General features: G+C 69.1%; 452 protein-coding genes, 5 tRNA genes, 1 other RNA gene, 6 pseudogenes and 1 riboswitch (2 of these 465 only partly in view). Of the genes and pseudogenes, 292 read left to right on the top strand and 172 right to left on the bottom strand.

Translation table 11 applies throughout. The annotated features are described in order from the left end of the window. On the top strand, positions 1-1280 hold the 3' portion of the coding sequence (locus D7I44_RS02590; RefSeq protein ID WP_120788054.1) for a Mur ligase family protein. It extends 316 nt beyond the left edge of the window; the window shows 1280 of its 1596 coding nt (coding positions 317-1596); its start codon lies off the left edge, out of view; it ends in the stop codon at positions 1278-1280. A 20-nt stretch (positions 1281-1300) separates the two neighbouring features. Here D7I44_RS02590 and D7I44_RS02585 read toward each other — a convergent pair whose 3' ends face one another. From D7I44_RS02585 to D7I44_RS02550, 8 genes are all read right to left on the bottom strand, one after another. After that, positions 1301-2338, bottom strand: a complete 1038-nt coding sequence (locus D7I44_RS02585; RefSeq protein ID WP_120788053.1) for an agmatine deiminase family protein — start codon at positions 2336-2338, stop codon at positions 1301-1303. Beyond that, on the bottom strand, positions 2335-3270 hold the full coding sequence (locus D7I44_RS02580) for a nitrilase-related carbon-nitrogen hydrolase (protein WP_120788052.1): 936 nt from the start codon (positions 3268-3270) through the stop codon (positions 2335-2337). The genes D7I44_RS02585 and D7I44_RS02580 overlap by 4 nt, the downstream gene beginning before the upstream one ends. A 62-nt stretch (positions 3271-3332) precedes the next feature. After that, the gene (locus D7I44_RS02575) at positions 3333-3653 is read right to left on the bottom strand and encodes a hypothetical protein (protein WP_120788051.1); all 321 of its coding nucleotides are present in this window, start codon (positions 3651-3653) and stop codon (positions 3333-3335) included. A gap of 78 nt (positions 3654-3731) precedes the next feature. Continuing rightward, positions 3732-5228 (bottom strand): amidohydrolase family protein, encoded by a 1497-nt coding sequence (locus D7I44_RS02570; RefSeq protein ID WP_120788050.1) that lies wholly within the window; start codon positions 5226-5228, stop codon positions 3732-3734. 41 nt (positions 5229-5269) lie between these two features. Next, positions 5270-5644, bottom strand: coding sequence for a hypothetical protein (locus tag D7I44_RS02565; RefSeq protein ID WP_120788049.1), 375 nt, complete (start codon positions 5642-5644; stop codon positions 5270-5272). Next, positions 5641-6519 (bottom strand): DODA-type extradiol aromatic ring-opening family dioxygenase, encoded by an 879-nt coding sequence (locus tag D7I44_RS02560; RefSeq protein ID WP_120788048.1) that lies wholly within the window; start codon positions 6517-6519, stop codon positions 5641-5643. The genes D7I44_RS02565 and D7I44_RS02560 overlap by 4 nt, the downstream gene beginning before the upstream one ends. Beyond that, a complete protein-coding gene (locus tag D7I44_RS02555) occupies positions 6520-7332 on the bottom strand; it encodes a citryl-CoA lyase (RefSeq protein WP_120790756.1) in 813 nt (270 codons plus the stop codon). After that, positions 7329-8486 (bottom strand): CaiB/BaiF CoA transferase family protein, encoded by a 1158-nt coding sequence (locus D7I44_RS02550; RefSeq protein WP_120788047.1) that lies wholly within the window; start codon positions 8484-8486, stop codon positions 7329-7331. Before D7I44_RS02550 ends, D7I44_RS02555 begins: the two co-directional genes overlap by 4 nt. A gap of 123 nt (positions 8487-8609) precedes the next feature. Here D7I44_RS02550 and D7I44_RS02545 point away from each other — a divergent pair, with 123 nt between their 5' ends. From D7I44_RS02545 to D7I44_RS02525, 5 genes are all read left to right on the top strand, one after another. Next, positions 8610-9413, top strand: a complete 804-nt coding sequence (locus D7I44_RS02545; RefSeq protein WP_181445593.1) for an IclR family transcriptional regulator domain-containing protein — start codon at positions 8610-8612, stop codon at positions 9411-9413. Positions 9414-9559: 146 nt separating this feature from the next. Continuing rightward, on the top strand, positions 9560-10582 hold the full coding sequence (locus D7I44_RS02540) for a sugar ABC transporter substrate-binding protein (protein ID WP_120788046.1): 1023 nt from the start codon (positions 9560-9562) through the stop codon (positions 10580-10582). Then, positions 10579-12102, top strand: a complete 1524-nt coding sequence (locus tag D7I44_RS02535; protein ID WP_120790754.1) for a sugar ABC transporter ATP-binding protein — start codon at positions 10579-10581, stop codon at positions 12100-12102. The genes D7I44_RS02540 and D7I44_RS02535 overlap by 4 nt, the downstream gene beginning before the upstream one ends. Beyond that, positions 12099-13046: an ABC transporter permease gene (locus D7I44_RS02530; RefSeq protein ID WP_120788045.1), complete on the top strand. Its 948-nt coding sequence runs from the start codon at positions 12099-12101 to the stop codon at positions 13044-13046. Before D7I44_RS02535 ends, D7I44_RS02530 begins: the two co-directional genes overlap by 4 nt. Before the next feature lie 7 nt (positions 13047-13053). Next, positions 13054-13596, top strand: a complete 543-nt coding sequence (locus tag D7I44_RS02525; RefSeq protein WP_120788044.1) for an NADPH-dependent FMN reductase — start codon at positions 13054-13056, stop codon at positions 13594-13596. Here D7I44_RS02525 and D7I44_RS02520 read toward each other — a convergent pair. From D7I44_RS02520 to D7I44_RS02495, 6 genes are read right to left on the bottom strand one after another with little or no spacing between them, the layout of a single operon-like run. Next, positions 13589-14653, bottom strand: coding sequence for a mandelate racemase/muconate lactonizing enzyme family protein (locus tag D7I44_RS02520; protein WP_245979942.1), 1065 nt, complete (start codon positions 14651-14653; stop codon positions 13589-13591). The two genes, D7I44_RS02525 and D7I44_RS02520, sit on opposite strands and share 8 nt — an antisense overlap. Continuing rightward, the gene (locus D7I44_RS02515) at positions 14650-15558 is read right to left on the bottom strand and encodes a 5-dehydro-4-deoxyglucarate dehydratase (protein ID WP_120788043.1); all 909 of its coding nucleotides are present in this window, start codon (positions 15556-15558) and stop codon (positions 14650-14652) included. The genes D7I44_RS02520 and D7I44_RS02515 overlap by 4 nt, the downstream gene beginning before the upstream one ends. Then, the gene (locus D7I44_RS02510; protein WP_120788042.1) at positions 15555-16484 is read right to left on the bottom strand and encodes an NAD-dependent epimerase/dehydratase family protein; all 930 of its coding nucleotides are present in this window, start codon (positions 16482-16484) and stop codon (positions 15555-15557) included. Before D7I44_RS02510 ends, D7I44_RS02515 begins: the two co-directional genes overlap by 4 nt. Further along, positions 16481-17821 (bottom strand): Gfo/Idh/MocA family protein, encoded by a 1341-nt coding sequence (locus D7I44_RS02505; protein WP_120788041.1) that lies wholly within the window; start codon positions 17819-17821, stop codon positions 16481-16483. Before D7I44_RS02505 ends, D7I44_RS02510 begins: the two co-directional genes overlap by 4 nt. A 9-nt stretch (positions 17822-17830) precedes the next feature. Next, the gene (locus D7I44_RS02500) at positions 17831-18730 is read right to left on the bottom strand and encodes a carbohydrate ABC transporter permease (protein WP_120788040.1); all 900 of its coding nucleotides are present in this window, start codon (positions 18728-18730) and stop codon (positions 17831-17833) included. Then, positions 18720-19664, bottom strand: a complete 945-nt coding sequence (locus D7I44_RS02495) for a carbohydrate ABC transporter permease (RefSeq protein ID WP_120788039.1) — start codon at positions 19662-19664, stop codon at positions 18720-18722. Before D7I44_RS02495 ends, D7I44_RS02500 begins: the two co-directional genes overlap by 11 nt. Before the next feature lie 118 nt (positions 19665-19782). On the opposite strand from D7I44_RS02495, the gene D7I44_RS02490 reads away from it, so the two are divergent. From D7I44_RS02490 to D7I44_RS02480, 3 genes are all read left to right on the top strand, one after another. After that, positions 19783-20787 (top strand): LacI family DNA-binding transcriptional regulator, encoded by a 1005-nt coding sequence (locus D7I44_RS02490; protein ID WP_120788038.1) that lies wholly within the window; start codon positions 19783-19785, stop codon positions 20785-20787. Between the two features lie 115 nt (positions 20788-20902). Next, entirely contained in the window at positions 20903-22264 is a 1362-nt protein-coding gene (locus D7I44_RS02485) for an ABC transporter substrate-binding protein (RefSeq protein WP_120788037.1), read from the top strand. A gap of 15 nt (positions 22265-22279) precedes the next feature. After that, complete coding sequence (locus D7I44_RS02480) at positions 22280-24328, top strand: hypothetical protein (RefSeq protein ID WP_120788036.1); 2049 nt, start codon at positions 22280-22282, stop codon at positions 24326-24328. A gap of 104 nt (positions 24329-24432) precedes the next feature. Here the strand turns inward: D7I44_RS02480 and D7I44_RS02475 are convergent, their stop codons facing one another. The 7 genes from D7I44_RS02475 to rhaI are packed head-to-tail and all read right to left on the bottom strand — an operon-like array spanning position 24433 to position 34147. Next, positions 24433-25830: a glycoside hydrolase family 5 protein gene (locus D7I44_RS02475; RefSeq protein ID WP_120788035.1), complete on the bottom strand. Its 1398-nt coding sequence runs from the start codon at positions 25828-25830 to the stop codon at positions 24433-24435. Between the two features lie 12 nt (positions 25831-25842). Next, positions 25843-26871, bottom strand: coding sequence for a M24 family metallopeptidase (locus D7I44_RS02470; protein WP_245979939.1), 1029 nt, complete (start codon positions 26869-26871; stop codon positions 25843-25845). Positions 26872-26880: 9 nt separating this feature from the next. Then, on the bottom strand, positions 26881-28245 hold the full coding sequence (locus D7I44_RS02465; RefSeq protein ID WP_120788034.1) for a DUF222 domain-containing protein: 1365 nt from the start codon (positions 28243-28245) through the stop codon (positions 26881-26883). A 32-nt stretch (positions 28246-28277) separates the two neighbouring features. Beyond that, positions 28278-29513, bottom strand: coding sequence for an alpha-hydroxy acid oxidase (locus D7I44_RS02460; RefSeq protein WP_120788033.1), 1236 nt, complete (start codon positions 29511-29513; stop codon positions 28278-28280). Beyond that, on the bottom strand, positions 29506-30936 hold the full coding sequence (locus tag D7I44_RS02455; RefSeq protein WP_120788032.1) for a rhamnulokinase: 1431 nt from the start codon (positions 30934-30936) through the stop codon (positions 29506-29508). The genes D7I44_RS02460 and D7I44_RS02455 overlap by 8 nt, the downstream gene beginning before the upstream one ends. Beyond that, positions 30933-32981, bottom strand: a complete 2049-nt coding sequence (locus D7I44_RS02450; RefSeq protein WP_120790751.1) for a bifunctional aldolase/short-chain dehydrogenase — start codon at positions 32979-32981, stop codon at positions 30933-30935. The genes D7I44_RS02455 and D7I44_RS02450 overlap by 4 nt, the downstream gene beginning before the upstream one ends. Continuing rightward, complete coding sequence (rhaI, locus tag D7I44_RS02445; protein ID WP_120788031.1) at positions 32978-34147, bottom strand: L-rhamnose isomerase; 1170 nt, start codon at positions 34145-34147, stop codon at positions 32978-32980. Before rhaI ends, D7I44_RS02450 begins: the two co-directional genes overlap by 4 nt. A gap of 135 nt (positions 34148-34282) precedes the next feature. Between rhaI and D7I44_RS02440 the strand changes: the two genes are divergently transcribed. After that, positions 34283-35281 carry a LacI family DNA-binding transcriptional regulator gene (locus D7I44_RS02440; RefSeq protein WP_342768596.1) on the top strand — a complete coding sequence of 333 codons (999 nt, stop codon included), beginning with the start codon at positions 34283-34285 and terminating at the stop codon, positions 35279-35281. A gap of 32 nt (positions 35282-35313) precedes the next feature. On the opposite strand, the gene D7I44_RS02435 is transcribed toward D7I44_RS02440, so the two are convergent. Then, entirely contained in the window at positions 35314-38187 is a 2874-nt protein-coding gene (locus tag D7I44_RS02435) for a glucuronyl esterase domain-containing protein (protein ID WP_162940013.1), read from the bottom strand. 352 nt (positions 38188-38539) lie between these two features. Between D7I44_RS02435 and D7I44_RS02430 the strand changes: the two genes are divergently transcribed. The 3 genes from D7I44_RS02430 (at position 38540) to D7I44_RS02420 (ending at position 41208) form a co-directional block, all read left to right on the top strand. Beyond that, a complete protein-coding gene (locus D7I44_RS02430) occupies positions 38540-39715 on the top strand; it encodes an endo-1,4-beta-xylanase (protein ID WP_120788028.1) in 1176 nt (391 codons plus the stop codon). 93 nt (positions 39716-39808) lie between these two features. Next, positions 39809-40591: a helix-turn-helix transcriptional regulator gene (locus tag D7I44_RS02425; protein ID WP_120788027.1), complete on the top strand. Its 783-nt coding sequence runs from the start codon at positions 39809-39811 to the stop codon at positions 40589-40591. A gap of 125 nt (positions 40592-40716) precedes the next feature. Continuing rightward, a complete protein-coding gene (locus tag D7I44_RS02420) occupies positions 40717-41208 on the top strand; it encodes a pyridoxamine 5'-phosphate oxidase family protein (protein ID WP_120788026.1) in 492 nt (163 codons plus the stop codon). 45 nt (positions 41209-41253) lie between these two features. Here D7I44_RS02420 and D7I44_RS02415 read toward each other — a convergent pair. Beyond that, positions 41254-41330: transfer RNA gene (locus D7I44_RS02415), tRNA-Met, on the bottom strand. Between the two features lie 72 nt (positions 41331-41402). Between D7I44_RS02415 and D7I44_RS02410 the strand changes: the two genes are divergently transcribed. Together D7I44_RS02410 and D7I44_RS02405 are read left to right on the top strand one after the other, a co-directional pair. Then, positions 41403-41900, top strand: coding sequence for a glycosyl hydrolase (locus tag D7I44_RS02410; RefSeq protein ID WP_120788025.1), 498 nt, complete (start codon positions 41403-41405; stop codon positions 41898-41900). Beyond that, a complete protein-coding gene (locus tag D7I44_RS02405; RefSeq protein WP_120788024.1) occupies positions 41894-42709 on the top strand; it encodes a carbon-nitrogen hydrolase family protein in 816 nt (271 codons plus the stop codon). The genes D7I44_RS02410 and D7I44_RS02405 overlap by 7 nt, the downstream gene beginning before the upstream one ends. A 53-nt stretch (positions 42710-42762) precedes the next feature. On the opposite strand, the gene D7I44_RS02400 is transcribed toward D7I44_RS02405, so the two are convergent. Beyond that, entirely contained in the window at positions 42763-43959 is a 1197-nt protein-coding gene (locus D7I44_RS02400; RefSeq protein WP_120788023.1) for a pyridoxal phosphate-dependent aminotransferase, read from the bottom strand. 153 nt (positions 43960-44112) lie between these two features. Here D7I44_RS02400 and D7I44_RS02395 point away from each other — a divergent pair, with 153 nt between their 5' ends. The 4 genes from D7I44_RS02395 to D7I44_RS02380 all read left to right on the top strand — a co-directional run bounded on the left by D7I44_RS02395 (position 44113) and on the right by D7I44_RS02380 (position 48373). Then, positions 44113-44682, top strand: a complete 570-nt coding sequence (locus D7I44_RS02395) for a hypothetical protein (RefSeq protein WP_162940012.1) — start codon at positions 44113-44115, stop codon at positions 44680-44682. A gap of 311 nt (positions 44683-44993) precedes the next feature. Beyond that, positions 44994-45458: a PKD domain-containing protein gene (locus D7I44_RS02390; protein WP_120788021.1), complete on the top strand. Its 465-nt coding sequence runs from the start codon at positions 44994-44996 to the stop codon at positions 45456-45458. A gap of 119 nt (positions 45459-45577) precedes the next feature. After that, entirely contained in the window at positions 45578-47245 is a 1668-nt protein-coding gene (locus tag D7I44_RS02385; RefSeq protein WP_120788020.1) for a S1C family serine protease, read from the top strand. A 99-nt stretch (positions 47246-47344) separates the two neighbouring features. Further along, a complete protein-coding gene (locus D7I44_RS02380) occupies positions 47345-48373 on the top strand; it encodes a glycosyltransferase family 2 protein (protein ID WP_120788019.1) in 1029 nt (342 codons plus the stop codon). A gap of 6 nt (positions 48374-48379) precedes the next feature. On the opposite strand, the gene D7I44_RS02375 is transcribed toward D7I44_RS02380, so the two are convergent. Next, entirely contained in the window at positions 48380-51172 is a 2793-nt protein-coding gene (locus tag D7I44_RS02375) for a CDP-glycerol glycerophosphotransferase family protein (protein ID WP_120788018.1), read from the bottom strand. A 51-nt stretch (positions 51173-51223) separates the two neighbouring features. Between D7I44_RS02375 and D7I44_RS02370 the strand changes: the two genes are divergently transcribed. Then, a complete protein-coding gene (locus D7I44_RS02370; RefSeq protein ID WP_120788017.1) occupies positions 51224-52468 on the top strand; it encodes a CDP-glycerol glycerophosphotransferase family protein in 1245 nt (414 codons plus the stop codon). Here D7I44_RS02370 and D7I44_RS02365 read toward each other — a convergent pair. Beyond that, a complete protein-coding gene (locus D7I44_RS02365) occupies positions 52465-53247 on the bottom strand; it encodes a hypothetical protein (RefSeq protein ID WP_120788016.1) in 783 nt (260 codons plus the stop codon). The two genes, D7I44_RS02370 and D7I44_RS02365, sit on opposite strands and share 4 nt — an antisense overlap. A 31-nt stretch (positions 53248-53278) precedes the next feature. Here D7I44_RS02365 and D7I44_RS02360 point away from each other — a divergent pair, with 31 nt between their 5' ends. Further along, a complete protein-coding gene (locus D7I44_RS02360; protein WP_120788015.1) occupies positions 53279-53860 on the top strand; it encodes a hypothetical protein in 582 nt (193 codons plus the stop codon). Here D7I44_RS02360 and D7I44_RS18705 read toward each other — a convergent pair. Together D7I44_RS18705 and D7I44_RS18010 are read right to left on the bottom strand one after the other, a co-directional pair. After that, on the bottom strand, positions 53847-54182 hold the full coding sequence (locus tag D7I44_RS18705) for a type II toxin-antitoxin system PemK/MazF family toxin (protein WP_120788014.1): 336 nt from the start codon (positions 54180-54182) through the stop codon (positions 53847-53849). The two genes, D7I44_RS02360 and D7I44_RS18705, sit on opposite strands and share 14 nt — an antisense overlap. Then, a complete protein-coding gene (locus tag D7I44_RS18010) occupies positions 54164-54397 on the bottom strand; it encodes an AbrB/MazE/SpoVT family DNA-binding domain-containing protein (protein ID WP_162940011.1) in 234 nt (77 codons plus the stop codon). The genes D7I44_RS18705 and D7I44_RS18010 overlap by 19 nt, the downstream gene beginning before the upstream one ends. Before the next feature lie 168 nt (positions 54398-54565). Here D7I44_RS18010 and D7I44_RS02345 point away from each other — a divergent pair, with 168 nt between their 5' ends. Beyond that, on the top strand, positions 54566-55087 hold the full coding sequence (locus D7I44_RS02345) for an MFS transporter (RefSeq protein WP_162940010.1): 522 nt from the start codon (positions 54566-54568) through the stop codon (positions 55085-55087). A 126-nt stretch (positions 55088-55213) separates the two neighbouring features. Then, positions 55214-55810: an MFS transporter gene (locus D7I44_RS02340; protein WP_120788011.1), complete on the top strand. Its 597-nt coding sequence runs from the start codon at positions 55214-55216 to the stop codon at positions 55808-55810. Here the strand turns inward: D7I44_RS02340 and D7I44_RS02335 are convergent. Next, on the bottom strand, positions 55785-56204 hold the full coding sequence (locus D7I44_RS02335) for a type II toxin-antitoxin system VapC family toxin (RefSeq protein WP_120788010.1): 420 nt from the start codon (positions 56202-56204) through the stop codon (positions 55785-55787). The genes D7I44_RS02340 and D7I44_RS02335 overlap by 26 nt on opposite strands. A gap of 245 nt (positions 56205-56449) precedes the next feature. Between D7I44_RS02335 and D7I44_RS02330 the strand changes: the two genes are divergently transcribed. Continuing rightward, positions 56450-56764: a helix-turn-helix domain-containing protein gene (locus tag D7I44_RS02330; protein WP_245979936.1), complete on the top strand. Its 315-nt coding sequence runs from the start codon at positions 56450-56452 to the stop codon at positions 56762-56764. On the opposite strand, the gene D7I44_RS02325 is transcribed toward D7I44_RS02330, so the two are convergent. Continuing rightward, positions 56761-57039 (bottom strand): hypothetical protein, encoded by a 279-nt coding sequence (locus D7I44_RS02325; protein ID WP_120788009.1) that lies wholly within the window; start codon positions 57037-57039, stop codon positions 56761-56763. The genes D7I44_RS02330 and D7I44_RS02325 overlap by 4 nt on opposite strands. A 132-nt stretch (positions 57040-57171) precedes the next feature. On the opposite strand from D7I44_RS02325, the gene D7I44_RS02320 reads away from it, so the two are divergent. Continuing rightward, positions 57172-58485, top strand: coding sequence for an FAD-dependent oxidoreductase (locus D7I44_RS02320; protein WP_120788008.1), 1314 nt, complete (start codon positions 57172-57174; stop codon positions 58483-58485). Positions 58486-58545: 60 nt separating this feature from the next. On the opposite strand, the gene D7I44_RS02315 is transcribed toward D7I44_RS02320, so the two are convergent. The 4 genes from D7I44_RS02315 to D7I44_RS02300 are packed head-to-tail and all read right to left on the bottom strand — an operon-like array spanning position 58546 to position 61703. Continuing rightward, positions 58546-59349, bottom strand: a complete 804-nt coding sequence (locus D7I44_RS02315; protein ID WP_120788007.1) for an ABC transporter ATP-binding protein — start codon at positions 59347-59349, stop codon at positions 58546-58548. After that, on the bottom strand, positions 59349-60170 hold the full coding sequence (locus D7I44_RS02310) for an ABC transporter permease (protein WP_245979934.1): 822 nt from the start codon (positions 60168-60170) through the stop codon (positions 59349-59351). The genes D7I44_RS02315 and D7I44_RS02310 overlap by 1 nt, the downstream gene beginning before the upstream one ends. A gap of 52 nt (positions 60171-60222) precedes the next feature. Further along, positions 60223-60927 carry a phosphonatase-like hydrolase gene (locus D7I44_RS02305; RefSeq protein WP_120788006.1) on the bottom strand — a complete coding sequence of 235 codons (705 nt, stop codon included), beginning with the start codon at positions 60925-60927 and terminating at the stop codon, positions 60223-60225. After that, entirely contained in the window at positions 60924-61703 is a 780-nt protein-coding gene (locus D7I44_RS02300; protein ID WP_245979930.1) for a GntR family transcriptional regulator, read from the bottom strand. Before D7I44_RS02300 ends, D7I44_RS02305 begins: the two co-directional genes overlap by 4 nt. Before the next feature lie 160 nt (positions 61704-61863). Between D7I44_RS02300 and D7I44_RS02295 the strand changes: the two genes are divergently transcribed. The 5 genes from D7I44_RS02295 to D7I44_RS02275 are packed head-to-tail and all read left to right on the top strand — an operon-like array spanning position 61864 to position 67085. Beyond that, entirely contained in the window at positions 61864-63003 is a 1140-nt protein-coding gene (locus tag D7I44_RS02295) for a TIGR03364 family FAD-dependent oxidoreductase (protein ID WP_120790748.1), read from the top strand. 48 nt (positions 63004-63051) lie between these two features. Next, positions 63052-64221 (top strand): ABC transporter substrate-binding protein, encoded by a 1170-nt coding sequence (locus tag D7I44_RS02290; protein ID WP_120788004.1) that lies wholly within the window; start codon positions 63052-63054, stop codon positions 64219-64221. A gap of 15 nt (positions 64222-64236) precedes the next feature. Next, entirely contained in the window at positions 64237-65166 is a 930-nt protein-coding gene (locus tag D7I44_RS02285; protein WP_120788003.1) for an ABC transporter permease, read from the top strand. Next, positions 65163-66005, top strand: coding sequence for an ABC transporter permease (locus D7I44_RS02280; RefSeq protein WP_120788002.1), 843 nt, complete (start codon positions 65163-65165; stop codon positions 66003-66005). The genes D7I44_RS02285 and D7I44_RS02280 overlap by 4 nt, the downstream gene beginning before the upstream one ends. Positions 66006-66008: 3 nt before the next feature. Next, positions 66009-67085, top strand: a complete 1077-nt coding sequence (locus D7I44_RS02275; RefSeq protein WP_120788001.1) for an ABC transporter ATP-binding protein — start codon at positions 66009-66011, stop codon at positions 67083-67085. Here D7I44_RS02275 and D7I44_RS02270 read toward each other — a convergent pair whose 3' ends face one another. Beyond that, positions 67086-67790: a phosphocholine cytidylyltransferase family protein gene (locus D7I44_RS02270; protein WP_120788000.1), complete on the bottom strand. Its 705-nt coding sequence runs from the start codon at positions 67788-67790 to the stop codon at positions 67086-67088. Between the two features lie 139 nt (positions 67791-67929). Here D7I44_RS02270 and D7I44_RS02265 point away from each other — a divergent pair, with 139 nt between their 5' ends. The 3 genes from D7I44_RS02265 to D7I44_RS02255 are packed head-to-tail and all read left to right on the top strand — an operon-like array spanning position 67930 to position 70883. Then, the gene (locus D7I44_RS02265; protein ID WP_120787999.1) at positions 67930-68937 is read left to right on the top strand and encodes an ABC transporter ATP-binding protein; all 1008 of its coding nucleotides are present in this window, start codon (positions 67930-67932) and stop codon (positions 68935-68937) included. Continuing rightward, entirely contained in the window at positions 68934-70589 is a 1656-nt protein-coding gene (locus D7I44_RS02260; RefSeq protein ID WP_245979928.1) for a hypothetical protein, read from the top strand. Before D7I44_RS02265 ends, D7I44_RS02260 begins: the two co-directional genes overlap by 4 nt. 21 nt (positions 70590-70610) lie before the next feature. Beyond that, the gene (locus D7I44_RS02255) at positions 70611-70883 is read left to right on the top strand and encodes a DUF3039 domain-containing protein (protein WP_120790746.1); all 273 of its coding nucleotides are present in this window, start codon (positions 70611-70613) and stop codon (positions 70881-70883) included. 18 nt (positions 70884-70901) lie between these two features. Here the strand turns inward: D7I44_RS02255 and D7I44_RS02250 are convergent, their stop codons facing one another. Then, positions 70902-72203, bottom strand: coding sequence for a nicotinate phosphoribosyltransferase (locus tag D7I44_RS02250; RefSeq protein ID WP_120787998.1), 1302 nt, complete (start codon positions 72201-72203; stop codon positions 70902-70904). Between the two features lie 28 nt (positions 72204-72231). Between D7I44_RS02250 and murI the strand changes: the two genes are divergently transcribed. The 3 genes from murI to rdgB are packed head-to-tail and all read left to right on the top strand — an operon-like array spanning position 72232 to position 74401. Then, positions 72232-73053, top strand: coding sequence for a glutamate racemase (gene murI / locus D7I44_RS02245; protein ID WP_120787997.1), 822 nt, complete (start codon positions 72232-72234; stop codon positions 73051-73053). Positions 73054-73067: 14 nt separating this feature from the next. Further along, positions 73068-73814: a ribonuclease PH gene (gene rph / locus D7I44_RS02240; protein ID WP_120787996.1), complete on the top strand. Its 747-nt coding sequence runs from the start codon at positions 73068-73070 to the stop codon at positions 73812-73814. Continuing rightward, entirely contained in the window at positions 73811-74401 is a 591-nt protein-coding gene (gene rdgB / locus D7I44_RS02235; protein WP_120790745.1) for an RdgB/HAM1 family non-canonical purine NTP pyrophosphatase, read from the top strand. The genes rph and rdgB overlap by 4 nt, the downstream gene beginning before the upstream one ends. Here rdgB and D7I44_RS02230 read toward each other — a convergent pair. Further along, positions 74370-75068 (bottom strand): DedA family protein, encoded by a 699-nt coding sequence (locus tag D7I44_RS02230; protein ID WP_120787995.1) that lies wholly within the window; start codon positions 75066-75068, stop codon positions 74370-74372. The two genes, rdgB and D7I44_RS02230, sit on opposite strands and share 32 nt — an antisense overlap. A gap of 34 nt (positions 75069-75102) precedes the next feature. Next, positions 75103-75184 (bottom strand) — tRNA-Leu (locus tag D7I44_RS02225). Between the two features lie 139 nt (positions 75185-75323). Between D7I44_RS02225 and D7I44_RS02220 the strand changes: the two genes are divergently transcribed. From D7I44_RS02220 to smpB, 11 genes are all read left to right on the top strand, one after another. Beyond that, positions 75324-76559, top strand: coding sequence for a TadA family conjugal transfer-associated ATPase (locus tag D7I44_RS02220; protein ID WP_120790744.1), 1236 nt, complete (start codon positions 75324-75326; stop codon positions 76557-76559). Continuing rightward, positions 76553-77434 (top strand): type II secretion system F family protein, encoded by an 882-nt coding sequence (locus D7I44_RS02215; RefSeq protein ID WP_120787994.1) that lies wholly within the window; start codon positions 76553-76555, stop codon positions 77432-77434. The genes D7I44_RS02220 and D7I44_RS02215 overlap by 7 nt, the downstream gene beginning before the upstream one ends. Further along, a complete protein-coding gene (locus D7I44_RS02210; RefSeq protein WP_245979925.1) occupies positions 77422-78366 on the top strand; it encodes a type II secretion system F family protein in 945 nt (314 codons plus the stop codon). The genes D7I44_RS02215 and D7I44_RS02210 overlap by 13 nt, the downstream gene beginning before the upstream one ends. 25 nt (positions 78367-78391) lie before the next feature. After that, the gene (locus D7I44_RS18005) at positions 78392-78568 is read left to right on the top strand and encodes a hypothetical protein (RefSeq protein WP_162939966.1); all 177 of its coding nucleotides are present in this window, start codon (positions 78392-78394) and stop codon (positions 78566-78568) included. Then, on the top strand, positions 78565-78948 hold the full coding sequence (locus D7I44_RS02205) for a TadE/TadG family type IV pilus assembly protein (protein WP_245979923.1): 384 nt from the start codon (positions 78565-78567) through the stop codon (positions 78946-78948). Before D7I44_RS18005 ends, D7I44_RS02205 begins: the two co-directional genes overlap by 4 nt. After that, positions 78938-79390 carry a hypothetical protein gene (locus tag D7I44_RS02200; protein ID WP_162940008.1) on the top strand — a complete coding sequence of 151 codons (453 nt, stop codon included), beginning with the start codon at positions 78938-78940 and terminating at the stop codon, positions 79388-79390. The genes D7I44_RS02205 and D7I44_RS02200 overlap by 11 nt, the downstream gene beginning before the upstream one ends. Beyond that, on the top strand, positions 79387-79824 hold the full coding sequence (locus D7I44_RS02195; RefSeq protein ID WP_120787992.1) for a pilus assembly protein TadG-related protein: 438 nt from the start codon (positions 79387-79389) through the stop codon (positions 79822-79824). Before D7I44_RS02200 ends, D7I44_RS02195 begins: the two co-directional genes overlap by 4 nt. A 37-nt stretch (positions 79825-79861) precedes the next feature. Then, a complete protein-coding gene (prfB, locus tag D7I44_RS02190) occupies positions 79862-80971 on the top strand; it encodes a peptide chain release factor 2 (RefSeq protein WP_120787991.1) in 1110 nt (369 codons plus the stop codon). Positions 80972-81053: 82 nt separating this feature from the next. Continuing rightward, positions 81054-82001: a cell division ATP-binding protein FtsE gene (gene ftsE, locus D7I44_RS02185; protein WP_245979920.1), complete on the top strand. Its 948-nt coding sequence runs from the start codon at positions 81054-81056 to the stop codon at positions 81999-82001. Next, positions 82001-82915 carry a permease-like cell division protein FtsX gene (ftsX, locus tag D7I44_RS02180; RefSeq protein WP_120787990.1) on the top strand — a complete coding sequence of 305 codons (915 nt, stop codon included), beginning with the start codon at positions 82001-82003 and terminating at the stop codon, positions 82913-82915. Before ftsE ends, ftsX begins: the two co-directional genes overlap by 1 nt. Before the next feature lie 117 nt (positions 82916-83032). Beyond that, a complete protein-coding gene (gene smpB / locus D7I44_RS02175) occupies positions 83033-83509 on the top strand; it encodes an SsrA-binding protein SmpB (RefSeq protein WP_120787989.1) in 477 nt (158 codons plus the stop codon). Here the strand turns inward: smpB and D7I44_RS02170 are convergent, their stop codons facing one another. Together D7I44_RS02170 and clpS are read right to left on the bottom strand one after the other, a co-directional pair. Next, complete coding sequence (locus D7I44_RS02170; protein ID WP_120787988.1) at positions 83510-84004, bottom strand: DUF2017 family protein; 495 nt, start codon at positions 84002-84004, stop codon at positions 83510-83512. Continuing rightward, positions 84004-84318, bottom strand: a complete 315-nt coding sequence (gene clpS, locus D7I44_RS02165) for an ATP-dependent Clp protease adapter ClpS (RefSeq protein ID WP_120787987.1) — start codon at positions 84316-84318, stop codon at positions 84004-84006. The genes D7I44_RS02170 and clpS overlap by 1 nt, the downstream gene beginning before the upstream one ends. A gap of 54 nt (positions 84319-84372) precedes the next feature. Here clpS and D7I44_RS02160 point away from each other — a divergent pair, with 54 nt between their 5' ends. Together D7I44_RS02160 and ssrA are read left to right on the top strand one after the other, a co-directional pair. Further along, on the top strand, positions 84373-86148 hold the full coding sequence (locus D7I44_RS02160) for a lipase family protein (RefSeq protein WP_245979912.1): 1776 nt from the start codon (positions 84373-84375) through the stop codon (positions 86146-86148). Between the two features lie 124 nt (positions 86149-86272). Beyond that, positions 86273-86665: a transfer-messenger RNA gene (gene ssrA / locus D7I44_RS02155) on the top strand. Positions 86666-86759: 94 nt separating this feature from the next. On the opposite strand, the gene D7I44_RS02150 is transcribed toward ssrA, so the two are convergent. From D7I44_RS02150 to D7I44_RS02140, 3 genes are all read right to left on the bottom strand, one after another. Next, on the bottom strand, positions 86760-87083 hold the full coding sequence (locus D7I44_RS02150; protein ID WP_120787986.1) for a hypothetical protein: 324 nt from the start codon (positions 87081-87083) through the stop codon (positions 86760-86762). A 133-nt stretch (positions 87084-87216) separates the two neighbouring features. After that, positions 87217-87486, bottom strand: a complete 270-nt coding sequence (locus D7I44_RS18700) for a GH25 family lysozyme (RefSeq protein WP_425459328.1) — start codon at positions 87484-87486, stop codon at positions 87217-87219. 323 nt (positions 87487-87809) lie between these two features. After that, entirely contained in the window at positions 87810-88445 is a 636-nt protein-coding gene (locus D7I44_RS02140; RefSeq protein ID WP_162940007.1) for a cupin domain-containing protein, read from the bottom strand. Between the two features lie 149 nt (positions 88446-88594). Here D7I44_RS02140 and pucL point away from each other — a divergent pair, with 149 nt between their 5' ends. The 6 genes from pucL to D7I44_RS02110 all read left to right on the top strand — a co-directional run bounded on the left by pucL (position 88595) and on the right by D7I44_RS02110 (position 94860). Then, complete coding sequence (gene pucL / locus D7I44_RS02135) at positions 88595-89488, top strand: factor-independent urate hydroxylase (protein WP_120787983.1); 894 nt, start codon at positions 88595-88597, stop codon at positions 89486-89488. Between the two features lie 66 nt (positions 89489-89554). After that, complete coding sequence (locus D7I44_RS02130; protein WP_120787982.1) at positions 89555-91078, top strand: nucleobase:cation symporter-2 family protein; 1524 nt, start codon at positions 89555-89557, stop codon at positions 91076-91078. Further along, entirely contained in the window at positions 91079-91483 is a 405-nt protein-coding gene (uraH, locus tag D7I44_RS18695; protein WP_120787981.1) for a hydroxyisourate hydrolase, read from the top strand. It begins immediately after the preceding gene. A gap of 38 nt (positions 91484-91521) precedes the next feature. Further along, entirely contained in the window at positions 91522-91920 is a 399-nt protein-coding gene (locus D7I44_RS02120; RefSeq protein ID WP_342768594.1) for an acetamidase/formamidase family protein, read from the top strand. A 31-nt stretch (positions 91921-91951) separates the two neighbouring features. Then, positions 91952-93535: an AtzH-like domain-containing protein gene (locus D7I44_RS02115; protein ID WP_120790740.1), complete on the top strand. Its 1584-nt coding sequence runs from the start codon at positions 91952-91954 to the stop codon at positions 93533-93535. Next, a complete protein-coding gene (locus D7I44_RS02110) occupies positions 93532-94860 on the top strand; it encodes a pyridoxal-phosphate-dependent aminotransferase family protein (RefSeq protein WP_181445592.1) in 1329 nt (442 codons plus the stop codon). Before D7I44_RS02115 ends, D7I44_RS02110 begins: the two co-directional genes overlap by 4 nt. Positions 94861-94921: 61 nt before the next feature. Here the strand turns inward: D7I44_RS02110 and D7I44_RS02105 are convergent, their stop codons facing one another. Both D7I44_RS02105 and D7I44_RS02100 read right to left on the bottom strand, forming a co-directional pair. Further along, positions 94922-95296: a hypothetical protein gene (locus D7I44_RS02105; protein ID WP_120787980.1), complete on the bottom strand. Its 375-nt coding sequence runs from the start codon at positions 95294-95296 to the stop codon at positions 94922-94924. 35 nt (positions 95297-95331) lie between these two features. After that, positions 95332-95955 (bottom strand): arsenate reductase/protein-tyrosine-phosphatase family protein, encoded by a 624-nt coding sequence (locus tag D7I44_RS02100; RefSeq protein WP_342768593.1) that lies wholly within the window; start codon positions 95953-95955, stop codon positions 95332-95334. A gap of 227 nt (positions 95956-96182) precedes the next feature. On the opposite strand from D7I44_RS02100, the gene D7I44_RS02095 reads away from it, so the two are divergent. Beyond that, positions 96183-97565, top strand: coding sequence for an FAD-dependent oxidoreductase (locus tag D7I44_RS02095; RefSeq protein ID WP_120787978.1), 1383 nt, complete (start codon positions 96183-96185; stop codon positions 97563-97565). A gap of 54 nt (positions 97566-97619) precedes the next feature. Here D7I44_RS02095 and D7I44_RS02090 read toward each other — a convergent pair whose 3' ends face one another. Beyond that, a complete protein-coding gene (locus D7I44_RS02090; protein WP_120787977.1) occupies positions 97620-98198 on the bottom strand; it encodes a TetR/AcrR family transcriptional regulator in 579 nt (192 codons plus the stop codon). 93 nt (positions 98199-98291) lie between these two features. Here D7I44_RS02090 and D7I44_RS02085 point away from each other — a divergent pair, with 93 nt between their 5' ends. Further along, a complete protein-coding gene (locus D7I44_RS02085; RefSeq protein ID WP_120787976.1) occupies positions 98292-99254 on the top strand; it encodes a zinc-binding dehydrogenase in 963 nt (320 codons plus the stop codon). Between the two features lie 34 nt (positions 99255-99288). On the opposite strand, the gene D7I44_RS02080 is transcribed toward D7I44_RS02085, so the two are convergent. Then, entirely contained in the window at positions 99289-100812 is a 1524-nt protein-coding gene (locus D7I44_RS02080) for a L,D-transpeptidase family protein (RefSeq protein WP_120787975.1), read from the bottom strand. Positions 100813-100946: 134 nt separating this feature from the next. Between D7I44_RS02080 and D7I44_RS02075 the strand changes: the two genes are divergently transcribed. The 3 genes from D7I44_RS02075 (at position 100947) to katG (ending at position 104172) form a co-directional block, all read left to right on the top strand. Beyond that, on the top strand, positions 100947-101432 hold the full coding sequence (locus D7I44_RS02075) for a hypothetical protein (RefSeq protein ID WP_120787974.1): 486 nt from the start codon (positions 100947-100949) through the stop codon (positions 101430-101432). 70 nt (positions 101433-101502) lie between these two features. Continuing rightward, on the top strand, positions 101503-101910 hold the full coding sequence (locus D7I44_RS02070) for a Fur family transcriptional regulator (protein ID WP_120790739.1): 408 nt from the start codon (positions 101503-101505) through the stop codon (positions 101908-101910). A gap of 33 nt (positions 101911-101943) precedes the next feature. Beyond that, a complete protein-coding gene (gene katG, locus D7I44_RS02065) occupies positions 101944-104172 on the top strand; it encodes a catalase/peroxidase HPI (protein ID WP_120787973.1) in 2229 nt (742 codons plus the stop codon). Between the two features lie 76 nt (positions 104173-104248). Here the strand turns inward: katG and D7I44_RS02060 are convergent, their stop codons facing one another. Next, positions 104249-104509, bottom strand: a complete 261-nt coding sequence (locus D7I44_RS02060; protein ID WP_120787972.1) for a DUF6458 family protein — start codon at positions 104507-104509, stop codon at positions 104249-104251. 94 nt (positions 104510-104603) lie between these two features. Here D7I44_RS02060 and D7I44_RS02055 point away from each other — a divergent pair, with 94 nt between their 5' ends. The 5 genes from D7I44_RS02055 to D7I44_RS02035 all read left to right on the top strand — a co-directional run bounded on the left by D7I44_RS02055 (position 104604) and on the right by D7I44_RS02035 (position 110343). Then, a complete protein-coding gene (locus D7I44_RS02055) occupies positions 104604-106004 on the top strand; it encodes a magnesium chelatase ATPase subunit I (RefSeq protein ID WP_120787971.1) in 1401 nt (466 codons plus the stop codon). Next, complete coding sequence (locus tag D7I44_RS02050; protein ID WP_245979908.1) at positions 105997-108036, top strand: vWA domain-containing protein; 2040 nt, start codon at positions 105997-105999, stop codon at positions 108034-108036. Before D7I44_RS02055 ends, D7I44_RS02050 begins: the two co-directional genes overlap by 8 nt. A 37-nt stretch (positions 108037-108073) precedes the next feature. After that, a complete protein-coding gene (locus tag D7I44_RS02045) occupies positions 108074-109246 on the top strand; it encodes an SLC13 family permease (RefSeq protein WP_245979905.1) in 1173 nt (390 codons plus the stop codon). Positions 109247-109411: 165 nt separating this feature from the next. Next, positions 109412-109774 carry a VOC family protein gene (locus D7I44_RS02040; protein ID WP_120787969.1) on the top strand — a complete coding sequence of 121 codons (363 nt, stop codon included), beginning with the start codon at positions 109412-109414 and terminating at the stop codon, positions 109772-109774. 5 nt (positions 109775-109779) lie between these two features. Further along, complete coding sequence (locus D7I44_RS02035) at positions 109780-110343, top strand: GNAT family N-acetyltransferase (RefSeq protein WP_120787968.1); 564 nt, start codon at positions 109780-109782, stop codon at positions 110341-110343. A 22-nt stretch (positions 110344-110365) separates the two neighbouring features. Here D7I44_RS02035 and D7I44_RS02030 read toward each other — a convergent pair whose 3' ends face one another. Continuing rightward, on the bottom strand, positions 110366-111778 hold the full coding sequence (locus tag D7I44_RS02030; protein WP_120787967.1) for an MFS transporter: 1413 nt from the start codon (positions 111776-111778) through the stop codon (positions 110366-110368). A gap of 61 nt (positions 111779-111839) precedes the next feature. Beyond that, on the bottom strand, positions 111840-113369 hold the full coding sequence (locus D7I44_RS02025; protein ID WP_245979902.1) for a molybdopterin-dependent oxidoreductase: 1530 nt from the start codon (positions 113367-113369) through the stop codon (positions 111840-111842). 82 nt (positions 113370-113451) lie between these two features. Between D7I44_RS02025 and D7I44_RS02020 the strand changes: the two genes are divergently transcribed. Together D7I44_RS02020 and D7I44_RS02015 are read left to right on the top strand one after the other, a co-directional pair. Further along, a complete protein-coding gene (locus D7I44_RS02020) occupies positions 113452-113820 on the top strand; it encodes an ArsR/SmtB family transcription factor (protein ID WP_120787966.1) in 369 nt (122 codons plus the stop codon). Beyond that, positions 113817-115460, top strand: coding sequence for a SulP family inorganic anion transporter (locus D7I44_RS02015; protein WP_120787965.1), 1644 nt, complete (start codon positions 113817-113819; stop codon positions 115458-115460). The genes D7I44_RS02020 and D7I44_RS02015 overlap by 4 nt, the downstream gene beginning before the upstream one ends. Here the strand turns inward: D7I44_RS02015 and D7I44_RS02010 are convergent. Continuing rightward, entirely contained in the window at positions 115457-116578 is a 1122-nt protein-coding gene (locus D7I44_RS02010; RefSeq protein ID WP_120787964.1) for a glycosyltransferase, read from the bottom strand. The genes D7I44_RS02015 and D7I44_RS02010 overlap by 4 nt on opposite strands. Before the next feature lie 72 nt (positions 116579-116650). Here D7I44_RS02010 and D7I44_RS02005 point away from each other — a divergent pair, with 72 nt between their 5' ends. Together D7I44_RS02005 and D7I44_RS02000 are read left to right on the top strand one after the other, a co-directional pair. Next, positions 116651-117487, top strand: coding sequence for an alpha/beta fold hydrolase (locus tag D7I44_RS02005; RefSeq protein WP_120787963.1), 837 nt, complete (start codon positions 116651-116653; stop codon positions 117485-117487). Positions 117488-117496: 9 nt separating this feature from the next. After that, on the top strand, positions 117497-117835 hold the full coding sequence (locus tag D7I44_RS02000; RefSeq protein ID WP_120787962.1) for a DUF7882 family protein: 339 nt from the start codon (positions 117497-117499) through the stop codon (positions 117833-117835). 28 nt (positions 117836-117863) lie between these two features. Here the strand turns inward: D7I44_RS02000 and D7I44_RS01995 are convergent, their stop codons facing one another. Then, positions 117864-119300, bottom strand: coding sequence for a helix-turn-helix domain-containing protein (locus D7I44_RS01995; RefSeq protein WP_120787961.1), 1437 nt, complete (start codon positions 119298-119300; stop codon positions 117864-117866). A 138-nt stretch (positions 119301-119438) separates the two neighbouring features. Here D7I44_RS01995 and aceA point away from each other — a divergent pair, with 138 nt between their 5' ends. Together aceA and aceB are read left to right on the top strand one after the other, a co-directional pair. Further along, positions 119439-120752: an isocitrate lyase gene (aceA, locus tag D7I44_RS01990; protein ID WP_120787960.1), complete on the top strand. Its 1314-nt coding sequence runs from the start codon at positions 119439-119441 to the stop codon at positions 120750-120752. A 29-nt stretch (positions 120753-120781) separates the two neighbouring features. Further along, positions 120782-122416 (top strand): malate synthase A, encoded by a 1635-nt coding sequence (gene aceB / locus D7I44_RS01985; RefSeq protein ID WP_120787959.1) that lies wholly within the window; start codon positions 120782-120784, stop codon positions 122414-122416. A gap of 12 nt (positions 122417-122428) precedes the next feature. Here the strand turns inward: aceB and D7I44_RS01980 are convergent, their stop codons facing one another. After that, positions 122429-122917: an FBP domain-containing protein gene (locus D7I44_RS01980; protein ID WP_162940006.1), complete on the bottom strand. Its 489-nt coding sequence runs from the start codon at positions 122915-122917 to the stop codon at positions 122429-122431. A gap of 19 nt (positions 122918-122936) precedes the next feature. Between D7I44_RS01980 and D7I44_RS01975 the strand changes: the two genes are divergently transcribed. Then, positions 122937-124403, top strand: a complete 1467-nt coding sequence (locus D7I44_RS01975) for a purine-cytosine permease family protein (protein WP_120787957.1) — start codon at positions 122937-122939, stop codon at positions 124401-124403. After that, entirely contained in the window at positions 124400-124945 is a 546-nt protein-coding gene (locus D7I44_RS01970) for a cysteine hydrolase family protein (protein WP_120787956.1), read from the top strand. The genes D7I44_RS01975 and D7I44_RS01970 overlap by 4 nt, the downstream gene beginning before the upstream one ends. On the opposite strand, the gene D7I44_RS01965 is transcribed toward D7I44_RS01970, so the two are convergent. Next, positions 124897-125535, bottom strand: a complete 639-nt coding sequence (locus tag D7I44_RS01965) for an antibiotic biosynthesis monooxygenase (protein ID WP_120787955.1) — start codon at positions 125533-125535, stop codon at positions 124897-124899. The genes D7I44_RS01970 and D7I44_RS01965 overlap by 49 nt on opposite strands. Positions 125536-125557: 22 nt before the next feature. On the opposite strand from D7I44_RS01965, the gene D7I44_RS01960 reads away from it, so the two are divergent. Next, on the top strand, positions 125558-126478 hold the full coding sequence (locus D7I44_RS01960; protein WP_120787954.1) for an LLM class F420-dependent oxidoreductase: 921 nt from the start codon (positions 125558-125560) through the stop codon (positions 126476-126478). Positions 126479-126644: 166 nt separating this feature from the next. Here D7I44_RS01960 and D7I44_RS01955 read toward each other — a convergent pair whose 3' ends face one another. Beyond that, entirely contained in the window at positions 126645-127544 is a 900-nt protein-coding gene (locus D7I44_RS01955; RefSeq protein WP_220093814.1) for an AraC family transcriptional regulator, read from the bottom strand. 110 nt (positions 127545-127654) lie between these two features. Between D7I44_RS01955 and D7I44_RS01950 the strand changes: the two genes are divergently transcribed. Continuing rightward, the gene (locus D7I44_RS01950) at positions 127655-128743 is read left to right on the top strand and encodes an aldo/keto reductase (protein ID WP_120787953.1); all 1089 of its coding nucleotides are present in this window, start codon (positions 127655-127657) and stop codon (positions 128741-128743) included. Between the two features lie 62 nt (positions 128744-128805). Further along, positions 128806-129252, top strand: coding sequence for a rhodanese-like domain-containing protein (locus D7I44_RS01945; RefSeq protein WP_120787952.1), 447 nt, complete (start codon positions 128806-128808; stop codon positions 129250-129252). An 89-nt stretch (positions 129253-129341) separates the two neighbouring features. Here D7I44_RS01945 and D7I44_RS01940 read toward each other — a convergent pair whose 3' ends face one another. Continuing rightward, a complete protein-coding gene (locus D7I44_RS01940) occupies positions 129342-130769 on the bottom strand; it encodes an NAD(P)/FAD-dependent oxidoreductase (RefSeq protein ID WP_120787951.1) in 1428 nt (475 codons plus the stop codon). A gap of 90 nt (positions 130770-130859) precedes the next feature. Between D7I44_RS01940 and D7I44_RS01935 the strand changes: the two genes are divergently transcribed. From D7I44_RS01935 to D7I44_RS01920, 4 genes are read left to right on the top strand one after another with little or no spacing between them, the layout of a single operon-like run. Beyond that, complete coding sequence (locus tag D7I44_RS01935) at positions 130860-132017, top strand: ABC transporter ATP-binding protein (protein WP_120787950.1); 1158 nt, start codon at positions 130860-130862, stop codon at positions 132015-132017. Next, a complete protein-coding gene (locus D7I44_RS01930) occupies positions 132014-133255 on the top strand; it encodes a polyamine ABC transporter substrate-binding protein (RefSeq protein ID WP_120787949.1) in 1242 nt (413 codons plus the stop codon). The genes D7I44_RS01935 and D7I44_RS01930 overlap by 4 nt, the downstream gene beginning before the upstream one ends. Continuing rightward, complete coding sequence (locus tag D7I44_RS01925; protein WP_120787948.1) at positions 133252-134121, top strand: ABC transporter permease; 870 nt, start codon at positions 133252-133254, stop codon at positions 134119-134121. The genes D7I44_RS01930 and D7I44_RS01925 overlap by 4 nt, the downstream gene beginning before the upstream one ends. Beyond that, complete coding sequence (locus D7I44_RS01920) at positions 134118-134942, top strand: ABC transporter permease (RefSeq protein ID WP_120787947.1); 825 nt, start codon at positions 134118-134120, stop codon at positions 134940-134942. Before D7I44_RS01925 ends, D7I44_RS01920 begins: the two co-directional genes overlap by 4 nt. Here the strand turns inward: D7I44_RS01920 and D7I44_RS01915 are convergent. From D7I44_RS01915 to D7I44_RS01905, 3 genes are read right to left on the bottom strand one after another with little or no spacing between them, the layout of a single operon-like run. After that, a complete protein-coding gene (locus D7I44_RS01915) occupies positions 134939-136573 on the bottom strand; it encodes an APC family permease (RefSeq protein ID WP_120787946.1) in 1635 nt (544 codons plus the stop codon). The genes D7I44_RS01920 and D7I44_RS01915 overlap by 4 nt on opposite strands. 46 nt (positions 136574-136619) lie before the next feature. Continuing rightward, positions 136620-137396, bottom strand: coding sequence for an inositol monophosphatase family protein (locus D7I44_RS01910; protein ID WP_120787945.1), 777 nt, complete (start codon positions 137394-137396; stop codon positions 136620-136622). A 9-nt stretch (positions 137397-137405) separates the two neighbouring features. Then, positions 137406-138071, bottom strand: a complete 666-nt coding sequence (locus D7I44_RS01905; protein ID WP_245979897.1) for a DUF72 domain-containing protein — start codon at positions 138069-138071, stop codon at positions 137406-137408. Between the two features lie 211 nt (positions 138072-138282). Here D7I44_RS01905 and D7I44_RS01900 point away from each other — a divergent pair. Continuing rightward, positions 138283-138355 (top strand) — tRNA-Lys (locus D7I44_RS01900). Positions 138356-138411: 56 nt separating this feature from the next. Here D7I44_RS01900 and D7I44_RS01895 read toward each other — a convergent pair. From D7I44_RS01895 to D7I44_RS18000, 8 genes are all read right to left on the bottom strand, one after another. Further along, the gene (locus D7I44_RS01895) at positions 138412-139599 is read right to left on the bottom strand and encodes a site-specific integrase (RefSeq protein ID WP_120787944.1); all 1188 of its coding nucleotides are present in this window, start codon (positions 139597-139599) and stop codon (positions 138412-138414) included. Continuing rightward, on the bottom strand, positions 139592-139843 hold the full coding sequence (locus D7I44_RS01890) for a hypothetical protein (RefSeq protein ID WP_120787943.1): 252 nt from the start codon (positions 139841-139843) through the stop codon (positions 139592-139594). Before D7I44_RS01890 ends, D7I44_RS01895 begins: the two co-directional genes overlap by 8 nt. A gap of 137 nt (positions 139844-139980) precedes the next feature. Further along, complete coding sequence (locus D7I44_RS01885; protein ID WP_162940005.1) at positions 139981-140205, bottom strand: hypothetical protein; 225 nt, start codon at positions 140203-140205, stop codon at positions 139981-139983. 110 nt (positions 140206-140315) lie between these two features. Beyond that, the gene (locus tag D7I44_RS01880; protein ID WP_120787941.1) at positions 140316-140543 is read right to left on the bottom strand and encodes a hypothetical protein; all 228 of its coding nucleotides are present in this window, start codon (positions 140541-140543) and stop codon (positions 140316-140318) included. 72 nt (positions 140544-140615) lie between these two features. Beyond that, positions 140616-140840, bottom strand: a complete 225-nt coding sequence (locus tag D7I44_RS01875) for a hypothetical protein (protein ID WP_120787940.1) — start codon at positions 140838-140840, stop codon at positions 140616-140618. Beyond that, complete coding sequence (locus D7I44_RS01870) at positions 140840-141145, bottom strand: hypothetical protein (protein ID WP_120787939.1); 306 nt, start codon at positions 141143-141145, stop codon at positions 140840-140842. Before D7I44_RS01870 ends, D7I44_RS01875 begins: the two co-directional genes overlap by 1 nt. Next, complete coding sequence (locus D7I44_RS01865; RefSeq protein ID WP_162940004.1) at positions 141142-142401, bottom strand: hypothetical protein; 1260 nt, start codon at positions 142399-142401, stop codon at positions 141142-141144. Before D7I44_RS01865 ends, D7I44_RS01870 begins: the two co-directional genes overlap by 4 nt. A 94-nt stretch (positions 142402-142495) precedes the next feature. After that, the gene (locus D7I44_RS18000; RefSeq protein WP_162940003.1) at positions 142496-142759 is read right to left on the bottom strand and encodes a hypothetical protein; all 264 of its coding nucleotides are present in this window, start codon (positions 142757-142759) and stop codon (positions 142496-142498) included. A 278-nt stretch (positions 142760-143037) separates the two neighbouring features. On the opposite strand from D7I44_RS18000, the gene D7I44_RS01855 reads away from it, so the two are divergent. From D7I44_RS01855 to D7I44_RS01615, 53 genes are all read left to right on the top strand, one after another. After that, positions 143038-143271, top strand: coding sequence for a helix-turn-helix domain-containing protein (locus D7I44_RS01855; RefSeq protein ID WP_120787936.1), 234 nt, complete (start codon positions 143038-143040; stop codon positions 143269-143271). Beyond that, a complete protein-coding gene (locus tag D7I44_RS17995) occupies positions 143268-143486 on the top strand; it encodes a helix-turn-helix domain-containing protein (RefSeq protein ID WP_162940002.1) in 219 nt (72 codons plus the stop codon). Before D7I44_RS01855 ends, D7I44_RS17995 begins: the two co-directional genes overlap by 4 nt. Positions 143487-143565: 79 nt before the next feature. Then, positions 143566-144105 carry a crossover junction endodeoxyribonuclease RuvC gene (locus D7I44_RS01850; RefSeq protein WP_162940001.1) on the top strand — a complete coding sequence of 180 codons (540 nt, stop codon included), beginning with the start codon at positions 143566-143568 and terminating at the stop codon, positions 144103-144105. Next, on the top strand, positions 144102-144932 hold the full coding sequence (locus D7I44_RS01845) for a hypothetical protein (RefSeq protein ID WP_120787934.1): 831 nt from the start codon (positions 144102-144104) through the stop codon (positions 144930-144932). The genes D7I44_RS01850 and D7I44_RS01845 overlap by 4 nt, the downstream gene beginning before the upstream one ends. Then, the gene (locus D7I44_RS01840) at positions 144929-145636 is read left to right on the top strand and encodes a hypothetical protein (RefSeq protein WP_120787933.1); all 708 of its coding nucleotides are present in this window, start codon (positions 144929-144931) and stop codon (positions 145634-145636) included. Before D7I44_RS01845 ends, D7I44_RS01840 begins: the two co-directional genes overlap by 4 nt. After that, entirely contained in the window at positions 145626-146114 is a 489-nt protein-coding gene (locus tag D7I44_RS01835; protein WP_120787932.1) for a hypothetical protein, read from the top strand. The genes D7I44_RS01840 and D7I44_RS01835 overlap by 11 nt, the downstream gene beginning before the upstream one ends. Continuing rightward, a complete protein-coding gene (locus tag D7I44_RS01830) occupies positions 146111-146371 on the top strand; it encodes a hypothetical protein (protein WP_120787931.1) in 261 nt (86 codons plus the stop codon). The genes D7I44_RS01835 and D7I44_RS01830 overlap by 4 nt, the downstream gene beginning before the upstream one ends. A gap of 13 nt (positions 146372-146384) precedes the next feature. Then, the gene (locus D7I44_RS01825; RefSeq protein ID WP_120787930.1) at positions 146385-146774 is read left to right on the top strand and encodes a hypothetical protein; all 390 of its coding nucleotides are present in this window, start codon (positions 146385-146387) and stop codon (positions 146772-146774) included. Next, positions 146771-147631: a YfdQ family protein gene (locus tag D7I44_RS01820; protein WP_120787929.1), complete on the top strand. Its 861-nt coding sequence runs from the start codon at positions 146771-146773 to the stop codon at positions 147629-147631. The genes D7I44_RS01825 and D7I44_RS01820 overlap by 4 nt, the downstream gene beginning before the upstream one ends. Before the next feature lie 2 nt (positions 147632-147633). Next, on the top strand, positions 147634-148698 hold the full coding sequence (locus tag D7I44_RS01815; RefSeq protein ID WP_120787928.1) for a DNA adenine methylase: 1065 nt from the start codon (positions 147634-147636) through the stop codon (positions 148696-148698). Continuing rightward, on the top strand, positions 148695-148994 hold the full coding sequence (locus tag D7I44_RS01810) for a hypothetical protein (protein WP_120787927.1): 300 nt from the start codon (positions 148695-148697) through the stop codon (positions 148992-148994). The genes D7I44_RS01815 and D7I44_RS01810 overlap by 4 nt, the downstream gene beginning before the upstream one ends. Beyond that, the gene (locus D7I44_RS17990) at positions 148991-149173 is read left to right on the top strand and encodes a hypothetical protein (RefSeq protein ID WP_162939965.1); all 183 of its coding nucleotides are present in this window, start codon (positions 148991-148993) and stop codon (positions 149171-149173) included. Before D7I44_RS01810 ends, D7I44_RS17990 begins: the two co-directional genes overlap by 4 nt. After that, positions 149170-149589 carry an HNH endonuclease gene (locus D7I44_RS01805; RefSeq protein ID WP_120787926.1) on the top strand — a complete coding sequence of 140 codons (420 nt, stop codon included), beginning with the start codon at positions 149170-149172 and terminating at the stop codon, positions 149587-149589. The genes D7I44_RS17990 and D7I44_RS01805 overlap by 4 nt, the downstream gene beginning before the upstream one ends. Continuing rightward, positions 149582-150304 carry a hypothetical protein gene (locus D7I44_RS01800; RefSeq protein ID WP_120787925.1) on the top strand — a complete coding sequence of 241 codons (723 nt, stop codon included), beginning with the start codon at positions 149582-149584 and terminating at the stop codon, positions 150302-150304. The genes D7I44_RS01805 and D7I44_RS01800 overlap by 8 nt, the downstream gene beginning before the upstream one ends. Next, complete coding sequence (locus tag D7I44_RS17985; RefSeq protein ID WP_162940000.1) at positions 150294-150437, top strand: hypothetical protein; 144 nt, start codon at positions 150294-150296, stop codon at positions 150435-150437. The genes D7I44_RS01800 and D7I44_RS17985 overlap by 11 nt, the downstream gene beginning before the upstream one ends. Positions 150438-150450: 13 nt before the next feature. Further along, positions 150451-150642 (top strand): hypothetical protein, encoded by a 192-nt coding sequence (locus tag D7I44_RS01795; protein WP_120787924.1) that lies wholly within the window; start codon positions 150451-150453, stop codon positions 150640-150642. A 43-nt stretch (positions 150643-150685) separates the two neighbouring features. Continuing rightward, a complete protein-coding gene (locus tag D7I44_RS01790; RefSeq protein WP_120787923.1) occupies positions 150686-151096 on the top strand; it encodes a beta-sandwich lipoprotein in 411 nt (136 codons plus the stop codon). Further along, entirely contained in the window at positions 151093-151755 is a 663-nt protein-coding gene (locus D7I44_RS01785) for a hypothetical protein (protein WP_120787922.1), read from the top strand. Before D7I44_RS01790 ends, D7I44_RS01785 begins: the two co-directional genes overlap by 4 nt. Then, positions 151752-151970, top strand: a complete 219-nt coding sequence (locus tag D7I44_RS01780) for a hypothetical protein (RefSeq protein ID WP_120787921.1) — start codon at positions 151752-151754, stop codon at positions 151968-151970. The genes D7I44_RS01785 and D7I44_RS01780 overlap by 4 nt, the downstream gene beginning before the upstream one ends. Continuing rightward, the gene (locus D7I44_RS01775; protein WP_120787920.1) at positions 151967-152185 is read left to right on the top strand and encodes a helix-turn-helix domain-containing protein; all 219 of its coding nucleotides are present in this window, start codon (positions 151967-151969) and stop codon (positions 152183-152185) included. The genes D7I44_RS01780 and D7I44_RS01775 overlap by 4 nt, the downstream gene beginning before the upstream one ends. Beyond that, entirely contained in the window at positions 152178-152363 is a 186-nt protein-coding gene (locus tag D7I44_RS01770) for a hypothetical protein (protein WP_120787919.1), read from the top strand. The genes D7I44_RS01775 and D7I44_RS01770 overlap by 8 nt, the downstream gene beginning before the upstream one ends. After that, a complete protein-coding gene (locus D7I44_RS01765; RefSeq protein ID WP_120787918.1) occupies positions 152356-152550 on the top strand; it encodes a hypothetical protein in 195 nt (64 codons plus the stop codon). The genes D7I44_RS01770 and D7I44_RS01765 overlap by 8 nt, the downstream gene beginning before the upstream one ends. Beyond that, complete coding sequence (locus D7I44_RS01760) at positions 152547-152975, top strand: hypothetical protein (RefSeq protein ID WP_120787917.1); 429 nt, start codon at positions 152547-152549, stop codon at positions 152973-152975. The genes D7I44_RS01765 and D7I44_RS01760 overlap by 4 nt, the downstream gene beginning before the upstream one ends. Positions 152976-153060: 85 nt before the next feature. Continuing rightward, positions 153061-153723, top strand: a complete 663-nt coding sequence (locus D7I44_RS01755) for a hypothetical protein (RefSeq protein ID WP_120787916.1) — start codon at positions 153061-153063, stop codon at positions 153721-153723. Next, on the top strand, positions 153723-154148 hold the full coding sequence (locus D7I44_RS01750; RefSeq protein WP_120787915.1) for a hypothetical protein: 426 nt from the start codon (positions 153723-153725) through the stop codon (positions 154146-154148). Before D7I44_RS01755 ends, D7I44_RS01750 begins: the two co-directional genes overlap by 1 nt. Positions 154149-154888: 740 nt before the next feature. Next, the gene (locus D7I44_RS01745) at positions 154889-155245 is read left to right on the top strand and encodes a hypothetical protein (protein ID WP_120787914.1); all 357 of its coding nucleotides are present in this window, start codon (positions 154889-154891) and stop codon (positions 155243-155245) included. A 99-nt stretch (positions 155246-155344) separates the two neighbouring features. Next, on the top strand, positions 155345-155617 hold the full coding sequence (locus D7I44_RS01740; protein WP_120787913.1) for a hypothetical protein: 273 nt from the start codon (positions 155345-155347) through the stop codon (positions 155615-155617). 636 nt (positions 155618-156253) lie between these two features. Then, complete coding sequence (locus D7I44_RS01735; RefSeq protein WP_120787912.1) at positions 156254-156535, top strand: hypothetical protein; 282 nt, start codon at positions 156254-156256, stop codon at positions 156533-156535. A gap of 10 nt (positions 156536-156545) precedes the next feature. Continuing rightward, entirely contained in the window at positions 156546-157943 is a 1398-nt protein-coding gene (locus D7I44_RS01730) for a terminase (protein ID WP_120787911.1), read from the top strand. Continuing rightward, the gene (locus D7I44_RS01725) at positions 157940-159403 is read left to right on the top strand and encodes a phage portal protein (RefSeq protein ID WP_120787910.1); all 1464 of its coding nucleotides are present in this window, start codon (positions 157940-157942) and stop codon (positions 159401-159403) included. The genes D7I44_RS01730 and D7I44_RS01725 overlap by 4 nt, the downstream gene beginning before the upstream one ends. Then, positions 159400-160122, top strand: a complete 723-nt coding sequence (locus D7I44_RS01720) for a VG15 protein (protein ID WP_120787909.1) — start codon at positions 159400-159402, stop codon at positions 160120-160122. Before D7I44_RS01725 ends, D7I44_RS01720 begins: the two co-directional genes overlap by 4 nt. Before the next feature lie 84 nt (positions 160123-160206). After that, positions 160207-160725, top strand: a complete 519-nt coding sequence (locus tag D7I44_RS01715) for a capsid assembly scaffolding protein Gp46 family protein (RefSeq protein WP_120787908.1) — start codon at positions 160207-160209, stop codon at positions 160723-160725. 17 nt (positions 160726-160742) lie between these two features. Then, positions 160743-161684 (top strand): phage major capsid protein, encoded by a 942-nt coding sequence (locus D7I44_RS01710; RefSeq protein WP_120787907.1) that lies wholly within the window; start codon positions 160743-160745, stop codon positions 161682-161684. 8 nt (positions 161685-161692) lie between these two features. Continuing rightward, the gene (locus D7I44_RS17980; protein WP_162939999.1) at positions 161693-161887 is read left to right on the top strand and encodes a DUF7302 family protein; all 195 of its coding nucleotides are present in this window, start codon (positions 161693-161695) and stop codon (positions 161885-161887) included. An 8-nt stretch (positions 161888-161895) separates the two neighbouring features. After that, positions 161896-162339, top strand: a complete 444-nt coding sequence (locus D7I44_RS01705; RefSeq protein ID WP_120787906.1) for a Gp19/Gp15/Gp42 family protein — start codon at positions 161896-161898, stop codon at positions 162337-162339. Further along, complete coding sequence (locus D7I44_RS01700) at positions 162330-162665, top strand: hypothetical protein (RefSeq protein ID WP_120787905.1); 336 nt, start codon at positions 162330-162332, stop codon at positions 162663-162665. Before D7I44_RS01705 ends, D7I44_RS01700 begins: the two co-directional genes overlap by 10 nt. Continuing rightward, positions 162658-162915 (top strand): hypothetical protein, encoded by a 258-nt coding sequence (locus D7I44_RS01695; protein WP_162939998.1) that lies wholly within the window; start codon positions 162658-162660, stop codon positions 162913-162915. The genes D7I44_RS01700 and D7I44_RS01695 overlap by 8 nt, the downstream gene beginning before the upstream one ends. Positions 162916-162918: 3 nt before the next feature. Next, positions 162919-163314 (top strand): hypothetical protein, encoded by a 396-nt coding sequence (locus tag D7I44_RS01690; RefSeq protein WP_120787903.1) that lies wholly within the window; start codon positions 162919-162921, stop codon positions 163312-163314. A 42-nt stretch (positions 163315-163356) separates the two neighbouring features. Then, the gene (locus D7I44_RS01685) at positions 163357-163959 is read left to right on the top strand and encodes a phage tail tube protein (protein WP_181445591.1); all 603 of its coding nucleotides are present in this window, start codon (positions 163357-163359) and stop codon (positions 163957-163959) included. 84 nt (positions 163960-164043) lie between these two features. Then, complete coding sequence (locus tag D7I44_RS01680) at positions 164044-164337, top strand: hypothetical protein (RefSeq protein WP_120787902.1); 294 nt, start codon at positions 164044-164046, stop codon at positions 164335-164337. Continuing rightward, entirely contained in the window at positions 164292-164711 is a 420-nt protein-coding gene (locus tag D7I44_RS01675) for a DUF5361 domain-containing protein (RefSeq protein ID WP_162939997.1), read from the top strand. Before D7I44_RS01680 ends, D7I44_RS01675 begins: the two co-directional genes overlap by 46 nt. A 12-nt stretch (positions 164712-164723) precedes the next feature. Beyond that, entirely contained in the window at positions 164724-167207 is a 2484-nt protein-coding gene (locus D7I44_RS01670) for a phage tail protein (RefSeq protein WP_120787900.1), read from the top strand. Continuing rightward, positions 167201-168019, top strand: coding sequence for a hypothetical protein (locus D7I44_RS01665; RefSeq protein WP_162939996.1), 819 nt, complete (start codon positions 167201-167203; stop codon positions 168017-168019). The genes D7I44_RS01670 and D7I44_RS01665 overlap by 7 nt, the downstream gene beginning before the upstream one ends. Positions 168020-168032: 13 nt before the next feature. Further along, positions 168033-169193 (top strand): hypothetical protein, encoded by a 1161-nt coding sequence (locus D7I44_RS01660; protein ID WP_120787898.1) that lies wholly within the window; start codon positions 168033-168035, stop codon positions 169191-169193. After that, a complete protein-coding gene (locus D7I44_RS01655) occupies positions 169190-170101 on the top strand; it encodes a hypothetical protein (RefSeq protein ID WP_120787897.1) in 912 nt (303 codons plus the stop codon). Before D7I44_RS01660 ends, D7I44_RS01655 begins: the two co-directional genes overlap by 4 nt. A gap of 13 nt (positions 170102-170114) precedes the next feature. Then, the gene (locus tag D7I44_RS01650; protein WP_120787896.1) at positions 170115-170678 is read left to right on the top strand and encodes a hypothetical protein; all 564 of its coding nucleotides are present in this window, start codon (positions 170115-170117) and stop codon (positions 170676-170678) included. 125 nt (positions 170679-170803) lie between these two features. Then, positions 170804-171427 (top strand): M15 family metallopeptidase, encoded by a 624-nt coding sequence (locus D7I44_RS01645; RefSeq protein ID WP_162939995.1) that lies wholly within the window; start codon positions 170804-170806, stop codon positions 171425-171427. Next, a complete protein-coding gene (locus D7I44_RS01640; RefSeq protein ID WP_120787894.1) occupies positions 171424-171663 on the top strand; it encodes a hypothetical protein in 240 nt (79 codons plus the stop codon). Before D7I44_RS01645 ends, D7I44_RS01640 begins: the two co-directional genes overlap by 4 nt. Before the next feature lie 211 nt (positions 171664-171874). Beyond that, complete coding sequence (locus D7I44_RS01635; protein WP_120787893.1) at positions 171875-172132, top strand: hypothetical protein; 258 nt, start codon at positions 171875-171877, stop codon at positions 172130-172132. After that, positions 172129-172455, top strand: a complete 327-nt coding sequence (locus D7I44_RS01630; protein ID WP_120787892.1) for a hypothetical protein — start codon at positions 172129-172131, stop codon at positions 172453-172455. The genes D7I44_RS01635 and D7I44_RS01630 overlap by 4 nt, the downstream gene beginning before the upstream one ends. Positions 172456-172464: 9 nt before the next feature. Beyond that, complete coding sequence (locus D7I44_RS01625) at positions 172465-173133, top strand: SOS response-associated peptidase family protein (RefSeq protein ID WP_120787891.1); 669 nt, start codon at positions 172465-172467, stop codon at positions 173131-173133. A 16-nt stretch (positions 173134-173149) separates the two neighbouring features. Continuing rightward, on the top strand, positions 173150-173428 hold the full coding sequence (locus D7I44_RS01620; RefSeq protein ID WP_120787890.1) for a hypothetical protein: 279 nt from the start codon (positions 173150-173152) through the stop codon (positions 173426-173428). Between the two features lie 129 nt (positions 173429-173557). Continuing rightward, on the top strand, positions 173558-173812 hold the full coding sequence (locus tag D7I44_RS01615) for a hypothetical protein (protein ID WP_120787889.1): 255 nt from the start codon (positions 173558-173560) through the stop codon (positions 173810-173812). Positions 173813-174100: 288 nt separating this feature from the next. Here D7I44_RS01615 and D7I44_RS01610 read toward each other — a convergent pair whose 3' ends face one another. Further along, positions 174101-175159 carry an IS1249 family transposase gene (locus D7I44_RS01610; protein ID WP_162939994.1) on the bottom strand — a complete coding sequence of 353 codons (1059 nt, stop codon included), beginning with the start codon at positions 175157-175159 and terminating at the stop codon, positions 174101-174103. Positions 175160-175508: 349 nt separating this feature from the next. Between D7I44_RS01610 and D7I44_RS01605 the strand changes: the two genes are divergently transcribed. The 4 genes from D7I44_RS01605 to D7I44_RS01590 all read left to right on the top strand — a co-directional run bounded on the left by D7I44_RS01605 (position 175509) and on the right by D7I44_RS01590 (position 178671). Further along, positions 175509-175715: a helix-turn-helix transcriptional regulator gene (locus D7I44_RS01605; RefSeq protein ID WP_245979895.1), complete on the top strand. Its 207-nt coding sequence runs from the start codon at positions 175509-175511 to the stop codon at positions 175713-175715. A gap of 166 nt (positions 175716-175881) precedes the next feature. After that, a complete protein-coding gene (locus D7I44_RS01600; protein ID WP_245979892.1) occupies positions 175882-176913 on the top strand; it encodes a tyrosine-type recombinase/integrase in 1032 nt (343 codons plus the stop codon). 64 nt (positions 176914-176977) lie between these two features. Next, positions 176978-177787, top strand: a complete 810-nt coding sequence (locus tag D7I44_RS17975) for a type IV toxin-antitoxin system AbiEi family antitoxin (protein WP_162939993.1) — start codon at positions 176978-176980, stop codon at positions 177785-177787. Beyond that, a complete protein-coding gene (locus D7I44_RS01590; RefSeq protein WP_120787885.1) occupies positions 177784-178671 on the top strand; it encodes a nucleotidyl transferase AbiEii/AbiGii toxin family protein in 888 nt (295 codons plus the stop codon). The genes D7I44_RS17975 and D7I44_RS01590 overlap by 4 nt, the downstream gene beginning before the upstream one ends. 37 nt (positions 178672-178708) lie before the next feature. Here the strand turns inward: D7I44_RS01590 and D7I44_RS01585 are convergent, their stop codons facing one another. Beyond that, positions 178709-179035, bottom strand: a complete 327-nt coding sequence (locus D7I44_RS01585) for a ribbon-helix-helix protein, CopG family (protein ID WP_120787884.1) — start codon at positions 179033-179035, stop codon at positions 178709-178711. Positions 179036-180053: 1018 nt separating this feature from the next. On the opposite strand from D7I44_RS01585, the gene D7I44_RS01580 reads away from it, so the two are divergent. The 8 genes from D7I44_RS01580 to D7I44_RS01545 are packed head-to-tail and all read left to right on the top strand — an operon-like array spanning position 180054 to position 194573. Further along, a complete protein-coding gene (locus tag D7I44_RS01580; protein WP_120787883.1) occupies positions 180054-180245 on the top strand; it encodes a helix-turn-helix domain-containing protein in 192 nt (63 codons plus the stop codon). 9 nt (positions 180246-180254) lie between these two features. Then, a complete protein-coding gene (locus tag D7I44_RS01575; RefSeq protein ID WP_120787882.1) occupies positions 180255-183527 on the top strand; it encodes a helicase-related protein in 3273 nt (1090 codons plus the stop codon). 22 nt (positions 183528-183549) lie between these two features. Beyond that, positions 183550-184200 (top strand): DUF4391 domain-containing protein, encoded by a 651-nt coding sequence (locus D7I44_RS01570; protein ID WP_245979889.1) that lies wholly within the window; start codon positions 183550-183552, stop codon positions 184198-184200. A gap of 2 nt (positions 184201-184202) precedes the next feature. Next, the gene (locus tag D7I44_RS01565; RefSeq protein ID WP_220093813.1) at positions 184203-186212 is read left to right on the top strand and encodes a site-specific DNA-methyltransferase; all 2010 of its coding nucleotides are present in this window, start codon (positions 184203-184205) and stop codon (positions 186210-186212) included. Further along, positions 186212-188185 (top strand): site-specific DNA-methyltransferase, encoded by a 1974-nt coding sequence (locus D7I44_RS01560; RefSeq protein WP_120787880.1) that lies wholly within the window; start codon positions 186212-186214, stop codon positions 188183-188185. Before D7I44_RS01565 ends, D7I44_RS01560 begins: the two co-directional genes overlap by 1 nt. Positions 188186-188189: 4 nt before the next feature. Then, a complete protein-coding gene (locus D7I44_RS01555) occupies positions 188190-191273 on the top strand; it encodes a type III restriction-modification system endonuclease (RefSeq protein ID WP_120787879.1) in 3084 nt (1027 codons plus the stop codon). After that, positions 191273-192595, top strand: coding sequence for a hypothetical protein (locus D7I44_RS01550; protein WP_120787878.1), 1323 nt, complete (start codon positions 191273-191275; stop codon positions 192593-192595). The genes D7I44_RS01555 and D7I44_RS01550 overlap by 1 nt, the downstream gene beginning before the upstream one ends. Next, a complete protein-coding gene (locus D7I44_RS01545) occupies positions 192588-194573 on the top strand; it encodes an ATP-binding protein (protein WP_120787877.1) in 1986 nt (661 codons plus the stop codon). The genes D7I44_RS01550 and D7I44_RS01545 overlap by 8 nt, the downstream gene beginning before the upstream one ends. Before the next feature lie 6 nt (positions 194574-194579). Here the strand turns inward: D7I44_RS01545 and D7I44_RS01540 are convergent, their stop codons facing one another. Together D7I44_RS01540 and D7I44_RS01535 are read right to left on the bottom strand one after the other, a co-directional pair. Next, positions 194580-196010 (bottom strand): argonaute/piwi family protein, encoded by a 1431-nt coding sequence (locus D7I44_RS01540; protein ID WP_120787876.1) that lies wholly within the window; start codon positions 196008-196010, stop codon positions 194580-194582. After that, entirely contained in the window at positions 196007-197329 is a 1323-nt protein-coding gene (locus D7I44_RS01535; RefSeq protein ID WP_120787875.1) for a DUF4365 domain-containing protein, read from the bottom strand. Before D7I44_RS01535 ends, D7I44_RS01540 begins: the two co-directional genes overlap by 4 nt. Positions 197330-197917: 588 nt before the next feature. Here D7I44_RS01535 and D7I44_RS01530 point away from each other — a divergent pair. Together D7I44_RS01530 and D7I44_RS18445 are read left to right on the top strand one after the other, a co-directional pair. Beyond that, positions 197918-198298, top strand: coding sequence for a DoxX family protein (locus D7I44_RS01530; protein ID WP_120787874.1), 381 nt, complete (start codon positions 197918-197920; stop codon positions 198296-198298). 70 nt (positions 198299-198368) lie between these two features. Next, positions 198369-198588, top strand: a pseudogene (locus D7I44_RS18445) (pyrimidine dimer DNA glycosylase/endonuclease V); the annotation flags it as partial. Positions 198589-198657: 69 nt separating this feature from the next. Here D7I44_RS18445 and D7I44_RS01520 read toward each other — a convergent pair. Continuing rightward, the gene (locus D7I44_RS01520; protein ID WP_120787873.1) at positions 198658-200199 is read right to left on the bottom strand and encodes an SDR family oxidoreductase; all 1542 of its coding nucleotides are present in this window, start codon (positions 200197-200199) and stop codon (positions 198658-198660) included. 185 nt (positions 200200-200384) lie between these two features. Between D7I44_RS01520 and D7I44_RS01515 the strand changes: the two genes are divergently transcribed. After that, the gene (locus D7I44_RS01515) at positions 200385-200846 is read left to right on the top strand and encodes a TspO/MBR family protein (RefSeq protein WP_120787872.1); all 462 of its coding nucleotides are present in this window, start codon (positions 200385-200387) and stop codon (positions 200844-200846) included. Positions 200847-201062: 216 nt separating this feature from the next. Here D7I44_RS01515 and D7I44_RS01510 read toward each other — a convergent pair whose 3' ends face one another. Then, positions 201063-201824 (bottom strand): PIG-L deacetylase family protein, encoded by a 762-nt coding sequence (locus D7I44_RS01510; RefSeq protein WP_162939992.1) that lies wholly within the window; start codon positions 201822-201824, stop codon positions 201063-201065. 40 nt (positions 201825-201864) lie between these two features. Continuing rightward, entirely contained in the window at positions 201865-202572 is a 708-nt protein-coding gene (locus D7I44_RS01505) for an MgtC/SapB family protein (protein WP_120787870.1), read from the bottom strand. 256 nt (positions 202573-202828) lie between these two features. Between D7I44_RS01505 and D7I44_RS01500 the strand changes: the two genes are divergently transcribed. Next, positions 202829-203278, top strand: a complete 450-nt coding sequence (locus D7I44_RS01500) for a hypothetical protein (protein ID WP_245979886.1) — start codon at positions 202829-202831, stop codon at positions 203276-203278. A gap of 101 nt (positions 203279-203379) precedes the next feature. Further along, the gene (locus tag D7I44_RS01495) at positions 203380-203946 is read left to right on the top strand and encodes a TMEM175 family protein (RefSeq protein ID WP_120787869.1); all 567 of its coding nucleotides are present in this window, start codon (positions 203380-203382) and stop codon (positions 203944-203946) included. Positions 203947-203990: 44 nt separating this feature from the next. Here the strand turns inward: D7I44_RS01495 and D7I44_RS01490 are convergent, their stop codons facing one another. Further along, the gene (locus D7I44_RS01490) at positions 203991-204476 is read right to left on the bottom strand and encodes a RidA family protein (RefSeq protein ID WP_120787868.1); all 486 of its coding nucleotides are present in this window, start codon (positions 204474-204476) and stop codon (positions 203991-203993) included. Positions 204477-204577: 101 nt separating this feature from the next. Here D7I44_RS01490 and D7I44_RS01485 point away from each other — a divergent pair, with 101 nt between their 5' ends. Next, complete coding sequence (locus D7I44_RS01485; RefSeq protein WP_120787867.1) at positions 204578-205867, top strand: acyltransferase family protein; 1290 nt, start codon at positions 204578-204580, stop codon at positions 205865-205867. On the opposite strand, the gene D7I44_RS01480 is transcribed toward D7I44_RS01485, so the two are convergent. Further along, on the bottom strand, positions 205845-206213 hold the full coding sequence (locus tag D7I44_RS01480; protein WP_120787866.1) for a VOC family protein: 369 nt from the start codon (positions 206211-206213) through the stop codon (positions 205845-205847). The two genes, D7I44_RS01485 and D7I44_RS01480, sit on opposite strands and share 23 nt — an antisense overlap. Before the next feature lie 62 nt (positions 206214-206275). Between D7I44_RS01480 and D7I44_RS01475 the strand changes: the two are divergent. Next, positions 206276-206716, top strand: a pseudogene (locus D7I44_RS01475) (MarR family winged helix-turn-helix transcriptional regulator); the annotation flags it as partial. Here the strand turns inward: D7I44_RS01475 and D7I44_RS18530 are convergent. Beyond that, on the bottom strand, positions 206708-207433 hold the full coding sequence (locus D7I44_RS18530; RefSeq protein WP_120787864.1) for a VIT1/CCC1 transporter family protein: 726 nt from the start codon (positions 207431-207433) through the stop codon (positions 206708-206710). The pseudogene D7I44_RS01475 and the gene D7I44_RS18530 overlap by 9 nt on opposite strands. A gap of 100 nt (positions 207434-207533) precedes the next feature. Here D7I44_RS18530 and D7I44_RS01465 point away from each other — a divergent pair, with 100 nt between their 5' ends. The 5 genes from D7I44_RS01465 (at position 207534) to D7I44_RS01445 (ending at position 213001) form a co-directional block, all read left to right on the top strand. Next, positions 207534-209285 (top strand): MFS transporter, encoded by a 1752-nt coding sequence (locus D7I44_RS01465; RefSeq protein ID WP_245979884.1) that lies wholly within the window; start codon positions 207534-207536, stop codon positions 209283-209285. Between the two features lie 89 nt (positions 209286-209374). Then, entirely contained in the window at positions 209375-209914 is a 540-nt protein-coding gene (locus D7I44_RS01460) for a Dps family protein (RefSeq protein ID WP_120787863.1), read from the top strand. Then, complete coding sequence (locus D7I44_RS01455; protein WP_120787862.1) at positions 209911-210939, top strand: acyl-CoA dehydrogenase family protein; 1029 nt, start codon at positions 209911-209913, stop codon at positions 210937-210939. The genes D7I44_RS01460 and D7I44_RS01455 overlap by 4 nt, the downstream gene beginning before the upstream one ends. Next, on the top strand, positions 210936-212279 hold the full coding sequence (locus D7I44_RS01450; RefSeq protein WP_245979880.1) for a bifunctional PIG-L family deacetylase/class I SAM-dependent methyltransferase: 1344 nt from the start codon (positions 210936-210938) through the stop codon (positions 212277-212279). Before D7I44_RS01455 ends, D7I44_RS01450 begins: the two co-directional genes overlap by 4 nt. Continuing rightward, positions 212276-213001, top strand: a complete 726-nt coding sequence (locus D7I44_RS01445) for a glycosyltransferase family 2 protein (protein ID WP_120787860.1) — start codon at positions 212276-212278, stop codon at positions 212999-213001. The genes D7I44_RS01450 and D7I44_RS01445 overlap by 4 nt, the downstream gene beginning before the upstream one ends. Here D7I44_RS01445 and D7I44_RS01440 read toward each other — a convergent pair. The 3 genes from D7I44_RS01440 to glsA are packed head-to-tail and all read right to left on the bottom strand — an operon-like array spanning position 212998 to position 215323. Next, positions 212998-213387 (bottom strand): SHOCT domain-containing protein, encoded by a 390-nt coding sequence (locus D7I44_RS01440; RefSeq protein WP_120787859.1) that lies wholly within the window; start codon positions 213385-213387, stop codon positions 212998-213000. The two genes, D7I44_RS01445 and D7I44_RS01440, sit on opposite strands and share 4 nt — an antisense overlap. Beyond that, complete coding sequence (locus tag D7I44_RS01435) at positions 213384-214292, bottom strand: hypothetical protein (protein WP_120787858.1); 909 nt, start codon at positions 214290-214292, stop codon at positions 213384-213386. The genes D7I44_RS01440 and D7I44_RS01435 overlap by 4 nt, the downstream gene beginning before the upstream one ends. Further along, positions 214289-215323: a glutaminase A gene (gene glsA / locus D7I44_RS01430; RefSeq protein ID WP_120787857.1), complete on the bottom strand. Its 1035-nt coding sequence runs from the start codon at positions 215321-215323 to the stop codon at positions 214289-214291. The genes D7I44_RS01435 and glsA overlap by 4 nt, the downstream gene beginning before the upstream one ends. 48 nt (positions 215324-215371) lie before the next feature. Between glsA and D7I44_RS01425 the strand changes: the two genes are divergently transcribed. Further along, positions 215372-215890 carry a hypothetical protein gene (locus D7I44_RS01425; RefSeq protein WP_120787856.1) on the top strand — a complete coding sequence of 173 codons (519 nt, stop codon included), beginning with the start codon at positions 215372-215374 and terminating at the stop codon, positions 215888-215890. Positions 215891-215903: 13 nt separating this feature from the next. Here D7I44_RS01425 and D7I44_RS01420 read toward each other — a convergent pair whose 3' ends face one another. The 5 genes from D7I44_RS01420 to D7I44_RS01400 form a co-directional block, all read right to left on the bottom strand. Beyond that, positions 215904-216479 (bottom strand): DUF308 domain-containing protein, encoded by a 576-nt coding sequence (locus D7I44_RS01420; protein ID WP_120787855.1) that lies wholly within the window; start codon positions 216477-216479, stop codon positions 215904-215906. 25 nt (positions 216480-216504) lie between these two features. Further along, positions 216505-217824: a metal-dependent hydrolase family protein gene (locus D7I44_RS01415; protein WP_120787854.1), complete on the bottom strand. Its 1320-nt coding sequence runs from the start codon at positions 217822-217824 to the stop codon at positions 216505-216507. After that, on the bottom strand, positions 217821-219086 hold the full coding sequence (locus D7I44_RS01410; protein ID WP_220093812.1) for a threonine/serine exporter family protein: 1266 nt from the start codon (positions 219084-219086) through the stop codon (positions 217821-217823). The genes D7I44_RS01415 and D7I44_RS01410 overlap by 4 nt, the downstream gene beginning before the upstream one ends. Before the next feature lie 140 nt (positions 219087-219226). Further along, positions 219227-220771 carry a helix-turn-helix transcriptional regulator gene (locus D7I44_RS18525; protein ID WP_120787852.1) on the bottom strand — a complete coding sequence of 515 codons (1545 nt, stop codon included), beginning with the start codon at positions 220769-220771 and terminating at the stop codon, positions 219227-219229. Between the two features lie 97 nt (positions 220772-220868). Next, a complete protein-coding gene (locus D7I44_RS01400; protein ID WP_120787851.1) occupies positions 220869-221573 on the bottom strand; it encodes an endonuclease/exonuclease/phosphatase family protein in 705 nt (234 codons plus the stop codon). A 173-nt stretch (positions 221574-221746) separates the two neighbouring features. Between D7I44_RS01400 and D7I44_RS18520 the strand changes: the two genes are divergently transcribed. Next, complete coding sequence (locus tag D7I44_RS18520; protein WP_120787850.1) at positions 221747-222232, top strand: glutathione peroxidase; 486 nt, start codon at positions 221747-221749, stop codon at positions 222230-222232. Between the two features lie 127 nt (positions 222233-222359). Here the strand turns inward: D7I44_RS18520 and D7I44_RS18670 are convergent. Further along, positions 222360-222905, bottom strand: a pseudogene (locus D7I44_RS18670) (CDP-alcohol phosphatidyltransferase family protein); the annotation flags it as partial. Positions 222906-222926: 21 nt separating this feature from the next. Between D7I44_RS18670 and D7I44_RS01385 the strand changes: the two are divergent. Genes D7I44_RS01385 through gad form a run of 9 tightly spaced genes read left to right on the top strand, consistent with a single transcriptional unit; the run spans position 222927 to position 231205 of the window. Then, complete coding sequence (locus tag D7I44_RS01385) at positions 222927-223958, top strand: zinc-dependent alcohol dehydrogenase (RefSeq protein WP_245979875.1); 1032 nt, start codon at positions 222927-222929, stop codon at positions 223956-223958. After that, positions 223955-224356, top strand: a complete 402-nt coding sequence (locus D7I44_RS01380) for a 6-pyruvoyl trahydropterin synthase family protein (protein ID WP_120787848.1) — start codon at positions 223955-223957, stop codon at positions 224354-224356. Before D7I44_RS01385 ends, D7I44_RS01380 begins: the two co-directional genes overlap by 4 nt. Beyond that, the gene (locus D7I44_RS01375) at positions 224353-225360 is read left to right on the top strand and encodes a glycosyltransferase family 4 protein (RefSeq protein ID WP_120787847.1); all 1008 of its coding nucleotides are present in this window, start codon (positions 224353-224355) and stop codon (positions 225358-225360) included. Before D7I44_RS01380 ends, D7I44_RS01375 begins: the two co-directional genes overlap by 4 nt. Next, the gene (locus tag D7I44_RS01370) at positions 225357-226172 is read left to right on the top strand and encodes an SAM-dependent methyltransferase (protein ID WP_120787846.1); all 816 of its coding nucleotides are present in this window, start codon (positions 225357-225359) and stop codon (positions 226170-226172) included. Before D7I44_RS01375 ends, D7I44_RS01370 begins: the two co-directional genes overlap by 4 nt. Continuing rightward, on the top strand, positions 226160-227068 hold the full coding sequence (locus tag D7I44_RS01365) for a lysylphosphatidylglycerol synthase domain-containing protein (RefSeq protein WP_120787845.1): 909 nt from the start codon (positions 226160-226162) through the stop codon (positions 227066-227068). The genes D7I44_RS01370 and D7I44_RS01365 overlap by 13 nt, the downstream gene beginning before the upstream one ends. Then, positions 227065-227757, top strand: coding sequence for a RibD family protein (locus D7I44_RS01360; RefSeq protein ID WP_120787844.1), 693 nt, complete (start codon positions 227065-227067; stop codon positions 227755-227757). Before D7I44_RS01365 ends, D7I44_RS01360 begins: the two co-directional genes overlap by 4 nt. Further along, positions 227754-229355 (top strand): alkaline phosphatase family protein, encoded by a 1602-nt coding sequence (locus D7I44_RS01355; RefSeq protein WP_120787843.1) that lies wholly within the window; start codon positions 227754-227756, stop codon positions 229353-229355. Before D7I44_RS01360 ends, D7I44_RS01355 begins: the two co-directional genes overlap by 4 nt. Before the next feature lie 31 nt (positions 229356-229386). Next, entirely contained in the window at positions 229387-229776 is a 390-nt protein-coding gene (locus D7I44_RS01350; protein WP_120787842.1) for a hypothetical protein, read from the top strand. A 25-nt stretch (positions 229777-229801) separates the two neighbouring features. Next, positions 229802-231205: a glutamate decarboxylase gene (gad, locus tag D7I44_RS01345; protein ID WP_245979872.1), complete on the top strand. Its 1404-nt coding sequence runs from the start codon at positions 229802-229804 to the stop codon at positions 231203-231205. A 13-nt stretch (positions 231206-231218) separates the two neighbouring features. Here the strand turns inward: gad and D7I44_RS18510 are convergent, their stop codons facing one another. Continuing rightward, positions 231219-233270, bottom strand: coding sequence for a 5-methyltetrahydropteroyltriglutamate--homocysteine S-methyltransferase (locus tag D7I44_RS18510; RefSeq protein ID WP_120787841.1), 2052 nt, complete (start codon positions 233268-233270; stop codon positions 231219-231221). Between the two features lie 72 nt (positions 233271-233342). On the opposite strand from D7I44_RS18510, the gene metE reads away from it, so the two are divergent. Further along, positions 233343-235658, top strand: a complete 2316-nt coding sequence (gene metE, locus D7I44_RS01335) for a 5-methyltetrahydropteroyltriglutamate--homocysteine S-methyltransferase (protein WP_120787840.1) — start codon at positions 233343-233345, stop codon at positions 235656-235658. Between the two features lie 130 nt (positions 235659-235788). Here metE and D7I44_RS01330 read toward each other — a convergent pair whose 3' ends face one another. Next, complete coding sequence (locus D7I44_RS01330) at positions 235789-236463, bottom strand: HAD family hydrolase (protein ID WP_220093810.1); 675 nt, start codon at positions 236461-236463, stop codon at positions 235789-235791. 402 nt (positions 236464-236865) lie between these two features. On the opposite strand from D7I44_RS01330, the gene D7I44_RS01325 reads away from it, so the two are divergent. Beyond that, positions 236866-238218: an HNH endonuclease gene (locus D7I44_RS01325; protein ID WP_120787838.1), complete on the top strand. Its 1353-nt coding sequence runs from the start codon at positions 236866-236868 to the stop codon at positions 238216-238218. 74 nt (positions 238219-238292) lie between these two features. Continuing rightward, entirely contained in the window at positions 238293-240416 is a 2124-nt protein-coding gene (gene malQ, locus D7I44_RS01320; RefSeq protein WP_120787837.1) for a 4-alpha-glucanotransferase, read from the top strand. 233 nt (positions 240417-240649) lie between these two features. Here malQ and D7I44_RS18505 read toward each other — a convergent pair. The 3 genes and pseudogenes from D7I44_RS18505 to D7I44_RS01305 all read right to left on the bottom strand — a co-directional run. After that, positions 240650-241753, bottom strand: a pseudogene (locus D7I44_RS18505) (DHA2 family efflux MFS transporter permease subunit); the annotation flags it as partial. 133 nt (positions 241754-241886) lie between these two features. Continuing rightward, the gene (locus tag D7I44_RS01310; protein ID WP_120787836.1) at positions 241887-243590 is read right to left on the bottom strand and encodes an asparaginase domain-containing protein; all 1704 of its coding nucleotides are present in this window, start codon (positions 243588-243590) and stop codon (positions 241887-241889) included. Positions 243591-243737: 147 nt separating this feature from the next. Next, entirely contained in the window at positions 243738-244343 is a 606-nt protein-coding gene (locus D7I44_RS01305; protein ID WP_120787835.1) for a CGNR zinc finger domain-containing protein, read from the bottom strand. Between the two features lie 203 nt (positions 244344-244546). On the opposite strand from D7I44_RS01305, the gene D7I44_RS01300 reads away from it, so the two are divergent. The 5 genes from D7I44_RS01300 (at position 244547) to D7I44_RS01280 (ending at position 249839) form a co-directional block, all read left to right on the top strand. After that, positions 244547-245308, top strand: a complete 762-nt coding sequence (locus D7I44_RS01300) for an ABC transporter ATP-binding protein (protein ID WP_220093809.1) — start codon at positions 244547-244549, stop codon at positions 245306-245308. Positions 245309-245310: 2 nt separating this feature from the next. Next, positions 245311-246171, top strand: coding sequence for an ABC transporter permease (locus D7I44_RS01295; protein WP_120787833.1), 861 nt, complete (start codon positions 245311-245313; stop codon positions 246169-246171). 54 nt (positions 246172-246225) lie between these two features. Further along, positions 246226-247239, top strand: a complete 1014-nt coding sequence (locus D7I44_RS01290; RefSeq protein WP_162939991.1) for an ABC transporter substrate-binding protein — start codon at positions 246226-246228, stop codon at positions 247237-247239. Between the two features lie 14 nt (positions 247240-247253). Continuing rightward, on the top strand, positions 247254-247901 hold the full coding sequence (locus D7I44_RS01285; protein ID WP_120787831.1) for a cysteine hydrolase family protein: 648 nt from the start codon (positions 247254-247256) through the stop codon (positions 247899-247901). 102 nt (positions 247902-248003) lie between these two features. Further along, positions 248004-249839, top strand: a complete 1836-nt coding sequence (locus D7I44_RS01280; protein ID WP_120787830.1) for an SLC13 family permease — start codon at positions 248004-248006, stop codon at positions 249837-249839. Positions 249840-249952: 113 nt separating this feature from the next. On the opposite strand, the gene D7I44_RS01275 is transcribed toward D7I44_RS01280, so the two are convergent. The 5 genes from D7I44_RS01275 to D7I44_RS01255 all read right to left on the bottom strand — a co-directional run bounded on the left by D7I44_RS01275 (position 249953) and on the right by D7I44_RS01255 (position 254838). Further along, positions 249953-250651 (bottom strand): YesL family protein, encoded by a 699-nt coding sequence (locus D7I44_RS01275; protein ID WP_120787829.1) that lies wholly within the window; start codon positions 250649-250651, stop codon positions 249953-249955. Between the two features lie 4 nt (positions 250652-250655). After that, positions 250656-251492 (bottom strand): carbohydrate ABC transporter permease, encoded by an 837-nt coding sequence (locus tag D7I44_RS01270; protein ID WP_120787828.1) that lies wholly within the window; start codon positions 251490-251492, stop codon positions 250656-250658. Continuing rightward, entirely contained in the window at positions 251492-252427 is a 936-nt protein-coding gene (locus tag D7I44_RS01265) for a carbohydrate ABC transporter permease (protein ID WP_120787827.1), read from the bottom strand. The genes D7I44_RS01270 and D7I44_RS01265 overlap by 1 nt, the downstream gene beginning before the upstream one ends. Positions 252428-252448: 21 nt before the next feature. Beyond that, positions 252449-253753: an ABC transporter substrate-binding protein gene (locus D7I44_RS01260; protein WP_120787826.1), complete on the bottom strand. Its 1305-nt coding sequence runs from the start codon at positions 253751-253753 to the stop codon at positions 252449-252451. Between the two features lie 65 nt (positions 253754-253818). Further along, a complete protein-coding gene (locus D7I44_RS01255) occupies positions 253819-254838 on the bottom strand; it encodes a hydroxyacid dehydrogenase (RefSeq protein WP_120787825.1) in 1020 nt (339 codons plus the stop codon). A gap of 115 nt (positions 254839-254953) precedes the next feature. Here D7I44_RS01255 and D7I44_RS01250 point away from each other — a divergent pair, with 115 nt between their 5' ends. Genes D7I44_RS01250 through D7I44_RS01240 form a run of 3 tightly spaced genes read left to right on the top strand, consistent with a single transcriptional unit; the run spans position 254954 to position 259907 of the window. Continuing rightward, positions 254954-256855, top strand: coding sequence for a heparinase II/III family protein (locus D7I44_RS01250; protein ID WP_120787824.1), 1902 nt, complete (start codon positions 254954-254956; stop codon positions 256853-256855). Then, complete coding sequence (locus tag D7I44_RS01245; protein WP_120787823.1) at positions 256852-258000, top strand: substrate-binding domain-containing protein; 1149 nt, start codon at positions 256852-256854, stop codon at positions 257998-258000. The genes D7I44_RS01250 and D7I44_RS01245 overlap by 4 nt, the downstream gene beginning before the upstream one ends. Next, entirely contained in the window at positions 257997-259907 is a 1911-nt protein-coding gene (locus D7I44_RS01240; protein ID WP_220093808.1) for a DUF2264 domain-containing protein, read from the top strand. The genes D7I44_RS01245 and D7I44_RS01240 overlap by 4 nt, the downstream gene beginning before the upstream one ends. A gap of 86 nt (positions 259908-259993) precedes the next feature. On the opposite strand, the gene D7I44_RS01235 is transcribed toward D7I44_RS01240, so the two are convergent. Beyond that, complete coding sequence (locus D7I44_RS01235; protein WP_120787822.1) at positions 259994-260662, bottom strand: ThuA domain-containing protein; 669 nt, start codon at positions 260660-260662, stop codon at positions 259994-259996. Further along, a complete protein-coding gene (locus tag D7I44_RS01230) occupies positions 260659-261939 on the bottom strand; it encodes an MFS transporter (RefSeq protein ID WP_120787821.1) in 1281 nt (426 codons plus the stop codon). The genes D7I44_RS01235 and D7I44_RS01230 overlap by 4 nt, the downstream gene beginning before the upstream one ends. Before the next feature lie 131 nt (positions 261940-262070). Between D7I44_RS01230 and D7I44_RS01225 the strand changes: the two genes are divergently transcribed. Together D7I44_RS01225 and D7I44_RS17970 are read left to right on the top strand one after the other, a co-directional pair. Further along, entirely contained in the window at positions 262071-263783 is a 1713-nt protein-coding gene (locus D7I44_RS01225) for an esterase-like activity of phytase family protein (RefSeq protein ID WP_162939990.1), read from the top strand. Between the two features lie 191 nt (positions 263784-263974). After that, the gene (locus D7I44_RS17970) at positions 263975-264136 is read left to right on the top strand and encodes a hypothetical protein (RefSeq protein ID WP_162939989.1); all 162 of its coding nucleotides are present in this window, start codon (positions 263975-263977) and stop codon (positions 264134-264136) included. 129 nt (positions 264137-264265) lie between these two features. Here D7I44_RS17970 and D7I44_RS01220 read toward each other — a convergent pair whose 3' ends face one another. The 8 genes from D7I44_RS01220 to D7I44_RS01185 all read right to left on the bottom strand — a co-directional run bounded on the left by D7I44_RS01220 (position 264266) and on the right by D7I44_RS01185 (position 274223). Further along, on the bottom strand, positions 264266-265285 hold the full coding sequence (locus D7I44_RS01220; RefSeq protein ID WP_120787819.1) for a class I mannose-6-phosphate isomerase: 1020 nt from the start codon (positions 265283-265285) through the stop codon (positions 264266-264268). Then, complete coding sequence (locus D7I44_RS01215; RefSeq protein ID WP_120787818.1) at positions 265282-266370, bottom strand: peptidase C39 family protein; 1089 nt, start codon at positions 266368-266370, stop codon at positions 265282-265284. Before D7I44_RS01215 ends, D7I44_RS01220 begins: the two co-directional genes overlap by 4 nt. Next, complete coding sequence (locus D7I44_RS01210; RefSeq protein ID WP_220093807.1) at positions 266367-268067, bottom strand: ABC transporter ATP-binding protein; 1701 nt, start codon at positions 268065-268067, stop codon at positions 266367-266369. The genes D7I44_RS01215 and D7I44_RS01210 overlap by 4 nt, the downstream gene beginning before the upstream one ends. Continuing rightward, the gene (locus tag D7I44_RS01205; protein ID WP_120787817.1) at positions 268060-268917 is read right to left on the bottom strand and encodes an ABC transporter permease; all 858 of its coding nucleotides are present in this window, start codon (positions 268915-268917) and stop codon (positions 268060-268062) included. Before D7I44_RS01205 ends, D7I44_RS01210 begins: the two co-directional genes overlap by 8 nt. Then, positions 268914-269870 carry an ABC transporter permease gene (locus D7I44_RS01200; RefSeq protein ID WP_120787816.1) on the bottom strand — a complete coding sequence of 319 codons (957 nt, stop codon included), beginning with the start codon at positions 269868-269870 and terminating at the stop codon, positions 268914-268916. Before D7I44_RS01200 ends, D7I44_RS01205 begins: the two co-directional genes overlap by 4 nt. After that, positions 269867-271507 carry an ABC transporter substrate-binding protein gene (locus D7I44_RS01195; protein WP_120787815.1) on the bottom strand — a complete coding sequence of 547 codons (1641 nt, stop codon included), beginning with the start codon at positions 271505-271507 and terminating at the stop codon, positions 269867-269869. Before D7I44_RS01195 ends, D7I44_RS01200 begins: the two co-directional genes overlap by 4 nt. Positions 271508-271583: 76 nt before the next feature. Next, complete coding sequence (gene arfA / locus D7I44_RS01190) at positions 271584-273128, bottom strand: arabinosylfuranosidase ArfA (protein ID WP_120787814.1); 1545 nt, start codon at positions 273126-273128, stop codon at positions 271584-271586. 69 nt (positions 273129-273197) lie between these two features. Continuing rightward, positions 273198-274223: a LacI family DNA-binding transcriptional regulator gene (locus tag D7I44_RS01185; protein ID WP_120787813.1), complete on the bottom strand. Its 1026-nt coding sequence runs from the start codon at positions 274221-274223 to the stop codon at positions 273198-273200. A 112-nt stretch (positions 274224-274335) separates the two neighbouring features. Between D7I44_RS01185 and D7I44_RS01180 the strand changes: the two genes are divergently transcribed. The 3 genes from D7I44_RS01180 to D7I44_RS01170 are packed head-to-tail and all read left to right on the top strand — an operon-like array spanning position 274336 to position 277593. Beyond that, positions 274336-275676, top strand: coding sequence for an extracellular solute-binding protein (locus tag D7I44_RS01180; protein WP_120787812.1), 1341 nt, complete (start codon positions 274336-274338; stop codon positions 275674-275676). Positions 275677-275717: 41 nt separating this feature from the next. Then, the gene (locus tag D7I44_RS01175) at positions 275718-276683 is read left to right on the top strand and encodes a carbohydrate ABC transporter permease (RefSeq protein ID WP_245979870.1); all 966 of its coding nucleotides are present in this window, start codon (positions 275718-275720) and stop codon (positions 276681-276683) included. A gap of 1 nt (position 276684) precedes the next feature. Then, the gene (locus D7I44_RS01170) at positions 276685-277593 is read left to right on the top strand and encodes a carbohydrate ABC transporter permease (protein ID WP_120787811.1); all 909 of its coding nucleotides are present in this window, start codon (positions 276685-276687) and stop codon (positions 277591-277593) included. A 1-nt stretch (position 277594) separates the two neighbouring features. On the opposite strand, the gene D7I44_RS01165 is transcribed toward D7I44_RS01170, so the two are convergent. The 6 genes from D7I44_RS01165 to D7I44_RS01140 all read right to left on the bottom strand — a co-directional run bounded on the left by D7I44_RS01165 (position 277595) and on the right by D7I44_RS01140 (position 286731). Then, positions 277595-278602 carry an NADPH:quinone reductase gene (locus D7I44_RS01165; RefSeq protein WP_120787810.1) on the bottom strand — a complete coding sequence of 336 codons (1008 nt, stop codon included), beginning with the start codon at positions 278600-278602 and terminating at the stop codon, positions 277595-277597. A gap of 43 nt (positions 278603-278645) precedes the next feature. Further along, positions 278646-279461, bottom strand: coding sequence for a glucose 1-dehydrogenase (locus D7I44_RS01160; protein WP_120787809.1), 816 nt, complete (start codon positions 279459-279461; stop codon positions 278646-278648). 127 nt (positions 279462-279588) lie between these two features. Continuing rightward, positions 279589-280347, bottom strand: a complete 759-nt coding sequence (locus tag D7I44_RS01155; protein ID WP_120787808.1) for an ABC transporter ATP-binding protein — start codon at positions 280345-280347, stop codon at positions 279589-279591. Beyond that, complete coding sequence (locus D7I44_RS01150) at positions 280344-281255, bottom strand: ABC transporter ATP-binding protein (protein ID WP_120787807.1); 912 nt, start codon at positions 281253-281255, stop codon at positions 280344-280346. The genes D7I44_RS01155 and D7I44_RS01150 overlap by 4 nt, the downstream gene beginning before the upstream one ends. Next, positions 281252-284005 carry an FtsX-like permease family protein gene (locus D7I44_RS01145; RefSeq protein WP_120787806.1) on the bottom strand — a complete coding sequence of 918 codons (2754 nt, stop codon included), beginning with the start codon at positions 284003-284005 and terminating at the stop codon, positions 281252-281254. The genes D7I44_RS01150 and D7I44_RS01145 overlap by 4 nt, the downstream gene beginning before the upstream one ends. Further along, positions 284002-286731, bottom strand: a complete 2730-nt coding sequence (locus D7I44_RS01140) for a hypothetical protein (protein WP_120787805.1) — start codon at positions 286729-286731, stop codon at positions 284002-284004. Before D7I44_RS01140 ends, D7I44_RS01145 begins: the two co-directional genes overlap by 4 nt. 99 nt (positions 286732-286830) lie before the next feature. Between D7I44_RS01140 and D7I44_RS01135 the strand changes: the two genes are divergently transcribed. Both D7I44_RS01135 and D7I44_RS01130 read left to right on the top strand, forming a co-directional pair. Then, positions 286831-287307 (top strand): MarR family winged helix-turn-helix transcriptional regulator, encoded by a 477-nt coding sequence (locus D7I44_RS01135; RefSeq protein ID WP_120787804.1) that lies wholly within the window; start codon positions 286831-286833, stop codon positions 287305-287307. Beyond that, the gene (locus D7I44_RS01130; protein ID WP_120787803.1) at positions 287307-287729 is read left to right on the top strand and encodes an organic hydroperoxide resistance protein; all 423 of its coding nucleotides are present in this window, start codon (positions 287307-287309) and stop codon (positions 287727-287729) included. The genes D7I44_RS01135 and D7I44_RS01130 overlap by 1 nt, the downstream gene beginning before the upstream one ends. Here the strand turns inward: D7I44_RS01130 and D7I44_RS01125 are convergent. Further along, positions 287726-288565, bottom strand: a complete 840-nt coding sequence (locus tag D7I44_RS01125; protein WP_120787802.1) for a helix-turn-helix transcriptional regulator — start codon at positions 288563-288565, stop codon at positions 287726-287728. The genes D7I44_RS01130 and D7I44_RS01125 overlap by 4 nt on opposite strands. Before the next feature lie 102 nt (positions 288566-288667). On the opposite strand from D7I44_RS01125, the gene D7I44_RS01120 reads away from it, so the two are divergent. Next, positions 288668-289435, top strand: a complete 768-nt coding sequence (locus tag D7I44_RS01120; protein ID WP_120787801.1) for an SDR family oxidoreductase — start codon at positions 288668-288670, stop codon at positions 289433-289435. Positions 289436-289465: 30 nt separating this feature from the next. After that, positions 289466-290629, top strand: coding sequence for an AI-2E family transporter (locus D7I44_RS01115; RefSeq protein ID WP_120787800.1), 1164 nt, complete (start codon positions 289466-289468; stop codon positions 290627-290629). A gap of 13 nt (positions 290630-290642) precedes the next feature. Here the strand turns inward: D7I44_RS01115 and D7I44_RS01110 are convergent, their stop codons facing one another. From D7I44_RS01110 to D7I44_RS01080, 7 genes are read right to left on the bottom strand one after another with little or no spacing between them, the layout of a single operon-like run. Further along, positions 290643-292349 carry a class I adenylate-forming enzyme family protein gene (locus tag D7I44_RS01110; protein WP_120787799.1) on the bottom strand — a complete coding sequence of 569 codons (1707 nt, stop codon included), beginning with the start codon at positions 292347-292349 and terminating at the stop codon, positions 290643-290645. A 28-nt stretch (positions 292350-292377) separates the two neighbouring features. Continuing rightward, the gene (locus tag D7I44_RS01105) at positions 292378-292572 is read right to left on the bottom strand and encodes a CsbD family protein (RefSeq protein ID WP_120787798.1); all 195 of its coding nucleotides are present in this window, start codon (positions 292570-292572) and stop codon (positions 292378-292380) included. A gap of 46 nt (positions 292573-292618) precedes the next feature. Then, positions 292619-293050: a hypothetical protein gene (locus tag D7I44_RS01100; RefSeq protein ID WP_120787797.1), complete on the bottom strand. Its 432-nt coding sequence runs from the start codon at positions 293048-293050 to the stop codon at positions 292619-292621. A 29-nt stretch (positions 293051-293079) separates the two neighbouring features. Next, entirely contained in the window at positions 293080-294867 is a 1788-nt protein-coding gene (locus D7I44_RS01095) for a glycoside hydrolase family 15 protein (RefSeq protein WP_120787796.1), read from the bottom strand. A 10-nt stretch (positions 294868-294877) separates the two neighbouring features. Next, on the bottom strand, positions 294878-295342 hold the full coding sequence (locus D7I44_RS01090; RefSeq protein ID WP_120787795.1) for a hypothetical protein: 465 nt from the start codon (positions 295340-295342) through the stop codon (positions 294878-294880). A 21-nt stretch (positions 295343-295363) separates the two neighbouring features. Continuing rightward, positions 295364-295564 (bottom strand): hypothetical protein, encoded by a 201-nt coding sequence (locus D7I44_RS01085; RefSeq protein ID WP_120787794.1) that lies wholly within the window; start codon positions 295562-295564, stop codon positions 295364-295366. Continuing rightward, positions 295561-296382 (bottom strand): sugar phosphate isomerase/epimerase family protein, encoded by an 822-nt coding sequence (locus D7I44_RS01080; protein ID WP_120787793.1) that lies wholly within the window; start codon positions 296380-296382, stop codon positions 295561-295563. The genes D7I44_RS01085 and D7I44_RS01080 overlap by 4 nt, the downstream gene beginning before the upstream one ends. Before the next feature lie 110 nt (positions 296383-296492). Between D7I44_RS01080 and otsA the strand changes: the two genes are divergently transcribed. Genes otsA through ilvC form a run of 6 tightly spaced genes read left to right on the top strand, consistent with a single transcriptional unit; the run spans position 296493 to position 303914 of the window. Next, entirely contained in the window at positions 296493-298016 is a 1524-nt protein-coding gene (gene otsA / locus D7I44_RS01075) for an alpha,alpha-trehalose-phosphate synthase (UDP-forming) (RefSeq protein WP_342768591.1), read from the top strand. A gap of 2 nt (positions 298017-298018) precedes the next feature. Continuing rightward, positions 298019-298795: a trehalose-phosphatase gene (otsB, locus tag D7I44_RS01070; RefSeq protein WP_220093805.1), complete on the top strand. Its 777-nt coding sequence runs from the start codon at positions 298019-298021 to the stop codon at positions 298793-298795. A gap of 9 nt (positions 298796-298804) precedes the next feature. Continuing rightward, on the top strand, positions 298805-300499 hold the full coding sequence (gene ilvD / locus D7I44_RS01065; protein WP_120787792.1) for a dihydroxy-acid dehydratase: 1695 nt from the start codon (positions 298805-298807) through the stop codon (positions 300497-300499). Positions 300500-300540: 41 nt separating this feature from the next. Beyond that, a complete protein-coding gene (locus D7I44_RS01060) occupies positions 300541-302355 on the top strand; it encodes an acetolactate synthase large subunit (RefSeq protein WP_120787791.1) in 1815 nt (604 codons plus the stop codon). A 3-nt stretch (positions 302356-302358) separates the two neighbouring features. Next, complete coding sequence (gene ilvN / locus D7I44_RS01055) at positions 302359-302868, top strand: acetolactate synthase small subunit (RefSeq protein WP_120787790.1); 510 nt, start codon at positions 302359-302361, stop codon at positions 302866-302868. 17 nt (positions 302869-302885) lie between these two features. Next, a complete protein-coding gene (ilvC, locus tag D7I44_RS01050; protein WP_120787789.1) occupies positions 302886-303914 on the top strand; it encodes a ketol-acid reductoisomerase in 1029 nt (342 codons plus the stop codon). Between the two features lie 95 nt (positions 303915-304009). On the opposite strand, the gene D7I44_RS01045 is transcribed toward ilvC, so the two are convergent. Further along, complete coding sequence (locus tag D7I44_RS01045) at positions 304010-305221, bottom strand: sensor histidine kinase (protein WP_120787788.1); 1212 nt, start codon at positions 305219-305221, stop codon at positions 304010-304012. Between the two features lie 77 nt (positions 305222-305298). On the opposite strand from D7I44_RS01045, the gene serA reads away from it, so the two are divergent. The 3 genes from serA to D7I44_RS01030 all read left to right on the top strand — a co-directional run bounded on the left by serA (position 305299) and on the right by D7I44_RS01030 (position 308556). Then, positions 305299-306891 carry a phosphoglycerate dehydrogenase gene (gene serA / locus D7I44_RS01040; RefSeq protein WP_120787787.1) on the top strand — a complete coding sequence of 531 codons (1593 nt, stop codon included), beginning with the start codon at positions 305299-305301 and terminating at the stop codon, positions 306889-306891. A gap of 10 nt (positions 306892-306901) precedes the next feature. Further along, positions 306902-307750 (top strand): PhzF family phenazine biosynthesis protein, encoded by an 849-nt coding sequence (locus tag D7I44_RS01035; RefSeq protein ID WP_120787786.1) that lies wholly within the window; start codon positions 306902-306904, stop codon positions 307748-307750. Between the two features lie 71 nt (positions 307751-307821). Further along, positions 307822-308556: a class I SAM-dependent methyltransferase gene (locus tag D7I44_RS01030; protein WP_120787785.1), complete on the top strand. Its 735-nt coding sequence runs from the start codon at positions 307822-307824 to the stop codon at positions 308554-308556. 78 nt (positions 308557-308634) lie between these two features. Here the strand turns inward: D7I44_RS01030 and D7I44_RS01025 are convergent, their stop codons facing one another. Beyond that, positions 308635-309639 (bottom strand): NAD(P)-dependent alcohol dehydrogenase, encoded by a 1005-nt coding sequence (locus D7I44_RS01025; RefSeq protein WP_120787784.1) that lies wholly within the window; start codon positions 309637-309639, stop codon positions 308635-308637. Between the two features lie 137 nt (positions 309640-309776). On the opposite strand from D7I44_RS01025, the gene D7I44_RS01020 reads away from it, so the two are divergent. From D7I44_RS01020 to D7I44_RS01010, 3 genes are read left to right on the top strand one after another with little or no spacing between them, the layout of a single operon-like run. Then, positions 309777-310835: a 3-isopropylmalate dehydrogenase gene (locus D7I44_RS01020; protein ID WP_120787783.1), complete on the top strand. Its 1059-nt coding sequence runs from the start codon at positions 309777-309779 to the stop codon at positions 310833-310835. Positions 310836-310857: 22 nt separating this feature from the next. Beyond that, the gene (locus tag D7I44_RS01015) at positions 310858-311976 is read left to right on the top strand and encodes a branched-chain amino acid aminotransferase (protein ID WP_120787782.1); all 1119 of its coding nucleotides are present in this window, start codon (positions 310858-310860) and stop codon (positions 311974-311976) included. Continuing rightward, the gene (locus D7I44_RS01010) at positions 311973-312755 is read left to right on the top strand and encodes a fumarylacetoacetate hydrolase family protein (protein WP_120787781.1); all 783 of its coding nucleotides are present in this window, start codon (positions 311973-311975) and stop codon (positions 312753-312755) included. The genes D7I44_RS01015 and D7I44_RS01010 overlap by 4 nt, the downstream gene beginning before the upstream one ends. A 105-nt stretch (positions 312756-312860) precedes the next feature. On the opposite strand, the gene D7I44_RS01005 is transcribed toward D7I44_RS01010, so the two are convergent. Continuing rightward, entirely contained in the window at positions 312861-313913 is a 1053-nt protein-coding gene (locus tag D7I44_RS01005; RefSeq protein ID WP_120787780.1) for an aminotransferase class V-fold PLP-dependent enzyme, read from the bottom strand. A 93-nt stretch (positions 313914-314006) separates the two neighbouring features. On the opposite strand from D7I44_RS01005, the gene D7I44_RS01000 reads away from it, so the two are divergent. The 6 genes from D7I44_RS01000 (at position 314007) to D7I44_RS00975 (ending at position 318479) form a co-directional block, all read left to right on the top strand. After that, on the top strand, positions 314007-314978 hold the full coding sequence (locus D7I44_RS01000) for a LysR family transcriptional regulator (RefSeq protein WP_120787779.1): 972 nt from the start codon (positions 314007-314009) through the stop codon (positions 314976-314978). 31 nt (positions 314979-315009) lie between these two features. Further along, positions 315010-316524: a glutamate--tRNA ligase gene (gltX, locus tag D7I44_RS00995; RefSeq protein ID WP_120787778.1), complete on the top strand. Its 1515-nt coding sequence runs from the start codon at positions 315010-315012 to the stop codon at positions 316522-316524. After that, positions 316505-317410, top strand: coding sequence for an NAD(P)/FAD-dependent oxidoreductase (locus D7I44_RS00990; RefSeq protein ID WP_120787777.1), 906 nt, complete (start codon positions 316505-316507; stop codon positions 317408-317410). Before gltX ends, D7I44_RS00990 begins: the two co-directional genes overlap by 20 nt. 75 nt (positions 317411-317485) lie before the next feature. Beyond that, a tRNA-Gln gene (locus tag D7I44_RS00985) sits at positions 317486-317557 on the top strand. A 90-nt stretch (positions 317558-317647) separates the two neighbouring features. Beyond that, the gene (locus tag D7I44_RS00980; protein ID WP_162939988.1) at positions 317648-317962 is read left to right on the top strand and encodes a nuclear transport factor 2-like protein; all 315 of its coding nucleotides are present in this window, start codon (positions 317648-317650) and stop codon (positions 317960-317962) included. A gap of 169 nt (positions 317963-318131) precedes the next feature. Then, positions 318132-318479: an SdpI family protein gene (locus D7I44_RS00975; protein ID WP_120787775.1), complete on the top strand. Its 348-nt coding sequence runs from the start codon at positions 318132-318134 to the stop codon at positions 318477-318479. Between the two features lie 9 nt (positions 318480-318488). Here D7I44_RS00975 and D7I44_RS00970 read toward each other — a convergent pair whose 3' ends face one another. Next, positions 318489-319025, bottom strand: coding sequence for a hypothetical protein (locus tag D7I44_RS00970; RefSeq protein ID WP_120787774.1), 537 nt, complete (start codon positions 319023-319025; stop codon positions 318489-318491). A gap of 96 nt (positions 319026-319121) precedes the next feature. Between D7I44_RS00970 and D7I44_RS00965 the strand changes: the two genes are divergently transcribed. After that, positions 319122-319868: an SDR family oxidoreductase gene (locus D7I44_RS00965; protein WP_120790725.1), complete on the top strand. Its 747-nt coding sequence runs from the start codon at positions 319122-319124 to the stop codon at positions 319866-319868. Beyond that, positions 319865-320752, top strand: a complete 888-nt coding sequence (sigJ, locus tag D7I44_RS00960; RefSeq protein ID WP_245979868.1) for an RNA polymerase sigma factor SigJ — start codon at positions 319865-319867, stop codon at positions 320750-320752. Before D7I44_RS00965 ends, sigJ begins: the two co-directional genes overlap by 4 nt. A 58-nt stretch (positions 320753-320810) precedes the next feature. On the opposite strand, the gene D7I44_RS00955 is transcribed toward sigJ, so the two are convergent. Then, positions 320811-321623, bottom strand: coding sequence for a replication initiation protein (locus D7I44_RS00955; RefSeq protein ID WP_120787773.1), 813 nt, complete (start codon positions 321621-321623; stop codon positions 320811-320813). Between the two features lie 118 nt (positions 321624-321741). On the opposite strand from D7I44_RS00955, the gene D7I44_RS00950 reads away from it, so the two are divergent. From D7I44_RS00950 to D7I44_RS00935, 4 genes are all read left to right on the top strand, one after another. Continuing rightward, positions 321742-322782: a YihY/virulence factor BrkB family protein gene (locus D7I44_RS00950; protein ID WP_245979866.1), complete on the top strand. Its 1041-nt coding sequence runs from the start codon at positions 321742-321744 to the stop codon at positions 322780-322782. Positions 322783-322882: 100 nt separating this feature from the next. Beyond that, entirely contained in the window at positions 322883-324184 is a 1302-nt protein-coding gene (locus tag D7I44_RS00945; protein WP_120787772.1) for an alpha/beta hydrolase, read from the top strand. Continuing rightward, complete coding sequence (locus D7I44_RS00940) at positions 324181-326691, top strand: bifunctional lysylphosphatidylglycerol flippase/synthetase MprF (protein WP_245979864.1); 2511 nt, start codon at positions 324181-324183, stop codon at positions 326689-326691. Before D7I44_RS00945 ends, D7I44_RS00940 begins: the two co-directional genes overlap by 4 nt. Positions 326692-326745: 54 nt before the next feature. Beyond that, positions 326746-327330, top strand: a complete 585-nt coding sequence (locus D7I44_RS00935; protein WP_120787770.1) for a hypothetical protein — start codon at positions 326746-326748, stop codon at positions 327328-327330. Here the strand turns inward: D7I44_RS00935 and D7I44_RS00930 are convergent. Then, positions 327327-327989, bottom strand: coding sequence for an FMN-binding negative transcriptional regulator (locus D7I44_RS00930; RefSeq protein ID WP_120787769.1), 663 nt, complete (start codon positions 327987-327989; stop codon positions 327327-327329). The genes D7I44_RS00935 and D7I44_RS00930 overlap by 4 nt on opposite strands. Before the next feature lie 109 nt (positions 327990-328098). Here D7I44_RS00930 and D7I44_RS00925 point away from each other — a divergent pair, with 109 nt between their 5' ends. Next, on the top strand, positions 328099-328269 hold the full coding sequence (locus D7I44_RS00925) for a hypothetical protein (protein ID WP_162939987.1): 171 nt from the start codon (positions 328099-328101) through the stop codon (positions 328267-328269). An 18-nt stretch (positions 328270-328287) separates the two neighbouring features. Here D7I44_RS00925 and D7I44_RS00920 read toward each other — a convergent pair whose 3' ends face one another. After that, positions 328288-328779 carry an NADPH-dependent FMN reductase gene (locus D7I44_RS00920; protein WP_120787767.1) on the bottom strand — a complete coding sequence of 164 codons (492 nt, stop codon included), beginning with the start codon at positions 328777-328779 and terminating at the stop codon, positions 328288-328290. Positions 328780-328882: 103 nt separating this feature from the next. Here D7I44_RS00920 and D7I44_RS00915 point away from each other — a divergent pair, with 103 nt between their 5' ends. Then, the gene (locus D7I44_RS00915) at positions 328883-329692 is read left to right on the top strand and encodes an alpha/beta fold hydrolase (RefSeq protein ID WP_120787766.1); all 810 of its coding nucleotides are present in this window, start codon (positions 328883-328885) and stop codon (positions 329690-329692) included. Between the two features lie 32 nt (positions 329693-329724). Here D7I44_RS00915 and D7I44_RS00910 read toward each other — a convergent pair whose 3' ends face one another. Next, positions 329725-331077, bottom strand: coding sequence for an HNH endonuclease signature motif containing protein (locus D7I44_RS00910; RefSeq protein WP_162939986.1), 1353 nt, complete (start codon positions 331075-331077; stop codon positions 329725-329727). Positions 331078-331240: 163 nt separating this feature from the next. On the opposite strand from D7I44_RS00910, the gene lepB (D7I44_RS00905) reads away from it, so the two are divergent. Continuing rightward, complete coding sequence (gene lepB, locus D7I44_RS00905) at positions 331241-331978, top strand: signal peptidase I (protein WP_181445590.1); 738 nt, start codon at positions 331241-331243, stop codon at positions 331976-331978. 59 nt (positions 331979-332037) lie between these two features. On the opposite strand, the gene D7I44_RS00900 is transcribed toward lepB (D7I44_RS00905), so the two are convergent. After that, the gene (locus tag D7I44_RS00900; protein WP_162939985.1) at positions 332038-333930 is read right to left on the bottom strand and encodes a S53 family peptidase; all 1893 of its coding nucleotides are present in this window, start codon (positions 333928-333930) and stop codon (positions 332038-332040) included. Between the two features lie 197 nt (positions 333931-334127). Next, positions 334128-334769, bottom strand: a complete 642-nt coding sequence (locus D7I44_RS00895) for a LysE/ArgO family amino acid transporter (protein WP_245979862.1) — start codon at positions 334767-334769, stop codon at positions 334128-334130. 69 nt (positions 334770-334838) lie between these two features. Between D7I44_RS00895 and D7I44_RS00890 the strand changes: the two genes are divergently transcribed. Both D7I44_RS00890 and D7I44_RS00885 read left to right on the top strand, forming a co-directional pair. Then, positions 334839-335732, top strand: coding sequence for a LysR family transcriptional regulator ArgP (locus D7I44_RS00890; RefSeq protein ID WP_120787761.1), 894 nt, complete (start codon positions 334839-334841; stop codon positions 335730-335732). A 51-nt stretch (positions 335733-335783) separates the two neighbouring features. Further along, the gene (locus D7I44_RS00885; RefSeq protein ID WP_120787760.1) at positions 335784-336503 is read left to right on the top strand and encodes an HAD family hydrolase; all 720 of its coding nucleotides are present in this window, start codon (positions 335784-335786) and stop codon (positions 336501-336503) included. On the opposite strand, the gene D7I44_RS00880 is transcribed toward D7I44_RS00885, so the two are convergent. Next, on the bottom strand, positions 336457-337857 hold the full coding sequence (locus D7I44_RS00880; RefSeq protein WP_120787759.1) for an NtaA/DmoA family FMN-dependent monooxygenase: 1401 nt from the start codon (positions 337855-337857) through the stop codon (positions 336457-336459). The two genes, D7I44_RS00885 and D7I44_RS00880, sit on opposite strands and share 47 nt — an antisense overlap. Positions 337858-338004: 147 nt before the next feature. Here D7I44_RS00880 and D7I44_RS00875 point away from each other — a divergent pair, with 147 nt between their 5' ends. The 6 genes from D7I44_RS00875 to D7I44_RS00850 are packed head-to-tail and all read left to right on the top strand — an operon-like array spanning position 338005 to position 344692. Further along, complete coding sequence (locus tag D7I44_RS00875; protein ID WP_120787758.1) at positions 338005-339126, top strand: ABC transporter substrate-binding protein; 1122 nt, start codon at positions 338005-338007, stop codon at positions 339124-339126. A 25-nt stretch (positions 339127-339151) separates the two neighbouring features. Further along, the gene (locus tag D7I44_RS00870) at positions 339152-339988 is read left to right on the top strand and encodes an ABC transporter ATP-binding protein (RefSeq protein WP_120787757.1); all 837 of its coding nucleotides are present in this window, start codon (positions 339152-339154) and stop codon (positions 339986-339988) included. Beyond that, on the top strand, positions 339981-340844 hold the full coding sequence (locus D7I44_RS00865) for an ABC transporter permease (RefSeq protein WP_220093804.1): 864 nt from the start codon (positions 339981-339983) through the stop codon (positions 340842-340844). Before D7I44_RS00870 ends, D7I44_RS00865 begins: the two co-directional genes overlap by 8 nt. Further along, on the top strand, positions 340844-341668 hold the full coding sequence (locus D7I44_RS00860) for an ABC transporter permease (RefSeq protein WP_162939984.1): 825 nt from the start codon (positions 340844-340846) through the stop codon (positions 341666-341668). The genes D7I44_RS00865 and D7I44_RS00860 overlap by 1 nt, the downstream gene beginning before the upstream one ends. A gap of 42 nt (positions 341669-341710) precedes the next feature. Next, complete coding sequence (locus tag D7I44_RS00855) at positions 341711-342445, top strand: HAD family hydrolase (protein ID WP_162939983.1); 735 nt, start codon at positions 341711-341713, stop codon at positions 342443-342445. A 9-nt stretch (positions 342446-342454) separates the two neighbouring features. Then, complete coding sequence (locus D7I44_RS00850) at positions 342455-344692, top strand: glycoside hydrolase family 3 C-terminal domain-containing protein (RefSeq protein ID WP_120787754.1); 2238 nt, start codon at positions 342455-342457, stop codon at positions 344690-344692. Between the two features lie 55 nt (positions 344693-344747). Here the strand turns inward: D7I44_RS00850 and D7I44_RS00845 are convergent, their stop codons facing one another. The 11 genes from D7I44_RS00845 to D7I44_RS00800 all read right to left on the bottom strand — a co-directional run bounded on the left by D7I44_RS00845 (position 344748) and on the right by D7I44_RS00800 (position 355152). After that, the gene (locus D7I44_RS00845; protein ID WP_120787753.1) at positions 344748-345719 is read right to left on the bottom strand and encodes a PDR/VanB family oxidoreductase; all 972 of its coding nucleotides are present in this window, start codon (positions 345717-345719) and stop codon (positions 344748-344750) included. Beyond that, positions 345685-346533 carry an MOSC domain-containing protein gene (locus tag D7I44_RS00840; RefSeq protein ID WP_120787752.1) on the bottom strand — a complete coding sequence of 283 codons (849 nt, stop codon included), beginning with the start codon at positions 346531-346533 and terminating at the stop codon, positions 345685-345687. The genes D7I44_RS00845 and D7I44_RS00840 overlap by 35 nt, the downstream gene beginning before the upstream one ends. Further along, complete coding sequence (locus tag D7I44_RS17965; protein ID WP_162939982.1) at positions 346530-346685, bottom strand: hypothetical protein; 156 nt, start codon at positions 346683-346685, stop codon at positions 346530-346532. The genes D7I44_RS00840 and D7I44_RS17965 overlap by 4 nt, the downstream gene beginning before the upstream one ends. A 31-nt stretch (positions 346686-346716) precedes the next feature. Beyond that, positions 346717-348138, bottom strand: a complete 1422-nt coding sequence (locus D7I44_RS00835) for an amidase (RefSeq protein WP_120787751.1) — start codon at positions 348136-348138, stop codon at positions 346717-346719. A 65-nt stretch (positions 348139-348203) separates the two neighbouring features. Further along, a complete protein-coding gene (locus D7I44_RS00830; protein ID WP_220093803.1) occupies positions 348204-349880 on the bottom strand; it encodes an ABC transporter substrate-binding protein in 1677 nt (558 codons plus the stop codon). A gap of 8 nt (positions 349881-349888) precedes the next feature. Next, entirely contained in the window at positions 349889-350695 is an 807-nt protein-coding gene (locus tag D7I44_RS00825) for an ABC transporter ATP-binding protein (protein ID WP_220093802.1), read from the bottom strand. A 14-nt stretch (positions 350696-350709) separates the two neighbouring features. Then, positions 350710-351732, bottom strand: coding sequence for an ABC transporter ATP-binding protein (locus D7I44_RS00820; protein WP_220093801.1), 1023 nt, complete (start codon positions 351730-351732; stop codon positions 350710-350712). Further along, positions 351729-352616 carry an ABC transporter permease gene (locus D7I44_RS00815; protein WP_120787749.1) on the bottom strand — a complete coding sequence of 296 codons (888 nt, stop codon included), beginning with the start codon at positions 352614-352616 and terminating at the stop codon, positions 351729-351731. Before D7I44_RS00815 ends, D7I44_RS00820 begins: the two co-directional genes overlap by 4 nt. Positions 352617-352698: 82 nt before the next feature. After that, positions 352699-353637 carry an ABC transporter permease gene (locus tag D7I44_RS00810; protein ID WP_120787748.1) on the bottom strand — a complete coding sequence of 313 codons (939 nt, stop codon included), beginning with the start codon at positions 353635-353637 and terminating at the stop codon, positions 352699-352701. Then, positions 353634-354452 (bottom strand): GntR family transcriptional regulator, encoded by an 819-nt coding sequence (locus tag D7I44_RS00805; RefSeq protein ID WP_162939981.1) that lies wholly within the window; start codon positions 354450-354452, stop codon positions 353634-353636. The genes D7I44_RS00810 and D7I44_RS00805 overlap by 4 nt, the downstream gene beginning before the upstream one ends. Positions 354453-354696: 244 nt before the next feature. Then, positions 354697-355152: a nitroreductase family deazaflavin-dependent oxidoreductase gene (locus D7I44_RS00800; protein ID WP_120787746.1), complete on the bottom strand. Its 456-nt coding sequence runs from the start codon at positions 355150-355152 to the stop codon at positions 354697-354699. A 54-nt stretch (positions 355153-355206) separates the two neighbouring features. On the opposite strand from D7I44_RS00800, the gene D7I44_RS00795 reads away from it, so the two are divergent. Next, the gene (locus D7I44_RS00795; RefSeq protein ID WP_120787745.1) at positions 355207-356256 is read left to right on the top strand and encodes an aldo/keto reductase; all 1050 of its coding nucleotides are present in this window, start codon (positions 355207-355209) and stop codon (positions 356254-356256) included. Here the strand turns inward: D7I44_RS00795 and D7I44_RS00790 are convergent. Both D7I44_RS00790 and D7I44_RS00785 read right to left on the bottom strand, forming a co-directional pair. Beyond that, positions 356240-357046, bottom strand: a complete 807-nt coding sequence (locus tag D7I44_RS00790; protein ID WP_120787744.1) for an alpha/beta fold hydrolase — start codon at positions 357044-357046, stop codon at positions 356240-356242. The genes D7I44_RS00795 and D7I44_RS00790 overlap by 17 nt on opposite strands. Positions 357047-357050: 4 nt before the next feature. After that, complete coding sequence (locus tag D7I44_RS00785; protein ID WP_120787743.1) at positions 357051-357311, bottom strand: DUF167 domain-containing protein; 261 nt, start codon at positions 357309-357311, stop codon at positions 357051-357053. 89 nt (positions 357312-357400) lie between these two features. On the opposite strand from D7I44_RS00785, the gene D7I44_RS00780 reads away from it, so the two are divergent. From D7I44_RS00780 to D7I44_RS00770, 3 genes are all read left to right on the top strand, one after another. Next, the gene (locus tag D7I44_RS00780) at positions 357401-358450 is read left to right on the top strand and encodes an NAD-dependent epimerase/dehydratase family protein (protein WP_120787742.1); all 1050 of its coding nucleotides are present in this window, start codon (positions 357401-357403) and stop codon (positions 358448-358450) included. Next, positions 358447-359136: a histidine phosphatase family protein gene (locus D7I44_RS00775; RefSeq protein WP_120787741.1), complete on the top strand. Its 690-nt coding sequence runs from the start codon at positions 358447-358449 to the stop codon at positions 359134-359136. The genes D7I44_RS00780 and D7I44_RS00775 overlap by 4 nt, the downstream gene beginning before the upstream one ends. A 64-nt stretch (positions 359137-359200) precedes the next feature. Continuing rightward, positions 359201-360355, top strand: a complete 1155-nt coding sequence (locus D7I44_RS00770; RefSeq protein ID WP_120787740.1) for an LLM class flavin-dependent oxidoreductase — start codon at positions 359201-359203, stop codon at positions 360353-360355. Between the two features lie 15 nt (positions 360356-360370). On the opposite strand, the gene D7I44_RS00765 is transcribed toward D7I44_RS00770, so the two are convergent. Genes D7I44_RS00765 through D7I44_RS00755 form a run of 3 tightly spaced genes read right to left on the bottom strand, consistent with a single transcriptional unit; the run spans position 360371 to position 363076 of the window. After that, positions 360371-361381, bottom strand: a complete 1011-nt coding sequence (locus D7I44_RS00765) for a transporter substrate-binding domain-containing protein (RefSeq protein ID WP_120787739.1) — start codon at positions 361379-361381, stop codon at positions 360371-360373. Positions 361382-361427: 46 nt separating this feature from the next. Next, the gene (locus tag D7I44_RS00760; RefSeq protein ID WP_120787738.1) at positions 361428-362192 is read right to left on the bottom strand and encodes an amino acid ABC transporter ATP-binding protein; all 765 of its coding nucleotides are present in this window, start codon (positions 362190-362192) and stop codon (positions 361428-361430) included. Further along, a complete protein-coding gene (locus D7I44_RS00755) occupies positions 362189-363076 on the bottom strand; it encodes an amino acid ABC transporter permease (protein WP_120787737.1) in 888 nt (295 codons plus the stop codon). The genes D7I44_RS00760 and D7I44_RS00755 overlap by 4 nt, the downstream gene beginning before the upstream one ends. Positions 363077-363198: 122 nt before the next feature. Between D7I44_RS00755 and D7I44_RS00750 the strand changes: the two genes are divergently transcribed. Next, complete coding sequence (locus D7I44_RS00750; RefSeq protein ID WP_220093800.1) at positions 363199-365070, top strand: FAD/NAD(P)-binding protein; 1872 nt, start codon at positions 363199-363201, stop codon at positions 365068-365070. Here the strand turns inward: D7I44_RS00750 and D7I44_RS00745 are convergent. Beyond that, positions 365042-365683 carry an MBL fold metallo-hydrolase gene (locus tag D7I44_RS00745; RefSeq protein WP_120787735.1) on the bottom strand — a complete coding sequence of 214 codons (642 nt, stop codon included), beginning with the start codon at positions 365681-365683 and terminating at the stop codon, positions 365042-365044. The two genes, D7I44_RS00750 and D7I44_RS00745, sit on opposite strands and share 29 nt — an antisense overlap. A 59-nt stretch (positions 365684-365742) precedes the next feature. Here D7I44_RS00745 and D7I44_RS00740 point away from each other — a divergent pair, with 59 nt between their 5' ends. Next, complete coding sequence (locus D7I44_RS00740; RefSeq protein ID WP_245979858.1) at positions 365743-366648, top strand: diacylglycerol kinase family protein; 906 nt, start codon at positions 365743-365745, stop codon at positions 366646-366648. A gap of 81 nt (positions 366649-366729) precedes the next feature. Beyond that, positions 366730-366802, top strand: a tRNA-Glu gene (locus tag D7I44_RS00735). A 265-nt stretch (positions 366803-367067) separates the two neighbouring features. Here D7I44_RS00735 and D7I44_RS17960 read toward each other — a convergent pair. Further along, complete coding sequence (locus D7I44_RS17960; RefSeq protein ID WP_162939980.1) at positions 367068-367541, bottom strand: hypothetical protein; 474 nt, start codon at positions 367539-367541, stop codon at positions 367068-367070. A 96-nt stretch (positions 367542-367637) separates the two neighbouring features. Here D7I44_RS17960 and D7I44_RS00725 point away from each other — a divergent pair, with 96 nt between their 5' ends. Beyond that, the gene (locus D7I44_RS00725; protein ID WP_120787732.1) at positions 367638-368153 is read left to right on the top strand and encodes a hypothetical protein; all 516 of its coding nucleotides are present in this window, start codon (positions 367638-367640) and stop codon (positions 368151-368153) included. Between the two features lie 28 nt (positions 368154-368181). Here the strand turns inward: D7I44_RS00725 and D7I44_RS00720 are convergent, their stop codons facing one another. Next, positions 368182-368703, bottom strand: coding sequence for an RDD family protein (locus tag D7I44_RS00720; RefSeq protein WP_245979855.1), 522 nt, complete (start codon positions 368701-368703; stop codon positions 368182-368184). Between the two features lie 40 nt (positions 368704-368743). Then, positions 368744-369567: pseudogene (locus D7I44_RS00715) on the bottom strand (isocitrate lyase/PEP mutase family protein). 156 nt (positions 369568-369723) lie between these two features. Between D7I44_RS00715 and D7I44_RS00710 the strand changes: the two are divergent. Further along, complete coding sequence (locus tag D7I44_RS00710; protein WP_120787730.1) at positions 369724-369981, top strand: hypothetical protein; 258 nt, start codon at positions 369724-369726, stop codon at positions 369979-369981. A 34-nt stretch (positions 369982-370015) separates the two neighbouring features. Here D7I44_RS00710 and D7I44_RS00705 read toward each other — a convergent pair whose 3' ends face one another. Continuing rightward, positions 370016-370378 (bottom strand): hypothetical protein, encoded by a 363-nt coding sequence (locus D7I44_RS00705; RefSeq protein ID WP_120787729.1) that lies wholly within the window; start codon positions 370376-370378, stop codon positions 370016-370018. 142 nt (positions 370379-370520) lie between these two features. Here D7I44_RS00705 and D7I44_RS00700 point away from each other — a divergent pair, with 142 nt between their 5' ends. Further along, a complete protein-coding gene (locus D7I44_RS00700; protein WP_120787728.1) occupies positions 370521-370802 on the top strand; it encodes a type II toxin-antitoxin system RelE/ParE family toxin in 282 nt (93 codons plus the stop codon). A gap of 12 nt (positions 370803-370814) precedes the next feature. Then, a complete protein-coding gene (locus D7I44_RS00695) occupies positions 370815-371147 on the top strand; it encodes a HigA family addiction module antitoxin (RefSeq protein ID WP_120787727.1) in 333 nt (110 codons plus the stop codon). Between the two features lie 165 nt (positions 371148-371312). Here D7I44_RS00695 and D7I44_RS00690 read toward each other — a convergent pair whose 3' ends face one another. The 3 genes from D7I44_RS00690 to thiM form a co-directional block, all read right to left on the bottom strand. Continuing rightward, positions 371313-372800 (bottom strand): bifunctional hydroxymethylpyrimidine kinase/phosphomethylpyrimidine kinase, encoded by a 1488-nt coding sequence (locus tag D7I44_RS00690; protein WP_245979852.1) that lies wholly within the window; start codon positions 372798-372800, stop codon positions 371313-371315. Beyond that, entirely contained in the window at positions 372797-373447 is a 651-nt protein-coding gene (gene thiE, locus D7I44_RS00685) for a thiamine phosphate synthase (RefSeq protein ID WP_120787725.1), read from the bottom strand. Before thiE ends, D7I44_RS00690 begins: the two co-directional genes overlap by 4 nt. Then, a complete protein-coding gene (gene thiM / locus D7I44_RS00680; RefSeq protein ID WP_120787724.1) occupies positions 373444-374250 on the bottom strand; it encodes a hydroxyethylthiazole kinase in 807 nt (268 codons plus the stop codon). The genes thiE and thiM overlap by 4 nt, the downstream gene beginning before the upstream one ends. Further along, a riboswitch (TPP riboswitch) is annotated at positions 374242-374333 on the bottom strand. Its footprint overlaps the gene before it by 9 nt. A 475-nt stretch (positions 374334-374808) precedes the next feature. Here thiM and D7I44_RS00675 point away from each other — a divergent pair. The 4 genes from D7I44_RS00675 (at position 374809) to D7I44_RS00660 (ending at position 378281) form a co-directional block, all read left to right on the top strand. Next, entirely contained in the window at positions 374809-375558 is a 750-nt protein-coding gene (locus D7I44_RS00675) for an alpha/beta fold hydrolase (RefSeq protein ID WP_245979849.1), read from the top strand. Between the two features lie 11 nt (positions 375559-375569). Then, entirely contained in the window at positions 375570-376598 is a 1029-nt protein-coding gene (locus D7I44_RS00670; protein ID WP_220093799.1) for a nucleotidyltransferase domain-containing protein, read from the top strand. 4 nt (positions 376599-376602) lie between these two features. After that, complete coding sequence (locus tag D7I44_RS00665; RefSeq protein ID WP_162939979.1) at positions 376603-377103, top strand: DUF4269 domain-containing protein; 501 nt, start codon at positions 376603-376605, stop codon at positions 377101-377103. A 233-nt stretch (positions 377104-377336) separates the two neighbouring features. Beyond that, positions 377337-378281: a D-2-hydroxyacid dehydrogenase family protein gene (locus tag D7I44_RS00660; RefSeq protein ID WP_120787720.1), complete on the top strand. Its 945-nt coding sequence runs from the start codon at positions 377337-377339 to the stop codon at positions 378279-378281. A gap of 6 nt (positions 378282-378287) precedes the next feature. On the opposite strand, the gene D7I44_RS00655 is transcribed toward D7I44_RS00660, so the two are convergent. From D7I44_RS00655 to D7I44_RS00615, 9 genes are all read right to left on the bottom strand, one after another. Beyond that, entirely contained in the window at positions 378288-380438 is a 2151-nt protein-coding gene (locus D7I44_RS00655) for an MMPL family transporter (protein ID WP_120787719.1), read from the bottom strand. A gap of 124 nt (positions 380439-380562) precedes the next feature. Continuing rightward, positions 380563-381015 (bottom strand): QcrA and Rieske domain-containing protein, encoded by a 453-nt coding sequence (locus D7I44_RS00650; protein ID WP_120787718.1) that lies wholly within the window; start codon positions 381013-381015, stop codon positions 380563-380565. Further along, positions 381002-382369, bottom strand: coding sequence for a PLP-dependent cysteine synthase family protein (locus D7I44_RS00645; RefSeq protein WP_120787717.1), 1368 nt, complete (start codon positions 382367-382369; stop codon positions 381002-381004). The genes D7I44_RS00650 and D7I44_RS00645 overlap by 14 nt, the downstream gene beginning before the upstream one ends. 16 nt (positions 382370-382385) lie before the next feature. Further along, a complete protein-coding gene (locus D7I44_RS00640) occupies positions 382386-384077 on the bottom strand; it encodes a copper resistance CopC/CopD family protein (protein ID WP_120787716.1) in 1692 nt (563 codons plus the stop codon). Beyond that, positions 384074-384808 carry a YcnI family protein gene (locus D7I44_RS00635; RefSeq protein ID WP_120787715.1) on the bottom strand — a complete coding sequence of 245 codons (735 nt, stop codon included), beginning with the start codon at positions 384806-384808 and terminating at the stop codon, positions 384074-384076. Before D7I44_RS00635 ends, D7I44_RS00640 begins: the two co-directional genes overlap by 4 nt. Beyond that, the gene (locus tag D7I44_RS00630; RefSeq protein ID WP_120787714.1) at positions 384805-385608 is read right to left on the bottom strand and encodes an ABC transporter ATP-binding protein; all 804 of its coding nucleotides are present in this window, start codon (positions 385606-385608) and stop codon (positions 384805-384807) included. Before D7I44_RS00630 ends, D7I44_RS00635 begins: the two co-directional genes overlap by 4 nt. Next, positions 385602-386717, bottom strand: a complete 1116-nt coding sequence (locus tag D7I44_RS00625) for an ABC transporter permease (protein WP_120787713.1) — start codon at positions 386715-386717, stop codon at positions 385602-385604. The genes D7I44_RS00630 and D7I44_RS00625 overlap by 7 nt, the downstream gene beginning before the upstream one ends. Before the next feature lie 8 nt (positions 386718-386725). Next, positions 386726-387880, bottom strand: coding sequence for an ABC transporter substrate-binding protein (locus tag D7I44_RS00620; protein WP_120787712.1), 1155 nt, complete (start codon positions 387878-387880; stop codon positions 386726-386728). A 149-nt stretch (positions 387881-388029) separates the two neighbouring features. Beyond that, positions 388030-388983 (bottom strand): PLP-dependent cysteine synthase family protein, encoded by a 954-nt coding sequence (locus tag D7I44_RS00615; RefSeq protein ID WP_120787711.1) that lies wholly within the window; start codon positions 388981-388983, stop codon positions 388030-388032. Positions 388984-389112: 129 nt separating this feature from the next. On the opposite strand from D7I44_RS00615, the gene D7I44_RS00610 reads away from it, so the two are divergent. Genes D7I44_RS00610 through D7I44_RS00600 form a run of 3 tightly spaced genes read left to right on the top strand, consistent with a single transcriptional unit; the run spans position 389113 to position 392350 of the window. Beyond that, positions 389113-389940, top strand: a complete 828-nt coding sequence (locus tag D7I44_RS00610; RefSeq protein ID WP_120787710.1) for a DUF1684 domain-containing protein — start codon at positions 389113-389115, stop codon at positions 389938-389940. Continuing rightward, positions 389937-390983 carry an LLM class flavin-dependent oxidoreductase gene (locus D7I44_RS00605; RefSeq protein WP_120787709.1) on the top strand — a complete coding sequence of 349 codons (1047 nt, stop codon included), beginning with the start codon at positions 389937-389939 and terminating at the stop codon, positions 390981-390983. Before D7I44_RS00610 ends, D7I44_RS00605 begins: the two co-directional genes overlap by 4 nt. Continuing rightward, entirely contained in the window at positions 390980-392350 is a 1371-nt protein-coding gene (locus D7I44_RS00600) for an NtaA/DmoA family FMN-dependent monooxygenase (protein ID WP_120787708.1), read from the top strand. The genes D7I44_RS00605 and D7I44_RS00600 overlap by 4 nt, the downstream gene beginning before the upstream one ends. Positions 392351-392471: 121 nt before the next feature. Here D7I44_RS00600 and D7I44_RS00595 read toward each other — a convergent pair whose 3' ends face one another. Both D7I44_RS00595 and D7I44_RS00590 read right to left on the bottom strand, forming a co-directional pair. Continuing rightward, positions 392472-393383, bottom strand: a complete 912-nt coding sequence (locus tag D7I44_RS00595; RefSeq protein ID WP_162939978.1) for a hypothetical protein — start codon at positions 393381-393383, stop codon at positions 392472-392474. A gap of 207 nt (positions 393384-393590) precedes the next feature. Then, the gene (locus tag D7I44_RS00590) at positions 393591-394289 is read right to left on the bottom strand and encodes an alpha/beta fold hydrolase (protein ID WP_120787706.1); all 699 of its coding nucleotides are present in this window, start codon (positions 394287-394289) and stop codon (positions 393591-393593) included. 185 nt (positions 394290-394474) lie between these two features. Here D7I44_RS00590 and D7I44_RS00585 point away from each other — a divergent pair, with 185 nt between their 5' ends. The 7 genes from D7I44_RS00585 to D7I44_RS00555 all read left to right on the top strand — a co-directional run bounded on the left by D7I44_RS00585 (position 394475) and on the right by D7I44_RS00555 (position 401922). Next, complete coding sequence (locus D7I44_RS00585; protein WP_120787705.1) at positions 394475-395467, top strand: TerC family protein; 993 nt, start codon at positions 394475-394477, stop codon at positions 395465-395467. 182 nt (positions 395468-395649) lie between these two features. Continuing rightward, complete coding sequence (gene leuC / locus D7I44_RS00580; RefSeq protein ID WP_120787704.1) at positions 395650-397068, top strand: 3-isopropylmalate dehydratase large subunit; 1419 nt, start codon at positions 395650-395652, stop codon at positions 397066-397068. Beyond that, positions 397068-397667: a 3-isopropylmalate dehydratase small subunit gene (leuD, locus tag D7I44_RS00575; protein WP_120787703.1), complete on the top strand. Its 600-nt coding sequence runs from the start codon at positions 397068-397070 to the stop codon at positions 397665-397667. Before leuC ends, leuD begins: the two co-directional genes overlap by 1 nt. 11 nt (positions 397668-397678) lie before the next feature. Further along, on the top strand, positions 397679-399046 hold the full coding sequence (gene murA, locus D7I44_RS00570; protein WP_120787702.1) for a UDP-N-acetylglucosamine 1-carboxyvinyltransferase: 1368 nt from the start codon (positions 397679-397681) through the stop codon (positions 399044-399046). Between the two features lie 3 nt (positions 399047-399049). Beyond that, a complete protein-coding gene (locus tag D7I44_RS00565; protein WP_245979846.1) occupies positions 399050-399805 on the top strand; it encodes a lysophospholipid acyltransferase family protein in 756 nt (251 codons plus the stop codon). A 1-nt stretch (position 399806) separates the two neighbouring features. Further along, entirely contained in the window at positions 399807-400934 is a 1128-nt protein-coding gene (locus tag D7I44_RS00560; RefSeq protein WP_245979845.1) for an NAD(P)H-dependent glycerol-3-phosphate dehydrogenase, read from the top strand. Beyond that, a complete protein-coding gene (locus D7I44_RS00555) occupies positions 400831-401922 on the top strand; it encodes a D-alanine--D-alanine ligase family protein (protein ID WP_120787701.1) in 1092 nt (363 codons plus the stop codon). Before D7I44_RS00560 ends, D7I44_RS00555 begins: the two co-directional genes overlap by 104 nt. Positions 401923-401925: 3 nt before the next feature. Here the strand turns inward: D7I44_RS00555 and D7I44_RS00550 are convergent, their stop codons facing one another. Next, entirely contained in the window at positions 401926-402420 is a 495-nt protein-coding gene (locus D7I44_RS00550) for a DUF3515 family protein (RefSeq protein WP_120787700.1), read from the bottom strand. 27 nt (positions 402421-402447) lie between these two features. On the opposite strand from D7I44_RS00550, the gene thiL reads away from it, so the two are divergent. Both thiL and D7I44_RS00540 read left to right on the top strand, forming a co-directional pair. Next, positions 402448-403392 carry a thiamine-phosphate kinase gene (gene thiL / locus D7I44_RS00545; protein WP_120787699.1) on the top strand — a complete coding sequence of 315 codons (945 nt, stop codon included), beginning with the start codon at positions 402448-402450 and terminating at the stop codon, positions 403390-403392. Between the two features lie 191 nt (positions 403393-403583). After that, complete coding sequence (locus D7I44_RS00540; RefSeq protein WP_120787698.1) at positions 403584-405371, top strand: helicase HerA-like domain-containing protein; 1788 nt, start codon at positions 403584-403586, stop codon at positions 405369-405371. A 165-nt stretch (positions 405372-405536) separates the two neighbouring features. On the opposite strand, the gene rsmD is transcribed toward D7I44_RS00540, so the two are convergent. After that, positions 405537-406106, bottom strand: coding sequence for a 16S rRNA (guanine(966)-N(2))-methyltransferase RsmD (gene rsmD / locus D7I44_RS00535; protein ID WP_120787697.1), 570 nt, complete (start codon positions 406104-406106; stop codon positions 405537-405539). Between the two features lie 59 nt (positions 406107-406165). Between rsmD and D7I44_RS00530 the strand changes: the two genes are divergently transcribed. The 11 genes from D7I44_RS00530 (at position 406166) to D7I44_RS18500 (ending at position 416482) form a co-directional block, all read left to right on the top strand. Next, complete coding sequence (locus D7I44_RS00530) at positions 406166-408358, top strand: ATP-dependent DNA helicase RecG (RefSeq protein ID WP_120787696.1); 2193 nt, start codon at positions 406166-406168, stop codon at positions 408356-408358. Positions 408359-408400: 42 nt separating this feature from the next. Continuing rightward, on the top strand, positions 408401-408886 hold the full coding sequence (gene coaD, locus D7I44_RS00525; protein WP_120787695.1) for a pantetheine-phosphate adenylyltransferase: 486 nt from the start codon (positions 408401-408403) through the stop codon (positions 408884-408886). Next, entirely contained in the window at positions 408883-409890 is a 1008-nt protein-coding gene (locus tag D7I44_RS00520; RefSeq protein ID WP_120787694.1) for an AAA family ATPase, read from the top strand. The genes coaD and D7I44_RS00520 overlap by 4 nt, the downstream gene beginning before the upstream one ends. A 7-nt stretch (positions 409891-409897) precedes the next feature. Beyond that, a complete protein-coding gene (locus D7I44_RS00515; RefSeq protein ID WP_120787693.1) occupies positions 409898-411169 on the top strand; it encodes a DUF58 domain-containing protein in 1272 nt (423 codons plus the stop codon). Continuing rightward, positions 411162-413468, top strand: a complete 2307-nt coding sequence (locus D7I44_RS00510) for a transglutaminase TgpA family protein (protein ID WP_162939977.1) — start codon at positions 411162-411164, stop codon at positions 413466-413468. The genes D7I44_RS00515 and D7I44_RS00510 overlap by 8 nt, the downstream gene beginning before the upstream one ends. Continuing rightward, entirely contained in the window at positions 413465-414025 is a 561-nt protein-coding gene (locus D7I44_RS00505; RefSeq protein ID WP_120787691.1) for a YceD family protein, read from the top strand. The genes D7I44_RS00510 and D7I44_RS00505 overlap by 4 nt, the downstream gene beginning before the upstream one ends. A 2-nt stretch (positions 414026-414027) precedes the next feature. After that, a complete protein-coding gene (gene rpmF, locus D7I44_RS00500) occupies positions 414028-414231 on the top strand; it encodes a 50S ribosomal protein L32 (RefSeq protein WP_120787690.1) in 204 nt (67 codons plus the stop codon). A gap of 18 nt (positions 414232-414249) precedes the next feature. Continuing rightward, positions 414250-414984, top strand: a complete 735-nt coding sequence (gene rnc, locus D7I44_RS00495; protein WP_120787689.1) for a ribonuclease III — start codon at positions 414250-414252, stop codon at positions 414982-414984. Continuing rightward, a complete protein-coding gene (gene mutM / locus D7I44_RS00490) occupies positions 414977-415846 on the top strand; it encodes a bifunctional DNA-formamidopyrimidine glycosylase/DNA-(apurinic or apyrimidinic site) lyase (protein ID WP_120787688.1) in 870 nt (289 codons plus the stop codon). The genes rnc and mutM overlap by 8 nt, the downstream gene beginning before the upstream one ends. Positions 415847-415910: 64 nt before the next feature. Next, positions 415911-416201 (top strand): nucleotidyltransferase family protein, encoded by a 291-nt coding sequence (locus D7I44_RS00485; protein WP_120787687.1) that lies wholly within the window; start codon positions 415911-415913, stop codon positions 416199-416201. Then, positions 416198-416482: a HepT-like ribonuclease domain-containing protein gene (locus tag D7I44_RS18500; RefSeq protein WP_120787686.1), complete on the top strand. Its 285-nt coding sequence runs from the start codon at positions 416198-416200 to the stop codon at positions 416480-416482. Before D7I44_RS00485 ends, D7I44_RS18500 begins: the two co-directional genes overlap by 4 nt. Here D7I44_RS18500 and D7I44_RS18495 read toward each other — a convergent pair. Beyond that, positions 416429-416632: pseudogene (locus D7I44_RS18495) on the bottom strand (ATP-binding cassette domain-containing protein); the annotation flags it as partial. The gene D7I44_RS18500 and the pseudogene D7I44_RS18495 sit on opposite strands and share 54 nt — an antisense overlap. A gap of 194 nt (positions 416633-416826) precedes the next feature. Between D7I44_RS18495 and D7I44_RS18490 the strand changes: the two are divergent. The 3 genes from D7I44_RS18490 (at position 416827) to D7I44_RS00460 (ending at position 417809) form a co-directional block, all read left to right on the top strand. Beyond that, the gene (locus tag D7I44_RS18490; RefSeq protein WP_120787685.1) at positions 416827-417036 is read left to right on the top strand and encodes a hypothetical protein; all 210 of its coding nucleotides are present in this window, start codon (positions 416827-416829) and stop codon (positions 417034-417036) included. Between the two features lie 98 nt (positions 417037-417134). Next, positions 417135-417452, top strand: coding sequence for a hypothetical protein (locus D7I44_RS18485; protein ID WP_120787684.1), 318 nt, complete (start codon positions 417135-417137; stop codon positions 417450-417452). Positions 417453-417533: 81 nt separating this feature from the next. After that, a complete protein-coding gene (locus D7I44_RS00460; protein WP_120787683.1) occupies positions 417534-417809 on the top strand; it encodes a hypothetical protein in 276 nt (91 codons plus the stop codon). Between the two features lie 6 nt (positions 417810-417815). Here the strand turns inward: D7I44_RS00460 and D7I44_RS00455 are convergent, their stop codons facing one another. Together D7I44_RS00455 and D7I44_RS00450 are read right to left on the bottom strand one after the other, a co-directional pair. Continuing rightward, the gene (locus D7I44_RS00455; protein WP_120787682.1) at positions 417816-418370 is read right to left on the bottom strand and encodes a hypothetical protein; all 555 of its coding nucleotides are present in this window, start codon (positions 418368-418370) and stop codon (positions 417816-417818) included. A 15-nt stretch (positions 418371-418385) separates the two neighbouring features. Beyond that, positions 418386-418886 carry a GNAT family N-acetyltransferase gene (locus D7I44_RS00450; RefSeq protein ID WP_162939976.1) on the bottom strand — a complete coding sequence of 167 codons (501 nt, stop codon included), beginning with the start codon at positions 418884-418886 and terminating at the stop codon, positions 418386-418388. 48 nt (positions 418887-418934) lie between these two features. Here D7I44_RS00450 and smc point away from each other — a divergent pair, with 48 nt between their 5' ends. From smc to D7I44_RS00345, 21 genes are all read left to right on the top strand, one after another. Further along, a complete protein-coding gene (gene smc, locus D7I44_RS00445) occupies positions 418935-422444 on the top strand; it encodes a chromosome segregation protein SMC (RefSeq protein WP_120787680.1) in 3510 nt (1169 codons plus the stop codon). 13 nt (positions 422445-422457) lie between these two features. Then, the gene (gene ftsY / locus D7I44_RS00440) at positions 422458-423342 is read left to right on the top strand and encodes a signal recognition particle-docking protein FtsY (RefSeq protein WP_120787679.1); all 885 of its coding nucleotides are present in this window, start codon (positions 422458-422460) and stop codon (positions 423340-423342) included. A gap of 8 nt (positions 423343-423350) precedes the next feature. Next, on the top strand, positions 423351-423863 hold the full coding sequence (locus D7I44_RS00435; RefSeq protein ID WP_120787678.1) for a DUF2004 domain-containing protein: 513 nt from the start codon (positions 423351-423353) through the stop codon (positions 423861-423863). A 21-nt stretch (positions 423864-423884) separates the two neighbouring features. After that, the gene (gene ffh, locus D7I44_RS00430) at positions 423885-425444 is read left to right on the top strand and encodes a signal recognition particle protein (RefSeq protein ID WP_120787677.1); all 1560 of its coding nucleotides are present in this window, start codon (positions 423885-423887) and stop codon (positions 425442-425444) included. 57 nt (positions 425445-425501) lie between these two features. Then, positions 425502-428579, top strand: coding sequence for a 3-phosphoshikimate 1-carboxyvinyltransferase (gene aroA / locus D7I44_RS00425; protein WP_120787676.1), 3078 nt, complete (start codon positions 425502-425504; stop codon positions 428577-428579). An 11-nt stretch (positions 428580-428590) separates the two neighbouring features. Continuing rightward, positions 428591-429769, top strand: a complete 1179-nt coding sequence (locus D7I44_RS00420) for an acyl-CoA dehydrogenase family protein (protein ID WP_120787675.1) — start codon at positions 428591-428593, stop codon at positions 429767-429769. Then, complete coding sequence (locus tag D7I44_RS00415; RefSeq protein WP_120787674.1) at positions 429763-430581, top strand: SDR family oxidoreductase; 819 nt, start codon at positions 429763-429765, stop codon at positions 430579-430581. Before D7I44_RS00420 ends, D7I44_RS00415 begins: the two co-directional genes overlap by 7 nt. 2 nt (positions 430582-430583) lie before the next feature. Then, on the top strand, positions 430584-432656 hold the full coding sequence (locus tag D7I44_RS00410) for an oxidoreductase (protein ID WP_120787673.1): 2073 nt from the start codon (positions 430584-430586) through the stop codon (positions 432654-432656). Between the two features lie 160 nt (positions 432657-432816). Continuing rightward, entirely contained in the window at positions 432817-433230 is a 414-nt protein-coding gene (gene rpsP, locus D7I44_RS00405) for a 30S ribosomal protein S16 (protein ID WP_120787672.1), read from the top strand. Positions 433231-433241: 11 nt separating this feature from the next. Continuing rightward, a complete protein-coding gene (locus tag D7I44_RS00400) occupies positions 433242-433478 on the top strand; it encodes an RNA-binding protein (RefSeq protein WP_120787671.1) in 237 nt (78 codons plus the stop codon). Continuing rightward, positions 433478-434053 carry a ribosome maturation factor RimM gene (gene rimM / locus D7I44_RS00395; protein ID WP_120787670.1) on the top strand — a complete coding sequence of 192 codons (576 nt, stop codon included), beginning with the start codon at positions 433478-433480 and terminating at the stop codon, positions 434051-434053. Before D7I44_RS00400 ends, rimM begins: the two co-directional genes overlap by 1 nt. 70 nt (positions 434054-434123) lie before the next feature. Further along, positions 434124-434855 carry a sirohydrochlorin chelatase gene (locus D7I44_RS00390; RefSeq protein ID WP_120787669.1) on the top strand — a complete coding sequence of 244 codons (732 nt, stop codon included), beginning with the start codon at positions 434124-434126 and terminating at the stop codon, positions 434853-434855. A 10-nt stretch (positions 434856-434865) separates the two neighbouring features. Then, the gene (gene trmD, locus D7I44_RS00385; protein WP_120787668.1) at positions 434866-435570 is read left to right on the top strand and encodes a tRNA (guanosine(37)-N1)-methyltransferase TrmD; all 705 of its coding nucleotides are present in this window, start codon (positions 434866-434868) and stop codon (positions 435568-435570) included. 193 nt (positions 435571-435763) lie between these two features. Further along, the gene (gene rplS, locus D7I44_RS00380) at positions 435764-436111 is read left to right on the top strand and encodes a 50S ribosomal protein L19 (RefSeq protein WP_120787667.1); all 348 of its coding nucleotides are present in this window, start codon (positions 435764-435766) and stop codon (positions 436109-436111) included. 87 nt (positions 436112-436198) lie between these two features. After that, positions 436199-436960 carry a signal peptidase I gene (gene lepB, locus D7I44_RS00375; protein ID WP_120787666.1) on the top strand — a complete coding sequence of 254 codons (762 nt, stop codon included), beginning with the start codon at positions 436199-436201 and terminating at the stop codon, positions 436958-436960. Further along, the gene (locus D7I44_RS00370; RefSeq protein WP_245979840.1) at positions 436957-437601 is read left to right on the top strand and encodes a ribonuclease HII; all 645 of its coding nucleotides are present in this window, start codon (positions 436957-436959) and stop codon (positions 437599-437601) included. Before lepB (D7I44_RS00375) ends, D7I44_RS00370 begins: the two co-directional genes overlap by 4 nt. A 37-nt stretch (positions 437602-437638) precedes the next feature. After that, entirely contained in the window at positions 437639-437962 is a 324-nt protein-coding gene (locus D7I44_RS00365; protein ID WP_120787664.1) for a DUF2469 domain-containing protein, read from the top strand. Positions 437963-438061: 99 nt separating this feature from the next. Beyond that, positions 438062-438418, top strand: a complete 357-nt coding sequence (locus D7I44_RS00360) for a YraN family protein (RefSeq protein WP_120787663.1) — start codon at positions 438062-438064, stop codon at positions 438416-438418. Continuing rightward, positions 438418-439953, top strand: coding sequence for a YifB family Mg chelatase-like AAA ATPase (locus tag D7I44_RS00355; RefSeq protein WP_120787662.1), 1536 nt, complete (start codon positions 438418-438420; stop codon positions 439951-439953). Before D7I44_RS00360 ends, D7I44_RS00355 begins: the two co-directional genes overlap by 1 nt. Further along, positions 439950-441203 (top strand): DNA-processing protein DprA, encoded by a 1254-nt coding sequence (gene dprA, locus D7I44_RS00350; protein ID WP_120787661.1) that lies wholly within the window; start codon positions 439950-439952, stop codon positions 441201-441203. Before D7I44_RS00355 ends, dprA begins: the two co-directional genes overlap by 4 nt. A 20-nt stretch (positions 441204-441223) precedes the next feature. Then, a complete protein-coding gene (locus tag D7I44_RS00345) occupies positions 441224-442138 on the top strand; it encodes a tyrosine recombinase XerC (protein WP_120790717.1) in 915 nt (304 codons plus the stop codon). 4 nt (positions 442139-442142) lie between these two features. Here the strand turns inward: D7I44_RS00345 and D7I44_RS00340 are convergent, their stop codons facing one another. Further along, positions 442143-442643, bottom strand: a complete 501-nt coding sequence (locus D7I44_RS00340; RefSeq protein ID WP_162939975.1) for a peptidoglycan DD-metalloendopeptidase family protein — start codon at positions 442641-442643, stop codon at positions 442143-442145. Positions 442644-442764: 121 nt separating this feature from the next. On the opposite strand from D7I44_RS00340, the gene D7I44_RS00335 reads away from it, so the two are divergent. From D7I44_RS00335 to D7I44_RS00310, 6 genes are all read left to right on the top strand, one after another. After that, the gene (locus D7I44_RS00335) at positions 442765-444234 is read left to right on the top strand and encodes a sugar porter family MFS transporter (protein WP_120787660.1); all 1470 of its coding nucleotides are present in this window, start codon (positions 442765-442767) and stop codon (positions 444232-444234) included. A gap of 163 nt (positions 444235-444397) precedes the next feature. Continuing rightward, entirely contained in the window at positions 444398-445234 is an 837-nt protein-coding gene (rpsB, locus tag D7I44_RS00330; protein ID WP_120787659.1) for a 30S ribosomal protein S2, read from the top strand. Positions 445235-445289: 55 nt separating this feature from the next. After that, complete coding sequence (gene tsf / locus D7I44_RS00325) at positions 445290-446117, top strand: translation elongation factor Ts (RefSeq protein ID WP_120787658.1); 828 nt, start codon at positions 445290-445292, stop codon at positions 446115-446117. Positions 446118-446254: 137 nt separating this feature from the next. Continuing rightward, positions 446255-446968, top strand: a complete 714-nt coding sequence (gene pyrH / locus D7I44_RS00320; RefSeq protein WP_120787657.1) for a UMP kinase — start codon at positions 446255-446257, stop codon at positions 446966-446968. Positions 446969-447020: 52 nt separating this feature from the next. Continuing rightward, positions 447021-447575, top strand: a complete 555-nt coding sequence (frr, locus tag D7I44_RS00315) for a ribosome recycling factor (protein WP_120787656.1) — start codon at positions 447021-447023, stop codon at positions 447573-447575. A 5-nt stretch (positions 447576-447580) separates the two neighbouring features. Continuing rightward, a protein-coding gene (locus tag D7I44_RS00310; RefSeq protein ID WP_120787655.1) for a phosphatidate cytidylyltransferase crosses the window boundary here: on the top strand, positions 447581-448282 show its 5' portion. The gene runs 285 nt beyond the window's last position; only the first 702 of its 987 coding nucleotides appear in the window; the start codon lies at positions 447581-447583; its stop codon lies off the right edge, out of view.

Raw genomic sequence — 448282 nt, 5'->3', positions numbered from 1 at the left:
GCCATCTCGCCGACTATTCGGCGTGGGTCTACGGCACCGCGGATTCCCCGCTCAAGATCCTCGGCATCACCGGCACCAACGGCAAGACCTCGACCGTGCACCTGCAGGACGCACTGCTGACGCAGCTCGGCGTCGTCTCGGGCATGTCGTCATCGGCGCAGCGGCACATCGCCGGGGAATCCATCACCGCCCGTCTCACGACGCCCGAGTCGAGCGAGCTGCACGCCCTGCTCGCGCTGATGGTCGAGCGCGGAGTCGAGGCGTTCGCGCTCGAGGTCAGCGTGCAGGGCATCGTGCGGCACCGCGTCGACGGCTTCAAATTCGACGTCGCCGGGTTCACGAATCTGCAGTACGACCACATGGATGACTTCGCGGACATGGACGAGTACCTCGCCGGGAAGCTCCCCATGTTCCGCGCCGACCGCGCGAAGCGCGCCGTCGTGTCGCTCGACACGCCGGCCGGCGCCGTGGTGGCCGAGACCGCCCGCGGGGAGGGCGTGCCCGTGGTGACCATCGCGACGCCGCAGATCGCCCTCGACCAGGAGCTCGCTGCCACCGCCGACTGGATCGTCGAGGCCGGCGAGAGCACCGCAGACGTGCACACCGCGTTCACGCTGCGCTCGGCCGACGGCACCCGGTCGCTGACGAGCGTCACGCCGGTCATCGGCGCGCACATGGTCGCCAACACGGGCATCGCGATCGTGATGCTGCTCGAGGCGGGCTACGCGTGGGACGACATCGTGCAGGTGCTCGAGCGCGACGGCGGCATCCAGACGGTGCTGCCCGGCCGCACCGAGGTCGTCACGACGGGCCGCGGCCCTGTCGTCTATCTCGACTTCGGGCACACCCCCGACGGCTTCGAGCGCACCACGCAGGAGGTGCGGAAGGTCACTAAGGGCCGCCTCATCACGATGATCGGCGCCGACGGCTCGCGCGACACGACGAAGCGCCCAGCGATGGGTGCCGCGGCAGCGCTGAACAGCGACGCGACGATCGTCACCGACCACCACCCCCGGTGGGAGGATGCGGCGGTGATCCGCGCCGGGCTGCTGAAGGGGGCGCTCGAGGCGCGGCCCGACGGCGACATCCGCGAGATCTTCCCGCCGGAAGAGGCGATCAAGGTCGCCGTGGGGATGCTGGGGGAGGACGACGCCCTGCTCTGGTTCGGCCCCGGCCACCAGACCCACCGCGAGATCCAGGGTGTGCGGCACCCGTACGACCCGCGGGGCATGGCGACCGCGGCGCTCATCGAGTCCGGCTGGGGCCCTGTCAGCGACTGACCGCCGCAGGCGGCCGACAGCTAACGCTGCGCCGGCTGCTGCTGAGTGATGCAATGGATGCCGCCGCCGCGGGCGAACAGCGGGCGGGCGTCGAGCGACACCACGCGACGCCCAGGGTAGGCGTCGGCGAGGATGCCCGCCGCCCGGTCGTCGGCCTCTGGATCGCCGAAGGCGCACGCGATCACGCCCCCGTTCACGACGACGTGGTTGACGTAGTTGTAGTCGACGGGCCCCTCGTCGTCGCTGAGCACGCCGGGCGCCGGCAGCTCGACGATGTCGAAGCGGCGGCCTGAGGCATCCGTCTGGCCCTCGAAGAAATCGCGCAGCATCCGCGTCACCTCGAAGTCGGGGTGCGCCGGGTCCTGCTGCGTGTGCAGCAGCAGCGTGCCGGGGCTCGGGATGGTCGCGACCATGTCGACGTGGCCGCGCGTGCCGAACTCCTCATAGTCGCGGGTGAGGCCGCGCGGCAGCCAGATGGCCTTGCGCGCGCCGAGCGTGCGCGCGAGTTCGGCTTCCACACGCTGTTTGGTGGCGTACGGATTCCGGCCGGCATCCAGCTGCACCGTCTCGGTGACGAGCACCGTGCCGTCGCCGTCGCCGTGGATCGCGCCGCCCTCGTTGACGAGCAGCGAGCTCACGACCGGCGTGCCGGCTGTCGCGGCGACCGTCTGGGCGACGAGGGAGTCGTTGCCCCAGGTCGCCCACGCGGGGGCGCCCCAGCCGTTGAACACCCAGTCGACCGCACGCAGGCTGCGCCCGCTTCCCTCGGCCGTCTCGTCATGCACCCACGTCGGCCCGATGTCGCGCATCCAGGCGTCGTCGAGAGGGGTGACGACCGTCTCGATATCGTCGCGCAGGTAGCGCGTCGCGACGGCGATCTGGCTCGGGTCGACGACCACGGTCACGGGCTCGAAGTCGGCGGCCGCGGCCGCGACGTCGGCCCACATCCGCCTGGCCTCGTGAGCGTCGGCCGCCGTCTCGCCGAGCGTGTACCCGCCGGTCGGGAAGGCGAGCCAGAGCCGCTCCTGCGGCGCGGTCTCGGCCGGCCAGACGGTCATGCCAGCCCGGCGTAGGTGTCGGGGCGGCGGGTCGTGAAGAACGGGAACAGCTCGAGCCACTCGCCCCGGCTGGTGAGGTCGAGGTCGGCGACGAGCACCACCGACTCGTCGCGCGGCGCCTCGACGAGCACGCGGCCGTACGGGTCGGAGATGAAGCTCGTGCCGTAGAACGTCAGCGCGCCCTCGTCGCCCCAGCGGTTCGGGACGACCATGTAGAGGCCGCTCGTGATGCCGTTCGCGACGATGACCTTCTGCCACAGAGGAGCGGTGTCGAAGTCGGGGAAGTCGGGCTCTGAGCCGATCGCGGTCGGGTAGGCGAGGATGTCGGCGCCGGCCAGCCCGTAGCTGCGGCTGACCTCGGGGAACCACTCGTCCCAGCAGGTGGGCAGGCCGAGCCTCGCGCCGCCGAGCGCTGCCACGGGGTAGACGGGGTAGGGGTCGTCGGCGGGGCCGGGCCGGAAGTAGGTGTCCTCGTAGTAGCCGGCCGTCACGGGGATGTGCGTCTTGCGCGTGCGCCCGATCAGCTCCCCGTCGGGGCTCACCACGATCGCGGTGTTGTAGCCGCGCGGGTCTGCGGGCTGGTCGTCGTCGGCCGGGCGCTCGTAGAGGCTCGCGTGCACCACGATTCCGTGCTTCGTGGCCTGCTCGGTCGCGAAGGCCAGCGTCGGACCCGTCTCGAGCGATTCGGCCGTCTCCTTCACGTTGCCCTCTGCACGCACGTCGGCCGGATACTTCGAGAAGGTGAGCTCGGGCAGGAACACGGCCTGCGCGCCTGCCTCGGCGGCGAGCGCGATGCCCTCGGCGAGCTGTGCTTCGAGCTCAGCAGGGTCGGGCAGCCAGCGGTGCTGCACGAGCGCGACGCGCACGGTATGCCGCGGGCTGTCGTCGGTCTTGAGGTACGGCTTCGGCGATTCGGCGGTGATGACGCGCATGGGCCGATTGTGTCAGAGCACTCGTGTCGTGCGCGTTTCCGCGATCGGGACGGCTCCTGCGCTCAGCGGCCGCCCTCGACCGAGATGCCCGGCACGTCCTTCAGCGCGTCGACGAGCTTCACCCGCACGCGCGCCTCGATGTCGTGCCGCGCCGTTCCGCCGCGGGCGAGCTCGGTCGCCGTGCTGATGGCGTCGTCGAGTGCGCTGACGACGGTGTGCCGCACGCCGGCCGCCGGCGACTCGGCGTCTCGGATCACCCGGTCGAGCGTCGCCGACGCCTGGTCGAGCTTGCGCTGCACGGGCATCCTCGGGTCGGTGACGATCCCGACAAGCTTGTTGACGAGTTCGCGCGAGAGGTGTGCGACACCACGGGAGGAGGCCATGCGTCCAGTCTTCCAAAGGCTGACGTCTGAGCGAGGGCATCGCGGTAGGCGGGGCGCGGAAGCGCTCTGGGAGCAGTACTACTGGACTTCGCTCCGAGCGTGCGTGTGCGCTTTCGCGGTTGCCTGCGCCTCGTCGGCGTGCGTGCGCGCGGTCGCGAACTCGGTGTACATGTACGGGTTGTCGAGCACCTTCGACTCGGGGATCTCGGGGTTCATGCCCGCGTTCCAGACGTCAGTGCCGAGCGCGGATTCGAGGTACGACACGGTCTCGCCCGCCAGCCGCTTGGCTCGCGCGACGTCGATGCCGACGAGGCGATGGTCGAGCTTGACGACCTGCCCGTCGACGAGCACCGTGTGCACGTCGCCGCGGCCGGCCTGCAGCGCGACATGGCCGTACGGGTTCACGATCGGAAACATCGTCGGGTCGCCGCTCTTGACGAGCACCACGTCGGCCTTCTTGCCGGCCTCGAGCGACCCGACGACGCCGTCGAGTCCGAGCGCCTTCGCGCCGCCGCGGGTCGCCATGTCGACGACCTGCTCGGCACGCAGCGCATGGTGCGTGATGGTCTGGCCCGCAGCATGCGCGATCATGTGCTCGTGCGCGCGGTCGGCGCCGAGCGTCGCCCGCATGGCCGAGAACAGGTCGGACGAGAACCACACGCTCGTGTCCACCGACAGCGACATCGGGATGCCGAAGGCGCGAAGCGCCCACGACGGCGGGAACCCCTGCCCGCAGCTCTCCTCGCTCTCCGTCGACAGCGACACCGTGCCGCCGGTGGCCGCGATGCGCTGGTACGAGTCGTCGGTCAGCGTGGCGGCGTGCACGTAGACGGTGCCCGGCGCCATGAATCCGTTGTCATACATCAGGCGGATGCCGTCGTCGTTGGTCGCCCCCCACACACCCGCGTGCGTGGTGACGGTCAGGCCGAGCTCGCGCGCGACCTCGAAGGCGGCGCGCTCGGGGAAGGCCGGGTCGCCGGTCACGTCGAAGGCGAGCTGGAAGCCGAGCCGGTCGCCGCCGGTGTTGTGGTCGCGGATGAACCTCTGCACGTCGTCGCGCACCGCCCACTCCCACGGCCCGGCGAAGATGTCGCCGTAGGCGAAGACCCAGCGGCCCGTCGTCTCGGTGAGCGCCGACAGCGCCGCCTCAGCGTGGTCGACCGTGCGCAGCCCGTGCGACCAGTCGACCGAGGTGGTGACGCCTGCGTCGACCGCGTCGATCGCGGAGACCAGGTTGCCCGCGTAGTGGTCCTCCGGCCGGAACTTCATGCCGTGCTCGAGGTAGTACCAGACGAAGTACTGGGTGAGGGTCCAGTCGGCGCCATAGCCGCGCATCGCCGTCTGCCACATGTGCCGGTGCGTGTCGATCATGCCGGGCATGACGATGCCGTCGCTCGCGTCGATCTCGAAGGTGCCATCGGGCACTTCGAGCGCGTGGCCGACCGCCGCGATGCGTTCGCCGACGACGAGCACGTCGCCGCCGCGCAGCAGCGTGTGTTGGTCATCCATGGTCAGCACGGTTCCGCCGCGGAACACGATGGGCTGGCCGGGGGCCGGCTGGGGGTGGTCTGACATGAGTGCTCCTTTGCGACTCGGGTTCGGGTTGGGGTTCGGGTTCAGACGTCGACGCTCGGGTAGTCCTTGCCGATCCAGTGGGCGAGGTTCGCCGCCATCTCGCGCTGGAACGACAGCGGCCCGAGACGGCCCGCGTACTCCTCGTCGTAGAGCGCGATCATGATCGTCAGGTTGAGGAAGAAGTGCGCGCCCATCTCGAACAGGGCGACGTAGTCGTGGGTCTCGAGGGCGGCCCGCTCGGCCTCGGTGAGGCGCAGCCAGCTGGTGCGCTCGACGGTGTGCGCGATGCCGAGCAGCATGCCCTGCCCGTTCTCCCACTCGGCGACGAGCCCCTGGGGGTCGGTGCGGTAGCGCTCGAGCAGCTCGGGGTCGCGGTCGATCTCGTAGAGGAACTTGTCGACGAAGTAGACGCTCATGCGCGCACCGCCTCTCGCGGGTCTCCGTTCGGGTACCACGTCACGTACATCTCGCGCGTGTGGAACAGATCGAGCTGGTCGACATAGGCGGCGAGCTCCGGCCCCGCGATTCCGAGCATCAGCACGAGGTCGAGGAAGCCGGGCGTCGCGTTGCCCGACTGCGAGAGCTTCTCGAAGGTGACGTCCTCGAGCACGGCGTCGACGTCGCCGCGCGCGAGCCAGTCGATCGCCTTGAGATCCCATTCCGGGTCGGGCCCGTGCTCGCCGAACTGGCGCGGACCGCCGAGCTCGAGCGACAGATGGCCGGTGCCGATGGCGGCGATGCGGATGTCCCGTGGGTACTCGTCGATGATCGACCTGATCGCGCGCCCGAGCTCGTAGAACCGCCGCGCGCTCGGCAGCGGCGGCGCGAAGATGTTCGTGTAGATCGGCACCACCGGCAGATCGGCCTGCGGCCTGGTCGTGATGATCGGGCAGATGATCGAGTGGTCGAGCTTCAGCTCGTGGCTGATCGAGAAGTCGAAGCCGCGGTCGAGCAGCCCCTGGAACATGTAGCCGGAGAGGTCCTCGTCGCCGGCAAGGGTGTACTTCGGGATCGAGAACTCGCGCTCCTCGTTGTAATAGGTCGCGTCATACACCGGCTGCTTCCCGATGAGGAAGGTCGGGTAGTTGTCGAGGAAGAACTGGTGGAAGTGGTCGCTGCCGACCATCACCAGCAACTCGGGCTGCGCGGCGGTCAGCGTCTCGCGGTACGCCTCGACCTTGCGCTTCCACTCGGCGGCCTGCGGCATCCGCTCGGCCTCGGGCGTCAGCTCGGTCGCCTTCAGATAGAACGGGTGGTGCGTCGACGCGAGCACCGCGGTGAGGGTTGCCATTCAGTTCTCCGGGTTCACTGGCGGCGTGTACAGGACGTGCCGGTCGACCTCGTCGTAGACGGCGGGCGCGATGGGGCTCTCGAGCTCTTCGGCGAGCTGGCCGATCAGGCCGGCCGTGCGCGCCAGCAGCGCGAAGCCCCGCAGCATCGGCAGCGGCAGCCCCGCGTCGGCGAGCGCGGCGCCTGCCACGCCTGCGCCGTTGAGCGGCAGCGCGCGCCCGAGCATCTCGGGGGCGACGCGGCCGAGCGCGGCGAACAGTTTGAGGTGCGGGCCGAGCATGCCTTCCTCAGCGGCGATGGCGAAGATCACGGGGGTGCGCGGGTCGCCCTCTTTGTGGTTGGGATGCCCGAGGCCGGGAACGATCCTGCGCGCCGCCCTGGCCGCCGTCAGCGCGTCGCGGGCTGCCGCGTCCCAGTCGACGTCGGTGTAGGCATCCGTGTCGCCGAGCCCGCCGAGCACGTCGTGCAGGTATTTTCCGGTGTCCTCCGTGACGCCGAGGAAGCGCGAGCCGCCCCCGAGCAGCCCAGCGGCGATCGCTCCCTGCAGGGAGTCGGGCGCGCTGTACAGGGTGAGCCGCGCGGCGATCGCGGTCGGCGTGAAGCCGTGATCGGCGAGCGAGACGAGCACCGCCTCGAAGACGCGCAGCTGGCCGGGCGTCGGGCGCCGCTTGGTGGCGAGCCAGTAGGCGAGCTCGGCGAAGCCGACCCGGCCCATCAGCTCGCCGGCGAGATCGTGGCCGAGCACCTGGATGGTGTGCAGATCGCTCGTGCCGATGCCGGTCGGATACTGGTTTTCGGCGGGGTGCTCGGTCATGAGCGCAGCCACTCCTTGATCTCATCGCTGTCCTGCCCGAGTGCGGGCGGCGGGGTCGTGTACGCGGGCACTGTGCGCGAGAAGGCGATCGGGTTGCGGATCATGGGCACGGATGCCTCACCGGAACCCACCCGCACGACGGGCTCGAGTCCCAGCCGCTCGGCGAGGTCGACGCCCTTGTCGATGGTGTTCACCGGCCCGCAGGCGATGCCTGCGGCCGTCAGCAGCTCGAACCACTCGGCGACCGTATGGTCTGCGAGGGCGGCGACCAGCAGCGGGCGCAGCTCGTCGCGGTTCACGTTGCGCCTCTCGGTCTCGGCGAAGCGCGGGTCGTCGGCGAGCTCCGGTCGCCCGAGCGCCTCGGCAAGCCGGCGGAACTGCGGGTTGTTGGCCGCGACGATGATGAGCTCGCCGTCGGAGGCGGGCAGGGGCTCGTAGGGGAACAGGCTCGGGTGGGCGTTGCCCATGCGGTAGGGCACATGGCCGGCGGCGACGTAGGTGGAGCTGTGGTTCGCCATCGCCGCGAGTGCCGTCGACAGCAGGTTCACCTCGACGTGCTGCCCCTCGCCGGTGCGGTCGCGGTGGCGCAGGGCGGCGAGCGTGCCGATCAACGCGTTCATGCCGCTCATCACGTCGAACACCGAGACGCCGCTGCGGTACGCGGGCCCGTGGGCGTCGCCGGTGAGCGACATCAGCCCGCTCATCGCCTGCACGATGAGGTCGTAGCCGGGCAGTCCTGCCCCGCCTGCGGAGCCGAAGCCGGAGATCGAGGTGTAGACGACGGTGGGATTCCGCGCGGCGACGCTGTCGTAGTCGAGCCCGAACTTGAGGAGCCCGCCCGGCTTGAAGTTCTCGATGACGACGTCGGCGCGACGGGTCAGCTCGTGCGCCAGCCTGAGATCGCCGGGGTCGCGGAAGTCGAGGACGACGTCGCGCTTGTTGCGGTTCACCCCGAGGTAGTAGGTCGAGACGCCGTCGCGCTCCGGTGGCGCCCAGCCCCGGGTCTCGTCGCCGACCGGGCTCTCGACCTTGATCACGTTCGCGCCGAGGTCGCCCAGCTGCTGCGTCGCGTACGGCCCGGCGAGCACGCGCGAGAGATCGGCGACGAGGATGCCGTCGAGCGGTCCCCGCGGGCTTTCGGCGCTGCTGGTCATCTGTGGGAACGGACCTTTCTTGTCATCATCGACGAGATTTTCGGACGGTTGTCCGTCAGCCGGTCAGATTTTCAATCTATGCTCATGCGTGCACGTGAGTCAATGGCCGCACGAGGAGGGATCATGCGCGAGAAGGCGGGTCCCGATTTCATCGAGTCGCTCGCAAGGGGGCTCGACGTGGTGCGGGCGTTCGGGCGCGGCTACCGCACGATGTCGCTGAGCGACCTGGCGGCGGCGACGGGGCTCGCGCGGCCGACGGTGCGGCGCATCCTGCTCACGCTCACCGATCTCGGCTACGTGCGCGGAACGGCGGGCGTCTTCGAGCTGACGCCCCGTGTGCTGGAGCTCGGCATGTCGTACATCTCGTCGAGCGACCTCTGGACGGTCACCCGCCCGCGCCTCGAGGAGCTCGTCGGACTGACCAACGAGTCGTGCTCGATCGCGCAGCTCGACGGGCCCGACATCGTCTACGTCTCGCGCGTTGCGGTGCCGAAGCTCGTGACCTTGTCGGTCAGCGTCGGTACGCATTTCCCTGCGCTTCCGACCTCGCTTGGCAAGGTGCTGCTGGCCGCTCTCTCGCCTGAGGAGCTCGACGCTGTGCTCGCCGCCCCCTCGCGCTCCGGCGTGGTGCCGTCGTGGCGACCCGACCGCGCCGAGATCGATGCGGTGCTGCGTGAAGTGCGTGCGAAGGGCTGGGCGCTGACCGACCAGCAGCTGGCTCCCGCGATCCGCTCGGTGGCGGCGCCGGTGCGCAACGGCGAGGGCAGGGTGGTCGCCGCCGTGAACGTGAATGCGCATGCCGCCGAGACGAGCCTTGAGACCCTCACAGAGGACTTCCTGCCGAAGCTGCTGCGCATCGCCGGCGAGCTGAGCTCCGACTGGGCGCTGTGGGAATCCCGCCCGGTCGCCGTCGTTGGCGCCAAGTAGCGCATCTCTTTCCGGCATCCGTTCGCTCGTCCGGTGCTTGACAGCGCCGTTCGGCGCGTTGATCATTACTGACGACACCCGAGTGTCCGTATGACGGACAGTTGTCCGCCAGTCTCACGCTCAATGACGAGAAGAGAGAAGTCCACATGTCACCGCGCATCAGAGCGCGCGCTGTCGTGGTCTCGGCGGTGGCTGCGGCCGCCGCCATGACGCTGGCCGGCTGCAGCACCGGCACCGCGTCGACGCAGTCGACACCCGCGTCGAACAAGACCCTTCAGATCGCCTACCTCTCGTTCGCCGTCGCGAACAGCTATGACGCCCCCATGCTCGCGGCCGCGCAGGCCGCGGCCGCGGACGGGAACGCCAAGCTGACCGTGTTCGACGCGAACAACGACCCGCAGAAGCAGTTCACCCAGCTGCAGAACGCCATCGCCTCCGGCAAGTACGACGGAATCATCACCCAGCCGATCCTGTCGACCGGGCTCACGAGCCTCGTCGAGCAGGCCATCGGCAAGGGCATGAAGGTCGTCAACATCGATCAGATCCTCGGGCCGAGCTATTCGACCGACGAGCCGCAGATCAAGGGCCTCTCGGCCAACGTCACCTTCGTGCCGACCGATATCGGCAAGGGGCTCGGCGAGCAGACCGTGGCCGCGTGCGCGGCGCAGAGCCTCGACCCGTGCGACGTCGGCTACCTCTACGACATCAAGGCCTCGACGCTCGACGTCGCGATCCGGCAGTCGTTCGACAAGGCGGTCTCCGGCTCGCCGGTCAAGGTCGTCGCAGAGGGCGAGGACTTCTTCACCCCAGCGAGCGGCGTGACCGCCGTGCAGAACATGCTGCAGGCGCACCCGGAGATCAAGATCATCTCGGGCTCCGACCAGGGACTCGAGGGCGCGCTCACGGTGCTCGCCTCGACGAAGAAGCAGGTCGGGCTCGTCGGGTTCGGCGCGAGCGGGGCGGGCATCAACGGTCTCAAGGCCGGCACGATCTTCTCCGAGACGGCGCAGGCGCCTGCCTCTGAGGGGCGTTTGGGCGTGCAGGCGCTGATCAAGGCGATCCGCACCGGAAAGTCGAGCGGCGCGATCGACCCGGTGGCGCAGCTGCCGGGCAAGGGCCTCATCACCAAGGAGAACGCAGACAAGTTCACCGCGGAATGGCCGGGATGAGCCTGTCGCCCAGTGCGCGCCCGATCCATCTCGAGCTGCGAGGGATCGGCAAGTCGTACGGGGGCACCCCGGTGCTCACCGACATCGACCTGACGATCCCTCGTGGCACGGTGCACGGCCTCGTCGGCGAGAATGGCGCAGGCAAGTCATCGATCGGCCGCATCATCGCGGGCATCGGCCAGCCCGACCGCGGCGAGCTGCTCGTCGACGGGCAGGAGGTGAGCTTCCGCTCCCCCCGCGAAGCGCTCGCCATGGGGATCGCGACCATCGCGCAGGAGCTCTCGCTCGTGCCGAGCCTCACCGTCGCCGAGAACGTCTACCTCGGCTCGGAGCCTCGGCGGGGCGTCTTCATCAGCAGCCGCCGGCTGCGCGCGCAGTTCCTCGAGCTCGCTGCCGGCGCCGGCTTCGAGCTCGACCCCGACGCGGTGGTCGGCGGCCTGCGCACCGCCGACCAGCAGAAGGTCGAGATCCTGCGTGCGATGTCACGGGGTGCCTCGTTCATCATCATGGATGAGCCGACCGCAGCGCTCTCGCGCGATGACACGGCGCGGCTCCACGACGTGGTGCGGCGGCTCGCGGCATCCGATCACACCGTCCTGCTCATCTCGCATTTCCTGGGCGAGGTGCTCGACCTGGCCGATGACGTCACGATCCTGCGTGACGGCCGCATCGTGCGAGGCGGGCCTGCGAGCGCCGAGACGGAATCCTCGCTGATCGAGAGCATGCTCGGTCGCAAGCTGACCGCGCTCTACCCCGAGAAGGCCGCGGCGGTCGCTGGCGCCGACGCCGTTCTCGAGGTCGAGGGCCTGCGCGCCCCGGGCGTCGACGATGTGTCGCTCGCCGTGCGCGCGGGCGAGATCGTCGGTCTCGCCGGCTTGGTCGGTTCCGGCCGCAGCGAGCTCGCGCACGCCCTGTTCGGCTCGGTGCGTCGCAGCGGCGGTGTCGTGCGCATCGGCGGCCGCGCGGTCGGCAGGGGCTCGCCCCGGCGCGCGCTGCGCCACGGCGCCTACCTGATCCCCGAGTCGCGCAAGGAGCAGGGCCTCGTGCTGCAGCGCCCGGTGCGCGAGAACGTGACGCTTGCGAGCGTGCGCGAGTTCAGCATCGGCGGCTGGATCAGGGCAGGCCGAGAGCGGATGTCTGCGCAGGGCGCCCTCCGCGACGTGACGGTGCGCGTCGACGCGGCCCCTGAGCCCGTCGCGAGCCTGTCCGGCGGCAACCAGCAGAAGGTGCTGTTCGCTCGCGGCATGCTGCGCGCTCCCGTGCTGCTGATCGCCGACGAGCCGACGCGGGGCGTCGACGTCGGCTCGCGGCGCGCGATCTACGACCTGCTCGTCGAGCAGGCGGCGCGCGGCGTCGGCGTGTTGATGATCTCGTCCGACCTGGACGAGGTGCTCGGGCTCGCACACCGCGTGCTCGTGATGAGGAACGGCGCGGTGAGCGCCGAGTTGGAGGGCGAGCGGATGACCGAGGCGAATGTGCTGAGGGCGGCGTTCGGCGCCGCCGGAGAGGAGTCACGATGAGAGGGCTCGCGCTCAGGCGCCCGTCGTTCAGGTCGATCGCGATCCTGGTGCCGTTCCTCGTGCTGTTCATCGCCCTGTCGATCGGCAGCAGGCCGTTCCTCACGAGCATCAACCTGCTCAACATCCTCGACCAGCAGTCGTCGACCCTCATCATCGCGGCTGCGGGCACGCTCGTGCTGATCGCGGGCGGCATCGACCTCTCAGTCGGCGCCACCTATTCGCTCTCGGCGGTCGTCGCGGCCGAAGTCGCGCAGACCCACGGCCTGGCGCTCGCGGTGGTCGCCGGGCTCGCGGTCGGTGTCGTCGTCGGGCTCGTCAACGGCGTCGTCAGCACCTACGGGCGCATAAACGCGCTGATCGCCACCCTCGCGATGTCGTTCATCATCTCGGGGGTCGGCAGCAGCGTGTCGAAGGGCAACCTCATCGTCCTCACGAACTCGCCGAACTTCGCGAAGATCGCGCAGACCGACTTCCTCGGGGTGCGCACCTCGATCTGGATCGCGGTCGTCATCGTGGTCGTCCTCGGGCTGCTGCTCGCGCGCACGACCAACGGCCGGTACCTCTATGCGGCCGGCGGCAACGCCGAGGCGGCCAGGCTCGCCGGCATCCGCGTCAATCTCGCGCGCATCCTCGCGTTCACGATCAGCGGGTTCACGGCGGCGCTCGGCGGCATCATCGACACCTCGCGCGTGCTCAGCACGCAGTCGTCCTCCGGCACGACCCTCACCTTCACGGTGCTCGCGGGCATCGTGGTCGGCGGCACCTCGATCCTCGGGGGCGAGGGCGCGGTGTGGCGCACGGTCGTCGGCGTGCTGTTCATCGCGCTGATCGGCAACGGCTACGACCTGCTGGGCGCGAATGCGCTGTACGAGCAGATCACGCTCGGGGTCATCCTGCTGCTCGCGGTGGGTGTCGACGCGTGGTCGCGGGTGCTGAGGCGATGATGGGGGCATGAGCACTCTTCTCGTCATCGTCGCGAGCGTCCGACCCACCCGCATCGGAGGAGCGGTCGCCGAATGGGTGCTCGAGCACGCCACGCAGCGCTCCGGATTCGAGGTGGAGGTCGCCGATCTGCGCGAGCTCGACCTGCCGATCATGAACGAGCCGCACCATCCGCGCCTCAAGCAGTACGAGTACGAGCACACGAGGCAGTGGAGCGCGATCGTCGACGATGCAGACGGATTCATCATCGTGACGCCCGAGTACAACCACAGCATCCCGGGCGCACTCAAGAACGCCATGGACTACCTGCTGCAGGAGTGGCGCGGCAAGCCGGTCGGCGTCGTCAGTTACGGCGGCGTCTCGGCCGGCACCCGTGCGACCGTGGCGCTGCAGGTCGTGCTCGCGAACTTCGCGATGCGGGGCACCGCGGCGAACGTCGAGATCCAGTGGGTCGCGCAGCGCATCGACGAGCGCGGCGCCTTCGTCACCGACGAGCGACTCGACGCCGTCCTCGAAGCTCAGCTCGACGAGCTCGCCGCCCTGCTCAGCTGAAACGGATGCCGGTGCCGAGCGTCGGCCCGCCCGTCACGCGGCCTCTCGCGAACTCGAGCCCGGTCGGCTCGGCGAGCGCCCCGAGCTCTGCGAAGCCGGCGGACTCGACCACCTCGATGCGGGTCGGCTTCGCGACCGCGAACGCCAGCTGCGCAGACAGCTCCGGCAGCAGGTGGAACGCGAGCTCCTTGTCGGCGGACTGCACGAGCTCGGCGATGCGCAGCGCGGGCGTGATGCCGCCGACCCTGATCACGTTCGGCTGCAGCACGTCGGCCGCGCCCGCGTCGATGAACTCAGCGAAGCGGTACTCGGTGTGCAGGTTCTCGCCGACGGCGATGCGCACGCCGGTCTCGCGCTTCAGCTCGACGTGGCCGCGCAGGTCGTCGGCGCGCAGGGGTTCTTCGAGCCAGGTGAGGTCGAGAGGGCGGAACGCGTGTGCGGCTGCCACGGCCTGCGGAAGCGTCCAGCGCTGGTTCGCGTCGACCATGAGCTCGACGTCGGGGCCGATCACCTCGCGGACCGCCTGCAGCCGGTCGAGGTCCTCGGCGAGCTCCGGCTTGCCGACTTTCACCTTGATGGCGGGGAAGCCGGCCGCCGCCCAGCGCTCGGCCTGGGCGACGAGCTCGGCAAGCGGGTAATGCAGGTTCACGCCGCTGCCGTAGGTGTCGAGCGAGCGGTGCGCTCGGCCGAGGAACTCGGTGACGCTCACGGACTCGCGGCGCGCGGCGAGATCCCACAGGCCGAGGTCGACGCCCGCGAGAGCGATCGTCGTGATCCCGCCGCCGCCCGCCTCGTGCAGATGCGTCCACGCCTCCGACCAGCGCCGCGACGCGGCCTCACGGCCGAGCGCGAAGCTCGTGATGTCGTCGTCGATCAGCGCCTTGACGGCGGTCGCGCCGATGGAGGGCGTCCAGGAGAATCCGTAGCCCGTCGCGCCGTCCGAGTCGGTGACCTCGACCTCGATGATCGAGATGTCGCGCACGTCGGGGCCCCACGGGCGCGTGAGCGGGATGCGCTTCAGCCGTGTGCGGATCGCCGCGATGACCGCCTGGTTCACAGCAGCGCTCTGCCCTGGGCGATGATCGCGGCGAGGCGCCCGGTCTGCTCCGGAGTCGGGTCGGTGAGCGGGGCGCGCACCGACCCGACCGGCAGCCCGGCGAGCCGAACGCCCGCCTTGACGAGCGAGACCGCGAAGCCAGGCGTCTCGTCGCGCAGCCGCACGAGCGGCACGTAGAAGCCGTCGAGCAGCTCCTGCTGACGGGCGTCGTCGCCGTCGCGGTAGGCCTCGAACCAGGCGGTGGCGAGGTCGGGGGCCATCGCGAACACGGCTGACGAGTACAGCGGCACCCCAATCGCGCGGTACGCCGCCTGGCTGAGCTCAGCCGTGAGCAGCCCGTTGAAGAACTGCAGCTCGCGCCCAGCTCGCCGCGCGGCGAGCACGAAGCGCTGCATGAGCGCGACGTCGCCGACGCCGTCCTTGATGCCTGCGACGTGGTCGCGCTCGACGAGCGCCGCGACGGTCGATTCCGTGAGCTGCGCGTTGGCGCGGTGGTACACGATGACAGGCAGAGCGGATGCCTGCGTGATCGCATCGACGTAGGCGAGCAGCCCCGCCTGCGGGGCGCCGACGAGGTACGGCGGCATCACGAGCAGGCCGTCGGCGCCGGCATCCGCCGCGGCACGCGCGACCTGGCGCGCGTGCCCCAACGGCCCGCCCGCGCCCGCGAGCACCGGCACCCGCCCGGCGACGGCGGCCACCGATTCGCGCACGACGAGGGCGGACTCCTCGGCGGACAGCGCGTGGTATTCGCCCGTGCCGCAGGCCGCGAACACGCCGGCGGTGCCCGCCTCGACACCGCTCGCGACGTGCTGCGCGAGCAGCTCGGCGTCGACGCGGTCTGCCTCGTCGAACGGCGTGACGGGGAAGAACAGCGGCCCGTCGGCGAACGCGAACCCTGTCATGCGGTGGCCTCCGATTCCCGCGCCTCTTCCGACTCGTCCGACTCCGCTGCGAACTCCGTGCGCCATGAGCGCCGCGGACTCCAGCCGAGCAGCCGCTCGGCGCGCGCGCTCGAGAAGACGGGGTCGGTGTCGCCGAGAGCATCGGCGAGCGCCGCAGTCTCTGGCACGAACCGCGCGAGGGCGCCGGGAACGGGCTCGCGCACGAGGGAATCGCCTGCGCCGACGAAGAACACGCTGCCGTTCGGCGCGGCGTGCGGCTGCGCGAGCCACGCGAGCACGAAGTCGCCCGCGTCGCGCGCGTCGACGTAGTTGAACAGGGACACCGCCGACAGGGCCGGGTCGTCGAGGCGCTCCTCGATGGTGTGGCCCTGCTGGGTCGGTGCCCCGAACCACTCCTCCGGCGCGATCACATAGCAGGGGCGGAAGACTCCGAGCCGCAGGGGAGTGCCCGCGCGCACCTCTTCCTCCACGAACTCCTCGATCTTGACCTTCGCCCGAGAGTACGCGTTCCACGGCGCGAGCGGGTGGTCCTCGTCGAGCGGCAGGAAGGTCGGCTGCCAACCGTCCGGCGCGTTGTAGCCGATGACCGTCGGACTGCTCGCGATGAGCACCGTGCCGACACCCGTCTGCTTCGCCGCCTCGACGACCCCGAATGCGAGCGTGGTGTTGGTGCGATAGATCACCTCGTCGGGGGCGCTGAACGGCACGGCGATCGCCGCCAGATGGACGACGGCGTCCGGCTGATGCGCCTCGAAGACCTCGCGGAAGGACGCGGCGTCGCCGAGCTCCCTGACGATCTGGGTCGCGGGCAGGCCCGGGACCTCGACCCGGTCGACCGAGACGACGTCGTGCCCGGCGTGGGCGAGCACAGTGACGACGCTGCGGCCGAGCCGGCCTGCGCCGCCGGTGACGAGAATCGTGCTCATCGCTCGTCCCCGGATCCCAGCCCGAGCTCCTCGACGGTCACGGCCTGGCCGCTCTCGAGCGAGCGGTTCCCGGCGAGCCCGACTGAGACGGCACGCACGCCGTCGCGCCAGTCGGCCGCGTGCCCGAGCGGGTCGGCGCCCACGCCGACGAACACCTCGCGCAGCAGGCGGGCGTCGCCGCCGCCGTGGCCGCCCTCGCCCTCTGGAATCGGCACCTCGCGCGCCAGCTCGAAGTGCTTCTGCACCACGAGTCGGTCGCCGACCGGCCGCGCGCCCCCGCGCACGACCGCCTCGGGGTGCGCGCTCGGGTCGACGACGTGCTTCCCCGATTCGTCGACGACCACCGCGCCGCGCTCGATCACCGTGAGCTCCGCGCGCCCCTTCGTGCCGTTGACGGCCACGTTGTATCCCTCCCACGGCGAGTGCGCGTTCAGCGAGTACGACATCGACGCGCCGCGGGCGTAGTCGACGACGAGCGACAGGTTGTCCTCGATCGTGATGCCCGGATCGAACACGTCGCGGTCGCGCAGGTAGCCGTCGAAGGACTCCTGGTCGAAGTACAGGGCGCGCAGCTGCGGGTCCTCGCGCAGGTCGAGGCTGAACGCGTCACGCAGGGGCGAGTCGATCGAGCCGCGTGGCGCACGCTCGCCGAGCCCGCGGCGCGCCGCGTTGTCGGCGCCGTAGAAGCGCAGGCCCCCGCTCGCGAAGACTCTGGTCGGGGCATCCGCAAGCCACCAGTTGACCAGGTCGAAATGGTGACTCGCCTTGTGGATCAGGAGGCCGCCCGAGTTCTCCTTCTGGCGGTGCCAGCGGCGGAAGTAGTCCGCGCCGTGCGCCGTGTCGAGCACCCACTCGAAGTGGACGGAGGTGACCTCGCCGATCTCGCCTGAGGCGATGACCTCTTTGAGCGCGGTGTTGCGCGGCGAGTAGCGGTAGTTGAACGTGATCGTCACGTCGCGGCCGGTCCCGCGCACGGCTCCGGCGATCTCGCGCACGCCCTCGACGCTCGTCGTGAGCGGCTTCTCGGTGATCGCGTCAGCCCCAGCGCCGAGCGCCGTCGCGACATAGTGCGCGTGCGTGAAGTCGGGGGAGGTGACGATCACGCGGTCGATCCGAAGCTCGCGCACGGTGTCGGCGAGCCTGTCCGGCTCGAAGCGCGCCGGGGCGGGCACGCCGGCGGCCGCGAGCCGCGCCTCATAGTGGTCGAGGCGCCCCTGGTTGGTATCGGTCCACGCGACCAGCTCGGCGACGTCGGCATGCGGGCCGGCGATCGCGTCGAGGTACATCTGGGCCCTGGAGCCCGTGCCCACGAGCAGATAGCGGATGCGGGAAGACATGCAGTTCCTTTACTTGATTCCGGTGGTCGCGATTCCGCGCAGCAGGTAGCGCTGGCCGAGCGCGAAGACGATGAACAGCGGCAGCAGCGAGACCACCGACATGGCGAACATCCCGCCGTAGTCGGAGGTCGACTGCGCGTCGACGAACCCCTTCAGCGCGACCGACACCGGGAATTTCGGTGTCTCTCTCAGATAGATGAGGGGGCCGAAGAAGTCGCTCCACGTCCAGATGAAGGTGAAGATCGCGGTCGTCGCGAGCGCAGGGACCATCAGCGGGATCGTCACCTGGAGGAAGGTGCGCACCTGCCCCGCTCCGTCGATGATGGCGGCCTCGAACAGCTCCTGAGGCAGCGCGCGGATGAACTGCACCATCAGGAAGATGAAGAACGCGTCGGTCGCGAGGAACTTCGGCACGATCAGCGGCAGGAAGGTGCCGAGCCAGCCGAGGTTCTTGAAGATGATGAACTGCGGTACGAGCACCACGTGGATCGGCAGCATGATCGTGCACAGCATCACCGCGAAGAACAGCGACCGTAGCCGGAACCTGAGGCGCGCGAACGCGTAGGCGGCCATGGAGCACGAGATCAGGTTCCCGATGATCGCGCCGAGCACGAGGATCGACGAGTTGCCGAGGAACACCTGGAACCCGAGACCCTGCGAGGTCCAGCCCTTCACGTAGTTGTCGAGCGTGTGCGTGCTCGTGAAGATGCTCAAGTCGGTGAAGATCTCGCCGTTCGGCTTGAACGACGACACGACCAGCCAGATGAGCGGGTAGATCATCACGATGGACAGGGCGATCAGCCCGACATGCTTGAGAACGGATGCCGTGATCCGGCGCCTCTTGTGCGCCCGGCGCCACCCGTCTGAGCCGATGGCGAGCGTCGTCACGGACAGTCTTTCAGTCGTCATAGAACACCCAGAATCGCGAGAGCCAGAAGTTGAGGGCGGTGAGGCCGCCGATGATGAGCAGCAGGAACCAGGCCATCGCCGAGGCGTAGCCCATGTGCAGCTGCGTGAAGGCCTGCTGGTAGAGGTACAGCGTGAAGAACATCGTCGAGTCGGAGGGGCCGCCGGTGCCGCCCGAGACGATGTAGGCCTGCGTGAAGGACTGGAACGCGAAGATCACCTGCAGAACGAGGTTGAAGAAGATGATCGGCGTGAGCAGCGGGAACGTGATCGAGAAGAACCGCCTGGCCGCGCCCGCGCCGTCCATCTGCGCGGCCTCGTAGTACATGTCGGGAACCTGGCGCAGGCCCGCGAGGAAGATGACCATCGGTGAGCCGAAGGTCCAGATGTGCAGCACGATCAGGGTGCCGAGCGCGAAGTTGGGGTCGGAGACCCAGCCGGGCGCGTTGTGGATGCCGAAGATCGCGAGGAACGAGTTGAGCAGGCCGTTCTTGCCGAACACCTGCGTCCACAGGATCGCGACGGCGACCGAGCCGCCGAGCAGGCTCGGCAGGTAGAACACCGAGCGGTAGAAACCGAGGCCCCGCATGCCACGGTCGAGCAGGATCGCGAGGGCGAGCGCGAGTGCCAGCTGCAGCGGCACACCGATGCCGACATAGATCAGCGTCACCTTCAGCGAGTTCCACAGGCGCGGGTCGTGGAACATCTGCACGAAGTTCGCGGTGCCCGCCCAGTGCGGCGGCTGCAACAGGTTGTAGTTCGTGAAGGCCAGGTACAGGGAGTACAGCATCGGGCCGATCGTGAAGACCAGGATGCCGACCAGCCACGGGGCGATGAAGGCATACCCCGCTTTGTTGTCGGGGAAGCGGTTCTTGAGCTTGACGCCCCCCTTGCGCGCATTCAGCGCCAGGGTGCGCAGCTCACCAAGACTGCTCACGGAGACCTCCTCGTCTCGCTCGGGCTCATTCCGTTTCCCACTGTCTGCATTCGACAGTCGAGAAAGCGGTTTCTCACATTCGATTGATTGTCACGACGAGTCGTGCGAATGTCAAACCATGGTTTCTCGCACAGGCACGACGACGATCGCCGAGGTGGCGAAGCACGCGGGGGTGTCGCCTGCGACCGTCTCGCGCGTGATGAACGGCCGCTTCGTCGGCGAACCGGCGGTGGCGGATCGGGTGCGGGCATCCGCTCGGGAGCTGTCGTACTCGCCCAGCCATCTCGCGCGCTCGCTGGCGCTCGGCCGTACGAAGGCTGTGGGATTCCTGGTCCCAGACCTCGCGAACCCGACCTTCCAGGAGATCCTGTCGGGGTTCAGCAAGGCGGCCTCGCGCGACGGGTATCGCGCGTTGATCGCGGATTCCGACGAGTCGTCGTCGGAGGAGGCCCTGCTCGCGACCGAGATCCGCAGCCGTTGTGACGCGGTGGTGCTGTGCGCGCCGCGTATGCCGGAGACCGAGCTCGTGAAGCTCGCCGCAACCCTGCAGCCGCTCGTGCTGATCAACCGCACGTCGCGCGCCGTGAGCGCCCCGTCGCTGTCGATCGACTACCAGGCCGGCATCCAGACCCTGGCCACGCACCTGTACGAGCTGGGCCACCGGCACCTCGTCTTCGTCGAGGGGCCGGAGGAGAGCGCGTCGAACTCGTATCGCGTGCGCGGGCTCGACGAGTTCCGGCGCGCCCACCCCGACGTGGTGCTCGACCGGATCCGCGGGGGAGCGGCCTTCGAGGACGGCTTCGCCATGGCGGACGCCGTGCGCGGCACGGGCGCGAGCGCGGCGCTCGCCTTCAACGACCTGGTCGCAGTCGGGCTGATCAACGGGCTCGCCGAGCTCGGCGTCAGCGTGCCTGGGGACATCTCGGTGACCGGCTTCGACGACATCCGCTTCGCGCGCTTCTTCACGCCGACGCTGACCACCGCTTCTGTGCCGCACGAGGAGCTCGGCGCAGAGGCCTGGCTGCGCCTCAATTCGGTCATCAGCGACGCGAGCCGTGGCTTCGATCTGATGTTCCAGCCCCGCCTCGAGGTGCGCGACTCGACGGCGCCGGTCGCCGCCTGAATCGCGTCGAGCGTGGTATGCCAAATTGTTGTCACTGTCACATTGACAACGTTTTAGCTCGCCGCTACCGTTCGTGAAAGCGGTTTCTCGGCCGCAGTCACCAAGGAGAGGCGCAATGACGCGTAAATCCCGCACCATCGCAGGTGCCGCAGCGGCGACCATCGTCGCAGTTTCCCTCGCGCTCACCGGGTGCTCCGGCAACGGCGCGAGCACCAAGAGCCACAGCACGAGCGATGCTGGCAGCTCCAGCAGCTCTCAGGCCAAGTACGACCCGAAGCAGAAGGTCACCCTGAACGTGACGTGGTGGGGGGCCGACTCCCGCACCGCCATCATGACCAAGGTGTTCAGCGCGTTCGAGGCCAAGTACCCGAACATCACCGTCACGGCGCAGCCGGTCGGCTCGCCCGATGACGAGTTCAACCGCCTGGCCACCGACTTCGCCGCCGGCACTGCCCCCGACGTGTTCGCCCTCGGCGGTTCGAAGCCGCAGGACTACGGCTCGCAGGGCGCCCTGCTCGACCTGAGCACGGTCTCGAAGTACCTGCCCTATGAGAAGGACTATCCCAAGTTCTCGCTCGCGAACGGCACGGTGAACGGCGTGCAGTACGCGCTTCCGACTGGCGGCAACGCGGTCGGCATGCTGATCAACAAGGACATCTGGGCGGATGCCGGGGTGGACGTTCCGACCGGCACGATCACCTGGGCCCAGCTCGACAAGGACGCGGCCAAGATCTCGGCGGCCGAGAAGAGCAAGGGCATCGTCGGCCTCGACCTGCGCGTTCAGGACATCCTCGGCACCTATGCCGCGCAGGAGAACAACGTCGGCCTCTACGGCTCCGACGGCAAGGTCGCGGTCAAGTCCAGCGTCATCAAGAAGTGGTACGACCAGGAGAAGGCGATGGTGAAGGACGGCGCTCTGCCCGACCCGTCGGTCATCGCGCAGAACTGGAACGTCACCCCGGACCGCACTCTGTTCGGTACGGGCAAGGCGGCCATCACGTTCGGCTACTCGAACCAGATCAGCGCCTACACGCAGGGCCTCAAGGGTGCGAACGTCGCGCTCATCGCCCCGCCGACCGACACCAAGAACTCCGGTGTCTCGGTGCTGCCGTCGCAGTTCTGGGCGATCGCCGGTCAGTCGAAGCATCCGGCGCAGGCCGCTCTGCTCGTCAACTACATGCTGAATGACCCGGATGCCGCGAAGCTGATCCTGGCCGACCGCGGTCTGCAGTTCAACGACAAGGTGCTGAAGGTCGTGCAGCCGCTGCTCGACCCGAACAACGCGCAGGGCGCGACCTACCTGGAGAACGTGCTGAAGGTCGGCGTCGTCGCGCCGATCCAGCCCGCCGGCGCCGAGAACGAGACGCAGCTCGCTCAGCGCACCGAGTCCGACATCCTGTTCAACAAGACGTCGAGCAGCGATGGCGCGGACAGCTTCGTCTCCGAGCTGTCGCAAGACCTGGCCTCCGCCCAGTAGTCCCGCCGATCCCCAGTGATCAACAGAACCGAGCTGGTCGGGCGGCACAGTGTGCTGCTCGACCAGCTCGTTCCCGATTCCCCGCTCTCCGTCGGGAACGGCGAGTTCTGCGTCACCGTCGACGTGACGGGGCTGCAGACCTTCCCAGAGGCGTACCCGGTGGCCGCCCGGTACGGCGACGCGCCGGGCACGCTGCTCGGCACGATGTCGCACTGGGGGTGGGACTCGTCGCCCGGGCGAGTGCCGCTCGAACCGCAGCTGCGCACCTACGACAGCCCGCACGGCCCGGCTCTGTACGCAGACCTCGGCGGGTCTTTCGGGGCGGATGCCTCGGCCGGCCAGTCCCGCGAGGAGGAGTGGCTGCGGAACAACCCGCACCGCCTCGATCTCGGCCGGGTGGGGCTGTGGGCGGGGGACGAGCCGGTTCAGGCATCCGCCCTGTCCCACGTCGCGCAGCGCCTGGAGCTGCTGACCGGCACCATCACCAGCCGTTTCCGGCTGGGCGACCGTGCCTTCGCGACCCGTACCGCGGTGCACCCCGTGCGTGACGCGCTGGCGGTGTCGATCGACGGCACCGGCGAGGTCGGGCTGCGGCTCGCGTTTCCCGCGGGGTCCGAGGCATGGGCGAACGCGGCCGACTGGTCGCGGCCAGAGGCGCACACGAGCGAGCTCGAAGAGACGGATGCCGGATGGCGTGTGCGTCGCCGGCTGCACGAGTTCTCGTACTCCGTGTCGATCACCGCGCCCGGCGCGCGGTTCGAGCGCGTCGGTACTCATGAGTTCCTGCTCCGCGCGGCCGGCGGGCGGCTTGAGGCCGTGGTCGAGTTCCATCGCGGCGAGGCGGGCGAAGCGAACGGGCAGCTTCAGGCATCCCTCGTGTTCGCTGCCGCCGCTGCGCACTGGGATCGGTTCTGGAATTCGGGTGGCGCGCTCGAGCTGGCCGACAGCGACGACCCGCGAGCCTTCGAGCTGGAGCGGCGGGTGGTGCTGTCGCAGTACCTGTCCGCGCTGTCGGCCGGGTCGCTGCCGCCGGCCGAGACCGGGCTGATGCTCAATTCGTGGCGGGGCAAGTTCCACCTCGAGATGCACTGGTGGCACCACGGCTGGCTGCCGCAGTGGGGCAGGCCCGAGCTGCTGGAGCGCTCGCTCGCCTGGTACCCGACCGTGCTCGGGCGTGCGCGTGAGACGGCCCGTGGTCAAGGCCTCCCCGGTGCGCGCTGGCCGAAGCAGATCGGGCCGGACGGCATCGAGGCACCGAGCCCCATCGGGCCGTTCCTTGCGTGGCAGCAGCCGCACCCGATCCATCTCGCCGAGCTGCTGTACCGCGCGGCACCGTCGCGCGAGGTGATCGAGCGCTGGGCCGACGTCGTCGTCGCGACGGCCGAGTTCATGGCGGCATTCCCGACCCCCGGCGCCGGTGGTTTCGAGCTGGGCCCACCGATCATCCCTGCGCAGGAGTCCTACGACGCGGGCCGCGCCACCAACAGGAATCCGACCTTCGAGCTCGCGTACTGGTCGTGGGCGCTCGAGGTCGCCGCGCAGTGGCTCGAGCGACTCGGGCGTACGCCGCCGCCGCGCTGGCGCGAGGTCTCGCGCGGCATGGCCCCGCCGCCCGTGCTCGAGACGGGGACCTACGCGGCGCTCGGCTCGCCGCCGTATCTCATGCGCACCGACCACCCCAGCATGCTCGCCGCCCTCGGAGTCGTGCCGCAGACCGCCCTCGTCGACCGCGCGACGATGCGGCGGACGCTCCGCGACGCCCTCGCCGACTGGGACTGGCCGACCGCCTGGGGCTGGGACTTCCCCATGGCGGCGATGACCGCGACCCGTCTCGGCGAGCCGGAGCTCGCGGTCGACGCGCTGCTGCTCGATGTGCCGAAGAACACCTACCTGCGCAACGGCCACAACCGGCAGGATGCCTCGCTGCCGATCTACCTGCCCGGCAACGGCGGCCTGCTGCTGGCGACGGGCCTCATGGCCGCCGGCCACGACGGCTCGGCGCCGCGCCCCGGCTTCGGGGCGGGCTGGCACCCTGTGTGGGAGGGCATCACGCCCCTGCCGTAGGGCCCTCCGGGATCGCGCGGCCGTAGGAACCGTGCGCAAGACGCACGTTCGTTCCTGCGTTTGCGCCGTTCAGTAGGCACGATCGCGCGTCTCAGGGCCGGTTCCTACCGCGATGCGCGCAGGTGGGCCTGCAGCAGCTCGACGAGAGGGGTGCGCACCTCGGTGCTCGCGAAGCGGAACGCGGACGCCAGCTGTCGCGCCCGCTCGACAGACACGCCCGCGAACCGCGACGCGAAGCGGTCGGCCAGCGGCTCGGCGAGGAGGATGTGCCGCACGAGCACCGCGAGGTGCGGCTTCCGGCCCCACGGGTACGGCGCGAAGTCAGGGAACTCGCGGTCGAAGACCGCGTCGATGGGGTCGAGGATGTCTCGTACGCCGACATCCGACCCGCCCCAGGAATCCGTGCCCAACTGCTCCTTGGTCGCCAGATCGGGTGCGATCAGTCGCAGATAGTCGGAATCGGGGGAGACTGTGACGAGGCCCTGCAGGCCGATGTCCTTGTAGGTCCACAGTGCCCAGCTCGCGCCGTGGTCGTGGTAGATGTCGAGCTGATCCTGCAGCAGTTGCAGCCGCCATTCCTGCGTGACGCCGCCGGGGTACACCGGCCCGAACTCGCCGATCCAGATCGGGGTGCCTGTCTGGCGCATGTACTCGGTGCGGCGCAGGAAGGTCTGCTCGAGCACCGAGCGATCGAAGTACTCGCCGCGCGTCACCCCCGGGTACTCGGTCGCGCTCGTGATGCCGGGCAGTGCGTAGTCGTGCGCCGTGTAGACCACGTTCGGCAGCGCCGGCCGACCGTCGAACGACGAGAAGTCGGTCGAGTACTTGTTGCCGTCGAGGAACAGCACGTGCCGTGGGTCGATCGCCCTGATCGCCTTCTCGATCCTCTCGTAGAACACGGGCAGCACCTCACCGCTGGGGTCGGCCGGCTCGTTGATCGGGTTGTAGCCTGCGACCTCGGGCCGATCTTTGAAGCGGTCGGCCAGGGCCTCCCACAGGTGGACGACTCGATCCTGGAAGTGCGGGTGGTTCCAGAACTCGGCGAGGTGCGTCGGGTTGTCGCTGTGCCAGTGCTGGTTCTGGCGCCCCGGCAGCGCATGCAGATCGAGAATCGAGCGGATGCCGTGACGGCCAAGCACCTCGACCGCGCGCTCGAGCCGCGCGAAGCCCGACTCCTTGAGTTGGAAGGGCCGGGCGTCGTCTTCGAAGTGCCGGTAGTTGAACGGGATGCGCACGCTGTCGATGCCGACGGATGCGAGGAAGGCGGCGTCCTCGTCGGCGATGAAGCCGTCGAGATACTCGTCGAAGAACGCCTCGTAGGCCTCGTCGCCCATCGCCCGCCGCAGCTTCGCGCGGATCGCCTCCTCATTCCCGGGGTAGCCCGAGATGAAGTTCTCCATGTTCATCCATCCGCCGAGGCCGACGCCGGCGAGGCGCACGACGGCGCTCGACTCGTCGACGAGGTCGGAACCCTGGGTGCGGAGGAATGTCAGTTCAGTCATGCGTCGCTTCAATCAGACGAAGGGCAGGGGGAGAGGGCGCAGAACGCCGTTGACGTCGGTGGTCGGCCAGACGGGGTCGGCGGTGAGCACCTCGACCTTGCCGTCGGCGATGATGACGGTGTCTTCGACCTTGGTCCGCGGTGCGCTGGGATTCCAGGCGAACGCCTGCCCGTCGGTGACGAGATCGGTGGCCGTCGGGGTCGCGCGGGGGTCGCGGCCGGCGTAGCCGGTCGGGCCGCCCTGGTGGTGGTTCAGCCATTCGGACGGCTGGAAGCCGTGCGCGGGGTAGGCGCTCGCGATGTCGGCGAGCACCTCGGCCAGCGATCGGTCGGGTCGGGTCGCGGCGAAGGCATCCGCTTCGACCTCGAGCAGCCGCTCATCTGCATCACTCGCGTCGCCCACGAACCGGGTGAGGTTCGCGATCAGCCCGTGGCGGCGGGCCCCGACGACGAGCATGGCGCGATCACCGAGTGGCGCGGTTGTCGGCAGCGGATGCCTGAGCCCGAGCCGCCCAGCCCCCGCAGCCAGCAGCACAACGGGCTCGGCGCCCGCTTCGATCACGGCGTGCGCGAGCGCGGCTGCCGCGTGCCGCTCGCTGTCAGCGGCGCGCAGCTCACGGGCGACGGCCGTCACGGCGCGGGCGAGATCGCTGCCGAGGGCGCGGTAACGCTCGATTTCGACCGGGAGCAGCTGCGCGCGTGCCGCGCGCAGCTCGGCAGCGAGGGATGCCTCGGGCTCGGCGCCCGCGGGCAGCGGTGGCAGCGGCTCGTGCCACGGGATCGGAACCACGTCGAGCTCGCCGAGCGCCGCGAGCTCTTCGCGCTGCATCCGTTCGACCTCGTTCGCGAACACGAACAACTTGAGCTCTTCGTGCGTCACGTGCGCGCTCAGCACGGGATCGCCGTTGGTCGGCACCGTCACGCGCGCACCGCCCAGCAGCCACGCCAGGCTTTCTCTGCTGGTCAGGGTCACTGAGGTGAGGCCGCGCTCGGAGAGCACTCCTCGAACGCGGTCGACCTTGACCGCGAGCTCGCTCGTCATGCAGCCAGCCTATCGTGAAAGCGGTTTCTCGAAATCGACGGGGACGACCTGTCCCCAGTTCTGGGCATGGAACTCAGCGCCTGGGTCGGTGGACGGCGGGTATCCAGGGTGAGGCGTGGGAGCCGTAGACCCATCTGATTTCGGGTGTGCCGTCTTCGCTGGTGCGGAGTTGGTAGGGGCCGTCGTCGATGAGGTGGTGGTGCCACCAGCACAGGAGTGCGGCGTTGATGACATTGGTTTTGCCGCCGTCTTTCCAGGGTGTGAGGTGGTGGGTTTCGCACCATCGGGCGGGTGTGGTGCAGCCGGGATGATGCAGCCTTTGTCTCGGGCGGCGAGGGCTCTGCGCTGTTGCGGGGTGAAGCAGCGTTGGGTGCGGCCGAGGTTCAGGATCTCGCCGGTGGGGGAGAGTTCGACTTCTTGGTAGCCGCCGGTGTCGATCATGCGCTTCGCGGTTGTGATGCTGACCGGTTCGGCTTCGCCGTCGATCCAGGCGGGGCCGGTGCCGTTGTCGAGGTCGTCGCGGGTGACGGTGACGAGCACGGTGGGGTGGGCTCCGCCCATGGTGGGTGCGTCGCCGGATCGGGCGTGGGTGCTGATGATCATGTGGAGGGTGTCGAGGTCTTGCTGCTCGCGGGTGCGGGTGTCTCGCGGGGGTGGGAGCTCACCGGCGCTGCCGCCGTGGGTGCTGCCGTCCGCGGGGTTGGTGCTGTCGTTGTTACCGGCGCTGTCCTCGAGCGCGGCTTCGCCGTCGGGTTCGTCGGCGGGGTGGAAGGCGATGGAGGAGGCGGCGCGAGGGTTGCGGTAGGCGTCGAGGACGGTGCGCAGGGTCGCGGCGATTTCGATGGGCAGCAGCCCGGTGAGTTTCACGAGACCGTCGTGGGCCTTGCCGAGGCGCAGGAAGCGCTTCTCGATCGCGGTCTTTTCAATAGGTTCGATGCCGTCGGGGTCAAGGACCGCTTTCCATACTTCGGCGGCGGCGGCGACCGCGGAGGCGGGCAGCGCCTGCGACATCTCGAGAAGCTGGGTGCAGGCCACGTCGACATCGGCGGGGTTTGCGGTGTGCAGGGTCTTCAGGATCGGCGCGCCGATCACCTCGGCCTGCGCCCGCGAGAGCGCCCCCGCAGTCATCGCTTCCTCGATGACGGGCAGCTTCGCCAGAGCTCGCGATTCCAGCACGCGCCTGCGGGCATCCTCTGCCGAGGTGCGGGTCACGGTCTCGATCGCACCCCAGGGCTTCCTCGCCCCGAGCTTCCGCGCCAAAGAGTCCTCCCCGAGGGTCTCGTCGGACCGGCGGTCGAACTCCCTGGCGACGGCGAGCGTGATCGCCTCGGCCTGCCGCAGCACCTCTTCCACGCTCTGCGCGAGGCCGACCATCCGCCGTGAATATAGAAGTTAAATACGTAGCCCTAGAGCTCCCGCGGCTCGAGCCGCCGAAGCTGGGTGACGTGCGCGGGCGTCAGTTCCTCCAGTGATGACACCTGCAGGAGTTTCATGGTGCGGATCAGCTGGTCGGACAGGATCGCGATCGCCCGGTCGACTCCGGCGCGTCCGCCGGCCATGAGGCCGTAGAGGTAGGCCCGTCCGACGAGGGTGAAGCGCGCGCCGAGGGCGATCGAGGCGATGATGTCGGCGCCGTTCATGATGCCGGTGTCGACGACGATCTCGACATCGCGGCCGACTTCGCGGACCACGGAGGGCAGCAGGTGGAAGGGGATGGGCGCCCGGTCGAGCTGTCGGCCGCCGTGGTTGGACAGCACGATGCCGTCGACGCCGAGCCCGGCGAGCTTCTTCGCGTCCTCGACGTTCTGCACGCCCTTGATCGCGAGCTTGCCGGGCCACATCTCGCGGATGACCTTGAGGTCGTCGAATGAGATCGTCGGGTCCATCGCGGAATCCAGCAGCTCGCCGACGGTGCCGCCGGTCGATGACAGTGACGCGAACTCGAGCTTGGGGGTCGTCAGGAAGTCCCACCACCACCATGGCCGTGGAATGGCGTTGATGACGATGCGCGGCGTCAGCTGGGGCGGGATCGAGAAGCCGTTGCGCTTGTCGCGCAGGCGTGCGCCCGCGATCGGTGTGTCGACGGTGAAGAACAGGGTGTCGAACCCGGCGGCGGCGGCGCGCTCGACGAGGCCGTAGGAGATCGCGCGGTCCCGCATCACATAGAGCTGGAACCAGTTGCGGCCGGCGGGATTCGCGGCGCGCACCCCTTCGATCGAGGTGGTTCCCAAGGTCGACAGGGTGAACGGTATCCCGGCGGCCCCCGCCGCTGATGCCCCGGCCGTTTCGCCTTCGGTCTGCATCAGCCGCGTGAACCCGGTCGGCGCGATGCCGAACGGCAGGGCGGACGGGCCGCCGAACACCGTCGTCGAGGCATCGGCGTGGGACACGTCGTGCAGGATCGACGGGTGGAACTCGACGTCCTCGAACGCCTGCCGCGCCCGCGCGAGCGACAGCTCCCCCTCTGCGGCGCCGTCGGTGTAGTCGAACGCGGCGGCCGGCGTGCGCCGCTTCGCGATCGCCCGCAGATCGTAGATCGTCAGCGCGGCATCCAGCCGCCGCTTGCGCCCGTCGAGCTCCGGTTTCTTGAACTTCATCAGCTCGAAGATCTCGGCGGGCTTCGGAACCTGGCGCTCAACCATGAGTGACCGGCTTTCTCGTTGTGGTCGGAGTGTACGTCTGCGGCCGCTGCGTCGCCGCCACCAGTGCGCGCAACGACTCCAGCGAGCCTGAGGCCGCGCCGACGGCGCGTGCCTGCACGAGCAGGTTCCCGATCGCGGTGGCCTCGACCGGGCCCGCGATGACGGGCAGCCCCGAGCGGTCGGCGGTCGCCTGGCAGAGCAGCGCGTTCTGCGCGCCGCCGCCGACGAGATGGATGGCGGAGACCGCGGCGCCCGACAGTGACGCCGCCACGGAGACCGTCGACGCGAACGCCTGGGCGAGGCTCTCGACGATGCACCGCACCAGCGCCGGGCGCGAGGCCGGCACCGGCAGCTCGTGCTCGCGCAGCCAGTCGGCGATGCGTGCGGGCATGTCGCCGGGCGCGAGAAACCGCGGGTCATCGACATCGAAGACGGGCACGGATGCCTGCACAGCCGCCGCCTGCTCCAGCAAGGTCGGCAGCGCCTCACCCCACACCCGAACGCACTCCGACAGCAGCCACAGCCCCATGACGTTGTGCAGAAAGCGGACGCGCCCGTCGACGCCGCCCTCATTGGTGAAGGAGGCTCGGCGCGCGGCATCCGTCAGCACCGGGTGCGCGAGCTCGACCCCGACGAGCCCCCAGGTGCCGCACGAGATGTAGGCGATGTCGTCGCTCGTCGTCGGCAGTGCGACCACGGCGCTCGCGGTGTCATGTGACCCGACGGCCGTGACCGGCACGGGGGCGCCGACGACCTCGAGCGCCGCGCCGCTGACCATGCCGATCCGGGTGCCCGGGTCGACGAGCGGCGGCAGCACGCGCCGCGGAATCCCGAGCGTGTCAGCCAGACCCTCGTCCCATTCGCGGGTCGCGGCGTCGAGCAGCCCGGTCGTCGAGGCGTTGGTGCGCTCGGCGGAGATCGCGCCGGTCAGCTCGAAGACGAGCAGGTCGGGGATGAGGAGCATCGTGTCCGCTCCGTCGAGCACGCCGTCGGCCCGGTCGCAGGCGAGCTGGAACATCGTGTTGAACGGCAGGTGCTGCAGGCCGTTGCGGCGGTAGAGCTCGGCCGCGTCGACGTGCTCGTGCACCAGGGGCGGCCCGACCGCGCCGCGGCGCGGGTCGCGGTAATGGAACGGCGCGCCCAACATCCGCCCGTCATGCAGCAGCGCGTAGTCGACGGCCCACGAGTCGATGCCGACGGATGCCAGCCCGGGCTCCTCCCGCACGGCGAGCGCCAGCCCGTCGAGCGCGTTGCGGTAGAGCCCGAGCAGATTCCAGTGCAGCCCGTCGCGCAGCGGCACCGGGTCGTTCGGGAAACGCGCGAGCTGCCGCAGCTCGAGCTCGTTCGGCCCGACGCTGCCCAGGATCACTCGACCGCTCGTCGCCCCGAGGTCGATCGCGGCAAGGCGGGCGGCGGGGGTCATCGCAGGAATGCGGCGGCCACACCCGCATCGACAGGGATGTGCAACCCGGTCGTGTGGTCGAGGTCGGCTGTGCACAGCACGAAGACCGCATTCGCCACGTGCTCGGGCAGCACCTCGCGCTTGAGCAGGGTGCGCTGGGCGTAGTACTCGCCGAGCTTCTCCTCCGGCACGCCGTAGACCGCGGCGCGTTTCGCGCCCCAGCCGCCGGCGAAGATGCCGGAGCCGCGCACGACCCCGTCGGGGTTGATGCCGTTGACCTTCACCCCGTGCTCGCCGAGCTCGGCCGCGAGCAGCCGCACCTGGTGCGCCTGGTCGGCCTTGGTCGCCGAGTAGGCGATGTTGTTGGGCCCTGCGAACACCGAGTTCTTCGACGAGATGTAGATGATGTCGCCGCCGAGCTTCTGGTCGATGAGCACGCGGGCCGCGGCGCGCGAGACGAGGAAGGAGCCCTTGGCCATCACGTTGTGCTGCAGGTCCCAGTCGGCGACGGTCGTCTCGAGCAGCGACTTCGACAGCGACAGGCCCGCGTTGTTCACGACAATGTCGAGGCCGCCGAAGGCGAGTAGCGCGGCATCCACCGCGTGCTGCACCTGCGCCTCGTCGGTGACGTTCACCTGCACGCCGACGGCGACGTCGGGGCCGCCGAGCTCAGCGGCGGCAGCCTGCGCCTTCTCCGGATCGAGGTCGGCGATGACGACGCACGCGCCCTCGGCGGCGAGTCGGGTGGCTGTGGCCTTGCCGATGCCGGACGCGGCGCCCGTGACGAGCGCGATGCGCGTCGCGAGCGGCTTCGGCTTCGGGCGGCGGGCGAGCTTCGCCTCCTCAAGCGCCCAGTACTCGATGCGGAATTTCTCGGCCTCATCGATGGGGGAGTAGGTCGAGAGCGCCTCGGCGCCGCGCATGACGTTGATCGCGTTGACGTAGAACTCGCCGGCGACGCGCGCGGTCTGCTTGTCGGCGCCGTACGAGAACATGCCGACGCCGGGCACGAGGATGATTGCGGGGTCCGCCCCGCGCATCGCGGGCGGCTCCTCGCCGCGCGCTCGGGCGGCGGCGGCGCCGCGCTCGTAGTACGCCGTGTAGTCGGCGCGGTACGCCTCGTGCAGTGCGGGTAGGCGCTCCACGATCTCGGCGACGGTCGCGTCGGCCGGCAGGTCGATGACGAGGGGCTTCACCTTCGTGCGGAGGAAGTGGTCGGGGCAGCTCGTGCCGAGGGCGGCGAGCTCGGGTAGGCGCTCGGAGGCGAGGAAGTCGAGCACGGCATCCGCGTCGGTGAAGTGGCCCACCTGAGGCTTGTCGTGCGAGGCGATCGCGCGCAGGTGCGGCACGAGCGCGGCGGCCTTGGCGTGGCGGGCGGATGCCTCGAGCGGCGCGTACCCGTCGCGTCGGCCGCCGAACGGCTCGGCGCTCCCATGGGCCGCGATGTATTCCTCTGCCGTCTTGATGATCCACAGCGAATTGGCCTCGGCCTCGTCGCTGGTGTCGCCCCAGGCCGTGATGCCGTGGCCGCCGAGGATCGCGCCGATCACGCCGGGGTTCTCGGCCTTGATCGCCGCTATGTCGAGACCCAGCTGGAAGCCCGGGCGGCGCCACGGCACCCACGCCACGCGCCCGCCGAACGCGCGCGCGGTGAGCGCCTCGCCGTCCTGTGCTGTAGCGATGGATATGCCGGAATCCGGGTGCAGATGGTCGACGTGCGCGGCATCCACCAGCCCGTGCATGGCGGTGTCGATCGACGGGGCAGCGCCGCCCTTGCCGTGCAGCGTGTAGTCGAACGCCGCGACCATCTCGTCCTCGCGCTCGACACCCGGATAGACGTGTTGCAGCGCGCGAAGCCGGTCGAGGCGCAGCACCGCGAGTCCCGCCTCGGTGAGCGTGCCGAGGTCGCCGCCCGAGCCCTTCACCCACAGCAGTTCGACCGGCTCGCCCGTCACGGGGTCGATCTCGGTGCCCTTCGCCGAGGTGTTGCCCCCGGCGTAGTTGGTGTTGCGCGGGTCGGCGCCGAGACGATTCGACCGGGCGATCAGGTCCTGCTGCGCGCTCATGCTCCCCACCCCGCCTGCACGCCGCCGACGCGCTCCGCTTCGATCTTCTCCTGATAGCCGGATGCCGCATAGGCGGCCAGCGGATCGGCTGGCAGCCCGCGGGATTCCCGCCACTCGGCCAGGGCGGGGCGCACGTCGGTGTAGAAGGCGTCCATCAGCACGCCGTTCGCGCCGAGCACGTCGCCGGCGCGCTGGGCTGCGGCCAAGGCATCCGTATCGACAAGAAGTGCCCTGGCCGTCATCTCCTGCACGTTCAGCACGGATCTGATCTGCCCGGGGATCTTCTTCTCGATGTTGTGGCACTGATCGAGCATGAACGCCACGTCGGAGCCCGCGCCGTAGCCACCGCCGCGCACCACCTCGAAGAGGATGCGGAACAGTTGGAACGGGTCGGCCGCCCCGACGATCAGGTCGTCGTCGGCGTAGAAGCGCGAGTTGAAGTCGAAGCTGCCGAGCTTCCCGAGGCGGAGCAGCTGCATCACGATGAACTCGATGTTCGTGCCCGGCGCGTGGTGGCCGGTGTCGAGGCAGACGACCGCACGCTCGCCGAGGGCGCTGACCTGCGCGTAGCTCGTGCCCCAATCAGGCACATCGGTGTGATAGAACGCCGGCTCGAAGAACTTGTACTCGAGCACGAGGCGCTGGCTCTCGCCGATGCGGGCGTAGATCGCGGCGAGGGATTCCGCGAGCCGGTCCTGCCTGCCGCGCAGATCGTCCTGTCCCGGGTAGTTCGTGCCGTCGGCCAGCCAGATCTTCAGGTCGCGCGAGCCGGTCTCGTTCATGACGTCGATGCACCGGAAGTGGTGGTCGATCGCCTTCTGCCTCACCGCGGCGTCGCCGTGCGCGAGGCTGCCCAGCTTGTAGTCGTCGTCCTGAAAGGTGTTCGAGTTGATCGTGCCGAGGGCGACGCCGTTCTCAGCGGCGTGCGCGGCGAGGTCGGAGTACGAGTCCACGAGGTCCCACGGGATGTGGAGCGCGACCGTGGGGGAGAGCCCGGTGAGCCGGTGCACCTGAGCGGCATCCGTCACCTTCTCGAACGGGTCGCGCGGCACGCCGGCCTGCCCGAACACCTTGAACCTCGTGCCCGAGTTGCCGAACGCCCAGCTCGGCAGCTCGATGGCCTGCTCGGCGAGCCGGTCGGCGATCTCCGTGAACGCCCTCGTCATGGTCTGGCTCCTTTGCCCGCGGTGGTGTTCTGAATCGTTTCATTCAGTGAGTTCGATCGATGGTTCCACATCGCCGAACTCCGTTGCAAGTCGGCCCTAATATCGATTTCCGTGGGCACCGTGAGCGTGAAAGACGTGGCAAGGCTGGCCGGCGTCTCCGTTGGCACCGTGTCGAACGTCTTGAACAGCCCCGAGAAGGTGACCGCGGCGACGCTGCAGCGTGTTCAGGACGCGATCGACAAACTCGGATTCGTCCGCAATGACGCCGCCCGCCAGCTTCGATTGGGAAGCAGCACCGCCATCGGGCTCCTGATCCTCGACGTGCGAAACCCGTTCTTCACGGAACTCGCCCGGGGCGCAGAGGATTATGCGGCGCGATTCGGCTTCTCGGTCGTGCTCGGCAACAGCGACGAGGACAGCGCCCGCGAATCCGGCTATCTCGACCTTTTCGAGCAGCAGCGCGTTCGCGGAGTCCTCATCTCGCCCATCGGCGATGTGAGTGCGCGGCTTCACAAGCTGCGTCAGCGGGGCACCCGCGCCGTGCTCGTCGACCGAGTGTCGGCGGACTCCGCCTTCAGCTCCGTCTCGGTCGACGATGTCGCCGGCGGTTCGATCGCCGCGAACCATCTGCTCGAGAGCGGCCGTCGGCGGATCGCCTTTCTGGGCGGCCCCGCGTCGTTCCGGCAGGTGAGCGATCGGCTCGCCGGCGCGCGTTCGGCGGTCGCCGCCCATCCCGGCGCGGCGCTCGAGGTCATCGAGGCGTCGGCGTCGACCGTGCAGGCGGGCAGCGAAGTGGCGCGGCGGATTCTCGCCCGTGCCGAAGCCGATCGCCCCGATGCGATCTTCGCGTCGAACGACCTCCTCGCGATCGGCGCGCTCCAGGTCCTGGCCGCATCGGGCGAAGTGCGTGTTCCCGACGACATCGCGTTCGTCGGCTACGACGACATCGACTTCGCCAGCGCGTCGATCGTTCCGCTGACCTCTGTACGGCAGCCCGCCGCGCTCATGGGAGAGACCGCGGTGCAGCTTCTGTTCAGCGAAGTGGAGGACCTCGGCGCGAAGCCGCAGGCCGTGCAATTCCAGCCGGAACTGGTGATCAGGGCGTCGAGCGCGAGGGAGGGCTCGACCGGGTGATCCGGCCGGGCCCTCCCGTGTGCCGGCGGTGTCTACCTGAGGTGTTTCCCTGAGGAATTGAGCTCGAGCACGAGCTGCTCCGCCGAGGCGACCGTCGCCGCGATCTGCGCCGAAGGCACTCGCCCGGATGCCCTCAGCCCCTGTACCTGGCCGATGAATCCGTTCAGAGCCCCGATGGCCGCCGCCGTGTTTCCGGCATGCGACTTCGAGACGGCGTCATCGAGCCGCTTCGCGAGCGAAGAGGGGACGTTGCCGGGAAGGCGCCACCCGCTCACCGTCTGGCGCAGTCCCTTGGCCTCGGAGTCGAAGCCCGAGAAGTACCAGCCGCTCGAGCCGCTGATGCCGTCGGTACCGCCGGTGATCGTGTTGTACCCGCCCCAGTAGTAGTCGTAGGGACTCTCCGTCTGGTTGTTGGAGACCTTCAACGAGTACGGGTCGGTGCCGAGCTGAGTGGCATCGGCTGCGGTCATCGTCTTCGTCCCGTAGAGGAAGTCGCTCAGGTAGCGGCCTTCCGGCGCAGCATCCGCCGCACCGTGGGGATCGCCGGATGAGACGTACTTCCCGCTGTTGAACTTGACCAAGTCGTCACCGTCGGCCCCGAGGTTGTTGTACACGCTCTTGGCGATCTCGAGGCTCATGTTGTCGGTGGTGGCTCCGTCGTTGTAGTCGTTCAGGTTGGTATCGATGATGATCGCACGGTCAGGCGCGAGGGTCGCGACCAGGTCGGCCTGGTCGAACGGCAGTTTGCTGTAGTCGCCGTAGCCGTATGACCCGTCCTCGTGCGCATACATGTGACCCGTCGGCATGAAGTGCCGGAACAACTCGGTCTCGCGCACACGGTTGTGGCGGTAGGAGTTGCCCGGACCCTCGGTGCCATGCGACACGACCTTCTCGGCTCCCGGGTTGTAGTACGCCGTATTGCTGAAGTCGTATTCCTGACCCTGCGCGTTGTATCGCCAGTTCGCAGGCCCGGTGGCCCCCGCTCCGCCTGCGATGACCGCCTTGACCCGGTCATCGAAGATGGCGGCGACGAACGCCTCCTTGCCGTTGATCGAGAACCCCTTCGTCACCGCACGGCTCGGGTCGATCTTTGCGGCGAGCGCCGGGTTCTGGGCCACCGCGGCCTGCAGCGCGTCGAGGTAGACCGAGACCGCGGTCGCGTTGGCGATCAGGATGCTCGAATCGGCCGACGTGCTGTTCCGCTGGTACGGGAACAGCGTGTAGAAGGTGCCGACACGGTTCGGATTGCCCCAAGCGCCGGCATCCGTTCGATTGTCGCCCGCCCAGAACGGGAAGGTGACGTTAGCGATTCCGTTGGCCGTGAAGTTGGTGCTGAATCCGATCGCGGCCTTGCCGCCGCCGGGAACCGACGCGGGAAGCGTGATCGGGATCGAGATGCTCACGGGGACGCCGCCGTTGAAGTTCTTGTTCGTCGGGACGACCTGGGCGGTGACAACGGGATTGCCGGTGCCGTCATAGCTGTTGCCGGTCACGGTGATCGTGTAGTCCGTGCCGAGCACCGGCTTGTAGCCGTACTCGTAGAACTGGGCCAGGCTGAGCAGTTCTTGCTTGCGCTGCTGCCACTGTGCCGAGTTGGTGACGGCGCCGTTGGTGCCCTTGCGCGGATCGAAGAACGTCAGCGGGCTCGGGACGGTCTGATCCTCAGGCAGATCGTTCGGATCCGGATACTTCGTGTCGGCCCAGCGCAGACCGGCGAAGGCGTCTGTCACCTTCTTCACGGCCGCTTCCTCTTGCGCCCGGCTGACATGCGGCTTGTTCTTGAGCGCCAGATACGCAGCCTTCGCGGCGACCATGCGGTTCTTCGTCGCCGGTGTCCAGACGGCGCTGTCATCACCGTCGTCGCCGGCTTCCAGCCCCGTGCCTGAGCCGCCTGGATTGCTCTTCGAGTCCCAGAACCGGATGTCCTCATCGGCAGGCCAGCCGCTGTAGGCGAACGGGGTGCGCCCGTTCCAGCCGCTGAGCGTCACGACGCCCCAGTCGCGGTTGCGGATGCGCTCGGAGTTCGGCAGGTTCGAGCCGGCCTCCTGGCCGGCGAAGTACTGCGTCTTGCTCCAGTACGTGAACGAGTTGCCCTGGTCGTAGTTGCCGACCTCGAGCCCGATCTGCGTCCCGTTGCCGATCTTTCGGTTCGGGTCGTCGCCCCAGCCCTCGATCTGCAGCGCGAACTCGTAGGTGTAATTCACGCCGGAGCCTGCGGTATAGCCCGAGGACTTGAAGGCCTGGAGCCGCGTCGAGTAGTCCTGGTTGGCCGGGTTGAAGAACGAGCCGAGCGAGGGGATTCCCGCGTTGTTGAAGGACGTGACCGAGGTGAGGTTCGGATTGGCCCCGAGGAAGAACGTGCCCTGGGTGTCGGTCTCGAGGCCCCACTGGTCGTTGTACACGTCCATCGAGACGAAGATGCCGTCGGTGTTGGGCGCGTAGCTCGCGGTGTTCCAGTTCGGCGTTCCGCTGTCGGACTCCGTGCTGTCCCCGCTGACCTGGACGAGGCCGTAGAGCACCGGCCCGTCCCACATGACCCTGAGGGTGCCGGATGCCGTGGCGCCGGGGTCGTCGCCGGTCATCGTCGCGTTGAACTTGTTGCCGATCGGGTAGGCCTTCGCCTGGTTCCAGGCCGGGTCCTTGACGCCGTCGACGGTGATCGGGTTCGCGGTGAACGCTGCATTGGCTTTGGCGCGGTTCGCCACCACCTTGTAGCTTTCGTTGTTCCCGGCGTCGGGCGAGTACCGCTCGATGACGTTGGTGTTGGTGACGTAGTCCTTGTCACCCGGCTGGTTGTACGGGTACGCACGCCCGGCGCCCTGCGAGGCGAATGCCGACGGCGCGAACACGCCGACGAGCAGCACCACGGGGACGACGACAGCGAGCGAACGGTTCAGTTTTCGCACACGGATCTCCATAGCTGAGTCGCACGAATTGTCGGGTGTGCGCGGCGCACCCGACGACGGGGCTGTCGGCCCGTTCGCCCACTACGTCGTGGGCGCGCGTGCGCCCGATGCGGCCCCGTTGATCACATCGAGAGGTGCACGGCAGAAGGGCCAAGAAATCGCTTTCTTGAAACGTATCAGCGAGTCATTATCACGTCAACGGCGGCGCAAGACTGGAAAAGTTTCCACGCCGACTGAAGCGATTCATGGGTGGCCGGCAGGCATCCATAGGAATTCATAGGTTGCCCCCATAAAGGGGGCCACGTAGCCTGACCGGGCCCAAAGACAACGGTGTACTTGGAGGTACTGGAACATGGAACGACGAAGCGTGCTCACGATGGGCGCGGTCGGTGCGGCAGCGATTCTGGCGGGCGGTGTCGCCACCGCGGCCCCGGCGCTCGCCGACACCGGCAAGCGCGGCCCGAAGCCCGTCGGAAGCGGCGACCCCCAGTCGCTGCGGGCACTCGGTGCGGCGATCAACCTGCCGATCGGCAGCGCGCTGACACCCGACGACATCACGAAGTGGGGCAGCATCTCCGGCGGCCAGTTCTCGGTCGTGACCGGCGCCAACGCGATGAAGTGGCAGACGGTCGAGCCCAACACGCAGGGCACGTATGACTGGACGGATGCCGACCAGCTCGTCGCCTTCGCTCGGGCGAACCACCAGCTCGTTCGCGGCCACACCCTGCTGTGGCACAACCAGCTGCCCACCTGGCTGACCGACGGTGTCGCTGCGGGCACGATCACGAAGACCCAGCTGTGGAGCCTCCTTGAGAAGCACATCTTCACCGAGCTCGGCCGGTACAAGGGCAAGATCTGGCAGTGGGATGTCGCGAATGAGTTCTTCACCGACGCCGACCCCTCGGGCATCGACCCGAACAACTGGTGGGTGGCGAACGCGGGGGCCGACATCATTCCGCAGGCGTTCAAGTGGGCGCACCAGGCCGATCCGAACGCGCTGCTGTTCTACAACGACTACAACATCACCGGCGAGGACGGCACGAACGCGAAGAGTGACGCCGTCTTCGCCTGGGTGAGGCAGCAGCGGGATGCCGGGGTGCCGATCCACGGAGTGGGAACCCAGGCTCATCTCGACACTCAGTACGGCTTCGACCCGCAGCGCTTCCAGAGCGATCTCGAGCGCTACGCGTCAATCGGCCTCAAGATCGCCATCACCGAAGCCGACGTGCGCACCTTCGTGGATGGCCCCGACACGCAGGTGCCGACCGACAGCCTCGCCCAGTTCGCACAGCCGTTCGAGTACGCGGCGATGCTGTCGGCTGCGGTCTCCGTGCCCCAGGTGATCTCGTTCACGGTCTGGGGCTGGACCGATTCGGATTCCTGGGTGCCCAGCACCTTCTCGGGCGAGGGCTACGCCTGCATCTACGACGTGAACCAGCAGCCGAAGCAGGCGTACTACTCGCTGCAGAAGGTGCTCGAGCTGGCATCCGCCGGTCCCACGCATCGCGCCGCGCCGCCGCGCGCGTAACGGTCGCCTCCGCCCGCGGGTGACGTTTGCTCACCATGGTCGTACCATCGTTTGCACCATTGGTGACGGCGTTTCCCGCGGGCGGGGGGAATCATGACGGATGTCCTGAATCGTGTGCTCGGCCTCAGCTATGACCTCGAGGGCAGCTGGCTGAGCGCCGACCGGGCATCGGTTGTCGCAGGCGCGCTGCGCCGGCTCGTGCAGGCGGATTCCGCGGGAGCCCTCGAGGGCGACGGGGCCATGCGCCAGGTCGCGGTGTGGAGCGACACCCCTGTGCTCACGAGCGACTCGGTCCTCGTTCCTCTCATGGACACGTTCTTCGAGCATCCGATGCTGATCGCCTTCGTGGCCGACCGTATGTCGGTCGCCCCGCGACGGCTCAGCGACATCGTGCCGGGGCGCGCCTGGCTCGAGCATCGTGTGTACCGCGAGCTGTTCGTGCCGATGGGTATGAAGCACCAGCTCGCCATCCCGCTGCGTCCGATGCCGGGCACGGTCTGGGCGGGTTGGGTCCTCAACCGCGCCGAGAGTGATTTCACGGATGCCGAGATGGGGGTCGCGGCCGCCGTGCAGCCCTTGGTTGCGGCCTTCGACACCTTCAAGGCGACGCAGCGCGGGCCGGCGTCGGCGGCCGAGTCGCCGCTCACCGGCCGCGAGACCGCGGTTCTCCACCTGCTCGCCGAGGGGCTGACCGCGACCCAGATCGGATTCGTGCTGCGCATCAGCCCCCGCACCGTGCGCAAGCACGTCGAGCACATCTACGAGAAGCTCGACTGCCACGACCGCGTGCAGGCGATCCGCATCGCGCAGCGCCGCGGGCTCATCGGCGAGGAACACGACGTAACGCAGCACGATGTCGTCCTCGCCCGCGGCTAGCGTCGCAGGATGACCGAGCGTGCCCATGTCGTGGTCGGTACGCTCGCGTTTACGCGGCGCGGCCCGGCGGAGGTTACGCGCATTCGCGCATTGCCGGGCGGCGGGTGGATGCCTAGCGTGCGCGCGTGACCCCGGAATCCGTCACCGAAATACTGTCGAGCCCGCTCGCTCAGGAGTTGTTCGCCTCGAACATCCCCGCCCACATCGCCTACACCGGACTCGACGGCGCGCCGCGGTCCGTGCCGATCTCGTACACGCTCAATGACGGCCTGTTCCGGGTGTCGTCACCGTTGCACGCGCGGAAAGTCGCCGCACTGCAGGCCGACCCGCGCATCGCGCTGTCGATCGACACGACCGGGGCGTGGCCGGCGAGGGCATTGCTCGTGCGCGGCACCGCCGCGGTCGAACTCAGCGAGGGACTACCCGACCAGTACCTCGATGCGACGACACGCACGCTCGGCGCCGACGTCACGGGGTTCATCGACTCTGCCCTCGCCCCGCTGCACCCGGAGTGGGCGACCGTGACGATCACGCCGAGCTGGGCGAAGCTGATCGACTTCGAGACCGTCTACACCGAGGCGCTGACCGAGCTGTTCGCGCAGGTGCAGGTCGGCTAGACAAAGAGGAACCCCCGGTCAGAATTGCCTCTGACCGGGGGTTATTGGTTGCGGGGACAGGATTTGAACCTGCGACCTCTGGGTTATGAGCCCAGCGAGCTACCGAGCTGCTCCACCCCGCGTCACAAGAGATCACTTTACCAGCTTGTGAACCACTCGCGAAATCGAGGGCCGACTTCCGTAGGCTCTGGGGCATGGCGGAGACGCCTCCGATCGATGCCCATGCGACCGTCTTCGAGATCGGTGGCATCGAAGTGCTGGCCGGGCACAACGTCGCCGGGGTCCCGTTCCTGACGCTCGCCAGACAGATCCGCGATGCGCATGAAGCCGGGATCCCCATCGTGCTGCACTGGAGCTCGGTGAATCCGCTCACGCACGGCGACGCCGGTCACAACACGGCGCCAATGTCGGTGGCATCCGTTCTGCCTGGTGGTGACAACCATGAGAAGTATGTGCGCTGGCTCGATCACGTCGCCATGTTCATCGAGCAGCTGACGGATGCTTCTGGTCAGCCCATTCCACTCGTGTTCGACCTTTTCCACGAGCACGCGGGGGACCGCTTCTGGTGGACCGTCGGCGGCGAGCATCCGTGCGCGACGCCGGAGGAATTCGATGCGCTCGGACGGTTCACCGTCGAGTATCTGTCCGGCCTCTCCGGCCTGCGCACTGTGGTCTATAGAGTCGAATCGTGAGTGAGCTCTCGGTCGCCGTCGCACAGTTCGCGCCGGGCGCTGACACCGATGCCAACCTCGAGACGATCCGTGCGCTGACGGATGCCGCGGCCGAACGCGGCGCCCAGCTGGCCGTCTTTCCCGAGTACTCATCGTTCTTCGTGAACCCGGTGGGGGCGGCCTTTCTCGACGCGGCCGAGCCCCTCGACGGGCCGTTCGTCGAGGCGCTGTCGGCGCTCGCCGACGAGCGCGGGGTCACGGTCGTGGCAGGAATGGCGGAGACGTCTGACCAGCCCGGCCGCTTCACGAACACCGTCGTGGCCGTCGCGCCAGGCAAAGGCCTTGTGGCGAGCTATCGCAAGCAGCATCTGTACGACGCGTTCGGCGCACGGGAGTCCGAGTGGGTGGCGCCCGGCGAGCTGGCCGAGCCCCAGGTGTTCGCCGCCGGTGGCCTGACCGTCGGGCTGCAGACCTGCTACGACCTGCGCTTCCCCGAGGTGACACGCCGCATCGTCGACGCCGGGGCCGAGCTCGTGCTCGTGCCGAGCGAGTGGGTGCACGGCAATCTCAAGCTGCATCACTGGCGCACGTTGATCACGGCGCGGGCGATCGAGAACACGGTCTATGTGGCGGCGTCTGACCACATCCCGCCCGTGGGAGTCGGCGCATCGCTGATCGTCGACCCCATGGGCATCGTGTTGGCCGAGCTCGAAGACGAGGCGGATGCAGCGCTCGCCGTCGTCTCGTCAGAGCGGGTGCGCGACGTGCGTGGCGTGAATCCGGCGCTCGCGCTGCGGCGTTATCGCGTGGAGCCGATCACCGATCGTTGAGCGTTCGCCGCGCGAGCTGCGCTCGCGAGGACCGAAGGCGCGTCTCGAAACGATCAGCCACGCAGCCCGGCGAGCCGCCCGCTCGCTTCCTCGAGCACGTCGACCTTCTTGCAGAACGCGAAGCGCACGAGCGACTTGGCCTGGTCTCGGTTGGCATCCGAGTAGAAGGCCGACAGCGGGATCGCCACGACGCCGGCTCGGTGCGGGAGCTCGCGGCAGAACTCGACGGCGTCGGGGAAGCCGAGGGGTGCGGCATCCGCCACCACGAAATAGGAGCCGCGCGAGGGGAACACGTCGAATCCTGCGGTGCGCAACCCGGCGCTGAGCAGGTCGCGCTTGGCTTTGAGCGTGGTGGCCACCGTCTGGAAGAACGCGTCGGGCAGTCCCAGGCCGACCGCGATGGCGGGCTGGAACGGCGCCCCGTTGACGTAGGTGAGGAACTGCTTGACCGCGAGGATCGCGGTGATCAGCTCGGGCTTCGCCATGACCCAGCCGATCTTCCAGCCGGTGGTCGCGAACGTCTTTCCGCCGCTGGAGATCGAGATGGTCCGGTCGGATGCCCCAGGGATGCTCGCGATGGGCGTGTGCGGCGTCTCGAACCGCAGGTGCTCGTAGACCTCGTCGGTGACGATGTAGGCGCCGTGCCGTTCGGCGAGCTCGACGATGGTTCGCAGCGTCGCGTCGTCGAAAGTCGCGCCGGTCGGGTTGTGCGGGTTGTTGACGAGGATGACCTTGGTCTTGTCGGTGACGCTCGCGGTCAGCTGGTCGAGATCCGGCGTGAATTCAGGGGCTTTGAGGGGGACCGTGACGTGGGTGCCGCCGGCGAGGCCGATGAGGGCGCCGTATGCGTCATAGAACGGCTCGAACGTGACGACCTCGTCGCCGGGCTCGACCAGGGCGAGCAGGGTGGCGGCGAGGGCCTCGGTCGCGCCGGCTGTGACGAGCACCTCGCGGTCGGGGTCGTACTCGAGGCCGTAGAAGTGGTGCTGGTGGTCGGCGATCGCGTGGCGGAGCTGCGGGATTCCGATGCCGGGCGGGTACTGATTGACGCCGTTCTTGATCGCTTCGGATGCCGCGTCGAGGACTTCGCGAGGGCCGTCTTCGTCGGGGAATCCCTGGCCGAGGTTGATCGCGTTCGTCGTGAGCGCGAGGGCGCTCATCTCGGCGAAGATCGTGGACGCGGTGCTGCCGTCGGCCGCGAGCAGGCCGGCGCCGGCCGCTGCGCGGCGCCAGGGTCCGGGAATCTGCATGAGGTCAACGCTAGGGCCGTGCCGATCACCCGACGCACGATGTGTCACCCCGAACGCGACGATCGGGGTGACGAATCGTGCGGATCGTGACGAACCGTGCGCGCCTGTGGAAAGACCAGGCACCGGTTTTCGGCGATGGCCTACCTTTGGGCCATGCGGATTCCTGGTCGCACGGTCCTCGCAGCATGCGCGCTCGCGCTCGCCGCCTCGTTGCTGGCCGCCTGCACGCCGTCGCACCCCGCGGCCGAGCCGACCAAGACTCCGAAATCAACCCCGACCCCGGTCTTCACGTCAGACGCCGACGCCCTCGCAGCGGCGACAACCACCTTTACGCAATTCGAGGCAGCATCTGATCGCGTGGCTAGTGCCGGGTGGACGGACCCCGGCCCGCTGCGCTCGCTCGTGTCGGCAGACGGCTATAAACACGAGCAAGAGACTGCGGCGAAATACCGATCGCAACACGCTCACGCGACCGGGAGCACTGTCATCAACAACACTCAGCTCGAATCTCATCGTCAAGACGGTGGTGAGGCGGTGATTCGGATGTACGTTTGCGAGGACCTTTCTGGTGTGGACATTCTGGACGACACGGGCATGTCCCTCGTTGACCCGAGTCGCGCGGATTTCGTGTCCTACCTGATCGAGCTTGAGGGCACGTCCTCCAACAAACTCGTCGTCCAGTCGATCGACTACTGGAGCGGTGGCGGAATTTGCAAGGCTTAGCCGGAGCCGCGTTGGTGATCGCCCTTCTAGGCGGTGGTTATCTGGGAGCCGCTGATCCCGCGACCTCGGGCCACTGGGAGGAGCATGGCGCTGACGTGAATGCCGAAACTCATGGAGATTCAGCCTCGCCGCGCCAACCTTCCACTGCTTCAGGGACGAGACATGACGCGGATGGGGATTCTGTACCACCCCCAGTGCCTTGGAAGGGCGGCGCCAACCCTCGCGGGGTGGTTTGCGACTCGAGTGATGGGTGCCCGGGGTCGACCGGGACCGCGCCGGCTTCGACGCCGGGTGCGCCCGGGGTTGTCGACGTGGCACGGTTCCTCGTGGGGAATCCGACCGTCGTGTCCGAACCGGACGGGTGGACGATCGCCGGGGCCGAGACCAACTTCATCGCGAGCGCGGGGGAGCGGGAGCAGGCGGGCGAGCTGCTCGGACAGCCCGTGACCGTGCACTTCACCCCGGTCGCATACGATTGGCGGTACGGCGACGGGATGGGGCAGTCGGCCGCGACGCCGGGGCTGACGTGGGAGGCATCCGGCCTGCCTGCCTTCTCGAGAACACCCACCAGCCACGCCTATGCAGAGCGAGGCACGTACGCGGTGACCGTCACCGTCGAATTCGCCGCTCGCTATCAGTTCGCAGGCCAGGGGTGGGCCGACATCGCGGGTACGCTGGGCCTGACCTCCGACCCGATCACCGTGACGGTGAAGGGCGTGAAGACCGTGCTGGTCGGCAAGACGTGCGACGAAAATCCCTCAGGACCAGGTTGTTAACTCATGGCAACTAGTCGCCCGTAACACTTGGCGATATTCGAGACGCCTCCAAGAGTCGTCATAACGTCCGCACAGCTTCGCGTCGGATGCTTGACGTGCTTGGAAAAGGAGCGACACCCATGAGCGACAACGCGAACGAGCCTGTGAACCCAGAGCAGCCCGAGAGCGCCCAGCCCGAGAACCCGACCGCGGCGCAGCAGCCCGAATGGCAGGCGCCCGCGCAGGCATCCGCCCCTCAGCAGCCTGCGACGCCTGCTCAGCCGGCCGCGCCGCAGGCTCCGCGATGGGGTGAGTATGCGTCGCAGCAGCCGGGCCAGCCCGCACAGCCGGCGGCGCAGCAGCCTCCGCAGTCGACCCAGCCGTACCCGGGCACGTACCAGCCCGGCTACCAGCACACGCAGCCGACGCAGCCGCTCGGCGGGTACGCGCAGCCTCAGCAGCAGGCCCCCCAGCAGCCCCAGCAGCACCCCTACTACGCGCAGTTCACCTCGCCGCAGCCGATGAACATCGGCCAGCAGCCCCAGCCCGGCCAACCTGGCCAGCCGCAGGTCCAGAAGCCCAGGAGCACCCTGACCGGCAAGTCGATCGCGATCATCGCGGCCGCTCTGGTCGTCGGCGGACTGCTCGGCGGCGGTGTCGCGGGCGGCGTCAACGCTCTCGCGAACCACAACAGTGGCACCCCCGTGAGCATCAGCGGCGGCGGTAGCGGCGCCTCGAACATCACCGTGCAGGACCCGAAGAACGCGACGCAGGTCACCGCCGTCGCCGCGAAGGCCTCGAACAGCGTGGTCACGATCAACGTGACGGGGCAGCAGGAATCCGGCACGGGGTCGGGCGTGATCCTGACCGATGACGGCTACATCCTGACCAACACGCACGTCGTGACGCTCGACGGCGACGAGTCCGACGGCCAGATCCAGGTGCAGACCAATGACGGCTCGCTCTACACGGCCAAGGTCATCGGCACGGATCCGACCGACGACCTCGCCGTCATCAAGCTGAACAACGCGTCCGGCCTCACCCCGATCAACTGGGGCGATTCGACGAAGCTCAACGTCGGCGACCAGGTGATCGCGATCGGTGCGCCGCTCGGCCTGCAGGGCACCGTCACCGACGGCATCGTCAGCGCGCTGAACCGCAGCGTGACCCTCGAGTCGAGCGCGCCGAAGCAGGCGGGCGGCAGCGGCGGCAACGACGACCAGAACCCGTTCGGCGGCGGCTTCGGGGGTGGCAACCCGTTCGACCAGGGCCAGCAGTCCTCTGACACCAGCAGCATCTTCGTGCCCGCGATTCAGACGGATGCCGCGATCAACCCCGGCAACTCGGGTGGCGCGCTGCTCAACGACAGCGGCGAGCTCGTCGGCATCAACGTCGCCATCGCGAGCACCGGCTCGAGCGACGGTTCGACGCAGTCGGGAAACATCGGCGTCGGCTTCGCGATCCCCGCGGCGGTCGCGCACCGCATCGCCGATGAGCTGAAGGACAGCGGCAAGGCGACCCACGGCCTGCTCGGTGCGACCGTGAGCAATGCGGCTGCCCAGCAGGATGCCACGACCGTCGGCGCTCACATCGAGTCGGTGAACTCGGGCAGCGCTGCGGGCAACGCGGGTCTCAAGGCGGGTGACGTCGTCACCAACGTGGGCGGCGTTCCGATCACGAGTTCCGACGACCTGACGGCGCAGATCCGCTCGGCGGCTGCAGGCTCGACCGTCAAGCTCACCTATGTGCGCGACGGCAAGACCTACCAGACCGACGTCACCCTGGGCAGCTACTCGCCGCAGTCGTAACGGCCGTAACCACCTTGCGGGGCCGCGCGGCGCCCGTCGTTTCAGCGGACTCCAGCCTGCCGATTGGTAGGCTGGAGGTCCGCCGAACGACTGGAATCCATGACGCACGACTTCCACGATCTGGGTGAGCAGCCCGGCGTCTCGTACGTGATGCCCGTCCTCAATGAAGAGGAGCACGTGGCAGCGGCGGTCGCCAGCCTGCTCGCGCAGGACTACGCGGGGCCGTCGGAGGTCGTGCTGGCGCTCGGGCCGAGTAGCGATGGCACGGATGCCGCAGTGGCGGCGCTTCTCGCGGCCGAGCCCCGCATCACGGTTGTCCGCAACCCCGACGGGGCGACGCCTTCCGGTCTGAACCGGGCGATCGAAGCATCCTCGTACCCTGTCGTCGTGCGCGTCGACGCGCACTCGATCCTGCCCGCCGACTACACGCGCACCGCCGTCGAGGTGATGCAGCGCACGGGCGCAGACAACGTCGGCGGCGTGATGGACGCGCAGGGCGTCACGGCCTTCGAGCAGGCGGTCGCCGTGGCCTACGGCAGTCGCATCGGCCTCGGTGGCACCCGCCACCACACGAGTGGCAAGGAAGGGCCGGCTGAGACGGTCTATCTCGGCGTCTTCCGCCGCCAGAGCCTCATCGACGCCGGCCTGTTCGACGAGGGGTTCAAGCGCGGTCAGGACTGGGAGCTCAACCGGCGCATCCGTTCACGCGGCGGCGTGGTCTGGTTCACCCCTGCGCTCAAGGTCGGCTACCGGCCCCGCGCGAGCGTGCTCGCTCTCGCGAAGCAGTTCTTCTCGACCGGGGTCTGGCGCGGCGAGCTCGCCCGCCGCTTCCCGGCGAACAACGGCCTGCGTTACTGGGCGCCGCCGATCGCTGTCGTGCTGATCGTGCTCGGCATCATCGCCGGCCTGCTCTCAGAGATGTCACCGTGGTGGCTGCTCGGCTTCGTGATCCCCGCCGGCTACCTGCTGATCGTGATCGCCGCGAGCGTCATCGCCCGCGCGCACGGGCTCAAGGCGATGGCGTGGTTCGTGGTCGTGCTGCCGGTGATCCACTTCACGTGGGGCTTCGGTTTCATCCTCGGGTTCCTCAAGCTGACGCGAAACCTCGCTGAGTTCACCGGTCGCTGAAGCGGGCTACAGCAGTCCCTCGTCGAAGATGCGCTCGACGACCCGCTCGCCTGCGTGGCCGTCGTCCTGCGGGTTGAACCGCGCACGCCACTCGGCGTAGCGGGTCGCGTGCGTGACGGCGGCCGGTGAAGCGTCTGCCACGGCATCCGCCAGCTCGGTCAGGCTCGTCGTCACCGGCCCCGGCGCGACCGGGAACAGGTCGAAGGTGAAGCCGCGGGTCTGGTCGCGGTAGTGCTCGAAGTCCGGCACGTAGAAGAAGATCGGCTTGCCGGTGACACTGAAGTCGAACATGACCGAGGAATAGTCGGTGATGAGGATGTCGGCGGCGAGGTACAGCTCGCTGATCTCCGGGTAGCCGGTGACGTCGATGACACCTGGCGCGGTGACGGAGGCGCCGGGCTGCAGCGTGCGCGAGTGTCCTCGGATCAGGGTGACGAACCCCGGCCCGAGCCGCCGCGCGAAAGCGGCGACGTCGAGGTGGTCGACGGCGCCCGGTCGATCGTCGCGCCAGGTGGGCGCGTAGAGCACGACGGTCGCGTCTGCGTCGATGCCGAGGCGCGTGCGGATGCTCGGCCCGACCTCGTTCCGTGCGACGACGTCGTTGCGCGGGTACCCCTCGTCCCAGATCGGGCCGCGGAATGCATACGCCGATCGGAATACATCGGCGCTGAACGGGTTCTGGGCGAGCAGGACGTCCCAGCGGGAGCTCTCTGCCCTGGCCGCGAGTCGGGCGCGCGGCCGCAGGCCAGACTTGTCGAGGGCGAGCTTCTTGAGCGGCGTGCCGTGCCAGGTCTGCAGCACGGTCTGCCCCGGCCGTTTGCGCCAGCGCTTGCGCAGCCAGTCGTTGACGACGAGCAGACGAGAGGTCGCACGAGCGCGCCACCACTCGGCGCTGCCGTCGATGACCCGAATCGCGCCGTCAGGCACTGGCACCGAGGCGTCGGCGACCGACCAGTAGCGGATCACCTCGGGGTGCGACGCCGCGAGCGCACGGTCGATGCCCAGCGGGTTGCACGAGACGTTGTTGCCGAAGTAGCTCTCGAAGAACACGGCCTTCTCGAGCGGCGCGGTGTTCGCGCGATAGGCGGCATAGAGGCGCCGCTGATTCACTGCGCCGACCTCGGCGTCGGCCAGCGGGGCAGAGAGCTCGACGGTGATCGCACCGCGGGCCGCCGACACTGCGACACGGAAGGCGGCGCCGTAGCGCCGCGCAGGCGGCAGCGCGGCGGCTGTGTCGAGCTCCAGCGGATGACAGCCGGCATTCATGAGCGTGAGGGCATATTCGCCGGAGCGCGGCGGGGTGGGCGCTGCGCCCCACACCTCGACCTCGAGCGGGATGCGGGCGAGCCAACGACCGTCTGCGACCTCGACGGTCCCGGGAAGCACCGCACGCGTGCCGCGCAGCAGCACCGTCTCAGGCGTCGCGGCACCGAGCGACCCCTCGACGGCAAGCGCGAACCCGGTGCCGGCGGGCGCGACGCGCACCGCGTCGACCCGGAGCGGCACGGAGGCCGCGATCGACGGCGGCGCCGGTGGCATGGCATCGACCTCGCCGGCGAGGCGGCGCCCGATCAACTCGTAGAGGCGCTCGGTAGCGCGGCCGTCGTGGAACGCGTGGTACCTGTCGGCCAGCCAGGCGGCGTGCTCGACGAAGGGAGTGCGGGCCGAGGAATCCGTCAGCACCGCACCGAGAACCGGAAGAAGCGACACCCAGCTGGCGACCTCGCGACCCCCCGAGAAGTCGGCGTAGGGCTCGTAGGCGCCGCGGCGGCCGACGTACTCGGCGACATCGGGTGCGAGGAACAGGATCGCGCCGCCCGTGAGCGCGAAGTCGAACGCGATCGACGAATAGTCCGTGATGAGCGTGTCCACGGCGGGCAGCACCGGCGTGATGTCCGGCTGCAGCTCGGCGCCGAGCTGCAGCACCCGGGAGCTCGCGGCGACGCCGGCCGCGAAATCGCCGCGGCCGAGCGGGTGCGAGCGGATGAGCAGCAGCGAGTCGGTGCGTTCGAGCAGCGCGTCGAGCTCGGCCCACTCGTCAGCGGAAGGAACGGCGGGGTGAGCGCGCCCGTCGCGCCAGGTCGGCGCGTACATCACGATGCGCGCGCTGAGCGCACGCGGCTCGCCCAGCGCGACCGAGATGCGCGAGCGTGCGGTGCGCTCGCGCGCCTCCGCCGATCCGGCGAGCAGCACGTCGTCGCGCGGGTCGCCCGTCACAACGGCTTGCCGCGGTGTCAGCGCGAACGCCGAGCGGATGCGCGCGGCCGACAGCGGCGACGCCGTCGCGAACAGCGAGATGCCGCGACCCGAGCGGCCGAACGCGCGACGCACCCAGCGGCCGACGAAAGGCAGCCGGCCGATGATGGGCACGCGCATCGCCTCCGGCGAGTCGATGCGCAACCTCTTGAACGGGATGCCGTGCCACACGTTCACGACGAACGCACGGCGCGTCGCGAAGCGGTTCACATCGCCGAAGCCGTGGGTCACGACCAGCACCCTCGCCCGCAGCGTCAGCCGGAACCCCTGCCACGAATAGCGCAACGCGGCGGGGATGCCGAGCGCACGGGCATCCGCTATATCTCTCTGATTGCGCGCCAGCCACACTACGTGTGCGCTCGCGTCGTGCGCGCGCACGTGCTCGAGCAGCGCCAGCGCACCCTCACCGACGCCCACACCTGACCCGAACGCCCACAGATCGCGGCGGCGCGGTACGACGCCAGCGGCGACGCGCCCGAACGCGTAAAGAGGAAGGGCCGCGATCTTGCGCACATTGCCCGCTGCGAAGGTGAAGCGACCCATGCCTCAAACGGTATCAGCGGGCGCTTACCTGCCGCCGATACCCTGGTCGCGATGGGACTTCTGAAGGACGCGCGCTCCGCGGTCCGCCTCGTGCGCAAGGCGTTCGATCGCCGTCGCGCCCGCCGGTGGTACCGCGAGCGGCTGCGCGCGGCCCCGCCTCTGCCGGCGCACGAGTTCAAGATCGCCGTGTACTTCGCCGACGGCGACGTCAACCTGTACCAGGTGCGTCAGTGGTACAAGCCGCTCGCCGAGCTCGCCAAGCGCTGGCCGGTCGTCATCATGTCGCGCACCATCACGGGCGCCGAGCCGCTGCTGCGCGAGTCACCGGTGCCCGTCGCCTACCTCAAGACCGTGGTCGACATCGAGAGATTCATAGCCGACCAAGACATCCGCATCGTCCTCTACGTCAACCAGAACATGCGCAACTTCCAGATGATGCGCTACGGCCAGCGCTGGCATGTGTTCATCAACCATGGCGAGAGCGACAAGATGTACATGACCACCAACCAGTTCAAGGCGTACGACTACGCCCTGGTTGCGGGGGATGCCGCGCTCGCTCGCCTCGGCCGCGTGCTGTGGGACTGGGACATCGATCGGCGCGCCATCAAGATCGGGCGGCCGCAGGCCGACCACTACTCAGGGAAGCTGCCGTTCACGCCCGACGAGCGGCAGGTCGTGCTCTACGCGCCCACGTGGGAGGGCGACCGGCCGGCGGCAGCCTACGGCTCGATCGCGAGTCACGGCGAGGCGCTCGTCGCGAGCCTGCTCGCCGACCCGCGCTACCGCGTGATCTATCGGCCGCACCCTCGCAGCGGTGCGGTGCACCGCGCGTACGGCGAGGCGAACCACCGGATCATCGCCGCGCTGCGGGCTGCGAACGCCGCCAACCCGACCGCGCACCATGTCTTCGACGACGGCCCCGAGCTCGGCTGGCAGCTGGCCGTCGCCGACATGGCGATCGTGGACATCTCGGCGATGGTCTACGACCGGCTCGCCGCCGGCAAGCCGCTGCTCGTCACCCGGCCCGTGAACCCTGGGGCCGAGATCGACGAGGGCGGTTATCTGTCCGACGCCGATTGGCTGCAGGCCTCCGACGCGGCATCCGTCGCCTCGGTCATCGACACGATGGCGCACGACGAGGCTGCGGCCGCCCACCTGCGCAAGTGGGTCGACTACTACTTCGGCGACACGACGCAGGGTGCGGCGACGAAGCGGTTCCACGAGGCGATCGGATTCCTCATGGAGGAGTGGGACCACCACGCGGCCCTGCACTCGGGCGAGGCGTCCGCCTCTTAGCCGTGCGCCGCCAGCGCCCGCTTCGCGATCTCGTCGTCGAGCACGATGACGTCGGCCGGCGGGAACGCGTTCCTGGCCGCGTTCACGACGCGGCGGCCGAGCAGGTTGTTGCCGACTCCACCGACGACGGCCCCGATGCCGTAGGGCAGCGCACGGCCGATGATCGAGCCCGCCTGCTTGGCGGCGACCTTCTTGAAGAACATCGTCTTCAGCTTGTTCAGCACGGGCTTGAGCACGGCCGTCGGCACGGAGTCGCTCACGATCGCGCCCCAGTAGCCGGCGCGTGTGACGTCTTCGTTCAGCATCTCGAGGCCGAACTGCTTGACGATGTCGCTGCCCTCGTGGCCGAGCATCAGTGCGAGCACGAGGGTGCGGGTGCGCTCGGGCTCGTCGACGCTGATGCCGTGCAGCTCGGCGACCGACTGGGCGAACAGGGCGGTGGTCTCGAGGAACGCGACGGTCTCTGCGGCGGAGAGCGCGAGCGCGGTCGCGGTGCCGACGGCCGGGATGACGGCGGTCGCGCCGGTCGCCGCACCCGTGCTGGTGACGGTGGCGAGGTAACGGCGCTCGAGCACCCAGTGCAGCTGCTCGACCGAGGCGTCGGGATGCTTGCGCTTGATCGCGTTGAGGTGCGCAACGACTGCGGGGCGGTGGACGCCGACGAGCGTGTCAACGGATCTCTCGATCGTGTTCGGAATGAAGCGGCCCTTCACCTGCCCCTGCTTGTCGACTTTCACGAGCTCTTTGGTCTTGGTCTTGGACTTCACCTTGCGAGCCATGCGGCGAGTCTAGGGCGGTTATCTTCGGGTTATGGCCCCCTTGCAGATCACTCAAGACATGTTCGATGAGCGCATGGAGGGCCTTGTGCTGTCTGGCGCGTCACCCGATGAGCTGCGCGATCGTGCGGCGACGCTGTACTCGTGGGCGACGGATGCCGAGGAGTACGAACTCGGTGCAGGAGTGACCCGCGCAGCGCTGCTTTCGAGTGCAGCCGAGGACTACATGATCGTCGGCGACACGGACCGCGGGCTCGCTGTCGCACTGGAGGCGAAGGCCGCAGCGGGGCCGGACGAGTTCGAGCCGCACGCGACGCTGATTCAGATCCACATCGACCGCGGTGACATCGAAGCGGCGAAAGCCGTCGCCGACGAGGCGCGGAAGGGTGTGGCATCCGACCCCATCGTCGCCGAGCTGATCGGTGACTCGTTCGAGCTCGCAGGCGAGCTGGCGCAAGCCGAGCGGATCTACACGATCGGGCTGCGCGCGGCGAACCTCGACGACGACGGCGTCTGGTACGAGCGGCTGCTGCGCGACCGCCACCGCGTGCGCCGCGATCAGCAGAAACCGCTCGACGGCTACGACGAGGAGTTCGAGGAGCTCACCGGGGAGTGAAGAGCTCGCGAAGACGGGCGAGCACCTCGTGAACCACGCGGCGGTCGGCCTCACCGAGTCGTCGTACGACGGCCGAGGGTCCCACTGTGTAGAGCTTTTCGGGGCGAATGAAGCTGTCGAGCGGGAGACCGCCGCCCGTCGTTGAGACGAATCTTGAGGGGAGCAGGACCGAACCGGGTTGTGGCTGAGACGTGATGTAGCTCACCACGGCATCGCCTCGAGTCATCGAAGCGACCACCATCGCGGGTCGTCGTTTTAGCCGTGAGCCGTCGGTGAATGGGAAATCGACAGCAACGATCTCGCCTACTGCAAGAACGCCCACGCCGCGTCCTCTTCGGGGGTATTGAGTTCCTCAAGCGCGGACTTGCCGGCGAAGATGAACAAATTCCCCGAATCATGCTCTTCCAGCGGTGAGATGAGGATACCGTCGGGCAGAAGCGTGAACTCGATATCACCCGTCAGTCCGGCTTGTTCGATGAGCGCTTTGGGGATGCGCACCCCTTGCGAGTTTCCGATCTTCACGAGCTTGCCTCTCATGTGACCACATTGTAGGTACGGGAATGCTATGCGGCCACCATGCTGCAGCCGCTGTGCAGATCGCCGAATGGTGGACGGATCGGGGCGGGGCCGTCCTGTGCTGGGGTAGACCCGCCATACGCGCAAGTGCGCATTGCGGACGCGGGAGCACGAAGGCACTGTTCGCAGATGCCTCGTCGTCTGCGCGCAGCCCGTGTGAGCGTGTTCGCGGTCTACGCGACGATCGGATTCCTGATCGGGGTGTGGTCGGGCAACGTGCCGCTCATCACCCATCGGGCCGGGGTGTCGCCGGGGCTGCTCGGGGTGATCTCGCTCGTCAGTTCGATCGGGATCGTCGCGGGTGCGCAGCTCGGCGGTCGGATTCAGCAGTGGGTCGGCACCGTCAGGCTGTGCCTGGCCGGGCTCGGCATCGCGGCGCTCAGCGCCGTCGGCGTCGGCTTAGCGACCAATGCGTGGGTGCTGCTCGGGGTGCTGACGGTGTTCTGCTTCGGCGGCGGGCTCAACGACGTGGGCATGAACATGCAGGCGGTGTTCGTCGAGCGGCTGTATGAGCGGCCCATCATGTCGGCGTTCCATGCGCTGTACCCCGTCGGCGGCGCGCTCGGCGCGTTGCTCATCTTCTGGACAGCGACCCTGCACTGGTCGGCGCCCGAGCAGCTCGGGCTGGCCGCCGCGGTCGCGGCCGTCTAGGTCGCCCTTGCGAGCGCGTCACTGCTGCGGAAGGGCGAGGAGCCGCCGGACCCGGATGCGGCTGCGGATGCGACCGACGCCGCATCGTCTGAGAGGGGGCGCCGAAAGCGCGGCATCCGTGTGCCCATGACGCGTCTGACCGTGCTGCTCGGCCTCGGCGCACTCACGCTGATGAGCACCGAGGGCGTCGCGGGGGACTGGAGCGCCTGGCAGCTGCGGCAGGCGTTCGGCGCGGCGGCGGGGATCGCGGCGTTCGGCTACACCTTCTTCTCTGTCGCGATGCTGGTCGGCCGGCTTTCGGCCGATCGCATCGCGGCACGGTTCGGCCCGGCCGCGGTGGTGCGCTTCGGGTCGCTGCTCGGGCTGGCCGGGCTCGTGGTCATCGTGGTGTCGCCGGCGATCTGGCTGACACTCGTCGGCTGGGCAGCGCTCGGCCTCGGCATCAGCGGCGGGGTGCCGCAGATCTTCACCGCCGCAGGCAACCAGCCGAACTCGGCGATCGTGCTCTCGCGAGTGCTGACCTTCGGCTACGTCGGCGTGTTCGGCGGCCCGGCGATCATCGGCCTGATCGCCCAGGTGACCTCTGTGACCGACGCGATGCTGCTGCCGATCGTGCTGCTGCTGATCGCGGTCGTCGTCGCCGGGGCGCTGAGGAAGCGGCCGGATGTCGTTCCGGCGGAGCCGCCGCCCGACGCGGTTATCGGTCCGCGTCCCACGGGTTGATGAGTTCGAGGCCGACCCGTTCAGAGTCGCGTACGTTTCGGGTCACCAGCGTTGCGCCCCGAGTCGCGCAGATCGCCGCGATCATGGCGTCGGCCACGCCGACAGGCCGTCCCATGCGGAATCGTTCGGCCCGAATGCGCCCGAAGTCGTCGGCTTCCCGATGCGTGAAAGGAAGTGCGAAGGCGCTGAACTCGTCAACGAGGGACGACAACTGGCTCTCAATGCGAGTGCGCTTCTGCCCTCTGGGCATCCGCTTGGCGCCCTCGGCTATCTCCGCCACCGTGACCGCGGTGAAGTAGGCGGAGGGCAGAAGCTCCTCAATCACCGCCGCAGCGCGGGGGTCGGGTGAGGGTGCCAGTAGCTCGGACAGCGTGTTCGTGTCGAGGACGATCAATTCGTCGGTTCACCGCCATCAACCTGTTCGTTGTCTTCGTCGATGACGTGCTGGAACGGATTGGGCTTCTCCTCGACTGCGCGCAGTGGGATGTACTTGCCCAGGTCGACTCCGCCGGTCTCTCGGCGGAAATCTCGAGCGAACTCGAGAAACGCCTGCTCATCGCAGGGTCAAAACCTAGAGGCATAAATTCCTGAGGAAGTCACGCTCTGGATGCCTCGAATAGAGGCACATAGACATGACGGGTGCCGACCAACCGCAATCCGTCGCCTGCGATGAAGATCGTCGGGTCTCGAATCGCGGCGGCCCGCCACGAGAAGGGCATCAGCCAGGAGGACGCGGCCGTTCTCGCTGACATGCACGTGACGAGCTACGGCGTGCTCGAACGCGGATTCGGTAACCCTTCGCTGACGACGCTGGTGCGCATCGCCTACGCGCTCGGTGTCGACCCGGGCACCCTCATCACCGGCCTCACGAAGACCGACATCCCTGGCGCGGAGCGCATGCTGACCGCGTCGGAGTTCGTCGAAGAGCGCAAGCGCCGCTCGCAGCAGCGCTAGAACACGCAGCGCCAGAGGTATTCATCGTCATTCTGCCGTCGCCACCTGACGACGAGTGTCGTCGACCGCGCCAGGTCGTCGCCTTCGATCGGCAGCCAGGCGGTGTCGCCGGCGTTGACGGTCATCGGGAAGTGCGCAGGCAGCGAACCCGGCCCGACGAGCGAGAAGCTCACGTGCCGCAGCGTCTCGAGGCTCGCGTTCTTCAGTCCGTAGGTCGGGGCGTGGTCGCGGATAAAGAGCCACGGGACGGGATAGGCAAGGGGCACGTCTGACATGCGAGGCACGCTAAATGCGGCATCCGACACCCCTGACCGAGATGCGAGCAACGCAGCCGCCGCGCCGCCTGTGCTGGGGAAGAGCCGCGGAACGCGTACCAGACAGGCCGTTCTCGCTGTTAGCCTGCGCGCGTGACCTCACGCCCGACCCGCCGCCTCGCCGTCATCGGCGCCGGCATGGGCGGCGTCTCGACCGCGTACTTCTGCGACTCGGGCTGGGCGGTCGACCTGTTCGAGGCGCGCCCCGCACCGGGCGGCAACGCGACCACGGTCCTCGTGCCCGACGGCGGCGGCGAGGTCGCCGTCGACATCGGCGCAGAGTCCTTCAACCCGCGCACGCACCCGCTCTACTGGTCGCTGCTGCGCGAGATCGGGGCGGCGGATGCCGCGGCCGACGTGCTCGTCACAATGCCCGGCACGCTCTCGGTCTTCGACGCACGCACGCGCGCACCGCGCTTCGTCTCCTCCCACGCGTTGCGCACCCCGCACTACGCGATCGGGCTGTTGCGCTTCGCCCGGGCCGCCCGCCGGTTCATAGCGGAGGACCCGTCGCCCGATGTCACCGTCGGCGAGTGGATCGACGGGCTGTCGCTCGGCGCGTCATTCACGCGCGACGTGCTGCTGCCCTGGCTCGCCTCGCTCACCTGCTACCGCGTCGAGGCGGTCAGGCGGCAGTCGCTGCTCGCCTTCCTGCTGCTCTTCGTGCGGATCTTCCCCGACAGCATCCTCGACCGGCCGAAGACGTACTGCTCCCGCATCGGGCTGGGCGGCATCCTGCAGCTGCTGCTCGACCGCTGCGAGAACGTGAGCCTGCACGTCGATGCGCCGGTGTCGAGGCTCGAGAAGATCGACGGCGGCTGGTTCGTCGAGACGCCAGACGGCCGGCACGGCCCCTACGAGAAGGTCATGGTCAACGCGCCGCCGCACGCGAGCCGCGAGTTCCTGCGCGGCGTGCCCGAGGCACTGCTCGAGACCCTCGGCCGGCACGAGTACTACCCGGCGCGTCTCATCATCCACACCGACCCGATCTACATGCCGCGAGAGACGCGCGACTGGTGCTCGCACAACGCCGCCATCGACGGCGACACGTGCGAGGCGACCATCTGGCTCGGCGCGTTCCGCACCAATCCCTCGACGGGTGAGCCGGTGAAGCTGTTCAAGAGCTGGGCGACGCAGCGGCCGGTCGAATCGAGCGAGATCCTTGCCGAGAAGACGTTCCTGCACCCGTTGCTGAGCCCCGCGACGCTGCACGCGACGCGCGAGCTCGAGGCGTGGCAGGGCTACGAGGGCCTGCACTTCGCCGGCCACTACACGACCGTCACCGATCTGCAAGAGACGGCACTGCGTTCGGGCGTCGCCGTCGCGGCGGCGCTGAACCCGGGCGACGCGCGCCTGCGATCGCTGCCGGCGGCACCAAATCTGTTCCCTCATCGAATTGCGCCGTGACCATCGCGTCGATCGCCTAGAGACGCGCGCCTGCGGCGTGCTCCTCACCGATCGGCAGTGCTACGCGTCGATGACCGGCGGGATCGACCCCATGCCGTAATCGGCGTTGTAGCGGTTGATGACGTCGTCGATCGGGCCGTCCATCACGAGCTCGCCCTTCTTCAGGTACAGCCCGCGCGTGCAGAAACGGCGCAGATCGCGCTCGGAGTGCGACACGAAGAACAGCGTGCGCCCCTCCGCGAGCAACGTCTCGATGCGGCCATAGCACTTCTCGCGGAACGCCTTGTCGCCGACGGCGAGCACCTCGTCGACGATCAGGATCGGCTCGTCGAGCGACGTGATCACGCTGAACGCGATGCGCACCTTCATGCCCGACGACAGATGCTTGTAGGGCGTGTCGAGGAACCCCGGGATGTCGGCGAAGTCGACGATCGCGTCGAACTTCGCGTCGATCTGCTTCCTCGACATTCCGTGCAGCCCCGCGGTCAGGTACACGTTGTCGCGCACCGACAGGTCGTCGACGAAGCCGCCCGTGATCTCGATCAGCGGCGCCACGTTCTCACGCACGGTGACGGTGCCCTCGTCTGCGATCAGCACGCCGGCGATCAGCTTGAGCAGCGTCGATTTGCCCTGCCCGTTGCGCCCGACGACCCCGATGGCTTCGCCGGGGCGGATGCCGAACGACACGTTCCGAAGCGCCCAGAACTCATCGGGGCGGGCGCGGCGGCGACGGCCGGCGAAGAGGTCCTTGAACGACCGCCGTGCCCGCTTGTTGCGCTTGAAGTGGATGCCGAGGCCGGCCACCTCGATCACGTGGCCGTTGCCGCCCGTGCCCACGACGGGCGTCGATTCGACCGCGACCATCACATCTCCTTCAGCACGGCGGGAACCGAACGTCGGAACACGAGGAACCCGATGCCGAGGATCACGAGTGACCCGACCGCTGAGACGATGACGTGGAACACGTTGAACTCCTTCGGCCAGAAGGCCGAACGGTAGAGACCCATGATGCCGGTGAGCGGGTTCAGCTGCAGAATCGCCCTCACCGGGATCCCGTGCACCTCTTCCGGCCACTGGGTCGGCGAGTACAGAATCGCCGACGCATAGAAGAACAGACGAAGGATCAGTCGGATGGCGCGTTCGAGATCCTTGTAGAAGACCGTCAGCGGCGCGACGATCAGGCCGATGCCGTAGACCAGGATCGCCTGCAGGATCAGCCCGACGGGGAACCAGAACACGTACCAGGTGACGGGCGCGTGGAAGAGGATGGCGAAGATCACGAGCACAGCGAGGGATGCCACGTACTCGATGCCCTTCGACAGCACGATGCGCGCGACCCACAGCGTCTGAGGCAGGCTCACCGAGCGCACGAGCTTCGATTCCTTCGCGAACACTCGCGCCGCGTCGGTGATCGCGCCGTTGAACCAGGTCCACGGCAGCAGGCCCGCCATCAGGTACACGATGTACGGGTCCTCGCCGGCGTGGTCGCCGCGCTTGAACACCACGACGAACACGAAGAAGTAGATGAGCGACATCAGCAGCGGGTCGAGCACCGACCACACGTAGCCGAGGGCGTTCGTCGTGTAGCGCACCGACAGGTCGCGCTTCGTCAGGAGCCACAGGGAGTGGCGGTATCTGGCGAACGGCGTGCGCTGTGCGGGGCGCACCAGGGTGGAGCTGGTCACGGCGTCAATCGTAGAGGGCGTGCCTGGGCGCCGGACGCGCCGCGACGGTGAGTCAGGCGGGGAGGTCGCCGGCGGCGGCGAGGAGGGCCGGTATGTCGGCGACGGAACCGAGCAGGTGGGTGTGGCGGTAGCGGCCGAGCTGCTCCGCCGTGTAGGCGCCTGTGAGCACCCCGACGACATAGCGCGCGCCCGCGGCGACGCCCGCGCCGAGGTCGTTGGCGGTGTCGCCCGCGACGAGGACCTCGGCGACCGAGGTGACACCGGTCGCCTCCATGCCATGGAAGATCAGGTACGGCGCAGGGCGCGAGGCGGGAACCTCGTCCGAGGTGGTCAGCGCGTCGATGTCGGCGTCGGGGCCACCGACCGTCCACCCGACGATCTCGAGCAGCAGCTCCGCGACGTCGCGCGAGTACCCGGTCTGCAGGGCAACCTTGACTCCGGATGCGCGCAGCGACGCGACCGCCTCGCGCACACCCGGGATGATCGTCGGCTTGTCGGCCAGATAGCGGGCACGCAGCGTCGACCGGAACGCCTCGAACAGCGCGTCCTGCCGTGCGGCATCCGGCGCCTCACCGAGCGCATCGAGCAGACCGCCGATCGCTGCGTGCTTGCTCGTGCCGCCCCACTTCGACAGCAGCTCGTTGCCGATGGCCTTTCCGGTGGCCTCCTCGACCGTCGAACGCAGCACGGCGTAGACGGTGCCCGCCTCTGCGATCGTCGTGCCGGCCATGTCGAGGGAGACGAGGCGGATGGTCATGCGGTGACTCCTTCTGAGGAAACGGGGGAAAGCGACGCGAGGCGCGCGACGCTCGGCCGCGAGACGGCGGAGGTCGAGCGCGAGTTGCGGATGGCGAGCTTCGCCCGATCGGTGCGATAGCGGTCGTCGGCGTATTCGAGCAGCTGCCCGCCCGCCGACGAGGTCAGCCGTTCGACGCGCAGCAGGGGCGTGCCGACAGCGACGTCCAGCTGCTCGGCGTCGATCGCGTCGGCGGCGACGGCGTCGATCGTGTGCGTGCCGCTGTCGAGCGCCACCCCGCGCTCGATGAGCGCGCCGAAGATCGACCCCTCGTCCGGGTCGAAGTCGAACAGCTGCCGGCCGACCTCCGAGATGTACCAGCTGCGTTCGAGCATCGCGGGCAGCCCGTCGATCGAACGGCGGCGCACGATCACGACCGCGCGCTCGGATGCCGCCAACTGGAGCTTCGCGGCCACGTCAGCCGGTGGCACGCGCCAGGCGAGCTCGATGGTGTGCTGACCGGGGGTGCGGCCCGTCGCCTGCACCCACGCGCTGAACGAGAAGAAGTCGTCGATCGAGTGCGCGAGCGGCCGGCCGAGCACCGTCGGCACACGGCCCTGGCTGGTCTCGATGAGCCCCTCGTTGCGCAGCTGGGCGAGCGCCTGGCGCACCGGCCCGCGGCTCGCGCCGAATTTCGCTCCGAGCTCGGACTCTGAGGGCAGCGGGGCGCCGACAGCCAGCTCGCCCGAGCTGATCCGCTCGCGCAGGGCATCGGCGACGACCACGTGTAGGGGCACTCGCACGGTTTCAATACAAGTGCCACATCCGCCGCACCCAGTCGATATACGACGGTCTGTTCACCTACCGTTACTTTTCCGGTCCGGCTGATTGAACTTCTCATGACAAGTGCCGCGCCGACCTGGCATCCGCAGTCGCCGCTCAGCCACAGTGGCATCCGTGACCCCAGCCCCCACGGTTCCGCCTGCCCGTTTCGACGTCGCCGTCGTCGGCGCCGGCGTCGTCGGGCTCGCGCACGCGTGGCACGCTGTGCGCGCCGGCCTCAGAGTCGTGGTGCTCGAGCGCGATGAGTTCGCGGTCGGCGCCAGCATCCGCAACTTCGGCCACATCTGCACGACCGCGCAGTCGGGGCTGGTCTACGAGTACGCGCTGCGGGCACGCGAAGAATGGCTGACGATCGGCGCGGATGCCGGCATCCCCGTCGCCGCGCACGGCACAGCCGTCATCGCCCGCCGCCCTGAGGAGCTCGCCGTGCTCGAGGAGTTCGTCGGCGAGCGCAGCGACGACAACGTGCTACTCACCCCGGCGCAGCTCGCCGACAGGCTCGGCTTCGACGCCCCGGGCGCGCTCGGGGGAGCGTGGCTGAGCCTTGACCTGCGGGTCGACTCGCCGACCGCGATCCCCGCCTTCGCCGCGCACCTGGCGGGCCGCGGCGTCGAGTTCCGGTACCGCTCGAACGTGCTCGCCGTCGAGTCGGACCGGGTGGTCACCACGGCAGGCGACGTGGCCGCGGACCGCGTCATCGTCGCCGTCGGCCACGATGTCGACCGCTTCTTCCCGGCGCTCGCAGAAGAGCACGGCGTCGTGCGCTGCCGCCTGCGCATGATCGAGGCGGATGCTCCGGCCGGCATCACCGTCGACCCCGGCGTCTTCACGGGAACCTCGCTGCTGCGCTACGACGGCTTCGCCGAGACGAAGTCAGCGGAGGCGCTGCGCGACGCGCTCGCCCGCGAGGCCCCCGCGCTCGGAGAGCACGGCGTGAACCTGATGTTCACGCAGCGACTGTCGCACAGCGGGGCCGCCGGCCGGCTGGTGCTCGGCGACACCCACCACTACAGCCTCACCGAGACGCCGTTCGAAGACGAGGCGAGCGACGAGCTGCTGCTCGCCGAGTTCCGGGAACTGCTCGGCGCCGACCACCTCGTGGTCCGGCGGCGTTGGCGTGGCGTCTACGCCTCGAGCCCGCGAGGCCCCTATCTGGTCGCGAGCCCCGCGCCCGGCGTCACCGCCGTCTCGGTCACGAGCGGCATCGGCATGACGACGGCGCTCGGGCTCGCGGCATCCGTTCTCGATCTCTGAATCCTGCTTCACACCCCACATTCCCCCTGTAAATCCACGAGGAGAACAATGAACAGCAAGCTCCGCCGCGTTGGCCCGGGCCTCGTGCTCGTCGCCGCGGCAGCCATCGCGCTGACCGCGTGCGCGGGCAACAGCAGCGCCTCCAGCGCCTCCAGCGCGAAGGACTGCAAGACCCTCTCGAAGGACGAGGCCGCCAAGGCCACGAGCGCCGCCGACTTCGGAGGCCTCGACTGCCTCGCACAGGCCGCAGAGAAGGAGGGCCACCTCAACGTGATCACCCTGCCGCCGTCATGGGCGAACTACGGCAAGATCATCGCCGGCTTCCAGGCCAAGTACCCGCAGATCAAGATCAACTCGGAGAACCCCGACGGCTCGTCGCAGGACGAGGTCGATGCGGCGAAGGCCGACAAGGGCCAGTCGACCGCGCCCGACGTGTTCGACATGGGCACCACGGTGCTGAGCGCCAACCCCGACGTCGTCACGCCCTACAAGGTGCAGAACTGGGACAAGATCCCGGCGGACTTCAAGGACCCCGACGGCAACTGGTACTACGACTACACGGGCCTCATCTCGATCGGCTACGACTCGTCGAAGATCAAGACCGCGCCGAAGAAGCTCGACGACCTGCTGGGCTCCGCGTACAAGAACGCCGTCGCGATCAAGGACTCGCCCGTCAAGGCGAACGAGTCGCTGATGGACGTCGTGCTCGCCACCGAGCAGGACGGCGGCCAGGTCTCCGACCTCAGCACCGGCGTCGACTTCTTCAAGAAGCTCAAGGACGCGGGCAACTTCGTGCCGACCGTCGCGTCGCAGGCGACCGTCAACAACGGCCAGACCCCGGTCGTGCTGCAGTGGTCGTTCAACAACGTCGCGTGGGGTGACGCCTCGCAGGGCGGCAACCCGAACTTCAAGTCGGTCGTCCTGCCCGGCGCTGCCGTCGGCTCCTACTACAACCAGGCCGTCGCCTCTGACGCGGCCGACCCGGCGGCCGCCCGCCTGTGGGAGGAGTACATCTACACGCCGCAGGTGCAGAACCTGTACCTCGCGGCCGGCGCCTACCCGGCGATGCTCGACGCCATGAAGAAGGACGGCTCGGTCGACAAGGACGTGCTGGCGAAGGTCGGCGACGCTCCTTCCGACATCACCCTTCTCTCCGCGGACCAGGCGACCGCTGCGGGCACGCAGATCGCGACCCTCTGGCCCGCGGCGATGGGCTGAGGTCAGGGACCCATCATGACCGTTGTCGCACCCAGTGCGGCGACCGACCGGTCCGCCGGCGCCGGGGCTCACGTCAAGCCCCGGCGCCATCGGCTCGGTTGGCTCGGCTTCACGCCGTTCGCCGCGTACACGCTGGTCTTCCTCGCTGTGCCGACCGTGCTCGCGGTGTGGAGCGGTCTCACAACCGAGAGCGGCGCCTTCACCCTCGCCAACTTCGAGGTGTTCGGGGACCACATCATCCTGAAGGCATTCGCCAACTCGATCGTCCTCTCGCTCGCGACCGCGGTCGCGAGCGCCATCATCGGCGCGGTCATCTGCGTCGCGCTGCTCGCGGTGAACCCGACCGGGTTCACGCGCGTGGTGGCGGATGCCGCGGCATCCGTCTTCGCCCAATTCGGCGGCGTCATGCTGGCGTTCGCCTTCGTCGCCACCATCGGCACCACCGGCCTGCTGACCCTGTTCCTGAAGCAGGCATTCGGCTTCGACATCAACTCGCTCGCACTGGACCAGACGGCGGGCCCGCTGATCAACCAGGTCTCCGGCATGTTCTTCGTCTACGTGTACTTCTCGGTGCCGCTGATGGTGATCGCCTTCATGCCTGCCCTCGTCGGCCTGCGACCGCAGTGGGGTGAGGCCGTCGCGACCCTCGGCGGCGGTCGCTGGAGCTACTGGCGGCACGTCGGGTTCCCCGTGCTCGCGCCGTCGTTCTTCGGCTCGTTGATCCTCGTGTTCGCCGGCGCGTTCTCGTCCTACGCGACGGCGTCGGCCCTGACCAACTCGGGCGTCATCATCCCGATCATCATGCAGCAGGACCTGAGCAGCGAGACGCTGCCGGGCATCGCCCATGTGCCCGGCGTGCTCGCCGTCGGCATGATCGTGATCATGGCGCTCGTCATGTGGCTGTACTCGCTGCTGCAGCGCCGAGCGGCGAGGTGGCAGCGATGAGCCGCGGACTGCGCCGATCCGGCTCGGCCCGCGTCGGCGCGGTGCCGAGCCGCACGACGTCGACGGTCATCCTGGTGCTCGCCGCCCTCGGCTTCCTCTACCCGCTGTACGCTCTGTTCCGCTTCGCGTTCTGGCCGACCGCGCAGACGCACGGCTTCACGCTGCAGCACCTCGAGCGACTCGGCGACCCGGGTCAGGCCTACATGTACTCGCAGCTGTTCGAGGGCATCCAGAACTCGCTCGTCATCGCGATCGTCACGGTCGTGCTGATGGTCGTGTTCCTGCTGCCCGCGATGATCCTCGCAGAGCTCCGCTACCGTGCGCTGCGGCAGGTCATCGAGTTCGTATGCCTGCTGCCCATCTCGATTCCGACGGTGGTGCTCGCGGTCGGGTTCGTACCGGTCTACCAGCAGATCTGGCATGTGACGGGCTCGGTCGCCTGGGTGCTCGCCTTCGCGATCGGCATCATCGTGCTGCCGTACGCGTACCGGCCGATCCAGTCGAACATGTCCGGCCTCGACATGGTCACGCTGTCCGAGGCGTCGCGCTCGCTCGGCGCCGGGTGGTTCCAGACGGTGTGGTCCGTGATCCTGCCGAACCTGCGCCGCGGCATCCTCTCGTCCGCGCTCATCACCGTGTCCGTCGTGCTCGGCGAGTACACGATCGCCTCGTTCCTCACCCAGAACACGTTCCAGACGGCGCTCGCCCTGCTGCAGCACGCCGACCCGTATGTCGCCGCGACCTTCGCGCTCGCCGCACTGCTGCTCATCTTCCTGATCCTCGTGCTGATCGGAGCCGTCGGCTCGATCGGCGGGTCCGCCAAGCGAAAGGCCGCATAGCCGATGTCCACCGTCGAAACCGTCTCAGCCGCAGCAGCGCTCGAGGTCGCCGGCACCGCCGTCGAGCTCGTCGGGGTCGTCAAGACCTATGCAGGCCACCAAGCGCTTGCCGGCGTCGACCTGCGCGTCGAACCCGGGGAGTTCATCGCCCTGCTCGGCCCGTCGGGCTGCGGCAAGACGACCGCGCTGCGTGCGCTGTCGGGCCTCGAGCAGATCGACGGCGGCCGCATCCTGATCGACGGCAAGGACGTCGCGCAGATCGCGGTCAACAAGCGCGACATCGGCATGGTGTTCCAGTCGTACTCGCTGTTCCCGCACATGACAGCGCTGCAGAACGTCGAATTCGGGCTGCGCATGCGCAAGGTGGATGCCTCGGCCAGACGCACCCGCGCGACGGAGGCGCTCGAGCTGGTCGGCCTCGGCCATCTGGCCGAGCGATACGCGCATCAGCTGTCCGGCGGCCAGCAGCAGCGCGTCGCGCTCGCCCGCGCGCTCGTCACCCGGCCGCGTGTGCTGCTGCTCGACGAGCCTCTGTCGGCGCTGGACGCGAAGGTGCGCGTCAGCCTGCGCGACGAGATCCGCCGCATTCAGAAGGACCTTGGCATCACGACCCTGTTCGTCACCCACGACCAGGAGGAGGCGCTCGCCGTCGCCGACCGCGTCGCCGTCATGAACTCGGGCGACATCGAGCAGATCGGCACCCCCGAAGAGCTGTACCTCAACCCGCGCACCTCGTTCGTCGCCGACTTCGTCGGGCTGTCGAACAAGCTCGACGGCAACGTCGCCGGGGGAGTGGTGACCGTCTACGGCCAGCCGCTGAACGTGCTGGGCGAGGCACCTGCTGCCGGCCCGGTGACGGCGTTCGTGCGGCCAGAGGACATCGCACTGACGGCGGATGCGGGGCTGCCGGCCACCGTCGTGTCCACGAGCTTCCTCGGGTCGCTGCGGCGCACCTTCGTGCGGCTCGCCGACGAGACCGTCGTCGCCGTGCAGCACGACGTGAGCGACAAGCCGCAACCCGGCGAGGGCGTCGCGCTGCGGTTCAAGGGGCGGCCCGTCGCGGTCAGCCCCAAGGATTAGCTACGCGAAGAGATGGTTCGCGCGCTCGAGGTCTTCCGCGAAGTCGACCTCCACGGCGTACAGGTCGGTGATGTCCATCGGCTCGACGCGGATGCCGTCACGGCCGATCGACAGCTCGAGGCCGCCCTCGAAGTACTCCTGCGCGTCGACCTTGTCGAGTGCGCGGATGAAGCCGGCCTTGTCACGGGCCGAGATGAAGTTGATGCCGACGGCCTCGCCGAGCGCCTTGCCGAGATCGACCTTCTTCGAGAGCTTGTCGATGAAGCCCTCGGCGTCGACGGTGTACTTGACCTCTTCGTCTGAGACCTTCGAGGTGTTCACGGTGACGAAGCTCTGGCCGCGGTCGATGAGCTCCTTGGCGCGGACGAGAGCGGCGGGGTCGAAGACCACATCGCCGTTCATCCACAGCACGCCGCCCTTGCTCGACGCGCGCAGGGCGCGGAGCAGGCTCTTGCTGGTGTTGGTCTGGTCGTACTGCTCGTTGTAGACGAACTTCGCGCGGTCGCCGTAGCGCTCCACGATCTCTTCGGCGCGGTAGCCGACGACGATGGTCACCTCGGCGTCCTTCCCGAAGGCCGCCTCGACGTTGCCGAGCTGCTGACCCATGATCGTGCGGCCGTCGACGAGCTCGGTGAGGCACTTCGGCAGCGAACGGCCGAGGCGGGTTCCCATGCCCGCGGCCAGAATCACGATCTGTGTAGTCACGCTTTCTCCTCAAGGTAGACGACAGACGTTCACTCCAAGTTTACCCGGTCCGTGCCCGTGGGTGCCCTGAACGCCCATTTTCGTAACCGGTTCTTAGCAAGGGGCGCGCGAGGTCGGGGCCTCTTGCTACGGTGGCCACATGAGTTCGCTTCCGGAGACGCCACCTGAAGACGGCCCCCAGACGAACCCCATCTCGCCCGTTGAACCGGTCGCGGAAAATGCCTCGTCAGAGGTGAAAAAGCCCACAGCGCCGAGGGCGCCGCGAGCCCGACAGACAACGCCGCGCACGCCGGCGAAGCCACGTACGCCGGCGAAGCCGCGAGCCCCACGGGCCCCGCGTGCGAAGGCCGCTCCGAAGGCTCCGCCCGCGCCGATCCCCGAACCCAAGCCGACCGCCCTCGGCATCCGCCAGCTCTACAAGCGCTTCGGCGGCACCATCGCGCTCGACGGCGTCAGCATCGATGTGCCAGAGGGCTCGTTCTTCGGCATCGTCGGCCCCAACGGCGCAGGGAAGACCACGATGCTGTCGATCGTGAGCGGCCTGCTGCGGCCCGATTCCGGCCAGGTCGTGGTGCACGACGTCGACGTCTGGAAGCAGCCGGAGCACGCGAAGCGGCTGATCGGCGTGCTGCCCGACCGGCTGCGCCTGTTCGACCGCCTGACCGGCGCACAGCTCCTCTACTACTCGGGCACGCTGCGCGGCCTCGACGGCCACACCGTGAAGCAGCGCGTCAACGACCTCGTCGCGGCGTTCGGCCTCGAGACCGCGGTGGGGCGCCTCGTCGCCGATTACTCGGCCGGCATGACGAAGAAGATCGCGCTCGCAGCGGCGCTCATCCACTCGCCGCGTGTGCTCGTGCTCGACGAGCCGTTCGAGTCGGTCGACCCGGTGTCGGCGGCGAACATCACCGAGATCCTGCAGAAGTACGTGGCGGCGGGCGGCACGGTGGTGCTGTCGAGCCACAGCATGGATCTCATCCAGCGCATCTGCGACCGCGTCGCGATCATCGTCGCGGGGGTGGTGCTCGACTCGGGCACCGCAGACGAGGTGCGCGGGCAGAAGACCCTTGAGGAGCGCTTCGTCGAACTGGCTGGGGGGCGCAAGGCGGCGGAGGGCCTGGAGTGGCTGCACAGCTTCTCGGAGTGACGGTTCTGGGTCGCAAGCAGGCGGCCGAGCTCGCGCACAGGCTGGGCGATGGTGTGGCGGATGCCTTCGCCGACGTCCCCCGCTTCCTGAGGCTCAAGCTGGTGCTGCTCGGCGGGGCGTTCCGCCGCAGCCCCTGGCAGGTGGTCGGCCTCGTTCTCGCGTCGCTCTACGGCATCGGGATGACGGTGCTGCTCGTGGGCGGCCTGATCGCCGCTCGGTTCGTGCCCGATGTGGAATCCGTTCGCGCCATCGTCATCGTCGCGGGCACCGTCGTGACCACCGGATTCCTGCTGCTGCCGCTCGTGTTCGGGGTCGACGACACACTCGACCCGCGCAAGTTCGCACTGTTCGGCATCACGCGCAACCGGCTCGCGGTCGGGCTCGCGGCGGGCTCGATCCTGTCGGTGCCCGCCATCGTGCTCGCGATCTGCGCGCTCGCGACCGTCGTGACCTGGTCGCACGGGTTCTGGCTCACCGTGCTGGCGTTCATCAGCGCGGTGATCGCGACGGCGACGAGCGTGCTGGCCGGGCGCGTCGCGACCGCGGTCGCCGGGTTCCTGCTCGATACGCGGCGCGCGCGCGAGCTGACCGGCGTGATCGGCATCCTGCTCGTCGTGCTGATCTCGCCGCTCGTGCTGTCGCTGTCGAATGTCGGCTGGGGCGCACAGGGGCTGTCGATCGTCGGCGTGTTCGCAGACATCCTGCGCTGGTCGCCCATGGGCGCCGCGTGGGCTGTGCCCGCTGACACCGCGGCTGGTCACGGGGGTGCCGCCGCGCTCGAACTGCTCATCGCGGTCGCGGCCCTGGCCGGACTGTGGCTCGCGTGGCGCGCGCTGGTGGCACACATGCTCATCACGCCGTCGCGCGCCGGCGAGGTGAAGACGTACTCGGGGCTCGGGTGGTTCGGCGTGATGCCGGCCACCGCGTGGGGCGTGGTGGCGGCGCGCAGCCTCACGTACTGGGGCCGGGACGCCCGCTACTGGGTCTCGCTCATCATGATCCCCGTCATCCCGGTGATCATCCTGACGGCGTTCGCCGTGGTGCATGCGATCCCCGGCACGTACCCCGCTCTGCTGCCGTTGCCGATCATGGTGCTGTTCCTCGGCTGGGCGGCGCACAACGACGTCGCCTTCGACGGCACCGCGGTGTGGCTGCACGTGGTCGCCGGCACGACGGGGCTCGCCGACCGTGTCGGCCGTATCGTGCCGCTGCTGTTCATCGGCATCCCGCTCATCGTGATCGGCACCGCGGTGTCCGTGTACTTCTACGGCGACGCCCATGTCGCGCTCGCGCTGGTCGGCGTCACCGTGTGCGAGCTGTTCGTCGGGCTCGGGCTGTCGAGCGTCACCTCGACGCTCGCGCCCTACCCCGTGCCGAAGCCCGGCGACAGCCCGTTCCAGCAGCCGCAGAGCGTTGGCGCGATCGCGGCGGTGGTGCAGGGGTTCAGCCTCACGGTGATCCTTGTCCTGTCCGCGCCGTCGATCGTGTTCGGCGTGCTCGGCGTGTTCGTCGACCCGAGCTGGTTCACCGCGTCGCTGTGGGCCGGACTGGTCGTCGGCGCGCTGGGGCTCGCCGGCGGCGTGGTCGGGGGTGGCGCGATCTTCAACAGACGCGGGCCGCAGATGCTGGACGCCGCGGTGAAGGCCGCGTAGCTCGCTCGTACACTGATGAGCATGAGCATCTCCGAACCCGGCGGACCCCTCGAAGGCGGCAGCACCGCGACACTCGACCGCGAGCTCGAGGAGCTGCTGGAGCGCGAATCCATCGAAGAGGGCGACCACGATCGGTTCTCGCACTACGTGAAGAAGGAAGCGATCCTCGAGTCGGCCGTGACGGGCAAGCCTGTGAAGGCGCTGTGCGGCAAAGTGTGGGTGCCGGGGCGCGATCCGGAGAAGTTCCCGGTGTGCCCCGACTGCAAGAAGATCTACGACTCGCTCGCGGCCTGAGGCCTGGCGTGCCCCGAGCTACACGAACAGCGTGTGCAGCGCCGGGTCGCCGGCGCCGAGTCTGAACGCCTCCTCCGGAAGCTCGTCGATCGCCTTGGCGTTGTGCAGGCGAGCGGCGGCGACGCCGCCGGCGCCGACGAACGAGGCATCCGCCTCGCCGTCGGCCATCAGCGTCACGAGCAGCTCGCGGCCTGCATCGCGCGGCGGCCGCGTGGTCAGAACGTGCACGACCTCGGCCGTCGCGGTTCCCGACGAGTCGAGATGGCGAATCGGGACCTTGCGACCGCCGACGGATGCTTTCCCGTCGGACTTCTTGGCGACGGGAATCCATTCGCCCTCGTCGGTCTTGTGCGCCACCAGCTTGTAGACCATGCCCGCCGCGGGGGCTCCGGAGCCGGTGACGAGTGAGGTGCCGACACCGTAGCTGTCGACCGGGCTCGCCGACAGTGCCGCGATCGCGTACTCGTCGAGGTCGTTGGTCACCGTGATCTTCGTGCCCGTCGCGCCGAGCGCGTCGAGCTGGGCGCGTACCTTGCCGACCAGCTTCGGCAGGTCGCCGGAGTCGAGGCGGACGCCGCCGAGCTCGGGCCCCGCCACGCGGATCGCCGTCTCGATGCCCTCGGCGACGTCGTAGGTGTCGACGAGCAGGGTCGTGCCGACGCCCATCGCGGCCACCTGCGAGCGGAACGCCTCTTCCTCGGTGTCGTGCAGCAGCGTGAACGCGTGCGCGGCGGTTCCCATGGTGGGGATGCCCCAGACCCGGCCCGCCTCGAGGTTCGACGACGCCGAGAAGCCGGCGATGAAGGCGGCGCGGGTCGCTGCGACCGCTGCGTCCTCGTTCGCGCGGCGCGAGCCCATCTCGGCGATCGGTCGGCCGGCGGCTGCGTGCACCATACGGCTCGCCGCGGTCGCGATCGCCGAGTCGTAGTTCAGCACCGAGAGCACGAGGGTCTCGAGGATGACGCCCTCGGCGAAGGGCGCCTCGACGGTGAGGATGGGGGAGCCGGGGAAGTACACCTCGCCCTCGCGGTAGCCCGTGATGGTGCCCGTGAAGCGGTAGTCGGCCAGCCAGTCGAGGGTGTGCGCAGAGACGACATGCTCGGCGCGCAGCCAGTCGAGCTCGGCGTCGCCGAAGCGGAACCGGTTGATCAGCTCGAGCAGGCGGCCGGTGCCGGCGACGACGCCGTAGCGGCGGCCGAGGGGCAGGCGGCGCCCGAAGACTTCGAACACGGATTCCCGTGCGTAGGTGCCGTCGGCGAGCGAGGCATCCAGCATGGTGAGTTCGTAGCGGTCGGTCAGCAGAGCGGTCGAACCGGTCATGAAGCTCAGGCTATCTAGACTCGTTGTCATGAGCGATGCACCGATCGGGATCTTCGATTCGGGCGTTGGCGGGCTCACTGTGGCGCGCGCGGTGCGCGACCAGCTGCCGAACGAGAGCATCCTCTACATCGGCGACACTGCCCACTCGCCCTACGGCCCCAAGCCGATCGCCGACGTGCGCCGCTACTCGCTCGAGGTGCTCGACTTCATGGTCGACCAGGGCGTGAAAATGCTCGTGATCGCCTGCAACACGGCGAGCTCGGCGATGCTGCGCGACGCGCGCGAGCGCTACGACGTGCCGGTCGTCGAGGTGATTCAGCCCGCCGTGCGGCGCGCGGTCGCCGCCACTCGCAACCGCCGTGTCGGTGTGGTCGGCACGGTCGGCACGGTCAACTCGCGGGCCTACGAGGACGCGTTCGCCGCCGCCCCCGAGCTCGAGCTGTTCACTCAGGCGTGCCCCCGCTTCGTCGAGTTCGTCGAGGCGGGCATCACCAGCGGGCCTGAGCTGCTCGCCCTGGCATCCGACTATCTGCAGCCCTTGAAAGAGGCGCAAGTCGACACCCTCGTGCTGGGCTGCACCCACTACCCGTTCCTCAAGGGCGCCATCTCGTATGTGATGGGCCAGAGCGTCTCGCTCGTCTCGAGCGACGTCGAGACGGCGAACGACGTGTACCGGGTGCTGGTCGGCCAGGGCCTCGAGCGGCACGGCGCGACTGACCCGCGCATTCACTACGAGGCGACCGGTGCCGACACCATCGCATTCCAGAATCTGGCGAACCGGATGCTGGGGCTCGACGTGTCCCGCGTCGATCTCGTGCAGACGGGCGTCATCGAACTTCCCACCAGGTAGAGAGGCTTTTCCCCGTGTCAGATGAACTCCGCGCCGACGGGCGCACGCCCGCGCAGCTGCGCCCCGTGACCATCGAGCGCGGCTGGAGCAAGCAGGCAGAGGGCAGCGCCCTGATCAGCTTCGGCGACACCCGCGTGCTGTGCACCGCATCGTTCACGAACGGGGTGCCGCGCTGGATGGCAGGGCAGGGCAAGGGGTGGGTCACCGCCGAGTACTCGATGCTGCCGCGGGCCACCAACGACCGCAGCGACCGCGAGGCGGTGAAGGGCCGCATCGGCGGCCGCACCCACGAGATCAGCCGGCTGATCGGGCGCTCGCTGCGCGCCGTCGTCGACTTCAAGGCGCTGGGAGAGAACACGATCGTGCTCGACTGCGACGTGCTGCAGGCCGACGGCGGAACCCGCACCGCGTCGATCACGGGCGCGTATGTCGCCCTCGCCGATGCGCTCGTCTGGGGCAGAGAGCGCGGATTCATCGGCAAGAAGGCGCAGCCGCTCAAGGATTCGGTGTCCGCGATCTCGGTCGGCATCGTGCGCGGCGAGCCCATGCTCGATCTGGCATACGTCGAGGACTCGCGCGCCGAGACCGACATGAACGTGGTCGTCACCGGGTCCGGGAAGTTCATCGAGGTGCAGGGCACGGCAGAGGGCGAGCCGTTCGATCGCGAGGAGCTGAACGCGCTGCTCGACCTCGCGCTGCTCGGCAACCTCGAGCTCGCCGACATCCAGCGCACGGTGCTCGCCGTGGGCGCGGAGGGCTGATGCGCGTCGTCCTCGCGACGCACAACGCGCACAAGGCGCGCGAGTTCCAGACGATCCTTGAGCGTGGGGTGAGCGAGCTCGAGATCGTGGCCTACGACGGGCCGGAGCCGGTCGAAGACGGTGCGACGTTCGCCGAGAACGCGCTCATCAAGGCGCGGGCGGCAGCGGCGCACACCGGGCTGCCGGCGCTCGCCGACGACTCCGGCATCTGCGTCGACATCCTCGGGGGTGCGCCCGGGATCTTCTCGGCGCGTTGGGCCGGGCGGCACGGCGACGACCTCGCGAACCTGCAGCTGCTGCTCGACCAGCTCGCCGACGTGCCGGACGCGAATCGTGCCGCGCACTTCTCATGCACGATCGCGCTCGTGTCGGGCGGCAGCGAGGCGACCGTCGAGGGGCTCTGGCCCGGGCGGCTCGCCCGCACTGCGAGCGGCGCGAACGGGTTCGGCTACGACCCGATCTTCCTGCCGGACGGTGAGGGCGGGGCATCCGCCGCCGCACTCGCCCCGGAGCGGAAGAGCGCGGTCAGCCACCGCGCGCGCGCCTTCGAGGCGGTCACACCCCTGCTGGCGGCTCTGCCCCGGTAGACGCGGGCGCATCGGCGGCACGCTTGGACTTGCGCTGCGCGTTCAGCAGGTGCAGCCCCGTCGGCACGACCGCGACGACGACCGCGCCGAGCAGGATCAGGTCGATGTAGTTCTCGACGAAGCGCGCCACCGGCGGGATGTAGTGCAGCGTGTACCCGAGGTAGACGACGCCGGCGCCCCATGCGAGCGCGCCGATGGCGTTGTACAGCGAGTACTTGCGGTAGTCCATCTTGCCGACGCCCGCAGCGATCGGCGCGAACGTGCGCACGATCGGCACGAACCGGGCGACAATGACGGCCGCGGGGCCGAACCGGTTGAAGAAGGCGTTGGTGCGCTCGACGTTCTCTCGCGAGAACAGCCGCGACTCCTCGCGCTGGAAGATGGCGGGCCCGGTCTTCCTGCCGATCAGATAGCCGACCTCGCCGCCGGCCCACGCGGCGAACGCGATCGCGAGCGCCACCCAGTACACGTGCACGTGGAAGAACAGTTTCTCGGGCGATGAGAGCAGGCCGCTGATGAGCAGCAGCGTGTCGCCCGGCAGGACGAAGCCGATGAGCAGGCCGGTCTCGGCGAAAATGATCGCGCACACGACGAGCAGGGCCCAGGGGCCGGCGCTGTGGATGATCGTCTCTGGATCCAACCAGGGGACGAGTGAGGCGTGAACCACGGTTCTCCTGCTGTGTGCTGTCGGTAGTGCTGCGTGCGAGAGAAGGGAATCGAACCCTCACGCCTTTCGGCACAGGAACCTAAATCCTGCGTGTCTGCCAGTTCCACCACTCTCGCGGGAAGCTGACGGAAGTCTATCCGTGGCGCTTCAGCGAGTCTTCCGGGGCAACCCTGAGAAACGGCTCAGGGACGCAGCCGCATCGGCGCTGTGGATAACTTATGCGGGCGGGTGGCCGTTCCCGGCATCCTGCTCTGCATGACGGATGCCGTGCGCCAGATCACCGATCGCGTGCGCGAGCGCGTGCGCCAAGACGGGTTCGGTGCCGACCGGGCCATTGCGATGCCCCTCGGCGACATCGCACGCGACGAGGTGCGGCGGTACAGCGAGCACGCGCTGGGCGGCGCGGCGGCCCTGCTCGCCGACGAGCGGGCGGCCGAGGCCGAGGTGCTCGCAGCGGTCGGTGGTCTGGGGCCGCTGCAGCAGTACCTCGACGACCCTTCCGTCGAGGAGATCTGGGTCAACACGCCGACTCGGGTGTTCGTCGCCCGCGACGGGAAGGCTGAGCTGACGCCGCTCGTGCTCACCGAGGGTGAGGTGCGCGACCTCGTCGAGCGAATGCTGTCGAGCTCCGGCCGGCGCGTCGACCTCAGCCAGCCGTTCGTCGACGCGTCGCTCCCAGACGGCTCGCGGCTGCACGTGGTGATCCCCGACGTCACCCGGGCGTGGTCTGTGAACATCAGGAAGTTCTCCGCCCGCATCCGCGAGCTGCAGCAGCTGGTCGCGCTGGGGTCGCTCAGCCGCCAGGCGGCCGAGTTCCTGCGCATGTCGGTGCTGGCCGGGTGCAATGTGCTGGTCTCGGGCGCGACGCAGAGCGGCAAGACCACGCTGCTCGGCGCGCTGATGTCGGCGGCGCGGCGCACCGACCGGGTGATCACGGTGGAGGAGACGTTCGAACTCGACCTCGCGGTGCGCGACGTCGTCGCGATGCAGTGCCGCCAGCCCTCTCTCGAGGGTTCTGGCGAGATCACGCTGCGCCGGCTCATCAAAGAGGCGCTGCGCATGCGGCCCGACCGCATCGTCGTGGGCGAGGTGCGGGAGGCCGAGGCACTGGATCTGCTTCTCGCCTTGAACGCGGGCGTGCCTGGCGCCTGCTCCATCCACGCCAATTCGGCGCGCGACGCTCTGAGCAAGCTGAGCACCCTGCCGCTGCTGGCCGGCCGCAATATCGACGCGCAGTTCATCGTCCCCACAGTTGCGTCCTGCATCGACCTCGTCGTGTTCTGCGAGCTCGACCGCAGCGGTGCGCGGTACGTCAGCGAGATCCTCGCGCTGTCCGGGGCCGTCAACGCCGGCGTCATCGAGGCGAGCGCGCTGTTCGAGAGATCGGGCGGCGAGTTGAAGGCCACGGGCGGGCACCCGGCGAAACTCGAGAAGTACCGGGCAGCCGGGTTCGACCCTGCAATTGTCTTGAGGCGGTCAGAAGCATGGTGACGGATGCCTGGGCCGGCGCCCTTCTCGGCGGCGCACTCGCAGCCGGGGTGCTGCTCATCGTCTCCGCCACCCGCCGGTCGGGGCGGGTGGCGGACCGCTCGTCGCGGGTGACCGCGGGCGACCGGCTGCGGGCCTGGCTGCTGCGGGCGGGCGTCCCGGGGCTCGCGCCCGCCGGCTTCGTCGTGCTGACCGTCCTCGCCGGCGTCGTCGCGGCGGCGCTCGCGGAAGCGCTGCTCACGGTGCCGGGCTTCGCGCTCGCCGCGGGGTGCGCCGGCGCGGCGCTACCCTGGGCGCTCGTCAACTGGCGGGTGATGGCGCGGCGCGGTGCGACCCGGGCTGCGTGGCCCGATGTCGTCGACCACCTCGTCGCGGCAGTGCGCAGCGGCGTCGCGCTGCCGGAAGCGGTCGCGGCCTTGGCGACGCTCGGCCCCGAGGCGACCCGCGAGCAGTTCGCTCGCTTCGGTCGCGACTATCGGGCGACCGGCGCGTTCGCGCGCTGCGCCGACCGGCTCAAGGACGAGCTCGGGGACCCGGTCGGCGACCGCATCATCGAGACCCTCAAGATGGCGCGCGAGGTCGGTGGCACGGAACTCGTGGCGGTGCTGCGCGCACTCGCCGCGTCGTTGCGTGAAGACGCCGCGACGAGGAACGAGCTTCAGGCGCGCCAGACCTGGGTCGTCAACGCCGCGCGGCTCGGAGTCGCGGCGCCGTGGCTGGTGCTCGCTCTGCTCGCGACGCGCCCAGAGGGGCGTGAGGCGTATGCCACGCCGGAGGGCACGGCCGTGATCGTCGTCGCAGCCGTCGTCAGTGTGATCGCGTACCGGGTGATGATCGCCATCGGGAAGCTGCCTGAGGAGCGGCGGTGGTTCCGGTGAGCCTCATGGCGTGGGGCGTCATCGACGGCGTCGTGCTCGGACTTGGGCTGTGGGCGATGCTCGTCGCCCTGCCCGCGCTGCGCCGGCCACGGCTCGAGGCGCGGCTCGCTCCCTACCTGCTCGACGTCTCTGCCGCCGCCAGGGAGGAGGTCGAGCGGTCGAGTCGCAACGGCGCCTCCGCCTTCGGCGCACTGCTCGGGCCCGCCGCGGCGTCGGCTCGAACGTCTCTCCTGCGCTGGATCGGCGGCGAGCAATCCGTCGCCGCCCGCCTGCGCCAGGCGGGCTCGGCGCGCACCGTCGATGCGTTCCGCGCGGCACAGCTCGCCGCGAGCGGTCTCGGCGGCGTGCTGGGGCTCGTCGTCGCGGGCGCGCTCGCCGCCGCGCGGCCGGTCGCCCCGCTCGCGTGGGTCGCCCTTGCCTTCGTCGTCGGTCTCGCCACGTTCGCCGTGTGCGATCTGCTCCTCAGCCGCGCCGCGAACCGCCGCCTCGCCCGCATCGTCGAGGAGTTCCCGACCGTCGCCGAAATGCTGGCGCTCAGCCTGTCGGCGGGCGAGGGCAGTCACGACGCGATCAGGCGCGTCGCGCGGGCGAGCAGCGGCGAGCTCGGGCGGGAGCTGCGCGGGGTGGTGGCCGACGTCGGTCTCGGCGTGCCGCTCGCCGACGCACTGCAGCGCATGGCGAGGTCGCTGCGCATCCCGCGACTTGCGCTGTTCGTGGATGCGGTCGTCGGCGCGATCGAACGCGGGGCGCCGCTCGCGGAGGTGCTGCGCGCCCAAGCAGGTGACGCGCGCAGCGAGCGCAAGCGCGAACTGCTCGAGGTGGCCGGTCGCAAAGAGGTGCTGATGCTCGTGCCGCTGATCTTCGGGCTGCTGCCCCTGACCGTCTTGATCGCGGTGTTCCCCGGTGTGTTCATTCTGCGCTCAGGCCTCTGAGCCAGCGCAGCCAGAAGGAGGCAAGGTGGAGATGAAGAAGCTGCTGGCGCGACTGCGCGACGAGGAACGCGGCGACGTTCCCGGCTGGGTGCTCATCACGGCCATGACCGCGGGGCTCGTGATCGCGATCTGGGCCCTGGCCGGAAGCGCGCTCACCCAGGTGTTCACCAACGCGGTGAACTCGGTGATGACCGGGCCGTGAGGCGGCTTGCCGACGAGCGCGGCTCGGCCCCTGCCGAGTTCGCCATGGTGGGTGGTCTGCTGGTCGTCCTGCTGCTCGCCGTCGTGCAGTTCACGCTCGTCCTGCTGGTGAGGAACACCGTGCAGGACGCCGCGGCGCAGGGCGCCCGCGTCGCGGCGTTCGCCGACGGCACCCTCGGCGACGGCGAGGCGCGCACGCGGCAGCTGCTCACGGCGTCCCTCGGCGCGCGCTACGCGAGCAGTGTCCGTGCGTCGTACGCGCTGGACGACGACATTCGTGTCGTCGAGGTCCGCGTGGACAGCCCGCTGCCCGTCATCGGCCTGATCGGCTTCAGCCGGTCGCTGGAGGTGACCGGCCATGCGGCGCTCGATGCCGGGTAGACGACGTCTGCAGGGCGAGGGCGGCAATGCGTCGATCGAGTTCCTCGTCGCCGGCGTCGTCCTGCTGATCCCTCTCGTCTACCTCGGGCTGGCACTCGCTGCGATCCAGGGCGGCTCGCTCGCGGTCGAGGGCGCGGCGCGCGAGGCGGCGCGCGTCTATGTCTCGGCGACGACGGATGCGTCGGGCAGAGCTTCCGCCGACAGGGCGGTCACGGTCGCGCTTGCCGATCGGCGCCTGCCTCGCCACGACGGCGATCTGGCGCTGCGCTGCGACACGGCTGGCACCGACTGTCTGCGAACCGGGACCCGCGTGACGGCGACGGTCCGCACGAAGGTCGAGCTGCCGTTCGTCCCGCCGGTCTTCGGCCTCGAGAGGGTCGCGCGGGTCCCCGTCGAGGCGACGGCCACGGTACCGATCTTCCGGCTCGGGGCGGCGCCGTGAAGCTGGTGAGAGCGGAAGACGGCAGCATCCTGCCGCTGATCTTCGGATTCTTCGCCATCGCGCTCGCGCTGGTGCTCGTGGTGAGCGCGGCGACCTCGCTCTACCTTGAGCGGTCCCGGCTGTACACGCTGGCCGACGGCGCCGCCCTCGCCGGGGCCGACTCGTTCGCGCTCGACACTGCTCGACTCGGGGCGGACGGCGATCTGCAGGCACGCCTCGACGGCGGGAAGGTGGAGCTCGCGGCATCCGCCTATCTGAAGATCGCGACGCAGGGCAGGCGCACGCCCGTCGCTCTCGTCGACGCGGGCGCGCCCGACGGTCGCAGCGCGCGTGTGCGGCTCGCCGAGTACTGGCGGCCGCCGCTCGTCTCGGCGTTCGTGCCGCGCGGCGTGCGCATCGAGGTCGAGGCGGGTGCGCGGCCGGTCCTGTGGTGAGCGGTGCGCGGCAGCGCGCCGGTAGGCTGGTGCGGTAATGATCGAACTCGATGTGAGCGCCCAGATCGCCGAGGTGCGCTCGACTTTCTCAGACATCCGTGCCGTCGTCGACGTCGACAGGCTGAGGGCGTCTATCGCCGAGCTCAGCGAGCAGGCCGGCGCCCCTGATCTGTGGGACGATCCTGAGAAGGCGCAGAAGGTGACGAGCGCACTCAGCCGCGCGCAGGCCGAGCTGAACAAGGTGACCGGCATCGAGCAGCGCCTCGACGACCTTGAGGTGCTCGTCGAGCTCGCCAACGACGAGGGTGACGATGAGGTCGCCGAAGAGGCGAAGAACGAGCTCGATGAGCTGCAGAGGACCGTCGCCGACCTCGAGGTGCAGACGCTGCTCGACGGCGAGTACGACGCGCTGCCCGCCGTCGTGACGATCCGCTCCGGCGCGGGCGGCGTGGACGCCGCCGACTTCGCCGAGATGCTGCTGCGCATGTACCTGCGCTACTGCGAGCGGCAGGGCTGGCCCACCAAGGTGCTCGACACGTCGTACGCGGAAGAGGCCGGCATCAAGTCGGTGACGTTCCAGGTCGACGCGCCCTATGCGTTCGGCATCCTGTCGGTCGAGGCGGGCACTCACCGCCTCGCGCGCATCAGCCCCTTTGGCGGCGCCGACAAGCGCCAGACCAGCTTCGCAGCGGTCGAGGTCATCCCGCTGCTCGAAGAGACCGGTGAGATCGAGATCCCCGAGACCGACATCCGCGTCGATGTGTTCCGCTCGTCGGGCCCGGGCGGCCAGAGCGTCAACACCACCGACTCGGCCGTGCGCATCACCCACTTCCCGACCGGCATCGTGATCTCCATGCAGGATGAGAAGTCGCAGATCCAGAACCGCGCGGCCGCCATGGCGCTGCTCAAGAACCGCCTGCTGCTGCTCAAGCGTGAGGAGGAGGCGGCGAAGAAGAAGGAGCTCGCCGGCAACATCACCGCGAGCTGGGGTGACCAGATCCGCTCCTACTTCCTCTACGGCCAGCAGCTCGTGAAGGACCTGCGCACCGGTTTCGAGGTCGGGAACCCGCAGAGCGTGTTCGACGGCAACCTCGACGGGCTCATCGCCGCGGGCATCCGGTGGCGGAAGCAGCCTGCAGAGGACTAGGCGAGGTTTCGACAAGCTCAACCGCCGGTTTGGCGAGTCGCTAGCCGGAATACCGGATGCCTCTGCCTAACCTGGCCGGGTCATGATCCGGTTTGATCACATCTCAAAGCAGTACCGCGGCACGAATCGCCCCGCGTTGGGCGACGTGTCCTTCGAAGTGCAGCGCGGCGAGTTCGTCTTCCTCGTCGGCGCCTCCGGGTCGGGCAAGTCGAGCTGCCTGCGCCTGATCCTCAAAGAGGAGCGGCCGACCAAGGGCAAGATCCACGTCCTCGGGCAGGACGTCGGGGCGATCTCGAGCCGCAAGGTGCCGTACTTCCGCCGCAACCTCGGCGTCGTCTTCCAGGACTTCCGCCTGCTGCCGAACAAGACCGTCTACCAGAACGTGGCGTTCACGCTGCAGGTGATCGGCAAGTCGCGCGGCTTCATCCAGGAGGCGGTGCCCGACGTCCTCAAGATGGTCGGGCTCGACGGCAAGGCGCAGCGGATGCCTCACGAGCTCTCCGGCGGTGAGCAGCAGCGCGTCGCCATCGCCCGCGCAGTCGTCAACAAGCCGCAGGTGCTGCTGGCCGACGAGCCGACCGGGAACCTCGACCCGGCGACGAGCGCTGGAATCATGAGCGTGCTCGAGCGCATCAACGCGAGCGGCACCACCATCGTCATGGCCACGCACGAGGCGCTCTTCGTCGACCAGATGAAGAAACGCGTCATCGAGCTCTCGCAGGGCCAGATCGTGCGCGATGAGCGCCACGGCGGCTACGGCGTCACCGCAGCGATCCCGTTGGTGAAGCCCGCAGCGCCCGCGCAGCCGCAGACCGTGCAGCTCGCGACGGGTGTGGTCGTGCCGGTCGCAGCACCTGCGGCCGCGGAATCCGTCGCCGAGACCGAGGAGCAGCGTGACAACGTGCGCCCGATCACGAGCGCGACGCCGGTGCAACGGCCGGCCGAGATCTCTTTGGCAGAGCGCCTCGGACTGCGCGCCAACGGAACTGACGGCCAGGATTACGACCAGAACGTGGGGCCGGTGAAGTAATGCGTTTCGCACTCGTCTGGAGCGAGGCCGTATCCGGTCTGCGCCGCAACATGTCGATGGTGATCTCCGTCATCCTCGTCACGTTCATCTCGCTGACCTTCGTCGGCGCCGCGATCCTCATGCAGATGCAGATCGGGCAGATGAAGGGCTACTGGTACGACCGCGCGCAGGTCGCTGTCTACATGTGCACGGCCACCGACTCGTCGAAGACCTGCACAGGGGCGGATGCCACGGCCGACCAGATCAACGCGGTCAAGGCCGAGCTGTCCTCACCCGCGCTCTCGAAGTTCATCAAGAAGTCGACCTTCGAGAACCACGACCAGGTCTACGCCGAGTTCAAGAAGCAGTTCAAGAACAACCCGGTCGCCGACTACGTGACGCCCGACCTGCTGAACCAGACCTTCTGGATCAACCTGCACGACCCCAACCAGTCGGCGGTGATCGTCGAGAGCGTCTCGAGCCTGCCTGGCGTGCAATCCGTGACCGACCAGAGGCAATACCTCGACCAGATATTCTCCATGCTCAACGTCGCGAGCTTCACGGCGATCGCGATCGCGGTCGTCATGCTGGTCGCGGCCGCGCTGCTGATCGCCACGACCATCAGGCTCTCCGCGTTCTCGCGAAGACGCGAGCTCGCGATCATGCGGCTCGTGGGCGCGTCGAACAGGTTCATCCAGACGCCGTTCGTGCTCGAGGGTGTGTTCGCGGCCGTCATCGGATCGGTGCTCGCCGGCGTCGCCACCTGGGGAATCGTCAAGTTCTTCGTGCAGGGCTACCTGCAGCAGTCCCTGCCGGTGACGAACTTCGTCGGCACGAGCAACGCGCTCGTCGTCGCACCGATCCTTGTCGTCGCGGGCATCGTGGTCGCCGCGATCGCGAGCAACATCGCGATCTCTCGCTATCTCAGGGTCTAGGCAAGCAGTCGTAAGCCGCTCTACGAGGCGGCGACTTGCTCGCCGCCGATCGCATGGATCGCGCACGCCGACTGCGGTCGCGCCGCAGGGGCGGCGGCGGCAAGATAAACTGATCGGATGCCACGCGAACGTGGTCAGAAGGTCGTCGCGACCAATCGCAAGGCGCGGCACGACTACCTGATCGAAGACACCTATGAGGCGGGCCTCGTGCTGACCGGCACCGAGGTCAAGAGCCTGCGCGAGGGGCGCGCGTCCCTTGTCGACGGCTACGCCTTCGTCGACGGCGGCGAGGCGTGGCTCGACGCGGTGTACATCCCCGAGTACCTCGACGGCACCTGGAACAACCACGCCCCGCGCCGCAAGCGGAAGCTGCTGCTGCACAAGCAGCAGATCCTCAAGCTGTCGAACAAGGTCAAAGAGGGCGGCTACACAATCATCCCGCTGCAGCTGTACTTCAGCGACGGGCGCGCCAAGGTCGAGATCGCGATCGCGAAGGGCAAGCGCGACTACGACAAGCGCCAGGCGCTGCGCGAGCGGCAGGACAAGCGCGAAGCCGACCGCGCGATGCGGCAGCGCAACCACCTCGGCGAATAGTCACAGGGCGCGGATGAGCCGCTCCTGCAGCTCGCCGAGCCACCAGTAGGCCGCCTTCGCCGACGCGAGCTCCGGAGCGTCAGAGCCCTCGTCGTCGTCGGTTTCGATGCCCAGCCGGGTCGCGAGCGCGAGGCGCAGATCGGTGATGGTCCGCAGCCAGGGCAGCACCTCGCTCTCTTCGAGGACGATGGCGCCGGATGCCGCAGCCGCGCGCGCCAGCGCCAGGGCGTTCCCCGTCTTGAGCGCCACGAGATCGTCCTCGGTGAACCGGCGGAACTCGGCGGCGGACTCGGCGTCGTCGCGATACGCGTCGGGCAGCAGGCGCTCGAGAGCCGGGTCGCGGGGGAGCGACGGGTCCGCGGCGACATCCGGTCCGGCATCCGTCTGGGTCAAGAGATCGATGAGCTCGTTCGTGAGCTGCGCGAGCATGTCGCGCTCGACGGTGTCGAATTCCGCGCTCACCCTGCCGTCGCGCGTCGTCTTGATGCGCGCCACTACAGCTCTGCCCGATCGAGGGTCGCCCACAGGCCGTACTCGTGCATCGCCTGAACGTGGCGTTCCATCTCTTCGCGCGTGCCCTGCGCGACGATCGCCTTGCCCTCGTGGTGCACCGCGAGCATGAGTCGGTTGGCTTTGTCCTCTGCGAAGCCGAAGTAGCTGCGGAAGACGTAGACCACGTAAGACATGAGGTTCACAGGGTCGTTCCAGACGATGGTGCGCCAGGGGGAGTTCAGCCGGCTCTGATTCTGCAGCAGCTGCTCCAGCTCCTGGTCGACGTCCGGCGAGCTGATCTGCGCCATGCGTCCCATGCTAGATGCCCGCCACGTGCTACGAATGGGCGCGTGGCGAAGATGAGAATACCTGTGGCCGTGACGCGCCGGATGCCGCGCTGGCTGCGCGTGGTCGTCGCGACGTTGACCCTGGTGCTCGGTGTGGTCGTCGTCATCCGGCCGACGACCTCGCTCGACCTGCTCGCCTGGCTCATCGGCGCCGGCCTGGTGCTCGCAGGCCTCCTGCAGCTCGTCGAGCGCCCTGGCTTCGATGCCGAGACGGACCGGCCGTCCGTGTGGCGCGTCGCCGGGGCGATCGTGTGGCTGGTCGGCGGCGTACTGGTCCTCGCGCTTCCCGGCCTGACCGTGCGCCTGGTCGCCGTGGTGGTCGGCGTGGGGCTGCTGATCAACGGCGTCCTGTCGGTCGTGTCAGGGCTGAGACGGTCGGCGACGCTCGACGCACGCATCGCGGGGATCTCGTTCGGCATCGCCGAGCTGGTCTTCGGAGTGCTCGCGCTCGCGTGGCCCGACATCACGCTCCTGATCGTCGCGGTGGTCTTCGGCGCGCGACTGATCATGGGAGGCGCGCTCGAGCTGTGGAGCGTTGCGCGCGGAGAACCGCGGGCGGCATTCCGGCCGAAGACGGCGCCGGGCCCGGTGCGCCGCTGGACGCGCACGGTCGCGGCCGTCGTCGCCCTCGCACTCGCGGTCGGGGCAGCCGTCGTCAGCGGCAGCGTCCATGGGGCGTCGCCGGTGGTCGATTCGTTCTACGCCGCGCCGCGGGATGTGCCCGCGCAGCCGGGGCGGCTCATCAGGGCCGAGCCCTTCACACGCGACGTGCCCGCGAACGCGCGCGGCTGGCGGATCCTGTACACGACCGAGCGCGGCGACGGCTCGGCCGCCGTTGCGAGCGGGCTCGTCGTCGTGCCGAAGGACGGATCGGGCCCGTGGCCCGTCATCGACTGGGCGCACGGCACCACCGGGTTCGCCCAGAACTGCGCGCCCTCTCTTGCGAAGCATCCGTTCGAGTCGGGGGCGCTCTTCAGCCTCGACAAGGTGGTCGACAGCGGCTGGGCGCTCGTCGCAACCGACTACATCGGGCTCGGGACGGCGGGGCCGCATCCGTATCTCATCGGACCCGACACCGCGCATGCCGTGCTCGATGCGGCGCGCGCGGCCCCGCAGCTGGCGGTGGCCCATCTCGGAGCGCACAACGTGGTGTGGGGCCATTCGCAGGGCGGGGGCGCCGCGCTCTGGACGGGGGCGACCGCGAAGCGGTACGCGCCCGAGCTCGAGATCGACGGGGTGGCCGCGCTGGCCCCGGCCAGCAACCTGCCTGCGCTCGTCGACCACCTGCCGAGCGTGACCGGCGGCAGCGTCTTCGCGTCCTACGTCGCGGCCGCCTACACCGCGATCTACAGCGATGTGAGCTTCCGCGCGTACATTCGCCCCGGCGCGCAGGTGACCGTCCGCGAGATGTCGAAGAGGTGCCTCGCCGAACCCGGCGTTCTCGTCTCGGTGCTGCACGCGCTCGCGCTCACGCGCGACCCTGTCATCTTCTCGAAGGACCCGAACACCGGGCCGCTCGGGAAACGGATCGCCCAGAACGTGCCTCCGGCAGGCATCGGCGCGCCGCTGCTGATCGCGCAGGGCGCAGCCGACCAGCTCGTCATCCCCTCGGCGCAGAGCGCATACGTCGACGGTCTCTGCGCCGCCGGGCAGCAGGTCGACTACCGCACCTACGCCGGCCTCGACCATGTTCCGCTCGTCGAGGCGGGCTCGCCTGCGATCCCGGATCTGATCGCCTGGACTCACGACCGCTTCGACGGTGTGCCCGTCGCGCCCGGCTGCACGCGGAGGGCGGAGTGATCGCCGTCATGGAATCTTCCGCCCCGGCATCCGTTGTATATTGGTGAGCCGTTCGTTTTCGAGCGGATGCATCTTGCACAACTCGACAGCGTGTGACAGCGCCCGCACCGACCGGTCACCCCATGGGGATGATCGGTTTCGACATCGCCTGAGCGAGTCTGAGAAGCGGGCCGAGGATGCGGGGTTATCTCGTTAACGACCCTCGCAAAACATAAGTGCCAATTCCAACAGCACTGTCGCGGCCAAGGCCGACCTCGCCCTCGCGGCGTAGTCCTTCCTAGCCGGTAAACGACCGTCGCGCCGGTGACTCGCCTTCCACCCGGCCTCGGCGTCATCTTGAAGGCTTGCTCGACCGTTACGCCTTAGGGCGGTTGGGGACTTGCACTAGGGCTGGGTTCGTCGAGGTGGTGGCCGCCACCTAGCCTCGGGACCGAGAAAAGCGATAAGCGCGGCTGCACCCGGAGAATGCGGACGACCACAGCGATGGACGGGGGTTCAATTCCCCCCATCTCCACCATTTGGTCGGTATTCGAAACACGCTCCGCAAAGAGCGTGTGGAAGAAGAACGCGAAAGGCGCTGTCACAAGCTGTTCGAACGAGAGGCGACCCATTTAGGTCGCCTCTCGCGGTTTCGGGTGGCTCCCTTGCCCGGACCGCCGGATGCGTGCATCGAAGGCTTCCTGCCCCGGGTAGAGCGAGTCGTAGGGCTCATAGATCTCGTTGACAGTCACGTCGGCGTCGCTGATGAAGATGGCCTCGAAGGTCATCTGGTTCAGGCGTCGCTTGTTCTCGTCGTCAGCTGCCATCTGGAGCGCGTAGGCGTCGTGCAGCAGGGCAAGGTGCGCCCCAACCGCCTTTTCGCCGATACCGAGGTCTGTGTCGACGCCCTTGAGCTGTCCCGTAAGGCGTTCGCGCTCACGCTGGATCTTCCACATGCGCGCACGGCTTCTTTCCTGCGGGAGTTCGGCGTCTGCGGCAAGGTCGATGAGCTTCTCCTCCTGTGAGTCCAGCCGGTCCAGCTGAGCTTCAACCGCCGCTGCGATGCGTCCTGGTCGTTCACGACCGAAGTCATTGACTGGCGGACCAGGGCAACGAAGGCGTCGGTGAAGTGCTTCTTTCGGTCATGCCGCTCAACGGCGTGCTCGACTTGGTAGAGCTGGTGGTGCGGCTGGGCACAGCCACTATCTCTTCGGCCCGGTCGCTTCCTGGGCTATCCATGTTGACGACATGGTACGGCGCCGACGATGAGCCAGCGGCGTGCGCTCCGGCCCAGTTGGCCGCGAAGCGCGGGTCGCGAAAACGGGAGCCCTCAGTGGCCTTGACCCAGACGAAATGGATGTGTTGATCGGCCAGTTCAGGCCAGTCGATGGAGCCGTGGTAAGCCTAAACAGCGATGCCCTGCATGGGATGGCGCAACGCCGAAGCCTGGGTCGGCCAGACCACTTCGGTCGTGAGCAAAGCGACGACGATGACACGTGCTACGACGACTGCCGCGACCGACAGGTGCCTTCGCCGCCGACGAAGCAAGCGACTTCGGACGCTGCGCTCAATACCGTTCAGATCCCTATAACCGTCCGGGTCTTCGCGGCTGCAGGCGGAATCATCCCCCGCGAGGCTCCCGGGAGGTGGAGTGTGGGCGCGTGCAGATCGTGACTTCCGGCTCAGGCATCACCGCGAAAGGTCACCCAGAGTGCAATGGCGTATTCGTTGCCATCGTTGCGGACTCGATGTGGCCTGCCGGCCGAGAAGGTGATGGAGTCACGCGGTCCGAGCACGATTTCGGTTCCGGGGAACTCGATTGTCAGCGCGCCGGAAATGATGCTTCCGATCTCCTGTCCGCGGTGAACCAAGTACTTCCCGGGAGCACCAGATGAGGTGTGAGGCGGGTATGACGTCTCGAACATCTCAAATCGCCGCACCGCGTGCGGTGTGAGTCGGCGATAGGTGACCCGACTGCCAAGACCGACCGGTGGGACCTGCGCCGCCCGAGAAACCCTCGCTTCCTCAGGATCTGCAGCGATCGGATTGGCGGATGCGACGAACTCGCTTGCCGTGGATGCTGGGCGCTCGTCGAAGATCGCGGACAGCGGCACATCGAGGACTGAGACGATCTCGATGAGGCGATTGACGGAGGGTCGCATCGCGCCCCGCTCGATCTGAGTGATCGCGTTCGGCGTCACCGCAATCGCTTCGGCCAACTGCCTCGTCGAGAGCCCTGAAAATCGCCGCAGGCTGCGGATGCGCGAGCCAAGCTCTTTGCTGCTCACGGATGGCAGGGCGCCACGGTGATCGGACATGCCGCACATGTTAGCCGGGCCACCCGCAGGCCTTCAGCCGATGCTATTCGTGGAAATGCGACTGTGACGGCGAGGAAACCTTTTGACGGTCGGGCCTCACTACCTTCGCAACCGTGGGCTACACCTGGCCCAGAGTCAGGAGGGCGAAGATGGCGATCGTTCTGGGTGACAACCAGTACGGCAAGGCCGAAGTTCGGGTGGTTCGCGTCGTCCGCGATACCGCGCGGCATGAGATCACGGACCTGAACGTCTCCAGTCAGCTGCGCGGGGATCTCGCTGCAAGCCACTTGGTGGGCGACAACGGGCATGTCGTGGCAACTGACACCCAGAAGAACACCGTCTATGCCTTCGCAAAGAAATACGGTGTGACTTCGCCGGAAGACTTCCTGATCACCCTTGGGCGGCATTTCGTAGATGCCTTCGAGTGGATCAGCGGTGGCCGGTGGGCCGCCGAGCAATACTCCTGGCAGCGGATACTCGTCGGCGGCGTCGAGCATGACCACTCTTTCGTCCGTGAGGGTCAAGAGACTAGGACCGCGGTCGTTGAGCTGGACGGCGAAGACATCACGGTGGTAGCAGGACTCACGGACCTAGTCGTTCTGAAAACGACAGGGAGCGAGTTCCACGGCTTCCCGCGCGATATCTACACGACCCTCGCCGAAACCAACGAGCGGATCCTTGCCACCAAAGTAAGCGCGCGCTGGAGGTACCTCGGCGCTGCTCACGATTACAACGGGCTGTACACGGAGATCCGCGCGCGACTGCTCGACGTATTCGCCGAGACGCACTCTCTGGCGCTTCAACAGACCCTGTACGCCATGGGCGAAACCATCCTTCGCGAATTCGGCGCTGTCGCAGAGATCAAGTTTTCGCTTCCCAACAGGCACCACTTCCTCGTCGATCTCGCGCCGTTCGGACTCGAAAACCCCAACGAGGTGTTCTATGCAGCCGACCGTCCGTACGGCCTGATTGAAGCCACCGTGCTTCGCGATGACGTCCCTCCCGCCGAGCGGGTCTGGGCTGGCATCCCCGGATTCTGCTAAGTCCTCCGGCAGACGACCGCTTCAACGCATCCCCCGCAGTACCCGACCCCGAACTCTGGAGAAACTATGACTGCCACCAACTTGACGACCGGCAGGAGAGTCGGCACTCGACCTGAAGATGAGAAGTACCCGATCGCGAGATCCGTTGGCTACGGACTTCAGCACGTGCTATCCATGTTCGGCGGCGTGATCGCGGTGCCGCTGATCATCGGCGGCGCCGCCGGTTTGAGCCCGGCCCAGCAAGCGCTCCTTGTGGCGTGCGCACTCTTCATTAGCGGTGCCTCTACTCTTCTGCAGACGCTCGGCGTTCCCTATTTTGGGTCACAGCTGCCACTCGTCCAGGGCATCTCATTCGCCTCGGTCTCGACGATGATTACGATCATCGTGAACCACGGCGGAGGGCCTAAGAGCCTCGGAGTGGTATACGGCGCCATCATCGTCGCCGGAGTGGTCGGCCTCATCGTCGCGCCGTTCTTCTCCAGTATCGTGCGCTTCTTCCCTCCGGTGGTGACCGGGTCGATCATCACGGTCATCGGACTGTCTTTGCTTCCGACCGCAGCCGGCTGGATCACCGGCCAGCCGACCATCACGGAAGCGGGCAAGACGGTCGCCAATCCGGAATACGCAACAGCCGGGAACGTCGGCCTGGGGATGCTCACGCTGGCGATCGTGCTCGTGCTGTCGAAGATCCCGATCCTCTCCCGATTCTCGGTGCTGCTCGGGCTGGCGATTGGGACGATCATCGCGTTGTTCACCGGCCAGACCAATTTCTCAGCGGTGGGCCAGTCGGCCGTCTTCGCCTTCCCGAAGCCGTTCGCGTTCGGATTGCCGACGTTCGACTTCGGCGCGATCGTCTCGATGGTGATCGTCGCTCTGGTCATCATGGTCGAAACGACGGCCGACCTTCTCGCGGTGAGCGAGATCGTCGGAACTCGAATCGACTCTCGCCGTGTCGCTGACGGCCTGCGCGCCGATATGCTCTCTTCGGTAGTGGCGCCCGTGTTTAACTCGTTCCCGACGACCGCGTTCGCGCAGAACGTGGGCCTTGTCGCGATCTCGGGTGTCAAGAGCCGCTTCGTGGTGGCCTCCGGCGGGGCGATCCTCGTGATCCTCGGGCTGTTCCCCGTTGCCGCGTCGGTCGTCAACGTGATTCCGCAGCCTGTTCTCGGCGGGGCTGGATTCGTGCTGTTCGGGACGGTTGCGGCGAGCGGCATCCGCACCCTCTTGAAGGCGGACTTCCGTGACACCAACAACCTGGTGATCGTTGCGGTCTCGATCTCGATGGGCGCGATCCCCATCGTGGCATCGGGCTTCTGGACGCATTTCCCGAGCTGGTTCGTGACCATCTTCAGCTCCGGAATCAGCGCTGCGAGCATCTCGGCGGTCGCGTTGAACCTCTTCTTCAACGTATTTCGGCCCAGTGCCCCGCCTCAGCCCAGCGGCCTGGCGGCTGCGCCCCCGCTGCAGGTCTCGGACGAGGAGATCGAGGTGCTATCGCACGGTGGAGGCTTCAACAAGGGTCAGCCGGACACTGCGGCGATCCGGATCATCAATGAGCGAGACCAGAGTCACGATGATGCCTCAAAGTGAGTGCCGGTCGATCGCGGCGGGTTCTGCCGGGTGAACGGGGACGCTGCGGCGTCGGTATCCGAACCGGATGACGGCCACCTCAGTGTTCATGTGCTGGACACCGTGACCGGCGGCCCTGCCCCCCGACTCGCGGTCGCACTTGAGAGCCGGTCGGACGCTGGGTGGCGGCCGCTGGGGCGCCAGCTGACGGACGAAGACGGGAGAATTGACCGGTTGGGACCTGAAGCGGTTTCCGCAGGCTGCTATCGACTAATGCTCGATACCGCCGCTTTCTTCGCCAGCCGGAGGTCAAGCAGTTTCTTTCCCGAGGTCGTAATCGCATTCAAGGTCTTCTCGCCCGGCGAGAACGTGCACCTCGCAGTTCTGCTCGGTCCATTCGCGTACACGGCGTACCGCGGGAGCTGACCGCATGATCGCTCACGAGGGACCGATTTGGAACGGCGGTGGCACAGCTCGCGTCGCGCGCGCGACGGGAGCGCCGCTGCACCCGTGGCCCAGTGGTGCAGCCGGTGAGAGCAGAGCAGCATGCAGGCAGCCTCGTTGGTCTGGTCCCAGTGGAGGAGCGCGGTTCTCGCGTTGCCGCGTTCCCTTTGACACCGTTCCTCGGCACCATGGGCGTCGCGGTCGCAGGGAGCAAGCGGCCGCACCTGAACGAGGCGGTACGCAAGGCCGTGCGCGCCGCACTCTCGCTCTTTCAGGCGCGGTTCGGAATGGATGAGCATCTCGCCTACGCATACCTTTCGGCCGCAACCGACTTCAACATCTCCCAGGTCATGGACATCGTGTGCGGCGTGCACGCCCGCATCCGGGAGTCGGACTTTGCCGAGGTGGGACGTGACTGACCGATCGCCGGAAGCAATCCCGGTGGAACTGATGCTCGCCTTCAAGCGCTATGAGCTGGCCCTCGTCGAGAACGATCTCGAGGCTCTCGATGCAGAGTTCGCGCTCGGGGCCGAGACCATGCGAGGGGACGGCGCTGGTCTGCTGATTGGACACGACGCGATCAGCACCTTCCGCAGTGCACGCGGAGGGGTACCGTCCCGCACCATCGAGCGCCTCGAGTACCGCGCGCTCGCGGAAGACGTCGCGCTGCTCGTGTCAACCTCGCGCTACGCAGGCGGCGGCACGGGCTTGCAAACACAAATCTGGCAAAAGCGCGAAGGCCGATGGCTCATCACCGCCGCGCACGTCACTCCGCGGCCTCAGTCGTTCGACCGTTCAGTATGGCGCGCGGTGGGCGATCCGCTCTGGCAGGGCGCATGGAGCGGACCGCTCGTCGGATTGACTGTGGCGGTCAAGGATCTCTTCGCCATCAAGGGCTACCGCATCGGGGCGGGGAACCCTGCCTTCCTCGACGCGGCACGAGCCGAAACGACGACCGCTCCAGCCGTCTCGGATCTCCTCCGCGGGGGCGCATCGCTCCGCGGCATCGCCCGCACCGATGAGTTCGCCTATTCGATCAGCGGAGACAATGCGCACTACGGTACCCCGGCCAACGGGGCGCTTCCGGGCGCACTGCCGGGCGGATCCTCGAGTGGGCCGGCCTCGGCCGTCGCCACCGGCCAGGCAGACATCTCGCTTGCTACCGACACAGCCGGATCGATTCGCGTGCCCGCCTCTTATCAGGGTCTGTGGGGGATACGCACCACGCACGGGCTTGTGCCGCGCCAGGGCCTGCTGCCCCTTTCCCAAACCTTCGACACGATCGGTTGGCTGGCACGTGACGGCGAAACGCTTCAACGTGTCGCGGATTGGTGTCTGAGCTATTCCAGATCCGAGTCGACCGAGGCCGCGCTTGACGAATCCGGCGATGCCCTGCCGTGGCGGCTCCTTGTCCCCGACGAGGCGCTCGCTGCAGTCGCGCCCGAAACGCGAACGGCGTTCGAATCACTGCTGGTCCGGCTCGCGACCCATGTCGGCGCCCCACAGCTCGAATCCGTCAGGATCGGCGAGCTCGACGAGTATCTCTGGCCATTCCGCGTCGTCCAGGGCGCAGAGGCATGGCGCAACAACGCCGCGTGGCTGCAGGACCACCCGGGAACGCTCGGGCAGGCTGTGGCTGAACGATTCCGTGCTGCATCTGACATCACGGCCGGGCAGGAATCGGTGGCCCGCGCCGCACTCGAGCCGCTGCGAACGCGGCTCGTACGCCTGGTGCATGATTCCGTGCTGATATTGCCGACTACGCCCGGTCCGGCACCCATGCGCACCGCCAGCGGACAGCAGATAGAGACCGTTCGATACACGACATTGCAGTTGACGACGCCCGCCGCCGTCGCAGGGCTGCCCGCTGTCTCAGTACCGCTGCTCACGGTGCCCTCGCCGCTCGGACCGGCGCCGGTCGGTATCTGCCTCATCGCACGCCCGGGCACAGACACCGCCCTGGTCCGTCTCGCGCGACGCATTGCGGAGCTCGTGGAGTCAGACTCATCGAGCCTCAGAATGGAGCACCTATGACGGCGCACTTGATCCCTGGCCCCATCGACCCGCCCGCGCGGCTTCTCATGGGCCCCGGACCGATCTCGGCGTACCCGAGCGTGCTGAGAGCGATGTCGGCACCCCTCGTCGGCCAGTACGACCCATTCATGACGGCGACGATGTCGGAGACGCAAGAGCTCTACCGCGCGATTTGGGCTACGGGCAACGACGCCACACTTCTTGTCGACGGAACCTCCCGCGCCGGCATTGAGGCGGCGCTCCTCTCACTCGTACGCCCCGGAGACCGAGTGCTCGTCCCGGTATTCGGACGATTCGGGCACCTCCTCGCTGAGATCGCCGAGCGGGCACTCGCGGACGTGCACATCATAGGGACCGAGTGGGGCAAGGTGTTCACGCCGTCCACGATCGAGGAGGCCATCCTGCGGGTCAGACCGACGCTCCTTGCGCTCGTACAGGGCGACACGTCGACCACGATGAACCAGCCACTCGAGGACATCGGCGCACTGTGCGCAAAGTACGGCGTGCTCTTCTACACCGATGCGACGGCGTCCCTCGGCGGTAACGCTTTTGAGGCGGACGCGTGGGGAGTGGACGCCGCGACCGCGGGCTTGCAGAAATGCCTGGGCGGCCCTTCCGGCTCGGCGCCGATAACGCTCAGCGACCGGGCCGTCGAGGTCGTGCAGTCCCGCAAGAAGATCGAGGCGGGTATCCGCGAAGCCGACGACCCGTCCGCGCCCGATTTCGTGCGCTCGAACTATTTCGACCTCGGAATGATCCTGGACTATTGGGGGCCGCGCCGACTCAACCACCACACCGAGGCAACGTCGATGCTGTACGCGGCGCACGAGTGCGCTCGGGTGCTGCTACTCGAGGGACGGAACGCGGTCATTGGCCGTCATCGAAGCGCAGGCGACGCTATGCTCGCGGGGCTACAGGGACTGGGCCTGGCCGTGTTCGGCGACATTTCCCACAAAATGAACAATGTCGTCGCCGTCGAGATCCCTGCGGGGGTTCCTGGAGACCTTGCCCGGGCTGTGCTCTTGAATGACTTCGGTGTCGAGATAGGCACATCGTTCGGCCCATTGCACGGCCGCGTCTGGCGCATCGGAACGATGGGATACAACGCCCGCAAGGATGCCGTGCTCACGACGCTGGCCGCCCTTGAAGCAGTGTTGCGCCGATTTGGCGTCTCTGTGCCCCGGCAGGCGGTGTCGAGGCCGCAGCCGACAGCTATACCGAGGACTGAGCAATGCCTGCTCTTCTCGCTGACCTCACACCGGACCGTCTGGCGAGAGCCACACGGCGACCCAGGGCGCGATCCAACGGGTGTAGCTCTTGCCTGAGCATGCCCGTGCGAACCGCCTTGCCGCGCAATATCTGCTCGCGCTGCTTCTTGTTGGCGCCCTAGCGCGGCCCGAGCAGCTCGAAGGCGTTCGCGACATGACCAGGGAGGTCATCGGCGACGCCAGCAGTCGCGGCGGCGAGGATACTGCAGGCCTTGTCTGTGGACGCCTCGCGCCAGGAGTCGGAGGATCTCGCGGGCATCTTTGAAGCCCTTCTCCGAATGGCGAGAACTTCGACACGTAGCCGGAGCTTGCCCCCGAGTTCGGATTGGTGGGGGATGTAGACGTCGACATGGACGCCTTCGAACTCTCCACGCCACTTCGTGCCCTGCAAGTGGCTGGACTCGGACAGCTCTGAGAGCGCGGCGCGTACCATTTCTCGCACCTCGGGGGAGCCGATGATGAGGTCGATGTCGTGGCTGATGTCGCCGCCCACGCGGGTGAAGGTGGCCCAACCCGTCGAGTGGCAGTTCAGGCATTGCGCTGCGGTGTGCGCATCCGTCTCGAAGATGAGATCCGCGGCGCCAGGTCCTCGATGCGCTGCGCGAGCAGCTCGAACGCCCGATCGAATGCCTTCCTGGTGCCGAGCACCACCGGGTCGGGGACGGACAGGTGCAGCGCAGCCGGCTCGGCGAGCTCCTCGTGCGCGAGATCGCATACCGTGATCACGAGATCACTCGGCTGCGCCACGTCCGCCAGCGCCCGCGGCGCCACCTCGGGCAGCTCCAGCCCGTGCCGGCGGGCGACCTGCAGTGCGCCTGGGGCGATGCGCTCACCCGGGTGCGTTCCAGCCGACGTCGACGGGATCTCGCTCCTGGTGCGCCACAGCGCCGCCGCGAGATGCGAACGGGCGGTGTTCGCGGTGCACACGAACACCACCCTCGGCGCCGTGAGCTGGTCGCCCTGCAGCAGCCCGGCGAGGCCGTCGCGCTCCAGGGTCACGTAGCTGCGGCGCCGGTCCGCCTCGGAGCGGTGCCTGCTGATCAGCCCGGCCGCTTCGAGCGTCTTGAGGTGGTGGGCCATCAGGTTCGAGGGCATGCCGAGCTCAGCCTGCAGCTCCACCGGGGTCCGATCCCCGAGTGAGAGCGCGTCCACGATCCGCAGTCGGCCCGAGTCTCCCAGCGCCGCGTGCACGGCTGCTCGCCTCTCCGCTTCAATTAGCTCAACGTTCATCGACTCAAGTTTGACTGAGCAATAAGATCCCATCAAGCTGTTTGGCGTCCCCACCTGCGGCGCCGCCACCGGGCTCGGGTACCTCCTCATCCTCGTCCTGGTATCGCGCATACGCGTCGCTGACGCCGTCATCCCGAAAGGACCCTCTCGTGACCCACCTGATCGCCGTCGGCGGCTCCGATGCCGGCATCTCCGCAGCACTTCGCGCCCGCGAGCTCGACCCGTCGGTCGACGTCACCGTCGTCGTCGCCGACCGCTACCCGAACTACTCCATCTGCGGCATCCCCTACTATTTCTCCGGCGAGGTACAGCCATGGCAGTCCCTCGCCCATCGCACCGCCGCAGACCTGGAAGCCACCGGCATGAGCCTGCGCCTGGACGCCTGGGCCACCGGCATCGACGTGATCGGGCAGCGGCTCGAAGTCCACGGTCCCGACGGCGCCGAGCAGCTGCCGTACGACGAGCTCGTCGTCGGCGCGGGGGCGCTCCCGTCCCACGCCGGCATCGCCGGGCTCGACCGGCTCACCCCGGCCGACGGCGTGCACGTCCTCCACTCGATGGGTGACACGTTCGCGCTCGACCAGCACCTCGACGAGAGGGGCCCGAAGACCGCGGTCATCGTCGGCGCCGGTTACGTCGGCCTCGAGATGGCCGAGGCCTTCACCGTCCGCGGCATCAAAGTCACCCAACTGCAGCGCGGCCCCGAAGTCCTCTCCACCCTCGACCCCGAACTCGGCGCCATCGTCCACGCCGAACTCGACACGCACGATGTCGAGGTGATCACCAGGACAACGGTCACGGGGATCGAGAAGACGAGCGACGGCCTCGTCGTGCGGGGCGTCCGCGAAGACGGCCGCTTCGCACGCCTCGCCGACCTCGTCCTCGTCGTCGTCGGCGTGCGCCCCAACACCGAGCTCCTCGAGCACGCGGGCGCGACCCTCGGCGCAGGCGGCGCGGTCGTCGTCGACGAGCACATGCGCACCGGCCTTCCGCACGTCTACTCCGCAGGCGACGGCACTGTCACCCACCACCGCCTCCTCGGCCCCACCTATCTGCCGCTCGGCACCACGGCGCACAAACAGGGCCGCGTCGCCGGCGAGAACGCCCTCGGCGGCAACGCCCGCTTCGCCGGGTCCGTGGGGACCCAGGTCGTGAAGGTCTTCGACATCGTCGCCGCCCGCACCGGACTTCGCGACCATGACGCAGCCGCCGCGGGGTACCAGCCGCTCACCGTCGGGGCCACCGCCGACGACCACAAGCGCTACTACCCCGGCTCCCACCCGATCAACTTCCAGATCACCGGCGACACTCGCGACGGGCGCCTCCTCGGCGCGCAACTCGTCGGCACCCTCGGCACCGAAGTCGCCAAGCGCGTCGACACCTTCGCCACCGCCCTCTACGCCGGCCTCACCATCGCGCAGATCTCCGAACTCGACCTCTCCTACACGCCACCCCTCGGCTCGCCATGGGATGCGGTCCAGGCGGCAACGCAGACCTGGTCTCGGGTGGCGGCGAAGGGCTTCGGCGTGTGACAAAGCCGGTCATCCGGTTCCTCGGTCCTCGGTCCTCGGCGGCGGTCATCGCATTCATCCTGTTGCTGCCGGCCCGATCCCAAGCGCGTCGATCGCGAGTGACGCGAATCGGTGCGCCGCAGCGGCCCGGTCGGCGAGCGGCACAGTCGACAAGCCTCGCCCCGCGCGGAGGATGAGCACGACGTCGTCGATGGTGAAGTCTGCCCGCAGGCGGCCCTGCCGCTGCGCGCGCCGCGCGAGTCCGCCCAGAGCGCGCAGCAGCTCCGCGCGGTGCGCGGCCAGCGAAGCGGGGTCGCCGCGGTCGGCTGTGAAGGCATCCGTGAAACCCTGGTTGCGCACCCCCAGAGCGCAGAGCTCCATGATCACCGTGCAGAAGCCGCGCCAGGCGTCGTCGTCAGCCGCGCCGTCGAGCACGATGCGCCTGCACGCTGCGGTCTCCTCGGCGAACGCGTGGTCGACCAGGCTCTGCTTCGACGGAAAGCGGCGGTACAGGGTCGCCGGCCCGATGTCGGCTCGCCGGGCGATGTCGCGCATCGTGACGGCGGCGATGCCGCGCTCGGCGAAGAGCGACCTCGCGGCCTCGAGGGCGCGGTCGCGGTTGTCCTGCGCGTCAGCGCGAAGCAGGTGAGTCACTTGGGCAGGCATCCGTCTCGATTCGGATATATGGACGCATGCGTCCGCTAGCGTCGCCAGCGTACCGGTCGAAGACAGCGAAGGGGCGAGCGGATGCGTGCAGTGACCGTCGAGGAGTTCGGCGACCCGAGTGGAATGGCAGTCGTGGACCGGGCCGTGCCGGAGATCGGGGCGGGTCAGATGCTCATCGACGTCGAGGCGATCGGCGTCGGGGGAGTGGACGCCGTCATCCGCCGGGGCACGCTCGGCGGCTACGGCTTCCGCCCCGGGCTGGTCCTCGGAAGCGAGGTCGCCGGCCGTGTGACCGCGGTCGGGCCCGGCGCCGACTCGTCGTGGGTCGGGCGGCGAGTCTGGGCGTTCACCGGTGTCGGCGGCGGCTACGTCGAACAGGCGGTTGCGGATGCCGGCGACGTGGTGGCACTGCCGGAGCGACTCGCCTCGGTCGACGCCGTGACGATCGGAAGCGCGGCGCCCGTTGCGCATTTCGCGCTCGCCCACGGCCGGTTCCGGCGGGGCGAATCGGTGCTCATCCGCGGCGCCGCGGGAAGCATCGGGATCGCTGCTGTTCAGCTCGCCGCGCGCGCCGGTGCGAGATCGATCGCGGTGACGACCGCGTCGGCCGAGCGGGGGCGGCGTCTCGTCGAGCTCGGCGCGACCGCCGTGCTCGACAGAACCGGCCAGGGCGACGCCGCGGACCTTGGGGAATACGACGTCATCGTCGACGTGGTCGGCGGCCCCGGCATCCCCTCGTTCATCGACCGTCTCGCACCGGGCGGCCGCATGGTCGTCGTCGGCGCCGTGGCCGGACAGCCGCCCGCCGACTTCGGGATGCACCTGATGCGCGCGTTCCAGAAGTCGCTCTCGTTCGCAACGTTCAGTCTCGCCACCGTGCCGCCTGACGAACGGGACGCCGTGCGCGCCGCGCAGTTCGCTTCCACAGCCCGCGGCGAGCTCGCTGCGGTCGTCGACGCGGTGCTCCCGCTCGATCGCGCGGCCGACGCCCACCGGCGCATGGACGACGGTTCGGTGTTCGGCCGCATCGTCCTCGTTCCCTAGCTCCGTAGCGCGCGGCCGGACTCTGGGGACCGCCTTACTCGTGCACCCAGACCTCGGTGCCGACCTGAGCGAACTTGTACAGCGCGAGCGCGTCGGGGATGCGCATGTTCACGCAGCCGTGGCTCTTGCGTGCGCCCGGGCCGAAGTCGTTGTGCCAGTAGGTGCCGTGGAAGCCCTGGTCGCCGTCGAAATACGAGACCCATGGCACGTTCTTCGTGCAGTAGTCGTACTGGGGGCTCTTGCCGTCGCAGTTGCCCATGTCCTGGATGGGCAGCTGCGCGTAGACCGTGTAGTGGCCATCGCGCGTCTCGTGCACCCCGCCCGTGCCGATTGCGATCGGGTAGGTCGCCACGGCCTTCTCTTCGCCGGACTTGGGGCCCTCGAAGAGCGTCGTCGTGCCGGCGCTCTTGTCGACCTCGATGCGACGGAACACCGTCGTCGTCGTATACTGCACGACCTGGCCCTGCAGCTTGAACGAGAAATCACCGCTCTTCAGCGAGTCGCCGATCTGCGTCGCAAGGCCGTCTGTCGAGGTGATGCCGTAGCCGTTCTGGCCCTTCTGCACGACCCTCAGGATCTTGCCGGCCGAGTTCGTGACATCGGTCTCGTTCTGCGCCTGCTGGTTGACCTTGGCAGGCAGATCGGCCACGGCGCTCTCGATCGCCGACCGGTTCGGGGTGACGGCGAACTCGCCGGTCAGCGAGTCGGCCTTGACCGTGAACCACGATGCGAGCGTGGCAAGCGGCACGGCCTCGGCCCGCTGGTCCTGCAGGTAGAAGCCCGCGGTGTCGACCTGCTGGTTGAGCTTGTCGGCGAACGCCTGCGCCTTCGCCGTGGTGGCGGCCGCGTCGACCGCGGTCAGTTTCGGCTGCACCGTGAGCGACAGACCGCTCGAGAGGAGTGCCCCCGGGCCGGCCGCCGTTGCCGTCGAGTCGCCCGAGGTGAGCGCCGTGCCGAGGCTCGCGGCGAGCGCGTCGAGATCGACCCCCTGCCCGGGCTTCGACGGCGTCACAGTGAACTTCCCGGTCGCGGCGTCGAAGATCACGCCGGCCTGGGTCGCGTTGGTGAAGAGCTCGGGGGCCGCGTGGCGCAGAGCCGGCAGCGCCGTGTCGGGGTCGAGGGTGACGGTGCCTGCGACCGGCTTCGGATTCCAGGCGGTCACCTTCCACAGCGGGTGGTCGTCGAACGCGGCGGTGGCGAGCGCCTTCGCGTTGACCGTCGCGCCCAGCTGCGCGGCGGTGAGCGTCGCATCGCCGATGTGGATCTGCGCGCGATCGAGGCGGTCGGTGATCGCCTGCTGCGCGAGGCCGGAGGTCGTGAAGCCGAGCGGCGCGCCCGCCGCCGTCACGCCGGGGGCGATCAGCACGAGTGAGGCGACGACGGCAGCTGCGACGAGAACGCCACCGGGGATGCCGAGCCAGAGGCCGAGACGCTTCTTGCGGGGCTCCGGGGCCACCCACGTGGGCGTCGGGCCGACCGTGGCCTGGGGGTCGACGATCGCGGTCGTGGCGGTCTCGCCGACGACGGCACTGTCGACTCTGGTCACTTCGTCGGTCATTCGGGCCCCCTGCGATGCGGTGCCAGCTGAATCGACACACACTCACAAAAAGAGTACGACGGGCGCGCGCGATATCAGGAATCCGCCACGGACACGAACCGGCAACGATCGCCGCGACTCGCTAATCTCTGCGCATGGAGCAGTGGAGCGACTTCTTCGTCGCGACCGCCGGCGCCGCCGCGGCGCTGGCCGGTCTCGTCATCGTCGCGATGTCGGTCAACGTCGCCCAGATCATCAAGTTCCCCCAATTGCCGCCACGCGCCGGGGCCACGATCGCCTCACTCGTGATGGCCCTGCTCACGGCGCTTGCGGGGCTCGCCCACCAGCCGGACCGCATCTTCGGGCTCGAGACCCTCGCCTTCGGCCTGATCTCATGGGCGTTGCACCTCCACAGCGGGCGGGTCGCCCTGCGCACGGGCCGTGCGACCGGGCGTTCGCGCGAAGAGGCGGTCAGAGTCGTCCTGCTCGGCCAGCTGCAGACGCTGCCGCTCGCCGCAGGCGGTGCGCTCGTCGCCCTCGCGGCGCCCGGCGGAGTCTACGTCGTCTTCGCCGGCATCCTCACCCTCTTCGCCCTCGCGATGCTCGACGCCTGGGTGCTGCTCATCGAGATCCTGCGGTGACCGTTTTCTTGACTCACTCAAGAAAACACGGAAAGCTAAGGGCGTGACGATCGCGGTTGACATCGAGCGGATGCTTCGCGACGCCGGCCTTCGTGTGACACGCCCCCGGCTGGCCGTCTTCGACGCCGTTCACCACAACCCGCACTCCGACACCGACACCCTGATCGCCGCCGCGCGAGCGCAGCTGCCCGAGGTGTCGCACCAGGCTGTCTACGACACGCTGCACATCCTCACCGAGGCAGGGCTCGTGCGACGCATCCAGCCGCAAGGGTCGCTCGCGCGCTATGAGGCGCGCGTCGGCGACAACCACCACCATGCCGTGTGCCGCACGTGCGGCGCTGTCGAAGACGTCGAGTGCGCCGTCGGCGAGGCGCCCTGCCTCGAGCCGTCCGACGCGCACGGCTTCCAGATCGAGACGGCCGAGGTCGTGTACTGGGGGCTGTGCCCTGCGTGCGCGGCGCCGGCCGAAGCATCCTGAACCCTCATCAATCCGTAACCCGGAAGGAACCTCATGTCCGACCCTGAAGAGCACGGCGTCTTCACCACCGACGATGTCCACGACCAGCCGATCACTCCGGAGGCCGAAGCTGAGTGCCCGGTTCCGCATGGGGCACGTGCACCGCGCCCGACCGCGGGCTCTGCCAACCAGGGCTGGTGGCCCGAGCGGCTCAACCTCAAGCTGCTGGCGAAGAACCAGCCGGTGCTGAACCCCTACGGCGACGAGTTCGACTATGCCGAGGCTTTCCAGACCATCGATCTGCCCGCCGTGAAGGCGGACATCGCCGAGGTGCTCACCACCTCGCAGCCGTGGTGGCCGGCCGACTTCGGCAACTACGGCCCGCTGATCATCCGCATGGCGTGGCACAGCGCGGGCACGTACCGCATCCAGGACGGGCGCGGCGGCGGCGGCACCGGGCAGCAGCGCTTCGCGCCGCTCAACTCGTGGCCGGACAACGTGAGCCTCGACAAGGCACGCCGCCTGCTGTGGCCCGTCAAGAAGAAGTACGGCAAGAGCCTCTCGTGGGCCGACCTGATGATCCTCGCCGGCAACGTCGCGCTCGAGACCATGGGCTTCAAGACCTTCGGCTTCGCCGGCGGGCGGGTGGATGCCTGGGAGCCGGACGACGACGTGTACTGGGGCCCGGAGACCACCTGGCTTGACGACAAGCGGTACCACGGCGACCGTGAGCTCGAGGACCCGCTGGCCGCGGTGCAGATGGGCCTCATCTACGTGAACCCGGAGGGCCCGAACGGGAACCCCGACCCGGTGGCATCCGCCCGTGATATCCGCGAGACCTTCAAGCGGATGGCCATGAACGACGAGGAAACCGTCGCGCTGATCGCCGGCGGCCACACCTTCGGCAAGACGCACGGCAACGCGCCGGCTGACGCTCCCGGCCCGAACCCCGAGGCCGCGCCGTTCGAGCAGCAGGGCTTCGGCTGGAAGAGCGACCACAAGTCGGGTGTCGGCATCGACGCGATCACCTCGGGCCTCGAGGTGACCTGGACGTACCACCCGACCCGGTGGGACAACGAGTTCTTCCACATCCTGTACGGCTACGAGTGGGAGCTCATGGAGTCGCCAGCCGGCGCCCACCAGTGGCGGCCGGTGCAGGGTGGCGGCGACGGCCTGGTGCCGGAGTCGTTCGGCGACGGCAAGCGCGAGCCGCGCATGCTGACCTCTGACCTGGCGCTGCGCTTCGACCCGGCATACGACCAGATCTCGCGTCGCTTCCGCGACGATCAGGATGCCTTCGCCGACGCCTTCGCCCGCGCGTGGTTCAAGCTGACCCACCGCGACATGGGTCCGATCGCCCGCTACCTCGGCCCCGAGGTGCCGAGCGAGGAGCTCATCTGGCAGGACCGCGTGCCGGCCGCGCCCGGTGTCCTCACGGATGCTGACATCGCGGCGCTCAAGACGGCGATCGCGGAATCCGGCCTCACCGTCTCGCAGCTCGTCACGACCGCGTGGGCGTCGGCTTCGACGTTCCGTGGCTCTGACAAGCGCGGCGGCGCCAACGGCGCCCGTATCGCGCTCGAGCCGCAGAGGTCGTGGAAGGTGAACAACCCCGAGCAGCTCGCTCTGGTGCTCGCCAAGCTGCGTGAGATCAAGAACGCGTCGAGCGCGCCGGTTTCGCTCGCCGATCTGATCGTGCTCGCGGGCAACGTGGGCGTCGAGCAGGCGGCCGCCGCCGCCGGGGTGCCGGTCGAGGTCGGGTTCACGCAGGGCCGCGGCGACGCCACCCAGGAGCAGACCGACGTCGACTCGTTCCACTATCTCGAGCCCAAGCAGGACGGGTTCCGGAACTACTACGGCGTGCAGTCCGTGCTGCCCGAAGAGCACGTCTTCGTCGATCGCGCCAACCTGCTGACCCTCTCGGCGCCCGAGGCGACCGTGCTCGTCGGCGGCCTGCGCGCGCTCGGCGCCAACTGGGACGGTTCCTCGACCGGCGTGTTCACCTCGCGCCCGGGCGTGCTGACGAACGACTTCTTCGTCACGCTGCTCGACCTCGGCACCTCGTGGACGCCGCTCGACGAGGGCGGCCACGCCTACCGCGGCACCACGGCGTCGGGCGAGACGATCATCGGCTCGCGCATCGACCTGCTGTTCGGGGCGAACAGCGAGCTGCGCGCGGTCGCCGAGGCGTACGCGACGGATGACGCGGCCGAGCTGTTCGTGCGCGACTTCGCCGCGGCGTGGCAGAAGGTCATGGAACTCGACCGCTACGACGTGAAGTAGCAGAACTCACACGAGAGGCCGCCCTTCGGGGCGGCCTCTTCGCGTTCAGGCATCCGTTTCTCTCTACACGTACGGGCTACACGTACGGGTCGTCGCGGTCGACGGTGCTGCGCTGCACCCGCTCGCCCGTGGCGGGGCCGACATAGCTGCGGCTCGTCGCGACCGAGCGGCTGCGATGGGTCGCGATGAGAACGATGCCGAGGATGATGCCGACGGCGCCCGCGACCATGAGGATGTAGCCCACGATCGTGAGGTTCACCCAGGCGACTTGCACGTGAACCGCGAACGCGAGGATCGCGCCGATCACGAAGAGGACGATTCCGGTTCCGAGACTCATGACTGCCCGGTTCCCCATGGCGTCGACGCTCAATCAGATGAGCATTGCGTTACGAGTCCTGACGGATGTCGCACGCCGGGGTTAGCCTGCCGAAATGACGGAAGCACCGACCATCTCGACTCTGGGCGAGCTGCGAGCGAGCGGCCACGAACAGAAGCCACTGCGGGCAGAGCTGCGCGACAACCTGCTCGCGAAGCTGCGTGCGGGCGAGAACCCGTGGCCGGGGCTGCACGGCTTCGAGTCGAGCGTGATCCCGCAGCTCGAGCGGGCGCTCATCGCCGGGCACGACATTGTGCTGCTCGGCGAGCGCGGGCAGGGCAAGACCCGCCTGCTGCGCACGATCGGCGGACTGCTCGACGAGTGGACGCCGGTCATCGCGGGGTCCGAACTGGCTGAGCATCCGTTCGACCCGATCACTCATGAGTCGCGGCGGCGTGCCGCCGAACTCGGCGACAGCCTTCCGGTCGCGTGGCGGCACCGCAGCGAGCGCTACGTCGAGAAGCTGGCCACCCCCGACACGAGCGTGGCCGACCTGATCGGCGACGTCGACCCGATGAAGGTGGCAGAGGGGCGCTCGCTGGGCGACCCGGAGACGATCCACTTCGGGCTGATCCCGCGCAGCCACCGCGGCATCGTCGCGATCAACGAGCTGCCGGATCTTGCCGAGCGCATCCAGGTGTCGATGCTCAACGTGATGGAGGAGCGCGACATCCAGATCCGCGGCTACGTGCTGCGGCTGCCGCTCGACGTGCTCGTCGTGGCCTCGGCGAACCCCGAGGACTACACGAACCGCGGCCGCATCATCACGCCGCTCAAGGACCGGTTCGGGGCCGAGATCCACACGCACTACCCGCAGCGGCTGGATGCCGAGACGGCGGTCATCCGGCAGGAGGCCGAGCTCGTGGCGGCCGTGCCCGACCATCTGATCGAGATCCTCGCGCGGTTCACCAGGGCCCTGCGCGAGTCGACCTCGGTCGACCAGCGCAGCGGGGTGAGCGCGCGGTTCGCGATCGCGGGCGCCGAGACGATCGCGGCCTCTGCACTGCATCGCGCAGCGGCGCACGGGCGAGCGGATGCTTCGGCCGACGCCACCGCGCGCGTGGTCGATCTGCAGACCGCGGTCGACGTGCTGGGCGGCAAGATCGAGTTCGAGACGGGCGAAGAGGGGCGCGAGAGCGAGGTGCTCACGCACCTGCTGCGCACAGCGACCGCCGACACGGTGCGCGAGCACTTCCGCGGAATCGACTTCGGGCCGCTCGTCGACGCGATCGAGTCGGGCGCGATGGTCGTCACGGGCGAGGCGGTGACCGCGCGCGAGTTCCTTGCCGGGCTGCCGCGGCTCGGGGAGTCCGAGCTGTATGACGAGACGGCCGCGCGCCTGGGCGCGTCGACCGAGGGTGAGCGGGCGGCCGCGATCGAGCTGGCGCTCGAGGGGCTGTATCTCGCGCGGAAGATCGGCAAGGACACCGACGGCAGCGAGACGGTCTATGGCTGAGATGGCCGAATCGCACGAAGCGCATCACGCGCGCTTTCAGCGCTACCAAGGCGGCGACCCCCTCGCCCCGCCCGTCGACATCGCCGAGGCGCTCGACAAGATCGGCGAGCAGGTCATGGCCGGGTACTCGGCCGAGCGCGCGATGCGCGAATACCTGCGCCGCGGCGGCGAGGGGCGCACGGGCCTCGACGACCTCGGTCGCCGGGTGTCCGAGCGGCGGCGCGAGCTGCTGCAGCGCCACAAGCTCGACGGCACCATGCAGGAGATCAAGCAGCTGCTCGACAAGGCCGTTCTCGAGGAGCGGAAGCAGCTCGCCCGCGATGTCGACCTCGATGAGTTCGACCGCTCGTTCGCCGAGACGCGGCTCGAGAACCTCCCGGCGTCGACCTCGGCGGCCGTGAACGAGCTGGCCGACTACCCGTGGCGGTCGAGCCAGGCGCGCACCGACTACGAGAAGATCAAGGACCTGCTCGGCCGCGAGCTGCTCGATCAGCGCTTCGGCGGCATGAAGCAGGCGCTCGAGAACGTGACGGACGCCGACCGCGAGGCCGTCGGCGAGATGCTGAACGACCTCAACGGCCTGCTCGAGAAGCATGCGCGCGGCGAGGACACGCCAGAGGACTTCGCCGATTTCATGGCGAAGCACGGCGGATTCTTCCCCGAGAACCCGCAGAACGTCGACGAGCTCATCGACACGCTGGCCAAGCGATCGGCCGCCGCCCAGCGCATGCTCAACTCGATGACCGAGGAGCAGCGTCAGGAGCTCTTCAGCCTCTCGGCGCAGGCCTTCGGCTCGCCGGAGCTCATGCAGCAGCTCGCGCGCCTCGACCAGAGCCTGCAGTCGCTGCGGCCGGGAGAGGACTGGTCGGGCTCCGAGCGCTTCGACGGCGACCAGCCGCTCGGACTCGGCGAGGGCGCGGGTGTCCTGCAGGATCTCGCCGACCTCGACGAGCTCTCGGAGCAGCTGTCGCAGTCGTACGAGGGCGCCCACATGGACGACATCGACCTCGACAAGCTCGCCAGGCAGCTCGGCGACCAGGCCGCCATCGACGCACACACGCTGCGCGAGCTCGAGCGGGCGCTGCGTCGAGACGGCACCCTGCGCCGCGACTCGACAGGGCGGCTGCAGCTCACGCCGAAGGCGATGCGGCAGCTCGGGACGACGCTGCTCAAGGACATCGCGAAGCGGATGTCCGCACGGCAGGGTCAGCGCGAGCTGCGCCAGGCCGGAGCCGCCGGCGACCTGTCGGGTGCGACGCGCGCGTGGGAGTTCGGGGACACGGAGCCGTGGGACATCCCGCGCACTGTCCTCAACGGCATCCGTCGCCGCGCGGGCGCGCCTGGCGCGCCCGGTTCCCGCCTGATCGGCATCGACGACATCGAGATCGCCGAGACCGAGGCGCGCACGCAGGCGGCGGTCGCGCTGCTCGCCGACACATCGTTCTCGATGGAGATCGACGGTCGCTGGGTGCCGATGAAGCGCACCGCACTCGCCCTGCACACCCTGATCAAGAGCCGGTTCCGCGGCGACGACCTCCAGCTCATCGGCTTCGGGCGGCACGCCGAGGTGATGGACATCGAAGAGCTCACCGCCCTCGAGGCGAGCTGGGCGAAGGGCACCAACCTGCACCACGCGCTGCTGCTGGCGAACCGGCACTTCCGCAAGCATCCGAACGCCCAGCCCGTGCTCCTGATCGTCACGGACGGCGAGCCGACCTCGCACCTCGAGGCCGACGGCGAGGTGCGCTTCTCGTACCCGCCACACCCGGTCACGATCGCCTATACGGTGCGCGAGCTCGAGAACTCGATGCGGCTCGGCGCGCAGATCACGTTCTTCCGGCTCGGCGACGACCCGAGCCTCGCCCGGTTCGTCGACAACATGGCCAAGCGTGTCGAAGGACGCGTGGTCGCCCCGGAGAACGACGATCTCGGCGCAGCCGTGGTCGGCTCGTACCTCGGCTCGCGCTCGTGGCCGACGCTCGGCGGCAACGACTGGGCGGGCTGGGGCGGCCGGGGCCTTTGGGGCGACTAGCGTCGGTCTGCTCGCTGCGATCGGCTAGCGTCGCAGGGTGACCCGGCCGCTGCGCACCGCCCTGTTCGGCGCTGTCCTGCTTGCTCTGGGCGGGCTCGCGCTGGTGACCGGCGTGCTGCCGGCGAAGGATGCTGCGACGCTCGGCGCCCGCGTCTGGCCCATCCTGCTCTTCGTGATCGCCATCACGGTCGTCGCAGAGCTCGCGACCGCCGCCGGGCTGTTCGATTGGATCGCCGGGCTCGCCGCCCGCTGGGGGCGCCGCCGGGGCTGGCTGCTGTGGCTGCTCATCGCGCTGATCGCCGTCGTGAGCACGGTGTTCCTGTCGCTCGACACCACCGCGGTGCTGCTGACGCCGATCGTGATCGTGCTCGCGCGCCGCGTCGGGCTCAACCCGCTGCCGTTCGCACTCACGACCGTGTGGCTCGCGAACACGGCGTCGCTGCTGCTGCCGGTCTCCAATCTCACGAACCTGCTCGCCGAGCAGCACCTCGGCGGCATCGGCCCGGCGGCGTTCGCGGCGGCCGTGTGGCCCGCGCAGCTCGCGGGCGTGGTCGTGCCGCTCGCGCTCGTGGCGGTGCTGTTCCGACGCGACCTCGCCATGTCCTACGACGACCCGGGCCCGGTGCGTCTCGCCGACCGGCGGCTCACGTCGGCGGCCGGCGTCGTGCTCGTGCTGCTTGTCGTCGGGCTGGTATCCGGCGTCGCCGTGTGGATTCCTGGGTGCGCGGCCGCCGTCGTGCTCGTCATCGCGTTCGCCCTATTGCGCCCGCGTGAGCTGAGTGTGCGGCTGCTGCCATGGCCGACCCTCTTGCTGGTGTGCGGCCTGTTCCTCCTGGTCGCCGCTCTCGGCGCGGCCGGGCCGGGCGCCCTGCTCGAGCGGCTCGTGCCGAGCGGTGACGGGCTGCCTGCACTGCTCGGCGTGGCGGCGATCGGCGCCACAGCGGCCAACGTGACCAACAACCTGCCCGCGTATCTTGCCCTCGAGCCCACTGTGCACGGGCTGCTTCCCGGGCTCGCGCTGCTGATCGGGGTGAACGCCGGCCCGCTCATCACCCCGTGGGCGTCGCTCGCGACGCTGCTGTGGCATGAGCGGGTGCGGAGGCTCGGCGTCGGAATCCGCTGGTCCCGGTATGTGCTGTACGGATGCCTGCTCGCACCCGTCACCGTCGTACTGGCGGTCGCGGCCCTCTGGGTGGTCAAGGCGTCGTAGGAACCAGGCGTATGACGCGCGATTGTTCCTACGTCATCGCCGGAATCGTAGGAACAAGCGTGCGCTTTGCGCCCCGTTCCTACGCGGGAGCCTGTCGGGCCCACCGCCGGCGCGGGGCGCGCCATCACCCTCGCCGATGTCGGTGGCGACTGTCAGCATGACGTCATGAAGATCTTGAAGCAGCTCACGGTGTTCGACACTGCCGACCTTGACGCGTCCAGCGCGTTCTGGGCCGGACTGCTCGGTGGCGAGGTCGCCGCCGAGCCTGACTGGCACACCGTCATGGTCGACGGCGAACCGCGGGTCGCGTTCCAGCTCGCTCCGAACCACATTCGGCCCGACTGGCCAGACGGGCAGCCGCAGCAGCTGCACCTCGACGTCTACGTCGACGAGGCGCGTGAGGCGGTCGCGCTGGCCGAGTCGCTCGGCGCGCGGTTGCTGAAGGCGGCGCCGGAACTCGACGCGGAAGAGGGATTCCAGGTCTACGCCGACCCGTCGGGGCATCCGTTCTGCATCTGCTGGGGCTGACGACCGTGACCGTCGAGGTGCTGCCGGCGACCGGCCACTGGGCCGGGTTCGCCGAGTTCATGGTGCCGCCGGGTGGCGCAGGCGGGTGCGTGTGCATGTCGTACCGCGATGCTCGGCTCGACATGGCGGGCCGTGTCGCGCACATGAAGACGGAATGCGAACGCGAGCCGGGGCCCGGCGTGCTGGCGTACGTCGACGGTCAGGCGGCCGGCTGGTGCTCGGTCGCGCCGAAGTCGACCTATCGGCGGCTGCTCAATTCGCGCACGATCCCGCACCTCGACGAAGAGCGTGACCCGTGGGCGATCGTGTGCTTCGTCGTGCGTCCGGGCTTCCGGCGGCGCGGGCTCATGCACGAGCTGCTCGACGGGGCGGTCGAGCACGCGCGCGCGTCGGGCGCCGAGCTCGTCGAGGGGTACCCGGCTGACCCGCGCGCTGATCGCGTCGATTCGACGAGCGGCTACGTCGGCACGACCGCGCTGTTCGAGGCGCACGGCTTCGAGCGGGTCGCCCCGACGAGCGCGCACTCGGGCGGCGCGGTGCGCTGGCTGATGCGCCGCGAGCTGGGCTAGCGCCTCACCACGCCGGCGCGAGTCACCAGGAGCCGCGGTGCTCCGGCACGAGGAACACGGCGGGGACGATGGCGACGAGCGTCGCGGCCAGCACAAGGAAGGAGACGCCGAGCGACATGCCGGGGTCGCTCGCCTGCGCGATCACGGCGGTGACAACGGAGACGGCGATGATCGAGCCGGCCTGGCGGAACATGCCGCGCAGACCCGAGACACCGGCGATCTGGCCCTTCGCGAACTGCAGGGTCGCGTTGTTCGCCGCAGGCACCGCGAGGCCCATTCCGAGGCCCGTGATCGCCGCCGAGATCGACAGCCAGACATACGCGCTCAGGCCGGCCGGCGGCAGGAACATCATGACGAGGCCGCCCGAGACGAGCAGGAAGCCGACGATCATCGGCAGGCGGTAGCCCGTGCGCCGCAGTGCGAAGACGGCGATGCCCGCGATGCAGATCATGCCGACGGCGCGCGCGGTGAGCAGGGTGCCGCTCGCGAGCGCGGAGATGCCGAAGCGCTCCTGGGCGTAGAGCGGCACGAGTGCGCCGAACCCGATCGCCGCGGCGCCGTAGAGGAAGTTGATGACGTTCATCACCCCGAAGCCCCGGCCGACGAGCAGGTGCAGCGAGATGAAGGGGGCCGGGGCGCGGCGCGTGTGCCGCACGAACAGCCAGCCGAAGACGACCGCGAGCGCCTCGGGCACCAGAACGCCGGGGGAGTGCCAGGCCACCCCGTCGCCGAGCACGGCGATGCCGATCATCGCCGAGAGGATCGTGGCGGCCATGGTCAGGGTGCCGACGAAGTCGAGCCGGCCGCCGCGGTGCCCCTGTGTCGCCGGGAAGAAGGCCGCACCGAGCAGCACGAGCGCGATGCCGATGGGCACGTTGACGAGGAAGATGCCGCGCCATGACCAGTAGGTCACGAAGATGCCGCCAAGGATCGGCCCGACGACGCCGCCGATCGGGAAGATGCTCGTGAACATGCCGAGCGCGCGATCGCGGTTGCGGCCGAAATGGTCGGAGACGATGCCGCTCGCGGCGGGCATGATGGACCCGCCGCCGAGCGCCTGCACGGCCCGCAGCGCCACGAGCATCTGGATGTTCTGAGCCAGCCCGCACAGGAGCGAGGTCGCGGTGAACAGCACCACGGCGGCGAGGAACACCCGCTTGCGGCCATACATGTCGCTGATCTTCCCGGCGAGCGGCATGACGAGCACCTGGCCGAGCGAGTAGATCGTGATGGTCCACGCGCCCCACTGCACACCTGCGTGCAGCTCGCGCTGCAGGGAACTGAGCGCGGTCGCGACGACGGTGCCGTCGACCGACACCATGAACAGCCCGATCGACACGATCGCGAACACCAGGCCGCGGCGAGGCAGCGGCTCATCGTCCGCACGAGCCGGCGAGGGCGCGGCGGATGCCTCGGCGCGCGCTGTCTGGGTCACCTGAACAGGCTACCCCGTTAGTTGCCGCTTGCTAACTATTTGCCGCGAGTGCAGGCGCTCGTCACGCGACGCTGACCTCGACCGTGTGCCATCCGGTCGCCCCGTCGGGCAGTACGTCGGAGACGCCGGAGGTCTGCTGCACGCCGTCGGCGTTGGTGGCGCGCACGCGCAGCTGGTGGTCGCCCGGGGTCGCGTGCCATGACCAGCGCCACTGCACCCAGGTGTCGACGTTCACCGCGGCGGCCAACTCGGCCTCGTTCCACGGGCCGTCGTCGACCTGCACCTCGACCTTCGAGATGCCGACGTGCTGCTCCCACGCGACGCCCGCGATCCACTGCTGTCCGGCCCCCAGTCGCACGCCGGGGCGCGGCACGTCGATGCGCGACGACTGCTTCACGGGCGCCTTCTCGGCCCAGCCCTGCGTCACCCAGTACCCCTGGTAGTCGGCGAAACGCGTGACCTTGAGGTCGACGACCCACTTCGTCGCCGACACGTAGCCGTAGAGCCCCGGCACGACGAGCCGCGCGGGGAAGCCGCGCGCGAACGGCAGCGGTTGGTCGTCCATTCCGATCGCGAGAATCGCCGCGCGGTCGGGGTCGGTCATGGCCGACAGCGGTGTCGCGGCGGTGTAGCCGTCGAAGCTCTCCGAGTACACCATGTCGGCGTCGCCCGTGACCCCGGCCCGCTCGAGCAGCAGCCGCACCGGGTACCCGAGCCACTTCGCCGTGCTGATCAGCGGGCCGCCGACGTCGTTCGAGACGCAGGCGAGCGTCACGTAGTGCTCCTCCATCGGCAGCTCGTTCAGCTCTTTCCAGCTCAGCGTGAACGGATGCTTCACCATGCCGTGCACGTTCAGCGACCACTGCTCGGGGTCGAGCTGGGGGATCACGAGCTCGACGTCGGTCCGGTAGAACTTGTCCAGCGGCGTGATGACGGGCGTGATGCCCGACACGTCGAACGAGGCGGCGGCGGGCACGGGCGTCGCGGATGCCGCGGGCCGAGGCAGTTTGAAGGCGGCCCGTGCGTTCGCGGCGGCGCTCGCCGTGCGCGTCGCGAGCTGGCCGCCGATGGTGGCGACCACGCCGATCGCGGCGGCCGCCACCGACCACGACAGGAAGGCTCGGCGGGAGGGAGAGGTCTGGGCGCGCGGCGGCACGGCAGCAGGCATCCGCCTGATCAGGAATACGAGCACCCACGCGCCCGCGATGCCGGTGACGACGGCCGGCAGGGCGGCGAGCGCCGTGGCGTCGGCCCGGCTCAGCGCCGCGGCGACGCCGATCGCGCCGCCTGCGAGCACGATCACGCGCCCGAGCCACGGCCGACGAGCCTCGAGCACCCCGGCGAGTGCGGCGACGACTCCGACCACGACGGCGAGCACGACGAACAGGAACGCCTTGTCGCCGTGCCCGAAGACCCTGATCACGGCTTCTTTCATCGGCCCGGGCGTCAGGTCGATGATCGCCGAGCCGACGACCACGAACGGGCTGAACGCGCGCGCCGCGATCGCGGCGGTCACGGTGCCCGCGCCGAGGCCGAGCAGCACGGCCGCGACGCCCGCGCCGGCTGGGCGCAACCATGACCGGGAACTCACACTCACACGCTACGTCGGGAGTCTTTTGATGCGCTGATATGATGAATCCATCAATTCGTCAATCAATGGAACGAAGGCGAAGATGCAGCACCGCCCGTCGCTCAGCGACGTCAAGGCCGATCTGTTCAGGGGACTGGCGCATCCGCTGCGCATCCGTGTTCTCGAATTGCTGAACGAGGCGGAAGACGGCCCGCCCGGCGAGGTGGCGGTCGGTGAGCTGCTCGCCCAGACGGGTCTCGAGGCGAGCCACCTCTCGCAGCACCTCGCCGTGCTGCGGAAGTACCGCCTGGTCGAGAGCGAGCGGCGCGGCAGCCAGGTCTACTACCGGCTCGCGTTCGCGTCGGTCGCGGGCCTGCTCGAGGCGGCGCGCACTCTCCTGGGCGAACTGCTCGAGGCGCGTGGCGACGAACTCGCCGAGCACCTCGACGCGCACTCCGCCGGGGTCCGATGAGCGCCGCGGACCGCGTCGCGTCGCTTCTGCCGGGCCGGGCCGACTACGCGCGGCTGCGCACCAGCTGGCGCGCAGATCTCCTCTCAGGTCTCACCGTCGGCATCGTCGCGCTGCCGCTCGCGCTCGGCTTCGGCGTCAGCTCGGGCGCCGGGGCCGAAGCAGGGCTCGTGACCGCGATCATCGCGGGAGTCGTCGCTGCGGTGTTCGGCGGGTCGAATGTGCAGGTCTCCGGCCCGACCGGGGCGATGGTCGTGGTGCTCGCGCCGATCGTCGCGCAGTACGGCACCGGGGCACTCGGTGCGGTATGCGTGATCGCGGGAATCCTGGTGGCGCTCGCAGGCGCCCTCCGGCTCGGGCGCGCCGTCGGCCTGCTGCCGTGGCCGGTGATCGAGGGCTTCACCCTGGGCATCGCGGCGACGATCTTCCTGCAGCAGCTGCCGCAAGCCGTCGGCCTTTCTGCTCACGGGCTGTCGAGCAACGCCGCCGTCGCGGCTGCGCAGGCGATAGCCCGCGCTCAGCTTCCGACCGTGCTGTGGAGTCTCGCCGTCGTCGTCGCCACCGCGCTCGTGATGCTCGCGGCCCCCAAGGTCATTCCCGTGGTGCCCGGCTCGATCGTCGCGATCATCGTCGTCTCAGGGCTCACCGTGCTGCTGCGGCTCCCGGTCGCGAAGCTCGGGGCGCTTCCCGCTGGGCTGCCGGCCCCGCGGCTGCCGGGATTCGACCTCGCGACGATCTCGCACCTCGCCCTGCCCGCGATCACCGTCGCCGCGCTCGCCGCGATCGAGTCGCTGCTCTCTGCCCGCGTAGCCGCATCGATCTCCGACACGGGCCCCTACAACGCCGACCGCGAGCTCGTCGGCCAAGGGCTCGCGTCGATCGTGGCCGGCTTCTTCGGCGGCATGCCCGCGACCGGGGCCATCGCGCGCACCGCCGTGAACGTGCGCAGCGGCGCGCAGACGCGTGTCGCGGCGATCGTGCACGCGGCGGTCCTCCTTGTGATCGTCGTGGCGGCGTCGCACGTCGTCGCCCTCATCCCGCTCGCCGCGCTCGGAGGCGTGCTGATGGTCACCGCTGTCCGCATGGTCTCGCCGCGCACCGTGCGCGCCGTCATCCGATCGTCCCGCTCCGATGCCGCCGTGTTCTGGATCACTGCTGTGATCACCGTGAGCGTCGACCTCATCTACGCCGTCGGCGCCGGCCTCGTCATCGCCGCCGCCGTCGCCCTGCGGAATGTGGCGCGGTCTGCGGGCGCCCAGCGCGAAGCCCTGCCGGGCGGTGCCGCCCCCGGCGACGAGCGCATCGCGCTGTTCCGCATCGACGGCGCGCTGTTCTTCGGCGCGGCCGAGCGGGTGCTCGATCAGATCTCCGCCATCAGCGATGTGGACGTCGTGATCCTCCGGCTCTCGCAGATCCGCTATCTCGACGCGACAGGCGCCCAGTTCCTCACCGAGCTCGTGCAGCGGCTCGAGCGCCGTGGCATCACCGTGCTGGTCAAAGGGATCCAGGCGCAGCATCTCGGGCTCGCCGAGCGCGTGGGGGTGATCGCCGCGCTGCGGCACCACAAGCACCTCTTCGACGAGCTGCCGCCCGCCGTCGAGCATGCGCGCAGCCACGTCGCGCGCGCCACGACCGCCTACTAGAGCGAGGTCTTCGCCTGTGCGGGCGCGTCCACATCGGCGAGCTGCCGGTAGACCACGCGCTCGTGGTAGGTGTAGCGCAGCAGGAAGCCGATCACCAGCAGCGCGGCCTGGGTCAGGATCGTGTGGCTGTGCAGGTGCAGCAGCTCGACCGCCGCCCACAGCACGAAGGTGCGCACGGCCGACTCGATCGCATTGAACCCGGCCGAGTGCCCGAAGCGCGACCACAGCCGCCGCGCCCCGGCGCGCAGGTCGTGGTACAGGAAGTGCTCCTGGGCGATGAAGTTGCCGACGATCGTGATGACCGCTGCGGCGATCGCCGCCTCGATGTAGGTCCAGCCAGCCTGCTGCAGCGCCCACATGATCGCGAGGTTGGCGATGCCGCCGATGAATCCGATGAGCGCGAAGCCCGGCATCCGCCCGATGCGCAGCTCGACGATCTGGCGCGTGAGCCGCCCGACCTGCTTGATGTCGGCCTTCGACTCGCCGCCGCCGCGCGGCGCCAGGGTCGCGGGCACCTCCACCAGATTCATCTGCTTGCGGCACAGGATCTCGAGCAGGATCTTGAAGCCGCGCGGCTTGAGCGACCCGAGGTCGATCGCGTCGAGGCGTACGGCGAAGAACCCCGACATCGGGTCGGTCGACTTCGCGAGCTTGCGCGGGAACAGCAGCTTGGCGATGCCATTTCCGAAGTGGGAGAAGAACACCCGGACCCCGTCTGAGAGCCCCTCGGCCGAGCCGCCCTCGACGAAGCGCGAACCGGCGACGAGATTCACGCCGTCGGCCTCGCCACGGAGTGCGGTGTCGATCAGCCGGGGCAGCATCTCGGGCGGATGCTGCAGATCGCCGTCCATCACGACGGCCCAGCGGCCGTTCGCCACGCGGAAGCCTTCGAGCACGGCGCCGCCGAGCCCGTCGACCGGCACGTCGCGGTGAATCAGTCGCACGGGGACCGCGTAGCGCGCCGCAACGTCGAGGATCACGGCAGGGGTGTCGTCGTTCGAGTCGTCGACGAAGACGATCTCGACCGAACGCGACCCGACGGCCGCTTGGGTACGGGAGACAAGTTCTTCGACGTTCAACGATTCGTTGAAGGTCGGCACGATGATGGTGACGTCCATGATTGCTTAGAAGACGTTATCCCGCCCGGCGCTGAGAAAGTGCACAGGCGAGGCTTTCGAACGGAGTCGAAGATGACGGATGCCGGGGCTGAGCTCACCCTGCCCGACGGTCGCGTGCTGCGGTTCTACGACACGGGCGCAAGCAGCGGTGACCGGGTCCTGGTCTGGCATTCGGGTACGCCGCACACCGGTCGCATCATCGGGCCGGTGCGGGCTGCGGCCGAGGCAGTGGGTGCCCGCGTGATCTCGGTCGCGCGCGCTGGCAACGGCGGTTCCACGCGGCTGGTGGGGCGGAGCGTGGCGGATTCAGCGCGCGACGCGCTCGCGGTGCTCGACCATCTCGGGGTCGAGCGGTTCGCGACCGTCGGCTCGTCGGGCGGCGGCCCGCACGCGCTCGCGCTCGGGGCGCTCGCGGGGGAGCGCGCGGTCGGCGTCGCGACCTTCGCCTCGGTCGGGCCGTATCGCACGGACGACCCTGGCTGGTTCGACGGCATGGCGGACCCGCGTGCGCTGCGCGCCGCGACCGAGGGGCTGTCGGCGCGCGCCGCCTATCAGGAGACCGCGGAGTTCGACCCCGAGGTGTTCATCGCGGCCGACTGGGCCGCGCTCGAGGGGGAGTGGGCGGAGCTCGGGCAGGACGCCATGGCCGCGGCGGAGCTCGCCGACGGCGGCGAGGTCGACGACGACTGCGCGTTCGTCTTCGACTGGGGTGTCGAGCTGTCAGGCATCCGCGCCCATGTCCTGATCGTGCAGGGAGAGCAAGACCGCATGGTGCCCGCCGGGCATGCCACGCGTCTGCTGCGGGCGCTGCCGAGCGCGACGTCGTGGTGGCTCGCTGAGGACGGGCACGTGTCGGTGCTGCGCGCGCTGCCGCTCGCGATCGACTGGCTGCGCGAGCACGGACTGTAGCCTGGCGTAGTGGGATACCTCGTCTACGGAACCGGCGCCGAGTACGAAGTCGACGATCGCGCGCTCGCGCACCTGAAGATCGCCATCGTCGCGAAGCTGCGGCTGCAGGAGTCGTTCCTGCTCAACTGGACGATCCCGGCCGAGCACGGCTCCGGCCGGGTCAGCCTGTGGATCTCGCCCGGGATTCCGCTGCAGTTCCGGTTCTCGGGCAGCAAGCCGCCCGAGCTCGACCGCGTCTGGATCGACGCGATGTCGCGCTCGTCGCACGGTGTGCGCGGCATGGTGCTGATGGCGGAGAACGAGGCGGCCGAGTACCTCAAGGCCGCCGGATCGCCGAGCGCCATCTAGATCTGGGCGCCCTGGGGGGCGTGCGCCTCTACCCATCATGCGGCGCATGCGCCTCTAGGAACTCATACACCGCGACGCGGTCGACGCCCGTGAAGGTTCCCGTCGGCATCGCCGCGAGCAGTGACGAGTTGAGCCGCGCGCTCGGCCAGGCGTTCTCACTCCAACGCTCGGCGAGCTCGGCATCCGGTGTGCGGCAGCAGGCGGGGTCCGGGCACGTCGACGTGAGCCGTACCGCGGTGTCGCGGCCGCGGAACCACTTCGTGAACGCGAACTTCGTGCCGACCGACACCGAGAAGTCGCCGCTCGTCGACGACTCGATCTTCGACGTGCACCAGTACGAGCCGACAGGCTTGTCCGTGTACTGGTGGTACGGCGACAGCCGGTCCTCACGTTCGAACACCTGCCGGGCGCTCCAGTAGCGGCACACCAGCTGGCCCTCGACCGAGCCGAGGGCGTCGGTCGGGAACAGCGCGCCGTCGTTCTCGTATGCCTTCGAGATCGCGCCGGAGGAGTGCACCTTGAGGAAGTGCACCGGGATACCGAGGTGCTCGGTGGCGAGGTTCGTGAAGCGGTGCGCCGCCGTCTCGTACGACACGGCGAAGGCGTCGCGCAGATCCTCGACGGAGAGCTCGCGAGCGCGCTTCGCGTCTTCGAGGAAGTCGACGGCGCTCGCCTCGGGCACCATCAGCGCGCCGGCGAGATAGTTGGTCTCGACCCGCTGGCGCAGCAGCTCGCCGTAGTCCTTCGGCTCTGGGCGCCCCAGCACGTGCGCCGCGAGCGCCTGCAGCAGCGCCGTGCGCGGGTCGGTGCCCGCCTGCTTGATCGGAAGGTAGATGCGCCCGTGCTCGCGGTCGGTCACGCTGCGGGTCGAGGCGGGCAGGTCGTGCACGTAGTGCAGGGTGAAGCCGAGGTGGGATGCCAGCTCGCCGGTCGCCCGCTGCGACAGCGGGCCGCCGCGGTGGCCGATGGCGGCGAGCAGCTCGCGGGCCGCCTTCTCGAGTTCCGGGTAGTAGTTGTTCTTCGCTCGCTGCTCGGCGCGCAACTCGGTGTTGGCCCGGCGTGCCTCCTCCGGCGTCGCGGCCCGCTCGGTGTGCAGCCGCTCGAGCTCGCCATGGAGCGTGAGGATCGTCTCGATCGCCTCGTCGGAGAGCGTCTTGCGCAGCGGCAGCGCCGGCAGCCCGAGCGAGGCGAACAGCGGCCCGCGCTGCGCCCGCTCGAGGGCAATCTCGAGGCCGGCGCGCTTCGATGGCGCCTCGCTCGACAGCAGCGCGTCGACCTCGACGCCGAGCGCGTCGGCCAGGCGGTTCACCTCGCTCAGCTTCAACTCGCGGCGGCCGTTCTCGATCACCGACAACTGACTCGGCGCACGGTCGATCGCCGTGGCGAGCGTCTCGAGCGTCAGCCCCTTCTCGGAGCGGAGCTGGCGGATGCGTCGGCCGATGGTGAGCGAGTCCATGCCTTCCATGATGGGCGGCGCGCAGGCATCCGTCAGCCTTCTGATCCGCAGAAAAAGCCGCAAATTTCTGTAAACGGATTCCTTCACCGCCGGTTTTCCGCGGGTGAACCTGGTCTCAGGCATCCGAACACCGTCGAAGGAGACAACATGTTCACTGGCATTCGGCCCGGCGACCAGACCCAGACCGCGATCGACCTCGAGGCGGAGTGGGCCACAGACCCGCGCTGGGCGAACACCACCCGCGACTACACGGCGGAGGACGTCGTCTCGCTGCGCGGCCCCGTCCGCGAGGACGCGACGCTCGCCCGTCGCGGGGCGGAGCGGCTCTGGGAGCTCATCCGCACGAGCGGCGAGGACCCGTCGTACTGGGTCGCGGCCCTCGGGGCGCTGACCGGAAACCAGGCTGTGCAGCAGGTCAAGGCCGGCCTCGACGCCATCTACCTGTCGGGCTGGCAGGTCGCGGCCGACGCGAACCTCGCCGGCCAGACGTACCCCGACCAGAGCCTCTACCCGGCGAACTCCGTTCCTGCCGTCGTGCGCCGCATCAACAACGCGCTGCTGCGCACCTCGCAGATCGAGTTCGCCGAGACCGGCCAGTCGAGCCGCGAGTGGACCGTGCCGATCGTGGCCGACGCCGAGGCCGGCTTCGGCGGCCCGCTGAACGCCTACGAGCTCATGCAGGCCATGATCCAGGCGGGCGCAGGCGGCGTGCACTGGGAGGACCAGCTCGCGAGCGAGAAGAAGTGCGGCCACATGGGCGGCAAGGTGCTCGTGCCGACCTCGCAGCACATCCGCACGCTGAACGCCGCGCGGCTCGCGGCGGACGTCGCGGGGGTGCCGTCGGTCATCATCGCGCGCACGGATTCCTTGGCCGCGACCCTGCTCACGAGTGACGTCGACGAGCGCGACCGCGAGTTCCTGACAGGCACGCGCACGGCAGAGGGCTTCTACGAGGTCGAGAACGGCATCCGCCCCGTGATCGGCCGCGGCCTCGCCTACGCGCCCTACGCCGACCTGCTCTGGGTCGAGTCGAGCAAACCCGACATCGAACTGGCGCGCACCTTCGCCGAAGCGATCCACGACATCTACCCCGACCAGCAGCTGGCCTACAACTGCTCGCCGAGCTTCAACTGGCGCGGCCATCTCGACGACGACCAGATCGCGAGCTTCCAGCGCGAGCTGTCGGCAATGGGGTACGCGTTCCAGTTCATCACCCTCGCGGGCTTCCACGCCCTGAACCACTCGATGTTCGACCTCGCGCACGGCTACAAGGACCGTCAGATGTCGGCGTACGTCGAGCTGCAGGAGGCGGAGTTCGCCTCCGAGTCACGCGGCTACACCGCGACCAAGCACCAGGCCGAAGTCGGCACCGGCTACTTCGACCGCATCGCGACGGCCCTGAACCCCACGGCCTCGACCCTCGCTCTCGTCGGCTCCACCGAGTCTGAGCAGTTCCATTGAGCCGCCCCATCTGAAACAGGGAGCACATCATGACCAAGCACATCGAATTCTCGGGGGAGCCCGCCCCGCGTCAGGACGAGATCCTGACGCCGGAGGCGCTCGCGTTCCTCGCCCAGCTGCACAGCGTGTTCGCGGGACGCCGCTCCGAGCGGATCCGCGAGCGCCGCATCCGCGTCGACGACATCGGCCGCGGCATCGACCCCGAGTTCCCGCCCGAGACGCGCCGGGTCCGCGAGGACGCAAGCTGGCGCGTCGCCGGCGCCGGCCCCGGGCTCGAAGACCGCCGCGTCGAGATCACCGGCCCGGCATCCGACCGCAAGATGACCGTCAACGCGCTCAACTCGGGCGCGAAGGTGTGGCTCGCCGACGCCGAGGACGCGTCGTCGCCCACCTGGGCGAACGTCATCGCCGTGCAGACGAACCTGTTCGACGCGATCCGCCGGCAGATCGACTTCACGACGCCAGAGGGAAAGGAATACCGACTCGGCGACACGACGCCGACGATCGTGTTCCGCCCGCGCGGGTGGCACCTCAAGGAGAGCCACCTGAAGTACGTCGACGCGCCCGGCACCGCCGCACCGGCATCCGCCTCGCTCGTCGACTTCGGCCTCTACCTGTTCCACAACGCGCACGAGCTGATCGCGCGCGGCACCGGCCCCTACGTCTACCTGCCGAAGATCGAGAACCGCTTCGAGGCGCGACTGTGGGACGACGTGTTCACCTTCACCGAGAACGCGCTCGGCCTCGAGCACGGCACGATCCGCGCGACGGTGCTGATCGAGACGATCACCGCGGCGTTCGAGCTCGACGAGATCCTGTACGAGCTGCGCGAGCACTGCGCCGGCCTCAACGCCGGTCGCTGGGACTACATCTTCAGCGTCATCAAGAACTTCCGCGACCGCGGCCCCGCCTTCGTGCTGCCCGACCGGTCGCAGGTCACGATGACGGTGCCGTTCATGCGGGCGTACACCGAACTGCTCGTCGCCACCTGTCACAAGCGGGGGGCATATGCCATCGGCGGCATGAGCGCCTTCATCCCGAACCGTAGGGACCCGGAGGCGAACGCCCGCGCGCTCGAGCAGGTCTCGAACGACAAGGGCAGGGAGGCCGACGATGGCTTCGACGGCTCGTGGGTCGCGCACCCCGACCTCGTGCCGATCGCGCGCGCCCAGTTCGATCGTGTTCTCGGCCAGAAGCCGAACCAGTTCGATCGGCTGCGCGAGGACGTGGCGGTCGAGGCTTCCCAGCTGATCGATCTGCGGATTCCCGGGGCGACGGTCACCGACGCGGGGGTGCGCACCAACGTGTCCGTCGGGCTGCGCTACATCGAGAGCTGGCTGCGCGGGAACGGCGCCGCCGCGATCGACAACCTCATGGAAGACGCGGCGACGGCCGAGATCAGCCGCTCGCAGCTGTGGCAGTGGATCCGCCAGGGGGTCACCACCGCCGAGGGCACTCCCGTCACGGCCGACCTCGTCGAGAACGTGCTCGTCGACGTGCTCGCCGAGCTGCCGGCGTTCGACGGCGACCGTTATTTCGACGCGGCGCGGGTGTTCGCCGAGGTCACGCTCGGCACCGAGTTCCCGCTGTTCCTCACGACGGGCGCGTACGCCGACTACCTGTCGGAGGACGTGCGCACGGGCGCGGTGAAGGTGGCGGCCTGACCGGCAGACCGCCTACGCCGCGCGCATCACGTTCGACGTGAACGACTGGACCCGCTGCAGCAGAGCCGCCCCGCGCTGGGCGATCAGCTGCGGCGGGTTCAGGTGCGGGGGCTGGCGCCTGATCAGCAGCGAGCAGGCCAGGTCCTCGCAGATGTAGGTGCCGATGGTGTCGCCGTTCCGGCCGGCGTCGCCAGCGCGCGGGGTAGAGAACATGCGCACCTGCGTCGCCGGCTGCGGCGAGTGGCAGAACGAGCACATCGCGGCGATGCCCGCCCGCATCGAGCCGCCCGCGGCGCGCACGACGATGCCGACCGGTCGCTGCTCGCCATCGTCCCAGTGCACGAGGTAGCCGAGCTGCGCGGCCTGCCCGTCGCGCCATCCCAGGAACTCCCGATCCTCCCAGATGGTCTCGTGGAGGCCGGGCAGGGGCAGCCGTGCGAGTTGATCTGCCGTCGCGTTCACGAACGCGCCGCGGATGTCTTCCTCGGTCAGAGCCCTCATGGTGTGCCAGCCTAACCACATGGCCACTAGCACAGATGCCACGCGCGACGCAGCGCCCGCGGGCTTCGCCGTCGAGCTCAACGCCCTGAACCCCATCCCCGAGTCCGAGCGCAAGGGCCGCCCGGCCACCCTGTTCTGGCCCTGGTTCGGCGCGAACGTGTCGGTCCTCGGGCTGGGATACGGCGCGTACCTGCTCGGCTACGGCATCTCGTTCGCCCAGGCGACGATCGTCGGCATCCTCGGAATCGTCATCTCGTTCCTGCTGTGCGGATTCATCGCGATCGCGGGCAAGCGGGGCTCCGCGCCGACGATGGTCCTGAGCCGCGCCGCGTTCGGGGTGAACGGCAACCGGCTGTCCTCCCTCATCTCGTGGGTGCTGACCGTCGGGTGGGAGACGGTGCTCGCCGCGCTCGCCGTGCTCGCGACCTCGACGGTTCTCAGCGCGCTCGGCTGGGGCGGCGGCACGCCCACGAAGATCGTCTCGCTCATCGTGGTGGTCGTGCTCGTCATCGGCGCCGGTGTCTTCGGCTTCGACATCGTCATGCGCCTGCAAGTGATCATCACCGTCGTGACGGGCGTGCTCACGGTCGTCTACTTCGTACTGGTGGCCGGGCACATCCACTGGGGAGCCGTCACCGCGCTTCCGGCCGGTTCCTTCCCGGCCGTCATCGGCGGCCTCGTGCTGATGATGACGGGCTTCGGGCTGGGGTGGGTGAACGCCGCGGCCGACTACTCGCGCTACCTGCCGCGCAGCGCCCGCAGCGGCGGCATCGTGTTCTGGACCACCCTCGGCGGCTCGGTCGCGCCCCTCGTGCTGTTCTTCTTCGGCATGCTGCTCGCCGGATCGTCGAAGACGCTCAACACGGCCATCAACGGCGACCCGATCGGCGCGCTCGCAACGATCCTGCCGACCTGGTTCCTCATCCCGTTCGCGATCGTCGCGGTGCTGGGACTTATCGGCGGGGCAGCGCTCGACATCTACTCGTCCGGGCTGTCGCTGCTCTCGATCGGCGTCAGGATCCCGCGCTACGCGGCCGCCGGCGTGGACGGCGTGATCATGATCATCGGCGCCGTCTACATCGTGTTCTTCGCGGGAGACTTCATCTACACCTTCGAGGGCTTCCTGATCACGCTGGGCGTGCCGATCGCGGCGTGGGCGGGCGTGATGCTCGCCGACATCCTGCTGCGCCGGAAGGAGTACGACCAGCCGGCCCTCTATGACCCGCGCGGCCGCTACGGCTCGGTCCGCTGGCTGCCGGTCGCGCTCGTCGTCGTGGGAACGGCCATCGGCTGGGGGCTCGTGACCAACACCTACGCGTCCTGGCTGACGTGGCAGGGCTATCTGCTCGGCCCGCTCGGGCTCGGCGGCGTAAAGGGCGACTGGGCCGGAGCGAATCTCGGCGTGATTCTCGCGCTGCTGATCGGCTTCGTCGGCACGCTGTTCAGCGCGGGCGCCGTGCGGCGACAGGAGGGCGGCGAGCGATGAGCACGGATGCCTGGCTCGTCGTCGTCGACATGCAGAACGTCTTCGCACACGACTCGCCGTGGGCGTCGCCGGACTACGAGACCGCGAGCGTAGGCATCCGCCGTCTCATGCCCGCCTTCGGCAATCGCGTCGTGTTCACGCGCTATGTCGCACCGGCCGAGCCGCGCGGCGCCTGGGTGCCGTACTTCGCGCAGTGGCCGTTCGCGCTCGTGCCCGCCGGCGACCCGCTGTACGCGTTCACGCCGGAGATCGAGGGTCTCGCGGCGGGGCGCCCGGTCGTGACCCGCGAGAGCTTCGGCAAGTGGGGGCTCGAGCTCAAGGCGGCGCTGCACGGGGCATCCGAGATCGTGCTCACCGGCGTGTCGACCGACTGCTGTGTGCTCTCGACGGCGCTGCCCGCCGCGGACGACGGCGTGCACGTGCTCGTGCCGACGGACGCCTGCGCCGGGGCTTCAGCCGCAGATCATCAGCGCGCGCTCGACGCGATGGCCCTCTACGCGCCCCTCATCGAGCTGACGACCGTCGACGACCTCCTCGGCTGAGCCGTCAGCCATGGCCTGAGCCACCCGGTCACGACGGGCAGCACGAACGGCACCATGATCGGGCACAGGATCGCGGTCGAGATGAGGCAGCGCAGCCAGATCGGCAGCAGGCCGAAGCTCGGCCAGAGCCAGGAGATGACGTAGGTGAACGCCGCGTTCACGGGGAAGAAGCCGCACCAGATCGCGATCGTCTGCTTCCAGGCGGGAGGAACGACGGGCGGCGCGGCGAGCGCCTCGAGCACGCCGGTCGCGGGCCGCGGCGCGTCGAACCAACCCTCGATGCCGGTGCGCCGCTCGGTGCGCTGGTGCGTGACCAGATCGCGGCCGCGCTCGAGCCACGCCGCGCGCTCCGTCGAGTTCTCCCACGCGTCGAGCCGCGCGCGATCGGCGAAGCGGTAGAGCATGTGCCACTCCTCGCCGTCGGCGGTGCCGCGCACCCACCCCGAGCCGAGGAATCCGTCGTAGCGGTTGGCGAGATTGACGCCCGCCTGCACCCAGCGCGTCGCTTCCGGGATCTTGTCCGGCTTGACGAGGCGGGTGATGCTGACGGTGATGGGCGGGGAGTCGGCATGGAGCTCTTTTGGAGACATGCTTTGAGCCTAGGCTCGGCTCGTGGACTTCAGGATCTTCATCGAGCCCCAGCAGGGCGCCACCTACGAGACCCAGCTCGCCGTCGCGCAGAAGGGTGAGGCGCTCGGCTACGACGCCTTCTTCCGCAGCGATCACTACCTCGCCATGAGCGGCGATGGCCTCCCTGGGCCCACCGATTCCTGGGTGACGCTCGGTGCGCTCGCCCGGGAGACCTCGCGGATCCGGCTCGGAACCCTCGTGACCTCGGCGACGTTCCGTCACCCCGGGCTGCTCGCGATCCAGGTCGCACAGGTCGACGACATGTCGGGTGGCCGTGTCGAGCTGGGCCTCGGCGCCGGCTGGTTCGAGGCGGAGCACACGGCCTACGGTGTCCCGTTCCCCGCGAAGAAGTTCGGCGCGTTCGAAGAGCAGCTCGACGTCATCACCGGACTGTGGAACACGCCGACCGGCGAGCGGTTCTCGTACTCCGGCGAGCACTACCGGATCGTCGACTCGCCCGCGCTGCCCAAGCCGGTGCAGCACCCTGTTCCGATCATCATCGGCGGCAGCGGCGCGTCGAAGACTCCCGCGCTCGCGGTGAAGTACGCGGCGGAGTACAACACCAACTTCACGGCGGACGCCGCGCTCAAGACCAACGTCGAGCGGGTGCGCGCCACGGCCGAGGCGGCGGGCCGTGACCCCGAGTCGCTGGTCTACTCGGTCGCGCGCACGCTGGCGGTCGGGACGACGGAAGCCGAAGCATCCGCCCTCGCGCAGCGGATCGGCCGCGACCCGGCCGAGCTCGCCGAATCGGGCTGGTATGGCAGCCCCCAGCAGCTGGTCGACCAGATCGGCCGCCTCACCGAGTTCGGCATCAGTCGCGTGTACTTCCAGCTGTGGGACATCGGCGAGGTCGAGCAGCTCGACCTCGTCGCGTCGGAGGTCATGCCGCACTTCGCGTGACGGACTGCGCTCGGGGTGGGGACGCGCGCGTTCCGGTTCTCGGGCGCTAGGGCCCGAACCTATTTCGCAGGATTGCTCCTACCGAAACCCGGCTACGCGTACGCGCAATCGTGCGCTTTACGCGCGGTGCCTACGCGCGGCCGCCGAGGTCGGGCGCAGCCACCCGTCACTCTGCGCCGAGCTCGGCGGTCTGCAGTCGCGCGGCGTCTTCAGACGGCGGGGCGCCGAACATCCGCCGGTACTCGCGGCTGAACTGCGAGAGCGACTGGTAGCCGACGGCGTGGCCGACCCTGGCGATGTCGCCCGGGGCGGCGAGCAGCTCGAGGCGTGCCTGCTGCAGCCGCAAGGCCTTCTGGTACTGCAGCGGGCTCATGCCGGTGATCGCGCGGAAGTAGCGGTTGAGGCTCGAGACGCTCAGCCCGAGTCGGGCGGCGAGGTCGTCGGCGCGCAACGGGGCGTCGAGGTTGGCGCGCAGCCAGCCGACGGCCTTGCCTACGAGGCTCAGCCGCGAGTCGGGCAGACCGAATTGGCGTACGAGGCCGCCTTGCGGGCCGGAGAGCAGGCGCCAGTGGATCTCGCGCTTGACGCCTGGCGCGAGGAGCCTGTAGTCGAGCGGTCTGTCGGCGAGCCGAAGCAGCCGTTCGATCGCGCCGAGCAGATCGTCGTCCGCATCGCTCACCGCGAGACCGGGCTGCTCGCGCTCTGAGGCGATGCGGCGGGCCGTGCCGTCGGACTCGAGCATCAGGGCCGAGACGATCTCCGGCTGCAGCGGCATGCCAAGTGCGACGAACGGATGCCGGGGCGAGGCCTCGGTGATCTGCGAGGTCAGCGGAAGGTCGACCGTCACGATCAGGAACTGACCGGCGCGGTAGTCGTAGACCTGCTCGCCGAGTGACGAGCGCTTCGCGCCGCGCAGCACGAGGGCGAGGTTCGCCCGCGCGATGCCGCCGAGAGGCTGGGTCGGCGTGGTCGTGCGGAACAGCGACATGCCATCGACCCAGGTCGGGGTCGCGGGCTGCGGCGCGCGTGCGGCGACGAGCTCGCGCAGGGACTCGAGGGCGGTCACGGAGCGAGTCAAGCACGCCAATGCCCGAATCGCGTCCCGGTGAGCGGATCAGGCAAGAGCGCGCGCGGATCGATCTAGGACCCGCACCGGATCGTGCGCAGGCTGAGGTCATGACCGAATTGAACGACTACGTCACCCTGGGCCGCTCCGGCCTGCACCTCAGCCCCGCGACGCTCGGCACCATGACCTTCGGCGAGGACAACGGGTGGGGAGCTTCGGTCGAGGCATCCGTCGCCATGCTCGATCGCTATGTCGACGCGGGCGGCAACTCGATCGACACCGCCAACATCTACACGAACGGGCACAGCGAGGCCATCGTCGGCGACTGGCTCTCTGCGCGCGGAGCGCTGCGGGATCGGCTCGTCGTCGGCACGAAGTTCTTCGCGAATCTGCACACGGGCGACCCGAACGGCGGGGGAGCGAGCCGCAAGGCGATCCTGCATCAGCTCGAGGATTCCCTGCGACGTCTGCGTACGGACTACGTCGATGTCTACTGGCTGCACAACTTCGACGCGGTGACTCCTCGGGAGGAGACGCTGCGCGCTCTGGACGATCTCGTCACAGCGGGGAAGGTGCGCTACCTCGGCTTCTCCGACGTTCCGGCCTGGTCGACCGCAGCGGCGGCGCTCACCGCGTCGTTCCGGGGATGGGCGCCGATCGTCGGGCTTCAGCTCGAGTACTCGCTGCTCGAGCGCACCGGCGAGGCCGAGCTGCTGCCGATGGCCGACGACCTCGGTCTCGGGGCGCTCGCGTGGGGGCCGCTCAAGAGCGGGTGGCTGAGCGGGAAGTTCTCGTCGGCGAGGGTCGGGGAGCACGTCGACACCGCTCGCGGCGAGCTCGTCGGGGCGCCGAGCAGCGCCGACTATCCGGTGATCGACGCCCTCAACTCGGTCGCGGCAGAGCTCGGGGCGCCAGCCGCGACCGTCGCCCTCGCCTGGGTGCGAGGGAGCGCCGGGATAACTTCGACACTGCTCGGCGCGCGCACGATGCATCAGCTCGAGGCGAACCTGGCGTCGCTTCGGTTCGAACTGCCTGCCGATGCGCGGAGGGCTCTCGACGAGGCATCCGCACCCCATCTCCCGTTCCCAATCGAGAACAACCGTCACCTCGCGCCGATGCTCCAGTTCAACGGCGCGAGCGTGAACGGCGTCGCGCACGCGCGCTTCCCGATGCTGGAGCAGAGCGCGACGCGGTACTAGGTGTGCCACTTGATCGGGATTGGCGTCTCGGGGCGGGGCCGCGCGCGACGTACGGTTCGATCATGACGATCACCGCGACTTCGACTGACCTGGCTATCGCGCACTTCGCGGGCAAGCTCGCGTTCGAGACGGACTCCTCCGACGTGCATGCCGCGCAGGAAGCCGGCGAGCGGTTCGTGCTGATCGACTCGCGCGGGGATGCGGCCTGGTCGCAGGGGCGCATCGTCGGAGCGCTGCATCTGCCGACCGCCCAGATCGCGGCGCGAGCGCCGGAGGAGATCCCGCTCGACGTGCCCGTCGTGACGTACTGCTGGGGGCCGGGCTGCAACGGGTCGACGCGGGCGGCTCTCGAGTTCGCGAAGCTCGGCTACCAGGTCAAGGAGATGATCGGCGGCTTCGAGTACTGGGCGCGCGAGGGCTACCCGGTCGAAGACGACCACGGGCCCGTCGTGCGAGCCAAGGACCCGCTGACGGCGCCGGTCGACGGGATCATCACCTGCGATTGCTGAACCGTCGCGGCATGGAACGCACGATTCGTCACATCGAATGCGGGATTCCGGGTGACGAAGCGTGCGTTTGGTGACGAATCGTGCGGTGGTCAGCTGTCGAACCCCAGCCCCATGGCGTCGAGGGTCTTGAGCAGCAGGTTGCGGCGACCGTAGTTGTGGTCGGCGCGGTCCATCGCCCAGCGGGTCGCCGCGATTCCGGCCATTGCGAACGGCTCGGGCGGGAACGGCAGCGGCTTGCGCCGGACCATCTCGAGCTCGGTGCGCTCGGTGGTGAGCCCGGCCAGCCGGTCGAGCAGCACCTCGGCCGCGAAGTGCGTCGCCCCGACGCCGAGCCCGGTGAATCCCGCCGCCGTGGCGACCCGGCCGCCGAGGTCGAGCCCGTAGAACGCGCAGAACTGGCTCGACGTGTCGATCGCGCCCGCCCAGCGGTGCGTGAAGCGCAGCCCCTCGAGCTGCGGGAACGTCGTGAAGAAATGCGAGGCGAGGGTGCGGAACGTCTCGTCGCGCTCCTCATACGACACGTGCACGTCGCGCCCGAAGTGATAGATCGCGTCGTAGCCGCCGAATAGGATGCGATTGTCGGCCGTCAACCGGTAGTAGTGGAACTGGTTCGCGAGGTCGGCCATGCCCTGCCGCCCCTGCCACCCGATCGACGCGCTCTGCTCGGCCGACAGCGGCTCGGTCATCAGCACATAGTCGTATACCGGCACGGTGTAGAGCCGGTACCGCTTGAGCAGCGGCGAGAACGCGTTCGTCGCGAGCACCACCTGCGCGGCTCGCACGCCGGCGCGCGCGGTCGTGAGCGTCACCGCCCCGTTCTCGTCGTAGAGCTCGTCGACGAGCGAGTTCTCGAACACCTCGACGCCGAGTGAGGCCGCGACCCTGGCGAGCTCCTTCGCGAGCTTCGCCGGGTGCACGAGGGCGGTGTCGCGGTAAGGCCGGCCGCCCAGATAGGTGGGGGAATGCACCTCGGCCTGCACGGCGGACTGGTCGAGGAATCCGGCCTTCGATGGCTCGATCCAGCCGAGCTGGTGCTCTTCCAGCGCGACGTCGATCGACCCGTTGTGCTCCCATTCGCAGTCGAGGCCGAGCTCGGCGACCGCACGCTCCATCGCCTCGAGATTCTCGAGTCCGAGCCGGTTCAGGGTGTCGAGCTCCTTCGGCCACCGGTTGCCGCCGTTCACCTCGCCGTGCGTCAGGCTCGCCTCGACGAACCCGCCGTTCCGGCCCGACGCGGCCCAGCCGATGGTCTGCCCCTCGAGCAGCGCGACGCGCGCGTCGGGGTTGCGCTGCTTCGCCTTGATGGCCGACCACAGGCCGAGATAACCGCCGCCGACGACGGCCAGATCGACATCCAGCCACGCAGACAGCGTCGGATAAACTGTGCGATCTCTCGCATCGTCGAGCCAGAACACCCGGTGCTCAGTGCCCTCCAGCGCGTGCGAAATCACGCCCGGCTCAGGCGCCTGACGTTCGAAGACGATGTCGCTGCCGCGCCCGAACAATGGATTCCGCATGCTTCCCGACACTATTTGTCACGATTCCGTTGTCAAGTTCGCCTGGATGTATTGGAACCGAAACAATCGCATGATTAGGATGCCGTCACCATGACGACACCCGAAGCCGCTGCCGCGCCGGCAGCAGAAGCCGCCATCTCGCTCGACGGCGTCAGCCGGCGCTTCGGCGATTCCGTCGCCGTCGAGCGCATCGACCTCGACCTCGCCGCCGGCGAGTTCTTCGCACTGCTCGGCCCCTCCGGCTGCGGCAAGACGACCACGCTGCGCATGATCGGTGGATTCGACCTGCCGACCACGGGCCGCATCAGCCTCGCGGGCACAGACGTCACCCTGCTGCCGCCGCATCGCCGCGACGTCAACACCGTGTTCCAGAGCTATGCGCTGTTCCCGCATCTGACGGTGCTCGACAACGTCACGTTCGGCCTGCGCCGCAAGGGCGTCGCGAAGGCGGAGGCCGAGCGGCGCGCGCAGGAGTACCTCGACCTCGTCGGTCTCACCGGCTTCGGCGCTCGCCGCCCGCTGCAGCTCTCCGGCGGCCAGCAGCAGCGCGTCGCACTGGCCCGCGCGCTCGTGAACCATCCCAAGGTGCTGCTGCTCGACGAGCCCATGGGGGCGCTCGATGCGAAGATCCGCAAGAGCATGCAGGTCGAGCTGAAGCGCATCCAGCGCGAGGTCGGCATCACCTTCCTCTACGTCACGCACGACCAGGGCGAGGCCATGTCGATGGCCGATCGCCTCGCCGTCATGAACCAGGGGCACGTCGAGGACCTCGGTGCGCCGCAGCGCGTCTACGACCGGCCGGCGACCCAGTTCGTGGCCGAGTTCCTCGGCACGTGCAACGTGCTGCCGGTGACGACGGATGCCTCGGGAGCCCGCCTCCCCGACGGCGGCCTGGTCGCAGTCGCCGGCGCGGCGACGCCGACCGGCACCGGCTGGAAGATCGGCATCCGCCCCGAGAAGCTGCAGCTGCTCCCGCTCGTCGCCGGGGCCGCGGCGCCGGCCGGCCCGAACCGCACGACCGCGACGGTCACCGAGGTCACCTTCCTCGGCGCGAGCACCGAGGCCGCCCTCATCACACCGTGGGGCTCGGTGCTGCACGCCTTCAAGCAGAACATCGGCACCGAGACCGTGATCCGCCCAGGCGACACCGTCGAGGTGTCATGGGATGCCTCGCAGGCCTTCTTCCTTCCCCCCTCAGCAATCCCCGCAAACGACCCGACCTCGATCCCTGAAACGGAGGCCGCATGAATCGCGAGCCCATCACCCCCGCACTGCTGCGCGGACTCACCCAGGCGCGCGTCAGCCGCCGCGCGATGCTGCGCGGCGCCGGAGTGGCGACCGGTGCGGTCGCGCTGAGCTCGTTGCTCGCCGCCTGCGGAATCCAGGGCACGCAGAAGGCGGGCACCGCATCCGGCCCCGTCACCGACTGGACGAAGTACTGGGCAGACCACAAGAAGACGGGCACGCTGAACTTCGCGAACTGGCCGCTCTACATCGACCAGGACGACAGCGGGAAGAGCAAGTCGCTCGACGACTTCACGAAGAAGACCGGCATCAAGGTCAACTACAAGGAGGTCATCCAGGCGAACGACTCGTTCTACGCCAAGATCTCACCGCTGCTCAAGGCGGACCAGTCGACCGGGTACGACCTGATCGTCATCACGAACGGGTGGGAGCTCACCGAGCTGCTGAACAACGCCTGGCTCGTGCAGCTCGACCAGACCAAGATCCCGAACTTCAAGGCGAACGCGGATCGCACCGTGCTCTCGCCGAGCTACGACCCCGGCGCAGCGCACACCATGGTGTGGCAGACCGGCTTCACCGGCCTCGCATACAACGAGAAGCTCACGGGCGGCCCGATCACGAGCTTCGCCGACCTGCTCGATCCGAAGTTCAAGGGCAAGATCGGCCTGTTCTCCGACACGACCGAGCTCGGCAACGCCGCGCTGCTCGCGGTCGGAGCCGATCCGGCGACGGCGACGCAGGCCGACTGGGCGAAGGCGAAGGACTGGCTCGAGAAGCTCAAGCCGAACATCGCGAAGTTCTACGACCAGGGTTACACGGATGCCCTGCAGAACGGCGACATCTGGATCAGCCAGGCCTGGTCCGGCGACATCTACCAGGTGCAGGCCGGCGGCCACGACGAGATCAAGTTCGTCACGCCGACCGAAGGCCAGATCATGTGGCACGACAACATGTGCATCCCGATCACGGCACAGAACCCCGTCGATGCGCTGACGTGGATGGACTACTACTACCAGCCAGAAGTCGCGGGCGCGGTCGAGGACTACGTCAACTACGTCTGCCCCGTGCCGGCGGCCAAGGACTACATCCTCAACACCCTCGACGACCCAGATGTGGCGAACAGCCCGCTCGTGTTCCCCTCGGCTGACGTGCTCGCGAAGTCCCACGAGTACTACGTGTTCAAGGACCGCGCCGACTACGACAAGTGGCAGGACGTGTTCAACCCGATCGTCCAGTCATGAAGCTGAGGAAGTACGCGACTCCCTATCTGCTGGGTGGGGTGGGCTCGCTGTGGCTCATCGTGCTGTTCCTCATCCCGCTGATCAGCCAGCTGCTCGTCTCGCTCATGACGGGCAACCTCGACCAGGGCTACACGCTGACCTGGAACTTCGGGATCTACCGCGAGCTCTTCGTCGGCGCGGACGTTAACTACCTGCTGTTCCTCGGCCGCTCGCTGCTCTTCGGTGCGACGGCGACGTTCATCACGATCGTCGTCGCGTACCCCGTCGCGTACTTCCTCGCCTTCCGAGCAAGCGCCAGGTGGAAGAATCCGCTGCTGCTGCTCGTGATGCTGTCGTTCTTCGTGTCGTTCATCATCCGCACCAACATGTGGGTCTTCCTGCTCGGCGGTCAGGGGCCGGTGCTCTCGTTCCTGAGGAACCTGCACCTGATCGGCGCCGACGCGCACGTGCTCGGCACGCCGGGCGCCGTGATCGGCGGCATGGCCTACAACGACCTCGCATTCATGGTGCTGCCGATCTACGTCGCGCTCGAGCGCATCGACCCGCGGCTGTTCGAGGCGGCGCAGGACCTCTACGGCAACCAGCGCACGGTGTTCTTCAAGACGACGCTGCCGCTGTCGCGGTCGGGCATCTTCGCCGGCATCCTGCTCGTCTTCATCGACACCGTGGGCGACCCGGTGAACCCGTCGCTGCTCGGCGGCCAGTCGACCTACACCCTCGGGCAGGCGATTCAGAACGTGTTCCTGACACAGCAGGAGTACAACGTGGCCGCGGCGCTGTCGACGGTCATGATGATCGCGCTCGGCATCATCCTGTTCGCCTATGCGCGGGTGTTCGGCACCGACAACATCGAGGACCTCGTATGACCGCCGCGAACCGCCTCGCCGACGCCCGGCCGCTGAACCCGCGGGCGCGTCGTCGGCCGCTGCTGCCGATCATCTACTGGCTGGTCGTCGCGATCACGCTCGTGCCGATCGCCGTGATGGTCGTCTACAGCTTCAACGTCGCGCCGAACCACCGCATCACCTACGTGTGGCACGGCTTCACGCTCAACTACTACGTGCACCTCGCCGACCTGTCCGGCCTCTGGCAGGCGTTCGTGCTGTCGATCGTGATCGCCGTCGTCTCCGGTCTCATCTCGGTCCTCATCGGCACGCCGCTCGCGCTCGCGCTCGAACGGCACAGATTCTGGGGCAGGCGGCTGCTCACCGGCATCCTGTTCGTCGACATCGCCGCCCCCTCGATCGTCGTCGGCGCCGCCGCGCTGTCGTTCTTCCTCTCGATCGGCGTGCACACGGGGGTCGTGACGATCCTGCTGGTGCACGTGACCTTCAACATCGCCTACGTCGTCGTGACGCTGCGTGCGCGTCTGTCCGGTGTCGGCACGGCGCTCGAGCAGGCGGCGGCCGACCTCGGCGCGGCGCCGGTCAACGCGTTCTTCCGCGTCACCCTGCCGATCATGATGCCGGGCATCGTGGCCGCGTTCATGCTCGCGCTCGCGATGTCGATCGACGACTACGTGATCACGTCGTTCGTGGCGGGGTCGGCGACGACCTTCCCGCTCTTCGTCTACGGCGTGAAGACCGGACTGCCGCCGCAGGTGCTGTGCATGGGCACGATCATCTTCGCGGTCGGTCTGCTGCTCGCGCTCCTCAACGGGGCGCTCAACCGGCGCGGGCGCGCCTAACCGCGCTGCCGGCTGAGCTGGCTGTCGCGCAGCTCGTCGACCAGCTCGGGCTGCGAGCGCAGGTAGCGCACCCCCGACTGCGTGCCCCAGAGGTACAGCGCCGTGTTCACGGCGGCGACGATCACCGAGTCCCAGGGCGACGGCACGAGGTGCCGGCCGCCGTAGTCGCCGAGGTACGAGCCGGCGTAGATGACGATGAGGTACGCGACGAGCCACACGCCGCCCCTCACCTCGCCCCAGCCGTGGTGCTGGACTCCGTAGGTGACGGCGTACCAGATGAGCCCGACCACGACGATCGGGATTGTCAGCACGAGCTCCGACCACGGCACCCAGTAGATGACGAGTCCGCTCACGACGAACGCGAACGGTGCGATGACGACCATGCCGGGAATCCGATCGGCCTTGTCTGCGATGCCTGCGCGCCGGAAGGCGACCAGCGAGACCGAGCCGATCGAGAAGGTGAAGGCGATCAGCGTGCCCGTGACGCCGATGATCTGGTGCCAGCTCGGCAGCGGCAGCAGAAACAGGATGCCGACGAGGAAATTGAGCATGAGCGCGCGCCGCGGTACACCGGAGCCCCGGTGGACCTTCGAGAGCCAGCCCGGGAAGAAGCGGTTCTTCGACAGGCCGAACACGTTGCGCGCGTTCGATGCGGTGAAGACGATCGCCGAGCCCGACGGCGAGATCATCGAGTCGGCGATGAGGATCCAGTACAGCCAGGTGAAGCCGACCAGCATCGCGATCTGGGCGAAGGGCGAGTCGAAGTCCACGCCGCTCCAGCCGTGGCCGAGCAGGTGCTGCGGTACGCCGAACAGGAACGCGGTCTGCAGCAGCAGGTACAGCACGATCGCGAGCAGGATCGTCGTGATGAGCGACGCGGGGATGTTGCGGCGCGGGTTCTTCGCCTCGCCGGACAGTTCGATGATGTTGCGGAAGCCTGTGTAGGCGAACACCATGCCGGCCGTGGCGATCGTGCCGAGCGCAGCCCCGATGCCGTAGGGCGCGAAGCCGCCGCCCGTGGCGATGTTGTCCGGGCCGCCCGCGCCGCCCGAGTGCATGAAGCCGCTCGCGAGCAGCGAGGCGACGCACAGCAGCGGGATGCAGATCTTGACGGCCGTCACCACGTTGTTGCTGCGGGCGAAGAACTGCACGCCGAAGTAGTTGATGACGACGAACACGGCCATGAGGCCGACGGCGATGAGGATGCCGGCGAGCGTGAGCTGGCTGTGCCGGTAGAGCCCCGGCAGGTATGAGCTGGCGTACTGCACGACGCCCGCCGCCTCGGTCGGCGGGTTGGCGACGTAGGTCACCCACATGCTCCAGCCGACGATGCTGGCGGCGAAGCGCCCGTTCGAGTACAGCGGGTAGCGCACGAGGCCGCCCGATTCGGGGTGCACCATGCCGAGCTCGGCGAACACCAGCGCGACAGCGAGCATCACGGCGCCGCCGATCACCCAGGCGATCAGCGAGGCCGGGCCGGATGCCTGCGCCGCGTACATCGCCGAGAACAGCCACCCCGAGCCGATGACGCTGCCGATGCCCGTCGCGACGAGCGACCAGTAGCCGAGCCGCTGCTTGAGATGACTGTCTTCCGTCTGGACGGATTCCCGTACCGCAGTCGCCGTTTCCATGATCGGGTGGTACCCCGGCCATGCGGCCTCTATGTATTAGTGCAGGTCAGAGGTTGATTCGCCGCAGTAGTTCTTCGTGCAGCACGCCGTTGCTGGCGAGGGCGCTGCCGTGCCACGGGCCGTCTTCGCCCGTGGCTGCGGTGAAGCGGCCGCCCGCCTCTTCGACGATGAGCAGCAGCGGCGCGATGTCGTAGGCCTTCACCCCGAACTCGCCGACGGCGTCGATCAGACCCTCGGCGAGCAGCGTGTACGACCACAGGTCGCCGTAGGCGCGGTCGCGCCACACGTCGTTCAGCAGGGCCAGCAGCTGGTCGAGGCGGCCTGCGTCGCGCCACTGGTGGATCGACTGAAAGCTGACGGATGCCTCGTCGAGGCTGCTCGTGGCGGAGACGTGCAGGCTCTCGGGCTGAGGGTCCTCGGGCGTGCGCTTCCACGCGCCCCCGCCCTTCGCCGCCCACCACCGCTGGCCGAGCGCCGGCATGCTGGCGACGCCCGCGACGACCTCGCCGTCGACCGCGAGCGCGACGAGCGTGCCCCACAGCGGCACCCCGCGCAGGTAGTTGGCGGTGCCGTCGATGGGGTCGATGATCCACTGCCGGTTCGAGTCGCCCTCGACCCCGTATTCCTCGCCGAAGATCGCATCGCCCGGCCGTTCGGCGGCGATCAGCTCGCGGATCGCGCGCTCGACGGCCTGGTCGGCGTCGGTCACGTGGGTGCGGTCGGCTTTGGTCGCGACGCGAAGGTCGTTCGCGCGGAAGCGGGCGGTCGAGATGGCGTCGGCTGCGTCGGCCAGACGGTGTGCGAAGTCGAGGTCGGCGGTCACCCTGCCAGGCTAGCGGGCCATCAACTCGGCCAGCGCGAGGGCGTCGAACGGCGCGCGACCATCCGCGTCGTTGTCGAAGTAGACGTAGGTGTCGCGTACTGTCTTGCGCTCGCCGCGGGTCGCGAGCTCGCGCACGACGGATGCCCAGTGCGCGAGCTGCTTCTGCGAGTAGCCGCCGTGGTAGAGCTCGTGCGGGCCGTGCAATCTGACGTAGACGAGGCCGGCCGTGGCATCCGTGGCTCTGTCCATGAAAAGCGTCGGCCATTCTCGCGCGCCGTCGGACGCGACCAAGGCGATCCGGTGCCTGTTCAGGATATGCGTGCAAGCCGGGTCGGCGAAGCTCTCATGCCGCGGCTCGAGCGCATGCCGCAGGCGGCGGCCGTCGTAGCTGCGGGGGAGTGCGGCGCAGAAGGCCTCGAGCTGCGCGGGGTCGAAGCGGCGACGCGTCGGGAATTGCCACAGGATCGGGCCCAGTCGGTCGCCGAGGCGGGTGACGCCGGAGGCGAAGAAGTTCTCGATTCCCGCAGTGAGCTTGTCGGGGCCCGCCATGTGGGTGATGTAGCGGCCGCCTTTGACCGCGAAGCGGAAGCCGGCCGGGGTCGCGTCGCGCCAGCGATCGTAGGACTCCGGGCGTTGCAGTGAGTAGAACGAGCCGTTGAGCTCGACCGAGTTCATCCGGGTGGCGAGGTGCTCGAGTTCGCGGCGCTGAACGAGGCCCTTTGGGTAGAAATCTCCGCGCCAGCTCGCGTAGCGCCAGCCGGATGTGCCGATGAACAGCCGGCCGCCCGTCCGGCCGTCGCGCAGGGTCGTCTCGATTTTGAGCGCCTCGCTCTCGTTTGCTAAGGTTGATCCTCGTGCGGTTCCCCGTTTCGGCGGTCTGCACAACGCACCTCTAGCTCAATCGGCAGAGCAACTGACTCTTAATCAGTGGGTTCAGGGTTCAAGTCCCTGGGGGTGCACAAATAAGGCCCGATCAGGCGGATTTTCCGCTGATCGGGCCTTCTTCGTTGTGGGGCTAGGTCTCCATTTGGTCTCCACTTTGACCCGAGACCTGGTCTCCACGCTCGCCGGCGGTCTGGAAGGCGGCCTCGAGCAGCGCGGTCGCATCGGGCCCTTCATTGAGGCGCTGGATGTAGTGCTTGAGGGCGACCGCCTCGGTGTTCCCGAGCTGCCGCGAGGCGGTCCTGGCGTCCGTCGCGTCGGCGAGGAGGGTGGCCACGGCCTTGCGGAACGCCTTGGGCACGGTGCCCTCGTGGGCGCTGCCCTCGAGGGCCTTGTGCCACCAGCGGCGGCGGAAGTTCGCGTCCTGGATCCAGCCGCCGCGGGTGTTGGGGAAGACCTTCTCGTTGTACGCCTCGACGCGGCGGCGAAGGAGGACCTCGACGGCGAAGGGCGGCAGGAGCAGGAGCCGCTCGCTGTTCTCGGTCTTCGGGTACTCCTGGCGGGCCTGCCCGTCCTTGATCAGGGTCGCCCGGATGGCGACGGTCGGCTGCGCCGCCTCGAGGTCGACGTCTGCCCATGTCAGGGCGAGCACCTCGTTCGTGCGCGCCCCGGTCGCGAACATGATCTTCCCGAAGTCTTCGAGGGGGGTGCCGCGCACGGCCCCACGCCCGTCCTTGGAGCGGTCGAAGGCGCGGAAGAGGGCGAGCATGGCGGCGACCGCGTCGGCGTCGGGGGCCTGCGGCCCGCGGCGGGCGCTGCGGGGCTTCTGTGGCATCGAGGCCACGTTGTCCATCGGGTTCGCCCTCATCGCGCCGTGGCGGACGGCGAGGCCGAAGGCGCCGCGCAGGATCGTCCTATGCGCCTTGCCCTGCCTGATGGTCTTGAGGAAGCGGTCGACGCGCGGCACGGTGCACTCCTTGAGTCGCACCCCGCCGAGGCCCGCGTCAATCTGGCGGCGGCGCGACTCGTATGTCTGCACCGTCTGCTCGGCGGGCTCGGTGGCCAGCCACTCAGGCCACCACCGCTCCAACAGATCTGAGACGGTCGACTCGGGGGAGAGGTCCGAGGCCGCCACCGCGAAGAGGTCTTTGAGCGCGTCCTTCAAGGCGCGCTCGGCCTGAGCGGGGGTGGGTCCCGTGCGGAGCATCCGCCGCCTGGCGCCTGCCGAGTCGCGGTACCACGCCTCGGCGGCGGGCTTGCCCTTCCAGGTCAGGCGGCGGATGTTCCCGTACTCCTCGGTCGGGATCGGCTCCCTAGCCACCAAGCACCTGCCTGACGACTGCCATGACCTGCCGCCTGCTCGGGGCCGCGAGGGCGAGGGTGCCCACGTAGGCGGCGACGTCGGCGGCTGTGGCCTCGCTGACGGGGTGCGCGGCGAACGGCCCCTGCTCCAGGTACCGTCGCGCGACGCGGGCGTAGACGGCCTTGGTCTTGTCGTTGTGCGGGAGGTCGGGCAGGGTCGCCTCGGCCCACCGCCGCGCCGTCTGGGCGACGGTCGGGGGCACGGGGGCGCCGAGGGCTGCGGTGGCCTTGACCTCGGCCTCCGCCGCGGTCGGCCCGTAGAAGGAACGGCGCTTGCGCGCCCCGTCGACGTCGAGGGTGACGTCTACCTGCCAGCGTCCGTCGCTCCTCTGGCGTGCCCTTACTGCCTGGCCTGCCGCATGATCTGCGAGATCCTCTGCTGGCTGAGGCCCGTTACCTTCGCGACGTCCTGCCAGTGCATCCCCGCCGCCATCGCCTCGCGGATTGCCTCGTCCCGCGCCTCGACGGCCTCCTGGGCGCGCAGGGCGGCCCGCCGCGCGGTCGCGGCCGACTTGGACAACTGGCGTGACGCCAGCACGAGCTGGGGGTCCATCGGTCTGGGCACGAGCGCTCCTCGTCTCGGTCATCTCTCATCCTCTCGGGTATTCGGCACTATGTGATCGGATACTAGCGCGCTAGTATGTGGGGTTGCCGTGGGGCCCGGCCCGCCTGGGCTCATGCCCCGTCAGGCGGGTAGTGCCAGTCGCCCTCACCATCCGCTTCGGCGTGCTCCGCGATGAGGTCGGCCGCGGCGTCGCCGTGGCCGAAGGCACGTAGCAGGGCCGCAAAGTCCTCGGCCTCCCCGCAGGTGAGGGCCCGCCAGGTCAGCGCGATCGGAGCGCCGATCATCTCACTCAGGGTCTGCGCCAGGTTGCGCGCCGCCGCGAGGCGGATGTCATCCATGGGGTCTCCGTTCGGGGTGGGAACCCGCCGCCCCCTCTCGGGTTGGGGAGGATCTGAGGAGGCGGCGGGCGTCTAGGGACGGCGCTCGATGAAGAAGACGCCCTCGATGAGGCAATCGGCCTTGCCGCGCAGGTACGCCGATCGGGCATTGAGATGGACGGACCACCCCCACGTGACCGCGGCGGCGGCATGTAGCAGGAGCCACCAGCTCCAGCCGCCGGCGGCACTGCCGATGATCGAGCTGAGGTAGCTGCTGACGAGGGCGGCGGGGAATGCCCAGGCCAGGAGGCGGCGCATCACGACCCGCCCAGGCGCTCGAGGGCGGCCTTGATCCGATCGCCAGTCTCGGCGGAGCCGAGGTCGACAATGTCGTCGGCTACCCGACGCAGATGGTCGGGGATTCGCGCACCTGGCGGGATGGTCAGGATGATCGGCTTGTCGAGCATGATCGACAAGCCCAGCTCGACGGCGAACTTCACGTCCGCAGGGCCGTGGGGCACGATGCTCACCGTGATCGCCGAGTCCTCGATCATCGGCAACAGCTCATCGAGGACGTGCTGCACCCACTGCTGGGCTTGCGGGTCATCCGCCCAGTCGCTCACGCTGCGCGCCAGACGCGGATCTCGAAGGCGAGGCCCGTTGCCGTGAGAAGCGCGCCGAGCTGCTCGACGCTGAGCCCAGACGGCAGCACCTCGACGTCGAGGGTCCACGAATCATGGGTGTCGATGAACTCACGGACCAATGGGCTCGCCGCCTCGGTGAGTACCGTCGTGGGGGCCGCAACATCAGGCTCGACCGTCACCGGACCCGACTCAGGCGCGGCGGCCACCACTTCGGCCAGCGTCTTTGGGTCAACGGCGGGCGTCAGAACCGAAAGGTCCCGCACTGCGCTGGCAATCGGCCTGAACTTGCCGCGCGCGACCCGGCGTAGAAGGCCGCGCTTAGCTAGTCGGTTCAGTGCCTTGGCCACCGTGTCCTGCTTGGTGCCTACGGGAAGCATTGCCAGGGCCGATTCCGTGGTGAGCACGGTCCTCGGGTGCGCGGCGATCTGCCGAAGGATGAACTCGTGCACGCCCTCACTCGTCCGGGGGTTGGCCTCGGGGGCAGGCGCCTGGTCCGACAGCCGGTAGAGGCCGACGCCGACCCGAATCACCGAACCCTCTTGGCGCATCGTCAGAAGCCGTCTGTCAACGCTGTTCGCCTGTGACGGTTCGAGGCCTTCCACCAGCTCAGCTCGCGTCCACGTCCGCTCTGGGTCCGTTCTCAATCGTTCGAGGACAGTGGTGCGGGTCGAGGTGTGGTGCTCACCGCCCTGAGGGGGCGCGGCCTCCGACACGGCTCCGACGGCGGTCATAACGGGTTCCTCCTGTTGCTTGGACTGGGGTGGGAAGAGGGAGACGAAGTCAGGGTCGCTCGGGTCGATGATCCACCGGGTGGCGAGCTTCTTATTGGGTCGGCGTTCGGGCCGATAGCCGAGGTGGTACAGGGCGGATCGGACGGGAACGTAGCCTTGCCCCGTCGCCAACTCGATCTCCGCAGGCGACGGCCGCCACGGCTCGCCGACCGTCCTCAGTGCCGCGAGCACCCGCTCCAGCGTTCCCTTCGACGGCTTGGTTTCGGTGATGTAGGGGGGGAGCCCGAGTGGGTGGCGATCGTCGGGGCACTCGATCCCAGCACGGTGCAGCCGCGTCCTCAGGTTGTCCTTCGCCCGAACATCGGAGGTGGTGAAGTGCACCATCGCCGTCTCATCGTTGGGCAGGCGTAGGAGGATGCCCTTCTTCGTGCGTAGCGTTCTCACCCCCTGCGGTTCGATGTACGCCACCAGCTCGCTGATCTCTTTCATGCTCATACCTGCCATTGAGGCCTCCTTCTTTGGGGCAGGGTGGTGGTGCGATGCACAAGAAAAGCCCCCGCGGGCAGGCGGGGGCCAGGGTGAAGCGTTTGAGGGCGGGCTACTCCGCTACGGCGGACTCGTCGCGGGGCACGCTCACGAGTGCGGTTGCGGCGTCGAACTTCATCGCCGCTTGTATGAACGGCACATCCGATCTGACGATCGAGACGATGCTGTGTGTCCCCACCGTGCGCACCTCGTAGACCGGGGCGAGCCGCTTCGGGAAGAAGGCTGCCAACGGATTCACGCAGCGCAGGAGGAACTCGATCGGCTCCCAGCCGAAGAACTCGGCGATCATTTCGACCTCTCCGAGGTCGAAGCTCATGGTGGGACGTTCCCCCAGATGGTGGACCATATAGTTCCGCGACCGCCCGAGGGCGGCGCGGAGCGCCTCGCGGGGGACTCCACGGCGCTCTAGCTCCTGCGTTGTGAAGTCGGCCACCTGACGTGCGAGGCCCGTCAGGGGCTCTTTGTGCGTGGTCGACTGCGGCGGCATGCATTCAGGGTACCCACCTGGCTTCAAAGGGATAGGTGTACTCAAAATGTGACAGTAGCACACAGAAAGATTGCACGTACCTCTTTGTGAGGACTAGTAATCAAAGCATGGCATCCGACGCACCACATTGGGTAGAAGTGGCCGCGAGGGTACGCGCTGAGATGGCGCGGGCCAACCTCAAAGTCACGGAGATGATGGGCGTGCTGCACCTGGCGCGCCCGACCGCATACCGCCTTTTCCACGGCCAAAGGCCATATGACCTGCAACAGCTCGACTTGCTCGCCGCCTGGCTCGGCGTAGACGTCGAGGTCCTCATCGGCACGCGGGAGACGGCACCATGATCGGCCCCGCCCTGCGCATGCGCGATGCCGCGCGGTACTGCGGCATCGCCTATAACACGCTGAAGTACCTGCGCTATCGCCGGCTCGGCCCGACCAGCTACCGGCACGGCGGCCTCGTCGTCTTCTACCAGGACGACCTCGACGCATGGATGCGCGGCCGGCTCGAGCGCGAGCCCGGCGTCGCGCAGCACTCGACTGGGACCGACGCCGCCTAGGCGCCGGTCCCCACAAGAGGGGACCTGCGAATATGTCGAAAGTTTCGGCCCGGGCGTGTCGTGGCCCCGAGGTGGCGCCGTGCGCACGGTGATCGGCATTGACCCGTCCCTGCGCGCCACGGGACTCGCCGCTATCCGCGGCACCAGCTTCGGGCTCGCAACCGTCAAGACCCGGCCCGTCCTCGGCGGACCCGCCGCGACCGCCGGCCGCGTGCACCTTGCCCTCGAGCGCATCCTCGCGCTGGTGCCCGAGGACACCGCGCTCGTCGTCATCGAGGGGCCGTCCTATGGCTCACAGCACGGCGCGCGCTTCGAGCGCGCCGGCCTCTACTGGATGCTCCTCGACCAGCTGCGCGGTCGCGGCCTCGAGGTCGTCATTGTCGCGCCGAGGACCCGGGCGAAGTACGCGACCGGTGACGGGAGCGCCGACAAGCGCACGGTACTGCGCACCATGCGGGAGCGCTTCCCCGTCCTCAACGTCCGCGACGACAACCAAGCCGACGCCCTCGCCCTCGCCTGCGCCGGATCCCGCTGGCTCGGCGCCGCCCGCGACGGGGGCCTCGATAGAGCCCAGACCGCCGCCTACCGCAATATCCACTGGCCCGAGGAGGCCGCATGACCATCGAGACCCAGGCGCCGCCTTCCCCGCTGCGCCGCCGCAACTTCGGCAAGAACCACGCCTACTACCTGCGCCGCGACGACGGCACTGAGGTGAAGCTCGACGGCGTCACCACCCTGCTCAGCAACGGCATCCCGAAGCCCGCACTCGTCAACTGGGCGGGCAACGTCACCGCCGAGTACGCCGTCGACAACTGGGAGGACCTCGCCCTGCTGGCCCCGTCCGCGCGACTCAAGGTGCTGAAGGGCGCCAAGGACGCCGACCGGGACGCCGCCGCCGGGCGCGGCACCGAGGTGCACGCCCTCGCGGAGAAGCTCATCGCCGGCGAGGAGGTGCCGGTGCCCGAGGAACTCGCAGGGCACGTCGAGTCCTGCGTGCGCTTCCTCGACACGGGAAAAATCCGCCCCATCCTCACCGAGACCAGCGTCTGGCACCGGCGCGCCCTATACGCGGGCACCCTCGACATGGTCTTCACCAGCGACCTGCTGCCAGGCCGCGTCATCCTCGGCGACTGGAAGACCAACCGCTCCGGCATCTACCCCGAGGTCGCCCTGCAGCTCGCCGCCTACGCGAACGCCGACTACTACGTCGGCCCGGACGGCGCAGACCACGAGATGGCAGGGCTCAAGATCACCGACCACTGGGCGATCTGGCTGCGCGCGGACGGCTTCAGCATCTACCCGATGGCGACGAGCCAGGAGGCGTACCGCACCTTCCAGTACGCCGCCACGGTCGCCCGCCGCACTGGCATCAAGACCCCGGACGGCCGGTACCCCCTCGACGCCTACAAGGGCGAGGAGTTCTTCTTCTCGGAGGCCGCCGCATGAGCGCTGAGCTGGCCGTCCTCGAGCCCCAGGGGGACCTCGAGCGCTGGGCCCGGGACTTCTCCCTCATCTACGGTGCCGCGCAGAAGCTCGTCACCACGAGCTTCGTGCCGCGCTCCTTTCAGGGGCGCTCCGACGAGGCAACCGCGGCGATCCTCACTGGCCAGGAGATTGGCCTCAAGCCCATGGCGGCGCTCCGTGCCATCGACATCATCAACGGCACCCCCGCCATCCGCGCCATCGCCCTGCGTGCCCTCGTGCAGGCCCGCGGGCACGAGATCTGGACCGAGGAGTCGACGGCGACCCGCGCGGTCGTCGCCGGCCGCCGCAAAGGCATCGACAAGGTCGAGCGCTCGACCTGGACCATGGACCGCGCCAGGCAGGCCGAGCTGATCGGCAAGGACAACTGGAAGAAGCAGCCCACCGCGATGCTCCTGGCCCGCGCCACCAGCGAGCTGGTCCGCCTCATCGCCTCCGATCTCGTCCTCGGCCTCGAGTACACCGCGGAGGAGCTGATGGATCTCGGGGCAGCTACCGCCGATGAGCCGAAGGCGGCACCCAAGCGCACGGCGCGCCGGGCAGCGCTGCCCGCCCGCGTTGCCGCCGACGAGCCCGAGCTGCCCCCGGAGGAGGAGCCAGCGCCCGTTGCTGCCCCGCAGCCCGAGGCACCCGAGCTGGAGTGGGTGGAGACCGGCGATGCGGACTGACGAAAGGACCGGCGAAGTCCTTGATGATCTCGGCGGGCCGGATCTGGTTGACCCCGAGCGGGTCACGGCCTGGTGCGAGTACGTCGCACGGCGGGTGGCTCCCGATGAGCCGCCCGCCCCGGGGCTGATCAAGACCCCCGACTCGATCATCTACGACCTCGAGATGCTCGGGCATCTGGCCGCCCAGAACGTGCGCATCGTCCGTGAGGCCGACCGCACTCGCCGCACCGCCAAGAGGACGCTCGCCCGCGCCCGCGCCCTCGCGCTGCGCGAGGCCAAGGGGCGCGACGTAGAAAGCCGCAAGGCCGAGACCGAGCTGGCGACCCTCAACGCCACCGAGACGGTCGACAACGCCGAGGTCGCCTACCAATACGCCCGGGACCTCGCCGCGCTCGTCCGCGACCGCACCTCGGCAGTGCAGACGCAGTCGAAGCAGGTCGAGCTGACCTACCAGCTATCCGGGGCGGCACGCGCATGAGCCAGCGACTCCACGGCATCGCCGAGACCGTCCAGTACCTGCGACGAGGCCGCGCGCTTCTCGCCGCGCGACCTGAGCGCCGGTACGGCGCCGCCGATCTCGTGGCCGCAGTCGACAAGGCCATGACCGGTCTCGAGCGGCCCGACTGGTCCGACATCAACATCTCCGAGCTACTTGACGACCTCGAGCGGGCACGCGGCATCGCCGTCCAACTCGAACAGCAACTCGCCCGCTCCCAAGCAGGCGAGCCCATCTAACGGAAGGAGCACCATGCCCCATCACGACGCGAAGTCCGAGGCCGCCAGGCCCGGCAGCTTCGCCGCCTTCCTCGCCTCCACCCGCCCCGGCACCGACCGGGAGCTACACGAGGAACTCACCAAGCTCGTCGCCGCCGTCGAGGACACCGGCAAGGCCGGAACCCTGACCCTCACCGTCGTCCTCAAGCCCCTCGACGGCGCAGGCACCGCGCTCATGGTCAACGACGAGATCAAGGCCAAGCGGCCCACCCGGACCCGCGACGCGTCCATCGCCTACGTCGACACCGACCACACCCTCTCCCGCCGCGACCCGTCCGCCATGCCGCTCTTCGAGGACGAGGACATCCGCGACCTGCCCCCCGCCAACCCCATCACCGGCGAGATCAAGGAGATCGACAAGTGATCAAGAGCATCGAGAACGCCGGCACGTCCGAGGCCGGCGTCGGGGCGGCACTCGCCCTCGAAGGCGCCGCGCCGATAGAGGTCGCCGCCGGGGCGATCTATGCCGTCGCCGGCACGGACGGCACCGAGATCATCGACACCGACGCCTACGCCGAGCATCCGCGCTGGGGGCAGTACAGCCGCACCGTCCGCGACGCCCGCTCGTTCGTCGCGTACATGGCAAAGCACGCCAATCAGGCGAGCGAGATCTGGGTCGACAGCGAATCGGCCGAGGTCGTCGGCATCGTGGACGCCCCCGCCGGGAACCGCAAGGACGAGGGCTGGGAACGGCATGTCATCCGCCTCAAGCTGCGCACGACCAAGGCCTGGGATGCCTGGGCCGCCTTCGACCGGCAGCTCCAGATGCAGGTCGCCTTCGCGGACTTCATCGAGGAGCACGCCGCCGACGTCGAGGAGCCGCCCAGCGCCCGCCTCCTCGAAATCGCCCAGACGTTCCAGGCCAAGACCAACGTCGACTTCGAGTCCGGCACCCGCCTCGACTCCGGGCAGACCCGGCTCGAGTACAAGGAGACGGTCACCGCGAAGGCAGGCCAGAGGGGCAACCTCGACATCCCGAGCGAGATCACACTCGTTCTACGCCCCTACGTCGACGGACCCGCCTACCGCGTCCCCGCGCGCCTGCGTTACCGGCTCCGCGGAAGCGCCCTCTCGCTCGGCATCGTGATCGACCGCCCTCAGGAGATCCTCGACGGCGCCTTCGAGGACGTAGTCACCGCCATCCGCGAAGGCCGCCACGACGTGCCCGGCATGCCGGACTACGAGGGCCTCACCCAGAACATCTACCGCGGGCGCCCGTAGCCATGGCCGACGAGCAGCTCAGCGCCCCGTTCATCTACTTCGGCGGGAAAAGGCGCGCAGCCGAGGCGGTCTGGCGCGCGCTCGGCGACGTCGGCGGCTACGTGGAGCCGTTCGCCGGCTCCGCCGCCGTCCTCCTCGCCAGGCCCGCGGTGAGCGGGCGCCGCGTCGAGACCCTGAATGATCTCGACGGCTGGCTCGTCAACTTCTGGCGCGCGGTGAAGTACGACCCCGAGGACGTACTGCGTTGGACGCTCGCCCCCGTGATGGAGGCCGAATACCACGCCCGCCTCGCTTGGCTGCAGGAGCGCCGCCAGCAGGACCTCGTCTCCTGGCTCGAGGGCGCCCCCGACCACTTCGACGCCAAGGCCGCCGGCTTCTGGGTCTACGCCATCAACTGCGGCATCGGCGACCCGTTCGGCCCGGGGCCCTGGTACGTGAGGGAAGGGCGCCTGGTCGACTCGCGCCTCGAAGCCGAGCGGGTCGACGGGGCCGTCCGGCAGATGCCGCATCTTTCCAGCGCAGGGCAGGGCCTCAACTCCGGTGCGGTCCGTCAGCTGCCCTCCATCGGACAGGCCGGCCGCGGGATCTTCTCCGAGCGCGGCGCCGACATCGACGGTCGCCGCCGGTGGCTCCTCGCCCTCTCCGAGCGGCTGAGCGACACCCGCATCACCTGCGGCTCCTGGGACCGCATCATGACCCCGGCGGCCCTCCGCGCGACCGCCGGGCCCGGCTCCATCGGGATCTTCTTCGACCCGCCCTACGCCACCAGCGGCGACGTCTACGCGGTGACGAACCGCGATGACGACGCCAACTCGATCTCCGCCCAGGTACGGGCCTGGTGCATCGAGAACGCCCACGGTTACCGCGTCGTCCTCTGCGGCTTCGGTGACGAGCACGACGAGCTACTCGAGCACGGCTGGCGCGTAGAGGCCGGCAAGTCGGGCTCCGGCGCCGGGTACAACAACGACCCACGAGCCGGGAAGCGCGAGCGGCTCTGGCTCTCACCGGCGTGCCTCGACCCGTCCAACGCCCTCTTCGATTTCGACAGCGTCCAGGAGCGGGCATGAGCGACGACGAGTGGGTTGTGGTCCTCGCCGACTGGCGGCGCCGCCACACCTGGGGCGGCTTCCTCTGGCCCGACTCGGAACCGCGGGAGCAGGGCCCGCTGCGGGGCCGCGAGATGCTGGACGAGATCGAGTTCCTGCTCAGCCAAGGCGTGCACATCCTGCTCGCCTGCCAGGAGCTTCGCGTCCGCCGGGGGACCGTCAAGCACGCTGCCCGCCGCCACGGGCGCACTGGCATCCTCGACGCCTTCCAGGCCGCCGTCGACGCCGAGGCGATCCTCTTCGGGAGGGTCGCATGAGGCTTCGCTCGATCTGCTCTGACTATGGGGGCTGGGTGACCGACCCGGCGATCTGGCAGGACTGGTCCCAGGCCGCAGCCCGCAAGGCGCAGCTCATGCTCCTCGGCAACGGCGTCGTCCCGCAGCAGGCCGCCCGTGCCCTCGAGCTTCTGCTCGTCACGAGCCGGGAGGCGGCATGACCGCCCCCAACGACAACGTCCGCAAGCTCGTCTACCAGCGCGATGGCGAGCGGTGCATCGCCTGCGGCCGGCAGGACCTGCTCGAGTTCCAACACCGGCAGGCAGTCGGCATGGGCGGCAGCGACCATCGCGTCAACGTCTGGGAGGGCCTCACCGCCTGCCGCTACTGCAACGCCGCCTTCGAAGCGCACCTGCAAGCCACCGCCCTCCTGCGCGGCTGGAAGGTCCGCCGCTGGGTGCCCTTCGAGCAGCTCCTCGAGGTCCCCGTCTACTACCCCCTCGCCCGCGCCTGGTACCTGCTCGACCGGATCGGCGGACGCACCCCCATCGACTCGGGCCGCGCAATGCAGCTCATGGTCGACCTCTACGGGGCGCTCCTCTACCAGCAGCTCGGAATGGCGGCAGCCCATGGCTAGGGACTACGCCGCCGTCGACCGCACCCTCTGGGGCGACAGCGACTTCCGCACGCTCACCGCGGGGGCCCAGGCCCTCTACTTCAAGATCGCCACCGCGCCCAACCTCTCGTGGTGCGGCGTGGTCGACTTCCGCCCGGCGCGGCTCGCCGCCCTCACCGCCGAGCAGACCACCCTCGACCTGCTCGTCGCCGCCCAGGAGCTGGCCGACCGGTGGTGGCTCGTCATCGACCAGCAGACCGAGGAGGCGCTCGTCCGGGGCTTCCTCCGACACGACCGGGTCATGTGGCAGGCCCACCTCGCCGTGTCCGTCGCCAAGAGCTACGCCACCGTCGTCTCGGCGAAGATCCGCGCCGTGATCGTCGCCGAGCTGCGCCGCCTCAAGAAGGAGCACCCCGAACTCAGCGCGTGGGAGAAGGCCCAGGTGCAGGGCGTCCTACGCCAACCGGCGGTCGACGCCCGGGACCTGGAGACGGACCTCGACTGGCGCCTGTACGGCATCGCGCAGGCCGGCGGTCAGCCCCCAGCTCAGGCCCCCTCTCAGGCCTGGCATGAGGCCCTCGACGGGCTGACCTCAGATCCCGGCTCAGGCCCCGGCTCAGCCCCCCTCTCCACCAGCACCTTCACCAAGCACCCTTCACCAGCACCGTTCTCTATCGAGAACCCGGGCAAATCGCCGCCGAGTTATCCACACCCCGAGGCGCCCGATGACGGATAACCCCTTCCCGCTACCCGACGAGCCCCTCCTGCCCAGCGACTACGCCTTCACGAACTTCATCGCCACAGTCACCGCCAAAGACCTGAGCCCCTACGAGTGGGCGCTCTACCAGTACTTCAGGCTCCACGCATAACCGGAGGCACGTAATGGCCATCACCAGAATCCACGAGGACACCCTCGCCGACGCCTGGGCCAACGACGACGGGCAAGTCGTCATCGAAGTCGACGGGCACAGCATCCCGCTCGAGCCGAACGAGGCCCGTGAGCTGGTCGAGCTGATCATGACCGCCGCGAACGACGCGGACCTCGTCGCCATGCAGCTCGAGAACCCGGCATAACCGCCGATCCCGCCCCCCGTCGCCCCATCGAAAGGCCACACCCATGAGAAGCCGCAAGATCACTGCCAGCATCCTCGCTGCGGGCGCCCTCGCGTTGACCGGATGCACACAGGCGCACAACGTCAGCACGAACCTTTCCCGCCAGGCCGACAACTTCGACGTGCACCGCACCGTGGTCGTCCACGACGACATCACCAATACGAACATCGTGGAGATCCAAGGGCTCTGCTCGCTCGACCCCGACGACAGCGACAAGGGCAACGAGCACTCCGTGGTCTGCAAGATCGGGAAGCGCAGCCAGGACTACGTCAAGGAGATCTTCGAGAGCGGCGATAACACCACGCTCACCGTCATCCAGACCGAGGCGCAGAAGTCCGACCCGTTCGCGTACGACATCCAGTTCGCGGCGACCGTCCCCCACTTCGAGATCCAGCACGCGGGAGGTGACCAGTGAGGGACCCGGTCGACGTCGATGCGATCCAGACCGAGGAACAGGCCTCCGAGGAGCGGCTGTGGTGGATCACCCGGTCGGCGCTGCACCAGGCGCCCGAGCTGATCCTGCACGTCCGCTCGCTCGCCATCTCTGGCAGGACCGAGCGCGGCGAGGTGCTCCCGGCCTGGTCGGCGCCGATGAAGCTTCAGGCGATGCAGGACGCGGACGAAATGTTCGGAGCCGTGCACACCTGGGCCGTCTACTACGCAGACCTCTGGGGAGAGGCCCCGCCGCTGGAGAGGTGGCGCCCGTACCGGCGCGAGGGCGACCAGGTGGTCCTCGGCTTCGGCGCCGGGGTCACCGCGGAGCGGGCCCGCACCCTCCTGTCCGACTACTCAATCTGGCTCGGAGTGCGCCTCGATCGGATCCGCCGGGACGAGCAGTTCGGGCACACGTTCGCCGCTGACGCGACAACGCTCTTCGATGGCCTGAACGCCCGCTACCCGCGGGCTCCGCGGCCAGAGCGGCAACAGCGGCCTCGGCCCTGCCCAGTGTGCGGCGAGGTCGAGGTCACCGCGGTCTGGCGGGGCGCCGACCAGCTCCTCGTCCGCTGCGGGCTCTGCGGCTGGCAACCCGACCCGAAGCCGCTCGCGAGGCTCATGCAGTGGGTGCTCGCATGAGCACCAGTCGGTTCGTGTACGAGGTGCAGTGTTACATCGCCAGCGCGGCCGGTGAGGTCTCGGGGATGCGTCGCCGGTTCCTCACCAGCACGGGTGCGCACCACTGGGCCCGCGGCGCCCTCGAGCGCGGGTACGCCAACCCCGTCACCGTGTCCCGCTCGGCGCCCATCGGGCCTGGCCCCATCCTCTACGAGCTGACCGCGGACGAGCCATGACGGGCACCCTGCTCAGCGTCGGCGACGCCGCCCGCCGCGTCCGCAAGGACCGGCGCACCATCGACCGCTGGATCGCGAACGGCGAGCTGCCGACGATCCGCATCTGCGACAACACGGGCCGCACGGTCATCCGGCTCGTGCAGGAGGAGCACCTGCTCGCCGTCTGGCGCCGCCGGCTCCTCAAGGCCAAGGGACAGGAAGACGCTCATGCGTGACTACATCATCGACCCGCTCGACCCGGAGACCGCGATCCACACGCCCACGGCGAGCATCGCCACGGCGGTCTACGTCATACCCGCAGGCAAAGACCGCGACGACCGCAGCAACTGGGTCCACGTCGGCTTCGCGGACCCAAACCCCCAGAACGGCCCGAGGGGACGCCACCGTGCTTAGTGCGGAGACCATCGCGCATCTGATCGAGCTGCCTGGGGTGTACGACGGCTGGTCGGTCGCGGTCCTCAAGGACGGCACCTACGTCAACCGGTGGGCTTACGAGGACGACCCGGCCCGCCCGCTCGAGGGCTACGAGCGCCGCTACCGCGCCACCCAGGAATGCATCGAGAACTGGGGCCAGGAATGAGCGACGAGATCGGGCCGCTCATCAGCCGCGCCCGCGAGCTGGTCGACAGCGCCACCCCAGGGCCCTGGCTGGTCGATACCGAGGACGCCCGGCACGAGACGAGCGTGTACACGATGGACCCGCGCCTCGCCGGGGGCACCGTCCACGTCACCGACGACGACTACCCCCGCAGCGGCTACGAGCCTCAGCGCGACGCCGCCTTCATCGCCTGGGCTCGTGCCGGCGTCCCGCAACTCCTCGACGCCATCGCAGAGCTGACCAGCGAGATCGAGGAGTACAGGCAGCTCTGCGAGAAGCTCACCGAGATCCTCGAACGCACCGCGGACGCGCTCAAGGGCGAGCCGCCGCCCCGCATGATGCACTCCTGGCACGACCTTCCGCAGGTCGCGCGCCGCCTCAACGAGCAGCGCCGAGCCGGGCTCTAGAACCCCCCGGGCGGCAGCTCGGCCTGCAGCCGCCCAAGGGTCCCAGATGAAAGCAGGCCATCCCCGAGAAAAAAAGGAGGACCTCGTGTCCACTACTACCACCACGGCGACCCTGGCAGACCAGATCGCCATCGAGTCGATCGACGCCATCACCCTCCGCGTGCCGATCGTCGGCAACAGCCCGCTCATCGTCCACAACTTCAGCGAGAAGTCGAAGCGGCAGATGCTTGAGGCGCAGCAGGGCAAGAAGAAGATCAAGGAGATCCGCGACCCCGAGGCCGAGTATCAGGCCTCCTTCTACCGTATCAACGACCCGATCACCGGCGAGACCGGCTACGGCTTCCCCGTCACCGCGTTCAAGGCCGCGACCATCGGCGCCGCCCGCTTCTACGGCAAGAGCCTGACGATGACGAGCCTGCGCCAGTTCCTCTTCATGCGCGGCATCCTCACCGACGCCGACCCGCAGCAGCTCGTCAAGATCGAAGGCACCCCGCGGCAGCGTGAGGACGTCGTCCGGCTCGGCGGCCCGAGCCGCTCCGCGGACCTCAGGTACCGCGCCGAGTTCCCCACCTGGTCCGCGACGCTCGAGGTCATGTTCATCAAGTCCTCGATCTCGCAGGGCTCCGTCCTCTCGCTCATCGACGCGGGCGGCATGGGCATTGGAGTGGGGGAGTGGCGCCCCGAGAAGCGCGGCGAGTTCGGTACCTACGGCATCGACAAGACCCGCCAGGTCGAAGTCATCGACTGATGGCTGACCTCCGGCAGCTCCTCACCGATGCCCGCGCCAGCATGGGCCGCCTCACCCCGGCGGGTCTGGTCGAGTACGCCCGCCCCGACGCGTCGCCCCTGCACGACCGCTTCGAGTGGGACGACGCCGTCGCGAGCGAGCGGTACCGGCAGATCCAGGCCGGCGACCTCATCCGCCGGGTGAGCGTCGTCTACACCAGCGACGAGCACGGGCCCCGCACCGTGCGCGCCTTCATGCCGGTCAGGCAGGCCGGTTCCGACGATCCCCACCGGGAATACATCCCGACCGAGGACGCACTGCGTGACCCATTCCTCGCCGAGATGCTCCTGCGCGAGGCAGAACGCGAGATCGCCAGCTTCCGTCAGAAGTACGGTCACCTGCGTGAGTACCGCGACCTGCTGCGCGGGGCGATCGAGGCCGCCTGAGCAGGCGCGACTCGGCTAGTCAGGGCTGGGCATGGTTCGGCGCGGCTGGCTGGGCATGGCACCGCAGTGCTGGGCCCGGCATGGCTCCGCTGGGTGCGGCATGGTGTGGCAAGGCCGGGCTACGCACGGCAGGCGGGGACCGGCTCGGGATGGCGGCGCTGGGTGTGGCACGGCCTGTTAAGGCAAGCCAGGCGCGGCGTGGCTGCGCCCGGCGGGGCCAGTCATGGCAGGGCAAGGCCGTCTAGGCTCGGCTCGGTTGTCCGGGCACGGCCCGGCTTGGCAAGGCGGGGCAGGCGTGGGTTGGCTTGGCTCGTCCGGGCATGGTGCGGCAGGCAGGTCGCGGCTCGGCTAGGTTCGGCTCGGCGCGGGCGGTCCAGGCTCGGCTCGGCAGGCTTGGCTCGGCGGCGCAAGGCAAGTCGCGGCTCGGCAGGCGAGGCGAGTCGTTCAGGTCATGGCCAGGCCCGGCTTGGCACGGTGAGGCCGTCGGGGATGGGTGTGGCTGGGCATCGTTCGGCATGGCTCGGCCGGCTAGGTTCCGCATGGCGGTGCTCGGCCCCCCAGGCATGGCCAGGCCACGCAGGGCAGGCTCGGCTCGGCCAGTCTTGGGGCGGCGCGGCAAGGCTTGGCTCGGCTCGGCGGGGGCAGCAGGCAGCGCGTGGCGACGCCCGACGCGGCTTGGCGAGGCTTCACCACCGGGACACGATGTCCCCCTACCATCTCAACGACCTAAGGAGGCCGCCATGTTCCACTACTACGACCGAAGCGGCGCCCCCATCACCCTCGAGCGGTGGGCACAGCACCACCACGACATCGACTACAAGCGCGTCGCCGCCACCGACCTCGTCACCTCCGACAACCACGTCGTCTGGGTCTCCACCGTCTGGGTCGGCTTCGACCTCGCCCCCTGGATCGACACGAAGCGGCCCTACATCTTCGAGACCGCCGTCTTCGAGCACGGCATGGCCGACACCTACATGGAACGCCACGCCACCGAGACCGACGCACTCGACGCGCACGACCGCATCGTCCGCACCCTCACCGCGCAAGGTCTCGACGCCCTGACCGACGAGCCCGTAGCCGACCGCGCCGAAGAGTAGGGACACCCGTTGATCGATGTCGCAGGGTCTGCTTAGGATCCCTGCAAGGCAGGGTCGTTCCCGAACGGGACGGCCCTCACTTCGCTAAGGAGGTGCCCCGTGGCCCTCACCGCGAAGCAGCGCAACGCCCTCCCGAACTCCGCCTTCGCGTACCCCGACAAGCGGCTCTACCCGATCCCCACGAAGCACCAGGCCCAGCAAGCCGGTATTAGCGAGCAGCAGCGCCTCGGCCTGCACCGCAACGCCATGGCCCGCGTAGCCCAACGCCACACCCGCGGCGCCGTCCGCACCGTCGCGAAGGTCGTCGCCCGACGCTCCGGCATCGGCCAGTCAAAGGAGAAGGCCGGCAAGACCCGGCGGGGCCGCAGATAACCCCAGGGGGCACATCGATCCCCCGGGCCCCAGCCCTCAGCCAACCCCTCCCGGCCAGCTACCCCTGAGGGGAGGCCCCCGGATGACGAGCCCCGGCTACAACGACCGGACCTACAAGCGACGCGTCGCAGCCCTCCGCAGACGCCACGACCCCTGCTGGCTCTGCGGCGGGGCCATCGACTACTCACTGCCGTACGCCGACCCAGGCGCCTTCACGGCAGACCACGTGCACCCTCGAGCGCTCGGCGGCAAACTCCTCGGCGAGCTTCGAGCAGCCCACCGCAGCTGCAACTCGAGGCGCGGCGCCCGACCGGTCGTAAGCGGCAACGTGCCGACGACTCGCGACTGGACTTCGAGTGTCGCGGGCCGGCCTGCCGCGGACGCGCCTATAGACGAGCCCCGGGGCGTCGGCGGCTCCCCGGGGGCCGGCCGGGGGGGACCCCCGGCCCCCGGGCGGCGCGCCCCCCGGCGGCTTAGGCACTTCCGCGCGTGGCATCCCGGGATATCCCGCCCGACCCGAACTGGTGAGCTTCGATGGCGACCGACTTCCCCCACGGGACCGCGGCAGGCTACCGGCGGCATCGCAGGGCCAGGGAAACCCCCTGCGCCGAGTGCAAGCGAGCATGGTCGGCCTACGTGCACGGCAAGAAGGCGCAGCGAGCCAAAGACGATGCAGTGCCGCGCCTCCGCGCCGTCCCGCAGCCCGAGCCGGTGAGCTACGACGCGCTCGAGGACGCCCAGGCGAATCTCGCGATCATCCGGCACGCCATGCGGGAGGCGGCGCCCAGCTCGCTTGCGGCCCTCTCCAAGCGCCGGGATGAGCTGATCGACCGGATCCGCGACCTGACGAAGGGTGGCGAGATCAGCCTTGCCGACCAGCTCGCCGCCTTCCGCGCTGCTCGGCGTTCAGGAGCCTAGGTTCCTCACGATGCCGCCGGCCTTCGACGCCGGCCTGTCGGAGGCCCGCCTTGACGATCTGCTCGGGGTGTCGTTCGCTGCCGGCCTGGTCTTCGACCCGTGGCAGGAGTTGGGCGCCGAGGGGATGACCCGGACGCGTTCAGATGGCAAGTGGTCGGCGTTCGAGGTCGGCTTGCAGGCGAATCGGCAGAACGGCAAGGGTGCGCTGCTCGAGGGTCGGCAGCTCGCGGGCCTGTTCGTCTGGAACGAGAGCCTGCAGGTCCACACCGCTCACGAGTTCAAGACCGCGCAGGAGCACTTCCTGCGGTTGCGGCACCTCATTGAGGACACGCCGACGCTGGACCGGTTGGTAGCGCGGGTGCGTACGGCGTCCGGTGAGGAGGCCATCGAGACGAAGTCGGGGTGCCGACTCAGGTTCATGGCCCGCTCGACGGGCTCTGGTCGAGGGCTCGCCGGCGACGTCGTGTACCTGGATGAGGCGTACCGGCTGCGGCAGGCGATGATGGCTGCCCTGCTGCCGACGATGGCGGCGAAGTCGCTGGACGGGAATCCGCAGCTCTTCTACACCTCGAGTGCGGGGATGCTCGACTCGGATGTGCAGGAGGCGCTGCGGGCGCGCGGCATCGTCGGCGATGAGCGGCTGATGTACGCCGAGTGGTCGGTGCCTGATGATGCGGACCCGGATGACCCGGAGAACTGGCGGCGGGCGAACCCCGCATTTGGGATCCGGATCTCGGAGGAGTTCATCGCGTCCATGCGGGCGGCGATGGGCGATGAGGAGTTCAAGCGGGAGCATCTCGGGATCTGGGCGAAGGTCGGCGGAGAGCAGACCATCCCGCCCGCGGCCTGGGACGCGGGCTTCGCCGATGACCTTGGCGGGGTGCCCGTCGCGCGGCTGGCCCTCGCTGTTGACGTGCCGCCTGCCCGGGACTCGGCGGTTATCGGCCTGGCGGCGCGCCTTGAGGACGGGCGCACGATGGTCGAGGTAGCGGCTCAGGAGCCCGGGATCGGTTGGGTGCCTGATCGGCTGGCGGCGATTCGCCGGGCGATGCATCCCGTCGCAGTGGTGGTCGATGCCGCCGGTGCCGCCGGGACGATCATGCCGGAGTTGCGGCAGCGGCACGTCCGCACCATGCAGATCGGCTACCGCGACCTGGGGGTGGCCTGCGGGCGCTTCTACGACATGGTGCTCGCGGGTCGGCTCGCCCACTCCGGGCAGGCGCCGCTCGATGAGGCGGTCGCCGTCGCCACGCGGACACCGATAGGTGACTCTCTGTGGAAGTGGAACAGGAAGACCAAGGCGGGCAACATCTCGCCGCTCGTCGCGGTCACGCTCGCGCTGCACGGCCTCGAGGCCAAGGCCCACACCGGTGACCAGCTGCGCTCGAAGGTGGTGGTGCTCTCGTGACCGATCAGGCCGTGGCGCTGGTCGACTGGGGGGTGAGCCGCCTCCTGCCAATGCTTGAGGACGACGGCGAGGTATTCACCGCGCTACTCGAGAAGTGGGTCGGGAAGCTGCGCCGCAACCAGACCCGGTCGATGTACTACGACCTGAAGCAGCCGCTCAAGGACCTCGGCATCGCCGTTCCGCCTCAGCTGCGCAGCCTAGACATCGTCATGGGCTGGCCGGCCAAGGGCGTGAATGCGCTGGCTCGCCGGTGCATCTTCGACGGCTTCACGCTTCCAGGATCCCCAAGCGACCCGTTTGGGCTCGATCAGGTCTGGGACGACAACCGCATGGACCTCGAGGTGTCCCAGGGCATCACGTCGGCGCTGATCCACGGGGTCGCGTTCATCGTGACCGGTCAGGGCCGCCGGGACGAACGCGAGCCGGAGATCGTCCAGAACATCTACTCAGCCCACTGGGCTACTGGCATCTGGGACAAGCGCCTGCGGGAATTCAGCGCCGCGCTCGTCGTGCCGCATGTTGACGACGTCGGGCTGCCGGACGAGTTCATCATCTACCTGCCCGATCGGGTCTACGACATCACCCGGCCCGCGCCTGGCCGCTTCGAGGTCTACTGGCAGCCGAACCCGCTTGGTGCGGTGCCGGTTCGCCCGCTCGTGTACCAGCCCGAGCTGGAGCGTCCCCTCGGCCACTCCCGCATCAGCCGGGCTGCGATGAGCTTGACGGACCAGGCGGCGCGGGTGCTTCTGCGCGCCGAGGTGTCGGCGGAGTTCTTCTCAGCCCCGCAGCGGTACCTGCTCGGCGCCGACGAGGCCGCGTTCGAGGACGCGAAGGGCGTCCGCAAATCGGCCTGGCAGGCGGTCACGGGCCGCTGGCTGGCGATCGGGCGGGACGAGGACGGCGAGCTGCCGCAAGTCGGCCAGTTCCCGCAGCAGACCATGGACCCGCACCTGCGGCACCTCACGGGCCTCTCCGAGATGTTCGCCGCGGAGATGAACCTGCCGGTCGGCTCCCTCGGCGTTGTGCAGGACAACCCAGCGTCCGCCGAGGCGATTTACGCCGCCAAGGAGGAGCTGGTCATCGAGGCCCAGGGCGCCAACCGCGCCTTCGGCACCGGCCTGGTCGATGCGGCCCTGGACGCGGTGATGCTCCGCGACGGGCTCAGTGAGCCAACCGCCGAGATGCGGCAGCTGCGGGCGAAGTTCCGCAACCCGGCGACCCCGTCGATCGCCTCAGCGACCGATGCCGTCATCAAGCAGATCGGCGCGATGCCATGGTTCGCCGACTCGGATGTCGCGCTTGAGCAGATGGGCTACGACGAGACCACGGTCGAGCGCCTTCGCGCCGACCGGCGGCGTGCGCAGGCTGGCCAGGTCTTCGCGACCATCGGGCAGGAGGCCGCGCGGGCGACCACGATCCCGGCGGTCGCGCAGGCGGCGGGGCTGCGGGTACCCGAATGACGACCGCGGTACAGGCGCGCGACCTGCGGCGGGCGATCGACATCCTTTCTCGCGCGGCCATGCGCCGCACCTACCAGGTGGTGCAGAGCGTTGCCGTGCCTGGCGACATGGCGGCGACCCGCGTCAACCTCAACGTGGCTCTGCAGCCCGCGCTCCAGCCTGTGATCGATGCCTCGGTGATGGCGACGGCGAACTGGTACGAGGACACCACTGCGCTCGGCTGGGCTGCGATCGATACGCCAGAGGCCGACGACGGGGCCCTTCATCGAGCTATCGGCTGGGCCACCAATCCGCCGGGGATTGTTCCATCCCTTGAGGAGCAGAACGACTGGTGGTTCCGCAAGCTCGCGGGGAGTTCCCAGCGTGCCGTCGCGAACGCCTCCCGGCGCACGATCGCCCGCAATGTCGACCGCGACTACCACCAGCGCAGGGTGTCGATCGGATACGCCCGCATGCCCTTCGGCGGCGCGTGCGCCTTCTGCGTGATGCTCGCCTCCCGCGGCGCTGTGTACCACTCGGCCCGCACCGCCGGCGGCGCTACTCGCAATCGCCCAGCTGAGCAGTTCCACGACCACTGCCGATGTTCGATCGTGCCCGTCAAGCGCGGCGAAGAGTTGCCATTCGACGTCGACTACTACGCCCGGCTCTATCAGGAGTCGGCCGGCGGGAGCACCCGCGAGGTGCTCGCCCGCATGCGTGCCGATCACGGCCTGCGCTGAACCCCTTACGCCCACGCGGGGCGGTCAATTCCGCGACGACGCACAACGGGCGGCGGTCAATGCCCGGCAGGAGATCGAAGACCCATGACTACGGAACCCACCGGCACCGAGCCTCCCCAGGCCAACGCGGCGAGCGCCCAAGACGAATTCGCTCCCATCACCACCCAGGAGCAGTTCGAGCGGGCCCTCTCCGACCGGCTCAAGCGGGAGCGGGCGAAGTTCGCCGACTACGACGACCTGAAGACCCGCGCTGCGCGCTGGGACGAGGTCGAGGCGGCGAACAAGACCGAGCTGGAGAAGGCGCAGGACCGCATCCGCGAGCTGGAGTCAGCCCGCAACGAGGATGCCTCCGAGCGGACCCGGCTCAACGTCATCGCCACCCTCGGCATCCCGCCCGAGTACCACGACCTGATCACCGGGCAGGACGAGGCGGAGATGACGAAGCGGGCGCGGCAGGTGCGCGAACTGCTCGAGGCGAAGGCCGCAGCGCCCGACCCGAACGGGCGCCGCCTCGTGGTTCCAAGCCAGGGCCGGACTCCTGAAAAGGCACTCAACGGATCCGGTCTCGAGGACGCGATCAAGCGCGCTGTCGGGGCCGCATAGCTCAGAAGGAGACCCCCATGACCGACCAGATCAGCGACGTCGTCGGCACCGGCGACTTCGCCGGATTCCTGCCCCCGACGCTCGCGCAACCCTACTTCGATGAGGCGCTGCGGGCATCGGTGGTGCAGCCCCTGTCCCGCCAGATCACCCTCGGCCCGAACGGCGTCGCCATCCCGGTGACGACCACGAAGCCCACCGCGGCGTGGGTTTCTGAAGGCGGCCAGAAGCCCGTCACCCGCGGCGGCCAGGCGCTCGTCACCGTCGAGCCGAAGAAGCTCGCGGCGATCGCCGTCGTCTCCGCCGAGGTGGTGCGCGCCAACCCCGGCGGCTACGTCACCAACCTGCGCCCGCAGATCGGTGAAGCCTTCGCCATCGCGTTCGACCAGGCCGCCCTCTACGGCACGAATTCGCCGTTCACGAGTGCCGAGAACCCGAACTACGTGGCCGCGACGGACAAGACCGTCACCCTCGGCAGCGCGGCGCCCGGGGCCGGTGGGCTCTTCACCGACCTCAATGCCGGCCTCTCGCTCCTCGTCAACGACAAGAAGCGCCTGACCGGCTTCGCGTTCGACTCGATCGCCGAGCCGATCTTCAACACCGCCGTCGACACCACGGGCCGCCCGCTGTTCATCGACTCGCCCACCATCGAGACTGCCGCCACCGTCACGGCCGGCCGCCTCCTCGGGCGCCCCGCCTTCATCGGCGACGGCGTCGCCGAGGACGAGACGGTCGGCTTCGGCGGCGACTGGACCAAGACCGTCTGGGGCACGGTCGGCGGCATCAGCTACGACGTCTCCACCCAGGCGACAGTCACGATCGACGGCGAGCTGACCAGCCTCTGGGAGCACAACCTGGTCGCGATCCGGGTGGAGGCCGAGTTCGGCTGGCTCTGCTACGACGTCGACGCTTTCGTCAAGTACAACGAGGCGGCCGGCGGCGACAACGGCGACACGGAGTAGGCCTAGCCATGCCTCGCGTAACACACCCCGGGGGAACCACGGCGGTCGTGTCCGACGCGCTGGCGGCGAAGCTCGCGGCCAAGGGGTGGCAGGTCGAGAATCCTGCCGCCCCCGCGGCGAGCAAGCCGCCGGCGAAGCGGCGCCCGAAACCGAAGCCTGCCCCCGATGAGACGGTCCCGCCGGAGCCCGGCGACATCGAGTAGGGGGTCCCATGGCCGAGTCATGGACGACCCCGGCAGACGTCATCGACTCCTGGGTCGGCGGCGAGGCGCCCGACAACCCGAACCTCGTACAGGTCTGGATCGACCGCGCCGAGAGGTACCTGCGTGCACGGATCCCCAACCTCGAGGACCGCATCACCTCGGGCGATGAGCCCGACCTGCTCGACTCCGTCAAGGATGTCGTCGCGGCAATGGTCGGACGGGTCTTCCGCAACCCGGACGGCGTCCGGCAGGAGACCACCACTGCGGGGCCGTACTCAGAGAACCGCACCTACGGAGGAGAGCTGCCTGGCTCCCTCTTCCTCACCGACAGCGAGCTGGGGCAGCTGCTCCTAGGAGCCCGCTTCCCCGGCCAGGCCTTCGAGATCGACCCGCTCGAGCACTACGCCGGGCCGCCCTGGCACCCAGCGCACGGGAGCTGGTGGTGGCCGTGATCGGCGAGACGGTACGAGTGCAGGTCACGACCCCCTCCGGGGTCCGTGACGAGTTCAATCGCGAGGTCTACCTCACCGAGGAGTTCGCCGTCCCCGATGTGCTCATCGGCCCGACCGACTCGCAGAACGTCGCAGACGGCGACCGGGAGGGCGTCGAGTCCCGCTTCACACTGCACTTCCCGAGGGGAGTAAACGTGCCCGCGCACGCGCGGGTGCAGGTGCGCGGCGAATGGCTCGACGTCCTCGGCACCCCTGCCTCATACATCCTGGCGAACACCCCCGGCAGGTGGTCGACGCCCGTCCGCGTGGGGGTGGTCCATGGCTAGCTGGCTCCGGGTCAAGATGAACTCCGCCGGTGCCGCGCGCCTCCTCAACGGCGACGAGGCCGCCGCCTGGCTCGGCGGTATCGCTGAGCGAATGGCAGCGGCAGCCTCCTCGGAGAGCGGCACCACGTACCGCGGGGACGGGCAGAAGGGGCGGCGCCGCGCGCGCGGACTCGTCGGCACCACCGACTTCGAGTCCCGGCTCGACAACGCACGGACCAACCGCCTGCTGAAGAGCCTGGGCCGGGGGTGAGCCATGCCCATCGAAGCGATCGCCTACCCGGTGATCGAGGCGGAGCTGATCGCCTTCTACAACGCCGCATCCTCAGCGCTCGGCTGGGGTTGCGAGGCCTTCGAGTCCCCACCGCGGGCGCGACCCAAGGTCTTCATCACGGTGCAGCGCGTCGGCGGGGAGACCACCGGGGTCTTCACCGACGTGCCGCTCGTCGCGGTGCAGGTCTGGGCCACGACCATGGCAGCCGCCGCACAACTCGCCCGCCTCGTCCGCGCCCAGACCTACCGGCTCCCGGAGCAAGTGCCGGACATCGCCCGCGTCGACATCCAGGCGCTTACCCAGTTCCCCGACCCCGACGCAGAGGTGCCCCGCTACCAGTTTGCGGTGCAGCTCACCACTACGGGCCGGGCCGTCTGAGACCCCACAGGGACATGCCGATCATCAGGAAGGAACACGCCCATGGCTAACAGTGTCGAGAACGTGTTCATCGGTAAGCCCGGTGGGGGCATCTCCGTCGCCCCGCTCGGGGGCACGGTACCGACGAACGCCACCGACGCCCTCCCGAGCGGCTTCGATCCGCTCGGCTACATCTCCGAGGACGGCTACACCAACACGGTCGACTCGGACACCGACACCCTCGGCGCCTGGGGCGGAGATGTCGTCGCCACCCTCTTCAACGGGGACACCGAGACCTTCACCTTCACCGCGATCGAGATCAACCCGGTCGTCCTCAAGCAGGTCTACGGCCCGAGCAACGTGACGGTCGTCGGCGACACCATCACGGCGCTGCACAACTCGATCCCGCGCCCGCACGCTAGCTGGGTCTTCGAGACCCTCTACAACGGGCGCGTGAAGCGCGACGTGGTGCCGGACGGCCAGATTACGGACATCGGCGACATCGTCAACCAGGACGGCGACGCGGTGGGCTTCGAGATCACGGTCACCGCCTACCCCGACGCTGACGGGAACCGCGCCTACACCTACATCGCCAAGGTCGAGGCCGAGCCCGAGTCGCTCGCCGCCCCCGCCGCCGAGCCGGAGCCCGAGCAGGCCGCTGCGTGATGAGCCCGGGGGCGGGGTTGCGATCTTGGCATGTCCCGCCCCGCCCCCGGCCCCACCCCTGGACATGCCGAAGGGACATGCAAAATGACCACAGATTCGCCCGACATCATCGTCGTGCCCGACTACGAGCCATCCGGCAAGACCGTCCGGGTGCGCCTGCCCGGCATGCCGAAGCCGGTGACCATCCCCGACTCCGACGACGTCGTCAACCTCGAGATGCTGGACGGCTTCCAGGCCGGCAACTTCAAACCGCTGGTAAACATCTTCCCGCCTGAGGCGCAGGCCGCCTTCCGGGCCCTGCGGCCCAAGCAGATCGCCGCGTTCATCGACGGATGGACCGGTGGCCAGGGAAAATCGGTCAGCTCGCCTACGTCCTAGCGCACCACCGGACGCAGGTCGAAGCCGAGCTGATCCGCAACGGGATCCGGCTGCGCTGGATGGGCACGCCCCAGGTGAGCTGGCGCGACGTGTGGGCGCTTACGGTCACCTGCGATCCGCAGTCGCCGCTGGGCCTCGCGCTCAGCCCCGACAACGTCTGGGGCCTGCGCGAGCAGCTCCTGGCGGCGGCAGTTGACGCGCTGCGCCTGCTCTGGTGGGCGCAGACCGCCGATGCCGAGAAGAACAGGAACAGGCCCAAGCCGATCCCGCGTCCCGGCGTGAAGAAGGCCGGGCGCACCACGAGGGGCCAGGCGATGCCGCTCGAGGAGCTGAAGCGGCAGCTCGCGCTGCCGCGCAGCCCCATCGACTCCTAGAGGGGGTGACTCGTGGCGATCGAGATTGCCTCCGCGTTCGTCACCATCGTCCCCTCGCTGAAGGGCGCGGCGGCCTCGATCAACTCGCAGCTCACCGCGGGCATCGACACCAGCGCGATCGGGCAGAAGATCGGCTCCGGCGTCGGCCAGTCCGCGGCGGCCAGCATCGCCGCCCAGTTCAGCCAGGCCGGCAAGGCGATGCAGCAGGTCGGTGGCAAGCTCACCAGCGCCATCACGAAGCCGGCGATGCTGGCCGCGACTGCGGTCGGCGGCATCTTCTCGGTCGGCGGCTGGAACCGGCTGGTCGCCATCGACCAGGCGCAGGCAAAGCTCGAGGGCCTCGGCCACTCAGTCGACTCCGTCAAGGCGATCATGGCCGATGCCCTCGCCTCCGTGAAGGGCACGGCGTTCGGCCTCGGCGACGCCGCCTCCCTCGCCGCCTCCGCCGTCGCCGCTGGCATCAAGCCTGGCCAGGACCTGCAGCGCACCCTGAAGCTCACCGCCGACACCGCCGCCATCGCCGGGACCTCCTTGGGCGACATGGGGCTCATCGTCAACAGCGTCGCCGCCCGCAACCGGCTGATGGGCGACGACCTCATGCAGCTCCAGTCGCGCGGCATCCCGGTGCTGCAGTTCCTCGCCGACCAGTACGGCGTCACTGCCGCCGCAGCCAGCGAGATGGTGTCCTCCGGCCAGGTCGACTTCGCCACCTTCCAGGCGGCCATGGAGTCCGGCCTCGGCGGTGCCGCCCTCAAGATGGGCAACTCCTTCACCGGCGCGATGCAGAACGTCTGGGCCGCGGTCGGGCGCGTCGGCGCCGCGTTCCTCGACGCGGGCGGCACCGGGGGAGGGTTCTTCTCACGGCTCAAGCCGCTGCTCGGGGAGTTCACCGGCGGCCTCGACGCGCTCGAGCCCATCGCCGCCCGAGTCGGCGAAAAGGTTGGTGCCGCCTTCGCGAACATCATCACGAAGGTTCAGCAGGTCATCGGCTGGTGGCAGTCCCTCGACGCAGGCACCCGCGGCCTGGTCCTCAAGGTCGGCGGCGCGATCGCCGGGATCGCTGTCGCCGCCGGGCCGGTCCTCACCATCGCCGGCAAGCTGACCTCAGGCATCGGCTCCATCGTCAATATCGCCGGGCAGCTCGGCGCAGCCTTCGGTGGGGCAGGCGGCGCGGCCGGCGCGCTCGGCAAGGTACTTACCATCGCCACCGGCCCGGTTGGGCTCATCGTCGCGGCGATCGGCACGCTCATTGCCGTCTCGCCCGAGCTGCGCGGCGCCCTCATGGACGCCTTCGGCACGATCCTGCCGATCATCGTGAGCCTGGCGAAGGCCCTGATCCCGGTCATCCAGCAGCTCGCATCCTCGCTCCTGCCGGTCCTTCAGATCATCGGGCGCGCCGTCGCCCAGGTGATCTCGCAAATCGTCCCGATCATCGCGATGCTCGCCCAGCAGCTCGCCCCGATCATCACCCAGATCGCTGGGATGATCGGGCCCCTGGTCGCCGCGCTCATGCCCGTCATCACCCAGATCGTGAACGCACTGCTCGGCATCCTGCTCCCTGCGATCTCGGCGATCCTGCCCGTCGTCAAGGCGGTAATCGGCGCCGTGATCCCGGTCATCCAGGCGCTCGTGACGATCATCCAGGGCGTCGTCAACATCATCGTCGGCCTCCTCACCGGCAACTGGGCGCAGGTGTGGAAGGGCATGGGGCAGGTCGTCTCAGGCGCCGTCAACCTCGTCGTCTCCGTGATCACCGGCCTCTGGAGCATCACCAAGGCAGCCTTCACCGGCGGCCTCGCCCTCATCGCCGCCCTGTGGAACGGTGCCTGGAGCGCCATCGCCGGGTTCTTCTCGGCGATCGGGTCCACCATCGCCTCGCTCGCTACCGGCCTCGCGAACGGCGTGCGCTCCGCGATCTCGGGCGCCCTGTCCTGGCTCGGTTCCGCCTGGTCCTCGGCCTGGAGCGGGCTCACCGGCGCCGTCTCGGGCGCGGTGACCGCGGTCGGGCGGGCCGTCACCGGCATCCCAGGCGCGATCAAGGGCGCGCTCGCAGACGCCGGATCCTGGCTCGTCGGGGTCGGCAAGGACATCATCAACGGCCTGATCAACGGGATCGCGTCGATGGTCGGTGCCGCGGTGCAGAAGGTAAAGGACCTGGCCGGGTCCATCGTCAATGGCGCCAAGGCTGCCCTCGGCATCGGCTCGCCCTCGAGGGTCTTCGCGCGCGAGGTCGGTGCGATGATCCCCGCCGGCGCGGCCCTCGGCGTTACCGCCAACGCCGACGACTTCCGCAACGCCGTGGACGACATGGCCTCCTACGTGCCTGGCTGGTCGGCGTCGAGCGCGCGCCTTGGAGCGGGCGCCGGCTCCGCCCTGCCCGAGCAGGTGACGCTCGTGGACGCGTCCGGTGCGCTCCTCGCGCTGATGGACGTCCGGGTGGGCTCAGCGATGACAGCCGATGGCCGGGTGGCGGCGAACGGGGCGCGCAGATGGTAGAAACCACGATCCTGCCGACCCCTGACCCGCAAGTGCGCATCACGTTCTACGCCGCCGACCTCGACCCGGCAACCGCGCAGATCACCCTTTACCGGACGGTCGACGGGGTGCGCACCACGGTACGGTCAGGGCTGCGCGCGCTCGCGCTCGGCGGCTGGACCGGCGTCGACTGGGAAGCCCCGCTAGGTCCGGTGACTTACCAGGCGGCCATGGTCGATGCCGCCGGTAACGCACTCGGCGACACGGCGCCCCTGGTGGCCGTCATCCCGTCGCCGCGCCCCGACACCGCGTGGATTTCCGACCCGCTCGATGCCGGGTCTGCGGTCAAGGTGACCATGGTGCGTGGCGCTGGGCTGGCGCAATCCCGGCCCGTGCAAGGCTCGCGGCTGCTGCTCGGCACGCGCGTGATCGCGCTGGCCGGGCAGCGGTCGCTGATGACCGGGCTGGCGATGCCGTTCTTCACCGACACGGATGCCGCCCGCGAAGCGGTTACCCGCCTGATCACTCAGACCGGCGGGCTGGTGCTGATCCGCACCGCCGCGCCGCACCCGCTGCCGCGGCTGCTATACGCGTGGGCGTCCGATCCGCAGCCGTCGAGCTACCGGGACCCCGCGGGCGGCTACGGCATCACGTCGTGGGCGAGCACCGTCGATGAAATCTCGGAGGTCGAAGGGCCACCGGCGATCGCCGCCGCGCCGTGGCAGGCGTATCGCGACGCGTTCCCGACGTGGGAATTCATGCGCGCGATCTACCCGGTGTGGCTCGAAGCGAAGAAGAACCCGCCGCAAGCGGGCGTCGTGCCGACTGAATAACGGGGGTGCTCGCGTGGCACTGCAAATCGACGCGTCGGCGCTGATCGCCCTAGAGAACTCGCGCTCGGGTGCCGGGTTTTTCGTCACCGCGTTCTACGGGGCGACGCAGACCGTCCCCGGCCCGGCATTCCCCGACATCGACCGGGTGCCGATCACGACCGATGGTCAGCTGACGTTCGACGTGTCGGGGCAGATTCAGGCATCCGGGTCGGTGTTCCTCGCCCGCGACACCGGCGGCGAATCGCTGGTCCCCAAGTCGATGACCGACCCGCTGGCGCCGTTCGGGCAGGAGCTGCGCATCGACTACGTGGTGTCCCAGGGGGGAGCCAGCTGGCGGGTTCCGCTTGGCATCTACCGGATCAACGAAGTGCCGCGCGCGCAGGAATACTTCCGCCGGTACCCGGCCGCGGCGCGCATCATCGGATGGTCTGCGGAACTCGCGCTGGTCGACCGGTTCGACCTGATCCGCGCCGCGTCGTTCCTGGGCGTGACCGCGCCGGCCGCGGGCAACACGGTGTTGCAGGAGGTGGCGAACCTCACCACCGCCGCCGGGGTGACATGCGCATGGCCGGCGTGGCTGCAAGACAGTGCGATCCCGTCCGGGGTCACGTACGAAGGCGACCGTCTCGACGCCATCTCGCAGCTGCTCGCATCTCTCAACTGCGACCCCGGCATGACCCGGCAAGGGTCGGTGACTGCCATCCGCCGCGACCGATGGACTTCCGCGACCCGCGACGACGCCGATATCGAAATCGACGGGGTGCTGTCGTTCGCCGATGGCCTGTCGGCGAACATCTACAACACCGTCGTGGTGACCAACCCCAATGAGACGTTGCCCCCCGGCATTGCGCAGATCACGGACCCGGCGAACCCGCTGCGGGTAGACGGGCCGCTCGGGGCGCGGGTTTACACCAACTCAAACCCGCTGATGGACACCACGGCGAAGTTGCAGGCGGCGGCACAGACGATCCTCGCCCGCGTCTCGCAGCTGGGATCGAAAACCATCGAAGTGCAGGCACCGCCGCGCCCGGATGCCGAATTGGGCGACCTCGTGTGGGCGCGCGACACGCTCTCGGGCCGGGAGGTCATCGGCCAGTTGCGATCGTTCACGGTGCCGATGGACCCCACCGCCGCGTGGACCTACAACCTTGACGGGGCGGAGCTGCTGGGATGACGACCACCGGGCAAGTCGTGGCCGGCATGGGCGATGCCCCGGGGTCGCGCGTCGGCCGTGGCACCTGCCAATCGGTCAACTGGGCGGCAGGCGCCGCCGTAGTGAATTTCGCCGGGAAGAACGTTGCCATGCCGATGGTCGGCACGGCGCCCGTTCCCGGCCAGGAATGCATGGTGGGGCTGTGGGCGGGCCATCCCGTGTGCCTCGGCCCGCTCGCTCACCCGAGCCTCGGCGTGGTCGCCGGTGCCCCCTCAAACGGGCGAATCCCGATCACCGGCGACGACGGCGTGACTTACCTTGCCGCCTACGACCCGAACGTAGCGTCCTGGACCGCCGGGCAGCGCGTCGCCCTGATGTGGGCGGGCGGCGCAGGCGGCGGCCCGGTCGTCGCTGTGAAGCTCTCAGCCGACCCGGCACCCCCGCCGGTCGACCCTGGGCCGCCCGACATCGGCGGCGGGGCGGCCACCCGCGACCTGTTCTTCGATGCCGCCTGGTCGGGCTCGCAGAACGGGTCGGGCAACACCGGGAACGGCAACTTCTGGACCGATCTTGTCTATGCGGGGTCTAGCACGCTCGGCGGCTACGGCTACGGGACGGCCATCGGCGACACCATCCCCGACGGGGCGTCGATCCAACAGGTTGAGATCTTCCTCGACGCGCGGCAGGCGCTCTATTCCGGCCCGAACATCGGCCTGCACACGCTGATCAACCGGCAAGGGGTCCTCACCGTCGACCAGGCGGTGACCGTCGCGCTCGGCAGCGGGTGGCGCGGCCTGCCCGCCGGGTTCGGCGACCAGCTCAAGACCGGTGCGCGACGCGGCATCGGATTCGCGCACGGCGGCTACTCGATCTTCAACCCCGCCGGGGTCAACCAGTCCGGGCGGCTGCACGTCCGGGCGACATGGTGAAAGGCGGACCATCATGGCACTGACGCAGATCAGCGCGGGATGGCAGGACATCCCCAATTCCGCGCCCATGCTCGGCAACGATCAGATCGGCGACGCCGCCCGGTACGCCGAGAAGATCGGCACGATGGTCGCCGACGCCCCGGGCGATCTGCCCGCGTCGGGCAACTGGCCCGGCCGGCGCATCTACGTGATCAGCTGGGGCCGACCGGCGACGTGGACCGGGAACGCGTGGGTGCTGGAACCGATGGAAGCCGACCTACCGCTACCGCCCGCCGCGTCGGGGTGGACATTCGGCGCCGACACGTTGTTCTCCGTCACCGGTCGGCGGGTGCGCGGCTCCGTGCTGATATCGCGCAACGTCGCGATCGTCGCCGGTGCCGCGATGTGGACCTTTCCGGTCGGCCAACGCCCCACATACACGCACACGTTCAGCGGCCATCTCGTGACGGGCGCCTCGCCGGGCATGTGCTGGGTTGTCGTCAACACCGACGGCACGGTGGTCGTCGGCGCGTACCTGACCAACTCGACCGCCACGACGATGCGCGTCGAAGTCGATTTCATCCGCTCGGGGTTCTAGCGCCCCTGTAACGCGTCGTCCCATGCCCGCCGTTGTGCGGGTTTTTTCATGCCCGAAAGGGGGCAAACTCGATGGCACCTGGACCGTGGGGCGGATACCGGAACGGCGAAATCCCCGTAAGCGCGATGGTTAGCGTTCGCGGCGAGCTGTTCCACCCCGCCGCCGCCGCCGCGTTGCAGCATCTCGAAAACCAATTCGCCGCCCAATTCGGCAGCGAATTCATCATCACGTCCGGTTACCGACCCCTCGGGTCGCCATCTGATCCGCCGAACTCGACCGGGCGCACCCAATGGGGGTCGTGGAACTGGTATCGCAAATACGGCAGCCCGCTCGCCGCGATCCCCGGCAAATCGAACCACGGGTGGGGACTCGCCGCTGATCTTGGGTCGGGCATCGACACGGCCGGCACCCCGCAACACCGTTGGATCGCCGCGAATGCCCCCGCGACCGGTTGGGTCACCGGCCGGGTTGCAGGCGAACCCTGGCACGTCGAATACGACGGCAGCCTCACCGCACCGCCCACTACCGAGATTCCGGAAGGCATTGCCATGTCATTCAGCATCGTCCCCGCCGCCGACAAAGACGGCGGCATCTGGCTGGTTCCACTCAACGGAGGCCACCGCGTCCGCATCGGCGATCCTTACCACGTCGAACTGCTGCAACGCCTCAAAGCAAACACCGGTTCGGATCAGATGCTGCTTGCGGAGGTCGACATCGCCCTTAGCTACATCACGGCGGCGCACTCGTGACCGCGCCCCTGCCCCCGGCCGCACCGCCGGTCTCCAACAACATCACGACGATCGCGTATTGGGTCGCATTCGGTGCCGCCGCGGTCGCGCTCGCGCTCGACGGCATCGCCCCTCTGTGGTGGCCGTCGATCGCCGACAAGCTCACCGAGACCGTCGCCGTGATCGTGGAGGCTATTGTGCTGATCGCCGCTGGCCTCGGCGCGGTCATCTCGCCGCTAGGCAGACGCTCGCGCTGACCATGCCCCCGCATACCGATTGCCGGTATGCGGGGGCCTCTTTTCGTATGCCTACGAGTGGACCCCGGCCTTGAGGCTTGCGTTGCGGATACGCCCGACGAGTTCTTCCCGCGGACAGCGCGCTGCGAGTCCTGATTCCGGGCTCGACTTAATCGAACACGTCTCCTAGCGTTAACGGATCCAGATTCGTAACTACTTTCGGAGGCGCATCGTGACGATGACTGCCCGCGTGGCCGAGCGGGTCAACCTGCTGCTCGAGAATGGGAGACCCGCGCGGTTCTTCTGGCGTGAACGATGGACCGTCACCGCCGCAACCCCGGACGGGTTCGAGTTCCTCGGCAATGACGTGCGTGTGGTCGGGTGGCGGGTGAGAGCGCAGACCGAGGACCGCAGCGACACTGGCGAATTCGAACTCGCGCGAGACCCTGCCGCGGGCGGGTGGGTGCTCGATTCCGTCACCTACGCATGACCGAAGAGCTCGATGTCGACAAGTCCGCCCGCGACCCGGACAAGGCCGTCGAGATCGCGTTGCAACCGGCCCCGATCTCCCTGTCCACCGACGAGATCAATGCGAAAGCAGACCCGGTGAAGCCAGCCAATGGGCGAGACGGGATCGCTGTGCATGCCTGGGTGCATTTCGCGACCAGCCAGGGCCCGCGCTCGGTGCGCTTGCGATGCATGGTCACCGCGTACAACAGTCGAGCGGTGCAGGTCGAGGGGCGCATAGGCATTTACCCGTGGCGGGCATGGCTGTGGGCGAACGCCGTGACCCGCGTCGGCAGTCCGAAGTAGCATCGCCGCATGTGCGCAAGCTACGGTCTTGGCGGGGGCAGCCACGAGGGTGACCCGCCGCCGATCCTCCCGGCACTGAACGACAAGGTACTGCTCACGGTCGACTGGGGCGCGCCCGTGGCGCCGAGCCCCGGCGTGCTCGAGGCGTTCTACGGCAAGCGCACCCTCACCGGGCGCAAGGAGAGGAAGCTCAACGGCATCTACCGCGTCAACGGCGACAAACTGATCGCAGACACGGCATGGTTCAAGCTCTGGATGGGCGGCAAGTTCCCGACCGGCAACACGTTCAACGCCCGCTCCGACACACTCGCGACGAAATGGCGCGGGTACTTCAAAGCCTCCCGTGCCCTCGTGCCCGCCGACTGGTTCAACGAGAAGGGCAACGACTACACGACCGCATCGGGCGAGCCTTTCATGATCGCCGCCGTCTACAACCGTGTGCACGACGAATTCGACAACCCACTGACGAGCTACGCCCTCGTGACCCGCGACGCAGCCGGGGCCGTGGCAGACAGCCACGACCGCATGCCGTTGATCCTCCCGCCCGACCTTTGGCGGACGTGGCTCGACCCCCACGAGCCCGGCACCCGCGAACTTGCCGAGGCGGCAGTCGCCGCATCCGATGAACTCTCGAACGGTATACGGCTCCTGACCCGCCCCGAGCCGCAGACCGCCTGAACCCGGAGACCGACACATGCCAATCGACCCTGACGGCATCCGCCGCGCTTCCCTCGACTACCTCGCCGCAGACGGCCTATTCGACAGAGACCGCGCCCTGCAGGCCATGGCCTCGCTCGGCATCGCTATGGGCGACCGCGACACCGACACGAACGACAACGCCGAGCTTGTGGAACGGATCAACGACGCCATCGCCTCCCTGGAAGTCGCCCGCGAAAACGGCGACTCGATCGATGAGCTGATCGACCACCTGATCGACTACGCAACCCGGTACGAGAACGAACGCACCGACTAGAGCCCGTCGCCGACATCCTCGGGCGCAACCGCGATCCCGCCCGACTCGCGCCACCGCGGAGCGCTCCCTCACAGGGCGGCCGGCTTCCCTGCCGAGGGCTGGCTCAGCGTAGCCGCCTATCATGTATCTATGGGACGCATCAAGGACACGAAGACTGCCTTCATGGCCGGCCTGGCCCAACACGCCTGGGACGAAGGTCGCGTCGTATTCACGCCCTTCTTCAATATGCCGATGACCCAGCCCGGAATCTCGAGCGACGTCGAGGACTGGGCCCTAATGATCGAGGGCATCCTCTCGGTTGGCTGGAAGCTCCACACCTGGCAGGTCTCAGCGGACGCCAAGGGGCGGCCTCAAGCGACACCGCTATTCGTTCGACCCGTCTGAGGCGAGACCCAGGAAGGGCCGCCTAGGTCTCCATTTGGTCTCCACTTTGGGGCGGTATGTAGGGGTATATGACGGTATGGCGCTCAAATAAACCCCCGGTCAACATACCTTTACATACCCCCTCACCCCCTAGAAAGCCGTCCAGTGGGTTCAGGGTTCAAGTCCCTGGGGGTGCACCACGAAGAGATCCCCCTGATCGGAAGCAATTCCTGATCGGGGGGATTTTGTTTCATGGCGGACGGTCAGTTGTGGCTTATCGGCAAGAACGTGTGGATGGGTTCGGGTGTGTCAGCCGTGTCCTGCCCAGCCGGTGCGTTGCCAGAGGCCTTCGTTTGCGTCGAGGCCGGTGTCGTAGAGAGCGGGCAGGTTGAGGTCGTCGTGGGCTTCGGGCTCGTCGTCGGGTGTGGGTGCCGGCTCGGGCTCGATGAGCTGGTGGGCGCTGGTGATGGGGATCTCGTGGAGGGTGAGGAACCATTCGGCGGCGCGTTTCATGTGCTCCTCGGTCATGCCGCGGTGGGTGCGCAGGATGTGGTGGATCTGGGAGTTGATCCCGCCTTCCAGCGGGCTGGTCGTGCGCATGTTGCCGTGCTCGAGGTAGGTGAACAGGGTTCCTGATCGGGCGAGCTTGCGCAGCAGCAGCCATGCCTTCCGCAGGCGCTCGTGGGTGAAGCCCCATTGCCCGTTGCGGAAGTAGGTGCGCTCCTTCGTGAGGTGCCCGTGTGCTCTCCACCAGGCGTCGAGATGTCTTTGCCAGTCGATCGCGTCGTCGATCTCGCGAACCTCAGAGAGCGCTTTGGCCAGGCTCAGCAGGCGTCGGCCGGCGTCGGTGCGGGGCTTCATCGTCAGGTGCTGGCGGATGTTCAGCTGCACGTGGAACAGGCAGCGCTGGATCTTCGTATTCGGCCAGATGGTGTGCACGGCGGTGGCGATGCCGGTGCCCCCGTCGCAGACCACGACCTGCGGGGCGGGGATCTGCCGCAACAGGGCCTGCCAGGCGGCGATCGACTCGCGGGCGCACCACTGCCAGGCCAGCACCTGCAGCTTGTCGGTGACGGCGATCAGCAGGCACCAGGTGCCGATCCAGACCCCGTCGATGAGCACCTGGTGATGGCCGGGCTCCACCGGACCGAGGCGCGGCTGCACATCCCAGCACCAGGCGGTGCGGTCGCGGAAGGAGCGACCGGTGCCGCGACCTACCTCGGCTTGGGAGTGCTTGCCGATCAGCCAGGTGAGGAATTCGGCCAGCTCGTGACGGCGCTTCACGTCGTCGCGGCGGCGCACGCTCGAGGACCCGCACTCGGGACATCGCCACCGTTGCGTGCCGGCCCTCGTCTTCCCGTTCTTCACCAGCCGCGAGCCGCATATCAGACAGACGGTCGAATTCGAGGCGTTCGGCACGACTAAGCATGCCGGGGTATGACCGCCCCTCTTTTGCCGCGCAATCCCGCGGCAAACTCATCAGCTCATCCACACGTTTCTGCCGATAACCCTCAGTTGTTCTTGGTTCGAGTCCAGGTACCCCAGCACTGAGATCGTTGAGTTTCCGCCTCTAAGCAGGCAACTCCGAACTTCTTCCGTATCCGCCATTTCGGTGCAAGTGACCGCTTTGGTGACCAGATTGCTTTCGTTCCGCTGGTTGAGCGAGCGAAGCGAGTCGAAACCACGGTCCCGTGCGGATCGATACCGGGCAACGCTGGTGCACCTGTTCGCCATGGAACCCGCGCCCGCCCTCCCCGTCTTCCTCACCCAGCGCGAGGTCGCCGAGGCGCTGCGCCTGCCCGAGCGCACGCTGGAGGACTGGCGGCAAACCCGGCAGGGACCGCCCTACGTCAAGCTCGGCCATCACGTCCGCTATGAGCAGGCGGAACTGCTGGCCTGGGTGCGGGAGCGACGACATGGCTAGGCGCCGCCTCGCTGCCGGCGAGCTCGGCGGCATCCAGGTCACCCTGCTCGCGAACGGCACCTGGCGAGCCCGAGCGCGCACGCGCGACGATGCAGGTGAACTCCACCAGCTGCGCGCCGTCGCCAACACCGAGGACGAGGCTCGCGCTGAGATCACCCGCCGCGCCGTGAACTTGAGCAGCTCCGGATACCTCGGGCTGACTGCATCCGACACGGTCGCGGATGCCTGCACGGCCTGGCTCGCTCAAGTGCGCGTACGCGCTCAAGCTGGCGCGCTCAGCTTCTCCACCTACGAGTCCTACGAGCAAACGGCACGGCTACTGCTCGTGCCGCGTTGCGGCGGCATCGCCCTCGGCGCGCTGACCGTCGGGCGCTGCGACCGGATCATCCAGGCCGCCTTCCTGGAACAGTCCCTCTCAGCTGCTCGCCGCATTCGCTCGGTGCTCGGGCTGGTGTGCGGCTACGCGGTGCGCGACGACGCGATCCCGTTCAACCCGGTGCGCGACGTGCAACGCTTGCCGTTGCCGGAGAAGAAGACCACGGTGCTCACCGCGCCGCAGATCGCGGCCATCCGCGAGCTGATGGAGCACTGGCGCGAAGACAGCGGCATGGGCCCGCGGCCGAACTACCGCGCGCTCATCGACGGCATGGACATCATGCTCGGCACCTCCGCGCGCGTCGGGGAGTGCATCGGCTTGCGCCGCTGCGATGTCGACATGACCACGAACCCTCCCACGCTGCTCATCGACGGCACGATCACGCAGACCCGCGAGCTGGGCGTGCGGCGCAAGAACGCGCCGAAGCGCACGAGGCAGCGCCGTAGGATCGCCCTGCCGAGCATGGCTGCAACCGCTGTGCGCCGCCGGCTTGCGTTGGCGGAGCGCGGCGCCGAGGCGCTGCTGTTCCCAACCGCGACCGGGTTGCCGATGAGCGTGAGCAATTACGAGCGGCTGTTGCGTTCCTTTGTCGACGACAACCGCGAGGCGCTCACTGCACTCGGTGTCGATCCGGGCCGCTACTCCACGCACATCTACCGGCGAACGGTCGCAACCCTCGTCGAACAGGCCGCGGGCATCACGCTCGCCTCCCGCCTGCTCGGTCACGCGAATGAGCAGATCACCCGCGCCAGCTACGTCGTCTCCGCCGAGCAGGTCGATCCGATCACCGTTGACATCCTTGATGCGGTGCTGGGCGGGTGATGAATGAGCTCGGACTGTCACTTATATCCGTAGTTTGTTACTATGTCTCAAAATAAGGAGTTGAATGACAGTGACGCGATCGATTCCCACGTCGATAGCTCCCGTCCTCGAGCAGCTCGAACTCGACGGCGACGTCATCGTGACGGTTGATCGTCTCGCCGAGGTATTGCGTGAGACGGGCGTCAAGGACGAGCCGAGGCAGCTCGCCTACGAGCTGCAGCGCGCGGGGTGGCTCGGGTCGCTGCGCACGCGCGGCGCCTGGGAGTTCCTGCCGGCCGCACGCGGCGGCGCGATCAGTTCCGGCGACCGATTCCTGGAGTTCCGCGCCCAGCGCGAGCTCGATCCGGCGTGGCCGGGCGTGCTCGCGATGGAGTCCGCGGCCGGGGTACTCGGGCTTGCGCAGCGGCTGCCCGAGCGGGAGGTCGTGTCGCTTCCGTCGCGGATTGAGCCCCCCAAGGCGTTCGCGGGGCAGTGGCGCGCGGTCACGCTCGTGCTGCCGGGTGAAGCTCAGACGACCGTCGACCGGTTGCCGACGTGGAATCTCGACGGGCTCGTCGCCGGGATCGCGGGCAGGCCGGCCGCCTACCGCGACCTGCCGGGCCTGGGTCAGTGGCTCCCGGATGCGGCGGCCCGCGTCGATCCGGAGCTGCTCATCCGGCTGCTCGCCGGGCTGCCCTCGACCGCGAGCCAGCGGGCGGCATACCTGCTCGCCGCCGGCGGGAACGCGGAGGCCAGCGTGGCGATCCTCCGTCGCTTCCCGCCGCGCAGTGTCGCGCGGATCGGCCCGCGGCAGGCAGGCGGCCGATTCAATGCCGCCACCCAGGTCAGTGACACCGCCCTGTACCGCTATCTCGCCGTCGGGACTGGCGCATGAGCCGCATCACCGAAGGACACCTCGTTCGCCACTACCAGGGAGCCAAGGGAGGAAGGGACGCCGCCCTGCTCGACATTGCGCAAGACCACGCGCTCTGGCACCTACACCAGCTCGGTCTGTTCGAACGCGGGCTGACCTTCAAGGGCGGCACCGCGTTGCGCAAGTTCCGCGCCGGGAACTCGGGCCGCTTCTCCACCGATCTCGACTTCGCCGCGCCCGATGAGGCGGTCGCCCTCGCCGTGCTCGAGGCGCTCGACGGTGCGAAGATCGACGATTTCACCTTCGCGCTGGCGAACCTCGGTGATGACGGGCGCCGCGCCGATCTGACCATCGGCACCCCGTTCGACTCTCCCCGGCTCGGTGCCAAGGTCGAGCTTGCCCGCCATGCCCTCGCTTTGGACCCCGAATTGCTCGCGCCTGTGCCCCTCCCCATCCATGCCCGCTACGACATCGAACTGCCAGTGCTGCCGGTCGTGCGCACAGAGGAGGCCATCGCCGAGAAACTCGCACGCTACCGACGCGTGCCGTTGGCCAGAGACCTCTACGACCTGTACTGGTACGCAGGCGCCGGAGCGTTCGACGAGGCGCTCGTGCGCAGGCTCTGGGTGCTCAAGGTCTACCGCGACATCGTGGTCGACGGCCGCGGCGGAAAGCCGATCGACCCGGGCGATGTGCTGGGCGCATGGACCGCCGCAGAGTTCCGCGCGGAGGACATCGGCTACCTCACCAGGCCGGTGCGCCTGGATGAGTGGCTCAGCACGGTGCGCGCTCGCTATGCCTTTCTCGCCGAACTCAACGCAGACGAACGACGATGGGCAGAAGGAAATGCTCGCCACCTCGGCGAGGTCACGGTCGAGCTCGCGCCGACCGAGCCGCCACGCTGACCGGGTGCGGGCAAGCCGGGGTCAGGAAAGGCGTCGCTCAGCTCGCGAGGGCGCGCGCCTTCACCGCGGCAAGGTCCCGCTCCAGGCGCTCCAGAGCGACGCGGAGATCGTCGCCTTCATGACTGGCAAGCCCGTCGAGGATGAACCCGCGGGCGAGCGTCGAGACGGACACACCGTTCGATGCAGCCAATACCTGGAGCGCTTCAAGGGTCTCCGGTGGGACGCGCAGTGTCAGCAGGGGCGACGGCCCGCGGTTTGGCTTCGTCCACTCGCCCTCGGGAACACCGTCGCGGTACTCGGCGGTGTCGGCATCGAGCTCAGCGCGGATCGCGTCGCGCGCTTCGTCGGGAATCCGATCGTCCATCCTTCTCGCTTTCTTTCATAGAGCTTCCGGTGCGCCTCGTTGGCCGGCCATCCGTTGCCGCCATAAAGCCGGCCCTCGTGTCTCACGACGATGACGACTAGCAACACCTAGCCGCGGGTGCTGCTCCAACCGGCATAGCGGTCTCCGACTTTCCGGAACGGCCTGCCGGATCGGGGGAGCGCAGCGGAGCGTCCGGATCGTCGATCGTTTCCTCGGGTGTGACTCCGTGCCGCTCCCACATGTGCGCGACGGCCTCGGGGTCCCACTCGATGTCGGCCGCGTCTCAGTGTATAACGCGTGTCGTACATCGAGATGCACGGCTGCTGAGAGATCGAGAACTTCTGGGCTGCGCGCGTTGCGAAGCCTGCGGGTGCGTGCCTAGCATGACGGCACCGCCAGCTCGAGATCCGATCTCCTCGCCGTAAGCGCAGCAGGCACGGGGTTTCCGGTTCATGCCGGAGACCACGGTCCTGCCAAGTTGGCCGAACCGCAGATCCGACGGTGGTGCCACGGTGGCACCACCGTGAGCAACGGGTTTCTGTCGCCGGATTGGGCGACTTGGGCGGGGCGAGCCCGACGCGTCCATCACGAGAACTGGCGCAAACTTCCGCGGCGTCCTACAGCGTTTCCAGGCTCATCAACTGAGGTGAGCGCGGCTGCCCAAAGTTGGGTTGTCCTAGGGCTGGACAGCCGTCGATCGCGCCATCGGCGTCGCCCGCGAGGCATGCGCTCAGGCTGTCCTCCGAGGCTCCAAAGGCTTCGTCGTAACGGTCTTTCTGGGCTGCCACGCCTCTTGCAGATCGAGGATCGGGCACAACGGCGCACCTGATCTGCAAGAAGCGTGGTGGTTATGGCGAGCATGTTCCGCGATGCGAGCGTGGTGCGTCACCCGTTCCAGGGATAGAACCCTTTTCGCATGTCGAGGACGATAGAGACCGAGTCAAACCGGATTTAACCGATCGTGAGCCGATAGCTTGGGCATGGTTGCAGCACATAGGTCTTTGAGGAGGGCGCTGTCATGGTCGAGCCTTGGGTGTCGGCCGAAGAGATCGCATCTCACCTCGGGGTCACCAAGGAAACGGTCTATGTTTGGATCGCTGAGAAGGGCATGCCTGCCCACAAGATCGGTCGCCTCTGGAAATTCCAGGTCAGCGAGGTCGACGAATGGGTTCGCGGCACCAGCGATGGCTCACCAGAGACGGGCCGGTGAGCGACTGCCATGCGCATCATCGACAACCTCAATGAGTTCCTCGGCGACGATCTGAAGGCGTCGATCAAGCCAGGCTCGAAGCTGCGGATCGCGGCAAGCACCTTTTCGATCTTCGCGTTCGAGGCGCTCAAGCATGAGCTTCAGTCGATCGACGAGCTGGAGTTCATCTTCACCGCGCCGTCATTCACGACGATGAAGGCGACCGACAAGCCCGCTCCGGAGAAACGCCAGTTCTTCATCCCGAACGACAAGGACCGAGACGCCGCGCTGTACGGCACGGAGTTCGAGATCCGCCTGCGCAACAAGCTGACCCAGCGCGCAATCGCGCGGGAGTGCGCGGAATGGGTGCGACAGAAGGTCACCTTCCGATCGAACCACACGGGCGCGCCGATGCAGCAGTTTGCGATCGTCGATGACGCTGCCTTGTACGCGCCCCTCCAGGGCTTCACGACCGCTGACCTCGGGTATGAGCGCGGGCCTGCGGTGTCGAATATGGTGCACAAGATCGACGACGCCCCGTTCACCCAGCAGTACATCCAGACTTTCGACCAGATCTGGCACGACCCCGAACGCCTCGACGACGTGACCGAGGCGGTGCGTGAGCACATCGCGAGCGTGTACGCGGAGAACTCACCGCAGCGCGTGTACTTTCTGATCCTCTACAACCTGTTCAGCGAGTTCCTCGACGACATCAACGAGGATGTGCTGCCCAACGACCTGACCGGCTACCAGGAGACCGAGGTCTGGAAGGCGCTCTACAACTTCCAGAAGGATGCCGCGACCGGCGTCATCAACAAGCTGGAGACCTACAACGGCTGCATCCTCGCCGACAGCGTGGGGCTGGGCAAGACATTCACGGCGCTGGCGGTGATCAAGTACTACGAGCTGCGCAACAAGACCGTGCTCGTGCTCGCGCCGAAGAAGCTCGCCGACAACTGGACGAACTACAACTCGAACTACACGACGAACATCTTCGCGAAGGACCGCTTCAACTACGACGTGCTCGCACACACCGACCTGTCGCGCGATGGCGGCGAGTCGCTGGGCAAGCGACTGGACCTGATCAACTGGGGCAACTACGACCTGGTCGTGATCGATGAGTCGCACAACTTCCGTAACGCCGACTACGTGCAGGAGCGAGAGACCCGCTATCAGCGGCTGATGCGCAAAGTCATCCGCGAGGGCGTAAAGACCAAGGTGCTGATGCTGTCGGCGACGCCGGTGAACAACCGGTTCAACGACCTGCGCAACCAGCTTGCCCTCGCCTACGAGGGCGAGTCAGCGCAGCTCCAGGCGAAGCTGAACATCTCGACGACGATCGAAGAGGTGTTCCGGCAGGCGCAGCGAGTCTTCAACGAGTGGAGCGACCTGCCGCCGGAAGACAGAACGACCGAGGCGATCCTGGCACGGCTGGACTTCGACTTCTTCGAACTCTTGGATGCGGTGACCATCGCGCGCTCCCGCAAGCACATCCAAGCGTTCTACGACACCACCGACATCGGCGCGTTCCCAGAGCGGATGAAGCCCGTCTCAGTGCGCCCGCCGCTGACCGACCTGTCTGACGCGCCGACCTTCAATGAGATTTTCGAGCAGCTCCAGCTGCTCACCTTGGCGGTTTACACGCCGCTGGTGTATGTGCTCCCGAGTCGTCGCGACAAGTATGAGCAGCTTTACGGGGCCGGCGCGGGCACGAACTACATGGGCGGGCAGACATCTAACCTCGGCGCGGCCAGTCGTGAGCAGGGCATCCGCAAGCTCATGACGGTCAACCTGCTCAAGCGCCTTGAGTCCAGCATCGAGGCGTTTCGGCTTACGCTGAATCGTCTGGAATTCACCGTCGCCGAGGCGATCGAGGCCGTAGACAACCACGAGGCGAACATTGCCGACATCGTTTCCGCGTTCACCGACATCGATGCCGAGGACGACGACTTCGAGTTCCCCACCAGCGGCACCGTCGGCAAAAAGATGCCGATCGATCTGGCCGACGTCGACGTCGAGTCGTGGAACCGCGACCTGGTCAGCGATGGCAGGGTCATCCAGCAGCTCCTCGCCTCGATCAGTGGCATCACCCCCGAGCACGACTCCAAGCTCATCCGGCTGCGCGAGCTGCTCGCCGCGAAGTTCGAGCAGCCGCTGAACCCCGGTAACCGCAAGGTGCTCCTGTTTTCCGCGTTCGCCGACACAGCCGAGTACCTCTACAAGAACCTCGCCCCGGCACTCAAGCAGCACGGCTACGACAGCGCGCTCGTGACCGGGCATGGCAACCCGTCCACGACGGTCGGCAAGGGTTACGGGTTCCAGCAGACGCTCACCCTCTTCTCGCCGCGGTCCAAGCAGCGGCACCTGGTCATGCCGAAGGAGACAGCCGAGGTTGACGTGCTCATCGGCACCGACTGCATCAGCGAGGGCCAGAACCTCCAGGACTGCGACTACCTCGTCAACTACGACATCCACTGGAACCCGGTGCGGATCATCCAGCGCTTCGGCCGCATCGACCGCATCGGCTCGACCAACGAGCGAATCCAGCTCGTGAACTTCTGGCCCGATATCTCGCTGGACGAATACATCAACCTCAAGGAGCGCGTCGAGAACCGCATGGTCATCGCCGACCTCGCCGCGACCGCCGACGACAACGTGCTCACCCAGGAAGCCAGCGACGCCGCATTCCGCAAGGAACAGCTCCGCAAGCTCCAGGACGAGGTCATCGAACTCGAGGATGTCCGCACGGGCGTCTCCATCACCGACCTGGGGCTGAACGACTTCCGCATGGACCTGCTCGGCTACATCAAGGAGTACGGCGATCTGGCCGGCACCGCAAAGGGATTGCACGCCGTCGTTCCCGCCCAGCCCGAGAAGGGCCTCAAGCCGGGCGCGCTGTTCGTGCTGCGCAACATCAACGCCGACGAGCACCTGAACCGAGGTAACCGGCTGCACCCGCACTACCTCGTCTATCTCGACGACCAGGGCCAGGTCATCGCCGACCACACCGAAGTCAAGCACCTGCTCGACGTCATCCGCGCCGGATGCCGCAACCGGGACGAGCCTGCCTGGGAGGTGTGCCGCGTCTTCAACGCCGCCACGCGCGACGGCGCGGACATGGGTCAGTACAGCCGCCTGCTCACCGACGCGATCCGCTCCATGATCGACGTCAACGAGGAACGCGACGTCGACAGCCTCTTCAGCCCCGGCCACACCACCGCGCTCGTGCAGACCATCGCGGGGCTCGACGACTTCGAGCTGATCGCCTTCCTCGCCATCGTCGAGGAGCCCGCCGATGACTGAACCCGTCCTCTACCGCTGGCCCGTGAACGCCGCGTTCGGCCGCTCTGTGCCCAAGACCAAGTTCTACGAGCACGGCAACGTCCGCACTGCCCTGCGCGAGAAGTTCGTCGACGATATCCAGCGCATCGCCTGGGCTTACAAGCTCGCCGACGACACCATCCGCCTTCGCGGCACGACCACCGTCCCTGAGATCCAGGTCTTCACGATCGAGACCAAGGGCGCGGATGTCTCCGACGAGGTGCTCGCAGCCATCGACAAGACCGTGCACTTCCCGATCATCTTCGAGGTCGCCAGCATCGAACGCGTCCGCATGGCCGCAGCGCGGAAGTCGCTGGACGGCAAGACGCCGCGCATCGCGACCTACTTCACCACTGAATGGCAAGCCGCCGACGCGCCCCGCCGGCCACTGCCAACGGCACTCGACTTGCCGAGCCTGTACGAGGCACTCCTGGCGTCACTCCTGCCGGTTGCCACGCGAGTCGGCGAGACCGTGTCAGAGGCAACCGAAAGACTGGACCGCGCCCGAAAGCTCCAGCGCGAGATCGTCACGCTGGAGAAGAAGCTGCGCACCGAACCACAACTCAATCGCAAGATCGAACTGCGCAGGCAACTCAAAGAACGCGAGACCGCGTTCGCTGAGCTGACCGACACCGCACCGAGCACCAGAGGATGACCGTGGAGAAGCTGAAGATGCACTCGCCGGACCTGACCCAGCGAAACATCGACAAGATCGCCGAACTCTTCCCGGCCGTCGTCACCGAGACGCTCGACGCCGAAGGGAACCCGGTGCTTGCGATCGACTTCGATGCTCTCCGCCAGGAGCTTGCCGACCACGTCGTCGAGGGGCCGCAGGAGCGCTACCAGCTCGATTGGCCAGGCAAGCGTGCCGCGGCCTTCGCGGCCAACGCTCCCATCGCCAAGACGCTGCGGCCCGTGCGTGAGGATTCCGTCGACTTCGACACGACGAAGAACCTGTTCATCGAGGGCGACAACCTCGACGCGCTCAAGTTGCTTCAGGAGTCGTACCTCGGCAAGGTCAAGCTGATCTACATCGACCCGCCGTACAACACGGGTAACGACTTCGTGTACGAGGACGACTTCGCTGAGTCGACGGTGGACTATCTTGAGCGATCGGGCCAGACGACCGGCTCCGGGGATCGCTTGACTGCGAACCCTGATTCATCCGGCCGCTACCACTCGGACTGGCTCAGCATGATGTACCCACGACTCAAGCTCGCGCGTTCGTTGCTCAGCGAGCAGGGTATTTTCGCCGCGAGCATCGACAGTCACGAAACGCATAATCTCCGAAAAATCTGTGACGAAGTCTTCGGCGAACGAAACTTCATCGCCGAAGCAATCGTCGTCGCATCTCCGCGAGGGCGGCAGTCGGACTCATTCCTTGCGGGAGTTCACGATTCACTGCTCATCTACGCTCGCGAGCGGTCGTGCGCGGTTGTCGGTGGACGTCCGCTGGACGACTCGCAGCGAGGTGAGTTCAAGCTCAACGATCCCGAACTCGGTCCGTATCGGCTTCTGGGCCTTCGCCAGCGTGGCACGGCATCCAAGCGCAGCGATCGACCGGACATGTATTTCCCGATCTACGTAGCTCCTGATGGCGAGGAGGTCTCGCTTCATTCTCACGACGGGTGGGCAGAGGTGCTCCCGCGGAAGTCAGACGGTACTGACGGTCGTTGGGCGTGGGGCCGCGACCGGTGCGAGAAGATGAAGCACCTCCTTGTCGCGCGTTGGATCGATCGGCGCGACGAGTTCGACATCTTCACGAAGGACTTTCTGTTTCGAGAAGGAGCGGAGCGCGTTCGCAAATTCAAGACGTTGTGGGATGAGAGCACTTTCGACAACCAGAACGGGACGCAAGAGACGAAAGCCCTGCTCCAGGGCGACTACATGAGTTACCCCAAACCTGTGGCGCTCCTGCGTGAGATCTGCCTTCTCGGCACACCCGATGGGGGCATCGTCATGGACTTGTTCGCAGGCTCGGGTACAACGGCCCAGGCGGTCATGGAGACAACTGCCACCGATGCGAAGCCTCGCACATTCGTAATGGTTCAGGTCGGCGAACCGCTTCCCGAAGATTCGGCTGCTCGTCGCGCTGGGTACAAGACAATCGCGGAACTGAGTCGCGAACGCGTCCGTCGTGCGGCGAGAAGGGTAGACGAGTCGAGCGGTCTCCTGTCCGGAGAGATGGATCTCGGGTTCCGAGCACTCCGCGTCGACACGACGAGCATGGCCGATATCAGTGCGACTGCCGACGCGCTCGGCCAGGGAGACCTCTTGGACACGATCGACAGCGTGAAGCCTGACCGTACCGACGAAGACTTGCTCTTCCAAGTGCTCATCGACTGGGGCCTCGAGCTGAGCCTGCCTATCGAACGTGAGGTTTCGAGAGAGAGAGAGAGAGAGAGAGAGAGAGAGAGAGAGCCGGCGCCGCCCCCGAAACGTACTTCCGCGTCGCCGACGACGCGCTCATCGCGTGCTTCAGCGAGGAGGTGTCCGCTGATGTGGTCACCGAGATCGCGAAGCGTCAGCCACTGCGAGCCGTCTTCCGCGACTCGGCCTTCAAGTCGGACGCGGATCGCATCAACGCCGAGCAGCTCTTCCGTGAGCTGTCACCAAACACGGAGGTCAAGACCGTATGACCTCGCTGTTCTGGGCGGTGGTGCGTGATGGAGAAGCGCGCACTGCACTCGCCCGACCTGACGGCTCGCAACGTCGAGCGCATCGCCGAGCTGTTCCCGCAGGTCGTCACCGAGTCGAGGGACGCGGAGGGCAACGTGACCCTCGCCGTTGACTTCGACCTCCTCCGCCAGGAACTCTCCGACCACGTTGTCGATGGTCCGCAGGAACGCTACCAGCTCGACTGGCCCGGCAAGCGTGCCGCCGCGTTCGCCGCGAACGCACCTATCGCCAAGACGCTGCGCCCGGTGCGTGAGGAGTCGGTCGACTTCGACACGACCAAGAACCTGTTCATCGAGGGCGACAACCTGGAGGCACTCAAGCTGCTCCAGGAGTCCTACCTGGGCAAGGTCAAGCTGATCTACATCGACCCGCCATACAACACCGGCAACGACTTCGTCTATGAAGACGACTTCGCCGAGTCGAGCGCCGACTACCTTGCCCGCTCAGGCCAGAGGTCAGAGACCGGCGACCGCCTCGTCGCGAACGCCGAGGCGAACGGTCGCTTCCACTCTGACTGGCTGAGCATGATGTACTCGCGGCTGAAGTTGGCGCGTGGTCTCCTGACGGACGACGGAGTCATGATCGTCGCCATCGATGATCACGAACACGCGAACCTGCGCTCACTTCTCGACATGGTCTTCGGTGCAGACAACTTCCTCGCGAACGTGGTGTGGCAGGGATCAGGGAAGAATGACGCGCGCTTCACAGCAGGCGGGCTCGACTACATGCTTCTGTACGCGCGCAGTAGGACGACGCTCATTGCCCAGGACGTGCGCTTTAAAGGGCCCAAACGCGGGTACGACGATGTCATGGAAGCCGGGCGTCGCGCCTGGGAGGAGTCAGGCCACGATGCCGCGCGCGCAACGACGCGCTATCGCGACTGGTGGAAGACAAAGCCTGACGTAGAGGCCGGACTCAAGGCGTACAGCGAGATCGATGAATTCGGTCAGATCTTCACCCGCGACAATCTGGCGAGCCCGAATCCCCGGGAGAACTTGCAGTACGAAGTGCTGCACCCCGTCACCAGGGAGCCTGTCCCGATGCACGAGTATGGGTGGCGGCTGTCACGTGAGGCGATGGCGGAGCGCATCGCGCAGCGACGGATCATTTTCGGTCCAGATCACACAACCACACCGCGGTTCAAGCGCCTCTTGAGCGACATGGATACGCAGGCGATCCGCCCGGTGATCTCACAAGAGCGTGCACCCGCGAGTGACGCGCTCACGAGGCTTCTTGATGGAAAGCTCTTCGACTACCCGAAGGACACTGGTGTCCTCGGAACGTGGATCGACGCCGTGACGAGTGCCGACAAGGACGCTATCGTCCTGGACTTCTTCGCAGGCTCAGCGTCGACCGCGCATGCCGTAATGAGTCTCAACGCCACAGACCAGGGCAATCGCCGCTTCATCATGGTGCAGCTTGACGAGGTTCTCGAGTCTGGGGCGCTCGCCCGAAAGCGCGGATATGTAACGCTTGCCGGCGTGGCGCGTGAGCGACTGCGCCGTGCTGGTGAACATGTGCGGCAGGAGGCTGGACCGCCGGGTGCCGATCTTGATGTCGGATTCAGGTCGCTGCACGTCGCGACGAGCAACATGGCTGACACTCTCACGACCGCGGACGACCTGGTGCAGTTTGCGCTGTCGGAGGCCGTCGAGAGTGTCAAGCCTGACCGCACCGACGAAGACTTGCTTTTCCAGGTACTGCTCGACTGGGGGATCGATCTCGCCGAGCCGATCGCAGTCGACGACATCGAGGGCCGCCGCGTGCTGTCGGTCGCCGATGGCGCTCTGATTGCGTGCTTCGCCGATGAAGTAACCGACGCTGTAGTAGGGGCAATCGCGGCGCGGCATCCCCTTCGCGCGGTGTTCTTGGATGCGGGGTTCGCGACCGATGCCGCACGCATCAACGCCGAGCAGATCTTCCGCGAGGTATCACCCGAGACAGAGGTAAGGGCGATCTGACCCGATGAAGCTCCAGTTCAAGGTCCAGCCATACCAGACCGAAGCCGTCGATGCCGTGGTCGACGTGTTCATGGGGCAGCCGTATGCCGACGGGGTGAAGTACCGTATCGACCCCGGTAAGGAGGCGGCGCCCACGCTGCTGGAGGATGCGGGGCTGCGCAACGCGGAGATCGCGCTCACGCCGTCACAGCTTCTGGAGAATGTCCACGGGGTGCAGCGGGCGCGTGGGCTGACGCTGTCGAAGGACTTGAAGGACCCAGTCAAGAAGTCGGCGGCGCCGATAAATCTCGACATCGAGATGGAGACCGGCACCGGCAAGACCTACGTCTACATCAAGACGATCATGGAGTTGCACAAGCGGTACGGGTGGTCGAAGTACATCGTCGTCGTGCCGTCGATCGCGATCCGCGAAGGCGTGAAGAAGTCGTTCGACATCACCGCCGAGCACTTCCAGCAGTTCTACGGCACCAAGCCCCGCACTTTTGTCTACAACTCCTCGCGGCTGCACGAGCTGGAGCGGTTCTCGTCCGACGCGGGTGTGCAGGTGATGATTATCAACATCCAGGCGTTCAACGCCACCGGCAAGGACGCCCGTCGCATCTACGAGGTTCTCGACGATTTCCAGTCCCGCAAGCCGATCGACGTGATCGCGGCGAATCGGCCGATCCTGATCATCGACGAGCCGCAGAAGATTGAAGGAGACGCGAAGAAACCTTCGAAGTCCCTTGAGGCGCTCGGCCTGTTCCACGCGCTGTTCGCACTGCGCTACTCGGCGACCCACAAGATCGAGCGCACCAAGGTGCACCGCCTCGACGCGGTCGACGCGTACAACCAGAAGCTGGTGAAGAAGATCGCGGTGCGCGGCATCACGGTCAAGCACCTGGCCGGCAGCACCGCCTACCTCTACGTCGACGGGCTCGAGGTTGGCAAGGGCGCGGAGTTCCCCAAGGCGCGCGTGGAGCTGGAGGTGCAGACGGCCCAGGGCATCAAGCGGCAGGTGAAGCGGCTGAGCCAGGGCATGAATCTGCACGACATCTCTGGCGGTATCGAGGCGTACAAGGGTCTGTTCATCCGGGACGTGGATGCCAACCGCGACATCATCGAGCTGAGCAACGGCGACGTCATCGGCGCGGGCGAGGTCACCGAGGACGTCGCCGAGGATCAGAAGCGCCGCATCCAGATCCGCGAGGTCATCCGCGCCCACCTCGACAAGGAGCGGGAGCTGTTCGCGCAAGGTATCAAGACGCTGTCACTGTTCTTCATCGACGAGGTCGCCAAGTACCGCGACTATGACCGCGAGGACGCCCTCGGCGAGTACGCCCGAGTGTTCGAGGAGGAGTACGAGGCGGTGCTCGCCGACTACCTTGGTCAGCTCGACCTCGACGAGGCTGCCGAGCGGTACCGCAAGCACGTCGAGGCGATCTCGGTTCGGTCGACGCACGAGGGCTACTTCTCGATCGACAAGAAAACCGGGCACTCCGTCGACGGCAAGATCGCGGCGCGCGGCGACTTCGCTGGCCAGTCCGACGATGTCGACGCCTATGACCTGATTCTGAAGGACAAGGAGCGGCTGCTGTCGTTCGAGGAGCCGGTGCGGTTCATCTGGTCGCACTCGGCGCTGCGCGAGGGCTGGGACAACCCGAACGTGTTCGTGATGGGCATGCTCAAGAAGAGCGACAACACCACCACACGGCGGCAGGAGATCGGCCGCGGCTTGCGCCTATCCGTCGACCAGCACGGCGAGCGGATGGACAACCCCGTGACCGTGCATGACATCAACGAGCTGACCGTCGTGACCGATGAGTCGTACATCGAGTTCGTCACCGCGCTCCAGAAGGAGATCATCGACTCGCTGTCGGCTCGTCCGCGCAAGGCCACGGTTGAATACTTCACCGGCAAACAGTTCACGACTGCCGACGGGGTGACGAGCGTGGTGGAGAAGGCGGTCGCGCAGGCACTGTACTTCCACCTGATCAAGAACGACTACATCGACGAATCGGGCTTCGTGACGCAGGCGTACAAAGACGCGCGAGCCGACGGAACCCTTGCCGCGCCGGCCTCAGATGTGCTCAAGCCGGTGATCGACTTCGTTTGGCCGCTTGTCGACGCGCTCTACCTTGACGTGCCCAAGCCGGCTGATGGACGTAGGCCGAAGAAGATCCCGTTCAACGAGAAGAACTTCGCCAAGCGCGAGTTCCAGGAACTGTGGGGCCGCATCAACCACAAGGCGGTCTACCAGGTCGAGTTCGACTCGGAAGAGTTGATCGCTAAGTGTGTGGCCGAGCTGGACAAGAAGCTCAACGTCACCGTGATGCAGTACCTCGTCGAGGCCGGCAAGCAGGTCGTCGGGCTCGAAGTTGAGCAGCTCGAGGCCGGTACCGGCTTCAAGGTGTCCGAGACCAAGGTCGAGCACTCGGCCGTGTCGGCGGGCTCGACTGTGAAGTACGACTTGCTCGGGGAGATCGCTGAGAAGACTCAGCTTACGCGTCGGACATGCGCAGCGATCCTCACCGGCATCAATTCGGGCACGTTCGCGAAGTTCAAGCAGAATCCCGAGCAGTTCATCACTGAGACCGCCCGGCTCATCAACGAGCAGAAGGCCACGGTGATCGTCGAGCACCTGACCTACGATCCGCTCGACGGCCGGTACGACTCCTCGATCTTCACGGAGAACCAGACCGCCCAGGACCTGTCCAAGGCTGGCGACAAGCTGAAGAAGAGCGTGTACGAGTACGTCGTGACGGACTCGAAGGTCGAGCGCTCGTTCGTCGAGAAGCTCGACGTCAGCGACGAGGTCGTCGTCTACTCCAAGCTGCCCCGCGGGTTCTTCATCCCGACGCCAGTCGGCGACTACAACCCCGACTGGGCCATCGCGTTCCGCGATGACATCACGCAGATCAAGCACGTCTACTTCGTCGCCGAGACCAAGGGCTCGATGTCGACGCTCCAGCTCAAGGGCGTCGAGGAAGCCAAGATCGAGTGTGCGCGCAAGTTCTTTGCGTCGCTGAACGACAAGGCCGAGAACGACGGCGTGAAGTACGACGTCGTGGACACGTACGAGAACCTCCTCGCGCTTGTGGGGGCGTGATGGCTGACATCCGGATCAACGGTGTGGCACAGCAGCCCGTGTCCGAACCGCACGCGAACCGGCTCACGCCCGAACGCCTTCGCACCATCGTTGAGTCTGCGCATCTCAACTTCTTGCTCGGCGCGGGTACATCCGTCCCGTACTTCGCGCCGCTTGGCAACATCGAGCAGGCGCTCACGGACCTCGCCGACTCGAGCGGGCCCGAGGGTGCGAAACTGCTTGTCCGCGCCTCGATCCAGGCCTACTTCTTCGAGAACGTCCTCGTCCCCAACACCAGGGTCATCGAGCGCGAGGCTTCAGCTGAGTCCGTTCTTCGCTCCTATGCGACCTTCGTGCGCACCCTGAACCGCATCCTGCTGCGACGGCACAGCACGCTCCTGTCGAAGCAGGCGAACATCTTCACGACGAACGTGGACATGTTGTTCGAGGTGGCCATGGAGGAACTCGGCATCGAGCTCTCTGATGGGTTCAGCGGCAAGATCAGGCCAAAGTTTGACCTCGGTGACTTCAACACTCTCCGCTTTCGGATGGGCAGTCGGTACGAGCACCGGTTCGAGGTGCCGGTCTTCAACCTCATCAAGATCCACGGATCGGCCTCATGGCGTCAGCACGAGCGAGAGGACCGGAAGTCCGACATCTACTTTGACCACGGGTTGACGCTCGTGAAGGAGGTCAGGGGGCTACTTGACGCCGCGAAGGAACACTTGCTGTCCGTGCTCGTCGATCCTCAGCCGCAGGGCCAGGGGCCGACAATCCGCTCAACCAGGGATCTCTTGACCGAGGCAGAGCAACGATTGGAGGACCTCAAACTGCTCGGCACGGAGGAGACCGCGGCAGAGGCGGTCGGGGCGTTCTCTGATGGCTACAACAGGCTCGGCATCGTCAATCCGGACAAGCGCAAGTTCGCGACGACCGTGCTCAACGAGACGTACTACGAGCTGATCCGCCGGTTCTCCAATGAGATGGAGAAAGAGAACAGCGTCCTCTTTGTCCACGGGTTCTCGTTCCGTGATGAGCATCTGCGCGACCTCGTGCTGCGCGCAGCGCGAACGAATCCGACTTTGGAAGTGGTCGTGTTCTGCTACTCGCGCGGGGGGCTCAGGGACTACGAGGCGCTCCTGCCCGACAGCGAAGTCAAGAACGGCAACATCCAGTTCGTGATCCCAGACGAGCCGGGCGAGGGACTCGGCGAACGCAAGATCAACCTCGACATTCTGGAGTCCGACTACTTCGCGCCGATCGTTCGCGACAAGATTCCTGCACCGGATCAGCGAATCGAACTGGACATCCGGACGCCCCCCGCGGAGTCCTCCGGTGATTGAGGAAGACGTTCTTGATCAGGACGCCGTGTTCCGCGTGGGCAGGGTCGTGTCGGTCGACGGCCGGCGTGTGCGAGTCGCGGTCGACAAGCTCAAGAACGGCTCGCACCTCCTGTACCGCGGAGGCCTTGTGCGGAACGTCGCCGTCGCGAGCTACGTCAAGATCGTCAAGGGCTTCGTTGAGCTGATCGCCAAGGTTGATGGGGAGGTTGTCGAAGAGGATCGCGGGGCGACCTCCGGGTACCGCCGCGGCGTGGACCCTTTGTCCCGACAGCTCGACGTCAGCCTTGTCGGCTACATCGAGGGCGGACGCTTCGAGCGCGGAGTGCGTGAGATGCCGCTTCTCGACAACGAGTGCTTCATGCTCACGGAGGATGAGTTCGGACTCATCCACACGTTCGTCTCGGCGGACGATGAGCCGCTCGAGATCGGCGCGCTGGCGATGGAGCCAACTCAGCCGGTATCGGTTGGTGTCAATGCAATCTTCGCGAGCCACGTAGGGATCTTCGGCAACACGGGCAGCGGGAAGTCGTACACGCTCGCCAAGCTGTATCACGAACTGTTCAAGAGGTACGGGGCGATCGAGACGTTCCGCCAACGGTCTCAGTTCGTGTTGATCGACTTCAACGGCGAGTACGTCAACCGCGCGGGCGGATCGGAGGAGTACGCGACCGCAGTCATTGCCGGGGACGATGTGAAGCAGGTTTACGACCTGTCGACACACGACGACGGTGGGGATCAGCTGCCACTTCCGAGGTCCGCCGTTCATGATCCAGTCTTCTGGACCGTTCTGCTCGACGCGACTGAAAAGACGCAGGCTCCCTTCATTTCTCGCGTGCTCAAGAGCGACTACTGGGACGCCCTACTTCCAGACTCCGCAGCGCTCCTCGATGTCATCGGAGACCTCGTCGCGCGCGCGACGAAGAGCAATGACGCGACGATCGACAGGCAGCTCCCAATCAACTTCCTCGAAGAGATCGAAGAGTGCCTCGGCGACGACGTGGATCGCCAGAGGCTGCTGTCGTTGATTCAGGAGATGCGGGACAAACTCCAGTACTTCAGCCGTGACCATAACTTCTATTGGGGTCCACGCGGGAGTGCCGAGGAAAAATGGGCAACCGCGGACGATTGGAGCGACTTCATCAAGGGCAAGGTCACGGCCGTGCAGCAGGACTTCTCCTCAGTCGGTGACGTAGATCTGGTTCGCTTCAAGCTCGTCCTCCAGTACTACCGGGACGTGATCAGTGGCTTCGCGAACCGCGAGCACCTCGGCCCAATGATGAAACGAATGGTCGAGCGTGTGCCCAGTATCAAGCGCCTCGTTCGAGTGTCGGACGATGCGTTTACCAAGGTGCCGCTAACGGTGGTTTCCCTACGGAACGTCAACCTTGCGATGCGCAAGGTCATCCCCATGATCGTCTGCAAGCATTTGTATGACGACAAGAAGCGGTCAGACCCGCACGGCCAGAGGTACCTGAACCTCATCATCGACGAAGCACACAACATCTTGTCGTCGGAGTCTGCACGGGAAAGCGAGGCATGGCGCGACTATCGCCTGGAGACGTTCGAGGAGATCGTCAAGGAGGGCCGCAAGTTTGGGGTGTTCCTCACGATTGCGAGCCAGCGTCCGCATGACATCTCAGAAACGATCGTGTCGCAACTGCACAACTACTTCCTCCACCGCCTCGTGAACAACCTCGACGTTCACGCCATCGAGAAGGCGGTCGCATACCTTGATCGGGTGTCGTTCGAGTCTCTGCCGATCCTGCCGACCGGGACATGCGTTCTCTCGGGGGTCTCGGCTCAAGTCCCCGTTGTCGTGCGGATCGGTCAACTCCCACCTGAGGCCGCTCCCAATAGCCGCACGATGTCGGTGACGACTGAGTGGCTCTCGCCGCTCATCGCTGATTCCGACGACGAGGATCCGCCCGACGCGATCGATCTGAGTGATGTGGACTGGCCATCGGTGCCGCCATTCTGAAGCTGACTACATGTAGTACGCGTACCGGGGCGCAGGCGTCTCGCCGGGACTGAGGTGCTTGAGGATTCCGCCGATCGACTCCGCGGTGCGGATCGTGATTGGTAGCCGTCCGTCCATCTGGGTCGCGTTCCAGTTCATCTTCGAGAGCGTGAGCAACTCCGTTCCGATTTCTTCGGCACTCGACTCTGTGTCCACGAGGCGAAACGGAAGTGGCGACGGCACATACATACCTGCGTATGTCTTGTAGAGGGGCACACTGCCGCGAGTGTAGAGAACGTGTCGTTGCTCGGAGAGCGAGAGCATCGTGCCGCGAAGCGGTGGAAACTCCCCGCGTCGGAAGAGCCGGACTGAGTCGCCTCTCGGCAGCCAGACCAGTTCGAGCAGATCAATGTGATCATCGACCGCCGCGGCCCGGAACCCGCGCTGCTCCGCGTCCGTGAACGACGAGGTCTTGTGCAGCATCACCCTGGCTGGCATCGTGCGGTGCTCGCGGCGGTACGACGCGAGCGACTGGGTCAGCAGACCCTTGGCGTCGTTTTCGGTCAGATGAGGCTGGCGGTCGTCTCTTGACTGACGGGCGGGTGCCCCGCGGACGATAACGCCGTCGCCTCTCTGGTTGAAGACCTGGGCGACGCTCGTCTGGAGTGTGTCTCCGGCCGAGTCGCGGTAGAACGCGACCCCCACGAAGCAGCTCGTGAGGTCCTCGGAAGCGCGGGTCATCCGCCACGGGACACCGCCCGCCTTGTAGTAAAGGGCGGTGTGAAGGTTCCACGCCTTCGTTGCCTCGTCCTGTTGCTGGCGGCGATCTCCGCCCTTCGGCTTGTACGCGACGTCCCAGGTTTCACGCCGAATGATCTGGATTGGCCGGCTCGTCTTGAGCGATCTCGCTTTAAGAAGCGAGTGGAAGTCGACGCCGGTGTGCTCGACGCGGGGTTCTCGCCACGGGCGGTCGGAGGCGCCGGGGTTGATGACCTGCTCAGGAATCACGTCGGGCCGACAAACCAGAACGACGTCGCACCCGGGCTCTTCGTTTAGTGCTGCCAACTCCGTGTCATAGAGATCAACCGCTGCCGCGACGGCCTCGACCGGACTTAGCGACTCGATGTTCCGCAACGCATGCGTAGTGATCGGTCGTTCGAGGCGTGTGTCCCAGACGATCGTCGACCGGAATCCGACGTTGGTGTCAAAGCCCGGGAAGGGCAGGAATAGGCCCGTTAGGTGGCTTGACTTTGCGGCGATCGGACTGCGGCACTTGTCGAGCCAGCGCTTGACGCCGTCGATCGCGTCACGTGTTCCGATGATCCCGACACGGATTGCTCGTGGGGCCGTTAGGTTCGCGTCGGCGGGACCATAGAACGTGATTCCGCGGCGAGGGTCGGTATGTCGGCTGCCGCTGGAGAACTCCAGCTCAGGCTCATTGAGTAACGAGAGCTTCATGCAGGCACCTCGAAAAGGGCGGCGTCAGATCGGGCAAGCACCATCGGCGCGGCTTCAGCGGTCTGCTTCCATGAGGGATCGTCGATGCCTCGGTCAATTCCGAAGGTTGCGAGCTGCCCGAACTCGAGGATCTTCGGCTTGGGCTGGTGAAGCAGCGTAACCTCGCCACGAAGGATCGATGCCCACATTCGCGTCTCCTGCCGGACAGCCTGATGGCGATCGAAGGACTTGATCTTCTTCAGCAGGTCAGCGGCGAAGTGGGACTCGTGGCGACCGTCGTAGGTGAAGTAGTAGTCGGGCGTCAGCGCGCAGTACCACTCGCCTTCGATAGGTAGGAACTGCCACGAGAAGGCCGCGTGGCGGTAGTAGCTCACCCTGCCCGGATCCTTCTTGCTCCGGTAGGCCTTGAACACGGTGCGCCAATTGGAGCCCGCGGTGTTCCACTTGCGGTCGGAAAGATCATCGGTCGCTCGCACATACAGAAGGCCGCGCTCTCTGGAGAAGTCGCAGTCGTCGCTGAGGTCATCGCGAAGCGATCGGTTGAGCAGCTGAACCGCAAGTCGTTCATCGTCCAGGGTGCCTGCCGCGAGGTCGGCTATCCGTCGGACTTCAGGCTCACCGCGGACGGTCACGCCGAGCCCGGTCTCGTCGACGATTCGTAAGGTATGGAGAAGGCCGCCTTTGAGTACGAAGTCGTGGCGCATACCCAGATTCTCGGCGCGTTGGGCGTCGTACACGTCTCGCGGCCTAGTCGCAGTTGTCGCGTATGAGTAGACGTGGGCTGGTGGGCGCGAGAGGAGCAGGTTGGACTCCAGTGTTTCCCGCTTGTGTGCCGGGGCCGGAGTGTGCGCGCGCCCCTGTGGATCTGCCACGGCGAAGAGGTGTTCGGTGAGGTTGCCTTCGAGCGACATCGTCCGCTTGTCGAAGTCCACCCGGCGGTCGGCCCGTCGTGATGCATCCGCGAAGTAGCTCTGGACATGCACCCACCATGCGCCATCCGACTCGGGGTGGGAGCAGATCAGGAGAACCGGCTGATCGGACTTCAGCCAGTACTCGAGGTCGCGCTCGTCGCAGATGTAGTGGAACCGGTCGGCGGTCTCGCCCGGAAACGGGCGGCTACTCGCCTTGCTCTGAACGAGGATGTGGCGGTTAGAAACCTCGCCTGTCGCAGGGTCGCGCAGTTCGATGCTCCCGTCGATGCCCGCGTCGAGCCCGAGCGGGCGCCACGCGTGCCCCATCGCGCTCACACGCCGGTGAATGAGGGCGATCCCGGCGTCGCCGATCAGCTCGCTGTCGCTGAGCTTCTTTCCGGCGGCCACTGGACTCTCCTTTCAAATCACGCGAGAGTTGTTGGACTCCCCGTATGCGACAGCGTATGTGTGGCCTCCGACATCATGTTCAAGGCGACCGTGTCGCCGGGTTCCGCCCTCAGCGGACGACGTCTCGAGGTCGACACTCGCGCTCTCACGCGTTTGGCACGTCGGGTCGGCTGTGTTGACGGCGGTTCGGCGATCCGCTTGCCTGAAGGGAGAGCGGGCAAAATCGATCGCAACCCCGGTGCTGGGCCCGCTTTGCTTTCAAGGTGTCCAGGCGAACCGGCTCTTGTCACCAATGTGCTGAGACATCACACATGAGCGGTCGAGATGTCGAGCGCGCAGGTGACCACTTTGGTGACCAGATTGCCCTCGGAAGCGACCGGATTGGCCGTCACAGGCCGGTACTCGCCAGTACACTGGACCCCATGAGAACCGCGAAAATACGCGGATTTTCAACGATTCTCGGTCGCGGGCGGCGCCAGCCCGGAGCCTTCAGTTGTTCTTCGTTCGAGTCGCAGTTTCCGGCGTGAATAGCAGTGACGCCGACCTCAAGGGCTCGACGTTGGCGTCACGCTGCGGTTGAGTCGGGCCATGCGGGTCGTGTTTCGCTGGTTGCTTGCCGCGTCGATGGTCTTCGCCGGGCTGAGCCATCTCTTCTGGGCGCGTCGCGCCTTCCAGGCGCAGGTGCCGGATTGGTCGGCGAAGGTCTTGCACCTCGACGAGGACGCGGTGGTCGTCGCCTCGGGGGCGATCGAGGTGGCGATCGGCGTCTCGCTCGTCGCCTTACCTCGGGAGCGGCGGCGCGTGGGAAGGCTTCTGGCGGTGTTCTTCGCGGCGGTTTTCCCCGGCAATGTCGAGCAGTATGTGAAGCGCCGGGATGGGTTCGGGCTGGATACGAACGGAAAGCGGCTCGGGCGTTTGTTCTTTCAGCCGGTGTTGGTGGCCTGGGCGCTCTGGTCGACGCGGTCGTGAACCGACGACGGCAGATCGCAAGGGGTGGCGGCAGGGCCGAGCGCTGTTGGGTCGCGTCGGCGGTCCCGCGGTGAGGCTGTGGTCGTTGCATCCGTGCCTGCTTGATCGGCAGGGGCTCACGGCGTTGCTGGCGCGAGGCTCTGCTGGCTCAGGCCGTCCTCGCGGGCCGGACGCGGGGGTACAAGGCGCATCCCCAGCTTCAGTGTTTCCGGGCATGTCCGGATCCGGGCCTGGCGATTGGCGCCTACCTCGGCGCTCTCTGCGACGACGCGGCGGCCCGCGGCGGCACCCGAGCTCCTGCGTACGACGGTGCCCGAGCGCCGGGGCAGGTCGCCACCTGGGAGCGCGGCGTCTGAGAGTCACCGGACGTGTGTCGTCTCGGCCTCGGCTGTCGCCGTGATGCGCGCGGCCATGCCGCTGAAGATGAAATCGTGGAAGGGGAGCACGCCGAGCCAGTAGAGCCTGCCGGCGAGGCCCTGGGGGAAGAAGACGGCGCGTTGCTCATAGCGGGCTCCCCCTTCGTCTGGTGTGCTGCGCAGCTCGAGCCACGCGTGCCCGGGCACTTTCATCTCGGCGCGGAGCCGCAGCAGCCGTCCCTCTTCGATGGCCTCCACCCGCCAGAAGTCGATCGCGTCGCCGACTCGGGCGGTGCTGATGCTGCGGCGGCCGCGCTGCAGGCCGACCCCGCCGGAGATGCGATCGGACCACCCGCGCAGGGCCCAGAGCAGGGGAGAGGAGTACCACCCGTTCCCGCCGCCGATTCCGATGATCACCGACCAGAGGCGGTCGGGTGGGGCCGTCGTGTGGCGGGTTCGCCGGTCGGTGAAGACGACCCGGCCAGCCCAGTCGGGGTCGCTGGGCAGCGGATCGCTGGGCGCGGCGCTCAGTTCGGCGTCGACCCAGCTCGTCTCCACGAGGTCGGCGTCGATGCGGCCGAGCGCGAGGCGGACCGCGCGGCGATACGGGGTGAGACCGCCAGCTGGCGGCGGGATGAGCGCGTCAACCTCATGATCGGTGACGACGCACTCGTTCTGCAGGGACGCAATGAGGGGCCGGGCGATGGAGCGGGGGACCGGTGTCACGAGGTTCACCCACAGCGACGCGAGATTCGGAGTGAGGACCGGCAGCGGCGCGATCGCACGCTGCGGAAGGCCGGCCTCGACGGCGTATCCGTTCATCATCTGTCCGTAGCGCAAGACGTCCGGGCCGCCGATGTCCAGGGCGGTGTTGACGTCCGGGCTGACCCGCGCCGCGCCCAGCAGGTAGTGCAGCACATCGCGCACGGCGATCGGCTGGATGCGGTTGCGGACCCAGCGTGGCGCAGGCATGTACGGCAGCACCTCGGTGAGATGGCGGATCATCTCGAAGGAGGCCGAGCCTGACCCGATGACGATGCCCGCTTGGAGCACGAGCGTCGGCACGGGTGAGTCGAGGAAGATGTCACCGACCTCGACCCGGGACCGCAGGTGGGGCGACAGTTCGATGCCGGTCGGGTGCAAGGCGCCGAGATAGACGATGCGCGAGACGTGCGCATCGGCAGCCGCTGCCGCGACGGCCCGGGCGACGCGCTCGTCGATCTCTTCAAAGCCCTTCCCCGAGCTCATCGAGTGCACCAGGTAGTAGAGGACGTCGACGTCGTCGCACGCCTCCGCGAGTGCGGCCGCGTCGCCCGCGTCGCCCGCGACGAACTCGCAGTCCTCGCTCCACGGGAACGCGCGCGCCCGTTCGATGTTGCGGGCAAGGATCCGCACGCGATAACCGGCCGCCAGCAGCCGAGGCGTGAGCCGGCCGCCGAGATATCCGGTCGCGCCGATCACCAGCGCGCGCGGCGCCCCGCCGTCGTTCCGCGCAAGCGCGCGCAACGCGTCCTCGCGGCCGCTGGGGCTGGAGAGCTCGGTCATCCGCACACGCTAGGCGAGTGGGCAGACGCGGGCACCCCCTTGACGATCGATCGTCGCGCGCTCGCGCCTGGCGGGATGCTTCGTCTGGCCGGCTCTCGCCAGGGCTGCTCAGGCCCATCGGGTCCCGCAGCACTCATGCGCGCAAGGGGTAGCGGAGAGACCGGCCGCCGGGGGAGCATCCGGGGATGACACGGTGGGGGCTGGTGGCGGCGGCCGCGACGGCGGCCAGTGCGCTTGTCGGAACTGTCGGCACGAGGCCGAAGAACGCATGGTATCGGGCGTTGAAGAAGCCCGTGTGGCAGCCACCACCCTGGGCATTCCCGCTGGCATGGACGCCGCTGTACGTCTCGATCGCATGGTCCGCGAGCCGCTCGCTTCGCGCCGCGCCGGCTGGCTCTCGGCGGCGCACCTACGCCGCTGCCCTTACCGGCGACCTCGTTCTCAATGCGGGCTGGTGCTGGGCGTTCTTCGCGGCGAGGTCCCTGCCCGCCGGCCTCGCGACCATCGTCGCGCTCGACGGGGCGAACCTGGCGCTGATCGACCGCACCGCTCGCCTCGACCGGGCGGCTGCAGCCGCGCTGCTCCCTTACGTGGCCTGGACCGGATTCGCAACAGTGCTCAATCTGGCCTTGTGGCGGCGCAACTGAGAGAACGAGAAGGGCTCCGAGGGGACGTGCAGAAGCCTTCTGCGGAATGCGGCCGGCACGCGGGCCGAGCCCGTGGGCACGACGGCCCACGCCACGCACAGGAGCTGCGCCGACATCTTTTCGGAGTGGAGCCATCACGCAGCGCTGGATCACCGTCGCCCTGGTCGGAAACGGCGGCGTGCTCATATCTGCGCCACCTCGACTCGGTCGAGGCGATCAGCTGATCGCCTCGTACCGTTCGACTACCCAGCGGCTCGCGTCGAAATGAGCGCGGAGGAACCCGGAGTCGCCCGGGTTCGTCTTCGCGACCTTGGTGAGGGGTTTCGTCCCGAGGCCTGGCGAATACACATCCAGAAGCTGGCGGCGCAGTTTCGCCACGGGCGCCGCGTCGATGTCGATCAGCGTGTGCGACGCCCCTGCAGTCCGGCCCGTGCCGAGCGCCGCCTTCTTGCCGAGTTCCTTTGTAACGTGCTTCTTGGCTGCGGCGATGTCGTTGGCATGGAGCCGGGCACCCCATGCGCCGTCCGAGGGGATGCCGTCGGCGCGCACCGCGTCGCGGACGGCGTGATGGATCGCGATGTGGTCCGGGTGTCCGGTCAACCCGTCGGCGCCGACGGTCAGGATCACGCCCGGCTTGTGCTGGGCGAGCGCCCGTCGAACGTGGCTGGTGACGAGTTGGGAGTCGGCCGCGGCGACGGCGCGCTCGGGGTGGGCGGCGGAGTCCAGCCAGGAGCTCTTGCGGTCCAGCCATTCCCACGAATCTGAGCCGAGCAGATCGAGTGCCCTTTCGAACTTCGCCAGGCGTTGTCTGCGCGCGGCTTCCACGTCTCCGCGAGTTTTCGCGAGCTCGGCGGCTTCACCGCCTGTAGCGATGACGTTCCGCACCGTCCATCCGGTGGTCGCAAGCTCCCGCATCCACGCCGCGGTTGCGAACACCTCATCGTCAGGATGGGCGTGGATCACGAGCGCGACGGGCACGGGAGCCACGGTACGCCCACTTGTCTTCATAGGTCCCGAGCTATTCGAGGTCGCTCTCGTCGAGCAGTTGGACGCTTCGGATGCCGTCGATGCCGGTCAGTGCGGCGATGAGGGTGTCAGGGTTGTTCTCACCGGCGAGTTCGAGGGTGAGCGCTGCCGTTCCCTCAGAGTCGGCGGGGTGGGGTTCTGCTCTATGGACGGCCCAGCCGTTGCCGGTGATCGACGAGAGGATGCCGCGCAGCAGCCCGCGCCCGTCGTCGTAGACGACCTCGACCTGAAACTGAAGGTCCCTGCCTCCGGGCAGCCGACGAGTGAGGGCTCGAAGCCCGTAGGCGATGACGAAGTGCAGGGCGGTCACGGCCAGGGCGAGCAGCCAGAGTCCGGCTCCGGCGGCCATTCCGATCGCCGCGGTCTCCCACACAGAAGCGGCCGTGGTCAGGCCGCGGACCGTGCCGCGGCGGGTGAGGATGAGCCCAGCACCGAGGAATCCGATTCCCGACACGATCTGGGCGGCGACGCGTGACGGGTCCAGGATCACGTGAGAGGAGAGCACATCCGTGAAGCCGTATTTGGACACCAGCAGGAATAGCGCCGACGCCGTGCCCACGATGGCCTGAGTGCGGAGCCCGGCACTTCGTCCTCGGAGCTGGCGTTCGAGTCCGATGAGGGCGGAGAGCGCGAAAGCGAGCAGCAGCTCGCAGATCTGCAACCAACCTTGGCCTTCGAACATCGACACGGCGTGCGTCATCGCCGGACCTGCCTGGCTGCCTGAAATGAACTCATAGACGCTTTGTTCCCATTCGCACCAGTGTCGGCACGTGCTGTCGCACAAGATCGGCCGGGCAGTTCGCCGCCCAGCGGTCGTCGTGCGATGAACGTCAGTAGGTCTCCGCTCGGCGCAGCCCCTTCCTGCGGCGACCGCGCGTGCTCCATGATGAGGAAGCTCCTCGGAGGGTGACGGTCTCTGGCGGCCGCGGCTTCAGGCCGAGGCAGAAAGGTGTGACATGGCCGCGGAGCTCGACGGCGGGCACGATGCGCCGGAAGGATCTCAGCCCGTTCACCGCAGGTGGCTGGCGGCGCCCGACGTGGTAGATGTCTTCGTCTACACGGTCGTACTCGCGTTGGCTGTGGAGTTCTTCCCGCAAGTGCTTTCCGAGTCGTTCGTGCTCACCCTCTTGACGGCGGTCCTATTGAAGCTGGTGCTCGAGCTTGTGGTGTGGGTGAAAGCAGCGCTGCTCAGGCGGATCCGAACGGCTGCGTCGCTATGGCGCCGGGTCATCAGCATCGCGACGCTCATCCTCGTCCTGCCCGGCAGCAAGTTCGTGGTCCTCGAGCTCACGGCGCTTGTCTTCGGAGGCTCCGTGCGTCTCGGCGGGTTCTTCCTCGTCACCGCGCTGATCATCGTCCTCATGCTGGCCCGCGGCGGAGTTCGCAGGCTTCTTCGCGCCACGTGATCGGCCAAAGACACTTTGTCGATCTGGCCGCCGGCGTCGGCTGTCCAGAGCGATCATCGGTTCAGTTGTAGTGCTGCGGGCGCGCCTCTGGCCTCACTGTCATGAAGGGCAGGCCGGGGAGAGCGGACGAGGCTGAGAGCACTCGGACGCACGGTGGTCGCGACAGGCTGATATCCCCACGCCGGCTCGAAGCGTTTACCGATGGAGTGTTCGCGATCGCGGCCACCCTGCTCGTCCTCGATGTGAGCGTCGAGGCCCTCGGCTCCGGCATCCGCACGAACCATGAGCTCTGGACTGCACTCGGGAAGCTGAGCCCACAACTCATCGGCTTCGGGATCAGCTTCCTGATCCTCGGTGCGTTGTGGGTTGGGCACGCGCGCCAGTTCGAGCACGTCAGGGTCGTCGACACCGTCGTTCTCACGCTCAACACGGTCCGTTTGCTTGGCGTCGTCGTCGTGCCCTTCACCACAAGCCTCAACAGCGAGTACGGCCACTTGCTCGCGGGGAGGCTCCTTCTCCCGGCGAACTTCTTCTTCGTCGTTCTGCTGAGTGCGGCGCAGTCGTTCTATCTGACCGCCCGGCCGGAGCTGTTTTTGAGGGGTGTGACCGCTGAGCAGCTCGTGCAGGAGAGGTTGAACTCGCTTGGCGCGCTGGTCGCTGCAGCCTGAGAGGCGGCAGCCGGTCACCTCCGCGTATCGACGGATGCACCCGCTCAGTTCCGGAGTTCGAGCTCGGCGCCGACGACGACCGCGTTGTTGAGGGGGAGGGCGGCATACCCGACCGCGGTACGCGCGTGATTCCCGATCTCGGGTCCGAAAAGCTCAAGGACGAGCCCGGAGAACCCGTTGATGGCATTGGTGGTCTTGCCGTAGCCGCTCTCGGCGTTCACCATGCCACTCACGCTCACCCAAGCCGCGATGCGGTCCAGATCCCCGATCGCCCGCTTCACGCTCCCGAGCACGGAGAGAACGGTCTGGCGGGCGGCGAGGGTCGCCTCCTCGATCGAGACCTCGGACGGCACCTTCCCGAAGGGCCCGACCAGGGTGCCGTCGTCTGCCTGGGGCGAGTGCCCGGAGACCAGCACGCGCCTCCCGGACACGCGCACCCACGCGAACGAGAAAGCGACGCCCGGAGGCGCGACGGCTGCCGCGGGAAGCGAGAGGCCGAGCGCCGCGAGCCGTTCTTCGATGATCGTCATGGCACCACTGTCGCAGGAGCACGAGGACCGTGACGGATTTTCGATGACGCGTTGCATGGTCGGCCCGGAGCAGCATCCGCGATCTGTTAGTTTGCGTGGCTATGGCCACCACGCCGGCTCTGCCCGCACCCTCGGCCGACGTCGATCTCTCCGCACGAGACCTCTCGGTGGACCTCGCCCGGGTCTTTGCCGTGGTCGTGGTCGTGATCGTCCACATGCTCATGATCGGCGTCGGCATCCACGACGGCCAGATCGTGGTCACGCAGCCTCTGCAACGGCAGCCCTGGTATGTCCCGGCGACACTGTTCGGGCAGGTGATGCCGCTCTTCTTCGCGCTCGGGGGCTTCGCGACCCTCACCTCGTACCGCAGGCGTGACCTGACGGCCGCCGAGTTCATCCGCAAGCGCACCCTGCGGATGGCGCGGCCGACGCTCTCGGTGTTCGTCGTCTTCGCCCTCGCCGGCTGGCTCGCCTTCCTTCTCGGCGTCGACCCGGAGCTGGTGAATGTGGTCCTCGCGGGGGTCGGCACCCCGCTGTGGTTCTTCGCGGCCTATCTCCTGTGCCAGGCGTGCGCGCCCCTGATGGTGCGGCTGCATCGCACGCATCCGCTCGCCACCTTCGTCGTGCTCGCCGCGGGCGCCGTCGCGATCGACACGGCACGACGGCAGAGCGGACACGTCTCGATCGGCTGGCTCAACTTCTTCTTCGTGTGGCTATTCGTGCAGCAGATCGGATTCCTGTACGCGGAGCGCGTCTTCCACCGCAGACGCATCCTGACGCTCGGCGTCTTCCTCGCGGCTGCGTCGCTGCTCGCCGTGCTGGTGCTCAACCGCATCTACAACACCGACATGCTCTACAACCTGAACCCGCCGTCTGTGCCGCTGATGCTGCTCGGCATCGCGCAGCTGTCTCTGCTCGTGCTGCTGCACCCGGCGCTCGAGAAGCTGATGCGGTCCCGCGTCGCGCAGCTCGTGGTCTTCGCCATCGGAACCCGGCTCATGACGGTCTACGTGTGGCACATGACGTGCCTGCTGCTGGTCACCGGGGTGGCGCTGCTGATTCCGCATGGCCTGCCCGACCCGGCCTCGGGGGCATGGTGGAAGTCGCGCCCGCTCGTGCTGCTCGCCACCTTCGCGCTCATCTTCCTCATCTCGCTGTGGTCGGTGCGCTTCGAGAAGGCGCCGCACATCCCGGACGGATTCCGGGGGCCGGGCCTTCCGTGGGCACTCGTCGCAGTGGTCGTCGCCTTCATCCCGATGTTCGCGATCACCGACTGGGGGATGGACAGGTGGCTTGCGCTGGCAGGCCTCATCGGCCTGGCCGCGACGCTGGTGCTCCTGCGGCCTCAACGAGTCGCTGTCGGCCCGCCTACGCGCGGTCGTGCAGGGTGACGTAGTACCCGTCGGGGTCCGCGAAGGTGAAGGTGCGCCCGAACGGGCCGTCGATCGGCGCAGACACGATGGTGTGGCCGTCGGCGACCAGCGCATCGTGGATCGACTGCACCTCGGTGGCGTGCAACCAGAGCGCGACGCCGACGCCGGGCTGGGCGATCGAGGTGAGGTCGGTGCCGGGAATGACGTCGCGCAGCGCGAAGGCGATCGGCGTCGTCGCGAAGACCACGGCGTGCGGCGGACCGGCCGGCGAGCGCACGAGGCCGAGGTACCGCTCGTAGAACGTCTGCGACGCGTCGAGGTCGCGGACCTGGATGGAGATGAAGTCGGGGCCGGTGGCTGGCATGATGTTGCTCCTTCTGATGTGTCAGTTAGCTGACATGGGACAATGTATGTCAGAATACTGACATGAGTCAAGACGGTGATGGCGTCGACCTCGAGACGTCGCTCGGCTACCTGCTGAAGGAGGCCTCGAGCGCGCTGCACGCCGCCATGGAGGCGGTGCTGCGGCCGCTCGGCATGACGATCACGCACTACTCGTGCCTCGAGCTGCTCGCCCAGCGCCCCGGTCTGTCGAACTCCGAGCTCGCGCGAGGCGCGTTCGTGACGCGGCAGTCGATGCACGTTCTGCTTCAGGCTCTCGAGCGGGACGGCTACGTGGCCAGGGCGGCCGCGGCGCCGGTGGGGAAGGCGCTGCCCACCCGGCTCACCCCGAAGGGGAGGCGCAGCCTCGAGCAGGCATCCACCGCGGTCCGAGCCGTTGAGAAGCGGATGCTGGGCGGCATGACGTCGGGCGAGCAGACCGCCGCCTTCCGGGCGCTCACGAGCATGGTGCGCTCGCTACGTGATGAGCTGCCCGACGAGGTAGCTGACGATCAGGGTGCCGGCGCCGACGGCGAGGGTGCGCGCCAGGGTGCGCACGACGTTGGTGCGGCCGCTGCGCGCGCCGACGATCGACGTCACCACGAGTGAGACGAGGACGGCGACGACGATCGCCCACGTCTCCGCCCGCTGGGGCACGAGTGCGGTGATGAGCAGCGGGATGACCGCTCCGATCGCGTAGGCGACGACCGCGCCGACACCGGTGCTCAGGGTCTCCGCCGCGGACATGACGTGGCGGATGCCGTGCTCGGTCTCGAGCTGCGCCGCGAGCGCGTCGTGGGCCATCAGCTGGCGGGCGACCTCTGCGGCGAGCGCTGGTTCGACACCGCGGCTGCGGTAGTGCTCGGCGAGCTCGGCCGCCTCCGCTGCCGGATCGCGCGCGAGCTCCTGCGCCTCGGCGGCAGCGGCCGTCTGCTGGGCCTCCCGCTCGGTCGCCGCCTGCGACCACTCGATCCCGCCGGCGGCGAGCATGCCAGCCACCGTCGCGATGATCGCGACGACGAGCAGCGACCGGTCGTTCGCGCCGGCGCCCGCGAACCCCTCCAGGATGCCCGCGGTGGCGATGATCCCGTCGTTGGCGACCGCCGTCCACAGCCGCAGCGAGCCGGGGTCCGACGCCGCCGCCCGCAGGCGCGCGAGCCGACCCCTCGGAAGGCTCGCCTCGGCTGCGGCATCCATCGTCATGAATGCGATTATCGCGAGTCCTGCGCGTGGCTATTCTGTTGCTACACATAAACGAATTGACGAGGCGCTCAACGGCGAGCCCGGTAACCGGAGATGAATCGTGGTTGAGAAGACTGTTCGCGAGCGCACCGGCATGTTCAACAAGGACCACCCGCACTACAAGTGGATCGCCCTGAGCAACACCACGCTCGGCATGCTGATGGCGACGATCAACGGCTCGATCGTGCTGATCTCGCTGCCCGCGATCTTCACGGGCATCAAGCTCGACCCGCTCGAGCCGGGCAACGTCAGCTACCTGCTGTGGATGCTGATGGGGTACATCCTCGTCACCGCCGTGCTCGTGATGAGCTTCGGGCGCCTCGGCGACATCTACGGCCGCGTGCGCATCTACAACCTCGGCTTCGTCGTGTTCACCGTGGCCGCGATCGCGCTCGTGTTCGACCCGTTCGCCGGCGGCGGCGGCGCCCTGTGGCTGATCGGCTGGCGCGTCGTTCAGGCGGTCGGCGGCTCGATGCTGTTCGCGAACTCGACGGCGATCCTGACGGACGCGTTCCCCGTGAACCGCCGCGGCATGGCGCTCGGCATCAACCAGATCGCCGCGATCGCCGGCACGTTCCTCGGCCTCATCGTCGGCGGACTCCTCGCGACCCTCGACTGGCGCGCGATCTTCCTCGTGAGCGTCCCGTTCGGCATCCTCGGCACGATCTGGTCGTACAAGTCGCTGCACGAGGTCGGGGCGCGCGGCACGGGGCGCGTCGACTGGTGGGGCAACATCCTGTTCGGTGTCGGGCTCACCGCCCTGCTGGCCGGCATCACCTACGGCATCCAGCCGTACAAGGACAGTGCGACCGGGTGGCTCAACCCGTGGGTGCTTGCCGCGATCATCGGCGGCGTCGTCGTGCTGGTCGTCTTCGTGCTCGTCGAGCAGCGCATCACCGACCCGATGTTCAACCTCCGGCTGTTCCGCATCAAGGCGTTCGTGTGGGGGAACCTCGCCGGCCTGCTCGCCTCGGTCGGCCGCGGTGGCCTGCAGTTCATGCTGATCATCTGGCTGCAGGGCATCTGGCTGCCGCTGCATGGCTTCTCGTACGAGTCCACCCCGTTCTGGGCGGGCATCTACATGCTTCCGCTGACGATCGGATTCCTGGTCTCCGGCCCCTTGTCGGGAACGCTCTCCGACCGCATCGGCGCGCGTGCCCTCGCCACGGGCGGCCTCGTGCTGGTGGCGGCGACCTTCATCGCGCTGCTGATGATCCCGGTGAACTTCAGCTACCTCGAGTTCGCCCTCATCACCTTCCTCAACGGCATCGGCTCCGGCATGTTCGCGGCCCCCAACCGCACGGCGATCATGAACGCCGTGCCGGCGAACCAGCGCGGCGCGGCATCCGGCATGACGGGAACTTTCCAGAACGCGGGCAACTCGCTGTCCATCGGCATCTTCTTCTCGCTGATGATCGCGGGCCTCGCGAACACGCTGCCGAAGGCGATGACGACGGGTCTCACCGCGCACGGCGTGAGCGCGGGGATCGCCGCCAAGATCGCGGCGACCCCGCCGGTCGGCAGCCTGTTCGCCGCGTTCCTCGGCTACAACCCGATCAAGTCGCTGCTCGGCCCGACCGGCGCGCTCGACACGCTCTCCAAGTCCGACGCCGCCGCGCTGACCGGGAAGACGTTCTTCCCGCAGCTGATCTCCGACCCGTTCCACTCGGGCCTCGTCATCGTGTTCATCGCGGCGGCGATCATGTCGCTGATCGGCGCGGCCGCGTCGCTGCTGATGGGCGGCAAGTACGTGCACGCCGAGCCCGAGGGGCCCGTGACGCCGGAGCCGGCCGAAGAGCTCAGCGACGTGTAGCCGCCGCCGTGAGCATCCGGGGCAGACGTGTTCGCCGGCCCTGATCTGGGAACGGTCATCTCAGACCGACTCACGAAGAGGAGACCCAGATGGCGACGGCAACGGCAACGGCCCGGAAGCAGGGCACGCGAACGGGCGCGGCCCGCGCGAAGAAGGAGAATGCGGAGAAGGGATTCCTCGCATCGGCGCAGCTCACCGGCGACCTGCAGCGGGTGCTCGTCGACTTGATCGAGCTCAGCCTGCAGGGCAAGCAGGCGCACTGGAACGTGGTCGGCAAGAACTTCCGCGACCTGCACCTGCAGCTGGACGAGATCGTGCACTCCGCGCGCGAGTTCGCCGACGTGATCGCCGAGCGGTTGCGCGCCCTGCACGCGGCGCCCGACGGCCGCAGCGTGACGATCAGCAGCGCGACCTCGCTGCCGGTCTACCCGAACGGCGAGGTCGACACGGCCGAGACGGTTGATCTGATCACCGCGCGTCTCGAGGCGGTCGTCGGCACGATGCGCGAGGTGCACGACGAGGTCGACGACGAGGACCCGACCACCGCGGACATCCTGCACGAGATCATCTCGACCCTCGAGCAGTACGCCTGGATGGTCAGCGCCGAGAACCGCACCCCCTCGGTGTGAACGGCTCCGATCTCGAAGACCGGGTGCGCGGCGCGCTCGCCGGTCTCGCGCAGGTGCACGGCCGGGTCGACGACGCGCTGCGCTGGGCGACGGATGCCGGCCGCTGGGCGCCCGCGCCCGGAATCGGCCGCACGCCCGAGCTGTGGGACTTCTTCGTCGAGGCCGCGGCGCTCGACGTCGCCGCCGCGCGGGTGCTGGAGCCCCATCTCGACGCGCTGGCGATCCTGGGCCAGGCGCCCGAGCCGGTCGACCTCGGCAGCATCGACGCGGACGCGACCAGCACCTGGGGCGTGTTCGCCGCAGAGGGCGGGGGCCTGACACTCACCGCGCGGGAAGAGGGGGACCGGTGGCGCCTCGAGGGCGGGAAGCCGTGGTGCTCGCTGGCGCGAGTGCTGAGTCATGCGCTCGTCACCGCGACCGTCGCGGGCGGCGCGCGACGGCTGTTCGCGGTGTCGCTGCGCGCCCCCGGAGTCACGGCCGACGAGGGCCCGTGGGCGGCGCGCGGGCTCACCCAGGTGGTGAGCGCTCCGGTGCACTTCGACCGGGTGGAGGCGGTTCCCGTCGGGGGGCCGGGCTGGTATCTCGAGCGGCCGGGATTCTTCTGGGGCGGGATCGGCGTGTCCGCCTGCTGGCTGGGCGGAGCGGTCGGTGTGGCGCGAGCGCTGCTGTCGGCTGCGCAGCGCCGAGAGCCGGACCAGGTCGCACTCACCCACCTCGGTGCGGTCGACGCCCTGCTGAACACGGCGCGCACGGCGCTCGGGGCGGCGGCCCGCGCGGTCGACGGCCCGGTCGCCGGCGTCGACTGGCCCGTGCTCATGCTGCGCACGCGCAATGCGGTGGCGGATGCCGCGGAACGGGTCGTCACCCACCTCGGGCACGCCCTCGGGCCGGCCCCGCTCGCCCTCGACGCCGAGCACGCGGCACGGGTCGCCGACCTGCAGCTCTACCTCAGGCAGCACCACGCCGAGCGCGACGAGGCGGCGCTCGGCCGCGCCATCCTCGAGTCGGAGCGGCGGCCGTGGTGACGTTCACGCACCTCGACGCGAGCACCGCAGAGGACGCGTGGCAGGGCTCGCCCCGCTGGCAGGGCGTCGGCGAGCTGCGCCTGCCGCAGACGGCCCGGCTCGTCGTGCTCGCCGCGCACCCCGACGACGAGAGCCTCGGCGCAGGCGCGCTGATCGCCCGCGCCAACCGCCTCGGGTGGGCGGTCGACATCGTGGTCGCGACCGACGGCGAGGCATCCCACCCCGCATCGCCGACGCACACACCCGAGCAGCTGCGCGTGCGCCGCCAATCCGAACTGCACGGCGCCGTCGCCGCGCTCGCGCCGGACGCCCGGCTCACGACGCTCGGTCTGCGCGACGGCGGGCTGCCCGGTCAGGAGCATCTGCTGCGCGCGGGAATCGAAGCCGTCATCGCCGCCGGCGATCCGCCGCTGCTCGTCGCACCATGGTGCGCCGACGGGCACGGCGACCACGAGGCCGTCGGCCGGCTCGCGCACGAGCTCGCCGCCGCGCGCGGGCTGCGGCTGCTCGAGTACCCGATCTGGCTCTGGCACTGGGCGGCGCCCGACTCGCCGGAGGTGCCGTGGGCGCAGCTCTCCGTGCTGCACGCCGACGACGCCGAACGGGCGGCGAAGCGGGCGGCCACGGGCGGTTACGTGAGCCAGACGTATCCGCTCTCCGACGCGCCGGGTGACGAGGCGATGCTCGGCCCTGAGATCCAGCGGCACTTCGACCGCAGCGAGGAGGTCTACGTGGAGCACGGCGGCGCGCTTCCCGCGCGGTTCTTCGATGAGTTCTACGACGGCAACGCCGACCCGTGGGGCTTCGAGACCAGATGGTACGAGGAGCGCAAGCGGGCGGTCACGCTCGCCGCGCTGCCACGGCCGACGTTCGGCCACGCGCTCGAACTCGGCTGCGCGACCGGTGTGCTGACCGCGCAGCTCGCGCCGCGCGTGGAGGAGCTGCTCAGCGTCGACATCTCGGCAGAGCCGCTCGCGCGTGCCCGGCGGCGCGTGAACGCCGGGCACGTCTCTTTCGAACGCCTCGCGACACCGGGGGAGTGGCCGGACGGCGAGTTCGACCTCATCGTGCTGTCGGAGGTGGGCTACTACTGGGGCGACGAGCTCGCGCTCGGCATCGAGCGGATGCTCGGCTCCCTGTCGCCACACGGTGCGCTGCTCGCGTGCCATTGGCGGCACCCGGTCGCCGAGTACCCGCTGTCGGGCGACGAGGTGCATGACGCGCTGCGGCGGCGCTCCGACCTGGTGCGCACCGTCTCGCATGTGGAGGAGGACTTCCTGCTCGAGGTGTTCCAGCGTCCCCCGGGCGCGTCGGTGGCGCGCGAGACGGGACTCGTGTGAGCGCCGCTCCGATCGCCGCAGTGGCGGTGGTCGTCCCGGTGCGCGACGAGGAGGAGCGGCTGGAGCGCTGCCTCGCCGCACTCGCGTCGGCGCTCGCCGCGGTGGGAACCCGCGTCGCGACGCAGACGATGATCGTGCTCGACGGCTGTTCCGACCGATCGGCGCAGATCGCCGCGCGGTGGCCGTTCGGGCGCATCGAACAGGCCGGCCTGGGCGTGGGCCGGGCCCGCGCGGCCGGCGTCGAGGCAGCCATCGGCAGGCTCGGCGGGATTGCGCCCGACCGCGTCTGGATCGCCAATACGGATGCCGACTCTCAGGTGCCCCGCGACTGGCTGTCGCGTCAGGTCGACCTCGCCGACGGCGGCTGGGACACGGTGCTCGGCACCGTCGCCCCCGACCCCCTCGACCTGCCCGAGGTGCTGCGAGACACCTCGGTCTCGCACGCGGCACGCTCCGGCGCGCCCGTGTACGGCGCCAATCTCGGCGTGCGCGCGAGCCGGTACCTGGCGGCCGGCGGGTTCGCCCCCGTGTACGAGCACGAGGACGCCCGCCTGGTCGCCGCCCTGCGTGCGGGCGGCGCGCGCATCACGTCGGACCGCGACCTCACCGTGCTCACCTCGGGGCGGCCGGTCGGCCGCGCCCCGGGCGGTTACGCCGGGTACTTGCGCCGCGCGGCCGAACTGGCCCGCGCGGCGCCCGACTCGCTTGAAGAAGCGGGTTAGCGCAAGGCATCCGCCTTCAGCTTGTCGAATTCGGCCTGCGTGATCGCGCCGGCGTCGAGCAGGTCCTTGGCGCGCGCGATCTGCTCGACCGGGCTGCCGCCCTCCGGACCGCTTCCCGCGACCGACCGGATGTAGTCGTCAGCCGCATGCCGGGCCCGCTGCTGCGCCTCGAGCTGTCGCTGACCCATGCCGCGCCCGCGCGCGATGACGTACACGATCGCGGTGATGAGCGGCACGATGACGAGGAAGAGGATCCAGATCGCCTTCACCCACCCGTTGAGCGACTTGTCGCGGAACAGGTCGCCGATGATCTGGAACAGGATCATCAGGTAGGCGATGAAGAGGAAGATCTCGAAGACGAGCCAGATGGATTGGAAGAAGGTCATTGTTTCTCCTGGTTGGGTGGTGCGGCCTCGGTCGAGGTCGCGATGGGGCGGGGTCGTGAGAATCGATGCCAGCCGAGCCAGAGGGCGGCGAGAACCACGGCCGAGCCGAGGGCCGCGATGAACCAGCCCCACAGCATCGACCACATCGGTGCGGCGAGCGCGTCGAAGACCGCAGCGGCGGCCGGCGCCGAAACCGCCTGCGGCAGCTCGTCGAGATAGCGCGCCCGCACCACGGCGAGTGCGATCGCGAGCAGGCCCATGCCGAGCGCGACGCAGAGCGCCGCGATCGTCGCGATGCGCAGTCGGGCGCGCGCGAACGCGACCGCGGCGGCGATGAGCGCCGCGGCGAGGAACGGAAGGGGGCCGTTCGCGCCGTCGAGCAGACGGAACCATCGCTGCAGCGTGACGATGTGATCTGACTCGAAGATCGTGAACGACGCGTCGATCACCGGGATCAGCGAGGCGCCGGGCACGTTGCGGTCGATGAGCGCCTGCTTGATGCTCTCGGTGACGCCGGCGAGGTTCAGGCTCACGGTGCCGTCGTCGACGGTCACCTCGCCGGTGCCGTCGCCGGTGACGACGCCGACGAACTGCCGGTGCGCCTCACGGTTCGCGGCGGTCCACACTGAGGTGAATGCGTCGCTGTCGACGAACCGGCGGGTCTGGCTGCGCACGAGTGTCTCGAGCCCCGGCAGATCGACGCGGTCGGTGACGGCGGTCGTCACGCCATCGGTGACCGCGGTTCTGATGGCGGGATCCTTCGCGAGCGGCGTCACCACGGCCAGGTAGCCGTCGGTGTCGCTCACGTGCGTGTGCGTCCAGCGGGCCACCACCGAGAGGGGCGCCGCGAGCCCCACGAGCACGAGCAGCAGCGTGACCAGGATCGATCGCCAGTTCAGGTTCACGTCACTCCTCGAGTTCGGTCGGTGGTCGGCAGCTCGGCGTTCGAGCTGCGCGAGGCGAAGATGTTGAGCCCGAGCGCCCGTGACAACCGCGCTGTGGCGCGCTGGCCGCGCACGCTGTTGCCGGCCTTGTCGAGGCGCGGCGAGAACGCGCCGATCGCCCCTTTGCCGGGTGCGACGGCGACGACGCCGCCCGAGACACCGGATTTCCCGGGCACGCCGACTTCGAGCAGCCACTCCCCGCTGTGCTCGTAGAGCCCGGAGGAGGCGAGCACAGCGACGGTGTCGCGACTCACCGCGTCGGAGACGACCTGCTCGCCGCTGACCGGGTTGACCCCGCCGTCGGCGAGCGTAGCGCCCATCACGGCGAGATCGTGAGCGCTCACCAGCAGCGAGCACTGCCGCGTGTACAGGTCGACGATCTCCTCAGGGTCGCCGTCGAGCCGGTCATAGCTGCGCAGCAGGCGGGCGATGGCCCGGTTGCGGTCGTTGGTCGCCGACTCGGAGGCGTAGACCTCCTGGTCGACGGCCAGATGCCGGCCGGCGAAGGCGGACATCGCCGCGGTGAGCCGGCTCCACTTCTCGGCAGCCGTCGCACCGGGCACCAGCGCGGTGGTGGCGATCGCCCCTGCGTTGACCATGGGATTCATCGGGTGCCCGTCGTTGAGCTCGAGAGCGACGACCGAGTTGAAGGCAAGGCCGGTGTTGTTCACGCCGATGCGCTCGCCGACCAGGTCGCGGCCGAGCTCCTGCGCGACGAGCGCATAGACGAACGCCTTCGAGATCGACTGGATGGTGAATGCGGTGACAGCGTCGCCCACGTCGTGCGCCCCGCCCGTGACATCCACGACGGCGATCCCGAACAGCTCGGGGTCGGCGGCGGCGAGGGTGGGGATGTAGTCCGCGACGGCGCCATCGCGGTCGGCGAGCAGGTGTTCGTGCGCGTCTCGCACGAGCGCGTCGACCCGCTCCCACCCGGGCAGCGAGCCGGTCGAGACCTGCTGCGCGACGTCACCGGAGCGCGTGTTGAGCATGGGCGATCACCCTCTTCCCCATCTCGCGGTGGCGGGGATGATGGGGGAATGGCTGAGCCTGCCGAAACCGGGACCGAGCGGAACGAGTCGTACGCGGAGCGCCTGCGCGAGCGGGTCTATGTCGGCTTCACGGCCCTGGCCGTGCTGCTCGCGCTGTCGTCGCATGCCCACGAGCTGAGCGCGGGCGCCGCCGCGCTGACGCTGTTCATCACCGTGGCGGGCGTGCTGCTCGCCGGATTGGGCGCCGACCTGATCGCGTACACCGTGGCGCACTCCGCGGTGCCTGGCCGCTCCGAGCTGCGCCAGTTCCTGCGCGTCGCCCGGGGCGGTCTCGCCTCGGTGGCCGTGCCGTTGGTGCTGATCGGGCTGGCGGGCCTCGGCGTCATGCGCCTGCCTCGCGCGCTTGCGATCTCTCAGGTGGTGCTGCTCGTGACTTTCGGGGTGATCGCGCTGGTCGCGCTGCGCCGGGTGCGTCTTCCGCTCTGGCAGCGGATCTTGCTCGTGGCGGTGCTGATGGCCGTCGGCGCATTCGCGGTCGTGCTCGAGCTGGTGGCGCACCTGCTCTGACGGCGCGCTCGGCTCAGGCATCCGCGCTCGTTCGCGTTCGTCTGTTCGTCCAGGTGATCGCGCGCACGATCTGCAGCACGCCGAGCACGAGCAGTGCGATGCCGAGCCACAGCCACAGCACGACCGAGTACAGCGGCGAGAACAGCAGGATGATGCCGACGACGATGCTGAGCAGTGCGAACAGCAGAGTCGGCACCTTGAAGCGCGCGCTGCCGAGGGTGGCGAGAGCGGCGATGCCCTGGATGACCCAGAGGATGCCGACGAGCACCCCGACGAAGATGAACAGTGCGGTCGTGGCGGCCCCGAGACGCGTGAACGCGATGATGCCGCCGATGATGAACAGGGCGCCGAGGATGATGTGCCCGGCCTTCGCCCACCCGCTGAGCGCCGCCGCGAACAGGCCGAGCGCGACGTAGATGATGCCGCCGACGACGGCCCAGGCCGCGATGACGGCTGTGACCACGGCGGCGGTGTGGCCAGGCCACACCAGGATGAGGATCCCGATGACGGCCGAGACGGCGCCGCTGACGGCGAGGCCGGTCCGGAGTGAACCGGACAGCGAGCGAGCCTGTTCTTCTGTGATGGACATGTGCGTGATCTTCCTCCGGTAGGGGCTAGAACGAGTCGAGCTGCTGGTCGATTTCGGGAAAACGGGTGAATTCCGGCTTCTCGATGAGCGCGCCGCGAGCGACGACGAGCTCGACGTCGGCGTAGGCGCGGAATCCCTCGAGCGGATTCGCAGGCAGCACCACCAGGTCGGCGGACTTGCCCGTCTCGACCGATCCGGTCTCGTCGCCCAGGCCGAGAAGCCGCGCGTTCGCCTGGGTCGCCGCATGCAGCGCCTGCGTCGGAGTGAGGCCGCCGTAGCGGGCGGCGAGATCCAGCTCGCGCCAGGTGTTGTAGTGCGTGACGTAGGTGAGCGCGGAGTCGGTGCCCATGCCGAGCGTGATGCCGTGGACGACGGCGTCGGCTGCGCCCTGGATCATGCGAGCGAGGATCATCTCGGCATTCGCCCGCACGATGTCGTTGATGCCCGTGACGCTCTGATCGAGTTTCACCAGTGGCAGCGCGGCCTGGAACGTCGGCACCAGTGCGGAGCTGCCGTGCAACGAGCGCGGATTCTCGAGGAACAGCCCGATCATCTCGTCGTCCATATCGCAGCCGTGCTCGATGGTGTCCACTCCCGCGCGGAGCGCGCGTTTCACGCCTTCCCTGCTTTGCGCATGGGCGGCGACGAGGATCCCGGCGACGTGCGCCTCATCGCAGATCGCCGCCATCTCCTCCTCGGTCATCTGTGGCCGGCCTGCCTCTCCGATCGCGCGCGCGTCGGTGACACCGCCGGTTGCGGCGATCTTGATCGCCGTGACTCCCTTGCGCAGGTTGCGGCGGACGTTGCGTCGCGCGTCCCACGGGTTGTCGCCCACCAGTGCGATCAGGGGTGCGCCGTGGCCGCCCGTGGCCGCGAGCAGCGGACCGGCGGCCAGGAGCCGCGGACCGAGGACCCGGCCCGCTTCGATCTCCTCCCGCAGCGCGACGACCTCGTAGCCGACATCGCCGAGGCTGCGGATGGTCGTCACGCCGCTGTTCAACTGCGTGGTGACATTGATGCGGGTCCGCCGCTTCAACATCGCCTTGCCGGCCGGACTGTGGAAGAACACGGACACCGCGCCCTCGAGGGATTCCTTCGCGAGCACGGCGGGCAGCGGCTTGCCGTCGGCGAACAGGTGTGCGTGCGCATTGATCAGACCGGGCAGGAGATATTTGCCGGTCAGGTCGATCTGACGCCGGCCTGTGGCGACCGTGGTCTCCGCCGAGGGTCCGACGGTCTCGATCCTGCCGTCTGCGCCCACTGAGACGGTCTGATCCAGGAGAACGGTGCCGGTCTCGTCGCCGGTCACGATCGTGGCGTGGGTCAGTGCGAATGGGGTGTTCATGATGTCCTGCCAGGCGAGTCGCCGTCGAGGCGGCGAGATGGGTGAAACGCGGTGAAGAGTGCTCCGACTTTGGCGCCGACGCACAGACTGACGAATGTCTCTACGGCGTCGGCCACGCGTGCGACGTCCATCGACGCGAAGGCGACGAGCCCGACCGTCCCAGGGACGAGCAGCAGGAACGCCGGCTGGAAGGTGATGCTCGCGGGCGCGGCAAGGGCCCGCTGCGCGATGAGGCGGGCGACGATCAACAGCGCGGCGGCGGTGGCGCCGGTGGCGACGACCTTGCCGACCAGCGGGGTCAGCGCCGAGAGCACCCCGTAGGCGCAGGCCATCGTGATGACGCTCACCCCTGTGAGGGCCGGCGTCGACCCGAACGCGAGGCCGACGCCGATGGCGAGCGGCACGATGCCGATCCAGGCGAGCCACAGCGGCGGCAGCGCGGACCAGCCGGCGTGCTCGGGGCCGGCGATGGCGAACTGCCCGATGAGCCCGGCCGAGTGCGGATCGAGGTGGAGCCCGGTGAGGGCGACACCCGCGGTGACGCCTGCCACCATGAACCCCAGCACGACGAGGCCGTAGACGAGCCGAGCCGAGCCAGTGACGATGTCGGTCGCGGTCAACTCGAGCAGCGCATTGGTGATCACGGCCCCCGGCACCAGGATCGCGATCGGCGCGCAGACGGCGAACAGCGGAACCTGTGCGATACCGGCCACGTGGGCGAAGCTTCCGACCATCAGCGTCGAGACGAGGGTGGCGGCGAACGGCACGATCGCCGCCGCCGCGGCGATGCGGCCCATCGCGACGGTCACCGCCCCGACGACCGCCCCGACCAGCACGGCGACCAGCACGGACCACCAAGGCGAACGGGTCAGCACGGCGAGGCCGACCGAAGTGAGCGTGCTGCCGACCACCCAGCCGAGCTGGGGGTGCCGTCGAACCATGGCGCGCACCGCCGAGATCTCATCGGGCGCCGCCGCGAGCGGCAGCGCGCCGAGCTCGAGCGCACGCGCCAGCTGGTTCGCGCGTGCGGCCTGCCGAAAGGACAGCTCGTCCTGCGTCGTGGCGACCACCGGAGCGAGACCGGAGTCGCGGTCCGAGACGATGACGAGCTCGGGCATGACGGAAAAGCTCAGCGCAGGCATCCGACCGCCGTCGATGTGGGTGAGTGAGTCGCGTACATCCGTGACCGACACGCCCGCGTCGAGCAGCAGGGCGCCGAGGCGGCCGAGAGTCGTTCCGCGAGCCCCATCGGACTGCGTCATCGGCGATCCGACCATGCCAGCACCCCCTCGAGCGGGTCAACCCTGAAACTGGCCTCAGCCTGTCGCGGCACATCGCTGGTGTCCACGGATTTCACCCGCCATTTCACCCGGCCGTCACCCGTCGCGTCGCCGGCGAGCCCTCAGCCGTACGTGGCGGTCGCCAGTCGGCTGCCGACCGCGACCGCGTCTGCGCGGTTGGTGACGCCGATCTTGCGGTACACCGATCGCAGCTGCGTCTTGACCGTGTTCGGCGACACGTGCAGCGCCGCTGCGATGTCGGCCACGGTTTCATGGGCGACGAGGGCTTCGAGCACGCGCCGCTCGCTCTCGGTGAGCGCCCTTGTGATGCTGCCGGCAGGGCCGGCGAAGTGCAGGTCGGCGGTCGCCGCGTCGAAGGCGGCGGCCGCGCTCGGGCTGAGCCGCGCACGGATGAGGGGCACAACCGTCGCCGGCATGGTGGTCGCGAGGCGGCGGAAGCCCTGCCGCGTGACCGAGGCGGCGAACTCCTCCGCGAGATGCGGCGAGACCTGACCGCCCCTGAGGGCTTCGAGGCGCGCCGCGAGAGCGGCGAGCTGCGCCCGCTGCATGGGCGACAGCGCGGCCCGGGTGCCGAGATAGCGCAGGTCCTCCTGCGCCTCGGCCAGATCACCGCGGTGCACGGATGCCTGCGCCGCCGCGATCCGCGTCAAGGGGCCCCGCGAGCTGCTGGCCGAAGCCGCGCGCTCTGCGCCGCTGATGTCGCCGAGCGCCAGCAGCGCCTCGATCCTCGTCGCGTCGACGAGGTCGGACGCGAACGACCCTTCCTGCACGAGGTGCGTGGCACTGGCGACGGTGACCAGCTCCAGCGCCTCCGAGGGCTGCTGCCTGCCGAGCGCGAGCCGGATGCGCGCGAGAAGCTCGAACGGCCAGATGATCTCGAAATTGTCGATCGCATCGAGCTCGGCGATGCGCTCGTCGGCATCCTCCGCCAGCCGCTCGACGCTGAGAAGCGCGGCGGCGGTGCGCTCGGTGCCGAACGCGGCGCTCGCATACGCGGCCGTCGGGGACGGCAGGGCCAGCGCCTCAGCCAGCGACCGCTCGGCCTCGCCGAGCGAGCCGCGGACCGCGTAGGCGACAGCGATCCGTCCGGCTGCGCTGCGCTGCGCCCCGCCCGACGTCGAGGAGATGCCGATCTGGCGCGCCACCCCCAGCTGCCGCAGCGCGCCCAGGGTGTCGCCCGCCATCAGGAAGGTCGACCCGATCTGGTGGTGGAAGAGCCACAGGGGCCCATCGTGCTGCGCGCTTCCGGCGAACTCGCTCTGCCTGATCCAGTCCTCGAGCCGACGGAACGAGCGCAGCGCGGCGGCGATGTCGCCGCCCGCACGCAGGGCGATGCCCTGGATCATGGTGAACAGCCCGACCGTGGTGGGGTCGCCGGTCGCGGTGAGCGCGTCGAACTCGGAGGGGTCGAAGGGGCGGCTGGTGCGGACGAGCACGCCACCCAGCGGGTGGGCGATGCGCAGCACCGGGTGGCGCTCGAGCATCTCGTCGGAGAGCGTCGCCGCGGCATCCTGCAGCGCACGGTAGTCGTGGGTGAGGAAGTACCAGACATTGCCCATCAGGATCGCGACGATGCGCTCTTCGTCACCGTCGGCGACCGCCTGGGCGAGCTCCTCGCCAGGGTCCGGCTCGTCGGTCTCGGCCATGAGACAAAATATAGACAGAACGGCGCGCGGCGATGCGCGTGTTACCGAGCCCGGTCTGCGCCAGGCGGAACGGATCGAGCCGGGCGCCGCGGCGCGGTCAGGCGGCTGCGGCCTCGGCGTCGCGGTCGCCGGTGCTGCGGTAATCGGCGGCGACCATGATCGGCTTGTGGTCGCTCACACCGGCCGGCAGCGTCGTCACGCCGCTGATGTCGAGACCCGTTGACGTCGCGAAGTCGAAGTGGCCGCGGAAGTACCGGTACCTGGCGTAGGTGCTGCTGTCGCTGCGGTTCAGCTCGTAGCCGGACTCGACCATGCGCGCGCGCAGGTTCTTGTGGAACCAGGGGTAGTTGAAGTCGCCGACCATGAGGGCGGGCAGGCCGGGCCCGAGCTCGCGCAGCTTCTCGTGCGCGGCGTCGATCTGCGCGCGGCGCAGCGAGTTCACGGCGGTCAGCGGTGAGGCGTGGAACGACGCGATGACCACCTCGCGCTCTTCCTCGGTGTCTTCGAGCCGGGTGCCGACCACGCGCTCGTCGGCCGGCGCCAGCAGATGGTCGTGCAGCGACTTCTTCAATGCGAAGTTCTCGGTCGCGACCATCGTGAAGCGGTGCTCGCGGTAGTAGAGGGCGAGGCCCAGGCGGTTGCGCAGCGTGGCGCCGGCCAGCTTGAGCGCGCCGATGCGCTCGGGGAGCCCGGTGGCGCCGCATTCCTGCAGGCACAGCACGTCGGGATCATGGTGCTCGACCAGCGGCACGAGCTCGCCGCTCGCGTGGTTCTCGCGGAGGTTGTAGCTGATCACCTTCATCGCGGACACATTACGACGACAAGCCGATGATTGCTCGGGGTTGCGCTGGGCATGTCGGGTGGACAAGCGGTGAATAGGTGGTGAGCGGATGCCGTGGAGCGCGTTCGGCTCATGGTGAACCCCGCCGTGCGCGATCTCGTGGTGTCATGGGGAAGTAGCGCTCAGGAGGCACCATGACCACCCTCGATTCCATCGAACTCACGACCATCGACGGGCGCAGCACCACGCTCGCCGAATGGTCGGGCAAGGCCAAGCTGATCGTCAACGTCGCGAGCCGGTGCGGCCTCGCGCCGCAGTACGAGAAACTCGAGGCGCTGCAGCGGGAGTACGGCGACCGTGGATTCACGGTGATCGGATTCCCCAGCAACCAGTTCCTCCAGGAGTACGGCGACAACGAGAAGATCGCCGCGTACTGCTCGGCGACCTGGGGCGTGACCTTCCCGATCATGGACCGCATCCGGGTGAACGGCCGGCACAGGCATCCGCTCTACAAAGAGCTGGTGACCACGCCGGACAGCGAGGGCGAGGCCGGCAAGATCAAGTGGAATTTCGAGAAGTTCCTGGTCGCCCCTGACGGCGCGACCTGGCGCTTCCGGCCCAAGACCGAGCCGGACGACCCGCGGGTGATCGCGGCGATCGAAGCCGCGCTGCCTCTCTAGCGAGCCAGATCACGTCGCGGCCGAACGACTCGACCAGCAGGGCGAGCGCGGCGGCGACGCCGAGGGCCGCGGCGGGCGTGGGCAGCAGCGTCGAAGCCGCGAGCACCAGCGCGATGCCGCACGCGGCGGTGACCACCTTGCGCCAGTAGCGCGGCGGGAGCTGCGCGGTGAGCCATGGAGCCACCCAGCCCGCCGCGACGAAGACGTAGCGCATCAGCCCGATCGCGAGCACCCACCAGCCGAGCAGCGGCGCGGCGCCGACGCTCAGGGCGAGCAGGGCGAAGGCGTCGACCTCCATATCGAAGCGCGCGCCCACGGCGCTCTCCGTGTGCGTACGGCGCGCGAGCCAGCCGTCGACCGCGTCGAGCGCGAGCGCCGGGGCCGCCACCGCGACGAGCAGCTGTGGGGGCACCGGCTGCGACAGCGACGTCACGACGAGCGCGGTCACGAGCCCGATCAGGGCCGAGCGCGCTGCGGTGGCGGCGTTCGCCGGGCCGAACCGCTGCGCGCGCGAGCGGATGAGGCCGCGCGCCAGCAGCGCCGCGGCGACGGCGAGGTACGCGGCACCGGCGACCCAGCCCGCAGGCGTCAGCGGGGCGGCGCGGCCGAGCAGATACAGCGCCGCGGCGCCCGCCGCAAGCCACCACCAGGGAATCGATTGAACCCTTGCCATCGTCGTCTCCGTGTACTCATCATGACGCTCAGAGTGGACACGGATTCCAGGGGCCGATCGGTTCACCGCGGCGACCCCGGCGATGCGATGGCGTTCTGGGCGACCGGCCCGGGCGTGGGCGAGTTGCGCGCACAGCCGCTTGCGGCGCGCCGCGAGGGCGAGGTGGCGGTGCGCACGCTGTGGACCGGCATCAGCCGCGGCACCGAGTCCCTGGTGCTGCGCGGTGCGGTCCCGGAGTCGGAGAGGCAGAGGATGCGGGCGCCGTTTCAGGACGGCGAGTTCCCGTTCCCGGTGAAGTACGGGTACTTGAACGTGGGTGTCGTCGCCGACGGGCCGCGCGAGCTCGCGGGCCGGGTCGTGTTCACCCTGTTCCCGCACCAGTCCGCGTTCGCCGTTCCCGAGGCGGCGGTCACGCCCGTGCCGGAGGGCGTGCCCCCGCGTCGCGCCGTGCTCGCCGGCGCGGTCGAGACGGCGGTCAACGTGCTGTGGGACGCCGACGCGGCCGTCGGCGACCGCGTCCTCGTGATCGGAGCGGGCATGATCGGATGCTCGGTCGCACGGCTCGCCCACGGCATCCCCGCCTCTCGCGTGACGCTCGTCGACGTCGACGCGAGCAAGGCGGCGGTGGCGGAGCGGCTCGGCGTCGCCTTCGCCGCGCCGGATGCGGTCGGCGACGGCTTCGACGTCGTGATCGAGGCGAGCGGCACGCCCGCAGGCCTCGCGCTCGCGCTGCGCGCCGCGCCCGACGACGGCGAGGTGGTGGTCGCCAGCTGGTACGGGGACAGGCCCGTGCCGCTCGAGCTGGGCGGCGACTTCCATTCGCGGCGCCTCACGATCCGGGCGAGCCAGGTCGGGGCGGTCTCACCGCGTCGGCGCGCGCACCGCTCGACCGGTGAGAGGCTCGCCCTCGCGCTCGAGCTGCTGCACGACGACGCGTTCGACGCCCTGCTGTCGGGCAGCTCGCCCTGGACGGAGCTTCCCGAGGTGATGGTCCGCATCGCGGCGGGTACCGAACCGGCGATGTGCCACACGATCGACTGGGCGCGCGCATGAACGCGAGGTTCTCGGTGACCGTGCGCGACCACATGATGATCGCGCACAGCCTGAAAGGCGAGGCGTTCGGGCCCGCGCAGGCGCTGCACGGCGCGACCTTCGTCGTCGACGCCTCCTTCTCTGCGACCGAGCTCGACGAGGACGGCATCGTGATCGACATCGGCCGCGCGACGGAGGCGCTGCACGAGCTGGTCGGCGGCTTCAGCTACCGCAACCTCGACGACGTGCCCGAGCTGCGCGGGGTCAACACCACCACCGAGCGGCTGGCTCAGCTCATCGGCGACGGGCTCGCGGCCCGGGCGCGGGCAGGCGAGTTCGCGCCCGCCCGGCTCACCGGCATCACGGTGACGCTGCACGAGTCGCACGTCGCATGGGCCGCCTACGAGGTCGAGCTGTGACCCGCGTGGTCTGGTTCCTCGTGCCGGCCGGCATCGACGACCCCGAGCGGGTGAGCGGCGGCAACGTCTACGATCGACGGCTGCGTGACGGGCTCGCGCAGCGCGGCTGGGACGTGCGGATGCTGGAGGCGGCCGCCGCCGCCGACGTGCCCGCCGCGCTCGCCGCGGTTCCCCGCGGTGCGGTGGCGCTCGTCGACGGGCTGGTCGCGGGGTGGGCTCCCGATGCGATCGGGGCTGCGGCGGCCATCCGCCTCATCGTCCTCGCCCACATGGTGCTCGGAGCGTTCGCCGACGCCGACGGGGCCGCGCTCGACGCCGAGCGCCGCGCGCTGGCGGCAGCCGGCCGGGTGATCGCGACGAGCGCGTGGACCGCGGGCGAGCTCGTGCGTCGCGGACTCGTCGACGAGGAGCGGGTGAGCGTCGCGCTACCGGGCGCGTCCGGCGCCCCGCAGGGGCACGCTCCCGGATCCGAGCACCGGCTGCTCTGCGTCGGCGTGGTCGCGCCGCACAAGGGGCAGGACGTGCTGCTCGAGGCGCTCAGCCGCCTGCGCGCCCGGGAGTGGACGTGCACCCTTGCCGGCTCGCTGGCCGTCGCCCCCGATTTCGCGGCCGGGGTCGCGCGCGCCGCGGCCCGCTTCGAGGGCCGCGTGCGCACGCCGGGCGTGCTGCGCTCGGCCGAGCTGGAGCGGGCCTACCGCGGTGCGGGGCTCGTCGTCGCACCGTCGCGGGCCGAGAGCTTCGGCATGGCGCTCGCCGACGCCCGCAGCCGTGGGATCCCCGTCATCGCGAGCGCCGCCGGCGGCATCGGCGAGGCCGTCGCCGGCGGCGGCGCCCTGCTCGTGCCGCCCGACGACCCGGAGGCGCTCGCGCACGCGCTGTGGCGCTGGCTTGCGAACCCGCGGCTGCGCGCGCGGCTGCGGGCGGAGGCCGTTGTCGCGACGCACCGGGCGCCGCGATGGGCCGACACCGTCGCCGACGTCGACCGGGTGCTGGGGGCCGCATGAGCATCATCTCGACCGTCACCGCCGACTGGCTCGGCCTGCGCCAGGGCGCGGACGACGCGGCCAGGTCCGAGGCGCTGGCCGCGCAGGCGGCGCACCTCATCGCACCCGGCCCCGTCGTCATCCACGACCTCGGCAGCGGCACGGGCGCGATGATGCGCTGGCTCGCGCCGCGCCTGCCCGGCCCGCAGCACTGGGTGCTGCATGACGGGGACCACGAGATCCTGGCGCGGCGCCCGCCGGGTGCGGCGACGGATGCCTCAGGCCGGCCCGTGCTCGTCACCACGAGCGTCGAGCCGCTCGCGGAGCTCGCGGAGCACTCGCTCGGCGGGGCGTCGCTCATCACGGCCTCAGCCCTGCTCGACGTGATCACCCTCGAGGAAGCCGCGGCGATCGTCGCCGCCTGCCAGCACGCAGGGGTGCCCGCGCTGCTCAGCCTCACGGTGACGGGCGACGTCGCGCTGGACCCGCCCGACGCGCTCGACGAGACCCTGCGCGCCGCGTTCAACGACCATCAGCGGAGAGCGGCCGGCGACCGCCGGCTGCTCGGGCCCGACGCGGTCGCGGTGATCGGCGCGCTGTTCGACACGATCGGCTGGCGGGTGCGCACCGAGCGGACGCCCTGGCGCCTCGGCCCCGACGACGAGGCGCTGTTCGCGACCTGGCTCACCGGCTGGGCGGGTGCGGCGGAGGAGCTGCTGCCGGACCTCGCCGCCGAGACCGCGGACTACCTGGGCCGGCGTCGGGCGCAGCTCGCGGCAGGCGCCCTACGCGCCGAGATCCAGCACGAGGACGTGATCGCATGGCCGCGCTGACCGTCTCGGCCCGCACCCGCGCGTGGGTCTCGCTCGGGCTCGGCGCAGCCGTGCTCGTCGGAACGGCCGCGACGGTCGGCGCCGGGCCGTTCGTCCACGGCGTGCGCTCGCTCACGCCGGCCGCCGTCGTCGCGGCGCTGGCGCTGACGGCGCTCGCGACGGCCGCCGCCGCATGGCGGTGGCGTGCGCTCGCCGCACGGGTCGGGGTTCCCCTGACACGGCGTCGCGCGGTCGCCGAGTACTACCGCTCCCAGTTCCTCAACTCTGTGCTGCCCGGGGGAGTGGTCGGCGACGTCGACCGCGCGTGGCGGCACGCCACCGCCGCCAGCGATACGGCCGCCGCAGCACGGGCCGTTGTGGGCGAGCGCACGGCGGGCCAGCTCGTCCAGCTGTGCGTCGTCGCCGTCGCGCTGCTCGCGCTCGGCGCCGGGTCGGCGCTGGCCGCCGCGGCGTGGCCCGCTCTTGCGACTGCGGGGCTGGTCGCGGCGGCGGCGATCGCCGTGGCGGCGAGCAGGGCGGGGCGGCGGATGCTGCGCCGCGAGCTCGCCGCGCTGCGCACGGTGTTCGCGAAGCCCGGCACCGGGGTGACGGTGGTCGTCGCGTCCGTCGTCGTGCTGGGCGCGCATTCGGCGACTTTCGTCATCGCGGCGCTTCTGGTCGGCGCGCATGCGCCGCTGCCCGAGCTGATCGCGCTGGCGCTGCTCGCGCTCACCGCCGGGTCGCTGCCGATCAACCTGGGCGGGTGGGGTCCGCGCGAAGCATCCGCCTCCCTGTTCGCAGCCGCAACCGGGCTCGGGGCCGCGACGGGCGTGGCCGCGGGCGCGGCGTTCGGCGTGCTCGCGCTCATCGCGGTGCTGCCTGGCGCCGTCTTCGTCCTCATGCGGAGGCGGGCGTGACCCGGCGGCCGTACGTCACCGTGAGCTGCGCGATGTCGCTCGACGGCTATCTCGACGACGCCCGGCCGGAACGGCTCACGATGTCGAACCGGGACGACCTCGAGCGGGTCGACGAGTTGCGCGCAGGCCAGGACGCGATCCTGGTGGGGGCGAGCACCATCCGCCGCGACGACGCGCGGCTGCTCGTGAAGAGCCCCGCCCGGCGCGATCGGCGCATCGCCGCCGGGCTGCCGCCGTCGCCGGCGAAGGTGACCGTGACGTCGAGCGGGGAGCTGTCGCCCGACGCCGCATTCTTCGCGCAGGGCGACTCGGCGAAGCTCGTGTACTGCCCGTGCGACCGCGCCGACGAGCTGCGGAAGCGCCTCGGCGACCGCGCCACGGTCGTCGGCCTCGGTGACGGCCGGGTGCCGATGGGCGAGCTCGCGACCGAGCTCGCCGAGAGGCGCGGTGTACGCAGGCTGATGGTCGAGGGCGGCGGCAGCGTGCTGACGCAGTTCCTCGCCGACGACCTCGTCGACGAGCTGCAGCTCGTCGTCGCCCCGTTCTTCGTCGGGCAGGCCGGGGCGCCGCGCATGGTCGAGCCGTCGTCGTTCCCGTGGACGGCCGCCCGGCGCGCCCCGCTGCTCGAGACCCGCCGGATCGGCGACGTCGTGCTGCTGCGCTACGCCCTGTCCGAGCGCTGCCGATGAGCCGCCGTCGCCTGCGGCCCGGCACCGCCGTCGCCGTCGCCCTGCTCGTCCTCATCCCGCTCGTGCCGGGCCTGCTCGCCGCGCGCCGCGCGGCAGCCATGATCGCGCTGCCGGCCGAATCGATCGTCGCCGTCATCGTGCTCGCACTGCTGCCATGGCGGGCGGCGCGCGTCGCTGTCGCCGTGCTGTTCGGGGTGCTCGTCGGCGCCGGACTGCTCGCCGCCGCGGCCGATTTCGGCTTCGAGCAGTCCCTCGACATCCCCTTCGACCCGAGCGACAGCCCGCAGCTCATCGACGCGTTCGGCGTGCTGCGCTCGTCGATCGGCGCGGGGTGGGCGGTCGCGGTGCTCGTCGGGGTGGTGCTGCTCGCGCTGACGGTCATGGCGACGCTCGCGTGGGCGGGGCTGCGGGTCGCGGCGGCGGTCAGGGCGCGGCCGCGCCCGGGTGGCGCGACGCTGGTCGCGGTCGCCGCGGCCTGGGGGGTGCTCGCGCTGGTCGGGGTCTCCATCATTCCGGGGCGGCCGGTCGCGGCATCCGCCTCGATCGGCGCGATCGGCCAGGCTGCGCAGCAAGCGGCCGAGACGCGCACGGCCGTCGCGCGGCTGCCCGCAGAGATCACATCGGATGCCTACGCCGGCCTGCCCCCGTCGCAGCTGCTCACGGCGCTGCGCGGCAAAGACGTCGTGTTCGCGTTCGTCGAGAGCTACGGCCAGGTGGCGGTGCAGGGCACCGGCTTCTCGAAAGGCGTCGACCGGACCCTGCACGCCGGGCAGGCGCAGCTCGACGCCGACGGCTACTCGGCGCAGAGCGCGTGGCTCACCTCGCCGACCTTCGGCGGGCTCAGCTGGCTGGCCCATTCGACCCTGCAGACGGGGCTGTGGGTCGACAAGCAGCCGATCTACAGCAAGGTGATCCGCAGCACGAGGTTCACGCTGAGCGACGCCTTCCACAACGCAGGGTGGAAGACCGTCAGCGACGTGCCGTCGGACGCGCAGCCGTGGCCGTTCGGCACGTCGTTCTACCACTACGACGAGCTGCTCACCGCGAACAACGTCGGCTACCAGGGCCCGAGGTTCGGCTACGCGCGCATCCCCGACGAGTACACCTGGAAGTACTTCGCCGACCACGAGCTCGCCGGCCCCCACCAGCCGGTGATGGCCGAGGTCGACCTCGTGTCATCGCACACGCCGTGGGCGCCTCTGCCGCAGCCCGTGCCATGGTCCGCGGTCGGCGACGGCTCAATTTACGGCCCGCAGCCGGCCGAGGGCGACTCCGCCGAGGACGTGTGGCGCAGCGCCGCCGGCGTCCAGCAGGCCTACGCGCAGTCGGTGCAGTACTCCCTGGGGTCGCTGTTCGACTTCCTGCACAACGTCGACGACCCGAACCTCGTCGTGATCGCTCTCGGCGACCACCAGCCGGCGGCGATCGTGAGCGGCGCGCACGCGAACCACGACGTGCCGATCGGCATCATCTCGAAGGACCCGAGCGTCATGAAGGCGATCGCCTCGTGGCACTGGCAGTCAGGCATCCGCCCGTCTCCCACCGCTCCGCTCGAGCGCATGGATGCTTTCCGCGACCGCTTCCTCGCCGCCTTTTGAACCCGGGCGGCCGCACTCTCGTGGTCTTGGTATGCGTCTTCCACTTGTATTGAGGGTCATCAGCGCCGTGCTGCTGCTTGGTGTCGCCGGCATCCACCTGTTCCTCGTCTTCGACGGCGTCGGCGGCTCGCTCGGCGTGCTGTTCGTGCTTCAGACCATCGCCGCGGTCGTGCTCGCGATCGCCGAGCTCGTGACAAGCGGTCCCCTCCTCGCGCTCGCCACGGTGCTCAGCCTGCTGTTCCTGATCGTCAGCCTGCTCGCGCTCGTGCTCGCGCTCACCGTCGGGATCTTCGGCATCACCGAGGTGTGGAGCTTCACGCTCGTGCCCGAGACCGTGATCGTCGAGGCCGTCGGGATCGTCGTGCTCGCGGTTTCGAGCGCGGTCGTGCTGCGCAGGCGGCGCGCGGCCATAGCCGTCTGAAACCCGGCATCGCTACGCTGACCGCGTGACTGGCCAGGATGCCTCGAACCGCCGCGGCCTGCGCGGCGACAGCGTCGACCTGAACCCGCTGTTCGCCCGCCCGGGGGAGGCGGTCGAGCTGCCGCTGTTCGACTTCCCCGACGACGAGATGCTGCCGGAGACGGCGTATCAGATCGTGCACGACGAGGCGATGCTCGACGGCAACGCCCGGCTCAACCTCGCGACCTTCGTCGGCACGTGGATGGAACCCCAGGCTGATCAGCTCTACGCCGAGACCGTCGACAAGAACATGATCGACAAGGACGAGTACCCCCAGACCGCGGCGATCGAAGAGCGGTGCTGGCGGATGCTCGCCGAGCTGTGGCACGCGCCAGACCCGGCGCGCGCGATCGGCACCTCGACGATCGGCTCGTCAGAGGCGTGCATGCTCGGCGGCCTCGCCCTCAAGCGCCGCTGGCAGCTCGCCCGGCGCGCGGCGGGGAAGCCGGCCGACCGGCCGAACCTCGTCATGAGCTCGGCTGTGCAGGTCTGCTGGGAGAAGTTCTGCAACTACTTCGAGGTCGAACCGCGCTACGTGCCCGTCAGCGACGAGCACCCTGTGCTCGACGGGTACCGGCTCGAGGACTACGTCGACGAGAACACGATCGGCGTCGTCGCCATCATGGGCGTGACCTACACCGGCGCCTACGAGCCGGTCGCCGAGATCGCTGCGGCGCTCGACCGCATCGAGGCGAGTACGGGCCTCGACATCCGCATCCATGTCGACGGCGCATCGGGCGCGATGATCGCGCCGTTCCTGCAGCCCGACCTCGAGTGGGACTTCCGGCTGCCACGGGTCGCGTCGATCAACACCTCGGCGCACAAGTACGGGCTCGTCTACCCGGGGCTCGGCTGGGTGCTGTGGCGCACGATCGACGATCTGCCGGAGGAGCTCGTGTTCCGCGTCAGCTACCTCGGCGGCGATCTGCCGACCTTCGCGCTCAACTTCTCGCGGCCGGGTGCGCAGGTGCTGCTGCAGTACTACACGTTCCTGCGGCTCGGGCGCGCCGGCTACACAGCGGTGCAGGCCGCGACGCGCGACGTCGCGCTGTACCTCTCAGGCGAGATCGCGAAGCTGGGGCCGTTCGAGCTGCTCGGCGACGGCAGCGACATCCCGGTCTTCGCCTGGCGGCTGAAAGCGGACGCCGCGCGGAAGTGGACCCTCGACGACCTATCGGCGATGCTGCGCGGTCACGGCTGGCTCGTGCCGAGCTACCCGCTGCCCGTCGACCTAGAGACCGTACGGGTGCAGCGCATCGTCGTGCGCAACGGCCTCGGCCGCAACCTGGCGCGTGACTTCCTGCACGACCTGCGCGCGAGCGTCGCCTACCTCGACAGCATGGATGCCCCGCCGCCCGTGCCGCCGACCACCCAGTCGTTTCACCACTGAGGCGAGCTGCGGCTCAGCCCCAGACGTCGCCTGCGATCGAGACGACCTCGCGCACCTTCGCCCACTGCTGCGCCTCGGTGAGCGCGTGCCCGTCCTGCGTCGAGGCGAAGCCGCACTGGGTGCTGAGGGCGAGCTGATCGAGGCCGACATAGTGGGACGCCTCGTCGATGCGCGCCTTCACCACGTCGGGGTTCTCGAGCGCGCCGTCCTTCGATGTGAGCAGCCCGAGCACGATCTGCTTGGGGCCGGAAGGAACGTGCCGCAGCGGTTCGAAGCCGCCGGCGCGCTCGCTGTCGTACTCGAGGAAATAGCCGTCGTAGTCGGTGCCGGCGAGCAGCTGCTCGGCGACGGGCTCGTAGTCGCCCGTCGAGATCCAGGCCGAGCGGAAATTGCCGCCGCATACGTGCGTCGTGACGGCCAGGTCCTTCGGCTTGCCGGCGAGCGACGCGTTGATGAGCTCTGCATATCGCTCGGCGAGGCCCTCGATGCGGATGCCGCGGGCGGCCGCCTTCTCGCGCTCTGCCCGCGAGCACAGGTACGTCCAGGTGGTGTCGTCGAACTGCAGGTAGCGGCAGCCCGCGTCGTAGAAGGCGCGCACCGCGTCGCGGTAGGTCGCGGCGAGGTCGTCGAAGAGCTCTTCGTGGTCGACGTACGGCCCGCCCGCGAGCCCATCGCGGTCGAGCCGGAAGTGCAGCACGGCGGGTGACGGGATCGTCAGCTTCGGGGTGACGCCCGCTGGGGCGATCTCGCGCAGGAACCCGAAGTGCTCGAGCATGGGGTGCCCGGGCGGGAACCCGAGCCGGCCGTCGACGAACATCGCCTGGTTCCTCGTGCGCAGGCCGCCGAGGTCGATCCCGCTGTCGGCTCCCGTCACCGTGAGGCCCGAGAGGCCCGCGAAGAAGTCGTACTGCCACGAGCCGCGGCGGAACTCGCCGTCGGTGGCGAGGCGCAGCCCGGCATCCGCCTGCCTCGCGATCACGTCGCGCACGGCGTCGTCTTCGACGGCGCGCAGGGCCGCGTCGTCGATCGCCCCGGCGTCGCGCTGCGCGCGTGCCTGCCGGACGGCGGCGGGGCGCAGGTAACTGCCGACGACCTCGGCGCGGAACGGGGGAGCGCTCGCCGCGGACCCGCGGTGGCGCGTGATCGGCAGGGCGGCGGGCACGAGCGCGGCGGCTTGGGTGCGCAGCGCCTCGACGACGGCGCGCACCCCGCGGCGGTGCAGCGTGTCGGGGCGGGCGAGCACGTCGATGCGGCGTATGGCGGCGGCGCCCTGCGCGAGCGGGCGGGTGCGCACGCCTTGCACGCGGTACGACGCGCCCGTGTGCCGCGGCATGAGGGCGATGCAGTCGGATGCCTGGAGCATCGCCGTCATCACCGCGAAGTCGTTGACGCGGTGCGCGATGAGCGGCTCGGCGCCCGCTGCCGCCCCGATCGCGTGCACGGCGGCAGCCAGCGGCGCATCGTCGTGCGCGACGATCCATTGCAGGCCGCGCAGCTCGGCCACGCCGACCGGTGCGGTGTCGTCGCCCGTGTCGAGCCGGTGGCCGGCGCGGAAGACGAGGTCGAGCGGCTCGGTGACGAGCGGCACCACGGCGAGCTGGGCCGGCCACTCGTCGCTGCCGACGAGCCGCTGCGCGATGACGAGGTCGGTGTCCGCGACGAGCCCCGGGTAGTCGGCTTGCCGCACGTCTTGATCGCGCAGCACGAGCCGGGGGCGGCCGGCGATCGACGCGTGCAGCAGCCCCGGGAACAGCGACACGGCGGCCGAGTGGAAGGCGCTGATCGACACGGGTGCCGCCGAGTCGTCGTGGAACTCGGTGATCGAGTTGGCCGCGTCGATGAGGGCGGATTCCACGGCGACCGCGGCGTCGGCGAGTGCCGCCCCTGCGGCCGTGAGCACGGTGCGACGCCCCTCGAGCTGGGTCAGCGGCACGCCGACCGAGCGCTGCAGGCCAGCGAGCTGCTGCGAGACCGCCGAGGGTGTGACGCGGAAGGCGGCGGCGACGGCCGCGATGCTGCCGCGGTCGCGCAGTTCGCGCAGTGCGCGCAGCTGGGCCAGTTCCATTAGGTGAGTCTAATGGTTTGGAAAAGAGATTGGGGTCTGGTCTTGTGTATCCCGGGCCCGCAGGGTGGAAGCATGACCACGCCCTTCCCCACCGGAACGATCCTCGGCTACCCCCGCATCGGCCGCCGCCGCGAACTCAAGCGCGCGGTCGAGGCGTTCTGGCGCGGCGACATCGACGTCGCCGAGCTCGAGGCCCGCGCCGCCGGGCTGCGGCGCGCGACCCGTGAGCGACTCGCCTCGCTCGGCCTCGGCCGCGCCGACTCGTCGATCCCCGAGTCGTTCAGCTACTACGACCAGGTGCTCGACGCCGCGGTCACCGTCGGCGCCGCGCAGGCCGACGGCCTGGCCGGGTACTTCGCGCTCGCCCGTGGCGACGCCTCACGCGCGCCCCTTGAGATGACCAAGTGGTTCGACTCGAACTACCACTACCTCGTGCCCGAGATCGGGCCGGAGACCGAGTTCCGCCTCGCGAGCGACCGGCTGGTCGCCGAATTCCTCGAGGCGAAGGCCGACGGATTCCTCACCAGGCCTGTCATCGTCGGGCCGGTCACCCTGCTGGCGCTCGCGAAGGCGTCGGATGCCGCGCCGGAGGGCTTCCGCCCGCTCTCGCGCCTCGCCGACGTGCTGCCCGTCTATGTCGAGCTGCTCGGCAGGCTCGCCGCTGCCGGCGCCGAATGGGCGCAGCTCGACGAGCCCGCGCTCGTGAGCGAGAGCCTGTCCGAGACCGCAGACGAGCTCCGCGCCGCCGCCGCCACCGCCTACGGCGTGCTCGGCCGTGCGCAGAGCCGCCCGCAGCTGTTCGTCGCCGCGCCGTACGCCGCGCTCGGCGCAACCCTTGCGACGCTCGCCGGCACGGAGGTCGAGGCCATCGGCGTCGACCTCGTGCGCGGCACGATCCCGGCGGAGCAGTTCGACTGCACGCGGGACGCGCTCAAGGGCAAGACCCTCGTCGGCGGCGTCGTCGACGGCCACAACATCTGGCGCGGCGACCTCGCCGCCGCGTTCGCCAAGCTCGGCCTGCTGCGCGAGCTGAGCCCGCACGTCGCGGCCTCCACGTCGACGTCCCTGCAGCATGTGCCGCACGACGTCGCAGACGAGCCGCTGCTCGACGGCCGCCTGAAGTCCTGGCTCGCGTTCGCCGACCAGAAGGTCGAGCAGGTCGCGACCCTCGCGAAGGGGCTGAGCGAGGGTGCGGCCGCGATCTCGAGCGCGCTGGCCGAGGCATCCGCCGCTCTCGTCGACCGCCGCGATGCACCGGGCGTGCGCGTGCCTGCGGTGCGCGAGCGACTTGCGGGCCTGGCGCCCGCCGCGTTCAGCCGCGCGCCGTACGACGAGCGCGTCGCCGCGCAGCAGGCGGCGCTCGACCTGCCCGCTCTGCCGACCACGACCATCGGATCGTTCCCGCAGACGGGCGAGATCCGCCGAGCGCGCGCCGCGCTGGTCGCGGGCGAGCTCGACGCGGTCGGCTACGAGGACGCCATGCGCGCAGAGATCAGCCGCGTCGTCACCCTGCAGGAGGAGCTGGGCCTCGACGTGCTCGTGCACGGCGAGCCCGAGCGCAACGACATGGTGCAGTACTTCGCCGAGCAGCTGGACGGCTTCGCGGTGACCGTGAACGGCTGGGTGCAGTCCTACGGCAGCCGGTGCACACGCCCGTCGATCCTCTGGGGCGACGTGTCTCGCCCGGCGCCGATGACGGTCGAGTGGTCGCGCTTCGCGCAGAGCCTCACCGCCAAGCCGATGAAGGGCATGCTGACCGGGCCGGTCACGATCCTCGCGTGGTCGTTCGTGCGCGACGATCAGCCGCTCGGCGACACCGCGAACCAGGTCGCGCTCGCGCTGCGCGACGAGATCGCGGACCTCGAGGGGGCCGGGATCGGCATCGTCCAGGTCGACGAGCCCGCGCTGCGCGAGCTGCTGCCGCTGAAGCGCGCCGACCAGCCCGCGTACCTCGACTGGTCCGTCGGCTCGTTCCGCCTCGCCACCGGCGGCGCGCGCACCGAGACGCAGGTGCACACGCATCTCTGCTACTCGGAGTTCGGCGTGGTCATCGACGCGATCCGCGCGCTCGATGCCGATGTGACCTCGATCGAGGCGGCACGCAGCCGCATGGAGGTCGTGCACGACATCGAGCGCTCAGGCTTCGACCACGGCATCGGGCCGGGCGTCTACGACATCCACTCCCCGCGTGTGCCGGGTGTCGCCGAGCTCACCGAGCTGCTGACGCTGGCCGTCGCCACTATTCCGAACCGCCAGCTGTGGGTGAACCCCGACTGCGGGCTCAAGACCCGCGGGTATGACGAGACGGTCGCGTCGCTGCGGAACATCGTGACCGCCACTCGCGCCGTGCGGGAGCGGGTCGGGACCGGCGACGCCGTCGGCGCGTGACGCCGGTGTGAGGCGGGGCGCGTGCCGTCGGTAGGCGGCGGGCAGTCCGCGTGACAGCGCGACCCCCGGTTCTCCGCGAGCTGGCGGATTCCTCACCGGAACCGCGCGCGAGGTTTCGGAAGGGGATCCTTCAGGGGGTGCAATCGCTGCCCGTCGCGCTGTGCGCAAGCAACTCCGTGATTGCCTCGACGAGGCGGCTCATGTCATCGATCGTCGTGTCAGCTTCGGTGAGCATGTCGGCGGGGGTCTGTGCGACATAGCCGATGGATCGCATGCGCGCGCGGCGCGCGGCTGTGATGCCAGCCGGGCTGTCCTCGACGACGATGCACCGGTGGGGTGGGAAACTCATCCTTTGGCCGGCGTGCAGGAACAGTTCTGGCCAGGGCTTGCCCCGACTCACGTCCTGTGCGCTGAAGATCCGGCCTGCGAACCGCTCGAACATGCCGACCCGCCCGAGGGTCATCCGCATCTTCTCGTGCGATCCCGATGACGCGACGCAGCTGGCGTAGCCGAGCTCATCGAGGCGGTCGAGTGCCGCGACGACGCCCGGTACCGCGTGAAGCTCAGAATGCAACAACGCCGCGAAATGCTCGTCCCGGCGATTCAGAAAACCATCGGGCAGCGGCTTACCCAGGTGCCGTTCGACGTTGGCGACCATGTCGGCGACCGTGTGGCCGAGGTGCTCGCGATAGATCTCCTCGACGGTGATCGGCCAGCCCAACTCGCCGAGCATCTCCATGTCGACGCGCTGCAGCAACCGCTCGGAGTCCACAAGTACTCCGTCGCAATCGAAGACGATCAACACGTTGTTGGCGCCTGGGCCACGCGTTCGCATGAGCTGGACGCTATCAATCGCGGTTGCCGTAGGGCTGGTATGCCCGAATGCCGGTGGCTAAGCATGCGTTCGGCCGCTCGTAAGCGGCCTGGGCCTCTGCGGTACGTGTCAATGCCCGTCTGCCCCGCACGGCAAAGGCGTCTGCGTACGACAACTGCGACGCCAGCATTGGTCCTTCGCTGGTTTCGTCTTCCGCGTCTTCCGATACGACTTTGACGCGATCTTGAGCTACGGAATCCTCAATCCGCCGCTCCTGCCAGGAACTCGCGGCAGTGTCTGTGGGCTGTGGGAAACTCGGTGCATCAGGCAGTATGTGAATAAGTCTACGAAACTCATGCTTGTAATATGGGCTTTTTGCGGTAGATTTGAGGCATGTCGAAAGTCGGTTCCGCAGCTTGTGAGGCGCTGTCGCGTCTCGGTGCCGTGCTGCCAGTGGACCCGGCTGCGCTGTCGGACGGGCAGCTGATCGACTTCGTCGGTCGGGTGGAGGCCGCCTCACGTCAGATTGACGCGTTGAAGCTCGCGGCCGCGCGCGCCGTCAGCGAGCGGTCCGTCGACGGAGCACCGGATTCGCTGGCCAGGCGGCTGGGGTTCAAGACCGCAGCCGGGGCGCTCCAAGGCCTGACGAAGTCCTCCGGGAAGGACGCCGCCAAGCTCATCCACGACGTCGAGGATCTCGCCAAGCTCCCCGCAGTGGAGGAAGCCGTCATGGACGGGCGGATCGGCCGCGAGGCGGCCGCCGCGATCGCGGGAGAGCTGAAGAAGGCCGCCGGCAAGAACCTCGGGGGCGTTGACTCGGAAGAGCTTCAGGCGGTGCAGACCGAGCTCGTCGAGCTCGCCACCTCTGTCGGTGCGGACGAGGTGAAGGCGAAAGCCGCGGAGAAAGCCGCAACGTTGAACATCATGGCGGTCGAGGACAAGGCCGCGAAGGCGATGGGCGACCGGTTCTTCTGGATCGGACCCACTGTCGACGGTGCCGCCCGTGTCTCCGGGCTGCTGCCTGCCGGGCATGCGGCCGTCATCCGGGGTGTGCTGGATGGGTTGTCGAACCCGAAGGGGAAGAAGACCGTCACCTTCACTCCCGACGCGGACCAGGGCCAGGTGCCTGCTGATGTGCGTACGCGGGGGCAGAAGGCGGCCGATCATCTGCGGGATGTGTTCGCCACCGCCGCCCGCAGCGCCGAGATCCCCGACATGGGCGGGGACCACCCCACCGTGTGGATCTCCACCACCGCGGCGGAACTGCACTCCGGGGCGGGGCTCGCGTTCTACGCCGGCGCCTCTGAGCCCGTCTCCGTCCAGGAGGCGCAGCAGGCCGCCTGCACGGGCGGGATTCAGACCGTGATCTTCGGCGAGAACGGCGACGTGCTGAATCTCGGGCTGTCGGTCCGCGGCTTCACCAAGAGGCAGCGCCGCGCCATCGCACTCCGCGACGGGGGCACCTGCGTGATCCCCGGCTGCGAGGTGCCCGCGCAGTGGTGCGAGGTGCACCACGTCATCCCGCATCAGGACGGCGGGGCCACGGATGTGTGCAACGGGGTCCTGCTGTGCTGGTTTCATCACCATGAGATCGACTCCGGTCCCTGGCAGGTGAGAATGCGTCATGGCACTCCAGAAGTCCGATACGCCGCTGCCGGGAAGGTCATCGACTGGCATCCGGTCGGCGACGGAGCGGCCGCGCACATAAAAGCCGGATCGCCACCGGGATCTGGTGCACGGGAGTAGTCCGTCTCGCGCACGATCGGATTCCCCCGCAGTTGCGCCTCGCCCGCGTAACACGGCGCTGACATGATGAGCGTGTGACCGACCCGAACCTCGCACAGCTCGCCTCCGCCTTCGGTGTTCTGACCGAGTACTGGGACTGGCAGGGGCGGCACGTCGAGGTCGCCGACGCCACGCTGAGCGCGATCCTCGTCGCTCTCGGCGCGGACGTCACGGATCCGGCGGCCGCGCTCGAGGAGCGCGCGCTGGCGCCGTGGCGGCGAATGCTTCCGCCGACCGTCGTCACGACTCAGGGCGTCCCCGCGCAGGTGCCCGTGCACGTTCCCGACGGCGCTCCCGTCGAGGCCTGGGTCGAGCTCGAAGACGCGGGCGGCAGCCGCCCGCTCGTCCAGGTGGACAACTGGAACGAGCCGCGCGAGATCGACGGGGTGCGGGTCGGTGAGGCATCCTTCGAGATCCCCGCGGATCTGCCGCTCGGCTACCACGTGCTGCACGCCCGCTCGGGTGAGACGAGCGCCGCTGTTCGGCTCGCCGTCACACCCGCGAAGCTCGAGCTTCCCGGCCGCCTCGGCTCACGCCCCGGCTGGGGCCTCGCGGCGCAGCTGTACAGCGTGCACTCCTCCGGGTCGTGGGCGATCGGCGACCTGACCGACCTGACCGACCTGAGCGTATGGGCGGCCACCGAGCACGGGGCCGACTTCGTGCTCGTGAACCCGATGCACGCCGTCGCTCCGCTCGCCCCGATGACGCCGTCGCCATACCTGCCGGTGACCCGCCGGTTCACGAACCCGATGTATTTGCGCCCGGAGCGTGTGCCCGAGTGGCTCGGGCTGAAGCGCGGCGTGCGCAAGCAGTTCGAAGAGGCGCGCGACGAGCTCGCGAAGGTCACCAAGAAGTCGGAGACTGTCGAGCGCGACGCCGGGTGGGACCTGAAGCGGGCCGCGCTCGAGGCCGTGCACGCCGTGACGCGAACCCCGGGCCGCGAGGCGTCGTACCGGTGGTTCCTCGCGCAGAACGGCCGCAGTCTCGAGGACTACGCGCGCTGGTGCGCGCTCGCCGCAGAGCACGGCGGCGACTGGCGGCAGTGGCCCACCGAGCTGCAGGACCCGGACTCGCCCGCCGTCGCCGCGTTCGCCGCCGAGCACGAGTGGCGGGTCGACTTCCACCGCTGGCTGCAGTGGCTCACCAGCGAGCAGCTCGACGAGGCGCAGGCCGCCGCCCGCCGGCACGGCATGGCGCTCGGTGTGATGCACGACCTCGCCGTCGGGGTCGACTCGGGCGGCGTCGACGCCTGGCGGCTGCAGCGGATCTATGCCCAGGGCTTCGTCGTCGGCGCCCCGCCGGACGCCTACAGCCAGACCGGTCAGGGCTGGGGGCAGCCGCCGTGGCGCCCCGACGCGCTGGCCGAGGCCGGCTACGAGCCGTTCCGCGAGATCGTGGCCGGGGTGCTCACGCACTCGGGCGGCGTGCGCATGGACCATGTCGCGGGCCTGTTCCGGCTGTGGTGGGTGCCTGAGGGCGAGCCCGCGACGAACGGCACCTACGTGCGCTACGACCACGAGGCTCTCGTCGGCATCCTCGCCCTCGAGGCGCACCGGGCGGGCGCCGTCGTCGTCGGCGAGGACGTCGGCGTCGTCGAGCCGTGGACGCGCGAGTACCTCGCCGGCCGCGGAATCCTCGGCACCTCGATCCTGTGGTTCGAACGCGACTACGGCGGCGACGGGCGCCCGCTCGCCCCCGAGTCCTGGCGCGAGCTGTGCCTCGGCTCGGTGACGACTCACGACCTGCCGCCGTCGCTCAGCTACCTCGCGGGCGACCACGTGCTGCTGCGCGAGCGGCTCGGGCTGCTCACGCGGCCGGCGGCCGACGAGCTGGCCGAGACGCGCGCCGAGCGGGAGCTCTGGCTCGGGGTGCTGCGCGAGCGCGGACTGCTGGTCGCCGAGACGGAGGGCGAGGCATCCGATCATGAGATCGTATACGCCCTTCATCGCTTCCTCGCCCAGACGCCCGCACGCCTGCGCGCGCTCTCGCTGCCCGACGCGGTCGGCGACCGGCGCACGCAGAACCAGCCAGGCTCGGTCGATGAGTACCCGAACTGGCGCGTGCCGCTGACGGATTCCTCCGGCAAGCCCGTGCCGCTCGAGAAGGTCTTCACATCGGAGCGCGCGGCGCGGCTCATCGCTGCGGTGCGTGGGGCATGATCGTCGTCGTCGAACAGATGCGCGATCCGCCCTCTGCTGCGTTGCCCCAGCGGTGAGTTCGCGAGCCACGAGAGCGCGAAGATGACGGCCATCAGACCGAGCATCGCCCACCACATGCGGTGCGTGTTCGCAGTGAAGTCCGGCCCGATGCGTGAACTGGCGCCGATCCCGGTCAGTGTTCCCGCCACGGCGACGCCCAGTGAGGTTCCTACCTGCCGAGCCGTCGAGGTTACGCCGGCTGCCGAGCCGGACTGGGAGGCAGGCATCCCCGAGACCGCCGTTGTGGTGATCGGGGCATTGAGCAGGCCCTGGCCGATTCCATAGACGAGGAACACCGTCAGGATGAGCACGATCGGGGTCGTGGGCGTGAGCCCCGTGAGGATCATCGCAGCGAGTCCGAGAGCGCTCGAGCTGAGCATCAAGGGCAGCCTCGTGCCCCGTGTTCCGACCAGTCGCCCCGAGATGTTTGAGCAGATGATCTGCGCTACAGCCATGGGCAGCGTGTGCAGGCCTGCCTGGAAGGCGCTGAGGTGCCTGACGTCCTGAAGGTACAGCGTGATAAGGAAAAGGAACGCGCCGTTCGACGCGTAGCCGGCGAGCGCCGTCAGGACGGCGGACGAGAACGGGATGCTGCGGAAGAACCTGAGCTCGATGAGCGGCTCGGTGCGATGATGCTCCCAGGCGATGAAGGTCGAGATGGCCCCGCCGAACATGGCGAACAGGCCGATGGTGATCGGATTCGTCCAGCCGAGATGCGGTCCCTCGATCAGCCCCGCGATGAGACCTGCGAGCGTGGCGACGATGAGGAGCTGCCCGATCGGGTCGAGCCTGCGCCGGCGCCCTGAGCGAGACTCCGGCACGAATAGGAAGGTGAGCACGACGGCCGCGGCGCCGATCGGGACGTTGATCCAGAAGATGCCGCGCCAGCCCACCGAGTCGGTGAGCGCCCCGCCGACGAGCGGCCCGATCGCCATGGACACGCCGACGACCGCCGACCAGACGCCGACCGCGCGCGCCCGGCGGCTTGGTTCCGTGAACGTCGCCGTGATGATCGACATGGCGACGGGGTTCAGCATCGATCCGCCCAGGGCCTGCATGATGCGGAAGGCGATCAGCCAGCCCACCCCCGGGGCGATGCTGCAGAGCAGCGAGCCGACCGTGAAGATGGCGAGGCCGAGTTGGAAGGTGCGGCGTCTGCCGATTCGGTCCGCCGTCGACCCGGACAAGATCAGGAAGCTCGCGAGCACCAGCGTGTAGGCGTCGATGGTCCACTGCAGACCTGAAACCGACGAGCCAAAGTCCCGTCGGATCGACGGCAGCGCCACGTTCACGGCCATGGAATCCATCGAGACGATGAGCAGGCTCATGCAGCAGATGCCGAGGATCAGGCGGCTGTGGCGGTAGCGGGCACCCGGTGCGCCGGTCGCTACCGAGGTCATGGTGTCAGTCATCCTGTGGTTCGCCGGGGCCTCAATGGGTGAGGAAGATTTCCTGATACCGCTTTACAGCGGCGATCGTGGCGGCCTTTTCCTCCGCCGTCGGCGACGTGGGATCTGCGGCGATCGGCAGGGAGCCGAGCTTCATGAGCGAAGCCATGAGCAGAAGGCGCGCCTTGATCGAGGTGAGGTTCGAACCGGCGATGGTGAACGGTGTCCAGTCGGCGAAGCCTTCCGGAGTCCCCCGACCTACGCGGGCCACAGGAATGCCGCTGAACACCGCGCGCTGCAGCAGCGCTTCTGACGCCTTGGAAGGGAGCCGACCGTAGGGGACGAGACCCTCGATGACGATGCCGGAGAGACGCCCGAGTCCCAGCTTCTGGTCGATCACGGCCTGGATGATGGGCAACTCGTCGGGGCCGACTCCGTAGTCCTCGTCGAAGTAGCCGCCTTCTTTGACGATCGACACCGAGGGGATCGCATCCTCGGTGATCCTTCCATCGGCATCCTTGATGGCGACGCTGACCAGCTCGAGGCCGGCAGCCTTCCGTGTGACGGCGTCGACAGTGTCCGGCAGGCGGGTGACATTCAGGTCGGACAGGTGCGTGTGCTTGTAGGCGGGCAGGTAGGTGAGCGAGATCGCGCCCGTGTGGCTCGTCTGCCCGAGGATGCCTCCGTGTCCGCCCGTCGCACGATAGTTGCCCGGTCGCGCGTCGCTCTTGTAGACCTCGCGGGCTGCGAAGTACTGCTGCTCCTCGATCACGACCACGCCGCAGCGGTTCCGCCCTTCGGCGTCCGCCCACGCGCGCGACTGGATGAACGCGATCGAGTCGACGATGTTCTTGGGCCCGTCGTTGCTGATCATGCCCTGCGGGCGCTGCGCCGCGTTGCCGCAGATCGGCAGAGTCGTGTCGATGAGCAGGCTGAACCAGTACGCAGTCTCCTCGACCTGCGGACTGCCCTGGGTCCAGATCAGCCCGTCGTACTTGCCGCTGGACGCGATGGCCTGCGCGTCGTTCGTGATCTTGGCGAGCGCGGGGCGAGGAGGCACGGTCGAAAGGTGAGCCGGCTTGTATCCGTTGAAGTGGGTTCCGCGCGACTCGGGGGCGATGTCGCCGGTGCCGACGTCGGTACGCTCTTCTGCAGGAAGGCCTTTGGTGTATCCGGCCGGCGGCGCGACGCGGTAGAAATCCACGTCGGCGCGCGACGAGATCGGACTCGCCGTGCCGCGGTCCTCGATGCCGAGGCGATCGATCTCTTCGAAGCTGCGGGAACCGTCGGGAAAGAAGCCCTGCCGCGCCGCAGAGGCGGGCCCGAGCGCTACCGCCATCTCCTCCTCCCACGGCGTGCCATCGGCCTGCACGGCCATGTACGGCAGCGGGTAGAGGCCGTCGGAGGGGTCGAGTGTGATCGCGTATACCGGGCGGTCGGCTTCAGTCGCCGCATTCTCGCGGAAGGTGCCGTCGGGCCCGACGTAGCCGTCAGGAACCCCGTAGAGCTCCGCGGCGTCCTTCTCCAGCGGGTGTGCAGAGAACTGCTCGACGTAGATCGTCGCGGGCGCTGCCAGACGCTGGGCGCGCAGCGCATCGAATTTGAGGGGAACCCCGTTCTCATCGGTCAAGAGCGGAAGCCCACGCTGTGCGCGGGCTTTGTTCGAGGTGACCAGGGGCGGCGTGTTCTGGATGGTCGCCGTCGGGCCGCTCAGATGAGCGATCCGTACGCGCTTCGATTCTGCCACGGGGTGCTCCTTCGCAAATGGCGGTGGGGTGGACGAGCACCACGCTGGCCGTCGCCGGTTTCACCTGAGTCTCTTCTCGGTTGCTCAGTCGTAACTTGTGTCGGCGGCTTTGACAGTTACATTTCGGTCGGTGTGGCCGCGGCGTCGTCAGCGAGCGTCCTTGATCGCCTGGCGAAGGCGATAGGCGCGCACCTTGTCACGGTTCTGGCATCGCGAGCTGCAGAATCGCCGAGTGCCGCTGCGGGTGTCGTCGAAGAACACCCTGTCGCAGCGCACCGCTTCGCATCGCGAGATGTATTGAGTCGCGCCGGAGGAGACCCAGGAAGCAAGTGCTGCGCCGCACCCGACCTGCCAGCCCTCGACGGCGCTTGCGCTGTGGTCCTGGTAGTGCAGCGCCCAGGGTGGCTCGCTCGAGAGGTGCAGCCGCGCAGGGAAATCAGCGAGCAGCGCATTGATCTTCGGCACGGCGGTCGGCAGGTCGTCGTCGGCGAGATCCAGCAGCAACTCGTGTAGCCGTCGCGCCAAGGCGAGCAGCCGGTCGACCTCCGCCACGGTGAATGCCACCTGCTTGCGATAGAAGTGCTCGCATACGGCATTGGCCGCCGCGACGGTCTCCGCAGGGTCTTCCGACGGCGCGTAGGGCACGCCGTTCGAGAAGCCCGGCGCGAGCAGGTTGGTCAGGGAGATCGCGGCCATAACGAGCTGATCCCGATGCGAGCCGCTCGGTCGGGTCATCATCCCCTTGAGCACCATGCGGCAACCATAGCCGGATCTATGGTGATGTAACCGTCAAAGGCCCACGAACAAGTTACAGCTGAGCAACCGAGAAGAGACTCTGGTGAAACGGCCGGCGGCGACGGTAGTACACATCGACTCGCCCACCCTCGGAGGCCGCAATGACCATCGCACCCCCCGTACCGTCCCGCACAGGCAGGGCTGAACTTACGATCGACGGCGTGTCTCGAGAATTCCCCTCGAACACAGGCGCCGCAGCGACGATCGCCCTCGACAACGCGTCATTCACTGTGAAGCCGGGTGAGTTCCTGTCGATCATCGGCCCCAGCGGCTGCGGCAAGAGCACCCTGTTCAACATCATCGCCGGACTGGACCTGCCGAGCTCCGGCAGGGTCGCGATCAACGGCGAGGCGATCATCGGCCAGCAGGGCCACGTCGGCTATCTACTGCAGAAGGACCTCCTGCTGCCGTGGCGCAGTATCCTCAACAACGTCATCATCGGCATGGAGATCTCGGGAGTGCCGAAGCGCAAGGCTCGCGAGATCGCGATGCCGTTCCTCGAGGCGTACGGACTCGGGGACTTCGCCGACCATCGTCCCGACCAGCTGTCCGGCGGCATGCGGCAGCGCGCCGCTCTGCTGCGCACCGTGCTGTTCAATCGCGATGTCATCCTTCTCGACGAGCCGTTCGGCAAGCTCGACGCCCAGACGCGGGCGACGATGCAGGAATGGCTGCTCGATCTTTGGGACGACTTCCAGAAGACGGTCGTGTTCGTCACCCACGACATCGACGAGGCCGTCTATCTCTCGGACCGCGTGATTGTCATGTCACCGCGTCCAGGCCGGATCGTCGCCGACATCCCGATCGCGCTCGATCGCCCGCGCAAACCCGCTGTCGTCACCAGCGACGACTTCATCGCATACAAGACCCGCATCCTGACGCTGCTTCACCGCGCCCAGGAAGCTGAAGCTCCGGAGATCTGATCATGACCGCAGTCGTCTCGCCGCCCCGAGTAGGCGCGATGGATTCCCTGGCCGACCTTCCGAGACGTACGGCACGCCGTCGTCGAGGCGAACTCTTCCCGGCCGAGCCGGCGAACTGGAAGATCGCAGTGACGGTGGCCGCGATCGTGCTGGGCATCGTGCTCGCGTGGGAGCTGCTCGCAGACGCAGGCATCGTCAGCGTCTTCTTCTGGTCGAAACCGAGCATGATCTGGCGGTCCCTCCTGACGAACATCACGAAGGGCTCGATGATCGCCGACATCCGCTTCACCTTCACCTCGACGATCCTCGGCTTCGTGATCGGCGTGCTCGGCGGCGCAATAGTGGGACTGTCGTTCTGGTGGTCGCGCTTCTACGCCAAGGTCGCGGAGCCGTTGCTGATCGCTCTCGAAGCCATGCCGAAGCTCGCCCTCGCCCCGATGATCGTGCTGGCGCTCGGAATCGGGCTCCCGTCCAAGGTCGCGATGGCCACCGCGATCGTCATCATCATCCAGATCCTCAATGCCCACGCCGCGGTCAGGCATGTCGACCGCGACGAGCAGACGCTGCTCTATTCGCTCGGCGCGAGCCGCTGGCAGGTCTTCACCAAGGTTGTGTTCCCGGCGACACTTCCGCACATCATCGCGAGCTTCCGCGTCGCGATCGGTCTCGCGCTCACCGGCGCGATCGTCGGCGAGTACGTCGGGTCGCAGAACGGCCTCGGCAAGATGATCCAGCTCGCGGCATCCACTTTCGACATCTCGCTGATCTGGGTCGGCGTGTTCACGCTCGCCGTTATGGCATTCCTGCTCTACATCGTCGTCGGAGTGATCGAGCGCATCCTGATCCGCCTGATCCGCGGCTGACGCCCGCACCGCACCTGGCTGCACCACACCGCCCATTCCCATTAGGAGAAACCCGTGAAGAAACAGCTTTTCGCCATTGCCGGGCTGCTGGCCGCCGCCACTGTCGCGCTCTCCGGATGCTCGGGTTCAGCATCCGCGTCCTCATCAGGAAGTACCACGAAGATGGTCATCGCGGAGCCGGTGCACGGCATCGGCTATCTGCCGCTCTACGCCGCCATCGACCGGGGGTACTTCTCGAAAGAGGGCCTCGATGTGCAGACCACCACGCTGACAGGGGGTGCGCACGTCAATGCGGTGCTCAGTGGCAACGCGTGGGGCTTCATCGGCGGCATCGAGTCGGCCGCGATCGCGAACGCGAAAGGCGCGCAACTCGAGTCTGTGGCGGGCGTTGTCGACCGTGCGAACGTCTACTGGGTCGCTCGCAAAGGTGTCACGATCAACCCGAATGACATTGCCGGCTCGCTCAAGGGCCTGCGCATCGCCGCGAGCCGCCACGGCGGTTCGGTCGAGATCGACACGCTTTACGAGCTGAAGCAGCTCGGGCTCGACCCGAGCAAGGACGTCAAGATCATCAACAACGACGTCAGCGGTTCGGAGCTCTCGCTGCTGAAGTCCGGACAGGCTGACATCGCGGCGACCAGTGAACCCGTGCTCGGTCAGGGCGTCTCACAGGGTGTCTGGGGCGAGCCGTTCGTCAGCTTGCCCGATGCGCTGGGCAAGTTCGCCTACTCCGACATCGTCACCTCAAAGGCCAATGTCAAGAAAGACCCGGAGGCGGTCAAGAAGTTCGTGAAGGCGCTCTCCCAAGGCATGGACTACGTCATCTCGAATCACGATGGTGCCGAAAAGATCGCCGAGAAGGAGTTCCCGAACATGCAGCCGGCTGTGATCAAGTCCACCCTCGCCCGCACCTACAAGGACAAGTTCTGGGACGGCGTCGACATCACGGACGCCGCGCTCAAGGTCGATCTCACCGTCGCCCGTGCGGCTGGGCTTCTGCAAGACAGTTCCAACCCGGCGACGGCGAAGAACATCCTCGACCTGTCGTTCCTCCCGAAACCCCAGTGAAAGCGAGGCATCCGATGTCTGAAATCCCCTTCCGCTATGACCCTGCGCATACCGCCCTCATCGTGGTCGATGTGCAGAACGACTTCTGCAGCCCCGACGGCTCCCTCGGAAAGATCGGCAATGACGTCTCGGCGGCGGTCTCCATGGTGCCGCGCTTACAAAAGCTGATCGACGCGGCTCGCGCAGCACAGCTTCCGGTGATCTTCATCCAGACGCTGCATGACAAGACCAATGACAGTCCGCAGTGGCTGAACCGCCACGGCGAGCCCGGCAAGAAGCGGTCGAGCATCACCTGCCGCACTGGCTCATGGGGCGCCGACTTCTACGAGGTCGCACCGCAGCCCGACGAGATCGTGGTGAACAAGTACCGCTACTCGGCCTTCGCCGGCACCAATCTGCAGATCGTGCTGAAGACGCTCGGCGTGGAGTCGCTGCTGTTCACGGGCGTTGCGACGGAGGTATGCGTCGAGTCCAGCCTGCGAGACGGCCTCTTCGCCGAGTACTACGTCTCGCTCGTGGAGGACTGCGCCGCGAGCTATGACACCGACGCGCACGCTGCCTCGGTTCGCGGCGTCGAGCGCAATTTCGGAACCGTTGTCGCGAGCCATTACCTCGAGCGACTGTGGGCCTCTGAAGCTGCGCTCGCCGGGGCTGCTGCCTGACCCCACGCGTCAATGTCGAGGGCTGCGGCCCCGAGGAGAGATCCTCGGGGCCGTCTTTCGTCGTGGCGCGGTGGCCAAGCGGCCGATAGCTTCGGAACCACGATGAACACTCAGCTGCTGATAGTCCTCGTGCTGCTCGCGGCGGCGATCACCATGTTCGCGATCGGCCGGCCGCGCATGGACGTGGTGGCCGTGCTGATGATCGTCGGCCTGCCACTGACCGGCGTGCTGACGGTGCCGGAGACGCTCGCCGGCTTCGCCGACCCGAACGTCGTGCTCATCGGGGCGCTGTTCGTCGTCGGCGAGGCGCTGTCACGCACGGGCATCACGTACCGCCTGGGGGACTGGCTGGCGCGCGCCGCAGGGACCAGCAGCACGCGCCTGCTTGTGCTGCTCATGGTGAGCGTCGGCGTGCTCGGCGCAGTGATGAGCTCGACGGGCGTCGTCGCGATCTTCATCCCCGTCGTGCTGAGCATCGCCAAGCGGCTCGGCGTCTCGCCCCGCCGGCTCATGATGCCGCTGAGCTTCGCGGCCCTCATCAGCGGCATGCTCACGCTGATCGCCACGGCGCCGAACCTGGTGGTCGACGCCGAGCTGCGTCGCGCAGGTCACGCGGGGTTCGGATTCTTCTCGATCACGCCGTTCGGTCTCGTGATCCTCGCGCTCGGCGTCGTCTACATGCTGTTCGCGCGCCGCTTCCTCGGCGGCGCGGACGAGGGGGTGGAGGCAGACGACCGCACGACCTTCCCCGCGCTGATCGAGAAGTACGGCCTGGCCTCCCGCGAGCGTCGACTGCGCGTCGGCCGGCGCTCGCCGCTGATCGGCACGGAGGCGGACAGCGCGGTGGTGCGGCGGCAGCACGGCATCCGCGTGCTCGCCGTGGAGCGCAGTCGCTGGGGACAGAAACAGCTGACGCTCGGCAGCGATCCCCAGGGGTTCACGATCAAGGCCGGCGACGTGCTGCTCGTCGACGTGGCAGACACGGAGGACCCGCAGGCGCTGGCTCGGCGTCTCGACGCGAGCGAGCTGCCGCTCGGCGACGGCGTGTTCGTGCAGAGCTCGCGCGAGCTCGGGCTCGCCGAGATCATCCTGCCGCCGAACTCCGGCGCGCTCGGCCGCACGGTCGCCGGGCTCAGGATGCGCGACGACCACGACGTCGACGTCATCGGAATCCGCCACGGCGCGGACAACGTGTCGCGCGCCGTCTCGCACGAGCGGCTGCGTCTCGGCGACACGCTGCTCGTCGTCGGCAGCTGGGAGGCGATCCGCCGTCTCGCGGCACCCGGCGGCGACTTCATCGCGCTCGAGCTTCCCGTCGAGGTGGAGGAGCGCGTGCCGGCCGGCCGGCGTGCGCCTCTCGCGCTGCTCAGCCTCGCGGTCATGATCGTGCTGATGGTCACCGGCATCGTGCCGAACGTGGTCGCCGCATTGATCGCCTGCCTGCTGATGGGCGTGTTCGGGTGCATCGACATGACCTCGGCGTACCGGGCGATCCACTGGCCGACGCTGCTGCTGATCGTCGGGATGCTGCCTTTCGCGTTGGCCTTGGACAAGACCGGCGGCATCGACCTGGTCGCCTCGGGCCTCGCCGACTCGCTGGGCGGGGCGGCGCCGACCGTGATCCTGGCGGGGATCTTCATCGTCACCGCCGTGATCGGCCTGTTCGTGTCGAACACGGCGACGGCGGTGCTGATGGCCCCCGTCGCGATCGGCATCGCGAGCCATCTGCACGCGTCGCCGTATCCGTTCGCGATGGTCGTCGCGCTCGCGGCGTCCGCCGCCTTCGTCACTCCCGTCTCGTCGCCGGTGAACACGCTCGTGCTCGACCCCGGCCGCTACCGCTTCGGCGACTTCGTCAAGGTCGGGGCCCCGTTCGCGGTCGTGGTGCTGCTGGTCGCCGTGTTCCTGGTGCCCGTCATCCTTCCGTTGCACCCCTAGGAGCCGCGCCGTTCTGGGGCCGGTTCCCAGCGACGCAGGATTCGTCACGGAACGCACGATGTGTCACCTCGCCCGCACGCTTCCGAGTGACGAACCGTGTGTTCGGTGACGAATCAGTCCCGCGGCCGCGACGCGGGCGCCGGTGCCGACGCCTCGCTGAGGCTGAGCGATGCGCGAGCGTTGCTGAACACGATGAACAGCAGGGGCGCGGCGCCGAGCAGCGCGCCGAGCACGGGCTGGGCGAGCACGAACACGCACGCGCCAGCGACGGCGGCGAGGGACAGCAGGCTGAGCGGGGCGCGGCGCAGGGCGATGAAGACGGATGCCTTCGCCAGCGCGCCGAGGCGCACGTCGGTCGTCGCGAGCCCGGTCAGCACGAGCACCGCAACGGCGACGCCGAGCGCGGCGGCGAGCAGCAGCACCGGTGCGAACAGCGCGCCGGCCGGCGTGCCCGCTGTCGTCGCGAGGTCCATTCCGACGAGCAGCACGAGCGCGCCGAGTGCGGCGCCGACCATGAAGGCAGGCTTCGCTGTCCGCCGCCATCCGCGCCAGAACGCGGCGAACGGCGAGGCGCCGCCCGCGTTCGCCGCCTCGAACGCCGCGAACGCGGCGGCCGCCGACGGGGCGAGGGTCAGCGAGAGCAGCAGGAAGAACGGCCACGCCGACAATGGATTCCCTACGAGCAGCAACCCGACGGCGAGCGGGGCGTTCGCTGCGGCCAGGCACAGGTTCACGGCGAGGCCGGTGTAGACGTAGCCGAACACCAGGTCGAAGCTCGGCTGGCTCAGCGTCGGCAGTTTCAGGGCAGGCATCCGCTCAGCCCTTCAATCCGCTCGTTGCGATGCCTGCGATGAAGTAGCGCTGGCCGAGCAGGAAGATGACGAGCACGGGAACGATCGAGATCACCGAGCCGGTCATGATCATCGCGTAGTCGGCGGAGTACTGGCCGATGAACTGGCGCAGGCCGAGCTGCACGGTCCACAGGTTGTTGCTCGACAGGTAGATGAACGGGCCCATGTAGTCGTTCCACGTGTTCACGAAGGTGAGCAGCGCGAGCGACGCGAGGGCCGGCTTCGACAGCGGCAGGATGATGCGCGCCCAGATGCCGTAGTCGGTGAGCCCGTCGATGCGCGCGGCCTCGGTGAGCTCGTCGGGGATCGTCAGGTAGTACTGCCTCATCAGGAACACCCCGAACGCGCCGAACGCCTGCAGCAGGATGAGCGACCAGAACGTGTTCGTCAGGTGCGCCCGCTGCATCATGATGTACTGCGGAATCATGTACGCCTGCCACGGCACCGCGATCGTCGCAAGATACGCGATGAACAGCGCGTCGCGGCCGGGGAAGCGCACCTTGGAGAAGCCGTAGGCCGCGAAGCTGCCGGTGAGCACCTGCAGGAACGAGATCACGACGGCGAGCAGTGCCGAATTGGCGAGGTAGCCGGCCATCGGGATCTGGGTCCAGATGTCGCGGTAGTTCGTCCACTTCCAGTCGTGCGGGATCCACTGCACGGGTACCGTCAGCACGTTCACGTTGTTCTTGAGCGACGACGACAGCATCCACACGAAGGGCAGCAGCACGACGACGAGCAGCGCTGCAAGCAGCACGTAGAGGGCGGCGTTGCCGAGCCGCGCGCGTTCCCGTCTGGTCGCCATCAGTCCTGCCTCCTGTTCTGCAGGCGGTACTGGAACAGAGTGATCACGAGCACCATCACGAACAGCACGAGCGAGATGGCGGATGAATAGCCGAACTGCCCGTTCAGGATGCCGTCCTGGTAGATGAGCTGGGAGAGCACCAGGGTCGCGCGCCCGGGGCCGCCCTCGGTCATGACGAAGATCAGGTCGAACACCTTGAAGCTCGAGACGGTGAGGATGACGAGGACGAAGAACGTGGTCGGACGCAGGCCGGGAACGGTGACGTTCCAGAACTTGTGCCACGCGTTCGCGCCGTCGACGGCCGCCGCCTCGTAGAGCTCGCCGGGGACGGCCTGCAGGCCGGCGAGGAACAGGATCATGTAGTAGCCCATGTCCTTCCACACGCTCGTGATGATCACGGCGGGCAGCGCCCAGGTCGTGCTCGACGTCCACCCCGGCGGGTTCGCGACGCCGAGATGGGTGAGCAGGGCGTTGATCGGGCCGGTCGACGGGTCGAACAGCAGGTTCCACACGATCGCGATGGCGACGAGCGAGCTGATGTACGGGAAGAAGATCGCGACCCGGAAGAACTGGATGCCCTTGAGCTTGCGATTGAGCAGCAGGGCGAGGCCGAGCGAGAGGGCGAGCGTGAGCGGCACATGGCCGACGGCGTAGAGCACCGTGTTCTGCAGTGCCGCCCAGAACAGCGGGTCGTGCGCGAGCCTGGTGAAATTCGCGAGCCCGATCCACTTCGGCGGGTTGTACGCGTCCCAGCTCATGAACGACAGTCCGAGCGCCGCGATCACGGGGATGAGGGTGAAGAGCGCGAAGCCGAGGAAGTTCGGCAGGATGAAGCTCCAGCCGATCAGCGTCGCGCGGCGGCGCAGTCTGCGCCCGCGGGCCGGGGCGCGCAGCGCGCGCCCCGACTCGACCTGGGCCACTGAGGTTGTGGTCATTGTGGTTCCTTGCTGAGACGACTACTGGCTGAGCGCCTGGCTCTTGACCAGAGACTCCATCTCCTTGAGGCCGTCATCGACCGACTTCCCGCCCGTCATGATCAGCTGGTGCTCCTGATTGAGCACGGTGCCGATCGCGGCGGTGTTGGGGCTCACCGGCTGGTCGGGCTTGACGCTGTCGGGCGCGAATGCCTTCTTGGAGAGGTCGTCCTGGGGCATGCCGGTCAGGCCGAAATACTTCGTCGTGATCGCGCTGCTTTGGTAGGACGGGACGATTCCGATCGAGGCGACCGCTTCCGCGCCCTTCTCGCTGGCTGCGAACTCGATGAACTTCTTGGCTGCGGCCTGGTTCTTCGAGTTCTTGTTGATGCCGAAGCCGGTCGGACCGCCGTCGGTGACGATCTTGCCGCCCGATTTGATCTGCGGCAGCTGCGCGATGCCCCAGTCGGGCACGGAGACGCCCTTGGCCTTGTCGGCGAGCAGCGGCGCGATCAGCCAGGTCCCCATCGGCACCATGGCGGCCTTGCCGGTCTCGAACTCGGTCTGGTACGCGAGCTTCTGCGACGTCGCCTCGCCGTAGTTCGGGATGTCGCCCGCCTTCTGGAGCTTGAGCATCATGTTGTACTGGTCGGCGAGGTAGCTGTAGTCGCTCGGGTCGTTCAGATCCTTGTCGTTCTGCACGGCTGCGATGCCCTGGACGAGGGAGTTCCAGGTGTGCACGTAAGCGCCGTAGACCTTGTTCGCGCCGCTGCCGGAGGTGAGCTTCGCAGCGTCGCTCGCGAACTCGTCCCAGGTGAGGTTGTCAGGCGCGTCGAGACCCGCCTGCTGGAACATCGTCTTGTTGTAGAACAGCACCGAGAAGTCCGTGCGATAGGGGAGGGCGTAGTAGGTGCCCTTGTACTTGTACGAGTCCAGGCCGGCGAGCTTGTCGGCCGGCACCTGCTTCTCGACGCTGTTGAGGTTGAGCAGCTGCTGCTTCGAGGCGTAGCCCGAGTAGTCGGTCAGGTTCTTCACCGTGATGATGTCGGTCGAGTCGCCGCCCGCGAGCATCGTCGTCACCTTGGCCTCGTAGTCGGCGGCGTTCGGCACGTCGACGGGCTGGATCGTGATGTTCGGGTTGGCCGCGTGGAACGCGTCGAACAGCGCCTTGAACTCCGGCGTCGCCGCGTAGTCCCAGACCGAGACCGACAGTGTCGTCTTGGCGTCGCCGCCCGAACCGGAATCGGTGCTCTTCGCGTCCGAGTTGGGGGAGCCTGCGCAGCCCGCGAGGGCGAGCGCGGCGGCCGTGATGCCGGCGACGGCCAGCATGCGCATAGGGCGCTTCATGATGGATAACTCCTTTGTCATTCCGTCTTTTATCTTGGTGCAGGGTTGGTGCTGGGGTGACCGGGCTATGCGCTCAGGCGCAGGTCCTCACTGCTGATGGCGGCGCTGAGAGGAAGCCCGCGCACGTAGCGCTCGAGCTCGTCCAGCGCGGCGTCGGTCATGCGGTACAGCTCATTGCCGAGCGAGCCGGCGATGTGCGGGGTGACCATGACGTTGGGCAGCGAGAAGAGAACGGATGCCGCAGGCAGCGGCTCCGGCTCGGTGACGTCGATGATCGCATTGAGCCTGCCCGAGGCGCATTCGGCCTCGAGCGCGGCGGTGTCGATCACCGAGCCGCGCGCCGTGTTGATCACGGTCGCGTGGTCTGGAAGGGCGGCGAGCTCGGCCGCGCCGATCATGTTCCGGGTCTCCGGCAGCGCCGGAACGTGCAGCGACAGCACGTCGACGCGGGGGAGCAGCTCGTCGAGCGTGCCGACGAGCCGGCCGCCTGCGGCCGTGACCTCGCCGGCGTCGGCGTACGGGTCGTAGACGAGGCAGGTGAGCGCCTCGAGCTGCTGCAGCGCCGAGACGACCCGGCGGCCGACCCGCGAGAAGCCGACGACGCCGACCGTCCGCCCGACATTGCCGAGCTGGCCGAAGCGGTCGATGCTCTCCCAGCCTGCGTGAACGGTCGCGTCCGCGGCGAGGAAGGGGGCGCGCTTGCCCGCCATGATCACGGCGGCGAGCGTGAACTCGGCGACCGGCACCGCGTTCACGTCGGCGACGTTCGCCGCCGCGATGCCGCGCTTCCAGAAGGCATCCGTGACCATCGATCTGATCGTGCCGGCGCCGTGCAGCATCACCTTCAGCTGCGGCATCCGATCGAGCCGTGCCTCGTCGAGCAGCGGCGCGCCCCAGCCGGTGATGAGGACTTCGACGCCCGTGAGCCGCGCGGTGAGCGCAGGGTCGTCGAGATCGTCGACCCAGATGGGCTCGGGCAGTGCGGCGAGAGCGCGCAGCCGTGCGAGCCGGGCGTCGTCGAACTGTGCGTCGAAGGCCTCGCGGCTCATCAGGATGAGCGCTTCGGGGACTCGTTGGGTGGTCATCGAGCTGGGTGCTCCTCACTGGTTGCGCCGTTGCGGAATTCAGTGAATAGTCATGCCCGACGCGAGTCAAACAACGAGAACAGCTTCGTTCTCACTTGAACAGGAACGAACATCAATGACGATGACGACAGTGCCCGAGACGGTCGCGTGCGAGCCTTTCGACGGGCCCCTGCGTGCGCTCTGGGGCGGGGGACTCGCGCCCGAGGCGCTCGAGTCGAGCCTTGCCCACGCGACCGCCCGGCTCGGAATCCCGGACCTCCGTGACCGCGCCTTCTGGAACGCGGCCGACTCCGCGACGATCACGGCGATCCGCGCCGCGGCCGACGTCGAGCGGGGAACGCCATGGCCGCAGCCGCTGCTGTCGCAGTTCGCGGCGTTCTTCCGCGACGGCAACCGCACCCGCTACGAGGACGCCGTGCGTGCCCGCGCAGAGCGGCTCACCCGCGCGGTCGTCATGGCTGCAGTCACCGGCGCTACCCGGTGGGTCGACGAGGCCGCGGACGGCGTGCTGCTCGCGTGCGAGCAGAGCGGCTGGTCGTGGGCGGCGCACGACGACGTCTTCAGTGCGCACAGCGAGGTCGTGCCGCGCGAGGCGAGCCCCTACCTCGACCTCGGCGCGGGAGAGCTCGCCGCGCAGCTCGCGTGGGCCGACCACCTGCTCGGTCCGGCCTTCGACGAGCGGGTGCCCGGGCTGCGCGCCCGGGTGCGCCACGAGGTGCGGCGCCGCGTGTTCGAGCCGTTCCTCACCCGACGCGACTGGCACTGGCTCGGCCTCGACGGGCACGTGCACAACTGGAGCCCGTGGATCCAGGGCAACGTCATCACGGCCGCCGTGCTGCTCGAGGGCGACCCCGCGCAGCGGGCAGAGCTCGTCGCCCGCGCGCTGGACGGCATCGACCGCTACGTCGCGACCCTGCCGCCCGACGGCGCCCCCGACGAGGGATTCGCCTACTGGTGGAACGGCGCGTGCCGCGCGATCGAGGCGCTCGAGTTCACGCGACGCGCGACCGGCGGCGCGCTCGACGCCGCAGGCGTTCCGGCGCTCGTGGCGACCGTCTCGTTCCCGCACCGCATGCACCTCGGCGGTGACTGGTACGTGAACGTGGCCGACGGCTCGGCCCGGCTGCGCGGCGGCGAGCCCTGGCACGCCCCGTTCGCGTGGGCGCGGCGCGTGGGCGATGCGGATGCCGCGCGGCACGCCCTCGCCCAGAGAACCACCGCCGGGCCGGTTGCCGCCGTCGCCGGCGGCCTGGGGCGGCTGCTGCACGCGCTCGCGGACCCCGAGTGGGTAGCGGGCAAGCCGGCCGGGCCCCCGCTCGTGGCACGCAGTTGGCTGCCGTCGATCGAGGTTCTCGTGGCACGCGAGCGCGCGGGTGAGGCCGGCCTGGCGCTCGCGGTGAAGGGCGGCCACAACGGCGAGAACCACAACCATCTCGACCTCGGCTCGGTCATCGTCGCGAGCGGCGGGGTGCCACTCGTCGTGGACGCGGGCAAGACGACGTACACGGCGCGGACCTTCGGGCCGCGCCGCTACGAGCTGCCGGCGATGCGCAGCGAGTGGCACTCTGCGCCGGCGCCGCGCGGGCTCGAGCAAGGCGTCGGCGCGACGTTCCGTGCTGAGGTGCTCGCGGTCGACGAGGCCGGGGTCGCCCTCGACCTGACCGGCGCCTACGCACTGGCGCCGGGGGAGTCGTGGCGGCGCGTGGCGCAGCTGGATCGGGCGTTCGCTCGCATCACCGTTGCCGACGAGTGGCGGCTCGAGGCGGGCGAGGCGTGTGTGCACTACCTGCTGCGAGCCGCACCCGAGCGCGTCGCCGAGACGGCGCTGCGCCTGAGCGCCGACGGGGAGAGCGTGCTCATCGAGTGGGATCGGCAGGAGGCATCCGTCGCGCTCGATGACTGGGAACTCGATGACGCTGAGCTGTGCGCGGTATGGGGCGCGCGCCTCACCCGCCTGACCCTGACCCTGCCCGACCCGGCCGGGCACCTGACCGTGACCATCGGAGGAGAGCGATGAGCGAAGAGAGGCCGCTGGCCGCCCGATTCTCGGTGCAACGGAAGGAGCGGCTGCTCGAGGAGCTGCGGCTGAACGGCTCGGTGCTCGTCACCGAGCTCGCCCGGCTGCTCGAGGTGAGCGAGATGACCGTGCGGCGGGACATCAATGACCTGGCCAGGCAGGGACTCGTCACGCGCGTGCACGGCGGCGCGACGCTGCGCAGCCCACTGGATCACAGCGTGCGCACGCGTGGTGCGGCCGAGAACGGCCTCGCCCGGTACACGATCGGCGTCGTCGTGCCGTCGCTCGACTACTACTACCCGCACGTCGTCAACGGCGCGCGCGTCGCCGCCGCACAGTCGCGTGCGCGCATCGTGCTGCGCGGCTCGCGCTATGACGCGGCCGACAATCGCAAGCAGATCCAGGCGCTCGTGGACACCCCGGGGGTCCACGGCGTCATCGCGGCCCCCGAGACCGCTGGCACGGAGGGGCGCGAGCTGCTGCGCTGGCTCGACACGCTTCCCGTTCCGGTTGTGCTCGTCGAGCGGCGGCCGGGGCGCGGGGTCGTCACGAGCCGGCTCGAATCGGTCACGACCGACCACGCGCGCGGTGCGGAGGTCGCCGTGCGACATCTGCGCTCGACCGGCCACGACCGCATCGGCCTGCTCGCCTCATCGACGAGCCCCACCGCGCCGCCGGTGCAGCGCGGCTGGACGGAGACCCTGCAGAGCATGCGGCAGCACGTCGACGACACCGTCTGCGACGATGCGAACCGCTGCGAGGGGCCCGACGCCGAGGCGTTCATGGACGACGTGCTCGAACGCTGCAGGGCGACCGGAACGACGGCGATGCTGATCCACGCCGACCGGCAGGCGCTGCGCTTCGTGCAGCACTGCATCGACCGGGGCGTGCGCGTGCCCGACGATCTGTCGGTGGTCGCGTACGACGACGAGGTGGCGCACCTCGGCTCGCCGCCGATCTCGGCAGTGCGGCCGCCGAAGAGCTGGGTCGGGCGGGTCGCCGTCGAGACGCTGATCGCCCGCCTGGAGGAGGGCGCGGCGCGGCCCGTGCACCACGTGCAGCTCGAACCGGAGCTCATCGTGCGTGAGTCATCGGTGGTCGCCGCCGACGTGAACTCGCTGCAGGAGACCGAGGTGATCGCGTGAGCGGCCGCTCCGAGCTGCCGGGGCTGCGGGGACTTCCGCCGCTCGACCTCGAGCTGTCCCCGCACAGCGGTTTCACCCGCGAGCACTGGGTCGCCGTCGCCGACCGGCTGCTGCTCGCCCTGCGCCCGTACTTCTCGCCCGGCCGCGCCCGCATCGAGCTGCCGGGGCAGGTCAGTTCCTCGGGGCGCGACAGCGACGGCCTCGAGGGTTTCGCGCGCTCGTTCCTGCTCGTCGGCTTCCGGCTCGCAGGCGAGCACGGCGCAGATGAGAACGGATTCCTGGACTGGTACCGCGCCGGGCTGATCACGGGCACCGACCCGCGCTCACCGGAGCGCTGGCCGCGCCTCGACGAGCGCGACCAGGCCAAAGTCGAAGCCGCGTCGATCGCCCTGGTGCTCGAGCTCACACGGCCCTGGCTGTGGGACACGCTGTCGGCGACCGAGCAGGCGAACATCGTCGGCTGGCTCGAGGGGGCCGTCGGTGCCTGGTACCCGGACAACAACTGGGTGTGGTTCCAAGCCGTCGTCGAGACGTTCCTCGCCTCCGTCGGCGGCCGGTTCGCGGCGGCGGACATCGAGCATGCGCTCGCATTCCATGCGGCGTGCAGCCGGGCGGGCGGCTGGTACGCCGACAGCGCGACCGAACGCGCCTTCGACTACTACAGCGGCTGGGCGATGCAGTTCTACCCGTTGTTCTGGGCGTCGCAGCCGGGCACCGCGGCATTCGGCGCGGCCGAGCTCGCGCCGCTCTGGCGCGCGCAGCTGGGGGACTACCTGGCCGATTACGTTCACCTGATCGGCGGCGACGGCATGCCCGTGCTGCAGGGCCGCAGCCTGATCTACCGCTTCGCGGCCGCCGCGCCGCTGTGGTCTGGGGCGATCGCCGGCGTCGACACCGTCTCGCCCGGTCTCCTGCGGCGGTCGGCGAGCGGAATCCTGCGGGCGTTCCTCGACCGGGGCGTGCCGGGCGACGATGGGCTGCTGAGCCTCGGCATCACGCGGCCGTGGCCGCAGATGGCGCAGACCTACTCGGGCGCAGGCTCGCCGTACTGGGCGGCGAAAGGCTTCTCTGGGCTCGCGCTGCCCGCCGACCACCCCGTCTGGACGGCCGTCGAAGAGCCCCTTCCCGTCGAGCGGGGCGACGTGCGGCGCGTGCTGCGCGCCCCGGGCTGGCTGCTCTCGGGGACCGCCGCCGACGGCGTCGTGCGGCTCGTCAACCACGGCACCGATCACGAGGTCGAAGGCACGCAGAATGCGGATCCCCCGCTCTACGCCCGCCTCGGCTACTCGACCGTCACCGTGCCGCCGCTCGGAATGGCGGCCGTGGCGCACCCCGTCGACCAGCTCGCGACCGTGCTCGATGCCTCGGGCGCGCCGGCGCACCGAGCAGGGTTTCAGCCGCTCGAGCTCGCCGACGACGGTGTCGCCGCAATCGGCTCGTCGCGCGCGCGGGCGCACTGGGTCGAGTTCGAGCCGGGGGCCCGCGACCATGGCAGCGGCTACGCGGGGAGAGTGACGGTCGGCCCCGAAGTCGCGGTGTCGTCGGCCGTGCGCGGCGCGTGGGAAGTTCGCGCCGTGCGGGTCCTGGGCGAGCCGGGTGCCGCGCGGGCGGTGCGCATCGCCGGCTGGCCGATCGAGCCCGGCGCTGAGCGCGGCATCCGCTCGGCCCTTATGCCGTTGCTGGGCGCGGGGGATGCCCGTACCGAGGTCGTCGCAGTGGCGGGGCGCTCGCCCCTCGCCGACCTCGTCGAGGTGCAGCAGCTCACCGCGCCTGGCACCGAGAGCCTCGTGGTCGCGGCCGTCGGCCTCGGCGCTGAGCTGGGCGAGTCGCCGCAGGTCACCGAGACCGAGGCGGGACTGCGCATCACGTGGCCCGACGGCGCTCTCAGCGAGCTTGCCGTTCCTTGACGCGTAGGGCCGGCGCGTATTTCGCAGGATTGCGCCTACCGAACGGCCATCTTCGTAGGGTCGACCGTGCGTTCTAGGGTCGGTTCCTACGGCGTGCTGCCGGGCGCGACGAGCCAGAGCGCCGCACGGCCGAGCAGCTGGCGGTGCTCAGGGCTCTCGTATGAGGCGGCGTCATGCCCCAGCGCGTCGTAGACGACGCGCGCCGTGCCGTACCCGTGCGTCCACAGGAGGGGGTGCGCGACGCCGTCGAGGGTGTGCTGCGCGAGCACGTGCACGTCTGGGCTCACCCGCAACGCGGTGTACCGCTCGTCGAGCAGCTCGAAATCGGCGACGCCAGCGGTGATCGGATGCCTGCCGTCGACGACCTCGACGTGGGACGGCCCGTACTCGGGGTGGAACGTGGTGCCCCGCACCCACACGCCTCCGAGCACGCCCTCCCATTCCGGCATCGCCGGGAACGAGGTCGACGAGACGTGAGAGACGAGCAGCGGCCGGCCCGTGGCGAGGTACGCAAGCAGGCCGGCACGGGTCGCAGCATCCGCCGCCTCATCGGCAGGGTCGGGGAACCCGACGTTCACCACCAGAAGCTCGCACTCGCCGACGTCGGCGAGCCGGGCATCCACCCGTTCATCGATCTCGACCTCGAATCCCGCGCCGCGCAGCACCCCGGCGATGCGCGCGGAGGTGTCGGCGAACGGATGCCACGGGTCCGCGTAGCGGCCGGAGCCAGAGACGACGACGGCGCGCGGATTCACGAGACCGAGGCTACTTCCTCGAGCTTCTCGCGCGATTGGAAGTCGACGCCCTTCGCCTGCCGACCGAACGCCGTGAGCAGGATCACCGCGACCGCCGCCCCGGCGACGGTGAGCGCCATCGCCCACGGGTAGCCGATCCGCGGCGCGAGCGCCTGCTGGATCGGCAGGTTGAACGCCGCGATGACGTTGCCGAGCTGATAGGTGACGCCGGGGTAGAAGCCGCGGATGGCGTTCGGCGACATCTCGTTGAGGTGGGCGGGAATCGCGCCCCACGCGCCCTGGGTCGTGAACTGGATGAGCGCCGAGCCCAGGCACAGCCAGAACGCCGTCGTCGAGAACGCGAAGAGCGGAATCAGCGGCAGTGTGAGTGCGGCGCCCAGGATGATCGTCGCCTTCCGCCCCCACCTGTCAGACAACGAGCCGAGCGTGATGCAGCCCACGATCGCGCCGACGTTGTAGATCACGGCGATCCAGGTGGCCGTGACCGGCGAGAGGCCGGCGCCGCCGGCATCCGTCGCCTTCAAGAAGGTGGGGTAGATGTCCTGCGTGCCGTGCGACATCCAGTTGAACGCGGCCATCAGGAACACGAGGTAGATGAAGCGGCGCAGGATCTTCCCGTTGAAGAACACGGTGCGGATCGAGGTCTGCGTGAGCTTCAGGTTCGTCTGCGTGGTCTCCCATACCTCGGACTCGCGCACCCGCGTTCGCAGGATCAGCGAGATGAGGGCGGGCAGGATGCTGAGGGCGAACAGCCACCGCCAGCTGAGTCCCGCGGCCGAGACGACGAGCAGGAACGCGAGCGAGGCGAGCAGATAGCCGGCCGAGTAGCCGGCCTGCAGGATGCCGGAGTAGAAGCCGCGGCGCGTGCGCGGCACCTTCTCCATCGTGAGCGCGGCGCCGAGGCCCCACTCGCCGCCCATGCCGATGCCGTAGAGCAGTCGTAGCACGAACAGCACGGTGAAGTTCGGGGCGAAGGCGCACAGGAAGCCGACGATCGAGTAGAAGATCACGTCGACGATCAGCGGGGTGCGGCGGCCGACCTTGTCGGCCCAGAGCCCGAAGAGGTAAGCGCCGACCGGGCGCATCAGCAGCGTGATCGTCGTGAGGTACGCCATCTTCTCGAGCGAGACGCCGAAGTCGGCGCCGATGTCGGCGTAGACCAGCACGATCAGGAAGTAGTCGAAGGCGTCCATCATCCAGCCGAGCAAGGACGCCGCGAAGGCGTTGCGCTGGTCTGAGTTCAGGCGGAAGGCGGGGGCTGCGGCATCCGTCGTCATGGGTCTGTCTCTCCCTCTCATCGTCGTTGATGATCAGCCGTGTTGCACCGGCAAACCGTGTGCAGTGGTCAAACTACTGTGTTCATCCCCCGTTCGGGGTGTATTCACGCGGCAGGGCCAAGTTCGCAGACATGAACAAACTCCCCCTTCTGCGCCGGCGCACCCGAGTCTTCATCGCCATCGGCGCCACCGCGGCGCTCGCTTGCACGGGCGCTGTCGCCGCCTCGGCCAACGGCTGGAACTCCGCCCCCACGCACGACTTCGTCGCTGCCCCCGACTCGTTCGCCGGCCACGGAGTCGTGACCGGCAACGTCCTGCGCAACGACCGCGGCGCCACCGCCGTCGTGCGCAACACCGACCCGAAGAACGGCACCGTCACGGTCGCGGCCGACGGCAGCTTCAGCTACACGCCGAAGGCCGGCTTCTCGGGCACGGACACGTTCACCTACACGACGACGGATGCCGTGCAGCTGTACCGCGACACGCAGGCGAACGGCTCGCCGATCCCGCCGCTCGCAACGGTCACCGGCCCGAACGGCACGAAGACGTCGATCTCAGGCGAGGGCTACGGCTCGTCGCTCGCACCCGTGCCCGGTCACGACGGCTGGTTCTACGGCCTGACCGACCGCGGGCCGAACGCCGACGACCCGCTCGGCAACAAGTCAGAGCCGTTGCCGAACTTCACCCCGCAGATCGGCGAGTTCAAGCTCGCGGGCGGGAAGGCCGAGCTGCAGAAGACCATCACGCTCAAGGGGCCGCGCAACGTCACGGGACCCGCGGGGGTCAAAGGCCAGCCCTACAGCGGCCGCCCGCCGCAGCCCGACACGAAGGAGACCATCGACGACGTCGCGAAGAGCAGCGGCACGACCGGGGTGCCGGTCGCGCCGGATCCCGACGGATATGACTCCGAGGGCCTCGTCGCGCTGCCCGACGGCACGTTCTGGGTGTCCGACGAGTACGGCCCCTACGTCACGCACTTCGACGCGAACGGCTACGAGATCGGCCGGCTCACCCCGTACCAGGGCAGCGTCAACAACAGGTTCCACGACATCGTCGGCTACCTGCCGGCCGAGCTCGCCGACCGCCTCAACAACAAGGGCATGGAGGGCCTGACCGTCACGCCCGACGGCTCGACGCTCGTCGGGGCGATGCAGTCCGCGCTGCAGCTGCCCGACCTCGGCAGCACGAAGGCGTCGAAGGTCGCCGTCACGCGCATCATCACGGTCGACCTGCGCACGTACAAGACGCATCAGTACCTCTACCTGCTCGACAACCCCGGCACGACGGGTGATGCGGTCAGCGAGATCACGGCGGTGTCGAACACGAAGTTCCTCGTCGACGAGCGCGACGGCAACTTCGAGCCGTTCGCGAACAAGACGCTGTACGAGGTCGACACCAACGGCGCCACCGATGTGAGCGGCCTCACGGTCGGCGGGAAGTCGCCAGAGGCGCTGGTCGGCGCGTCCGACACGAACACCGCCCTCGCCACCCTGACGGCCGCGGGCGTGCAGGTGGCGCAGAAGCAGCCGTACCTGCAGATCGGGCAGCTCGTCAGCCAGCTCGACCCGACGGGCAAGCTGTTCGGTCACGACAAGGTCGAGGGCATTGCGACGACGGATGCCGGCAAGACCCTGTACCTCTCGAACGATGACGACTTCGGCATCGACTACATCGGGAACAACGGCGACGCGAGCCCGCAGCCGGACGCCGACGGCACCTGGGGCGTCCACCAGAAGATCCTGTCGGCGACAGGCGCGGAGGACGACGGCGAGATCCTGGCCGTCGACACCACCAAGCTCCCGGCCGTGCTCAAGACTGTCACGGTGACGATCAGGGTGCGCTGACCCCGAGCGACCCCGTGGGGGCGGCCGGCGGCGAGCCGGCCGCCCGCCCTGGGGTGTCATGGGGCGCGGAAGCTGTGCGCTCCCCTTCCGGCCGCTGTGAGACGCACGTATAGTGCTCTCAACCGGAGGAGGTCGTCGCGATCGGCACCATCATCGCCTGGGTCGTCGCCGTTCTGCTCATCGCCCTGGTCGTGGCCGGGTTCGCCGGCGGGCGGCGGTCACCGCGCCGCGTCGATGACCGCCTCTACGCCGTGCCGACGGACGACGCGCACCTGGCTGCCCAGACGGAACTGCAGCGTGAGCACATGGAGACGATCGTCAACCGGCAGAACGTCGGCCCCGGCGGCATCTGAGTCGCGTCGCCCGCGCGATCGGAGCGAATCCGTCGAGACCGACGCTTCAGGTCCCGATTTGTACAAAATGCCGCGAGTCGGGCAAATCGGAAAACACGACCTTCTCTCTCACGAAAAACGCCATGGCCGCTAGCGGCCGGGCGGGAAGGCCGCGATCGCGGTGAGATCGCCGGCGAACGTGACGAAGCCGGCGCCGTAGGGGATGAGGGCGGTCGTGCCCCGGCTGACGCCCAGCTCGCCGGCTGACCAGCTCAGCGTGCCGCCGCCCTCGGTGACGACGACGATCGAGAAGCCCGGCGCGAGCTGGACGGACAGCGCGGGCCGGAGCAGTGCGGCGGCGAAGAACGGGTCGGCTGCGGTGGGGAAGAGGCGGCCGACGGGTGCGGATGCGTCGCCCAGCGTGCCGCGCAGGCCAGCGAGCTCCTCGGTCGTCAGTGCGGTCGTGCGCAGCGCGGGCATCGTCTCGGCGAGCGTGAGGCCGAGCAGCGCACTGCCCGCGTCGAGCCCCGGCCGCCCCGCGTACTCGAGGAGCAGCGAGAGATCGACGGGCTGCTGCAACTCGACGATGGTGAGGCCAGGGCCGATCGCGTGCGGCAGTCCGGCTGGGACGAGCAGGGTGTCGCCGGCACGCAGCGAGACGCGGTGCATGGCGGCGAGCATGGCTGCGGCATCCTGCCTCTCAAACCAGCCCGCCACGTCGTCGGCCGACACGTCGTGCGTGAAACCCAACCACGCCTCCGACTCGCCTTCCATGACGATCCACGCCTCGGTCTTGCCGTACGGCTCGTGCAGGACGCTGTGCGCGAAGTCGTCGCCCGGGTGCGCGTGCACGAACAGCCGCTCGCCCGTGTTCAGCAGCTTGACCAGCAGCCGCGGGTCTGTGCCAAACCGGCCGACGTGCTCCGGCCCGAGGAATCCGCTCGGGTCTGCCGTGATCGCGTCGCGTAGCAGCGTGCCGTCGGGCAACGTCGTCAGCCCGACCGCGTCGCTGCCGTGAACGGTCGTGGTCGAGCCGACGAAGTCCTCAGGCGTGCGGTCGTCGCCGCCGAAGGGCAGCCCGCGGAAGCGGGCGATGCCCGCGCCGCCTCGATACGGCCGTGCGGCCGGCTGATTGGCGTCGAGAAGGATCGGGGAGTGCGTCGTCGTCACCCTTCGACGCTAGCGCGCACCGCCCCGCGGTAGCCGTCGAATCCTTCCGACGCCTCCATGATCGACATCGCGTCGAGGTCACGCGGTGCGACGGGCAGGAGGTGCGCGTCGACCCAGCTGTCTCCGTTCGGCGTTTCGACCCACGGGTCCTCCACGACGACGACCTGGGCCCCGGGGGCGCCCGCGAGGCCGTGGCACAGGATCCAGTGCGGGGTCGGGTCGTTCTGCATCAGCGTGAGCGACATCAGCAGCAGCACCTCGTCGCCGGCGGCGAGGTCGGCGATGAGGTCCGTCATCGACAGCCGGGTGCCGCTGATCGGCACCCCCAGCGCGGCGGCCTCCGCGCGAGATTGGCGCTGCAGCACGGCGCGCCACTCCCGTTCCTGCTCAGGGTGGAAGTCGACGACGACGGGGCGGTCGGTGTCGAGCGCGATCTCGACCTTCCGCGACGGCCATGCACGTTGGAGTGCGACGCCGAGCCCCACGGGCTCGCATGCCGGGAAGTTCGTCGCGCCACGCCAGAACGCGAGTTCGGCGTCGCGGCCGAACGAGTCGGCGCTCGTCGCGCCCGCGTGCAGTCGGGCGCTCAGGGCGGCGACCGCACCGCAGGTGAAGTCGGTCGTCTGACGGTAGTAGGGCGCCTCATGGACCCGGTCGGCGACAGGAGCGCCGAGCCAGCGGACGTATCCGGATTCCGGCAGGGCGGTGCCGTCGCCGGACGGCAGCGGGGGCAGCAGGGGTACGAAGCCAAGCTCGGCGGCGCGGGCGGGGTCGATGCTCCACCCCTCCCATTTGAGCTGGACAGCGCCGACCGACTCGGCGTGTTCGACTACGGCGTCGACGGCCTCAGCGATGTCCCTCGGGGCGGCGACCACGTCGACGATCTTGAGATAGGCGGTGTGCGGTCGTGCCGTCACGAGCGCCGCAGACCGCCAGGTTCCGTTCTCGTCGGCGACGACGACGAGTCGTGGGCGGTGGAAGGCACGGTCGGTCGCCATCCAGCGCGCGAGCACCGCGGGCGCGGCGAGCGAGAGCAGCGCGTCGGGCAGTGCTTCGCGGTCGAAGTCGAGAACCTGGGTCGTCATGCGGTGCTGCTTTCGGTCGAGGCGGCAACGAGCTGCTGGGTGTAGGCGTGCGAGGGGGAGTCGATGACGGCCGCGGTGGGCCCCTGCTCGATGATCTGCCCGTGTCGCATCACATAGAGCCGGTCGGAGACCTGCCGGAGCACGGCGAGGTCGTGCGAGATGAAGATGAGCGAAAGGTCGAGCTCGCGCTGCAGGGACCGCAGCAGTTCGAGGATCTGAGCCTGCACTGAGACGTCGAGCGCCGACACGGACTCGTCGCAGATCAGCAGCCGTGGGTTGGGGGCGAGGGCGCGCGCGATCACCACGCGCTGCCGCTCGCCGCCGGAGAGCTCCCGCGGGCGCCGGCGGGCGTAGTCGGCGGGCAGACCCACCATCGCGAGCAGCTCGGCTACCGAGCGGCGGGCGGAGGCCGGGGCGGAGCGCATCGCCTCCGCCAGGGCGCCGCCGATCGACAGTGCGGGGTTGAGCGCCGAGTACGGGTCCTGGAAGACGACCTGGATGCCGCCGGGCGTGCGGTTCCGCGGCGTGAGCTGCACACCCTCGAACCGGATGGTGCCGGCATCCGGCGCCTCGAGTCCTGCAATGCAGCGCGCCAGGGTGGTCTTGCCCGATCCGGACTCGCCGGCGACGCCGACCGCCTCGCCCGGCGCGACCGTGAGGTCGGCCGGCGCGAGGGCGAGATGACGGCCGAACGAGCGCGTGACGCCGGCGACCTCGAGCAGGGCCGAGGCGGTCGCGACGGCGGATTCGGCCGCGCGCTCGGGCCGTGCGAGCGGCAGCGGACCGTCGCTCACGAAGCAGGCGGCGGCCGAAGCGTTCGTGCGCGGCTCGAGCGCCGGCTCTGCCTCGAGGCAGCGCTCCTGCCGCAGGGCGCAGCGCGCGTAGAAGATGCATCCGGAGTGCGGCTCGCCCGGCTTGGGGACCGAGCCCTCGAGCCCTCCGAGCCTCACCAGTCGCACATCGATCGGGGGGTCGGCCTGACTCAGCGCGGCGGTATAGGGGTGCACCGGCGACCCGAGCACCGCTGCGGCCTGGCCCGCCTCGACCACCCGGCCGGCGTAGAGCACGAGCACGTCATCGGCGAAGCCGCGAACGAGTCCGAGGTCGTGCGAGATGAGCAGCGCGGCGAGGCCGCGCTCGCGTTGAACGCGCCGCACGAGCTCGAGGATCTCGAGGCGGTTCGAGGCATCGAGCGCGGTCGTCGGCTCGTCGGCGATCAGCAACTGCGGGTCGGCGGCGATCGCCGCGGCGATCGAGACACGCTGCCGCATTCCGCCGGAAAGCTCGTGCGGGTACTTCTCCGACACCGACGCGGCGAGATTGACCTCGTCGAGGAGCCGGGTGACGGCGGCGGCGAGCTCACGGCGGCCGGGCGCGCGGCGACCGGCGCGGCGCGCGGCGGCGCGGACGGTCCAGGCGATCTGCTCGCCGCAGCGGTGCACGGGAGACAGGCTCGTGAACGGATCCTGGGGCAGCAGCGCTGCCGTGCCTGCGTGCCGAAGAGACCCGGAAGACGAGACGCCGTTCGGCAGCAGTCCGACCAGGGCCTTCGCCACCATGGTCTTGCCCGAGCCGGATTCGCCGACGATCGCGAGCGAGCGCCCGGCCGCAACGGCGAACGACAGCGGCTGCACGATGGTACCGACGGGGCCTTCGATGGTGAGGCCCTCGGCGATGACGACCGGCGGCTCAGCCACGGAACTCCCTCTCTGCGCGAGCCTCCCACGCGTCGCCGAGCACGTTGACCGCGCAGGCCACAAGCAGCACGCACACCATGGGCGCGACGACCGCCGCAGGGTTGCTGAACATGATCTCGCGGCCGTCGGCGAGCTGGCGCCCCCAATCGGCCGCCCCCGGCGAGACGCCGATGCCGAGGTAGGAGAGGGAGGCGAGCGCGAGGATCGCCCCCGCATAGCTGAGCAGGAACTCCGTCACGACGAGGTTCCTGATGTTCGGCAGGATGTGCCGGAACAGGATGCGCCACGTGGAGTACCCCAGCAGCTTCGCCGCCTCGACGTATGCGCGTGGCGTCTGCTCGAGCACGCCGGCCCGCACGACACGGAGGTCGGACGGCGCGAACAAGACGATGAAGATCGCCACCAGCATCCAGTAGCCGCCGCCGAAGATGCCGCCGACGACCAGCGCCACGAGCACGACGGGCAGCGCGAACAGCAGATCGCTGACCCGGCCGAGAACGAAGTCGATCGGCCCGCGCTTGTAGCCGGCGAGCGTGCCGAGCACGATGGCGAGCAGCATGGAGCCGCATTCGACGACGAGCGGCCCGAGCAGCGCGCTGCCCGCGCCTGCGACGGTGAGCTGCAGGATGTCGCGGCCGAGCGAGTCGGTGCCGAGCACATGCCCGTCGCTGCCGGGCGGCGCGAGCGTCTCGAGCAGATCCTGATGCGTGGCGTCGGGGAAGATCAGTCGGCCGAAGACGGCGGCGATCACGGCGACTGCGACGACGGCCAGCGCCGCTGCCGTCAGGAACGAGGCGCGGCGTCGGGAGCGTGCGAGACCGGGGGTGCGCAGCAGCGAGGTGACGGTCATTCGGTTCTCCGGCGCAGTCGCGGGTCCAGCACGAGATAAAGCAGGTCGACGCCGAGCATGATGACGGCGATCAGCAGCGCGACGACGAGAACGAGGAACTGCACGACGGGGAAGTCTTTGAACTGCACGGCGTTCTCAAGTGCGCTGCCGAGGCCGGGGATCGAGAAAGTCGCCTCGACGAGCACCGTGCCCCCGATGAGGTAGGTCAGCACCAGCCCCGCGCTCGTCGCGATCGGGATCGCGGCATTCCGCACGGCGATGCGTGTGACCCGCCACTCGGAGAGGCCGCGTGCCCGCGCGAACATCACGTGGTCGCCGGCGAGCTGCTGGATCATCGCCGTGCGGGTCAGTTTCACGATGATCGCGGCGGACCCGAGCGCGAGCGCCAGCGCGGGCAGAAAAAGGTGGTACACGTGGTCGCCGAAGCCGGTGCCGATGCCGTACACGGGGAACAGCGGCAGATAGTAGGCGAGCGCGTAGAGCAGGATGAGGCCGATCACGAACGCGGGCGCCGACAGGCCGACGAGCGAGACGGTCGAGATCAGCGAGTCCTGCCAGCGGCCCTCCTTGCGTGCCGCGAGCACACCGAGCGGGACCGAGATCACCATCGTGATGACGAAGGCGAGCAGGCACAGGATGCCGGTGATGCCGCCCTTTTCCCGGAATACCCGCAGCACCGGCACTTGATTCTGCACAGAGGTGCCGAAGTCGCCGCGGAGCACCCGGCCGAGCCAGTTCGAGTACTGAGACCACAGCCCGCCGTCCAGCCCGTACTTCGCCCGCAGCGCCGCGATCACGGCCGGATCCGTCTTCTTCGTCCCGATGAGGTTCGACACGATGTCGCCCGGCGCGAAGTACAGCAGGCAGTAGACCAGGAACGAGATGACCGCGAGCAGCACGATCACGCCCGCGATGCGGAGCGTGATCGTGCGCGCGAGCGGGCTGAACCTCACTTGGCGGCGAAGATGTTCGCACCCCAGGGACGGGTCAGCAGGTACGGGCCGAAGTCCTTGATGCCGATGCCGTTCTCGAATGCGGTCGAGGACTCGCCCCACCACAGCGGGATGTCGGCGTGGTCCTGGGCGATCGCGAGCTTGTTCGCCGTGAGGATGTCGGAGACGCGGGTCTTCTCGTCGGCCGAGCTCGAGGCGGAGGCGACGAGGCTCTGAACCTCGCTGTTCTTGTAGCCGCCCGGGTTCTGGTCGCCGAGCAGGTACCCGCTCGTGTCGGTGACGTCGCCCGTGGTCGAGAAGTACAGCATGTAGTTGAGCCCGTGCGTTCCGTCGCTCAGGGTGCCGAACCACTGATCCACCGGCTCCTCCTTGACGTTCAGCGTGATGCCGATCGTCTTGAGGTTCTGCGCGAGCGCGAGCGCGGCCTGGCCGAGCTGGGGGTAGTCGGAGGGGTAGACGAGCTCGGTGGTGAAGCCGTCGGGCACACTCGACGCCTTGAGGGCCGCCTTCGCCTTCTTCATGTCGAAGTCGAACGGCGACAGGTCGAGCGCCTTCGCGGCAGATGCTGCGCTGGGGTAGACGCTCGCGACCGACTGCGGGGTCGCGATCGCGGTCGCGACCTTGCCCTGGCCCTTGAGCAGCTTGTCGACGACGCCCTGGTAGTCGAAGGCGTAGCCGATGGCCTCGCGCACCTTCGGGTCGTCGAACGGCTTCACCGACTGCTGGAAGTAGAAGCCGGTGTAGCTGAGGTCCGCCGCGTGCTCGATGCGGAAGTCCTTGAGGGCGTTCCATTCGGCCGTCTGCGCGATCGGCACCTGCAGGGCGATGTCGGTCTTGCCGCTCTTCGCGGCGAGCACGCGGGCGCTCTCGTCGGTGATGATCGAGATGGTGATCTTCTTGGCATGCGGGGTGACGGCCTTCGCGCCGGTCTCACCCCACCACGTGTTCGTGAGGGCGTAGTCGATCTCGCTGTCGGGCACGTACTTCGTGATCTTGTAGGGGCCGGTGCCGACCGGAAGGGCCGTAGCGGAGCCGACGTCCTTCGAGTGCGACTGCCAGTAGCTCGCCGGATAGATCCACAGTGCGCTCGCCGCCGAGAAGTTGGCGAGGTAGTCGGGCTGGGCGCTCGACAGTTTGACGGTGACCTCGTCGTCCCCGGTCTGCGTCGCGCTGTCCACCGCGCCCAGGTAGGACGCGGTCGCGGGGGAGACATTCGGGTCCTTCGCGGCGTCGATGCTCGCGATCACATCAGCCGGGGTCACGGCCGCGCCGGTCTGGAACTTCGCGTGCGGGTTCAGCTCGAACACGATGGTCTGCTGATCGGGCTGGGTCCACGACGACGCCACCGCCGGTTCGACCTGGCCGTCGTCGCCGATCTGCACGAGGCCTTCGGCGCTCAATGATGCGACGTCGTAGTCGAGGATGCCGGCCGCGATGCCGGGGTAGAGGCTGCTCGGGGCGCCGTTGATCGACACGGTGACATCGCTGATCGACTTCCCGGTGTCTGTCAGATCAGCGCTCGAGCCGGTGCTCGACGACGTGGAACGCGGGCTCGAGCAGCCGGTGAGGACGAGGACGGTGAGGGTGGCGGCGGCGAGAAGTGCTGTGCTCGTCGCCCGCGGGTGCTTGGGGGGCATCCATCAAGTGTATTTAGCAACCGAATCGCCCTTTTGCCACTCTGTTACATTTCGCCCTAGACGCCCGACTCGGGCTTCACGCGCTGCGGACCGCGAGCTCCACGACGGCCCACGACAGTGCGGGCAGGGTGACGCGCACCTCGCCGCCCTCGTCGATCGTCACCGCGTCGAGGCGGGTGAGGCCCACGGCATCCTGCAGCAGCTCGGTGTTGGCGGTGAAGCGGTCGCCGCCTTCGGGGATCGTGAGCACCTCCGCGCGCGTGACCTGCTGCGCGTCGAGGCCGCGCAGTGACACGGTGACGTCGGATGCCTCGTCGAGCCCCCGGTTCGCGAGGAACACGGCCACCCGGCCGGTCTCCTCGTCATAGGTCGAGCTCGCGTCGACGACGGGCGCATCGCCGTACTGCGCCGAGTCGAAACGGTCGCCGCTCGCAGCGGTGCGCAGGATCTGACCGGTCGCGAGCTCTGCCATGCGGGCGAACGGCCAGTAGATCGTCTGCCGCCACGCCGGCCCGCCCTCCTCGCTGCGGATCGGGGCGATGACGTTCACCAGCTGGGCCTGGTTGGCGATGGTGACGCGGTCGCCGTGCCGCAGCAGCGAGTTGAGGAAGCTGCCGACGACGACGGCGTCCGTCACGTTGTAGGTGTCCTCGATGAGGCGGGGGTGCTCGCGCCAGATTCCGCGCTTCTCGACGACGTGCGGCTGGTCCTCGGACTCGAGGCCGCGCTGATACCAGACGTTCCACTCGTCGAACGAGAGGTTGACCTGCTTTTTCGAGTGCCGCTTGGCCTTCACCGCGTCGACGGTGGCGACGACCTCGTCGATGAAGCCGTCCATGTCGTTCGAGCTGGCGAGGAAGGACAGCGCGTCGCCGTCGTGCTCCTGGTAGTACGCGTGCATCGACACGTAGTCGACCTCGTCGTAGGCGTGCGAGAGCACCGTGTACTCCCACTGGCCGAAGGTCGGCATGCCGCGCCCCGACGAGCCCACCGCGACGAGCTCGATCGACGGGTCGACGAGCTTCATCGCCTTGCCGGCCTCCTGCGCGAGGCGGCCGTACTCGTCGGCTGTCTTGTGGCCGATCTGCCACGGGCCGTCGAGCTCGTTGCCGAGGTTCCACACCGTGATGCCGAACGGGTCCTTCGCGCCGTTCCTCGCGCGCAGGTCGGACCAGTACGTGCCGCCGGGGTGGTTCGCGTACTCGACGAGAGCGCGCGCCTCTTCGACGCCGCGGGTGCCGAGGTTGATCGCCTCCATCACCTCGACGCCGGCCTTCTTCGCCCAGCCGGCGAACTCGTGCAGGCCGAAGGCGTTGGTCTCGACGGTGTGCCAGGCGCCGTCGAGGCGGCGCGGGCGCGTCTCGACCGGGCCGACGCCGTCCTCCCATCGGTAGCCGGAGACGAAGTTTCCGCCCGGGTAGCGCACGATCGAGACGCCCAGCTCGCGGGTGAGCTCGAGCACGTCCTGGCGGTAGCCGTTCTCGTCGGCAGTCGGATGCTCTGGCTCGAAGATGCCCGTGTACACGCAGCGGCCCATGTGCTCGACGAACGAGCCGAACAGGCGCCGCGGCACGGGCCCGACGGTGAAATCTCGGTCCAGGATGATCCGCGCTGAAGTCATGGTGTGATCATTACATCGTTGTAAACCCAGGGGCAAGTCCGTGTTCCGACGGCGCGTCGCACCGGCGCCTCACGTCCTGTCCGCGACGCTGTCGCGCAGCACCAGCCGGTGCGGGATCACGATGTCCGATGCGGGTGCATGGGGCTCGGCGATGCGCCGCGCGAGGGCGGTCAGCGCGGCATCCGCGATCTGGCGCTTGTCGAAGCCGACGGTCGTGAGCGCCGGAATCGCGAACCGTGACTCGTCGACGTCGTCGAATCCGACGACCGAGACCGCGCCCGGCACACTGATGCCCCGCTTCGCGAGCACATGCAGCACCCCGAGCGCCATCGAGTCCGTGAAGCAGAACACGGCGTCGGGCAGCGCGCCGCCCTCGGCCGCCAGGCGGTCGAGAAAGGCGGTGAAGACGGATGCCGCTGCCGCGGGCGTCCACTCGACAGGCACGAGGTTGAGCGCCGGGTCGTCGGCGATGCCTGCAGACTGCAGCGCGTCGCGGTAGCCCTGCATGCGCAGCAGGCTCGTGGCAGAGCGCCACCCCTCGTCCGACCCCCCGACGACCGCGATGCGCCGGTGGCCTGTGTCGATCAGGTGCTGCGTCATCTCGCGCGCGGCACCCTGGCTGTCGACGTGCACCTGGTCGATGCCGTACGGCTCGACCTCGCCGATGACGACGGTCGGCGGCAGCTCGGTCTTGCCGGCGACGACGCTCATCGACAGCAGTGTCGGGTTGAGGATCAGCCCGTCGACGAGGTGCGTGCGTGCGCGCGACACGAGTTCGACCTCGCGGTGCGGGTCGTTGCCGCTCTGCTCGAGCTGGATCGCCCAGCCGCGCTCGTGAGCGAGCTCGACGAAGCCGCGCGACAGCTCGGCCGAGTACGCGGTGCTGAGGTCGGGGAGTGCGAGCGCGATGTTCCCTGAGCGCCCGTTGCGCAGGCCGCGGGCCGACATGTTCGGCACGTAGTCGAGCTCGGCGAGGGCGGATTCCACGCGCTCACGCGTCTCTGCACGCACCGGAATGACGCCGTTGATCACGTTCGAGACGGTCTTCGGCGACACCCCGGCCAGCCGGGCGACGTCTCGTACGGTTGCGCGCATCGTGGCCAGAGCTTATCGACCAACTCACCCTTGCGCTCGCATTCCAACGATGTAATGCTCAGGCCGAACGTCCGTGAGAAGCGGGCGCGCGCCACATGACGAGGAGGTCGAGATGGCGAAAGCATCGGGACTCACCAGGCGGGGATTCCTCGCTGCGGGTCTCGCGGGCCTTGCGGTTCCGGCACTGGCCGGCTGCGCAGGGCCTGTCACCGCGGGGCTCGCGGGTTCGCAGCTGAACCCGAAGACCCTGATCTATTGGAATCTGTTCGGCGGCGGCGACGGCAGCCGCATGCAGACGATGGAGGCCGGCTACCAGAAGACGCACGGCGGTGCGAGCTCGCTGCAGTCGACGACGTTCGCCTGGGGGAATCCGTACTACTCGAAGGTCACGCTGTCGACCGTCGGCCACAAGCCGCCCGACGTCGCGATCTCGCACCTGACCAGGGCGAAGCCGCTGTGGGAGGGCGGCATCCTCGATCCGATCACCGAGGACGACCTGGCGCTCGTAGGCCTCAGCCCCTCCGACTTCAGCCAGGCGCCGTGGAAGGCGCAGATCACCGACGGCCACAACATCGCGATCCCGCTCGACACGCATCCGCTCGTGATGTTCTACAACGTCGACGTGATCTCGAAGGCGGGGCTGCTCGGCAGCAATGGCCAGATCGTCAAGCTCGACTCGATGGACACCTTCGAGGCGGCGCTCGCCGCGATCAGCAAGGTCACGAAGGGTCCTGCGATCACCTCGGCGAACGTCGCGGGTGAGACCGCGACCCCGTGGCGCGTCTTCACGACCCTGTACAACCAGCACACGGGCGCGACGCCGTTCCTGTCCGACAACGGGGCGAAGCTCACCGTCGACTGGGACATCTTCGAAGACGTCACCTCGCGCATCCAGAGCTGGGTGAAGAAGGGATGGCTCAACAGCGGCCTCGACTACGGCACCGCCCAGTCGTACATGTTCACCGGCAAGGCGGGCCTCTACCTCGAGGGCGAGTGGGAGCTCACGACCGCGCAGCTCGTGAAGGGCCTCAAGTTCGACATGGCGCCGGTGCCCACCCTCTACGACAAGCCCGCTGCGCAGGCGGACTCCCACACCTTCATCCTTCCGAAGAAGGATCGCACGCCTGAGCAGAAGAAGCAGGCCATGGGATTCATCAAGTCGATGCTCGACCAGAGCATGACCTGGGCCCAGGGCGGCCACGTTCCCGCCTACCTGCCTGTGCAGACCAGCGGCGCCTACAAGAAGCTCGTGCCGCAGGCGCACTACGCGTCCGCAGCCGACCACGCCGTCTATGACGACCCCGCGTGGTACGGCGGCTCCGGCTCCACCTTCGAGGGCATCGTCGGCGCCGAGCTCGGCCTCGTGCAGCAGGGCGTGGCCACGCCCGCGGCCGCGCGGGAGTCGATCACGAGCCAGCTGAAGATCTACCTCAACACCCCGAGCCCCCTCTGACCCGGCCTCGGCCAACCCCTGACTAACGGAGGTACAACGACGTGACCACCGCCCAAGCTCCAGCGGCCGCGCTCATCAAACCGCGCGCGTCCCGCTCGGCATCCGCCCCTCGAACCGTGTCGCCGCTGCGCCGCGGCGACGGCCGCAGCGGATGGCTCTTCATGGCGCCGTTCGGCCTGTTCTATCTGGTGTTCCTGATCGGCCCGACGATCTACATGATCGTCGCGAGCTTCTTCAACACCTCGATGGTGCACACCGACCTCGGCTCGTTCGCCGGCTTCGCCAACTACGCGGAGATGCTGACCAGGCCTGACTTCTGGAGCGCCATGTGGCACACGCTCCAGTTCACCATCTACACGACCCCGCCGCTCGTCATCCTCGCGTTCATCTTCGCGGTGCTGACGAACCGCATCCGTCGCGGTCAGTGGTTCTTCCGGCTGGCGTTCTTCCTGCCGTTCATCCTGCCGAGCGCGACCATCTCGCTCATCTGGGTGTTCGTGTTCACCCCGGCCACCGGCCTGTGGGCGTACCTGCAGCACCTGCTCGGCATGACGCCGGGCAACGGCATCCTCGCGAACCCGAACACCGCCATGATCGGCATCGCGATCGCGACCGTGTGGTGGACGCTCGGCTTCAACTTCGTGCTCTACCTCGCCGGGCTGCAGGACATCCCGCGCGAGCTGTACGAGGCGGCGGCCGTCGACGGCGCGTCGAACTGGTCGCAGATCCGCTACATCACCATTCCGCTGCTCAGCCGCACGACGACGCTCGTGATCCTGCTGCAGATCATCGCGAGCCTGAAGATCTTCGACCAGGTGTACCTCATGACGAGCGGCGGGCCGGGCATCTCGACGCAGGTCGCGCTGGGGCTCATCACGGGGACGGCCTTCACCGACAACCGGGTGGGCGCGGCATCCGCAGCCTCTGTCCTGCTCTTCATCCTCATCGTGGCTGTCGCCGTCATCCGGCAGCTGTTCGACCGGGCTGCAGCCAGAAGGGAGGCGTGAGATGACCACGACCGCAGTTCGGCCCCCCAGGCGCCAGCGCTACATCTCGGGCGCGGCACCGCACCAGACCGGCGCGCGCATCGGCACGAGCGGGAAGACGTTCCAGATCGTCTCGATCATCGTGCTGATCGTGTTCGCGATCATCTGGCTGATCCCGAGCCTGTTCGCGCTCAAGACCTCGTTCACCGACAACGGCGTCGCGGCGCTCGGGGCGCAGGCGATCCTCGCGAACTGGAACCCGACGCTGCACTCGTTCGCGTCGTTCTTCCACGCAGGCGACATCTGGAACTGGTACCTGGCGAGCGGCATCACCTCGGTGATCACGGCATTCCTCACCGTGTTCTTCGCCTCGATGGCGGCGTACGCGCTCTCGCGCCTGCGCTTCCCCGGGCGGAACGCGACGTACCTGCTGGTGATCCTCGGCATCATGATCCCGACGCAGGTGCTCATCGTGCCGATCTTCCAGATGCTCAACTGGATGTCGCTGCTCAACACCTACTGGTCGGTGATCTTCCCGCAGGTGCCGGCCGTCGTCGCGGTGTTCATCTTCAAGCAGTTCTTCGACGGCATCCCCGCCGAGCTGGAGGAGGCCGCGCGCATCGACGGCGCCGACCGCTGGCGCGTGTACTGGTCGGTCATCCTGCCGCTGTCGCGGCCGGTGATCGCAGCGGTCTCGATCCTCACCTTCGTCGGGGTGTGGAACAACCTGCTGCTGCCGCTGTTCGTGCTGTCGAACCCGAACCTGATGACGATCCCCGTCGGACTCGCGACGGTGCAGGGCAGCTTCGGCCAGCGCTACGCCGACATCCAGGCCGGCGCGATCCTCGCGGCGCTGCCGCTGATCATCCTGTACCTGCTGTTCCAGCGCCAGATCGTCGAAGGCGTGACGGGCAGCGGTCTGAAGGGCTAGCTCAGAGCTCGATCAGCACCTTGCCGACCGCACCGCCGTCGACCGCATCGTGGGCGGCGGCGCTGTCGGCGAGCGGGAAGCGGTGCAGCGGCAGGCCGGCGTCCTCGCCGACGCGCAGCGCGCCCGCGGAGACGGCGGCGCTCACGTCGGCGACGGCCGTCTCGAGCTGCTCGGCCTCGAGCGTGTACAGCAGCAGTCCCTGGTAGCGCAGCCCCAGCGAGAAGGTGGGGCGGATGTCGAGCACGAGCTGGTCGCCGCCGTTGTTCGCGTAGAACGCGACGGTCGCACCGTGCCGGGCGACCGCCTGGTCGAGCGGGTTGTTCACCGCAGGGGCGACCTCGACGATCAGGTCGACGCCCTCCGGGGCGGCGGCGCGCACGCCGGCCGCGGCATCCGTGTGCGCGTAGTCGACCACATGGTGCGCGCCGGCCGCGCGCGCGAGTGCGGCTTTCTCGTCGCTGCTGACGGTGGCGATGACGGATGCCCCCGCCCAGCGCGCCAGTTGGATGGCGGCGTTCCCCACGGCCCCCGCGCCGCCCTGCACGAGCACGTGCCTGCCCTCGAACGAGCCGGGGGAGAGGCGCGCGACGTCGCCGGAGGTGAGCGCGCGATGCGCGGTGATCGCCGGCACGCCGAGCGCGGCGCCGAGCTCGAAGCCCGCCGCTTCCGGAAGCGGCACGGCGCGCCCGGCGGGCAGCGTCACGTACTCGGCAGCGGTGCCGTACGGCTGCTCGTGCTGGGCGAGGTACAGCCAGACGCGGTCGCCGACGGCGAGACCCTCGACGCCGAGGCCCAGGGCGTCGACGGTTCCCGCGCCGTCCTGGCCCGGCGTCACCTCGGCGAACGAGCCGCGCGCCGCCGCGCCCGCGCGGCTCTTGACGTCGGTCGGGTTCACGCCCGAGAACGCGAGTCTCACCCGCACCTCGCCGACGCCCGGCGCCGGCACCGGCCGCTCGACGAGCCTCAGAACACTCGACGGGCCCTTCTCGGAATAGACGATCGCGCGCATACCTCGACCCTACGTCGGGGCATGCGCGTGAGGGCGATGCCGGTCAGTGCGTGACCAGCTGCCGGTCGGCGGGCGCCTGTGCGGGCAGCTCCAGCTCGCCGCTCATCGGGATCTGCGCCATCATGCCGCCGTCGACGGTGAACTCGGATCCGGTGCAGTAGCTCGACTCGTCGCTCGCGAGGAAGAGGACCAGCTCGGCGACCTCCTCCGGCTGCGCGGCGCGGCCCATCGGGATGGGCATGGCCGAGGCGGGGATGCCCGCCGTCATCGGCGTCTCGATGAGGCCGGGGTGCACCGAGTTCACGCGGATGCCCTCTCGCGCGTATTCGAGCGCCGCCGCCTTCGTCAGCCCGCGCACGCCGAACTTCGCCGCGACGTACCCGGCGAGCTGCGGCGAGCCGCCCAGCCCGTCGATCGACGAGATGTTCACGATCGAGCTGTGCCCCGCGTGCCCCGGTGTGCCGGTGCGCAGCGCGGGGACCGCGGCGCGCATGCCGTAGAACACCCCGGACAGGTTGATGTCGATGATGCGCTGCCACGCCTCGATCGGGTACTCGGCGAGCGGGTACATCTCGACGATGCCCGCGTTGTTGACGAGAACGTCGAGGCCGCCGAACCGGCTGACCGCCGTGTCCACGGCGAGCACCCACTGCTCGGGAACGCGCACATCGAGGTGCACATAGGCTGCGCGAGCGCCGAGCTCGGCGGCGACCGCCTCACCCTCGCTGTCGAGCACATCGCCGATGACGACGTAGGCCCCCTCCGCGGCGAACAGCCGCGCCTCCGATGCGCCCATTCCGCGCGCGGCCCCGCTGATCAACGCGACCTTGCCGGCGAGCCGGCCCTGTGTGTCTGTCATAGTCATTGCCTTTCCGCTCGAATGCTCGTCGCGCGAAGCGCATGCTGACAGGGACTTTGGATTGCCGTGCCGTCCCAGACTCGAGGCTTCCGTACGTCGAGACGTTCCGAAACGGGGGAATTCTTGCTCAGAAGGCCGTTTCGGCACGCCTCGGCGGCTGCTCTTCAGCCGCCGCGTGCCGACCGCGCGCGCCGGCACCGCTGCCGGCGAGCTTCCCGTCGTGCAGCTGCAGCACCCGGTCGGCGTACTCGGCCATGCGCGGGTCGTGGGTCGAGACGATCGCGGCGACGCCCTCCTCGTGCACGAGCGACGCGATCAGGGCCATCATCTGCGCCGCCGTGCCGGAGTCGAGCTGCCCGGTGGGCTCGTCGGCGATGAGCACCCGCGGCCGGTTGGCGAGGGCGCGCGCGATGCCGACGCGCTGCTGCTGGCCGCCGGAGAGCTCGTAGGGGCGCTGGTTCGCGTGGTCGGCGAGACCGACGGCCGCGAGCAGCTCGGCGACGCGCGCCTCGCGCGCGGCGGCCGGAGTGCGCACGATGCGGAGCGGCACCTCGATGTTCTCTGCGGCGGACAGGACGGGCAGCAGGGCGAAGGACTGGAACACGAATCCGATCTCCTTCTGCCGGATGCCTGCGAGCACGTCTTCGCTCGCCGTCGTGAGCTCGACCCCGCCGAGGCTCACCGAGCCAGTGGTCGGCCGGTCGAGGCCGCCGAGCAGGTTGAGCAGCGTCGTCTTGCCGCTGCCCGACGGCCCGCGCAGCAGCACCAGCTCGCCGGGGGCGAGTTCGAGCGAGACGTCCGTCAGCGCATCCACCTCGGTGTCGCCGCTGCCGAAGACGCGGCCGAGGCCGGTCGCAGTGATGATGGAGTCGCTGATCGCGCTCATTCGGCGTCCCCCTTCCGCACCTCGGCGTGGTCGTCCTCGAGCGACAGCCGCACGCGGTGCTTGAGGTCGAGCGCCGCGACGTAGTCGGGCGGCAACTGCAGCCGGCCGACGCGGTCGAGCACGGCGAACTCCTCGGCGATGTGCCGCTCGGCGCCGTCATCGGCGACCTCGGTGCGCCGCAGGGTCTCGGTCGAGGTGCGCCCGTCGCGGATCTGCACCGTGCGCCGCACGTGGTCGGAGACGCCCGGGTCGTGCGTGACGATCAGCACCGTCACACCGAGGCGCTCGTTGACCGCGCGCATCGCCTCCAGCACGAGCGCCGAGTTCGCCTCGTCGAGCTCACCGGTCGGCTCGTCGGCGAGCAGCACCTCCGGCTCGTTCGCGAGGGCGACGGCGATCGCGACGCGCTGCTGCTGGCCGCCCGAGAGCTGCTGCGGCCTGCGGTCGGCCAGCTCGCCGATGTCGAGCAGCTCGAGCAGCTCGGTGGCGCGCGCGGCACGGCCGCTGCGCGGCGCGCCGGCGACCGCGAGCGTCAGCGCGATGTTCTCCGCAGCGCTCAAATACGGGATCAGGTTGCGGCCCGTCTGCTGCCACACGAAGCCGACGACATGGCGGCGGTAGCCGACGCGGTCGCGCTCGCGCATGGCGAGCAGGTCGAAGCCCGCGACGGATGCCTGACCGGCCGTCGGCACATCGAGCCCGGAGAGGATCGACAGCAGCGTCGACTTGCCCGAGCCGGACGCGCCGACGAGGGCGGTGAGCTCGCCCGGCGCGACCTCGAGGCCCAGCCCCTGCAGGGCCTGCACCTCGACTCCTTCTGCGGAGAAGATGCGCACGAGATCGCGGCAGTGGATCGCAGGTCGCGCAGCGGCGGAGGCGGCTGTGGCGGCGGCTGTGGCGGTGGTCATTCTGCCCCCATCTTGACGGTGCCGGTCGGATCGGTGCGCCGCGCGACGAGCACGGCGACGAGGGTCGCGAGCGCGGCGACCCCCAGCACGCCGGCGAGCAGCTCGGCGAGCTGCGCCCAGTCGGTGGCGACCGCGAGGTGCGCGGTGCCGCCGGTGAACGGCGCGAAATCGGTGGTCGCGACGAGCAGCCGCGGCATCGCGAGGCCGAGGCCGAGGCCCACTGCGGCGGCGGCGACGACGACCGGCACGATCTCCCACACGACGAGACCCAGCGACTGCCCGACGGTGAGCCCCATGGTGCGCAACATCGCGATCGCGCGATTCCGCGACGAGCCGGCGGTGACCGAGCCGGCGAACACCGCGATCGCGGCCAGCAGCGCGCTGCCGACCGCGCCGATCACGAGCGACAGGCGCAGGCCGGATGCCGCGGGGGCCGAGTTCACGACGGCGACGGCGGCTGCGGCATCCGTCACCACCGCATACGGAGCCGCACGCATGACGGCCGTCTCGACAGGTGCGGGTCCCGCGCCGGGCCGCAGCGAGACGAACAGCCGGGTCGCCTCGAACGCGGAGCCGCTCAGCTGCTCCGCGTACGCGCTGTCGACGAGCACCCAGCGCGAATCCGCGCCGAGCTGCGACGCGCCGGGCAGCGAGCCGACGATGACGACCGGCACGTCGCCGAGCCTCTGCTTGGCGCCGATGGCGTGAGTCTCGAGCAGGTCGCTCGAGACGACCACGGGCACGCGGCCGTCGACCTTGTGCGCGAGATCGGAGGGCACGTCGCCGCGCACGGCGCCGAGCTCGGTGCTCGGGGCGAAGATCGGCTGAACGGTGCTCGTCTTGCCGTTGAGCCCGAGATCGAGGTTGGCGCCGGTGCCGACCCCGGCGACGCGTGCGACGCCCGGCGCCGCCTGAGCCCGAGCGATGGTCTTCGGTGTGAAGACCGCGCTGTCGGCGCGGACGTCGGCGCCCACCGCAGCGACCGCTTGCGCCTGCGCGCCCGCCTGGATCGTCGCGAGCACGCCGGAGGACAGCACCGCGATCGACACCCCCACCACGACCGCGAGGGCGGCTGCGACGCCGAGCGCCGGGTCGCGCATGGCGCGCGCCGCACCGATGAACCCGACGGGGCCGCGGCCGCGGCGGGCGATCGTGAGCCCGGCGCGCAGCGCGAGCGGCAGCAGTCGCAGCACGACGATGCTCACCGCGAGGGCGAGCAGCAGCGGGGTGAGAGCCAGCAGCGGGTCGAAGCCCGCGTCGGCGATCGGGCCGCGTCGCACGAGCAGGTAGGTCGCGATCGCAGCCGCGCCGACCACGCACGCCTCGACGACCCAGCGCACGCTTCCGCGCGCACGTGCCGACAGATCACGACGGGTGGTGCGGATGCCTGAGGAGGCCGCCCCGCCCCCGAGGACCCCGAACAGCACGGCCGGAACGAGGCCGGCGAGCAGCGGGGCGACCCAGGCCCAGGCATCCGACCCCGGTGAAATGCCCGCGGCGATCACCGCGCCGAGCGCGGCGGCAGGCACCCCGGCCACGAGCCCTTCGAGCACCGCCGCGCCGCGCAGCTGCGCAGCGCTCGCACCCCGGGCCGCGACGAGGGCGAGCACGGGTGCGCGGCGCTGCAGCACCGCGCGCACCGCAAGCGCGAACACGGCGATCACGACGCCGCCCGGCCCGCTCACGAGCACCGCGATGACCGCGAGGGTGGCGGCGATGCGGCCGAGGCTCTGCCCGATCTCGGTGCCGAGGTCCGTCTTCACCGGCACCCGCACCGTCTCGCCCTTCTCGGCGGCGGGAATGGAGATCTGCCGTTCTTGGAGCCCCTCGATGCCGGCCTTCACGCCGCGCGCGTTCGCGCTCGTGACCGCGCGCGCGTCGACGGGGAACCAGAAGGCGCCGGTGAACACCCCGTACTGGCTGCCCGTGCCCGTCTGGAACGCGGTGAGCGTGAGCGGGTTCACGAACCCGGTCGCCGTGTACTGGTCGGGATTGTTGATGCCGGGGTGGAAGATCGGGGAGACGATGCTCGGCGTGTTCTGCCAGTAGTCCGAGTCCGGCTTCACGGGGTCGAAGATGCCGCTCACCCGCACCTGCACCGAGAGGTCGCTGATCGAGGTGAGGAACACCTCGCCGACCGTCAAGTCCATCCGCTTCGCAGTCTGCGTCGAGACGACCAGCTCGATCGGCGGTGCGCCGGACGCGTCGCCCTGCAGGCCGCTGAGGCTGCTGCTCGACGCATCGCTGTCCGCAGGCAGCTGCCACGGCTGCGGCAGCGCGCCTGAGGTCAGCTTCAGCTGCTGCTCGTAGCGCGGGTCTGCCGCGAGGGCGAAGTAATAGGTGCCCTTCGGCTGGAGAGGCGTGACGGGCTGGCGCGCGCTGCGGGCGACGACGTGCGGCTCGCCGAGCACGGCGCGCAGCGGGGCGGATGCCTGCGCCTTCGCGTTGTGCAGAGCCGAGTCGACGCGACCGAACGCCCGCTCGACGCTGTTCTCCGGCGATGGTGTGTTCGGCGAGTCGCCGATGAGGAACGGGATCACGGCGCCGCTCACGTCACGGCGCGGGTCGGCGAGGGACGTCACCGAATGCCTCAGATCGGATGCCGACAGCGCGGCCAGCGCGCGGGGGACCAGCCCGCAGCAGAGCGCGACGATGAGTGTCAGCAGGGCGACGAGCGCCGTGATCGAGAGGCCGGGGGTCGCGGCGCGCGCGAGCAGCTGCGGGGTGCCGGCAGAGGAGCGTCGCGTCATCTGGCTCCCTCCCGCGCGACCACGGTGCGCGCCTGCTGCGCGACGCGCGCCCCGTAGACGGTGACGATTCCTGCGATCACGACGGCGATCGCGAGAGCGGCGACACCGAGGCCGACCAGGTCGACGTGCAGCGGCTGGCGCAGCCCCGTGAACGGGTTCTCGATGGCGACGCGCGCGAGGCCGGGGACCACGAGGGCGCTCGTGATCGCGCCGCTCGCGGCAGCTCCGAGGGCGGCGGCGAGGCAGGCGGCGACGAGCTCCCACCGCCGCAGGCGCGCGAGCGTGCGCGGGGCGAAGCCGAGGGCGCGCAGCACGCCGACCTCCTCCGACCGCAGCCGCAGCAGCTCGCCGGCCACCGCCGCGAGGGCGATGAGCGCGAGAGCCGCGCCGCCGGTCATTCCGAGCCACAGCGCGACCGGGACGGCGGTGAGCACCCGGTTGCCCGGATCGATCGCCGGACCGGTGATGCGGGCGCCCGGCAGGGCGTGCGCGACAGCCGCGGCGGCACCGCGCGGGGCATCCGTCCGCACCCACACGCTGCTCGCCGGCAGCGGGTCGGTTCCGGCGATGATGCGCTGGGTCTGCAGCGCGGCGAAGTCGGCCACGACCGAGTACTCGCCGCGCGCGCCCGGCAGCTCGGGCCGCACGCTCGCGACGGTCGCATCGAGGTCGCCGCCCGCGCCGCCGCTCAGGTCGAAGCTGAGCTTCGTGCCCGCGTTCGCATGGCTCGCCGTGGCGAACGCCCGTGAGATCACCACGGGCACCGCCTGCGCCTGCGGCGGCACGAAGCGCAGCACGGTGGCCTGCCCGCCCATGCCGGTGAGGCCCAGCGTGCCGTCCGGTGAGTACGGGCCGGTGTAGCCGCCCGCGGACTCGCTGCCGACCGGCTTCCAGGCGCCGCCGAGGGCGAGCGGGTGCGCCGCGCCGTCGGCATCGGCGGCGACGACGGAGCCGACGTGGAACGCGACCTCGACGGGTTCGAGGTGGCCGGATTCCGGATGGCCGGGGATGGGGACGAAGGCGGGGTACGCCGCCGGCACGCTCACCTCGAGCGCGACCAGTCGGCGTCCGGAGCCACGGGGAAGCGCCGTCTGGGCGACCTCCGTGCCCTGCGCGGTGAGCGGCAGTCGCGTGCCGATGCCGTCGGCGTCGACGACGAAGGCGGCGAGGGTCGGTGTGACGCCGGATGCCGTGATCGAGAAGTACAGCTCGGTCGCCCCCGCGGGGATCGGCGAGCCGGCGAGCGGCGTGCGCGTCGCGGCGGCGAGAGCGGTCCGGTCGACGGCGCCGCCCGCGGGGGAGACCGCGTGGCGGAGCCCGCTCTGCCCGAGCGCCGCGAGGCTCGCGTCGACGCCGGAGTCGGTCTGCCACGTGAATTCGACGGCCGGCGCCGCGGCGCGGACCCCGTGCGCAGCGCCGATGGCCGAAGAATCCGTTGTGCCCGTCACCACGAGGTCGCTGCCCGCGCGCATCGCCGCGGTGTGCTCGGCTGCCGCCTGCCAGGTCGGCGTGTAGCACGCCGCGACCACCAGGCCGCCGCCCGCGAGCGCGATCAGCACGATGGGGGATGCGATCATGCGCGCCCGCCGTGCGAGCTGGCCGGCGACGAGGGCGAGGCGGGCACCGTCGCCGCGCGCCCCCGCCGACTCGAGGCCGCGCGCGACCGGCGGGAACACGGCGAGGCACAGCACTGCGACGGCCGCAAGGCAGAGGGCTGGGGCGAGCACCGCGATCGGGTCGACCGCAGCTCCCGTGCTCGTCGGCGAGAGCGGTGATCCGAACTGCAGGTAGCGCCACAGCGACAGCCCGGCTGCCGCGACGAGCAGCACGACGAGCCCGGGGGCCGCGAGCCGGCGCACGCGCCCCGAGTCGTCGACGGTGTCGCGGCGGAACGCGAGACGGGCCGAGTTGTAGGCGACGCCGGCGACCAGCGCGACGGCCGCCGCGACGACGGCCAGCACGATCGCGCCGAGCAGCGACCACCCGAGCGGATGCTCGCCGAAGACCAGCAGCAGCTCGGTGGCGGCGCCGGCGCCGATGACCGCGCCGAGCCCTGCGACGACGAGCGCCTCGACGGCCGTGGTGCGCCCGACGCGCGCGGCCGACGCCCCCCGCGAGCGCAGCAGCGCCGTTTCGCGCAGCCGCACTCCGTCGAGCAGGCGCGCGAGCTCGGCGAGGGTCACGAGCCCGATCGCGGCGACGAGCAGCAGAGGGACGGGCTGGATGCCTGCGAGCGGCGCCACCCGCGCCGCGAGCGCCTTCGCCTGGCTGTCGAGCGAGCCGGACTTCTCGACGCCCTGCGCGCCGACCGCGTCGTCGTCGAGCATTGCGCTGTGGATGCGGGAGCCCGCGCGGGCGAGCACGGGCAGATCGGCTGGGGCGATGCGCGAGGCGTCCGCCCGCACCGTCCAGATGAAGTCGTCGTCGTCGGCGGGAGTCGTGCGCGTCACCGTCACGGGCACGGACGACCTGCCGTGGCGCAGCTCACGCGCGATGATCGCCTCGGCCCGTGCGCTCTGCTTCGCAGTGTCGTCGGCTTTGGGCGCGTCGAAGCGCAGCTCGGCCTGCGCGCCGCTGAGGCCGCCGATACCGCTGCGCACACCGTCGAGCGCGGCCGAATCGAGGTGGCCCACGAGCCCGACCCCGAGCCCGGCGAGCAGCGCGCAGACGCACGCGAGCGCGGCGAAGAGGGCGCTGTGCGCACGCACGCGTCGGGCCGCGATCATGCGGCCACTCTATGGGGCGCAGCGCTTCGCCATTGCGTAGCGCAACGCCGCATCGACAATTCAGTTGTACACAATTGAATCGTGTGCAATGATCAAAGCATGTCCAATGCGACCGCTGCAGAAGCCCTCGACCCGATGCTCTGCTTCGCCGTCTACTCGGTCGAGCGGCAGTTCGGGCAGATCTACCGCGAGCTGCTCGCGCCATGGAAGCTCAGCTACACGCAGTATCTGGCGCTGATCGCGCTGTACGGCGACGACGACCTCACGGTCGGCCGGCTGGGTGAACTGCTCGGCCTCGACTCCGGCACGCTCTCGCCGCTGCTCAAGCGCCTGGAGTCGCGCGGCCTCGTCGAGCGCCGGCGCGCGGCATCCGACGAGCGTGTGGTCGAGATCTCGCTGACGGATGCCGGGCGTGAGCTCTACGGCCGGCTCGACGACATCCCGCGGTGCTTCGGCGACCGCACCGGCCTCGAGCACGACGAATACCTGCAGCTGCTCTCGCTCGCGAAGACGCTGAGCGCCCGCATGCGCGGCGAAGACCACCCACAAGACCACCCACAAGGAAAGGGCAAGTAATGGACATCCTCTACACCGCCGAGGCGCTCTCGACCGGCGAGGGCCGCAACGGCCACGTCACCACCCTCGACGGCCGCGTCGACCTCGACATGGCGATCCCGCAGGCGATGGGCGGCTCCGGCAACGGCGCGAACCCCGAAGCGCTGTTCGCCGCGGGCTACGCGGCCTGCTTCCACTCGGCCCTGCTCGGCGTCGCCCGCGCGCAGAAGATCAAGCTCGCCGACGAGACGGTCGGAGCCCGCGTGCACATCGGCCCCAACGGCGAGGGCGGGTTCCAGCTGGCGGTCGAGCTCGAGGTCACGATTCCCGATCTGCCGCACGACGAGGCGCAGGCGCTGGCGGATGCCGCGCACACGGTCTGCCCCTACTCGAACGCCACCCGCGGCAACATCGACGTGACCATCACGGTCACCGACGACTAACTCGCGAAGCTCTGCGTGCCGAGGACCGCGAGCAGCTGCAGCTTCTCCCAGCCCTCGGTGCGCGGCGGCGCCGTCAGGATCAGCAGCGCCTGCGACTGGTCCTCGGTGAACAGCACCGTGCAGTCGAGCTCGATCGGCCCGAGCTCCGGGTGCACGAGCACCTTGTGGTCCTCGAAGCGGCGGGCGACCTCGTGCCGGTCCCACAGCTCGGCGAACTCCGGGCTCGCGGCCTGCAGCGCGCGCACGAGCTCGCCGGCCCGCGACCGGGCACCGTCGATCCCGTAGGCGGCGCGCAGGTTCGCGACCAGAGCGCGTGCCTGCCGATCGCGATCGGGCGCCGGGTAGATCTCACGCGCGGTCGGGTCGGCGAACCACCGCCAGACATCGCTGCGCGCGAACCCCGTGCGGGCGGACGCATCGCCGAACAGCGCCGTCCCGAGACGGTTCGACACCAGCGTCTCGCCGATGTTCGACAGGATCAGCGCCGGCGTGTCCTCGAGCCGGTCGAGCACGCGCAGCAGCGCGGGCGCGACGTGCGGCAGGCCGCCGACGCGGTCGGGCGCGGCGTGGCCGGCCATGCGGAAGAGGTAGTCGCGCTCGTCGTCGCTCAGCCGCAGCGCCCGTGCCAGTGCGGCGAGCATCTGCTCGCTCGGCTGCGGGCCGCGGCCCTGCTCGAGCCGCGTGTAGTAGTCGACCGACATGCCAGTGAGCGCCGCGACCTCCTCGCGACGCAGCCCGGGCGCGCGACGGCGGGCGCCCGCGGCGAGTCCCAGGTCGGACGGCTGCAGCTCGCCGCGGCGGCGGCGCAGGAAGTCGGCGAGGGCGGTGCGGTCCACGCATCCATCATGCGTCGCCGGCCCGAGCGCAACCAGGGACCGCCGATCCCACGATCACTGCGTCTCTTTTTACGCCGAGCGGATGCCCGCATCGTTGCTGCTATGAACATCACGGGAAACACCATCTTCATTCCCGGCGCGACGAGCGGCATCGGGCTCGCCCTCGCGCTGCGTTTCCAGGCGAAGGGCAACACCGTCATCATCGGCGGCCGTCGCGCGGCGCTGCTCGACGAGCTCGCGCAGCGGCACGGCTTCGACACCGTGCAGCTCGACACGGCGGATGCCGCGAGCATCACCGCGGCGGCGAGAGAGGTGCTCGCGACGCATCCGTCGCTCAACGTCGTCATCGCGATGGCCGGCATCATGCGGGCGGAGGACTGGCACAGCCCCGCCGGCTTCCTCGCCTCGGCCGAGCAGACGGTCACGACCAACCTGCTCGGCCCGATCCGTCTGTTCGCGGCCTTCGTCGAGCACCTGCAGGCGCAGGCGGACGCGACCTTCGTGACGGTCTCGAGCGGGCTCGCCCACACGCCGCTGCGCGTCACGCCGAGCTACAACGCCACCAAGGCCGCGATCCATATGCTGACCGAGTCGCTGCGGCTGCAGCTTTCCGACACGAGCGTCAAGCTGCTCGAGCTGGTGCCGCCGGCCGTCGCGACCGAGCTGATGCCCGGCCAGTCGGAGAACCCGATCGCCATGCCGCTCGACGCATACGTCGACGAGGTCATGCAGCTCATCGAGGCCCAGCCGGACACCCACGAGATCCTCGTCGAGCGGGTGGGCTTCCTGCGCTTCGCCGAGGTGCGCGGCGACTACGACCAGGTCGTCGCGGCCGTGAATTCGACCGACCGCCACGCGGCCTCCGCCTGATCACCCGCGTCGCTGGGTACCCTCGTGGCCATGGCCATGTTCAGCAGGAACCGGGTACCCAGCGGCGGCGCGCTCTCGCGTAACGCCGCCACCGCCAGAGCGGAGACCACCGTCGCCTGGGGCGACGGGTTCGGCCGCTTCGCGACCAGGTGCATCCAGATCATCGCCGTGCTGATCGTCGTCGCGGTCGCCGTGGTCGCGATCACCCACGTCAGCCTGGTCTTCATCCCGGTGACGCTCGCACTCATCCTGGCCTGCGCGATCCATCCGTTCCTGGCATGGATGCGCCGTCACGGCCTGCCCTCGATGCTGGCGACGTGGATCGCGCTGTTTTCGATACTGATCGTGATCGGCGGACTCACCACACTCATCGTGTGGGCCGTCGAGGCGCAGTGGGACTCGCTCGTGCAGAACGTCACCGACGGCGTCAACCAGCTCGAGGGCTACTTCAATCAGCTGCCGGCGAACCTGATCAGCCAGAAGAACCTGCACGACGCGCAGAACGCGATCCTCGGATTCCTGACCTCGGCCCAGTTCGGCAGGGGCGCGCTCGCCGGTGTCGGCGCGGCGGCCGAGGGCGTCACCGGTCTGTTCCTGACGATCGTCACGCTCTTCTTCTTCATGAAGGACGGTCCGAAGATCTGGGGATTCCTGCTGCGGCCGCTTCACGGCGAGACCTACCACCGCGCCCTGCGCATCGGCGAGAAGACGGTCTCGGTGTTGGGCGGCTACGTCCGAGGCACCGCCATGGTGGCGGCGGCCGACGCGGTCGGCATCGGCATCGGCCTCGCGATCGTCGGCGTTCCTCTCGCGTTCCCGCTCGCCGTCATCGTCTTCATCACCGCCTTCATCCCGATCGTCGGCGCCGTTCTGGCCGGAGTGCTCGCCGCGCTCGTCGCGCTCGTCACGAACGGCCCCTTCGCGGCGGTCATCGTGATCGCGATCGTGGTGCTCGTCAATCAGCTCGAGAGCCACCTGCTGCAGCCGCAGATCATGGGGCACTCGCTGAACCTGCACCCGCTCGTCATCCTGCTCGCGCTGGCCGCGGGCTCCATCATCGGCGGCATCGTCGGCGCGGTGCTCGCCGTGCCCCTCGCCGCGACGGCGTGGGGCATCGTCACCGTGTGGAACGCCGAGACAGGCGGCCCGTTCGCCACCAGAGCGGCCGAAGAGGTGCCGCCCGCTCGGGGCTGATCGGCGGCCGGCCCTACCGGCGCGCCGGCGTCAGGAAGACTCCGCTCTCGGCATCCTCGATCGCCCGCTTCTTCAGGATGAAGTGCTGCTTCTTGCCGGTCGCCGTGTACGGCAGCTCGTCGACGAACGCGTAGCGGCGCGGCCGCTTGAAGTCGGCCAGGCCGGGGTGCGCGCGGCAGTGCGCGTCGAGGTCGTTCGCCGCCGCCTGCGGGTCGGCGAGGTGGCCGGGCTTCACCCGCACGTAGGCGATGACCAGTTCGCCCCACTGCTCGTCGGCGAGGCCGGTGACGATCGAGTCGGCGACGCCCGGATGCTCCGCGAGAGCCTCCTCGACCTGCACGGGGTGCACGTTCTCGCCGCCGGAGATCAGCATGTCGTCCTTGCGGCCGACGATCGTGACGATCTCGTTCTCGTCCCAGGTGGCGAGGTCGCCCGGGTACATCCAGCCGTCGCGGAACTTCTCGGCCGTGCGGGCCGGGTCGGTGTAGGCATACCCCGCCTTCACCGTGCGCATGATGACCTCGCCGACGGTCTTGCCGTCCTGGGGGACCCACTCGTCCGGGGCGGCGAAGCGGTCGTCATAGACGTGCACGACGGCCACGTCGTCGTCGATGCACGCGCGCCCGGCGCTGCCGGCGAAGGCGGGCAGATCCTCGGGCCGCAGGAAGGTGTTCCAGAACGCCTCCGTGGTGCCGTAGCCGTTCATGAGCCGCGGATGCAGCGTCTGCTGGTACCGGATCGCCGCCGCCTTCTCGAGCGGCGCGCCCATCGTCACGATGCCGCGCAGCGACGAGATGTCGCGCGGCGAGCGGTCCTGCTCGTCGGCGAGGCGCTCGAGGTTGGTCGGCGCGCCGATGACGTAGGTGAGCCGCGAGTTCTGGATCGCGTCGAGCACGACCGCCTCGTCGAAGCGGCGCAGGCAGACCGATTCCGCGCCCACGAACAGTACCGGGTTCGGCCCGGCGCAGTAGTTGCCGCCGCGGTGGAACCACGGCGACATGTTCATCGTCTTGTCCGTAGACGAGAGCGGGAACGCCATGATCACGTCGTGCGCCGACAGCGTCTCATTGAGAGATGTGAGCGGCACGGCCTTCGGCATGCCGGTGGTTCCGCTCGTGTAGAGGCGGCTCGACTCGTCCCACACGCTGCCGTCGACGGGTGCGCGGAAGGTGCCGGCCGAGGCGTCCAGCAGGTCCTCGAACGGGATCGCGCCCGGCAGCAGCTCGCCCGTGCCTACGCCCGCCACGACGGCCGGCTGGTGCGCGGCCAGTTCGAGGGCCTGGGCGACGACGGATGCCTGCTCGCGGTCGTACACGAAGACCTTCGGCTTCGACTCGTCGAGGATGAAGGCGGTCTCACCGGGGGAGAGGCGGAAGTTCATGGGCGAGCTGACCGCCCGAAGTCCCTGCGCGGCGACGTAGAGGAACGCGAACTCCGGTGAGTTCATCAGCTGGTAGGCGACGAGGTCGCCGGTCCCGACGCCGACGCTGCGCAGGCCCGCGACCAGCTGCCCGGTGACGACGCCGAGTTCGGCATACGTCCACGAGCGCCCCGTCTCGGGGTCGCTGATCGCGGGCCTCTTCGCGTAGCGGTGGGTGTTGCGCTCGAAGGCGGTCGCCCACGTGAAGTGGTTCTCGAAGACGCTGCGAAGCTGGCCGATGTCGTAACCGGTCCCGTTCGCAGCGGTCGTCTGATCGGGTTCAGCTGACTGCGTCGTCATAGACCCGAGCTTAGGTCAGCGGAACCGCCTAATCGTGGTGGCGGTCGGTCGCGTCGTGGAACGCGTCCTTGAGCTGGTCGCCCGCCTTCTTGAGCCCGGCCTTCACCTGGTCGGCGCGGCCCTCGTTCTCGAGCGACTTGTCGTCGGTCAGCTTGCCTGTCGCCTCTTTGCCCTTGCCGAGCAGATCCTCGGCGCTGTGCTTGCCCTTGTCGGACATCGACATGATGTACTCCCCTCCTGTCATGAGGGGAGTACCCGCCGACTACCGCCTAGAAACGGGGCTTCTCGGCCTGCTCGGCTGCGACGACCGCGAACACCGCGGCGGCGGCCATGAGCGCGACGAGCGCAGCCTGCAGGACGACCTGGGCGATCGCGACCAGCGGCAGGATCGAGACGACGCACCAGGCGGCCGCGAGCACGAAGAGGCCGAGCCAGCCGAGGGTCTTGCGGGCGAAGAATGCGACACCGACGACGAGCAGTGCGGCGACGGTGGTCTGGAAGAGCGGGGTGGAGAGCTCGCCGTGGCCGATCCAGGTCACGACAAGCGTGTAGGCCCAGAAGAGGAAGGTGAGCACGGCGAGCAGCGTGACGAGCCCGGCGCCGAGGGCCGACGGCACGCGGCGGGCGAGGAAGCCGACGAAGGACTGGTTCTGAACGCCGTCGTCGTGGGTGACGGCCGGGGTTGCTGCATTCACGGTCACAACGGGAATCCTACCGACAAGCCGGAGGCCTAGCGGGTCATCTCCGCATCGGAGAGCGCGTCGACCGCGCGCACGAACGCGAGGTGCGAGAGCGCCTGGGGGGTGTTGCCGGCCTGGCGCTTCGCGACCGGGTCGTACTCCTCCGACAAGAGCCCGAGGTCGTTCGCGATCCCTGCGACCCGGTCGATGAGCGCGACGGCGTCGTCGCGGCGGCCCGAGCGCGCGTACTGCTCGGCGAGCCACAGCGAGCAGGCGGTGAACGGGTTCTCGCCGGCCGGCAGCCCGTCGACCCCGCTTCCCGAGACATAGCGGTCGACGAATCCGTCGTGCACCAACTCGGCCTCGATCTGCGCGACCGTCGCAAGCATGCGCGGGTCGTCGGGCTCGCAGAAGCCGATCTGGGGAAGCTGCAGCAGTGCGGCATCCACATGCACCGCGCCCGCGTACTGCACGAACGCCCCCGTCGCCTTGTCGACATGGTTCTCATCGATGGTGCGGCGGATGCTGTCGCGCAGCTCCGCCCACCGGCGGGCGGGCCCGTGCAGCCCGTGCTTCTCGACGGCCTCGACTCCGCGGTCGAACGCGGCCCACGACATCGCTCGGGAGTGCGTGAAAGCGCGCGCTTCGCCGCGGATCTCCCAGATGCCCTGGTCGGGCACCGCCCACACCTTCTCGAGGTGGCCGAGCAGCGCCCGCTGCAGACCCCACGACACGGCGTTGTCTTCGAGGCCCGCGTCGCGCGCCGCGGAGAATGCGAGCATGACCTCGCCGATCACGTCGGCCTGGAACTGCTCGCTCGCCGCGTTGCCGACGCGCACGGGGGAGGCGCCCTGATAGCCGGCGAGCGACGTGAGCTCACGCTCCGGCAGCCAGCGCTCGCCGCCGAGACCGTACATGATCTGCAGGTCGGCGGGATCGCCGGCGATCGCACGCAGCATCCACTGCCGCCATCTGTCGGCCTCGTCCTCGAAGTCGTGGCGCGCGAGCACGTGGATCGTGAGCGCCGCGTCGCGCAGCCAGACGAAGCGGTAGTCCCAGTTGCGGCCGCCGCCGAACTGCTCGGGCAGCGACGTGGTGGCCGCCGCCGCGATGCCGCCGGTCGACTCGTGGGTCAGCGCGCGCAGGACCAGCAACGAGCGCAGCACGAGCTCCTGATAGCGGGGATCGTCGTCGTGCGTGCCGCGGTCGAGCCACCCCTGCCACCAGGTGGAGGTGCGCGCGAGCGCCGCGTCGACGTCGAGCGCCTCGGGCAGTGCTCGGTGGCTCGGGAACCAGGTGAGCACGAGGTCGACCGTCTCGCCCGCGGACACCGTGAACGTGCCGGAGTGCTGATGGTCGTGCCCGCGCACCGCAGGACCCCGCAGCACGACCGCGTTGGGCCCCGCGATCGCGACGAGCTCGACCGGGTCGCGGTCCCGGTTCTGGCTGACCCACGGCACGGTCGCGCCGTAGTCGAAGCGGAACCTGATCTCCTGCCGGAGCTCGACCGAGCCGGTGAGCCCGCGCACACGGCGCACCACGTCGACGCGCCCGCGGCCGATCGGCATGACGTCGACGACCTCGACCTCGCCGGTCGGAGTGGTCCAGTGCGTCACGAGGGTGAACCCCGCGCCGTCGTAGCGGCGCTTCGAGGCGGCATCCGCCGCGGTCGGCGCCAGCAGCCAGCGCCCGTCGTCCTCGTCGCCGAGCAGCGAGCCGAACACGCTGGGCGAGTCGAAGCGCGGCAGGCACAGCCAGTCGAGGCAGCCATCGGCGCCGACGAGCCCCGCGGTGAAGCAGTCGCCGATGAGCGCGTAGTCCTCGATCGCCTGCGACATGAGGGGAAGGTTACGCGGCCTTGTTCCGATCGATGACGGCGATCTCACCGGTGACCGGGCGCTTGAGGTCCGCCCAGCGGGTGATCGGCGCGGGCTCCCAGCTCAGGGCGGCTGGCTCATCGTCGCCGGTGTCGGCGGGTTCGGCCTCGGCCGGCGCCTCCGCACGAGGCGTGCGCAGCAGGCCGAGCGGCCCGCTCGCGGGCACGAGGCTCTCGCGCGCGGCGGCGACGGATGCCGTCACGGCGGTCGTCAGCGAGTGCACGAGCACCTCGTGGAAGATCAGGTCGTCCTGCTCGGGGGAGCGGCGGGCGACGGTCCAGTCGCCGGCCTCGCCGAACACCGCGTCGAGGCTCTTCTGCACGGCCGCGAAGATGAGCTCGTCGGTGAGCTCAGGGGCGGCGGGGGCGAGCACGGCGCTGTCGCGAACCGCGGCAGCCGGTGCGGGGGCGGCATGCTTGCGACGACCGAAGAACATGCCTCTGATTTTCCTGGTTGATCAGCGCCGGTTCGTGGAGACACGCCGCACGGATTCCTCGCGGACCGTCACGAGCGCAAGCGCCACTCCGAGGGCCCAGGCGATCCAGAGCACCCACGAGCGCTGGCCGAGCCTCGGCTTCCTGGTCGCCTTCACGACGGGCAGCACCGCGAGGGCCGATGCGTACACTCGGGGGCTCAGCGCGTACTTCCGGAGCGTCATGCCCCCACGCTAGCCGCAGCGCGCTCGGGCTGCGCGGTGTGGAGGCGGGCGAAATCGACGGTCTCGACGAGCATGGCGAGGCGCTCCTCGTCGCTGCGCGCCTTGCGGGTGTTGACCTCGGCGACGATCGACCCGTCCCATTTCCGCGCGGCGAGCATGGCGAGCACCTCGGCGACCGGCTGCGTTCCGTGGCCGGGCAGCGCGTGCTCGTCGAAGATGCGCCCGTCGGAGTTGCTCGCCGAGCCGTCGCAGAGGTGGATGTGCCGCAGCCGCGAGCCGAAGCCGACCGCGAGCTCGAGGCTGCTCTGACCGGCGAGCGAGGCGTGCGAGAAGTCGAGGGTGATGGCGTCGCAGTCGAAGCCGGTCGGATCCCAGCCGGGCATGTACGCCTTCATGGCGCGGCCGGCCGCCTTCCAGGGGAACATGTTCTCGACGGCGATCTCGACGCCGGAATCCGCCGCGATCTCGCGCACGATGTCGAGGAAGTCGACGGCATAGTCGGCCTGCCAGCGGAACGGCGGGTGCACGACGACGGTCGGCGCGCCGACGGATGCCGCGAGCTCTGCGCTCTTCGCGAGCTTCACCCTCGGGTCGCGGCCCCAGACGAAGTGGGTGAGCAGCAGCACGGGCGCGTGCACCGACAAGATCGGCTGCTCATAGCGCTCGGAGAGGCGCAGCAGCGCATCGGCGCTCTGGGTCTTCTCGTCACGGGTCACCATGACCTCGACGCCGTCGAAGCCCGCGTCGCGTGCAAGCCGGAACCCGTGCTCCACCGGCAGCGGATACACGCACGAGGTGCTCATTCCAATGCGCAACATTTCTCCCGAAAGAGTACGCGTTCAGGCTGAACAGCCGGTGTCCGAGTGGCTGACGACTCGTAGCCGACTGCTAGCCTGGCGAGACGCCGAGGGGGTGCCGCATTTCCACAGTGAACGAGCAGTACGAACTGGTGATCGTCTCCAACAGATTGCCGGTCGACCACGTCTCGGGCGAGGGGAAGGACGCCGTCTGGCGCACCTCGCCAGGCGGTCTCGTGGCGGCGCTCGAGCCGGTGATGCGCGAGCGCGACGGTGTGTGGATCGGCTGGCCGGGCATGCCGGATGTCGAGTTGGAGCCGTTCAAGGCGGACGGCATCGAGCTCGTGCCGATCCCCCTCTCCGCCGACGAGGTGCGGGACTACTACGAGGGCTTCAGCAACGACACCCTGTGGCCGCTGTACCACGACGTCATCTCGACGCCCGCGTACCACCGCGAATGGTGGGAGGCGTATCAGAGGGTCAACCGCCGCTTCGCCGACGCGGCGCTCGCTGTCGCCGCGCCGAACGCCATCGTGTGGGTGCACGACTACCAGCTGCAGCTGGTGCCCAAGATGCTGCGCGACGCCAGGCCCGATCTGATCATCGGATTCTTCAACCACATCCCCTTCCCGCCGTACGGCATCTATTCGCAGCTGCCCTGGCGCCGTCAGATCATCGACGGGCTGCTCGGGGCCGACGTGATCGGCTTCCAGCGCGTCGCGGACGCCGGCAACTTCGCCCGCGCGGTGCGCCGACTGCACGGGTACGAGACGCGGGCGAACCTGATCTCCGTGCCGCTCGACGAGACGCAGGCCGAGATGACGCTGCGGCATCAGGCGACGGCCAGGCGCGGGCAGCCGGTCAGGACCGTGCTCGCGCGCCCGTTCCCGATCTCGATCGACGCGCAGGAGTACCAGAAGCTCGCTGCCGACCCGTACATCCGGGCTCGTGCGCAGGAGATCAGGCAGGAGCTCGGCAACCCCCGTGTGCTGATGCTCGGCGTCGACCGGCTCGACTACACGAAGGGCATCCGCCACCGCATGAAGGCGTTCGGCGAGCTGCTCGAGGAGGGACTGATCTCTGCGGAGGACGTGGCTCTCGTGCAGGTCGCGAGCCCGAGTCGAGAGCGTGTCGACGCGTACGCCCAGCTGCGCGACGAGGTCGAGATCACGGTCAGCCGGATCAACGGCGACTTCTCGCAACTCGGCCATGCGGCGATCCACTACCTGCACCAGGGCTACCCGCGCGAGGAGATGGTGGCGCTGTACCTCGCCGCCGACGTCATGCTCGTCACGGCCCTGCGCGACGGCATGAACCTCGTCGCGAAGGAGTACGTCGCGAGCCGCATCGACCAGGACGGGGTGCTGATCCTCTCGGAGTTCGCGGGGGCATCCGACGAGCTGCGCCAGGCCCTGCTCGTGAACCCGCACGACATCGACGGGCTCAAGTCGGCGATCGTGCACGCCATCCGCATGCCGCAGCGCGAGCGCATGCGCCGCATGCGCGCCCTGCGGAAGCGGGTGCTCACGCACGACGTGCAGCGCTGGAGCGCGACCTTCCTCGACGCGCTCGTGCGCGCCGACCACCACGACCCGGCGAACCACATCGACATCCCGAGGCGCACCGTCGCGCCGCTCGACTACGGCGGCGACTGAGCGTGGGCCTCGACCATCTCGCGGCGGCGCCTCGGCTGCTCGTCGCGCTCGACTTCGACGGCACGGTGGCGCCCCTCGTCGACGACCCGTCGACGTCGCGCATCACCGCGGACGCCGCCGCCGCGATCGCGCGGCTGCGGGCACTGCCGGCCACGTGGGTCGCATTCGTCTCCGGCCGGCCGCTCGACACGCTCGCGGCGCTGACCGCGTCCGGCCCAGACGCTCTGCTGGTCGGGTCGCACGGCGTCGAGGTGTCGATCCGCGGCGAGCTCGCCGCCGCCCGCCTGAGTGACGACGAGCGCGCCCGCATGACGCGCCTCGAGGTCGAGCTCGAGCAGCTCGTCGCGGCGGTGCCGGGCGCGTGGCTCGAGTACAAGCCCGTCGGCTACGGCGTGCCGACCCGCCTCGTCGAGCAGGCAGAGCTCGTCGCGCCGCTGCAGCAGGCCGCGCGCGACGCCGCCGACGCGATCGGCGGCTTCACCACGCGCCTCGGCAAGGACATCATCGAGTTCAGCGTGCGCGACGTCACCAAGGGCGACGGCGTGCGGATGCTGCGCGAGCTGCTCGTCGCAGAAGAGGGCGGTCCCGTCGCGGTGCTCTACGCCGGCGACGACGTCACCGACGAGGACGCGTTCGCGGTGCTCGAGCCCGGCGACCTCGGCGTGAAGGTGGGGGAGGGCGACACGGCCGCCGCCGAGCGCGTCGCCGATGTCGACGCCTTCGCGGGGCTGCTCGAGGCGCTGGCGGCCGCGCGCGAGGCATCCGCCGCTTCTCACTAAACTCGGTACATGTCCGAAATCGACGTGAAACCTCGCAGCCGAGTCGTCACCGACGGCATCGAAGCCACCACCAGCCGCGGCATGCTTCGCGCCGTCGGCATGGGTGACGCGGACTGGGACAAGCCGCAGATCGGCATCGCGAGCTCGTGGAACGAGATCACGCCGTGCAACCTCTCGCTCGACCGCCTCGCGCAGGCAGCCAAGGAAGGCGTCCACTCGGGCGGCGGCTACCCGCTGCAGTTCGGCACGGTCTCCGTCTCCGACGGCATCTCGATGGGCCACGAGGGCATGCACTTCTCGCTCGTCTCGCGCGAGGTCATCGCCGACTCGGTCGAGACCGTCATGATGGCCGAGCGCCTCGACGGGTCCGTGCTGCTCGCCGGCTGCGACAAGTCGATCCCCGGCATGCTCATGGCCGCCGCGCGCCTCGACCTGGCATCCGTCTTCCTCTACGCGGGCTCCATCGCGCCGGGCTGGGTGAAGCTCTCCGACGGCACCGAGAAGAACATCACGATCATCGACTCCTTCGAGGCGGTCGGCGGCGTCAAGGCCGGCACCATGAGCCTCGAAGACGCCCACCGCATCGAGTGCGCCTTCGCGCCGGGCGAGGGCGCCTGCGGCGGCATGTACACCGCCAACACGATGGCCTCCGTCGCCGAGGCGCTCGGCCTGTCGCTGCCGGGCTCGGCCGCGCCGCCCTCGGCCGACCGCCGCCGCGACTACTACGCGCACCGCTCGGGCGAGGCCGTCGTCGGGCTGCTGCAGAAGGGCATCACCGCGCGCCAGATCCTGACGCGCGACGCGTTCGAGAACGCGATCACGGTCGCGATGGCGCTCGGCGGCTCGACCAACGTCGTGCTGCACCTGCTCGCCATCGCGAACGAGGCCGACGTGCCGCTCACGCTCGACGACTTCAACCGCATCGGCGCGAAGGTGCCGCACCTCGGCGACCTCAAGCCCTTCGGCAAGTACGTCATGAACGACGTCGACCGCATGGGCGGCATCCCCGTGCTCATGAAGGCGTTGCTGGACGCCGGTCTGCTGCACGGCGACGCGCTCACGGTCACCGGCAAGACGGTCGCCGAGAACCTCGCGGAGATCGACCCGCCCGCGCTCGACGGCGAGGTGCTGCACACCCTCGACAACCCGATCCACCCGACCGGCGGCCTGACGATCCTGAAGGGCTCGTTCGCGCCGGAGGGCGCGGTGGTCAAGACGGCCGGCTTCGACCTCGAGGTGTTCGAGGGTCCCGCCCGCGTGTTCGAGCGCGAGCGCGAAGCGATGGACGCGCTGACCGCGGGGCAGATCAAGCACGGCGACGTCGTCGTCATCCGGTACGAGGGCCCGAAGGGCGGCCCCGGCATGCGCGAGATGCTCGCGATCACCGCCGCCATCAAGGGCGCAGGCCTCGGAAAAGATGTACTACTCTTGACAGACGGACGATTCTCAGGCGGCACAACCGGCCTGTGCATCGGCCACATAGCTCCCGAAGCGGTCGACGCTGGTCCGATCGCCTTCGTGCGCGATGGTGATCTTATTCGGGTCGATATCGCTGCTCGCTCTCTCGATCTACTCATCGACGAAGCTGAGCTGGAGGCTCGCCGTCACGGCTGGGCCCCGCTTCCTCCGCGCTATACCCGTGGCGTCCTCGCGAAGTACTCCAAGCTCGTGCACTCGGCCGCCGAGGGCGCCGTCACGGGGTAGTCGCGATCTCACCGATCATCCACGCATCTAGGGGACCTCTCATGCCCGCGGACTCACGACCCGTGCCCACACCGCCTCATGCGGCGCCCGCCGCGGCCGCACCGGCCGGACCGGAGCTCATCACCGGCTCTGCCGCCATTCTGCGCACCCTCGAGAAGCTCGGCGTCACCGACGTCTTCGGGCTTCCAGGCGGCGCCGTCCTGCCGCTCTACGACGAGCTGATGGCGCAGAGCGCCGTCCGTCACATCCTGGTCCGCCACGAGCAGGGCGCCGGTCACGCCGCCGAGGGCTACGCCTCGGCGAGCGGCACCGTCGGCGTCGCCATCGCGACCTCGGGACCCGGCGCGACCAACCTCGTCACCGCCATCGCCGACGCCTACATGGACTCGGTGCCGCTGCTCGCGATCACCGGCCAGGTCTTCTCGACGCTGATGGGCACGGACGCCTTCCAGGAGGCCGACATCGTCGGCATCACCATGCCGGTCACGAAGCACTCGTTCCTCGTGAAGACCGCCGAGGAGATCCCGGGCGCGATCGCCGCGGCGTACCACATCGCCGGCACCGGCCGCCCGGGCCCCGTGCTCGTCGACATCACGAAGGACGCGCAGCAGAACCTCATGGAGTTCAGCTGGCCGCCGAAGATCGAGCTGCCCGGCTATCGCCCCGTGACGAAGGCGCACGGCAAGCAGATCCAGGCGGCTGCCCAGCTGCTCGCCGAGGCGAAGCGACCCGTGCTCTACGTCGGCGGCGGGGTGATCCGCGCGAAGGCATCCGCCCAGCTGCTCGAACTGGCCGAGACGACGGGCGCGCCCGTCGTGACCACCCTCATGGCGCGCGGCGCGTTCCCCGACTCGCACCAGCAGCACGTCGGCATGCCGGGAATGCACGGCACCGTTCCCGCGGTGCTCGCGCTGCAGGAATCCGATCTCATCGTCGCCCTCGGCGCGCGCTTCGACGACCGCGTCACCGGCAAGGTGAGCGAGTTCGCGCCCGACGCGAAGGTCGTGCACGTCGACGTCGACCCTGCGGAGATCTCGAAGATCCGCTTTGCCGACGTGCCGATCGTGGGCGACCTCGCCGAGGTGCTGCCCGACCTGTCGGCGGCGTTCCGCACGGCATCCGTCGAAACCCCGTCCGACCTGGCCGACTGGTGGACGCGCCTTAATGGGCTGCGGCAGGAGTTCCCGCTCGGGTTCACCGCGCCGAGCGACGGGTTGCTCGCGCCGCAGCACGTGATCCAGCGCATCGGGGAGCTCACCGGGCCCGACGGCGTGTACGTCGCGGGCGTCGGCCAGCACCAGATGTGGGCGGCGCAGTTCATCAAGTACGAGCGGCCGAACGCGTGGCTCAACTCGGGCGGCGCGGGCACGATGGGCTATTCGGTTCCCGCCGCGATGGGTGCGAAGGTCGCGCAGCCCGACCGGGTGGTGTGGTCGATCGACGGCGACGGATGCTTCCAGATGACGAACCAGGAACTCGTCACCTGCGCCATCAACAACATCCCGATCAAGGTCGCGATCATCAACAACTCGTCGCTCGGCATGATCCGCCAGTGGCAGGCGCTGTTCTACGACGGCCGCTTCTCGCAGAGCGAGCTGCACACGGGTCACGGCTCACGCCACGTCCCCGACTTCGTCAAGCTCGCCGACGCGTACGGCGCGCTCGGCATCCGCGTCGAGAAGCCGGAGGAGGTCGACGCGGCGATCAAGCTGGCGCTCGAGACCAACGACCGGCCCGTCGTCATCGACTTCGTGGTGTCCTCCGACGCCATGGTGTGGCCGATGGTGCCGCAGGGTGTCAGCAACAGCTACGTCCAGTACGCCCGCGACCACAGCCCTGCTTGGGGAGAGGAGTAAGCCATGACCGCCCACGTCCTTTCCCTCCTCGTCGAGGACAAACCGGGTCTCTTGACGCGCGTCGCCGGCCTGTTCGCCCGTCGCGGCTTCAACATCAACTCGCTCGCGGTCGGCACGACCGAGATCGAGGGCCTGTCGCGCATCACCGTTGTGGTCGACGTCGACGAGCAGCCGCTCGAGCAGGTCACCAAGCAGCTCAACAAGCTGGTCAACGTGATCAAGATCGTCGAGCTCGACCCCGGCCAGTCCGTGCAGCGCGAGCATCTGCTCGTCAAGGTGCGCGTCGACGTCACCACCCGCTCGCAGGTGCTCGAGGCCGTGAACCTCTTCCGCGCCCGCGTGGTCGACGTCGCCAACGACGCGGTCGTCATCGAGGCGACGGGGGATTCCGGGAAGATCCAGGCCCTGCTGCGCATCCTCGAGCCGTACGGGATCAAGGAGCTCGCACAGTCGGGCATGCTCGCGATCGGCCGCGGTTCGAAGTCGATCACCGACAGAGTTTTCAAGTCATAAGCACGAGAGAGAAGAAAATGGCAGAGATCTACTACGACAACGACGCCGACCTGAGCATCATCCAGGGCAAGAAGGTCGCCGTCATCGGCTACGGCTCGCAGGGCCACGCGCACGCGCAGAACCTGCGCGACTCGGGTGTCGAGGTCGTCATCGGCCTGCGCGAAGGGTCGAAGTCGATCCAGAAGGCGACCGAGGCGGGCTTCGAGGTGAAGTCGAACGCCGAGGCCACCAAGTGGGCCGACGTGATCGTCATCCTCGCGCCCGACCAGCACCAGCGCCACCTCTTCGCCGACGACGTCGAGCCGAACCTCACCGAGGGCAAGGCGCTGCTCTTCGGCCACGGCTTCAACATCCGCTTCGGCTACATCAAGGCGCCCGCCGGCATCGACGTGATCATGGTCGCGCCGAAGGCCCCCGGTCACACCGTGCGCCGCGAGTTCGTCGCCGGTCGCGGCATCCCCGACATCATCGCCGTCGAGCAGGACGCGTCGGGTCAGGCGTGGGAGCTCGCGAAGTCGTACGCGAAGGCGATCGGCGGCACGCGTGCCGGCGTCATCAAGACGACCTTCACGGAGGAGACCGAGACCGACCTGTTCGGTGAGCAGACCGTGCTCTGCGGCGGCGTCTCGCACCTCGTGCAGTACGGCTTCGAGACCCTGACCGAGGCCGGCTACCAGCCCGAGATCGCGTACTTCGAGGTGCTGCACGAGCTCAAGCTCATCGTCGACCTGATGTGGGAGGGCGGCATCGCCAAGCAGCGCTGGTCGGTCTCCGACACCGCCGAGTACGGCGACTACGTCTCGGGCCCGCGCGTCATCGACCCGAGCGTGAAGGAGCACATGAAGGAGGTCCTCTCGGACATCCAGGACGGCACCTTCGCCACGCGGTTCATCGCCGACCAGGATGCCGGCGCTCCCGAGTTCCTGCGCCTGCGCGCCGAGGGCGAGCAGCACCCCATCGAGAAGACCGGCCGTGAGCTGCGCGCGCTGTTCGCGTGGAACACGAACTCCGACGACGACTACGTCGACGGTTCGGTCGCGCGCTAACGGCAAACTGCGGGGAGTCCGCGGCGGATTCCGCCTGGGGCGCACGTTTTTCGACGAAACGTGCGCCCCAGGCGGCTTCTGCCGCCCCGCGCTGATCACGCCATGGGCAGCACGAGGGTGAAGGTGGTGCCTTCGCCGACGGCGCTCTCGATCTCGAGGCGGCCGCCGTGGGCCGTGGCGATCGCGCGCACCACGGTGAGGCCGAGGCCGACGCCCGGGATCGCCCGCGCCGTCGAGGCGCGGAAGAACCTCTCGGACAGGTGCGCCACCTCGTCCGCCGGGATGCCGACACCGGTGTCGCGCACCGACAGCAAGGCATCCGCCCCGTGCAGCTCGGTCGAGACCGTGACGGTCCCACCGGCCGGCGTGAACTTGACGGCGTTCGAGATCAGGTTGTCGCACGCCTGACCGAGGCGGTCGGGGTCGCCGTTGATGACGACGGGCGCCGCGAGCGCGGTCGCCAGCACGACGTCGGCGTCTTCGGCGGCCGGCTCAGCCGACTCGACCGCCTGGCGCACCACCTCGTTCAGGTCGACCCGTGTCTTCTGCAGCGTGAACGCGCCCGCACCCGCCTGCGCCGTGGTCAGCAGGTCGCCGACGAGGTGCCGCAGCCGCCGGGCGTTGCGCTCGGCGACATCGACGAAGCCGCGCTGCTCGTCGGTGAGGTTCGCGCCGGTCATGCGCAGCAGCTCGAGGTAGCCGAGCACGCTCGTCAGCGGGTTGCGCAGCTCGTGCGAGACGAGGCCGAGGAACTCGTCCTTCACACGGTCGCGCTCCTCGCCGGCCTCGCGCAGGCGCCTCGCGATCTCGTTGATGATGATCGCCGCGACGATGTAGACGAACGGGGTGAGCAGGTCGCGGGCGACCTCGCCCAGGCTCACGGGCGCGCCGCTCAGGTACTCCGGCAGTAACAGTGCGAAACACGTTCCGATGCCCGCGATGAGCGGATTCCACGCACCGGGCTCGCTCGCCACCCATATCGTCGGGATGATCAGCAGCACGCCGAACGGCGAATCGCTGCCGCCCGTCGCGAGCCGCAGCAGCGCGATCGCGACGAAGCTCGCGCAGGGGATCAGGACGCTCCAGAACTGGTCGATCCGCCGCCAGGGCAGAGCGAACGAGGCGGCTGTGGCGATGGCTTCGACGATGACGGATGCCCAGAGCAGACCACCCGACGTCACCGGCATCCGCGTCGCGAGCAGCACGATGAGCGCGACGCCGAAGGTGACGACTGTCGGAATCTGCTTCACCCACGGCGTGAGCCGACCCGCCGTGAGGCGCAGGAACAGCGCGCGCAGCGGCCTCATGCCCGTCACTCTGGCAGATTCAACGCCGCTAGGCTGGTCGCAACGCCCACTGATGCCACCGTGAGAAAGATGCGTTCGTGACGAAACCGGTCGTGCTGATCGCCGAAGAACTGTCCCCTGCAACCGTCGAGGCGCTCGGTCCCGACTTCGAGGTCCGGAGCGTGGACGGCACCGACCGCCCCGCGCTGCTCGCGGCCCTCGCCGAGGCGAACGCGGTGCTCATCCGCTCGGCCACCAAGATGGACGCGGAGGCGATCGCCGCCGCACCGGTGCTGCAGGTGATCGCCCGCGCGGGCGTGGGCCTCGACAACGTCGACATCCCGTCGTCCACGAAGGCCGGCGTGATGGTCGTGAACGCCCCGACCTCGAACATCATCTCGGCGGCCGAGCTCACCATCGGCCACATCCTGAGCCTCGCCCGCCACATCCCGGCTGCGCACGCCTCGCTGAACGCGGGGGAGTGGAAGCGCTCCAAGTACACCGGCACCGAGCTCTTCGAGAAGACGGTCGGAATCATCGGCCTCGGTCGCATCGGCACGCTCATCACGCAGCGTCTGCAGGCGTTCGGCGTGCGCGTCGTCGCATACGACCCCTACGTCACGGCGGCGCGGGCGCAGCAGCTCGGCGTGGAGCTTCTCGACCTCGACGAGCTGCTCAAGGCATCCGATTTCATCACCATCCACATGCCGAAGACGCCTGAGACGACCGGCATGATCGGGGCGGCGCAGCTCGCGCTCATGAAGCCGACGGCATATGTCGTCAACGTCGCGCGCGGCGGCCTGATCGACGAGGCCGCGCTGGCCGAGGCGCTGCGGAACAACGTGATCGCCGGCGCCGGCCTCGACGTGTTCACGAGCGAGCCGCCCAAGAACGACGACCTCACCTCGCTGCCGAACGTCGTCGTCACGCCGCACCTGGGCGCGTCGACGGGTGAGGCGCAGGAGAAGGCGGGCGTCTCCGTCGCCCGCTCGGTGAAGCTCGCGCTCGAGGGCAACCTCGTGCCCGACGCGGTGAACGTCGCCGGCGGCATCATCGACCCGTTCGTGCGCCCCGGCATCGCACTCGTCGAGAAGCTCGCGCAGGTCCTCGCGGGCCTCGCCGGCAAGGAGGCGCTGACCTCGCTCGACGTCGACGTGCGCGGCGAGCTCGCCGCCTTCGACGTGTCGGTCTACAAGCTGGCGGCGCTCAAGGGCTACTTCACGAACATCGTCAGCGACAAGGTGTCGTACGTGAACGCCCCGCTGCTCGCCGAGCAGCGCGGCATCGAGGTCACGCTCACGACCGGCGATGAGTCGAAGGACTACCGCAACACCACGACCCTCAAGGGCATCCTCGCCGACGGCACCGTCGTGACCGTGGCGGGCACCCTCTCGGGCACGAAGATGGTCGAGAAGATCATCGGGCTGAACGAGTACGAGATCGAGGTGCCCCTCGCCAAGCACCACGTCGTGCTGGTCTACCGCGACCGCCCCGGCATCGTCGCGGTCTACGGCAAGGCGTTCGGCGAGGCAGACATCAACATCGCGAACATGCAGATCGCGCGCGACGAGCAGGGCGGCAAGGCCCTCTCGGTGCTGACGGTCGACTCGCCGGTGCCCACTCAGATCCTGAGCGCCGTCGCGGCGGCGATCGAGGCGGAAGAGCTCGTCGAGATCGACATCACCGAGTAGGGGCGAGCGGATGCCTGAGCAGCGCCGTTACGTCGAGGTCGACGTCTTCGGCCGTATCCCGCTCGCCGGCAACCCGGTGGCGGTCGTCGTCGACGGGTCCGGCCTCGACGACGTCGCCATGCAGCAGTTCGCGTCGTGGACGAACCTGTCGGAGACGACGTTCCTCGTTCCGCCGACCGATGCCGCTCGAGCTCAGGGCGCCGACTACCGTGTGCGCATCTTCACGCCCGGCGGTGAGTTGCCGTTCGCCGGCCACCCGACGCTCGGCACGGCGCACGCGTGGCTCGAGTCGGGCGGCGTGCCCGCGCGCGAGGGCGTCGTCGTGCAGGAGTGCGGCATCGGCCTCGTCACCCTGCGCCGGGACGAGGTCGGGCTGTCGTTCGCGGCGCCCGGGTTCCTCAGGTCGGGGCCCGTTGACGAGCCGACTCTGGCCGAGGCATCCGCCGCCCTCGGAATCGAGCGCAGCGCGATCGTCTCGTCGCAGTGGGTCGACAACGGCCCAGGATGGTTCGCGGTCGAGCTTCCGAGCGTCGACGAGCTGCTCGCTGTCGAGCCGAATCTCGCCGGCTTCGGCGAGCACGGCATCGGCGCGTTCGCGCACTACGTCGACGACGAACGGCTGATCGAGGTGCGGGCGTTCATCCCGCAGATCGGCGTCGTCGAAGACCCCGTGACCGGGTCGCTCAACGCCGGGCTCGCGCGCTGGCTGATCGAGTCCGGGCGGGTCACCGGGTCGTACCTCGCAGGCCAGGGCCACGCCCTCGGCCGCGACGGGCTTGTGCGGGTGACGCGCGACGGCGATCAGATCTGGGTCGGCGGGCAGACGCAGACCGTCGTGACGGGTACGGTCACCCTGTAGCGGAAGGGATTTCGCGGTGTGCGCGGCGAGAGCGGCGTGTCGCGCCGGACCCCTTCCCTTAGGCTCGGCGGGTGCCGGATGCCATGCACTTCGACCGCTCGCCCGAGGGGTATCGGGCGGCTCGTCCGCCGTATCCGGCCGAGCTGTGGGGCGACGTGGTCGCGACCGAGTTGGTCGTGCCGGGGCGGCGCGCCCTCGACCTCGGCGCGGGCACGGGCGAGGCGACCGGAGTACTGCTCGCGCGCGGCATGGACGTCGTCGCCGTCGAGCCCGGCCCGCGGCTGGCGGATGCCCTGGCGGCGCGACACCCGCAGGCATCCGTTCATCGCATGCGCGCGGAAGAGTTCGAACCGGATGCCGCGAGCTTCGACCTCGTGGTTGCCGCCACCTCGATCCACTGGATGGATCTCAACGTCGCGCTGCCCATGGTGCGCCGCGCGTTGAAGCCCGACGGTCGCCTGCTCGTGTGGCGCAACGTGTTCGGCGATGCGGAGGCCGAGGTCACGCCGTTCCGCCGCGAGGTCGCACGCATCGTCGCGCGGCGCCGCGCACCGCAGCGCGAGCAGACCGAGAGCGTGACAGCGACGGCGGATGCCATCGCGGCGTCTGGCCTGTTCGCAATCGAGTCGACCCGGCGCTATCGGTGGAGCATCGAGCTCACCGCGGCACAGGTGCACGGGCTGTTCAGCACCTTCAGCGACTGGTCACCGGCCGAGGTCGATGAGGTGGCCGGTGCGGTCACCGATCTCGGCGGGCAGGTTACCGAGCACTACTCGTCGTGGCTGCTCGTCGCGGCGCGCATCTAGCTTGGCTGTGCTTGACGGGTGCGAAATGCACCTTCGATCGCGATTCGACGTGCTTTTCGCACCCCTTGGCGCTGCGGCTCAGATCACCAGCACGATCTTGCCGAGGGCAGGCTCGTCCTCGTGGTGGCGCAGTGCGTCGGCGGCGTCCTCGAGGCGGTAGCGGTGCTGGATCACCGGGCGAAGAACGCCGGATTCCGCGAGCTCGCGCAGCTCGTCGAGATGGGCGCGATCCGGGTGCTCCTGCAGCGTGACGAGGTGCTGCTTCGTGAACCGGTCGGCGAAGAGGGCGCCGATGTTGACCGACATCGGCCCGAAGAATCCGCCGTCGTGCGGGTTGCCGCCGCCCGACAGCACGAGCGTGCCGTCTGGCGCGAGCGCGCGGCGCAGGCGGCCGAGCGAGTAGGTGCCGCTCAGGTCGAAGACGATGTCCCACCGGCGACCGAGCGCGGCGAAGTCCTGCGCGCGATAGTCGAGGACCTCATCGGCGCCGAGCGACCGCAGCAGCTCGGCCGAGCCCGCGCTGCCGACCGCCGTGACCGTCGCGCCGTACGACTTCGCGAGCTGCACCGCAAAGGTGCCGACGCCGCCCGACGCTCCGATGATGAGCACCGTCTGCCCGGCGTGCGTGTGCCCGAGGTCCTTCATGCCCTGCAGGGCGGTGTCCGCCGCGAGCGGCATCGCCGCAGCCTCTTCGAAGCTCAGCCCGCCGGGCTTGTGGGCGACGTTGGCGGCGGCCACCGTCGTGTACTCGGCGAACGCCCCGTGCGCCGCGGTCAGTCCGACCTCGCCGTAGACCTCGTCGCCGACGGCGAAGTCGCCGACGCCCGGGCCGAGCCCGGTCACCTCGCCGGCGAAGTCCTGCCCGCGCTCGCGGCGGGTCGGGCCGCTGCGCCCGAACTGCTTCGGCGCCATGAGGCGCGCCGCGCGCGGCATCCCACGCATCGTGTGCCAATCGGCGGCATTGACGGATGCCGCATGCACCCGCACCTGCACCTCGCCGGGCCCTGCGGTGGGAACCGGCAGGTCCGTCGCGAGTCGAAGCACCTCCGGCCCGCCGTAGCGGTCCTGCACGATCGCCCTCATGAGGCTTTGCTAGCGCCGGGCTGTCTGCGCCGCAAGAGCGCGACGCTCGCGAGGGGTGCCGAATGCACGTTCGTGAGCGGTTGAACGTGCGTTTCGCACCCGCCGTGAGCCGTGCCGCGAGCAAATAGGCTGGGGGCATGGTCCGCCCCGCATCGAACACCGTCAAACTCGCAGTCATCCCCGGGGACGGCATCGGCCCCGAGGTCGTCGCCGAGGCGCTGAAGGTGCTCGACGCGGTCACCGCCGGCAGCGACGTCACCTTCGAGAAGACCGAGTACCGGCTCGGCGCCGGCCGCTTCCTCGACGACGGCGAGGTTCTTCCCGCGGCCGAGTTCGAGGCGATCAAGCAGGCCGATGCGATCCTGCTCGGCGCCGTCGGCGGCACGCCCAACGACCCGCGGCTCGCGAACGCGAACATCGAGCGCGGTCTGCTGCTCAAGCTGCGCTTCGAGCTCGACCACTACGTGAACCTGCGCCCGACCGTCGTCTACCCGACGGTCGAGAGCCCGCTCAAGAACCCGGGGGAGGTCGACTTCGTCGTCGTGCGCGAAGGCACCGAAGGGCCGTACGTGGGCAATGGTGGAAGCATCCGCGTCGGCACGCCGCACGAGGTCGCCAACGAAGTGAGCGTCAACACGGCCTACGGGGTGGAGCGCGTTGTGCGGTTCGCGTTCGCGCAGGCATCCGCCCGCCGCCGCAGGCTGACCCTCGTGCACAAGACCAACGTGCTCGTCTTCGCCGGCAAGCTGTGGCGGCGTGTCGTCGACGAGGTGAGCGCCGACTTCCCCGAGGTCGAGGTCGACTACCTGCACGTCGACGCGGCGACCATCTTCCTGGTCACGGATCCTGCTAGATTCGACGTCATCGTCACCGACAACCTCTTCGGCGACATCCTCACCGACCTGGCCGGCGCAATCAGCGGCGGCATCGGGCTGGCGGCCTCGGGCAACATCAATCCCGACGGCACGTTCCCCAGCATGTTCGAGCCCGTGCACGGCTCCGCACCCGATATCGCCGGTCAGCAGAAGGCGGACCCGACGGCAGCCATCCTGTCCGTCGCACTGCTGCTGACGCATCTCGGGCTGACGGACGCCGCGGCCGAGGTCACCGCCGCCGTCCGGCAGGACCTCGCCGCCCGCACCGATGCGCGCTCGACCGCTGAAATCGGTGACTCGATCGTCAGCCTGCTCTCGTAGCCGTTTCACTTAAGGTTTAGTCATGTCCCTGTCGCTCCCTCTCACCGACATCTCGCCGCTGCAGTTCGCGGTGACGCAGAACCCCTCGCCCCGGTCCGACGCCGAGCGCGCCGAGATCCTCGCCAACCCGGGCTTCGGGCAGTTCTTCACCGACCACATGGTCCAGATCCACTGGAGCGAGCGCGGGGGCTGGCACCGGGCCGCCGTCGAGCCCTACGCCAAGATCTCGCTCGACCCTGCGGCCGCCGTGCTGCACTACGCGCAGGAGATCTTCGAGGGCCTCAAGGCCTACCGTCACGCCGACGGCTCGATCTGGAGCTTCCGCCCCGACCAGAACGGCCTGCGCCTGCAGCGCTCTGCGCGTCGCCTCGCGCTTCCCGAGCTGCCACTCGACACGTTCCTCGCGTCGCTGCGCAGCATCGTGCAGGCGGATGCCGCATGGGTGCCGGAGGGCGGCGAGACGAGCCTCTACCTGCGTCCGTTCATGTTCGCCTCCGAGGCGTTCCTCGGGGTGCGGGCAGCGCGCAAGGTGTACTACTTCGTGATCGCGTCGCCCGCCGGCGCGTACTTCAAGGGCGGCGTGCTGCCTGTGTCGATCTGGCTGTCGACCGACTATGCGCGTGCGGCCCACGGCGGCACCGGGGCGGCGAAGACCGGCGGCAACTACGCCGCCTCCCTGCTTCCCCAGCAGGAGGCGTACGCGCAGGGCTGCGACCAAGTGCTCTTCCTGCAGGACGGCTACCTCGAAGAGCTCGGTGGCATGAACCTCGTGCTCGTGAAGAAGGACGGCACGCTCGTGACGCCGGCCTCCGACAGCATCCTCGAGGGCATCACGCGCGACTCGCTGCTGCAGCTCGCCGAAGAGCGCGGGCACACGATCGAGCGCCGCCCGGTCTCGGTCGACGAGTGGCGCGAGGGTGTGGCGAGCGGCGACATCGTCGAAGCGTTCGCGTGCGGCACGGCCGCGGTCGTGAACCCGATCGCTCAACTCAAGTCGACCGACTTCACGATCGAACTGCCCGTGCTCGGCGAGGGCGAGTCGCTCGCGATGTCGTTGCGCAAGGAGCTCACCGACATCCAGTACGGCCGCATCGAGGACACGCACGGCTGGCTCTACCGCCTCGACGGGCAGAACCGATGAAGGTCGGGCGCTTCCAGCACGAAGGCGTGCTCAGCTACGGCATCCTCGACCCTGAGGAACAGGAGTGGGTGCTGCTCAAGGGCGACCCCATGTTCGCCGGGTACGAGCCCACGGGTGAGCGGGTCAAGATCACCGGGGTGACGCTCGTCGCGCCGGTGATTCCGCGGTCGAAGGTGGTCGGTGTCGGCAAGAACTACTACGACCACGTGCAGGAGATGAAGACGGTGACCGGTGGCGACGTGCCGACGCAGCCGCTGCTCTTCCTCAAGCCGAACACCGCGGTGATCGGCCCGAACGAGCCCATCGTGCTTCCCGCGATCTCGAACAAGGTCGAGCACGAGGGCGAGCTCGTCGTCGTCATCGGCAAGGTCGCGAAGAACGTGCCGGCCGAGCGCGCGCTCGAGTACGTCTTCGGCTACACGATCGGCAACGATGTGTCGGCCCGCGACCTGCAGGTCAGCGACGGCCAGTGGGCGCGCGCCAAGGGATTCGACACGTTCGCACCGCTCGGCCCCGTCATCGAGACTGAATTCGAGCTGGCGGATGCCGCGCTCCAGACCCGCGTCAACGGTGAGATCCGCCAGGACGGCAACATCTCCGACCTCATCTTCGACGTGCCGACGATCGTCGCCCATGCGTCCGCGGCGTTCACGCTGCTGCCCGGTGACGTCATCATGACGGGCACGCCCGCCGGTGTCGGCCCGATCGTCGCCGGCGACACGGTGGAGGTCGAGATCGAGGGCCTCGGGATCCTGCGGAACCCGGTCAAGGCGGCCTAGGAACCGGGCGCAATTCGCGCGATTGCTCCTACGGATTCCGGCGGCGGTAGGGCCAACCCTGTGTGCTAGGGCCGGTTCCTACGTCGCGGCCCCTCGCGGTGGTTCCTAGGCGAAGGCGCGCACGCGCACCGCGTCGGCGATGCGGGCGACGTCGCGCTCGTCGTTCCACACGTGGAACGCGACGCGGGCGTTGCCCGCGCGGCCGGAGACGGCGAGTCCGGCATCCGCCATCGCGCGCACATCGCAGCCGTCGGGGTCGGCCCACGTGACGATCGCCGAGTCTGCGGCAGGCAGGCCGAGCGCGGCGCACAGCTCCTTCGCGAGGCCGACGTTGTGCGCCCGCACCGCGGGGAGGTCGAGCCCGGCGAACAGTTCGAGCGACTCGGCGGCGCCGACCCACGCCTGCCACGCGGGGGAGACGTCGAAGCGGCGCGCATCGTCAGCGAGCGTGATGTCGGCGCCGTAGCACGAGCCGAACACGTCGGCGCCTGCGTACCACCCGGCCTGCACCGGCCGCAGCTGCGCGTGGAAGCTTGGGGACAAGGTCATCATGCTCGCGCCGCGCGGCGCGCACAGCCACTTGTACGTGTGGCACACCGTCGCGTCGGCGCGCGAGGCGTCGAAGTCGAGCCAGCCCGCCGACTGCGTGAGGTCGACGAGGGTGCGCGCGCCATGGCGCGCGGCGGCCTCGAGCACGGCGTCGACGTCGACGATGCGTCCCGACGCCGACTGCACGAGCGAGAATGCGATCAGCCAGGTGTCGTCCGTGACGGCGTCGGCGAGCGCCTCGAGCGGAACCTCGCGCACGCGCACCTCGCGGTGCGCCTGTTGCGCGAATGGCGCGAGCACCGAGCTGAAGTCGCCGCGCACGCTCAGCACCTCGGCGTGGTCGGGGGCCGATGCGGCGATGACGGATGCCTGTGCAGACACCTGCGACCCGATGGCCACCCGTCCGGCGTCGACGTGAACCAGCCGCGCGAAGGCGGACCGGCCGCGCTCGACAGCCGCCCCGTACCCATCCATCGTCGCGCGCCCCGCCGCCCAGAGCTCGAGGTCCGCGCTGATGGCGCGCCGCGTCGAAGCCGGAGCGAGACCCATCGTGCAGGCGGCGAGGTATCCGCTTGTGGCGGGGAACTCGTCGCGAAGAGAGTCGATCATGCGTCAAGCATCCGGCTGACTCAATTCATCACACAAGGACATGAGATCGATGAATACGATAACCACGAGTTATGGAGCGGTTAGGATGTCTGCGTGAGCCTCACTGCCGTTGAACAGCTGCCGGAGCTCGACGCGCAGACCCTGCGCATCGTGGGCGCGATCGCCGAGCACGGCTCGATCACCGCCGCTGCCGACGCCCTCGGGCTCAGCCAGCCGGCGGTCAGCCAGCACCTGCGCCGCGCCGAGCAGCGCCTCGGGCTCGCGCTTGCCGAGCGCATCGGCCGCTCCGTGCGCCTCACCGAGGCGGGCGAGGTGCTCGCGCGCCACGCGCGCACCATCACGAACGCCTTCGACGCGGCCGCAGGCGAGCTCGCCGAGCTCTCCGGCCTGCGCGCCGGGCGGGTGCGCCTCGCGGGCTTCCCGACGGCATCGTCGACCGTGGTGCCGAAGCTCGTCAAGCAGCTCGCGGCCACGCACCCCGGCCTGTCGGTCAGCTATCTCGAGGCCGAGCCGCCCGAGGCCGTCGAGGCCGTGCGCTCCGGGGCCGTCGACGTGGCGATCACGTTCAGCTACCCCGGCGACCGCGTGGACCCCCATCAGGAGAGCGCCCAGGGGCTCAGCGTCGACTCGCTCTGGCAGGACGAGATGCTCGTCGCACTTCCCTCCTCGCATCCGGCCGCCGCACACCACCGCGTGCCCATCGATGAGCTGAGCAGCGAGACCTGGATCGCCGGCTGCCCGCGCTGCCGCGGCCACCTGCTGCAGGTCACCGAGTCGGCAGGGTTCACGCCGACGATCGCGTACGAGACCGACAACTTCTCGGCGGTGCTCGGCATGGCGGATGCCGGCATCGGCATCGCCCTCGTGCCGACCCTCGCCCTCGCCTCGACCCGCGTGCCCGAGGGCATCGTGCTGCGCCCGACCGCGCGGGGCGACTCGCGCACGATCCACGTGGTGACGACGGAGGGCGCGAGCCGCGTGCCCGCCGTCTCGGCGACCCTCGGCGCGCTGCACTCGCTCGACCTCGCCCGGCTGTCTTTGGAGGACGCGGCGACGCCCGCTTAGGCATCCGCCCGCCCGATAAACTGTCGGGCGTATGTCTGACGCACGCGAGTACCCGTTCTCATCAGCGACCGGCGCCGAGGTGCGCGTGCGGTTCTGCCCCTCTCCGACCGGCACGCCGCACGTCGGCCTCATCCGCACCGCCCTGTTCAACTGGGCGTACGCGCGGCACACCGGCGGCAAGCTGATCTTCCGCATCGAGGACACCGACGCGGCACGCGACAGCGAGGAGAGCTTCGAGCAGATCCTCGACGGGCTCACCTGGCTCGGCATCGACTGGGACGAGGGTGTGAACAAGGGCGGGCCGCACGAGCCCTACCGCCAGTCGCAGCGCTACGACATCTACCGCGACGTGGTCGCGAAGCTGCTCGCATCCGGCCACGCCTACGAGTCGTTCTCGAACGCCGACGAGATCGATGCGCGCAACGTCGCGAACGGGCGGCCCAAGGAGCAGGGCTACGACAACTTCGACCGCACGCTGACCGACGAGCAGAAGGCGGCGTTCCGGGCTGAGGGGCGCGAGCCGGCGATCCGCCTGCGCGTGCCCGACGAGGACGTCACCTTCCACGATCTGATCCGCGGCGAGATCACGTTCCCGGCCGGCACGAACAGCGATTTCGTGATCGTGCGCCCGAACGGGCATCCGCTCTACACGCTCGTCAACCCCGTCGACGACGCGATCATGCAGATCACCCATGTGCTGCGCGGTGAGGACCTGCTGCCGTCGACCGGCCGCCAGATCGCGCTGTACCGCGCGCTCATCGATCTCGGCGTCACGACGTTCGTGCCGCGCTTCGGCCACATGCCGTCGGTGCTCGGCGAGGGCAACAAGAAGCTCTCGAAGCGCGACCCGCAGTCGAACCTGTTCCACCACCGCGACCGCGGGTTCATCCCCGAGGGGCTCGACAACTACCTCGCGCTGCTCGGCTGGGGCTACTCGGCCGACCGCGACGTGTTCTCGATGGCCGAGCTGGTCGAGAGGTTCGACATCGTCGACGTGAACCCGAACCCCGCCCGCTTCGACCAGAAGAAGGCGGAGTCGATCAACGGCGACCACATCCGGCTGCTCGACGTGGCGGATTTCGCCGAGCGCACCGTGCCGTATCTGCAGGCCGCGGGCGTGCTGGGCGAGCAGGTGACGGATGCCGAGCGCGAGGTGCTGCTGCAGGCCGCGCCCCTCGTGCAGGAGCGCGTGCAGCTGCTCGGCGAGACTCCCGGCATGTTCGGGTTCCTGTTCACCACAGCCGATGAGCTGAGCTATGAGGACGACGCGCTTGCGACCCTGAACGACGTTGCGCCGTCGATCCTCGAGGCATCCCTTGGCGCGCTCGCGCCGCTCGATGAGTGGACGACCGCCGCCATCGAGGAGGCGCTGCGCGCCGAGCTGATCGAGAACCTCGGGCTGAAGCCGCGCGTCGCGTTCGGGCCGCTGCGGGTCGCGGCATCCGGTCGCCGGATCTCGCCGCCCCTGTTCGAGTCGTTCGAGATCCTCGGCAAGGGTGAGAGTCTGGCGCGCCTGCGGAAGCTGAATGACCGCCTCGCAGCCTGACGTCGTCATCATCGGGGCGGGGCCGGCCGGACTGACGGCTGGCCTCAATCTGGTGCGCGCGCGTCGCAGCGTGCTGCTGGTCGACACCAACCGTCCGCGGCACGCGCCGACGCTGCATTCGCACGGCACGCTCGGCCTCGACGGGATTCCGCCGCTCGAGCTGCGGAAGATCGGTCGCGAGCAGTTCCTCGCGTACCCGGGGGCCGAGCACACGACGGGGCTCGTCTCGGCCGTCGCGCCCGACCTGACGGTGTCGGTCTCCGGCGTGCGCGGCGGCCCTGATCTGACGCTGCAGCCGCGCGCGGTGCTCGTCGCGACGGGGCTCACCGAGGTGCTGCCTTCCATCGAGAACCTGCGCGCGTATTACGGCACGGCGCTGCATTCGTGCATCGAGTGCGACGCGTATGAGGAGAGCGGGAAGGCGCTTGCGCTGCTCGGCTCGGGGCCCGATCTGGCCACGCGTGCGCTCGAGATCGCGCACTGGGCGCCCGATCTCATCGTCTTCTCGTCGTCGTTGAGCGAGGGTGACACCGCGCGGCTGGCCAGGGCCGGCATCGCCGTCGAGCGCGAGCCCGTCGTCGCGATCGAGGGCGAGCGGGCCGTCATGACCGGCATCCGTCTCGAATCGGGCCGCGTGGTCGTGCGCGAGGGCGGCTTCGTGCGGCCCGACTGGGTTCCGCAGGCGGCTTTCCTGAGCTCGACGGATGCTTCTTTCGACGACGCCGGCCGCGTGATCGTCGACGCGCGTTTCCGCACGACGGCGCCCGGGCTGTACGCCGCGGGCGACGTGACGGCGCGCGAGCCGATGCAGATCGCGGTCGCTGCAGGGGAGGGTGCGGTGGTCGCTCGGACCATCCATCTCGACCTGCTCGACGACGTGCTCTGAGGGCTCGCCGATTTCAGAGTCCGCGGGTTCATCGGGTAAAGTGTTCTCTTGTGCCCGAGCTTCGGTTCCGGCCATTGGGGTATGGTGTAATTGGCAACACAGCGGTTTCTGGTACCGCCATTCTTGGTTCGAGTCCAGGTACCCCAGCACTGAGTTGAGACAGTGCAAGAGCCCTCGCAGAGCGAGGGTTTTCTTGTTCTCCTGGCGACCGGCATGAACTCCGAATACGATCCGGCTGTGTCTGCGGAACGGGTCGCGCGTGTGGTCGAGGCGTATGTCGACGCGATTCGGGAGCGGACGGACGTCGGCGCATTCCTGGCCGCCGATGCCACGCTGTCGGTTCCCGCAACCGCCTGGGGCCTGCACGGCCGCGCGGCGATCGAGCGCTGGGTGCATCGCACGCACATCGGCGAGTACGGCGGCGTTCTTGCGACCGGGCGCGCGGTGAGCGTCCCGATGGCGATGTTCTTCGACATCACAGGCGACACGATCACCGGCATCCGCCTGTACTACCCGGCCGACCTGCTGCAGGCACAACTGGCGGGGGAGTAGGCCTGCTCTTCGTCGCCGTGTCGATCAGGGTCGACGTGATCGGCCGCTCTCCTGTGCTGCGGAACCGCGCCGCTCAGACGCTGGCGCTCTTCCTGATCCGCATCCCGGCACGCGCGTGAGCCGCCGCAACTGGTGGCAAACCGATAGCTGATCCCAGGATGCTTGCGGCATGGCGGACGACAGTGCGGGCGGGTTGGCGATCCTCGGGTGGGTCTTCTGCGCGCTGCTCGCGTTCGTGGTCCTCATCTGCACGCTCGCGAGCCGGGGCGCGATTCCGCTCAACAGCTCGGTGGGCATCCGCCTGCCTGCGCTGATGAAGAGCGACGAGACCTGGACGGCCGGACACGCCGCGGCGGTTCCCGCGGCGTGGGTCGGCTTCGCGGGCGGGTTCGCCAGTGCCGTCACCGGGCTGTTCTTCACCCCGGCCTACTGGGGTGTCGTGTTCTTCCTGCTGCTGTCACTCGTCTGGGCCGCAGTGGCTGGAAGCCGGGCTGCGCGGGCCGTCGGCTCGCGCTGAGCGCGCCGATCAGCGCGCGGGCGGGGTCGTCAGCCGCCGCAGTTCGGCAGCCCGCCGGTCCTGGCCGATCGCGAGCAGCGCGGGCACCGCGTACTCCTCGAGGAGCTGCACGCCCTCGTCGTCGTCCCCACCGGCGATCAGCAGCCGGCCGAGCGTCTCTGCGGCTGCGGCGACCACCGGCTTCTCATCGACCGAGAGCGCCCAGTTCAGTGCGGCGGCAGTGAACTCGTAGTCGCCGTCGCTGCCGGCGTCTCGAAGTTCCTCACCGACCTCGAGCAGCGCGAGGCCGATGTTCCGGAGGACCCCGGCATAGTCGCCCCCGAACCCGACTCTGACGAATCGCTCGTCGCCATCGCCGAGCACCAGGCGCAGCGTCCACAGCCGCCACTGGTCGCCGACCGACACCGTTGCTTCGAACGGCGCCTCGAGATCGATGCGGAACAGCAGGGACCGGTCGGCGGCGGTCGTGAGCGTCCAGGTCGGAGCCTCGGGGCCGGCCGCGTCGGCGACGGCCGCGAGCTCTGAGTACTCGCGCTCGAAAGCCATGTCTCGAGTATCGCGGATGCGTGTCCGAAGCGGCCTCACACTTCGGGCGCCTATCTCGTCCTGATAGGTATGAACGACGACGAAGGAGGTCCGCGCATGACCAGGATCGCGATCGCAGGCGGAACCGGCGTGGTCGGCGCGCACGTCGTCGACCTGGCACGACAGGCCGGCCACGAGGCCGTGGTGCTCGCCCGGTCGACGGGTATCGATCTCATCGCCGGCGACGGGCTGGCGGCAGCGCTCGACGGCGTCGAGGTCGCGATCGACGTGTCGTCGATCGGGACGCTGTCGGCGAAGGCATCCGTCGCATTCTTCGAGAAAGCGACGCGCAACCTGCTGAGCGCGGAAGCAGGTGCGGGGGTGCGCCATCACGTCGCGCTGTCGATCATCGGCGCGGCCGGGGCGCCTTCCGGCTACTACGCGGGCAAGGCGGTGCAAGAGCGGATGCTTGAGGAATCCGGCGACCGCTGGTCGATCCTGCGCGCCGCGCAGTTCCACGAGTTCGCGGCGCAGATGGTGCAGCGCGGCGCGATGGCCGGGGTGGTCGTGGTGCCGAAGATGCTCTCGCAGCCGGTTGCCGCGGTCGAGGTCGCCGAGGAACTCGTCGCGATCGCGGAAGGGGCGCCGCAGGGCTACGCGAGAGACCTCGCCGGGCCGCGGCCGGAGAACATGGCAGACATGGTGCGCACGTATCTGCGCGCGACCGGCCAGAGGCGCCCTGTGCTCGAGCTCCGTCTTCCGGGTGTGATGGGTCGGGCGAGCGCCGACGGATCGCTTCTGGGCGGCCCGTCGGCGAAGCGGGGCAGGCAGACCTTCGACGAGTGGCTGGAGCATCAGAGGTGACGGACCGCCCCGCAGTCGACGCAGAGGCGATCGGCGAGCGGCGCCACCTGGTGTCGCTCGCGTTCCGCATGCTCGGCACGGTCGCGGAGGCCGAGGATGCCGTGCAGGAGACCTACGCGCGCTGGTACCGGCTGCCGCCGGAGGAGCGCGACGCCATCGAGTCGCCGCGCGGCTGGCTCACGCGGGTTGCGAGCCGGGTGTGCCTCGACGTGCTGGCGTCCGCGCGGGTGCGGCGCGAGCAGTACGTCGGGCCGTGGCTGCCCGAGCCGGTGCCGACGAGCGCCTTCGTCGCCGCGCCGCCAGACCCGCTCGACCGGGTGACGCTCGACGACTCGGTGAGCAGCGCGCTGCTGATGGTGCTCGAGTCGCTGACGCCGGCCGAGCGGGTCGTGTTCGTGCTGCACGACGTCTTCACTGTGCCGTTCCCCGAGATCGCCGAGTCGGTCGGGCGCAGCGCAGCCGCCTGCCGCCAGCTCGCCACCGCGGCGCGGCGGAAGGTGCGCGGCGCGGCCGCCCGCAAGGTCTCGCGCGAGGAGCACGACGCCGTGGTCCGCGCCTTCGCCGCGGCCACCCGCTCCGGCGAGCTCGATCGGCTGATCGCCGTACTCGACCCGAACGTGGCGCTGCGCTCCGACGGCGGCGGGGTCGTCAGCGCGGCCCGCAACCCGCTGTTCGGTCCCGACCACGTCGCCCGATTCATCGTCGGCATCCTGCAGAAGCGGCCGGAGGTCGAGGTGCTCGAGCAGGAGACGAACGACGGCCTCGGCTTCGCCATGTGGAACGACGGCCGCATCATCGGCGTCGTCACCCTCGAGGTCGAGGGTGGGCTTGTCGCCGACATCAAGCTGGTGATGAACCCGGCGAAGCTGTCGCTCTGGAACTGAGGTGGGCAGAGGCGCTAGTCGAGCGCCGCGAGCGCGGCTCTGAGCTTCCCCACCCGAACTATGTTGCCGCGTGCATGCGCCTGCGCACGAGTGCCCCGTCGGGCAGGGCCTCGAGCGTGGCAGCCGACACGAGCGGGGCGGCCTGGTTCGCGGCATCCGCGAACATCATCTCGAACTCGGGCATAGGCAGTCGGTGCCCGAAGAGCTCGTGCAGGCGGCCCCACCCGAGCCGCTCGGAATCCACGCTCGTGTTGTACTGCACCCACAGGCTCAGCCAGCCGTAAACGTCAATGGCCATGGCCGACAGGTCGCCGTTCCTGACCGCCTCCCAGTCGAGCGGCGCCTGGTGCTCGGTGATCGACCGGAAAAGGTGGTCGGCGAGCGTGACCTGCCCCGCCTGTCCGTCCCAGAAGCGGAAGCTCTCGGCGACGCGCATGGTGATCGCCGTCGGAGTCCGTTTGCCGACGGTCGCGTCACCGAGCGTGATCGACGCGCCGAACAGGCGCTGCGCCTGCCACAGCACGTCGCTCACCGCGGCGGACGGAAGGCCCAGCTCGGCGACGAAGTCCTGCGGGGTGGCGCCCAGTTCGATGACCGGCGAGCCCGTCTCTCGCGCCCTCCGCGCGAGCCACAGCATGATGCGGCGGGGGATGACCCCGTACGGGTAGCCGTACTCGTCCGGCCGCATCGTCACGATGCGCTTCCAGTCGCCACGCACGATCATGCCCGGCGGCGTGCTCTGCTCCTCCGCGGGGTCGGTGAGCGGGATGCCGAAGATGATCATCAGCTTCACGTGACCGGTCTCGTGCGCGGTCGGCGGCGCGCTCGCCGCCGGCTCCTGCCCCTTGCGCAGTCGCGACAACAGCCCCATCAGACTTCCCCCCAGGGTGGCATCGGATACACGGTATGGGAGTACCCGGGTGGGTTTTCGCGGATGCCGAGCCGGAAACTCATCTCACAAGAGGGGCCATCTCACGGAAGGGGGAGTCGTGACGGAGATCGGCGAGAGTGACGTGCACGAGAGTGCGCCCAGGCCGGACGATCCGCGCAAGCCGCAGACGCCGCCGCGCGTGCACAAGCGCACGTGGAAGTACATCGGTCGGCGCACGCTCGCCGAGTTCTCGGCTGACCAGTGCCAGGATGCGGCGGCGGCGCTCACCTACTACGGCGTGCTGTCCGCATTCCCTGCGTTGCTCGCGATCTTCTCGCTGCTCGGAGTCGTGGGCCAGGGCGACAGCGCCGCGAAGGCCGTGCTGAACATCATCGGGCAGGTGGCCCCCGGTTCGACGGTCGATCTCGTGCGTGGGCCGATCCATCAGTTCGCCTCGTCGTCGGCCGCCGGCCTCGGGCTGGTCGTCGGCATCGTGCTCGCGGTGTGGAGCGCCTCAGGCTACGTCGGCGCGTTCTCGCGCGCGATGAACCGCATCTACGAGATCGACGAGGGGCGGCCGTTCTGGGTGCTGAAGCCGTCGCAGGTGCTGCTCACCCTCGCGCTCATCGTGCTGGTGGCGATCATGGCCGTGCTGCTCGTCATCTCGGGCCCGCTCATCCGCGCGATCGGGGACGCGGTCGGCATCGGCTCCGCCGCCGTCGCAGTGTGGTCGATCGCCCGCTGGCCTGTTATGGTGCTGGCGCTCATCGTCGCCGTCGCCCTGCTGTACTGGGGCACGCCGAACGTCAAGCAGCCCAGGTTCCGCTGGATCTCGCTCGGCGGCGTCATCGCCATCGTCGTCCTCGCGATCGCGACGCTCGGTTTCGGCTTCTATGTCGCCAACTTCGCCAACTACAACAAGTCATACGGCTCGCTCGGCGGGGTGATCATCTTCCTCGTCTGGCTGTGGATCGCGAACCTCGTGCTGCTCTTCGGCGCCGAGTTCGACGCCGAGGTCGAGCGCGGCCGAGAGCTGCAAGCGGGCATGGATGCGGCTGAGGAGATCCAGCTGCCGCCCCGCGGCACGCGGCAGAGCGAGAAGAGTCTGGAGAAGGCCGAGAAGCTGATCGCGGAGGCGCGCGACACGTACCGGCGCTGAGCAGCGCACCCGTCGCATTCCAGCGACCCTCCGGAGCATCCATAGTCCGCGCACAAGTGGGTGCACCACTGTGGCCAGTGCACCTTAGAGAAAGATAAAGATGTTGCTGCACGGGCTTCTCGAACTGCGAATCACCGGGGGCGCGTTCCTCATCGTCGTCGACGCCGCGGCTATTGCGGCCGGGTTGTTCCTGATCGTGCGTCGGCCGACCTGGCGCTGGGCGGCGACCGCGGCGACGGCTGCCGTCGGCGGAGCCGGCGTGGGCTACCTGCTGTGCTGGTTCGTCGGTGACGAACTCGACCTGCTGGGGTTCTCACCCACGCCGATCAGCCGCATGTGGGTGGCCTTCAGCACAGCGGGTCTCGCGCTCGTGGTCGTGAACGTCGTGCTTCGGCCGAACTGGCGCCGGGCTGTCGCGGCCGTCTGCCTTCCGCTCATCGCAATCGCCGCGGCCGTCGGGCTCAACGTCGATGCGGGCGGCTACACGCACCTCGGCCAGGCCCTCGGGGCGCCGGGTCGCGTGCTGGCGGGGGTGGCCCAGCTGCCGCCGCACTCCGAGGCCGACGGTGCGGCACCTGCAGGCGCGGAGTGGCGCGCAGGCAGCCCGCTGCCCGGGAGCGGACGGCTGTACAGCGTGCGCATTCCCGGCACCGTCTCGCATTTCCAGGCCCGCGACGCAGAGCTCTACCTGCCGCCTGCCGCGCTGGTGCGGAACGCTCCCGCGCTTCCCGTGATCGTCGGATTGTCGGGGCAGCCGGGCGCCCCGGCCGACCTGTTCGAACTCGGTCATCTCGACGCCTACTTGAACGCCTACGCCCAGGCGAATCACGGCATCGCCCCCATCGTCGTGGTCCCCGATCAGCTGGGGGCCGCGAACCGGAATCCGATGTGCGTGGACTCTCCGCTCGGCAACGTCGCGAGCTACGTGAAGACCGATGTCGTCGATTGGGTGCGGGCGCATCTCAACGTCGAGAGCAGCCCGAGCGGGTGGGGGCTGCTCGGATTCAGCGAGGGGGCGACGTGCGCCAACCAGTTCCTCGCCAGCGATCCGGGCCAGTTCAGCGCCGAGCTCTCGATCTCGAGCGAACTGGCTCCCTGGAATGGGCCGAAGACCGTGGCGGAGGCATTTGACGGCTCGACCGCGGAGTATGCGGCGGCGAGCCCCGAGGCGCTGCTGCGCCGTGGGGCGCCGTACCGCCACAGCTTCGCGGAGTTCGCGGTGGGCGCCGACGACGCGCGCTACCGACCCAACGCGATCGCGCTCGACGCCGCCGCGAAGGCGGCGGGGATGACCACGACGCTGCTGCTCTCACCAGGCACGGCCCACGACTGGAACACCGTGCGGTACGCGTTCGCGCACGACCTCGCTCCGCTCATCGAGCATTTGGGGCAGGCGGCGTGAGCGGGTCCGACCGTAAGCCCCGCGGGCAGCGGCTCGGGGCACATCTCATGCGGCATCCGTTCAGCTCGACCATGGCGGCGGTCTACCTCGTCGTCGCACTTGTGACGGCGCCCTTCGCCGGGCCGGACGGGCTGCTGCGGCAGCGACTGTGGGTCGTGCTCGGCTCAGACGAGCCGGTGTCGCACTGGTGGAGTCCGATGACAGGCACGCTGATCGCCCGGGGCTTGCCCGAGCTGACGGTCGCCGTGGTCGGCAGCCTCGTGCTCCTCGGCGCGTCAGAGCGGCTCATGGGCTGGCGGCGCACGGCCGTCGCGTTCGCAGTGACCGCGATCGTCGGCACGACTGCCGGTGCGGGTCTCATCGTGCTCGGCGAGCTCGACCACATCTCGTGGGCGCGCAGCATCGCGCGGATCGCGACGGTGGACCCGCAGTCGGGGATCTTCGGCGCGATCGCGACCGCGAGCGCCTTCGCGGGCGCGCTCTGGCGGCGACGCATCCGGCTGGTCGTCGTGCTCGTGTCGCTGGTGTTCCTGCTCTACTCCGGCGAGCCCGCGGATGTGTACCGCCTCACCGCCACTCTCGCCGGACTCGCGCTCGGGCTGGTGCTCACACGCCGTCGTCGACCGGGGTGGGCGCGCAGCTCCCGGCACGAGGTGCGTCGACTGCTCGCCGCGGCCACCGCGCTGACCGCTGTCGGCCCCATGATCGCCCTCTTTTCGCGCAGCAGAGTCGGGCCGTTGGGGCCGATCGGGATGCTGCTGGCCGCGCCCGACGCGCAGAGCCCCCGCCAGATCGCGGCGCGATGCGACCTGTTCCAGCTCACGCACGCGTGCGTGGGGCAGCTCACTCTCGCGCGGATCGCCGGCCCCGGCCCCATCGTCGTGTCGGTCGTGCCGCTCATGCTGCTGCTGCTCGCCGCCTGGGGGCTCGTGCGCGGTAGGCGCTTCGCGGTCTGGCTGGCGGTCGGCATCGAGGTGCTGCTCGGCGGTCTGGCGGCCGTGTACTTCGGGCTGCTGCCCGCCGTCGCGCCGAACCCGGCGATCGAGGCGTACCGCGACGTGCAGTTCCAGTTCGACGCGGTGATCTCGATCGGGCTGCCGCTGGTGATGGCCGCGGCGCTGCTGGTCGCCCGGCGCAGCTTCGCCGTTCCGAGCGACGGGCGAGCCGTGGCGGGGTTCGCCGTCGCGGCGGCCGGTGCGCTGCTGGCCCTCGGCGGCGGCTATCTCGTCGTGCTGCTGCTCGGAGGCACCCATGTCTTCGGCGCGCACCCCGGCGTCGGCCGCCTCGTCGCCTCTGCGTCAGAGCGCTTCGTGCCCGTCTCGTTCCTGGGCGGGGACGGCGCTCTGGTCGTGCCGCTCTCGCCGGGCGGCAGGCTGCTCGGTCATCTGATCGGCCCGCTGTTCTGGCTCGTCGTGGCCGGGGCGGCACTGCGCCCACTGTTCGGCGCGGGCCCTCGCCAGCTCGTGGGCGATGCGGCGCCGATCCGGCGCATCGTCGAGAGCGGCGGCGACGCGCTCTCGTTCATGTCGCAGTGGCCGGGCAACGCGCGCTGGATCGCGGAAGACGGCGCGGCGGCGGTCGCCTATCGCGTGGTCGGGCGCATCGCGCTGACGGTCGGCGGTCCTATCGGTCGGGCGGACGACCCGCGCGCCGTGATCGAGGGCTTCGCACGGCACTGCGATGACAACGGGTGGATGCCGGTGTTCTACAGCGTCGACGCCGGTCTGTCCACGGCCTTCGCCGCCCTCGGCTGGCAGCATCGAGCCGTCGCCGACGAGGCCGTGCTGAATCCGACGGAGATCGACTTCGGCGGTCGCAGATGGCAGAAGGTGCGGTCGGCGGTGAACCGCGCCGATCGTGAGGGCATCCGCTCGCTGTGGTCCTCGCTCGGTGAGCTTCCGTGGCACCTCGCCCGCCAGCTCGAGGAGATCTCGGAGGAATGGGTCTCGAACAAGGAGCTGCCCGAGATGGGCTTCACGCTCGGTGGCCTCGACGAGGCGCGAGACCCGGTTGTGCGCCTCATGGTCGCGGTCGACTCCGACGAGAGAGTGCATGCCTTCACGAGCTGGCTTCCGGTCTACCGAGACGGCGTGGTGGTCGGCTACACCAACGACCTCATGCGGCGCCGGCGCGACGGCGCGCACGGCGCGATGGAGTTCGTGATCGCCGAGGTCATCGCCCGGCTGCGCAACGAGGGCATCGGCATGCTGAGCCTGTCGGCCGCGCCGCTCGCGCGCGTCAGCGCTGCCGAGTCCGACGGCCTTGACGATCTGCTCGACCGGCTGTCGCGGCGCCTCGAGCCCGCATACGGATTCCGCAGCCTGCTCGACTTCAAGCTCAAGTTCCAGCCAGAGTTGCGCCCGTTGCTGATCGCCTACCCCGACGCGGCGGCCCTGCCCGAGATCGGGATCGCGCTCGTGCGCGCCTACCTTCCGTCGCTGTCGCTCGCCCAGGCGTCACGCCTCGTCCGCGGCCTCTGGCAGGAGCCGGTCAGCCGCACCCTCTAGTGTCTCGACACGATGGGCGGACGCAGGCGGGGACGAAAGCGCGGGCGGCGCCTCGTGGGCGCCGTGCTCGGCACGGCCGGCCTCGTCGTCGTCCTCATCGTCGCGGGGGTCGTCGGCATCGCGATCGCGGCGGGGAACGCGGCGTCGCAGGCGTCGGCCCCGCCGGCATCCCTCGGCCCACAATGCCCCGCGGCAGACCCCGTGACCGTCGGCGATGTCGTTGTGCCGCGCGGGCCGGTCGCCGGGTACTGCCAGGACCGGCTCGTGAACGCGGCGCAGGTCATCAGGGCGGCCGAGTCGCTCGGCATCGGCACGCGCACGCAGACGATCGGCGTGATGACGGCCATCGGCGAGAGCGGGCTGGTGAACCTGGACCACGGCGATGCCGCCGGGCCGGACAGCCGCGGGCTGTTCCAGCAGCGCGACAACGGCGCGTGGGGCACGTACGCCGAGCGGATGGACCCGTACACCGCGGCGCTGCACTTCTTCCAGAAGGCGATCACGGTGCCCGGCTGGCAGACGATGGCGCCGACCCAGCTTGCGCACACGGTGCAGCGCAACGCAGACCCCGACTATTACGCGCAGTACTGGCCGGATGCCGAGCAGGTGGTCGCGGCGCTGACGGGCCAGCCGGACTAGAGCCCGGCCTCCATCGCGGAGGCCACCGCATCGGCGCCGGGGAAGGGCTCGTGCTCGAGCCCGGCCACCACGCCGCGGCGGTCCTCCTCCGACCGGTTCTGGCTCAGCTTCGCCTTGCCCTCGACCCGCTCGACGGCGACCTCGATGCCGACGATGCCGGAGAGCTGCATCTCGACGTAGTCGGCGGGGGCGTCGGCCACGGCCCACTCGTCGGGCCTGCCGGCCTCGTGCGTCTCGGTCAGCTCGGTGACGGCGGCGCGCAGCCACTCGGGGTCGTCGTGCACCGTGATGGGGCCGCTCAGGTGCACGGCCGAGTAGTTCCAGGTCGGCACCACCTTCCCGGTCTCTGCCTTCGTCGCATACCAGCCGGGATGGATGTAGGCGTCGGGCCCGGTGACGATCAGCAGCGCGGGGGAGCCCTGCGCGATCGCCCGCCAGTGCCGGTTCGCGCGGGCGAGATGGGCGATCACGGTGCCGTGGGCGGCTGCGCCCGCCTCTGTCCCCGCAGCGGCCGGGGCTGCGCGCCAGATGATCGGCAGCAGCGTCGCCTGCGGGACCCCGTCGGCGCCGGCGGTGACCAGCCAGGCGACGCGGGCCTCGGCGACCATGCGCCTGATCTCTGCCTCGTCGTCGACCAGGTTGAACCGCGGGGTGTACATGCGTCGAGGGTAGCGGGGGTACCGCGTGCTCATGGGCAGGATCTATGACGAGACCGCGACCCCCGTCGGACACGGGCAGAAGTTCGTGATCGGCGGTATACAGCTGAACGTGAACCGCGCCCCCGGTGGCGGATGGCTGGTGGACGCGGGCGGCACGGACGTTGTGACCATCCGCTCGGGGGAGGGCGGCGGATTCTTCGTCGGGGCCGGTGCGGCGCCTGCCTACCGCAGCGCATTCCCGTCCGCGATGCAGCTCGCGCTGCGGCGGCTGGGGCTCTGAGAATCGGACCTCTGTTCGTCAGAGAGCGGTGATCGCCGCGATCACCGGCGACCAGCGCGCGGCGTACTCTGCCGCCTTCGGGTCGTCGATGTACGCGGAGTCGAGCTGGTACAGGCCGGGCGCAGGGGTGATCGCGCCGAGCTCGACGAGCACCGGCTTGAGCAGCAGATCGGGTGCGAGGGCGTGCGCAGGGCCCGCACCCAGCATGAGCGGGACGGCGACGACACCCTCGAGGCCGGTCGCAGTGGCGAACTGGTCGAGGAACAGCTTGAGCAGGCCGGTGTAGGTGGCCTTGAAGGTGGGCGAGGCGAAGATCGCGAGGTCGGATGCCTGCACCTGCGCCACTGCGGCCTTGACCCGCTCGTCGCCCCAGCCGATCAGGCCGGCGCCGAGGTCGATGAGGTCGATCAGCTCGACCTCGTCCGCGCCGAGGGCCACGGCGAGACGCTGCGCCGCATCGGCGGTGCGGGAGGCGGGCTTCGGGTTGCCGACGACGGCGACTGCTCTCATAGCGACAGTCTGGCGGGGCTTCTGGGGGTGGTCCACCCACGCCGTAACACGGCGCTCTCTTCCCGTCGCGCGACGGCGCGCACGCCGCGCATAGGGTGGCAGCATGACGGATCCCGCCCCCGATCGCCACGAGACCGAGGTGCGCGGTGCGCGCCTGAGCTGGACGGAGACCGGCACCGGCCCCACCGTCGTCTGGGCGCACGGCATGAGCTCGAGCGGCTGGGCACAGGAGCTCGGTGGCCAGTTCGACTGGTCGCCTGTCTCTGACTCCGGTCACCGCCTGGTCCGCTTCGACGCACGCGGCCACGGCTCGTCGACGGGAACGTCGAACGAGGGCGACTATGTCTGGCCGGAGCTCGCGCAGGATCTGCTCGCGCTCCTCGACCACATCGCGCCGGGGGAGCAGGTCGCCGGCGTGGGCTCGTCGATGGGCACCGCGACGCTCATCTACGCCGCTCTGGCCGAGCCGTCGCGCTTCCGGCGCCTCGTGCTCACCAGTGCACCGACGGCGTGGCAGACGCGCGCGGCGCAGGCGGGCATGTACCTGGGCTTGGCGAGTCTGATCGAGAGCGAAGGGCTGGATGCCTTCCGCAGACTCATGGCTTCGCCCGAGGCGCATGTGCCCGCACCGTTCGAGGGCCTCGACCCCGACGCGTTCACCCCGCAGGTGAGCGTGGAACTGCTGCCGACGGTCTTGCGCGGCGCCGCTCAGACCGACCTGCCCCCGATCGACGCGATCGCCGCGCTCGATGTGCCCGTTCTGCTCCTGCCATGGTCGGACGACCCCGGCCACCCCGTCGCCACCTCAGAGGCTCTGCTCGAGGCGCTGCCCGACGCGCGCCTGCAACTCGGCACTACGCTCGCCGAACTGCGCGCGTGGGGCCATGTGGCCACCGACTTCCTGGCTTCCTGAACCCTCCGCTGGGCAGAGTTCTGCCTCGCGGTTCAGCGTGCGGGTCGGTGGATGGCTGGTACCCAGGGTGAGGCGTGGGAGCCGTAGACCCATCTGATTTCGGGTGTGCCGTCTTTGCTGGTGCGGAGTTGGTAGGGGCCGTCGTCGATGAGGTGGTGGTGCCACCAGCACAGGAGTGCGGCGTTGATGACATTGGTTTTGCCGCCGTCTTTCCAGGGTGTGAGGTGGTGGGTTTCGCACCATCGGGCGGGTGTGGTGCAGCCGGGGATGATGCAGCCTTTGTCTCGGGCGGCGAGGGCTCTGCGCTGTTGCGGGGTGAAGCAGCGTTGGGTGCGGCCGAGGTTCAGGATCTCGCCGGTGGGGGAGAGGTCGACTTCCTGGTAGCCGCCGGCGTCGGCGATGCGCTTCGCGGCATGGGCGCTGATGGGCTCGTTTTCGCCATCGACCCATGCCACGCCGTGGCCGGTCTCGAGCTCGTCTTTCGTTGTGGTGACGAGGATGGTGGGGTGCGCGCCGCCCATGGTCGGGGTCTGCGGGGCCCGGGCTGCGGCGGTGAACACGGCGTGGAGGATGTCGGCGCGTTTCTGTTTCGCCGAGCGGGTGTCGACGGGCGGCAGATCGAGCGTTCCCGTCAGCAGCGGTTTTGTGTCGTCGGGGTCGGCGTCGCCGAGCACGTCGGGGCTTGGGGTGAAGCGCACCTCGGCGCCGGCGCGCGGATTCACATGCGCGTCGAGGACGGCGCGGATGGCGGCGGCCTGCTCGATCGGCAGGAGCCCGGTGAGTTTCACCAGGCCGTTGCGGGCAGGCCCTAGGGTGAGGAAGCGTTTCTCGATCGCGGCCTTCTCGACGGGTTCGACGCCGTCGGGGTCCAGAACGGCCGCCCACACTCTCGCCGCGTCCGCCGCCGCGGAGGCGGGCAATGCGGCGGACAGCTCCACGAGCTCTGTGCAGGCGATATCGACAGCGGCAGGGTCTGCGACGGGAACGGTCTTCAGGATCGGTGCGCCGATCACTTCCGCCTGGGCACGGGAGAGCGCCCCGGAAGAGACGGCGTCTTCGAGGACGGGCAGCTTCGCCAGCGCCCGCGATTCCAGCACGCGGGCCCGCGCGTCACCGGCGCTGGTGCGGGTGACGGTCTCGATCGCACCCCAGGGCTTCTTCGCCCCGAGCTTGCGCGCCAGCGAGTCCTCCCCGAGCGACTCGTCGGAGCGGCGGTCGAACTCCCTGGCGACGGCGAGCGTGATCGCCTCGGCCTGTCGCAGCACCTCTTCGGCGTCCTGCGCGAAGCCGACCAGCTGATCATCCGTCAGCGCAGGGAGGCGCAGGGGAAGCGAAGGTTCGACGCGGTGGAACGCCGCCCCTAGACCCTCGCCGACTGCTGTCACTGACCCGCCCCCGATCACCTACCGCAAGTGTATCAAATATTCGATACTCACGGCGACTATAAGCTGAGAAAACGCCGCTAAGATAGAACACACGTACGTCACCAATGCGAAGTCTTGCTCCAGTAGCATTGCGACGCCGCACGGTGCATCAGAAGGAGAGTACGTGGCACGCGCCGTTCAGACTCGCGGTCAGAAGACCTGGTTGTTCGCCCGCGACATCGTCGTCCTTCTCGCCGCGCTGCTCGCCTCCTTTCTCATCAAGACGTTCCTGATCCGCTCGTTCTACATCCCGTCGGCATCCATGGAGAACACGCTGATCGGCGGCCCGGGCACAGCAGCCGACGATCGCGTGGTCGTCAACGAGCTCGAGCCGAGGCTCGTTCCCGTGCACCGCGGCGACATCGTCGTGTTCGCCGACCCGGGCGGGTGGCTGCGCGGCGAGCCCGCCCCGCCCGCGGCGCCCGCCAACCCTGTCGCGCGCGGCCTCAGCGACGCCCTGACCTTCATCGGCCTCGGAACCGCCGACAGTGACAACCATCTCGTCAAGCGCGTCATCGGGCTCCCCGGCGACCACGTCGTGTGCTGCACCGCGGTCGGCCGTGTGACGCTCAACGGCGTTCCGCTGAACGAGCCGTTCATCGCCTCGCAGGCTCAATGGCCCGATGGCGCGCGCGCTGACTCGAACCCGTTCGACGTGACCGTGCCGCCCGGCAAGCTCTGGGTCCTCGGCGACAACCGTGGCGATTCACAGGACTCGAGCCTCAACCAGGGCCTGCCGACGAAGGGCTTCGTCCCCGAGAAGGACGTCGTCGGCCGCGCCTTCGTCATCAGCTGGCCGATCTCGGGCTGGTCGTGGCTCTCGGACTTCCCCCACGTCTTCGCCAAAGCCGGCAGGAACTGACACGAAGCGAAGGGGGCCCCGGAAAGCATCCGGAACCCCCTTCGAATGAAGTGAGCCGACTACCGCCTGCCGCCGACCGCCTCCGCCGCGATGAACGCGCCGTTCGGCACACCGAGACCGGTCTCGTCGTCGTAGCCGTACGTCGTCTTCTGCGTGTCACCTGCGTCGAACGTGCCGAGGTAACTGCCCGCGGTGCTCGCGAAGTGGATGCCGGGGTGCGGCGTCACGTCCGTGAGGCCCTGACCGGCGACCTCGTAGAGCAGCGGGTTCGCGAACCCGATGGCGAACGGCCGGTTCTGCTGCGCGAGCGCCTGGATGCCCGCGAACAACGGCGTCGAGAGGCTGGTTCCGCCGATCGCGCTGAGCGTGAACGCGCCGTCGGTGGTCACGCCGTAGTACATGCCCGTGTACGGGTCGGCGTCGGCCGCGACGTCCGGAACGGTGCGCATCTTGGTGGCGCCGCGTGCCTGCGAGAGGCTGTTCGGCACCTTCGACACCTGGTACCAGGGCTGCGGGAACAGCTGGCTGGTGCCGCCGCCGGCACCCCCGTAGAAGTAGTCGCCGGGAACGGGGCCGTCTTGGTAGGCGGGCGTGGCACCCGTGTAGTCGACGCGGTCGAACAGCGTCTCCCACCCGGTGCGGGCGACCAACTGGTCGTTCTTGCCGATGATCTCGCTGGTGCCGCCGACACCCGTGACGTACGGGTCGGAGGCCATGTACTCCGGCTGCGGGCTCTGGCCGTCGATCACGGTGTCGCCGTCGTCGCCGGTCGAGAAGTAGAAGCCGATGCCTTCGGCTGCCGCCTGCTCCCAGATGGCATGCTCGAGCTGGATCTCGGCCTGATCCTCGGCGTCGGTCGGCTCGCTGCCCCAGCTGTAGGAGTTGGAGACGATGGATGCCGCATGCGTCTCGACGACCCAGTTCGCGGCGTCGTCGAGCCCGGTGTCGCAGTCGGTGGCGCCGACGTAGAGCACCTTGGCGTCGGGAGCCATGCCGTGCACAGCCTCGACGTCGAGCGCTTCCTCGCCGTTCCAGCCGGCTTCGCCCGCGCACTCGTCCTGCAGGCCGAACGGCCCCATGATGTGCTCGGAGTACTGGCCGGCCGCGAACGGCTTGTCGCCGACCGCGGTCGCGGTCTGGTTCGCGTCGGACAGCATGGTCGGGTTGGCGTACGCGTCGAGGATCGCGACGGTCACGCCCCTGCCGGTGTCGCCGCGCGCGATGGAGCTCGTCGTGCCGTACAGCTTGCGCAGCTGGTCGGGCGTCTCGCCGCAGAGGTAGGTGTTGAACCTCGTCTGGCCGAACGCCTGCGGCAGCGTCTGCTGGTACTCGCCCCAGTAGTCCGAGCACTGCGATGCCGGCGGCTTGTCAGCGGCGGGCGCGGCCGCGACGCCGCTGGGCGTGGGCTCGGGCGTGACGGTTCCGGGCGTGCGGGCGTTGTCGCCCTGCGCGAGTCCGGTGACACCCGCGACGACACCGGCGACGGATGCCGGAACCGAGAGGTCGCCCGTTGGCGCGTACTGCTGCTTGCCATTGTGGGAGTAGGTGGCGAGCGAGGTGTCGAACGCCTTGCCGATCTGGGCGGCGGTGCCCGAGGCGTCGACCCACTTGTTGCCCTGCGCGACGCTGGTCACCTGGATGCCCTGGCTGCTCAGGAATGACTCGACCGACTGCACGTCTGCGCTCGACGGCGCGTACTTCGCGTCGTATTGCGCCGGCGTCAGGTAGCGGCCGTAGTCGCGGCTGTGTGGGTCGGTGATGTCCTTGATGAGGGCGTCGATGCTCGGCTGGTGCGAGTTGCCGACGACGACGCGGAACGGGATCCGCCGCCCGCCGGGCACGCTGCCCTGCCGGTGACCGGGGGTGGCCCACGAGGGCGCACCGCCGAGGGAGTGCCGGCCGCCGTCGGCCGCGTTCGCGGCCGCCGTTCCGACAAGGGTGGAAAGCAGCACGGCGCCGGCGCTTATGGCGACGACAACCGTGCGCGAACGGCGAGAGCGCACAGTACCTCCGTTGGAAATGCGAGAGAGATTGGCCCACGGTCGGGGGCCAATCTCACATCTCTAGCGGCCGCGATGTTGCTTAGTCAATAGGAATGAGTTGCTGGTTGCACGGCTGATACGTGCAGGAAACAACGCGCGGGCAGAAATCACGAACCGAGCAGCAGCTTGACGCCGAGCGACACCATGATCACTGCGATCAGGGCGTCGAGCACGCGCCAGGACATCGGCCGCGCGAACAGCGGTCGCAGCAGACGGGCGCCGAAGCCGAGCGAGAAGAACCAGACGAAGCTCGCCGTCACGGCGCCGCCGACCCACCACCAGCGGGCATCGGGCGCCTGCTGGTTCGCGATCGACCCGAGGAACACGACCGCGTCGAGATAGACGTGCGGATTGAGCCAGGTGAGCGCCGACACCGTGGCGATCGCCGTGCCGAGGCGCACACCGCGGCCCTCAGCGCCCGTCGTGACGGTCAGCGTCTCGCCGTTCGGCCTGACGGCGCGTCGTGCGGCGAGGAATCCGTAGACCATCAGGAAGCCCGCGCCGATCACGCGCACCACCACGAGCACCTCGGGGGCGCGCTGGATCACGGCGCCGACCCCCGCGGTGCCTGCCGAGATCAGCACCGCGTCGGACACTGCGCACAAGAGGACGACCGGCAGCATGACGCGCCGGGTGGCGACGACGCCGAGGCGCAGCAGATACGCGTTCTGAGCGCCGATCGCGACGATGAGGGAGAGCCCGGTACCGAGGCCGAGCAGGGCGGGGAGCAGGGTGGAGCTGGGTGACACGACTCCAACGTTAGGAATCCGTAGGCCATCATGCCAGCTAAAGAATCTCATGCGGCATAAGCTGCACTTATGACAGAGTTGAACTCCGATCAGCTGCGCACCCTGCTCGCAGTGATCGATGAGGGCACCTTCGACGCGGCCGCCGCGCGGTTGCACGTCACACCGTCGGCCGTGTCGCAGCGCATCAAGGCGCTCGAGCAGGCGGCGGGCGCGGTGCTGGTGCGGCGCAGCACGCCGATTCAGGCGACGGATGCCGGGCTGGTCGTGCTGCGGCATGCGCGCAAGCTCGCCCTGCTCGATCTCGACCTGACCCGCGAGCTGGGCGCCGCGGGCCGCGAGGGCGTGGCGCTCTCTGTGCCGATCGCGGTGAACGCCGACTCGCTCGCGACCTGGTTCCTTGACGCCCTCGTGTCGCTCGCGCCGCGCACCGACATCGTCTTCGACCTGCGCCGGGAGGACCAGGAGCACACGCTCGAGCTGCTGCGCTCTGGTGAGGTCGCGGCGGCGGTCACGAGCATCGCCGAGCCCGTTCAAGGCGCGACCAGCACTCCGATCGGTCGAATGCGCTACCGCGCGGTGTGCTCGCCGGCCTACGCAGAGGCGCACCTCGGCGGCGTCGCGCACATCAAGCGGATCGCCGACGCGCCCTACGTCGACTTCGACCGCAAGGACCAGCTGCAGCACCGGCTCTATCACGCGGTGATCGGCACGGGCGGCCGGGCGCCGCGGCACTACGTGCCGACCTCGGCGGACTTCGCTCGAGCCGTGATCGGCGGTCTCGGCTGGGGGCTGCTGCCCGACCAGCAGTGCGCCGCCGAGCTCGAGCGCGGTGAGCTCGTGCGCCTCGGCGGTGCGCGCAGCATCCACCTGCCGCTCCACTGGCAGCGCTGGGCGATCGCGTCGACCGTGCTCGACGAGGTCACCGCGGCGGTGACCACGGCGGCGCGCGCGAGCCTGATCTAGAAACACCGCGGTGGAAATCCGATTGTCACGGGGCTGGGCTACTCTGCTCGCATGACGCCGGAGGCACTCCTGCTCGACTTCGACGGAACGCTCGTCGACTGGACGGGCGCGCTCGAAGCGGGGGTGCACGCCGCCGCCGCACAGGTCGCGAGGCTGCACGGCCTCGACGCGGCCGAGGTCGCCGCCCGCACGCTCGCCTTCGAGGCCGAGGTGTTCGAGCTGCACGCCACGGGGTGGACCCTGGGCGGTGTCGGCGCCCCCGAGCTCGGCCTCGCCATCTGGCGACGCCTGCTCGGCGAGTACGGACTCGACGACGACCCCGCCGAATTCCTCGCCGCCGCGCAGTGGCAGGCAGAGATCGCGGCGTACCGCGCCTACGACGACGTGACCGCGCTGATCGACGGGGCGCAGGCGGCGGGCATCCGCCTCGCGCTGGTCACCAACGGGCCGAGCAGCGTGCAGCGCGCGAAGCTCGAGCGCGTCGGGCTGACGGATGCCTTCGACGCCCTGCTGATCTCAGCGGAGGTCGGCGTCGCCAAGCCCGACACAGGTATTTTCGAGGCGGCGCTCGAAGCGCTCGGCAGCGATCCGGCGCAGGTCTGGCACGTGGGCGACAGCCTCGAATACGACATCGCAGGCGCACAGGCCGCGGGCGTCGGCAGCGTGTGGATCAACCGCAACGGCTGGACCCGCGGCCGCCACCAGCCCGAGCCCGACCGCGAGATCACGACCCTTGGGGAACTGACTCAGCTGCTTGAGCGCGCCGCGTGAAGTAGTCCTCTGAGCCGATCAGGCGCTCGCGCAGCGTCGGGGCGGCGATCGGCGCGGCGGGCATCCGCCCGCGCCTGCGCAGCTCGGGCACGAGCAAGGTCGCGACGTCTTCGAGGTCGGCCGGGTCGAAGATCGGCTCGATGAGGAAGCCGTCGAGGTCGACCTCGTCCATCAGGCGCTCGAGATCGTCGGCGACGTCGGCCGGCGAGCCCCACACCTGGAATCCGCGCGTGCCCTTGCCCTTGAGATCGTCGAGGATCTGGCGCACCGTAGGGGCCTTGCTGCCGTCCTTCGGCAGGAAGCGGTCGATGTTGCTCTGGCCCATCTGCCCGACAGGGCCCGCGTCGGCGCCGTCGAGCAACTGAGTGAGGTCGCGTGTCGGGTCGAGGGCGAGCAGATCGATGCCGGTGTTGCCGGCGTAGAGCGTGGCGACCGTCTCGTCGGTCTGCAGCGCCTCGAACTCGGCGCGCAGCTGCTCGGCCTCTGCGCGCGTCGGGCGGACGGTGACGGTGAGGCCGACGAGGATGCGGATCGAGTCGGGGTCGCGGCCCCAGGCCGCCGCCCGGGCGCGGATGTCGGCGACGTTGGCCGCCGTCTGAGCGACGGTCGTGCCCTGCACGAAGACGCACTCGGCGTTGCGGGCCGCGTACTCGCGGCCGCGCCCCGAGGTGCCGGCCTGGAACAGCACGGGCACGCGCTGCGGCGACGGGTCGACGGTGAAGTAGCCGGACGAACGGAAGTGCTCGCCCTCGAACTCGACGCGGTGCAGCTTGTCTCTGTCGGCGTAGACGCCGGCTGAGGCATCCGCCCGCACCGCATCGTCTTCCCATGAGTCCTGCCACAGCGCGAGCGCGAGGTCGAGGTACTCGTCGGCCTGGTCGTATCTCGCGTCGTGCGCCTGCATCGTGCGGTGGCCGAACAGCTCGGCGACCGTGTTCTGCGAGGCGCCCGTGACGATGTTCCAGCCCACGCGGCCGCCGGTGAAGTGGTCGAGGCTCGCGAAGCGGCGCGCGGTCTGCACCGGGTGGTCGAGGCCGGTGGATGAGGTGACGACGAAGCCGAGCCGCTCGGTCTCCCGCGCGAGCGCGGGGATCAAGACGGCCGGGTCGAGCGAGGGGAAGTTGATGCCGCCGCGCGCGGCGGTCTCGGGCAGGTCGCCAGCGACGGACGGGTAGCCGTAGCCGTCGGCGAAGAAGAGGAAGTCGAACCCGCCCGCGTCCAGCACCTTCGCGACGTGCACCCAGTGGTCGAGCTCGTGGAACCGGGCGGAGCTACTGCGGGGGTGGGGCCAGCTGAGGGTGCCGCCGACCTGAGGGCCGGCGACTTCGAACACTCCGAGGTGGATCGTCTTCATGACCCGATCGAATCACGCGCGCGACCGGGGAACGGTCAGTGTGCGAAACGCGCAATGAAGCCGATACAACGCCGTAACGCGCCGAGATTAGCTTCGCAGTCAACGCACCACATTCCAGCTACTCCTCCGCACCCGACGGGAGCCCACATGCCCCTTTCCGCCTTCACCAAGACCGCCGTCGACCGGCGTTCCTTCCTGCGCATCTCCGGCACCGGCGCCCTCGCCATCGCCGGCGCCAGCATCCTCGCAGCCTGCTCGACCGACTCGAAGGCGAGCAGCACCACCTCGTCATCCGGGTCGAAGAAGGCTGACTACGGCACGATCGCCGTGCAGCTGTCGTGGATCAAGAACATCGAGTTCGCGGGTGAGTACTTCGCGACCGACAAGGGCTATTACAAGGACGCGGGATTCTCAGCCGTGAACCTGCTCGCGGGCGGCGGCCAGACCACCGCGGAAGAGGCGGTCACCTCAGGTCAAGCGCTCGTCGGCCTCTCGTCGCCGTCGATCACCGGCCCGGCCGTCGCTCAGGGCGCGCCGCTGAAGATCATCGGCTCGACGTACCAGAAGAACCCTTTCTGCCTCATGTCGCTGGCCGAGAAGACGCCGATCAAGACGGTCGACGACATGAAGGGCAAGCGCATCGGCGTGCAGTCCGGCGGCAACCAGACGATCTTCGAGGGCTTCCTCAAGGCCAACGGCCTCACCGACAAGGACGTCGAGCTCGTCGCCACGCAGTACGACATCGCGCCGCTCGAGGCCGGCAAGTACGACGCGCACATGTCCTACGTCAGCAATGAGCCGATCCTCGCCAAGAAGGACGGCTACACGCCCGTGCTCCTGGAGCTCGCCGAGAACGGCCTGCCGTTCGTCGCCGAGACCTTCACCGTGCTGCAGGACACCATCGACAACAAGCGCGACCTGCTGAAGGCGTTCCTGAAGGCCGAGATCCAGGGCTGGACGGACGCCGTCAAGTCGCCGGCGGATTCGGCGACCAAGGCCGTCACCGTCTACGGCAAGGACCAGAAGCTCGAGCAGACCGAGCAGACCAGCGAGGCGACCGCGCAGAACACGCTGATCCTCACGGACGACGTCAACACGAACGGCCTGTTCACGATGACGAAGGACCTGATCGGCGCGAACATCAAGGCGCTCGGCGTCATGGGCACCACGCTCACCGCCGACAAGCTGTTCGACCTGTCCCTGCTCGACGAGGTCTACAAGGAGAACCCCGACCTCAAGGTGCAGTTCACCATCCCCGCAGCCTCCTGAACCGCAGCATCCTAAATTGAGCACCATGTCTCTCAGCACGACCACGATCGCGACGCAGGACCCTGCAGGGGCGCCCGCCCTCGCGACCGGCATCAACATCCAGGGCCTGACGAAGACCTTCTCCTCGGGGCGGAAGACCGTCTCGGCACTGGGGAACATCGAGCTGGGGACGAAGAAGGATTCCTTCCTCTCGCTCCTCGGCCCGTCAGGGTGCGGCAAGTCGACGATCTTGCGCATCCTGGCGGGCCTGGAGTCGCCCTCGAGCGGCACGACGGCGATCAACGGCAAGTCGTCGGCCGAGGTGCAGCGCAGCCACGAGATCGGCATCGCGTTCCAGGACGCGGCGCTGCTGCCGTGGCGCACCGTGCACAAGAACATCCGCCTGCCGCTCGAGGTGGCGGGGATCACGCCCGAGCCCGGTCTCATCGAGGACCTCATCGACCTCGTCGGTCTCAAGGGCTTCGAGCACGCGAAGCCCGCGCAGCTCTCCGGCGGTATGCGGCAGCGTGTGTCGATCGCCCGCTGCCTCGTCGTGCAGCCGTCGATCATGCTGCTCGACGAGCCGTTCGGCGCGCTCGACGACATGACCCGCCAGCGCATGAACCTCGAACTGCAGCGCATCTGGGGCGAGAAGCCCGCCACCACGCTGATGGTCACGCACGGCATCGCCGAGGCGATCTTCCTCTCCGACGTGGTCGCGGTGATGACGCCCAGGCCGGGCGCGATCGCCGAGCTGGTCGAGATCGACTTGCCCCGCCCACGCACCACCGAGATCATGCGCTCGCCCGAATTCCACGAGTACCACGACTACATCACCGGCATCCTGTTCGGCGCGCACGGCCCAGCGGGCGCGGATGACTGACGTCGACCGCGAGCTCGGCAGCAGCATCGCACTCGGCGTCGAGACGGCCAGGGGTCGCTCCCGGCGCAACATGCTGGGCGCCATCGCGGGCATGCCGCCGTGGGCCGGCGCGGTCATCGGCATCGTCGTCCTCATCGCGGTGTGGTGGCTCGTCGCCGTCACCTTCTTCCGCGTCACCGGCTCCGTGCCGACGCCATGGCAGGTCGCACAGCACCTCGCCGGTGCGCTCGTCGACCCGATCTACTGGTCGGCCATCGGCGCCACCGGCGGCGCGGCGCTCTGGGGCTACGTCTGGGGCAACCTCATCGCGTTCGTCCTCGCGTTCCTCGTGCTGATCGCGCCGTGGTTCGACGGGCTCGCGACCCAGCTCGCGGTGGTCTGCTCCTGCATCCCCATCACCGCGATCGCTCCGATCGTCACGCTGCTCTCACACCCCGGAAGCCGCGCGACCTCGATCTTCCTCGCCGCGCTCAGCGTCATCTTCACGACCGTCGTCGGCTCGCTGCTCGGCCTGCGCGCCGCGAGCCCCACCCAGCTCGACGTCATCAGCGCCTACGGCGGCGGCCGCCTCACCCAGCTCGTCAAGGTGCGCCTCATCGCGGCCCTGCCGAGCATCATGGCGGCGCTCAAGATCGCGGCGCCCGCGGCGTTCCTCGGCTCGGTGCTGGGGGAGTACTTCCTCATCGGCGTCGACAAAGGACTCGGCATCATGCTGCTCGCCGCGCAGGCCTCCGCGAACCCCGTGAGCCTGTGGACCCTCGCGCTCATCTCGGGCGGCGTCGCCGGCCTCGCCTACTGGGTGATCGGGCTCATCGGCCGGCTCGTGAGCCCGTGGTCGTCGGGGGAGGCGCGCTGATGGTCGTGTTCGCCCTGAGGCGCATCGGCGTCACGATCGCGACGGTCGTGGCATCCGTCATCATCCTCTGCCTGCTCTGGCAGCTCGCACTCGTGCTGCTGCACGCGAACCCGCTGATCTCGCGCACCCCGCTCGGCGTCTTCGACTACCTGTTCGGCGCGCACCAGACCACGACGACGACGGCCGCGCAGCACCGCGCGCAGCTCATCGGCTGGATGTGGACGACGCTCTGGCACGCCGCCTGGGGCTTCGTCATCGGCGTGCTCGCCTCGATGGCGATCGCCGTCGCGTTCACGCTCGTGCCCGTCGTCGAGTTCATGTTCATGCCGATCGCGATGCTGCTGCGCGTCGTGCCGCTGCTCGCGATGGCGCCGGTCATCTACCTCGTCTTCGGCAACGGCCTCGTCACCGCGTCGCTCGTCGGCACGGTCGTCGTGTTCTTCCCGCTGCTCGTGAACCTGACACTGGGCTACCGCTCGGTGAGCGCGCAGCAGACCGATGTGATCAGGGTGTACGGCGGCAGCAGCTGGACGGTGTGGCGCAAGGTCTCGTTCCCGCACGCCCTTCCGCACTTCTTCGCGAGCTTGCGCATCGCGGTGCCCGGCGCGATCACGGGTGCGATGCTCTACGAATGGCTGTTCACCTTCGAGGGCCTCGGCGCCGGCATCAACACGGCGAAGTCGCACTTCGACTACGGCGGCATCTGGGCGATCGTCGTGTTCGTGACCGGTCTGTCGATCGTGGGGTACACGATCGCGTCGATCATCGAGACGATCGTGCTCGCCGAGTGGGGTCCGGACGCCGGCCGTGCCGGGGCGCGATGACCGGTCGGTGACCGGTTGCTGAGCGCCCGGTAGGGTGGCCGGGTGACGTCCCACGTGGTGATCTTCGACTTCGACGGCACCGTGAGCCTCGGCGACGAGCCGGTGATCGCGTACGCCCGCCACCTCGACGAGCAGGCGGGCAGCACGGTCGACCTGATCACTCGCGTCGTGTCGCGCTGGCTCGCCGCCGACGGCCGACTGGCCGAGGCGATCGACGGGCTGACGGATGCCGATCCGGTGTTCCTCGGCCTGCACGTCGTCGACGGGGCGATCGACGGGTACTACGCGGCGCAGAGGCTGGCGGGGCTCGTCGGTGTCACACCGGAGGGCATCGATGCCGCCTACCAGGCGAGCCGCGCCGACCTCGCCGACGGGCTCATCTCGACGCATGCGCCGGAGGGGTTCGTGTCGTTCCTGGCCGCCTTCCCGGCATCCGTTCACCGCGTTCTGGTCTCGAACTCGCCGGAGAACGGGCTGCGCGAGCAGCTCGCCAAGCTCGAGCTCACCCGCTCGTTCGACGAGATCGTGACGAGCGCGAACAAGCCGGCAGGGCTGCCGGCGATCGCCGAGCGGCTGCTCGCCGAGCAGGGCGTCGCGGCCTCTCAGCTGCTGTCGGTCGGCGACATCTGGGCCAACGACCTCGCACCCGTCGCGGTGCTGGGGTCTGCGACGGCGCTGATCGATCGGATGCCTGTTCCCGAGGGCGCCGCGCCCACGGTGCGCGCCCCGCATATCGAAGAGCTGTATCCCTGGTTCCTGGAATGGGCGCGACCATAGAGTGAGGTCATGCCGCGCGAGGACGACGAAGTCATTCCCGATCTGACCATCGAGCAGAAGGCGACGCTGGCCTCAGGCGCCGATTTCTGGAGCACGAAGCCCGTGCCGGGCATCCGCCGCATCACGATGAACGACGGGCCGCACGGCATGCGGGTCGTCGGCGACATCGGCATCAAGAGCGACAAGAAGGCCACCTGCTTCCCGCCGGCGGTCGGGCTGGGCGCGACCTGGAACCCGGCGCTGCAGCGCGAGGTGGGCGCGGCCATCGGCCGTGAGGCCCGGGCGCTCGGCGTCGACATCGTGCTCGGCCCCGGCATCAACATCAAGCGCAGCCCGCTGTGCGGCCGCAACTTCGAGTACGTCAGCGAGGACCCGCTGGTCGCAGGCAGCTTCGGGCAGGCGCTGGTCGAGGGCATCCAGTCGCAGGGCGTCGGCGCGTCGGTGAAGCACTTCGCCGCCAACAATCAAGAGACCGACCGCATGCAGGTCTCGGCCGAGGTCGACGAGCGCACCCTGCGCGAGATCTACCTGCCGGCATTCGAGCAGGTCGTGAAGAACGCCGCGCCTGCCACGGTGATGTGCTCGTACAACCGCGTCAACGGGGTCTACGCCTCGCAGAACGAATGGCTGCTGTCGAAGGTGCTGCGCGACGACTGGGGCTTCGACGGCGTGGTCGTGAGCGACTGGGGCGCCGTCGTCGATCGCGTCGAGGCGGTGAAGGCCGGCCTCGACCTGAAGATGCCGACGGCCACGGGGGACGACCGCATGATCGCGGCCGCGGAGTCGGGCGAGCTGCCCGAGTTCGTGCTCGACCGTGTGGTCGCGCGGCTGCAGAAGCTGGCCGATCGGGCGGATGCCTCGCGGCTCGGCCCGGTCACGATCGATTTCGACGCCCAGCACGAGCTCGCGCTGCGCGCCGCTCTCGAGGGGCCGGTGCTGCTCAAGAACGAGAACGGCGCACTGCCGCTGCCAGAGACCGGCTCGACCCGCATCGCGGTCGTCGGAGAGTTCGCGCGCACGCCGCGATTCCAGGGCTCCGGCAGCTCACAGGTGCCCGCGGCGAAGGTCGACTCGGCGCTCGGCGAGCTGAGTGAGCTGCTCGGTGACCGGGTGCGGTTCGCGCCCGGTTTCACCTTCGACGGCTCGGCTGAGGCCGACGAGGCCCTCGCCCGAGAGGCGCGCTCTCTTGCCGCAGAGTCCGACTGGACCGTGCTCTTCCTCGGCCTTCCCGATTCGTACGAATCGGAGGGCTTCGACCGCGCCTCGATCGACCTGCCCGCGAACCAGCTGGCGCTGCTCGAGACCGTGTCGGCGGTGACCCGCCGGGTCGTCGTCGTGCTGTCGAACGGCGGCCTGGTCGAGACCGAGAGCTGGGAGTTCCGCGCCCGCGCCATTCTCGAGGGCTGGCTGCTCGGGCAGGCCGGCGGCGCCGCCCTCGCCCAGCTGCTCGTCGGCCGGGCGAACCCGAGCGGGAAGCTCACCGAGTCGATCCCGGTGAAGCTCGAAGAGACCCCCGCCTACATCAACTTCCCCGGCTGCGACGGTCAGGTGGTCTATGGCGAGCGGATCTACGTCGGCTACCGCTACTACGACACCCGCGGACTGCCGGTCTCGTACCCGTTCGGGCACGGGCTGAGCTATACCGAGTTCGAGTACTCGGGACTCTCTGTTTCGGCGACGGATTCCGGGGCATCCGTCGTCTTCACGGTGACCAACGTCGGCGAGGTCGCCGGCGCCGAGGTAGCGCAGGTCTATCGCGGCGACCGGCACAGCAAGATCGATCGGCCCGTGCACGAGCTGGTCGGATTCCGGAAGGTGTTCCTCGAGCCAGGGGAGTCGGAGACCGTGACGATCGAGCTCGACTCCCGTGCCTTCGCGTACTGGTCGATCGCCCGTCACGGCTGGATCGTCGACGAGGGGCTGTTCACGCTCTCGGTCGGCGCCTCGAGCCGCGACCTGCGGCTGTCCGGGGACGTGCGGCTTGCCGCTCAGGGCCCCGCGCTGAAGCTGACGCAGTTCTCGTCGATCGCGGACTGGTTCGCGGACCCGATCGGCGCGCAGGTGCTGCAGGGTGCGATCGCGCAGCTGCCGGACGCGCACGCGTTCCAGCTCGACGTGACGACGAACGAGGGCAAGATGTTCGCGGCGATCCCGCTCGGGCACCTGCTGACGATGGTGCCCCAGGCGCCGACGGGTGCGGCGCAGCAGCTCGTCGCGGCGTACGAACAGGCGCTTGCCGGTCGCTAGGCGGCGCCTTCCCTCCGGCGGGATCGGCCGCTCGGCTCGCGAGCTTCCGTCGAGGTCATGGGCCGATCTCGATGAAGTCGGCTGCGGCGCGGGAGACGCAGGGCATGAAGCCGGAGGCGCGCTCGTCTTCGGTGAGGACTGCGTCGCGGTGATCGGCATCTCCGGAGAACAGCGTGAGGCGGCATGTTCCGCAGGTGCCGGCCTGACAGGAGCTGTCGACGTAGATCCCCGCTGATCTGATGGCGTCCAGCGCGGTTGTGTCAGCGGGGACGTTGAGCGTCGTACCGGTCGGCCGCCAGATCAACCGGAATTCGCTGTCCCCCTTCTGACGTGCGGCGACGCCGACGAAGTCTTCGAAGTGGATGCTGCGGGGGTTCCAATGGGCGGTCAAAGCTGACACTTCGTCCATGAGGGCCGCCGATCCGCAGCAGTAGATCTGCGTGTCGTTCGGTTCGGCCAGGTACGGCCAGAGGTCGAGCCGGGTTCCGGTGTCGCGGCTGTGATGGACGACCGCGGAAGCGTCCCCGCTGTCCTCGAACTCCTCGACGTAGGCTGCTTCGCTTCGGCTGCGGGCGAGGTAGAGCACCCGCACCCGGGGATGTCCCTCTTCGCGCAAGGCGCGATGCATGGAGCGGATGGCGGTGATTCCGATGCCGCCGGCGACAAGGAGGTAACTTGCTGACGCCTCTAGCGGGAAGGTGTTGATCGGGCTGGTGATGTTGATCCGGTCGCCTTCATGGGCGTCGTCGATGAGGCTCAGCGAGCCGCCGCGACCGCCGGGTTGGCGCAGCACGCTGATGGCGTAACGCGGACTCTCCCCGGGGGCGTCGACGAGCGAGTAGCTGCGTCTCGCCCCGTTGGGGCACCACACGTCCACGTGTGCCCCCGCCGTGTATGGGGGAAGCACCGCGCCGTCCGCGGCGGCGAATTCGAATCGCCACACCTGAGCGGCGACCTGCTGCTTGCGGGCGATGACCGCTGCGATGGATGTCTCAGGCATGCGGCCCCGGTGCGTACGAGTGGTCATCGTCGATCGACACCGCGTCCGCCGTGCGCAGCCTCCCGGCGGAAGCCACCCGGAGGTAGACGCCGAGGACGCTGTGGCCGTAGTGCTGCATCATCAGTTTCGGCACCCGGGCATTGCGTCGGCCGGTGGTGGGGTCGACTTCGGTCGCCGCGCACCGGGGCGTCGGCGAGAGCACCTCGAACCGGGTCTCGCCGATCTGCAGCCGCGCGCCGATCAGGTCCTGCTCCGCGAAGGCGGCGAGGTCGTCGACGTAGATGTTGGCGCGGAAGCGAAGCGGGTCGAGGTCGATGCCGATGCGCTCCGACACGTCTCGGACGCTCGCGATGTTGATCAGCGAGACGGCGTTCATGCCGAGGTCGCCAGCGGGGGCCGCGTCCGTGAACCGCCGGCCCGGGACCCGGGCGATCAGGGGCTCCCTGCCGGGCGCGCAGTCCAGCACGCGCGCGAAGAACGACTGGGCAGCGGCTCGCCCCGCGGCGGTGGAGAGGTTGCTGCGCAGCACCTCGTGTCCGCGGACGGCGACCACCAGGGTCTCGCCGTCGGCGGCGATCGCGGTCTGCAACGCGGCGAGCCGCGCGTCTTTGGCGAGCATGTGGAACTCGTACTTCGGCAGACCCTGGGTGCTTCCGGGCTCGAAGAGACCGCCGTGCCGGGCGAGCGCGTAGATGCGGTCGAGCGGGAAACCTCGGTCGGCTTCGAGATCGACGATCTCGAGCCGCTCGGGTGAGAGACCCTTGACGGGGTAGCGGTACAGCCCTGTGACCCGGGCGATCGCCCGGGTCACAGGGGCGTGCGAAGGCGCCTGGGTGATCATCGGGCGATGTTGAATCCGCCGGCCGGCCTGGCGTACCGCGTTTCGGGAACCTGGTAGAGGGCTTGTGCCAGGGACTTGAGGACCTGTTGGGATGCCTGGATCGTCTCTCGCTCTTCGGCGTCGTCCGACCACGTGGGTTGCTCGTCGCTCATGTGTGTTCTCCTTGTCGTTGTGCGGGCTGGGTCAGGCTGGCTGTGGCTGCGCGACCAGGGGGCTGAGGGTCAGGTGGTGCTGCGAGCGCTGCTGGATGGCGTCTCCTGCCCGCAGCACGAGGCCATCCGCCCAGTGGGCGCCGATGATCGACATCGCGAGGGGCGTCGACTCGGCGGAGAGGCCGATCGGCAGAGACAGGCTCGGGTTGCCCATGGGGTCCCAGTAGATGGTGTGCATCGATGGCATGGACTCGAGCGGCCGCAGATGCGACATGCTGTCGAGCCGTGGGGCGCCCATGTGCGCGGTGGGCGTGACCACGAGATCGACCTGCGAGAAGAGATCCCGGAGCTTGTCGCCGGCGATGCGGCGGACGCGTTGAGCCTGGATGTAGTCCGCGGCGGTGAACGCATCGCCGAGGGCCAGACCGATGCGCAGGCTCTGGCTGTAGTCGTCCCATCGGGACACGAGGTCATTGCGGTGGTAGGCCAACGCCTCGCTGAGCATCGTGACGATTCCCACGACGGTGACCTCGCGGTACATCGGGAGCTGGACGGGCACGAGGTCTGCTCCCGCATCGCTGAGGTGCGAGAGGGCAGCGGCGAACAGGTCGGCCTGGCGCGGGTCGATGCCTCCGTCGGCGAATCGGTCGAGGTCGTCGACTCCGATCCGCACGCCCGCCAACTCGCCCGTGAGCAGGGAAGGATAGTCGAGCGCCGGGCGCTGCACGGAGTCCTGGTCCGACGGGTCGGCGCCGGCCATGGTGGTGAGCAGCAGCGCGCAATCCGCGGCGCTGCGGGCGAGGGGGCCGACGTGGTCCATGGAGAAGCTGAGCGGGGTGAGCCCGGAATTCGGCACGAGGCCGTAAGTGGGCTTGATCCCGGTGACGCCGTTGTAGGCCGAGGGGATGCGGATGCTGCCGCCGGTGTCTGTGCCGTTGGCGGCGAGGAACATCCCCGCGGCGACGCCGGATCCGGATCCGGAGCTGGAGCCGCCTGCCCACCGCTCCAGGTCCCACGCATTCCGTGGGATCGGGAAGGGCTTCTGCGGGTCGGGGGCGCCCATCGCGAACTCCATCGTGGTGACCTTCCCCGTCACAATCGCTCCTGCTTCTTTGAGGCGCGTCACCGTCACCGCCTCGCCGACCGCTTCGGCCCACGCGGGGTCGAGGACGAGGCTTTGAGCGGTCGTGGGTCCCTGGGATTCCGCGAAGATGTCCTTGACGCCGAGGGGGATGCCCTCCAGCGGGCGGAGCGTCTCACCCGCGGCCACTCTGTCGTCCACGGCTGCCGCCGCGGCCCGGGCGCTGTCGTCGTAGCGCGTGATGTAGACGCCCAGCTGCGCATCGAGCTGGTCGGCGCGCTGAAGGGCGTGGTCCATGAGCTCGGTCGCAGTTACGGTTCCGGCGCGCAGCGCCGCCGCGGCCTCGGTGACCGTCAAAGGTATGGCGTTCATGTGGGTCCTCTCTGCCGATGCAGGGTCGTGGGGATCTGTGATGATGCGGTTCATCGGGATCGCGCTCAGTTCGAGACGCTGGCCTTGGTCAGGTCGATGAACCATGCCTTGGGCTGGGTGAAGTTGTGGACGGAAGGAGCCATGGCGCGTGGCGCGCGGTCGTTGACGATGAACAGCCAGGGGGCGTCGCGCGTGACGAGTCCGGCGACGGTCTGCAGGATGGCGTAGCGCTTGTCGCTGTCGACCGTCTTCTGCGCCTCGGCGATGAGTTCGTCGACGTGCGGGTTCGAGTAGCCGCCGGCATTGATGACTCCGCCGGTGCCGAAGGCCTCGGACCAGATCGCCTCCTGGTTGAAGGGCAGCGAGATGTTGAGCGCATCCACGCCTGGGGCGAACTTCCCGGACTGGTACTGGGTGAGCAGCGTGGCCCATTCGGTCGGCAGGAGCTTGACCTCCACGCCGATCTTCGCGAGGTCGGCCTGGAGCTCCTCGTTCATGGGCGTCGGGATCATGTTGCCCGACCCCGCGGTCGGGTACTCAACGGTGAGGGAGAAGCCGTCGGGGTAACCGGCCTCCGCCAGCAGCTTCTTCGCCTTGTCAGGGTCGTAGCTGTAGAGGTCGTTGGATTTGCTGTAGGCGGAGTTCGAGACAGGGGCGACCTGATACGAGGCGTTGCCGGTGCCGTGCAGGAGGTCCGATGACATCGTGGCGCGGTCGATGCCGTAGTTCAGCGCCCGGCGGACCTGCGCCTTCCCCAATGGACCCGCCTGCAGGTTGAAGACCCAGGTCCAGTCGTGGTCGTACGAGTTGGACAGCACCTGGAAGCCGGCGTCCTTCAGCCCCGCGAGGTCGTCGGGGTTGGGATCCTCTACCCAGTTGACCGATCCGGATCTCAGAGCGGCCGTCCGCTGCGCCGAGTCGGGGATGGGTTTGAGGACGACCTTGTCGAGCTTGGGGGCGCCCGCCCAGTAGCGGGGGTTCGCCGCCATCGTGAGCTGGTTGTTCGCGGATCCTTCGTAGACGAAGGGGCCGGTGCCGACCGGTGATGATGCGAACCCGTCGTTGCCGGATTTCCGCACCGCCGTGGGGCTGGCCATGAACAGGTTCGCGGCGTCCTCGGGAAAACCCGCGTCCGGGGTGCGTGTGGTGATCTCGACGGTATCGGCGTCGAGCGCCCTGAACGAGGCGACGCCGGGGACGTAGGATGCGGCCAGACCCTGGATCGAAGGGTCCGCGAACGGTGAGTCGGCGTCGAAGTAGCGGTCGAGATTGAAGATGACCGCGTCTGCGTTGAACGGGGTCCCGTCGGTGAACGCGACGTCGGTGCGCAGGCGGAACGTCCACACGGTGGCATCGGCATTCGCCGACCAGGACGTGGCCAGGTCCGGTTGCGGCTGGGGGGTCGCGGTCGTGCTGTCGAGGTCGAGGCGTGTCAGCCCGTCGTAGAGCTGGTAGGCGACGAAGCGCAGCCCCTCGTTTCCCTGCTGGCCCGCGAGCACCGTGTCGGCGGACGGCAGGTTCGCCGCAGTGAGGCCGACCACGAGCGTGCCGCCGCTGACGGTCCCTGCGGAGGTCTTCGCGGTGGTGAGGTCGGCGGCGGTGCCTGCGGCGGGTGAGCTGCCGCTGGCGCATCCCGACACGGCCGCAGCGAGTGCGAGGAGCACACTGCCGGCAGCGACCCGGCGGCGCGTGAGCCGAAGGCGATCGCCGACGGCGCGTTCAAAGGGGGAGATGAGGTTCACGGTCTGTCCTAATCGAGAGGGGCTTTCCACGCGGTCGCCGCGTGGGTCGATGGGGTCGGCTTCCTGGCAAGGAGCCGGTCGGGGGCGGCATCGAGGAGCGAGCGGGTGTACGGCTGGCTCGGCGCGCTCCAGATCTGTGCCGCGGTGCCTTCCTCGACGACGCGTCCGTGCTGCATCACCAGAACGTGATCAGCCACGTGCTCGACGACGGCGAGGTCGTGAGAGACGAACAGGTAGGCGATTCCCGACTCGGCCTGGATGTGTGCCAGGAGGTTCAGCACCTGCGCCTGCACACTCTTGTCCAGCGCCGAGACCGCCTCGTCGCACACCACCAGCTCAGGCTCGGTGATCAGGGCTCGGGCGATGGCGCACCGCTGGAGCTGTCCACCGGACAGTTCGCGCGGAAACCTGTGCGCGTAGGCGGCCGGAATGCCCACCCTGTCGAGCATGTGGGCGGCTCTGTCCCACGCGACGCTGCGAGTGGCGCCGTGGACGCGCAGGTTGAACGCCACGGAGGCGCCGACCGTCATGCGCGGGTTGAATGACGCCTGAGGGTTCTGCGGGATCACCTGGAGCCGGCGGCGGATCCGTTTGAGGCTGCGCTGCGGCAGGCTGGTGAGCTCGACGCCGTCGAAGACCACCGATCCGCCCGCTGCGGGCTTGAGAAGGCGCAGGATCATCTTCGCCGTGGTCGACTTTCCGGAGCCGCTTTCGCCGACGATCCCGAGGGTCGTCCCCGCGCTGATGGACAGCGACACATCCGAGACCGCCTGCTTCCCGCCTGGATATCGCAGCGAGAGGTGCTCTGCGCGCAAGATCGGCGCCCCGTTCACAGCGCCGACTCCCCGGACACCAGGCTCGGCACTGCGTGAGCAGCGGCCGCCGGCACGTCGCACGCCGCAGCGCGACCCTCGGCGTCGCCGGCCAGCGGTGGACGATGCGCGGTACAGGCCGACACGGCCGATGCGCACCGCGGAGCGAAGGCGCAGGATTCATCGGCGAGCGCGTCGTCCGGGCCGGGCGGCAGTCCCGGGATCACCGGAAGTCGCCCGCGCGGATGCTGCGGTGAAGGCATGGCCGCCAACAACCCCGCGGTATACGGGTGCCGCGGCGCGAGCAGCACGCGCTCGACGGGCCCGCGCTCGACCACCCGGCCTGCGTACATGACTGCGACGTCGTGGCCCAGCATCCGAGCCACTCCGACATCATGGGTGACGAGCAGGATGGCGAGATCGAGCTCGCGCTGCAGGGCTGCGAACAGCTCGAGGATCTGCGCCTGGACGGTGACGTCCAGCGCCGTCGTGGGCTCGTCGGCGATCAGGACGCGGGGCCGGCGTGCGATCGCGATCGCGATGGCGACGCGCTGCCGCATGCCACCGGAGAGCTCGAAGGGCAGAGACCGGGCGGTGCGCGCCGGCTCGACGATGCCGACCTGGGCGAGCAGATCGAGCGCGGCTGCCCGTGCGCGCGACCTCTGCACGCCGTCGCCGTGCAGGCGAACGACCTCGGCGATCTGGTCGCCGACTCTGCGGAGCGGATCCAATGCGGCGCTCGGATCCTGGGGGACGGTTCCGATCGTCCCGCCGCGGAGCCGCCGCAGCCGATCCTCGTCGAGCCGGGTCAGATCGACGCCGTCGAGCTCGATCGCACCGGAGATCGTGGCAGATCGCGAGTGCAGCCCGAGAATCGCGTTCGACGTCACGGACTTCCCGGAGCCGGATTCGCCGAGGAGCACCAGCGTACGGCCGCTGTGCAGGTCGAGGTCGACGCCTCGCACCGCCCGGGTCTCCCGGCCGTCGCGTCGGAACGAGACGGCCAGGTCCCGCACGCTGAGCACGGCATCCGCGGTCACAGCGCCACTTCCCCACGGCCCGCGCTGAGGGCGGACTTGAGCCCGTCGCCCAACAGGTTGAAGCCGATTGAGGCGATGAAGATCATTGCGGCGGGCAGCAGAGCCAACGCCGGGCGTTCGTAGAGGTACTGGCGCAGGTCGTTGATCATCTGCCCCCAGTCGGCGGCCGGCGGAACGACTCCGAGGCCGAGGAAGGACATGCCTGCCGAGTAGACGATCGCCACGCCGACCAGCGACGTGCAGTAGACCACCAGAGCCGGCGCGATGTTGGGCAGCACCTGGCGCACCCCGATCACCCAGCCGCCGGCGCCGCTTGCGCGCGCGGCATCCATGAAGTCCAGCGAGCGGATTCGCAGCACCTCTCCTTCGGCCACACGAGCCACCGGGGCGATCAGAACGACCGACAGGGAGACGATCGAGTTCCCGAGCCCCGGTCCGAGGGCGGCGCCGATCGCGATCGCCAGCAGGATCGCGGGAAATGCGTAGACCACGTCGAGGACGCGCATGATGAGCGCCCGCGGACCGGATCGCGACATCCCGGCAGCCGTGCCGAGCACTGTGCCGATGACGCCCGCGATCAGGACGGGGGTGAGGCCGCCCAGAAGCGCCGGCCTGGCGCCCCAGATGAGACGAGAGAGGATGTCGCGGCCTTGACCGTCCGTGCCGAGCACGTGGCCCGCCGTGCCGACGTTCCACAAGCGCTGTGCGATCGCCCCGGTCGTCGGCGAGTGCGGAGAGATGAGAGGGGCGAGGACAGCGACAGCGAGGAGGGCGAACACGATGCCGCCGCCGACGAAGGCCTCTCTGGGAAGCCCGCGCCCAAGGGGCCGCCGCCGGGCGAGTGGGGCCGCCGCGGCAGCAACGTACAGGGTGTGGGAGGACATGACTGATCGCCCTTTCAGACGGAGGGATCGAAAGGTTCGGGAAAGCTCGAACGTGGGTGAGCGCTGACGGCGGCGCCGTCAGTCAGGTGCGAACGCGAGGGTCCAATCCGGCGTGCGCCGTGTCGACCGCAGCGTTGACGAGCACGAGCAGCACTGCAGACACCAGGACGCCGGCCTGGACGAGCGGGTAGTCCCGCGCCGCGATGGCGTTGAACAGCAGCTGGCCGAGGCCGGGCCAGGCGAAGATGACCTCGATGAACACGGCGCCGCCCAGCAGATAGGACACCTGCAGTCCGGTGATGCCGAGCAGAGCGGGGATCGTGTTGCGGATCGCGTGCCGCACGACGGCGGCCCGGCGCAGCCCGCGCGCCCGATATGAGGTCACGAACGGCTGACCGAGCACCTCTTGAAGCGCCGTGGAGAACATGCGGGCGATACCGCCCATCGGGGCCAGTGACGCAGCCAGCGCAGGAAGGACGAGGTGCTGCAGCACCGTCGCAGCGCCACTGCCGCCGGTCGAGACCATCCCGCCGCTCGGCAGCAGGCGCGTCTGCACCGCGAACCAGAGCAGGACCAGCGCGACCGTGTACTGCGGCAGCGACAGCGCGGTGAGGGCCGCGCCGTTGACCAGTCGCCCCGTGCGGGTGCCGGGGCGGAGCGCCGCGATCGTGCCGAGTACGAATCCGCCGCATGCCGCCAGCACAAGCGCGGCGCCGATCAGGATGAGGGTGTTCAGGAACGCCGCGAGCACCAGTCCCGCTGCGCCCTGATGAAGGGAGATCGAGGCGCCGAGGTCGCCGTGCGCCGCGGCACGGGCCCAGTCCGCATATTGGACGTAGATGGGCTGGTCAAGCCCCAGCCGTTCGGTGAGCGCCTCGCGCTGGCCCGGGGTCGAGTTCGGGCCGAGGAGCGCCGCGACCGGATTCCCGGGAATGATCTTCATCGTCAGGAACACGACGGCCGAGACGCCGATGATGACGACCGCGGCCAGCCCCAGCCTCTTGGCGGCGAACTGAATCACGGCTTCGCCTCCTCGTGCATCGACCCGGGCGCGGGCTGGAGGAGCGCGGTCACGTCGAGTCGCGGAATGGCCTGGAACTCGATGCGCGTCTCGCGTCGGAAAGTCGCGACCGCGAAATCGATCGCCTCGCCCGCTGCGTTGCGGAGTACCTGCTCGAACCAGAGCACCGCCTCGCCGGGCAGAATGTGCAGAAGGGCGGCTACCTGCTCGTCGGCGTTGGCGGCCTGGAGCACGACATCGTGCGACGCGACGGGCCCTGTGGTCTCGAGCAGCTGATAGAAGTCGGTCTGAAAGTCGGCGACGCTCAACCTGGTCGCCTCGTCTGCGCGCAGGTAGTTGGTGATCACCGAGGACGGCTCGTCGTCGCGCAGCAGCACATAGTCGACGCAGAGACAGTCGTCGCCCGTCTCGACGTCGTCGAGGCGGGACGCCACGGAATCCGGCGCCTTCATCCAGCCCCAGTGCAGGAGCAATGGCGACAGGCGCCCCACATGGTGATGGGATTCCAGAGTCTGGCCCGTGGGCGGCAGCAGTGCGCTGAACTGGTACTGATCGCCGGCCGTCGTGCCGATGCCGCGGCGACGTACGATCAGGCCCTCCTCGACCAGCAGGGACAGGGCGTGGCGGACGGTGTCTCGGGGCGCGTCGAACGTCACCATGAGGGCGTGCTCGTCGATCAGGGCCCCGCCCGGCGCATGCTCCGCGGTCCCGTCGCTGATCGACACCCTGATCAGGTCGCGCAGCCGGCGCACGGCGAGTTCACGAGAGGGCGGGAGCACGCCCCGCATCTGATCGCGGAAGGGGTCGTATGACATGACGAAAGGCTCGGCCTTCGTCGTGTTTCGCGGCAACACGCGCGCTGTAAACACTTTGTTTCACCGGCGGCGCTCCCGCCGATATCGTTCCCGACCTGGGAAAACGCGTCAGGTGTTCGGCTCAGCGACCCGGCTTTCCGCGCGTGCCGTGACCCGACGCCGCCCCGATCAGCACGTTTCGCGAATGTTACGGCGACCCCAGCGCCCGGCCGGCGCCTCCAGGTCGACCCGGCGCGCTCGTCTGCTACGCCAGGTGCTGCTCATCGCGCGGCGTGAGCAGGAAGACCGGGATCAGCCGGTCGGTCTTCGTCTGGTAGCTCGCGTAGTCGGGCCAGGCCTCGACGGCGCGCTCCCACCATTCGTCGCGTTCGGCGCCGGGCTCGAGCTCGCGGGCGTCGTAGTCGGCGCGATGCGCGCCGTCCTGCAGCTCGACGTGCGGGTTCTTCTTGAGGTTCGCGTACCAGGTCGGATTCTGCAGCGCGCCGCCCTTCGACGCGAGCACCGCGTACCGCCCGTCGTGCTCGACGCGCATGACCGGGGTCTTGCGCAGCTTCCCGGACTTCGCGCCGATGTTCGTGACGACGACGATCGGCCTGCCGCGCAGATCGTTCGCCTCCTGGCCGTTGGATGCTTCGAATCGTTCGACCTGGGTCCGCGAGCGCTCTGAGTCGCTGGGCTCGTACTCTCCCTGAAGTGGCATGTCTCGAGCCTAATCGCTGGCGAGTCGAATCGATTCGGCCCTAGGCTCGAAGACATGGATTACCGTCAGCTCGGCAGCTCTGGCCTGCGCATCTCATCTCTCACCCTCGGCACGATGGGCTACGGCGGGACGGGCTGGGCGACTCCCGTCGGCAACCTGCAGGTCGACGACGTGAAGCGTCAGCTCGGCCTCGCGAAGGACGCGGGCGTCAACATCATCGACACGGCGGATGTCTATTCGAACGGCCTCTCCGAGCAGCTCCTCGGCGAGGCGCTCGGCGACAGCCGCGACGAGTGGATCGTCGCCACCAAGGTCCGCATGGCAATGGGTGAAGGCCCGAACGACGCTGGCGCCAGCCGCCACCACATCATCACGGGCGCCGAGGACAGCCTGCGCCGCCTCGGCACCGACTACATCGACCTGTACCAGCTGCACGAGTGGGACGGGCAGACGCCGCTCGAGGAGACCTGGGCTGCCCTCGACCACCTCGTGCAGTCGGGCAAGGTGCGCTACCTCGGAATCTCGAACTACACCGGCTGGCAGACCGTGAAGGCCGTGACCGCCGCCGAGAGGCACGGCTTCACGAAGCCCGTCGCCACCCAGGTGCACTACTCGCCGCAGACCCGCGACATCGAGGGCGAGGTGATTCCGGCCGCGATCGATCAGGGGCTGGGGATTCTCGTGTGGAGCCCGCTCGCCGGCGGCCTGCTCTCCGGCAAGTACCGCCGCGGCCAGGATGCCCCTGAGGGCTCGCGCCGCTTCCAGGGCTGGACGGAGCCGCCGGTCTACGACGAGGCGCTGCTCTACGACCTCATCGACCTGCTCGTCGAGATCGGGGACGGCCACGGCGTCTCGGCCGCGCAGGTCGCGCTCGCCTGGACCCTCGGCCGCCCGCAGATCAGCTCGCTGATCATCGCCGGCCGCACCGACGAGCAGCTCTCCGACAACCTCGCCGCGGCATCCCTCGTGCTCACCGACGACGAGCGCGCCCGCATCGATCAGCTGACCCTGCCCGACCTGCGCTACCCGTTCTGGCACCAGCGCAACACCTCGACCGACCGCCTCTCGCCGGCCGACTGGTCGCTCATCAAGCAGTACGTGTAGCGAGCCACTCGCGGATCGCGGGCAGCGCGTCCGGGTGGCGTGGGGTGCGGCCATGGGTGGCGCCGTCGAGAAGCCGCACGGGCATCGAGGGCAGCAGCGACTGCATGCGCGCTGCGGCGCGCACGCGGATGTGGTCCTCGGTGCCCGCGACCATCAGCACCGGCATCGGCAGGGCTAAGAGCGCGTGGGCGGGCACGCCAGGGTCGTCCTCTGTCTTGCGCATGTATGCGGCGAGGGCGCGGGGGTCGTTGGCGAGCAGCGCGACGGCCGTCGAGTTGTCGAGGGGCTTCCCGAGGTGCTCGGCCCAGCGATCGACGAACGCCTGCATGCCGCGCGCCACGAGGGTGTCGACGACGCCGGGGAAGAACGTCCGGTCGAAGATGCCCTGGCCGCCGGTGCGCGGCGAGCCGCCGAGCGTCACGAGACTGGCGAGCCGGCCGGGGTGCGAGTAGGCGATCTCGAAGCCGACCCGGCCGCCGAGCGAATAGCCGACGTAATGCGCCTTCTCGACGCCGGTGGCCTCCATGACCGAGAGCACGTCGCCGACGAAGAGCGCCTGGTCGTAGGCGTCCTCGTCGTACGGCTTGTCGCTTCGGCCGTGGCCGCGCAGGTCGAGCGTGATCACGCGGTGCGTCGTCTGCAGCTCGCGCACCCAGCCGAAACCGCGCCAGATCGCCTGGGTCAGAGCGGTGCCGTGCACGAGCACGACCGCCGGAGCGCCCGGCGAGCCCTCGCCGAAGACGCGGTAGCTGATGCGGGTGCCGTCGAGGGGGTTCTCCACCAGATCCACAGGATCACGGTAGCCGCTTGAGCGATTCCAGCCGGGCCTCCGTTGCGCCGTCGATGTCGACGAGCTTCGTGCGGCTGGTCGCACCCGTCACCAGCGACACGTCGCGACGTCGAACGCCGAACGCCTTGGCGAGCGCCGCGAGCGCGGCATCCGTCGCCTTGCCGTCGACGGCGCGCTCGGCCACCCGCACGACGAGCGCGCCGTCGTGCTCGCCGCCCACCAGGGTGCGCGACGCTCCGGGCCGCACCCGCACCTCGATACGCATGCATCGATCATGCCCCGACGGCGCCGGTCGGCGCGGCGGCCCCACGCCCGGTCGGCGTATGCGCCGCCGACCCGGCTAGCCTTGAGGGTGTGGCGCGCGCAGTCATCCTCGGTGGAACAGGAGTGATCGGCCGTGCCGTCGCAACCCGGCTGCTGGCAGCGGGCTGGCAGGTCGACGTTACCGGTCGCGACGCCGCGCACGTGCCGGACGACCTCGCAGCGGCATCCGGCTTCACCTTCGTGCAGAGCGAGCGAACGGATGCCCGCGCCATGCGCGCCGCGATCGGCGAGGGTGCCGAGTTGATCGTCGACTGCCTGTGCTTCACGGAAGCGGATGCACGCGCGGTCGCGCCGTTCCTCGCCGACGCCGACGCGGCGGTCACGCTGTCGACAAAGGCGGTGTACGTCGACGAGTTCGGCAACCACGGCAACTCGCTGGTGAAGCCGGTCTTCCCCCTGCCGATCCGCGAGGTCGACGCGACCGTCGCCCCCGGGCGCGGCGACCCGGCGACGCGCGACGGCTACGCGGCGAACCGTGTCGCGGCCGAGAACGCGCTGCTCGACTCCGGCCTGCCGGTTACCGTGCTGCGCGCCGGACGCGTGCACGGGGCGGGCGCCGCTCGGCCGCGCGAGTGGGCGTTCCTGAAGCGCGCGCTCGATGGCCGCGAGCAGCTCGCGCTGGCGCATCGCGGGCGCGGCGGCGACCACACGACGGCCGCCGCGAACGTCGCCTCGCTCGTCGAGGCCGTGGTGCAGCATCCGGCCGCTCGAATTCTCAATGTCGGCGATGCGGACGCCCCGACCGGCCTCGCGATAGCCGAGACCGTCGCCGCGCACGCGGGGCTGGGTTCCGATTTCGAGATCATCGCGATCGACGACGACGTCGACCCTCAGTACGGCGCGCACCCGTGGGATGTGGTGCCGCCCGTCGTGCTCGACCTCACCGCCGCGCGCGAGCTCGGCTGGCAGGGCGAGACGTTCGCACAGACCGTCGGCGCCGAGCTCGACTGGCTGCAGCGCGAGCACGAGCTGGGTCTGACCGCGCGCTTCGACGACGACCCGTACTTCGCGCCGTTCCTCGACTACCGCCTCGAGGATGCGTACCTGCTGCTTCGACGTCTTGAGAGATCGGCGATATGACCCCCACTGTGCGACTGACCGTGCGTTCCACCCGCCCCGGCGAGGAGTTCTCCGAGCACGGCGGCGCGAACAAGGCGCGCCTCGTTCTTGTGCGGCACGGCCAGACCGAGTGGAGCCTTTCCGGCCGGCATACGAGTGTCACCGACCTGCCGCTCACCGCCGCGGGCGAGGCGGAGGCGGCGGCGATCGCCGAGGTGCTGAACGGGCATCTGTTCGGGCTGGTGCTGTCGAGCCCGCGGCACCGCGCGATCCGCACGGCCGAGCTGGCCGGCTACGGCGACCGGCTCGTGATCGACGACGACCTCGCCGAGTTCGACTACGGCGCGTACGAGGGACTCACCACGCCGCAGATCATCCAGCAGCGTGGCGCCAACTGGAACCTGTGGCGCAACGGGGTGCCGGCTGCGGCGACGCCGGGGGAGTCCGCCGCCGACGTGCAGCTGCGCGCCAAGCGCGTCATCGCCCGTGCGCTCGACACGATGTGGAGCGGTCAGGATGTGATCTGCTTCGCGCACGGGCACTTCCTGCGCGCAATGGCCGCAGCCTGGCTTGGGCTGCGCCCCGTCGACGCGCAGGCGTTCTCGCTCGCGACCGCGACCGTCAGCGTGCTCGGCTTCGAGCATGCGCAGCCGGTGGTGGTGCGGTGGAACACGCCGCCCGGCATGCTGCAGTTCCCGAGTTCGTGACCTGTCGTAACACTGTGTCGTAACACGCGAGCGCCGCGCCGCCGCCCCGATCTACCGTCAGGGCATGGGCGAGCACATGATCCTCGGTGCGGCATTCCGCGCCCTCGGCGGGTTCCCCTCCGGGTGGCGGATGCCCGGCGCCGAGCGTTCCCCGCGCCGTGAGCCGACGGTTCTCGTCAAAGCCGCGAAGATCGCCGAGCAGGCGCGCTTCGACTACCTCTACTTCGGTGACTGGCTGTCGACGGGGCCCGAGCTCGAGGCGACGGCGCCGCACCTGCTCGCGCGGGTCGACCCGCTGAGCGCCGTGGCGTTCCTCGCGGCATCCACCCGCCGCATCGGGCTGATCACGAGCGTGAACACCACCTACAGCGAGGTCTACGCGATCGCGCGCCAGACGGCGTCGGTCGATCTGCTCTCCGGTGGTCGGCTCGGGCTCAACCTGCACGTCGGCGCGAACGCGCTCGCCGCCGCGAACCACGGCAAGGACGTCGAGTGGGACCGGCTCAACGCCTACGACCGCGCCGTCGAGTTCCTCGACGCGATGCGGCTTCTCTGGGACAGCTGGGACGACGATGCATTCGTGGCGGATGCCGCAAGCGGCCGCCTCATCGACCAGAGCCGCCTGCATCCGACCGACTTCACGGGCCGCTTCGTGCAGACGGCCGGTCCGCTCAACGCGCTGCGGCCGGTGCAGGGCGCCGTGCCGATCACGCACACGGGCACGTCGCCGCGGGCCCACGAGCTCGTCGCGACGCGAGGGAATCTCGCGATCGCCGACTTCGAGAGCGCCGCTGAGGCATTCAACTATCGCGCAGAGCTGCGGGCGGCGGCGCTCGCGGCCGGTCGCGAGGAGTCGGAGCTGCCGAAGCTCGTGATCCCGGTGCTGCCGGTCGTGGCGGCGACCCCCGAGCGGGCGCAAGCGCTTGCTGACGAGCTGCTGTCGCTGATCGCACCGGGAACCCGCGCGCGCCTGCCCGGGCTGCTCGTCGGCGACGGCCCGGCGGTCGCAGACCGCCTCGAGCAGTGGTTCGGCTCGGGCGCCGTCGACGGCTTCCAGATCCTGTCGGCGTGGATGCCCGCGCAGCTCGACGCCTTCGCCGAGCTCGTGGTCCCGGAGCTGCAGGCGCGGGGTGTCGTGCGCACCGAGTATGAGGGGCGCACCTTGCGTGGGCACCTCGGGCTCAGGCATCCGCTCAGCAGTTATGCGGTGGATGCCTGAGCCTGAGGTCGAACGCTACTCGTTCGTGATCGGCAGCCCGGGCGGGTTCAGCTCGGACTTCTGCACGCCCTCGTTCGCGAGGTTGTAGGCCGCGAGCCACTTCGCATACTGGCCGTTCTCGATCAGGTAGTTGATCGCGTCGACGGTCGGCTGCGCCAGGCCGCTGCCCTTCTTGGTGGTCGCGGCGATGAGACCCTGCAGGCTCGCGCCGGCACCCGAGTACGTCGCCTCGGTGCGGGTCGGGTTCGCCGACTTCGCCGACTGCGTGTTCTGGTAGGCGGCCGACGGGTTCGGCGTGAAGTCGATGTCGATCTTCCCGGAGTCGAGCGCGAGATAGGTCGCGTTCGCGTCCTGGAAGTACTTGATCGTGAAGTCCTTGCCCTCACCCTGCAGCTGCTTCTGCCAGGCGAGCAGGATCTTCTCCTGATTGGTGCCCGCGCTGACCGCGACGGTCTTGCCGGCGAGCGAATCGGGGCCGGTCCACTTCCAGTCGTTCTTCTTCAGCACCTGCAGCGCGAGGTTGTCGTCGCGGTAGGAGGCGAAGTCGTACTTCTGCTTGCGCTGCTCGGTGTCGGTGATGTTCGAGAAGCCGATGTCGGTCTTCCCGGTGTCGATGCCGACGAACAGGTTGTCCCAGGTGGCGTTCGAGACGACGGGCTTGAGGCCGAAGACCGCGGCGACGAGGCGGCCGAGGTCGGGCTCCGCGCCGGTCAGAGTCTTCTGGTCGTCGCCGAGGTAGGCGAGCGGCGGGAAGCCGGCGGGCAGCGCGCCGATGCCGATCGTCAGCTCGCCGCTCGTGCGCACAGAGGCCGGCAGCTCCGCGCGGATCTTCGCGACCTCGGGCACGTCGAGCGTGACCTGCTTCGCGGCGCCGTTGCTGTGCGCCCCGACGGTGACCTCGCCCTTCTTGTCCGTGGTGCTGGCCGAGGCCGAGTTGCCCGCGCAGCCGGCGACGGTCGCGACGAGCGCGCCGGCGACCAGCAGCGCGGAGCCTGCACGTCGCAGGCGGGTGGTGTGGGTCGTCATGGTGGTTCCTCTTCTCTTGGATGGGGTGCGGTGCGGATGCCTGTGGTCAGAGCACCCGGGAAAGGAAGTCGCGCGTGCGCGCGTGGCTCGGGTTCACGAGCACGTCGCCAGGGGCGCCCTGCTCGACGATGACGCCGTCGTCGAGGAAGACGACGTGGTCGGCGACCTCGCGGGCGAAGCCGATCTCATGCGTGACGACGACGAGCGTGCGTCCTGATTCGGCGAGGCGTCGGATGACCGTGAGCACCTCGCCGACCAGCTCGGGGTCGAGCGCAGAAGTCGGCTCGTCGAACAGGATCAGCTGCGGGTCGAGCGCGAGGGCGCGGGCGATGGCCACGCGCTGCTGCTGCCCGCCGGAGAGCTGTCGCGGGAAGGCATCCGCCTTGTCGCTCAGCCCGATCTGCGCGAGCAGCTCGTACGCCCGCTCGCGGGCAGGCGCCTTCGCCAGCAGTCCGGTGGACACGGGTGCCTCGATGATGTTCTCGAGCACCGTCAGATGCGGGAACAGGTTGAAGTTCTGGAAGACGAAGCCGATGCGGGCGCGCTGCGTGAGGATCTGCTTCTCGTGCAGCTCCTTCAGCCGCTCGCCGACGAGGCGCACGCCGATCAGCTCGCCGTCGACGACGACGTAGCCCTCGTCGAGCTTCTCGAGGTGGTTGACCGCGCGCAGGAGGGTCGACTTGCCGGAGCCCGAGGGGCCGAGGATCACCGTGACGGTGCCCTGCGCGATCGTGAGGTCGATGCCCTGCAGCACCTTCTTGCCGCCGAACGACTTGCGCGCTCCGACGATCTGCACGGCCGCGGCGCTCATCGGGCACCGGCCAGACCGCGGTTGTAGAACCGCTCGACGAAGTGCTGCACGATGCCGATGAATCCGGTGAGGATCAGGTACCACACGCTCGCGACCACGAGCAGCGGGATGATGTCGCTCGGGTAGGTCGAGCCCAGGTTCTGCACCACACCGAACAGATCGAGCAGGCTCACGTAGAACAGCAGAGAGCTCGACTTGATCAGCCCGACGATCTGGTTGACGTAGGCGGGCACGATCGAGCGCAGCGCCTGCGGCAGCACGACGCGGGTGAAACGACGGTAGCGGGGGATGCCGAGTGCTTTGGCCGCCTCGTGCTGGCCGGGGTCCACCGCGAGCAGACCGGAGCGCACCACCTCGGCGGCGTAGGCGATCTCCGACAGGCTGAGCCCGATGACGCCGAGGGCGAGATCGCCGAGCACGCTGACGGTCGGCACCTGCAGCTGCGGGCCGAACGGGATGCCGATGCCGATCTTCGGGTACAGGTTGCCGAGGTTGTAGAGGAACACCAGCACGAGCAGCAGCGGCACCGAGCGGAACACCCAGATGTACAGCCACGCCGCCCCGCTCAGCACGCGGTTGCGCGACTGGCGGGCGAGCGCCACCAGGACGCCGGCCACGAAGCTGACGACCGCGCTGATCGCGGTCGCCTCGATCGTCAGGGTGAGACCGCGCAGGATCGCCGGGCTCAAGAACCAGTGGCCGACGCGGTTCCATTCCCACGCGGGGTTGGTGAACAGCGTCTGGGCGAAGTTCAGCGCGAGCAGCAGGACGACGGCGGTCGCCATCCACTGCCACGGACGGCGCAGCGGCTGCACGCGCCGGGTGACGGCTGCGGCCGGGATATCCGGCGCCGTGAGGCGTGAGCGAAGGGATGCGGTGGTCATGGTCGGCGACGCTAGGGGGATGCTCGGAGCGGGCGGAAACGAGCCGGACACAATGCGTCACGGCTGAAACGGAGCGCAACATTGGGGCGGCTCGAGTGCCCACTCGGGGCATGCTGGCACTCATGCCCGAACTCACCGTCGCCGTCCTCGGCGCAGGCCCGCGCGGTGTCGGCTGGCTCGAGCGATTCGTCGAGAACCTGCGGGCGGGCGGACTCGGGCAGGGGGCGGCGGCCGCAGGCATCCGCATCGTCCTCATCGACCCGTACCAGCCGGGGCCCGGACGGCTGTGGCGCTACGACCAGTCGCCGCTGCTGAAGCTCAACTCGCTCGCCGCCGACGTGACGATGTTCACGGATGCCTCGTGCACGGTCGAAGGGCCCATCGTGCCCGGGCCGTCGCTCGCCGAGTGGGCAGAGCTCTGGCGCGCCGGCTCACTCGACGTGACCGTCGACGACGAGGCCGTGCGCGCCGAGCTCGAGGCGCTCGGGCCGGCGAGCTTCCCGACGCGGCGGCTGCAGAGCTTCTACCTCGACTGGTTCCACCGCCGCACCCTCGCGAACCTGCCGGCAGGCGTCGAGGTCGAATGGCTCAACACGTCCGCCGTGTCGGTCGCCGACGACGGCGACCGACAGCTCGTCGGCCTCGCCGACGGCGGCGCGGTCCCGGCCGACGCCGTGCTGTACGCGCTCGGCCACAACGGGTCGACGCTCGCCGGCGAGCATGAGGTGCTCGACCGGTTCGCGCGCGAGCACGGCGCCTACTACCTGGCGCCGGCGTTCACCGCAGACGCGGATCTCGACGGGCTCCCGGCCGGCGCCGACATCATCGTGCGCGGCATGGGCCTCGCCGCCGTCGACCTCGTGGTGCTGCTGACGCAGGGCCGCGGCGGACGGTTCGAAGAGACCGAGGGCGGCCTGCGCTACGTGCCGAGCGGCCGCGAGCCGCGTCTGCACCTCGGCTCGCGTCGGGGCGTGCCGTACCACTCGAAGGTCACCTCGAAGCTCGTCGCACCACGTGCAGAGCTGCGCTTCTTCACCCGTGACATCGCGGCGGTGCTGGGTGCGCGCGCCGACCTCGACTTCGCCGCGGACGTGTGGCCGCTGATCGCCAAAGAGGCGCTGCACGGCTACTACCACGAGCTGTTCCTCGGCCACCCCGACCGCGTGCGGCTTCCGTGGGACGAGTTCCTCGCGCGCTTCGCCGAGCTCGACCCCTGGTCGGACGCGCTGCGCGAGCTGGCGGTCGAGGCGCTCGTCGACCCCGCCGATGCGCTCGACCTCTCTGTCTTCGACCGGCCGCTCGCCGGGCTCAGTTTCGCGAGTCACGACGAGCTGCAGCGGCACCTCGTCGAATACATCGCGGACGACGTGCACCGCCGCACCGCGGCCGAGCACTCGGCGACGCTCGGCCTCTTCACGTCGCTGCTGTTCGCGCTCTTCGCCACCGGCGGCTCGGGCATCGAGGTGCCGCCGTGGTTCAAGGCCTTCTTCAGCTACGTCGCGTCGGGGCCGCCGGTGCACCGTCTGGAGGAGCTGCTCGCGCTCGTGGAGGCGGGTGTCGTGCGCTTCCTCGGCGCCGAGCTCGAGGTGCGGGCGGATGGCTCTGCTGACGGCGGCGCCGGCGTCTTCCGCGCGTCGAGCCCTTCCGTTCCTGGCGAGCTCACGTCGAACTACCTCGTCGACGCCTGGCTTCCGGAGGACGCGGCGCACCGCAGTGAGAACGCGGCGCTGCGCGATGCGGTGCGGGCGTCGTCCGGTGAGGCATCCCTCGCCGCCCTGGTCGCCGTGCACCCCGATGACTCGCGCCTGATCGGGCCCGACGGCGAGCCGCACGCGGCGCGCTTCGCCATCGGGCCGTTCACGTCGGCGCCGAACGCCGGGGCGTTCGCCCGGCCGTCGACGGACGCGATGAGCTTCCGCGAGAACGACCGCGTCGCGCGCGCCGTGCTGCGGCTGCTCGACGAGCTCACAGCTCGGCAGACGCTCCTGGCGTGAGGTCGAGCAGGGTGCCGCCGTTCTGCTGAGCGGCCCACTCGATGCGGGCCTTCGCCATCGCCTTGCCGGCGTCGGAGTTGATCATCTCGTGCGTCGGGAACGCGCGGCGCGGCTTGACGGCGAGTACGAAGTCGATCGCCTCGCCGACCTTGAGCCACGGTGCGCTCGACGGGGCGGCGAGCACGTCGACCTCGACGCCGTCCGGCACGGCGAACGAGTCGCCCGGGTAGTAGAGGGCGCCGCCGTCGACCGAGACGCCCACGTTGTCGACCACGGGGATCGACGAGTGGATGACCGCGTGCGTGCCGCCGAAGAACTCGAGCTCGAAGGGGCCTGCGACGACCGAGTCGCCGGGCGCGACGACGGTGATGTCGAAGTCGGATGCCGCGTCCGCGACCCCCTGCGGCGCGTAGATCGGCGCGGCCGGGTTCGCGTCGAGGACGGCCTGCAGGTGCGGGGCGTCCCAGTGGTCAGCGTGCTCGTGGGTGATGACGATCGCCGCGACGCCGGTCGCGTCGGGCAGCGGTCGGGCGAAGCTGCCAGGGTCGACGACGAGCTTGGCGCCGTCCTTCTCGAGGATGAATGCGGCGTGTTCCAGCTTTGTGATGCGCATGTTGCCAGGCTATTCGCTGTGCCGGATGATGGTGATCCATGCCGCCGAGCTCGACGACGATGCCCAGACGACTGATCGTCGCGATCAACCCGACCGCCGCCTTCGGGCGCCACCACGGCGCGGGCGCCGCCGCGTCGGAGATCTTCGCCGCAACCGGCCACACCGTCATCGAGGTGCGGCAGCCGAACTACGAGCTGCTGCGGCGCGAGGTCGAGCGTGAGGTGCGCGCGGTCGACGCACCCGATCGCGCGGCGCTGATCGTCGTCGGCGGCGACGGCATGGTGAGCCTCGGCGTCAACGCGGTGGCCGAGACGGGCATCCCGCTCGGCGTCGTGCCCGTCGGCACCGGCAACGACACCGCCCGCAACATCGGCATGCCGATCGGCGACCCCGCTGCCGCGGCGAGGCAGATCGTGGCGGCTCTGTCCGGTGACGCGCAGGCGGTGGATGCCGGACGCGTCGTGCACGGCCCCCACACCACCTGGATGCTCGGCGCCCTCTCGGCCGGCTTCGACGCCGCCGTGAACGAGCGGGCGAACTTCATGTCGTGGCCGAACAGCGAGCGGCGCTACACGATCGCCGTCGTGCGCGAGCTGCTCACCTTCCGCGCGCCGCACTACCGGGTCGTCGTCGACGGGCACGAGCGCGCGTTCTCGGCGATGCTCGTGGCGATCGCGAACCACACGTCGATCGGCGGCGGCATGAAAATCGCGCCCGACGCCGAGATGAACGACGGATTCTTCGACCTGTTCGTCGTCGATCGGATGTCGAAGCTCCGGTTCCTGCGCATCTTCCCGAAAGTGTTCAAAGGCGAGCACACGGGGGAGCCCGAGGTGCATCTCGAGCGGGTGCGCTCGGTGCGCATCGAGGCGGCCGGCGTGGTCGCTTACGCGGACGGCGAGCGGGTGGGGCCCTTGCCCGTCGAGGTGTCCATCGTGCCCGGCGCGGTGCGTCTGCTGCGATAGCCGCCTCGATTTGTCCGCCCCGTGGCGGCCATGTAAAGTAGAACCCGTTGCGCCGCGCTCCTGCGAGTGCGCAGCCAGTCCGGCCCCATCGTTTAGCGGCCTAGGACGTCGCCCTCTCACGGCGGTAACGCGGGTTCAAATCCCGCTGGGGTCACAACAGCCCGCTTCCCTTCTCTTGCAAGGGAAGCGGGCTTTTTGTTTGTGCCCGCACGGGGGAGTGTGGGTAGGGGCTCCCGCCGCCGAGCGCCTGACGCGAGGGCTTGAGCGCGATGGCAGCGAGCACCGCGCCCTCTGGGAGCGCTGGATGCGCGAGGAAGACGTGTTCTTCGCGCAAGACGCGACCGCAGAACGTGCTGACTTCCGAGTCAGCGGCGCCGACTGATTGACACCGTCGCCGAGACCCGCCGATAGCCGATTCCCTAGCGCACAATCGAGGCTGCGACGTCGCGGATCCCCTGTTCAATACCTGTCGTGTCTTCACCCATGGACTCGAGTTCGTCGTATTCGTCGTCAAGCTCGGCGAGACGATTGAGCGGCTCAGAATCGCTCTCGTGGTGAAATCGCGAGTGCGCCCACGAACTCAGCTCTCGTTCGCTGCACCTGCCAGCGAGAAGCTCTCGGCACATTCGACGCGCCGCAACTTCATCTGACTTGGACCATTGCTCGACATCGAGCGCGAGCTCATCGGCAACACGGGCAACGAGGCGATCAACTTCGAAGGGATTCTCACGCCGTGGGAGGCCCGCCATTTCGGCCAGTGCCTCGCCGTCGAGACCGGCCATTAGGGCGTCGGTCGCGGCATTGGCAAGGACTACCTGTCCGTCAGCGAGCTTCGCGTCCCACCAGGCGAACGCTTCAACGAGCTGGCAAAGGATCTCTTCGACACATGCCATGTCGGAATTCTCGTGCAATCGAAGTTCTCCAGTGTCCGCAAACGGTTCGGTCAGCGGGCATCTCTTCCGGCGCCCCTAAGCATTACGTCGAGCCTGATGTCTGCGTTCGACGAGTCGCAGCTGCCGATGACTTTGAAGCCACTGGCGCGCGCAACTACGACAAGCAGGCTCGGGGCGCTCTACGTCGGCGTCCTCGGTCTGGGCGTTCTCGCCGCCGGGGTTTTCGGCGTGCTCCCTACTGTTGCTGCGGCCGGCCTCATCATCGTCGGCGCAGCCGGCGTACTCCTATCGCTGTTGCTCATCGCACGCACCGGCAGCGTCTCTGTGACGCTCACCACCGACTTCCTCGTTCTCCGCGGCCAGTTCTCAACACGAACCGTGCCGCGCAATGCCATCAAGAAGGTCACCGACGAGCCGCTGGTGATCTGGCGAGACGGCGCGCAACGCGATCACCGCACATGGCTCACCGGACTGGCCCTGTACCGAGACCAGGGACGAACAGGAGGCATGAACACCTCGCTGCGTTCTGACCTTCAAACCAAGCTTTCCCTGGTTCGAGCATGGGCTGGAGAGCCTGCTTCTGCCACCGAAGGCGATTCATTTCGCTGGTAGGGCGAGCCGCAGTTCGACAGGGGATCTTCTAGCGTTCTGCAGCGATAGTCGCTTTTGGTGATGCCACCCGCGTCGAGCTGAGCCGGTCGTAGAGAGTTTGCCCGCCTGGCAGGAGTAGGGACACGACCCAGACGACGGGCAGGACGTAGGCGCCGAGGAGCAACCACATCGCCCAAGCGGGCGTCGCGCCTTGCGCCGAGCTGTCAACCACGGCAAAGACCGCTGCGTGGGCGACGATCCACGGAGTGCCGAGCTTGAGGGTGTTGCGTAGCAACGCCAGCGTGAATGTCGGTCGGCCCCCATCGTGCTCGACAGTGAGGCGCAGGACGCGTTTGCCGACGGTCGCTGCGCGTGGGTGCGATTCGCACCGCGCCGCAGCGAGAACGATCGGGACCACGACCGAGAGCCCGACCAGATTCTGCGCCAGTGCATCGCTCAGATTCAGAACGCCAAGTGCGTAGAGCGGCACACCGACAGCTGCAACCAGTCCGACCCATGCGAGCATGCAGCACCAGTCGATCGCAAAGGCAAGCAGACGACGCAGTCGCACGCGCTCACCTTAGCCGGATGCTGCACGCGGGCCGATCCGGTTAGCGTTCGCGTGCCTCCGCCAAGAGGGTGTTGATCCTTGCGTAGTCGGCGGTGCCGGCGAGTGATTGGTATGTGCCGGTCGTTTCGAGTTCAGTGGCAGCGCGCGCGACCAGCGCGTAGACGGCTTCTGCGATGCCGGATCCGAGGCTGACTCGCGCAACACCGAGTCGGCTCAATTCCGCGACGCTCGGCGCTCCGGGCCCTGCCATGATGTTCGGTGGTGCGCTGATGCCGGCGGCGAGGGTGGTGATCGTCTCCGGGTCGATGACGCCGGGGACGAAGATCCCATCTGCTCCGGCATCCAGGTATCGCGCGGCCCGGTCGAGTGTCTCGGTGAGGCGGGCTGCTGGGTCTCCGATGCTGGCGAGGTACATGTCGGTGCGTGCGTTGATGAACATCGGGACGTGCGCGCGCTCTGCGGCCTTGCGGGCTGCTGCGATCGCGGAGGCGAGTTCCTGGGGGTGCGCCGGCCGTCCTCGATGTTGATGCCGATCGCGCCGGCGTCCAACATCGCGGCCGTTGTCTCTTCGACGCCGGCGGTGGTTGTGGCGTACCCACCTTCGATATCGACGGTGACCGGCAGGGAGACCGCGCTGGTGATACGGGCAACCGCCTGGGCGGCCAGAACCCGGTCAAGGGCATCCCCATCTGGAAATCCGAGCGACCAGGCGAGCCCGGCGCTGGTCGTTGCGATGGCGCGTGCCCCTGCGGCTTGAGTGACGAGTGCGCTGGCAACGTCCCAGACGTTGGCGAGTGCGAGCGGGTGCTGGAGGTCGTGGGGGGAGCGGAAGGCGATGGCGTTTTCTGTGGTGTTGTTGTTCACAACTCCAAGTGCAGCCGCCGTGCCAGCTCAACACCGGCGGGATTCGGACAACACGGTGACTCCACGGTCCCACACATTTACGCCTGCCTGAAGGCTCAACCGCGCGCTGACGGATCCGTAATCCCGCACGTTGTTGCGAGCTCGTACTGTTAGCGAATGGATCAGGACTGGCGGCTCACGGGGCAGGAGTCGTACCTCCAGGACCGGTCATTGCGCTTGGCGCTGTGGGTCGGGTATCGCGCTGGTTGGGACCACGACCATTGCGGGTTTTGCCAAGCAGAGATTTCCGACGACACTACGGGCCACGCGAAATACAACGAGGCATGGGTGACTGCCGACGACGGCTACACATGGATCTGCCCGGAGTGTTTCAACGATTTCCGCGAGAGGTTCCGCTGGACCGTGACGACGTGACGTCGCGCGCCCACGCTGCGCGCAGGCGACCCCATCAATGCGCTACGGCGGCAACCAGTTGGTTGGCTCGCGGGAGGCGGGCTGGACGCTCGTCTGTGTACCAATAGAACTCGAGCGCGCTGAGACGCTCATTCGACGCCCACAAAATGATGCCGCCGATCTCCTCGCCAGAATCGCCAACGACTACTGCCTCTGCGAACGATCGACGAGCGGGACTCGATAGGGCGAGGTTCGGAGCATCGGTGGGGATGTCGAGGTCGAGCATTGTGACCGACCCGCTCACGCCACGAAGTGCTGCAATCTGGGCGACTGCGGAGTCGCTCAATCGTGCAACGTCGAGCACCAGCACGCCGGTCAACAGGTCTTGCACGTCCGCGAGCTCCGGCAGAGGGTCCATTCATCGAGCATGACAGCACCACGACACCGCGAGGAAGACTGCGGCTCGGAGCCGGGCCTCGTTGCGGGCGGTCGACCCTTCGAAGCCCCGTCGCTGCTGCGGCAGCAGCGCGCATACTGTCGTTTGACGATAGTATGGGGCTGTGATCCAGTCCTTCGCGGATGAGCAGACGAAGAAGGTCTGGGAGCGCGAGCACGTCAAGAGATTCGGCCCCGATCTGCAACGCGCCGCCCAGAAGAAGCTGCGCCTGCTCAACGCGGCAGACGTTCTCAATGACCTACGCATTCCGCCGGGAAACCGGCTCGAGAAGCTCTCGGGCGACCGCGAGGGGCAGCACTCGATCCGCATCAATGGCCAATACCGAATCTGCTTCGTCTGGACGGCTGCCGGGCCGGCCGAAGTCCAAATCGTCGACTACCACTGAGAGGAGCGCATCATGAGCAAGGCACACGAGCCGATCACGCCGGGGGAGATCCTGCAGACCGAGTTCTTGGAGCCGCTTGGCATCACCGCGTACCGGCTCGCTCAGGCGACGGGTCTGCCGCAGACTCGGCTGAGCGAGATCATCCGCGGCAAGCGGCGCATCACGACCGACACCGCGCTGCGGCTGTCGCAGGCATTCGGACTCTCCGAGCGGTTCTGGCTGAACCTGCAGACCGACTACGACATCGAACTCGCACACGACGAGAACGATCCCGAGCTCAGCCAGGTCGAACGCCTTGTGATGTCTCAGGACATGGTTGACAGTTCTGCATCAGTAGATCTCTGACGTTTCGGCGCCGTTTGGTCCTGACACTTCTGCCTCGATGTTGAGGGGAGTCGTTGGAGTTCCGGACTCGCTGGCGCATTCTGACCACGGGACTCGACGGGCTCTTCGAGGCACTTGCAGCATCGCGCCGGGGTCGGAGTGCGACGATTCTGCAGCCCCCTCCGGTCAAGCTCCCTGCGCATCGAAGAAACGGCGTTCGTGTTCGGCGGACGCGCGGAAAGCTTCCCGCATTGCCGCGCGTCCCGCGTCGCCTGCGCCAGTCGCCGCCTTGGTGACGATATCGATTGCCTGACGGACGGAAGCGGCGAAGACCGGATCGGCGTAGGTGTCGAGCCACGAGCGGTACGGGTGCTCCGGGTGCGAGAGCGGGCGAAGTCGCTCGCCGACGTCCTGATATACCCAGAAGCAGGGCAGCAGCGCGGCGATGAGCAGGTGGTAGTCGCTGCGGGCGGCGGCGGCGAGCAGATGGTTCAGGTAAGCCGTGGTCACAGAGTCGAGTCCGGCCGTGCGGAGCGACCCATCCGCGTTGGTGAGCCAGCTCTCGTGCAGGCTCATCTCTTCCGCGATGGCGCCTTGTGCGGATCCGGCCCAGAAAGCTTGCTCGTCCGGCGTCGGGGCAAGACTCGCAGCGACGGCGAGCATGCGGGCATAGTCGCGTAGATAAAGGGCGTCCTGCGCGAGGTAGCGCAGGAAAACGTCACGGTCCAGGGTGCCGTCGCCGAGTCCGCGCACGAAGGGCAGGTCGTCGATGTCGGCGCGGATGCCTGCGATCTCGGCCCACCAGTCGGCCTCGACCTCCGACGCGGTGGGCGCGGTGACTATCCCGCCGCGGTTCCAGAGGCCGGCGAAGTGGCTGATCGGGCCGTGCCCTACGCCGACGTGGAGCTCCGGCCCGTGACGAATACTCTCTGTGAGCCAGCGCTTGGACTCCGCTGCTGCGTTCGCCCAGTCGCCGCTGCCGGCGACCAGGGTGGCGATCGCGGAGGACAGCGAGCATCCGGTGCCGTGCGTGTTGCTGGTCTCGATGCGGGTGCCGGAGAACTCGGTCACGATCACAGTCCCGCCAGTCGGGTCAACGAGAGCGTCGGGCAGATGCTGCCCTGTGAGGTGCCCGCCCTTGGCGAGCACCCGCACCCGGTGCTGCGCCGCGACCCGGATGGCCTGTTCCAGCACGTCGTCCCACGTACCGGCGGCGGGTTCGCCGGCGAGGATCGCCAGCTCGGGGACGTTTGGAGTCACGAGGTCGGCGCGGGAGAGCAGACCTCGCAGCGCCTCCACGGCGTCCGCATCCAGCAACCGGTCGCCGCTGGTGGCGACCATCACCGGATCGAGCACGACGACCGGGGGCCGCACCCGGTCGAGCCAGTCCGCGACCGCGCGGATCACGTCGACGCCTGCGAGCATCCCGATCTTGACGGCGTCGATGTCGACATCGTCGGACACTGCGTCGAGCTGCTCAGCGAGAAAAGCCACCGGGGGCACGTGCACCGAGCGGACACCCTGCGTGTTCTGCGCCACGAGCGCGGTGACCACGGCCATGCCGTAGCCGCCGTTCGCGGCGATGCTCTTCAGATCCGCGTGGATGCCGGCGCCCCCCGTCGGGTCGGTCCCTGCGATGCTCAGCACCCTCGGCACCCGCCTCGGCCCGGTCACGCCGCATCCCATGCTGCCCGCAGAGCGCGGGCCGCCTGCCGCGGATCGTCGGCACCGCAGATCGGAGAGACGACCGCCGCCCCCGCGGCCCCCGCTTTCCGCAGCACACGCAGGTCCGCAGCGGTGACGCCACCGATCGCCACGACGGGCAATGTGCTGTGCTGCGCGAGGAGCCTCGCGAACCCGTCGTGCCCGAGCGGTGGCGGCGCATCGCTCTTGGTCGCGGTCGCGTGGAGCGAGCCGACACCGACATAGTCGACGACACCCGACTCGGCTGCCGCAGCAAGTTGCTCCGGTGTCTCCGCGCTCAGCCCGACGATCGCGTCGGCGCCGATCAGGTGCCGCACCGCGACGGCCGGCAGATCAGACTGGCCGACGTGCACCCCCGAGACCCGGACGCCGGCGTCGCGGGCGGCCAGGAACACGTCCACTCGGTCGTTGACGATCAGGGCCACATGATCCGGAATCACCTTCGACGCCCGGATCACGGTGTCGAAGAATCGGCGGGCCGACGCCTGTTTCTCCCGAATCTGCACCGCCGTCACCCCGGCCGCCGTTGCTGCTTGCACAACCTCCACAAGATCATGCCCGGCAGCAGCAGCGATCCCGGCATCGGTCACGAGGTACACCGACAGATCTGCATTCACGAGATCACTGCCCGGCGTCGCAGCGTCGCGGCGTCGAGACCCGCGAGCGCGTCGATGAAAGCGACGGCGAAGCTCCCCGGCCCCGCCGCAGACTGAGCCGCGATCTCAGCAGCCACGTTGTACACCGTGATCGCCGCAACGCTTGCCGTGAACGGGTCTTCCTCACCTGCGAACGCCGCCATCACGGCGCCCAGCGCGCACCCGCCACCGGTCACCCGGGTGAGCAGCGTGTCACCGTTGCCGAGCCTCACCGTCTCCACGCCGTCGGTCACGACGTCGGTCGGCCCGGACACCGCGACGACCCCGCCGCCACGGCGCGCGATACGAACAGCCGCCGCCACCGCTTCCTCCACTGAATCGGTCGCATCCACACCGCGACCGCCCACACCAGCCCCGTCCAATGCGATGATCTCGGATGCGTTGCCCCGCACGATTGTCGGATGAAGTGCCGTGAGCTCCTTCGCGAGGGCAGTCCGCACCGGGAGCGCCCCGATCGCCACGGGGTCCAGCACCCATGGAGTCCCGGCATCCGCTGCCGCTGCCGCTGCTTCACGCATCGCACTGCGCTGCTCCTGCGTCGGCGTGCCGAGATTGATCAGCACACCCGATGCGACCTGGGCGAACCACCCTGCCTCACCCGGGAGGTCGACCATCGCAGGCGTCGCACCGAGGGCCAGCAGCACATTCGCGGTGAAGTTCGTGACCACCGTGTTGGTCAGGCATTGCACGAGCGGCCGGTGCGCCCGCACTGCCCCCCAGGCCTCGACGGTGGACGTAGTCAGGTTTTCTGGCGTGCGCGTCATGCGCGACATCCCTTCGCTAGTACGAACTAGATCAGGTTCAACGGGTGTGATCTCAGCCCCGCAGGGCACCCCGTGTCACATGTAGGACCAGGCTATCGGAGCCGCTTCGTGAGCGGGTCTGACGGAGAGGTCGGCAGGAGCTGCACGGTCGGGCGGATCGGCGACATCGCGCTGATGGGGCTGACGGGTGTCGCCCGAAGAGAAGATGGGACTGTCGGGTTGCATGGAAAGCGCTGTCGCCCAGGGCGCCGACGACAACAGGGGCGAACGCGCCGGCATCCGTGAAGCTTGAGAGGAGAGTGACGGCCTCCGGGTCGCCGTGGTCTCGTCGGTGATATCGACAACGGCGGTGCGGAGTCCGCGGCTGGCGAAAGCGTCGAGTTTGCCGGTGTCGCGCCCGAGCGCGAGGATCTCGGACAGAGCGGTTCCGCGGGTCAGGAGGCGATAAGGCTCAACGTGTACGCTGGCCGACTGGCTTGCGGTCGGGTGATTGGCGCTCAGTAGTGTTGCCGGGTGGGTGGAGCGAGTCGCGTACTTACGACCGGCGGCGGCATCAACGTGTCGTATTCGGTCTTCGACGGTGACAGTCCAGCGATCGTCATCCTTCATGGTTTGGCTGGCAGCAGCCGCGAATTCATCCCGACAGCGTCCGCGCTCTCGCCGCGGCAGGTGATCCTCATCGACCAGCGCGGGCACGGACACAGTACAAGGGTCCCGGCCGACACCTCGCGCACGGCGTTCGTCGAGGACGTGGTGCGCGTTATCGAAGCCGAGTCGTCGCAGCCGGTGGACTTGGTCGGTCAGTCTATGGGCGCCCACACGGCCATGCTCGTCGCGGCCGCACGCCGCGATCTGGTGCGCAGGCTGGTCCTGTTGGAAGGCAATGAGGGCGGTGGCTCGGCTGAGGACCACGCTGCTCTCGGCGATTACTTCCGGTCTTGGGAGGTGCCGTTCGCGAGCCGTGAAGCGGCGGCGGCGGCACTCGGTGACGGGCCTTTGGCGCAGGCATGGGTAGCTGATCTGGAGGAACGCCCGGACGGCCTCTACCCGCGATTTGATGCCGATGTGATGGTCGCGACGATCACCGCAGTGGCGGTTCCGCGCTGGCAGGAATGGCAGAGTGTCACGGCGCCGACCCTCGTCGTGTACGCCGATGGCGGCATGTTCACCGAGGAACAGAAGGCAGACTTTGTCGCCAGGGGTGTGAACGTCACCCGGGTCGATCTTGACGGCGCGTCACATGACGCGCATCTCGACGCGTTTGACCAGTGGATGGCGGCACTGACGGAGTTCTTGACCGCGCGGTGAACGATCCTCCCGTGCGCCACACATGGCTGATCGCGGGCCGCAGCCACCGATGGACTCCATTCATGGCCAGTGGAGGACCCTGCGTGCAGCCTTCGCCGATGGGCTTGGCCTGCAAACGAACCCCGTGCAACACTGAGTTTCGTGATCCTTTAGCCGCTGATTCAGTCCTCGCCGCCTTCGCGTGCGAGTTGATCGATCCGGCATGCAAGGAGAACACATTGCTTACGTCAGACCATGCTTTCAATCCGTCATTCGTCGACTACGTTGCCGACTCGCTCTACCGCCTACCCGGCGTGGAGGCCGTCGCTCTCGGCGGCTCCCGTGCGCAGGGAACACACCACGCAGACAGCGACTGGGACGTCGCGGTCTACTACCGGGGCGGCTTCGATCCGCAGTCCATCCGAGATCTCGGGTGGCCGGGCCAGATCAGCGAGCTCGGCGCGTGGAGCCCGATCTTCAATGGCGGCGGCAAGCTCACTGTGGACGGTCACGCGATCGACATCCACTACCGCGACCTTCACCTGATCGACCAGATTCACGACGATGCCTGCCGAGGGGAGTACTCCGTCGAGCGACTTCTCTTTCATCAAGCGGGTCTGCCGAGCTACATTCTCTTGGCCGAACTCGGAATCAATAGGACTCTGCGCGGGTCGCTGTCGCGCTGGGAATACCCCGAAGCGTTGCGCCGCCGGGCCCCCGGCATCTGGTGGGAATGGGCTGACTTCACGTTTCAATACGCGGAGGAAGGACATGCGAGGCACGGCCGTGCGGCCCAGTGCGCAGGCCTGCTGAGCGAAGGGGCGTGCTACGCGGCTCACGCGATCCTCGCTCACCGAGGCGAATGGGTCACAAACGAAAAGCAATTGCTCACCAAGGCGGGCCTGCGTTGGCTCGATGAGGTCATCACCGGACTCGACAGCGATCCTCAGAACCTCTCGCGTGCCGTCATCGCGACGCGCAAACGGCTTGCCGATGCCGTTGCGACCGAAGGTATCGCGGACGTTCACCACGACGGCGCTGCGGAGGGTCCATCATCATGAACTCATGGACCTCGGTGCACTGATTCGCGCGCTGGCTGAGTACCAGCCGGCGATTGTCGGCTCCATGCCGATCGGCGTGCAGACGCCGAATAGCGACATTGACATCGCCTGCCATGCGTCCGACCTCATTTCGTTCGAACAGACCGTCAAGACGATCGCGGGAGGGGCATGGGTCGCCTCCCACCGTCGGAACACGCAACCACCGGCCAGTGTCATCATGCTTCGCTTCGAGGGAACACAGATCGAGGTTTTCGGGCAGGCGCTCCCGGTGGTCCAGCAGGACGCGTTCCGGCACATGCTCGTCGAGGGCCGGCTGCTTCGCCTATTCGGCGAGAACCTGAGGCAGGCGGTCATGGTGCGCAAGGCGAGCCGCCAGGGCACCGAGCACGCATTCGCCGAGGCTCTCGGACTTGAACTCGGGAACCCGTACGACGCGCTACTCACACTCGAGGGTCTGTCAGACGCGGCACTTGTAGACGCCCTCGATCCCACTCCACGAATCTGAGCTGACAGCCGGCGGAATCCAAGCCAATCTGCCGGTGAAGGCAGTAGCACCGTTGCGCGCGAAGGGATCGGTTGTCGCATGCACGGTTGGTCGTATGCGGCATCGGTAGGGTCTCGACCATGGAAGCGACCTACCGAGCGGCAGATCGCCTGGATGCGCGGCGACTTCGACGAGCTGAGCTGAGTTGAAGCCGCCCGCAGAGGCGAGCCTCACCGCGGCTCTAGGCTCATCGTGTGCGACGGGTGACGATCCTCGATGACTATCAGCGTGTTGCCCTGAGCTCTGCCGACTGGTCGGCGGTGGCCGAGCGCTTCGAGCTCGAGGTGATCGACGAGCATCTCGGTGCGGATGCCCTGGCCGAACGCCTCGCGCACAGCGAGGTCGTCGTCGTGATGCGCGAGCGCACGGCATTCCCCGCCGAGTTGTTCCCGCGACTGCCCGAGCTGAAGCTGCTCGTCACGACCGGCATGATGAACGCGGTCATCGACCTCGGCGCTGCGGCCGCCCACGGGGTCACGGTCTCGGGCGCACGCGGCGGCGGGAACAGCGTGCCGGAACTCACGCTCGGCATGATGATCGCCCTGACGCGGCACTTCGCCGAAGAGGACGCGTCCATCCGCGCGGGCGGCTGGCAGCACACGATCGGCCCCGGCTTGCAGGGGAAGACGCTCGGCGTGCTCGGCCTCGGCCGCCTCGGCGGCCCGGTCGCCGATCTCGCACGCGCCTTCGGCATGCACGTCATCGCGTGGGACCGCTCGATCACGCGCGAGCGGGCGGCTCAGCACGGGGCGACCCTCGTGCACAAGCGCGAGCTGTTCGAGGAATCCGATCTGCTCACCATCCACCTGCCCCTCACCGAATCGAGCCGCGGCCTCGTCGGCGCGCGCGAGCTCGCCGTCATGAAGCCGACGGCGTATCTCATCAACACCTCGCGCGGGCCGATCGTCGACGAGTCCGCGCTGCTCGCCGCGCTCGCCGAGCGGCGCATCGCCGGCGCGGCGCTCGACGTGTACGAGACCGAGCCGCTTCCGCGGGACCACCCGCTGCGATCGGCGCCGAACACGCTGCTGCTGCCCCACCTCGGCTATGTCACCACCGACCAGTACGCGCACTTCTACGCAGACGTGGTCGAGGACATCGTCGCGTGGGACGACGGTTCGCCCGTCCGCCTGCTCTGACGCAGTTCAGCGGTTCAGCGTCGGTCGCTGCAGCGCTGCGCCCTCGACGTCGACGTTCGGCACGATGCGACCGAGCCACTTCGGCAGCCACCAGGCAGCGCGGCCGAACAGCGTGAGCAGGGCGGGCACGAGTGTCATGCGCACCACGAACGCGTCGATCACGATGCCGATCGCGAGCGCGAAGGCGATCGGCCTGATCGTCGAGTCGCCCTCGATGACGCCGTTGCCGAACACGCCGATCATGATCAGCGCGGCAGCGGCGACGATCTTCGCGCCCTGCTGGAACCCCGTCGACACGGCGCCTCTGGCCGTCTCGTGGTGCACGAAGTGCTCGCGCATGCCCGTGACGAGGAACATCTCGTAGTCCATCGAAAGACCGAACAGCACGCCGATCACGATGGTCGGCAGGAAGGCGAGCAGCGGTGCGGGCGGGTCGACGCCGAACAGCCCGCCGAGCCAGCCCCACTGGAACACCGCGACGGTCACCCCGAGCGCGGCGCCGAGGCTGAGCAGGAACGTGAGCGCGGCCTTGAGCGGTACCAGCAGAGAGCGGAACACCGCGACCATCAGCACGAAGGCGAACGCCGCGATCAGCCCGAGATACAGAGGCAGCGCGCCGGCGAGACGGTCCGAGATGTCGATGTCGACGGCGGTCTGCCCGGTCACCTCGAGTTTCGGCGAGCCCGGCAGTGAGCGGGCGAGGGATGCTTCGCGCAGTGTGTGCACGAGCGTGACGGTCGCGTCGTCCGACGGCCCGCTCTTCGGCACGACCGCGAGCAGCACCTGATCGCCCTTGAGACCGGCGAGCTGCGTCGCGGCGACGTCCGTCACGCGGCCGACCTTCTGGGCGAGCGCTCCGGCCTCGGTCTGCGTCGGCGCGGCGGGGTAGCTCGCGAGGATCTCGAGCGGCCCGTTGACGCCCGCGCCGAAGCCGTCGGCGAGCAGATCGGATGCCTGCCGCTCGGTCGTGGCGCTCGGCTGCGTGCCGTCGTTGCCGAGCCCGAGCCGCAGCCCCATCACGGGCGCCGCGAGCACCCCGACCACGACGAGCGCCGCGACGAGGAAGAGCACCGGCCGCTTCTGCACGGCGGCGATCCAGCCGGGGGCGAAGCGCCCGGGTCGCCGCGCCTCACCGGCGGCGAGCCGGCGCCGTGCGCGACGCGTGAGGATGCGCGGGCCGGCGAGCGACAGCAGCGCCGGGGTCAGCGTGAGCGACACGAGCATCGCCACGAAGACGGCGAAAGCGGCGGCGAGGCCCATCTGGGTGAGGAACCCGAGGTTCTCGACCGCGAGTCCCGCAAGCGCGATGATGACCGTCAGCGCCGCGAAGAACACGGCGGTGCCCGCGGTGCCGACCGCGAGCGGCAACGAGTCCTTCGGGGTCATGCCCTCGAGCAGCTGGCGGCGGTGGCGGCTCACGATGAACAGCGAGTAGTCGATGCCGACCGCGAGCCCGAGCAGCAGCGCGAGCGTCGGCGCGACATCGTTGAGCGTGATGAAGCTCGTGGCCGCGTAGATCGCGGTGACGCCGGTGCCGAGGCCGATCAGCGCCGACAGCAGCGGCATGCCGGCCGCGAGGATCGTGCCGAACGTCACCAGCAGCACGATCAGCGCGAGGACGATGCCGGGCAGCTGGCTCGAGGAGGCACCGGTCTGGCCCACGATGTCAGAGGTGGCCGCGACCTCGAGGTGCGCGGTCTCGGCGTGCGAGATGACTGAGCGGATGCTCGACTGCGTGCCGGCCGACGGCGACGCCGTCTCGAGCGTCACCGTGATGTAGCCGACGCGGCCCGCGGGGGAGAGGCCGCCTGCCTTCGGCTGGTCGAAGGGGTCGACCGCGCCGGCGACGCCGTGGACCGCCGCGAGCTTCGCGGTCAGCGTCGCGACGGCTGCCGCGTCGGCATCCGTCAGCTTCTCGCCCTTCGGTGCCGCGAACACGACGCGTCCGCTGCCGCGGTCGCCGCCGCCGAAGGTCTTCTGCACCGAATCCAGCGTCGTGATCGACGGCAGACCCTTGACCGTGATGTTCGAGTCGAGCGGCTTCGAGAACGCCGCCATCCCGCCGACCGCCGCGGCGAGCAGCACGACCCACGCCACGATCACCCACCAGCGACGTCGTGCGCTGAACGCGCCGACCGCCTCCAACCACCGAGCCATGGCAACCTGCTTCCGCATCTTCCGGGCGGCGGAGTCCGCCCATTCGATGCTCGCGAAAGCCGCGGCCGGGCGCCTCAGCCCCCGGGTGGAGGCGGGGTGGATGCCGGGTTGAGATAAACTCCTGTCAGCCCTTGCCCGGCGGAATCACAAGCTCGTCGCCATCGACGGTGAACGGCCATGCGACGAGCGGCTTCGTGGCCGGGCCGTCTTGCACCGCGCCGGTGAACGCGGAGAACCGCGAGCCGTGGCACGGGCAGGCGAGCGACGCACCGTCGACAGCGGTCACGCAGCCCTGGTGCGTGCAGATCGCGCTGTGCGCCGTGAAAGTGCCGGCGGTCGGCTGCGCGACCACCACGTCGTAGTACGGCTTCACCGACACCACCAGTGCCCCGCCGACCGGCACCTTCGCGGTAGGTACGCGGGTCGGGGCGGTCGAGCTGGGCGACGAGTCGTCGGTGCCGGCCGAGGCGTGCGTCGAACACCCGGCGAGACAGGCGGCTGCCCCGAGCGCGAGCCCCGCGCAGCCCGCGCCGAGCGCGCCGCGGCGCGTCAGCAGGGGAGCGTCAGGCGCCGGCATCCGCCGCCCGATCGAGCCGTGCGCGCGCGATCAGGCCGGTGACGCGCCCTTCGTGGAGCACGAGAGCGAGCTGCCAGTGGGGGTCGACGGATGCCGCACGCGCGGCCGCCGCTGCAACCGACTCGCCCGCGCCGAGCCGCACCTTGGTCGCCGTGGCGGCGCCGCCGGCGGTGTCGGCCTCGGCGAGGCGTGCGGCGGTCGCCCAGCCGGCGATGTCGGAGTGGTGCGGGGCGGTGGCCGGGCGGTCGCGCTCGTAGAGCACGGCGACGGGCTGGTCCCCGAGGCCTGCCTCGACGAGTTCGGCGGCGGCCGCGGCGCCGGTGCGCGAGCGGCCGACGGTGCGCAGCTCTGACGCGAGATCGCCGACCACCGAGCCGGCTTCTGTCCGGAATCCGTTCGCCAGCAGCCAGTCGTCGTTGTAGTAGGTCGAGAGGTACGCGCGGCCCGAGTCGGGAAGCAGCACGACGACGGTGTCGCTTTCGGTGAGGCCCTCGGCAAGCCGCAGGGCGGCCGCGAGGGCGACGCCGGCCGACCCGCCCGCGAGGATGCCCTCCGTGCGGGCCAATGAGCGGATCGTCGCGATCGCCTCGGCGTCGTCGACCGCCGAGTACTCGTCGATCACAGAGAGGTCAAGCGACTCAGGCCAGACATCCTCTTCGGCGAGCGGGTGCACGAAGTGGCCGGCGCCCTCGATGAACTTCTGGCTGCCGTCGCCGCCCGAATAGCTCGAGGTCGCGGGGTCCGCCCCGATGACACGCACCGAACCGCCCGACACCTCCTTCAGGTACCGCCCGGTGCCGGAGATCGTTCCGCCCGTGCCCACGGTCGCGACGAAATGGGTCACTTCGCCGGACGTGTCCGCCCAGATCTCGGGCCCGGTCGAGACATAGTGCGCCGCCGGATTCCCCGGGTTGTCGTACTGGTTGGCGAGCCACGCCCCTGGCGTCTCGGCGACGAAGCGATCGGCGACCGACTTCAGCGAATCGGGGTGCGTCTTCGGCACGAACGCGTCGACGAGCCGCAGCTCCGCACCGTGCGCGACGAGCAGGTCGCGCTTCTCCTTGGAGATGCTCGAGCTCGTGAAGATCACCGAGCGATAGCCGAGGTGCGCCGCATACAGCGCGAGCCCGATGCCCGTATTCCCGCTCGTCGTCTCGACGACCGTGCCGCCCGGCCGCAGCGACCCGTCGGCTTCCGCCCGCCGCAGCATCGACAGCGCCGCGCGGTCCTTCACACTGCCGCCCGGGTTGTACCACTCAGGCTTCACGTAGATGCGCGGGCGCAGGCCGGTCTTCACGAGCCTGATCAGCGGCGTGCCGCCGATCGCCTCTGCGACGGATTCGAAGCGGGTCATCTCAACTCCTGGTGGACTATTGGACCCGATAGCTCAGGTCGGCGGTGTACTGCTCCAACGCGCTCGCGACCACGGTGACACTCGCCGTCCACTCGCCGGTGCGCGGCACGGTGATCGCGGCGCTCGTGAACGTCACGGGCGTGGGTCTTCCGGGGTGCAGCACGCCCGCGATGCGATATGGGAACTGCACATCAAGGCTCTTCACGGGGCCGCCCGGCTGGCTCAGCTCGACGTCGATCGAATCGGGCAGCGCGGCGTTGAAGCTCGGCTCGAGCACGGTGACCTTGAGCGTCTCCGGCCCGGTGCGTGCGGGCGCGACCTCGAGCGTCACCCGGTACGGTCCGATCTTCTCGTGCGCGGTCACGGTGGGCGCGTAGTCGGCGGCGGCCGGGGTGATCGACGACAGCACACCGGAGATGACGACGACGGATGCCGCGACGCCGGCCTCCCATCGCACCCGGTTCCGCAGCGCGGCGGTGCGGCCGGGTGCGGGCTGCGCGTCGGCGGCGCCGTCGCCGGCCCGGGACTCGGCCCGCACCCAGAAGTGGCCGCGCACCGCCAGAGCGAGCACCACGGCGACGAGCGCGAGCTTGATGAGCAGCACCCACCCGTACTGCGTCGTCACGAGCGCAGCGGGGTAGCGCACCTCGACGAGCCCCTGCGTGATGCCGGACGCCGCGAGCGCGGCGACGCTCAGGCCGGCGTAGAGCGACCAGTGAGGCATCCGCCGCAACCGATCCGCGCTCAGCCGCCCACGCAGCAGCAGCCAGCCGAGAACCGTGAGACCGCCGATCCACGCGACCGCCGAGATCGCGTGCAGCGCGGTCGACGCGAAGTACCACCAGGCGTGCGAGCCGCCGTGCCCGTTCACGACGACGGTGCCGACTGCGATGAGCCCCGCCGCAGCGAAGACGACGCGCGCGGTGCGGTGCGGGCGGTCGGCCGCCGCCGGGCCGGCGACGATTGCCGCGATGCCGAGCGCGACGATGCGCGCGTAGACGGCGATCGCATACGACGAGGCGGCGAAGGTGGCGAGTCCGCCCGACTCCCACAGATGCTGCAGGACCAGCTGCAGAACGGATGCCGCGGCCGCTGCCGCCACACCGAGGCGGGCGACCCGCAGCACGAGGTGGCGCTCGTCGGCCGCTGCGCCGAGGAGCAGGGCGGCGGGCGGGACGCCGAGGCCCACGACGAGGCCGAGGTAGAGCAGTCCCTTGGCGAGCCCGACGAACAGCGAGAGGACGGCGCTCGGCTGGGGGGTCTCGGGCGCGGCCGCGGCAGTCGCCGGAACGCCGTAGCCGAATTCGAGCGAGCCGCCGACGGGGTGGGTGTCGGCCGAGATCACCGACCAGCTCGCGATGTAGGCGCCCTTCGGGATGCCGGGCTTGATGCCGATCGTGAGGGTCGTGCGCGCGGCGTCGAGGCGCGGCGCCCCGGCGTCGACCCGTGCGCCGGATTCATCGAGCACGGTCGCCTCGTCGGCGGTGCCCGGCAAGGTGACGGGCTCGTCGAAGCTCACTCGCACCGTGGTGGGTGCCGCCGTGAGCTCTGCCCCATTGGCGGGTGTGCTCGAGACGACATAGGCGTGGGCGGACGCCGCGCGCGGGTGCGCGAGGGCGCCCGCGACGCCGAGGAGAAGGCCGAGGGCGACGCCGAGCGCCGCGACCTGCGCGAAGCGGCGCGTGCGCGCCCCCGGCCGGCTTGTCACGACCGCGCGCGTCGCAGGGCGACGGCGGCGGTGCCCGACGCGGCGAGAGCCACGACGACACCGGCGACGCCGAAGCCCAGCGCCCAGCCGTCGACGGGCGACGTCGCGGCGGTCGTAGAAGCGTCAGAGGCGGTGGAGGACGCCTGTGACGCCGTCACATCGGCCGCCGGAGCCGCGGCGCCCGCCGCTGCCTTGGTGACGACCACGCTGGGGGCAGGATGCTCGGGCTCGGCCGAGCCCTGCGGCTGCTGCGACCAGTCGACGACCGACCCGTCGGAGTATTTCTGCTCGGCGGGCAGGAACAGGGTGCCCGAGTCGGGCAGCGGGCCGACGGACAAGGGGAACTGGCCGAACTGGCCCGGTGCGAGGCCGCCGTCGGTCGCCGTCCAGATCACCTGGGTGACGGCGGATTCGATCGTGTTGCCGTCGTCGTCCTTGAGCGGCTTCGGCAGCTCGGTCGTCACGAGCTTCGCCGACCAGCCGGGCACCGGCTGATACGACACCGAGGTGAACGGGTGTTCGGTCGGCAGCTGCACGGTGAGCGACACGGTGCTCGCCGTGGCCGATTCGGTCGGCACACGGAAGGTCAGCACCGAGTAGCCGCCGGCGACGGTGGACGAGGCATCCACCTTGACGTGCGCCGATGCGGCGGGCGTGGCGGCCAGGGCGATGGCGACGGATGCCGCGAGCACGGCACCACCCGCCGTGAGGCGTGCGGCGAGACGGGTCATGAGGCGTTCTCCAGTTCGTCGGGCTGCAGCCCTGCCGCGTCGAGCTCGCCGAGGATGCGGTCGCGCAGGGCGATGAACGCGGGCGAGGACTGGTCGCGGGGGCGGGGCAGGTCGACGTCGATGATGTCGCGCACGGTGGCGGGCCGGGGCGAGAAGACGACGACGCGGTCGGCGAGCACGAGCGCCTCGGGCACGTCGTGCGTGATGAGCACCGCGGTGAAGCCGCGCTGCTGCCAGAGTCGGGCGAGCTCGCTCTGCAGCACCCGGCGGGTGAGGGCGTCGAGCGCGCCGAGCGGCTCGTCGAGCAGCAGCACGGACGGCTCGTTGACGAGCGCGCGGGCGAGCGCCGTGCGCTGCGCCATGCCGCCAGAGATCTGCGACGGGTACGCGTCGGCGAAGTCGGAGAGGCCGACCAGCTCGAGCACCTCGTCGATCTTCGCGGCGGAATCCTTGAGGATCCCGCGCGCCTGGGGCCCGAGCGCCACGTTCTGGCGCACCGACCGCCACGGCAGCAGGGTCGGGTCCTGGAACACGAGGGCGCGGCTCGGGTCGGGCCCGGCAACGGGCTTGCCGTCGACGTAGACGGTGCCGAACAGCGGCTTGTCGAGCCCGGCGAGCAGGCGGATCAGCGTCGACTTCCCCGAGCCGCTCGGCCCCACGAGTGCGATGAACTCGCCCGGCTTCGCCGAGATCGAGACGTCGTCGAGCACAAGCAGGTCGTGGCCGTGGCTGCGGAACGCCTGGGTCACGCCGACGAGGTCGATCGGGGCGCCCGTGGCTGCGGCATCCGTCGTCACCATCTGGTCAGCTCCTTCTCCCACCGCAGCACGAAGTTGCGGAAGCGGAACAGCAGGGTCAGCGCCGCGCCGCAGACGAGGACGAGCACGACGATGCCCGCGTACAGGCCCGGGTAGTTCCCGAAGCCCTTCATGTAGTTGAGGTACCAGCCGAGGCCCGCGTTGACGCCGAAGTTCTCGGCGACGGTGAGGCTGACGAACGAGGCGCCGAGGGCCATGAAGGCACCCGTGAAGATGCTCGGCAGCGCGGCGGGCAGGCTGATGCGCGCCACGAGGAACCAGCCCTTCGCGCCGAGCGTCTGCGCCACGTCGTAGTAGGAGCGGGGCACAGAGAGGATGCCGGCGCGGGTCAGCACCGTGATCGGGAACCACACGCTGAGCGCGATCATGAACACCGCGCCCGAGTAGGTCGACGGGAACAGCACGAACACGATCGGCACCCACGCGAGCGACGGCACCGGCCCGATGAAGATCAGGATCGGGTGCACCCAGTAATTGGCTGCCTGGAACCACCCGATCGTCACACCGGTCGCAAGACCCGCGACGAGGCCGACGGCGAAGCCGACTGCGAGCAGCAGCAGCGAGGAGCCGAGGCTCTCGGCGAGGATGCCGCGCTCGGCCCACAGGCTGGTGAGGATCTGCTGCGGGGCGTCGAAGTACGGCGGCGCGAGCAGACCGGTCTTCGCGGTGCTGAACTCCCAGAACACGAACCAGAGGCCCGCGCCGAGCACCCACTTGGCGTCGTGGGTGAGGTGCCGCACCGCCCAGGCGCGTGCCGGGCCCCTCACCGAGCCGAGCACCCAGATCGCGGCCCAGACGGCCGCGATGACGAGAGACACGATGACGACGAAGCCGGTCGTCTGCTCGATGGAGCCGGTCGCGGCCATCGGCAGGTCGACGTTGTCTGGCACGAACTTCGAGATCGCGCCGAACGCGAGCCACGCGGCGACACCCGCGCCGACCGTCACGGGGTAGACGCGCTCGGGGTTCGCCACGCGCTCCAGTGCCGCGTGGATGCGGGTCTGGCGCTCGGTCCGCGTGGGCGCGGCGCCCGCCGCCCCGGCCCGGTGCGGGCTCGGGACGGCGACCGCCGTCTGGGTGATGTCAGCCATCGCTCTTCTCAGAAGTTGAGGCCGAGGTCCACGAACGCCTTGTCGGCGAGAGCCTTGGCATTCGTGTTCGCCGGCAGGAATCCGGTCTTGATGTACTTCTTGATGCCCGGCTCGAGCACCTGGTGCAGGTTCTTCGGCGACGGGTCGAAGGTCAGCGTCTTGAGCACCGGCAGGATCTCGTCCTTCGTGCCGGCGACGTACTTCCCGGCCTCGAGCTCTGCGGTAGCCTCGAGGTTCGCGCCCGCCCAGCGCGAGCCCTGCGCCCACGCGGTGACGAGCTTCGCGGCGGTCACCGGGTCCTGCGCGACGAAGGTGTCGTTCAGCACGACCGCGCAGCAGGGCTCGTTCGCGTTCTTGCTGAGGTCGCGGTTGTTCGAGAGCTCCGTGGCCCAGCCGTCCTGGACGGCCTGGATGACGGGCAGGAATCCGCCCGCCGTCGCGATCGCGTCGACCTTGCCGTCCTTGAGCGCCTGCGGCAGCAGGGTCTGGTCGGTGATGACCACCCACTCGACCTGCTTGGCCTCCGGGCTCGAGTTGATGCCGGCGTCGAGCAGATCGAGCGAGAAGAAGTTCGTCGCGGACCCCTGCAGGCTCGTCACGCCGATCTTCTTCCCCTTGAGGTCGGCGACCTTGCTGATCGGGCCGTCCGACTTCACGTACAGGTCGAGGCAGCCGTGGTGCAGGCCGCCCGAGAGCTTGACGGGCGTGCCGTTGTAGATCGGGTCGAGGTAGTTGAAGAAGATGCCGTTCGACGCGGTGTACTTGCCGGAGCCGACCGCCTCGACGACGTTCTCGCCGTCACCGGTCTTGAGCAGCGTGACGTTGAGGCCGGCCTTCGTGAAGTAGCCCTTCTCGTAGGCGACGACGAGCGGAGCCTCGCACACGCCGCTGGGGCTCGTGATCTTGATCTCCTTGTCGGCCCACGACTTCGTGACGGCGAGGCCGTTCGCGGTCTTCTTGGGCTGGCTGGCGACGAAGGCCCAGCCGCCGAGGCCGCCGGCCACGACGACGGCCGCGCCGATGCCGACGCCGGTCAGCAGGCCGCGGCGCGACACCTTCTTCGGGGCGTCGAGGTCGTCGGCTGCGGTGTTCTCGATGCGCGCGCCGCTGGGCAGGACGTTCTGGTCCTCAGACTCGGGGGAGGTGGGCGTGTTGTCGCTCATGGTGTTCCTCAGGGGTGTGCGGGTGTGAGTGGGTGCCGAATGGCGGTGCGCAGGTCGTTGACATTGATAGCGACGGGCGGATGCCCGGTGCAGGCCGGCCGCAACAGTGCGACAAACCGCGACGAAATGTTGCGGCCGGCTTGCGCGGCTCACCCGAAGGTGCCTGCCGACAGGTAGCGCTCGCCGGTGTCCGGCAGGACGGCGACGATGATGCGGCCGGCGAACTCGGGGCGGGCGGCGAGCTGCGTGGCCGCGTAGACGATGGCGCCGCTCGAGGTGCCGATGAGAAGGCCCTCCTCACGGGCCAGAGCGCGCGCGGTCTCGCGCGCCTGTTGCGTCTCGAGCGCGATCACCTCGTCGGCGATAGCCAGGTCGTAGTTGCCCGGCAGGAACTCGGCCTCGACCTCGCTGACCTTGTGCACGCCGTCGATCTCGGCGGGGTACGGGTTCTCAGGAGTCGGCAGCGAGCCGGGGCCCGGTTCGGCGACCGCTACGAAGACGTCCGGGTTCTGCTCTTTGAGGAAGCGGCCCGTGCCTGAGATGGTGCCGCCCGTGCCGACGCCGCCCACGATCGCGGCGACCTCGCCGTCGGTGTCGCGCCAGATCTCCGGCCCGGTGGTCTCGTAGTGCACCTGCGGGTTCGCGGGGTTGCCGAGCTGGTTCGCGAAGAACGCGTCGGGGTTGTCCGCCTGGATCCTCTCGAGGAAGACGGGCAGGAACGCCGGGTCGGTGAACTCGCTGTTGGGGATCTTCACCAGTTCGGCGCCGTACGCCTCGAGCAGCGTGATCTTGTCGGGGCTGATGTTGTCGCTCAGGTAGAACTTGGTCGTGTAGCCGAGGCGGGCGGCCAGCGCCGCGAGCGCGATGCCGGTGTTGCCGCTCGTGATGTCGACGATCGTGCCGCCCGGCTTGAGCTGCTCGGAGAGCTCGCCCTGGCGGATGATCGCGTACGCGGCGCGGTCCTTCACGCTGCCGGCCGGGTTGAAGTACTCGACCTTCGCGACGATGCGGCCCGCGAGCGAGCGGTTCTCGGAGTACTTGCTGAGCTCGAGAAGCGGGGTGTTCCCGATCAGCTCGGTGATGCTGGAGTGGATGTTGGGCATGGCACGGATGCAAGCAGGGCGACTCCCCGCGCGCACGCGCGCGGCAACGCCGCGTAACGAGGTGAAACGGTTCGTCATCTGGCGACCCCGGCGTGGCATCCGCCGCGCCGCCCGCCATAGCGTCGCAATATGACCTCGACGCTGACAGACACTCCGACCGGGTTCGCAGACCAGTGGCGCGCATGGCACGCGGCCCACGAGCAGAACAGGGCGAGCGAGCACGGATTCCTGGCCATCACCAGCATCCGCTGGCTCAGCGACTCGCCCGAGCGCTTCGACGACGTGCCGGGCGCGTGGTCCACAGGATCCGACGGAATCCTGGTCGAGCTCGCCGAGGGCGAGGAGCTCGAGTACGAGGGCGCGGCGCTCACCGGCCGCCACGCGTTCGGGCAGCTGCCTGAGCGGGCCAGCTGGTTCGCCTACTGGGAGACGCCGGCCGGCCGCGCCGCGGTCGAGATCGCGCGCCGCGGTGGCAATGACATCGTCCGCCCTCGGCATCCTGACGCTTCGATCCGCTCGGCCTACAAAGGCACACCCGCCTATGAGCCGACCCCCGACTTCGTCGTCGACGGCCGCTTCGAGGCGTTCGCCGAGCCGCGCCCCGTGACCGTCGGCTCGGTCGTCGACGGCCTGCAGCACGTCTACGACGCGGTCGGCGAGGTCCACTTCGACCTCGACGGGCCGCGCTCCCTGCTCGCCTTCAACGGCCACGGCGGGGGTCTGCACTTCCTGTTCACCGACCTGACGAGCGGCGTCACGACCTATGCCGCGAACCGCAGCGTGAACTCCACCGCTCCGGACGAAGACGGGCACGTGCGTATCGACTTCAACCGCTCGACCAATCTGCCGTGCGCGTACACGCCGTTCGCGACCTGCCCGCTGCCCCCGGCCGAGAACCGCCTCGGCGTCGCCGTCGAGGCGGGGGAGAAGGCGCCTGTGACCGAGGAGACCCGATGACCGCCAGCCCGTTCTCACTGGCCGTCGAGCTTGACGGCGTCGGTGCGCACCCAGGCGGCTCGCACGGCCTCGACGCGCACGAGCTGCTGTCGCCGTCGCGTCTCGCCGCCGGCGTGCGTGCGGCCGAGCGCGCGGGGTTCACCGCGGCGACCTTCGCCGACTCGCCGCTGTCGTCCGGCATCGACGCCATCCAGCGCGCGTCGTTCGCTGCGCCGCAGACGAGCGCGCTCGGGTTGATCCCGGTTGCGCACTCGGTGTACTCCGAGCCGTTCCACGTCGCGACGCAGCTCGCCACCGTCGACTTCGCGTCCTATGGCCGCGCCGGCTGGATCGTCGGAGTCGACGCCGACCCGCGCATCGCTGTCGAGTACGGCCGCGAGGCCGTCGGCCCCGAGCACGCGACCGCCGTCGCGACGGATGCCGTCGAGGTCGCCCGTCGGCTCTGGGACAGCTGGGAGGACGACGCCGTCATCCGCGACGCCACGACCTGGCGCTACCTCGACCGCGCCAAAGTGCACTACATCGACTTCGAGGGCGCGAGCTTCTCGGTGAAGGGCCCGAGCATCATCCCGAGGCCGCCGCAGGGACAGCTTCCGGTGTTCGCGGATGCCTCGTCCGGTGTCGTCGGCGACGTCGCACTGGTCACCTCGAGCGCCGAGGCCACGGTCGCCGCGGCGCGCGAGTCGGGTGCGGCGCTCGTCTGGCTCGAGCTCGAGGTCGCCCTCGACCACGCGGGCCTTCCCGGCGCCGAGCGCGTCGACCGGCTCGACGGCGTCACTCCGTGGGCGCGCGAGGGCTTCGGCCGTTATGTCGGCGACGCAGCCGGCCTCGTCGACCTGCTCACCGAGCTCGCGGGCCAGTTCGACGGCGTGCGCATGCACCCGGCCGTGCTCGCCGAAGACCTCGAAGAGCTTGGCCGTGCCGTCCTCCCCGAGCTGCGCCGCCTGGGCGTCCACACTCCGCCCGTCGTCGGCAGCACCCTGCGCGAGAGCATCGGCCTGCCGGCATCCGTCAACCGCTACGCATCGAAGGCATCCGCATGAGCGCCGACCGGCCCACCCGCAACCAGATCCAGTTCGGCGTCTTCTTCCAGGGGGTCAACTTCTCGACGATCTGGACAGAGCCCGAGAGCGGCTCGCAGACCGACTTCGAGTCGTTCCGCCGCGTCGCCCAGACCGCGGAGCGCGGCCTCTTCTCGGCGTTCTTCCTCGGCGAGGGCCTGCGCCTGCGCGAGCACCTCGGCAGGCTGCACGACCTCGACGTCGCCGGCCGCCCCGACGCGCAGACGCAGCTCGCGGCGCTCGCGGCCGTGACCTCGAAGATCGGCCTCGTCGCGACGCAGAACGCCACCTACAACGACCCGTTCGACCTGGCCCACCGCCTGCAGAGTCTCGACCTGCTCTCGGGCGGCCGCGCGGCCTGGAACATCGTGACGACCGACAACGCGTGGACGGGCGCGAACTTCCGCCGAGGCGGCTACCTCGACCACGCCGACCGCTACACGCACGCGGAGCAGGTCGTCGAGACCGTGCGCGCGGTGTGGGACTCGTGGGATTCCGACGACCGCGCCCACCTCGTCGCCCGCGACTTCGGCGCGTTCGACGTGCGCGGGCTCGGCCGTCTGCCGCGCAGCGCGCAGGAGCACCCCGTGCTCTTCCAGGCGGGCGATTCCGACGAAGGCCGTGACTTCGCCGCCCGCAGCGCCGAGGTGATCTTCAGCGCCCATGGGCTGTTCGAGCCGGCGAAGGCGTTCGCCGAGGACATCCGCCGCCGCACGGTCGCCGCAGGCCGCCCCGCCGACGACCTCAAGATCTTCCCCGGCCAGCAGTTCGTGCTCGCCGAGACCGACGCCGAGGCGCGGGACAAGGCGATCTGGGTGCGCGAGAAGCAGATCACGCCGGCGACGGCGCTCGCCTTCCTCGAGAACATCTGGGGCACGTCGCTCGCCGCCTACGACCCCGACGGGCCGCTGCCCGACATCGACCCCGTCGTCGAGGTCACGGGCGAGACGCGCGGGGCCGGCTTCCGCGCCAAGAAGACGAAAGAGACGGCGGATGCCTGGCGTGAGCAGGCCGCAGCCGAGAACCTCTCCATCCGCGAGTTCGTGTTCAAGGTGGGCGGTCGTCTCGAGGGCGGCATCATCGGCAGCTACCAGACGGTCGCCGACCTGCTGGCGCGCTATGCCGACGAGCACGTCGTCGACGGCTTCAACGTCTCGCCGTACCTGATCCCCACGGGCCTCGACGACATCGTCGACCGCCTCGTGCCCGAGCTGCAGGAGCGCGGTGTCTACCCGACGGAGTACCGCGGCGACACGCTGCGCGAGCACCTCGGCCTGCGCGCGCCGCTGACCCGTCGCGGCGCGGACGCGGACCCGTCGCGCCAGACTCCGTCCTTCGACCTGGTCTAGCTGTACCCGCGCCTCCGCGCGTCCTCTGCCCGCGCCTTCGCGCATCCTTCGCCGAGAAGTGCCGCGATGTCGTCAGCCTCGAGTTGAGACGACATCGCGGCACTTCTCGATGTGGCATCCGTCACCGGCGCCAGCCGCGCAGCGCGAGCGCGTCGCCGACCATGCGCTCGACGTCGGCCGCGGTGTGGTGCTTGCGGATCCTGATGATCGACCACCCGAGAAGAACCAGCTTGTTATAGCGGTCGACGTCGATGACGGACCACGGGTCGTTGTGCCATCGCTCGCCCTCGTACTCGATGACGATCTTGAGCTTCTCGTAGACGAGGTCGCCGATCGCGACGAGCTTCCCATCCGGGCCGTCGATGCGGCGGTTGCTGCTCGGCTCCGGCAGACCGGCCCGCGCAATGACGAGGCGAACCCAGGTCTCACGAGGGGACCATACGTCTTCCCTCATCTGCGGAATCGCGTCCCGCAGCGTGCGTGCGCCACGCCCCGAGCCGTGCGCGGCAGCGGCGGACTCGAGGTGGCGCCGCGTCGCGAGCAGGTACGGCTTGTCCGCAAGCATCCGGTCGCCCGCCGCGATCAGCTCGTCGAGTTCGAGAACGGATGCCAGCTCGCACAGCACTTCGCAGGCGACTCGGACCCGCTTCCCGTTGAACCATGTCGTCTCGGCGGACTTCGCGGTGTGCCCGATGACGAACCGGCCGCGCGGGGCGAATGCGGACACCGCGGTGACGTGGACCTTCAGCTGCTCGAGCCGAGGCGGCAGAGGGACTCCCATGATGCGTGCGGCGGTCGGCCCGCTGAAGAACCACCCGCGTGGCATCTGCTTCTGGTACGCGTCGCACAGAATCGTGAACTGCTCTTCAGGACTCGCCTTCTCCAGCAGGGCTCGCGGCACCCTGACCCCGCGAAACGGCTGAGCGAGATCCGATGACCTGACGCGTCCCTGCGTCAGCTGGGCACCCCTCGCGTCGGCGACGGTGAACGGGGCTACGGCGAGGTGTTCGGGCAGCGGCTCTGGACGACTCATGCCGCGAGTGTGGCGGGTCCTCAGACGGTCGGGTTCGGACGCCCGCTCTGAACAGTGGAGAAGTACCAGAAGGTCAGCCCTGTGCTGGGGAAGAGATGTCTTCGGCGGCCACCACGCACGCCGCCGTGCCACGGCGAGAAGTGCCAGGTTGTCGTCAGCCGATGCCGCAAGCGACATCGCGGCACTTCTCGCCGCGTGGCAGCCCGCCTACTCCGCCAGCGCGGCCGCGATCGCCTCGCCGAGCTCGACCGGCTTCGTGAGCTGAGGCCAGTGGCCCGTGTCGATGTCGACCCACGTGACGTCACGGAACTGCGCGAGCTCCGCCATCCACGGGTGGCCCTCGTCAAGAAGCGGGCGGTACGCCGCTGTGGGGAACGACGTGCAGATCATCGTCAGGGGAACGTCGTGCCGGTGGTCGTCGCGCAATTCGACGGCTGCGGTCGCAACCCCCGTCGGCTCGGGAACGGCCTCCGCGCGGAACTGCTCGCGCAGCTCCGGCGTGAGCCCCGCGAGCTCCGCCTCGCCGAACGCCGACCAGTCCGGCAGCGGAACGTCGTCGCCTTCGGCCGGGTACTCGGGCTCCATCGGGCCGCGCTCGGGCACGGGGAACGTGTCGACCTCGACGACGCGGGTGACACGGCCCGGGCGGGCGTCGAGCGCCCCGTTCGCGACGGCGCTCGCGCCGGAGTGCGCGACGAGGGCGACCGGCCCCCGGCATCCGTCGATCTCGTCGATGACCGCGTCGATCTGCGTCTGCAGTGTCACGCCGGACCGCGACGAGGCGACCGACTCGAGCCCGGGCAGGGTGAGCGGATGAACCGAGTGACCGGCCCTCGCCACGATCGGGGCGACCTCGCTCCATGAGGAACCGCCGAGCCAGTAACCGGGAAGCATGATGACGTCCATGCGCCCACGGTAGGCGCGACCACCGACTTCGCATATCCTGAACCGGTCGAAGGGGAGTATCCCTAGGCGTCGCGTTCGTCATCACGGGCCGTGCGGAAGCACAGCAGCCCCGGGCGCGGCGGCGGCCGGCCATCAGCCGCGGGAGAGACTTTCGGAGCCGTTTCAACGACCCCGGAAGGCCTCGCATGCACCTCGAATTCCCGCTCTGGTTCGAGTTCGGCTCCTACGCCGTGCTCTTCCTCATCCTCATCGGCGACCTGGTGCTCGCCTACAAGCGCCCGCACGTGCCGACCCCGCGCGAGAGCGGACTCTGGATCGGCTTCTACATCGCGCTCGCCCTGCTCTTCGCCGGCGCCATCTACCTGGTCGGCGGCGGTGAGCCGACCGGCCAGTTCCTCGCGGGCTGGCTCACCGAGTACTCGCTCTCGGTCGACAACCTCTTCGTGTTCGTGCTCATCATGAGCCGGTTCGCAGTGCCTCCGAAGTATCAGCAGGAAGCCCTGATGGTCGGCATCATCTTCGCGCTCGTCTTCCGCGGCGTGTTCATCGTGCTGGGTGCAAGCCTGATCGCGGCGTTCAGCTGGATCTTCTACTTCTTCGGCGCGTTCCTGCTCTACACGGCGATCAAGCAGGCGTTCCAGAAAGAAGACGACGGCGACGGCACGGGGGATGCCGAGGGGCCCGTCGCCCGCTATCTGAAGCACCACCTGCGCATCGGAAACGAGTTCAACGGGAACAAGCTGCACACCGTGATCGACGGCCGGCGGGTGCTCACGCCACTCGTGCTCGTGTTCATCTCGCTCGGCACGACCGACCTGCTGTTCGCCCTCGACTCGATCCCGGCGATCTTCGGAATCACCCGCAGCCCGTTCCTCGTGTTCTCGGCCAACGTGTTCGCGCTGATGGGCCTCAGGCAGCTGTACTTCCTGCTCGGGCACCTGCTCTCGAAGCTCGAATATCTCAAGTACGGCATCGCCGTCATCCTCGCGTTCATCGGCGTGAAGCTCGTCTTCGAGGCGATGCACCAGAACGAGGTGCCGTTCATCAACGGCGGCCACGGCATCGAGTGGGCGCCGGAGTTCTCGACGCTGACCTCGCTCGCCGTCATCGTCGTGACCATGGGACTCGCCACCGCGGCGAGCCTCGTGCGCTTGCGGCTGACGCGCGACCGGGGGTGATAGCCTCACAACATGCCGGCTGCGCAGCTCCTACTCCTTGAGCGCCGCCGCTTCGGCGGCGCGTATGGCGCAGCCCAGGCGGCCCGCCTTAGCTGCCGCGACGGGGCTTAGTTCTTTAGGCCTTCCCGTCGCGGAGTCTTGTCTTGGGCTGAACCCGCAGGAACCAAGGAGCAACGAAGCAAATGAGCAACCCCAAAACGCTGGCTGAGAAGGTCTGGGACGACCATCTGGTTGTCAAGGGTGACAACGGCGAGCCGGACCTGATCTACATCGACCTGCACCTCGTGCACGAGGTCACCAGCCCGCAGGCCTTCGATGGCCTGCGCCAGGCCGGGCGACCCGTCCGTCGCCTCGATCTGACGATTGCGACGGAGGACCACAACACCCCGACCCTGGCGATCGACAAGCCGATCGCCGATCTGACGAGCCGCACGCAGATCGAGACGCTGCGCAGGAACGCCGAGGAGTTCGGGGTGCGCCTGCACTCGCTGGGCGACCTCGAGCAGGGCATCGTGCACGTCGTCGGCCCGCAGCTCGGCCTCACCATGCCGGGCATCACGGTCGTCTGCGGTGACAGCCACACCTCGACCCACGGTGCGTTCGGCGCGATGGCGTTCGGCATCGGCACGAGCGAGGTCGAGCACGTGCTCGCCACTCAGACCCTGCCGCTGAAGTCGTTCAAGACGATGGCGATCAACGTCGAGGGCACGCTGCGCCCGGGCGTCACCGCGAAGGACATCATCCTCGCCGTGATCGCGAAGATCGGCACCGGCGGCGGCCAGGGCTACGTGCTCGAGTACCGCGGCAGCGCGATCCGCGCCCTCTCGATGGAGGGGCGCATGACCATCTGCAACATGTCGATCGAGGCGGGCGCCCGCGCCGGCATGGTCGCCCCCGACCAGACCACTTTCGACTACCTGAAGGGCCGCCCGCACGCGCCTCACGGCGCCGAGTGGGACGAGGCCGTCGCGTACTGGAAGACGCTCGCGACCGACGAGGGCGCGGTCTTCGACGCCGAGGTCGACATCGACGCCGACGCTCTCGAGCCGTTCGTCACCTGGGGCACGAACCCCGGCCAGGGCGTCTCGCTCTCGGCATCCGTGCCTGACCCGTCATCCATCGCCGACGCGAACGAGCGCGCCACCGCGCAGCGTGCGCTCGAATACATGGACCTCGCGGCCGGCACGCCGATGAAGGACATCAAGGTGGATGCCGTGTTCATGGGCTCCTGCACCAACAGCCGCATCGAGGACCTGCGGGCCTTCGCCTCCGTCGTGAAGGGCAAGAAGAAGGCGGACGGCGTGCGCGTAATGGTCGTCCCCGGTTCGGCGCGCGTGCGCATCGAGGCAGAGGCCGAGGGCCTCGACAAGGTGTTCGAGGAGTTCGGGGCCGAGTGGCGCTTCGCCGGCTGCTCGATGTGCCTCGGAATGAACCCCGACCAGCTCGCCCCCGGCGAGCGCTGCGCGTCGACCAGCAACCGCAACTTCGAGGGCCGCCAGGGCAAGGGCGGCCGCACGCACCTGGTCTCGCCGGTGGTCGCAGCCGCAACCGCCATCAGAGGCACCCTGTCGAGCCCCTGGGACCTGGAGGAGTCGAAGTAATGGAGAAGCTGACCACGGTGACGGGTGTCGCCGCGCCGCTGAAGCGGTCGAACGTCGACACCGACCAGATCATCCCGGCGGTGTTCCTGAAGCGCGTCACGAAGACGGGCTTCGAGGACGCATTGTTCTACTCGTGGCGCCAGGACCCCGCGTTCGTGCTCAACCAGGCGCCGTTCCAGGGCGCCCAGATCCTCGTGGCCGGCCCGGACTTCGGCACGGGCTCGTCGCGCGAGCACGCCGTGTGGGCGCTGCGCGACTTCGGATTCAAGGTGGTGCTGAGCCCTCGGTTCGGTGACATCTTCCGGGGCAACTCGGGCAAGCAAGGCCTGCTGACCGGCGTCGTCGCCGAGGCCGACATCGAGAAGCTGTGGGCGGTCATCGACGCCGAGCCCGGGGTGGAGCTGACCGTCGACCTCGAGACACGCGAGGTGCGCGCGGGCGACCTGACCGTCGCTTTCGACATCGACGATTACACTCGGTGGCGCCTCATGGAGGGGCTCGACGACATCGGGCTGACCCTGAGAAACGAGGCCAAGATCACCGAGTTCGAGGCCCGCCGTGAGGCATGGCGTCCGAAGACTCTCCCCGTGAAGGCCTAACAGGAGGTCACGTGAACACACTCCTCGAAGACGCGCAGGCAGCCGGTGCAAGTGTGGGTCTGACCGCAGATCGCATCACGCTCCAGGGCGGCAAACCGCTCGTCGGGCGCATCGAGCTCAAGGGTGCGAAGAACCTCGTCACCAAGGCGATGGTCGCGTCGCTGCTCGGCGAGACGCCGAGCGAGCTGCGCAGCGTCCCTGAGATCAGCGACGTGCGGGTCGTGAAGGGCCTGCTCGAGGTGCACGGCGTCAAGGTCTCGGCCGTCGGCGACGACACGCTGCTGCTGGATCCCGCCAACGTCGAGAGCGCGCACTTCGAGGTCATCGACGCCTACGCGGGCTCGAGCCGCATCCCGATCCTGTTCTGCGGGCCCCTGCTGCACCGCCTGGGTGAGGCGTTCATCCCCGACCTGGGCGGGTGCCGCATCGGCGACCGCCCGATCGACTTCCACCTCGAGAGCCTGCGCCGCTTCGGCGCTGTGGTCGACAAGCAGCCGCAGGGCATCCGCCTGACGGCCCCCAACGGTCTCAAGGGCGCGAAGATCGAGCTCGCCTACCCGAGCGTCGGCGCCACCGAGCAGGTGCTGCTGACGGCGGTGCGCGCGGAGGGCACGACCGAGCTGCGCGGCGCTGCCGTCGAGCCCGAGATCATGGACCTCATCAACATCCTGCAGAAGATGGGCGCCATCATCTCGGTCGACACTGACCGCGTCATCCGCATCGAGGGCGTCGAGCGGCTCGAGGGCTTCAAGCACACGGCGCTGTTCGACCGGAACGAGGCGGCCAGCTGGGCGGCTGCGGCGCTCGCGACCAACGGCGACATCTTCGTCGGCGGCGCGCGCCAGTCCGAGATGCTGACGTTCCTCAACGTCTTCCGCAAGGTCGGCGGCGCGTTCGAGATCCAGGACGACGGCATCCGCTTCTACCACCCCGGCGGCAAGCTCAAGCCGGTCATCATCGAGACCGATGTCCACCCGGGCTTCATGACCGACTGGCAGCAGCCCCTCGTGGTGGCGCTCACCAAGGCCGAGGGCGTGTCGATCGTGCACGAGACCGTGTACGAGCAGCGCTTCGGGTTCACCGACGCGCTCGTCGACATGGGTGCGCACATCCAGCTGCACCGCGAATGCCTCGGCGGCGCGCAGTGCCGCTTCGGTCAGCGCAATTTCAACCACTCCGCGGTGATCGTCGGCCCGACCGAGTTGCACGGCGCCGACGTGGTCGTCCCGGACCTGCGCGGCGGCTTCAGCCACCTGATCGCGGCGCTGTCCGCAGAGGGCACGTCGACCGTGAGCAACGTCGGAATCATCGCCCGCGGCTACGAGAACTTCATCGAGAAGCTGCGCGCGCTCGGCGCCGACTTCGTGCTCGAGGCGTAGGGCGTGGCCCGCAAGGAGACCGGCCGGCCGACGATCTTCTGGCCGATGGCGTTCATCGCGTTCGCGGTGCTCGGCGGCAGCGTGAAGTTCCGCGTCGCGCACCCCGAGCGCATTCCAGCGCGGGGCGCCTACGTGATCGCGCCGAACCACTACAGCGAGATCGACCCTGTGATCGTCGGCATGATGGTGTTCCGGGCCGGGCGCAATCCGCGCTTCCTCGCCAAGTCGAGCCTCTTCAAGATCCCCGTGCTCGGCTGGTTCCTGCGCCGCAGCGGCCAGGTGCCGGTGGAGCGCACCGCCGCGGCCGCGGCGAAGGCCGCGTCGCCGCTCTCGGCGGCCGCGGAGCTCGTCGACAAGCAGGGCATCGTCATCGTCTACCCGGAGGGCACGCTGACCCGCGACCCCGACATGTGGCCGATGCGGGGAAAGACCGGAGCGGCGCGCATCGCACTCGAGCAGGGCATTCCGGTGATTCCGATCGCGCACTGGGGCACGCAGGCGCTGATGGCGCGCTACGGCAAGAAGATCAACTTCTTCCCGCGGCATCCGGTCGACTTCGCGGTGGGCGAGGCGGTCGATCTCTCAGAGTTCGAGGGCAGGCCGATCGATCAGCCGCTGTTGACGGCCGCGACCGAGAAGATCATGGCCGCGATCACGGCGCAGCTCGAGACGCTGCGCGGCGAGAAGGCGCCAGTGCGCCGCTGGGACCCGGCTGAGCAGGGCCAGTCCGAGACCGGCCGCTTCCACGAGCGGAGCTAGGGTGCCTCCGAAGAGACCCCTGCGCCGCGTGACCGTGTTCGGCGCCGGCAGCTGGGGGACCGCGTTCGCCAAGGTGCTCGCCGACGGCGGCGCCGAGGTGACCATCTGGGCTCGCCGGCCCGAGATCGCACGGGAGATCCGCGAGACGCACCGCAACACCCAGTACCTACGCGGCATCAATCTGCCCCGAACGATCACCGCGACGAGCAGCCTGCGCGACTCGCTGCGCGGGGCCGAGCAGCTCTACCTCGCGGTTCCGAGCCAGACGCTGCGCGACAACCTCAACGCACTGAAGCCGATGCTGCCGGCGGGGATCCCCGTCGTCAGCCTGATGAAGGGCATCGAGAAGGCGAGCAACGCCCGCATGAGCGAGGTCATCGCCGACGTGCTCGAGCTCGACGAAGAGCGCATCGCCGTGGCATCCGGCCCCAATCTCGCCCTAGAGATCGCGAAGGAGCAGCCGACCGCAGCGGTCGTCAGCTCCGTCAGCCTCGAGACCGCACAGGCCGTCGCGATGGCGGCGACCAACAGGTACTTCCGGTCGTTCGTCAACACCGACGTGGTCGGAACCGAGTTCGGCGGGGTGCTCAAGAACCTCATCGCGGTCGCGATCGGCATCGTCGACGGCGTCGGCTACGGCGAGAACACGAAAGCGTCGATCATCACGCGCGGGCTCGTCGAGATGACCGACTTCGCGGTCGCGCACGGCGGCCACCCCGACACGCTGTCGGGCCTCGCCGGCCTCGGCGACCTGATCGCGACCTGTCAGTCGCCGCTGTCGCGCAACAACACCGCGGGCCGGCTGCTGGGCCAGGGCTACGCCTTGCACGAGGTGGTGCGTCAGATGGACCAGACGGCAGAGGGGCTCGCGTCGGTCGCTCCGATCCTGTCGCTCGCGCGCGCCCGCGGGGTCGCGATGCCCATCGTCGAGCAGGTGCACCAGGTGCTCGCCGGTACCCTCAAACCGCAGGACATCGCCCCCCACCTGACCACCGACGAAACGCCCACGGGCGAAAGGACCACGGATGACCACGAAGCTCGCACTGGCTCTGCTCTTCGGCGGGCGCTCAAGCGAGCATTCGGTGTCGGTGGCGACGGCGGGCGGGGTCCTGGGGGCGCTCGACCCTGAGAAGTACGACATCGTCCCGGTCGGCATCACGCGCGACGGGGGCTACGTGCTCGGCTCGACCGACCCGGCGGACTACTTCATGGGCGAGGGGCGGATGCCCGAGGTCCGCGACGACGGCAGCCGGGTCGAGTGGCCGCGCGATGCGCGCTCGCACGCGCTGACCGTCACGTCGGCGTCGGGTGAGGTGCGCGAGGTGCGCATCGACGTCGTCTTCCCGATCCTCCATGGTCTCTGGGGCGAGGACGGCACGGTGCAGGGACTGCTTGAGCTCGTCGACCTGCCCGCCGTGGGCTCCGGCGTGCTCGCGAGTGCGCTCGGCATGGACAAGCACTTCATGAAGGTGGTCTTCACCCAGGCGGGGCTGCCGGTGGCGCCGTGGGCGACCGTCTCTCGGCGCGAATGGGCTGACGACCCGGCATCCGTGCATGCTGCTGCATCAGCGCTTGGCTACCCGGTGTTCGTGAAGCCCGCGCGCGCGGGTTCTAGCGTGGGTGTCGCGAAGGCGACGGATGCCTCAGGCCTCGCCGCTGCGATGGAGACCGCCCTCGCCGAGGACGTCAAGGTGCTCATCGAGCCGGCCGTCGTCGGCCGCGAGATCGAGATCGCAGTACTCGGTGGCGCGGGCGGAGCGAAGCCGCGCGCGTCGGTCGCGGGCGAGATCGTGCTGACCGGCCGTGAGTTCTACGACTTCGAGGGCAAGTACCTCGGCGGCGACGGCGTCGAGCTGCAGTGTCCCGCTGTGCTGTCTGGCGCCGAGCTCGCGGAGATGCAGGACCTCGCTGTGCGCGCGTTCGAGGCGATCGGCGCCGCGGGACTGTCGCGTGTCGACTTCTTCCTGACCGAAGCCGGTTGGGTGATCAACGAGATCAACACCATGCCCGGCTTCACGCCGATCTCGATGTACCCGAAGTGCTGGGAGGCATCCGGCCTGCCCTACCCGGCCCTCATCGACGAGCTGGTCGCGCTCGCCCTCGACGCGCGGGACTGACGGCTACGGCGCGTCGTCGGCGGCGATGCACTTGAGGTTCGTGCGCGGCAGCTGCGAGACCGCCTGCCCGAGGTCGGGCAGCACGTTGGCGTCGCTGACGCCGCCCTTGCCGTGCTGGATCGTGACCTCGACGGCCGGGCTGCGACCGAAGGTGACGTAGGTGAGCACCTTGTCGTCAGGGTCGTTCGTCAGCACCCAGTCGACCGCGTCCTGCCCGCTGCCGACGGTGATGCACGGCTTCGTCGTGGGGCCGAGCGGGGTCACGCCGCAGCGCAGCTGCACCTTCACGGGGCTGCCCCAGGCGCTGGTCGCCTGCGCGTTCGTGTAGTCCTTCGCCTGCCCGGCGACGGTGTCGGGCAGGATCACCGTCACCGATGCGCACTTCGGGTTGTTGGCATGCGGCGCGGCGTTGAGCGCGACGGTCGGCGTACAGCCGGCGAGCAGGGCGGCGAAGGCGATTGCGGCCACGGCTGCGGCGGCGACACGAAGGCGGGACATCTCGCTCGCAACGCTAGCGTGGACCCTATGGCGGAAGCTGAGCGGCCCACCCTGGCCGAGGTGGGTGAGATCGCGGTCCTCGCTCGCATCTTCCCCAGACTGCCCGAAGCGGATGCCGCGCTGCTCGGCCCCGGCGACGATGCCGCGGTCTTGGCCGCGCCCGATGGGCGCTACGTCGTGACGACCGACATGCTCGTGCACGGCCCTGACTTCCGCTGGGAGTTCTCGACGCCCGAGGACCTCGGCTGGAAGGCTGCGGCAACGAACCTGTCCGATGTCGCGGCGATGGGTGCCCGGCCGACGGCGTTGGTCGTCGGGCTTGCGGCGCCGTCGTCGACGCCGGTCGACGTGCTCGAGTCGTTCGCCGACGGGCTGCGTCTTGCGTGCGCCGAGCTCGCGCCCGGGTGCGGCGTGGTCGGCGGGGACCTGTCGACCTCTGACGTGTTCACCGTCGCCGTCACCGCGTTCGGCGACCTCGAGGGGCGGCCCCCGGTGCGGCGCTCGGGTGCTCGCTCCGGCGACGTCGTCGCGGTGGCGGGCGAGCTCGGCGTCGCGGCGCGCGGCCTGCGGCTGCTGTTCGAGCACGGTCGCGTCGAGGCCCTGCGCATCGACGATCACGCGGTGAGACGCCAGTTGCGGCCGGTACCCCCGATAGCGCTCGGCACGGCCGCCGCCGAGGCCGGCGCTTCCGCGATGATGGACCTCAGCGACGGGCTCGTGCTCGACGCGCGACGCCTGGCGCAGGCATCCGTCGTCGATCTCGAACTCGATCCTCTCGATGACGACCAGGCGCGCGGGGGCGAAGACCACTCGCTGCTCGCGACGTTCTCGGCGGGCGCCGAGCTGCCCGACGGATTCCGCAGCATTGGCGTCGTCGCGCCGGGTACGGGCCGTGTGCGCATCGGCGGTCGCGAGTTCGTCGGGCTCGGCGGATGGGACCCCTACGAGCAGTGGGACGGCCGGCTCTCCTAGCTGCGGCATCGGATTCGTCACCATTCGCACGATTTGTCACTCCGGTTCTCGATTTCCGGGTGACGAATCGTGCGTCGCACCGCCCAGCGAAAGCGTGAAGCGCGGTCACGGGCGATGGCCGGAACGAACCGTCGGCGCATCTTGAATCCCGTGTCCTGACGCCGGACACGCCGGCGCAATATGCTCTGGCCATGACCGATCCGGGGGACCTGCAGAAGCAGGCGGAGGAACTTCAGAGGCAAGCAGAAGAGGCCGTGCGCAAGGCGCAGGAGGCGGCTGCCGCAGCGCAGGCAGCCGCCGCGGCGGCCGCGGCTCAGGCGTCACCCGCCGCAGCGGCCGCACCGGCAGCGGCGGCAGCGGCCGGGGAAGCGGCCGTGGCGGAAGCACCGACCACCCCGGGCCCGCTCGGCCAGCCCGACGTCGAGAAGGTCAAGGCGGGCTACGGCTTCACCGACACGAGCCTCGAGCTCGGCGCGCTGCTCAACGGGGTGCCGCTGCCCGACGCGCAGATCCGCATCCCGCTCGGAATGCTGAACCGCCACGGACTGATCGCGGGGGCGACCGGCACGGGGAAGACGCGCACGCTGCAGGCGATCGTCGAGCAGCTCTCGGCCAACGGGGTCAGCGTGTTCGCGGCCGACATCAAGGGCGACCTGTCGGGCATCCTCGTCGACGGCGAGTCGAGTGACAAGCTGCTCGCCCGCACCACGGCGATCGGGCAGGACTGGAGCCCCGCGCACTTCCCGACCGAGGTGTACTCGCTCGGCGGCAAGGGGAAGGGCGTGCCGATCCGTGCGACGATCGCCGGCTTCGGGCCGCTGCTGCTCGCCCGCGTGCTCGGCCTCAACGAGGTGCAGGAATCGAGCCTCGGCCTGGTCTTCCACTACGCGGAGGAGAAGGGCCTCGCCCTGCTCGACCTCGAAGACCTGCGCGCCGTGCTGCAATACCTGACGAGCGCAGACGGCAAAGCCGAGCTCGCCGGCATCGGCGGCATCTCGCCGGCGACGGCTGGCGTCATCCTGCGGGAGTTGGTCACGTTCGCGGCGACCGGGGCCGAGGCGTTCTTCGGCGAGCCCGAGATCGACACGAACGAGTTCCTGCGGCAGGCATCCGACGGCCGTGGCATCGTCAGCCTGCTCGAGGTGCCGGGCGTCGCCGATCAGCCGCAGCTCTATTCCACCTTCCTGATGTGGCTGCTCGCCGACCTCTACAACGCGCTGCCCGAGGTGGGCGACGCGCCGAAGCCGAAGCTGGTCTTCTTCCTCGACGAGGCGCACCTCTTGTTCACGGATGCCAGCAAGGAGTTCATCACCCAGATCACGCAGACCGTGCGGCTCATCCGCTCGAAGGGCGTCGGCGTGTTCTTCATCACGCAGTCCCCGAAAGATGTGCACGAAGACGTGCTCGCGCAGCTCGGATCGCGGGTGCAGCACGCCCTGCGCGCGTTCACCCCCGACGACGCGAAGGCGCTGCGTGCGACGGTGTCGACCTATCCGAAGTCGGGCTACGACCTCGAAGAGGTCCTGACCTCGCTCGGCACGGGCGAGGCGATCGTGACCGTCATGAACGAGTCCGGCGCGCCGACGCCCGTCGCCTGGACGCGTATGCGCGCCCCGCAGTCCTCGATGACCACCGCACCGGATGCCGCGATCGACGGCGTCATCGCCGCGTCGCCGCTGTTGGCGAAGTACGGCACGCCGATCGACCGCGAGTCGGCAGGCGAGATCCTGACGGCGAAGCTGAACGCGGCGGCCGAGAGGGCGCAGACCGAGGCCGATGCGAAGGCGCGGGCGAAGCAGCAGGCGACGGATGCCAAGGCGAGCGCCGCCGCTCAGAAGGAATCCGCCCGTCAGCAGAAGGCGCGCCAGACGCAGGCCGAGCAGATCGGCAAGACGGCCGTGAAGGTGCTGACGTCGCGCACCACACAGACGGTCCTGAAGGGCGTTCTCGACGGCATCTTCGGCACGCGGCGGCGGTAGTTCAGCGGTCCGCGCTGTGTGCTCGCCCCGCGCTGTGCGTGTTGCCGCGCCTCACCGAGACGTGCCGAAATGTCGTGACGAAGCTCGGCTGAGCGCATTTCGGCACGTCTCGGCCGCGCTCAACCGGCGAAAGACGCCGCGCCGGTGACGTGGCGCGTCGCGACCTCAGCCATCTGAGCGCTCCGCGAACCAGATCGTCGTCTCGCCGTACTTCTTCGGCTTCGTCGGGGTGAGGCCCTTGGGCCACACGGGCTCGGGGGAGCGCGATGAGCGCTCGACGACGACCAGCGCCTCCGGCGCGAGCAGCGGCGCGACTGCTGCGAGATCGGCGGCGACGTCTGCGTCCGACACGTCATAGGGCGGGTCGCTGAACACCAGGTCGAACGAGCCCGCGGCCGACGCGAGGTACGAGGCGACGGCGCTCTGCATAACGACGACGGTCGAGGCATCCGCCCGCATCGCCGTGGTCACAAGCGCGGTGTTCGCCTTCGCGACACGGACGGCCGTCGGGTTCTTCTCGACCAGTACGACGAACCGGGCCCCGCGACTCGCGGCCTCGAGCCCGAGCGCTCCAGAGCCTGCATAGAGGTCGAGCACGCGCGCCCCGTCGAGAGCGTCGCGCGCCTCGAGCGCCGAGAACAACGCCTCCCGCACCCGATCGCTGCTGGGCCGCGTGCCGGCCTTGGGAACTCTGAGGGTCACGCGCCCGGCGGCGCCCGCGATGATCCGGGTCATATCCACAACCTACCGGCGCCTTCCCGGTGATGTCGTAGCTGTGTTCTAGACTCGCCATCATGGTCGGTCTCGACACCAAGCTCAGCGTCGTGATCGGGCCGCGCTCGGCAACCGCCTTCCAGAAGGCGTGGGGGCTCGTGACCGTCGCCGACCTGCTCAGCCAGTACCCGCGACGCTACGCGCATCGCGGCGAGCCCACTGCCCTCGACTCGCTGCCAGACGGCGAGGTCGCCACCGTCATCGCGACGGTGCTCAGGGTCACCAGCAAGGCGTTCAAGACGCGCCGGGGCACGATCCAGACAGTCACGATCGGTGATGGCCGCAGCGAGATGACGGCGACGTTCTTCAATCAGCCCTGGCGCGAGAACCAGCTGTCGAAGGGCGACCGGGGAATGTTCTCGGGGAAGGTGACCCGCTTCAGGGGCGAGGCGCAGCTCACGCATCCCGAGATCAAGCTGTTCAGTGAAGACGAAGACATGCCAGATCCAGAGGTCGACGTCGAGCGGGCGAGGCAGTGGGCGATCCAGCCGATCCCGGTCTACCCCGCGACGGCGTCGATCCAGAGCTGGAAGGTGGCAGAGGCGATCGCGCACACGCTCGAGGTGATCGACGACGACGAGGTGCTCGACCCCCTGCCAGAGGGTGCCCGCGCCGAGCACGGGCTGCTCGGCTACGTCGAGGCGCTGCGACTGATCCACACGCCCCAGACGGATGCCGACTGGCGGCGCGCCCGCGACACGCTCCGCTTCCACGAGGCGTTTGTGCTGCAGACCGCGCTGCTGCAGCAGCGCGCGGTGAGCCGCTCGGCGCACACTCTGCCGCGCACGGCGGTGCCCGGCGGTTACGCGGAGCGACTTGACGAGGCGCTTCCCTTCGAGCTCACGCCCGATCAGGGCCTCGTCGGCGCAGAGCTCGCGTTCGACCTGGCCCGCGACATCCCGATGAACCGGCTCGTGCAGGGCGAGGTCGGAAGCGGAAAGACCCTCGTCGCGGTGCGAGCGATGGCGACGGTCGCCGACTCGGGCGGCCAGTCGGCGCTGCTCGCCCCGACCGAGGTGCTCGCGGCACAGCACCTGCGATCCATCGTGCGCGCGCTCGGCCCCGACCTCTCCGCAGAGCTCATGCCGACGCTGCTCACCGGCCAGCTCACCACGGCCGAACGGAAGAAGGCGCTGCTGCGCATCGTCACCGGCCAGGCGCGCATCGTGGTCGGAACGCACGCGCTTCTCTCCGACGCCGTCGAGTTCTTCGACCTCGGGCTCGTCGTCGTCGACGAGCAGCACCGCTTCGGCGTCGAGCAGCGCGAGACGCTGCGCGCCAAAGGGAAGACACCGCCCCACCTGCTCGTGCTCACCGCGACCCCGATCCCGCGCACGGTGGCGATGACGGTGTTCGGCGACCTCGACATCTCGACGATCCACCAGCTGCCGCAGGGTCGCCAGGGCATCGAGAGCTTCGTCGTGCCACTCGCCGAGAAGCCCGACTGGTTCAACAACATCTGGAAGCGCGCCCGGCAAGAGGTCGATCAGGGCCGCCAGGTGTTCGTCGTGTGCCCGGCGATCAGCCCGAAAGACCTTGAGGAGGGTGACCGGTTCGAGAGCGACGACGCGGAAGAGGAAGCGGCGGCGCCCAAGCATCCGCTCGCCAATGTGGTCGACGTGCACGCCGCGCTCACGCAGCGCCCCGACCTCGCCGGTGTGCGCATCGGCATGCTGCACGGCCGCATGACGTCCGACGAGAAAGACGAGGTGATGGGCGCGTTCGGCCGCCGTGAGCTCGACCTGATCGTCGCGACCACCGTGATCGAGGTCGGCGTCGACGTCCCCAACGCGTCGGCCATGATCGTGCTCGACGCCGATCGCTTCGGGGTGAGCCAGCTGCACCAGCTGCGCGGCCGCGTCGGCCGGGGCAGCGTGCCCGGCGTCTGCCTCTTCGTCACCTACGCAGAGCTCGAGACGCTCGCCCGCGATCGGGTCGAGGCGGTCGCGGCCAACCATGACGGCTTCGAGCTCGCGCAGATCGACCTCGAGCTGCGGCGAGAGGGCGACGTGCTGGGCGCCCGGCAGTCGGGCGGCCGCTCGTCGCTGCGGCTGCTGCGGGTCGCGCTCGACGGCGAGGTCATCGCCCAGGCGCGGGCGGCCGCGGCGTCCGTCATCGAAGCCGACCCGACCCTGCGCGCGCACGCCCCGCTCAAAGAGGCGGTGGAACGACGGCTCGACGAGTCCGAGAAGCAGTTCCTCTCCAAAGGCTGAGTACCGCTCACAGGCGCCCTTGCCCGGTTAGGCTGAAACCCTATGAGCAGGCTCGCCGTCGTACCGGGCTCATTCGACCCGGTCACCCTGGGGCATCTCGACGTCATCGAACGCGCCGCGCGGCTCTTCGACAGCGTCCACGTGCTCGTCGTCCACAACCCTGAGAAGCCGGGCGGGCTGCTGAGCGCCGACGAGCGCGTCACCGCGATCGAGCAGGCCGTGGCGGATGCCGGGCTGACCGGCCACATCGAAGTGGCCCAGTGGTCGGCGGGGCTCCTCGCCGACTACTGCACCCAGGTGGGGGCGACCGCCCTCGTAAAGGGCCTCCGATCGCACACCGATCTGGTGTATGAGACTCCTATGGCCATCGTGAACGAGCACCTGGCGGGCGTCGAGACCGTCTTCGTGCTGCCCAAACCGCAGAACGCCCAGGTGTCGAGCACCCTGGTGCGCCAGGTCATCGGGCTCGGCGGGGACGTCAGCCCGTACGTGCCAGAGTCCGTCCTCCGCGCGGTGCGTGCGCGATGACGACGATCCCGACGCCGGCGGCGGCGCCCGAGCAGGCGGAGTCGATCGACACGACCGAGCTCGCCGAGGTCGCCGGGCACATCATCGAGAGCATCGAGCACGTCATCGACGGCAAACACGACCAGGTGGTCACCGCCCTCACTGTGCTGCTGGCCGAGGGGCACCTGCTCATCGAGGACGTCCCAGGCGTCGGCAAGACCATGCTCGCGCGATCGCTCGCCAAGGCGGTCGACGGCACGATCAGCCGCATCCAGTTCACCCCTGACCTGCTGCCGAGCGACGTGACGGGCGTCAGCGTCTTCAACCAGGCGACCCGCGAGTTCGAGTTCAAGCCGGGCTCGGTGTTCGCGAACATCGTCATCGGCGACGAGATCAACCGGGCGAGCCCGAAGACGCAGTCGGCGCTGCTCGAGGCGATGGAGGAGCGACAGGTCTCCGTCGACGGCGGCACCTACCGCCTCGCGCGCCCCTTCATCGTGGTCGCGACGCAGAACCCGGTCGAGATGGAGGGCACCTACGCACTGCCGGAGGCGCAGCGCGACCGGTTCATGGCACGCATCGCGATGGGCTACCCGGATGCCGCGAGCGAGGTCGAGATGCTGGGCGCGCGCGACACCGTCAACCCGATCGAGTCTCTCGAGCCCGTGGTCGGCCTCGACACCCTGCGGCAGATGATGGCAGGCGTGCGCGCCGTGTTCACCTCGGCCGCGGTCAAGCAGTACGCCGTCGCGATCGCTCGTGCGACGCGTGACGACCAGGACATCCGGCTGGGCGCGAGCCCCCGCGCCACCCTGCAGCTCGTTCGGGCTGCGAAGGCCCGAGCGGCGATCGCCGGGCGCGAGTTCGTGCTGCCCGACGACATCGACGAGCTCGCGGTGCCGGTGCTCGGCCACCGCCTGCTGCCGACGAGCCGCGCGCTCGGGAAGCAGCACGAGACGACGGCGCTCGTCGCCGAGGTCGTGCAGCGCATCGTGGCGGCGACACCCGTGCCGTCCGGCCGCTAGGCGCCGCATGGCCGTGCAGTCCCGCCCGATGCCGACACTGCGCGGCTGGTTCGTCGGCGCGTGCGGGGTCGCGCTGCTGGGCTCTGCGGGCTGGTTCGGCCGCGTCGACCTGCTGTTCGCCGGGTTGTTGCTCACGATCGCGCCGCTCGCGGCGATGATCGCGGTCGCCCTCGATCGCCCGTGGCTCACGGTGATCCGCACCTACTCGCCTGGCGCAGTGGCGGCGGGGGAGCAGGTGCAGGTCCGGCTCGACGTGCGCAACGTCTCTGCGCGCGCGACGTCTGCGATGTGGTGGGTCGACGAGCTTCCTGCGGGCTTCGCCGGGCCGTCCGCGCGCATGCTGGCCTCGCTCGCCGCCCGAGGCGGCGCAGGGGGTGCGCACGGCGCCGATGCCGTCACCCTGCGCTACACCGCTCGCACCCGCCGGCGCGGCGCCTACCTGCTCGGCCCGCTGCGCGTGATCCGCACCGACCCGTTCGGGCTCGCCCGCGGCGGCTACCTCGTCGGCGATTCGAAGATGCTGCTCGTGACGCCCCGCGTCAGCCTGCTGGGCCGGAGCAGCGCCGACGAGGCTCGCGGCGAGGGCACCGACCCCGAGCTCGTGCGGCACTCGATCCCGAGCACCGATGAGGTGATTCCGCGCGAGTACCGACCGGGCGACGCTCTGCGGCGCGTGCAGTGGCGCGCCACCGCCCGGCTCGATCGCCTGATGGTCCGGCAGGAGGAGCAGCTCAGCAACCCCGAGGCGTGGCTGCTGCTCGACACGCTCCGCGAGCATGCGGGCGACGACCTCGCCTTCGAGCGGGCGGTCGAGCTCGCGGCATCCGTCGCCTCGCACCTGCTCGGCCTCGGCTATCTCGTCGGCGTGCACGAGACCGGCGGCCGGCAGCTGAGCGGAAGCTATGAGCTGCCGGGCGGCGACCAGCTGCTCGTCGGCCAGCTCGCGGGTGTCGAGCAGACGCGCGGCAGCGGCGGCGATGTGACGGGCCGGCTCGCCGTGGCGCTTCGGGCAGGCCGTGCAGCGGCCCCGACGTTCCTTCTCCTGGTCGACGGCGACCCCGGGCTCTGGGCAGAGCTCGCCCCGCTGCGCCGCTACGCGTCTCCGGCGATCGCGTTCCTCATGACGCCGGCGGCGCGCACTGCGCGCGAGCAGCTCGAGCGTTCCGGCTGGGTGTGCGTCGACACCGATGCGAAGACGGATGCCGCGACCGCGTGGTCGCTCGCCATGGCGGCGCAGCTGCACGCGTCGCGCCGACTCGCGGGGGCGCGCGATGCTTGACCGCCGCCAGAGCCGTCTCACCGGGCCGCTCGTCGCGACCCGGGGGTCGTGGAACGTCTCGCTGGGTCTGTTCCTCGAGGTGATCGCGTGCAGCATCGCGCTCGTCGGGCTGATCCAGGGCGGCGGCTGGTGGTTCGCGCTCGTCGGCACCTCCGCGCTGCTGCTCGTGCTCTCCGCTGCACTGCGCAGCGTCGGGGTGCGGGCGTGGGCTGCGCTGATCGTCGACGTCGTGGTGTTCGGCCTGCTGATCCAGCTCGTCTATGTGCCACGCCAGGCCGTTCTCGGGCTGATCCCCACTCGCGAGTCGGTCCACGGCATCGGGCTGCTCTTCCAGGAGGCGGCGTTCGCGATCCAGAGCCAGCACACGCCGGCCGAGCCGCTGCCCGAGCTGATCTTCTTCGTCGTCGTGTTCGGCGGGGCCCTGACGATCCTGCTCGATCTGATCGCGGTCGTGCTGCGCATCCCCGCGGTGACGGCCGTTGTGGTCGGCGGCGTGCTCATCGTCCCGGCGATCCTGCAGCCGAGCGGCCTCAGCCTGATCGCCCTCGGCGGCGCCGCCGCCGCCTGGCTCGTCCTGCTGGCCGCAGACGGGCGCCTGCGCTTCGGGTCTCGCGGCGCGTCGACGGTGGCGCTCTCGGTCGGGGCGTCCGCCACCCTGATCGCGTTGATCATCGCAGCCACTGCGCCGGGCTTCGTCGAGCAGGGGCGCGTCGCACCGGCCGGCCCGGTGTCGGTCGGCGACACCGTCAACCCGCTCGTCGACCTCGGCGCCGACCTGCGGCGGCCGACCCCGGTCGACGTGCTGCAGTACACGACGGCCAGCACAACGCCCGAGTATCTGCAGCTGACCACACTCGACGACATCCGCGGCACCGACTGGGCGCACACGCCGGGGCACATCACCCCCCTGGCGGGTGGCACCGGGATCACCGGCACGCCGGGGCTCACCACCGACCTCGGCGGTTCGGCGCACACCGTCACGACGAAGATCAGCGTTCAGAACCTGCGCACCAGCTGGGTTCCCGCGCCCTACCCGGCCAGGAAGGTCGCCGGGCTGCAGGCGCAGAGCAACTTCCAGGACAACGATCTGACGATCTTCGCCCCCGGTGGCGTGCTGAGCGGACAGCACTACACGACGACGAGCCTCGACCTCGAGCCGACGCCCGCTCAGATCGCGTCTGCGGCGTCCCTCGGCGGCGAGGATCTGTCCGCGGTGCGGAGCGATCTCGAGCTGCCACGGGACGTCCCCTCGATCATCACCGACACCGCGAACGAGATCGCCGCGGGCGCCGCGTCGCCGAACGAGTTCGACATCGCGCTCGCGATCCAGCAGTACTTCCAGAGCTCGATCAACGACTTCACCTACTCGACGGACTCGCCCGACACGGTCGACGGTGCGAGCCTCGCCGTCATCGCGAAGTTCCTGCAGGTGCGCGAGGGGTACTGCGTGCACTTCGCCAGCGCGATGGCGGTGCTCGCCCGTGTGCTCGGCATCCCGAGCCGCATCGCGATCGGCTATCTGCCCGGCACGCCGGTCGGCGCCAAGGGGAAGCAGGTCACCTACCAGGTGGATTCCAGTGACCTGCACGCCTGGCCGCAGCTGTACTTCCCCGGCGTCGGCTGGCTGAACTTCGAGCCGACGGTGAGCCGCGGCGCCGCGCCGTCGTACACGCTGGCGACCACGCCGGACGGCTCGCCGACGAGCTCCCCGCAGCAGACCACCAGCGCGAGCGCCGCGCCGACGCCGACCCTCAGCCCCCGCGCTCTGCCGAACGAGCAGGCGGCGACGAGCACGAACGCCGTCGCGGCGCGCAACGGGGTGCAGCTCGAGCTCGGCATCCTGATTCTGCTGGCTGTCCTCGCCGCGCCGGGCCTCGCGCGCCTCATCCGCCGCCGCGGCCGCCTCACCAGACTGCGCGAGGAGGGTGCTCTGCCCGACGTCGCGTGGGCCGAGATCCGCGACACCGCGCAGGACCTCGGGTTCGCGGCGTCGCCGACCGAGACGCCGCGCGCGTTCGCCGAGCGGTTGCGCTCCGACTGGCATCCGGATGCCGCGCACCGGCGCGACCTCGACGACATCCTCGCCCAGGTCGAGCTCACCGAGTTCGGGCCGCCGCGTCCGTGGGGCCGTTACTTCGAGCTCGCGGACAAGACCGTCAGCGTCACCGCGGCGATGCGCGCGTCCCGCCACTGGACGACGCGGCTGATCGCGACGGTCGCCCCGCGCTCCCTGCTCACTGCCATCGGCGACCGCGGGCGGGCGGCGGTGCGCGCCTCGACGTATGATCGAAGGTTGTGAGCGCCGCCAAGAATCCCTACTCGGTCGCCGTCTTCGATCTTGTTCACCAGCCTGGGCAGAGCAAGGAGCTGGCGCTGGACTTCGCCGCCCCTGAGAAGCTGGGGGAGGGCATGATCGCCGTGCAGGCCGGCGCGCCGGTGCAGATCGACCTACGGCTCGAGGTGCTGCACGACGGCATCCTCGCCTCCGGCGAGGTCGACACGACCGCCGAAGGGCAGTGCGTGCGCTGCCTGACCGACGTGGCCGAGCGCGTCCAAGTCGATTTCCAAGAACTGTTCGCGTACACTAGCGACGAAGCTTTTGACTTCGAGGTTCACGACGACCACGTGGATCTTGAACCTCTGGTCAGGGATTCGGTGGTGCTGTCACTGCCATTCCAGCCGGTGTGTCGCCCCGACTGCCCTGGTCTCGACCCTGAGACCGGTGAGCGGTTGGCGGATCACCCGGACCGCGAGCCCCGTGAAAACACAGACCCCCGTTGGGCTGCGCTTGCGGATTTCCGAGCTTCCGAAGACACCGAAGCCGGCACCACCGGCACCGACACAGAAGAGAGATAGCCATGGCTGTTCCCAAGCGCAAGCAGTCGCGTTCCAACACGCGTAGCCGTCGCTCGCAGTGGAAGGCAGAGGTCCCCACGCTCGTCAAGACCGTCGAGAACGGCCGAGTGACCTACAGCCTCCCGCACCGCGCGAAGGTCGTCACCGACTCGCAGGGCACCGAGCTGTACCTGGAGTACAAGGGCCGCAAGGTCGCAGACGCGTAGTGCCCATTGAGGCTGTGAATGCCACGCGGCAACACCTTTGAATCTGAAGGGCGTCCGGAACTGGACGCCCTTCAGTCACGTTTGGGGGTCGACGTCGACCCCGAGCTGCTAACGCTCGCCCTGACACACCGCTCGTTCGCGTACGAGAACGGCGGGCTGCCGCACAACGAGCGCCTCGAGTTCCTCGGCGACTCGATTCTCGGGCAGGCGGTCACGGTGCGCCTGTACCGCGACAACCCCGATCTCGACGAGGGCGCGCTGGCGAAGCGCCGTGCGTCCGTCGTCTCGGGCGTCGCCCTCGCCGAGGTGGCGCGCGCGCTCGGCCTCGGCGAGTTCCTGCGGCTCGGCCGCGGCGAAGAGCTCACGGGCGGTCGGCAGAAGGTCTCGATCCTCGCGGACACCGTCGAGGCGATCATCGGCGCGACGTATCTCTCCGCGGGCGCCGACGCGGCGACCGCACTGGTGCTGCGCCTGGTCAGCCCGCTCATGAGCGACCCGGCCCGGTTCGGCGCCGCGCTCGACCCGAAGACCGCCCTTCAGGAGCTCGCCGACGAGCGCCACATGCCTGCGCCGGTCTACGAGGTGGCGAGCACGGGCCCCGACCACGCCAAGCTCTTCAGCGCGACGGTCAAGGTCGCCGGGCTCGCGACCGGCCATGGCGAGGGCACGAGCAAGAAGCATGCGGAGATGGCCGCAGCCCTCGACGCCTGGACGCAGGCCACCGACACGGGCGGTTCGGCAGGCGGTGCCTGAGCTCCCCGAAGTCGAGGTCGTGCGCCTCGGACTCGCCCCCGCAGTGACGGGTGCCGTTGTCACGGCGGTCGACGTCTTCGACGAGCGGGCGATCACGCGGCACGACCGCGCGCGCGGCTCGTTCGCCGACCGCCTGCTCGGGCGGCGGATGTTGGCGCCGAAGCGGCGCGGGAAGTTCCTCTGGATCCCGCTCGACGACGGTGAGGCTCTGTTGGCCCACCTCGGAATGACCGGCCAGCTGCTGCTGCGCGAGTCGTGGGCGCGCCCGCAGGACGAGCCTCACGTGCGGGTGCGCGTCGAGCTCACGCATCCGTCATTGCATGAACTCGCCGTGTTCTTCAGGGACCAGCGCACCTTCGGCTCGCTCGCGCTCGACGAATTGACGGCGGCGGATGCCGGCGACCTGGTGCCCGGTCAGGTGGCCCACATCGCCCGCGACCCGCTCGACCCGCTGTGCGACGACAGCGCTTTCCTCGTCGCGCTCACCCGCAAGAGCAGCGCGATCAAGCGGGTGCTGCTCGACCAGCGGGCGATCAGCGGCATCGGCAACATCTACGCAGACGAGGCGCTGTGGGCGGCGCGCATCCACCCGGAGCAGCCGGCGAACACGCTGAGCCGCGCGAAGGCCAAGCTGCTGCTCGCCGAGATCCGGCTGGTGCTCGCCAAGGCGCTCACCGAGGGCGGTACGAGCTTCGACAGCCAGTATGTCAACGTCAACGGTCAGGCGGGCTACTTCGCGCACTCGCTCAACGCCTACGGGCGCGAGGGCGCGCCGTGCCCGCGCTGCGGCACGCCCATCGTGCGGGTCTCGTTCATGAACCGCTCTTCGCACTTCTGCCCGCGCGATCAGCGGCTCAGGTGACATCGTCGCGGTCCTGGCTCGCGAGTGATTGTGCGACGATCATTGTCGAGAGGAGGTCTGAAGCATGAGGCCGTCGATTGCACTGGCCGAGCATCGAGACGCCGTGCGTTCGGTCGTCCTCTCGCATCGCGCCTCCAATCCTCGGGTCTTCGGGTCCGCCGCCCGTGGCGAGGATTCTGCGGAGAGCGATCTCGATCTCCTGATCGACCCCGGCGATGACACGACCCTGTTCGATATTGGCGCCATCCGCCATGAGCTGCTCGGGCTGCTTGGCGTTCCCGTCGACGTTGTGACGCCCAAGGCGCTTCCGCCCGAGTTCCGCGAGCGGGTGCTCGCCGAAGCCGTGCCCGTATGAGCGCGCCGCGACTTGCGGATTATCTTCGCCACATCGGCGACGTGATTGACCGCGTTCAGGACTACACGCGCGACCTCGACAAGAGTGCCTTTTTCGTTGACGAGCGGACACAAGATGCGGTCATCCGCAACCTCGAGGTCATCGGTGAAGCCAGCCGACGCATCCAGATTCGACACCCGGATTTTGTCGCGGAGCATCCGGAACTCCCGCTGTCTTCCGCATATCAAATGCGCAACGCGGTAGCTCACGGCTACTTCGCGGTCCCCGCTGCTTGGCCGTGACAGTCCGAGGATCATGCGCATGGTGGTGGTCTTGCCTGCGCCGTTCGGCCCGAGGAATCCCGTCACTGCTCCCGGCCGCGCGGTGAAGGTGAGATCCGTCACCGCCTGCTGTGCACCGAAACGCCTGGAAACGTGCCGAACCTCGATCATCTGCACCTCCCATCGGTTCCGGTCTACGAAGATTGCGCGGCCGGCAAACCTAGACGATAGCCAAGGGTGAGTATCACTCGCGTCGCCTGAAGGTGCTGATGCAACAGGCGCCCAGTAGTACTCAGGCATGAGATCGGGTCGTGGTCCGCTGTTGCACGTGGCGCACAGTTTGCGGCAGGTATAGCGTGCGGCACATGAGGAAGCTCGAACGGGTGCTGCCCGCCATGCTGGCGGTCGTGGGCGCCATGTGGATCGCGGTCGCGGTGCTCTACAGAATCTTCGCGTCGGGATCGCCCACGCCGGTGATCGCCACTGCGATCGCCGCGGCGTTCTTCGCAGCGAGCATCTTCTATCGGCTGCGTGGTCGCGCGAACGCCGTCCAGCCGCGTCACGGTCACAGCTAGGCCTCAGCGGTGGGCCATCCCGCAGCGCCGTGCGGTGCGTACTACCCGCGCGAGTTGCTGATGCCACGAGGCGATTCCTGACAGGTAGCGTGGGCAGTATGACAAGCGGGGCGGTGTCGGGGCTGGGGTGGCTGCTGCTCGAGCACGTCGTCCACGCCGACGCGTGGGTGCACACCACGATCAGCTCGCCGGCCGATCCTGTGACAGCGCTCCTCGTCTTCGCGCTGCTCTGCGCATTCGCCGTCGCCATCGCCCGTGCGAGCCGCCGGGTCATTCGGGCCCGGATCGTCGCGTGCGCTCAAGCTGCGCACCGGCCCGCGATGCGCGCTCGTGCTCGGCGGCGTGCAGCGATCTCGGTGCGTGTGCCATCGGGCGCACGGGGGCCGCGCGCCCCGGCGGTCGTGCTCGTCGGCTGACGAGCACGGATCCGCATCGTTCCTGCCTCGACAGCCGGCGAGAGAAGACCCTTCTCCCACCTGCCACAAAGGAACTCCGCCATGCCCATCTCTGCACTCGTCCACCGCGCGTTGCGACGCGTCCATGAGCGCCTCACGCTGTTCGGGGGATGGACCTGGATCGCCGCCGGCTCCCTCGTCGGCTTCGAGATGCTCGATCTCGTCTTCGGCACCTTTGTCCTGGCACCCGAGCTCATCCCGCTCGTCATCCTCTGCCTGGCGCTCGCGTGGTACTTCCGCCGCCGTCTACGCTGGGCATGGAACCGGACACGCGCGGCGGCCCGGCTTCTACGACTGCGTCGGCGAGGCTCCCGCTGATGTTGTTCAGAGCACCTTCTGCCAGACCCCGCTGAACACGAAGGTCTCGAAGCCGAGGGCGTCGTTGATCGACAGCATGTAGGAGTTGCTCGTCGAGTTCCCTGTCATGACCCCGGTGAGCTCGGGGTGCGCGCGCTGCGCCGCTCGGAGGTTCGCGACCTTGAGCAGCATCCCCAGGCGGTGGCCGCGGTGCTCGGCGAGCACCAGCGTGTCGCCCTGCTGCGCGGTCATGCTCCACGGGTGCACCGCGATCTCGGTGTACCCGGCGAGGCGACCGCTCGGCACGTGCTCGGCCACCGCGAAGAAGACGGCTGAGCCGGCGCTCAGGTAGCGCTCGTCGTAGACGCGCACACGCGCGGCATCCCAGATCTCCTCGGGCCAGTCGATGTCGTCGGCGGGTGCGTCGACGCTCATCCGCGCCCGCAGGGCCGCGACGGCGTCGAGGCGGTCGTCCGGTGTCGCCCCGACCCAGGACACGACCCGGTAGTCGCCGCCCGCGGCGCGTGCCGCAGCGGCCTCGAGCCCGGCGAGCCGCTCATCGGCGATCGGCAGTGGGGCCACGCTGAGGCGCTCGACCTAGCCGAGCGCGTAGCCGCGGGCGAGCGCAAAGCGCGCGCCGGGGTCGTCGGCGGGCACGCCGCCTGCGCCGTTCGATGCGGCGACGACCGGGCCCTCGCGGGGCGGGCTCGAGAAGTCGGCGATGAGCGTCGTGCGGCCGTCATCGGCCGCGAGCCGCTCGATCTCGTCGTACAGGCGGGCGCCGATGCCGCGCCGTCGATGCTCGGGCAGGACGAACAGCTCGAACCAGCCGACGGGCGCGACCTCCGGCTCTTCGCGGTGGTACTCGGCGAAGCTGACGACGGTGCCGTCGCGCCGCGCGACGACCGTCTCCGGCTCGGTCTGCCCGGCCTCGTGCCAGCCGCCGAGCAGGAACTCGGGCGACGTGTCGCGCTGGTGCCCGCCGTCGACGCGGCGACAGGCGTTGCGCACCTCGGTGAGCTGCACGAAGTCGTCCCAGCCTTCGCCGCCGGGCGATTCCGGCACGACGAGGCGTTCGATCCCGGCATCCGTCGCCACACCCGGTACCGTAATCCCAGGCGAACTCCGAGCGAAAGGTTGCCGTCGTTGCACTTGAAGAGCCTGACCCTCAAGGGGTTCAAGTCCTTCGCGCAGCCGACCACTTTCGCCTTCGAGCCCGGCGTGACCTGCGTGGTCGGCCCGAACGGCTCCGGCAAGTCCAACGTCGTCGACGCGCTCGCGTGGGTGATGGGGGAGCAGGGCGCCAAGACCCTGCGCGGCGGGAAGATGGAGGACGTCATCTTCGCCGGGACGGCGACGCGCGGGCCGCTCGGCCGTGCGGAGGTTCTGCTCACCATCGACAACAGCGACGGCGCGCTGCCGATCGAGTACACCGAGGTCACCATCTCGCGCACCCTGTTCCGCAACGGCGGCAGCGAGTACGCGATCAACGGCGAGTCGTGCCGCCTGCTCGACGTGCAGGAGCTGCTGTCGGACTCAGGCCTCGGCCGCGAGATGCACGTCATCGTGGGCCAGGGCCAGCTCGACCAGGTGCTGCACGCGACCGCCGACGAGCGCCGCGGCTTCATCGAAGAGGCCGCGGGCATCTTGAAGCACCGGCGCCGCAAAGAGAAGACGCTGCGCAAGCTCGAGGCGATGCAGACGAACCTCACGCGCCTGTCCGACCTCGCCGGCGAGATCAGGCGGCAGCTCAAGCCGCTCGGCAAGCAGGCGGAGGTCGCGCGTCAGGCGCAGACGGTCGCCGCCGTCGTGCGGGATGCCCGGGCGCGGCTGCTCGCCGACGAGGTCGTGACGCTGCGGTCGCAGCTCGAGAACTACGGCCGTGACGAGCAGGCACGGCACTCCGAGCGCATCGTGCTGCAGGAGCAGCTCGAGCAGAAGCGGCTGCGCATCGGCCGCATCGAGGCGGCCATGATCGGCGATGCGGTCGACCGGGCGCGCTCGGTCGCACACGGGCTCGAGTCCGTGCAGCAGCGGCTGCGCGGCCTCGACACGCTCGCGACGCAGAAGATCGCACTGCTGTCGGCGGAGGTGCAGGCGCCCGAGGCGGTTCCGGGCGTCACGCAGGCGGCGGTCGACGAGGCGCGCGCAGAGGCGGAGACGTTGCGCGGCGCTGTGACGGATGCCGAGGTGGCCCTCGTCTCTTCCCAGGACGCGACGCGTCGCACCCGCGCGCGGCTCGACGCCATCGATGAAGAGGTCGCGGCGCAGGCTGAGCTGATCTCGAAGCACGATCTCGAATTGACCAAATTGGCGGGCCAGGCGGATGCGGCAGCCCAGCGTCTCGCCGCGCTGCGCGGCGAGGTCCTGCGGCAGCAGAACCAGTTCGATGCCGCCGCGCAGCGGCGCACGGCCGCGGAGGAGGCACTCGCGGACAGCGAGGGCGACTCGCCGCTCGGGCCGGACGCGCAGGGAGAGCTCGCTGAGGCGTACGAGCTTGCCCAGGCATCCGTCTTCGAGGCGGAGGCGGAGATCGAGCGTCTGCGCGATGAACTGCGCACCCTCGAGAGCGAGCGCGACGCGCTGTCGGGGCAGGCGAAGGCGCTGAGCCGGGCGCTCGAGGCGCGCGACGGCTCGGCGGCGCTGATCGCCGCCGGCCTGCCCGGCGTCAAGGCGCGTGTGGCCGACACGATCAAAGTCGAGCCCGGGTTCGAGACGGCGATCGCCGCCGCGCTGGGCTCTCTGGCGGATGCGGTGGTCGTCACGGGCCGCGACGAGGCCATCGCAGCGGCCCAGCATGCGGAGGCCGAAGACCTGGGCGCCGTCGAGCTTGTGCTCGAGGGCAAAGCCAAGGGCGTGGTGGTGAGTGCGGTCGCCAACTTGCCGAAGGGCGCGCGCGTCGCTGCGGACCTGCTGCGCGAGGCTACCGTGAGCCTGCGCGAGCTGCTGCAGCAGACGATCGTCGTCGACGACTTCGAGGCTGCGCGCTCGCTGTGGCCCTCCTTCGCTGGGACCGACACTGTCATCGTGGCCCGCACCGGTGAGGTGCTCTCGCGCTACACGCTTCGCGGCGGCTCCGGCGAGGGCGCGGGGCGCATCGAGCTGCTCGCGGAACGCGACGCGGCACGGGCGCGGCTCGAGGAGCTCGAGTCGGCGATCGCCCGGGCTCAGACCGGGCACGACGAGCAGCGCGAGACGCTGCAGGCGGCCAAGCAGTCGTCGGCTGCGGCGCTCACGCAGCTGCGCGCCTATGACGCGCAGCTCGCCGAGTACGCAGAGAAGTCCAGCCGCCTGGGCGCCCAGCTCGAGGCCGCGAGTGCCGAGTCGGAGCGCATCGCCCGCAGCATCACCGAGTCGCAGGCGAAGGCGGCCGAGGCCGAGCAGGCCTCCGCCGCTGCGAAGCGCGCCCACGAGACGCACGCGTCGAAGCCGCGCCCGATCCTCGACGTGAGCGAGCGCGACACGGTCTATGCCGAGGTCGAGAGGGCACGCGAGGCCGAGGTGCAGGCGCGGCTCACGGTCGAGACCGCGCGCGAGCGCGTCCGCGCGCAGCTGCAGCGGGCCGAGCAGCTCGCGCAGCGGCAGCGCGCTGAACGCGCCGCCGCGGAGGAGGCGGCGCGGCGCGCCGTCATCCGTCGCCATCAACTGGATGCCGCGCAAGCCGTCGCCGCCGACCTGCCCGCCGTCCTCGAGTCGATCGACCGCTCACTCGCGCAGGCGCGCGTCGAGCTCGCCAATGCCGAGCGCGAGCGCGCGAGCCAGAACGAGGAGCTGGCGGGGCTGCGCCGTGAGGAATCCGCGCTGCGCGAGCGGCTGCAGTCGGTGAGCGAGAACGTGCACGGGCTCGAGCTGCAGATCTACGAGAAGAAGCTGCACCTCTCAAGCCTGCTCGAGCGTGCGGGCAGCGAGCTGGGCCTCGTCGAAGACGTGCTGATCGCCGAGTACGGCCCAGAAGTCGAGATTCCGGCCGAGGAAGAGGGCGGGGAGCCGCGAGCTTTCGACCGCGCCGAGCAGCAGCGGCGCCTCGACAAGGCGCAGCGCTCGCTCGACCAGCTCGGCCGCGTGAATCCGCTCGCCCTCGAGGAGTTCGCGGCGCTCGAGCAGCGCCATCAGTTCCTCACCGAGCAGCTCACCGATCTGCAGAACACCCGCCGCGACCTGATGACGATCATCGAAGAGCTCGACGGAACGATGCAGACGGTGTTCCAGGCTGCGTTCGACGACACGAAGAACGCGTTCGCCGAGGTGTTCCCGATCCTGTTCCCAGGCGGCGCCGGCAGCATCCAGCTCACCGACCCCGAGAACCTGCTCGCGACCGGCATCGAGGTCGCGGTGCGGCCGGCGGGCAAGAAGATCGAGCGGCTCTCGCTGCTCTCCGGCGGCGAGCGGTCACTCGCGGCTGTCGCGTTCCTCGTCGCGATCTTCAAGGCCCGACCCAGCCCGTTCTACATCATGGACGAGGTCGAGGCGGCCCTCGACGACGCGAACCTCGGCCGCCTGCTCACGGTGTTCGAAGAGCTGCGTGCAGAGAGCCAGCTCATCGTCATCACGCACCAGAAGCGCACGATGGAGATCGCGGATGCCCTGTACGGCGTCTCGATGCGCCAGGACGGCGTGAGCGCCGTCGTCGGCCAGCGGGTCGGCACCGCCGCGTAACTAGACTTCTCGCATGGCAGAAGCTCGCTCGTGGTCGTTCGGCGGCGCACTCCGCAACCTGTTCACCGGGCAGCAGAAGCGTGTCATCGACGAGGACACGTGGGACGAGCTCGAGGTGGCGCTCATCGGCGCCGACTTCGGCCCCGACATCACCGAGAGCGTGATCGACGAGCTCAAAGAGAAGGTCGCCAGATATCGCACCGAGGACTATGCCGATCTGCAGCGGATGCTGCGGGAGGGCCTCGAAGAGCGGCTGTCGAAGTTCGACACGACCCTCAAGCTCACCGAGCGGCCCGCAGTGGTCCTCGTCGTCGGCGTCAACGGCGTCGGCAAGACCACCACGATCGGCAAGTTCGCGAAGTTCCTCACCAACTACGGGCGGACGGTCGTCGTCGGAGCAGCCGACACCTTCCGCGCCGCAGCCGTCGAGCAGCTCGGCACCTGGGCCGAGCGGGCAGGCGTGCAGATCGTCAAACCGCAGCAGCAGGGTCAGGACCCGGCATCCGTCGCCTACCAGACGATCGACTTCGCCAAGCAGAACGGAGTCGAGATCGTGATCATCGACACGGCCGGCCGCCTGCACACCAAGGGCGGCCTCATGGACGAGCTGGGCAAGATCAAGCGCGTCGTCGAGAAGCAGGCGCCGATAGCCGAGGTGCTGCTCGTGCTCGACGCGACCACGGGGCAGAACGGCCTGATGCAGGCGCAGGCGTTCCTCGAGAGCGCGGGCGTCACGGGTCTCGTCCTGACGAAGCTCGACGGCTCGGCGAAGGGCGGTTTCGTCCTCGCCGTGCAGGAGAAGACGGGCTTGCCGATCAAGCTCGTCGGCCAGGGCGAGGGCATCGGCGATCTGACCGGCTTCACCCCTCACGTGTTCGCGCAGCAGTTGGTGGGGTGAGGCGGCGGATGTCTGTCGAGCACGACTACTTCGGCATCGTGGACTCCACGAGCTCCGGCGGCCTCTACTGGGACGACACCCTCGAGGTCGGCGACCAGTTCGTCGAGCTGGTCCTCTCCGCTGAAGACGAGGACCTGGTGAGCCAGAACTCGCTCGACCTCGCGGCCGCGATGGCGCAGGGGCTGGAGGCCTTCGACGGCCTCGCCCGCGAGGCGCTCGTCGCGCAGCTGTCCGAGCGGCAGTCGGCGACCACGACGTTCATCGACCGGCAGGTCGACAGCAAGGGCGAGGACCTGCAGACCCTGCTCGACCTCATGGTCGACAACTCGGGCGACATCGCGATCGACGTGCTGAAGTCGCTGCAGCTGCTGCGGGTCGTGATCCATCCCGAGCACACAGAGGGCGACGACCCGTTCGCGACCTTCGACTACGCGATCGACCCCGACGAGTCCGACGAGCTGCTCGTCGTCTCGTTCGGCGCCGACGGCGACGTGATCGATGTCGAGGATGTGACGGAGTAGCCCCGGTAGAATCGTCTGACCATGGCGATCTTCGGCTCACTCTCCGACCGGCTCACTGAGAGCCTCAAGAACCTCCGCACCAAGGGCAAGCTCTCGGCGAGCGATGTCGACGGGACGGTTCGCGAGATCCGCCGCGCACTGCTCGAGGCCGACGTCTCGCTCGACGTCGTCAAGAAGTTCACGGCCGCGGTGCGTGAGCGGGCGCTGTCAGACGACGTCAACCGCGCGCTGAACCCCGCGCAGCAGGTCGTGCAGATCGTCAACGAGGAGCTCATCGAGATCCTCGGCGGCCAGCAGCGCCGGCTCGAGTTCGCGAAGAACCCGCCGACGGTCATCATGCTCGCGGGCCTCCAGGGTGCAGGCAAGACCACGCTCGCGGGCAAGCTCGCGAAGTGGCTCAAGAAGGACGGCCACACGCCGATGCTGGTCGCAGCCGACCTGCAGCGGCCGAACGCCGTCACCCAGCTCCAGGTCGTGGGCGAGCAGGCGGGCGTCACCACCTACGCGCCCGAGCCGGGCAACGGCGTCGGCGACCCGGTGAAGGTCGCGAAGAACGCGATCGACGAGGCGCGTCGCCGCCAGTTCGACACCGTCATCATCGACACGGCCGGCCGCCTCGGTGTCGACGCCGAGTTGATGAAGCAGGCCGCTGACATCCGCAAGGCGACGAACCCCGACGAGGTGCTGTTCGTCATCGACGCGATGATCGGCCAGGACGCGGTCGCGACGGCGAAGGCCTTCCAAGACGGCGTCGACTTCACCGGCGTCGTGCTCTCGAAGCTCGACGGCGACGCCCGCGGCGGTGCGGCGCTGTCCGTGGCATCCGTCACCGGCCGTCCCATCATGTTCGCCTCCACGGGTGAGGGTCTCGACGACTTCGAGCCGTTCTACCCCGACCGCATGGCGAGCCGCATCCTCGACCTGGGCGACATCCTCACCCTCATCGAGCAGGCGCAGGAGGCCTTCGACGAGGAAGAGGCCCGCCAGGTCGCCGAGAAGTTCGCGACCGACAGCTTCACGCTCGACGACTTCCTGAAGCAGATGCAGCAGCTGCGCAACATGGGCTCGATCAAGAAGATGATCGGGATGCTTCCGGGCGCCGGCGCCATGCGGCAGCAGCTCGACGACTTCGACGAGCGCGAGATCGTTCGCACCGAGGCGATCATCCAGTCGATGACGCCCGCCGAGCGCCGCACGCCGAAGCTGCTGAACGGCTCGCGCCGCCTGCGCATCGCCAAGGGCTCCGGCATGACCGTCACCGACGTGAACCAGCTCGTCACCCGCTTCGAGCAGGCGGCCAAGATGATGAAGACCGTCGCCAAGGGCGGCGTGCCGCAGGTTCCCGGCATGGGCCCGATCCCGGGCGCGGGCTACGCCGGCAAAAAGAAGCAGCAGCAGGGGAAGAAGGGCTCGCGGTCGGGCAACCCTGCGAAGCGCGCGGCCGAGAACGCGGCCATCGCGTCGGGCGTGAAGCCGGGTGCCCCGGCTGAGAAGACCGGTGCAAGCTTCGGTCGCCCGGGGGCCACTCCCGAGCAGCAGATCCCCGATTTGAACCAGATCCAGAAGCTCTTCGGGCGCTAGACGACAGGACCGGAACGCATGCCGACGCAGGCATCCAATCGCCGGTAGCGTGAAACCGTGCAGTTGATCTCTAGAGGAACCACACACAAACTCGAAGGCACCCTGGAGATCCCGGTCTCCAAATACCATGCGCACCGCGCGCTGGTGCTGGCCTCTCTGGCCGAAGGCACCAGCGTGATCACGGGGGTCTCGACGACCAGGCAGGTCGAGTGGACCGTCAGCGTGCTGCGTGCCCTCGGCACGAAGATCGAGATCACGGATGCCGGCTACACCGTCACGGGCACGGGCGGCCGTTTCCACGGCGCCCCTGTCATCGAGCGCGGTTCCCGTGGCGAAGACGGGCTCTTGAACGTCGGCTCCTCCGGCACGACCCTCTACTTCATCACCGGCCTCATGTCGCTCTCCGACCGCCCCACGACGGTCACCGGCATGAAGTACTTCCGCCGCCGCCCCATCAAGGCGCTGCTCTCGGCGCTCATCGAGATGGGCCTCGAGCTCGAGTCGACCAACGACTGCCCGCCCATCACCGTGCAGCCGAAGCGGCCGAAGGGCGGCGACGTGCACATCGCGGGCACGCTCTCGCAGTGGGTTTCCGGCCTGCTGCTCACGGCGATCTTCGCCGAGAGCGACACCACCATCCACATCACGGGCGGCCAGCTCAACGAGCAGCCGTATGTCGACCTGACGATCCGCATGATGAAGCACTGGGGCTTCGAGGTCGAGGTCAGCGAGGACTGGCTGACCTACGTCGTGCGCGCCGGCCAGACCGGCACCGCGGCCGACTACACGATCCCGGCCGACATCGGCTCTGCGGCCTTTGGCATCGCCGCCGCCGCGCTGCACCCCTCCGACGTGCTGTTCCGAGGCCTGCCCGCCGCGACCACCGCCGAGGTCGACCATCCCGAGGCCGAGTTCCTCGACATCGCCGCCTCGATGGGCGTGCCGATGGTCATCGACGAGGCGACCGGCTGGGTGCGCATCACGCACGACGGCCTCGCGCTCAAGCCTTTCGACATCGACGCGACGCCGATCCCCGACCTGCTGCCGATCCTGTCGGTGATGGCGAACTTCGCCGAGGGCACGAGTCACCTGCGCAATGTGGGCCACGTGCGCCTCAAAGAGTCCGACCGCGTCGCGGCGATGCTGCAGCTCAACAAGATGGGCGGCGACGCCACGCAGGAGCCGACCGAGCTGCACATCAACGGCGTCGGCGGCGTGCGCGGCACCGGGGCGAAGCTCTCGAGCTTCAATGATCACCGCGTGTTGATGTCGCTCGCGATCGCGGGCACCCGCTCCGACGGCGAGACGAGCCTCACCTACCCGCGCGCCTACCGCATCTCCTACCCGACGTTCCTCGAGGCGATGACCTCCATCGGCCTCGACATCGACGTGGACGCGCCGAGCAAGGGCGATGAGGACGACGAGACGCAGGTGCAGGCATCCGCCCCCGTCTCCGCTGAGCCGCTCGTGCTGCCGATCGCCGTGCGCGAATACGCGCGGACGAAGGCAGATGAAGCCGCCGTCATCGAGGTCGGCGGCGGCGCCCCGATCACAACGACCTGGGGCCAGCTGCAGACCGAGGCCGACAAGGTCTCGCAGCTGCTGCTCGAGCTCGGCGTCGAGAAGGGCGAGTCGGTCGGCGTGCAGCTGCCGAACTGGAGCGAGTTCGTCGCGATCGCGCTCGGCGCGATGCAGATCGGCGCCGTCGTGACCCCGATCATGCCGGTGTTCGGCCCGCGCGAGGTCGCGATGACGCTGTCGCGCTCGCGCGCCCGCGTGCTGTTCCTGCCGAACCTGTTCCGCAAGCGCCATGCGGCCATCGAGCTCGTCTCGGTCGCCGACGAGGCCCGCTCGCAGGGCCGCAAGCTGCACCTCGAGCACGTCATCGTGCTGCAGGCCGAGAACCGCGACGGCGGCGAGGCCGTGAGCGTGCCCCCGATCCCGGAAGAGGCGATCGCGCGCGCGGAGGCCTCCTCGTGGACGTGGCGCTACTACGAGAACGCCCTCGGTTCCGTCGAGCCCGATCTCGCCCAGATCGCCAATCGGATGCCTGCCGCAGACGACGTCTGCCAGCTGCTGTTCACCTCGGGCACGACCGGCGAGCCGAAGGGTGTGCAGCACCCGTATCGCACGCTCGGCCTCGCGACCGCGCTGCACGTGCAGCGCTCGGGGCTCACCGGCGACGACCGCGTGTTCATCCCGAGCCCGCTCGCGCACCAGACCGGCTTCCTCTACGGGATGCTGCTCGCGTGGCGCCTCGGCGTCGCCTCGGTGATCCAGCCCGTGTGGGACGGCCAGGTCGCGCTCGACCAGGCGTTCGGCGAGGCGAAGGCCAGCTTCGTGCAAGCGGCCACCCCGTTCCTCACCGACCTCGTCGCGCTCGTCGAGGGCGGGGCCGCCAAGCCTGAGGCCCTGCGCATCTTCGTCGCGACCGGCGCCGCCGTGCCGCGCGAGCTTGCGGGCCGCGCGACGACCGTGCTCGACACGGCCGTGCTCGGCGCGTTCGGCACGACCGAGACCTGCCTTGCCACGCTTTCGGGTCCTGGCGACCAGCCGGAGAGCATGTGGGGCACCGATGGCCGTGTGCTCGACGGCATCACCCTGCGCATCACGGATGACGAGGGTGTCGAGGTGCCGACCGGCACCGAGGGCAACTTCGAGTTCGCGTCGCCGACGCTGTTCGGCGGCTACCTCGAGCGCCCCGACCTCACCGCTGACGTGTTCACCGACGACGGCTGGTACAAGACGGGCGACCTCGCCTACGTCGACGAGGCCGGCTACCTGCACATCACCGGCCGCGTGAAGGACGTCATCAACCGCGGCGGCGAGAAGATCCCCGTGGTCGAGATCGAGAACCTGCTGTACCAGCATCCGCTCGTCGCCGACGTCGCGATCGTCGCGATGCCCGACCCCCGTCTCGGTGAGCGCGCGTGCGCCTTCGTCGTGAACGCCAAGGCAGGTGCCAAGCTCGAGTTCGCCGCCATGCAGGAGTACCTCAACACCCATGGCGTGTCGAAGTACTACTGGCCCGAGCGCCTCGAGTATGTCGACGAGCTGCCGCGCAACGCGGTCGGCAAGATCCAGAAGAACGTGCTGCGCGACACGGCTGCCGCCCTCGTCGCCGTCGGAAAGTAAAGGGAATCACAGTGGCTGTCGCTGAATTCGACGAGGCGGAGTTCGCCGCCCTCAAGGCCGAGATCACGGCGTGGGTGAAGGGGCGGGGCGAGGCCTGGGCTGACCGGATCGAGGAGACCGGGGACGTCCCGGCCGAGCTGTTCGCCGAGCTGAAGGACCGCGGCTGGCTGAGCCTCGCCGCCCCCGTCGAGCTGGGCGGCCGGGGTGTGCCGTTCAGCCGGTACCTCGAGCTGCTCGAGCAGATCTCGAAGTCGCACGGTTCGATCCGCATGCTCGTGCACGTCATCAACGGCACGTGGCGCGCGATGGCGCCGTACGCCTCGCCCGAGCTGCTCGACGAGGTCGTGAAGCCGTCGATCGCCGGCGACAAGCTCGTGGCGTTCACGCTCACCGAGCCCGACAACGGCACCGGTGCAGACATCACGACGACGGTGCGCCGCGAGGGCGACGAGTACGTCATGAACGGCGTGAAGCACCTCATCACCTTCGGCGTGAAGGCCGACTACCTGCTGATCGCCGCGCGCCTCGAGGGCTCGACGGGCAACGACGGCACCGTCGCCTTCGCGATGCCGAACCGCCTGCCGGGCGCCGAGGTCATCGACGACTCCGAGACGATGGGCGTGCGCGGCACCGACCATGCGATCCTCAAGTTCTCCGAGGTGCGGATTCCGGCCAAGTACCGCCTCGGCGAGGAGGGCCAGGGGCTCGAGGTCGCCCTCGGCGGGTTCCTGCTGCCGAGCCGTGTCTCGGTCGCGATGAGCGCCGTCGGCCTCGCCGAGCGCGCCCAGGAGCTTGCGATCGAGTTCTCGAAGGAGCGCGTCACCTTCGGCAAGCCGCTCGCCCAGCGCCAGGTCATCCAGTTCTACATCGCCGAGAACTTCGGGCGCATCGCCGCCGCGAAGTCGCTCATCATCCAGGCCGCCCGCGCGTACGAGCAGGGTGCGCCCGAGGCATCCGCCCTCTCCAGCGCCGCGAAGATGATCGCGGTCGAGATGCTCGCGACGGTCACCGACAACGCCCTGCAGGTGTTCGGCGGCCGCGGCTACTGGAAGAAGAACGCCATTGAGCGCGTCTACCGCGACGCGCGCGCCCAGCGCTTCGAAGAGGGCACGAACGAGATCCAGAAGCTCGTCGTCGCCCGCGCCGCCATCACCGGCGAGGCGAACACGGAAGGAATCCTGAATTGGTAGAGGCCACCACCCCGCGCGTCGTCGTCATCACGGGCGCGAGCCGCGGCATCGGCCGCCTGCTCGCCGAGAAGCTCGGCGCTGAGGGCGCGCACGTCGTCATCAACTACAAGAAGAACGCCGACCTCGCCGAGGAGTCGCTCGCCGCGGTCCGCGCCGCCGGCGGCGACGGCATCACGGTGCAAGCCGACATCGAGGTGCAGGAGGGCATCGAGGCCCTGTTCGCCGGCATCGACGAGCACTACGACCACATTGACGCCTTCGTCGCGAACGCCGCCGCCGCAGCGTTCAAACCGATCAGCGAGATGAAGATCCACCACCTCGACCGCAGCTACGCGATGAACGCGCGCAGCTTCGTGCTCGGGGCGCAGCAGGCCGTCAAGCGGATGCCGCACGGTGGACGCATCCTCTACATCTCGAGCTACGGCAGCTTGCGCGCCTTCCCGACTTACGCGGCGCTCGGCGCCTCGAAGGCGATGGCCGAGCAGTACATGCGCTACATGGCGGCCGAGTTCGGCCCGAAGAACATCACCGTCAACGCGGTCAACGGCGGCCTCATCGACACCGATTCGCTCGACTACTTCTACAACAAGGTCCCGGGCATGGCGCCGATGGACTCGGTCATCTCGAAGCTGCCGCTCGGCCGCCCGGCCGTGGCCGATGACATGGCGGATGCCGCGCAGTTCCTGCTGTCGGACAAGGCCGGCTACATCACCGGCCAGGTGCTGACGGTCGACGGCGGCCTCACGATCATCGCGCCGCCGTTCTGGTCGGACACGACGGGCGAGCTGCACGCCGCCGTCTTCGGCGACTGACGATGGCTGAGGAGCGCGCAGCGCGTCTCGAAGCCTCGACCGTGCTGCCGCTCCTCAGCACCCCCTGGCGCCTCGGCACCCTTGAGCTCCCGCACCGCGTGGTGATGGGCAGCATGCACACCGGCCTCGAGCCACGCGGCGACGGGGGAGCGGCTCTGGCCGCGTTCTACCGCGAGCGCATCGAGGGTGGCGCCGCGCTTGCGATCACGGGCGGCATCTCGGTGAACGAGGAGGCGCGCGGCGGCCCCGACTACGTCGTGATGACGGATGACTCGACCATCACCGCCTACCGAACCGCGACGACCGCCGTGCACGACGCCGGCGGATTCCTCTCCGCACAGCTGTTCCACGCCGGGCGCTACGCGGTGGGGGAGTGGGCCGTCGCGCCGAGTCCCGTGCCGTGGCGCGCGGCCCGTGGCCTCGTGCCTCGGGAGCTCACCGCCACAGACATCGACCGCACCATCGCCGACTTCGCGGCTTCGGCCGCGGCGGCCCGTGACGCTGGCTTCGACGCCGTCGAGCTGATGGCGAGCGAGGGCTACCTGCTCAACCAGTTCCTGTCGCCGCTCACGAATCAACGAGCGGATGACTGGGGCGGCGACCACGCCGCCCGCATGCGCTTCCCCCTCGCCGTCTTCCAAGCGGTGCGCTCCGCCGTCGGCGCCGACTTCCCGGTCTCGGTGCGTATCTCGGCGGCCGACCTCATGCCCGGATCGACGACGGAAGCAGAGGTCGATGCGTTCGCGCTGGCGCTCGCCGACGTCGGCGTCGATGCCCTGAGCATGGGCGTCGGATGGCATGAGTCCACGGTGCCGACCGTTCAGGCATCCGTGCCGCATGGCGCCTGGATCGCCTACGGCGAGCGGCTCGCCGACACGGTTCACGCCGCGCATCCGCATCTGCCGATCATCGGCAGCAACCGGGTCGTCGATCTGCGGGACGCCGAAGGGGTGCTCGCCAGGGGCCATGTCGACGCGGTCGCGCTCGCTCGGCCGTTCCTCGCCGACCCGGAGCTCGTCGTCCGCTCGTTCGCGGGCGACTTCCCGATCATCAACTCGTGCATCGGCTGCGATCAGGCCTGCATCGACCGCTCGCTGGTCTTTCAGGAGATCGGATGCCTGGTCAACCCGCGCGCCGGCCGCGAAACCGAGTTCCCCCTCGGAATCACGAACCACCGCAAGCACGTCGCCGTCGTCGGCGGCGGCCCCGCGGGTCTCGCCGCGGCCGACGACCTCGCCCGCCGCGGCCATGCGGTCACCGTCTTCGAGGCCCGCACGGAGCTCGGCGGCCAGTTCGGCCTCGCCGCGCGCATCCCCGGCAAGGAGGACTACCAGCTCACCGTGCGCTCGGCGGCCAAGCGGCTCGCCGCAGCCGGTGCCGACGTGCGTCTCGATGCGCGGGCGGATGCCGCGGCCCTCGCCTCCTTCGACGGTGTCGTCGTCGCCTCCGGCGTCACCCCGCGCGTCGTCGACATCGAGGGCGCCGACCTGCCGAACGTGCTGAGCTACGAGCAGGCGATCCGCACAGGCGTCCCTGCAGGCACCGTCGCGATCATCGGCGGCGGCGGCATCGGGGTGGACCTCGCCGCGTTCCTCGTCGAGTCGCACGACGAGAAGACCCGCGCCCTCGCCTTCGAGCAGCGCTTCGGCCTCGATGGATCGGCAGAGTTCGCGCGATCCCGCCCGACGCGCGCGCTGCAGCAGCCCCGCCCGGGCAGCCAGGTCACGGTCCTCCGCAGAGCCGGCAAGTTCGGCCAGGGCGTCGGCATCACGAGCCGCTGGGTGAACGTCGGGGCGCTGCAGCATGCGGGCGTGCGGATGCTTGCGGGCATCGACTACCGCCGCATCACGCCGGAGGGTGTCGAGGTCGCGCACGAGGACGGGTCGGTCGAGCTGATCCCCGGCGAGACGGTCGTCATCTGCGCCGGACAGGAGCCGAACGAGACCCTCTCCGCGGAACTCGCGGCCACAGGCATCCGCCATGAGATCGTGGGCGGCGCGCGTGATGCACGCTCCGTCGACGCGGTGCGCGCGACCCGAGAGGGACTCGAAGCGGCACGGCGCCTCGCCGATTAGTCCACCCGCCTCATCGTCTGGCAGAATGGAATGTCGGTTTCGTGCGTTCCGACCCTCTATCCGAACGCGTGAGACCTCCATCAGACCTCCTGCGCGGGTGTGCACCCCACAGCCTGCGCAGTCAGTTCGCTTTCAACATCTGAATTCCAACAGGAGAACTGTGGCCGTCAAGATCCGCCTCAAGCGACTCGGCAAGATCCGTGCACCGTACTACCGCGTCGTCGTGGCCGACTCGCGCACCAAGCGCGATGGTCGTGTCATCGAAGAGATCGGCAAGTACAACCCCACCGAGAACCCCTCGATCATCGAGATCGACTCCGAGCGTGCGCAGTACTGGCTCGGCGTCGGCGCTCAGCCGTCCGAGCAGGTCGCCGCGCTGCTGAAGCTCACCGGTGACTGGGCGAAGTTCAAGGGCGAGAAGGACACCGCGTCCAAGGTCCAGGTGGCCGAGGCCAAGTCCGTTTTCGTCGCCGACGAGAAGAAGAAGCCGGTCCTCAAGCCGAAGACCGAGACCCCGGCCAAGGCCGAGGCGCCCGCAGCCGAGGCTCCGGCCGCCGACGAGGCTGCTGAGTAGGTTCCAACACGATGCTCGCTTCCGCAGTCACCCACCTCGTCAAGGGGATCGTCGAACACCCCGATGACGTTGAGGTCGCGCAGAAGAGCTCACCACGCGGCGAGGTCCTCGAGGTTCGTGTGAACCCCGAGGACCTCGGCCGTGTGATCGGCCGCGGCGGTCACACCGTCAGCAGCCTGCGCACCGTCGTGAACGCCCTGGCCAGGGGCGAGCGGGTCCGCGTCGACGTCGTCGACACCGACCGCTGATGGCGCAGCAGGCAGGGCCCCCTGAACGACACACAACGGGAACGCAGCTGCGCGTCGGGCGTCTGACGAAGGCCCACGGCCTCAAGGGCGCCATCAAGCTCGAGCTGTACACCGATGACCCCGAACGCCGCTTCGTGCCGGGCGCCGTGTTCTCGCTCCAGGTCCCGTCCACGTCGAAGTGGCACGGCAAGAGTCTCGAACTGCGCGAGCTGCGCTGGTACAACGGCCACCCCGTCGGCTTCTTCGTCGGCGTCGACGATCGCGACGAGGCGGAGACGCTCATCAAGGCGATCCTCTGGGTCGATGCGGCCTCCGACGAGGCGCCGGAGGAGAACGCCTGGTACGACCACCAGCTCGTCGGGCTCACCGCCGTGCGCGATGGTGCGCCGGTCGGCACGGTCGCACGCGTCGACCATCTGCCCGCACAGGATCTGCTCGCAATCGAGACGGAAGCGGGGGAGGTCCTTGTGCCCTTCGTGGCCGCCATCGTGCCGACCGTCGACATCGAGGCGGGCACGGTCACGGTCACACCGCCGGCAGGGCTCTTCGAAGAGCTGCCGGACGACGAGGGCTGAAAGCCGCCTTTCACCGCCCGGAAACATCTGGGTGCACTCGCCGGAAACACGGCTCTCATACGTTCGAGCCATGACGGTGCCGGCCCTGCTCGCGGTCGTCGAGGGCGCGAGTGAAGTGACCGATGACGGCACCGTCGACCTTCTCCTCACCGCCGTCCGGCGTGCGGCTCCCGAACTGCGTGTCGTTCCCGCCGTCATCGATGTGCACCAGCCGGAGCTCAGGAATGTGCTCGAGTCGGAGTTCGACGACGACGAGCCCGTCGTCGCCGTCCCGCTGATGCTGGCGCCCGGTGTGCATCTGCACGGCGATCTCGAGCGCGCCCTCTCCGCAGATCCCGGCCGCCCGGCGACCCTCGCCCCCTCCCTCGGCGCCGACGAGGCGATCGTCGAACTGCTCGCGTACCGGCTGCTGCACAGCGGCCTCGGCCCCGACGACGTCATCGTGATGGCCGCGGCCGGCTCGAGCGACCACCACGTGGTGCGCGAGAGCGTCGACGTCGGGCGCCGTCTCGCGCACCTCCTCGAGCGCTACGTCACCGTCGGGTTCCTCTCGGCGGCCGTGCCCCGGCTGACCGGCGCCGTCGACACGATGCGGCGGCTGCACCCCGGCAGTCGGGTCGCGATCTCGAGCTATCTGCTGTCCCCAGGCCGATTCGCGGATGCCGTCGCCGAGGTCGAGGGCGACGTGATCGCCGGCCCGCTGCTGATGCCGGGCCGCAGGCCGCCGCAGGCGCTCGTCGACCTGGTGCTCGCCCGGTACCGGGACGGCGCCGCGCAGCTCGCTCTGCTCAGGCATCCGTAATATTTGCTCCATGCGCATCGACATCGTCACGATCTTCCCGACGTTCTTCGACGCGCTCGACATCTCGCTTCTCGGCAAGGCGAAGTCGGCCGGGCTCCTCGAGCTCGGGGTGCACGACCTGCGCGACTTCGCCCATGATCGGCATCGCTCTGTCGACGACACCCCCTATGGCGGAGGGGCGGGCATGGTCATGAAGCCCGAACCGTGGGGCGAAGCCCTCGACGCGCTGATTCCCGAGCGCTCTGCCGATCGGGCTGACGGCTCCGGCCCGCTCGTGATCTTCCCCTCTCCGGCAGGCGAGGTGTTCACGCAGGCCAGCGCGCGGGCGTTCGCCGCCGAGTCGCATCTCGTCTTCGGCTGCGGCCGCTACGAGGGCATCGACCAGCGCGTGTTCGACGATGCCGCCGAGCGGTCGCGCGTGAAGCTCGTGAGCATGGGCGACTATGTGCTGAACGGCGGCGAGGTCGCCGTCCTGGCCATGATCGAGGCGATCGGGCGGCTGATCCCCGGTGTCGTCGGCAACCCGGAGTCGCTGGTGGAAGAGAGCCACGAGGACGGACTGCTCGAGTACCCGAGCTACACGAAGCCCGCCGAGTGGCGCGGCCGGCCCGTCCCGCCGGTGCTTCTGTCGGGCAATCATGGTGCGATCGCCGCATGGCGGCGCGAGCAGCAGCTCGAGCGCACGCGGCGCGTGCGGCCCGATCTGCTCGGCTGACGAACGGCGGGGGATTTTGCCGCACCGCGCGGCTCTGGCAGAATGGATGTTTGTGCCGCACGCCGCCCTGCCACAGGGGAGCGAGCCCCATCATCGGGGAACGACGCGCGCGGCGAATCCCATTCTTCATCATGCTGTTCACTCAGCACAGACACGCGGTCGACCTGTGGCGGCCGCAGAGAGCGAAAGTCTCATGAACATCCTCGACCAGGTGGATGCCGCAAGCCTCAAGTCCGACCTCCCCGACTTCCGCCCCGGCGACACCGTCAAGGTGCACGTGAACATCGTCGAAGGCAACCGCTCGCGTGTCCAGGTCTTCCAGGGCGTCGTCATCGGCCGTTCGGGCCACGGCGTTCGCGAGACCTTCACCGTTCGCAAGGTGAGCTTCCAGGTCGGCGTCGAGCGCACCTTCCCGGTGCACTCGCCGATCATCGACAAGATCGAGATCGTCACCCGCGGTGACGTCCGTCGCGCGAAGCTCTACTACCTGCGCGAGCTGCGCGGAAAGAAGGCCAAGATCAAGGAGAAGCGCGACGCGTAAGCGCTGCCTCTCTCGGCCTGAGCAGAGCCCCCGAGCCCCTAAACTGGGCCGGGGGCTCTGCTCGTTGAAGCCTCGGACAAGGGCGAGATGACAGACAGCACGACCGACCAGCCGACGACCCGGGGGCGACAAGGCTCCGGGAATCGGAGCAGGGGACGCGCCGTGTGGCTGTTCGTGCGCGACATCATCGTCATCTTCATCGTCGCGCTGCTGGTCTCGTTCCTCATCAAGACCTTCCTGATCCGTTCGTTCTACATCCCCTCGGCATCGATGGAAGACACGTTGATGATCAACGATCGGATCATCGTCAACGAGCTCGAGCCGAAGCTGATGCCTGTGCATCGCGGCGACATCGTCGTCTTCACGGACCCGGGCGGTTGGCTGACCGGCGGCGAGAACATCCAGGCGCCGGAGCCGAGCAACCCGGTCGCTCGCGGTCTCAGCAACTTCTTCACCTTCATCGGGCTCGGCACGGCCGACAGCGACAACCATCTCGTCAAGCGCGTCATCGGCGTGCCGGGCGACCACGTGGTGTGCTGCAACACCTTGAACCAGATCACGGTCAACGGCACCCCCATCAAGGAGCCGTACACGACCGTGCAGCCCGGCGATCAGGCTGCGGGGTCGCCGTTCGACGTCACCGTTCCCCCCGGCGACCTCTGGGTGCTCGGTGACAACCGGCATGACTCAGCCGACTCGAGTGCGCATCAGAGCCTGCCGAGCAAAGGCTTCGTCCCCGAGAAGGATGTCGTCGGGCGTGCCTTCGTGATCAGCTGGCCGATCTCGCGCTGGTCGTGGCTCTCCAACTATCCCGACGTCTTCCGCGGCATCGGCCAGAGCGGCAAGTGACCCCGGCAGCCGCGACCGCGCCCACGCTCGAGTTCGAGCGCGAACTGCTCGCATCGGGTTCGCGGTATGTGATCGGGGTCGATGAGGTCGGGCGTGGGGCGCTCGCGGGTCCGGTCGCCGTCGGCATGGTCGTGATCGACGCCGCGATGCCTTCCCACCCCGAGAGGCTGCGCGACTCCAAGCTGCTGGCAGAGCCCGTCCGTGAGCAGCTCGCTCCGCTCTGTGCGGCGTGGGGCCTGTACACGGCGGTCGGCGAGGCGACGCCGGCCGAGATCGACGAGCACGGCATCATCGTCGCGCTCGGCCTCGCGGGCTGGCGCGCGCTCGGGGCGCTTCGTGAGGCCGGGGCGGCCGTCGATGAGGCGTCTGTCCTGCTCGATGGCAATCATGATTACCTGAACCCCGTGCTCGAGAGCCGCATGTCAGTGACCACCCGCGTCAAGGGCGACATGAGTTGCGCGTCGGTCGCGGCCGCCTCTGTCATCGCGAAAGTGCACAGGGACCGCCTGATGATCGGGCTGCACGACGCGTTCCCCGCCTACGGCTGGGCGTCGAACAAGGGTTATGCCGCGCCTGCGCATCTGGCGGCGATCGCCGAGATCGGGCCGTGCGACCACCACCGCCGCACCTGGATCCACTGAGGGCGGCCGGTCATCGCGGCCATAGACTGAGTCCACGATGGACGAGGAAGAATTCGACGACTACGACCGCGAGGTCGAACTGGCTCTGTACCGCGAGTATCGCGACATCGTCAGCCAGTTCAAGTACGTGATCGAGACCGAACGCCGGTTCTACCTGGCGAACGAAGTCGAGTTCGTGCGCCGCGACACCGAGCACGACTTCTACTTCGAGCTGACCATGCACGACGTGTGGGTCTGGGACGTCTATCGCGCCGACCGCTTCGTGAAGTCCGTGCGGGTGCTGACCTTCAAGGACGTCAACATCGAAGAGCTGTCGTCCAAGGAATTCGAGCTCCCCAAGGAGCTCGCGCTCGACGAATAGCGCACATCTCGGCGTCCACAACCCCGCGGCCGCGGCCGTTGTGCCACTTTTGCCACCGCAGTTGCATAGGGCAACTGTATTCTCGGCCACGCTCTTCGCATGGCAGAGAAAGATGTGCTGGGGCGCAGCGGCGAGCAGCTCGCCGCGCGCTTCCTGGAGGCGGGCGGCTACCGCATCGTCGAACGGAACTGGCGCGGCACGCGCGGTGAGCTCGACATCGTCGCCGAGCATGACGGCACGACCGTGTTCGTCGAGGTCAAGACGCGATCGGGTCTGCGCTTCGGCCACCCGTTCGAGGCGATCACGCCGCGCAAGCTGCGCGCGCTGAGGCGACTCGCGGCGGAATGGTGCTCCGCGTCTGAGCGCCCGAGGGCACACATCCGTCTCGATGTGATCGGCGTCATCGGCGGCCTCGACGGCCCGACGCGCATCGAGCACCTGCGCGGAGTCGGATGATGGGCGTCGCACGAACCCAGTCGGTGGCGCTGCAGGGGCTGAGCGGTGCGATGGTCGACGTTGAAGCGTCGATCACCGCCGGCCTGCCGATGTTCAAACTCATCGGGCTTCCTGACACCTCGCTCGCGGAGGCGACGCATCGCGTCCTCGCGGCGGCATCGAACTCTGGGTGCTCGCTCGCGCAGAGCCGCGTCACCGCGAACCTGTCGCCTGCGACCCTTCCGAAGTACGGCTCGGTCTTCGATCTCGGCATCGCTCTCGCCACAATGGCGGCCGCGGGCAGTGTTTCGCCGCGGTCGATCGCGACGACGGTGCATCTCGGCGAGCTCGGCCTCGATGGGCGCGTTCGGCCGGTTCTCGGGATTCTTCCTGCGGTGCACGCGGCGGCGGCCGCCGGCGCCCGCCGAGTCATGGTGCCCGTCGGCAACCTCGCAGAGGCGCGGCTCGTCCCGGGCGTCGACGTGATCCCGGTCTCGTCGCTGCGCGAGGCCGCGATCCGACATGGCGGCGACTTCACGCCGGTCGAGGTCGATCCGATCTTGGCGGCGCCGGTCGCTCCTCGAGCCATCGACGAGCTGGATCTGGCCGACGTGATCGGCAACCACGACGCGGTCCGGGCGCTGATCATCGCGGCGGCGGGCGGCCATCACGTCTATTTCCTCGGACCGCCGGGGGCCGGCAAGACCATGCTGGCCGAGCGGCTTCCGAGCCTGCTTCCCGATCTCGACGAAGAGGCGGCGCTCGAGGCGACTTCGATCCGATCCCTGACCGAGCTCGGCTCGGTGAGTGAGCTCGTGAGGCGTCCGCCGTACGAGTCTCCTCATCACACCGCGTCCGCGGCGGCGCTCGTCGGCGGCGGCAGCAGCCGGATCAGGCCGGGCGCCGCGGTTCGAGCCACCCACGGTGTGCTGTTCCTCGATGAGGCGCCCGAGTTCCAGCCGAAGGCCCTCGACGCTCTGCGCCAGCCCCTGGAATCGGGAGTCATCACGATCAGTCGCGCGAGTCAGCAGTCGCGGTTCCCTGCGGAGTTCCAACTCGTCCTCGCAGCCAACCCGTGCCCGTGCGGGCTGTTCGGGGTGGCCTCGAGCGAGTGCACCTGCAACCCGGGCAGGCGACGGGCCTATCTGAACCGGCTGTCGGGTCCTTTGATGGACCGCATCGATCTGCAGCTCGCGGTCGACAGACTCGCGCCAGCGCAACTGCTCGCGGCGGGCGAGGCGCCTCGACTCACGAGCGCTCAGGGACGGCAGCAGGTCGAGACGGCGCGGGCGGTTGCACGCGAACGCTTCGCGGGCACCGGTTGGCGACTCAACGGGCGCACGCCGAGCAACTGGTTCACGGAGGGCCCAGGGCGCCTGCCGAAACGTGTGACCGCAGCGCTCGAGCGGCACTACCAGACCCACGCGATGACGATGCGCGGGTACGTGCGCGTTCTTCGGGTCGCGTGGACGCTGGCCGACCTCGACGGGGCGACCTCGCCAGGTGCGGAGCACGTGGGCGGCGCGATCGCGCTGAGGGAGGGCAGGCCGGCATGACCATCTCCGTCGGAATGAGCGAGCGCGAGCGAGCCGCCCTCTGGGACCGCCTGCGGCCAGGGCGGCTGATCGACGATCGGGAACTGACCGCGCGGGTCGTCTGGAGCGTGCTCGCAGAGCCTGGCGACGGCACCGCCGGGCGGCTCGTGGAAGACCTCGGTGCGGCCGCATCGCTCGAGCTCGTCTACCGCGCAGTTCCGTTCCCGTCGCCGGCCGAGCTGCGGCGCGGCGCGGCCGCCGTGCGCGACACCGTCACTTCGGCCTATCGCGCACGAGGGGTCGAGCCGCTCGCCGGCGTACATGCGGGCTTCCTGCGGTGGCAGCCTCGCATGGATCCGACGCTCATCGCGTCGGTGTTCTCGATGGCAGCCGCCTCGGCTGCCGAGTTGCTCACACCCGACGACCCGCAATGGTCCCGGGGCCTGCGTGACCTCGGCCCACACGCCCCCCTCGTGCTCTGGGCGCTCGGCAATGTGGAGCTGCTGCGCGACTTCGAGACCTCCGTGGCGATGGTCGGGACGCGCGCGGCGACCGGCTACGGCAACCATGTGGCCGCCGAATTCGCCGCGGGGCTCGCCGAGCGCGGGTGGACGGTGGTGTCCGGCGGGGCGTACGGCATCGATGCGGCCTCACACCGCGCAGCGCTCGCGGCAAAGGGGCTCACCGTCGCGGTGATGGCCGGCGGCCTGCACAGCTTCTACCCCGTAGGCAACAGCGAGCTGATCGCCCGCATCGCCCGCGAGGGCCTGGTGCTGGCGGAGGTGCCGTTCGGCACCCCTCCGACGCCCTTCCGGTTCCTGGCGCGCAACCGCATGATCGCGGCGATGACGAGCGCCGTCGTCGTGATCGAGGCCGGCTCCCGTTCAGGGTCGATCAACACAGCGAATCACGCCTTCGAGCTCGAGCGGCCCATCGGCGTCGTCCCGGGGGCCATCACGAGCCCGTCCTCTGCCGGGTGCCACGAGATCCTGAAGACCAGGCCGTCCGAGCTGGTCACGAGCGTCGATGACATCGTCCGGCTCGCGAAAGGGTCGATCATGGCGCCCGAACCGCTGGCCGACCCTGAAGATCCGCGCTACACGCGGGTGCTCGCGGCGCTGCACGCACGGAGCGCGCGCTCCGTGGCGACCATCGCCCAGAAGTGCGGAATCGGCGAAGGCGAGACCGCCGGGCTGCTCGGTGTGCTCCTGCTCGACGGCGTCGTCCGCAAGACGGAGGCGGGGTGGGTGTCGGTGCCGCCGAAGCGCTGAGGTCGCGGCATCCTGGTCTCATGCTCATCTCGGACGCGGCGGGGCGCTTTCTCGAGCATGTGCGCTTCGAACGGGGGCTGTCGGAGGCGACGATTCGTTCCTACCGGACCGACCTCAGCGGCCTGCAGCGTTTCGCGGCGGAGGCGGGCGTCACGGACTTGGCGGACCTGGACCTCGAGACACTGCGGGCGTGGCAGTGGCAGGGGTCGGAGGCGGGTCTCGCCGCCGCGACGCTCGCTCGACGCAGCGCGGCGGCGCGCAGCTTCACCGCATGGGCCGCCCGTACCGGACTGCGCGACGCCGACCCCGGCGTCCGGCTCTCCTCGCCCAAGCTCGGCCGGCACCTGCCTCGCGTCGTCGCGCAGGACCAGATGGGGGAGCTGCTCGACCGGGCCCGAGAGCGGTCCGAGACCGGGGATCCGAAGGACGTGCGCGACCGGGCTGTTCTCGAGCTCCTGTACGCGACCGGGGTTCGCGTGTCCGAGCTGGTGGGGCTCGACATCGCCGATCTGGACCTCGACCGGCTGACCATGGTCGTGACCGGCAAAGGCGCGAAGCAGCGCACCGTCCCGTTCGGAGTCCCGGCGCTCGGCGCAGTCGTGGACTACGTGCGCACCGGCCGGCCCGCCCTGCTCGCCCGGGGCGAGGGGAGGGCGGGCGACGCGCTGTTCCTCGGCGGCTCCGGCGCGAGGATGAACGTGCGCGCCGTCTACGGGCTCGTGGCACGGGCACTGTCGGCCTTCCCCGGCGGAGGCCCCCGCGGCCCGCACACGCTGCGGCACACGGCCGCCACGCACTTGCTCGACGGCGGCGCCGACCTGCGCGCGGTTCAGGAGCTGCTCGGGCACGCGAGCCTGGGCACGACGCAGATCTACACCCACGTCTCGGTCGAGCGGCTGAAGCAGAGCTACGCCCAGGCGCACCCGCGCGCCTAGCGGGTCACTCGAACGGCAGCAGGACGGCCGGCGGGATGCCGGCGAAGAAGAGCAGCGGCGACACGTAGTCGCCGTCGATGCGGACGCCCACGTGCAGGCAGCTGCCGTCGCAGTGGCCCCCGCGAGCGACAGCGCCCACGCGCTGACCGGCCTCGACCGTCGCGCCCACGGGAACCTCGGAGGCCACAGGCTCGAAGCTCAGCAGCACATGGTCGTCGACGCGCAGCGTCACGACGGGGCGGTCGACGACAATCCCGGCGAACTGCACCGTCGCGGCCGCCGGCGCGACTACGGCCTGCCCAGGCGAGGCGGCGAGGTCGAGGCCGCGATGGCCTGCGGCGTAGGGGCTCGCAGGCGCCACGAACGCCTGCACGACCGCGCCCGGGGGAACCGTCGGCCATCGCCAGCGGGCGCCCGAACCAGCCTCGGAGCTCGCCGCGCGGGCGGGACTCAGTGCGAGGGCCGCAGCGAGCACCGCGGCCGCTGCGATCTTGGCGGTCAGCATGGCGGACAGGTTCGCAGACGGGCGCGATGAATTCCCGACACGAACAGGCCTTCTGTGCGCAATCCGTTGCGGCGGACGCCTGTGGAGGGAAAGAGTGTCTCTAGAGAGAGGGGAACACGCGATGTCAGTCGGGCAAATCGAGCAGATCGATCCGAGGTTCCGCCGCAGGGTCACCGGCCTTGCAATCGCCGCAGCGGTCGGCGGCTTCCTATTCGGTTTCGACTCATCCGTCATCAACGGAGCGGTCGACGCGATCGGCAAAGAGATCGTGGCGCCGGCCGTCTCGGGGCCCGCTGAGGACTTCGTCAAGGGCTTCGTCGTCGCGATCGCGCTGCTCGGCTCGGCAGCCGGCGCCTGGATCGCCGGGTCCATCGCGGACCGTTGGGGCAGGCCGAGGGTCATGCTGCTCGGCGCGATCCTGTTCTTCGTCAGCGCCATCGGGGCAGGTCTCGCGCAGACGGTGTGGGACCTCGGATTCTGGCGCGTGATCGGCGGTCTCGGCATCGGCATCGCCTCGGTGATCGCGCCGGCCTATATCGGCGAGGTGGCGCCCAAGAGCGTGCGCGGCGGCCTTGCCTCGCTGCAGCAGCTCGCCATCACCATCGGTATCTTCGTCGCGCTGCTGTCGGACTTCATCCTGAACAGCGCGGCGGGCAATGAGGCCACCGCGGCGCTCTGGTTCAACCTCGGCGCCTGGCGGTGGATGTTCATCGTCGGCGTCATCCCGGCGATCGTCTACGGCTATCTCGCGCTGCGGGTGCCGGAGTCACCGCGGTACCTGCTGCTGGTCGGCAAGCGCGACGAGGCGCGCGGGGTCTTCGAGACGATCGTGCCGAAGGACGAGGTCGAGGGAGCCGTCGCCGACATCGAGAAGGCGATCGCCGAAGACAAGAAGAACGCCAACGCGACGCTGCGCGGACCGTCGTTCGGGCTGCACCCGATCGTCTGGGTCGGCATCATCCTGTCGGTGTTCCAGCAGTTCGTTGGCATCAACGTCGTCTTCTACTACTCGAACTCGCTGTGGACGGCGGTCGGGCTCGGCGATCACGCCTTCCTGCTGAGCGTGATCAGCGGAATCATCAACGTGCTGGTGACCTTCATCGCGATCGCGCTCGTCGACCGCATCGGCCGCCGCATCCTGCTGCTCATCGGCTCTGTCGGCATGGCCATCCCGCTCGGCCTGGAGGCGGTGGCGTTCAGCTTCGCCACCCTGCATGACGGCCAGCTCAGCCTGCCCACCGGATGGGCCGTCGTCTCGGTGGTGTCGGCGAACGTCTTCATCATCGCGTTCGGCGCCACCTGGGGTCCGCTCGTGTGGGTGTTGCTCGGCGAGATCTTCCCCAGCCGCATCCGCGCCCGCGCGCTCGGCGTCGCGGCCGCAGCTCAGTGGATCGCGAACTTCATCATCTCCGAGACGTTCCCGCCGCTGTCGGCGTGGTCGCTGCCATGGACGTACACGATCTACGCCGTGTTCGCCGCCCTGTCGTTCTTCTTCGTGTTCTTCCGCGTGCCCGAGACGAAGGGCGTCGCGCTCGAGCACACCGAGGACCTGTTCCTCAAGCGGCATCCCGAATTGCGCTCGACGAACTGATAGACTTTTGACCGCACCCCGCTCGTCGGGGTGACTACGCGTGCCCATCTGCCGGCGTCCGGTCGGCGGCACAACTCCCCAAGGTCCCACGCCGGCTCAGCCGGTCGCGGGCGGGAGCGTGTCGGGCACCAGGATCATCAACCTCAAGAACAAAGGAACGATCATGGCCGTCGTCACCATGCGCCAGCTGCTCGACAGCGGTGTCCACTTCGGACACCAGACCCGCCGCTGGAACCCGAAGATGAAGCGCTTCATCCTCACCGAGCGCTCCGGCTCCTACATCATCGACCTTCAGCAGTCGCTCACCTACATCGACAAGGCGTACGACTTCGTGAAGGAGACCGTCTCCCACGGCGGCAGCATCCTCTTCGTCGGCACCAAGAAGCAGGCGCAGCAGGCGATCGCCGAGCAGGCGACGCGCGTCGGCCAGCCCTACGTCAACCAGCGCTGGCTCGGCGGCCTGCTCACCAACTTCAGCACCGTCTCGAAGCGCCTCGCCCGCATGAAGGAGCTCGAGGAGCTGGACTTCGAGGGCAACACCAGCGGCTTCACCAAGAAGGAGCTGCTGATCAAGAAGCGCGAGCTCGACAAGCTGCACAAGTCGCTCGGCGGCATCCGCAACCTGACGAAGACTCCGAGCGCGATCTGGGTCGTCGACACCAAGAAGGAGCACCTCGCCATCGACGAGGCGAAGAAGCTCGGCATCCCGGTGGTCGGCATCCTCGACACGAACTGCGACCCCGACGAGGTCAACTTCCCGATCCCGGGCAACGACGACGCGATCCGCTCGGTCGCGCTGCTCACGCGCATCATCGCCGACGCCGCCGCCGAGGGCCTTATGTCCAAGCACGGTCAGACCGAGGGCGAAGAGGCCGAGCCGCTCGCCGAGTGGGAGCAGGAGCTGCTGAACGCCGGCGAGACCGACGAGGCGACGCCCGCGCAGTCGAGCGCCGAGACCGCCAAGGTCGCGGACGCCGAGCCGGCCGCCAGCGCCGAGTAAGACTCCGCACTCCGTCACACCGCTCACAACACTCACAACAGGGAGTTCCAGCAGAATGGCAACCATCAGCATCGCCGACATCAAGGCGCTGCGTGAGCAGCTCGGCACGGGCATGGTCGACACCAAGAAGGCGCTCGAGGAGGCCGACGGCGACCTCGAGAAGGCGACCGAGATCCTGCGTCTGAAGGGCGCAAAGGGCAACGCCAAGCGCGCCGACCGTTCGACGAGCGAGGGCCTCGTGGCCGCTCGCGCGAAGGGCGAAGAGGCGTGGCTCATCGAGCTCGCGTGCGAGACCGACTTCGTCGCGAAGAACGACAAGTTCATCGCGCTGGCAGACGGCGTGCTCGAGGCGATCGTCCTCGCCGACGCCAAGTCTCTGGAGGAGGCGCTCGCCGCCCCCGCCGCGACGAAGACCGTCGCCGAGGTCATCGACGACGAGGCAGCCGTCATCGGCGAGAAGATCGTGCTGCGCCGCCTGTCCTACCTGACCGGCGACGCGTTCTCGATCTATCTGCACAAGACCTCGAAGGATCTGCCGCCGCAGGTCGGCGTGGTCGTCGCGTACACCGGCTCCGACGAGGAGACGGCCCGCAGCATCGCCCAGCACATCTCGTTCGCGAACCCCGACTACCTCACGCGCGATGACGTGCCGGCCGACAAGGTCGCGGGCGAGCGCCGCATCGTCGAGGAGATCTCCCGCCAGGAGGGCAAGCCCGAGGCGATCCTTCCGAAGATCGTCGAGGGTCGCCTGGGCGCCTACTACAAGCAGGTCGCCCTGCTCGAGCAGGACTACGCGAAGGACAACTCGCAGACCGTGGCGAAGGTCGCGCAGGCCGCCGGCCTGACGCTGACCGGTTTCGCCCGCTTCAAGGTCGGCGCGTAACGCACTGAATTAGGGGTCCGGATGCTTCAGGCATCCGGACCCTTTTTCACGCCCGCGCGCGCCGCACCCCGGCACCCGATAACCTCGACAGAGCACATACCGCAGCCAGCTGCGCCAGGAAGGACGAGACCGACGAGATGGCCGACGAAAAGAAGCGCAGAGTCCTCCTGAAGCTCTCCGGCGAGGCGTTCGGCGCCGGCTCGCTCGGGGTCAACCCCGACGTGATCGCCGCACTCGCGCGTGAGATCGCCGACGCGGCTCACACCGTGGAGGTGGCGGTCGTCGTCGGCGGCGGCAACTTCTTCCGCGGTGCAGAGCTCAGCCAGCGCGGGATGGACCGCGGGCGTGCCGACTACATGGGCATGCTCGGCACGGTGATGAACGCGCTCGCGCTGCAGGACTTCCTCGAGCAGGCGGGCGCAGAGACCCGCGTGCAGTCGGCGATCGCGATGACGCAGGTCGCCGAGCCGTACATCCCGCGCCGCGCGGAGCGCCACCTTGAGAAGGGCCGCATCGTCATCTTCGGTGCGGGTGCCGGACTGCCGTACTTCTCCACCGACACCGTCGCCGCGCAGCGGGCGCTCGAGATCGGCGCCGACGCGGTGCTCGTGGCGAAGAACGGCGTCGACGGCGTCTACACCGCCGACCCGAAGCACGACCCGACGGCGACGAAGATCGACCACCTCACCTACCAGGACGCGCTGCAGCGCGGCCTGAAGGTTGTCGACTCGACAGCTTTCAGCCTGTGCATGGACAACAGGATGCCGATGCAGGTGTTCGGGATGCAGCCGGACGGCAACGTCAAGGCCGCCATCCTCGGCGAGCCGATCGGCACCCTCGTCACCCACTAGCAAGCCCAGCCCGCCGATAGAATCAGCGGGACAGTTCTACAAAGGAGCCACCGTGATCGCTGATGTCCTGTCCGACGCGACAGAACGCATGGGCAAGTCCGTCGACGCCGCGAAGGAGGACTTCTCGGAGGTGCGCACAGGGCGCGCCAACCCGTCGCTCTTCGCGCGCGTGCTGGTGGACTATTACGGCAGCCCGACCCCGCTGCAGCAGCTGGCCTCTCTGCAGGTGCCGGAGGCGCGCGTCATCCTGATCCAGCCGTTCGACAAGAGCGCCCTGAAGGAGATCGAGAAGGCGATCGTCGCCCGCGCCGACCTCGGCGTCACCCCGAACAACGACGGCAACATCATCCGCATCACGATGCCGGAGCTCACCGAAGAGCGCCGCAAGGACTATGTGAAGGTCGTGCGCGGCAAGGCGGAGGAGGCGCGCGTGTCGATCCGCAACATCCGCCGCCGCGCGAAGGACGACCTCGACGCACTCAAGAACGAGGTCGGCGAAGACGAGATCGCCCGCGGTGAGAAGGAGCTCGATGCTCTGACGAAGAAGCACGTCGACCAGATCGACGATGCTCTCACCCGCAAGGAAGCCGAACTCCTCGAGGTCTGACAGCCATGGCGCAGCGGCCCCAGGGCCCCGACTTCAAGGCGCAAGCCCAGGCCGCGCGCGCCGACTTCGAGCGACAGCTTCAGGAGGGGCGTGCGCAGTTCGACAACGCCCGCGCGCAGTTCGATGAGGTCAATGAGCGCATCCGCGCCCGCACCGGTCGCAATCTGATCCTGGCAATCCTGATCGGCCTCGGAGCAGGGGTGCTCGTCCTCGGCAGCCTGATCTTCGTCACCGAGCTGTTCATGGTGTTCGCCGCTGCCGCGATCGCCCTTGCGGTGGTCGAGCTCGGCACGGCGCTGCGCGCGAGTGGCCGCGACATCCCGCGCACGGCGAGCGTCATCGCCGCCCTCGCCGTCGTGCCGGCGTCGTATTATCTGGATGCCGAATGGCGCTGGGTCGTCACCATGGCCGGCATCGCGTTCGTCGTGCTGTGGCGGGTCGTGGAGTACGCGTGGCCCTCGCGCCGCGGCGGCGCCGACGCGCTGCTGCGCGACATCACGGCATCCATTCTTGTTTTGGCATATGTCGGCCTGCTCGCGAGCTTCGCCGTCCTGCTCGCCTCGCCCAGCGCCTCGCCTGGCGGCAAGTGGTGGCTGATCGCCGCGGTGGTCGTCGTGGTGGCGACCGACACGGGGGCGTATGCCGCAGGGCTCAACTTCGGCCGCCACAAGATGGCGCCGGAGATCAGCCCCGGAAAGACCTGGGAG

Origin of the sequence: Gryllotalpicola protaetiae, from assembly GCF_003627055.1 — a bacterium.
GTDB classification, from domain to species: Bacteria; Actinomycetota; Actinomycetes; order Actinomycetales; family Microbacteriaceae; genus Gryllotalpicola; species Gryllotalpicola protaetiae.
Note: the sequence above shows the minus strand (reverse complement) of the source record. Positions and strands in the feature narration are given on the sequence as shown.

Bases quoted from the DNA above. Each gene is read 5' to 3' on its own strand.
- D7I44_RS00550 (WP_120787700.1), bottom strand. From the start codon at position 402,420: ATGTCCCGCCTTCGTGTCGCCGCCGCAGCCGTGGCCGCAATCGCCTTC.
- ftsE (WP_245979920.1), top strand. From the start codon at position 81,054: ATGATCCGGTTTGATCACATCTCAAAGCAGTACCGCGGCACGAATCGC.
- thiL (WP_120787699.1), top strand. From the start codon at position 402,448: ATGGCGGAAGCTGAGCGGCCCACCCTGGCCGAGGTGGGTGAGATCGCG.
- rimM (WP_120787670.1), top strand. From the start codon at position 433,478: ATGGCGCAGCAGGCAGGGCCCCCTGAACGACACACAACGGGAACGCAG.
- D7I44_RS02055 (WP_120787971.1), top strand. From the start codon at position 104,604: ATGACGGAAGCACCGACCATCTCGACTCTGGGCGAGCTGCGAGCGAGC.
- D7I44_RS02465 (WP_120788034.1), bottom strand. From the start codon at position 28,245: ATGGTCGGCCTCGCGCAGAGCGTGGAAGAGGTGCTGCGGCAGGCCGAG.
- D7I44_RS02450 (WP_120790751.1), bottom strand. From the start codon at position 32,981: ATGAGCGCGCAGCAGGACCTGATCGCCCGGTCGAATCGTCTCGGCGCC.
- D7I44_RS02250 (WP_120787998.1), bottom strand. From the start codon at position 72,203: ATGACCGGTTCGACCGCTCTGCTGACCGACCGCTACGAACTCACCATG.
- trmD (WP_120787668.1), top strand. From the start codon at position 434,866: ATGCGCATCGACATCGTCACGATCTTCCCGACGTTCTTCGACGCGCTC.
- D7I44_RS02385 (WP_120788020.1), top strand. From the start codon at position 45,578: ATGAGCGACAACGCGAACGAGCCTGTGAACCCAGAGCAGCCCGAGAGC.
- D7I44_RS02400 (WP_120788023.1), bottom strand. From the start codon at position 43,959: ATGCAGATTCCCGGACCCTGGCGCCGCGCAGCGGCCGGCGCCGGCCTG.
- D7I44_RS01140 (WP_120787805.1), bottom strand. From the start codon at position 286,731: ATGATCGCGGCCCGACGCGTGCGTGCGCACAGCGCCCTCTTCGCCGCG.
- D7I44_RS01265 (WP_120787827.1), bottom strand. From the start codon at position 252,427: ATGACCACAACCTCAGTGGCCCAGGTCGAGTCGGGGCGCGCGCTGCGC.
- D7I44_RS00805 (WP_162939981.1), bottom strand. From the start codon at position 354,452: ATGTCATACGACCCCTTCCGCGATCAGATGCGGGGCGTGCTCCCGCCC.
- D7I44_RS01270 (WP_120787828.1), bottom strand. From the start codon at position 251,492: ATGGCGACCAGACGGGAACGCGCGCGGCTCGGCAACGCCGCCCTCTAC.
- rhaI (WP_120788031.1), bottom strand. From the start codon at position 34,147: ATGACGAGGGCGTTCACGGAGATCGCCGACCGGCTCGCCGAGCAGGCC.
- D7I44_RS01880 (WP_120787941.1), bottom strand. From the start codon at position 140,543: ATGGATGACATCCGCCTCGCGGCGGCGCGCAACCTGGCGCAGACCCTG.
- D7I44_RS00955 (WP_120787773.1), bottom strand. From the start codon at position 321,623: ATGGGGCTGTTGTCGCGACTGCGCAAGGGGCAGGAGCCGGCGGCGAGC.
- D7I44_RS00890 (WP_120787761.1), top strand. From the start codon at position 334,839: ATGACAGAGTTGAACTCCGATCAGCTGCGCACCCTGCTCGCAGTGATC.
- D7I44_RS00865 (WP_220093804.1), top strand. From the start codon at position 339,981: ATGACTGACGTCGACCGCGAGCTCGGCAGCAGCATCGCACTCGGCGTC.
- D7I44_RS01035 (WP_120787786.1), top strand. From the start codon at position 306,902: ATGCCTGAGCAGCGCCGTTACGTCGAGGTCGACGTCTTCGGCCGTATC.
- D7I44_RS17980 (WP_162939999.1), top strand. From the start codon at position 161,693: ATGCCTCGCGTAACACACCCCGGGGGAACCACGGCGGTCGTGTCCGAC.
- D7I44_RS18520 (WP_120787850.1), top strand. From the start codon at position 221,747: ATGACCACCCTCGATTCCATCGAACTCACGACCATCGACGGGCGCAGC.
- D7I44_RS00850 (WP_120787754.1), top strand. From the start codon at position 342,455: ATGCCGCGCGAGGACGACGAAGTCATTCCCGATCTGACCATCGAGCAG.
- D7I44_RS01170 (WP_120787811.1), top strand. From the start codon at position 276,685: ATGACCACGACCGCAGTTCGGCCCCCCAGGCGCCAGCGCTACATCTCG.
- rsmD (WP_120787697.1), bottom strand. From the start codon at position 406,106: ATGACCCGGATCATCGCGGGCGCCGCCGGGCGCGTGACCCTCAGAGTT.
- D7I44_RS02010 (WP_120787964.1), bottom strand. From the start codon at position 116,578: ATGGACGTCACCATCATCGTGCCGACCTTCAACGAATCGTTGAACGTC.
- D7I44_RS01400 (WP_120787851.1), bottom strand. From the start codon at position 221,573: ATGAAGGTGATCAGCTACAACCTCCGCGAGAACCACGCGAGCGGCGAG.
- aceA (WP_120787960.1), top strand. From the start codon at position 119,439: ATGTTCACTGGCATTCGGCCCGGCGACCAGACCCAGACCGCGATCGAC.
- D7I44_RS02535 (WP_120790754.1), top strand. From the start codon at position 10,579: ATGAGCCTGTCGCCCAGTGCGCGCCCGATCCATCTCGAGCTGCGAGGG.
- D7I44_RS01620 (WP_120787890.1), top strand. From the start codon at position 173,150: ATGCCAATCGACCCTGACGGCATCCGCCGCGCTTCCCTCGACTACCTC.
- D7I44_RS01795 (WP_120787924.1), top strand. From the start codon at position 150,451: ATGGCCATCACCAGAATCCACGAGGACACCCTCGCCGACGCCTGGGCC.
- D7I44_RS01195 (WP_120787815.1), bottom strand. From the start codon at position 271,507: ATGCCCCCCAAGCACCCGCGGGCGACGAGCACAGCACTTCTCGCCGCC.
- D7I44_RS01280 (WP_120787830.1), top strand. From the start codon at position 248,004: ATGAACACTCAGCTGCTGATAGTCCTCGTGCTGCTCGCGGCGGCGATC.
- D7I44_RS01505 (WP_120787870.1), bottom strand. From the start codon at position 202,572: ATGACGCACGCCGTGTCGATGTTCGAAGGCCAAGGTTGGTTGCAGATC.
- ilvC (WP_120787789.1), top strand. From the start codon at position 302,886: ATGGCAGAGATCTACTACGACAACGACGCCGACCTGAGCATCATCCAG.
- leuC (WP_120787704.1), top strand. From the start codon at position 395,650: ATGAGCAACCCCAAAACGCTGGCTGAGAAGGTCTGGGACGACCATCTG.
- D7I44_RS18530 (WP_120787864.1), bottom strand. From the start codon at position 207,433: ATGACGATGGATGCCGCAGCCGAGGCGAGCCTTCCGAGGGGTCGGCTC.
- D7I44_RS02370 (WP_120788017.1), top strand. From the start codon at position 51,224: ATGGGACTTCTGAAGGACGCGCGCTCCGCGGTCCGCCTCGTGCGCAAG.
- coaD (WP_120787695.1), top strand. From the start codon at position 408,401: ATGAGCAGGCTCGCCGTCGTACCGGGCTCATTCGACCCGGTCACCCTG.
- D7I44_RS00595 (WP_162939978.1), bottom strand. From the start codon at position 393,383: ATGAGTCGTCCAGAGCCGCTGCCCGAACACCTCGCCGTAGCCCCGTTC.
- D7I44_RS17960 (WP_162939980.1), bottom strand. From the start codon at position 367,541: ATGGCATGTGTCGAAGAGATCCTTTGCCAGCTCGTTGAAGCGTTCGCC.
- D7I44_RS01945 (WP_120787952.1), top strand. From the start codon at position 128,806: ATGACGATCACCGCGACTTCGACTGACCTGGCTATCGCGCACTTCGCG.
- D7I44_RS17985 (WP_162940000.1), top strand. From the start codon at position 150,294: ATGACGGATAACCCCTTCCCGCTACCCGACGAGCCCCTCCTGCCCAGC.
- D7I44_RS00400 (WP_120787671.1), top strand. From the start codon at position 433,242: ATGCTCGCTTCCGCAGTCACCCACCTCGTCAAGGGGATCGTCGAACAC.
- D7I44_RS01695 (WP_162939998.1), top strand. From the start codon at position 162,658: ATGGCTAGCTGGCTCCGGGTCAAGATGAACTCCGCCGGTGCCGCGCGC.
- leuD (WP_120787703.1), top strand. From the start codon at position 397,068: ATGGAGAAGCTGACCACGGTGACGGGTGTCGCCGCGCCGCTGAAGCGG.
- ilvN (WP_120787790.1), top strand. From the start codon at position 302,359: ATGACCGCCCACGTCCTTTCCCTCCTCGTCGAGGACAAACCGGGTCTC.
- D7I44_RS01575 (WP_120787882.1), top strand. From the start codon at position 180,255: ATGCGCATCATCGACAACCTCAATGAGTTCCTCGGCGACGATCTGAAG.
- D7I44_RS02050 (WP_245979908.1), top strand. From the start codon at position 105,997: ATGGCTGAGATGGCCGAATCGCACGAAGCGCATCACGCGCGCTTTCAG.
- D7I44_RS01020 (WP_120787783.1), top strand. From the start codon at position 309,777: ATGGTCCGCCCCGCATCGAACACCGTCAAACTCGCAGTCATCCCCGGG.
- D7I44_RS01940 (WP_120787951.1), bottom strand. From the start codon at position 130,769: ATGCGGAATCCATTGTTCGGGCGCGGCAGCGACATCGTCTTCGAACGT.
- D7I44_RS02585 (WP_120788053.1), bottom strand. From the start codon at position 2,338: ATGACCGTCTGGCCGGCCGAGACCGCGCCGCAGGAGCGGCTCTGGCTC.
- D7I44_RS01250 (WP_120787824.1), top strand. From the start codon at position 254,954: ATGACGATGACGACAGTGCCCGAGACGGTCGCGTGCGAGCCTTTCGAC.
- D7I44_RS01130 (WP_120787803.1), top strand. From the start codon at position 287,307: ATGGACATCCTCTACACCGCCGAGGCGCTCTCGACCGGCGAGGGCCGC.
- ffh (WP_120787677.1), top strand. From the start codon at position 423,885: ATGGCGATCTTCGGCTCACTCTCCGACCGGCTCACTGAGAGCCTCAAG.
- D7I44_RS01425 (WP_120787856.1), top strand. From the start codon at position 215,372: ATGGCTGAGCCTGCCGAAACCGGGACCGAGCGGAACGAGTCGTACGCG.
- D7I44_RS01760 (WP_120787917.1), top strand. From the start codon at position 152,547: ATGAGCGACGAGATCGGGCCGCTCATCAGCCGCGCCCGCGAGCTGGTC.
- D7I44_RS02500 (WP_120788040.1), bottom strand. From the start codon at position 18,730: ATGACGACTGAAAGACTGTCCGTGACGACGCTCGCCATCGGCTCAGAC.
- D7I44_RS02085 (WP_120787976.1), top strand. From the start codon at position 98,292: ATGCGTGCAGTGACCGTCGAGGAGTTCGGCGACCCGAGTGGAATGGCA.
- D7I44_RS01705 (WP_120787906.1), top strand. From the start codon at position 161,896: ATGGCCGAGTCATGGACGACCCCGGCAGACGTCATCGACTCCTGGGTC.
- tsf (WP_120787658.1), top strand. From the start codon at position 445,290: ATGGCAACCATCAGCATCGCCGACATCAAGGCGCTGCGTGAGCAGCTC.
- D7I44_RS02305 (WP_120788006.1), bottom strand. From the start codon at position 60,927: ATGACCATCCGCCTCGTCTCCCTCGACATGGCCGGCACGACGATCGCA.
- D7I44_RS01440 (WP_120787859.1), bottom strand. From the start codon at position 213,387: ATGACCTTCTTCCAATCCATCTGGCTCGTCTTCGAGATCTTCCTCTTC.
- ftsY (WP_120787679.1), top strand. From the start codon at position 422,458: ATGGCAGAAGCTCGCTCGTGGTCGTTCGGCGGCGCACTCCGCAACCTG.
- D7I44_RS02150 (WP_120787986.1), bottom strand. From the start codon at position 87,083: ATGTGGAAGATCCAGCGTGAGCGCGAACGCCTTACGGGACAGCTCAAG.
- D7I44_RS02275 (WP_120788001.1), top strand. From the start codon at position 66,009: ATGTCCACCGTCGAAACCGTCTCAGCCGCAGCAGCGCTCGAGGTCGCC.
- D7I44_RS02425 (WP_120788027.1), top strand. From the start codon at position 39,809: ATGACGGATGTCCTGAATCGTGTGCTCGGCCTCAGCTATGACCTCGAG.
- D7I44_RS02255 (WP_120790746.1), top strand. From the start codon at position 70,611: ATGAGCATCTCCGAACCCGGCGGACCCCTCGAAGGCGGCAGCACCGCG.
- D7I44_RS01585 (WP_120787884.1), bottom strand. From the start codon at position 179,035: ATGGACGATCGGATTCCCGACGAAGCGCGCGACGCGATCCGCGCTGAG.
- D7I44_RS02110 (WP_181445592.1), top strand. From the start codon at position 93,532: ATGACGGCGCACTTGATCCCTGGCCCCATCGACCCGCCCGCGCGGCTT.
- D7I44_RS01350 (WP_120787842.1), top strand. From the start codon at position 229,387: ATGCGTCTTCCACTTGTATTGAGGGTCATCAGCGCCGTGCTGCTGCTT.
- D7I44_RS01790 (WP_120787923.1), top strand. From the start codon at position 150,686: ATGAGAAGCCGCAAGATCACTGCCAGCATCCTCGCTGCGGGCGCCCTC.
- smpB (WP_120787989.1), top strand. From the start codon at position 83,033: ATGCCACGCGAACGTGGTCAGAAGGTCGTCGCGACCAATCGCAAGGCG.
- D7I44_RS00630 (WP_120787714.1), bottom strand. From the start codon at position 385,608: ATGGTGACGACGGATGCCGCAGCCACGGGCGCCCCGATCGACCTCGTC.
- D7I44_RS01215 (WP_120787818.1), bottom strand. From the start codon at position 266,370: ATGACGACCCAGGTTCTCGACTTCGACCGCGAAGCACTGCCCGACGCG.
- D7I44_RS00605 (WP_120787709.1), top strand. From the start codon at position 389,937: ATGACCGCCAGCCCGTTCTCACTGGCCGTCGAGCTTGACGGCGTCGGT.
- D7I44_RS01810 (WP_120787927.1), top strand. From the start codon at position 148,695: ATGAGCGACGACGAGTGGGTTGTGGTCCTCGCCGACTGGCGGCGCCGC.
- D7I44_RS01380 (WP_120787848.1), top strand. From the start codon at position 223,955: ATGAACGCGAGGTTCTCGGTGACCGTGCGCGACCACATGATGATCGCG.
- D7I44_RS00815 (WP_120787749.1), bottom strand. From the start codon at position 352,616: ATGTCCTCCCACACCCTGTACGTTGCTGCCGCGGCGGCCCCACTCGCC.
- pyrH (WP_120787657.1), top strand. From the start codon at position 446,255: ATGGCCGACGAAAAGAAGCGCAGAGTCCTCCTGAAGCTCTCCGGCGAG.
- D7I44_RS01935 (WP_120787950.1), top strand. From the start codon at position 130,860: ATGACGACACCCGAAGCCGCTGCCGCGCCGGCAGCAGAAGCCGCCATC.
- D7I44_RS01915 (WP_120787946.1), bottom strand. From the start codon at position 136,573: ATGGAAACGGCGACTGCGGTACGGGAATCCGTCCAGACGGAAGACAGT.
- D7I44_RS00410 (WP_120787673.1), top strand. From the start codon at position 430,584: ATGGCTGAGGAGCGCGCAGCGCGTCTCGAAGCCTCGACCGTGCTGCCG.
- D7I44_RS01530 (WP_120787874.1), top strand. From the start codon at position 197,918: ATGCGGGTCGTGTTTCGCTGGTTGCTTGCCGCGTCGATGGTCTTCGCC.
- ftsX (WP_120787990.1), top strand. From the start codon at position 82,001: ATGCGTTTCGCACTCGTCTGGAGCGAGGCCGTATCCGGTCTGCGCCGC.
- D7I44_RS00930 (WP_120787769.1), bottom strand. From the start codon at position 327,989: ATGTACACCCCGCGGTTCAACCTGGTCGACGACGAGGCAGAGATCAGG.
- D7I44_RS01230 (WP_120787821.1), bottom strand. From the start codon at position 261,939: ATGACGACGGATGCCGCAGCCCCCGCCTTCCGCCTGAACTCAGACCAG.
- D7I44_RS02360 (WP_120788015.1), top strand. From the start codon at position 53,279: ATGGCCCCCTTGCAGATCACTCAAGACATGTTCGATGAGCGCATGGAG.
- D7I44_RS00970 (WP_120787774.1), bottom strand. From the start codon at position 319,025: ATGGCTTTCGAGCGCGAGTACTCAGAGCTCGCGGCCGTCGCCGACGCG.
- D7I44_RS00875 (WP_120787758.1), top strand. From the start codon at position 338,005: ATGCCCCTTTCCGCCTTCACCAAGACCGCCGTCGACCGGCGTTCCTTC.
- D7I44_RS00785 (WP_120787743.1), bottom strand. From the start codon at position 357,311: ATGCGTATCGAGGTGCGGGTGCGGCCCGGAGCGTCGCGCACCCTGGTG.
- D7I44_RS01060 (WP_120787791.1), top strand. From the start codon at position 300,541: ATGCCCGCGGACTCACGACCCGTGCCCACACCGCCTCATGCGGCGCCC.
- D7I44_RS01835 (WP_120787932.1), top strand. From the start codon at position 145,626: ATGCGGACTGACGAAAGGACCGGCGAAGTCCTTGATGATCTCGGCGGG.
- D7I44_RS01385 (WP_245979875.1), top strand. From the start codon at position 222,927: ATGACGCTCAGAGTGGACACGGATTCCAGGGGCCGATCGGTTCACCGC.
- D7I44_RS00975 (WP_120787775.1), top strand. From the start codon at position 318,132: ATGGCGGACGACAGTGCGGGCGGGTTGGCGATCCTCGGGTGGGTCTTC.
- D7I44_RS00770 (WP_120787740.1), top strand. From the start codon at position 359,201: ATGGGCGAGCACATGATCCTCGGTGCGGCATTCCGCGCCCTCGGCGGG.
- D7I44_RS01090 (WP_120787795.1), bottom strand. From the start codon at position 295,342: ATGTTCTTCGGTCGTCGCAAGCATGCCGCCCCCGCACCGGCTGCCGCG.
- D7I44_RS01665 (WP_162939996.1), top strand. From the start codon at position 167,201: ATGGTAGAAACCACGATCCTGCCGACCCCTGACCCGCAAGTGCGCATC.
- D7I44_RS01965 (WP_120787955.1), bottom strand. From the start codon at position 125,535: ATGTCTCCAAAAGAGCTCCATGCCGACTCCCCGCCCATCACCGTCAGC.
- D7I44_RS00920 (WP_120787767.1), bottom strand. From the start codon at position 328,779: ATGAGAGCAGTCGCCGTCGTCGGCAACCCGAAGCCCGCCTCCCGCACC.
- D7I44_RS02115 (WP_120790740.1), top strand. From the start codon at position 91,952: ATGCTCGCCTTCAAGCGCTATGAGCTGGCCCTCGTCGAGAACGATCTC.
- D7I44_RS01815 (WP_120787928.1), top strand. From the start codon at position 147,634: ATGGCCGACGAGCAGCTCAGCGCCCCGTTCATCTACTTCGGCGGGAAA.
- thiM (WP_120787724.1), bottom strand. From the start codon at position 374,250: ATGACGCGCACGCCAGAAAACCTGACTACGTCCACCGTCGAGGCCTGG.
- lepB (WP_120787666.1), top strand. From the start codon at position 436,199: ATGACAGACAGCACGACCGACCAGCCGACGACCCGGGGGCGACAAGGC.
- D7I44_RS00620 (WP_120787712.1), bottom strand. From the start codon at position 387,880: ATGAGCGACAACACGCCCACCTCCCCCGAGTCTGAGGACCAGAACGTC.
- D7I44_RS01540 (WP_120787876.1), bottom strand. From the start codon at position 196,010: ATGAAGCTCTCGTTACTCAATGAGCCTGAGCTGGAGTTCTCCAGCGGC.
- D7I44_RS01655 (WP_120787897.1), top strand. From the start codon at position 169,190: ATGACGACCACCGGGCAAGTCGTGGCCGGCATGGGCGATGCCCCGGGG.
- D7I44_RS00520 (WP_120787694.1), top strand. From the start codon at position 408,883: ATGACGACGATCCCGACGCCGGCGGCGGCGCCCGAGCAGGCGGAGTCG.
- D7I44_RS01950 (WP_120787953.1), top strand. From the start codon at position 127,655: ATGACCGAATTGAACGACTACGTCACCCTGGGCCGCTCCGGCCTGCAC.
- D7I44_RS02325 (WP_120788009.1), bottom strand. From the start codon at position 57,039: ATGTCAGACGTGCCCCTTGCCTATCCCGTCCCGTGGCTCTTTATCCGC.
- D7I44_RS01845 (WP_120787934.1), top strand. From the start codon at position 144,102: ATGACCATCGAGACCCAGGCGCCGCCTTCCCCGCTGCGCCGCCGCAAC.
- D7I44_RS02490 (WP_120788038.1), top strand. From the start codon at position 19,783: ATGGTTTCTCGCACAGGCACGACGACGATCGCCGAGGTGGCGAAGCAC.
- D7I44_RS01515 (WP_120787872.1), top strand. From the start codon at position 200,385: ATGACACGGTGGGGGCTGGTGGCGGCGGCCGCGACGGCGGCCAGTGCG.
- D7I44_RS01005 (WP_120787780.1), bottom strand. From the start codon at position 313,913: ATGATCGACTCTCTTCGCGACGAGTTCCCCGCCACAAGCGGATACCTC.
- D7I44_RS01325 (WP_120787838.1), top strand. From the start codon at position 236,866: ATGTCGAAAGTCGGTTCCGCAGCTTGTGAGGCGCTGTCGCGTCTCGGT.
- D7I44_RS00885 (WP_120787760.1), top strand. From the start codon at position 335,784: ATGACGCCGGAGGCACTCCTGCTCGACTTCGACGGAACGCTCGTCGAC.
- D7I44_RS01930 (WP_120787949.1), top strand. From the start codon at position 132,014: ATGAATCGCGAGCCCATCACCCCCGCACTGCTGCGCGGACTCACCCAG.
- D7I44_RS00365 (WP_120787664.1), top strand. From the start codon at position 437,639: ATGGACGAGGAAGAATTCGACGACTACGACCGCGAGGTCGAACTGGCT.
- D7I44_RS00635 (WP_120787715.1), bottom strand. From the start codon at position 384,808: ATGACCCGTCTCGCCGCACGCCTCACGGCGGGTGGTGCCGTGCTCGCG.
- D7I44_RS01010 (WP_120787781.1), top strand. From the start codon at position 311,973: ATGAAGGTCGGGCGCTTCCAGCACGAAGGCGTGCTCAGCTACGGCATC.
- D7I44_RS00510 (WP_162939977.1), top strand. From the start codon at position 411,162: ATGCTTGACCGCCGCCAGAGCCGTCTCACCGGGCCGCTCGTCGCGACC.
- D7I44_RS00750 (WP_220093800.1), top strand. From the start codon at position 363,199: ATGCCCGAACTCACCGTCGCCGTCCTCGGCGCAGGCCCGCGCGGTGTC.
- D7I44_RS02475 (WP_120788035.1), bottom strand. From the start codon at position 25,830: ATGACTGAACTGACATTCCTCCGCACCCAGGGTTCCGACCTCGTCGAC.
- D7I44_RS02430 (WP_120788028.1), top strand. From the start codon at position 38,540: ATGGAACGACGAAGCGTGCTCACGATGGGCGCGGTCGGTGCGGCAGCG.
- metE (WP_120787840.1), top strand. From the start codon at position 233,343: ATGACCACGCCCTTCCCCACCGGAACGATCCTCGGCTACCCCCGCATC.
- dprA (WP_120787661.1), top strand. From the start codon at position 439,950: ATGACCATCTCCGTCGGAATGAGCGAGCGCGAGCGAGCCGCCCTCTGG.
- rplS (WP_120787667.1), top strand. From the start codon at position 435,764: ATGAACATCCTCGACCAGGTGGATGCCGCAAGCCTCAAGTCCGACCTC.
- D7I44_RS01520 (WP_120787873.1), bottom strand. From the start codon at position 200,199: ATGACCGAGCTCTCCAGCCCCAGCGGCCGCGAGGACGCGTTGCGCGCG.
- D7I44_RS01490 (WP_120787868.1), bottom strand. From the start codon at position 204,476: ATGACGATCATCGAAGAACGGCTCGCGGCGCTCGGCCTCTCGCTTCCC.
- D7I44_RS18000 (WP_162940003.1), bottom strand. From the start codon at position 142,759: ATGAGCTTCGACCTCGGAGAGGTCGAAATGATCGCCGAGTTCTTCGGC.
- D7I44_RS00775 (WP_120787741.1), top strand. From the start codon at position 358,447: ATGACCCCCACTGTGCGACTGACCGTGCGTTCCACCCGCCCCGGCGAG.
- D7I44_RS01295 (WP_120787833.1), top strand. From the start codon at position 245,311: ATGACCGCAGTCGTCTCGCCGCCCCGAGTAGGCGCGATGGATTCCCTG.
- D7I44_RS17990 (WP_162939965.1), top strand. From the start codon at position 148,991: ATGAGGCTTCGCTCGATCTGCTCTGACTATGGGGGCTGGGTGACCGAC.
- katG (WP_120787973.1), top strand. From the start codon at position 101,944: ATGTCCGACCCTGAAGAGCACGGCGTCTTCACCACCGACGATGTCCAC.
- D7I44_RS01410 (WP_220093812.1), bottom strand. From the start codon at position 219,086: ATGACGCAGTCCGATGGGGCTCGCGGAACGACTCTCGGCCGCCTCGGC.
- D7I44_RS01105 (WP_120787798.1), bottom strand. From the start codon at position 292,572: ATGTCGATGTCCGACAAGGGCAAGCACAGCGCCGAGGATCTGCTCGGC.
- D7I44_RS01305 (WP_120787835.1), bottom strand. From the start codon at position 244,343: ATGGTGCTCAAGGGGATGATGACCCGACCGAGCGGCTCGCATCGGGAT.
- D7I44_RS02540 (WP_120788046.1), top strand. From the start codon at position 9,560: ATGTCACCGCGCATCAGAGCGCGCGCTGTCGTGGTCTCGGCGGTGGCT.
- rpmF (WP_120787690.1), top strand. From the start codon at position 414,028: ATGGCTGTTCCCAAGCGCAAGCAGTCGCGTTCCAACACGCGTAGCCGT.
- D7I44_RS02580 (WP_120788052.1), bottom strand. From the start codon at position 3,270: ATGCGCGTCATCACCGCCGAATCGCCGAAGCCGTACCTCAAGACCGAC.
- clpS (WP_120787987.1), bottom strand. From the start codon at position 84,318: ATGGGACGCATGGCGCAGATCAGCTCGCCGGACGTCGACCAGGAGCTG.
- D7I44_RS02285 (WP_120788003.1), top strand. From the start codon at position 64,237: ATGACCGTTGTCGCACCCAGTGCGGCGACCGACCGGTCCGCCGGCGCC.
- D7I44_RS02140 (WP_162940007.1), bottom strand. From the start codon at position 88,445: ATGTCCGATCACCGTGGCGCCCTGCCATCCGTGAGCAGCAAAGAGCTT.
- D7I44_RS01730 (WP_120787911.1), top strand. From the start codon at position 156,546: ATGCCGCCGGCCTTCGACGCCGGCCTGTCGGAGGCCCGCCTTGACGAT.
- D7I44_RS01415 (WP_120787854.1), bottom strand. From the start codon at position 217,824: ATGAACACCCCATTCGCACTGACCCACGCCACGATCGTGACCGGCGAC.
- D7I44_RS02550 (WP_120788047.1), bottom strand. From the start codon at position 8,486: ATGACCAGCAGCGCCGAAAGCCCGCGGGGACCGCTCGACGGCATCCTC.
- D7I44_RS01615 (WP_120787889.1), top strand. From the start codon at position 173,558: ATGGGACGCATCAAGGACACGAAGACTGCCTTCATGGCCGGCCTGGCC.
- D7I44_RS18490 (WP_120787685.1), top strand. From the start codon at position 416,827: ATGAGGAAGCTCGAACGGGTGCTGCCCGCCATGCTGGCGGTCGTGGGC.
- D7I44_RS01805 (WP_120787926.1), top strand. From the start codon at position 149,170: ATGACCGCCCCCAACGACAACGTCCGCAAGCTCGTCTACCAGCGCGAT.
- D7I44_RS00655 (WP_120787719.1), bottom strand. From the start codon at position 380,438: ATGGCTCGGTGGTTGGAGGCGGTCGGCGCGTTCAGCGCACGACGTCGC.
- aceB (WP_120787959.1), top strand. From the start codon at position 120,782: ATGACCAAGCACATCGAATTCTCGGGGGAGCCCGCCCCGCGTCAGGAC.
- D7I44_RS01865 (WP_162940004.1), bottom strand. From the start codon at position 142,401: ATGGCAGGTATGAGCATGAAAGAGATCAGCGAGCTGGTGGCGTACATC.
- D7I44_RS01205 (WP_120787817.1), bottom strand. From the start codon at position 268,917: ATGACCGTCACCTCGCTGCTGCGCACCCCCGGTCTCGCACGCTCCCGA.
- D7I44_RS01825 (WP_120787930.1), top strand. From the start codon at position 146,385: ATGCCCCATCACGACGCGAAGTCCGAGGCCGCCAGGCCCGGCAGCTTC.
- D7I44_RS01480 (WP_120787866.1), bottom strand. From the start codon at position 206,213: ATGCCAGCCACCGGCCCCGACTTCATCTCCATCCAGGTCCGCGACCTC.
- D7I44_RS02080 (WP_120787975.1), bottom strand. From the start codon at position 100,812: ATGACCGACGAAGTGACCAGAGTCGACAGTGCCGTCGTCGGCGAGACC.
- ilvD (WP_120787792.1), top strand. From the start codon at position 298,805: ATGTCCGAAATCGACGTGAAACCTCGCAGCCGAGTCGTCACCGACGGC.
- D7I44_RS02040 (WP_120787969.1), top strand. From the start codon at position 109,412: ATGAAGATCTTGAAGCAGCTCACGGTGTTCGACACTGCCGACCTTGAC.
- D7I44_RS01970 (WP_120787956.1), top strand. From the start codon at position 124,400: ATGAGCACGGATGCCTGGCTCGTCGTCGTCGACATGCAGAACGTCTTC.
- D7I44_RS01920 (WP_120787947.1), top strand. From the start codon at position 134,118: ATGACCGCCGCGAACCGCCTCGCCGACGCCCGGCCGCTGAACCCGCGG.
- D7I44_RS00860 (WP_162939984.1), top strand. From the start codon at position 340,844: ATGGTCGTGTTCGCCCTGAGGCGCATCGGCGTCACGATCGCGACGGTC.
- D7I44_RS01225 (WP_162939990.1), top strand. From the start codon at position 262,071: ATGAACAAACTCCCCCTTCTGCGCCGGCGCACCCGAGTCTTCATCGCC.
- D7I44_RS00645 (WP_120787717.1), bottom strand. From the start codon at position 382,369: ATGACCCGCTTCGAATCCGTCGCAGAGGCGATCGGCGGCACGCCGCTG.
- D7I44_RS02290 (WP_120788004.1), top strand. From the start codon at position 63,052: ATGAACAGCAAGCTCCGCCGCGTTGGCCCGGGCCTCGTGCTCGTCGCC.
- D7I44_RS01675 (WP_162939997.1), top strand. From the start codon at position 164,292: ATGGACCGGTGGCCAGGGAAAATCGGTCAGCTCGCCTACGTCCTAGCG.
- D7I44_RS02530 (WP_120788045.1), top strand. From the start codon at position 12,099: ATGAGAGGGCTCGCGCTCAGGCGCCCGTCGTTCAGGTCGATCGCGATC.
- D7I44_RS02575 (WP_120788051.1), bottom strand. From the start codon at position 3,653: ATGGCCTCCTCCCGTGGTGTCGCACACCTCTCGCGCGAACTCGTCAAC.
- D7I44_RS01550 (WP_120787878.1), top strand. From the start codon at position 191,273: ATGGCTGACATCCGGATCAACGGTGTGGCACAGCAGCCCGTGTCCGAA.
- D7I44_RS01905 (WP_245979897.1), bottom strand. From the start codon at position 138,071: ATGAACTCGGTCGAGCTCAACGGCTCGTTCTACTCACTGCAACGCCCG.
- D7I44_RS00990 (WP_120787777.1), top strand. From the start codon at position 316,505: ATGACCGCCTCGCAGCCTGACGTCGTCATCATCGGGGCGGGGCCGGCC.
- D7I44_RS00530 (WP_120787696.1), top strand. From the start codon at position 406,166: ATGGTCGGTCTCGACACCAAGCTCAGCGTCGTGATCGGGCCGCGCTCG.
- D7I44_RS01080 (WP_120787793.1), bottom strand. From the start codon at position 296,382: ATGTTGCGCATTGGAATGAGCACCTCGTGCGTGTATCCGCTGCCGGTG.
- D7I44_RS00625 (WP_120787713.1), bottom strand. From the start codon at position 386,717: ATGGCTGACATCACCCAGACGGCGGTCGCCGTCCCGAGCCCGCACCGG.
- D7I44_RS00880 (WP_120787759.1), bottom strand. From the start codon at position 337,857: ATGAAGACGATCCACCTCGGAGTGTTCGAAGTCGCCGGCCCTCAGGTC.
- D7I44_RS00745 (WP_120787735.1), bottom strand. From the start codon at position 365,683: ATGCGCATCACAAAGCTGGAACACGCCGCATTCATCCTCGAGAAGGAC.
- D7I44_RS01245 (WP_120787823.1), top strand. From the start codon at position 256,852: ATGAGCGAAGAGAGGCCGCTGGCCGCCCGATTCTCGGTGCAACGGAAG.
- D7I44_RS02015 (WP_120787965.1), top strand. From the start codon at position 113,817: ATGAGCGCCGCGGACCGCGTCGCGTCGCTTCTGCCGGGCCGGGCCGAC.
- D7I44_RS00390 (WP_120787669.1), top strand. From the start codon at position 434,124: ATGACGGTGCCGGCCCTGCTCGCGGTCGTCGAGGGCGCGAGTGAAGTG.
- D7I44_RS00795 (WP_120787745.1), top strand. From the start codon at position 355,207: ATGGATTACCGTCAGCTCGGCAGCTCTGGCCTGCGCATCTCATCTCTC.
- D7I44_RS00725 (WP_120787732.1), top strand. From the start codon at position 367,638: ATGTCTGCGTTCGACGAGTCGCAGCTGCCGATGACTTTGAAGCCACTG.
- D7I44_RS02315 (WP_120788007.1), bottom strand. From the start codon at position 59,349: ATGGTCGCGGTCGAATCGACGCCCGTCGTGGGCACGGGCGGCAACGGC.
- D7I44_RS00835 (WP_120787751.1), bottom strand. From the start codon at position 348,138: ATGAACGCCATACCTTTGACGGTCACCGAGGCCGCGGCGGCGCTGCGC.
- D7I44_RS01365 (WP_120787845.1), top strand. From the start codon at position 226,160: ATGGCCGCGCTGACCGTCTCGGCCCGCACCCGCGCGTGGGTCTCGCTC.
- gltX (WP_120787778.1), top strand. From the start codon at position 315,010: ATGTCTGACGCACGCGAGTACCCGTTCTCATCAGCGACCGGCGCCGAG.
- glsA (WP_120787857.1), bottom strand. From the start codon at position 215,323: ATGCTCAACACGCGCTCCGGTGACGTCGCGCAGCAGGTCTCGACCGGC.
- D7I44_RS01460 (WP_120787863.1), top strand. From the start codon at position 209,375: ATGGCGACGGCAACGGCAACGGCCCGGAAGCAGGGCACGCGAACGGGC.
- D7I44_RS02545 (WP_181445593.1), top strand. From the start codon at position 8,610: ATGCGCGAGAAGGCGGGTCCCGATTTCATCGAGTCGCTCGCAAGGGGG.
- D7I44_RS00615 (WP_120787711.1), bottom strand. From the start codon at position 388,983: ATGCCCAACATCCACTCCAGCATCACCGAGCTGATCGGGAACACCCCG.
- D7I44_RS01580 (WP_120787883.1), top strand. From the start codon at position 180,054: ATGGTCGAGCCTTGGGTGTCGGCCGAAGAGATCGCATCTCACCTCGGG.
- D7I44_RS00765 (WP_120787739.1), bottom strand. From the start codon at position 361,381: ATGACGACCCACACCACCCGCCTGCGACGTGCAGGCTCCGCGCTGCTG.
- D7I44_RS02075 (WP_120787974.1), top strand. From the start codon at position 100,947: ATGGAGCAGTGGAGCGACTTCTTCGTCGCGACCGCCGGCGCCGCCGCG.
- D7I44_RS00345 (WP_120790717.1), top strand. From the start codon at position 441,224: ATGCTCATCTCGGACGCGGCGGGGCGCTTTCTCGAGCATGTGCGCTTC.
- D7I44_RS00355 (WP_120787662.1), top strand. From the start codon at position 438,418: ATGGGCGTCGCACGAACCCAGTCGGTGGCGCTGCAGGGGCTGAGCGGT.
- D7I44_RS01085 (WP_120787794.1), bottom strand. From the start codon at position 295,564: ATGACGCTCCGGAAGTACGCGCTGAGCCCCCGAGTGTACGCATCGGCC.
- D7I44_RS18510 (WP_120787841.1), bottom strand. From the start codon at position 233,270: ATGGAACTGGCCCAGCTGCGCGCACTGCGCGAACTGCGCGACCGCGGC.
- D7I44_RS01650 (WP_120787896.1), top strand. From the start codon at position 170,115: ATGGCACTGACGCAGATCAGCGCGGGATGGCAGGACATCCCCAATTCC.
- D7I44_RS02410 (WP_120788025.1), top strand. From the start codon at position 41,403: ATGGCGGAGACGCCTCCGATCGATGCCCATGCGACCGTCTTCGAGATC.
- D7I44_RS01855 (WP_120787936.1), top strand. From the start codon at position 143,038: ATGGCATCCGACGCACCACATTGGGTAGAAGTGGCCGCGAGGGTACGC.
- D7I44_RS01495 (WP_120787869.1), top strand. From the start codon at position 203,380: ATGAAGGGCAGGCCGGGGAGAGCGGACGAGGCTGAGAGCACTCGGACG.
- D7I44_RS01015 (WP_120787782.1), top strand. From the start codon at position 310,858: ATGTCCCTGTCGCTCCCTCTCACCGACATCTCGCCGCTGCAGTTCGCG.
- pucL (WP_120787983.1), top strand. From the start codon at position 88,595: ATGGCGATCGTTCTGGGTGACAACCAGTACGGCAAGGCCGAAGTTCGG.
- D7I44_RS02515 (WP_120788043.1), bottom strand. From the start codon at position 15,558: ATGACAGGGTTCGCGTTCGCCGACGGGCCGCTGTTCTTCCCCGTCACG.
- D7I44_RS01275 (WP_120787829.1), bottom strand. From the start codon at position 250,651: ATGCCTGCCCTGAAACTGCCGACGCTGAGCCAGCCGAGCTTCGACCTG.
- D7I44_RS00650 (WP_120787718.1), bottom strand. From the start codon at position 381,015: ATGCCGGCGCCTGACGCTCCCCTGCTGACGCGCCGCGGCGCGCTCGGC.
- D7I44_RS17975 (WP_162939993.1), top strand. From the start codon at position 176,978: ATGACAGTGACGCGATCGATTCCCACGTCGATAGCTCCCGTCCTCGAG.
- D7I44_RS00915 (WP_120787766.1), top strand. From the start codon at position 328,883: ATGACGGATCCCGCCCCCGATCGCCACGAGACCGAGGTGCGCGGTGCG.
- D7I44_RS00435 (WP_120787678.1), top strand. From the start codon at position 423,351: ATGTCTGTCGAGCACGACTACTTCGGCATCGTGGACTCCACGAGCTCC.
- D7I44_RS01160 (WP_120787809.1), bottom strand. From the start codon at position 279,461: ATGACAGACACACAGGGCCGGCTCGCCGGCAAGGTCGCGTTGATCAGC.
- D7I44_RS02280 (WP_120788002.1), top strand. From the start codon at position 65,163: ATGAGCCGCGGACTGCGCCGATCCGGCTCGGCCCGCGTCGGCGCGGTG.
- D7I44_RS00945 (WP_120787772.1), top strand. From the start codon at position 322,883: ATGTTGCTGCACGGGCTTCTCGAACTGCGAATCACCGGGGGCGCGTTC.
- D7I44_RS01715 (WP_120787908.1), top strand. From the start codon at position 160,207: ATGACTACGGAACCCACCGGCACCGAGCCTCCCCAGGCCAACGCGGCG.
- D7I44_RS02555 (WP_120790756.1), bottom strand. From the start codon at position 7,332: ATGACCGAGCACCCCGCCGAAAACCAGTATCCGACCGGCATCGGCACG.
- D7I44_RS00760 (WP_120787738.1), bottom strand. From the start codon at position 362,192: ATGAGCGCCGCGGCCGTGCAGATCGTCGGAGCGCGCAAGTCGTTCGGC.
- D7I44_RS01830 (WP_120787931.1), top strand. From the start codon at position 146,111: ATGAGCCAGCGACTCCACGGCATCGCCGAGACCGTCCAGTACCTGCGA.
- D7I44_RS00665 (WP_162939979.1), top strand. From the start codon at position 376,603: ATGGACCTCGGTGCACTGATTCGCGCGCTGGCTGAGTACCAGCCGGCG.
- D7I44_RS01370 (WP_120787846.1), top strand. From the start codon at position 225,357: ATGAGCATCATCTCGACCGTCACCGCCGACTGGCTCGGCCTGCGCCAG.
- rpsB (WP_120787659.1), top strand. From the start codon at position 444,398: ATGGCCGTCGTCACCATGCGCCAGCTGCTCGACAGCGGTGTCCACTTC.
- D7I44_RS02470 (WP_245979939.1), bottom strand. From the start codon at position 26,871: ATGACGAGCGAGCTCGCGGTCAAGGTCGACCGCGTTCGAGGAGTGCTC.
- D7I44_RS01750 (WP_120787915.1), top strand. From the start codon at position 153,723: ATGGCTGACCTCCGGCAGCTCCTCACCGATGCCCGCGCCAGCATGGGC.
- D7I44_RS01590 (WP_120787885.1), top strand. From the start codon at position 177,784: ATGAGCCGCATCACCGAAGGACACCTCGTTCGCCACTACCAGGGAGCC.
- D7I44_RS01420 (WP_120787855.1), bottom strand. From the start codon at position 216,479: ATGTCCATCACAGAAGAACAGGCTCGCTCGCTGTCCGGTTCACTCCGG.
- D7I44_RS01995 (WP_120787961.1), bottom strand. From the start codon at position 119,300: ATGGAAGGCATGGACTCGCTCACCATCGGCCGACGCATCCGCCAGCTC.
- D7I44_RS01135 (WP_120787804.1), top strand. From the start codon at position 286,831: ATGTCCAATGCGACCGCTGCAGAAGCCCTCGACCCGATGCTCTGCTTC.
- D7I44_RS18525 (WP_120787852.1), bottom strand. From the start codon at position 220,771: ATGGCCGAGACCGACGAGCCGGACCCTGGCGAGGAGCTCGCCCAGGCG.
- D7I44_RS00710 (WP_120787730.1), top strand. From the start codon at position 369,724: ATGGATCAGGACTGGCGGCTCACGGGGCAGGAGTCGTACCTCCAGGAC.
- D7I44_RS00755 (WP_120787737.1), bottom strand. From the start codon at position 363,076: ATGACCACCGCATCCCTTCGCTCACGCCTCACGGCGCCGGATATCCCG.
- D7I44_RS02525 (WP_120788044.1), top strand. From the start codon at position 13,054: ATGAGCACTCTTCTCGTCATCGTCGCGAGCGTCCGACCCACCCGCATC.
- D7I44_RS01155 (WP_120787808.1), bottom strand. From the start codon at position 280,347: ATGAGCGCGATCAGCGACTCCATCATCACTGCGACCGGCCTCGGCCGC.
- D7I44_RS02220 (WP_120790744.1), top strand. From the start codon at position 75,324: ATGACGGATGCCGTGCGCCAGATCACCGATCGCGTGCGCGAGCGCGTG.
- D7I44_RS01180 (WP_120787812.1), top strand. From the start codon at position 274,336: ATGGCGAAAGCATCGGGACTCACCAGGCGGGGATTCCTCGCTGCGGGT.
- D7I44_RS00360 (WP_120787663.1), top strand. From the start codon at position 438,062: ATGGCAGAGAAAGATGTGCTGGGGCGCAGCGGCGAGCAGCTCGCCGCG.
- D7I44_RS02060 (WP_120787972.1), bottom strand. From the start codon at position 104,509: ATGAGTCTCGGAACCGGAATCGTCCTCTTCGTGATCGGCGCGATCCTC.
- D7I44_RS01645 (WP_162939995.1), top strand. From the start codon at position 170,804: ATGGTTAGCGTTCGCGGCGAGCTGTTCCACCCCGCCGCCGCCGCCGCG.
- D7I44_RS01975 (WP_120787957.1), top strand. From the start codon at position 122,937: ATGGCCACTAGCACAGATGCCACGCGCGACGCAGCGCCCGCGGGCTTC.
- D7I44_RS01980 (WP_162940006.1), bottom strand. From the start codon at position 122,917: ATGAGGGCTCTGACCGAGGAAGACATCCGCGGCGCGTTCGTGAACGCG.
- D7I44_RS00800 (WP_120787746.1), bottom strand. From the start codon at position 355,152: ATGCCACTTCAGGGAGAGTACGAGCCCAGCGACTCAGAGCGCTCGCGG.
- D7I44_RS01095 (WP_120787796.1), bottom strand. From the start codon at position 294,867: ATGTCGCAGGCGATCGAGGACTACGCGCTCATCGGCGACTGCTTCACC.
- D7I44_RS00870 (WP_120787757.1), top strand. From the start codon at position 339,152: ATGTCTCTCAGCACGACCACGATCGCGACGCAGGACCCTGCAGGGGCG.
- D7I44_RS18500 (WP_120787686.1), top strand. From the start codon at position 416,198: ATGAGCGCGCCGCGACTTGCGGATTATCTTCGCCACATCGGCGACGTG.
- D7I44_RS00555 (WP_120787701.1), top strand. From the start codon at position 400,831: ATGACCACGAAGCTCGCACTGGCTCTGCTCTTCGGCGGGCGCTCAAGC.
- D7I44_RS01355 (WP_120787843.1), top strand. From the start codon at position 227,754: ATGAGCCGCCGTCGCCTGCGGCCCGGCACCGCCGTCGCCGTCGCCCTG.
- D7I44_RS02510 (WP_120788042.1), bottom strand. From the start codon at position 16,484: ATGAGCACGATTCTCGTCACCGGCGGCGCAGGCCGGCTCGGCCGCAGC.
- D7I44_RS00335 (WP_120787660.1), top strand. From the start codon at position 442,765: ATGTCAGTCGGGCAAATCGAGCAGATCGATCCGAGGTTCCGCCGCAGG.
- D7I44_RS02265 (WP_120787999.1), top strand. From the start codon at position 67,930: ATGAGTTCGCTTCCGGAGACGCCACCTGAAGACGGCCCCCAGACGAAC.
- D7I44_RS00695 (WP_120787727.1), top strand. From the start codon at position 370,815: ATGAGCAAGGCACACGAGCCGATCACGCCGGGGGAGATCCTGCAGACC.
- D7I44_RS00840 (WP_120787752.1), bottom strand. From the start codon at position 346,533: ATGATCACCCAGGCGCCTTCGCACGCCCCTGTGACCCGGGCGATCGCC.
- D7I44_RS18010 (WP_162940011.1), bottom strand. From the start codon at position 54,397: ATGAGAGGCAAGCTCGTGAAGATCGGAAACTCGCAAGGGGTGCGCATC.
- D7I44_RS01165 (WP_120787810.1), bottom strand. From the start codon at position 278,602: ATGCGCGCGATCGTCTATTCCGAGAAGGGCCCGTCGAGTGTTCTGAGG.
- D7I44_RS01185 (WP_120787813.1), bottom strand. From the start codon at position 274,223: ATGCGCGCAACCGTACGAGACGTCGCCCGGCTGGCCGGGGTGTCGCCG.
- D7I44_RS00740 (WP_245979858.1), top strand. From the start codon at position 365,743: ATGCCCAGACGACTGATCGTCGCGATCAACCCGACCGCCGCCTTCGGG.
- D7I44_RS02005 (WP_120787963.1), top strand. From the start codon at position 116,651: ATGACGGATGCCGGGGCTGAGCTCACCCTGCCCGACGGTCGCGTGCTG.
- D7I44_RS00610 (WP_120787710.1), top strand. From the start codon at position 389,113: ATGACCTCGACGCTGACAGACACTCCGACCGGGTTCGCAGACCAGTGG.
- D7I44_RS01685 (WP_181445591.1), top strand. From the start codon at position 163,357: ATGGCTAACAGTGTCGAGAACGTGTTCATCGGTAAGCCCGGTGGGGGC.
- D7I44_RS17965 (WP_162939982.1), bottom strand. From the start codon at position 346,685: ATGAGCGACGAGCAACCCACGTGGTCGGACGACGCCGAAGAGCGAGAG.
- D7I44_RS02570 (WP_120788050.1), bottom strand. From the start codon at position 5,228: ATGTCAGACCACCCCCAGCCGGCCCCCGGCCAGCCCATCGTGTTCCGC.
- D7I44_RS02375 (WP_120788018.1), bottom strand. From the start codon at position 51,172: ATGGGTCGCTTCACCTTCGCAGCGGGCAATGTGCGCAAGATCGCGGCC.
- D7I44_RS02070 (WP_120790739.1), top strand. From the start codon at position 101,503: ATGCTTCGCGACGCCGGCCTTCGTGTGACACGCCCCCGGCTGGCCGTC.
- prfB (WP_120787991.1), top strand. From the start codon at position 79,862: ATGATCGAACTCGATGTGAGCGCCCAGATCGCCGAGGTGCGCTCGACT.
- D7I44_RS18485 (WP_120787684.1), top strand. From the start codon at position 417,135: ATGACAAGCGGGGCGGTGTCGGGGCTGGGGTGGCTGCTGCTCGAGCAC.
- D7I44_RS02200 (WP_162940008.1), top strand. From the start codon at position 78,938: ATGCCGGGTAGACGACGTCTGCAGGGCGAGGGCGGCAATGCGTCGATC.
- D7I44_RS00585 (WP_120787705.1), top strand. From the start codon at position 394,475: ATGCACCTCGAATTCCCGCTCTGGTTCGAGTTCGGCTCCTACGCCGTG.
- D7I44_RS01690 (WP_120787903.1), top strand. From the start codon at position 162,919: ATGCCCATCGAAGCGATCGCCTACCCGGTGATCGAGGCGGAGCTGATC.
- D7I44_RS02460 (WP_120788033.1), bottom strand. From the start codon at position 29,513: ATGGTTGAGCGCCAGGTTCCGAAGCCCGCCGAGATCTTCGAGCTGATG.
- D7I44_RS02365 (WP_120788016.1), bottom strand. From the start codon at position 53,247: ATGGCTCGCAAGGTGAAGTCCAAGACCAAGACCAAAGAGCTCGTGAAA.
- D7I44_RS01145 (WP_120787806.1), bottom strand. From the start codon at position 284,005: ATGACGCGACGCTCCTCTGCCGGCACCCCGCAGCTGCTCGCGCGCGCC.
- D7I44_RS01720 (WP_120787909.1), top strand. From the start codon at position 159,400: ATGACGACCGCGGTACAGGCGCGCGACCTGCGGCGGGCGATCGACATC.
- D7I44_RS01285 (WP_120787831.1), top strand. From the start codon at position 247,254: ATGTCTGAAATCCCCTTCCGCTATGACCCTGCGCATACCGCCCTCATC.
- D7I44_RS02020 (WP_120787966.1), top strand. From the start codon at position 113,452: ATGCAGCACCGCCCGTCGCTCAGCGACGTCAAGGCCGATCTGTTCAGG.
- D7I44_RS01120 (WP_120787801.1), top strand. From the start codon at position 288,668: ATGAACATCACGGGAAACACCATCTTCATTCCCGGCGCGACGAGCGGC.
- D7I44_RS02560 (WP_120788048.1), bottom strand. From the start codon at position 6,519: ATGGCAACCCTCACCGCGGTGCTCGCGTCGACGCACCACCCGTTCTAT.
- D7I44_RS01555 (WP_120787879.1), top strand. From the start codon at position 188,190: ATGAAGCTCCAGTTCAAGGTCCAGCCATACCAGACCGAAGCCGTCGAT.
- D7I44_RS01925 (WP_120787948.1), top strand. From the start codon at position 133,252: ATGAAGCTGAGGAAGTACGCGACTCCCTATCTGCTGGGTGGGGTGGGC.
- D7I44_RS01745 (WP_120787914.1), top strand. From the start codon at position 154,889: ATGTTCCACTACTACGACCGAAGCGGCGCCCCCATCACCCTCGAGCGG.
- D7I44_RS00340 (WP_162939975.1), bottom strand. From the start codon at position 442,643: ATGCTGACCGCCAAGATCGCAGCGGCCGCGGTGCTCGCTGCGGCCCTC.
- D7I44_RS01560 (WP_120787880.1), top strand. From the start codon at position 186,212: ATGGAGAAGCGCGCACTGCACTCGCCCGACCTGACGGCTCGCAACGTC.
- D7I44_RS02345 (WP_162940010.1), top strand. From the start codon at position 54,566: ATGCCTCGTCGTCTGCGCGCAGCCCGTGTGAGCGTGTTCGCGGTCTAC.
- D7I44_RS00460 (WP_120787683.1), top strand. From the start codon at position 417,534: ATGCCCATCTCTGCACTCGTCCACCGCGCGTTGCGACGCGTCCATGAG.
- D7I44_RS01045 (WP_120787788.1), bottom strand. From the start codon at position 305,221: ATGAGGCCGCTGCGCGCGCTGTTCCTGCGCCTCACGGCGGGTCGGCTC.
- D7I44_RS02215 (WP_120787994.1), top strand. From the start codon at position 76,553: ATGGTGACGGATGCCTGGGCCGGCGCCCTTCTCGGCGGCGCACTCGCA.
- D7I44_RS02505 (WP_120788041.1), bottom strand. From the start codon at position 17,821: ATGTCTTCCCGCATCCGCTATCTGCTCGTGGGCACGGGCTCCAGGGCC.
- D7I44_RS01150 (WP_120787807.1), bottom strand. From the start codon at position 281,255: ATGACCACCGCCACAGCCGCCGCCACAGCCGCCTCCGCCGCTGCGCGA.
- D7I44_RS01485 (WP_120787867.1), top strand. From the start codon at position 204,578: ATGGCCACCACGCCGGCTCTGCCCGCACCCTCGGCCGACGTCGATCTC.
- D7I44_RS01680 (WP_120787902.1), top strand. From the start codon at position 164,044: ATGACCACAGATTCGCCCGACATCATCGTCGTGCCCGACTACGAGCCA.
- D7I44_RS00540 (WP_120787698.1), top strand. From the start codon at position 403,584: ATGACCGATCCGGGGGACCTGCAGAAGCAGGCGGAGGAACTTCAGAGG.
- D7I44_RS01110 (WP_120787799.1), bottom strand. From the start codon at position 292,349: ATGACGACGCAGTCAGCTGAACCCGATCAGACGACCGCTGCGAACGGG.
- D7I44_RS00845 (WP_120787753.1), bottom strand. From the start codon at position 345,719: ATGACCACTCGTACGCACCGGGGCCGCATGCCTGAGACATCCATCGCA.
- D7I44_RS02455 (WP_120788032.1), bottom strand. From the start codon at position 30,936: ATGACCCCCGCCGCCCGCCTTGCCGCGATCGACCTCGGGGCGACGAGC.
- D7I44_RS01800 (WP_120787925.1), top strand. From the start codon at position 149,582: ATGGCTAGGGACTACGCCGCCGTCGACCGCACCCTCTGGGGCGACAGC.
- D7I44_RS17995 (WP_162940002.1), top strand. From the start codon at position 143,268: ATGATCGGCCCCGCCCTGCGCATGCGCGATGCCGCGCGGTACTGCGGC.
- D7I44_RS00485 (WP_120787687.1), top strand. From the start codon at position 415,911: ATGAGGCCGTCGATTGCACTGGCCGAGCATCGAGACGCCGTGCGTTCG.
- D7I44_RS01625 (WP_120787891.1), top strand. From the start codon at position 172,465: ATGTGCGCAAGCTACGGTCTTGGCGGGGGCAGCCACGAGGGTGACCCG.
- D7I44_RS00965 (WP_120790725.1), top strand. From the start codon at position 319,122: ATGACCAGGATCGCGATCGCAGGCGGAACCGGCGTGGTCGGCGCGCAC.
- murI (WP_120787997.1), top strand. From the start codon at position 72,232: ATGAGCGATGCACCGATCGGGATCTTCGATTCGGGCGTTGGCGGGCTC.
- D7I44_RS01115 (WP_120787800.1), top strand. From the start codon at position 289,466: ATGGCCATGTTCAGCAGGAACCGGGTACCCAGCGGCGGCGCGCTCTCG.
- D7I44_RS01770 (WP_120787919.1), top strand. From the start codon at position 152,178: ATGCGTGACTACATCATCGACCCGCTCGACCCGGAGACCGCGATCCAC.
- D7I44_RS00705 (WP_120787729.1), bottom strand. From the start codon at position 370,378: ATGGACCCTCTGCCGGAGCTCGCGGACGTGCAAGACCTGTTGACCGGC.
- D7I44_RS01260 (WP_120787826.1), bottom strand. From the start codon at position 253,753: ATGAAGCGCCCTATGCGCATGCTGGCCGTCGCCGGCATCACGGCCGCC.
- D7I44_RS01780 (WP_120787921.1), top strand. From the start codon at position 151,752: ATGAGCACCAGTCGGTTCGTGTACGAGGTGCAGTGTTACATCGCCAGC.
- D7I44_RS01255 (WP_120787825.1), bottom strand. From the start codon at position 254,838: ATGACCACCCAACGAGTCCCCGAAGCGCTCATCCTGATGAGCCGCGAG.
- D7I44_RS02565 (WP_120788049.1), bottom strand. From the start codon at position 5,644: ATGAGCGTCTACTTCGTCGACAAGTTCCTCTACGAGATCGACCGCGAC.
- D7I44_RS02340 (WP_120788011.1), top strand. From the start codon at position 55,214: ATGACGCGTCTGACCGTGCTGCTCGGCCTCGGCGCACTCACGCTGATG.
- D7I44_RS02485 (WP_120788037.1), top strand. From the start codon at position 20,903: ATGACGCGTAAATCCCGCACCATCGCAGGTGCCGCAGCGGCGACCATC.
- D7I44_RS02130 (WP_120787982.1), top strand. From the start codon at position 89,555: ATGACTGCCACCAACTTGACGACCGGCAGGAGAGTCGGCACTCGACCT.
- D7I44_RS00600 (WP_120787708.1), top strand. From the start codon at position 390,980: ATGAGCGCCGACCGGCCCACCCGCAACCAGATCCAGTTCGGCGTCTTC.
- rnc (WP_120787689.1), top strand. From the start codon at position 414,250: ATGCCACGCGGCAACACCTTTGAATCTGAAGGGCGTCCGGAACTGGAC.
- D7I44_RS00515 (WP_120787693.1), top strand. From the start codon at position 409,898: ATGGCCGTGCAGTCCCGCCCGATGCCGACACTGCGCGGCTGGTTCGTC.
- D7I44_RS01875 (WP_120787940.1), bottom strand. From the start codon at position 140,840: ATGCGCCGCCTCCTGGCCTGGGCATTCCCCGCCGCCCTCGTCAGCAGC.
- D7I44_RS00590 (WP_120787706.1), bottom strand. From the start codon at position 394,289: ATGGACGTCATCATGCTTCCCGGTTACTGGCTCGGCGGTTCCTCATGG.
- D7I44_RS01500 (WP_245979886.1), top strand. From the start codon at position 202,829: ATGGCCGCGGAGCTCGACGGCGGGCACGATGCGCCGGAAGGATCTCAG.
- D7I44_RS01775 (WP_120787920.1), top strand. From the start codon at position 151,967: ATGACGGGCACCCTGCTCAGCGTCGGCGACGCCGCCCGCCGCGTCCGC.
- D7I44_RS02395 (WP_162940012.1), top strand. From the start codon at position 44,113: ATGCGGATTCCTGGTCGCACGGTCCTCGCAGCATGCGCGCTCGCGCTC.
- D7I44_RS01630 (WP_120787892.1), top strand. From the start codon at position 172,129: ATGACCGAAGAGCTCGATGTCGACAAGTCCGCCCGCGACCCGGACAAG.
- D7I44_RS01840 (WP_120787933.1), top strand. From the start codon at position 144,929: ATGAGCGCTGAGCTGGCCGTCCTCGAGCCCCAGGGGGACCTCGAGCGC.
- D7I44_RS02380 (WP_120788019.1), top strand. From the start codon at position 47,345: ATGACGCACGACTTCCACGATCTGGGTGAGCAGCCCGGCGTCTCGTAC.
- D7I44_RS01710 (WP_120787907.1), top strand. From the start codon at position 160,743: ATGACCGACCAGATCAGCGACGTCGTCGGCACCGGCGACTTCGCCGGA.
- arfA (WP_120787814.1), bottom strand. From the start codon at position 273,128: ATGACTTCAGCGCGGATCATCCTGGACCGAGATTTCACCGTCGGGCCC.
- D7I44_RS01025 (WP_120787784.1), bottom strand. From the start codon at position 309,639: ATGAGGGCGATCGTGCAGGACCGCTACGGCGGGCCGGAGGTGCTTCGA.